416 protein-coding genes, 6 tRNA genes, 1 pseudogene and 2 riboswitches (2 of these 425 running past the window's edge) are annotated in these 461,373 nt (G+C 57.6%); of the genes and pseudogenes, 193 read left to right on the top strand and 230 right to left on the bottom strand.

Going from position 1 to position 461,373, the window contains the following annotated elements; genetic code table 11:
• A protein-coding gene (locus LSG25_RS02365) for a LysR family transcriptional regulator (RefSeq protein ID WP_232743122.1) crosses the window boundary here: on the bottom strand, positions 1 to 274 show its start. It extends 692 nt beyond the left edge of the window; only the first 274 of its 966 coding nucleotides appear in the window; the start codon lies at positions 272 to 274; its stop codon lies off the left edge, out of view.
• A 95-nt stretch (positions 275 to 369) separates the two neighbouring features.
• On the opposite strand from LSG25_RS02365, the gene LSG25_RS02360 reads away from it, so the two are divergent.
• Entirely contained in the window at positions 370 to 1,557 is a 1,188-nt protein-coding gene (locus tag LSG25_RS02360; protein WP_232743121.1) for an MFS transporter, read from the top strand.
• 36 nt (positions 1,558 to 1,593) lie between these two features.
• Here LSG25_RS02360 and LSG25_RS02355 read toward each other — a convergent pair whose 3' ends face one another.
• Positions 1,594 to 1,989: a PPC domain-containing DNA-binding protein gene (locus tag LSG25_RS02355; protein ID WP_232743120.1), complete on the bottom strand. Its 396-nt coding sequence runs from the start codon at positions 1,987 to 1,989 to the stop codon at positions 1,594 to 1,596.
• A complete protein-coding gene (locus LSG25_RS02350; protein WP_232743119.1) occupies positions 1,979 to 2,479 on the bottom strand; it encodes a DNA-binding protein in 501 nt (166 codons plus the stop codon). The genes LSG25_RS02355 and LSG25_RS02350 overlap by 11 nt, the downstream gene beginning before the upstream one ends.
• A gap of 342 nt (positions 2,480 to 2,821) precedes the next feature.
• A riboswitch (Fluoride riboswitch) is annotated at positions 2,822 to 2,889 on the top strand.
• A gap of 203 nt (positions 2,890 to 3,092) precedes the next feature.
• On the opposite strand from LSG25_RS02350, the gene crcB reads away from it, so the two are divergent.
• Both crcB and LSG25_RS02340 read left to right on the top strand, forming a co-directional pair.
• Positions 3,093 to 3,476 carry a fluoride efflux transporter CrcB gene (crcB, locus tag LSG25_RS02345; protein WP_232743118.1) on the top strand — a complete coding sequence of 128 codons (384 nt, stop codon included), beginning with the start codon at positions 3,093 to 3,095 and terminating at the stop codon, positions 3,474 to 3,476.
• A 16-nt stretch (positions 3,477 to 3,492) separates the two neighbouring features.
• The gene (locus LSG25_RS02340; protein WP_232743117.1) at positions 3,493 to 3,816 is read left to right on the top strand and encodes a DUF190 domain-containing protein; all 324 of its coding nucleotides are present in this window, start codon (positions 3,493 to 3,495) and stop codon (positions 3,814 to 3,816) included.
• A gap of 69 nt (positions 3,817 to 3,885) precedes the next feature.
• Here the strand turns inward: LSG25_RS02340 and LSG25_RS02335 are convergent, their stop codons facing one another.
• The 8 genes from LSG25_RS02335 to LSG25_RS02300 form a co-directional block, all read right to left on the bottom strand.
• Entirely contained in the window at positions 3,886 to 4,098 is a 213-nt protein-coding gene (locus tag LSG25_RS02335) for a hypothetical protein (RefSeq protein WP_232743116.1), read from the bottom strand.
• On the bottom strand, positions 4,095 to 4,850 hold the full coding sequence (locus LSG25_RS02330; RefSeq protein WP_232743115.1) for a COG4280 domain-containing protein: 756 nt from the start codon (positions 4,848 to 4,850) through the stop codon (positions 4,095 to 4,097). The genes LSG25_RS02335 and LSG25_RS02330 overlap by 4 nt, the downstream gene beginning before the upstream one ends.
• Positions 4,851 to 4,938: 88 nt before the next feature.
• Entirely contained in the window at positions 4,939 to 6,138 is a 1,200-nt protein-coding gene (locus LSG25_RS02325; protein WP_232743114.1) for an alpha-hydroxy acid oxidase, read from the bottom strand.
• A 55-nt stretch (positions 6,139 to 6,193) separates the two neighbouring features.
• Complete coding sequence (locus LSG25_RS02320; RefSeq protein ID WP_232743113.1) at positions 6,194 to 7,195, bottom strand: tripartite tricarboxylate transporter substrate binding protein; 1,002 nt, start codon at positions 7,193 to 7,195, stop codon at positions 6,194 to 6,196.
• Positions 7,196 to 7,312: 117 nt separating this feature from the next.
• Positions 7,313 to 8,341: a hydroxyacid dehydrogenase gene (locus tag LSG25_RS02315; protein ID WP_232743112.1), complete on the bottom strand. Its 1,029-nt coding sequence runs from the start codon at positions 8,339 to 8,341 to the stop codon at positions 7,313 to 7,315.
• A gap of 41 nt (positions 8,342 to 8,382) precedes the next feature.
• Complete coding sequence (locus LSG25_RS02310; protein ID WP_232743111.1) at positions 8,383 to 9,057, bottom strand: RraA family protein; 675 nt, start codon at positions 9,055 to 9,057, stop codon at positions 8,383 to 8,385.
• 204 nt (positions 9,058 to 9,261) lie between these two features.
• Complete coding sequence (locus tag LSG25_RS02305; protein ID WP_232743110.1) at positions 9,262 to 10,131, bottom strand: LysR family transcriptional regulator; 870 nt, start codon at positions 10,129 to 10,131, stop codon at positions 9,262 to 9,264.
• Positions 10,128 to 10,334 carry a hypothetical protein gene (locus LSG25_RS02300; protein ID WP_232743109.1) on the bottom strand — a complete coding sequence of 69 codons (207 nt, stop codon included), beginning with the start codon at positions 10,332 to 10,334 and terminating at the stop codon, positions 10,128 to 10,130. The genes LSG25_RS02305 and LSG25_RS02300 overlap by 4 nt, the downstream gene beginning before the upstream one ends.
• 32 nt (positions 10,335 to 10,366) lie before the next feature.
• Between LSG25_RS02300 and LSG25_RS02295 the strand changes: the two genes are divergently transcribed.
• Positions 10,367 to 10,837: a redoxin domain-containing protein gene (locus LSG25_RS02295; protein WP_370635936.1), complete on the top strand. Its 471-nt coding sequence runs from the start codon at positions 10,367 to 10,369 to the stop codon at positions 10,835 to 10,837.
• Between the two features lie 45 nt (positions 10,838 to 10,882).
• Here the strand turns inward: LSG25_RS02295 and LSG25_RS02290 are convergent, their stop codons facing one another.
• From LSG25_RS02290 to LSG25_RS02280, 3 genes are all read right to left on the bottom strand, one after another.
• Positions 10,883 to 11,689, bottom strand: coding sequence for a slipin family protein (locus tag LSG25_RS02290; protein WP_232743107.1), 807 nt, complete (start codon positions 11,687 to 11,689; stop codon positions 10,883 to 10,885).
• 14 nt (positions 11,690 to 11,703) lie between these two features.
• The gene (locus LSG25_RS02285) at positions 11,704 to 13,056 is read right to left on the bottom strand and encodes a nodulation protein NfeD (RefSeq protein ID WP_232743106.1); all 1,353 of its coding nucleotides are present in this window, start codon (positions 13,054 to 13,056) and stop codon (positions 11,704 to 11,706) included.
• 181 nt (positions 13,057 to 13,237) lie between these two features.
• Positions 13,238 to 13,627: a DUF488 domain-containing protein gene (locus LSG25_RS02280; RefSeq protein WP_232743105.1), complete on the bottom strand. Its 390-nt coding sequence runs from the start codon at positions 13,625 to 13,627 to the stop codon at positions 13,238 to 13,240.
• A gap of 396 nt (positions 13,628 to 14,023) precedes the next feature.
• On the opposite strand from LSG25_RS02280, the gene LSG25_RS02275 reads away from it, so the two are divergent.
• Genes LSG25_RS02275 through LSG25_RS02260 form a run of 4 tightly spaced genes read left to right on the top strand, consistent with a single transcriptional unit; the run spans position 14,024 to position 17,417 of the window.
• A complete protein-coding gene (locus LSG25_RS02275; protein WP_232743104.1) occupies positions 14,024 to 14,938 on the top strand; it encodes an SDR family NAD(P)-dependent oxidoreductase in 915 nt (304 codons plus the stop codon).
• Between the two features lie 10 nt (positions 14,939 to 14,948).
• Positions 14,949 to 15,812: a MaoC/PaaZ C-terminal domain-containing protein gene (locus LSG25_RS02270; protein ID WP_232743103.1), complete on the top strand. Its 864-nt coding sequence runs from the start codon at positions 14,949 to 14,951 to the stop codon at positions 15,810 to 15,812.
• 37 nt (positions 15,813 to 15,849) lie between these two features.
• The gene (locus LSG25_RS02265) at positions 15,850 to 16,245 is read left to right on the top strand and encodes a Zn-ribbon domain-containing OB-fold protein (protein ID WP_232743102.1); all 396 of its coding nucleotides are present in this window, start codon (positions 15,850 to 15,852) and stop codon (positions 16,243 to 16,245) included.
• Positions 16,245 to 17,417 (top strand): thiolase, encoded by a 1,173-nt coding sequence (locus LSG25_RS02260; protein ID WP_370635987.1) that lies wholly within the window; start codon positions 16,245 to 16,247, stop codon positions 17,415 to 17,417. The genes LSG25_RS02265 and LSG25_RS02260 overlap by 1 nt, the downstream gene beginning before the upstream one ends.
• Before the next feature lie 57 nt (positions 17,418 to 17,474).
• Here LSG25_RS02260 and fumC read toward each other — a convergent pair whose 3' ends face one another.
• The 3 genes from fumC to LSG25_RS02245 form a co-directional block, all read right to left on the bottom strand.
• On the bottom strand, positions 17,475 to 18,869 hold the full coding sequence (fumC, locus tag LSG25_RS02255; RefSeq protein WP_232743100.1) for a class II fumarate hydratase: 1,395 nt from the start codon (positions 18,867 to 18,869) through the stop codon (positions 17,475 to 17,477).
• A gap of 113 nt (positions 18,870 to 18,982) precedes the next feature.
• Complete coding sequence (locus tag LSG25_RS02250) at positions 18,983 to 20,050, bottom strand: type I glyceraldehyde-3-phosphate dehydrogenase (RefSeq protein WP_232743099.1); 1,068 nt, start codon at positions 20,048 to 20,050, stop codon at positions 18,983 to 18,985.
• Positions 20,051 to 20,146: 96 nt separating this feature from the next.
• Positions 20,147 to 21,103: a LysR family transcriptional regulator gene (locus LSG25_RS02245; protein WP_232743098.1), complete on the bottom strand. Its 957-nt coding sequence runs from the start codon at positions 21,101 to 21,103 to the stop codon at positions 20,147 to 20,149.
• 105 nt (positions 21,104 to 21,208) lie between these two features.
• Here LSG25_RS02245 and LSG25_RS02240 point away from each other — a divergent pair, with 105 nt between their 5' ends.
• On the top strand, positions 21,209 to 22,675 hold the full coding sequence (locus LSG25_RS02240) for an MFS transporter (RefSeq protein ID WP_232743097.1): 1,467 nt from the start codon (positions 21,209 to 21,211) through the stop codon (positions 22,673 to 22,675).
• Here the strand turns inward: LSG25_RS02240 and LSG25_RS02235 are convergent.
• The 3 genes from LSG25_RS02235 to LSG25_RS02225 form a co-directional block, all read right to left on the bottom strand.
• On the bottom strand, positions 22,665 to 23,447 hold the full coding sequence (locus LSG25_RS02235) for an SDR family oxidoreductase (RefSeq protein WP_232743096.1): 783 nt from the start codon (positions 23,445 to 23,447) through the stop codon (positions 22,665 to 22,667). The two genes, LSG25_RS02240 and LSG25_RS02235, sit on opposite strands and share 11 nt — an antisense overlap.
• The gene (locus tag LSG25_RS02230) at positions 23,444 to 24,580 is read right to left on the bottom strand and encodes a glycerate kinase (protein ID WP_232743095.1); all 1,137 of its coding nucleotides are present in this window, start codon (positions 24,578 to 24,580) and stop codon (positions 23,444 to 23,446) included. Before LSG25_RS02230 ends, LSG25_RS02235 begins: the two co-directional genes overlap by 4 nt.
• A 73-nt stretch (positions 24,581 to 24,653) precedes the next feature.
• On the bottom strand, positions 24,654 to 25,628 hold the full coding sequence (locus LSG25_RS02225; protein WP_232743094.1) for a D-2-hydroxyacid dehydrogenase: 975 nt from the start codon (positions 25,626 to 25,628) through the stop codon (positions 24,654 to 24,656).
• Positions 25,629 to 25,809: 181 nt separating this feature from the next.
• On the opposite strand from LSG25_RS02225, the gene LSG25_RS02220 reads away from it, so the two are divergent.
• Both LSG25_RS02220 and LSG25_RS02215 read left to right on the top strand, forming a co-directional pair.
• Positions 25,810 to 27,735, top strand: a complete 1,926-nt coding sequence (locus LSG25_RS02220) for a S9 family peptidase (protein ID WP_232743093.1) — start codon at positions 25,810 to 25,812, stop codon at positions 27,733 to 27,735.
• Positions 27,736 to 27,952: 217 nt separating this feature from the next.
• Positions 27,953 to 28,561 carry a glutathione S-transferase family protein gene (locus LSG25_RS02215; RefSeq protein ID WP_232743092.1) on the top strand — a complete coding sequence of 203 codons (609 nt, stop codon included), beginning with the start codon at positions 27,953 to 27,955 and terminating at the stop codon, positions 28,559 to 28,561.
• A gap of 87 nt (positions 28,562 to 28,648) precedes the next feature.
• Here the strand turns inward: LSG25_RS02215 and LSG25_RS02210 are convergent, their stop codons facing one another.
• The 6 genes from LSG25_RS02210 to proC all read right to left on the bottom strand — a co-directional run bounded on the left by LSG25_RS02210 (position 28,649) and on the right by proC (position 33,901).
• Positions 28,649 to 29,350 carry an ABC transporter ATP-binding protein gene (locus tag LSG25_RS02210; protein ID WP_232743091.1) on the bottom strand — a complete coding sequence of 234 codons (702 nt, stop codon included), beginning with the start codon at positions 29,348 to 29,350 and terminating at the stop codon, positions 28,649 to 28,651.
• Complete coding sequence (gene livG / locus LSG25_RS02205; protein ID WP_232743090.1) at positions 29,351 to 30,118, bottom strand: high-affinity branched-chain amino acid ABC transporter ATP-binding protein LivG; 768 nt, start codon at positions 30,116 to 30,118, stop codon at positions 29,351 to 29,353.
• Entirely contained in the window at positions 30,115 to 31,350 is a 1,236-nt protein-coding gene (locus tag LSG25_RS02200) for a high-affinity branched-chain amino acid ABC transporter permease LivM (protein WP_232743089.1), read from the bottom strand. The genes livG and LSG25_RS02200 overlap by 4 nt, the downstream gene beginning before the upstream one ends.
• Positions 31,347 to 32,273, bottom strand: coding sequence for a high-affinity branched-chain amino acid ABC transporter permease LivH (livH, locus tag LSG25_RS02195; RefSeq protein ID WP_232743088.1), 927 nt, complete (start codon positions 32,271 to 32,273; stop codon positions 31,347 to 31,349). Before livH ends, LSG25_RS02200 begins: the two co-directional genes overlap by 4 nt.
• Before the next feature lie 225 nt (positions 32,274 to 32,498).
• On the bottom strand, positions 32,499 to 33,071 hold the full coding sequence (locus LSG25_RS02190; RefSeq protein WP_232743087.1) for a VUT family protein: 573 nt from the start codon (positions 33,069 to 33,071) through the stop codon (positions 32,499 to 32,501).
• Positions 33,068 to 33,901, bottom strand: coding sequence for a pyrroline-5-carboxylate reductase (proC, locus tag LSG25_RS02185; RefSeq protein ID WP_232743086.1), 834 nt, complete (start codon positions 33,899 to 33,901; stop codon positions 33,068 to 33,070). Before proC ends, LSG25_RS02190 begins: the two co-directional genes overlap by 4 nt.
• A gap of 171 nt (positions 33,902 to 34,072) precedes the next feature.
• Here proC and ugpB point away from each other — a divergent pair, with 171 nt between their 5' ends.
• The 5 genes and pseudogenes from ugpB to LSG25_RS02160 form a co-directional block, all read left to right on the top strand.
• The gene (ugpB, locus tag LSG25_RS02180; protein ID WP_232743085.1) at positions 34,073 to 35,380 is read left to right on the top strand and encodes a sn-glycerol-3-phosphate ABC transporter substrate-binding protein UgpB; all 1,308 of its coding nucleotides are present in this window, start codon (positions 34,073 to 34,075) and stop codon (positions 35,378 to 35,380) included.
• A gap of 149 nt (positions 35,381 to 35,529) precedes the next feature.
• Positions 35,530 to 36,411, top strand: a complete 882-nt coding sequence (gene ugpA / locus LSG25_RS02175) for a sn-glycerol-3-phosphate ABC transporter permease UgpA (protein ID WP_232743084.1) — start codon at positions 35,530 to 35,532, stop codon at positions 36,409 to 36,411.
• Between the two features lie 30 nt (positions 36,412 to 36,441).
• The gene (gene ugpE / locus LSG25_RS02170; RefSeq protein WP_232743083.1) at positions 36,442 to 37,284 is read left to right on the top strand and encodes a sn-glycerol-3-phosphate ABC transporter permease UgpE; all 843 of its coding nucleotides are present in this window, start codon (positions 36,442 to 36,444) and stop codon (positions 37,282 to 37,284) included.
• A gap of 48 nt (positions 37,285 to 37,332) precedes the next feature.
• A complete protein-coding gene (locus tag LSG25_RS02165) occupies positions 37,333 to 38,415 on the top strand; it encodes a sn-glycerol-3-phosphate import ATP-binding protein UgpC (protein ID WP_232743082.1) in 1,083 nt (360 codons plus the stop codon).
• A gap of 58 nt (positions 38,416 to 38,473) precedes the next feature.
• A pseudogene (locus LSG25_RS02160) lies at positions 38,474 to 38,569 on the top strand (carboxymuconolactone decarboxylase family protein); the annotation flags it as partial.
• 117 nt (positions 38,570 to 38,686) lie between these two features.
• Here LSG25_RS02160 and LSG25_RS02155 read toward each other — a convergent pair.
• The 6 genes from LSG25_RS02155 to LSG25_RS02130 form a co-directional block, all read right to left on the bottom strand.
• Entirely contained in the window at positions 38,687 to 39,808 is a 1,122-nt protein-coding gene (locus LSG25_RS02155) for a branched-chain amino acid ABC transporter substrate-binding protein (RefSeq protein WP_232743081.1), read from the bottom strand.
• Positions 39,809 to 39,886: 78 nt separating this feature from the next.
• The gene (locus LSG25_RS02150) at positions 39,887 to 40,387 is read right to left on the bottom strand and encodes a Dps family protein (RefSeq protein WP_232743080.1); all 501 of its coding nucleotides are present in this window, start codon (positions 40,385 to 40,387) and stop codon (positions 39,887 to 39,889) included.
• Between the two features lie 77 nt (positions 40,388 to 40,464).
• The gene (locus LSG25_RS02145; RefSeq protein ID WP_232743079.1) at positions 40,465 to 41,421 is read right to left on the bottom strand and encodes a LysR substrate-binding domain-containing protein; all 957 of its coding nucleotides are present in this window, start codon (positions 41,419 to 41,421) and stop codon (positions 40,465 to 40,467) included.
• Positions 41,422 to 41,493: 72 nt separating this feature from the next.
• Positions 41,494 to 43,572 (bottom strand): ATP-dependent DNA helicase RecG, encoded by a 2,079-nt coding sequence (gene recG, locus LSG25_RS02140; protein ID WP_370635986.1) that lies wholly within the window; start codon positions 43,570 to 43,572, stop codon positions 41,494 to 41,496.
• A 14-nt stretch (positions 43,573 to 43,586) separates the two neighbouring features.
• On the bottom strand, positions 43,587 to 43,973 hold the full coding sequence (locus tag LSG25_RS02135; RefSeq protein ID WP_232743078.1) for a Rid family detoxifying hydrolase: 387 nt from the start codon (positions 43,971 to 43,973) through the stop codon (positions 43,587 to 43,589).
• A gap of 79 nt (positions 43,974 to 44,052) precedes the next feature.
• Positions 44,053 to 44,829, bottom strand: coding sequence for a ferredoxin--NADP reductase (locus tag LSG25_RS02130; protein WP_232743077.1), 777 nt, complete (start codon positions 44,827 to 44,829; stop codon positions 44,053 to 44,055).
• 374 nt (positions 44,830 to 45,203) lie between these two features.
• On the opposite strand from LSG25_RS02130, the gene LSG25_RS02125 reads away from it, so the two are divergent.
• The 3 genes from LSG25_RS02125 to LSG25_RS02115 are packed head-to-tail and all read left to right on the top strand — an operon-like array spanning position 45,204 to position 48,717.
• Complete coding sequence (locus LSG25_RS02125) at positions 45,204 to 46,244, top strand: Fe(3+) ABC transporter substrate-binding protein (protein ID WP_232743076.1); 1,041 nt, start codon at positions 45,204 to 45,206, stop codon at positions 46,242 to 46,244.
• Between the two features lie 18 nt (positions 46,245 to 46,262).
• A complete protein-coding gene (locus tag LSG25_RS02120; protein WP_232743075.1) occupies positions 46,263 to 47,930 on the top strand; it encodes an iron ABC transporter permease in 1,668 nt (555 codons plus the stop codon).
• 4 nt (positions 47,931 to 47,934) lie between these two features.
• Positions 47,935 to 48,717, top strand: coding sequence for an ABC transporter ATP-binding protein (locus LSG25_RS02115; RefSeq protein WP_232743074.1), 783 nt, complete (start codon positions 47,935 to 47,937; stop codon positions 48,715 to 48,717).
• Positions 48,718 to 48,743: 26 nt separating this feature from the next.
• On the opposite strand, the gene ntrC is transcribed toward LSG25_RS02115, so the two are convergent.
• The 6 genes from ntrC to LSG25_RS02085 all read right to left on the bottom strand — a co-directional run bounded on the left by ntrC (position 48,744) and on the right by LSG25_RS02085 (position 55,774).
• Positions 48,744 to 50,183, bottom strand: a complete 1,440-nt coding sequence (ntrC, locus tag LSG25_RS02110; protein WP_232743073.1) for a nitrogen regulation protein NR(I) — start codon at positions 50,181 to 50,183, stop codon at positions 48,744 to 48,746.
• Positions 50,180 to 51,235 (bottom strand): nitrogen regulation protein NR(II), encoded by a 1,056-nt coding sequence (gene glnL, locus LSG25_RS02105; RefSeq protein WP_232743072.1) that lies wholly within the window; start codon positions 51,233 to 51,235, stop codon positions 50,180 to 50,182. Before glnL ends, ntrC begins: the two co-directional genes overlap by 4 nt.
• Positions 51,236 to 51,283: 48 nt before the next feature.
• Entirely contained in the window at positions 51,284 to 52,696 is a 1,413-nt protein-coding gene (gene glnA / locus LSG25_RS02100; RefSeq protein WP_232743071.1) for a type I glutamate--ammonia ligase, read from the bottom strand.
• 193 nt (positions 52,697 to 52,889) lie between these two features.
• Positions 52,890 to 54,098, bottom strand: coding sequence for a radical SAM family heme chaperone HemW (hemW, locus tag LSG25_RS02095; RefSeq protein WP_370635985.1), 1,209 nt, complete (start codon positions 54,096 to 54,098; stop codon positions 52,890 to 52,892).
• Positions 54,099 to 54,191: 93 nt separating this feature from the next.
• The gene (rdgB, locus tag LSG25_RS02090) at positions 54,192 to 54,791 is read right to left on the bottom strand and encodes an RdgB/HAM1 family non-canonical purine NTP pyrophosphatase (RefSeq protein WP_232743069.1); all 600 of its coding nucleotides are present in this window, start codon (positions 54,789 to 54,791) and stop codon (positions 54,192 to 54,194) included.
• A gap of 62 nt (positions 54,792 to 54,853) precedes the next feature.
• The gene (locus tag LSG25_RS02085; protein ID WP_232743068.1) at positions 54,854 to 55,774 is read right to left on the bottom strand and encodes a LysR substrate-binding domain-containing protein; all 921 of its coding nucleotides are present in this window, start codon (positions 55,772 to 55,774) and stop codon (positions 54,854 to 54,856) included.
• Positions 55,775 to 55,887: 113 nt separating this feature from the next.
• Between LSG25_RS02085 and LSG25_RS02080 the strand changes: the two genes are divergently transcribed.
• The 8 genes from LSG25_RS02080 (at position 55,888) to kdpE (ending at position 66,876) form a co-directional block, all read left to right on the top strand.
• A complete protein-coding gene (locus tag LSG25_RS02080) occupies positions 55,888 to 57,048 on the top strand; it encodes an acyl-CoA dehydrogenase family protein (RefSeq protein ID WP_232743067.1) in 1,161 nt (386 codons plus the stop codon).
• 42 nt (positions 57,049 to 57,090) lie between these two features.
• On the top strand, positions 57,091 to 58,449 hold the full coding sequence (locus LSG25_RS02075; protein WP_232743066.1) for an MmgE/PrpD family protein: 1,359 nt from the start codon (positions 57,091 to 57,093) through the stop codon (positions 58,447 to 58,449).
• A 289-nt stretch (positions 58,450 to 58,738) separates the two neighbouring features.
• Positions 58,739 to 58,828 carry a K(+)-transporting ATPase subunit F gene (kdpF, locus tag LSG25_RS02070; RefSeq protein WP_232743065.1) on the top strand — a complete coding sequence of 30 codons (90 nt, stop codon included), beginning with the start codon at positions 58,739 to 58,741 and terminating at the stop codon, positions 58,826 to 58,828.
• A gap of 1 nt (position 58,829) precedes the next feature.
• Positions 58,830 to 60,635, top strand: coding sequence for a potassium-transporting ATPase subunit KdpA (gene kdpA, locus LSG25_RS02065; protein WP_232743064.1), 1,806 nt, complete (start codon positions 58,830 to 58,832; stop codon positions 60,633 to 60,635).
• Between the two features lie 82 nt (positions 60,636 to 60,717).
• Positions 60,718 to 62,745 (top strand): potassium-transporting ATPase subunit KdpB, encoded by a 2,028-nt coding sequence (gene kdpB / locus LSG25_RS02060; RefSeq protein WP_232744533.1) that lies wholly within the window; start codon positions 60,718 to 60,720, stop codon positions 62,743 to 62,745.
• A 9-nt stretch (positions 62,746 to 62,754) separates the two neighbouring features.
• A complete protein-coding gene (gene kdpC, locus LSG25_RS02055) occupies positions 62,755 to 63,327 on the top strand; it encodes a potassium-transporting ATPase subunit KdpC (RefSeq protein ID WP_232743063.1) in 573 nt (190 codons plus the stop codon).
• Positions 63,328 to 63,421: 94 nt separating this feature from the next.
• Positions 63,422 to 66,160, top strand: a complete 2,739-nt coding sequence (locus tag LSG25_RS02050; protein WP_232743062.1) for a DUF4118 domain-containing protein — start codon at positions 63,422 to 63,424, stop codon at positions 66,158 to 66,160.
• Positions 66,161 to 66,174: 14 nt separating this feature from the next.
• Positions 66,175 to 66,876 carry a two-component system response regulator KdpE gene (gene kdpE, locus LSG25_RS02045; protein ID WP_232743061.1) on the top strand — a complete coding sequence of 234 codons (702 nt, stop codon included), beginning with the start codon at positions 66,175 to 66,177 and terminating at the stop codon, positions 66,874 to 66,876.
• A gap of 40 nt (positions 66,877 to 66,916) precedes the next feature.
• Here the strand turns inward: kdpE and rph are convergent, their stop codons facing one another.
• A complete protein-coding gene (gene rph / locus LSG25_RS02040; RefSeq protein WP_232743060.1) occupies positions 66,917 to 67,651 on the bottom strand; it encodes a ribonuclease PH in 735 nt (244 codons plus the stop codon).
• 190 nt (positions 67,652 to 67,841) lie between these two features.
• Here rph and LSG25_RS02035 point away from each other — a divergent pair, with 190 nt between their 5' ends.
• A complete protein-coding gene (locus tag LSG25_RS02035) occupies positions 67,842 to 68,768 on the top strand; it encodes a YicC/YloC family endoribonuclease (RefSeq protein WP_232743059.1) in 927 nt (308 codons plus the stop codon).
• Between the two features lie 295 nt (positions 68,769 to 69,063).
• On the top strand, positions 69,064 to 71,304 hold the full coding sequence (locus tag LSG25_RS02030) for a TonB-dependent siderophore receptor (protein ID WP_232743058.1): 2,241 nt from the start codon (positions 69,064 to 69,066) through the stop codon (positions 71,302 to 71,304).
• A gap of 55 nt (positions 71,305 to 71,359) precedes the next feature.
• Here the strand turns inward: LSG25_RS02030 and LSG25_RS02025 are convergent, their stop codons facing one another.
• Positions 71,360 to 71,869, bottom strand: coding sequence for a cupin domain-containing protein (locus tag LSG25_RS02025; RefSeq protein WP_232743057.1), 510 nt, complete (start codon positions 71,867 to 71,869; stop codon positions 71,360 to 71,362).
• A gap of 14 nt (positions 71,870 to 71,883) precedes the next feature.
• The gene (locus LSG25_RS02020) at positions 71,884 to 72,774 is read right to left on the bottom strand and encodes a 5'-methylthioadenosine/S-adenosylhomocysteine nucleosidase (protein ID WP_232744532.1); all 891 of its coding nucleotides are present in this window, start codon (positions 72,772 to 72,774) and stop codon (positions 71,884 to 71,886) included.
• A gap of 226 nt (positions 72,775 to 73,000) precedes the next feature.
• On the opposite strand from LSG25_RS02020, the gene LSG25_RS02015 reads away from it, so the two are divergent.
• Together LSG25_RS02015 and LSG25_RS02010 are read left to right on the top strand one after the other, a co-directional pair.
• Positions 73,001 to 74,650 carry a VRR-NUC domain-containing protein gene (locus tag LSG25_RS02015; RefSeq protein WP_232743056.1) on the top strand — a complete coding sequence of 550 codons (1,650 nt, stop codon included), beginning with the start codon at positions 73,001 to 73,003 and terminating at the stop codon, positions 74,648 to 74,650.
• Positions 74,647 to 76,923, top strand: coding sequence for an ATP-dependent DNA helicase (locus tag LSG25_RS02010; RefSeq protein WP_232743055.1), 2,277 nt, complete (start codon positions 74,647 to 74,649; stop codon positions 76,921 to 76,923). Before LSG25_RS02015 ends, LSG25_RS02010 begins: the two co-directional genes overlap by 4 nt.
• On the opposite strand, the gene LSG25_RS02005 is transcribed toward LSG25_RS02010, so the two are convergent.
• The 3 genes from LSG25_RS02005 to LSG25_RS01995 are packed head-to-tail and all read right to left on the bottom strand — an operon-like array spanning position 76,856 to position 82,892.
• Entirely contained in the window at positions 76,856 to 78,451 is a 1,596-nt protein-coding gene (locus LSG25_RS02005) for an efflux transporter outer membrane subunit (protein ID WP_232743054.1), read from the bottom strand. The two genes, LSG25_RS02010 and LSG25_RS02005, sit on opposite strands and share 68 nt — an antisense overlap.
• 19 nt (positions 78,452 to 78,470) lie before the next feature.
• Entirely contained in the window at positions 78,471 to 81,656 is a 3,186-nt protein-coding gene (locus LSG25_RS02000) for an efflux RND transporter permease subunit (RefSeq protein WP_232743053.1), read from the bottom strand.
• Between the two features lie 27 nt (positions 81,657 to 81,683).
• Complete coding sequence (locus LSG25_RS01995) at positions 81,684 to 82,892, bottom strand: efflux RND transporter periplasmic adaptor subunit (RefSeq protein ID WP_232743052.1); 1,209 nt, start codon at positions 82,890 to 82,892, stop codon at positions 81,684 to 81,686.
• A 394-nt stretch (positions 82,893 to 83,286) separates the two neighbouring features.
• Between LSG25_RS01995 and LSG25_RS01990 the strand changes: the two genes are divergently transcribed.
• The 3 genes from LSG25_RS01990 (at position 83,287) to LSG25_RS01980 (ending at position 87,150) form a co-directional block, all read left to right on the top strand.
• Positions 83,287 to 84,303, top strand: coding sequence for a LysR family transcriptional regulator (locus LSG25_RS01990; RefSeq protein ID WP_232743051.1), 1,017 nt, complete (start codon positions 83,287 to 83,289; stop codon positions 84,301 to 84,303).
• 251 nt (positions 84,304 to 84,554) lie between these two features.
• Entirely contained in the window at positions 84,555 to 85,883 is a 1,329-nt protein-coding gene (gene argG / locus LSG25_RS01985; protein ID WP_232743050.1) for an argininosuccinate synthase, read from the top strand.
• A 70-nt stretch (positions 85,884 to 85,953) separates the two neighbouring features.
• Positions 85,954 to 87,150 (top strand): MFS transporter, encoded by a 1,197-nt coding sequence (locus LSG25_RS01980; RefSeq protein ID WP_232744531.1) that lies wholly within the window; start codon positions 85,954 to 85,956, stop codon positions 87,148 to 87,150.
• On the opposite strand, the gene LSG25_RS01975 is transcribed toward LSG25_RS01980, so the two are convergent.
• A complete protein-coding gene (locus tag LSG25_RS01975; RefSeq protein WP_232743049.1) occupies positions 87,134 to 87,793 on the bottom strand; it encodes a DNA-3-methyladenine glycosylase I in 660 nt (219 codons plus the stop codon). The two genes, LSG25_RS01980 and LSG25_RS01975, sit on opposite strands and share 17 nt — an antisense overlap.
• 79 nt (positions 87,794 to 87,872) lie before the next feature.
• Complete coding sequence (locus LSG25_RS01970; RefSeq protein WP_232743048.1) at positions 87,873 to 88,781, bottom strand: LysR family transcriptional regulator; 909 nt, start codon at positions 88,779 to 88,781, stop codon at positions 87,873 to 87,875.
• A 113-nt stretch (positions 88,782 to 88,894) separates the two neighbouring features.
• Between LSG25_RS01970 and LSG25_RS01965 the strand changes: the two genes are divergently transcribed.
• Positions 88,895 to 89,986, top strand: coding sequence for a tartrate dehydrogenase (locus tag LSG25_RS01965; protein WP_232743047.1), 1,092 nt, complete (start codon positions 88,895 to 88,897; stop codon positions 89,984 to 89,986).
• Positions 89,987 to 90,119: 133 nt separating this feature from the next.
• Positions 90,120 to 91,076, top strand: a complete 957-nt coding sequence (locus tag LSG25_RS01960; RefSeq protein WP_370635984.1) for a Bug family tripartite tricarboxylate transporter substrate binding protein — start codon at positions 90,120 to 90,122, stop codon at positions 91,074 to 91,076.
• 78 nt (positions 91,077 to 91,154) lie between these two features.
• On the opposite strand, the gene LSG25_RS01955 is transcribed toward LSG25_RS01960, so the two are convergent.
• The 10 genes from LSG25_RS01955 to LSG25_RS01910 all read right to left on the bottom strand — a co-directional run bounded on the left by LSG25_RS01955 (position 91,155) and on the right by LSG25_RS01910 (position 99,940).
• Complete coding sequence (locus tag LSG25_RS01955; RefSeq protein ID WP_232743046.1) at positions 91,155 to 91,559, bottom strand: RidA family protein; 405 nt, start codon at positions 91,557 to 91,559, stop codon at positions 91,155 to 91,157.
• Complete coding sequence (locus LSG25_RS01950; RefSeq protein WP_232743045.1) at positions 91,559 to 92,473, bottom strand: alpha/beta hydrolase; 915 nt, start codon at positions 92,471 to 92,473, stop codon at positions 91,559 to 91,561. The genes LSG25_RS01955 and LSG25_RS01950 overlap by 1 nt, the downstream gene beginning before the upstream one ends.
• Before the next feature lie 2 nt (positions 92,474 to 92,475).
• Complete coding sequence (locus tag LSG25_RS01945) at positions 92,476 to 93,198, bottom strand: ABC transporter ATP-binding protein (RefSeq protein ID WP_232743044.1); 723 nt, start codon at positions 93,196 to 93,198, stop codon at positions 92,476 to 92,478.
• Positions 93,182 to 93,961, bottom strand: coding sequence for an ABC transporter ATP-binding protein (locus LSG25_RS01940; protein WP_232743043.1), 780 nt, complete (start codon positions 93,959 to 93,961; stop codon positions 93,182 to 93,184). The genes LSG25_RS01945 and LSG25_RS01940 overlap by 17 nt, the downstream gene beginning before the upstream one ends.
• Positions 93,954 to 94,952 carry a branched-chain amino acid ABC transporter permease gene (locus LSG25_RS01935; RefSeq protein WP_232743042.1) on the bottom strand — a complete coding sequence of 333 codons (999 nt, stop codon included), beginning with the start codon at positions 94,950 to 94,952 and terminating at the stop codon, positions 93,954 to 93,956. The genes LSG25_RS01940 and LSG25_RS01935 overlap by 8 nt, the downstream gene beginning before the upstream one ends.
• A gap of 110 nt (positions 94,953 to 95,062) precedes the next feature.
• Positions 95,063 to 95,947 carry a branched-chain amino acid ABC transporter permease gene (locus LSG25_RS01930; protein ID WP_232743041.1) on the bottom strand — a complete coding sequence of 295 codons (885 nt, stop codon included), beginning with the start codon at positions 95,945 to 95,947 and terminating at the stop codon, positions 95,063 to 95,065.
• Between the two features lie 26 nt (positions 95,948 to 95,973).
• Positions 95,974 to 96,879 carry a hypothetical protein gene (locus tag LSG25_RS01925; RefSeq protein ID WP_232743040.1) on the bottom strand — a complete coding sequence of 302 codons (906 nt, stop codon included), beginning with the start codon at positions 96,877 to 96,879 and terminating at the stop codon, positions 95,974 to 95,976.
• Between the two features lie 13 nt (positions 96,880 to 96,892).
• Positions 96,893 to 97,822 carry a ferritin-like domain-containing protein gene (locus tag LSG25_RS01920; RefSeq protein WP_232743039.1) on the bottom strand — a complete coding sequence of 310 codons (930 nt, stop codon included), beginning with the start codon at positions 97,820 to 97,822 and terminating at the stop codon, positions 96,893 to 96,895.
• 56 nt (positions 97,823 to 97,878) lie between these two features.
• A complete protein-coding gene (locus tag LSG25_RS01915; protein WP_232743038.1) occupies positions 97,879 to 99,054 on the bottom strand; it encodes an ABC transporter substrate-binding protein in 1,176 nt (391 codons plus the stop codon).
• 61 nt (positions 99,055 to 99,115) lie between these two features.
• A complete protein-coding gene (locus tag LSG25_RS01910) occupies positions 99,116 to 99,940 on the bottom strand; it encodes a GntR family transcriptional regulator (RefSeq protein ID WP_232743037.1) in 825 nt (274 codons plus the stop codon).
• A 124-nt stretch (positions 99,941 to 100,064) separates the two neighbouring features.
• On the opposite strand from LSG25_RS01910, the gene LSG25_RS01905 reads away from it, so the two are divergent.
• The 4 genes from LSG25_RS01905 (at position 100,065) to LSG25_RS01890 (ending at position 104,101) form a co-directional block, all read left to right on the top strand.
• Positions 100,065 to 101,390, top strand: a complete 1,326-nt coding sequence (locus LSG25_RS01905; protein ID WP_232743036.1) for a hypothetical protein — start codon at positions 100,065 to 100,067, stop codon at positions 101,388 to 101,390.
• 231 nt (positions 101,391 to 101,621) lie between these two features.
• Positions 101,622 to 102,755 carry a D-alanyl-D-alanine endopeptidase gene (pbpG, locus tag LSG25_RS01900; RefSeq protein WP_232743035.1) on the top strand — a complete coding sequence of 378 codons (1,134 nt, stop codon included), beginning with the start codon at positions 101,622 to 101,624 and terminating at the stop codon, positions 102,753 to 102,755.
• A gap of 39 nt (positions 102,756 to 102,794) precedes the next feature.
• Entirely contained in the window at positions 102,795 to 103,604 is an 810-nt protein-coding gene (locus LSG25_RS01895) for an NRDE family protein (RefSeq protein WP_232743034.1), read from the top strand.
• A gap of 41 nt (positions 103,605 to 103,645) precedes the next feature.
• A complete protein-coding gene (locus tag LSG25_RS01890) occupies positions 103,646 to 104,101 on the top strand; it encodes a carboxypeptidase-like regulatory domain-containing protein (protein WP_232743033.1) in 456 nt (151 codons plus the stop codon).
• Between the two features lie 402 nt (positions 104,102 to 104,503).
• On the opposite strand, the gene ypfH is transcribed toward LSG25_RS01890, so the two are convergent.
• Both ypfH and mgtA read right to left on the bottom strand, forming a co-directional pair.
• A complete protein-coding gene (gene ypfH / locus LSG25_RS01885) occupies positions 104,504 to 105,274 on the bottom strand; it encodes an esterase (protein WP_232743032.1) in 771 nt (256 codons plus the stop codon).
• A 111-nt stretch (positions 105,275 to 105,385) separates the two neighbouring features.
• A complete protein-coding gene (gene mgtA, locus LSG25_RS01880; RefSeq protein ID WP_232743031.1) occupies positions 105,386 to 108,151 on the bottom strand; it encodes a magnesium-translocating P-type ATPase in 2,766 nt (921 codons plus the stop codon).
• Between the two features lie 456 nt (positions 108,152 to 108,607).
• Here mgtA and imuA point away from each other — a divergent pair, with 456 nt between their 5' ends.
• From imuA to LSG25_RS01860, 4 genes are all read left to right on the top strand, one after another.
• A complete protein-coding gene (gene imuA / locus LSG25_RS01875) occupies positions 108,608 to 109,339 on the top strand; it encodes a translesion DNA synthesis-associated protein ImuA (protein WP_370635935.1) in 732 nt (243 codons plus the stop codon).
• Positions 109,269 to 110,792, top strand: coding sequence for a DNA polymerase Y family protein (locus LSG25_RS01870; protein WP_232743030.1), 1,524 nt, complete (start codon positions 109,269 to 109,271; stop codon positions 110,790 to 110,792). Before imuA ends, LSG25_RS01870 begins: the two co-directional genes overlap by 71 nt.
• Positions 110,793 to 110,813: 21 nt before the next feature.
• Positions 110,814 to 113,966: an error-prone DNA polymerase gene (locus LSG25_RS01865; RefSeq protein WP_232743029.1), complete on the top strand. Its 3,153-nt coding sequence runs from the start codon at positions 110,814 to 110,816 to the stop codon at positions 113,964 to 113,966.
• Between the two features lie 143 nt (positions 113,967 to 114,109).
• Complete coding sequence (locus LSG25_RS01860) at positions 114,110 to 114,568, top strand: GatB/YqeY domain-containing protein (protein ID WP_232743028.1); 459 nt, start codon at positions 114,110 to 114,112, stop codon at positions 114,566 to 114,568.
• A gap of 35 nt (positions 114,569 to 114,603) precedes the next feature.
• Here LSG25_RS01860 and LSG25_RS01855 read toward each other — a convergent pair whose 3' ends face one another.
• Entirely contained in the window at positions 114,604 to 115,002 is a 399-nt protein-coding gene (locus LSG25_RS01855) for a BPTD_2524 family lipoprotein (protein WP_232743027.1), read from the bottom strand.
• 119 nt (positions 115,003 to 115,121) lie between these two features.
• Complete coding sequence (locus LSG25_RS01850; RefSeq protein WP_232743026.1) at positions 115,122 to 116,198, bottom strand: alkene reductase; 1,077 nt, start codon at positions 116,196 to 116,198, stop codon at positions 115,122 to 115,124.
• Between the two features lie 112 nt (positions 116,199 to 116,310).
• Between LSG25_RS01850 and LSG25_RS01845 the strand changes: the two genes are divergently transcribed.
• Complete coding sequence (locus LSG25_RS01845) at positions 116,311 to 116,964, top strand: TrkA family potassium uptake protein (RefSeq protein WP_232743025.1); 654 nt, start codon at positions 116,311 to 116,313, stop codon at positions 116,962 to 116,964.
• A 4-nt stretch (positions 116,965 to 116,968) separates the two neighbouring features.
• Positions 116,969 to 118,336 carry a TrkH family potassium uptake protein gene (locus LSG25_RS01840; RefSeq protein WP_232743024.1) on the top strand — a complete coding sequence of 456 codons (1,368 nt, stop codon included), beginning with the start codon at positions 116,969 to 116,971 and terminating at the stop codon, positions 118,334 to 118,336.
• On the opposite strand, the gene LSG25_RS01835 is transcribed toward LSG25_RS01840, so the two are convergent.
• The 3 genes from LSG25_RS01835 to LSG25_RS01825 are packed head-to-tail and all read right to left on the bottom strand — an operon-like array spanning position 118,333 to position 121,050.
• Positions 118,333 to 119,226, bottom strand: coding sequence for an amidohydrolase (locus tag LSG25_RS01835; RefSeq protein WP_232743023.1), 894 nt, complete (start codon positions 119,224 to 119,226; stop codon positions 118,333 to 118,335). The genes LSG25_RS01840 and LSG25_RS01835 overlap by 4 nt on opposite strands.
• Before the next feature lie 20 nt (positions 119,227 to 119,246).
• The gene (locus tag LSG25_RS01830; protein ID WP_232743022.1) at positions 119,247 to 120,209 is read right to left on the bottom strand and encodes a tripartite tricarboxylate transporter substrate binding protein; all 963 of its coding nucleotides are present in this window, start codon (positions 120,207 to 120,209) and stop codon (positions 119,247 to 119,249) included.
• 55 nt (positions 120,210 to 120,264) lie between these two features.
• The gene (locus LSG25_RS01825) at positions 120,265 to 121,050 is read right to left on the bottom strand and encodes a class II aldolase/adducin family protein (protein ID WP_232743021.1); all 786 of its coding nucleotides are present in this window, start codon (positions 121,048 to 121,050) and stop codon (positions 120,265 to 120,267) included.
• Positions 121,051 to 121,302: 252 nt separating this feature from the next.
• Here LSG25_RS01825 and LSG25_RS01820 point away from each other — a divergent pair, with 252 nt between their 5' ends.
• Positions 121,303 to 122,235, top strand: a complete 933-nt coding sequence (locus LSG25_RS01820) for a LysR substrate-binding domain-containing protein (RefSeq protein WP_232743020.1) — start codon at positions 121,303 to 121,305, stop codon at positions 122,233 to 122,235.
• Between the two features lie 115 nt (positions 122,236 to 122,350).
• Here LSG25_RS01820 and LSG25_RS20470 read toward each other — a convergent pair whose 3' ends face one another.
• The gene (locus LSG25_RS20470; protein ID WP_370635934.1) at positions 122,351 to 122,974 is read right to left on the bottom strand and encodes a flavin reductase family protein; all 624 of its coding nucleotides are present in this window, start codon (positions 122,972 to 122,974) and stop codon (positions 122,351 to 122,353) included.
• A 7-nt stretch (positions 122,975 to 122,981) separates the two neighbouring features.
• The gene (locus tag LSG25_RS01815; RefSeq protein ID WP_232743019.1) at positions 122,982 to 123,953 is read right to left on the bottom strand and encodes a tripartite tricarboxylate transporter substrate binding protein; all 972 of its coding nucleotides are present in this window, start codon (positions 123,951 to 123,953) and stop codon (positions 122,982 to 122,984) included.
• Positions 123,954 to 123,970: 17 nt separating this feature from the next.
• Between LSG25_RS01815 and LSG25_RS01810 the strand changes: the two genes are divergently transcribed.
• Positions 123,971 to 124,273, top strand: a complete 303-nt coding sequence (locus LSG25_RS01810) for a hypothetical protein (protein ID WP_232743018.1) — start codon at positions 123,971 to 123,973, stop codon at positions 124,271 to 124,273.
• A 199-nt stretch (positions 124,274 to 124,472) separates the two neighbouring features.
• Here LSG25_RS01810 and LSG25_RS01805 read toward each other — a convergent pair whose 3' ends face one another.
• The 7 genes from LSG25_RS01805 to LSG25_RS01775 form a co-directional block, all read right to left on the bottom strand.
• Complete coding sequence (locus LSG25_RS01805) at positions 124,473 to 125,390, bottom strand: DNA-binding transcriptional regulator (RefSeq protein ID WP_232743017.1); 918 nt, start codon at positions 125,388 to 125,390, stop codon at positions 124,473 to 124,475.
• A gap of 45 nt (positions 125,391 to 125,435) precedes the next feature.
• Positions 125,436 to 126,182, bottom strand: a complete 747-nt coding sequence (locus LSG25_RS01800) for an HpcH/HpaI aldolase/citrate lyase family protein (protein ID WP_232743016.1) — start codon at positions 126,180 to 126,182, stop codon at positions 125,436 to 125,438.
• A gap of 221 nt (positions 126,183 to 126,403) precedes the next feature.
• Positions 126,404 to 127,273 (bottom strand): hypothetical protein, encoded by an 870-nt coding sequence (locus LSG25_RS01795; RefSeq protein ID WP_232743015.1) that lies wholly within the window; start codon positions 127,271 to 127,273, stop codon positions 126,404 to 126,406.
• A 256-nt stretch (positions 127,274 to 127,529) separates the two neighbouring features.
• On the bottom strand, positions 127,530 to 128,390 hold the full coding sequence (locus tag LSG25_RS01790) for an amidohydrolase (protein ID WP_232743014.1): 861 nt from the start codon (positions 128,388 to 128,390) through the stop codon (positions 127,530 to 127,532).
• 158 nt (positions 128,391 to 128,548) lie between these two features.
• Positions 128,549 to 129,367, bottom strand: a complete 819-nt coding sequence (locus tag LSG25_RS01785; protein ID WP_232743013.1) for an amidohydrolase — start codon at positions 129,365 to 129,367, stop codon at positions 128,549 to 128,551.
• 393 nt (positions 129,368 to 129,760) lie between these two features.
• Positions 129,761 to 129,837: transfer RNA gene (locus LSG25_RS01780), tRNA-Pro, on the bottom strand.
• 101 nt (positions 129,838 to 129,938) lie between these two features.
• A complete protein-coding gene (locus LSG25_RS01775; RefSeq protein ID WP_232743012.1) occupies positions 129,939 to 130,919 on the bottom strand; it encodes a tripartite tricarboxylate transporter substrate binding protein in 981 nt (326 codons plus the stop codon).
• A gap of 446 nt (positions 130,920 to 131,365) precedes the next feature.
• Between LSG25_RS01775 and LSG25_RS01770 the strand changes: the two genes are divergently transcribed.
• From LSG25_RS01770 to LSG25_RS01740, 7 genes are all read left to right on the top strand, one after another.
• Positions 131,366 to 131,884 carry a curli production assembly/transport protein CsgE gene (locus LSG25_RS01770; protein ID WP_232743011.1) on the top strand — a complete coding sequence of 173 codons (519 nt, stop codon included), beginning with the start codon at positions 131,366 to 131,368 and terminating at the stop codon, positions 131,882 to 131,884.
• Entirely contained in the window at positions 131,885 to 132,334 is a 450-nt protein-coding gene (locus LSG25_RS01765; protein WP_232743010.1) for a curli assembly protein CsgF, read from the top strand.
• Positions 132,335 to 132,390: 56 nt separating this feature from the next.
• Positions 132,391 to 133,281: a CsgG/HfaB family protein gene (locus LSG25_RS01760; protein ID WP_232743009.1), complete on the top strand. Its 891-nt coding sequence runs from the start codon at positions 132,391 to 132,393 to the stop codon at positions 133,279 to 133,281.
• Between the two features lie 41 nt (positions 133,282 to 133,322).
• Complete coding sequence (locus LSG25_RS01755) at positions 133,323 to 133,889, top strand: hypothetical protein (protein ID WP_232743008.1); 567 nt, start codon at positions 133,323 to 133,325, stop codon at positions 133,887 to 133,889.
• A 51-nt stretch (positions 133,890 to 133,940) separates the two neighbouring features.
• Positions 133,941 to 134,345 (top strand): hypothetical protein, encoded by a 405-nt coding sequence (locus LSG25_RS01750; protein WP_232743007.1) that lies wholly within the window; start codon positions 133,941 to 133,943, stop codon positions 134,343 to 134,345.
• An 89-nt stretch (positions 134,346 to 134,434) separates the two neighbouring features.
• Positions 134,435 to 134,743 (top strand): curli-like amyloid fiber formation chaperone CsgH, encoded by a 309-nt coding sequence (gene csgH, locus LSG25_RS01745; protein ID WP_232743006.1) that lies wholly within the window; start codon positions 134,435 to 134,437, stop codon positions 134,741 to 134,743.
• 329 nt (positions 134,744 to 135,072) lie between these two features.
• Entirely contained in the window at positions 135,073 to 135,945 is an 873-nt protein-coding gene (locus tag LSG25_RS01740; RefSeq protein WP_232743005.1) for a response regulator transcription factor, read from the top strand.
• A 101-nt stretch (positions 135,946 to 136,046) separates the two neighbouring features.
• Here the strand turns inward: LSG25_RS01740 and LSG25_RS01735 are convergent, their stop codons facing one another.
• Positions 136,047 to 137,075, bottom strand: coding sequence for a transporter substrate-binding domain-containing protein (locus LSG25_RS01735; RefSeq protein ID WP_232743004.1), 1,029 nt, complete (start codon positions 137,073 to 137,075; stop codon positions 136,047 to 136,049).
• A 120-nt stretch (positions 137,076 to 137,195) separates the two neighbouring features.
• On the opposite strand from LSG25_RS01735, the gene LSG25_RS01730 reads away from it, so the two are divergent.
• Entirely contained in the window at positions 137,196 to 138,170 is a 975-nt protein-coding gene (locus tag LSG25_RS01730) for a tripartite tricarboxylate transporter substrate binding protein (RefSeq protein ID WP_232743003.1), read from the top strand.
• A 135-nt stretch (positions 138,171 to 138,305) separates the two neighbouring features.
• Positions 138,306 to 138,749: a universal stress protein gene (locus LSG25_RS01725; protein ID WP_232743002.1), complete on the top strand. Its 444-nt coding sequence runs from the start codon at positions 138,306 to 138,308 to the stop codon at positions 138,747 to 138,749.
• 89 nt (positions 138,750 to 138,838) lie between these two features.
• Here LSG25_RS01725 and sufT read toward each other — a convergent pair whose 3' ends face one another.
• Genes sufT through LSG25_RS01690 form a run of 7 tightly spaced genes read right to left on the bottom strand, consistent with a single transcriptional unit; the run spans position 138,839 to position 145,146 of the window.
• A complete protein-coding gene (gene sufT, locus LSG25_RS01720; RefSeq protein WP_232743001.1) occupies positions 138,839 to 139,399 on the bottom strand; it encodes a putative Fe-S cluster assembly protein SufT in 561 nt (186 codons plus the stop codon).
• A 10-nt stretch (positions 139,400 to 139,409) separates the two neighbouring features.
• Positions 139,410 to 139,865, bottom strand: coding sequence for a Fe-S cluster assembly sulfur transfer protein SufU (sufU, locus tag LSG25_RS01715; protein ID WP_232743000.1), 456 nt, complete (start codon positions 139,863 to 139,865; stop codon positions 139,410 to 139,412).
• Positions 139,858 to 141,120 (bottom strand): cysteine desulfurase, encoded by a 1,263-nt coding sequence (locus LSG25_RS01710; protein ID WP_232742999.1) that lies wholly within the window; start codon positions 141,118 to 141,120, stop codon positions 139,858 to 139,860. The genes sufU and LSG25_RS01710 overlap by 8 nt, the downstream gene beginning before the upstream one ends.
• On the bottom strand, positions 141,117 to 142,424 hold the full coding sequence (gene sufD / locus LSG25_RS01705; protein WP_232742998.1) for a Fe-S cluster assembly protein SufD: 1,308 nt from the start codon (positions 142,422 to 142,424) through the stop codon (positions 141,117 to 141,119). The genes LSG25_RS01710 and sufD overlap by 4 nt, the downstream gene beginning before the upstream one ends.
• Positions 142,421 to 143,191, bottom strand: a complete 771-nt coding sequence (gene sufC / locus LSG25_RS01700; protein ID WP_232742997.1) for a Fe-S cluster assembly ATPase SufC — start codon at positions 143,189 to 143,191, stop codon at positions 142,421 to 142,423. The genes sufD and sufC overlap by 4 nt, the downstream gene beginning before the upstream one ends.
• Before the next feature lie 12 nt (positions 143,192 to 143,203).
• On the bottom strand, positions 143,204 to 144,652 hold the full coding sequence (gene sufB, locus LSG25_RS01695; protein WP_232742996.1) for a Fe-S cluster assembly protein SufB: 1,449 nt from the start codon (positions 144,650 to 144,652) through the stop codon (positions 143,204 to 143,206).
• On the bottom strand, positions 144,649 to 145,146 hold the full coding sequence (locus LSG25_RS01690; RefSeq protein ID WP_232742995.1) for an SUF system Fe-S cluster assembly regulator: 498 nt from the start codon (positions 145,144 to 145,146) through the stop codon (positions 144,649 to 144,651). Before LSG25_RS01690 ends, sufB begins: the two co-directional genes overlap by 4 nt.
• 261 nt (positions 145,147 to 145,407) lie before the next feature.
• On the opposite strand from LSG25_RS01690, the gene LSG25_RS01685 reads away from it, so the two are divergent.
• Positions 145,408 to 146,142, top strand: coding sequence for a carbonic anhydrase (locus LSG25_RS01685; protein ID WP_232742994.1), 735 nt, complete (start codon positions 145,408 to 145,410; stop codon positions 146,140 to 146,142).
• A gap of 38 nt (positions 146,143 to 146,180) precedes the next feature.
• On the opposite strand, the gene LSG25_RS01680 is transcribed toward LSG25_RS01685, so the two are convergent.
• The 3 genes from LSG25_RS01680 to LSG25_RS01670 form a co-directional block, all read right to left on the bottom strand.
• Positions 146,181 to 147,977 (bottom strand): ABC transporter ATP-binding protein/permease, encoded by a 1,797-nt coding sequence (locus LSG25_RS01680; protein ID WP_232742993.1) that lies wholly within the window; start codon positions 147,975 to 147,977, stop codon positions 146,181 to 146,183.
• A 93-nt stretch (positions 147,978 to 148,070) separates the two neighbouring features.
• Positions 148,071 to 148,718 (bottom strand): GTP cyclohydrolase II, encoded by a 648-nt coding sequence (gene ribA, locus LSG25_RS01675; RefSeq protein ID WP_232742992.1) that lies wholly within the window; start codon positions 148,716 to 148,718, stop codon positions 148,071 to 148,073.
• 176 nt (positions 148,719 to 148,894) lie between these two features.
• The gene (locus LSG25_RS01670; RefSeq protein ID WP_232742991.1) at positions 148,895 to 149,596 is read right to left on the bottom strand and encodes a pirin family protein; all 702 of its coding nucleotides are present in this window, start codon (positions 149,594 to 149,596) and stop codon (positions 148,895 to 148,897) included.
• A gap of 137 nt (positions 149,597 to 149,733) precedes the next feature.
• Here LSG25_RS01670 and LSG25_RS01665 point away from each other — a divergent pair, with 137 nt between their 5' ends.
• The gene (locus tag LSG25_RS01665; RefSeq protein WP_232742990.1) at positions 149,734 to 150,663 is read left to right on the top strand and encodes a LysR substrate-binding domain-containing protein; all 930 of its coding nucleotides are present in this window, start codon (positions 149,734 to 149,736) and stop codon (positions 150,661 to 150,663) included.
• A gap of 28 nt (positions 150,664 to 150,691) precedes the next feature.
• Here the strand turns inward: LSG25_RS01665 and LSG25_RS01660 are convergent, their stop codons facing one another.
• Positions 150,692 to 151,591 carry a LysR family transcriptional regulator gene (locus tag LSG25_RS01660; protein ID WP_232742989.1) on the bottom strand — a complete coding sequence of 300 codons (900 nt, stop codon included), beginning with the start codon at positions 151,589 to 151,591 and terminating at the stop codon, positions 150,692 to 150,694.
• A gap of 93 nt (positions 151,592 to 151,684) precedes the next feature.
• Between LSG25_RS01660 and LSG25_RS01655 the strand changes: the two genes are divergently transcribed.
• The 5 genes from LSG25_RS01655 (at position 151,685) to LSG25_RS01635 (ending at position 155,837) form a co-directional block, all read left to right on the top strand.
• On the top strand, positions 151,685 to 153,046 hold the full coding sequence (locus LSG25_RS01655) for an acyclic terpene utilization AtuA family protein (protein ID WP_232742988.1): 1,362 nt from the start codon (positions 151,685 to 151,687) through the stop codon (positions 153,044 to 153,046).
• The gene (locus LSG25_RS01650; RefSeq protein WP_232742987.1) at positions 153,039 to 153,410 is read left to right on the top strand and encodes a hypothetical protein; all 372 of its coding nucleotides are present in this window, start codon (positions 153,039 to 153,041) and stop codon (positions 153,408 to 153,410) included. The genes LSG25_RS01655 and LSG25_RS01650 overlap by 8 nt, the downstream gene beginning before the upstream one ends.
• A 20-nt stretch (positions 153,411 to 153,430) precedes the next feature.
• Positions 153,431 to 154,405 (top strand): tripartite tricarboxylate transporter substrate binding protein, encoded by a 975-nt coding sequence (locus LSG25_RS01645; protein ID WP_232742986.1) that lies wholly within the window; start codon positions 153,431 to 153,433, stop codon positions 154,403 to 154,405.
• 167 nt (positions 154,406 to 154,572) lie between these two features.
• Positions 154,573 to 155,103, top strand: coding sequence for a sigma-70 family RNA polymerase sigma factor (locus tag LSG25_RS01640; RefSeq protein WP_232742985.1), 531 nt, complete (start codon positions 154,573 to 154,575; stop codon positions 155,101 to 155,103).
• Positions 155,100 to 155,837 carry an anti-sigma factor domain-containing protein gene (locus tag LSG25_RS01635; protein ID WP_232742984.1) on the top strand — a complete coding sequence of 246 codons (738 nt, stop codon included), beginning with the start codon at positions 155,100 to 155,102 and terminating at the stop codon, positions 155,835 to 155,837. Before LSG25_RS01640 ends, LSG25_RS01635 begins: the two co-directional genes overlap by 4 nt.
• 30 nt (positions 155,838 to 155,867) lie before the next feature.
• On the opposite strand, the gene LSG25_RS01630 is transcribed toward LSG25_RS01635, so the two are convergent.
• From LSG25_RS01630 to LSG25_RS01580, 11 genes are all read right to left on the bottom strand, one after another.
• Positions 155,868 to 156,641 carry a sulfite exporter TauE/SafE family protein gene (locus tag LSG25_RS01630; RefSeq protein ID WP_232742983.1) on the bottom strand — a complete coding sequence of 258 codons (774 nt, stop codon included), beginning with the start codon at positions 156,639 to 156,641 and terminating at the stop codon, positions 155,868 to 155,870.
• An 884-nt stretch (positions 156,642 to 157,525) separates the two neighbouring features.
• Complete coding sequence (locus LSG25_RS01625) at positions 157,526 to 158,911, bottom strand: L-serine ammonia-lyase (RefSeq protein WP_232742982.1); 1,386 nt, start codon at positions 158,909 to 158,911, stop codon at positions 157,526 to 157,528.
• Positions 158,892 to 159,704 carry a ferritin-like domain-containing protein gene (locus tag LSG25_RS01620; protein ID WP_232744528.1) on the bottom strand — a complete coding sequence of 271 codons (813 nt, stop codon included), beginning with the start codon at positions 159,702 to 159,704 and terminating at the stop codon, positions 158,892 to 158,894. Before LSG25_RS01620 ends, LSG25_RS01625 begins: the two co-directional genes overlap by 20 nt.
• A gap of 6 nt (positions 159,705 to 159,710) precedes the next feature.
• A complete protein-coding gene (locus LSG25_RS01615; RefSeq protein WP_232742981.1) occupies positions 159,711 to 160,112 on the bottom strand; it encodes a MerR family transcriptional regulator in 402 nt (133 codons plus the stop codon).
• A gap of 87 nt (positions 160,113 to 160,199) precedes the next feature.
• Complete coding sequence (locus LSG25_RS01610) at positions 160,200 to 160,529, bottom strand: integration host factor subunit alpha (protein ID WP_232742980.1); 330 nt, start codon at positions 160,527 to 160,529, stop codon at positions 160,200 to 160,202.
• 14 nt (positions 160,530 to 160,543) lie between these two features.
• The gene (pheT, locus tag LSG25_RS01605; protein WP_232742979.1) at positions 160,544 to 162,958 is read right to left on the bottom strand and encodes a phenylalanine--tRNA ligase subunit beta; all 2,415 of its coding nucleotides are present in this window, start codon (positions 162,956 to 162,958) and stop codon (positions 160,544 to 160,546) included.
• Between the two features lie 50 nt (positions 162,959 to 163,008).
• Positions 163,009 to 164,031 carry a phenylalanine--tRNA ligase subunit alpha gene (gene pheS, locus LSG25_RS01600; RefSeq protein ID WP_232742978.1) on the bottom strand — a complete coding sequence of 341 codons (1,023 nt, stop codon included), beginning with the start codon at positions 164,029 to 164,031 and terminating at the stop codon, positions 163,009 to 163,011.
• Between the two features lie 73 nt (positions 164,032 to 164,104).
• Entirely contained in the window at positions 164,105 to 164,464 is a 360-nt protein-coding gene (gene rplT / locus LSG25_RS01595; protein ID WP_232742977.1) for a 50S ribosomal protein L20, read from the bottom strand.
• 16 nt (positions 164,465 to 164,480) lie between these two features.
• Positions 164,481 to 164,678 (bottom strand): 50S ribosomal protein L35, encoded by a 198-nt coding sequence (gene rpmI / locus LSG25_RS01590; RefSeq protein WP_232742976.1) that lies wholly within the window; start codon positions 164,676 to 164,678, stop codon positions 164,481 to 164,483.
• A gap of 284 nt (positions 164,679 to 164,962) precedes the next feature.
• Entirely contained in the window at positions 164,963 to 166,504 is a 1,542-nt protein-coding gene (locus LSG25_RS01585; RefSeq protein WP_232742975.1) for a YifB family Mg chelatase-like AAA ATPase, read from the bottom strand.
• Positions 166,505 to 166,616: 112 nt separating this feature from the next.
• Positions 166,617 to 167,441: a TauD/TfdA family dioxygenase gene (locus tag LSG25_RS01580; protein WP_232742974.1), complete on the bottom strand. Its 825-nt coding sequence runs from the start codon at positions 167,439 to 167,441 to the stop codon at positions 166,617 to 166,619.
• A gap of 172 nt (positions 167,442 to 167,613) precedes the next feature.
• Positions 167,614 to 167,764, bottom strand: a riboswitch (adenosylcobalamin (AdoCbl) riboswitch).
• 286 nt (positions 167,765 to 168,050) lie between these two features.
• On the opposite strand from LSG25_RS01580, the gene LSG25_RS01575 reads away from it, so the two are divergent.
• Genes LSG25_RS01575 through LSG25_RS01560 form a run of 4 tightly spaced genes read left to right on the top strand, consistent with a single transcriptional unit; the run spans position 168,051 to position 171,771 of the window.
• Positions 168,051 to 169,223 (top strand): CaiB/BaiF CoA-transferase family protein, encoded by a 1,173-nt coding sequence (locus LSG25_RS01575; protein ID WP_232742973.1) that lies wholly within the window; start codon positions 168,051 to 168,053, stop codon positions 169,221 to 169,223.
• A 31-nt stretch (positions 169,224 to 169,254) separates the two neighbouring features.
• On the top strand, positions 169,255 to 169,971 hold the full coding sequence (locus LSG25_RS01570; RefSeq protein ID WP_232742972.1) for a FadR/GntR family transcriptional regulator: 717 nt from the start codon (positions 169,255 to 169,257) through the stop codon (positions 169,969 to 169,971).
• Entirely contained in the window at positions 169,964 to 170,779 is an 816-nt protein-coding gene (locus tag LSG25_RS01565) for an enoyl-CoA hydratase (protein ID WP_232742971.1), read from the top strand. Before LSG25_RS01570 ends, LSG25_RS01565 begins: the two co-directional genes overlap by 8 nt.
• Before the next feature lie 23 nt (positions 170,780 to 170,802).
• Complete coding sequence (locus LSG25_RS01560; RefSeq protein WP_232742970.1) at positions 170,803 to 171,771, top strand: tripartite tricarboxylate transporter substrate binding protein; 969 nt, start codon at positions 170,803 to 170,805, stop codon at positions 171,769 to 171,771.
• A gap of 865 nt (positions 171,772 to 172,636) precedes the next feature.
• On the opposite strand, the gene LSG25_RS01555 is transcribed toward LSG25_RS01560, so the two are convergent.
• From LSG25_RS01555 to LSG25_RS01535, 5 genes are all read right to left on the bottom strand, one after another.
• A complete protein-coding gene (locus tag LSG25_RS01555; protein WP_232742969.1) occupies positions 172,637 to 173,614 on the bottom strand; it encodes a tripartite tricarboxylate transporter substrate binding protein in 978 nt (325 codons plus the stop codon).
• 84 nt (positions 173,615 to 173,698) lie between these two features.
• Positions 173,699 to 175,150 (bottom strand): sulfatase-like hydrolase/transferase, encoded by a 1,452-nt coding sequence (locus tag LSG25_RS01550; protein ID WP_232742968.1) that lies wholly within the window; start codon positions 175,148 to 175,150, stop codon positions 173,699 to 173,701.
• Positions 175,151 to 175,278: 128 nt separating this feature from the next.
• Positions 175,279 to 176,196, bottom strand: coding sequence for a LysR family transcriptional regulator (locus LSG25_RS01545; RefSeq protein ID WP_232742967.1), 918 nt, complete (start codon positions 176,194 to 176,196; stop codon positions 175,279 to 175,281).
• A gap of 6 nt (positions 176,197 to 176,202) precedes the next feature.
• Entirely contained in the window at positions 176,203 to 177,153 is a 951-nt protein-coding gene (locus LSG25_RS01540) for a 2-hydroxyacid dehydrogenase (RefSeq protein ID WP_232742966.1), read from the bottom strand.
• A 101-nt stretch (positions 177,154 to 177,254) separates the two neighbouring features.
• Positions 177,255 to 177,725 (bottom strand): Lrp/AsnC family transcriptional regulator, encoded by a 471-nt coding sequence (locus LSG25_RS01535; RefSeq protein WP_232742965.1) that lies wholly within the window; start codon positions 177,723 to 177,725, stop codon positions 177,255 to 177,257.
• A gap of 193 nt (positions 177,726 to 177,918) precedes the next feature.
• On the opposite strand from LSG25_RS01535, the gene kynA reads away from it, so the two are divergent.
• Positions 177,919 to 178,716 (top strand): tryptophan 2,3-dioxygenase, encoded by a 798-nt coding sequence (gene kynA, locus LSG25_RS01530; RefSeq protein WP_232744527.1) that lies wholly within the window; start codon positions 177,919 to 177,921, stop codon positions 178,714 to 178,716.
• Here kynA and LSG25_RS01525 read toward each other — a convergent pair.
• Together LSG25_RS01525 and LSG25_RS01520 are read right to left on the bottom strand one after the other, a co-directional pair.
• Complete coding sequence (locus LSG25_RS01525; protein WP_232742964.1) at positions 178,711 to 178,959, bottom strand: accessory factor UbiK family protein; 249 nt, start codon at positions 178,957 to 178,959, stop codon at positions 178,711 to 178,713. The genes kynA and LSG25_RS01525 overlap by 6 nt on opposite strands.
• Positions 178,960 to 179,057: 98 nt before the next feature.
• Positions 179,058 to 179,441, bottom strand: coding sequence for a hypothetical protein (locus LSG25_RS01520; protein ID WP_232742963.1), 384 nt, complete (start codon positions 179,439 to 179,441; stop codon positions 179,058 to 179,060).
• A 557-nt stretch (positions 179,442 to 179,998) separates the two neighbouring features.
• Between LSG25_RS01520 and LSG25_RS01515 the strand changes: the two genes are divergently transcribed.
• Both LSG25_RS01515 and LSG25_RS01510 read left to right on the top strand, forming a co-directional pair.
• On the top strand, positions 179,999 to 180,337 hold the full coding sequence (locus LSG25_RS01515; RefSeq protein ID WP_232742962.1) for a P-II family nitrogen regulator: 339 nt from the start codon (positions 179,999 to 180,001) through the stop codon (positions 180,335 to 180,337).
• Positions 180,338 to 180,394: 57 nt separating this feature from the next.
• Complete coding sequence (locus tag LSG25_RS01510; RefSeq protein WP_232742961.1) at positions 180,395 to 181,621, top strand: ammonium transporter; 1,227 nt, start codon at positions 180,395 to 180,397, stop codon at positions 181,619 to 181,621.
• A gap of 8 nt (positions 181,622 to 181,629) precedes the next feature.
• Here LSG25_RS01510 and ptsP read toward each other — a convergent pair whose 3' ends face one another.
• Genes ptsP through thrS form a run of 6 tightly spaced genes read right to left on the bottom strand, consistent with a single transcriptional unit; the run spans position 181,630 to position 187,669 of the window.
• Positions 181,630 to 183,387, bottom strand: a complete 1,758-nt coding sequence (gene ptsP / locus LSG25_RS01505; protein WP_370635933.1) for a phosphoenolpyruvate--protein phosphotransferase — start codon at positions 183,385 to 183,387, stop codon at positions 181,630 to 181,632.
• A 27-nt stretch (positions 183,388 to 183,414) separates the two neighbouring features.
• Positions 183,415 to 183,684: an HPr family phosphocarrier protein gene (locus LSG25_RS01500; protein WP_232742960.1), complete on the bottom strand. Its 270-nt coding sequence runs from the start codon at positions 183,682 to 183,684 to the stop codon at positions 183,415 to 183,417.
• Positions 183,685 to 183,727: 43 nt separating this feature from the next.
• Positions 183,728 to 184,129, bottom strand: coding sequence for a PTS sugar transporter subunit IIA (locus LSG25_RS01495; RefSeq protein ID WP_232742959.1), 402 nt, complete (start codon positions 184,127 to 184,129; stop codon positions 183,728 to 183,730).
• Positions 184,130 to 185,089 (bottom strand): glutathione synthase, encoded by a 960-nt coding sequence (gene gshB, locus LSG25_RS01490; RefSeq protein WP_232742958.1) that lies wholly within the window; start codon positions 185,087 to 185,089, stop codon positions 184,130 to 184,132.
• A gap of 60 nt (positions 185,090 to 185,149) precedes the next feature.
• Entirely contained in the window at positions 185,150 to 185,713 is a 564-nt protein-coding gene (infC, locus tag LSG25_RS01485) for a translation initiation factor IF-3 (protein ID WP_232744525.1), read from the bottom strand.
• Between the two features lie 18 nt (positions 185,714 to 185,731).
• On the bottom strand, positions 185,732 to 187,669 hold the full coding sequence (gene thrS, locus LSG25_RS01480) for a threonine--tRNA ligase (RefSeq protein WP_232742957.1): 1,938 nt from the start codon (positions 187,667 to 187,669) through the stop codon (positions 185,732 to 185,734).
• 412 nt (positions 187,670 to 188,081) lie between these two features.
• Here thrS and LSG25_RS01475 point away from each other — a divergent pair.
• Positions 188,082 to 188,158, top strand: a tRNA-Val gene (locus LSG25_RS01475).
• A gap of 79 nt (positions 188,159 to 188,237) precedes the next feature.
• Here the strand turns inward: LSG25_RS01475 and LSG25_RS01470 are convergent.
• From LSG25_RS01470 to LSG25_RS01365, 22 genes are all read right to left on the bottom strand, one after another.
• A complete protein-coding gene (locus LSG25_RS01470; protein WP_255696616.1) occupies positions 188,238 to 188,921 on the bottom strand; it encodes a phosphoribosylanthranilate isomerase in 684 nt (227 codons plus the stop codon).
• 80 nt (positions 188,922 to 189,001) lie between these two features.
• The gene (locus LSG25_RS01465) at positions 189,002 to 190,693 is read right to left on the bottom strand and encodes a TRAP transporter large permease subunit (RefSeq protein ID WP_232742956.1); all 1,692 of its coding nucleotides are present in this window, start codon (positions 190,691 to 190,693) and stop codon (positions 189,002 to 189,004) included.
• A gap of 2 nt (positions 190,694 to 190,695) precedes the next feature.
• Positions 190,696 to 191,325 (bottom strand): TRAP transporter small permease subunit, encoded by a 630-nt coding sequence (locus tag LSG25_RS01460; RefSeq protein WP_232742955.1) that lies wholly within the window; start codon positions 191,323 to 191,325, stop codon positions 190,696 to 190,698.
• 261 nt (positions 191,326 to 191,586) lie between these two features.
• Positions 191,587 to 192,393, bottom strand: a complete 807-nt coding sequence (gene truA / locus LSG25_RS01455; RefSeq protein ID WP_232742954.1) for a tRNA pseudouridine(38-40) synthase TruA — start codon at positions 192,391 to 192,393, stop codon at positions 191,587 to 191,589.
• Between the two features lies 1 nt (position 192,394).
• Entirely contained in the window at positions 192,395 to 194,095 is a 1,701-nt protein-coding gene (locus LSG25_RS01450) for a FimV family protein (RefSeq protein ID WP_232742953.1), read from the bottom strand.
• Between the two features lie 2 nt (positions 194,096 to 194,097).
• Positions 194,098 to 195,228 (bottom strand): aspartate-semialdehyde dehydrogenase, encoded by a 1,131-nt coding sequence (asd, locus tag LSG25_RS01445; protein ID WP_232742952.1) that lies wholly within the window; start codon positions 195,226 to 195,228, stop codon positions 194,098 to 194,100.
• Between the two features lie 60 nt (positions 195,229 to 195,288).
• Positions 195,289 to 196,365: a 3-isopropylmalate dehydrogenase gene (gene leuB / locus LSG25_RS01440; RefSeq protein ID WP_232742951.1), complete on the bottom strand. Its 1,077-nt coding sequence runs from the start codon at positions 196,363 to 196,365 to the stop codon at positions 195,289 to 195,291.
• Between the two features lie 224 nt (positions 196,366 to 196,589).
• Positions 196,590 to 197,249, bottom strand: a complete 660-nt coding sequence (gene leuD / locus LSG25_RS01435; RefSeq protein WP_232742950.1) for a 3-isopropylmalate dehydratase small subunit — start codon at positions 197,247 to 197,249, stop codon at positions 196,590 to 196,592.
• A 9-nt stretch (positions 197,250 to 197,258) separates the two neighbouring features.
• Entirely contained in the window at positions 197,259 to 198,662 is a 1,404-nt protein-coding gene (gene leuC / locus LSG25_RS01430) for a 3-isopropylmalate dehydratase large subunit (protein WP_232742949.1), read from the bottom strand.
• A gap of 388 nt (positions 198,663 to 199,050) precedes the next feature.
• On the bottom strand, positions 199,051 to 203,094 hold the full coding sequence (gene purL, locus LSG25_RS01425) for a phosphoribosylformylglycinamidine synthase (protein WP_232742948.1): 4,044 nt from the start codon (positions 203,092 to 203,094) through the stop codon (positions 199,051 to 199,053).
• 143 nt (positions 203,095 to 203,237) lie between these two features.
• Positions 203,238 to 203,795 (bottom strand): transcription elongation factor GreB, encoded by a 558-nt coding sequence (gene greB / locus LSG25_RS01420; protein WP_232742947.1) that lies wholly within the window; start codon positions 203,793 to 203,795, stop codon positions 203,238 to 203,240.
• A 134-nt stretch (positions 203,796 to 203,929) separates the two neighbouring features.
• Positions 203,930 to 204,778, bottom strand: coding sequence for a 3',5'-nucleoside bisphosphate phosphatase (locus LSG25_RS01415; protein ID WP_232742946.1), 849 nt, complete (start codon positions 204,776 to 204,778; stop codon positions 203,930 to 203,932).
• 59 nt (positions 204,779 to 204,837) lie between these two features.
• The gene (locus LSG25_RS01410) at positions 204,838 to 205,761 is read right to left on the bottom strand and encodes an alpha/beta fold hydrolase (protein WP_232742945.1); all 924 of its coding nucleotides are present in this window, start codon (positions 205,759 to 205,761) and stop codon (positions 204,838 to 204,840) included.
• A gap of 142 nt (positions 205,762 to 205,903) precedes the next feature.
• Positions 205,904 to 207,154, bottom strand: coding sequence for a dihydrolipoamide acetyltransferase family protein (locus tag LSG25_RS01405; protein ID WP_232744523.1), 1,251 nt, complete (start codon positions 207,152 to 207,154; stop codon positions 205,904 to 205,906).
• A 48-nt stretch (positions 207,155 to 207,202) separates the two neighbouring features.
• Entirely contained in the window at positions 207,203 to 208,240 is a 1,038-nt protein-coding gene (locus tag LSG25_RS01400) for an alpha-ketoacid dehydrogenase subunit beta (RefSeq protein ID WP_232742944.1), read from the bottom strand.
• Between the two features lie 2 nt (positions 208,241 to 208,242).
• Positions 208,243 to 209,475, bottom strand: a complete 1,233-nt coding sequence (locus LSG25_RS01395; protein ID WP_232742943.1) for a 3-methyl-2-oxobutanoate dehydrogenase (2-methylpropanoyl-transferring) subunit alpha — start codon at positions 209,473 to 209,475, stop codon at positions 208,243 to 208,245.
• Positions 209,476 to 209,668: 193 nt separating this feature from the next.
• The gene (locus tag LSG25_RS01390) at positions 209,669 to 212,134 is read right to left on the bottom strand and encodes a DNA internalization-related competence protein ComEC/Rec2 (RefSeq protein ID WP_232742942.1); all 2,466 of its coding nucleotides are present in this window, start codon (positions 212,132 to 212,134) and stop codon (positions 209,669 to 209,671) included.
• A gap of 118 nt (positions 212,135 to 212,252) precedes the next feature.
• A complete protein-coding gene (locus tag LSG25_RS01385; RefSeq protein WP_232742941.1) occupies positions 212,253 to 213,563 on the bottom strand; it encodes a four-carbon acid sugar kinase family protein in 1,311 nt (436 codons plus the stop codon).
• A complete protein-coding gene (locus tag LSG25_RS01380; protein WP_232742940.1) occupies positions 213,563 to 214,834 on the bottom strand; it encodes a ribulose-bisphosphate carboxylase large subunit family protein in 1,272 nt (423 codons plus the stop codon). The genes LSG25_RS01385 and LSG25_RS01380 overlap by 1 nt, the downstream gene beginning before the upstream one ends.
• Before the next feature lie 34 nt (positions 214,835 to 214,868).
• Positions 214,869 to 215,408 carry a VOC family protein gene (locus LSG25_RS01375; RefSeq protein ID WP_232742939.1) on the bottom strand — a complete coding sequence of 180 codons (540 nt, stop codon included), beginning with the start codon at positions 215,406 to 215,408 and terminating at the stop codon, positions 214,869 to 214,871.
• 47 nt (positions 215,409 to 215,455) lie between these two features.
• Positions 215,456 to 217,336 carry a TRAP transporter large permease subunit gene (locus LSG25_RS01370; protein ID WP_232742938.1) on the bottom strand — a complete coding sequence of 627 codons (1,881 nt, stop codon included), beginning with the start codon at positions 217,334 to 217,336 and terminating at the stop codon, positions 215,456 to 215,458.
• 13 nt (positions 217,337 to 217,349) lie between these two features.
• The gene (locus LSG25_RS01365; protein WP_232742937.1) at positions 217,350 to 218,369 is read right to left on the bottom strand and encodes a TRAP transporter substrate-binding protein; all 1,020 of its coding nucleotides are present in this window, start codon (positions 218,367 to 218,369) and stop codon (positions 217,350 to 217,352) included.
• A gap of 114 nt (positions 218,370 to 218,483) precedes the next feature.
• Between LSG25_RS01365 and LSG25_RS01360 the strand changes: the two genes are divergently transcribed.
• Complete coding sequence (locus LSG25_RS01360; protein WP_232742936.1) at positions 218,484 to 219,539, top strand: LacI family DNA-binding transcriptional regulator; 1,056 nt, start codon at positions 218,484 to 218,486, stop codon at positions 219,537 to 219,539.
• Positions 219,540 to 219,664: 125 nt separating this feature from the next.
• Positions 219,665 to 220,327 carry a copper chaperone PCu(A)C gene (locus tag LSG25_RS01355; RefSeq protein WP_232742935.1) on the top strand — a complete coding sequence of 221 codons (663 nt, stop codon included), beginning with the start codon at positions 219,665 to 219,667 and terminating at the stop codon, positions 220,325 to 220,327.
• 31 nt (positions 220,328 to 220,358) lie between these two features.
• Here the strand turns inward: LSG25_RS01355 and LSG25_RS01350 are convergent, their stop codons facing one another.
• Genes LSG25_RS01350 through LSG25_RS01340 form a run of 3 tightly spaced genes read right to left on the bottom strand, consistent with a single transcriptional unit; the run spans position 220,359 to position 223,158 of the window.
• Positions 220,359 to 221,177, bottom strand: coding sequence for a TatD family hydrolase (locus LSG25_RS01350; protein ID WP_232742934.1), 819 nt, complete (start codon positions 221,175 to 221,177; stop codon positions 220,359 to 220,361).
• Positions 221,178 to 221,228: 51 nt separating this feature from the next.
• Positions 221,229 to 221,933 (bottom strand): ABC transporter ATP-binding protein, encoded by a 705-nt coding sequence (locus LSG25_RS01345; RefSeq protein WP_232742933.1) that lies wholly within the window; start codon positions 221,931 to 221,933, stop codon positions 221,229 to 221,231.
• The gene (locus tag LSG25_RS01340) at positions 221,926 to 223,158 is read right to left on the bottom strand and encodes a lipoprotein-releasing ABC transporter permease subunit (protein ID WP_232744522.1); all 1,233 of its coding nucleotides are present in this window, start codon (positions 223,156 to 223,158) and stop codon (positions 221,926 to 221,928) included. The genes LSG25_RS01345 and LSG25_RS01340 overlap by 8 nt, the downstream gene beginning before the upstream one ends.
• A gap of 82 nt (positions 223,159 to 223,240) precedes the next feature.
• Between LSG25_RS01340 and LSG25_RS01335 the strand changes: the two genes are divergently transcribed.
• Positions 223,241 to 224,176 carry a hypothetical protein gene (locus LSG25_RS01335; protein ID WP_232742932.1) on the top strand — a complete coding sequence of 312 codons (936 nt, stop codon included), beginning with the start codon at positions 223,241 to 223,243 and terminating at the stop codon, positions 224,174 to 224,176.
• A complete protein-coding gene (gene recJ / locus LSG25_RS01330) occupies positions 224,158 to 225,882 on the top strand; it encodes a single-stranded-DNA-specific exonuclease RecJ (protein ID WP_232744521.1) in 1,725 nt (574 codons plus the stop codon). The genes LSG25_RS01335 and recJ overlap by 19 nt, the downstream gene beginning before the upstream one ends.
• Before the next feature lie 75 nt (positions 225,883 to 225,957).
• Here the strand turns inward: recJ and LSG25_RS01325 are convergent, their stop codons facing one another.
• Positions 225,958 to 226,758: a GntR family transcriptional regulator gene (locus tag LSG25_RS01325; RefSeq protein WP_232742931.1), complete on the bottom strand. Its 801-nt coding sequence runs from the start codon at positions 226,756 to 226,758 to the stop codon at positions 225,958 to 225,960.
• A gap of 138 nt (positions 226,759 to 226,896) precedes the next feature.
• On the opposite strand from LSG25_RS01325, the gene LSG25_RS01320 reads away from it, so the two are divergent.
• Together LSG25_RS01320 and LSG25_RS01315 are read left to right on the top strand one after the other, a co-directional pair.
• Positions 226,897 to 228,351 (top strand): sulfatase-like hydrolase/transferase, encoded by a 1,455-nt coding sequence (locus LSG25_RS01320; protein WP_232742930.1) that lies wholly within the window; start codon positions 226,897 to 226,899, stop codon positions 228,349 to 228,351.
• A 40-nt stretch (positions 228,352 to 228,391) separates the two neighbouring features.
• Positions 228,392 to 229,375: a tripartite tricarboxylate transporter substrate binding protein gene (locus LSG25_RS01315; protein ID WP_232742929.1), complete on the top strand. Its 984-nt coding sequence runs from the start codon at positions 228,392 to 228,394 to the stop codon at positions 229,373 to 229,375.
• Between the two features lie 21 nt (positions 229,376 to 229,396).
• On the opposite strand, the gene LSG25_RS01310 is transcribed toward LSG25_RS01315, so the two are convergent.
• The 9 genes from LSG25_RS01310 to LSG25_RS01270 all read right to left on the bottom strand — a co-directional run bounded on the left by LSG25_RS01310 (position 229,397) and on the right by LSG25_RS01270 (position 238,920).
• Positions 229,397 to 230,047 carry a DsbA family oxidoreductase gene (locus tag LSG25_RS01310; RefSeq protein WP_232742928.1) on the bottom strand — a complete coding sequence of 217 codons (651 nt, stop codon included), beginning with the start codon at positions 230,045 to 230,047 and terminating at the stop codon, positions 229,397 to 229,399.
• A 10-nt stretch (positions 230,048 to 230,057) separates the two neighbouring features.
• Entirely contained in the window at positions 230,058 to 231,371 is a 1,314-nt protein-coding gene (locus LSG25_RS01305; RefSeq protein ID WP_232742927.1) for an acyl-CoA thioesterase/bile acid-CoA:amino acid N-acyltransferase family protein, read from the bottom strand.
• 13 nt (positions 231,372 to 231,384) lie between these two features.
• Positions 231,385 to 232,959 carry an ABC transporter substrate-binding protein gene (locus LSG25_RS01300; protein ID WP_232742926.1) on the bottom strand — a complete coding sequence of 525 codons (1,575 nt, stop codon included), beginning with the start codon at positions 232,957 to 232,959 and terminating at the stop codon, positions 231,385 to 231,387.
• A 34-nt stretch (positions 232,960 to 232,993) separates the two neighbouring features.
• On the bottom strand, positions 232,994 to 234,001 hold the full coding sequence (locus LSG25_RS01295; protein WP_232742925.1) for an ABC transporter ATP-binding protein: 1,008 nt from the start codon (positions 233,999 to 234,001) through the stop codon (positions 232,994 to 232,996).
• Positions 233,998 to 234,981, bottom strand: a complete 984-nt coding sequence (locus LSG25_RS01290) for an ABC transporter ATP-binding protein (RefSeq protein ID WP_232742924.1) — start codon at positions 234,979 to 234,981, stop codon at positions 233,998 to 234,000. Before LSG25_RS01290 ends, LSG25_RS01295 begins: the two co-directional genes overlap by 4 nt.
• Positions 234,978 to 235,889 carry an ABC transporter permease gene (locus LSG25_RS01285; protein ID WP_232742923.1) on the bottom strand — a complete coding sequence of 304 codons (912 nt, stop codon included), beginning with the start codon at positions 235,887 to 235,889 and terminating at the stop codon, positions 234,978 to 234,980. Before LSG25_RS01285 ends, LSG25_RS01290 begins: the two co-directional genes overlap by 4 nt.
• Complete coding sequence (locus tag LSG25_RS01280) at positions 235,886 to 236,860, bottom strand: ABC transporter permease (protein ID WP_232742922.1); 975 nt, start codon at positions 236,858 to 236,860, stop codon at positions 235,886 to 235,888. Before LSG25_RS01280 ends, LSG25_RS01285 begins: the two co-directional genes overlap by 4 nt.
• Positions 236,861 to 236,906: 46 nt before the next feature.
• Positions 236,907 to 237,887 carry a LysR family transcriptional regulator gene (locus LSG25_RS01275; protein WP_255696615.1) on the bottom strand — a complete coding sequence of 327 codons (981 nt, stop codon included), beginning with the start codon at positions 237,885 to 237,887 and terminating at the stop codon, positions 236,907 to 236,909.
• 133 nt (positions 237,888 to 238,020) lie between these two features.
• A complete protein-coding gene (locus LSG25_RS01270) occupies positions 238,021 to 238,920 on the bottom strand; it encodes a DMT family transporter (RefSeq protein ID WP_232744520.1) in 900 nt (299 codons plus the stop codon).
• A 298-nt stretch (positions 238,921 to 239,218) separates the two neighbouring features.
• On the opposite strand from LSG25_RS01270, the gene LSG25_RS01265 reads away from it, so the two are divergent.
• Both LSG25_RS01265 and LSG25_RS01260 read left to right on the top strand, forming a co-directional pair.
• On the top strand, positions 239,219 to 240,040 hold the full coding sequence (locus tag LSG25_RS01265) for a ferritin-like domain-containing protein (protein WP_232742920.1): 822 nt from the start codon (positions 239,219 to 239,221) through the stop codon (positions 240,038 to 240,040).
• Positions 240,041 to 240,097: 57 nt separating this feature from the next.
• The gene (locus LSG25_RS01260; protein ID WP_232742919.1) at positions 240,098 to 240,646 is read left to right on the top strand and encodes a hemerythrin domain-containing protein; all 549 of its coding nucleotides are present in this window, start codon (positions 240,098 to 240,100) and stop codon (positions 240,644 to 240,646) included.
• Positions 240,647 to 240,679: 33 nt separating this feature from the next.
• Here the strand turns inward: LSG25_RS01260 and LSG25_RS01255 are convergent, their stop codons facing one another.
• Positions 240,680 to 243,124 (bottom strand): DUF3772 domain-containing protein, encoded by a 2,445-nt coding sequence (locus LSG25_RS01255; RefSeq protein ID WP_370635983.1) that lies wholly within the window; start codon positions 243,122 to 243,124, stop codon positions 240,680 to 240,682.
• A 331-nt stretch (positions 243,125 to 243,455) separates the two neighbouring features.
• Here LSG25_RS01255 and LSG25_RS01250 point away from each other — a divergent pair, with 331 nt between their 5' ends.
• Positions 243,456 to 244,658 carry an ammonium transporter gene (locus LSG25_RS01250; protein WP_232742917.1) on the top strand — a complete coding sequence of 401 codons (1,203 nt, stop codon included), beginning with the start codon at positions 243,456 to 243,458 and terminating at the stop codon, positions 244,656 to 244,658.
• Between the two features lie 82 nt (positions 244,659 to 244,740).
• On the opposite strand, the gene LSG25_RS01245 is transcribed toward LSG25_RS01250, so the two are convergent.
• Positions 244,741 to 245,190 carry a DUF2501 domain-containing protein gene (locus LSG25_RS01245; RefSeq protein WP_370635932.1) on the bottom strand — a complete coding sequence of 150 codons (450 nt, stop codon included), beginning with the start codon at positions 245,188 to 245,190 and terminating at the stop codon, positions 244,741 to 244,743.
• 160 nt (positions 245,191 to 245,350) lie between these two features.
• Between LSG25_RS01245 and LSG25_RS01240 the strand changes: the two genes are divergently transcribed.
• The 6 genes from LSG25_RS01240 (at position 245,351) to LSG25_RS01215 (ending at position 251,873) form a co-directional block, all read left to right on the top strand.
• A complete protein-coding gene (locus tag LSG25_RS01240) occupies positions 245,351 to 245,869 on the top strand; it encodes a sorbitol dehydrogenase family protein (protein WP_232742916.1) in 519 nt (172 codons plus the stop codon).
• A gap of 10 nt (positions 245,870 to 245,879) precedes the next feature.
• Positions 245,880 to 247,517 (top strand): GMC family oxidoreductase, encoded by a 1,638-nt coding sequence (locus LSG25_RS01235; RefSeq protein WP_232742915.1) that lies wholly within the window; start codon positions 245,880 to 245,882, stop codon positions 247,515 to 247,517.
• Between the two features lie 19 nt (positions 247,518 to 247,536).
• Positions 247,537 to 248,934 (top strand): cytochrome c, encoded by a 1,398-nt coding sequence (locus LSG25_RS01230; protein WP_232742914.1) that lies wholly within the window; start codon positions 247,537 to 247,539, stop codon positions 248,932 to 248,934.
• Between the two features lie 79 nt (positions 248,935 to 249,013).
• Entirely contained in the window at positions 249,014 to 250,009 is a 996-nt protein-coding gene (locus tag LSG25_RS01225) for a TRAP transporter substrate-binding protein (RefSeq protein WP_232744518.1), read from the top strand.
• Positions 250,010 to 250,047: 38 nt separating this feature from the next.
• Entirely contained in the window at positions 250,048 to 250,596 is a 549-nt protein-coding gene (locus LSG25_RS01220; RefSeq protein ID WP_232742913.1) for a TRAP transporter small permease, read from the top strand.
• On the top strand, positions 250,593 to 251,873 hold the full coding sequence (locus tag LSG25_RS01215; RefSeq protein WP_232742912.1) for a TRAP transporter large permease: 1,281 nt from the start codon (positions 250,593 to 250,595) through the stop codon (positions 251,871 to 251,873). The genes LSG25_RS01220 and LSG25_RS01215 overlap by 4 nt, the downstream gene beginning before the upstream one ends.
• 47 nt (positions 251,874 to 251,920) lie before the next feature.
• On the opposite strand, the gene LSG25_RS01210 is transcribed toward LSG25_RS01215, so the two are convergent.
• Positions 251,921 to 253,033 (bottom strand): tellurite resistance/C4-dicarboxylate transporter family protein, encoded by a 1,113-nt coding sequence (locus tag LSG25_RS01210; RefSeq protein WP_370635931.1) that lies wholly within the window; start codon positions 253,031 to 253,033, stop codon positions 251,921 to 251,923.
• A 267-nt stretch (positions 253,034 to 253,300) separates the two neighbouring features.
• On the opposite strand from LSG25_RS01210, the gene LSG25_RS01205 reads away from it, so the two are divergent.
• The gene (locus LSG25_RS01205; protein ID WP_232742911.1) at positions 253,301 to 254,269 is read left to right on the top strand and encodes a tripartite tricarboxylate transporter substrate binding protein; all 969 of its coding nucleotides are present in this window, start codon (positions 253,301 to 253,303) and stop codon (positions 254,267 to 254,269) included.
• Positions 254,270 to 254,279: 10 nt separating this feature from the next.
• Complete coding sequence (locus LSG25_RS01200; protein WP_232742910.1) at positions 254,280 to 255,047, top strand: GntR family transcriptional regulator; 768 nt, start codon at positions 254,280 to 254,282, stop codon at positions 255,045 to 255,047.
• 23 nt (positions 255,048 to 255,070) lie between these two features.
• Here LSG25_RS01200 and LSG25_RS01195 read toward each other — a convergent pair whose 3' ends face one another.
• From LSG25_RS01195 to LSG25_RS01185, 3 genes are read right to left on the bottom strand one after another with little or no spacing between them, the layout of a single operon-like run.
• Positions 255,071 to 255,928 carry an oxaloacetate decarboxylase gene (locus tag LSG25_RS01195; protein ID WP_232742909.1) on the bottom strand — a complete coding sequence of 286 codons (858 nt, stop codon included), beginning with the start codon at positions 255,926 to 255,928 and terminating at the stop codon, positions 255,071 to 255,073.
• A complete protein-coding gene (locus tag LSG25_RS01190) occupies positions 255,925 to 256,413 on the bottom strand; it encodes a 3-isopropylmalate dehydratase (protein WP_232742908.1) in 489 nt (162 codons plus the stop codon). Before LSG25_RS01190 ends, LSG25_RS01195 begins: the two co-directional genes overlap by 4 nt.
• A 3-nt stretch (positions 256,414 to 256,416) precedes the next feature.
• Positions 256,417 to 257,691, bottom strand: coding sequence for a 3-isopropylmalate dehydratase large subunit (locus LSG25_RS01185; RefSeq protein WP_232742907.1), 1,275 nt, complete (start codon positions 257,689 to 257,691; stop codon positions 256,417 to 256,419).
• Between the two features lie 172 nt (positions 257,692 to 257,863).
• Between LSG25_RS01185 and prfB the strand changes: the two genes are divergently transcribed.
• The 3 genes from prfB to lysS all read left to right on the top strand — a co-directional run bounded on the left by prfB (position 257,864) and on the right by lysS (position 261,344).
• Positions 257,864 to 258,968 (top strand): peptide chain release factor 2 gene (gene prfB / locus LSG25_RS01180; RefSeq protein WP_232742906.1). Its coding sequence is split into 2 segments (ribosomal slippage): positions 257,864 to 257,944 and positions 257,946 to 258,968, totalling 1,104 coding nucleotides; the frame shifts between segments, so codons are not numbered across the junction.
• Positions 258,969 to 259,056: 88 nt separating this feature from the next.
• A complete protein-coding gene (locus tag LSG25_RS01175) occupies positions 259,057 to 259,812 on the top strand; it encodes an SDR family oxidoreductase (protein WP_232742905.1) in 756 nt (251 codons plus the stop codon).
• 11 nt (positions 259,813 to 259,823) lie between these two features.
• Positions 259,824 to 261,344: a lysine--tRNA ligase gene (gene lysS, locus LSG25_RS01170; protein ID WP_232742904.1), complete on the top strand. Its 1,521-nt coding sequence runs from the start codon at positions 259,824 to 259,826 to the stop codon at positions 261,342 to 261,344.
• Between the two features lie 126 nt (positions 261,345 to 261,470).
• Here the strand turns inward: lysS and LSG25_RS01165 are convergent, their stop codons facing one another.
• The 11 genes from LSG25_RS01165 to uvrB form a co-directional block, all read right to left on the bottom strand.
• On the bottom strand, positions 261,471 to 262,352 hold the full coding sequence (locus tag LSG25_RS01165; protein WP_232742903.1) for a methylglyoxal synthase: 882 nt from the start codon (positions 262,350 to 262,352) through the stop codon (positions 261,471 to 261,473).
• Between the two features lie 135 nt (positions 262,353 to 262,487).
• Positions 262,488 to 262,679, bottom strand: coding sequence for a Fe-S cluster assembly protein IscX (iscX, locus tag LSG25_RS01160; RefSeq protein ID WP_232742902.1), 192 nt, complete (start codon positions 262,677 to 262,679; stop codon positions 262,488 to 262,490).
• Positions 262,679 to 263,020: an ISC system 2Fe-2S type ferredoxin gene (gene fdx, locus LSG25_RS01155; RefSeq protein ID WP_232742901.1), complete on the bottom strand. Its 342-nt coding sequence runs from the start codon at positions 263,018 to 263,020 to the stop codon at positions 262,679 to 262,681. Before fdx ends, iscX begins: the two co-directional genes overlap by 1 nt.
• A 10-nt stretch (positions 263,021 to 263,030) precedes the next feature.
• Positions 263,031 to 264,896 (bottom strand): Fe-S protein assembly chaperone HscA, encoded by a 1,866-nt coding sequence (hscA, locus tag LSG25_RS01150; RefSeq protein WP_232742900.1) that lies wholly within the window; start codon positions 264,894 to 264,896, stop codon positions 263,031 to 263,033.
• A 5-nt stretch (positions 264,897 to 264,901) separates the two neighbouring features.
• Entirely contained in the window at positions 264,902 to 265,435 is a 534-nt protein-coding gene (gene hscB / locus LSG25_RS01145; RefSeq protein WP_232742899.1) for a Fe-S protein assembly co-chaperone HscB, read from the bottom strand.
• A gap of 1 nt (position 265,436) precedes the next feature.
• Positions 265,437 to 265,760, bottom strand: coding sequence for an iron-sulfur cluster assembly protein IscA (gene iscA, locus LSG25_RS01140; RefSeq protein WP_232742898.1), 324 nt, complete (start codon positions 265,758 to 265,760; stop codon positions 265,437 to 265,439).
• Between the two features lie 2 nt (positions 265,761 to 265,762).
• The gene (gene iscU / locus LSG25_RS01135; RefSeq protein ID WP_232742897.1) at positions 265,763 to 266,146 is read right to left on the bottom strand and encodes a Fe-S cluster assembly scaffold IscU; all 384 of its coding nucleotides are present in this window, start codon (positions 266,144 to 266,146) and stop codon (positions 265,763 to 265,765) included.
• A gap of 12 nt (positions 266,147 to 266,158) precedes the next feature.
• Positions 266,159 to 267,370, bottom strand: a complete 1,212-nt coding sequence (locus LSG25_RS01130) for an IscS subfamily cysteine desulfurase (protein ID WP_232742896.1) — start codon at positions 267,368 to 267,370, stop codon at positions 266,159 to 266,161.
• A 21-nt stretch (positions 267,371 to 267,391) separates the two neighbouring features.
• Positions 267,392 to 267,901, bottom strand: a complete 510-nt coding sequence (gene iscR / locus LSG25_RS01125; RefSeq protein WP_232742895.1) for a Fe-S cluster assembly transcriptional regulator IscR — start codon at positions 267,899 to 267,901, stop codon at positions 267,392 to 267,394.
• A 185-nt stretch (positions 267,902 to 268,086) separates the two neighbouring features.
• Positions 268,087 to 268,578: a low molecular weight protein-tyrosine-phosphatase gene (locus LSG25_RS01120; protein WP_232742894.1), complete on the bottom strand. Its 492-nt coding sequence runs from the start codon at positions 268,576 to 268,578 to the stop codon at positions 268,087 to 268,089.
• 408 nt (positions 268,579 to 268,986) lie between these two features.
• Positions 268,987 to 271,005 carry an excinuclease ABC subunit UvrB gene (gene uvrB / locus LSG25_RS01115; RefSeq protein WP_232744516.1) on the bottom strand — a complete coding sequence of 673 codons (2,019 nt, stop codon included), beginning with the start codon at positions 271,003 to 271,005 and terminating at the stop codon, positions 268,987 to 268,989.
• 80 nt (positions 271,006 to 271,085) lie between these two features.
• Between uvrB and LSG25_RS01110 the strand changes: the two genes are divergently transcribed.
• Positions 271,086 to 272,291, top strand: a complete 1,206-nt coding sequence (locus tag LSG25_RS01110; RefSeq protein ID WP_232742893.1) for an amino acid aminotransferase — start codon at positions 271,086 to 271,088, stop codon at positions 272,289 to 272,291.
• A 103-nt stretch (positions 272,292 to 272,394) separates the two neighbouring features.
• Positions 272,395 to 273,039 (top strand): transcriptional repressor LexA, encoded by a 645-nt coding sequence (gene lexA, locus LSG25_RS01105; protein WP_232742892.1) that lies wholly within the window; start codon positions 272,395 to 272,397, stop codon positions 273,037 to 273,039.
• An 829-nt stretch (positions 273,040 to 273,868) separates the two neighbouring features.
• Here the strand turns inward: lexA and LSG25_RS01100 are convergent.
• Positions 273,869 to 275,005: a CaiB/BaiF CoA-transferase family protein gene (locus LSG25_RS01100; RefSeq protein ID WP_232742891.1), complete on the bottom strand. Its 1,137-nt coding sequence runs from the start codon at positions 275,003 to 275,005 to the stop codon at positions 273,869 to 273,871.
• A 12-nt stretch (positions 275,006 to 275,017) separates the two neighbouring features.
• Positions 275,018 to 276,181, bottom strand: a complete 1,164-nt coding sequence (locus tag LSG25_RS01095) for an acyl-CoA dehydrogenase family protein (protein WP_232742890.1) — start codon at positions 276,179 to 276,181, stop codon at positions 275,018 to 275,020.
• 101 nt (positions 276,182 to 276,282) lie between these two features.
• Between LSG25_RS01095 and LSG25_RS01090 the strand changes: the two genes are divergently transcribed.
• Positions 276,283 to 277,188, top strand: a complete 906-nt coding sequence (locus LSG25_RS01090) for a LysR family transcriptional regulator (RefSeq protein WP_232742889.1) — start codon at positions 276,283 to 276,285, stop codon at positions 277,186 to 277,188.
• 53 nt (positions 277,189 to 277,241) lie between these two features.
• On the opposite strand, the gene LSG25_RS01085 is transcribed toward LSG25_RS01090, so the two are convergent.
• A complete protein-coding gene (locus LSG25_RS01085; protein WP_232742888.1) occupies positions 277,242 to 278,789 on the bottom strand; it encodes an AMP-binding protein in 1,548 nt (515 codons plus the stop codon).
• Positions 278,790 to 279,030: 241 nt separating this feature from the next.
• Here LSG25_RS01085 and LSG25_RS01080 point away from each other — a divergent pair, with 241 nt between their 5' ends.
• Positions 279,031 to 280,017: a tripartite tricarboxylate transporter substrate binding protein gene (locus LSG25_RS01080; RefSeq protein ID WP_232742887.1), complete on the top strand. Its 987-nt coding sequence runs from the start codon at positions 279,031 to 279,033 to the stop codon at positions 280,015 to 280,017.
• A gap of 891 nt (positions 280,018 to 280,908) precedes the next feature.
• On the opposite strand, the gene lon is transcribed toward LSG25_RS01080, so the two are convergent.
• The 4 genes from lon to tig form a co-directional block, all read right to left on the bottom strand.
• Positions 280,909 to 283,377 (bottom strand): endopeptidase La, encoded by a 2,469-nt coding sequence (lon, locus tag LSG25_RS01075; protein ID WP_232742886.1) that lies wholly within the window; start codon positions 283,375 to 283,377, stop codon positions 280,909 to 280,911.
• A gap of 156 nt (positions 283,378 to 283,533) precedes the next feature.
• The gene (clpX, locus tag LSG25_RS01070) at positions 283,534 to 284,841 is read right to left on the bottom strand and encodes an ATP-dependent Clp protease ATP-binding subunit ClpX (RefSeq protein ID WP_232742885.1); all 1,308 of its coding nucleotides are present in this window, start codon (positions 284,839 to 284,841) and stop codon (positions 283,534 to 283,536) included.
• Positions 284,842 to 284,949: 108 nt separating this feature from the next.
• Complete coding sequence (clpP, locus tag LSG25_RS01065; protein WP_232742884.1) at positions 284,950 to 285,606, bottom strand: ATP-dependent Clp endopeptidase proteolytic subunit ClpP; 657 nt, start codon at positions 285,604 to 285,606, stop codon at positions 284,950 to 284,952.
• Entirely contained in the window at positions 285,607 to 286,917 is a 1,311-nt protein-coding gene (gene tig, locus LSG25_RS01060) for a trigger factor (RefSeq protein ID WP_232742883.1), read from the bottom strand.
• 243 nt (positions 286,918 to 287,160) lie between these two features.
• Between tig and LSG25_RS01055 the strand changes: the two genes are divergently transcribed.
• The 5 genes from LSG25_RS01055 to ehuA all read left to right on the top strand — a co-directional run bounded on the left by LSG25_RS01055 (position 287,161) and on the right by ehuA (position 291,327).
• Positions 287,161 to 288,039, top strand: a complete 879-nt coding sequence (locus LSG25_RS01055; RefSeq protein ID WP_232742882.1) for a lipid A biosynthesis lauroyl acyltransferase — start codon at positions 287,161 to 287,163, stop codon at positions 288,037 to 288,039.
• A 260-nt stretch (positions 288,040 to 288,299) separates the two neighbouring features.
• Entirely contained in the window at positions 288,300 to 289,163 is an 864-nt protein-coding gene (gene ehuB / locus LSG25_RS01050) for an ectoine/hydroxyectoine ABC transporter substrate-binding protein EhuB (protein WP_232742881.1), read from the top strand.
• A gap of 24 nt (positions 289,164 to 289,187) precedes the next feature.
• On the top strand, positions 289,188 to 289,859 hold the full coding sequence (gene ehuC / locus LSG25_RS01045) for an ectoine/hydroxyectoine ABC transporter permease subunit EhuC (protein WP_232742880.1): 672 nt from the start codon (positions 289,188 to 289,190) through the stop codon (positions 289,857 to 289,859).
• Positions 289,860 to 289,861: 2 nt separating this feature from the next.
• Positions 289,862 to 290,554 carry an ectoine/hydroxyectoine ABC transporter permease subunit EhuD gene (gene ehuD / locus LSG25_RS01040; RefSeq protein WP_232742879.1) on the top strand — a complete coding sequence of 231 codons (693 nt, stop codon included), beginning with the start codon at positions 289,862 to 289,864 and terminating at the stop codon, positions 290,552 to 290,554.
• Positions 290,551 to 291,327 carry an ectoine/hydroxyectoine ABC transporter ATP-binding protein EhuA gene (gene ehuA / locus LSG25_RS01035; RefSeq protein ID WP_305072059.1) on the top strand — a complete coding sequence of 259 codons (777 nt, stop codon included), beginning with the start codon at positions 290,551 to 290,553 and terminating at the stop codon, positions 291,325 to 291,327. The genes ehuD and ehuA overlap by 4 nt, the downstream gene beginning before the upstream one ends.
• 46 nt (positions 291,328 to 291,373) lie before the next feature.
• Here the strand turns inward: ehuA and thpD are convergent, their stop codons facing one another.
• The 5 genes from thpD to LSG25_RS01010 all read right to left on the bottom strand — a co-directional run bounded on the left by thpD (position 291,374) and on the right by LSG25_RS01010 (position 295,190).
• Positions 291,374 to 292,282, bottom strand: coding sequence for an ectoine hydroxylase (gene thpD, locus LSG25_RS01030; protein ID WP_305072058.1), 909 nt, complete (start codon positions 292,280 to 292,282; stop codon positions 291,374 to 291,376).
• A gap of 25 nt (positions 292,283 to 292,307) precedes the next feature.
• The gene (locus LSG25_RS01025) at positions 292,308 to 292,703 is read right to left on the bottom strand and encodes an ectoine synthase (protein ID WP_232742878.1); all 396 of its coding nucleotides are present in this window, start codon (positions 292,701 to 292,703) and stop codon (positions 292,308 to 292,310) included.
• On the bottom strand, positions 292,700 to 294,004 hold the full coding sequence (ectB, locus tag LSG25_RS01020; protein ID WP_232744513.1) for a diaminobutyrate--2-oxoglutarate transaminase: 1,305 nt from the start codon (positions 294,002 to 294,004) through the stop codon (positions 292,700 to 292,702). Before ectB ends, LSG25_RS01025 begins: the two co-directional genes overlap by 4 nt.
• 45 nt (positions 294,005 to 294,049) lie before the next feature.
• Positions 294,050 to 294,583 carry a diaminobutyrate acetyltransferase gene (gene ectA, locus LSG25_RS01015; RefSeq protein WP_232742877.1) on the bottom strand — a complete coding sequence of 178 codons (534 nt, stop codon included), beginning with the start codon at positions 294,581 to 294,583 and terminating at the stop codon, positions 294,050 to 294,052.
• Positions 294,584 to 294,647: 64 nt separating this feature from the next.
• Entirely contained in the window at positions 294,648 to 295,190 is a 543-nt protein-coding gene (locus LSG25_RS01010; protein WP_232742876.1) for a MarR family winged helix-turn-helix transcriptional regulator, read from the bottom strand.
• 167 nt (positions 295,191 to 295,357) lie between these two features.
• Between LSG25_RS01010 and LSG25_RS01005 the strand changes: the two genes are divergently transcribed.
• Positions 295,358 to 296,305 (top strand): LysR family transcriptional regulator, encoded by a 948-nt coding sequence (locus tag LSG25_RS01005; RefSeq protein ID WP_232742875.1) that lies wholly within the window; start codon positions 295,358 to 295,360, stop codon positions 296,303 to 296,305.
• A gap of 544 nt (positions 296,306 to 296,849) precedes the next feature.
• On the opposite strand, the gene LSG25_RS01000 is transcribed toward LSG25_RS01005, so the two are convergent.
• Positions 296,850 to 296,934: transfer RNA gene (locus LSG25_RS01000), tRNA-Leu, on the bottom strand.
• A gap of 210 nt (positions 296,935 to 297,144) precedes the next feature.
• On the opposite strand from LSG25_RS01000, the gene dapC reads away from it, so the two are divergent.
• From dapC to LSG25_RS00975, 5 genes are all read left to right on the top strand, one after another.
• Positions 297,145 to 298,341 (top strand): succinyldiaminopimelate transaminase, encoded by a 1,197-nt coding sequence (gene dapC / locus LSG25_RS00995; RefSeq protein WP_232742874.1) that lies wholly within the window; start codon positions 297,145 to 297,147, stop codon positions 298,339 to 298,341.
• A 103-nt stretch (positions 298,342 to 298,444) separates the two neighbouring features.
• Positions 298,445 to 299,266, top strand: a complete 822-nt coding sequence (gene dapD, locus LSG25_RS00990; RefSeq protein ID WP_232742873.1) for a 2,3,4,5-tetrahydropyridine-2,6-dicarboxylate N-succinyltransferase — start codon at positions 298,445 to 298,447, stop codon at positions 299,264 to 299,266.
• Complete coding sequence (gene dapE / locus LSG25_RS00985) at positions 299,266 to 300,402, top strand: succinyl-diaminopimelate desuccinylase (protein WP_232742872.1); 1,137 nt, start codon at positions 299,266 to 299,268, stop codon at positions 300,400 to 300,402. Before dapD ends, dapE begins: the two co-directional genes overlap by 1 nt.
• A gap of 85 nt (positions 300,403 to 300,487) precedes the next feature.
• The gene (gene prmB / locus LSG25_RS00980) at positions 300,488 to 301,384 is read left to right on the top strand and encodes a 50S ribosomal protein L3 N(5)-glutamine methyltransferase (RefSeq protein ID WP_232742871.1); all 897 of its coding nucleotides are present in this window, start codon (positions 300,488 to 300,490) and stop codon (positions 301,382 to 301,384) included.
• Positions 301,381 to 303,333 carry an ABC-F family ATP-binding cassette domain-containing protein gene (locus LSG25_RS00975; protein WP_232742870.1) on the top strand — a complete coding sequence of 651 codons (1,953 nt, stop codon included), beginning with the start codon at positions 301,381 to 301,383 and terminating at the stop codon, positions 303,331 to 303,333. The genes prmB and LSG25_RS00975 overlap by 4 nt, the downstream gene beginning before the upstream one ends.
• On the opposite strand, the gene LSG25_RS00970 is transcribed toward LSG25_RS00975, so the two are convergent.
• The 5 genes from LSG25_RS00970 to purN form a co-directional block, all read right to left on the bottom strand.
• Positions 303,321 to 303,641 (bottom strand): DUF1330 domain-containing protein, encoded by a 321-nt coding sequence (locus LSG25_RS00970; protein ID WP_232742869.1) that lies wholly within the window; start codon positions 303,639 to 303,641, stop codon positions 303,321 to 303,323. The two genes, LSG25_RS00975 and LSG25_RS00970, sit on opposite strands and share 13 nt — an antisense overlap.
• A gap of 851 nt (positions 303,642 to 304,492) precedes the next feature.
• Positions 304,493 to 306,859, bottom strand: coding sequence for a UvrD-helicase domain-containing protein (locus LSG25_RS00965; protein ID WP_232742868.1), 2,367 nt, complete (start codon positions 306,857 to 306,859; stop codon positions 304,493 to 304,495).
• Positions 306,856 to 308,070, bottom strand: coding sequence for a fatty acid desaturase (locus LSG25_RS00960; RefSeq protein ID WP_232742867.1), 1,215 nt, complete (start codon positions 308,068 to 308,070; stop codon positions 306,856 to 306,858). Before LSG25_RS00960 ends, LSG25_RS00965 begins: the two co-directional genes overlap by 4 nt.
• Before the next feature lie 102 nt (positions 308,071 to 308,172).
• Positions 308,173 to 309,447 carry an RsmB/NOP family class I SAM-dependent RNA methyltransferase gene (locus LSG25_RS00955; protein WP_370635982.1) on the bottom strand — a complete coding sequence of 425 codons (1,275 nt, stop codon included), beginning with the start codon at positions 309,445 to 309,447 and terminating at the stop codon, positions 308,173 to 308,175.
• A 177-nt stretch (positions 309,448 to 309,624) separates the two neighbouring features.
• Positions 309,625 to 310,302: a phosphoribosylglycinamide formyltransferase gene (gene purN, locus LSG25_RS00950; RefSeq protein WP_255696613.1), complete on the bottom strand. Its 678-nt coding sequence runs from the start codon at positions 310,300 to 310,302 to the stop codon at positions 309,625 to 309,627.
• Positions 310,303 to 310,350: 48 nt separating this feature from the next.
• Here purN and LSG25_RS00945 point away from each other — a divergent pair, with 48 nt between their 5' ends.
• The 6 genes from LSG25_RS00945 (at position 310,351) to dut (ending at position 317,109) form a co-directional block, all read left to right on the top strand.
• Positions 310,351 to 311,316, top strand: coding sequence for a bifunctional riboflavin kinase/FAD synthetase (locus tag LSG25_RS00945; protein ID WP_232742865.1), 966 nt, complete (start codon positions 310,351 to 310,353; stop codon positions 311,314 to 311,316).
• A complete protein-coding gene (gene ileS, locus LSG25_RS00940) occupies positions 311,306 to 314,143 on the top strand; it encodes an isoleucine--tRNA ligase (protein ID WP_232742864.1) in 2,838 nt (945 codons plus the stop codon). Before LSG25_RS00945 ends, ileS begins: the two co-directional genes overlap by 11 nt.
• On the top strand, positions 314,136 to 314,663 hold the full coding sequence (gene lspA / locus LSG25_RS00935; RefSeq protein WP_232742863.1) for a signal peptidase II: 528 nt from the start codon (positions 314,136 to 314,138) through the stop codon (positions 314,661 to 314,663). The genes ileS and lspA overlap by 8 nt, the downstream gene beginning before the upstream one ends.
• A 111-nt stretch (positions 314,664 to 314,774) precedes the next feature.
• Positions 314,775 to 316,007, top strand: a complete 1,233-nt coding sequence (gene coaBC, locus LSG25_RS00930) for a bifunctional phosphopantothenoylcysteine decarboxylase/phosphopantothenate--cysteine ligase CoaBC (protein ID WP_232744511.1) — start codon at positions 314,775 to 314,777, stop codon at positions 316,005 to 316,007.
• A 10-nt stretch (positions 316,008 to 316,017) separates the two neighbouring features.
• Positions 316,018 to 316,452: a hypothetical protein gene (locus LSG25_RS00925; protein ID WP_232742862.1), complete on the top strand. Its 435-nt coding sequence runs from the start codon at positions 316,018 to 316,020 to the stop codon at positions 316,450 to 316,452.
• A gap of 207 nt (positions 316,453 to 316,659) precedes the next feature.
• Positions 316,660 to 317,109 (top strand): dUTP diphosphatase, encoded by a 450-nt coding sequence (gene dut / locus LSG25_RS00920; RefSeq protein WP_232742861.1) that lies wholly within the window; start codon positions 316,660 to 316,662, stop codon positions 317,107 to 317,109.
• 840 nt (positions 317,110 to 317,949) lie between these two features.
• On the opposite strand, the gene LSG25_RS00915 is transcribed toward dut, so the two are convergent.
• The 11 genes from LSG25_RS00915 to clpS form a co-directional block, all read right to left on the bottom strand.
• Positions 317,950 to 318,684 (bottom strand): ABC transporter ATP-binding protein, encoded by a 735-nt coding sequence (locus tag LSG25_RS00915; protein ID WP_232742860.1) that lies wholly within the window; start codon positions 318,682 to 318,684, stop codon positions 317,950 to 317,952.
• Positions 318,681 to 319,541, bottom strand: coding sequence for an ABC transporter ATP-binding protein (locus tag LSG25_RS00910; RefSeq protein ID WP_370635930.1), 861 nt, complete (start codon positions 319,539 to 319,541; stop codon positions 318,681 to 318,683). Before LSG25_RS00910 ends, LSG25_RS00915 begins: the two co-directional genes overlap by 4 nt.
• Entirely contained in the window at positions 319,538 to 320,629 is a 1,092-nt protein-coding gene (locus LSG25_RS00905; RefSeq protein WP_232744509.1) for an ABC transporter ATP-binding protein, read from the bottom strand. The genes LSG25_RS00910 and LSG25_RS00905 overlap by 4 nt, the downstream gene beginning before the upstream one ends.
• Positions 320,629 to 321,561, bottom strand: a complete 933-nt coding sequence (locus LSG25_RS00900; RefSeq protein ID WP_232742859.1) for a branched-chain amino acid ABC transporter permease — start codon at positions 321,559 to 321,561, stop codon at positions 320,629 to 320,631. Before LSG25_RS00900 ends, LSG25_RS00905 begins: the two co-directional genes overlap by 1 nt.
• Before the next feature lie 116 nt (positions 321,562 to 321,677).
• Entirely contained in the window at positions 321,678 to 322,838 is a 1,161-nt protein-coding gene (locus LSG25_RS00895; protein ID WP_370635929.1) for a branched-chain amino acid ABC transporter substrate-binding protein, read from the bottom strand.
• A 245-nt stretch (positions 322,839 to 323,083) separates the two neighbouring features.
• The gene (gene putA / locus LSG25_RS00890) at positions 323,084 to 326,899 is read right to left on the bottom strand and encodes a trifunctional transcriptional regulator/proline dehydrogenase/L-glutamate gamma-semialdehyde dehydrogenase (RefSeq protein WP_232742858.1); all 3,816 of its coding nucleotides are present in this window, start codon (positions 326,897 to 326,899) and stop codon (positions 323,084 to 323,086) included.
• Positions 326,900 to 327,054: 155 nt separating this feature from the next.
• Complete coding sequence (locus tag LSG25_RS00885) at positions 327,055 to 327,687, bottom strand: membrane integrity-associated transporter subunit PqiC (protein ID WP_232742857.1); 633 nt, start codon at positions 327,685 to 327,687, stop codon at positions 327,055 to 327,057.
• Positions 327,688 to 327,703: 16 nt separating this feature from the next.
• On the bottom strand, positions 327,704 to 329,431 hold the full coding sequence (locus LSG25_RS00880; protein ID WP_232742856.1) for an intermembrane transport protein PqiB: 1,728 nt from the start codon (positions 329,429 to 329,431) through the stop codon (positions 327,704 to 327,706).
• 8 nt (positions 329,432 to 329,439) lie between these two features.
• Positions 329,440 to 330,747: a paraquat-inducible protein A gene (locus tag LSG25_RS00875; protein WP_370635928.1), complete on the bottom strand. Its 1,308-nt coding sequence runs from the start codon at positions 330,745 to 330,747 to the stop codon at positions 329,440 to 329,442.
• Positions 330,747 to 333,062, bottom strand: a complete 2,316-nt coding sequence (gene clpA, locus LSG25_RS00870) for an ATP-dependent Clp protease ATP-binding subunit ClpA (protein WP_232742854.1) — start codon at positions 333,060 to 333,062, stop codon at positions 330,747 to 330,749. Before clpA ends, LSG25_RS00875 begins: the two co-directional genes overlap by 1 nt.
• Positions 333,063 to 333,263: 201 nt before the next feature.
• The gene (clpS, locus tag LSG25_RS00865) at positions 333,264 to 333,587 is read right to left on the bottom strand and encodes an ATP-dependent Clp protease adapter ClpS (protein ID WP_232742853.1); all 324 of its coding nucleotides are present in this window, start codon (positions 333,585 to 333,587) and stop codon (positions 333,264 to 333,266) included.
• A gap of 320 nt (positions 333,588 to 333,907) precedes the next feature.
• On the opposite strand from clpS, the gene LSG25_RS00860 reads away from it, so the two are divergent.
• Entirely contained in the window at positions 333,908 to 334,153 is a 246-nt protein-coding gene (locus tag LSG25_RS00860) for a cold-shock protein (RefSeq protein WP_232742852.1), read from the top strand.
• A 27-nt stretch (positions 334,154 to 334,180) separates the two neighbouring features.
• Complete coding sequence (locus LSG25_RS00855; RefSeq protein WP_232742851.1) at positions 334,181 to 334,660, top strand: DUF192 domain-containing protein; 480 nt, start codon at positions 334,181 to 334,183, stop codon at positions 334,658 to 334,660.
• A gap of 28 nt (positions 334,661 to 334,688) precedes the next feature.
• Here LSG25_RS00855 and pcaF read toward each other — a convergent pair whose 3' ends face one another.
• The 4 genes from pcaF to xseA all read right to left on the bottom strand — a co-directional run bounded on the left by pcaF (position 334,689) and on the right by xseA (position 339,536).
• Positions 334,689 to 335,894: a 3-oxoadipyl-CoA thiolase gene (pcaF, locus tag LSG25_RS00850; protein WP_232742850.1), complete on the bottom strand. Its 1,206-nt coding sequence runs from the start codon at positions 335,892 to 335,894 to the stop codon at positions 334,689 to 334,691.
• An 80-nt stretch (positions 335,895 to 335,974) separates the two neighbouring features.
• The gene (locus LSG25_RS00845; RefSeq protein WP_232742849.1) at positions 335,975 to 337,444 is read right to left on the bottom strand and encodes a chloride channel protein; all 1,470 of its coding nucleotides are present in this window, start codon (positions 337,442 to 337,444) and stop codon (positions 335,975 to 335,977) included.
• Positions 337,445 to 337,505: 61 nt separating this feature from the next.
• Positions 337,506 to 338,084 (bottom strand): superoxide dismutase, encoded by a 579-nt coding sequence (sodB, locus tag LSG25_RS00840; RefSeq protein ID WP_232742848.1) that lies wholly within the window; start codon positions 338,082 to 338,084, stop codon positions 337,506 to 337,508.
• A 102-nt stretch (positions 338,085 to 338,186) separates the two neighbouring features.
• On the bottom strand, positions 338,187 to 339,536 hold the full coding sequence (gene xseA, locus LSG25_RS00835) for an exodeoxyribonuclease VII large subunit (protein WP_232742847.1): 1,350 nt from the start codon (positions 339,534 to 339,536) through the stop codon (positions 338,187 to 338,189).
• A 571-nt stretch (positions 339,537 to 340,107) separates the two neighbouring features.
• Here xseA and LSG25_RS00830 point away from each other — a divergent pair.
• The 9 genes from LSG25_RS00830 (at position 340,108) to rpsT (ending at position 346,881) form a co-directional block, all read left to right on the top strand.
• Positions 340,108 to 340,734, top strand: coding sequence for a MotA/TolQ/ExbB proton channel family protein (locus LSG25_RS00830; RefSeq protein ID WP_232742846.1), 627 nt, complete (start codon positions 340,108 to 340,110; stop codon positions 340,732 to 340,734).
• A complete protein-coding gene (locus LSG25_RS00825) occupies positions 340,731 to 341,141 on the top strand; it encodes a biopolymer transporter ExbD (protein ID WP_232742845.1) in 411 nt (136 codons plus the stop codon). The genes LSG25_RS00830 and LSG25_RS00825 overlap by 4 nt, the downstream gene beginning before the upstream one ends.
• Positions 341,138 to 342,214, top strand: a complete 1,077-nt coding sequence (lpxK, locus tag LSG25_RS00820) for a tetraacyldisaccharide 4'-kinase (RefSeq protein WP_232742844.1) — start codon at positions 341,138 to 341,140, stop codon at positions 342,212 to 342,214. The genes LSG25_RS00825 and lpxK overlap by 4 nt, the downstream gene beginning before the upstream one ends.
• A gap of 112 nt (positions 342,215 to 342,326) precedes the next feature.
• A complete protein-coding gene (locus LSG25_RS00815; RefSeq protein WP_232742843.1) occupies positions 342,327 to 342,518 on the top strand; it encodes a Trm112 family protein in 192 nt (63 codons plus the stop codon).
• The gene (gene kdsB, locus LSG25_RS00810) at positions 342,515 to 343,279 is read left to right on the top strand and encodes a 3-deoxy-manno-octulosonate cytidylyltransferase (RefSeq protein WP_232742842.1); all 765 of its coding nucleotides are present in this window, start codon (positions 342,515 to 342,517) and stop codon (positions 343,277 to 343,279) included. The genes LSG25_RS00815 and kdsB overlap by 4 nt, the downstream gene beginning before the upstream one ends.
• 190 nt (positions 343,280 to 343,469) lie before the next feature.
• Complete coding sequence (adk, locus tag LSG25_RS00805; RefSeq protein ID WP_232742841.1) at positions 343,470 to 344,144, top strand: adenylate kinase; 675 nt, start codon at positions 343,470 to 343,472, stop codon at positions 344,142 to 344,144.
• A gap of 51 nt (positions 344,145 to 344,195) precedes the next feature.
• Complete coding sequence (locus tag LSG25_RS00800) at positions 344,196 to 344,954, top strand: 3-hydroxyacyl-CoA dehydrogenase (RefSeq protein WP_232742840.1); 759 nt, start codon at positions 344,196 to 344,198, stop codon at positions 344,952 to 344,954.
• A 15-nt stretch (positions 344,955 to 344,969) separates the two neighbouring features.
• Positions 344,970 to 346,526, top strand: a complete 1,557-nt coding sequence (gene murJ / locus LSG25_RS00795) for a murein biosynthesis integral membrane protein MurJ (RefSeq protein WP_232742839.1) — start codon at positions 344,970 to 344,972, stop codon at positions 346,524 to 346,526.
• A 91-nt stretch (positions 346,527 to 346,617) separates the two neighbouring features.
• Positions 346,618 to 346,881: a 30S ribosomal protein S20 gene (rpsT, locus tag LSG25_RS00790; RefSeq protein WP_232742838.1), complete on the top strand. Its 264-nt coding sequence runs from the start codon at positions 346,618 to 346,620 to the stop codon at positions 346,879 to 346,881.
• A gap of 163 nt (positions 346,882 to 347,044) precedes the next feature.
• On the opposite strand, the gene LSG25_RS00785 is transcribed toward rpsT, so the two are convergent.
• Complete coding sequence (locus LSG25_RS00785) at positions 347,045 to 347,356, bottom strand: DUF3579 domain-containing protein (RefSeq protein ID WP_232742837.1); 312 nt, start codon at positions 347,354 to 347,356, stop codon at positions 347,045 to 347,047.
• Between the two features lie 149 nt (positions 347,357 to 347,505).
• Here LSG25_RS00785 and argF point away from each other — a divergent pair, with 149 nt between their 5' ends.
• The 6 genes from argF to selD all read left to right on the top strand — a co-directional run bounded on the left by argF (position 347,506) and on the right by selD (position 352,505).
• A complete protein-coding gene (gene argF / locus LSG25_RS00780; RefSeq protein WP_232742836.1) occupies positions 347,506 to 348,453 on the top strand; it encodes an ornithine carbamoyltransferase in 948 nt (315 codons plus the stop codon).
• The gene (locus tag LSG25_RS00775; protein ID WP_232742835.1) at positions 348,450 to 349,079 is read left to right on the top strand and encodes a LysE family translocator; all 630 of its coding nucleotides are present in this window, start codon (positions 348,450 to 348,452) and stop codon (positions 349,077 to 349,079) included. The genes argF and LSG25_RS00775 overlap by 4 nt, the downstream gene beginning before the upstream one ends.
• 101 nt (positions 349,080 to 349,180) lie before the next feature.
• Positions 349,181 to 349,642 carry a GNAT family N-acetyltransferase gene (locus LSG25_RS00770; RefSeq protein WP_232742834.1) on the top strand — a complete coding sequence of 154 codons (462 nt, stop codon included), beginning with the start codon at positions 349,181 to 349,183 and terminating at the stop codon, positions 349,640 to 349,642.
• Positions 349,643 to 349,696: 54 nt separating this feature from the next.
• On the top strand, positions 349,697 to 350,350 hold the full coding sequence (locus LSG25_RS00765; protein ID WP_232742833.1) for a glutathione S-transferase family protein: 654 nt from the start codon (positions 349,697 to 349,699) through the stop codon (positions 350,348 to 350,350).
• A complete protein-coding gene (gene mnmH / locus LSG25_RS00760) occupies positions 350,347 to 351,456 on the top strand; it encodes a tRNA 2-selenouridine(34) synthase MnmH (RefSeq protein WP_232742832.1) in 1,110 nt (369 codons plus the stop codon). Before LSG25_RS00765 ends, mnmH begins: the two co-directional genes overlap by 4 nt.
• Positions 351,453 to 352,505, top strand: coding sequence for a selenide, water dikinase SelD (gene selD, locus LSG25_RS00755; protein WP_370635927.1), 1,053 nt, complete (start codon positions 351,453 to 351,455; stop codon positions 352,503 to 352,505). Before mnmH ends, selD begins: the two co-directional genes overlap by 4 nt.
• Before the next feature lie 81 nt (positions 352,506 to 352,586).
• Here selD and LSG25_RS00750 read toward each other — a convergent pair whose 3' ends face one another.
• Positions 352,587 to 353,312, bottom strand: coding sequence for a haloacid dehalogenase type II (locus tag LSG25_RS00750; protein WP_232742830.1), 726 nt, complete (start codon positions 353,310 to 353,312; stop codon positions 352,587 to 352,589).
• A gap of 238 nt (positions 353,313 to 353,550) precedes the next feature.
• Here LSG25_RS00750 and LSG25_RS00745 point away from each other — a divergent pair, with 238 nt between their 5' ends.
• From LSG25_RS00745 to LSG25_RS00725, 5 genes are all read left to right on the top strand, one after another.
• Positions 353,551 to 354,939: an ABC transporter substrate-binding protein gene (locus LSG25_RS00745; protein ID WP_232742829.1), complete on the top strand. Its 1,389-nt coding sequence runs from the start codon at positions 353,551 to 353,553 to the stop codon at positions 354,937 to 354,939.
• Positions 354,940 to 355,004: 65 nt separating this feature from the next.
• Entirely contained in the window at positions 355,005 to 356,039 is a 1,035-nt protein-coding gene (locus LSG25_RS00740; RefSeq protein ID WP_232742828.1) for an ABC transporter ATP-binding protein, read from the top strand.
• Positions 356,036 to 356,962: a carbohydrate ABC transporter permease gene (locus tag LSG25_RS00735; RefSeq protein WP_232742827.1), complete on the top strand. Its 927-nt coding sequence runs from the start codon at positions 356,036 to 356,038 to the stop codon at positions 356,960 to 356,962. Before LSG25_RS00740 ends, LSG25_RS00735 begins: the two co-directional genes overlap by 4 nt.
• 7 nt (positions 356,963 to 356,969) lie before the next feature.
• Positions 356,970 to 357,818 (top strand): carbohydrate ABC transporter permease, encoded by an 849-nt coding sequence (locus LSG25_RS00730; RefSeq protein ID WP_232742826.1) that lies wholly within the window; start codon positions 356,970 to 356,972, stop codon positions 357,816 to 357,818.
• A gap of 128 nt (positions 357,819 to 357,946) precedes the next feature.
• Positions 357,947 to 358,210 carry a DUF2249 domain-containing protein gene (locus tag LSG25_RS00725; protein WP_232742825.1) on the top strand — a complete coding sequence of 88 codons (264 nt, stop codon included), beginning with the start codon at positions 357,947 to 357,949 and terminating at the stop codon, positions 358,208 to 358,210.
• A 77-nt stretch (positions 358,211 to 358,287) separates the two neighbouring features.
• On the opposite strand, the gene LSG25_RS00720 is transcribed toward LSG25_RS00725, so the two are convergent.
• A complete protein-coding gene (locus LSG25_RS00720; protein ID WP_232742824.1) occupies positions 358,288 to 359,154 on the bottom strand; it encodes a pirin family protein in 867 nt (288 codons plus the stop codon).
• A 393-nt stretch (positions 359,155 to 359,547) separates the two neighbouring features.
• Here LSG25_RS00720 and LSG25_RS00715 point away from each other — a divergent pair, with 393 nt between their 5' ends.
• The 7 genes from LSG25_RS00715 to mnhG all read left to right on the top strand — a co-directional run bounded on the left by LSG25_RS00715 (position 359,548) and on the right by mnhG (position 366,071).
• Positions 359,548 to 359,958 (top strand): hypothetical protein, encoded by a 411-nt coding sequence (locus LSG25_RS00715; protein ID WP_370635926.1) that lies wholly within the window; start codon positions 359,548 to 359,550, stop codon positions 359,956 to 359,958.
• A gap of 148 nt (positions 359,959 to 360,106) precedes the next feature.
• Positions 360,107 to 363,016 (top strand): monovalent cation/H+ antiporter subunit A, encoded by a 2,910-nt coding sequence (locus LSG25_RS00710; protein WP_232742823.1) that lies wholly within the window; start codon positions 360,107 to 360,109, stop codon positions 363,014 to 363,016.
• Positions 363,016 to 363,360, top strand: coding sequence for a Na+/H+ antiporter subunit C (locus LSG25_RS00705; protein ID WP_232742822.1), 345 nt, complete (start codon positions 363,016 to 363,018; stop codon positions 363,358 to 363,360). Before LSG25_RS00710 ends, LSG25_RS00705 begins: the two co-directional genes overlap by 1 nt.
• Positions 363,357 to 364,994, top strand: coding sequence for a monovalent cation/H+ antiporter subunit D (locus LSG25_RS00700; RefSeq protein WP_232742821.1), 1,638 nt, complete (start codon positions 363,357 to 363,359; stop codon positions 364,992 to 364,994). Before LSG25_RS00705 ends, LSG25_RS00700 begins: the two co-directional genes overlap by 4 nt.
• A complete protein-coding gene (locus LSG25_RS00695; protein ID WP_232742820.1) occupies positions 364,991 to 365,473 on the top strand; it encodes a Na+/H+ antiporter subunit E in 483 nt (160 codons plus the stop codon). Before LSG25_RS00700 ends, LSG25_RS00695 begins: the two co-directional genes overlap by 4 nt.
• Positions 365,470 to 365,751, top strand: coding sequence for a K+/H+ antiporter subunit F (locus LSG25_RS00690; RefSeq protein WP_232742819.1), 282 nt, complete (start codon positions 365,470 to 365,472; stop codon positions 365,749 to 365,751). Before LSG25_RS00695 ends, LSG25_RS00690 begins: the two co-directional genes overlap by 4 nt.
• Positions 365,748 to 366,071, top strand: a complete 324-nt coding sequence (mnhG, locus tag LSG25_RS00685; RefSeq protein WP_232742818.1) for a monovalent cation/H(+) antiporter subunit G — start codon at positions 365,748 to 365,750, stop codon at positions 366,069 to 366,071. The genes LSG25_RS00690 and mnhG overlap by 4 nt, the downstream gene beginning before the upstream one ends.
• Before the next feature lie 36 nt (positions 366,072 to 366,107).
• Here mnhG and LSG25_RS00680 read toward each other — a convergent pair whose 3' ends face one another.
• The 13 genes from LSG25_RS00680 to LSG25_RS00620 form a co-directional block, all read right to left on the bottom strand.
• A complete protein-coding gene (locus LSG25_RS00680; RefSeq protein ID WP_232742817.1) occupies positions 366,108 to 367,208 on the bottom strand; it encodes a porin in 1,101 nt (366 codons plus the stop codon).
• Positions 367,209 to 367,418: 210 nt separating this feature from the next.
• On the bottom strand, positions 367,419 to 369,320 hold the full coding sequence (locus LSG25_RS00675; RefSeq protein ID WP_232742816.1) for a potassium transporter Kup: 1,902 nt from the start codon (positions 369,318 to 369,320) through the stop codon (positions 367,419 to 367,421).
• A gap of 4 nt (positions 369,321 to 369,324) precedes the next feature.
• On the bottom strand, positions 369,325 to 370,383 hold the full coding sequence (locus tag LSG25_RS00670) for a HAMP domain-containing sensor histidine kinase (RefSeq protein WP_232744507.1): 1,059 nt from the start codon (positions 370,381 to 370,383) through the stop codon (positions 369,325 to 369,327).
• A 129-nt stretch (positions 370,384 to 370,512) separates the two neighbouring features.
• On the bottom strand, positions 370,513 to 371,187 hold the full coding sequence (locus tag LSG25_RS00665; RefSeq protein ID WP_232742815.1) for a response regulator transcription factor: 675 nt from the start codon (positions 371,185 to 371,187) through the stop codon (positions 370,513 to 370,515).
• Between the two features lie 138 nt (positions 371,188 to 371,325).
• Positions 371,326 to 371,754, bottom strand: a complete 429-nt coding sequence (locus LSG25_RS00660; protein WP_232742814.1) for a biopolymer transporter ExbD — start codon at positions 371,752 to 371,754, stop codon at positions 371,326 to 371,328.
• A 2-nt stretch (positions 371,755 to 371,756) separates the two neighbouring features.
• A complete protein-coding gene (locus LSG25_RS00655; protein WP_232742813.1) occupies positions 371,757 to 372,593 on the bottom strand; it encodes a MotA/TolQ/ExbB proton channel family protein in 837 nt (278 codons plus the stop codon).
• Between the two features lie 9 nt (positions 372,594 to 372,602).
• Positions 372,603 to 373,391, bottom strand: coding sequence for an energy transducer TonB (locus LSG25_RS00650; protein WP_232742812.1), 789 nt, complete (start codon positions 373,389 to 373,391; stop codon positions 372,603 to 372,605).
• A 201-nt stretch (positions 373,392 to 373,592) separates the two neighbouring features.
• Complete coding sequence (locus tag LSG25_RS00645) at positions 373,593 to 374,318, bottom strand: ABC transporter substrate-binding protein (RefSeq protein ID WP_232742811.1); 726 nt, start codon at positions 374,316 to 374,318, stop codon at positions 373,593 to 373,595.
• 88 nt (positions 374,319 to 374,406) lie between these two features.
• On the bottom strand, positions 374,407 to 375,405 hold the full coding sequence (locus LSG25_RS00640; RefSeq protein ID WP_232742810.1) for a tripartite tricarboxylate transporter substrate binding protein: 999 nt from the start codon (positions 375,403 to 375,405) through the stop codon (positions 374,407 to 374,409).
• Between the two features lie 63 nt (positions 375,406 to 375,468).
• Positions 375,469 to 376,524, bottom strand: a complete 1,056-nt coding sequence (locus tag LSG25_RS00635) for a lactonase family protein (RefSeq protein WP_232742809.1) — start codon at positions 376,522 to 376,524, stop codon at positions 375,469 to 375,471.
• A gap of 15 nt (positions 376,525 to 376,539) precedes the next feature.
• A complete protein-coding gene (acnA, locus tag LSG25_RS00630) occupies positions 376,540 to 379,257 on the bottom strand; it encodes an aconitate hydratase AcnA (protein ID WP_232742808.1) in 2,718 nt (905 codons plus the stop codon).
• A gap of 187 nt (positions 379,258 to 379,444) precedes the next feature.
• Positions 379,445 to 380,332 carry a LysR family transcriptional regulator gene (locus LSG25_RS00625; protein WP_232742807.1) on the bottom strand — a complete coding sequence of 296 codons (888 nt, stop codon included), beginning with the start codon at positions 380,330 to 380,332 and terminating at the stop codon, positions 379,445 to 379,447.
• A 61-nt stretch (positions 380,333 to 380,393) separates the two neighbouring features.
• Positions 380,394 to 381,353 (bottom strand): LysR family transcriptional regulator, encoded by a 960-nt coding sequence (locus LSG25_RS00620; RefSeq protein WP_232742806.1) that lies wholly within the window; start codon positions 381,351 to 381,353, stop codon positions 380,394 to 380,396.
• A 108-nt stretch (positions 381,354 to 381,461) separates the two neighbouring features.
• Between LSG25_RS00620 and LSG25_RS00615 the strand changes: the two genes are divergently transcribed.
• From LSG25_RS00615 to LSG25_RS00600, 4 genes are all read left to right on the top strand, one after another.
• Positions 381,462 to 383,300, top strand: coding sequence for a gamma-glutamyltransferase family protein (locus tag LSG25_RS00615; RefSeq protein ID WP_232742805.1), 1,839 nt, complete (start codon positions 381,462 to 381,464; stop codon positions 383,298 to 383,300).
• A gap of 37 nt (positions 383,301 to 383,337) precedes the next feature.
• Positions 383,338 to 384,303, top strand: a complete 966-nt coding sequence (locus LSG25_RS00610; protein ID WP_370635981.1) for a Bug family tripartite tricarboxylate transporter substrate binding protein — start codon at positions 383,338 to 383,340, stop codon at positions 384,301 to 384,303.
• On the top strand, positions 384,300 to 384,818 hold the full coding sequence (locus LSG25_RS00605) for a GAF domain-containing protein (RefSeq protein ID WP_232742803.1): 519 nt from the start codon (positions 384,300 to 384,302) through the stop codon (positions 384,816 to 384,818). Before LSG25_RS00610 ends, LSG25_RS00605 begins: the two co-directional genes overlap by 4 nt.
• 196 nt (positions 384,819 to 385,014) lie before the next feature.
• A complete protein-coding gene (locus tag LSG25_RS00600) occupies positions 385,015 to 386,190 on the top strand; it encodes a mandelate racemase/muconate lactonizing enzyme family protein (protein WP_232742802.1) in 1,176 nt (391 codons plus the stop codon).
• Positions 386,191 to 386,296: 106 nt separating this feature from the next.
• Here the strand turns inward: LSG25_RS00600 and LSG25_RS00595 are convergent, their stop codons facing one another.
• The 6 genes from LSG25_RS00595 to rnr form a co-directional block, all read right to left on the bottom strand.
• Complete coding sequence (locus tag LSG25_RS00595; protein WP_232742801.1) at positions 386,297 to 386,764, bottom strand: hypothetical protein; 468 nt, start codon at positions 386,762 to 386,764, stop codon at positions 386,297 to 386,299.
• Positions 386,765 to 386,869: 105 nt separating this feature from the next.
• Positions 386,870 to 386,945 (bottom strand) — tRNA-Val (locus LSG25_RS00590).
• Positions 386,946 to 387,034: 89 nt separating this feature from the next.
• Positions 387,035 to 387,310 (bottom strand): HU family DNA-binding protein, encoded by a 276-nt coding sequence (locus tag LSG25_RS00585; RefSeq protein ID WP_232742800.1) that lies wholly within the window; start codon positions 387,308 to 387,310, stop codon positions 387,035 to 387,037.
• 403 nt (positions 387,311 to 387,713) lie between these two features.
• The gene (locus LSG25_RS00580) at positions 387,714 to 388,946 is read right to left on the bottom strand and encodes a cystathionine gamma-synthase family protein (protein WP_232742799.1); all 1,233 of its coding nucleotides are present in this window, start codon (positions 388,944 to 388,946) and stop codon (positions 387,714 to 387,716) included.
• Between the two features lie 96 nt (positions 388,947 to 389,042).
• On the bottom strand, positions 389,043 to 389,789 hold the full coding sequence (gene rlmB / locus LSG25_RS00575) for a 23S rRNA (guanosine(2251)-2'-O)-methyltransferase RlmB (RefSeq protein WP_232742798.1): 747 nt from the start codon (positions 389,787 to 389,789) through the stop codon (positions 389,043 to 389,045).
• A 182-nt stretch (positions 389,790 to 389,971) separates the two neighbouring features.
• Entirely contained in the window at positions 389,972 to 392,422 is a 2,451-nt protein-coding gene (gene rnr / locus LSG25_RS00570) for a ribonuclease R (protein WP_232742797.1), read from the bottom strand.
• Between the two features lie 76 nt (positions 392,423 to 392,498).
• Between rnr and LSG25_RS00565 the strand changes: the two genes are divergently transcribed.
• A tRNA-Leu gene (locus tag LSG25_RS00565) sits at positions 392,499 to 392,583 on the top strand.
• Positions 392,584 to 392,905: 322 nt separating this feature from the next.
• Here LSG25_RS00565 and LSG25_RS00560 read toward each other — a convergent pair.
• Both LSG25_RS00560 and sugE read right to left on the bottom strand, forming a co-directional pair.
• On the bottom strand, positions 392,906 to 393,343 hold the full coding sequence (locus LSG25_RS00560; RefSeq protein ID WP_370635925.1) for a GNAT family N-acetyltransferase: 438 nt from the start codon (positions 393,341 to 393,343) through the stop codon (positions 392,906 to 392,908).
• A 46-nt stretch (positions 393,344 to 393,389) separates the two neighbouring features.
• Positions 393,390 to 393,704: a quaternary ammonium compound efflux SMR transporter SugE gene (gene sugE, locus LSG25_RS00555; protein ID WP_232742796.1), complete on the bottom strand. Its 315-nt coding sequence runs from the start codon at positions 393,702 to 393,704 to the stop codon at positions 393,390 to 393,392.
• A 138-nt stretch (positions 393,705 to 393,842) separates the two neighbouring features.
• Here sugE and LSG25_RS00550 point away from each other — a divergent pair, with 138 nt between their 5' ends.
• From LSG25_RS00550 to LSG25_RS00540, 3 genes are all read left to right on the top strand, one after another.
• Complete coding sequence (locus LSG25_RS00550; protein ID WP_232742795.1) at positions 393,843 to 395,147, top strand: arsenic transporter; 1,305 nt, start codon at positions 393,843 to 393,845, stop codon at positions 395,145 to 395,147.
• A gap of 130 nt (positions 395,148 to 395,277) precedes the next feature.
• On the top strand, positions 395,278 to 396,507 hold the full coding sequence (locus LSG25_RS00545; protein ID WP_232742794.1) for a YeeE/YedE family protein: 1,230 nt from the start codon (positions 395,278 to 395,280) through the stop codon (positions 396,505 to 396,507).
• Positions 396,508 to 396,624: 117 nt separating this feature from the next.
• The gene (locus LSG25_RS00540; protein WP_232742793.1) at positions 396,625 to 398,286 is read left to right on the top strand and encodes an FMN-binding glutamate synthase family protein; all 1,662 of its coding nucleotides are present in this window, start codon (positions 396,625 to 396,627) and stop codon (positions 398,284 to 398,286) included.
• Between the two features lie 33 nt (positions 398,287 to 398,319).
• Here LSG25_RS00540 and LSG25_RS00535 read toward each other — a convergent pair whose 3' ends face one another.
• Positions 398,320 to 398,490, bottom strand: a complete 171-nt coding sequence (locus LSG25_RS00535) for a hypothetical protein (protein WP_232742792.1) — start codon at positions 398,488 to 398,490, stop codon at positions 398,320 to 398,322.
• Positions 398,491 to 398,789: 299 nt separating this feature from the next.
• Here LSG25_RS00535 and LSG25_RS00530 point away from each other — a divergent pair.
• The 13 genes from LSG25_RS00530 (at position 398,790) to LSG25_RS00475 (ending at position 416,717) form a co-directional block, all read left to right on the top strand.
• Positions 398,790 to 398,866: transfer RNA gene (locus LSG25_RS00530), tRNA-Met, on the top strand.
• A gap of 48 nt (positions 398,867 to 398,914) precedes the next feature.
• On the top strand, positions 398,915 to 399,208 hold the full coding sequence (locus LSG25_RS20465) for a hypothetical protein (protein WP_370635924.1): 294 nt from the start codon (positions 398,915 to 398,917) through the stop codon (positions 399,206 to 399,208).
• 470 nt (positions 399,209 to 399,678) lie between these two features.
• Complete coding sequence (locus tag LSG25_RS00525; RefSeq protein ID WP_232742791.1) at positions 399,679 to 401,346, top strand: hypothetical protein; 1,668 nt, start codon at positions 399,679 to 399,681, stop codon at positions 401,344 to 401,346.
• 248 nt (positions 401,347 to 401,594) lie between these two features.
• Positions 401,595 to 402,668: an Ldh family oxidoreductase gene (locus LSG25_RS00520; protein WP_232742790.1), complete on the top strand. Its 1,074-nt coding sequence runs from the start codon at positions 401,595 to 401,597 to the stop codon at positions 402,666 to 402,668.
• 43 nt (positions 402,669 to 402,711) lie between these two features.
• Complete coding sequence (locus LSG25_RS00515) at positions 402,712 to 403,173, top strand: VOC family protein (RefSeq protein WP_232742789.1); 462 nt, start codon at positions 402,712 to 402,714, stop codon at positions 403,171 to 403,173.
• 200 nt (positions 403,174 to 403,373) lie between these two features.
• The gene (bcsG, locus tag LSG25_RS00510; protein WP_232742788.1) at positions 403,374 to 405,053 is read left to right on the top strand and encodes a cellulose biosynthesis protein BcsG; all 1,680 of its coding nucleotides are present in this window, start codon (positions 403,374 to 403,376) and stop codon (positions 405,051 to 405,053) included.
• Positions 405,032 to 405,262, top strand: a complete 231-nt coding sequence (bcsR, locus tag LSG25_RS00505; RefSeq protein WP_232742787.1) for a BcsR/BcsP family cellulose biosynthesis protein — start codon at positions 405,032 to 405,034, stop codon at positions 405,260 to 405,262. The genes bcsG and bcsR overlap by 22 nt, the downstream gene beginning before the upstream one ends.
• The gene (bcsQ, locus tag LSG25_RS00500; RefSeq protein ID WP_232742786.1) at positions 405,259 to 405,987 is read left to right on the top strand and encodes a cellulose biosynthesis protein BcsQ; all 729 of its coding nucleotides are present in this window, start codon (positions 405,259 to 405,261) and stop codon (positions 405,985 to 405,987) included. Before bcsR ends, bcsQ begins: the two co-directional genes overlap by 4 nt.
• Complete coding sequence (gene bcsA, locus LSG25_RS00495; protein WP_232742785.1) at positions 405,966 to 408,623, top strand: UDP-forming cellulose synthase catalytic subunit; 2,658 nt, start codon at positions 405,966 to 405,968, stop codon at positions 408,621 to 408,623. Before bcsQ ends, bcsA begins: the two co-directional genes overlap by 22 nt.
• Positions 408,620 to 410,878 (top strand): cellulose biosynthesis cyclic di-GMP-binding regulatory protein BcsB, encoded by a 2,259-nt coding sequence (bcsB, locus tag LSG25_RS00490; protein ID WP_232742784.1) that lies wholly within the window; start codon positions 408,620 to 408,622, stop codon positions 410,876 to 410,878. The genes bcsA and bcsB overlap by 4 nt, the downstream gene beginning before the upstream one ends.
• A 3-nt stretch (positions 410,879 to 410,881) precedes the next feature.
• Positions 410,882 to 411,976 carry a cellulose synthase complex periplasmic endoglucanase BcsZ gene (bcsZ, locus tag LSG25_RS00485; protein ID WP_232742783.1) on the top strand — a complete coding sequence of 365 codons (1,095 nt, stop codon included), beginning with the start codon at positions 410,882 to 410,884 and terminating at the stop codon, positions 411,974 to 411,976.
• Positions 411,964 to 415,431: a cellulose synthase complex outer membrane protein BcsC gene (gene bcsC / locus LSG25_RS00480; RefSeq protein ID WP_232742782.1), complete on the top strand. Its 3,468-nt coding sequence runs from the start codon at positions 411,964 to 411,966 to the stop codon at positions 415,429 to 415,431. Before bcsZ ends, bcsC begins: the two co-directional genes overlap by 13 nt.
• A 263-nt stretch (positions 415,432 to 415,694) precedes the next feature.
• Entirely contained in the window at positions 415,695 to 416,717 is a 1,023-nt protein-coding gene (locus LSG25_RS00475; RefSeq protein ID WP_232742781.1) for a tripartite tricarboxylate transporter substrate binding protein, read from the top strand.
• Between the two features lie 65 nt (positions 416,718 to 416,782).
• Here the strand turns inward: LSG25_RS00475 and LSG25_RS00470 are convergent, their stop codons facing one another.
• Both LSG25_RS00470 and LSG25_RS00465 read right to left on the bottom strand, forming a co-directional pair.
• Positions 416,783 to 418,354 (bottom strand): IclR family transcriptional regulator C-terminal domain-containing protein, encoded by a 1,572-nt coding sequence (locus tag LSG25_RS00470; protein WP_232742780.1) that lies wholly within the window; start codon positions 418,352 to 418,354, stop codon positions 416,783 to 416,785.
• A 146-nt stretch (positions 418,355 to 418,500) separates the two neighbouring features.
• Complete coding sequence (locus LSG25_RS00465; protein WP_232742779.1) at positions 418,501 to 419,529, bottom strand: tripartite tricarboxylate transporter substrate binding protein; 1,029 nt, start codon at positions 419,527 to 419,529, stop codon at positions 418,501 to 418,503.
• A 215-nt stretch (positions 419,530 to 419,744) separates the two neighbouring features.
• Here LSG25_RS00465 and LSG25_RS00460 point away from each other — a divergent pair, with 215 nt between their 5' ends.
• Positions 419,745 to 420,632, top strand: a complete 888-nt coding sequence (locus LSG25_RS00460) for a LysR family transcriptional regulator (RefSeq protein ID WP_232742778.1) — start codon at positions 419,745 to 419,747, stop codon at positions 420,630 to 420,632.
• 75 nt (positions 420,633 to 420,707) lie between these two features.
• Positions 420,708 to 422,711, top strand: coding sequence for an aconitase family protein (locus tag LSG25_RS00455; RefSeq protein ID WP_232742777.1), 2,004 nt, complete (start codon positions 420,708 to 420,710; stop codon positions 422,709 to 422,711).
• Here the strand turns inward: LSG25_RS00455 and LSG25_RS00450 are convergent.
• From LSG25_RS00450 to LSG25_RS00430, 5 genes are all read right to left on the bottom strand, one after another.
• On the bottom strand, positions 422,708 to 423,412 hold the full coding sequence (locus LSG25_RS00450) for an ABC transporter ATP-binding protein (protein WP_232742776.1): 705 nt from the start codon (positions 423,410 to 423,412) through the stop codon (positions 422,708 to 422,710). The genes LSG25_RS00455 and LSG25_RS00450 overlap by 4 nt on opposite strands.
• A complete protein-coding gene (locus LSG25_RS00445; protein WP_232742775.1) occupies positions 423,399 to 425,240 on the bottom strand; it encodes an ATP-binding cassette domain-containing protein in 1,842 nt (613 codons plus the stop codon). The genes LSG25_RS00450 and LSG25_RS00445 overlap by 14 nt, the downstream gene beginning before the upstream one ends.
• On the bottom strand, positions 425,237 to 426,103 hold the full coding sequence (locus tag LSG25_RS00440) for a branched-chain amino acid ABC transporter permease (RefSeq protein ID WP_232742774.1): 867 nt from the start codon (positions 426,101 to 426,103) through the stop codon (positions 425,237 to 425,239). The genes LSG25_RS00445 and LSG25_RS00440 overlap by 4 nt, the downstream gene beginning before the upstream one ends.
• A gap of 59 nt (positions 426,104 to 426,162) precedes the next feature.
• Positions 426,163 to 427,521, bottom strand: coding sequence for a substrate-binding protein (locus LSG25_RS00435; RefSeq protein WP_232742773.1), 1,359 nt, complete (start codon positions 427,519 to 427,521; stop codon positions 426,163 to 426,165).
• A gap of 379 nt (positions 427,522 to 427,900) precedes the next feature.
• Complete coding sequence (locus tag LSG25_RS00430; RefSeq protein WP_232742772.1) at positions 427,901 to 428,305, bottom strand: HIT family protein; 405 nt, start codon at positions 428,303 to 428,305, stop codon at positions 427,901 to 427,903.
• A 143-nt stretch (positions 428,306 to 428,448) separates the two neighbouring features.
• Between LSG25_RS00430 and LSG25_RS00425 the strand changes: the two genes are divergently transcribed.
• From LSG25_RS00425 to LSG25_RS00380, 10 genes are all read left to right on the top strand, one after another.
• The gene (locus LSG25_RS00425) at positions 428,449 to 429,369 is read left to right on the top strand and encodes an aldose 1-epimerase (protein WP_232742771.1); all 921 of its coding nucleotides are present in this window, start codon (positions 428,449 to 428,451) and stop codon (positions 429,367 to 429,369) included.
• 1,248 nt (positions 429,370 to 430,617) lie between these two features.
• Positions 430,618 to 430,899, top strand: coding sequence for a hypothetical protein (locus tag LSG25_RS00420; RefSeq protein WP_232742770.1), 282 nt, complete (start codon positions 430,618 to 430,620; stop codon positions 430,897 to 430,899).
• 256 nt (positions 430,900 to 431,155) lie between these two features.
• The gene (locus tag LSG25_RS00415) at positions 431,156 to 432,139 is read left to right on the top strand and encodes a tripartite tricarboxylate transporter substrate binding protein (protein ID WP_232742769.1); all 984 of its coding nucleotides are present in this window, start codon (positions 431,156 to 431,158) and stop codon (positions 432,137 to 432,139) included.
• A gap of 117 nt (positions 432,140 to 432,256) precedes the next feature.
• Positions 432,257 to 433,159, top strand: coding sequence for a LysR family transcriptional regulator (locus LSG25_RS00410; protein ID WP_232742768.1), 903 nt, complete (start codon positions 432,257 to 432,259; stop codon positions 433,157 to 433,159).
• A 109-nt stretch (positions 433,160 to 433,268) separates the two neighbouring features.
• Positions 433,269 to 434,204 carry a hydroxymethylglutaryl-CoA lyase gene (locus LSG25_RS00405; RefSeq protein WP_232742767.1) on the top strand — a complete coding sequence of 312 codons (936 nt, stop codon included), beginning with the start codon at positions 433,269 to 433,271 and terminating at the stop codon, positions 434,202 to 434,204.
• A 3-nt stretch (positions 434,205 to 434,207) separates the two neighbouring features.
• A complete protein-coding gene (locus LSG25_RS00400) occupies positions 434,208 to 435,398 on the top strand; it encodes a CaiB/BaiF CoA-transferase family protein (RefSeq protein WP_232742766.1) in 1,191 nt (396 codons plus the stop codon).
• Between the two features lie 447 nt (positions 435,399 to 435,845).
• Positions 435,846 to 436,340, top strand: coding sequence for a hypothetical protein (locus tag LSG25_RS00395; RefSeq protein WP_232742765.1), 495 nt, complete (start codon positions 435,846 to 435,848; stop codon positions 436,338 to 436,340).
• A 135-nt stretch (positions 436,341 to 436,475) separates the two neighbouring features.
• Positions 436,476 to 436,772, top strand: a complete 297-nt coding sequence (locus tag LSG25_RS00390; RefSeq protein WP_232742764.1) for a hypothetical protein — start codon at positions 436,476 to 436,478, stop codon at positions 436,770 to 436,772.
• 7 nt (positions 436,773 to 436,779) lie between these two features.
• Positions 436,780 to 437,118: a hypothetical protein gene (locus LSG25_RS00385; protein WP_232742763.1), complete on the top strand. Its 339-nt coding sequence runs from the start codon at positions 436,780 to 436,782 to the stop codon at positions 437,116 to 437,118.
• Positions 437,119 to 437,151: 33 nt separating this feature from the next.
• The gene (locus tag LSG25_RS00380) at positions 437,152 to 437,847 is read left to right on the top strand and encodes a cytochrome b/b6 domain-containing protein (RefSeq protein WP_232742762.1); all 696 of its coding nucleotides are present in this window, start codon (positions 437,152 to 437,154) and stop codon (positions 437,845 to 437,847) included.
• A 23-nt stretch (positions 437,848 to 437,870) separates the two neighbouring features.
• Here LSG25_RS00380 and LSG25_RS00375 read toward each other — a convergent pair whose 3' ends face one another.
• Complete coding sequence (locus LSG25_RS00375; protein ID WP_232742761.1) at positions 437,871 to 438,581, bottom strand: helix-turn-helix transcriptional regulator; 711 nt, start codon at positions 438,579 to 438,581, stop codon at positions 437,871 to 437,873.
• A gap of 225 nt (positions 438,582 to 438,806) precedes the next feature.
• On the opposite strand from LSG25_RS00375, the gene LSG25_RS00370 reads away from it, so the two are divergent.
• Positions 438,807 to 440,144 carry an MFS transporter gene (locus tag LSG25_RS00370; protein WP_232744505.1) on the top strand — a complete coding sequence of 446 codons (1,338 nt, stop codon included), beginning with the start codon at positions 438,807 to 438,809 and terminating at the stop codon, positions 440,142 to 440,144.
• On the opposite strand, the gene LSG25_RS00365 is transcribed toward LSG25_RS00370, so the two are convergent.
• Positions 440,120 to 441,112, bottom strand: a complete 993-nt coding sequence (locus LSG25_RS00365) for a RimK family alpha-L-glutamate ligase (RefSeq protein ID WP_232742760.1) — start codon at positions 441,110 to 441,112, stop codon at positions 440,120 to 440,122. The two genes, LSG25_RS00370 and LSG25_RS00365, sit on opposite strands and share 25 nt — an antisense overlap.
• A 304-nt stretch (positions 441,113 to 441,416) precedes the next feature.
• Between LSG25_RS00365 and LSG25_RS00360 the strand changes: the two genes are divergently transcribed.
• The 7 genes from LSG25_RS00360 to LSG25_RS00330 all read left to right on the top strand — a co-directional run bounded on the left by LSG25_RS00360 (position 441,417) and on the right by LSG25_RS00330 (position 447,938).
• Positions 441,417 to 442,184, top strand: coding sequence for an SDR family NAD(P)-dependent oxidoreductase (locus tag LSG25_RS00360; protein WP_232742759.1), 768 nt, complete (start codon positions 441,417 to 441,419; stop codon positions 442,182 to 442,184).
• Between the two features lie 13 nt (positions 442,185 to 442,197).
• On the top strand, positions 442,198 to 443,394 hold the full coding sequence (locus LSG25_RS00355) for an acyl-CoA dehydrogenase family protein (RefSeq protein WP_232742758.1): 1,197 nt from the start codon (positions 442,198 to 442,200) through the stop codon (positions 443,392 to 443,394).
• A gap of 3 nt (positions 443,395 to 443,397) precedes the next feature.
• Positions 443,398 to 444,429 carry a phosphotransferase family protein gene (locus LSG25_RS00350; RefSeq protein WP_232742757.1) on the top strand — a complete coding sequence of 344 codons (1,032 nt, stop codon included), beginning with the start codon at positions 443,398 to 443,400 and terminating at the stop codon, positions 444,427 to 444,429.
• A complete protein-coding gene (locus LSG25_RS00345; protein WP_232742756.1) occupies positions 444,422 to 444,796 on the top strand; it encodes a DUF6285 domain-containing protein in 375 nt (124 codons plus the stop codon). The genes LSG25_RS00350 and LSG25_RS00345 overlap by 8 nt, the downstream gene beginning before the upstream one ends.
• A 6-nt stretch (positions 444,797 to 444,802) precedes the next feature.
• Positions 444,803 to 446,443: an AMP-binding protein gene (locus LSG25_RS00340; protein ID WP_232742755.1), complete on the top strand. Its 1,641-nt coding sequence runs from the start codon at positions 444,803 to 444,805 to the stop codon at positions 446,441 to 446,443.
• A 13-nt stretch (positions 446,444 to 446,456) separates the two neighbouring features.
• Positions 446,457 to 447,182 (top strand): 2-phosphosulfolactate phosphatase, encoded by a 726-nt coding sequence (locus LSG25_RS00335; protein ID WP_232742754.1) that lies wholly within the window; start codon positions 446,457 to 446,459, stop codon positions 447,180 to 447,182.
• 69 nt (positions 447,183 to 447,251) lie between these two features.
• Positions 447,252 to 447,938, top strand: a complete 687-nt coding sequence (locus LSG25_RS00330; protein WP_232742753.1) for a TetR/AcrR family transcriptional regulator — start codon at positions 447,252 to 447,254, stop codon at positions 447,936 to 447,938.
• A gap of 30 nt (positions 447,939 to 447,968) precedes the next feature.
• Here LSG25_RS00330 and LSG25_RS00325 read toward each other — a convergent pair whose 3' ends face one another.
• Positions 447,969 to 449,093 (bottom strand): beta-propeller fold lactonase family protein, encoded by a 1,125-nt coding sequence (locus tag LSG25_RS00325; protein ID WP_232742752.1) that lies wholly within the window; start codon positions 449,091 to 449,093, stop codon positions 447,969 to 447,971.
• A gap of 434 nt (positions 449,094 to 449,527) precedes the next feature.
• On the opposite strand from LSG25_RS00325, the gene LSG25_RS00320 reads away from it, so the two are divergent.
• Genes LSG25_RS00320 through LSG25_RS00280 form a run of 9 tightly spaced genes read left to right on the top strand, consistent with a single transcriptional unit; the run spans position 449,528 to position 460,499 of the window.
• Positions 449,528 to 450,571 (top strand): extracellular solute-binding protein, encoded by a 1,044-nt coding sequence (locus LSG25_RS00320; RefSeq protein ID WP_232742751.1) that lies wholly within the window; start codon positions 449,528 to 449,530, stop codon positions 450,569 to 450,571.
• A gap of 32 nt (positions 450,572 to 450,603) precedes the next feature.
• On the top strand, positions 450,604 to 451,491 hold the full coding sequence (locus LSG25_RS00315; protein WP_232742750.1) for an ABC transporter permease: 888 nt from the start codon (positions 450,604 to 450,606) through the stop codon (positions 451,489 to 451,491).
• Positions 451,488 to 452,294 carry an ABC transporter permease gene (locus LSG25_RS00310; RefSeq protein WP_232742749.1) on the top strand — a complete coding sequence of 269 codons (807 nt, stop codon included), beginning with the start codon at positions 451,488 to 451,490 and terminating at the stop codon, positions 452,292 to 452,294. The genes LSG25_RS00315 and LSG25_RS00310 overlap by 4 nt, the downstream gene beginning before the upstream one ends.
• Positions 452,295 to 452,296: 2 nt before the next feature.
• Complete coding sequence (locus LSG25_RS00305; RefSeq protein ID WP_232742748.1) at positions 452,297 to 453,430, top strand: ABC transporter ATP-binding protein; 1,134 nt, start codon at positions 452,297 to 452,299, stop codon at positions 453,428 to 453,430.
• 56 nt (positions 453,431 to 453,486) lie between these two features.
• On the top strand, positions 453,487 to 455,553 hold the full coding sequence (locus LSG25_RS00300; RefSeq protein WP_232742747.1) for a hydantoinase/oxoprolinase family protein: 2,067 nt from the start codon (positions 453,487 to 453,489) through the stop codon (positions 455,551 to 455,553).
• A gap of 17 nt (positions 455,554 to 455,570) precedes the next feature.
• The gene (locus LSG25_RS00295; protein WP_232742746.1) at positions 455,571 to 457,283 is read left to right on the top strand and encodes a hydantoinase B/oxoprolinase family protein; all 1,713 of its coding nucleotides are present in this window, start codon (positions 455,571 to 455,573) and stop codon (positions 457,281 to 457,283) included.
• A gap of 39 nt (positions 457,284 to 457,322) precedes the next feature.
• Positions 457,323 to 458,627, top strand: coding sequence for an FAD-binding oxidoreductase (locus LSG25_RS00290; protein WP_232742745.1), 1,305 nt, complete (start codon positions 457,323 to 457,325; stop codon positions 458,625 to 458,627).
• 2 nt (positions 458,628 to 458,629) lie between these two features.
• Positions 458,630 to 459,538, top strand: a complete 909-nt coding sequence (locus LSG25_RS00285) for an IclR family transcriptional regulator (protein ID WP_232742744.1) — start codon at positions 458,630 to 458,632, stop codon at positions 459,536 to 459,538.
• 37 nt (positions 459,539 to 459,575) lie between these two features.
• Positions 459,576 to 460,499, top strand: a complete 924-nt coding sequence (locus LSG25_RS00280) for a DMT family transporter (protein WP_232742743.1) — start codon at positions 459,576 to 459,578, stop codon at positions 460,497 to 460,499.
• A 102-nt stretch (positions 460,500 to 460,601) separates the two neighbouring features.
• Here LSG25_RS00280 and LSG25_RS00275 read toward each other — a convergent pair whose 3' ends face one another.
• Both LSG25_RS00275 and LSG25_RS20460 read right to left on the bottom strand, forming a co-directional pair.
• A complete protein-coding gene (locus LSG25_RS00275; protein WP_232742742.1) occupies positions 460,602 to 460,766 on the bottom strand; it encodes a hypothetical protein in 165 nt (54 codons plus the stop codon).
• Between the two features lie 127 nt (positions 460,767 to 460,893).
• Positions 460,894 to 461,007 carry a diguanylate cyclase domain-containing protein gene (locus LSG25_RS20460; RefSeq protein WP_370635923.1) on the bottom strand — a complete coding sequence of 38 codons (114 nt, stop codon included), beginning with the start codon at positions 461,005 to 461,007 and terminating at the stop codon, positions 460,894 to 460,896.
• Positions 461,008 to 461,043: 36 nt separating this feature from the next.
• Here LSG25_RS20460 and LSG25_RS00270 point away from each other — a divergent pair, with 36 nt between their 5' ends.
• On the top strand, positions 461,044 to 461,373 hold the 5' portion of the coding sequence (locus tag LSG25_RS00270) for a RidA family protein (RefSeq protein ID WP_232742741.1). 93 nt of this gene lie beyond the right edge of the window; 330 of the gene's 423 nt are visible here — the first part of the coding sequence; the start codon lies at positions 461,044 to 461,046; its stop codon lies off the right edge, out of view.

The following is a 461,373-nucleotide window of genomic DNA, read 5'->3' as shown; positions in this document are numbered from 1 at the left end:
CAGGTTCCCGTCTGACAAGCGTCTGCAATCCCTTGAGCAGCTCGCGCAGCTCGGCTTGCATCTCCAGCGCGCGTGCGGTGGGAATCATGCCTCGGCCGGTTTCCGAAGGCAGCAGCAAGGGATTGCCAAACATTTTGCGCAATCGTTGCAATTGTGCCGAAAGGGCTGGCTGGCTTATTTCCAGGCGAACGGCCGCCTTGGTTACGTTCAGCTCTTCCAGCAAGGTATCGAGCGAAATCAGTAAATTAAGATCCACTCCTGACATATTTATCATATTTATACCTTATATCTTTGTAATTTATTTCAATTTTAGGTCAGGACTTCGTAGACTGCCATCCATGGGTTTGAAAATATCGACGGAAATTCTTCATGCGACAGTCATCCACTTTTTTTTCCTTGCTTGTCCTGAGTCTGGCCTACTTTGCCATGGGTGTAGCCGGGCTGGCTGTCGTGGGTGCGTTGCCCACCATTGCGCAAGGCCTGGCGGCAAGCCGGGCCGATATCGCGAATGCCGTGGCCGCATTCGCCATAACATTTGCAATCGCCGCGCCCGCGGTGCAAATATTTCTGGCGCACGTGCCGCGCCGCACACTGCTGCTGCGCGGCCTGGGCATGATGGCACTGGGCACCCTGCTTTCCGCGCTCGCGCCCTCGAACGCCGGCTTCATTGCCACACGAGTTGTGGCCGCACTCGGAGCTTCCGCGGTGGGGCCTGTTGCCTCGGTAATTGGAGCGAGCATTGTCCCGCGAGAACAACAGGGGCGAGCGCTGGCAACCGTGTTCAGCGGCATGACCATGGCATCTGTGCTGGGGGTGCCTTTGTCGGCATGGCTGGCCGTTCATTTGGGATGGAGACCGATGATGCTCGGCGTAGCTTGTTTTGGCTTGCTTGCCTGCGCACTATCGGCTGGATTCGTCCGGGACAGGGACGAAAGCGCACCGATGACCTTGAGCAAATTCCTGAGCGTGGCCAAAGAAAAATCGATTGCGTTCGGGATAGCCGTCATGGCGCTGGAAATGGCTGGCATGTTCGTTACCTACACCATGATTTCTCCCATGTTGCATGAGCGCTTTCATGCAACTGTCGGACAAGTGTCGTTCGCATTGTTCATGTTGGGCCTGGCAGGGCTGGCCGGCAACACGATCGCGAAACGCATTGGCGATGTGTGGCCTGCGGAACGTTCGGTGGCCATTGCGCTGGGCATATTGGGCCTTGCCTTCATCGGATTGTTCGCAGCTCCGGCCAGCCTGTCGATTGCGATCGCACTGATTGCCTTGTGGGCTATTGGAAATGACCTGTTCATGCCTTCCCAGCAGCGCCGCCTGATCGGACTTGCGCCGGAGTCGCGAGGCTTGGTGCTGGCCATGAATTCGTCTGCCATATATATCGGCATGTCGGCCGGGTCCTATGCTTCAGGCCGAATCTATTCGGTGTTTGGCGTAGCTCCGCTGCCTCTGGTAACGGCGATTTTCATGCTGGCCGCCCTGGCCGCTCTCTGGCTTTCACATCGTAGCCAGGTGCGAGCCACTGGCGCGTGTCCGGCCTGCATTTCATGAGTCGCCATACGGCCATACGGTTACAGACTGCAGGCATCAATCGGGCAACCACTCCTGCACCGTCATTTCAATGGTAATGCAGGTTGGCGATGAGCCCCGCACGAACTTGCCTGCAAAAACAGTACCCTGGTTATCGGCGACTATGCCGAATAAATTCGCCGCGGCATGCCCGGACCTTGCATCGACCGACACATTCCCGGAAAGGGACAGCAACTCTACCGCATAGCCCTCCACATCGACAGTCTTGGAGGTATCTCCAGCCGACTGTTCCAGCCGGGCGCGGAACAGGCTGCCCAGGCCGCCCTTGACCACAGCATTCTCGACCTGGTTTCTGGCACACAGTTCCTCAACGCTTTCGACCAGATCGTCATTGCAAAGCAAGCGGGCGGAAAAAATGCGGCCGAACTTGCCGCTGACTAGCCTAGACTCCATGGCTTGGCCTCTCGTATTTGACGGGGTGGAATACGTGCATATTCGATGTGCGGTCCAATTCGACGGCGAAACCGGTATTGGGCGTGGATGTTACCTGTATGGTCAGCCCTGCGCCGCCGGCCATGCAATCCATCACGCTTAAATGGCCGCCGTGCATCCGGTTGTCCGCATCAATCAGAAAACCGTGGCAATGCAATAAAGGGGTTTCGTTCTTCCCAAGGCCGTAGATCGCATTGGCCGAAAAAAGCAAAGCCTTGCCTATGTTGATCCCCGTGCCGTACTTTACCAAGGTCTTGCCGGTAGTTTCGGGAGGCGCGGTATGGTAGACGGCCAAGTCCAGCATGCCGGGCGCAAATTCAAGTTGGGCAAACCTGATTGCAGCCTTGTCCAGCGCCTGGTGCACGCCATTCCAGATGCTTTCGCCGGCGTTTATGGATAATTGAAAATGGTCGACATCCCAATCGTCGACAGACAAGACTCTGCTGCTCATGGCGAAAACCTTTAAAAAGCGGCAATGGCTCGTGGCGTATTGCAACTTAAATCCCGGATGATGTGTTCCTCGGCATGAAGTCCTTGTGGGGCAGCCGAGGAGCATTTCTGCAATAAGGTCCATATAATGGATCGAACTACAGATTCATGGCTTATGATAAATGAATATGTTTCCTGCAACAAGAAGAATCAAGGATATTAGGGGTAGTTACCAATCCATAATATGGACTCATAATGCATGGGCCACGGTGCAACGCACCGCGTGCTCAAAGTGCGATGTAAAAATGCCGGCAGATATGCCGGATCATGCGATTTGATTGCGTGCCGTAGCAGCGCTTGCTACACTTTGCGCGGAGATGGCATTCCTCCGTTAACCGTCGGCACGCGCCGGATGATGATGCCTGCAGGTTCCTGGGTCAGGAGCTGCGGGCCCGCGTGCAAGCAGCGATTTTATCGGCCAGGATCACATATTCATTACAAGGATCTCGCCCCATGAAAACCTGGCTGCTTACCCCCGCCGTACCGACTCGTGTACTTCCCTCTTTCCCTGTCGCGCCCCAACCGGGCATGCCTGTTTGCTCAAATTGCACCGACTCCCGTACGGATTGAACATCATGGGAACTGCAATTTTCGCGATCTCGATTGGTGCGGCGCTGGGTGCACTGCTGCGTTGGATTCTGGGACTGAGCTTGAACTCGTTCTGGCCCACGATACCGCTGGGCACCCTGGCGGCCAATCTTATAGGCGGCTTGCTTATAGGGGTTGCCAGCGAGTTTTTCAGAAACCACAGCGGCTTGTCCCCAGAATGGCGATTGGCGGTAATCACGGGATTCATGGGAGGGCTGACCACATTCTCCACATTTTCGCTCGAGGTTGGCAGCCTGATACAGAGTCGGGAGATTGCCAGCGCCGCGCTTGAGATCGGTTTGCATGTTGTCGGTTCTATCGGGCTGACCTTGCTTGGCATCGTCATTGTGCAATACTTGTCCCATAGCTGAACAAGGAGTCGGTACCATGACAGGCTATCAGTTGAGCTTTTTCATGCAGCAGGATCGCACTTATAAAAATATGCCGCTTCATCAGTGGCTGCTGAACCTGGCTCAATCCATGCAGATTCGCGGTGCCACAATGTTTGCTGCGCAAGAAGGCATAGGCAGCGGACGGCGCCTTCATTCGGCGCGTTTTTTTGATTTGGCGGATCAGCCTATCGAGATCACCATGGTGGTGTCGCAGGCCGAATGCGATGCATTTCTGAAGCACCTCAGAGACACGCCCGAACTACGTCTTTTCTATTCCAAAGTACCGGTCGAATTTGGATTTATTGGGGAACCTGACTGAAAATACGGTGCTTGGGCTGCAAGCGCGCCGCGAAGCGGCCCAGGCCAGGCGATGCCTTTCATGCCTGCCTTATTTATGCCGCTTGACCGTCTGCATGATGTTGCTCAGCAGGATCACCAGGCACCCCAGGAAAAATAGCGGCGCGCTCCACGGGCTTTGTGCAGCGAAAACCCGCAATACCAATCCGGCCGCCACGCACCACGCAATGAGCGCAATTGCCAGACTGCCGTCGTCCACAAACAGGCGCCCTACTTTGCGCATGAACTCGATGATTCCTTTCATTGCGCGCCACCGATGGATTGAAACCGCTTGCGGGCCAAACTGACGGCAAACAGCGATACGACAAGCAGCACAAGCACCAGCAATAGAATCGCCAGATCTGCGCCCGGCCATGCCAGGCCCAACCCTTCGCCTACCCAGAAAATCCCGAAGGCCGATATCAATATGCCAACCGCGAATTTGAGTGTGTTTTCGGGAATACGGGCCAGCGGCTTTTTCAGCATTACGCCCAGCCCGATGACAAGCAGACCGGCCAAGGCCGCACCCGCACTGGCGGGTATGAGCATATTGCCGGCGGCGCCCACGGCAATGACAATAAAAACCACTTCAACACCTTCAAGCAGCACGGCCTTGAAGGCGGTCGCCACAGCCAGTGGGTCGAGCCTGCCTTTGATGTTTACCCCGGAGGCTTGCAATGCCGCGGTTTCGGATTCGAAGGCCGCCTGCTCATCATGCAGCCTGACAACGCCGGCTGCCCGCAATATGGCCTTGCGCAACCAGCGCATGCCGAAGAGCAGCAGCAACATCCCTATGGCCAGCCGCAGCAGCCCTATAGGCATGCGTCCCAGCAGAGGGCCAAAGACAAGAATCATAACCGCAAGCAAGACCGCGCCACCGGCGACGCCCGCCAGGGCGGATCGCCAGCCGCGCACTGTGCCTACCGCAAGCACAATAGTCAGGGCCTCGACGAACTCGACCAGCGAAGCGAGGAATGCCGCCAGTATTGAAGGCCCTGCGTGGGCCCAGAGCATCATGCCGGCCTCCAGGGAAAGCCCTTTCGATCACCAGATAATTCAGTTGCGCTGGCACTGGCTGTGCTCATTGACATCTGCTACCCCCACCTCAGCCAAGATACTTACTGAAAACACTATTATTCAACAAAACGGCAAGGCACTGCTCATTTATGTCTTGCGGCTTAGTCAAACCCAGCAAGCTGAGATTGCGCTTGAATTCGGAAGCCAGCAGATCCACGGCGTGCCCGACTCCATGCCGCCCTCCTATCGCTGCCGCGTATCCGAACGGCCTGCCTACAAAAACAAATTTTGCGCCCAAAGCCAGTGCTTTGACGATATCGGTCCCACGTCGAATACCGCTGTCCATCATCACAGGAATATCGGGGCAGGCGTCCACGATATCAGGCAGTACCCGAAGCGGCGACAACACGCCATCCAACTGACGCCCGCCATGGTTGGACACGATGATTCCATCGGCGCCATGCTCGCGGGCCAGCAGCGCATCAGGCCGCGCCATAATACCCTTGACGACCAACTTGCCGGCCCAGAGCTTGCGGATCAGTTTGAAATGAGACCAGTCAAGATGGCCGCGATCGGAAAAGTCGCGCAAGATGTTGCGAGAAATAATCGGAGCCCCACGCGTGGCGTAGTTGTTTTCGAAATGTGGGATTCCATACATGCACACCGTTCTTAAGAATGTGCCTAGAGTCCAGCGGGGATGAAGAACGCCATCCATCAATAGTCGCAACGAGGGCCGCAAGGGCGTCGAAAACCCGGCCCGGATGTTATTTTCTCGATTGGCGGCCACTGGGGTGTCGACGGTAATAACCAGTTTTTGATAGCCGGCGCGGGCGACTCTCTGGACCAGCGAGGTGATTTGATCTTCGCTACCCGGTAGATAGGCTTGAAACCACACATTGCCGCTGATCCGCGCAACATCCTCCAATGGAATCAGCGACGAGCCGCTCATGATCATGGGGATGTTCTTGTCATGGGCGGCTTGCGCCAGCACGCAGTCTCCACGAAACGCCGATATGGCGCTTAAACCCATGGGTGCGATGCCGAATGGGGCCGAATACATATCGTCCCATAAAGCAATATCGCTGGCCGGCTTTGCTACATTACGCAAGATGCGGGGCACAAAAGCCAACTCGTTGAAAACGGCACGGTTGTCATTGGCCGAAAAATTGGTTTCGGCGGCGCCCGCAATATACTCAAAAATGGCCCTGGGCAGGTATTTTTTGGCCTCGGCTTCGAAATCGTCCAGGCACAAGAGGCGTTCAAGCCGTTTTTTTGAGTGCGTCGTCATCTTGCGGCAATTATAGCGGGGCGCAAAGTTTTGTCATGCCGATTTCACACGCGCTTTACTGTTCAGACCAAGGTGTTTCTTTCCAGAATGCCTGAAAGTCTTTTTCACCCTGCTCCAGTTCTGCTTTATAGTCGGCGGGCGCGAGGTAACGGATGGGAACAAATAACTTATGTGCCTGCGCTTGGAATTCCGGATCAAGTACGGCTTTTTGTACAGCCTTGACAAGTTTCTGGTTTACGTCGTCAGGCAAGCCTTTGGGGGCTCCGATACCACGCAGCGATGACATGATTATGTTATAGCCTTGCTCCTTGAAAGTTGGAAGCTCCGGCGCCAAGTCGGTACGATTTTCACTCATGGAACCCAAATCCCTCATGGGAGATCCGCCCTTTTTATAGGCCATGACTTCGCCCACATTCATAGCAGCCATTACGATTTGCTGGCTCAAAACCGCACCGCGCACCTCACCGGCTCCTTTGTATGGAACATGCGTCAGCTTGGTGCCTGTATATTTTTCAAAAAGTAGCATGGCCAGATGGTCATCCGATCCGGCCCCGGTTGTTCCGACGGTGACGGCTCCGGGATTTTTCTTGGCGTATTCGGCTAGATCTTTAAGCGACCTGATTGGATTGCTTTCGAGAACGGCGAAACTGTCCGGGTCGTCAATCAAATTACCAATCAGATCAAAATTTTTCCAATGAAAATTGGATTTCCGTTCAATCGGAATCGTGAGCATATTGGGGGTATTCAGAAAACCAATGGTATAGCCATCGGGTTTGGCGCGGGCAATGTCGGTAAATCCAATGGCACCGCCAGCTCCTGGGCGATTCAGCACCACTATCTGTGCATTATTTCCCAAGTATTTTGCGATAAATGGCGCAATGGCTCGTGCGACAAGATCTGTGCCGCCGCCAGGACCGTAGGACACAATCATATTGATGGGATGATCTGGATATGCTGCCTGAACAGCAGGGCTATAAAATAAAGAAGGGAGCGTCGAAACAATAGCACCGAGTGCCAGATACTTTATTTTCAAAAACTTGGTGTGGGAATAAAACATCGTATATCTCCTGTTTTGAATTATGGTTGTGATGTGCCGCAGTTAAGTGCGACGTAGTGTGGCTTCAAAGCGGCTAGCTCCCGCTGCACAGGCTTCAGGCTGATTTCCAATTGAGTCTCAGCCATCCAAAGAGCGGAGCCGTGACAAAAACGCGGGTAAAACTTCCTTGTTGATGACTCGGTCTGGATTGCCGCCCGTGCAAATCTTGACAATCTGTTCGGCGGCCATTCGTGCAACATTTTTACGCCCCTCGTAAGTGACCCCTGCTGTATGGAAAGTCGACACCACGTTATGAAGCGACAATAAAGGGTGGCCTGCCGATGGTGGCTCCGTCTCCCAGACATCCAGCCCAGCTCCTCCAAGATGCCCTGAAATCAGTGCTGCATATAGGGCTTCTTCGTCGTGGATTCCGCCGCGTGCTGTTGTAATGAAAAGTGCCCCACGCTTCATTTTTGCAAAGGCCTGTGAGTCAAACAGATGCATGGTTTCCCGATTACGCGGGCAATGCAAAGAAACCATATCCGAAGATTCAAGCAACTCGTCCAGGGCCGTGGATTGCGCGCCACGCATCGCCATCTCGGCAGGCGTCAGATAGGGGTCATAAGCCAATACTTTCATGCCAAATGCATCACCAATCTGCGCCGTACGGCTTCCAGCATGGCCAAGGCCAACCAAGCCGAGAACCTTGCCATTCAGTTCGTGGCCCATAAGATCTTCGCGGGAAAATCCGGCCTCTCTTTTTAACTTGTTGTCGGATTCGACTATGCGGCGCGAAACTGCAAGTAGCAGGCCAAACGTATGCTCAGCCACGGAGTTGGCGTTGCCACCAGCTTGATTGACTACCAATACTCCCGCATTGGTGCATGCCTTGACATCGACTGTGTCATAGCCTGCACCCGACGTCGAAATACAAACCAATTCGGGGCAGCGCTGCAATAACTCTCCAGTTACAAACCAAGTTTTCGGAACTTCATCCTTGGCAGCGGAAATGTGGTAAATATGCGCCCGTTTCAGTGCTGCCCATATTTCATTCTCGGGAGTCTTGATATCGAGAATTTTCAGGCTGCTCTGCGGACATGCCGCCAGAATTTGGTCAAAACTGGCATCAGTCCAAAGATTGAGCCTTACGACGTTTTTAGTTTTCATGTCTGTTGCGATTTAAGCTTGCGGCTTTATTTTTATAAAAATTACTTTACGATCTCGCAATTCAGATGATTCAGACTGGCATCAATCCACGAGGTGTCCAATGAACCGTTGGCTATGTCAGCCATGATTTTTATTTCGAGCTCGTGCTTGGTCTTGGCCGCTTCGTAGACAGCATCGATATGATCAAAAGGAACACATAACAGCCCGTCTTCGTCGCCGACAATCAAATCACCAGGCTCGACAATCATTCCATCCAGGCTGATTGACACATTGATTTCACCCGGACCATTCTTATACGGGCCGCGATGCGTAATGCCAGCCGCGTAGACCGGGAAATGCCCTGTGCCTATTGCTCCCACATCGCGAACGGCACCATTGATGACCAAACCGGCAATGCCTCTTTTTTGCGCCGTGCTTACCATGATTTCACCTATGATGGCATTGGTCAGATCGCCCCCGGCGTCAACCACGATCACATCTCCTGGCTGTGCCAGATCCAGGGCCTTATGCACCATAAGGTTGTCACCCGGGCGAGTCTTGACAGTAAAAGCCGGACCTGAGAGCACGCCCGACAAATGCATTGGGCGCAAACCCGGCCCGCCCGCCGTTATCCGCGCCATGACATCGCTGATATTTGCTACCGGGAGAGCGCGGAATTTTTCAGCCCACGACTGCGCCACTCGATGTTTGCATTCAAGAATCCGAAATCCAATCATTGTTCATACCATTAGAGTTAGCGATGCTTGTTTCAATCAGCATGGCTTTTTGATCAAAACTGAGGTGTTGCCATCAAATTGCAGAAGGCCTTATAGATCAAAATTCTAGTGGAGCGACGTGTAATCGAACTGCAATTATTTTTTCTTTAAACGGAAAAAAAATTGTGTTTGAACGCAGAATTGCTTCTGAATATCGGATAAAAATCAGGCAAAGATTTTTTGAGCATGATCTACCAAAGCTTTGGCCAACGCGATACGCGGCCCCTGCGTTGCCCAAATCAATCCAATTCGCCGAATTGGAGTCCTCTCCGGCAAAGGAACCTTGAGCAACGAACAGGTTTGATACCAAATCGAGAATGAATCGGGAACCAGCGCCACCCCTACTCCGCGTTCCACCAGAGAGACTATCGTCAAAAGGCTATCGATTTCCAGGCGTTGATTGGGAACTATGCGATTGTCCTTGAGGTAGCGATCGACAAGCTGACCACTATATGCGGCCCTGTCGTAGCGAATGAAAGGCTCTGTGAGCAACAGGTCGTGAGCACTGCGGCCGGCGAGCGCTGGCGGTGCGATAACAATCAGCGGTTCTTCCTGCAAAGTACACCATTCACAATTCTTGGGAATGGTGTACTGGGGTTCGATGACGACAGCCACGTCAAGTTGGCCACTGTGCACCTTGTGACACAATTCAACCGATGGGCCGTATGCGATGAAAATCGACAGTTCGGGATAAATACTGCAAAATTTTTCAAGCAATTCCGGCAGGTGAGTTGTCAAGGCTGATGGAAACACACCGAGCCTGAGCTCTCCGACTAGAGTCCCCTTTTTGGCAATGGCCTGCAGATCCCGTGTTTCCTGAATCAGCGCTTTCGCACGGTCATAGACGCGCATTCCCGCTTCAGTCGGTTTCACGGTATGTCCGGAACGCTGAATAATGGCTATGCCCAACTCTTCCTCGAGCGTACGGATTCGGGCCGCGACGGCGCCCGAAGTGATGTCAAGCCTGCGTGCAGCCTCGGCGAAGGATTTCGATTCGACGACTTTGACAAAGCTCTCAAGATAGGTGGTATTCATTCAATCTTGTCTCTATTACCATTTTTAATCGAGAGAATGATTTTACCGATAGCTCGGGATGCATCCAGCCGATAGGCGATTCGCTTGACACTATACGGCCACGCTTCTGAAAAAAGTTTATAGTAGGCGGCAGCAATTTGCCGAGCTTGCCTCTCTGTAAAAGCCGCCCTCGCGGCTTTACCCCGACCGGCAGCTTGCAGCATGGCTGTCCATGCTGTATTTCCTGGAGAAAAGCGTGAATCCATCCTACGAGCAGGCTCAACCCTGGTCGATCAGCCAATGGTTGAATACCGTGGCCCCCATCAGCCTGGAGTCCTTGCGTGGCAAGGTAACGGTGCTGCATGCGTTCCAGATGCTCTGCCCTGGCTGCGTGTCTCACTGCATTCCTCAAGCCAAGCTGATACATACGGCTTTTCCGTCCGACAAGGTTCAGGTAATCGGTTTACATTCAGTGTTCGAGCATCATGAGGCCATGACCCCTGTTGCCTTGCAGGCATTCGTCCATGAATACCGCCTTGGCTTCCCGATAGGCATCGATCAGGCCGATCCGGCGGATCCCATTCCCTTGACCATGCGCGCCTACAGGCTGCAGGGTACGCCCAGTCTGATATTGATTGATAAAGCAGGCTACATACGGCTTCATCATTTTGGCCAGATCGATGATCTGCGCGTAGGCGCGGTAATTGGTCAGTTGCTGACCGAGTAAGCCCGCGCCGCAGGGATGCCCTTGAGCCACCCGCGGCAGGCACACCTATCCCGCCCTGTCTTCCAAAGGCGGGATAGGCCTCGGCTCTGAAGGCCCGCCCGCCTTGTTCAATAGGGTACTGAGCAAATCAACGGGTATGGGAAAGACCAAGGTAGAACTTTTATCTCCAGCCACCTGAGTCAGGGTTTGCAGGTAGCGCAGTTGCATGGCCGAGGGTTGTTGCGCCAGGATTTGGGCGGCTTCCATCAGGGCTTGCGCCGCCTGCTTTTCACCTTCGGCATGAATCACCTTGGCACGCCGCTCGCGTTCGGCTTCGGCCTGGCGGGCGATGGCGCGGATCATGTTTTCGTTCAAATCTATATGCTTGATTTCAACATTGGTGACTTTGATGCCCCAGGAGTCGGTCTGCGCGTCGAGTATCTGCTGGACATCCAGATTGAGCTTTTCACGCTCGGACAGCATTTCATCCAGCTCGTGCTTGCCCAACACAGCGCGCAATGTGGTTTGAGCCAGTTGGCTGGTGGCTTCCAGATAGCGTTCGACCTGGATAATGGCCTTTTCCGGAGCTATGACCCGAAAATACAGGACCGCATTGACTTTGACCGACACATTATCGCGTGAAATAACGTCCTGGCTGGGAACATCCATGGTCACAACACGCAAGTCGACCCTCACCATCTGCTGTATGCCCGGAATGACAATTACCAGGCCCGGTCCTTTAACCTGCGTAAAACGGCCGAGCGTGAAAATAACCGCACGCTGATATTCGCGCAATATTTTGATCGCGCTGACCGCCAGAAAAACCAGGACGAGAATAACCCCGATCAGACTTATATTGAATTGGTAAAACATGACATTCTCCCGCGTTATTCTTTGTAGAGCTTTTTGATGCCGAGCCTCTGGACCTGCAGCGTCAAGCCATCGATTGCCGTCACACGCACAGAATCCCCCGTGGACAATGGTTCGTGGCATTGGACGCGCCAGCTCTCGCCATGTACATCGGCATACGTAACGCTGTTGCGCGCCAGAGTCACCACACCTTGCAGGCCTATCATTTCTTCGCGCCCGCTAACTACCTGACTCCGGTGCGCCCTCGCAGCCAGAGTCCCGATGGCAAGCAGCAGCACCGCGCTGACCGCGGCAATACCCGTCAGAAAAGGAATCGACAGATCAAACCCCGGGACGCCTGTATCCATTAAAAACAGGCCACCAAAGAAAAAGGCAACCAGGCCGCCAATTCCAACCACACCGAAGGTAGGCAGAAACGCTTCGGCAATCATCAGGGCAGCCCCAATGGCGATCAGCGCCACGCCCGCCCAGTTGACCGGCAACAGTTGGAAAGCGTACAGGCCAAGCAACAGGCAAATAAGCCCGGCTACGCCGGGCAAGGCCATTCCGGGGTTGGTAAGTTCGAAAAACAGGCCATATATGCCTACCATCATCAGTACCAACGCGACTTCAGGATTGGCCAGAAAGGCCAGTATCCGGCTATGCCAATCGGGAACAATCTGTTCAATATGCGCGCCGGCAGTAGACAGGCGCACGGTTTGGCCTGAATCAAGCTTTACCTCGCGGCCGTCAAGCCTGGCCAGCAAATCATCAAGATTATTGGCTACGACATCAATGACCTTTGATTGCAGGGCTTCCTGCGCCGACATGCTTGCCGCATCGCGCACGGCTTTTTCGGCAAAGCCGCTATTGCGGCCGCGCAGTTGGGCCAAGCTGCGTATATAGGCAGCCGCGTCGTTGGTCACTTTTCTTGTCATGGTGTCACCGCTCGGGCCGGCGGGGGCGGGATGAGTCTCGGACGGCTGCATGGCGGCATCCTTGGCAGGCTGCGCCGCATGCCCCTCGCCGGAAGGCGCAGCACCAGGGTCGGGTGCGGGGTTTCCGGAAAATCCTATCGATACGGGTGTTGCGGCACCCAGATTGCTGGCAGGCGCCATTGCCGCAATATGGCTGGCATAAAGAATGAACGTACCCGCGCTGGCTGCGCGCGCTCCGCCCGGTCCTACAAAAGTGGCCACAGGAACGGGCGAAGCCAGAATCAGCTTGACGATGGTTCTCATCGATGTATCGAGCCCACCCGGCGTGTCCAGCTCAATAACTATCAGCTGTGCCTTTTCTTCGGCGGCGTGTGTAAAGCCACGAGTCAGGAAGTCGGAAGTCGCCGGGCTGATAATGCCGTCGATATGCAGCACCACCACAGTTTTCGGCAACGGGGCAGCCTGCGCCGGGCAGGCGACTTGCAAGGCAAAACTACTGAATAGCAGCAGTAGGCTGCATATAGCCAATCGTTGCAGAGCGCCACCCATATCGGGCCCCTTGAGTCATGCAGGAACCGACAATGGGATCATGGCCTTTGTCTGTCCTGCATTGACAGTATAGCGCCGGGTTCGATCATTTCAGCGATACCTTGCGTTTGGTCGATGCGGCCTTGTTCATCTCTTCGGCCAATATCAGCGCGTGATTATGCAATGGGTCTTTGGCGGCATATACCAGCGTGACAAGCTGCCCGCCCGCCGCTCCAAGCACCTCGCGCATGCGCGCTTGCTGCTCCGCGGATCGCAATTCGGTCTGATAGCTTTGTTTGAATTCGTCCCAATGCTCGATCTTGTGCCCAAACCAGACGCGCAAGGCGACTGTAGGAGCCAGATCCTTGCACCAGGCATCGAACTTGAAATTCTGCTTCGACACTCCCCTTGGCCACAGGCGATCGACAAAAACCCGGTAGCCGTCGGAAGGATGCGCTTCGTCGTAAGCACGCTTTATAGTCACATGTGCAGTCATTTTTTTTCTCTCGCTGAACGTTTAGCAAAGAGCCGTGTATCAAAGACACCATGATGCAAGTAGGGCTAAACAGCTCATGCATCGCGCTTCAATGCCAAACCGATATCCAATTTCTAGTCTACTCCACCTTGACCGCCCATTTTGCAAAAGGCGCCTTTCGTTTTTGATCCCGGTCAGTGGGAAATACCTCAAAATCGGCCCTGCCCCGCCTCTGCTGTTTTTGTATTCTTAAGAGAGGGTTTGCCAAAAAGAATGACGTCTTTCCGGCGATATCCCCTACTATAGGTAGACTGGCGCTAGCGGTAGATTTTCGATATTGACGCTATTGTCCTGATCCACTTACTCGCGAATGATCGGGCGCAGATTTGCCCGCCGCACACGAAAAGGAATCTTCACATGAGCGGTATCGTATCCGGAAAAGTTGCAGTCGTAACCGGCGCAGGCGGCGGTATTGGCCGGGGCGTTGCGCTGGCCTTGGCGGCGGCGGGCGCAAAGCTTGTAATCAACGACATCGGCGTTTCGCTCTCGGGCGAAGGCGGGGGCGACGGGCCGGCGCAAGCCGTGGTTTCGGAAATTCGCAAGGCTGGCGGCATAGCGGTTTCCAGTACCGATAGCGTTGCTTCGCAAGACGGGGCTGGGAAGATCATCCAGGCCGCACTGGACATTTACGGCCGCATCGATCTGGTGGTGAACAATGCCGGCAATTTGCGCGACCGTTTGTTTCACAAAATGAGCAGCGACGAATGGCAGCAGGTGCTCGATGTGCATCTGAATGGTACGTTTTACGTCAGCCGTGCCGCAGCGCCCCATTTTCGCGAACAGGAATCGGGTGCCTTCGTTCACATGACTTCCACTTCGGGTCTTATCGGCAACTATGGCCAGGCCAACTATTCGGCGGCGAAAATGGGAATCGTCGGCCTGTCCAAATCGATTGCCCTGGACATGGCACGCTTTAATGTCCGTTCGAATTGCATAGCACCCTTCGCCTGGAGCCGCATGACCAGTTCCATCCCCGCCAATACTCCGGAAGAAAAAGAGCGGGTTCAGAATCTTCAGAAAATGGAAGCAGGCAAAGTGGCGCCTATGGTGGTCTATCTGGGCAGCGACGCGGCACGCGAAGTAACGGGGCAGATTTTTGCCGTGCGTGCCAACGAAATCATGTTGTTCAGCCAGCCTCGCCCAATTCGCAGCGTGCATATGTCGGACGGCTGGACGCCGGAATCGATTGCAGAGGTGGCCGTGCCCGCGCTCAAGCACCATTTCTTCAAACTGGAGCGTTCCCCGGAAGTCATAGATTGGGACCCCATCTGAGGCCGCCGACATGTCATTAGATTACGCCGTGGTCAAAAACTGGCAATTTGCCGATGTGACCCAGGAATATACCGAGAAAGACACCATTCTGTATGCGCTGAGCATAGGCTTGGGGCACGACCCCCTGGACGAACGACAGCTCCCCTTTGTATATGAGGCGCGGTTGCAGGCATTTCCCACCATGCCGGTTGTCCTGGGTTTTCCCGGTTTCTGGATGCAAGACCCTGACGCAGGCATTACCTGGGTCAAGCTGGTGCATGGCGAGCAGCGCCTCACTTTGCACAAGCCTCTTGCAAAAGCCGGTAAAGTGGTCGGGCGCTGCCGCGTTTCGCATGTCATCGACAAAGGTGCCGAAAAAGGAGCCCTGGTCATCGTCGAACGCAAGTTGTTCAGCGCGCACGACCATGTTTTGCTGGCAACCATCGAACAAACTACTTTTTGCCGGGCGGACGGCGGCTTCGAGGCCGGAGACAGCCCCCCGGAAGCATTGCCCAAAGTACCCTCGACACCTCCCGATTTCACTTGCACCCAGCCTATACTGCCCCAGGCCGCATTGCTGTACAGGCTTAATGCCGACCTCAATCCTTTGCATGTCGACCCCAAGGTAGCGCTGCAGGCTGGGTATCCAAAACCGATTCTCCACGGCCTATGCACATATGGCGTCGCTGCGCATGCCATCCTCAAGACCTTTTGCGAATACAAGCCCGAGCGCCTGGCTTATTTGCATACCCGCTTCTCGTCTCCGGTATTTCCCGGCGAAACCCTGGTTTGCGAAATGTGGCGCGCCGATTCGGGAAAAATACATTTTCAAGCCAAAGCCATGGAGCGCAATATCGTGGTGCTTGGCAATGGCATAGCAGGAATTAAAGTATAAAGACTTGCACCAATTCTCCCTGAAGGTCGATCCATCCATGCCAAACGCACCAGCACCCCACGAGACAGGCGCCGATCTGTATTTCCGCGAACAGCTCGATCAGGGCAATTTTCTGATACAGCGCTGCACGTCATGCCAGCATAGTGTTTTCTACCCTCGAATGCTCTGCCCCTACTGCGGCTCGGACCATCTCGAGTGGTTCTCCCCTTCGGGGCTGGGCACGGTCTACTCCAGCACTGTGGTCACGCGCAGGCCGGAAGACGGCGGCAACTACAATATTGCGCTTGTCGATTTGAAGGAAGGCTCGCGCCTGATGAGCCGCGTCGAGGGCATACCTCCGGAATCCGTCGCAATCGGCATGCCGGTAAAAGCCCGAATAATAAGTGCAGATGAAGGCAAACTGCTTGTGTTCGTCCAAACAGAGGCTGAATGATGATAAACAAACGTCTCAGGGGAGCAGTTGCCATTGTGGGCATAGGACAGGCGGGCATAGGGCAGGCTACCGGTTTTTCCGAAATGGAAATCCTGGTGCAGGCCGCCCAACGCGCCGTCGCCGACGCGGGCCTGACCATGCAGGACATCGACGGCATTACCACGGCAAGCGTTTCAGCCCCCATGTGGGTAATGCCTGTCATCGAGCATTTGGGGATCAAGCCCACGTTTATCGATGGCACCATGCTGGGCGGCTCCAGCTTTGTCGCACACCTGATGCCCGCCCTCCAAGCCCTGGAGTCGGGGCAATGCAATGCCGTCCTTGTATGCTATGGCAGCACACAACGCACTTCCACGCTCAACCGTGCCGAAATTGGCAAGATTCGGCGTAAGCTTGACCCTCAGCCTTACGAGGCGCCCTATAACCCGCTCAATCCTTTGAGCTCTTATGCTCTGGCTGCTGCCCGGCATATGCACCAGTATGGAACCCGGCGGGAGCATTTGGCGGAAGTGGCCGTCGCCGCCCGCAAATGGGCGCAACTGAACCCGGAAGCGCTGATGCGCGACCCTTTGACAATAGACGACGTCTTGTCGGCACGCATGGTTTCAGATCCTCTGACCATACGCGACTGCTGCCTGGTCAACGATGGCGCGGGAGCCTATGTGCTGGTACGCGCCGATCGGGCCAAGTCGCTCAAGCACAAGCCTGTCTATGTTCTGGGTAATTCGACGGCGGTCTGGAATCGCCAGATTTCGTCGATGGACGATCTTACTGTCACCGCAGCCACGCAGTCGGGCCGGCACGCATTTGCAATGGCGCAAGTGAGTCCCGCTGACATGGATGTGGTTGAGCTTTACGACGCCTTTACGATCAACACATTGCTCTTTCTCGAAGACCTGGGCTTTTGTAAAAAAGGGGAAGGCGGCAGTTTTGTCAGTGGCGGCGCCATTGCTCCGGGCGGCCGCCTGGCAGTCAATACCAATGGTGGCGGCCTCTCGTGCATTCATCCCGGCATGTACGGCATTTTCATCATGATCGAAGCGGTCAGGCAATTGCGCGGGGCATGCGGCGAGCGCCAGATCGCCGGTGCCGAACTGGCGCTCGTGCATGGCAACGGCGGCACGCTGTCAAGCCAGTCTACGGCTATTCTGGGCTCCGAAAATACACTCTGATCACCTTTCCGCGAGCGCAACAATGCGCGTCTGTTCGACGCGCCGACCATGCTTTTTTCAGGTATGCGTCATATCCATCGGCACAATCCAGGCGTCGTACTGCTCGGCGCTGACATAGCCCAGGGCCAGGGCGGCGGTGCGCAAGGTAGTTTGCTCGTGCTGTGCCTTTTTGGCAATGGCCGCGGCTTTATCGTAGCCAATATGGCGGTTCAGGGCAGTTACCAGCATCAGGTTCTTTTCCAGATTGCTCGCGATTTTATCCAGATTGGGCTCAATGCCCACTGCGCAATGATCGTTAAAGGCGCGGCAGGCATCGCCCAGCAAGCCTATGCTTTCAAGCACGTTATGCACCATGACAGGCTTGAATACATTAAGTTGAAAATTACCTTGGCTGCCCGCGAACGCCGTGGCGGCGTCGTTGCCGAAAACCTGCACGCAGACCATCGTCATGGCCTCGCACTGTGTTGGATTGACCTTGCCGGGCATGATGGACGAGCCGGGTTCATTATCGGGAATCTGCAGCTCGCCGATGCCGCAGCGCGGGCCGCTGGCCAGCCAGCGCACATCATTCGCCATTTTCATGAGCCCCCCGGCCAGCGTACGAAGCGAGGCGGAAAGATTGACCAGGGCGTCGTGGGCCGACAGGGCAAAGAATTTATTGGGTGCCGACTGAAAGGGCAAACCGGTAATAGTGGAAATATGAGCGGCTGCCGTGTCGCCGAATTTCGGATGGGAATTGAGCCCGGTACCCACAGCCGTACCTCCAATGGCCAAATCGTATATTCCGGGCAGGCAGGCTTTGACCGCGGCCAGTGAAAAATCGATTTGCGCTACCCATCCGCCGATTTCCTGTCCCAATGTAATCGGGGTCGCGTCCTGCAAATGCGTCCGTCCTGTTTTCACCACCCCCTGATATTGCGCGGACTTGGCAGCCAAGGTGTTCCGCAGCAATTCAACCGCTGGAATCAGGGCTCGATGCAGCTCTTGTGCAACCGCGATATGCATGGCGGTCGGAAAGGTATCGTTGGAGGATTGGCCGCGATTGACGTGATCATTGGGATGCACGGGCGTCTTACTGCCCAGCACTCCGCCGGCCATCTCGATCGCCCGGTTGGCAATGACTTCGTTGGCATTCATATTGGACTGCGTGCCCGATCCGGTTTGAAACACGACCAATGGAAACTCCTGGTTGTGCTTGCCGGCAATCACTTCATCGGCTGCGCGCGCCACCAGTTCGGCAATATTTCCGGGCAATTCACCCAACTCGGCATTGGCTTGAGCCGCAGCCTTTTTCAGGATTCCCAAGGCTTCGATAACCGGAGCCTGCCATTTGAAACGTGCCACCCCTATAGGAAAATTTTCTATGGAACGCTGCGTTTGCGCGCCCCAGTAATGATCTCCCGGGACATCGATGGCACCCATCGAGTCAGTTTCAACGCGGGTTGCAGCCATGAAATGCTCCTTGATTCAATATGTAAAATTGGGTCTTTGCAATAAAAAGTGATGCACACTATACGCCCGTCCGGGCTGTGTCAGGGCTGAATTCCTCTCACCCGGCGGGGGCTCTATGCATGCTGTGCGGCAAGTCTTGCCGGCTGCCGCTGATGCGCATAATGATGCGACCAGACCTCGGCCGCATCCAGCAGTCTGCACGCGAACGCCCATTCGTTATCGAACCAGACAAAAACATTGGCGAAACGGGGTCCATTGACTCGTGTCTGGCTGCCGTCCACGATCGCCGAATGAGGATTGTGATTGAAGTCGACCGACGCATGAGGAGCATCCGAATAAGCGAGCAGGCCAGGCTGGCACTCGGCGGCGCCGCACAGCAGCGCATTGATTTCTTTGGCGCTCGCATCGCGCTGCAAATTCACCATCATGTCGATGGCCGAAACATTGAGCGTAGGGACGCGAACGGCCTTGGCCTGGACCCTGCCCGCGAGCTGCGGCATAAAACGCTCCACGCCTTGGGCCAAGCCGGTGGCCACAGGAACAATCGATTGCATCGCTGAACGGGTCCGGCGCAAGTCTGAATGATGATAGCCGTCGATCAGCGGTTGGTCGTTCATGACGGAATGCAGAGTCGTCAGAAAGGCATGTTCAATGCCAAAGGCACGGTGCAGTTGCGCGATGACCGGAACGATGGCGTTGGTCGTGCAGGACGCATTGGAAACCAGGCGTTCCGTGCCGGTAAGTTCGTGATGATTGATTCCGTAAACCATGGTGAAATCGACGTCCTGCGCACTGCGCCCCGGATGCGAGAGCAGCAGGCGTGGGCAGCCGGCATCCAGGAAGCGGTTCAATTCGTTGCGCGTACCATAATGGCCGGAACACTCGATCAGCAGATCTATCTTCAAACTGTCCCAATCGACGTCTTCAGGCGCCTGTGCATGGCTGACCTGGATGTGTATGCCATCGATGATCAGGCTGTCGGGCCCCTGCTCCACTTGTCCGGGAAATACTCCATGAGTGGAATCGTACCGGGTCAGATAGACCATTGAATCCAGATCCGCCGGCTCGTTGATCGCCACAATCTGGAACCTGCTTTTCAGTGGAGATTCCTGCAAGGCGCGCAAAAAACAGCGGCCAATGCGGCCATAGCCGTTGATTGCCAGACGGACCGGGCGATTCATGATAACGATTCCAGATAAAAATTCCGAGCGGCTTGCGACGAATACACGGCAGCCTGCACACACGGATTCAAGAGAGTTCAGTACAAAAGAACTGTACTACTTTCCGTGCATTCGTGGATTCATGGAAGCCATGTTCACCGCCGGCTCCAGACGAGGCGAGTCTTTTTCTCGAATCGATGCGGCCTTGGACAATTTTTCGAAAACCTCGATGATTGCATCGGCAACTGCCCTGACTCTTGCAGTTCGATTCAGATCGCCATGCAGAACCAGCCACATGTCATAAGGCACCGCCCTATCCGGCCAAATGCGCTGCAGCAGAGGGTCGTCGTGCGCCAGAAACGTCGGCAACTCGCCAATGCCCAGGCCGGCCCGCACTGCATGGAACAGCATCAGGCTTGTGTTCACCTCCAGCGCTACTTTCGCGTTGCATATGGGTTCTTCGCACAGTGTTTCACTCTGATAGCGGGCGATGGACGGTTGGTAGATGACCACATCGTGGCCGGCCAAGGCAACGCCCTGCCGCGGCTCGCCGCGTGCCTCCAGATAAGATTGGGAGGCATAAAGAGCCGCTTCGCAGCGTGCCAGATGGCGAGTGATCAGATCAGGACTGTCGGGCCGGACGGGGCGGACCGCCAGATCCGCTTCACGCCGCGTCAGGTTCGTCATTTGCGAGGACGTTGTCAGGACGACCCGTATGTCCGGATGAGATGCGTGCAGCGTTTGCAAAGCATTCATCATGGCGTAAACCGCCGTACCATCGGTACATGCCACCCGGACAGTGCCGGACAGTTGCTTGTCGGTGCCCTGCATTTGCCGCTGCAATTGATGAGCCGCGTTTTCCATACGCTCGGCGGCATGGAAAGCAAGCTCGCCGGCCGGCGTCGGCACGTAGCCGGCTGGCGTCCGTAAAAACAGCCTGACATCAAGCGACTTTTCAAGCGAAGCAAGGCGCCGACCGACTGTCGCTTGATCGACATGCAGCGCGCTGGACGCGCCGCGCAAGGTTCCCATGCGGTAAATGGCAAGAAAAACCCGGGCGTTGTCCCAATCCATTTGAAATGCAATTTTGCATGATGACAAGGCAATAATACTGCTTTTATGCATTTACGGCAGCCTTTAACATTTCCACCATATTCTTCAAGATATGGAATTGTCATCATGCCGATTACACAACAATGCGCCGGCCTGGCTCCAACGCTCATCCCCACTGCAAAAGAGACATCCCGCATTTCCGCATGGCCGCTCATCGCGTTGGCGCTCGGCTTTGTCATGGCCATGCTTGACGTCACCGTTGTCAATGTCGCCTTGACGCATATACAAGCCAGTCTGGATATAAGCTTGGCCGGCCTGGTGTGGGTGGTGGACGGCTACACCCTGACATTTGCCGCATTCTTGCTGCTGGGCGGGGCGATGGCGAACCGTTATGGAGCCCGGGCCGCCTATATGGCCGGACTGTGCATATTCGTCAGCGCGTCCCTGCTGTGCGGCTTGGCTCCCAGTGGCGCCGCCCTCGTGGGAGCACGCCTGCTGCAAGGTGTTGGAGCCGCCCTGTTCATGCCGGCCTCCCTGAGCTTGCTGAATCAGGCATACCCGGAAGACTCAGCGCGCATCAAGGTATTGAGCCTGTGGTCGACCATCGTATCGGCCGCGGGTGCAACAGGGCCACTGGTAGGAGGTATCGTTGTGGCCGCGGTCGGCTGGCGCTTCATTTTCTGGCTGAACATTCCGATCGGCCTGCTGGGGATAATGCTGGGTTTGCGCCATCTTGCCCCATCGCCCCGCCATCGCCAGGCGCTAGGCACGATAGGCCACATGCTTGCCATAATCGGCTTGGCCGCATTTTCTTTTGTCATGATCAATGGAGCATCATACGGCTGGTCATCCATGGCAATTCTGGGCGCGGCGGCCATGGGTATTGCCGCCATATTGCTGTTCGCCATGAGAGAACAGCGCAGCGCCACGCCCGTCGTGCCGCGGGACCTGTCCCATAACTCGCGCTTTGCCGCCACCAACGGCATCGGTTTTTTTATCAATCTCGGAGCATACGGGCAACTGTTCCTGATCAGTTTGTATCTGCAGCAGGAGCGCGGCGCCGACGCCTGGCATACCGGCATCGCCCTTTTGCCCTTGATGGCAATGTTCAGCATCGGCAGCTTGTTGTCCGGCCGGATCAGCGCCCGCCGGGATACACGCACCACCATGCTGGCGGGGCTTGCAACGGCGGGAATCATTTTCGTCGGTCTGACGATTTTTACGGCACGCATGCCCTATGCGCTACTAATCGTGCTGATGGCAGCGGCCAATCTCGGCGTAGGTATGGCCGTGCCGGCAATGACCGTTATCATGATGCAATTGGCGGGCCAGGATCATGCCAATATCGCGGCCGCGGCATTGAATGCCAATCGCCAGATTGGCGCCTTGGTGGGCGTTGCGGTGATGGGTGCGGCGATCCATATGCAGCCCGACTGGTCGCATGGTTTACCGTGGATGTGCGGGGTTGTCGCGATCGCCTACCTGGTAGCCGTACTGATTGCGGCTCGATATATCAGTGCCTCCGCCCCCGGCCGGGCAATGAATCTGCAAGACAGGGTCGCCCGGACGCCCGCGCCAAAGTTTAAAACGTAATGGAAAAGCCTCCGTCGACCACCAGAATATGGCCATTGACGTACGATGCGGCAGGCGAGGCCAGGAACACGGCGGCGCCTGCTATCTCGCTGGGCCGACCCCAGCGCCCAAGCGGATTGCGGCCCACGACCCGTTTGCTTTTGAGCGGGTCGTCGACCAGTTGGGCATTGGCTTCCGTCGCAAATGTGCCGGGCGCTATGCCATTGCTGGTAATCGCCTTGGGCCCGTATTCCACCGCCAGTGCACGCACCATGCCGCTCAATCCCTGCTTGGCAATGGGATAAATCGCATCGCCGGCCCGCGCCAGCTCGCCGGCAATCGACGTCATGGTAATAATGCGGCCCGCCGCCGCGCTCTTGGCCATGGCTTGGGCAGCGAGCTTGGATAAATGAACGCCGGCAATCAGGTCGACATTGACCAATTCGACAATTTCGGCGAGCGAGGCCTCTCCCAGTGTTTTGCGTATACGGATCCCGACATTGTTCACCAGAATATCGGGCACGCCAATCTGCGCGCAAAGCTGCGCGTACGCCGCTTCCTGAGTGTCGAGCCGGGCGATATCGTGCACGAACGGATAGGCCAGGCAGCCCTGCGAGCTCAGTGCCGCCACGGCCCGCGCCACATGATCGGGATTCCGGCCGTTGATGACCACACGGGCCCCGCTGGCGGCGTAGGCTTTTGCAATGACCAGCCCCAGGCCTTGCGTTGATCCGGTAACCAGGGCCAGGCGGTTATTGAGGGAAAAATCGGGTAGATCGCCGAGGTTTGTCATGACTTATGGCCTGCAAGCCAGATGCGCACGCTATCGCCGGCTCGTTGCCGTAAATACTGGGGAGCGTCTTTGCAAGCTTGCGCCAGGGTAATGGGCCCCGGCACCAGACTGAACGCCGCCGTGATTCCGGCCTTGTACAAAGCTTCGTACCCGGCGCCCAGGGACCCTACTATTGCTATAACCGGTATGCCCAGGGCCTGGGCGTAGGCGGCGACCCCTGCCGGTGTCTTGCCATGCAGGGTTTGCGCATCCATCCGGCCCTCTCCGGTGAAAACCAGGTCGGCCCCCACCAGCGCCTGGGGCAAGCCGGACAACTCGGCAAGCAGCTCTACCCCCGGGCGGAACGAACCGTTCAGGAATGCCTTGATCGCAAAACCCAGGCCGCCGGCCGCACCGGCACCAGGAGTGTGCTGCTCGTCTTTTCCCAGAATACGGGCGCTCAGGCCGGCAAAATGCCCAAGCGCGGCATCGAGCTGTTCAACCTGCTGGCCGCTGGCCCCTTTTTGCGGGCCGAAAAACGCTGATGCACCCGACGGCCCGCACAACGGATTGTCAACATCCATGGCGATCTCAAACGCGACGTGCCGCAAACGCGGGTCGATCGCCTCCAGCGACACGCTCGCAAGCTGTTGCAAGGCAGCTCCGCCTGGAGGGAGGTCCTTGCCTTGCGCATCGAGCATACCGACACCGAGCGCCTGCAGCATACCCGCCCCACCGTCATTGCAGGCGCTGCCGCCCAGACCTATGGTGATATGCCTGGCGCCGGCGTCCAGCGCTTGCAAAATCAATTGGCCAACCCCGAAACTCGTGGCGGTCAGGGGATTGCGCTGCTCAGGCGGGATTTGTGCCAGCCCCGCCGCCGTGGCGATTTCAATGAAGGCATTGCCGTTTCCGAGCCAGGCCCAGTCGGCAAGACAAGGCTGATTGTTGGCGTCGCTTACTGTCGCGCTGCGGCGCTGTGCCGAACTGGCGGCGATGACGGCGTCGAGCGACCCCTCTCCCCCATCGGCCATGGGTACGCAGACAATTTCCGCTTTCGGCAGCACATCGCGCACACCTTCCGCTATGGCATTGGCGACTTCGGGAGCGGTCAGGCTTTCTTTGAATGAATCAGGAGCAATAACGATGCGCATTGAGCGGCTCACTTTCAGGAACAAGTAGTGACGAGTTGAACAAGATCATACAAGACGGCAATCGGTGCAAGCCCTATTTGGCCTTGACCACATTGCGGGGAGATCCGTTATGAAAGGCTTCGATATTATCCATGAGCTGATCCGCAAGGCCTTGTACCGCCTCGTCGCTGGCCCACGCCACATGCGGGGTCAGGATGAAATTGGGCAGTTCCAGCAATTGCACCAAAGGATGCTGGTTGTCGGGAGGCTCAGGCGTCGTGACGTCGAAGCCGGCGCCGCCAATCTGGCCGGATCGCAGCGCGCGCGCCAAGGCCTCTTCATTCACCAGCCCGCCTCGGGCGGTGTTGATCAGCAGGGGTTTGCGAGTCATCTGGGCAAATTCGGCATCGCTGATCATGCCGCGCGTTTGCGCGTTAAGCGGGCAATGCAGGCTGATGATATCGCTTTGGCTGAGCACTTGCTCAAAAGGCGTATACAAAGCTCCGGCTTTGCCGGCCCCCTTGCGTCCCGCAAAGAGCACCCGCATGTTCAGGGCCCGGCCGATGGCGGCGACTGCCTGGCCCAGTACGCCATCGCCGATAATGCCTAATGTGGAACCCGCCAGATCTTTGATCGGATAGTCGAAATAGCAGAATTGCTGCGAATCGTGCCAGCGTCCGGCCTTGACCGATTCGCGATAGGCCACGATGCTGCGGCGCAGGGCGAATATCAGTGCGAACGTGTGTTCGGGCACGGTATTGACGGCATAACCCTGGATGTTCGACACGACAATGCCGCGTTCCTGGCAAGCCGGCAGATCCACGATATCGGTTCCTGTGGCGGCCACGGCGATCATCTTGAGCTTGGGTGCGTGTTCAAGCGTGGTCCGGCTCAACGGCACTTTATTGCTGATCACGATATCGGCCTGCGCAATCCGGCCGGCGATATTGTCTTTGGCCGTGCGGCCGTATACGGTCAACTCATGGGCAAAAGACAAAGGCCGCAGCACTGTTTGCGCCGAAATGGTTTCGCGGTCCAGGAAAACAATATGCGTAGGGCGGTCAGCCATGAAAATCCTTGGAGAGGTTGTATGAGAGCAGTTTCTTGTGCGGAGGGCACTTTGACGACAGGCTACCCGCGTTACAGCGACATCAACAGGCAAGTATATAAACAAACCCGCTCCGTTAAAAATCGAATCCGGTTTATCCGATATAGTACCGAGATCATATCCATACGCCAAAATTCCGATCATGCCGACAAATCCGTACTCCCGCTTGCTGCATAAAACACATTTGATATCCAACGACGGCGGCCTCGCTGCGCCGCGGGCTCCGAAACACTATCCTGTCAAGGATTTTTTCCGGAATCCCGACCGCGGCTTTTTCCGCTTGTCCGAAGACGGCACCATGCTGGGATTCATGGAGCCGGTCAGTATCGACGGCAAGCCGGCCCGCATGAATGTATTTGTGCAGGCGCTTGAGGGCAGCACGCCAGTGGGCGAGCCGCGTCGCCTGACCGGCGAAACGGAGCGCGACATCGGCCAGTATTTCTGGAAAGGGTCGCATACCATTCTGTACGAGAAAGACTTCAACGGCGATGAGAATTTTCACGTGGTTGCGGTCGACGTTTCCACAGGCACCATCACCGACCTGACGCCGCTTGAGGGTGTGCGAGCCAGCGTCGAAGACGACCTGGAGGACGATCCTCTACACATACTGATCAGCCATAACGGACGCAACCCGGAGGTATTCGACGTCTATCGCGCCCATGTGAAGACCGCGGCACTGAACCTGGTGGCTGAAAATCCCGGCAATATCGTGGCTTGGCAAACCGACCACGCCGGCCGCGTGCGGGCAGGCATCACCAGCGACGGGCTGCACACCACCCTGCTCTATCGGGACGATGAAACAGCATCGTTCAAACCCATCATCACCACCGATTTTCGCACGACCGTCAGCCCGGAATTCTTTACGTTCGACAATAAATCCTTTTATGCGCTGAGCAATCGCGGCCGGGACCTTCTGGCGCTGGTCATCATAGACCCGACCCGCCCCGATCAGGAACACGAGATTTTTGCCGCCGATTCCGTCGACCTCGATGGCGCCGCCTACTCACGGCTACGCAAGGTATTGACGGCAGCCGTCTATCAAACCGATAAGCCGGCGTACCATTTTTTCGATGCAGTCAGTGCCGAGCGTTTCAAGCGCCTGTCGGGAATGCTGCCCGGCTACGAAATAGCTTTTCAAAGCGGCACACGCGATGAAAGCAAATTCATTGTGGCCGCCCATAGCGATAAAACGCCCGGCGCACGCTATCTTTACGACGCCGATCGCAATACGCTGGACAAGCTGGCCGATATCAACTCCAGTCTGCCCGAGCAGGACATGGCGTCCGTGCGGCCTATTCAATACCAGTCGCGGGACGGCCTGACCATACACGGTTACCTGACCTTGCCGCTTGGGCGCCAGGCAAAGAATCTGCCGTGCATTGTCAACCCGCATGGAGGCCCCTGGGCACGCGACGGCTGGGGCTTCAACCCTGAGGCGCAATTTCTCGCCAACCGGGGCTATTGCGTGCTGCAGATGAATTTTCGGGGCTCCACAGGCTATGGGCGGCGCTTCTGGGAAGCCAGCTTTGGGCAGTGGGGTCTGAGCATGCAGGACGATATTACGGACGGCGTGCAATGGCTGGTCGCCCAAGGCATCGCAGACCCGGCACGCATCGCTATTTATGGCGGCAGCTACGGCGGCTACGCGACCCTGGCCGGCATCACGTACACACCGGACTTGTACGCCGCGGCGGTAGACTACGTGGGTGTTTCCAATCTGCTGACATTCATGGACACGATTCCTCCCTACTGGAAGCCCATGCTCGAGAAAATGCACTGCATGGTCGGCAGCCCCGAACGCGACCGGAGCCGCCTGGTTGCTACATCGCCGGCCTTGAACGCCGATAAAATCAAAACGCCTTTATTGATTGCACAAGGGGCGCACGACCCACGCGTCAACAAGGACGAAAGCGATCAAATGGTGGCAGCTCTGCAGGCCCGCGGCGTAGAGGTCGAATATATTGTCAAGGATAACGAAGGCCACGGTTTTCATAACGATGAAAACAAGTTCGAATTCTATGACCGCATGGAAAAATTTCTTGCCCTGCATTTGAAGCCGCGCAGCTGATTCGACTTTCAGTCCGGCGGCATGATTCGCGAGTGTCTCCCGCTGTATGCGGAGCCGCCCGCGGCGAGCATACACAACGGGCGCGGAAATGGAATAAGATACACGCAACGTAATTCCGATAGCGCACTATTCAAGGAGGTCGCTGGAGCTGGGTCACGCCATGCGTGACGCGCTATCCCTCTTTGGGCCATCGCCCGAAGTTTCCAGCATAAGATCAATGAAACTTTATTACTTGCCGGGCGCATGCCCTCTCGCGACGCAAATTGTTCTGGAATGGATAGGCAAACCGTATGAATCACAGGCCGTGACTCGCACGGAAATAAAAGAGCCGCCGTTCCTGGCCCTGAATCCCGTGGGCTCGGTGCCTGTATTGATCGACGGCGACCTGACCCTGACACAAAGCGCGGCTATTCTGGAGTATCTTGCGGAAAAAAATCCCGACGCAAAACTGTTGGGCGACACGCCCAAGGAACGCGCCGAAATGCGGCGCTGGCTGGGTTTTTGCAATTCAGACCTGCATCGCACCTTCAGCCTGGTTTTCGGCCCGGCAGCCTTTACCGATAACGCGGATTTTCAAGCGGAACTGGCCGGCAAAGCGGCGGCAAGAGTGGTTTTCCTGTTTGGCATCGTTGACAAGCATCTGGCGGGAACAAAATGGCTGAGCGGCAGCCGGTCGATTGCCGATCCGTACCTGTACACCATCATTCGCTGGGCGAAAGCCAAAGGCCTGGACATATCAGGTTTGTCGAATTTGCTGGCCTTTCACGACCGCATGTCAGCCGACCCTGGCGTCCAGACCGCTTTGAAAGCGCAAGGATTGGCGTAATAGCCTGTTAGTGGCCAAAAGCTTGTTGTCGATTGAACGGCCTTTTGCAGGGGCAGGCCTTGTGGCCGCCCGCTCTCCAACCCCGCTTTACGCGCCAAGATAAGCTTTGCGTACTTCGTCGTTGCTCAGCAAGTTGGTGCCGGTGTCGGCCAACACCACTTTGCCGGTTTCGAGCACATAGCCGCGATCGGCTACCTGCAAGGCTTTGTTGGCATTCTGCTCGACAAGAAAAACTGTCACGCCCTGCTGGCGTATCGTGCGGATAATTTCGAAAATCTGGGTAATGATCAAAGGCGCCAGGCCCAGCGTAGGTTCATCGAGCAGCAAGAGCTTGGGCTGCGTCATGAGTGCCCTTCCTATGGCCAGCATTTGCTGCTCGCCGCCCGACATGGTGCCGGCGCGCTGATTGGCGCGCTCTTTAAGCCGGGGAAACATTGTATAAGTATGATCAAGGCCATCGATAATTTGTTTCTTATTGAGAAAAAAACCACCCATCTGCAGATTTTCGGTTACGGTCAGGTCGGAGAAGATTCGCCGCCCTTCGGGTGAAATGGCAATGCCCAGGCGCATGATGGCATGCGTATCCGCAGCGCTAATGTCCTGCCCTTCGAAAGTGATGCGGCCGCTTTTGGCCCGCGGCGAACCGCACACGGTCATGAGCAAGGTGGTTTTGCCCGCACCGTTGCAACCGATCAAAGTGACGATTTCGCCTTGATTGACTTCAACCGAAACATCATCCAGAGCCTGGATGGCGCCATAATAAGTATGGACGTTTTCGAGCTTCAGCACCTATTCTTCCCCCAGGTATGCTTTGATGACACGCGGGTCGGAGCGGACTTCGGCGGGCAGCCCCGTGATGATTGGCTTGCCGTGTTCCATGACCAGAATGCGATCTGATACCCCCATGACCAGGCTCATATCGTGCTCGATGAGCAAAACAGCCACATCGAATTCTTTGCGCAGGCGATCGATGAGCAGTTGAAGATCGCGTTTTTCCTGTGGGTTCAAACCCGCTGCCGGTTCATCGAGCATGAGCAGGCGCGGCTTGGTGATCATGCAGCGCGCGATTTCTAGCCGGCGCTGATGCCCATAAGCCAGGTTGCCTGCCTCACGATTGGCGAACTGGCGTATACCCATGAAATCGAGCCAGTCGACCGCATGTTTAAGCGCTTCCTGTTCGGACCTGCGATACGAGGGTACCCTGAACAAACCCTGCAAGAAACCCGTCTGTAGTCGAGTGTGCTGCGCCACCAGCAGATTTTCCAGCACGGTCAGTTGTTTGAAAAGCCGCACGTTCTGGAATGTGCGTACCAAGCCCTGCTGCGCAACCTTGTGGCTGGGCAAGCCGCCGATTTTTTTCCCATCCATCAGGATGTTGCCGGTCGTGGGCTTGTAAAAGCCCCCAACACAGTTGAACACCGTGGTTTTTCCCGCTCCATTAGGCCCGATGATGGCAAAGACTTCGTCGCGCCTGACTTCGAATTCGATATCGTCGACGGCCAGCAGGCCGCCGAAACGCATGGTCAGCCCGGATACCTTCAACAGAGTGCCGCTCATGCCGTCAGCTCCACTTGCGGGCGCTTGACCGGCAATAAACCTTGGGGGCGCCACATCATCATCAATACCATTACCAGACCGAAAATCAACATGCGGTACTGGGCGAACTCGCGGGCCAATTCGGGTACGACCGTCAGCACAATAGCGGCAAGAATAACCCCCAGCTGCGAGCCCATGCCGCCCAGGACGACGATGGACAGAATCAGGGCAGACTCGATAAAGGTAAATGACTCGGGGTTGACCAGGCCCTGCCGGGCCGCGAAAAAAGCCCCTCCGAATCCGGCAAACATGGCGCCCATGGTGAAGGCCGACAGTTTGATGCGGGTGGGATTGAGCCCCAGCGAGCGACACGCGATCTCGTCTTCACGCAGGGCTTCCCAGGCGCGGCCGATAGGCATGCGTATTACACGGGAAGACACAAACAGGGCCAGCAGCGCCAGGCACAAGACCGTCAGATAAAGATACACAATTACGTCTTGAGTATTGAACGTCCAACCCATCAGTTCGTGAAAGGTGGTTTGCCCTTCCGCCGCGCGGCGCACCATGGGATAGCCGAATACGGTCGGCTTGGGTATGCCTGATATGCCATCCGGGCCGCCCGTAATCGAATACAGGTTGGTCAACAGCAAACGTATCATTTCGCCGAAACCCAGGGTCACGATGGCCAGGTAGTCGCCGCGCAATCGCAGCACCGGAAAGCCCAGCAGAAATCCGAACAGCGCGGCCATGCCGCCCGCCAAAGGCAGAGCCTGCCAAAAGCCCCAACCTGCCCAGTGAAACAGCAAAGCATAGGTATAGGCTCCAACCGCGTAAAAACCCACGAAGCCCAGGTCGAGCAAGCCGGCAAAACCCACAACAATGTTCAAGCCCAGGCCCAGCATGACGTAAATCAGTACCAGCGTCGCGAGATCGACCTGCGCCCGGCCTGTGGTAAACGGCCAGATGACAGCGACCGCCACAAAGACGTAGATCAGTATGCGCCGCGTGGAATCGCTCAGCACCGGCATGGCGAAGCGCTTCTTGCCTTTCGTTGAGAATAATCGCTGTACGACGGCGGGCCGGAACAACTGGAACACAAACACGATGGCCATACCGGCCAGGATCATGGGCCAGTCGGGCAGAAGATGGGTTTGCGCCCCGCGGCGCACGATCTGCAAGCCGAATACGGGCGCAATAATAACTCCGGCCATGAAGGCTGCAATCAGCGCATTCTTGAAATTCGTACCCTTCATACTTTTTCCACTTCAGGCTTGCCCAGCAGGCCGGTTGGGCGAAACAGCAGAATCAGCACCAGCAGGCTGAACGCCACAATATCCTTGTATTGGGAGGAAATATAGGCTGCCGCCAGTGTTTCAGCCAGCCCCAGCAGTACGCCGCCCAGCATGGCGCCCGGTATGCTGCCTATCCCGCCCAGCACAGCGGCCGTAAAGGCCTTGATTCCGGCAATGAAACCGATAAAGGGATTCAGCTTGCCTATGGCCAGAGCAATCAGCACGCCGCCCACCGCCGCCAGCATGGCGCCGATGACGAAGGTAAAGGAGATGATGCGATTGGTATCGATACCCAGTAGGTTCGCCATGTGTATATCTTGCGAACACGCGCGCGATGCGCGGCCCGTGCGTGAATATTTGATGAAAAGCGAAAGCGCCACCATGAGCAGGACAGTCACGACAATGATCATGATGCGCGAGTAAGGCACCGTGACCGCAAAATCGGAACTCATATTGAATTGGACCGAGCCGGTTATCAGCGCGGGGACTGCCATATCGCGTGCGCCCTGCCCGATCGCCACCCAGTTCTCGAGAAAAATGGACATGCCGATGGCTGAAATAAGCGCCACCAACCTGGGGCTGCTGCGCACCGGCGCATAGGCGACTTTCTCGATGGCATACCCATAGATGCCCGTTACCACGGCGGCGACCAGCAGCATGGCCAGCACCATGAGCGGCAAAGGCAGGCCGCTATTGACGCCAATCGCCGACAAGGTAACCAGGCCCACATAGGCGCCGATCATGTAGATGTCGCCATGCGCAAAATTGATCATGCCGATGATGCCGTAGACCATGGTGTAGCCGATGGCGATCAGTGCATAAATTGCGCCGAGCGACAAACCGTTGAACAGCTGTTGCGTAAGTTCGGGTATGAAATCAGACATAAGAGCAGGGGTTCCAGGTAGCTGTGGCTTGGATGGCCGGCAACAGCAAAGCTATTTTGCAGGAACTCGTCATTACTGTTCTCCGATGAAGTTCGCCGTAACAAATTATCCGCGTTGCAGCCGGTCGGACGAACTTGTTACGGCGAACTCTAGTAGCAGGCTTCTGCCTCGTATGGCCTGGCCATTCTGACGATTAGCCCCTGCCTTGTCACTACGGAAAACCCCTTAGGCATTTTGCTGCATCGCGGCAGGGCGAGCCAAATTCCACATCATGGCGCGAAATGGCGCCAACATCGTTAAATTGACAAATAGCTTGACGGCCAGGTCGCCAAACAGCAAGGCCATCCAGGGCACGCCTGTTCCCGCAAACGCCACACTGAAAAACACGAAGGTGTCGAGCGTGGCGCCCGCTACGCCGCCCAGCAGCGGAGCGCGCCACCAGCGCTGGTCGCGCAAACGGTCGAAGACGTGGATATCCACCAGTTGCGCGCACAGGAAGGCAAGGCCTGAAGCGCCGGCGATACGCGGCGTGGCGACCCAGAATGACACCAGCAATGCGGCAACAAACCCTATTACGGCAACCTGCCGCGCAGCTCGCGCGCCAAAGCGGCGATTCAGGACATCAGCCACCAGAAAGGCAATCGGGTAGGAAAGACCGCCCCACGTCAACCAATGATTGATCGGATACTGCACCAGGATATTCGAACCCACGACAACCATGCCCATGGCAAGGACGGCAATAAAAAACTGGGAAAGCGTCATGGGCACCAGCAGCCTGTTTGAACCGGAGAAACTCATTTTGCGTACTCGATGGCCAATTCGGCCGCCCGGTCGGATGCCGCCAGCATTGCCTGGCCGACTATGGCCGCAAACTGGCGCTGTTCGAATACGGCAAGCGCCGCCGCAGTGGTTCCGCCCTTGGAAGTCACGCGCTCGCGCAAAGTGGCCGGCGGCTCGGGCGACAAGGCAGCCAGTTGCGTAGACCCATGCAAAGTGGCCAGCGCCAGCTGGCGCGATTGTTGGTCGCTGAGCCCCAGATTTTTGGCTCCTTGTATCAGGGCCTCCAGAAACAGGAATACATAGGCGGGGCCGCTCCCCGACAAGGCGGTGACCGCATCGAGCGCCTGATCGCTCTCGACCCAGACAACCTCCCCCACTGCGCGCAGGAGCTGCTGGGCCAGGGCTTTGTCGTCTTCGGACACGCCCGACAAAGCCATCATGCCCGTAATGCCCTCGCCGATCAGGGCCGGCGTATTGGGCATGCAGCGCACCGCGCGCAACCAGGGGCGTTCCGGCGTACCCAGCCAGCCGGCAATGGTGGCACCGGTAATGCCGGCCGCGATGCTGACGACGAGCGTTTCGGGCTGGATGAACGGCCGACAGCTGAGCACCGTTTCTTTCATGTGCTGGGGTTTGACGGCGAAGATCCACACCCGGCGCCCGGCCAGTTGGGCATCAGGGGTAGCAGCCACCGTCGTGCCGCGCTCTTGCCAGGCCGCCCTTACGGATTCATTGGGGTCGATGACATGTACGTCGTGTGCGGCGCAGCGCTTGCCGATGAGGCCCGTCGCCAGTGCGGTTGCCATATTGCCGCCGCCGATGAGAGAGAGGGTAAGTTCTTTAGTCATAGGGGGCATATTGTACGATTTCTGCGAAATTGATGATGGTGTTTATATGCATTGACCTGCGCATCCAGTGTCGTTACAGTCACGACATTGTAATAAGCATGTCATAGACTACTTAACAGGCTTGACCGTGTACACGACGTCTCGGCAGGCTTTTCCAAGGAGAACAAGCTCATGAGAGCGAAATATCTAGCATTATCGTTCGCCGGTCTTATCGCTACCCTCGGCACGGCGCATGCGGCGACCGACATCACGTTCTGGCATGCGATGCAGGGTCCTCTGGGCGAGCGCGTCAACTCTATTGTCGACCAATTCAACAAGAGCCAGCCCGACTATGTCGTCCATGCGGTCTACAAAGGATCCTACGCCGAAACGATGAATGCGGGCGTTGCTGCTTTCCGTGGCGGCAATGCACCCGATATCCTCCAGGTCTTCGAGGTGGGTACCGCCACCATGATGTATGCAAAAGGGGCCATCGTCCCGGTCCAGGAAATGTCCGAAAAGGCTGGCGACCCCATCAATCCCAAGGATTTCCTGGGCGCGGTAGCCAGCTATTATTCCTCGCCGTCGGGCAAGCTGGTATCCATGCCTTTCAATAGCTCGACACCCGTTTTCTATTACAACAAAGATGCTTTCAAGAAGGCGGGTCTCGATACCGAAAAACCGCCCAAGACCTGGCCCGAAGTGGCCGAGGCCGCTAAAAAACTGCGTGCGTCCGGAATGGAATGCGGCTATACCACCAACTGGCCATCATGGATCCAGCTCGAAACCTTTGCCGCCTGGCATAACGTTCCTTACGCCTCGAAAGACAACGGCTTTGGCGGCCTGGATGCCCGCCTTGAAGTCAACAAGCCCTTGTTCGCGCGCCACATGAAGTTCCTGGCCGATATGGCCAAGGCAGGTACGTTTACCTATGGCGGCCGCGGCGACACCGCCAATGCGCTGTTCATCTCGGGAAAATGCGGCATGTTTACCGGCTCCAGCGGAACGCGCGCCAGCATACTCAAAAACGGCAAATTCAGCCTGGGCACATCTACACTGCCCTATTATGCCGACGTAAAAGGCGCACCCCAAAACACCATCATCGGCGGCGCTTCGCTGTGGGTTTTTTCCAAGAAATCCCCCGCGGTATACAAGGGTATCACCAAGTTCTTCAAGTTCCTGGCCAGCCCGGAACAGGCTGCCGCATGGCATCAAGGTACCGGTTATGTCCCGGTCACCAAGGCTGGCTACGAGCTGACGAAAAAATCCGGTTTCTATGAAAAAAATCCGGGCACCGACATCGCCGTGAAAGAGCTCGACGCCACCACCACCAAGAACTCTCGCGGCGTACGCCTGGGCTATCTGCCCCAGATTCGCGATATCGAAGATGGTGAAATGGAACAGATCTTTGCAGGCAAGGTCAGCGCCCAGGCTGGCCTCGACGTCATGGTCAAGCGCGGCAATGAACTGTTGGAGCGTTTCCAGAAAAGCGTCAAATAAATAGTTGGCGGGCCTATTGAAACCGTGAGGCATGCCCCGAAGCACAGGGGCACTCTTCACGGTTTTTTGGCCTGTGCCACAATGGCACCTGCGGCTCGTGGAGGCCCGGGCGAAGACCGGCCGGAAGGGCAAGATCACAAGGCTCAAGCATGGAAAAACGTGTTGTATTCACTCATAAAGCCCTGCCCTATTTTTTGCTGGCGCCCCAGTTGGCGATCACCATCCTGTTTTTCTTTTTGCCGGCAGGACAGGCCATGTGGCAGGCCTTCCGGATCGAAGACCCTTTCGGGCTGTCTTCCCAGTTCGTAGGGATGAGCAATTTCGCCGATTTGTTCTCCAATTCCGACTATGTCCATTCGTTCGAGGTCACGGCCGTTTTCTCGCTGCTGGTTGCCGTATCCGGCCTGGTGATCTCGTTGCTCCTGGCTGTCATGGCCGACCGTATAGTCAAGGGGGCCGGTTTTTATAAAACCCTGCTGATCTGGCCTTATGCTGTAGCCACAGCCATTGCCGGGGTTTTGTGGCTGTTCATGTTTTCGCCGTCTGTCGGCGTGCTCGCGGTCTATCTCACCCGCCTGGGTGTTTCCTGGAACCCGCGGCTGGATGGCTACGACGCCATGGTCCTGGTGGTGCTGGCCTCGGTCTGGAAACAGATTTCCTATAACTTCCTGTTCTTCCTGGCCGGCCTGCAATCCATTCCACGATCATTGATCGAAGCGGCGGCCATCGACGGAGCAAGCCCCGCGCGGCGCTTCTGGACCATCGTATTCCCCTTGCTGTCACCCACTACCTTCTTCCTGCTCGTGGTCAATGTCATCTACGCGTTCTTCGACACTTTCGCCATTATCGACATCATGACCCAGGGCGGCCCCGGAACTTCGACCGCGATCCTGGTCTACAAGGTCTACAACTCGGGCTTCAAGGGGCTCGACATAGGATCATCGGCCGCGCAATCCGTCATACTGATGCTGATCGTCGTCGGCCTTACGGTAATCCAGTTCCGTTACATTGACCGCAAGGTCAACTATTAACGAATCCAGGAATCGAACAGAGACTCTACCATGATAGAACGCCGTCCTTACCTGGATTTTTTCTCCCACCTGATCCTGCTCCTCGGGGTTGCGATTATTGCCTTTCCGCTCTACATCACATTCGTGGCCTCGACCCAAACCGCCCAGGAAGTAGCCCAGGCACCCATGTCGCTGCTGCCGGGCGGCCATTTTTTCCACAACTACATCACGGTGCTGCTGGGCAGTGAAAACAACACGCCGCCGGTGGGCCGCATGATGTGGGTGAGCACGGTCATGGCACTGGTCATCTCCATAGGGAAAATCGCAATTTCCATGCTGTCGGCCTTTGCCGTGGTGTATTTCCGGTTCCGGTTCCGGATGTTCTTTTTCTGGATGATCTTCGTCACCCTGATGCTGCCCGTCGAAGTGCGAATCGCGCCTACCTACAAGGTCGTGGCAGATCTGGGCATGCTGAACAGCTATGCCGGCCTGACACTCCCGCTCATCGCCTCGGCAACGGCCACTTTTCTGTTTCGCCAGTTCTTCCTGACTGTCCCCGACGAGCTGGTCGAGGCTGCCCGCATCGACGGCGCGGGCCCCATGCGATTCTTCAAGGATATTCTGTTCCCCTTGTCCCGGACCAGCATAGCCGCCCTGTTCGTGATCCAGTTCATCTACGGCTGGAACCAGTATTTGTGGCCGCTCATCATCACCACGCAGGAGCGCATGTACCCGATCGTCATCGGTATCAAAAGCATGATTGCCGGCGGCGATAGCGTAACCTCCTGGAACCTGGTCATGGCGACGGCCATATTGGGGATGCTTCCGCCTGCGGCGGTAGTGATCCTGATGCAGAAGTGGTTCGTAAAGGGCCTGGTCGATGCTGAAAAATAAGCACACACCCATAAGCAGGACTGTGCATACAATTGGAATTAATCAACTATGGCTACACTCAGTTTTCGCAATGTCACCAAAACCTATCCGGGCAACGTCGCCGTCATCCACGGTATCGACATGGATGTGGCCGATGGCGAATTCATCGTTATCGTAGGCCCGTCGGGCTGCGGAAAATCCACCCTGATGCGCATGGTGGCAGGGCTTGAAAGCGTTACCGGAGGCGAAATCGCCATCGACGGCAAGGTGGTAAACGATCTTGAGCCCGCCGAGCGCGATATCGCCATGGTGTTCCAGAACTATGCGCTTTACCCCCATATGTCGGTGTTCGAAAACATGGCATACGGGTTGAAAATCCGCAAACTCAGCAAAGAAGATATCCGGCAGCGCGTCGACAATGCCGCCCAGATCCTGGAGCTGGAACATTTGCTCGATCGCCGCCCTCGTCAGCTATCGGGCGGCCAACGTCAGCGGGTTGCCATGGGGCGCGCTATTGTGCGCGAGCCGAAAGTATTCCTGTTCGACGAACCGCTTTCCAATCTGGATGCCAAGCTGCGCGTACAGATGCGCCTGGAAATCCAGAAGCTGCATCGCCGCCTGCAAACCACCAGCCTGTATGTCACCCACGACCAGGTAGAGGCCATGACGCTTGCCCAACGCATGGTCGTCATGAACAAGGGTATTCCGGAACAGATCGGCACACCGATCCAGGTTTTCGAAAAGCCCGCGTCGGTTTTCGTTGCGAGCTTCATAGGCTCACCCCCGATGAACCTGATTCCGGTACAAATCGACGCCCAGCGCCAGGTTCGCAGCACTGACGGCAGCGTGCTCGATATCGCGCAACAGGCGATTCCCGCTTCGCTGGCAAACCGCAACGTGATCATGGGCATGCGCCCCGAACACATGCACCTGAATACCCCTGGAGTGCCTGTCGATATCGAAATGGTCGAAATCCTTGGCTCTGAACAACTTGTCCACGGCCGCCTCGGCGACACCCAGATCGTATTGCGTTGCCCGGTAGGGCTGACCGCGTCCCGGCCGGTCCAGGCCGGCGACAAAATCCAGATGGGCGCCGACAGCAACCACTCCCTGCACTGGTTCGATGCCGAAACCGGCAAACGCATCGATTGACCAAATGTAGAACCAGAACAGCCGGCCATCTTCGGTATGCGCCGCCTATAATTCGCCCAGGGCGCACTTCAGCGATGCCGAGATATCGGATTTATGTTTTGCCATCGCGTTGATGAGTGCGTTCAACCGCTTGGCCATAGGTCTGCGCCAATAATTGCCTGCATGCCGGGTGTGTAATTTTCAGCGCTTTTGGGGATGAAATAAAAAGGCCTCCGGGAGCTTCCGCCTGGAGGCCTGACTGCCAGTCGGGCTGGCTTATGTATGTTCCGTTTTATTTATAAACGGTTTTCGTGCCATCTTTGTGCCACGTAAATACATCAAACTTGAAGTTGGTCAGGTCGCCCTGCTTGTTCCACGCGATTTTGCCTATGGGCGTATCGATGGAATGGCTATGCAGATAAGCAGCCACTTTTGTCGGGTTGTCGGCGCCTACGCCTTTAATGCCGTCCGCAATCGCCAGGGTTGCGGAATAGGCGGTAAGCTGGAACGCGCCGCTTGGGTCGCGTTTCTTGTCTTTAAAGGCCTTGACCACTGCCGCGTTGTTGGCGTTTTGAGAAAAATCGGCGGGAAGCGTCAAAAGCATGCCTTCGACGGCCGGGCCGGCAATGGCGTTGATGTCGGGATTACCCACGCCTTCAGGCCCCATGAAGCGGGCCTTCAGGCCTTGTTCGGCGCCCTGGCGCAGCAACAGGCCCATTTCGGGGTGATAGCCGCCGTAATAGACGAAATCGGCATCCACGCTTTTCAGCTTGGTGATGACCGCCGAATAATCGCTGTCGCCGGCGTTGATCCCTTCGAACAGCACAACCTTGATGCCGTCTTTTTCCAGCTCGTTCTTGACGGCGGTAGCGATACCTTGGCCGTACGACTGCTTGTCGTGAAGCACGGCCACGCGCTTGGGCTTGATTTTTTCGGCTATGAACTTGGCGGCGGCGGGGCCTTGCTGGTCATCGCGGCCGATAGTGCGGAAGATAGTGTCGTAATTCTTGCCGTCGGTAACGGCGGGCGATGTGGCCGATGGAGAAACCATGACCACGCCTTCGTCGTTGTAGATATTGGTTGCGGCAATGGTGGCACCCGAGCAGACATGGCCCACTAGATAATGTATTTTTTCATTGACGACGCGATTGGCGACAACCGGGCCTTGTTTGGGTTCGCATGCGTCGTCGATCGTGACGGCTACAAGCTGTTTGCCTAAAACCCCGCCCTTGGCATTGATTTGCTCGATAGCGGTGTCTACACCTTGTTTAACCATATCGCCATATTGCGTGAGGGGCCCCGTGAACGGGCCGGCAATGGCAATTTTGATGGTATCGGCGCTGGCTGCGCCAGACATGAGCATTCCGACGGCAAGGCCGATAGCTGCCGCAGCTGGAGTGAAACGAATATTCATAAGGCCTCCTGATTGTACGGCGCAAGCATACACTGAAAGAGGCGTTTATGACTAGAATCCGGCGGGCAGGGTTTTCTATTATTGCAACAAGCTGCGCAGCATCCACGCATTTTTTTCGTGTATGTCGAGGCGTTGAGTCAGGAGATCGGCGGTAGGCTGATCGTTGGCCGCATCGGCACGCTTGAATGCAGCCCGAGCGGTTTTGGCTACGGCTTCGTTGCCCTTGACCAGCATGCGTACCATTTGGTCGGCATCAGGGACCGTATCGGGCTCGGCGATCGAAGACAGCTTGGCATATTGAGCGTAGGTGCCTGGCGCATAATGACCCAGGGCGCGAATACGCTCGGCAATGCTGTCGAGGGCCTGCCATTCTTCGGTGTACTGCGTCATGAACATGAGATGCAGCGTATTGAACAACGGCCCGGTCACGTTCCAGTGAAAATTGTGGGTCATCAGATATAGCGTGTAGGAATCGGCCAGCATTTTGGAGAGTTCGGCAGCCACGGCGGCGCGATCTTTCTCGGAAATGCCAATATCGATGAGCATTGCGTTATTACCAGATTTAGCTGTTTTAGCCATATCAACCTCCGGGTGATGATGAGTTTGAAGCACCATCCAAGGATAACATGGGCGTGTGACAGAAGACCGGCAATGCATCAGGCTTCAAGCAACTCTTTGGCGGAACGCGTCTGCAGATAGTTGACGCCGGGCAACCCACATGCATATACGGCGGAAGTCAGCGCATCGATCGCCGCCGGGCGTGGAAAGCTTTTACGCCAGGCCAGCACAACGCGCCGGTCCGGAACGGGTTTTTTAAAGGGGATATAGCTCAACAAGTCGTTTTGCACGCCTGGCATGGACAAAGAACTGGCCGGCAGGACGGTCACCCCTATGCCAGCCGCGACCATATGCCGTATCGTTTCAAGCGATGAGCCTTCAAACGTGCGCTGGATACCGTCGCTGGCGGCCGAATAGCGCGACAGCTCGGGGCATACTTCAAGAACCTGGTCTCTGAAGCAATGGCCGGTTCCAAGCAAAAGCATGGTCTCTTCCTTGAGCTCATGGGCGTCGATTTCCTTGAGCTTGGTCCAGGGGTGGTGCTTGGGCACCGCCACAAAAAACGGCTCGTCATAGAGAGGACGCATCATCAGCCCCGATTCGGGCAGGGGCAAGGCAACGACCGCGCAATCGATTTCACCTTGCCGCAGCAATTCAAGCAGGCGCACTGTAAAGTTTTCCTGTAATAGCAGCGGCATCTGCGGCGTCACGGCGATTTGCGTAGGGACGAGGCGCGGCAGCAGATAGGGGCCCACAGTATGAATAACCCCCACGCGCAAAGGGCCCGCCAAAGGGTCATGGCCCTGGCGAGCGATCTCGCGCAGATTGGTGCTTTCTTCCAACACACGCTGCGCCTGCGCCACGACACGCAAGCCGATAGGCGTAACACCCACTTCGGTCCCTCCGCGCTCGAAGAGTACGACTCCCAGTTCATCTTCGAGCTTGCGAATAGCTACCGACAGGGTTGGCTGACTGACAAAGCACGCTTCCGCCGCCCGGCCGAAATGGCGCTCACGAGCAACAGCCACAATGTATTTCAATTCCGTCAAAGTCATGCTGCATCTCACAATATAAATACGTTTACGGTAAAACAGTCACATGTTCCGGTGCTGTCGACTCGCCAAAAATCAGCTGCGCAAAAAATCCTGTCGTCCTCGCACCCAGCGCTGCAGGTGGGCTTGCGCCTGCTTTGGAAAGTGCTCCCTGAGCTCCTGGGCCGCCGCTCTGGCATGCTCGACGATCAGGGCATCCGTTTCCAGGCTGGCGAAACGCAATAATTCGACACCCGACTGCCGCACACCCAAAAACTCGCCCGGGCCACGCTGAGCGAGATCGCGCCGGGCAATTTCAAATCCGTCGGCCGTTTCATACATCGCACGCAGGCGCTCGCGCGCAACCCGCGACAAGGGCCCCTGATACATGAGCACACATACCGACTTCACACTGCCCCGGCCAATCCTGCCGCGTAACTGATGCAGCTGCGCCAGGCCAAATCGTTCGGCATGCTCAATGATCATAAGCGACGCGTTGGGCACATCGACTCCGACCTCTATGACCGTGGTGGCCACCAGCACATCGATAAGCCCATTGCGAAAATCCTGCATGACCTCGGCCTTGTCGCCGGGCTTCAAGCGCCCGTGCACCAGGCCAATCCGCAAATCGGGCAAGGCCTCGGCCAACCGGGCATGGGTGTCCACTGCCGTTTGGAGCTGCAAGGCCTCGCTTTCCTCAACCAAAGGGCAAACCCAATACGCCTGGCGTCCAAGCCTGACTTCGTCGATGACGCGAACCATGACTTCGTCGCGGCGCGTATCGGCCACCAGCTTGGTCAGTACCGGGCTGCGTCCGGGCGGCAGCTCGTCGATCACCGAAACATCCAGATCGGCGAAAAAAGTCATGGCCAGGGTTCGCGGTATGGGCGTGGCACTCATGCTGAGCTGATGGGGAATCACGGCCGCGGCGCTTCCCTCGCCTTTGCGGCTGAGCAGCAATCGCTGCCCGACCCCGAAACGATGCTGCTCATCGAGTATGACCAGATCCAGACGAAAAAATTTCACCTTGTCCTGAATCAGCGCCTGGGTTCCGATGACGAGCTGCGCATCCCCGGACGCAATGGCCAGGGATGCCTCCCTGCGCGCCTTGACGCTCAGGCTCCCTGTAAGCCATGCTACTTTCACACCCAATGGCTCCAGCCACGAAACCAGTTTCTGAAAATGCTGTTCAGCCAGAATCTCGGTGGGTGCCATGATCGCCACCTGAGAACCGCTGGCGATGGCCTGAGCCGCCGCCAAAGCCGCAACAACGGTTTTGCCGCTACCGACATCGCCCTGCAATAAGCGATGCATGGGAAACGAACGGGCAAGATCGTGCGCAATTTCAGCAGAAACCCTTTCTTGCGCGGCGGTAAGGCTGAACGGCAGGGCCCGGAGCAGGCTTGACGCAAGCTCACCGCCTCGCAGGGAGCGTGCGCGCTGACGCAATCGCGCAGCGCGCGCTGCCGCCAGGGACAACTGCTGGGCCAGCAGTTCGTCGAATTTGATACGGCGCCAGGCGGGATGATCACGTTCGATCAAGTCGGCATACGAAATATGCGGTGGAGGATGATGCAACACCCGAATGGCCTGATCGAACGGGATCAGCTCATGACGGGCACAGATTTCAGACGGCAGCGTATCCGACAGATCCGCCACCTGAAGAGCGCGGTCGATCGCGCGTCGCAAGGTCGGTTGCTGCAATCCGTCGGTCGTTGGATAAACCGGAGTCAGGGAATTGGGGAGCTCGCCGCCCGCGGCAACCACCTTCGGATGCACCATCTCACGCCCGGCAAAACCGGCGCGGACTTCGCCGCGCACGCGCACACGATTGCCAACCGCGACCTGCTTTTGCTGATTGGGATAAAAATTAAGCCAGCGAAGCACAAGCTCGCCCGTTTCATCCTCGATCAGCGCAAATAACTGGCGCCGCGGGCGGAACTGCACTTCGCAGCGTACGATCTCGCCCTCTACCTGCCGCGTCTGGCCGGCATATAAGGAACCGATGGAAACAATCTGTGTTTCATCCTCATAGCGTATGGGCAGATGCACGACAAAATCCTGCGGATCTTTCAAGCCCAGGTGCAGAAGCTTGCGCTCAGTCAGGGAGCTGGATTTTGCGGGCGCGGGGGACGTAGCCTTGGCGCGTGGCCGTGAATAAGCCTCGGACACGATCTTTGCTTATTGGCCTAGATGACAATAACCGCTTCGACTTCGAACTGGGCGCCTTTGGGCAGGTTGGCAACCCCTATCGTTGAACGCGCTGGGAAAGGCTGCGGAATAACGTCGGCCATAATGGCGTTGGCACTGGCGAACTTGCTCAGGTCGGTCAAAAACAGTGTCAGCTTGACGATGTTCTCGAGTGTGCCGCCGGCCGCTTCGATGACTGCCTGCATATTGGCGAACGACTGGCGCACCTGCCCTTCGAAGTTCTCGGAAATCAGCTCGCCGGTACCTGGTTCCAGGCCGATCTGGCCTGACAAATACACTGTTTTTCCTGGTGCGGCCGCAACAGCCTGCGAATAAGGTCCCACGGCGGCTGGAGCCGCATCGGTATGAATAATCTGCTTGGCCATGAAATAACCTCTGAGAGATAAAAACAAAACATCTATCAGAGTTTAATCATCTATAGAGAATATTAACAGCCCCAATGGTCTATTTTTCGACGAAAGCCCGTTCGACCACATAATCTCCAGGCTGGCCTACTCCCGCCGAGATGACGAAGCCGCGCCGATCCAGCATCTGGCTGATGTCGTTGAGCATGTGCGGGCTGCCGCAAATCATGCCGCGATCGGTTTCGGGATTCAAGGGAGGCAGGCCTATATCCTGGAACAAGCGCCCGCTTTCGATCACTTCTGTGATGCGGCCCTGATTACGAAAGGGTTCGCGAGTAACCGTGGGATAGTAGATCAGCTTGTCTTTGATGTGCTCGCCGAAATACTCGTTATTGGGCAGATCGTTCTGGATGAAGTCCGCATAAGCCAGTTCGCTGACGTGACGCACACCGTGCAGCAGCACCACCTTGTCGAAACGCTCGTAAACATCGGGATCTTTGATGATGCTCATGAATGGCGCCAGGCCGGTACCCGTGGCAAACAGATACAGATGCTTGCCGGGCTTCAGATCGTCGACCAGCAGCGTGCCTACAGGCTTCCTGCTGACCAATACCGCATCGCCCGCCTGCAAATGCTGCAAGCGCGATGTCAACGGCCCGTTCTGGACTTTGATACTGAGGAATTCCAGGTTTTCTTCATAATTGGCGCTGGCAATACTATAGGCGCGCATCAAGGGCTTGCCATTGACTTCCAGGCCCAGCATGACGAAATGGCCATTGTGGAACCGTAATGCCGAATCGCGTGTGGTGGTAAACGAAAACAAGGAGTCGTTCCAGTGACGAACGCTCAGAACCTGCTCAGAATTAAAAGCTGCCATGTATTTGCAAAAAAAAAGAATAAGGTTCGGCCAGCATGTTCAGAATTGCCGCTGAAATATCAAGCCTTTACCGGGATGCGCCTAATTTTACCCTACGCTGCGCCCTGCTTTCCCGAATACATCGCGCATTGAAGGGCTACCGATGCTCAAGCATACCGTTGGCTGACCGCCTTGTCCCGCATGGCTTGCCTGAAAACTTACATTAAGTTGAATGAATTTATCGAATCTGTTATCTTCCTGAGAATCATTTCTATTTAAACATATTTACACGCCGATTTATATCTTCGGCATTGCGCGGTCTTTGCGTTTGCAGGGTTCGCGCGGCCAATTCAATCCCCTTTGTTTTCAGATTCCAGAATATCAGGAGAAATTTGATGGGTTCAACCCGTACGCCATTATCCACGCTATGCGCTTTCGCGTTGGCAGGCCTGAGTGCGCTGCCGCTGGCGGCCTGCGCGGCTGACGTCAATCTGTACACGACCCGCGAGCCATCGCTCATACGGCCCCTGCTCGATGAATTCACCAAAGATAGCGGCATTGCGGTCAACACAGTGTTCGTCAAGGATGGCCTGATAGAACGCATCAAGGCCGAAGGAGCGAAATCGCCGGCCGACATGCTGATGGTCGTGGACATAGGCAATATGCTCGACCTGGTTGAAGCCGGCGTTACGCAACCGGTCAGCTCCACCGTGCTGGAAGAAGCCATTCCCGCCAATCTGCGTGGAGCCGATAAGCAATGGTACGCCCTGTCATTGCGCGACCGTGTGGCCTATGTGGCCAAAGATCTGGACGTCGGGGCCATTACCTACGAGGCATTCGCCGATCCGAAATGGAAAGGCAAAGTGTGCATACGGTCAGGCCAGCACCCCTATAACACGGCCTTGATAGCGGCCATGATTGCGCACAATGGCACCGAGGCCACCGAAGCCTGGCTAAGAAATGTCAAGGCTAATCTGGGGCGCAAGGCGACAGGCGGCGACCGCGACGTGGCTCGCGACATCCTTGGCGGCATTTGCGATATAGGCATTGCCAATGCGTACTATGTCGGCCGCATGAAGAACGCCCAGCCGGGTTCGGACGCCCGCAAATGGGGTGATGCCATCAAGGTTGTGCGTCCTGTGTTCGCCCATGAAAAAAGCCGCGGCACCCACGTCAACATCTCCGGCGCATCCATCGCAAAACATGCTCCGAACAGAGAAAACGCCGTCAAATTGCTTGAATATCTGGTTTCCGACAAGGCGCAAAGCTTGTATGCCAATGCCAATTACGAGTATCCAGTCAAGGCCGGCGTCAAGCTGGACCCAGTCGTGGCCAGCTTCGGCCCTCTGGAAATAGACCCTCTTCCCGTTGTGGAAATTGCCAAGTATCGCAAGCAGGCAAGCACGCTGGTGGACAAAGTCGGTTTCAACAACTAGCGCGGGAATCCAGACACTTTGCGTTGGCCTTGTTTTTCCCTGGCTAAATCGGGTCTGGCCTGGCAGTTGGGGGCATTCCTGATAGTGCTGTGCGTGATCGCGCCCATCATTGCCTTGGGCGGGTTCGCCATGGAGGGCTCTTTTGCTCATTGGGCTCACCTGCTTCATTATGTCCTGCCTGAAGCCCTGGGCAACACAGTTTTGCTGTTGCTTGGGGTAGGTGTGCTGGTCACGTGCCTGGGTACAGGCAGTGCCTGGCTGGTGACGGCGTACGAGTTCCCTGGAAGCAAGGTCTTGTCGTGGGCACTTTTGCTGCCGCTGGCCGTGCCCACATACATTGTGGCATTCGCCTATCTGGACATCCTGCACCCTATCGGCCCGATACAGACTTTGCTGCGCGATGTGCTGGGCTACGACAGCCCGCGTCAGTTTCGCCTGCCTGATCTGCGCTCATTGCCTGGCGCAATTTTCCTGCTCGGCTTCGTGCTTTACCCGTATGTGTATTTAAGTACCCGGGTTATGTTCTCGACACAGGCCGCCAGCTTGGTCGAAGCCGCGCGGGTGCTGGGCGAACCCGCCAGCGGCGTATTTTTCAGGGTCGCCCTGCCCATGGCCCGGCCGGCCATTGCGGTCGGTGTCAGCCTCGCGCTGCTCGAAACCCTGAACGATATAGGCGCCTCGGAATTTCTGGGGGTGCAAACCCTGACTGTATCCATATACACAAGCTGGGTATCGCGCTCGGACCTGGCCGGCGCGGCCCAAATTGCCCTGGCCATGCTGGCCCTGGTGATTGCGCTGATTCTGCTGGAGCATCGAGGCCGCCGCCGTCAACGCTATGCCAATACTCAAAGAATGCGCTCCCTGCAGCCCAAGAGACTGAACAAACGGGCCGCGCTCGTGGCATGCGCGCTGGGCTGGTTGCCCGTCATCATAGGTTTCGTGGCGCCGGCACTGTATTTACTCAATGAAACATTCAAGCATTTCCACCTGGTCGGCGGTGTTTCGACTCAACTGATACAGAGCGGGATCAGCACCGTCAAAATTGCATTTTTTGCCACGCTGGCAACCCTGGGTTGCGGTCTGATTCTTGCCTGGGTTGGCCGCAGCACCCGAACAGTGTCGCCATTTCGGGCCTCCCGGCACTACGTCCGCATCGCCAGCCTGGGCTATGCGGTGCCAGGCACAGTGCTGGCCATCGGCCTGTTGACGCCGTTTGCGCTCCTTGACGGCGGCATGGCATGGCTGACTCGGCAATTCGACGATCTTGCCCCAGGCTGGCTGCTCATGGGCTCTTCGACCGCTCTTGTCAGCGCGTATGTGATTCGCTTTCTGGCCATTTCGGCCGGAGGGATCGAAGCCGGCCTGCTGCGGATTCCGCCTTCGCTGGAACAAGCTGCCCGCCTGCTGGGCGAAACGCCCGGGGGCACTCTGCGCCGAATTCATCTACCCTTGCTGCGCCCCGCCTTGGGAGCCGCGGCCCTGCTGATATTCGTCGACGCCATGAAAGAGCTGCCGGCCACACTGCTGTTGCGCCCTGTGAACTTCGACACCCTGGCCACTTGGCTTTACGCCGAAGCGGCGCGCGGCACCTACGAAGAAGGCTCCGTAGCCGCCCTGGCGATTGTGCTGGCGGGATTGCTGCCGGTTATTTTACTGGCTCGAACTCAATTTAAAGTTAAACATTAATTTTATGCCTGAATTCCTTGAATTAAATGGAATTTCTTTGTATTACGATACTCCTGATGGAGGTTTGCCCGTCGTCGACAAACTGTTCTTAAGCCTGGGGCGCGGCCACATCGGCTGCCTGTTGGGGGCGTCGGGCTGCGGCAAGACTACGGTATTGCGGGCAATTGCCGGCTTCGAGCCGGTCCGCGCCGGCTCCATACGCCTGGGTGACACGATATTGTCGTCCACCGAATACCAGATTGAGCCTGAATATCGCCGCGTCGGCATGATGTTCCAGGATTACGCCCTGTTTCCTCACTTGAATGTGGAAAAAAATATCGCATTTGGCCTGCGCCGCCAAAATAAAACCCACCGCGCGCGGCGCATAGACGAACTATTGACGCTGGTAGGGCTGACGGGCTGCGCCCGGCGCTACCCGCACGAGCTGTCCGGCGGACAGCAGCAGCGTGTCGCACTGGCTCGCGCGCTGGCTCCCGAGCCTGACCTGCTGCTGCTCGATGAGCCATTTTCCAATCTGGACATAGATACTCGGGAGCGCCTGGCCTTCGAGGTGCGCGACATTCTGAAAAATACTGGCCATACCGCCTTGCTCGTGACCCATAACCAGGCTGAAGCGTTCGCCATAGCGGATCGGATCGGGGTCATGCGGGTCGGGAAAATCGACCAATGGGACACACCCTACGCGCTGCATCATCAACCGGCCAATTCATTTGTCGCCGATTTCATCGGACGCGAGGCACTGATGACGCAACGCGCTCAGGCCCGCCTGCGCGGCGAAAACAATTAAATTCGAGCGGGCCTTTTCCGCAAAGCCTATTCGTCGTCCAGGCCCAGTTCCTGGCATTTTCGTGTCAGGGTGTTGCGCCCGATTCCCAGCCTTTGTGCCGCTTCAACGCGTTTTCCATGGCTATGGCCAAGCGCAATACGCAATAACACGCGCTCGAAGTCGCGCGTCAGGGTACTCATGATGGCGGGCTCGCCTTGAACGAGCTTTTCCTTCACCTGCTTTGCCAGCATCGCAGTCCAATCCGGCCCTTGCGCCGCGACGGGCTCTTCCGTGTGAGGGTGGCCGGCCGAAATCAAGGCAATAGGCGTGGCCGCCGGCGCACCGATTTCCGGAGGAAGATCGTCCGTATTCACCAGTTGGCTGGCGGACATGACTGACAGCCAGTGGCAAAAATTTTCAAGCTGCCGGATATTGCCCGGATAATCGAAGGCCATCAGGGCCCGCAAGGCTTCAGGCGTCAGGCGCCGCACCGGCACACCCAGGCTGCGGGCGCTGTTTTCCAGAAAAAGCTGCGCCAGGGCGGGAATGTCTTCCTTGCGTTCGCGCAGCGGCGGCAAACGCAGGCGGATTACGTTCAGGCGATGGAACAGATCTTCGCGAAACTGCCCCTGTGCTACTCGTTGCTCCAGAGGCTGATGCGTGGCGGCGACGATGCGGACATCGACCGTCACGGCCTGGGACCCGCCAACCCGATAAAAACTTCCTTCGGCCAGGACTCGCAACAGGCGAGTCTGCAACTCCAGCGGCATATCGCCGATTTCGTCCAGGAACAGGGTGCCGCCATGCGCGGCTTCAAAACGCCCGCGCCGCAGATTCGTAGCGCCGGTAAAAGCGCCGCGCTCATGGCCGAACAGTTCGGCTTCCAGTAAATCGCGTGGTATCGCTGCCGCATTAAGCGCTATGAACGGACCATCGGCCCGGGCGCTATGCGTATGCAAGGCACGTGCTATCAACTCTTTGCCTGTCCCCGATTCCCCCGTTATAAGCACTGTTGCGCGCGACGTCGCCAGACGTCCGATCGCGCGAAACACCTCCTGCATGGCCAGCGACGAGGATTGCAGCATGGCCGACCCGCTGGCACTTTGTTGCGCCTGATCTTGCGGATCTTGCTCCTGTGCGGCGCGCCGAATCAGGGCGACGGCCTCGTTGACATCGAAAGGTTTGGCTAGGTAATCGAAAGCCCCCTTCTGAAATGCCGATACGGTGCTGTCCAGATCGGTGAAAGCGGTCATGACTATCACCGCCAGACCGGGGTGCCGCTGTTTGATGGCCTGCAGCAGGCTCAGGCCATCCTGCCCGGGCATGCGCACATCGGTCACCAGCACAGCCGGCGTGGCATCTTTGAGGGCCTCGAGCACCGCCGCCGCCGAGGTAAAGCTTTGAGCGTCAATCGAGGCGCGGGCCAGCGCCTTTTCGAGCACCCAGCGTATGCTTTGATCGTCATCGACAATCCAGACGGGCTTCATGGCAGCTCCAAAGGCAATATCATGCGAAATTCCGTATGGCCCGCAGTCGAGTCGAATTCAATCACGCCGCCATGCTGCTGTACAAATTCCTGGGCCAGACTCAAGCCCAGGCCGGTGCCGCTGGCTCGACCCGTTACCAGAGGATGAAAAATCTTGTCATGCAAATCGACGGGCACACCAGGCCCATTGTCGATAACCGAGACCACGATACCCATTTTGACCGGTTGCGTGGCCAACATCAGCTGACGGCCGATGCGGGTGCGTAAAACCAGTTTGGGTGCACTCGCAGCCGTACTTTCCGTGAGTGCCTGCGCTGCATTGCGCACCATATTCAACAGGGCCTGCAATAAACGTTCCAGGTCGCCCATGAGCTCGGGGGCCGATGCATCGTAATCGCGCACAATTTCTATTTTCGACCCGTATTCGGCACGCGCCAGGGTATAAACGCGCTCGCAAATTTCATGAATATTGAAACGCGCCCTGTTCAGCGACGCACCCTGTGGAATGATGAGGCGATCAACCAGACTGGTCAGACGATCGGCCTCGGCCATGATCACTTGCGTGTATTCGCGCAACGATTCGTCGCCAAGCTCGGCCTCCAGCAACTGCGCCCCGCCGCGAATTCCGCCCAAGGGGTTTTTGACCTCGTGCGCCAGGTTGCGCAGCGATTCGCGTTGCACATCGAGCTCCTGGCTAAGATGCCGATTGCGCTCGAGCAGGACATGATGTTCGAGCTCCCGCACTTCGAGCAATGCCGCCCAGTCCTGCTGCTGTAAATGCACCAGGGTCAGGCTGACCGGTATGGAGGTTCCCGGGCGGTTGATTGAAAGATCCTGGCGCAACACACCGAACTTGCCCTGGATAGCCTCGCCGAAGCGCGCCTTCAGCGCGGCATCGGCATTATTAAAAAGGGCATGGCCGAAAACACCACTCAGTTGCCTGCGCGACAATCCGAATAGTTCTTCGGCGGCTGCGTTGACATGAGCCACCCGTCCATGCTCATCGAGAAGCACTACGGCTGTGGCCAATAAGTCGTAGCTTGCTATGTCCATATAGTGCGCCTCGCAGGCCGGGTGCACTGGCATCCGGCCACTGAACGCCTACAGACTGTAGTACATATCGAACTCGACAGGGTGAGTGGTCATGCGCAAGCGCGTGATCTCGCCCATCTTGAGTTCAATATATGCGTCGAGCATGTCGTTGCTGAACACTCCGCCGCGCGTCAGGAACTCGCGATCGCGGTCCAGGGCGTTGACGGCTTCTTCCAGCGACGAGCATACCGTTGGAATCTTTGCATCTTCCTCGGGCGGCAAATCGTACAGATTTTTGTCTGCCGGATCGCCAGGGTGGATTTTGTTCTGCACGCCATCCAGGCCGGCCATCATCAATGCAGAGAAGGCGAGATAAGGATTGGCCAGCGGATCGGGGAAGCGCGCTTCGACGCGGCGGCCCTTGGGATTGCCGACATAGGGAATGCGTATCGAGGCCGAGCGATTGCGCGCGGAATACGCCAGCTTGACCGGTGCTTCGTAATGAGGCACCAATCGCTTGTACGAATTCGTACCCGGATTGGTCAAGGCATTGAGCGCGCGGGCGTGCTTGATGATGCCGCCTATGTAATACAGAGCGAACTCGGACAAACCGGCATAACCATTACCCGCGAACAGGTTCTGGCCGTCTTTCCAGATGGATTGGTGCACATGCATGCCCGAACCGTTGTCGCCGACGATAGGCTTGGGCATGAACGTGGCGGTTTTGCCGTATACGTGCGCCACATTGTGTATCGTGTATTTCAGGATCTGGTTCCAGTCCGCGCGTTCGACCAGAGTGCTGAATTTGGTGCCGATTTCGAGTTGGCCGGGAGCCGCCACTTCGTGATGATGCACTTCCACCGGCACGCCCTGCTGTTCCAGCAGCAGGCACATTTCCGAGCGCATGTCGTGAAAGGAGTCGACGGGGGGGACCGGTACGTAACCACCTTTGATGCCGGGGCGATGCCCCAGATTTCCGCCGTCCATGTCCAGGCCGCTCGACCAGGGGGCTTCTTCGGATTTGATCTTGACGAAACAGCCCGACATGTCGGTGTTCCAGGTAATGGCGTCAAAAACGAAAAACTCGGGTTCCGGGCCAAAATAGGCAGTATCGCCCAAGCCGCTGGATTTGAGATAGGCTTCTGCCCGCTTGGCCAGGGAGCGCGGATCGCGGTCGTAGCCTTTCAGATCCGAAGGCTCGACAACGTCGCAAGTCAGAATCAGCGTCGTCTCTTCGCGAAATGGGTCCATGCGGGCCGACTTGGGATCGGGGATCAGGAGCATGTCCGACGCTTCAATCCCCTTCCAGCCTGGCAGGGACGACCCATCGAAGGCTTGCCCGGTTTCCATTTTGTCCTCGTCCACCGTATGGCCCGGCGCGGTGAGATGATGCTCGCGTCCCAAGGTATCGGTAAAACGAAAATCAACAAAAGCGACTTCGCGTTCTTTGATGAGCGTAACAACTTCTTCTGCGGTGGACATATGGGCTCCTGAGCAAATAATAGGTCAAACCAATTTTGAGTGGTCAGAGGATGTAAAGCAAAAATCGTGCCAGGCTTTCGAATCCTTGGGGATTCAATTACTTGAACATTGAAGATTCGGTTTATTTCAGACAAACAGAAATAACGCACCATAATGGTGCAAATTATAGTGCATAAACGCCCGGAATTGGGCATTACTCTAAAAACTCGGCTTGCAAATCGTTTAAAAACTGCCAGCCCAGGGCGGTAGCCTGCAATCGTACAGGATCGGATTCGAGCAGGCCTCTGGCGACGGCGCGGCCCACAGCCGGGGCAATGGCCAGCGTCGACAGGCCCGTTCGTTCACTGAAACTGGCGCTTGACACGCCCGCCTTCAGCCGCAAGGCATTCAACATGAATTCGAATCCCAGCTCGTCGTTCCCGACAGTACGCTCTTCCGCGATATGGCTGCCATCGAGTCGCGGCGCCCGGTCCATCCAGGAGGCCGGGTTTTTGAGTTTTGCCTGCCGGATGATCTTGTCATGAAATGACAGTTTGCCATGCGCGCCCGGACCTATGCCCAGATAATCGCCAAATTCCCAGTAATTCAGATTATGGCGGCAGCGCGCGCCTGCCTTGGCATAGGCTGACACCTCGTAGCGCTCCCACCCCCGAAGGCTGGTCTGTTCGGTGATCAAGTCCTGCATGGCGGCGCTGGCATCGTCGTCGGGGACTGGAGGCGGATATTTGGCAAATACGGTGTTGGGTTCGAGAGTCAGATGATAAAGCGACAAATGTTCAGTATCGAAGGACATGGCCTGGCGCAAGTCCTGGGCACAGGCTTCCAGGGATTGCCGGGGCAAGGCGTACATGATGTCCAGATTGACTCGGCCCACGGCATTTTGCGCGATGTCAATGGCTGCGCAAGCCTGTTTGGCATCGTGTATGCGGCCCAGGGCCTTGAGGGCCTGATCGTCAAAGCTCTGGATACCCAGCGAAATCCGGTTTATTCCGCTGCGGGCATACTCGGCGAAGCGCCCTGCTTCCACCGTGCCCGGATTGGCTTCCAGGGTTATCTCGGCGTCGGGCAAGACGTTCAGATAAGCGCGAAACAAAGCCAGCATCTGGTCGATCGTCGAGGCCGAGAGCAGGCTGGGCGTGCCCCCGCCTATGAAAATTGTTACGACCTGGCGGCCCCAGACCTGCGGCAAGGCTTGTTCCAGATCGGCCCGCAAGGCGGCAAGATACTGCTGTTCGGGCACTTCGCCCTGCAGAGCATGCGAATTGAAATCGCAATAAGGGCATTTACGCACACACCAAGGCACATGCACGTATAAAGACAATGGCGGCAGGCTGGTCAGTATTGCATTGGCAGGCGTAACCAGCTTGCCATGGGATTGGGCCGGCCTGGCTTCTGGCACAATAGAAAAAGTGGGATGCACCGCGGTCTCGCAACGGGTTGATGGTGAGGCTATTGCCGCTAGCTTACTACCGGATACCTAGCATGCGCCAATCGGCTAGGCTCGCAGCGCTTGTATCAGTTTTTTCAAGGCTTGCGCGCGATGGCTGAATTGGTTTTTCTCTTCCGGACTCAGTTGCGCCGCTGTTTTTCCCAGATCGGGCAAATAAAAGTACGGATCGTAGCCGAAACCATTGGTGCCTTGCGGCGTATCCACCACTTCGCCCTTCCAGATTCCTTCGGCGACAATCGGCCGCGGATCATCGGCCGAACGCAGATACACCAGTACTGCCACATAAGAGGCTATGCGATCCCTATGAGGCGCCAGCATCCGGAGCAGGTGCTGGTTATTGGCCGCGTCGGATTTTTCACCACCATTTTGCAAAGCATAGCGGGCCGAAAACACGCCAGGTGCGCCGCCCAGGCAATCCACGCAAAGGCCGGAATCGTCGGCCAGCGCGGGCAAGCCGGTATGCAGGCTTGCATGACGGGCTTTGGCCAGGGCATTTTCGACAAAAGTGGCAAACGGTTCATCCGCTTCGGCCACACCCAATTCACCTTGGGCCACCATCACCAGACCCGCCTGACCAAGAATGGCTGAAAATTCTTTGAGCTTGCCGACGTTATTGGAGGCTAGTACTACTTTGGAATCTGGCATGGGGCAATTCGCGTCAAACCCATAGTTTAACCCGGGCGAACGAGCGGGCACGAGGCTCGCTCCTACAGAGCCGCCACGTCGGCGGGCTGGGCCGCGTCCTGAACCAGCAGCGATACAAGCTCTTTGGCAAAGACCGGCAACCTGTCGAACTGCCGCACGCAAATATGCAGTTTGCGCAGTGCCCATTCATCGCTGAGCGTAATGATTTTAAGGCGCAGGTTCTTCACATAACGGTGTGCGGCCGATTCAGGAATTACGCCGATCCCGACCTGGGCGGCAATCATGCGGCACACCGTTTCGAAGTTGCTGACTTCGACCCTGAAGCGCAGAACGCGCCCCATGTCATCGGCGGCCTGCAGCAAGAAAGCATGAATGGCGCTCGCTTCGGACAAGCCTACGTAATCGTATCGCAGCGTTTCTTCGAAACTCAGGATATCGTGCCCAGCCAATGGATGGTCCGAGCGTGTGACCAGTACCAGCCTGTCGGTTCTATACGGCAGGAACTCGACATTTTCTCCACCGCCGGCCTGGGCGGTGACCCCGATGTCGGCGGTCCCGTCGGCGACGGCCTTGACTACCTGGTAGCTTAAACGCTCGCGCAATTCGATATTGACGTCGGGGTGATTGGCCAGATAGTGCGCCAGCACGGCCGGCATGAATTCATTCATGGCCGTGGTATTGGCATATACCCGCACACTGCCTTTGACGCCTCGCGCGAACTCCTGGATATCGCCACGCAAATGCTCGATCTGGCGCAGCACTATGCGGGCATGTCGTACGAACGCCTCGCCCGACGGGGTCAGTGTCACTCCCTGGCTATTGCGATACAGCAAGGCCGTGCCCAGATGGATTTCCAGGTTTTTGACACGATTGCTGGCTGCGGGCAGCGACAAAAAACTGCGCTCGGCGCCTTTGGTCAGACTGGAGGCCCCCGCCACATTGACCATCAGTTGCATATCGGTCAAATCAAAGTGCATGGCCATAAAATGAAGCCTTCTTCAAAAAAAATAAACTCCCGCTTAAGCAATCAATAATAGGCAAGCATGTTGCGTTCGGGCACAGTAGCAGCATTGTAATGAAATCAGGATAGCCCCCAATGCAGGAGCCAAACCGACAATACCAGGAAATCCGCGACGCCATCCGCGATTTGTGCGCCCAGTTTCCTCCCGAATACTTCCGGAAAATCGACGAGCAGCGCGGCTACCCCGAGGAATTCGTCAACGCGCTAACCGAGGCCGGCTGGCTGGCTGCGTTGATTCCGCAGGAATACGGCGGATCGGGCCTGAGCCTGACCGAGGCCTCGGTCATTATGGAAGAAATCAATCGATCGGGCGGAAATTCCGGTGTTTGCCATGGCCAAATGTACAATATGGGAACCCTGCTGCGCCATGGTTCCAAAGAACAAAAAGAACGTTACCTGCCGCGCATCGCCACGGGCGAGCTGCGCCTGCAATCGATGGGAGTAACTGAGCCCACTACGGGCACCGACACCACAAAAATCAAAACCATGGCGGTAAAAAAAGGCGACCGGTATGTGGTGAATGGCCAAAAGGTCTGGATCTCGCGCATCCAGCACTCCGACTTGATGATTTTACTGGCCCGCACTACCCCGCTCGACCAGGTCAAGAAAAAATCCGAAGGCATGTCGATTTTTATCGTCGATCTGCACCAGGCCATCGGCAAAGGCCTGGCCGTGCGGCCCATTCCAAACATGGTCAATCACGAAACCAATGAGCTGTTTTTCGACAATCTGGAAATTCCGGCGGAAAACCTGATCGGCCAGGAAGGCATGGGCTTCAAATACATACTCGATGGGCTAAACGCCGAACGCACCCTGATTGCCGCCGAATGCATCGGCGACGGCTACTGGTTCGTCGACAAGATATCGGCTTACGCCAAAGAGCGTATCGTATTTGATCGCCCCATAGGAAAAAACCAGGGCGTGCAGTTTCCCATCGCACGGGCGCTGATCAACATCGAGGCTGCCAGCCTGATGCGCTACGAGGCCTGCCGCCTGTTCGACGCGCACCAGCCCTGCGGAGCCCAGGCCAATATGGCCAAGCTGCTGGCGGCAGACGCTTCATGGGAAGCCGCCAACGTTTGCCTGCAATTTCACGGCGGCTTCGGTTTTGCCAACGAATACGATATCGAACGCAAATTCCGGGAAACCCGCCTCTATCAAGTGGCGCCGATTTCCACTAACCTGATTTTGTCCTATGTGGCCGAGCACGTGCTGGGTTTGCCGCGCTCGTTCTGAACGCCAGCTTGTTTTTTATTCTTCTACACGCACTGCAAGACCATGAATCATCCCAGCGCCGAACTCTGCCGATTTGCCGCCGAACTCAACTTCGGCGATATCCCCGAACCCGTATTGCGTCGCGCGGAAGATCTGCTGCTCGATTGCCTGGCCTCGATACTGGCTGGCTCAAGTTCCCGGCCGGTACAAACCGTATCGGGCTTTGCCCGGGCCATGGGGCCGGCCAGCGGGCCCTCCGAAGACATGGTCACGCGCCGCAGTTCCAGCCCTTTGTTTGCCGCCATGGTCAATGCCGCCTCGGCACACATGGTCGAACAGGACGATGTGCACAATGGCTCGGTATTTCATCCTGCCGCCGTGGTGTTCCCTCCCGCCATTGCCATGGCGCAGGCTTTGGGGCGCTCAGGCAAAGACCTGCTGGTCGCTTCGGTCGCCGGCTACGAGGCCGGCATACGCATAGGCGAATTCCTGGGCCGCTCGCACTATACGGTTTTTCATACCACCGGCACGGCCGGAACGCTTGCCGCGGCAATAGCCACAGGCCGCCTGCTTAACCTGGATCCGGCACAAATGCTGCACGCCCTGGGTTCGGCCGGAACGCAAGCGGCTGGCCTGTGGGAATTCCTGCGCGACGGAGCCGACTCCAAGCAATTGCACACAGCCAAAGCGGCAGCCGATGGCCTGACCGCCGCCTGGCTGGCCAGCGAAGGGTTTACCGGGGCCTCACATATACTGGAAGGCCCGCAAGGCATGGCGGCCGGCATGTCGCGCGATGCGGACCCCAGCCGCCTCACGAATCTGTTGGGTTCGCGCTGGGCCCTGCTTGAAACTTCATTCAAGTATCACGCCTCCTGCCGCCACACCCACCCCGCCGCCGACGCCTTGCTGCAGGTCATGCAAACCCATAAGCTGGAATTCAGCGATATCGCCTCGGTGGTCGCCCACGTGCACCAGGGTGCCATCGATGTGCTCGGGCCAGTGGTCAAGCCCGAAACAGTGCATCAGTCGAAATTCTCCATGGGCTCGGTCCTGGGCCTCATTGCCCAGCGCCGGCATGCCGGCTTGCCCGAATTCGATGCCGGCTTGAACGATCCGGCCATCGTCGATTTTCGCCAGCGCGTCACCATGCAGCTGGACCCCGAAGTCGACGCCGCCTACCCCAGGCAATGGATAGGCAAAGTCACCGTGCAAACCCGCCAGGGGCAGACACTTGCCGGGCGTGTCGACGTACCCAAAGGGGATCCGGGCAATACCCTGTCCAGACTCGAGCTGGAAGAAAAAGCGCTGCGCCTGGGCATCTATCGCAACGCGGCCACCCCCGAAGAAGTGCGGAACCTGATAGCCAAGGTCTGGAATATGGCCAATAGCGAGCGGATCGGACGTTTCCTGAGCCAGGGGTAAGCTTCGCCGCTACGGCGCACGGGCGGGCCCCTTATGCCCCCCATCATGGCAGCCACAGCCCAATCAGCCGGACAACCGGCGATCATCCCTGGAAATATTTACTTTTCCTTTACGCCTGCAGGCCCAGTCTTTACTAATTATTTAGACGCTTCCGACTAAGCTGCTCATCATCGGCGCAAGCCTTTTCGATGAGCCTCTTGATGGACCTGATTTATATCGGCGCAATCCTCGTGTTTTTAATTCTCGGCAGCCTGCTCGCCATGGGCTGCGACAAATTAAAAGGACGGTCATGAACACCTTTTACGTCATAGGCGCAATCGCTGCGCTGGGCCTGCTCGTCTATTTGATTGTCGCTTTGTTCAAGGCCGAGGATTTGTGACATGACTGCGCAATCATTCATGCTGCTTGCCGCGTTCCTGGCGATATTGCTGATACTCGCCTATCCATTGGGCATCTATCTGGCTAAGGTGGCAAGCGAAGCGCCCGTCGCCGGGATGGGCTGGCTCGGCAAAGTTGAAAGCCTGCTCTATCGGATGGCAGGGGCATCGGCCCGTTCCGCCATGAGCTGGAAACGCTATGCGCTTGCCCTGCTTGCCTTCAATGGCTTGGGCGCGCTGGCCGTATATGCCATGCAGCGCCTGCAGGCCTGGCTGCCGCTCAATCCGCAATCTTTTCCCGGCGTCGGTCCCGACCTGGCTTTTGATACGGCGATCAGTTTTGTCAGCAACACGAATTGGCAAAGCTACGGCGGCGAATCGACCATGAGCTATCTGACTCAGATGGTAGTCTTGACGGGGCAGAATTTTTTCTCGGCGGCGACAGGCATCGCGGTAGCCTTTGCACTGATACGCGGCTTTTCGCTTCGCTCCGCCCAATCGATAGGCAATTTCTGGGTGGATATCACGCGCGTGACGCTCTATGTCCTGCTGCCGCTGTCAACCTTCTTTGCCATATTTCTGATGAGCCAGGGCGTTGTCCAGAACTTCTCGGCCTACCAGAACGTGGGCTTGCTCGATCCTGTCACGTACCAGCAGGTCAAAACCGATGCCACGGGCCAGCCGCTGAAAAATGCGCAAGGCAATCCCGAGACGGAAACATTGATCGCGAAAACACAATCGCTGGCGATGGGTCCAGTCGCTTCGCAGGAAGCCATTAAAATGCTGGGCACCAATGGCGGCGGCTTTTTCAACGCCAATTCCGCTCATCCTTTTGAAAACCCGACGCCGCTGTCGAATTTTGTCCAGATGCTGTCGATACTGCTGATTCCGGCCGGCCTGTGTTTCGCGTTCGGCCGCATGGTCGCAGACATGCGGCAAGCCTGGACGGTAATAGGAGCCATGATCGCGATTTTCATCGTGATGGCGGCGGTCACGATGATCGCCGAACAGCACGCAAATCCGTTCTTCCACGGCCTGAACATCGACCAGGCCGCATCCGCCCTGCAGTCGGGCGGGAATATGGAGGGCAAGGAAACACGCTTTGGCATCAGCGCATCGGCCTTGTTCGCGGCAGTCACGACCGCGGCATCCTGCGGTGCGGTCAATGCCATGCACGATTCTTTCATGCCGCTCGGGGGCATGATGCCGCTGCTGCTTATGCAGTTCAGTGAAGTGATCTTCGGTGGAGTGGGCTCCGGCCTGTACGGCATGCTGATTTTCGCCATTCTTGCCGTGTTCATCGCCGGCCTGATGATAGGCCGCACCCCCGAGTATCTAGGAAAAAAAATACAGTCCTACGAAATGAAAATGACCTCGATCGCGATTCTGTCCACACCGGTGCTGGTATTGGCCGGCACGGCAATCGCTGTCATGACGGGGCCCGGCCAAAGCGCGGTCGGCAATCCCGGCACCCACGGGTTTTCGGAAATTCTCTATGCTTTCAGTTCCGCGGCCAACAATAACGGCAGCGCATTCGCGGGCTTATCGACCAACGCGCCGTTTTACAACGTAATTTTAGCGATTGCGATGTGGTTCGGCCGTTTCGCCGTGATCGTGCCCGTCCTGGCGATAGCCGGTTCTTTGGCCGCAAAACCCCGGCTCGAGGCCAATTCCGGCACCATGCCCACGCACGGCCCTCTGTTCCTCGTCTTGCTGATCGGCACGGTCGTGCTGGTTGGCGTGTTGAACTATGTGCCGGCACTTGCCCTGGGGCCTATAGCCGAACATTTGCAACTCTTCGCTCGCTGACAAGGGATCCGCCATGCATCCATCTGTAGCCAAAAAGGCAAATGCCTCGCGTGCGGCCCTCACGCAATTCGACTTGTATTCAATGCTTATCGCCTTGATTGAAGCGTGCAAAAAACTTGATCCGCGTATCCAATGGCGCAATCCGGTAATGTTCGTGGTGTATGTGGGCAGCATCATGACCACCCTGCTGTTCATCCAGGCTGTCGTCGGCGTGGGCGAGGCAAGTCCGGGATTTATTCTTGCCGTGGCAATCTGGCTTTGGTTCACCGTGCTGTTTGCCAATTTCGCCGAGGCCCTGGCCGAAGGCCGCAGCAAGGCACAGGCGGCATCGCTGCGGGCCTTGAAGAAAACCATTATCGCCAAGAAGCTGGAGACCGCCCGGCATGGCAGTCCATGGGCCGCAACCGATGCCATTGCGCTGCGCAAAGGCGATACGGTATTGGTCGAAACAGGAGACACCATTCCTTCCGATGGTGTGGTCATCGACGGAGTGGCTTCTGTAGATGAAAGCGCCATCACAGGGGAATCCGCGCCAGTCATTCGCGAATCGGGCGGCGATTTCAGTTCAGTGACGGGCGGAACACGGGTGCTGTCGGACTGGTTGATCGTTCGCGTGGCGACCAATCCCGGCGAAGCATTCCTGGACCGCATGATCGCCATGGTCGAGGGAGCCAAACGCAAAAAAACGCCCAATGAAGTCGCTCTTACGATCTTGCTGGTAGCGCTCACCATAGTCTTTCTGGTGGTTATCGTCACCTTGCTCCCTTACTCGCTCTATTCGGTTCATATTGCCAACGGCGGTTCGCCGGTGTCAATCACCGTATTGATCGCCTTGCTGGCCTGCCTTATCCCGACCACGATAGGCGGCTTGCTTTCAGCCATCGGCGTGGCCGGCATGAGCCGGATGATGAGGGCAAATGTCATCGCCACGTCGGGCCGCGCGGTCGAAGCGGCGGGCGACGTCGATATACTGCTGCTGGACAAGACAGGAACCATTACCCTCGGCAATCGGCAAGCCGCATTGTTTGTCCCCGCTCCCGGCCTCACGGAACAGCAACTGGCCGACACGGCGCAACTGGCATCCCTGGCCGATGAAACGCCCGAAGGACGCAGCATCTGCATATTGGCCAAGCAGCGCTTCAATATCCGCGAACGCGACATGACGGCGCTGCATGCCAGCTTCGTGCCCTTCACTGCCCAAACCCGCATGAGCGGTATCGATATTGACGGCCGCGCGATTCGCAAGGGCGCCGCCGACGCGATCAGGCGTCATGTCGAATCGCTGGGGCAGGCTTTTCCGGCTGAAGTCGAGAGAGCCGTGGACGATATGTCCCGGCGCGGCAGCACTCCCCTGGTTGTGGCTGACAATGGCCGGGTAATAGGTTCAATCGAACTGAAAGATATAGTCAAAGGCGGTATCAAGGAACGGTTCGCCGAACTGCGTCGCATGGGTATCAAGACAATCATGATTACCGGCGACAACAAATTGACGGCCGCCGCGATCGCCGCCGAAGCCGGCGTGGATGATTTCCTGGCCGAGGCCACGCCCGAGGAAAAGCTGAAACTGATACGCGGCTATCAGGCGGAAGGACGAATGATAGCCATGACGGGCGATGGCACCAATGACGCTCCGGCGCTGGCCCAGGCGGATGTGGCCGTGGCCATGAATTCCGGCACGCAAGCGGCCAAGGAAGCCGGCAATATGGTCGATCTGGACTCGAATCCGACCAAGCTGCTGGAAATCGTGGAAATCGGCAAACAGATGCTGATCACACGCGGCTCGCTCACGACGTTTTCCATTGCCAACGACGTCGCCAAGTATTTTGCGATTATTCCGGCAGCGTTCGTCACTACGTATCCGCAACTGAAGGCGCTCGACGTCATGCATCTGGCCAGCCCCTCATCGGCCATCATGTCGGCGGTGATTTTCAATGCCTTGATTATCGTGGCTCTGATTCCATCGGCCCTCAAAGGCGTCAAATACCGTGCCGTTGGCGCTGCGCAGTTATTGCGCCGCAACTTGCTGATCTATGGACTGGGCGGGATCCTCGTGCCATTCATCGGCATCAAGCTGATTGATCTGGCGCTGACCTTGCTTCATCTTGTGTAGGAAATCATCATGAAAGACACACTGCGCCCGGCGTTCATACTTTTTGCAGCACTTAGCCTGATTTGCTGCCTGGTATATCCCTACGCAATAACAGGCATAGGCCAAATAATCTTTCCCTACCAGGCCAATGGCAGCCTGATACAGAAAAATGGCCGGACGATAGGATCGGCGCTCATCGGCCAATCGTTTTCGTCGCCACGCTATTTTTGGGGGCGGCCATCAGCCACCGGGCCGATGCCGAACAATGCGGCGGCCTCCGGAGGCTCCAATCTTGGCCCCTCCAATCCCGCACTGCCGGACTCCGTAAAAAGCCGCATTGCAGCGCTGAAACGGCTTGATCCGGACAATACCTTGCCAATTCCTGTCGATCTGGTCAGCGCTTCGGCCAGTGGCCTGGATCCGGAAATCAGCGTCGCGGCGGCCAATTACCAGGCCCCGCGTATCGCCCGCCTGCGCAAGCTCCCTCTCGCGGCGGTTCTCAAGCTCATTTCCAGCCATGCACAGGTTCAACATCTCGGCTTTTTTGGCGAGCCCAGGATCAACGTACTGGCCCTGAATATGGCGCTCGACGAGCAGCACTGACGTATCATGGCAAATACAGGCCCGGGAACAAGGATCGGGCTTTCCGCACTAACCGGGAAATGCGAAACATCAATCCATATTGCCGCACCGACACATGCCTTCAAACGACTATCCGCGTCCGGATCCTGATGTTCTTCTTGCCCAGGTAACCGAGCAGCAACGCCAGGCCTCGCGCGGGAAACTGCGTATTTATTTCGGTGCGTCGGCGGGCGTAGGCAAGACCTACGCCATGCTGGCGGCCGCCCGCCAGCTCCAGAGCGAGGGACTCGATGTCGTAATCGGCATTGTGGAAACACACGGCCGCAGCGAAACTGCCGCACTCGCCCAGGGCCTTGAAATCCTGCCTTTGAAACTACTCGAATATCGAGGTAAAGACCTCAGGGAGTTCGATATCGATGCGGCGTTGGCTCGCCATGCGGAGCTGGTGCTGGTAGACGAGCTGGCGCATTCGAATGTGCCCGGCTCACGCCATCCCAAACGGTGGCAGGATATCGACGAACTGCTCGACGCAGGCATGAATGTCTTCACTACCGTGAACGTGCAGCATCTCGAAAGCCTGAACGATGTGGTGGGCGGCATTACGGGCATCCGCATCACGGAAACCCTGCCCGACACCTTTTTCGACTCGGCCGCCGAAGTGGTGCTGGTCGATCTTCCCGCCGATGAATTGCTGGCCCGGCTCAAAGACGGCAAGGTCTATCAGGCGCAACAGGCCGGTCATGCCGCCCGCCATTTTTTCCGCAAGGGCAATCTTATTGCCTTGCGCGAGCTGGCGCTGCGGCGCACCGCCGACCGGATAGGCAGCGATGTTCAGGCCTACCGGATCGAAAAATCGATCAATAAAGTATGGGAAACCGATACCGCTTTGCTGGCCTGCGTGGGTCCGAGTCCCGTGGGAAGCGAACATCTGGTCCGCAGCGCAGCCAGGCTCGCCGGCCAGCTAAATGCCCAATGGCACGCCATTTATATTGAAACACCTGAGCTGCAGCGTTTATCGTCCAGGGAACGTGAGCGTATCCTGAAAACATTGAAGCTTGCACAGAACCTGGGAGCCACCACGGCCGTCCTGCCAGGCAACAATGTCACCAGGGAAATCGCCGACTACGCGCATGGCCATAACTTTTCCAAAATCGTTCTCGGGCGTGGCCATCCGCCGCCATTCTGGAAAAAAACCCATGCCAGGCGCATCGCCGGCTACGCACCCGACCTCGATCTCATCGAAATCAGCCACGCCGGGCTGGCCGAAGGGCAGATAGACAGAAACCCAGGCCCCAACCTCAGGGTTGGCTCTTATGACTCACCCCGTCCCTCGCGCAGGGACAGGCACCCCTGGCGCTACATCTGGGCGGCGATCGCCTGCGTTTTAACCGCGATCGGCGTCACGCCCATGCTGCCTTACTTCGATCTGGCCAACATCGTCATGCTGTTCCTGCTGCTGGAGGTGCTGATAGCCATACGGCTTGGGCGCGGGCCTGCGGTTATGGCGGCATTCCTGAGCGTTGCCCTGTTCGATTTCTTTTTCGTCCCGCCCCGCCTGTCCTTCGCGGTAGGCGATGTCCAATACCTGCTTACATTCGCCGTGATGCTGATAGTCGGGCTGATTACCGGGCAATTGGCCTCCGGACTGAGTTATCAGGCCAAGGTTGCCGCGCATAGGGAACGGCGCGCCCGCGCCTTGTACGAATTCGCCCGTGAACTATCCAGCCCCCTGGAAACAGAAAAAATTGTGGACATCACACAGGACGTCATCCAGCGCATGTTCCACTCCAGGGCAAGCCTATTGTTGCCCGACGATAACAGCCGCCTGCGGGCTTCTGTTGCAGCGCCTGGGCATTCCAGCACGGTTCCGAATCCGGACTCTATCGATATGGGTACCGCACAGTGGTCCTACGACCGGGCATTGCCGGCTGGGCTGGGCACCGATACCCTGCCCGGCAGCAAATTGTTTTATCTCCCGCTGATAGCACCGATGCGCACCCGCGGCGTGCTTGCCATACAGCCGAGGAGCCATCGCTGGATCTGGATCCCCGAACAGCGGCAGCACCTGGACACCTTTGCAACGCTTGCCGCCATCGCCCTCGAACGCGTGCATTATATCGATGTGGCGCGAAGCGCCCTGGTGCGAATGGAATCGGAACGCCTGCGCAACTCTTTGCTGGCAGCGCTGTCGCACGATCTGCGCACGCCGCTGACTTCACTGGTGGGATTATCCGAAGCACTCACCTTATCGCGGCCCGCGCTGACGGGGACGCAATCGGAGCTGGCCCATGCCCTGCACAATGAATCCCTGCGCATGAGCAATCTGGTTGCCAATCTGCTTGATATGGCGCGTATCCAGAGCGGCGAAGTTCAGCTCAATCGGCAATGGCAACATATCGAGGAAGTCCTGGGCAGCGCATTGCGCATCAATCAAGCTTTGCTGCGCGGCCATGAAATAGCGACCCGGCTTGCCCCGGATCTGCCGCTGGTTCATTTCGACGCCATGCTGATCGAAAGAGTGCTGTGCAATCTTCTGGAAAACGCCGGTAAATACACTCCAAGCGGTTCTCGCATCACGATTGCCGCAAAAACCGCAAGCCAATTCCTGGAAGTTTCAGTCTATGATAACGGGCCTGGCTTGCCCCCTGGAAAGGAGGAAGCCATTTTCGAAAAATTCACTCGCGGCGCACAAGAATCCGCAACCAGCGGAATCGGCCTGGGCCTGGCGATTTGCCGGGCCATCGTTGCGGCGCATGGAGGTGTCATCCGCGCGGCGCAATCACCGGATGGTGGAGCCTGCTTCGTTTTTACCTTGCCTTTGGGCACAGTTCCAGACATGCCCGACCTGGACTAAAGTAATCCGCTACCATGACAGAATCGGTTCCCATTGCACTGTTGATCGAGGACGATCCACAAATCAGACGCTTCCTTCGCATGTCGCTAACGGACGAAGGATGGCAAATCGTTGAAGCGGACACGCTGCAACGCGGCCTTATCGAAGCCGGCACACGCAGACCCGAACTGATCATTCTCGACCTTGGCCTGCCGGATGGCGACGGGGTCGATCTGATAGCCGATCTGAGGCAATGGTCCCGCGTTCCTATTATCGTATTGTCGGCGCGGACCAGCGAGGCCGATAAAATCAAGGCGCTAGACGCCGGAGCCGACGACTACCTCAGCAAGCCGTTCGGAGTCGGGGAACTGCTTGCCCGAGTCCGCTCCGCGCAACGACGTGCCCAACAAACCGCGGCCGTCGTGCATGGCATCATCGAGTTTGGCGATGTCAAAATCGATCTCCAGGCTCGCATGGTAAGCAAGGCAAACCAGATGGTGCACCTTACACCTACGGAATACCGCTTGCTGGCGGTCCTGGCGGGCAACGCGGGGCGCGTCGTCACCAATACGCAACTATTGCGCCAGGTCTGGGGCCCCTCGTACACCGAAAATGCCCATTATCTGCGAATTTACATGAGCCATTTGCGCCAGAAACTGGAAGACGACCCCGCCCAGCCACAATACCTCCTGACTGAAACCGCAGTGGGCTACCGCCTGCTCCTCCCCTTGCTGTAGGGCGGGCCTGCTGATTTCCATAGCGATATCTGCGTTACCGTTATGGCGTGACAGCCTGCTGCTGAAATTTCGCCAGTTGCGCGATGCCATCGCGCGCCAGATCCAGGAGATTGTCCAAAGCCCCGCGATCGAAGGTCTGCCCTTCGGCCGTGCCTTGAACTTCGACAAAGTGCCCGCTGCCGGTCATGACGATATTCATATCGGCATCGCAGCCCGAGTCTTCTATGTAATCCAGATCCAGCACTGCCCTGCCGTCGACCATGCCCACCGACACCGCCGCCACGCTGTCGCGCAACGGGTTGACGGCAAGAACCTTGCTATCGATCAAACCCTGGACGGCCAGCGCGGCGGCTACCCAGGCACCTGTAATACTGGCGCAACGCGTGCCGCCATCGGCCTGCAAGACATCGCAATCCAGATGCAAAGTGCGCTCGCCCAGGGCTTCCAGATCGAAAACCGCCCGCAAACTGCGGCCGATCAAGCGCTGAATTTCCTGAGTGCGCCCGCTTTGCTTGCCGCGTGCCGCTTCGCGGTCGGAGCGTGTATGCGTGGAACGCGGCAACATACCATATTCGGCCGTAACCCAGCCTTGCCCTTTGCCTTTTAGAAAAGACGGCACTTTTTCCAGTACGCTGGCATTGCACAAGACATGGGTATCGCCAGCCTTGATCAGCACAGAGCCTTCCGCGTGGCGGGTATAACCGGCTTCAATCGACAAGGGGCGCAACTGGTTGATTGCACGGCCGGAGGGGCGGTGCCTGGTGGAAGTGGACAAGGCTTTCCTTTGAATAATCGTTGGTTGGCGAAGGACAAACAGTACTGAGCAGTCTAGTTTAAAGGCTCGTACGGGAAAACAGGCAAGGCAACAAGGCATCTGGCCGAAAAAAAAGCAAATTATCCAGCTTTTATGTTGCCGGCCATATCGGCCATAATAGACATCTCTCTCATTCTCAGCAGGACACCCCATGATACGCAGCATGACCGCATTTGGCAGTGCCCGAGCCGAATCGCCCGCCGGCAGTGTGACCATAGAGTTTCGCAGCGTCAACAGCCGCTTTCTCGATCCGAACTTTCGCTTGCCTGAAGATCTGCGTATGGCCGAGGGAGCGATTCGAGAAAAACTGGGCCAGTTCATCAGTCGCGGCAAGATCGACATCCGTGCCAATTATGTCCGCACGAAAAATGACACGGACAAAACCCTGGATATTGCTTATTTGGCAGTCGTCGCCGAGCAGCTCGCCGCGGCGCGGGCCGTCATACCCGATATGGAAGCCCCCAGGCTTGCCGAGCTGCTGAATCACTCGAACAGCGCCGACAGCGGTACATTCGATCCGGAAATTTGGACAGCCATGTGTCTGGAAGCAGCCACGCAGGCGCTTGCTGAGCTGCAGGCGAATCGCGAACGCGAAGGCGCCCGTCTTGCGGCCATGATGCTGGCCTGCTCCGCCGAAGTGGCCGATATCGTGCTTCAAGTGGAACACGAACTGCCTCAGCTGCTTGCCGATCATCAGGAAAAACTCGCCACCAAGCTGCGCGAAACGCTGGAAGCTGCCAGCCCCGGCGGCTTTGCGCAAATCAGCGGCCCTGAACTGTCGGCCCGCATCGCCCAGGAAACCTCATTGTTTTCGCTGCGTATCGATGTCGCCGAGGAGCTTTCACGCCTACGCTCGCATATTTCGGAGCTGGAACACTTGTTGCGTACAGGCGAAACCAGCACCGACAAAAAGAAAACCGGCAGCATCGGCAAGCGCCTGGACTTCCTGTTCCAGGAAATGAACCGCGAGGCCAATACGCTGGGCTCCAAAGCCAGCGGCCTGAGCATCACCCGCGCCGCTATCGACCTGAAATTGCAGATAGAACAAATGCGCGAGCAGGCGCAAAACATTGAGTAATCTTCCACGACGTTTTATAAGCGATTGCGCATCTCTGAAAAGCCCGTATTTACGGGCTTTTCTCATTTCATCAGGACGCTGGCTTGCTGTGAATCCGGGCAGTATCGTGCTCGACCGATACTCTAAGCTGTTTGTGCTCAAACAGCTGGATTATGCAGATCAAGGCGCCGACCACGATGAAAGCGGGTTTGGATAAACCTCATGGCTTGGGAATTTGCAAAAATTCCCTTTAGAGATAATAATGCGAATGATTTTTATTTAAATATCGATTATTTATCTGAAAGGCTACACATTGATGCCCCACCCTGTTTCTCATGCACACCAGGCAGACTCGCAAACGTGCCGCAAATCGCCGCCCGTCATCACTTTGCGGCGCACCCGGCCGGGCGGTGCGATCCAGGGCACACTGGGCGCGGCGCTCCTGCTCGGCGCTGCTGCAAGCCCTGGCCTGCTGTATGCGCAAACCATCGCCGCGCCCGCCCCAACGCTGGAAACGATCACAGTCTCCGGCACGCGCTCCGTCTCCAAACCAACGCCGCCAGCCTACGCCGGCGGCGAAGTGGCGAGCGGAGGCCAGGCCGGCATTCTGGGCAACCTGGACAATATGGATATGCCCTTCACCCAGACCAGCTATACATCCAAGCTGATCCAGGACCAGCAAGCCCGCACCTTGGGCGATGTACTGAAAAACGACGCGTCGGTGCAGGTCGGCAATGGCTACGGGAACCAGGCCGAAACCTTTGTCATCCGGGGCTTTCCGCTGAACAACGACGACCTTTCATTTAACGGCTTGTACGGCATACTGCCGCGCCAGGTGCTGCCGGTCGAAATGGTGGAAAGAGTCGAAGTCTTCAAGGGCGCCAGCGCATTTCTGAACGGCGCCGCACCCGGTGGCTCCGGCCTGGGCGGCATCATCAACATCCAGCCCAAGCGGGCCGCCGACACACCATTGACGCGGTTGAATCTCGACTACACCGGCCGCGGCCAGTTCGGCGGCGGCGTCGATATCGGCCGGCGCTGGGGTGATGACAATCGGTTCGGCATCCGTGTCAATGCCGCCCACCGCGATGGCGATACGTCGGTTCCAGGCGCAGGCATGCGCAGCACGGTCGGCACCATCGGCCTGGATTACCGCGGCGATCAGCTCCGCGTGTCCCTGGATGCCGGCTATCAGAAGATCCACTTCGATCACCCACGCCCCACGATCAATATAAGCGGCGCGGTGCCGGATGCGCCATCGAACAGCATCAATTACGGGCAGCCCTGGGCCTACAGTGATCTAGAAAGCACCTTTGCGGTGACGCGCCTCGAATACGACCTGAATTCGAACTGGACCAGCTACGCGGCAGTGGGTGTGAGCCGCGACAAGGAAAGCGGCGACTATTCCGCACCGACCGTCGATGGCCAGGGCATAGGCACCCGAGGCTTGCTGTCCGTGCCTTTCCAGCGGGACACCTTCACCGGCGAAATCGGCTTGCGCGGCCAATTCCGCACCGGCCCGATCGGCCATCGCGTCAATCTGGCCTATTCGGCCCTGAACAAGACCGAACGTACGGCGTTCGAATACATCAGCGCCGACCCCGCCAATATATATGAGGAAATGAACGTGCCGCGTCCCGTGGGCGTCGTCACCGGCAACATGGACGATCCCAATGTTTCGCAGCGCCTGCAGTTGCGCAGCGTCGCGGTTTCCGACACGCTGTCGTTCTTCCACGGTGATGTGCTGCTCACCCTGGGTGCGCGCAACCAGAGCCTCGTCAGCAATAGCTACGATGTCGCCACGCGGGCGCAGACCTCCAGATACGACAAATCGATCACTACCCCGGTGGTGGGCCTGGTAGTGCGGCCATGGGATACCGTGTCGCTCTACGCCAACCACATCGAAGGACTCAGCCAGGGCGACATAGCCGGGGCGACCGCGGTCAATGCCAACGAAGCGCTGGCTCCCTACCGGACCAAGCAGAATGAGGCAGGCATCAAGGTGGATCTGGGCAACTACGGTGGCAGCCTGGGCGTTTTCCAGATCGAGAAGCCGGTGGCTTACCTGGATCCGGCCACGAACATCTTCGGCCCATCGGGTGAGCAGCGCAATCGCGGCGTCGAACTGAACGTGTACGGCGAACCGCTGCGCGGCTGGCGCGTACTGGGCGGCGTCACTTTCATGGATCCCCGCCTTACCAAGACCAGCGGCGGCGCCAATGACGATAACTATGCCCCGGGCGTGCCGCGCTTCCAGGGCGTCATCAGCACCGAATGGGACCTAAGAGGCGTACCCGGCCTGACCTTGCAGGCCAGCCTGCTGCATCACGGGTCGGAATATACCAGCGCCACCAATGCATACAAGATTCCCAGTTGGACCCGGCTGGACCTGGGCGCGAGGTATGCCACCAAGGTTAACGGACACAATGTGGTCTGGCGCGCCGGAGTGGAAAACGTCGCCAATCGCGCCTACTGGGCGTCGATTGCGCCGCAATTCGGACAGATAACGCAAGGCGAGGGGCGAACCGTAAAATTGTCGATGTCGGCCGATTTCTAGGGCAATGCGGGCTTTCCGGCCCATCGCTGGGCCGGCCTCTGGCTCAATGCCGACATCACGCAGGCCTGAGCAGGCGCTTGATCAATTTCGCATGTTGGGGATATTGCCCAAGCAGTTCGTCTGCGACGGCCATCTCGAATTCGCTGAACTCAAATCCCGGCGCCACGGTGCAACCCACCAGGGCATACCCCTGCGGCTCCGCCAGTTCGGCGCCAAACCAGCAGCCGGCCGGAACTACTGCCTGGAAGACGGCATCGGCCCTTTCCTGCGCATTGCCCAAGCGGTATGTGGCGAGCTCGCCCTTGCCGTCCAGCACATGCACGTCCAACGGACCGCCGGCATAAAAATGCCAGATTTCATCCGAAGCGATCCGGTGCCAGGCCGAATACGCGCCCTGATCCAGCAAATAATAAATAGCCGTCGAAGCGCTGCGCTGCGCACCATCCGCGCTGCGCCGCACGCTCTGCCCGCCGCGATAGGTTTCGCGGTAATAGCCTCCTTCCGGATGCGGCTGCAGTTGGAACCGCTCGATCAGGCTTTCCACACGCGTGGCATCGGTATTCATGCGGCGCCTTTTCCTTATTTCCAGGCAGCGAGGAAAGCCAGCAGGACCCTGGCCGAGTTGTCGGCCGCGATATTCATGAAAGTATGCATCTCGTTGACGCCCTCGCCGCCGCCGGCCAAGTCGCTGAGCGAGCGAAACGCAATGAATGGAACGCCATTGCTGTAAGCCACCATGGCGCAGGCGGCGCTTTCCATATCGAGCACATTGGCATGGAAGGTTTTGAATGCGTACTCGCGAAAGGCGGCGTTATCCACGAAGGCCGAACCCGACACGCCGTTGCCGCCAACGACCAGCGCGGGATGGCGCTTGAGGCATTCATTCCGCTTGTCGCATGAAGCAAGTTTCACGTTGCGGATGGACTTGGCTACGGCCAGCATCTGCGGATCGACATCGAACCAGAATTTCTTGCTGGCTTGCGGCTGGGCGGCGGAACGTACTTTTACCGGCCGCGGATACATCATGCCGAAATTGGGAAAACTGAAATCGTCTTTGCCGGGCGGCGGCTGAAATACGCCGGGCGCCGTTTCACGCGCCATCAGCACTTCCAGATACTGGCCCCAACGCTCCACGACTGTCACATCGCCAATATGCAAGGAGGGATTCACCCCTCCCGCAATACCGCTGAACACCACATGGCTGATCTTGAAACGATCCAGCGCCAATTGCATATTCATCGCCGCATTGGTCATGCTGATGCCGCTCAGGAACAGCACCACGGGCTTGCCCTGCAGCGTGCCGGTGGTGAATTCCACGCCATTGACGGAGAACTTCTCCGGCTGCTTGAGCTTGCCGTGCAACAGGGCCAGCTCGGGCTCGAATGCCGAAATAACGGCGATGCGCGATATGCTGTCCAGCAATGCCGCCGCATGCGCGGGCAACAGCAGGCAAGAGGCCACGAGAAGCATGGCGGAGACAGTTCTGACAATGCGGTCGAAGTAGCGGGACATGGCGCGGGGTCGCAAATAATAGTTCAAGGAAAGGGCATGCCGCATTGTACGTGCAGTGCCATCGGGGTCAATACACAACGCCCATCCAGCTTTCACGCGGTGATCGATAAAAAGCCCGCCGGCCATGAATAGTCCTGGCCCAAAGCTTGATATACTGTTTTTAAATACAGTAATACGCAATACCATGAACCGAGTGCTGGAAAACCGCTACTACTATCTTGACAATTTCGAGATGGTCTTGCGCTGGGTCGAACAACGCTACAGCGACCTGCTGCTCGATACCGAGCGCGATTTCATCGGGAACTTCAGCATGCTGCCTCGCGCGTCGCGCGCGCTGCTGGTCAGGATGATCATGCGCAAGGGCACGCTCTTCAGAAGCAGCAAGCTGCACTATGACGAAATCGGCGGCGCCGTCGAGGCCGCGCAGGCTTTGATCGAACAGCGCTGGCTGGACGACAGGCCACCGCTCACGCTCGAGCAATTGTTCACGCTGCTGACCAAGGCGGAACTGGGCTGCGTATTCGACTCTGCCTTGCCCGATAAAAACGCCAGGAAAGCCGACCAGTTGCAGTCTCTTAAAGACCGCTACACCGAACTCCAGCCCTACGATGCCTGGTATTGCGGCGCTACCGACCACGTGTATGAACTGCTCGTCATGCCCGTTTGCGAGTGCCTGCGCTTGATGTTCTTTGGTAATTTACGCCAGGACTGGTCCGAGTTCGTCCTCGCCGACCTGGGCCTGTATGCGTATGAAAAGGTGGAATTTCCCGCTACCTCGCGCATTTTCCAAAACCGCCAGGACATCGCCGACTATCTGCATTTGCATCATTGCCGCGAACGACTCCGCTCGGGCACCGATGCAGGCCTGGTGCAGACTGATATTCCTTCGGATCCGTACCAGAACGAATGGCTTGAACAACGCCGCGCCAAACTGCTATTCCAGATCGCTCGACACTACGAAAAAGACAAGGACTGGGCTCGCGCCCATGCTTTGTATTCGCAATGCGCCTATTCCGGCGCCCGCAGCCGAGCCGTACGCGTTCTGGAACGCAGCGAACAATTCGAACCCGCCCTGCAATTAGCCCTGGCAGCCCAGCAGCAGCCGGAAAGTGAGGCGGAACAGCAGCAAATGGGCCGCATCGTTCCGCGCTTGCTGTGCAAGCTGGGCCACCCTCCCGTGCCGCGCGCCAGCGCCGTACCCATAGCAAAGCTGACCCTGACCCTGCCCGAACCGAGCCTATCCATGGCTGTGGAAGAACTGGTCCAGAGCCATTTCCAGCAGGCACTGAGCCCCGTCTATTACGTAGAAAATACGCTGGCCAACGCACTGTTCGGCTTACTGTGCTGGAGAGCCATTTTTGCCCCTCTTCCAGGAGCCTTTTTCCATCCCTACCAAAGCGCTCCGGCCGACTTGCACAGCGCCGATTTTTACCGGCGGCGCCAGGAACTCTTCAGGTCTTGCCTGGCTCAGCTGGATTCCGGCGAGTACACGCAAACCATCGCGCAAAACTTCAGGAACAAGGCCGGGATCCGCTCGGACTTCGTGGCATGGGAAATATTAAGCCATGAAATTCTGGACCAGGCTTTGGCCTGTATTCCCGCCCTGCATTTGAAAAAATGGTTTGAGCGGATCTTGCTCGATATCCCCTCCAATCGCTCCGGCTTTCCAGACCTGATCCAGTTCTGGCCTCGGGAAAAACGCTACCGGATGATCGAAGTGAAAGGCCCTGGCGACCGCTTGCAAGACAATCAGCTGCGATGGTTCGACTACTGCGCGAAGCACGATATGCCTGTGGCGGTCTGCTATGTCCGCTGGGCGGAAGACGCGGCATGAAATATACCGTTGCCGTGCGAACCCTGTGCGAGTTCACGGCCAAACAAGGCGACCTCGATCTGCGTTTTACTCCCTCGCCCACCGCGCGGGAAGGCATCGCCGGCCATGCACTGGTTGCGTCGCGCCGTGGCGCCGATTATCAATCGGAAATAAGTCTTGCCGGGGAATTTCAGCACCTTACTGTCCGCGGCCGCGCCGACGGATACGATCCGGTGCAAAACCAGCTCGAGGAAATCAAGACATTCCGTGGCGAACTGGCCTCCATGCCCGCCAATCACCGCTACTTGCATTGGGCCCAAGTCAAAGTCTATGGGCACCTGCTATGCGAAAAGCTGGGTTTGCCGGAACTCAGGCTGGCATTGGTTTATTTTGACATCGTCGCCAAGCAGGAAACCGTATTGAACGAACTGTACAGCGCCGCAACGCTCAAAAAGGGTTTCGAAAGCCAATGCCGGCAATTTCTGGACTGGGCCGCCCAAGAACTGGCCCACCGTGTCAACCGCGACCACGCGCTGGACGGCCTGCGCTTTCCGTATGCCCAATTCCGCACCGGCCAGCGGCCTTTGTCCGTAGCAGTATATAAGGCGGCGCGCAGCGGCCTATGCCTGGCGGCTCAGGCTCCGACCGGCATAGGCAAGACTGTAGGCACTCTGTTTCCTCTTCTGAAAGCCGCCCCCGCCGCGCAACTGGACAAGCTGTTCTTCCTGACCGCAAAGACTTCGGGCCGCAATATCGCCTTGAACGCCTTGGCGCAAATCCGGAACATGAACTCCGGCACGCCGCTGCGCATCATCGAGCTCGTCGCCCGGGACAAGGCCTGCGAACACCCGGACAAGGCTTGCCATGGCGCATCCTGTCCTTTGGCCCTGGGGTTCTACGACAGGCTGCCGGCAGCGCGCCAGGCGGCGCTCGACACAGCATGCCTGGACAAGCAGGCACTGCGCCGGATCGCTTCCGAACATCGAGTATGCCCTTATTATCTGGGCCACGAATTGGTGCGTTGGTGCGACGTGGTGGTTGGCGATTTCAATTATTATTTCGACTCGAGCGCCATGCTGCATGGCTTGACCGTCGCCAATCAATGGCGTGTGGGACTACTGGTCGACGAAGCGCACAACCTGATCGAGCGCGCCCGCAAAATGTATACGGCCGAGCTCGAGCAGGCGGCCCTCACGGCACTGCGCCGCTCGGCGCCGCCGGCGCTGAAAAAAACCTTGGGCAGCGTCAGCCGCTGCTGGAATGAGCTGCTGAAAAACCAGCCCGCTCCTTACCAGACGTACAACGGCGTTCCGGCAAAATTCATCGCCGCGCTGCAGCGGGCTGCCGCAGCCATCATCGATTACCAGACCGACAACCCCACTCATGCCGATAGCTCCTTGCAGCGTTTTTACTTCGATGCTCTGCATTTCCTGCATATCGCCGAGCTGTTCGATACTCATTCCCTGTTCGATATTGCCGTGCCTGCGGCCTGCGGGGGCGCCGCAGGCCAACAGTCGGTATTGTGCTTGCGCAACATCATCCCCGCCCCCTTCCTCGCACCCCGGTTCAACGCAGCTCATTGCACAACGCTGTTCTCGGCCACACTGACTCCCCGGCGTTTCTACAGCGACATACTGGGCTTGCCGCCCGACAGCGCATGGATCGACGTGGAGTCGCCTTTCAGGCCCGAGCAACTGACAGTCCAGGTCGCCCGCCGCATCTCGACCCGCTACCAGCACCGCGAAGCATCCTTGCAGCCCATGGCCGACTTGATGGCCATGCAATACAGCAAGCAGCCTGGCAACTATCTTATATTCCTGAGCAGTTTTGATTACCTGCGGCAACTGTCCGCCCTGTTCAAAAGCCGCCACCCCGGGATCCCCATATGGGAGCAGGCGCGGCATATGGACGAAACCGAGCGCGAGGCGTTTCTGGAACGCTTCACGGAGGCTGGACGCGGTTTCGGATTTGCCGTCTTGGGCGGCGCCTTCGCCGAAGGCATCGACTTGCCCGGGCAAAGACTGATAGGCGCTTTCATTGCGACCCTCGGACTGCCTCAGATCAATCCGGCCAATGAACAGATACGGGAGCGCATGGGCATGGCCTTTGGTGGAGGCTATGAATACGCCTACCTGTACCCGGGTATCCGTAAAGTGGTGCAAGCCGCCGGGCGCGTGATCCGCACACAATCAGACCAGGGTGTGGTGTACCTCATGGACGACCGTTTCAATCGGCCGCAGGTGCGCGGCCTGCTGCCGAAGTGGTGGCGTGTGACATGCCTTGAGCCGGGCTGATGGGCGACCCCTCAATACCGTTGATCGCGCCAGACAAGCTGGCCCTGGCTCCTGGCCCCTGCGCAAGTTTTTTTGCGGATTTGCCGCCGTCCCAGCCGCCACCTACGGCCCGGATCAGATTGACCGCCGCGGAAGCCCGCTCACCGTCCAGTTGCACGGCTACGCGGCGCTGTTGCAGCAAGACCCGATCTCCGTCAATGACATCCAGGTAACTGATGGACCCTTCGCGGTATTGGACATGCAGCAGCCGCGCCGCGTGAGCAGACGCTTTGACGGCATCGTCCTGCACCCGGGTCTGGTCGCCCAGTATGCGCAGATTGGCCAGATTGTCTTCCACCTCTTTAAAGGCAATCAGTACCTTCTGACGGTAAGAAGCTACATCTTCCTCATACTTGGCACGTGCGCGATCGAGGCCGGCCTGGCGCTGACCGCCATCGAAGATCGGCAGCGACAGCATGGTACCCACCAGCGGCCCGAGCAGAAAGGCGCGGCTGGACCATTGAAACAGATTGCCCAGCTCGGACGACTCGTAGCCATAGGCCCCGGTGATATCCAATCGGGGAAAGAAGGCCGCCTTGGCCGCGCCGATGCGGGCATTGGCAGCCGCCATGGAACGCTCGGCCGCGGCGATATCCGGGCGCCTTTCCAGCAATGAAGAAGGCAAACCCGCCGGGATATTTACCGATACGCGTTGCAAAGGATCTTGCGTGAAGGAAAATTCGGCGGGCGCTTTGCCCAGCAATATTGCCAGGGCATGTTCGGCCGTCGCACGCCTGCGAGCGATTCCCAACGATTCCGATTGAGCGGAAGCCAGTTCCGACTTGGCGCGCGCGACATCCAGTTCGCCAATATCGCCTTCGGAAAACCGCCGCTGCATTAGTTGCAAGGTATGTTCGCGCAGCTGAACCGTTTCGCGATAAAGCTCTTGCTCGGCATCGAGTTCGCGAATCTGGTAATAGCTTTGTGCCACATCGGCTTGCAAAGCCAGCTGCACCGAGCGGAATAAGGCCTCGCTTTGCTGCTCGTCTGCTGTGGCGGCATTGACATTGGCGGAAACGCGGCCGAACAGGTCGGCTTCGTACGAGACGCTGGCCTGTCCGCGCCACAAAGTGGCCGGCGCGTTGGGCGCATCGTCGGGCAAACCTTGCGAGGCATTGGAGGCGCGCTGCCGGGTCGGCCCGAAACCGGCATCGACCTGGGGAAACAGTGCAGACCTGGATCCATGCAGCAAGGCACGTGCCTGTTTCAGGCGCGCGGCGGCGGCCTCCAGGTCGTGATTGCCGGCCATGGCCTGCTGCTCCAGGGCGTTCAGCGTTGTATCGCCGAACACCTTCCACCATTGGCCGCGCTCCATATCCTCGGAAGGCTGTGCGGCCTTCCATTGCCGCGCGGCTTCGGGAGACATGAAGGCCTCTTTGAAGGCTGGCGGCGTGTCCACCGACGGCCGCTGATACCGGGGCCCGACCGAACACGCCGCCAATACCAGCAAGGCACCCGTGGACAGCAGAAACTTTGTTGCTTTGATCATTTGAAGATTCCAGATATACCTAGTGTTCGGGATGCGGCGAAAGCGCCGGAGCTTCATGGGCCGATGCCGAATGCAGCTTGCGTGCGCCGAATGAGCGCAGCAGCACATAAAAGACCGGCGTCAGGAACAGGCCGAATGACGTCACCCCCAGCATGCCGAAAAACACGGCAATACCCATGGCATGGCGCATTTCCGACCCTGCGCCGCTGGCCGTGACCAGCGGCACCACTCCCATGATGAATGCGATCGAAGTCATCAGGATGGGACGCAGGCGCAAGCGGCTGGCCTCGATCGCCGCTTTCAATGGCGTATTGCCCTGCAACTCCAGCTCGCGCGCAAACTCCACGATAAGAATGGCGTTCTTGCAAGCCAGTCCGACAAGCACCATCAACCCGATTTGAGTGAAAATATTGTTATCGCCGCTCGTCAGCCATACCCCGGTCAGGGCGGCAAGCACCCCCATGGGCACGATCAGAATGACCGCCAATGGCAGGGTCAGGCTTTCGTACAAGGCGGCGAGCACCAGAAATACCAGCAGCACGCTGATCGGGAACACCCAAATGCCTGCGTTGCCCGCCAGCATTTGCTGGTAAGTCAGGTCGGTCCATTCGAACTTGACCCCGCGCGGCAAGGTCTTGGCGGCAACACGCTCGGCGGCGGCCTGCGCCTGATCCGAGGAATAGCCCGGAGCGGGACCGCTGTTGATGTCCGCCGAGGTATAGCCGTTATAGCGGACCACCATTTCGGGCCCATAAGTAGGCGTGACCTTCACCAGGGAAGAAAGCGGGACCATTTCGCCCGCGCGATTGCGGGTTTTCAACTGCAGGATGTCTTCGGCCTTGGCGCGAAACGGTGCGTCGGCCTGTGCCCTTACCTGGTAGACGCGTCCAAAACGATTGAAATCGTTGACATAGAGCGAGCCCAGATATATTTGCATGGTATCGAACACATCGGTAATCGGTATGCCCAATTGCTTGGCCTTGACGCGATCGAGATCGACATTCAACTGCGGAACATTGATCTGATAACTGGAAAAGGCTGGACCCAGCTCAGGCGTTTTTCGGGCTTCGGCAAGAAAGGCCTGTGCCGCCTCATCGAGTTTGGCATAGCCCAATGCTTCGCGATCCTCGAGCTGCAGCTTGAAGCCGCCTACCGTCCCCAGGCCCATGACGGGCGGCGGAGGAAATACGGCGATGAAAGAATCCTTGATGCCGGAGAACTGGCGATTGAGCGCCGCCGTAATAGCCTGCGCAGACAAGTTTGCGCCGCGCCGCTGATCAAACGGTTTCAGCGTAAGGAATACGATTCCGGCGCTGGAGCTATTGGTAAAGCCATTGATCGACAGGCCGGGAAATGCGACGGCGTTTTCGACGCCGGGCTGCTTCAAGGCAATGTCGCTCATCCGGCGTATCACCGCCTCGGTACGATCCAGCGACGCGCCGCTGGGCAATTGCGCAAAGCTGATCAGGTATTGCTTGTCTTGCGCCGGGACGAATCCGCCGGGGACGATATACGATACACCGACCGTCAGGGCCAGCAATACCAGGTAGACCCCCATGGACGAAGCCTTGCGCGCGATAACTCCCGACACACCCTTCGCGTAACGCTCGGACGAGCGCCCAAAGAAACGATTGAAGCGCGCAAAGAACCCACCCAGGACGCGATTCATGCCGCGCGTGAGCCAGTCGGGTTTTTCGTCATGGCCTTTGAGCAGCAGCGCGGCCAGGGCGGGCGACAAGGTAAGCGAATTGAACGCCGAGATCACCGTGGAAATCGCGATGGTCATGGCGAACTGCTTGAAGAACTGGCCGCTCAACCCTGTGATGAATGCCATCGGCACGAATACCGCAACCAATGTCAGGGCAATGGCGACAATCGGACCGCTCACCTCGCGCATGGCGCGGTACGTGGCCTCGCGAGCCGACAGTCCGCTGGCGATATTCCGCTCTACGTTTTCGACTACGACGATGGCGTCATCCACCACAATCCCTATGGCCAGCACCAGCCCGAAAAGCGACAAGGCGTTGATGGTGTAACCGAATGCCAGCAACAGCGCGAACGTTCCTATGATGGATACGGGCACGGCCAGCAATGGAATGATCGAAGCGCGCCAGGTTTGCAGAAACACGATCACGACCAGCACGACCAGGGCAATCGCCTCGAGCAGCGTTTCAATGACCGCCTTGATGCTGGAACGGACGAACTGGGTGGGATCGTAGACAATGCTGTACTTGACGGAGGACGGAAAATCGGCGGACAGCTCTTTCATGGCCGCCCGTACCTGATCGGACACAGCCAGGGCATTCGCGCCGGGCGACTGCATGATCCCCAATGCCACGGCCGGTTTGTTATCGAGCAAGGAACGCAAGCCATATTCGGATGCCGCGAGTTCGACGCGAGCCACGTCGCCAAGCCGGGTCACCCCGCCATCGTCCGATGTTTTCAACACAATATTGGCAAAGTCCTCCCGCGTGTGCAAGCGGCCCTGCGCATTGACGGACAACTGCATGGGCACGTCCGGAGAGCTGGGCGAGGCGCCGATGACACCGGCGGCCACCTGTACGTTCTGCTCCCGTATGGCCTTTACCACATCGCTGGCTGTAAGACCGCGCTGGGCGACCTTCTGCGGATCCAGCCAGATACGCATGGCGTAGTCGCCCGAGCCCCACAGTTGTACTTCGCCAACGCCGGGAATGCGCGCCAGCCGGTCTTTTACGTTCAACAACGCGTAATTGCGCAGATACGTCATGTCGTAACGCGTATCGGGCGAGATCAGGTGCACCACCATGGTCAGCGTGGGAGAACTCTTGATGGTTGTAACACCGAGCCTCTGTACATCGTCGGGCAAGCGGGGCAAAGCCTGGGCCACGCGGTTTTGCACAAGCTGCTGCGCCTTGTCCGGATCTACGCCGAGGCGGAAATTGACCGTCAGCGTCAGATTGCCATCGCTATTGGCCTGCGACTGCATGTACAGCATGTTCTCTACGCCGTTGATGGATTCTTCCAGCGGCGCGGCCACGGTTTCGGCAATAACCTTGGGGTTGGCGCCGGGGTACTGGGCATGCACCACCACGGATGGCGGCACGACCTCGGGATATTCCGAGATAGGCAACTGAAATACCGCCAGCGCGCCGGCCAACAGGATAAGAATGGACAGCACGCCCGCAAAAATGGGCCGATCAATGAAAAATTTTGAGATATTCATGAAATTCCGGATTTAGGCTTCGTGGGCTCAGGATTTATTGCTGTCTGCCGATTTCGCCGGGTCGGAAGCAGCCAGGCTGCGCGGGCTTTCCATAAGCACGATTTTCGGATTGAGCTGGTCTCCGGGCCGTACACGCTGCAAGCCGTTGACCACGATCCGCTCGCCCGCTTTCAGGCCGCTCTGGATGACTCTGAACCCATCGTAATTGGCCCCTATGCGAACTTCCCTGTAGCTGGCCTTGTCGGCCCCATCGACCACCAGTACAAAGCGTTTGTCCTGATCGGTGCCGATTGCCTTTTCGTCGATTAAAACGGCTTGATGCGGCGCGCCGCCGCCCAGACGGATGCGAGCATACAGCCCGGGCACCAGTTCGCCATCGGGATTGTCGAATTCCGCACGCACACGTATCGTGCCCGACGAGGTATCGAGCTGATTGTCGACGGATTCCAGCCTGCCCTTGCGGGGATAAGCGTCTTCGTTGGCCAGGCCCAGATACACGGGCAGAGGTGTGCCGCGGCCCTCGCGGGCAGGATTGACGAATTTCAGGAAACTTTGCTCGTCGACATCGAAAGAGGCATACATGTGCGCCACGGAAACCAGTGTCGCCAAAGGCTTGGAACCCGCCCCGGCGGCAACGACGTTGCCGACGGTCAATTCCGCGCGCGACATCCGGCCCTCAATTGGAGCGCTTATGCGGGTATGCTCCAGATCCAGTTCCGCCGATTCGAGGGCAGCCTTGGCTGCTTGCAGATTGGCGGCCGCTTCACGCGACGCATTGCGTTTCTCTTCGAAATCGCGCCGGGCAATGGCATTGTCGGCCAACAGGCGCTGGCCGCGAGCCAAATCGGAGGCCGTGTAGGCCGCGCGTGCCTGAGCTGCGGCAAGCTGCGCTTTGGCGCGATCCACCGTGGCGGCATAAGGACGCGGATCAATGGTGAACAGCACATCGCCCTTTTTGACAAGGCTGCCATCCTTGAAATGAACGGCGACCAATGTACCGGAGACCAGCGGCCGGATTTCAACCCGGTTTACAGCTTCAAGGCGGCCCGAGTAATCGTGCCAATCCGTGATGCTGCGGTCCAAGACGGTGGCAACGTCGACGGGTGTTCCGGGCGGCATGATCGCCGCCGGTTTGCCCGGAGGAGTACCCGCGTCGACGCGAAGAGCGACAACGCCGCCGACAAGGGCCAGCGCCACGATTGCCACCCAGGCAAACCGATTACGCAATAGAGACATGATGATCCTTCAAAATGTGTTTATTCGGGAAACCAAGCGCGAAAACACGCAATCGGCCAATAGCTCCCGAAGGTGCCGTTCGTTGGAAAACGATGGGCGCCGGGCCGGAACGGCCATAGCCTGTGGCGTACGCGTGAGAAAAAAAACAACAATATACTGTATATATACACAGTATATTGGAAATTGCGCCGCGCCATTGCGTGAAAATCAAAAGCACCTGTTCGGCAATACACCTGGACAAGCGGAATCGTCGAGAAGAACCAGCATTATTAATGTTGCTTAAAAATAGATAAATATCTATTATTTGCGAACACTATTCATTTAACACAAACAATGCAATGCAAAGGAACGCACCCTACGGCGCGGATCCAGGCACTGCCCACCGGAACATGCCATGGACCGCTTTCAGGCTATGCAAGTATTTACCCGTGTCGTGGACGCGAACAGTTTCACTCTGGCGGCCGACAGCCTCGGGCTGCCGCGCGCCACCGTTACGACTACCATCCAGAATCTGGAACGCCGCCTGCAGGTACGGCTGCTTAATCGCACTACACGCCGGCTGAGCCTGACTCCGGACGGCGCCGCTTACTATGAACGATGCGCTGGCATCCTGGCCGACGTGGAAGATGCGGAAGCGGCCTTCCACGATATTGCGCGAGGCCCCAAAGGCCGGCTGCGCATCGATGTACCTTCCACGATCGGCCGCTTGATCCTGATTCCGGCGCTCTGCGAATTCCATTCCAAATACCCGGATATCGAACTGGCTATAGGGCTGGGAGACCGGCCAGTAGATCTGGTGCAGGAAGCGGTGGATTGCGTCATAAGGGTCGGCGATCTGCGCGATTCGGCCATGGTCGCCAAGCGCATAGGCAGTTTTGCGAGCGTCACCTGCGGCGCTCCCCGCTATCTGGAAAAATATGGCGAACCCCAAACTATCGAACAGTTGCAAAATCACCACGCCGTGCACTACTTTTCAAGCCGTACGGGCCGGACCATCGATTGGAGCTTTGTCGTCGACGGCGTTGCCACCGATGTCAAGGTCAAGGGATCCATGTCGGTCAATGATGCCGAAGCCTATGTGGCTTGCGGTGTGCAGGGTTTTGGCTTGATCCAGCCCGCACGCCTGATGGTATTGCCGTACCTGGAATCGGGCGAACTGCGCGAAGTGCTGTCGCCGTGGGTGCCGCCTCCCATGCCGATTTCCGTGGTCTATCTGCACAACCGGCACCTGTCGCCCAAAGTGCGGGTTTTCGTGGATTGGGTCAGCGAGCTGTTTGGCCGCTGTCCGCTGCTGAGCGGGCGCGACGCGAAACCGGGCGACAATCACGATTGCACTTTCAGCGGCGCACCGCAAACCCAGACCTTGCGAACCATTTTCGAACAAAAAAACATCGCCGAAAGCGTTTTCTGATTCACGCTGATCCCGCACCGGGTGCCGCTCTGAAGCGGCACCCAACCGCCTGCCATAAAACAAAGCCTGTACGCTTTCATCAGGCGCGAAACTCGCGGATCACCCCTGGCAGGCCTGATTCGTTGTTGGCGCCACGTCGACCGCGTACAATGGCGTCTGGCTGCGGTCCGGGGTAATTCTTGCAACCGGCTGCCGGGAAGACGCCACTACTCAAATGAAATCCACAACCCCTTCATAATCTTTACTTACCGATGACTACCATTCTGCAGCACATCCCCACAGGCAAACGGGTCGGAATCGCCTTTTCGGGCGGCCTCGATACAAGCGCGGCTCTTCTCTGGATGCGCCAAAAGGGGGCCATTCCCTACGCGTATACCGCCAATCTTGGCCAGCCCGACGAACCCGATTACGACGACATCCCGCGCCGCGCCCTGCAATACGGCGCCGAGAAAGCGCGCCTGATCGACTGTCGTCAGCAGTTGGTGGCCGAGGGAATCGCGGCGCTTCAGTCCGGGGCATTCCATATTTCCACGGCAGGCATCACCTACTTCAATACCACGCCTATCGGCCGGGCCGTCACCGGCACCATGCTGGTAGCCGCCATGAAGGAAGACGATGTCAATATCTGGGGCGACGGCAGCACATTCAAAGGCAACGACATCGAGCGCTTCTATCGCTACGGCCTGCTGACCAACCCGAATCTGCAAATCTACAAACCGTGGCTGGACCAGGCTTTCATCGACGAACTCGGCGGCCGTGCGGAAATGTCGGAATTCATGCGCCAGTCGGGCTTCGATTACCGCATGTCTTCGGAAAAGGCCTATTCCACCGACTCCAACATGCTGGGCGCAACGCACGAGGCCAAGGACCTTGAACACCTCCACAGCGGCATCAAGATCGTCCAGCCCATTATGGGCGTGGCATTCTGGCGCGACGACGTGCAGGTAAAAAGCGAAGAAGTCAGGGTGCGTTTCGAAGAAGGCCGGCCGGTGGCCCTCAATGGCGTCGAGTTCGGCAACGAGGTAGATCTGCTCCTGGAAGCCAACCGCATCGGCGGCCGCCACGGACTGGGCATGAGCGACCAGATCGAGAACCGGATCATCGAAGCAAAAAGCCGCGGCATCTACGAAGCCCCCGGGCTTGCCCTGCTTTTCATCGCCTACGAACGGCTCATAACCGGCATCCACAACGAAGATACCATCGAACAGTATCGAGACAACGGCCGCCGTCTGGGCCGTCTGCTTTACCAAGGCCGCTGGTTCGATCCCCAGGCCATCATGCTGCGCGAAAGCGCGCAACGCTGGGTTGCGCGGGCCATTACCGGCGAGGTCACGCTGGAACTGCGCCGCGGCAACGACTATTCCATTCTCAACACTGTTTCCTCCAACCTTACCTACAAGCCCGAACGGCTTACCATGGAAAAGGGCGAATCGTTGTTCTCGCCGCAGGACCGTATCGGCCAGTTGACCATGCGTACGCTCGATATCGTCGACACTCGCGAAAAACTGCTGAATTACGCCAAGTCCGGATTGCTGAGCTCGACCGCGAACACCGCCCTGCCCAAGCTCGAAGGCGAGTAACGTGCCCGCGCCGGCGGCAGACACCGAATCCCCTTATGCCTGGGCTCGGCTGATCGTATCGCTGCTGCTGATGACCATAGGCGGATCGGGCATGTATTCGGTCATTGTCGTGCTGCCGCGCATCCAGGAAGAGTTCGCGGTAAGCCGGGCCGATGCTTCCCTGCCCTATACGCTGACCATGGTTGGCTTCGGCCTGGGCGGTATCCTGATGGGCAAGCTGTCGGACCGCTTCGGAGTCGTCATCCCTCTAGTGGTCGGCACGCTGGGCCTGGGCCTGGGTTTTATCGTGGCGGGCACGGCCAGCCACTTGTGGGTGTTCAACCTGGCGCAAGCCCTGCTGATCGGCTTGCTCGGAACCTCGGCAAGCTTCGCGCCGCTGGTGGCCGATACTTCGCAGTGGTTCACGCGGCGCCGCGGTATTGCGGTGGCCATCTGCATGAGCGGCGTTTATGTGGCGGGTGCCGTATGGCCGCCTATCATGCAGCACTTTACCGAAACGGCCGGCTGGCGCCAAACATATATTGGCGTTGGGGTATTCTGCATGCTGAGCATGTTGCCCCTGGCCGCCGTGTTTCGCCGGCGCCCTCCCAACTCGACCGCCTCGGCCCGATCATCCACACAGTTATCCGCACGGATTAAACAGGAACTGGCCCGCGTAGACCCGAAACGCCCCCTGGGGCTTTCGCCCGGGGCGCTCCAAGCCTTGCTATGCGTGGCCGGCGTGGCCTGTTGCGTGGCCATGGCAATGCCGCAGGTGCATATCGTGGCCTATTGCGGCGACCTGGGCTTCGGCCCGGCTCGCGGCGCGGAAATGCTGTCGCTCATGCTGGGGCTGGGCATCGTCAGCCGCCTGGTCTCCGGCTGGATCTCCGATCATATCGGCGGATTGCGCACCCTGCTGCTGGGTTCGGTATTGCAGGGAGCCGCCTTGCTGCTGTTCCTGAATTACAAGAGCATAGTGTCGCTGTACGTGATCTCCGGCATGTTCGGCCTGTTTCAGGGCGGCATCGTGCCTGCGTACGCGGTGATCGTGCGCGAATACTTCACCCCCAAAGAAGCCGGCGCACGAGTCGGCACCATACTCATGGCCACGCTGTTCGGCATGGCATTGGGCGGCTGGCTATCGGGCGTGATTTACGACCTGAGCTATTCGTATCACGCGGCATTCCTGAACGGCATAGGCTGGAACCTGCTCAACGTCGGCATCGTCGGTTTCCTGCTGTACCGTTCACAACGCGGCCCGGGCTTGCTCAGGGCTGCCGCCTGACTCCCTGAGATCGCAAGGCAATGCGGGCTGCCAGCGCGGCTTCCCGTACGCTGCAACCGTCAATATGATCATTGACCAGGCCCATGGCCTGCATCAGGGCATACATGGTTGTCGGCCCGACAAAGCTCCAGCCGCGCTTCTTCAGATCTTTGGACAATGCCACCGACTCGGGCGAAGTGGTCATCGCCCTTAGCGCATCATAGGTAATACGATCCGGCCGGCCTTGGGAATCGGGCTCGAAACGCCAGAAAAAGGCGGCAAGCGAACCGAACTCGTCACGTAGTTCGAGCGCCCTCTTCGCATTGTTGATGGTGGATTCGATTTTGCCTTTATGGCGGACGATACCGGCATCGGCCAGCAGCCGGGTTACATCCTGTTGATCAAAACGGGCCACCTTGTCCATGTCGAAGCCGGCAAACGCCCGGCGAAAGGATTCCCGCTTGTTCAGGATGGTCAGCCAACTGAGGCCGGCCTGAAAACCCTCCAGGCAGACCTTTTCGAACAAGCCACGATCGTCCACCACGGGAAACCCCCACTCGTGATCGTGATAATGCTGATAAGCGGGGCTTGCCTGGCACCAGATACAGCGCGCGGTGCGGTGCTCGTCGGAGAACAGGCCTGTCGTTTCGGAGTTTTCGGACATAAGTGAAATTCTGCTCAAAGAGTGTTTTTTCAGGCCCGGACGAAGAAGGCGACCCGGCAAGATAGCGCGGCCCGCAACGCTATCGGGCAAAAGACTGTACTGCAAAATCGACAAAGGTGCGTATGCGCGCCGAAAGCTGATGCCGCTGAGGATATACCGCGTAGATATCCGCGTCCGGCGTCTGGTATTCAGGCAGCACCTGCACCAGCCGACCGCTGCTCAGATACGGAGCAATGTCCCATTCCGCCCGCATCAGAATGCCGTGGCCATCCAGCGCCCAATTGACGGCCACTTCACCATCATTGGCCGTCAGATTTCCCTTGATCTTGATAGTCTCGGTCTTGCGCGCGTTGCCGCTCCCGGTAGTCAGGCGCCAAACCCCATAGGCTTCATCGCCCTGGCGTATCCCTATGCAATTATGCATGGCCAGATCGCCCGGAGTTTGAGGCGCATCGTGAAGAGCAAGGTATTTGGGCGATGCGCACAGCAGGCGCCTGTTTGCCGCCAGGCGGCGCGCGACAATCCTCGCATCGGGCGGCTCGCCGAAGCGTATGCACACATCGAACGCGTCTTCGCTGAAAGGCGGCGGATTCACCGACAATTGCAGTTGCACCTCTACTTCGGGATGCTTGAATATAAAACGGGAGATCAATGGTGCAATATGGCTGCGCCCAAATCCAGGCGAGGCATTCACTCGCAGCAAACCTTTCGGTTCGGCTCGCGAACGGCCCAGCAACTGTTCCATGTCATCGATATCGGCCAAGATGCGGCGCGCATGGGCCAGGTAAAGCTCGCCTTCGGGAGTCAGGTGCATACGCCGGGTAGTGCGGGTAAGCAGAGGCACCCCCAGCCGCCCTTCCATCAGCCCCAGGCGCTTGCTGACCGCGGGCGTCGTGATGCCAAGGTCTCGCGCCGCGGCGCTTAGGGTCCCGCATGACACAAGCGTGGAGAAAAAGAAGAGCTCCGAAGGATGGGTGCCAGAACTCATGGGCGTGCCGATTGTTAAATACAGGTTAAGGATGGATTCACTGCAGACATCTATTTTGTACCAATTTCCTTCTATAGTTCAAGCATAGAAATCCAGTCTTTACGGAGAACCGCATGAAAACATACCGAATTGCCACAATTCCCGGCGACGGCATCGGCAAGGAAGTCATACCCGCCGGCCGGCAAGTGCTCGAAGCGCTGGCCGGTGCCGACGGTGCATTTGCGTTCGAATTCGAAAACTTCGACTGGGGCGGCGATTACTACCGCAAACACGGCCTGATGATGCCTGAAGATGGCCTGGACGCGCTGCGCAACAAGGATGCCATATTGTTCGGTTCCGCCGGCGATCCGGACATTGCGGATCACATCACCCTGTGGGGCCTGCGCCTGAAAATATGCCAGGGCTTCGACCAATACGCCAATGTGCGCCCTACCCGCATTTTGCCTGGCATCGATGCCCCGCTCAAACGCTGCACGCCGGATGATCTCAACTGGGTCATTGTGCGCGAAAATTCCGAAGGCGAATATTCCGGTGTGGGCGGACGCGTGCATCAAGGACACCCCATCGAGGCCGCCACCGATGTGTCTATCATGACGCGCGTCGGCGTGGAACGCATACTGCGCTTCGCCTTCAGGCTGGCCCAGTCGCGCCCGCGCAAATTGCTGACAGTCATCACCAAGTCCAATGCCCAGCGCCATGCCATGGTCATGTGGGACGAAATCGCGGCACAAGTGGCCAAAGAATTCCCCGACGTGACATGGGACAAAGAACTGGTGGACGCCGCGACTGCCCGCATGGTGAATCGCCCCGCCACGCTGGACACACTCGTTGCCACCAACCTGCATGCCGACATACTGAGCGACCTGGCCGCTGCCCTGGCGGGCAGCCTGGGCATTGCACCCACCGGCAATATCGACCCGGAGCGCCGCTATCCATCCATGTTCGAGCCCATACACGGCTCCGCATTCGACATCATGGGCAAAGGCCTGGCCAATCCGGTTGGAACATTCTGGTCGGTGGTGATGCTGCTCGAGCACCTGGGAGAAACGGCCGCGGCCGCCCGCGTCATGCAGGCCATCGAGCACATCACTGCCAACCCGGGGCTGCACACCCGCGACCTGGGGGGCACGGCCACGACCGTTCAAGTCACCCAGGCGGTCTGCGAGCAGATCGCAGCCGGCCGCGCCAGGCATCGAGCGGCCTGACACGATTTTCCTGATGCAATCCGCATCAACGGCGGCTTCAGGAATTTGTCGCTGCATACTTATAAATACGGGGAGACACACCATGCAATCCAGATCTTTACGCAACACCGCCGCACGTACCTTCCAGCGCTCAATGCTGATGCTGGGATTGATCGGCGCATCGACATTGTTCGGGACCTCGGCGCTGGCCGACACATGGCCCAGCAAACCAATCAGCCTGGTCGTTCCTTTTGCGGCCGGCGGAACCACCGATGTGCTGGCGCGCTCGCTGGGAGACAAGTTGTCCAAGGCCCTGGGCCAGCCCGTGATTGTGGAGAACAAGCCGGGAGCCGGCGCCACGCTGGGCGCGGATCTGGTCGCAAGGGCGAAACCCGACGGCTACACGCTGCTGATGGGGGCGGTGCATCACACCATCGCAACGAGTTTCTATAAAAAACTGCCCTACGATTTCCAAAAAAGTTTTGAGCCCATCACAACGGTTGCGCTGGTGCCCAACGTCCTGGTGATCAACGCAAGCACCAAGGCCTCAAATGTCAAGGAACTGCTGGCTCTGGCCAAGGCCGCGGCAGGCAAGATGGCCTTCGGCTCCAATGGCTACGGCACCTTGCAGCACCTGATCGGTACGCAATTTGCCAACCAGGGCGGAGTCGAGCTCTTGCATGTGCCTTATAAGGGCAGCGGCCCCTTGACCACCGATCTGATCGGCGGGCAGATTTCCATGTCTTTCGACACCGTCACACCGGTGCTGCCGCATATTCAAAGCGGCAAGCTGCGCGCCCTGGCCGTGACCACCGCCAAGCGCTCTTCTGCGCTGCCGGACGTCCCGACACTTGAAGAAGCCGGCATGAAGAATTTCGACTTCGGCACCTGGTTCGGCGTTCTGGCGCCCGCGGGCACACCCAAAGACATCGTAAGCAAGCTCAATGCCGAAATGGTCCGGATCATTCACTCGCCCGAATTCGGCAAACGCATGGCGGACATAGGCGCCGAGCCCATAGGCGATACTCCCGAACAAATGAAACAGCAGATCAGCAACGACACGCAACGCTTTGCCGCGTTGATAAAAGACTCCAAGCTCAGCATAGAGTAAAGCTTGCCATGCCTCGATGCAGAAGAGGCCTTGCCAACGACCGACACTACGCCTTGTTGCCGCAGTGGCCGGTCGTTTCTATATTTCACCAGGCAGGGACATGAATGCGACCACATCCACTTCCACCTTCCACTCAGGCCGGGCAAGGGCTTTGGCGACAATCAATGTGGATGCAGGACGCGCATCGCCAAGGTATTTCAAACGGACGGGGCCCAGCAAAGAAAGCTCGGCTTCGTCGGTGATATACGTCACAACCTTGACAAGATGAGCAACTGTCATTCCCGCTGTTCGTAGAATTTCCTGGATGTTCGACCATGCTATATCGGCCTGCTCCGAAAATCCTTCGGCCACGCTGCCGTCTGGCCGCACCCCTACTTGACCGGCAATATGCAGCCACTGACCGGAACCGCCGGTCAAAATGCCCTGGCTATAGGGGCCAAGCGGTTCGCCTACCTGCGGCGGATTAAGAGCTTGCATGCTCATTAGGGTTCTCCATGTAAATCTGGTTGATTGCCCGGTTTGCGAAACATGCCCATGGTTTTATCGAACAATGGACTCGTTGTGTTGGAACCGGAAGCGAAATCCATGAGCAAATCAAAGTGATTGCGTTGCGGCACCACCATATTTTCCACTTGATGACCATTTTTTTCGCAAAACCTGGAAAAATCCAAGCTCTGTTTCTGGAAGCCTTGGGTTTCCAGTTCTCCGACAGCCAGCAGCATGGGGATATCGAATAAGCCCTGGTTGCCGTACAAGCTCCATTTTTGAGCTTCCTGCGCAGACATATTCAAGTCATTATTGATTGAAGTAGACAGCAAAGGCTCCAGATCGAACAAAGCGCTGAGGCCGACATAGCCCAGCAATTTGCCGGCGAGTAGAGGTATGTGCTCGCGACAAATCGCCCTGGCGGCCATATGCCCGCCTGCGGAGTGCCCTGAAATCACGATACGGTTGTCGTCGTAGCCCAAGCTTTCGCCATGCTCGGCCAGCCATGAAACCGAATCGCACACCTGGGCCACGATGTCACTGACCGTCGCCTGCGGCGCCAAATCATAATTGGGCATGGCAACCGCGACTCCTTGCGACAGATAGGCGTCCGCAATGAAGGAAAAATCGTGTTTATCCAATGCGCGCCAGTATCCGCCATGAATAAAGATCAATAATGGGGGGCGGCTCCCGTTTTCTGGAACGAACAAATCCAGAACGCTCGCATCCTTTGCACCGTACCGCAAGTCAAGATTGGCTCCTGATCGTCGACGTGTCTGCGCGCTGCGATGTGCGAACTCTCTGTAGATTTCCGTGCGCTCAGGATGCCGGGCACGCAAGTTATATTGAGCTTCGCATGCGGGATCAATATTGGAGCTTATTAAAGCGGACTCAATCCGGCTGATTTCCATTCTTAAATCCCCAAATAGGCGGCTTGCACCCGCGTGTCGTTACGCAAGGACTCCGCACTGCCGGAATAGGCAACCGTCCCTTCTTGCAATACGTAGCCATAGTTTGCCGTATTAAGGGTAAGGCGGGCGTTCTGCTCGGCAATCAACAAAGTCAGGCCTTCCTGCTGCAGGCGCTGAATAGAGGAAAAAATGTCTTTTACGACTAAAGGCGCCAAGCCCATGGAAGGCTCGTCCAGCATAAGAAGACGGGGGCTGCTCATCAAGGCCCGGCCGATAGCCACCATCTGCTGCTCTCCTCCGGACAGCGTGCCGGCCGCCTGGCTGGCGCGTTCTGCCAAACGTGGGAACAGGCCCAATACATAATCCATATTCCGGCGAAATTCGGTATGCCGGCGAGCGCGCAGGAGCTTGTACCCGCCCATTTCAAGATTCTCGTGAACCGACAAAGGCGTAAACACCCGCCTTCCTTCGGGAACCAGCACGATCCCCCGCGCGACGATTGCGTCGGTTGACAAGGATTCGATCGGTTCGCCCTCAAAGAATATGCTGCCCCGCAATGGCCGCAGCAACCCGCTCAAGCTGCGCATAGTCGTGGACTTGCCCGCGCCGTTTGCCCCCAGCAGGCAGCCAATTTGCCTCTCGGGGACATGCAGGGTCATATTTTGCAAGACATCGCCCGCGCCATACGATGCATATAAGTCACGAACTTCAAGCATCGGCGACATCCTCTCCAAGGTATGCTTTCAGAACTTCAGGATCTCTACGAACAGCGGCGGCGGTGCCTTCGGCAATTTTTCTCCCATAATTCAGAACGACGATATCGTCGCAAAGCTGCATCACAAAGCTCATATTATGTTCGACCAATAAAACACTGACCCCATCCCTGTTGATATTTCGAATGACCGCGGCCACCTGCCCTACCTCGGCATGCGGCACTCCGGCAACCGGCTCGTCCAGAAGAAGTAAAGCAGGGTTTGTGGCAAGCGCGCGGGCGATTTCCAGAATTTTGGCTTCGCCAAAGCTTAGATCCGCCGCCAGTACATTTGCCTTCCGGCCAAACCCCAATAAATCCAGCTTTTCATGAGCGCTGGCCCGGATTTGGGCTTCTTCAATGCGCTGCTTGGGAGTGCGCAGCACACACGCCCATAAACCCGAGCGGAAGCGGGCGTGACAACCGACCATTACATTTTCCAAGACGGTCAAATCTTTAAATATCTGCAGATTTTGAAAGGTCCGGGCTATGCCGATTTTTACGCGCTTATGGGAAGCGACACCCTGGATTTCATGCCCCTTGAATTTGACAGTCCCCGTTGTTGGAGGAATCAGGCCGGCAACAATATTGAACAGAGTACTCTTGCCCGCGCCATTGGGTCCGATCAAGCCCTTTATCTGACCCTGCTTCATGCCAAACGACAGATCGGACAGCGCAGCCAGCCCGCCAAAACTTATGCTGAGCCTGTCCACCGCGAGAAAGCTCGAGTCAGTCATTGCCAACCTCCGGCGCGGCAATGCCGCCGCCTGCCTTCATACGGATGCGACGCCTCCACAACCGTTCAAGCATTCCGGCAATTCCTCCCGGCACGAACATCAACACCGCAATCATGCCTACGCCAAAGATCAAAAGCTGAAGATCGTGAAAGGATTGCAAAAGTTCAGGTATCACAGTAAAGACAAGCGCGCCAAATAACGGCCCCCAGTATTTTCCCCATCCTCCCACCGCTACCATCATTACCAGTAAAACCGATGCGAAAAAATTGAAAGTTTCCGGTGATGCAAACTGCGTGTAATGCACATACAAAGAGCCTGCCAGCGCCGCCAGGGACGCGGACAACACAAACACCATGACCTTAAGCCCATAAGTATTGATACCCAGGCTGGCCGCCCCGATTTCGCTATCGGCCAAACTGGTTATGGCCCGGCCAACCCTCGAGCGCACCAGGTTCAAAATACCCCACATCACCAGCAGGCTCACCATCCAGGCCAAATAGAAAAACCATCGATCAGTACCGAAGGGAAGCCCAAAAATATGAATAGGATTGACTCCAGACAGCCCGTTCGGGCCACCGGTCAGGCCAACGAGCTCCACGAACAATACCGACAAAATCGCATTGAACCCAAGTGTGGCCATGGCCAGGTAGTGGCCTCGCAGGCGCAAGGTGGGCAAGGCCACCAACAAGGCCGAAAAGGCGGTCAATGCCATCGCACAGAAGATATCGATTAATCCGGGTATGCCGTATTTGGAGGAAAGCACACCGCTGACATACGCCCCGAGCCCAAAGAATCCGCCGTGGCACAGGGAAATTTGCCCGCAGTAGCCCATAATAAGGTTGAGGCTGGCCACCAGGATGAGGTTGATGCAAAACATCACCCCTAGGCCAACTATATAGCCGTTAGGCGCAACCCAGGGAAACAGCAGAAAAACCAGCCATAGTCCGAACAATATTCGCACATCGTACCGCCCACTTGAACCTTCTGACATACAAAATACCTGCCGGTTAGCAAACGTTATCGGGTCATGGAGCATTTCCAGCGGCACTCCGGAACACCAGGATTCTCTTCATAAGCCGAGCGCCAGGACATTATTTTTGGCTAGACCTTGCTTATTTCAGCTTTGCCAAAAATACCTTGCGGCCGCAAAAACAACACCAACAAAAGTAAAACAAAAGATACTGCATCTTTGAAATGCGAAGACAGCAAGCCGCCGGTGAGAGACTCGGCAATCCCCAAAAACAGTCCGGCCAGGAATGCCCCATGCAGGCTGCCGAGCCCGCCGAGAACAGCAGCGCTGAACCCCTTGAATCCCAGTATCGTCCCGTTGTCGTAGGAGGTCAGGGTAATCGGCGTGATAATCACTCCCGCCACTCCCCCTGCCAGCGCCGCCAACATGAATGCCCACATCACCGAGCGCTTGACATTGATACCGACCAGCGCCGCGGCATCGCGATCGGCCGCCGCCGCCCGCATAGTCTTGCCCAGCAAGGTACGCTCGAAGAAAAATTGTGTCATCAGCATGAACGCAAACGCCAGGCCCAGTACCCAGAAACTTTGAGGGGTAATGCTGGCTCCCCCAAGCATGACGGGCTGATCGCCTGAAAATGCGGGATACCCCATGGGAGTTTTACCCAGTATCAACATAACCAGGCTTTTGGTGCAGATAGCAATTCCAATGCTCAGCAGTGTTATCAGCATCGGGCTTGGTTTCTTCAGGGGGTGGATAACCAGTCTCTCGGAAACCCCGCCAATCAAGCTAACGGCAACCACAGCTATCGAGCATGACAGCCAGACGGGGATTATCGCGGTCGCATAGGCCGTCGCGGCAATCATGCCTCCTGTCATGACCCACTCGCCTTGCGCAAAATTGATGGAGTCGGTGCTCTTGAAGATGACGTTGAAGCCAACCGCAACGATGGCGTAAATGCTCCCTGTTGTAAGGCCGGCGATCAGGAGCTGAATAGCTTGCACATAAACATCCATGACGACTCCGTACCCTGGGTTCAGGGTTAAAACGTTCCCAGCCGGGGATGTGCGAATCCAGGCAGCTCAATTCCAAATGTCTTCAAACGGATTCTTACCCCGGCAATATAAGAAAGAAAGATGACCTGCTCGCGCGCCTGCGTCGATGCGCCCAACCCCGCCAGCGCCGCAACCTCTGCCGCTCGTGTCTCGGCGTCAGCCGAACCGGACAACCATGGGCAGTGATAACCGCGCATCTCTATATTTTGTATATAGTCATGCACACCAATGGCTACAGCGGTACGCTGAGCGTCGGACCACATCCCGACCCGCTCGGAAACGTACGTCCATCCAAATGCAACATGCCGTTCCTTGGCCTGGACGCTTTTCTGCAGGATTTGTTGCGCAACAGGCTCGGTGGCGTTATCAAGATAGGCGCGAAACAACTCGAGCTCCAGGCCGTCTTCAACCGCCGAATGCACGGTAAAGAAAATATCGGCATCCTGTTCGGCATCGAGTATCTGGCGATGGCGATACTGGTTGAAAACCACCTCGCTTTCTGCTTGCGGAGGGCGATCGATATAGCCACCGAGCAGCTTTGCATACCGATGGCAACTTTCTATCTGCCATGCTTCTTCCGTATTGCGGACTGTCAGGAAATACTTGGGGTCGGATTCGCGGCCTGCCTCAAGACAAAGCCGGACCAGAAGCGCCGGTGTTTCGTACAAGCCCGCATATTCCACCCAGGCACGGCGACTCCACACTAAACGGGCGGCATCAAGGCTTGCCTGTTCAAATTTACCGGCATCAAAATCATTCCATGCTATGTCGGCCTCGGGGTTCCATCGGCTTTCTTTACCCGTTTCGTATAGTTCACGTATGGAGCCAATGGATTGCGTAAGACTTACGGGGAAACGCCGCTCTACCGGAATTTTCGTTGTATGTGCTTGCATAATCAGTGTCCAATTAAAACTTGCCGATTTTTGGATGTGAAAAAGCGGGTAAATGAACACCCCAGGATTCCATTTGACGGCGGATACGCTGAACTGTTTCTACGAAGATCGGTTTTTCAAGCTCTTCCACTGTCGATCCCAGGCCAGCTTCCCAAGTGATGCGATCGATATCCATTTCGGCCTGTGAAGCAGGGTTTTGAGGGGCCAGCCATGGACTGTGGTAGCCGTTTAACTCGACCTTTTCAATCATTGAAATCACGGCATTCTCAACGACTTTGATTTCTTCCTTTGTCATTTGCGGAATACGGTAATCCAGGAACCTCCAGCCAAATGCGCAATGCCGGACTTCGTCGCGCATGATGCGAGTGCAAATCTGCTTGGCGACCGGATCGCGTGTGATATCGACCAAATGGCGAAAAACATCGAAGGCGATTTCTTCGGCGCCGCAAACCAGTGCCGCCAATATCGCCTCAATCGGCATATGCGGATCGAGCGCCATCTTCCGTACGCCATGAGTGGCAACCGCCCCTTGATACCCGGCCTGGGTGGGCTGCTCCATATAGCCGCCCAGTAATTCCGCCATCCGCACGCACACTTCGGCATGCCGGCTTTCTTCCTGCGAGCGGATGGTAAAAAACAAACGCAAATCGGCCGGGCAGTTGTCATGGCAAAACCGTATTTGCAAAGCAGGGCTTTCGGAAATGGCGCCATACTCGCTCCATGCCCGCCGGCTCCAGTACTGACGACCGGCGTAGCGCTGCTCATCGGTATACAGAGTGGGATCAAAAGCGTCCCAATCAATATCGGTTCGTGGATTCCATTGTTTCGCCGTAGCCAGGTGATACAACTCGCGTATCTTGGGTATATGGGTGTCCAAATCCAACGGAAACTGGTTTTTCATCTCGTCCAGAATGGTACGAGGATGCTCGATGACTGTACTCATGAAAACACTCCGAAATAGATTTGCTCCAATGACAGGTTTTAATTGAATGCGCTATATCAGTAGTCGGCCAAGTGAAACTGGCCGCCCTTGTAGTCGAGCATCACAATGTCGCTTTTGGACAGCCCGGAATGCTTGTCGGCGGAAAAATTGTAAACGCCGCTGACACCCTTGTAGCCTCGGATTTGAGATAATGCCTCGCTGATTTTTTGCTTGTCGTGGCCGGCTTTTTCAATAGCCATTTTTGCCAGCATGATGGCGTCATAGGTTTGCGCCACATATTGATTTGGCTTGCGTTTGTATTTTTTCTCGAAACGGTTGCTTAAATCGAGAATCCGGGCCTTGATGGGATCGGCATCGGGCAAATCCTGGCCCACCGGAAACTTGACACTGACCAGCAGAAGGTTTTCGACCGCATCGCCGGCCAGCTTCATATAGCGTTGATCCACAAACCCGTAGCTGTGCACCAGAGTCAGCTTATCCAAACCCAGCTGCTTCGCCTGTTTGATGAAAACCACCCCTGTCGGAGTCACGGTCCAGCAAATAATAGCCTGCACGCCGGCTTTCTTGATAGCGCTCAATTGAGGCATCAAGTCTGTATCCGAAGGGTTGAATGATTCATACATGAACTCGAACCCGCGTTTCGCGGCAAGTTTTTTTGTTTGTTCGACTGCGCTCTGACCGAACCCGCTGCTATCTGCCAGCAAGGCAACTTTCTTGATGCCTTTTTTTGAAAAATAATCGAGCACCCGGCCGATGACCTGATCGTCATCCACAGTGCTTTTAAAAGTATGCTGGCGCTCCTTGACCGGATTGACGATCTGCATGCTTCCTTCGGTGGAAATAAATGGCATGCCGGCTCTTTCGGTCATGGGAGCCATGGCCATGGCAATACCGCTCATATTGCCGCCACCAACGATGATATCCACTTTGTCCTGTGACAAAAGGCGTTTGGTTTCATTGATCGCCTTGGCCGTTTGGCTTTCCGCGTCGTAGAAAGTCCATTTGACCTTTTTCCCGTCTATGCCTCCGGACGAATTGATGTCGTCGATAGCCATTTCCATGCCTGCCTTCATGTCTTCGCCCAGAAACGCGGCGGGCCCGGTTACCGACAAGATGGACCCTATGTGCACGGCGTCATCCGCGTGAGCCTGCAGCCCAAAACCCAACACTCCCACGGACGACATAATGCAGGTAGATAGAGAAGTTATTAATGCTTTCTTGATATAACTCATTTGTCTGCTCCTAATTATTTTGATGGAATGATGCTGCAACAATGGTCGGATCGACTCCGTTTCAACGACGTTTTAATTGTGATTTGCGCATTTCAGGATGGCTGCGGAATTCCAGGGCGTCTATGACCGAAGCATTCGCCTGACGCTCTTTTTTCAACGGGACGCGTATCGAATAACGCACCTGATCCGCTCGGTAATGCGAGATGCCGGACATTACAGGCCTGTCGTTCAAGTCGTAATACACCAGATGACGCGTCAAGATGGGGTCATCCGGCATCAAGCCAAGGTAGTCGGCATGTTCAGGCTGAACGGACTCCGCCTCAACCTTAAGTTCCCCGTACGACAGGTCCACATACTGGCCGACCAGATCCAGCAAGGAGCCGGCAGCGACCTGTTTGGCATTTATTGTCTTGATTACGCATACCGGAATATATCGATAATCGATTGATATCGGCACATGCTTTACCGTTCTCAGCCTAAGTATGCTCCATACAGGATCCCCGGTTTTGATATCGAGTTGCTGGGCCGCACGGGCATCGCAAGGCTCGATCGCGCAATGCAGAACCCGCAGCTCGAGGGCACGCCCTCGAGTAGCCCACTGATCGATAAAATCCATGGCCGTGCTGAACCGTTCATCGACTTTCGGAGCACAAACAAAAGTGCCCGAACCCCGCACACGCCGCAGATATCCCTCTTTAACGAGATCCTGTACAGCCTGCCGCACGGTCATGCGGCTTACTCCGAATTGTTCGCTGAGCTCTTGATCTGTATGGAACCGCTCGCTGTCTTGCTGCCACCCCAGGATCATCGACAACACTCTGCGCTTGATCTGCTCATAAAGAGGGAGAGGCGAATTGCGGTCGAGCGAAATTGCCGCATTACGCATAAGAGACCTTATGAGAATTTATATGCTTTCCAACGCGGCTCAACATATTGATATCTCTCTGTTAGAATTGTCTAGTTAGCTAGACTTTATGATATATTGGATTGGCCGTCAAGCAGGATTGATAATGAACATTGCAACTCTTGACCTACCCGTCTCCGACACAAAGGGTTTCTCTTTTGCGCAGTTTGCCTTCACCCGGCCTGCGCCCCTCGACAACATCGATACGATCGTTTGGAATCCCGGTGCGCTGCTGCCGCAAATGAAAGATCAAATCGAACAGATCGATCCCGCTGTGCTCAGCGTAAGAGGCTCCGAATCCTTATTGGCGATGTCGCGTTATTGGCGCAAAGAACTCGATAGCCTGCTGGCCAGAGGCGGCTCTGTGGTCGTGTTGAGCTGCCCGCCAAAAACAGTCGGCGTACACACGCTTCAGGAAATCATGCCCTACGACATATACGAACCATTGCTGCCACTGCGCGTGGCAACGCGGGCATATGATGGCGGCGAATCAATTTGCCACGCGGGCGACCCTTTCCACACTCTTTTTCGGCGGATTGGCCATATGCTCAGGCCGACCGCGACGCTTGATTCCTACTCCGGCATTCCCATCCTGCAAAATAACGCAAGGCAAACTTTGGCCGTCTACTGCAATCCGATCCCTGGACGGATCATGATCCTGCCCGCACTGGCGCACAAAACGCTGGAGCAACCGGAAATGGCTGTCCAGTTCTTCTCTGCCTTGCAAGAGAGCATAGATCGGCTAGGCCATACCGCCAATGCCGGCAACGCAAGCTGGCTAGGCAGCTATCGCTCGGCCGCCGAGGAAACGCTATATGCGCAACGAGCGGATTATTTTCGCCAGATGGATGGACTGCAAAAAAAAATAGATCTCTTGCAGGCCGACATTGACCAATACGAATTCTTCAAACAACTGCTCGGGGGTGAAGGCCGTGGAGTTTATACTGCCGTCGCGGAGTTGTTCAGACGCAAAGGGGCTTTCGTACAGCCGGACTGGCTGGAGAATAATTTGCTTTTGGTGGAGCTAAGTAAAAATCACCTTGCCGTAAAAATACGATTGCCCGGAGAAACCGTTGACGAGGCTTATTTTCGGAAGCTGGAACAATCGCGTCAGCGCATCGCCGAGTATTTTGGACGGCCGGTTCTCACGCTGCTGGCGGACTGCTCCGGTAATGGAGTTCCGCTACCGGAACGGAATCCGAACGTTGATGAAGCAGCCATGGCCCGCCGTCATGGCTGCCTCTATGCGGAAGGCATTCACTTGTATGGTTGGCACATCGGCATCGACAACGTCGACCCAGAAGCCTGGGCTGCGCACCTTGAACAAAAGGAAGGCCTGTACCTTGAGCACTTGAGGCAAACAGTCAATGCAAACCTGGGGCAAACGCCATTGAAAACGTCCTATAAACAAACCGGCCCGACCAAGCTATGAAATTGACAATAATCTACGTAGCCGTATGATCTCTCAAAACCCACTGCCCAACTCAATATACTGTATTTTTAAACAGTAAATATGGTCATTTATCATAAGCTTTTAAGGCTAACTTAAAAAATAACTTAAAAAGACTGTGTAACTAACTAATATTATTGGTATTTTTTTTCATTTCTGATATTATTTGCCTCAGCCAAAAAATAATACCCTCAACGTACTGTGTACCCGACTATGCGACAAATCTGGAATCGAACGTCTTTATTGGCTTTACTGCCATTACTAGCACTTGTCTTCAATTTCAGCCTTAGCGCAGACGCGTACGGCAGCACGCATACCACGGTACAAAACAGCAAACATCACGTTTCGGCGAAGAAAACTTCCGCGCATCATTCCAGCAAGAAAACATCCGCCAAAAAAAGCAAGGCGCATGTAAAAACCAGTTCCAAACGCCACGCCTCGGCCCACAAGGCCCGCATTACCCATCGAGCCAGCCTGCGCACCCGGCATCATATTGCCAGTGCAGCGCACACCCGGCGTGTTGCGTTTCAGGAAGAAAACCACGATGCAATCACACACAGATCTCAAAGAGGCCTCGAACCGCTGACGCCGCACGCCGCGCTCAGATCGGAAGTGGCCTATGTGCAGGATCTGGAAAATTCCACGGTGCTCTACGACAAGAACAGCGACGAGGTCCGTCCCATCGCTTCGATCTCCAAACTCATGACGGCCCTCATCGTCTCGGAATCGGGGCAGTCCATGAGCGATATGCTGACCATCACCGAAGACGATGTCGATCACCTGCGCCATTCCCGCTCACGCCTGACGGTCGGCTCCACACTCAGCCGGGCCGACATGCTGCACCTGGCATTGATGTCGTCCGAAAATCGCGCCGCCCATGCCCTGGCGCGCAATTACCCGGGAGGCATCCCCGCTTTTGTCCGCGCCATGAACGACAAGGCGCGCGCCATGGGCATGCGCAAAACGCACTTCATCGAACCCACAGGGCTGTCGAGCGACAACGTATCCACACCACGCGACCTGGTCAAGCTGTTGGTGGCTGCCAGCAAGCAGCCGCTGATTCATCGCTACACAACCGACGATCATTATGAAGTGGCTGTCGCGCACGGCCGACGCCTGATTTACAACAATACAAACGGGCTGGTTCGCAATCCCAACTGGAACATCCAGATTTCCAAGACGGGCTTCATCAATGAATCCGGGGAATGCCTGGTGATGCTGACGCGTATCGATCGCCGCGAAGTGGCGATTATTTTGCTGAACTCCACCGGCCGCTATTCCCGCATTGGAGACGCCATGCGCATCCGCAACCTGGTCGAGCGGGAAACCAATATAGCCATGCTATAAAGGCAAGGGGGAATTCCTCCTCGTGAGCATCATGATTTTATGTGCATTGCCTACCTTGCAATCCGTGCCCATGCCGACTGGCCTTTGCTGATAGCGGCCAATCGGGACGAATTCCACGATCGACCGAGCCTGGCGGCTGCGCCGTGGCCGGATAGGCCTGATGTTATTGCCGGAATCGACTGCCAGGCTCAAGGCACCTGGCTGGGTGTTACGCGCCAGGGGCGATTCGCCCTGCTCACGAACTACCGCGACCCCGCGCACATGATCGGCAATGCCCCATCGCGGGGCGAGTTGGTCAGCCGCTACCTGACTCAGCCTGTGTCCGCGCGACAGTATGCGCAAGGCGTCTCGGATGCGGGTGCGGCCTATAACGGCTTCAATCTTATTGTGGGAGACCTGGCCGGGGCGTACTACGTCGGCAACCGGGATCCCCGCAATCAGGCCTATCCAATGCGCGAAGGCCGATATGTGGTCTCCAATCATCTGCTGGATACACCTTGGCCCAAGGCCGAACGCTTGCGCCGGGCGCTTGATGGATTTCCTCTGAACGACCTGGAAAAATCATTGACTCCGGTTTTTGAGATGCTCAAGGACGATACCAGGGCGGACGACCATGTTTTGCCGGACACAGGCATCCCGCTCGATCGGGAGCGCTTGCTCAGCAGCCCTTTTATTGTCAGTCCTGGCTATGGGACGCGCTGCTCCACTGTTATTGCCGTTCATGCAAGCGGGCGCGCGATACTGAGTGAAATTACATATGACCCCGCCGGCATTGCCACGGAACGCCACGACTGGCCTTTTATGATCGAAATGGACCCGCCTCGGCCTGATGCTTTCAATACGGAATAGAGGAATAGAATAAGGCTGATGTATTCAATCTGGAGAACGCTATGAATGCCTTGCGCCTACCCGCCTCGAAATCCACACTGCCACTCATATCGCGGCTCATGCTTGCCGCCGTTTTTCTGCTGGGTATGCTGGCCTATGGCCAGGCTCGCGCCGAACTACCCCCTTTGCAGCACCTTGGGTCGGTCGATTATGTCAGCGGCGGAATTGGAATTGACGAGTCGACCGCCTTCAAGGCCGCCATGTCGCAGTTTCCTCTGGCGCTGACTTTTGCCAGCAGCCTGGATGGCACGGCGGCGTATGTGTCCGACGTGCAGGTGGTGATACGCGATAGTCAGGACACCGATGTATTGAATGTTGCGTCAGATGGCCCTTATTTTCTGGCACGGTTACCGGCGGGCAAATACAAGATCTTCGCGACCTACAATGGCAACACGCAGTCGCGCACGGCGGAAATCGGCGGTAGCGGAACGGTTCGCCTTATGTTCGAATGGAAATAGCCTTGGCCTTCGCTGGCTCTTAACGGCCATCCGTCATTTGTGTTCTTTAGCGTTCTTAAGACGCGGGGGTGGCGGCCCAGGCGGGGTGGGGCTCGCATCGTCCGGTCCTGGCTGTGCCAGGACTGCCCGCGGCCAGCGCCTGGATCGGGCGGTCGCGGAACTCGCGTCGTCCACAGCCCCCCGGGCTGTGGACACCCTTGACGCTCAGACAACCGCTCCCTTGCATCCCGATCCAGGCGCCGGCCGCGGCGGACTCAACGCTCGCCCCACCCCGCCTGGGCCGCCACCCCCGCTTGCGTTGAGGTTTTTTGGACGATTGCAGATGGCTTTTGCATGCTTATGGGCTGACGCGACTATGTGGGAATCGTGCGGGCACCGCGCGGCTGCTCGTGAATCCGGGAATCAATGCAAAGTCCGGTTTCCAGCCCAATCCTTGCCCGGATCGCTGCCATCGCCGCCGCCCTCTTCACCGTCTTCATCTTCATTCTCGGTATTGAGGTCTCCTAGCGCGGCTTCCCAACTGCGTAACGGAACGCAGGTCTGCAGCCTGTGCAAGGCCTGATGAATCAGGGCCGGATGCAATTCATGCCCAACGGTCGACGCGATATCCAGGGTAGCGTCGCCACGCAGTTCCGCCAGCCGCGCGTGCGTACTCCGGATCTGGCCCACCGGCACCAGGGTATCGTCCGCGCCATGCAGAAAATGCAGCGTCGTGGCTCTGGGAGCGGCCGCGGGCGGGCTCGCGTAGCATCCGGAAAATGCCAGCACGCGTCCCGCCAGATCGGGTTGCGCCATGCAGGCTTCGAGCGCCAGGGTCGCTCCTTGGGAAAAACCTGCCAGCGCGGTCTGCTCGCCCGATAAGCCATGGCGGGCCTGAAGCTGTTGAATTTGAGCAATCAAAGCAGGCAAGGCCTGCGCCACATGCGCTGCATCGTTGCTTTTACCCGGATCGTCCGGCTTGAGCCATTGATATTGGCCGGCCTGCATAGCTTCGATGCCATAAGGGATCACGACCAGAGCATTGGGGAAGGCCTGCTTGATCGCTTGCGCCAAAGGCAGCAATTGCTCAGGACTGGCCGATTCTCCATGCAGAAGCACGAACAGCTGCTGCGGCTTGCCTTGATCGGGCGAAAAAACCAGCGGATCCGGGGTATCTGATTTCAATATAGACATGGTTATCGCATTGGAAATACATATTTCGGCCTGATGGCACACATCCCAGGCCAGCCATCATCAAGCAGGTAAAAACGCCGCCGGCAACCTGCCTGCGGTGCACTGACCCTATTATTGCCAGCCATAGCGGCGATCGTAAAGCCCCTTCATCAACTGTATCAGACACACATAGCCCAGCAAAATAGCCAGCATCCAGGGAAAATAGCTCAAGGGGAGCGCCTGCAGTTTGAAATAGTCGGCCAATGGCCCCATGGGCAGGTAGACCCCCGCGGCGACGATCAGGGCGGTCATCAGCAGCAGTGGCCATGATGCCCTGCTCTGGAAAAACGGAAGCTTGCGCGTGCGTATCATGTGCACCACCAGGGTCTGCGACAGCAAGCCTTCGACAAACCAGCCGGACTGGAACAAGGTCTGATGCTCGGGCGAGTTTGCCGCAAAAACGAACCACATCAGGACAAACGTTGCAATGTCGAATATTGAGCTGATGGGGCCAAAAAACACCATGAAACGGCCCAGGCTCTCGGGATTCCATTTCTGGGGCTTGGACAAGAGTTCGTCATCGACATTATCGAAGGGAATAACGATCTGCGAAATATCGTACAGCAAGTTTTGCACCAGCAAATGAATCGGCAACATGGGCAGAAATGGAATGAATGCGCTGGCCACCAACACCGAAAACACATTGCCAAAATTCGAGCTCGCCGTCATTTTGATGTATTTCAACATATTGGCAAAGGTCTTGCGGCCTTCGATCACGCCCTGCTCAAGCACCATCAGGCTCTTTTCAAGCAGAATAATATCGGCCGCCTCTTTGGCAATATCCACGGCCGAATCCACCGAAATACCGATATCTGCCGCACGCAATGCCGTTGCGTCATTGATGCCATCGCCCATGAATCCCACTACATGGCCCTGGCTGCGCAAGACTCGCACAATCCGTTCTTTTTGCGCCGGAGAAAGCTTGGCAAACACCGTTGTTTTTGCCGCGGCCTGCATCAATTGGGCGTCGCTCAGGTCGTCAATCGCGCCGCCCAGCAGCACGCCTTTGATATCCAGATCCACCTCTTTACACACCTTGAGCGTAACCAGCTCATTGTCGCCGGTCAGGACTTTGACCTCGATGCCGCTGGCTTTCAGAGCCTGCAAGGCCGGCCGCGTAGTTTCTTTGGGAGGGTCCAGAAAAGCCATATAGCCGATCAGGGTCAGGTCGGCTTCATCGGCCACGCCATAAGCCGCGCGTGTCGGCGGCAAGTCTTTGCCGGCCACGGCCACCACACGCAGCCCTTCCTGGTTCAGCCGCGTCGTGATCTGGCGTATGTTTTCCAGCCACTCCAGGCTCAGCGGCTCTGTCTCACTTCCATTGCGAACCCGTGTGCAGGCTGCAAGCACTTCTTCCAGAGCTCCTTTGCAGATAAGCTCATGGTGGTCTTCTCGCTCGCTGACCACTACCGACATGCGGCGCCGGACGAAGTCGAACGGGATTTCATCGACCTTGCGGAAATTGTGGGCCAGATTCAGCTCCTGGCGCAATTCGGCATGCTCCAGCACAGCCACATCCAACAGGTTTTTAAGCCCGGTTTGATAGTAGCTGTTCAAGTACGCCATCTCCAGCACATGATCGTCGGCGTGGCCAAAGATATCGGTATGGCGCTCCAGCACGATCCGGTCCTGGGTCAGCGTGCCGGTTTTATCCGTGCACAGTATGTCCATGGCGCCGAAGTTCTGGATCGCTTCCAGACGCTTCACAATCACCTTTTTGCGCGACAAAGCCACGGCGCCTTTAGCCAGCGTGGACGTGACGATCATCGGCAGCATTTCCGGCGTCAATCCTACGGCAATCGACAAGGCGAAGAGCGCCGCCTCGACCCAGTCTCCCTTGGTGAATCCGTTCAGAAGCAAAACCAGCGGGGCCATGATCGACATGAAACGGATCAGCAGCCAGCTGACTTTGTTCACTCCGGCTTGAAACTGCGTAGGAGTCTGGTCGGCCGCAGTCACCCGTTCGGCCAATGCGCCGAAGTAGGTTTGATTGGCAGTCCCCACGACTACGGCTATGGCCGAGCCGCTTATGACGTTGCTGCCCATGAAGCATAAATTTTCCAGCTCGAGCGGATTCGTCACCGACGCATCGCTTTGCTGGGCAAATTTCTCGACCGGCAAGGATTCGCCAGTCAGGGCCGCCTGGCTGATAAACAAGTCCTTGGCACCAAGCACACGCAAATCGGCAGGCACCATATCGCCGGCCGAAAGCAAAATGATATCGCCCGGGACCAGCAAGCTGATAGGCACTTCGGCCTTGCGCGGGTTGCGCGGATGCAGGCGTATTCCAAAGAACTGTTCGGCCTCGAAAGCCGCGGTTTGAGCCGGATCGCGGCGCAGCACCGTAGCGGTATTGCTGACCATCTGCTTGAGTTTCTCGGCCGCCCCGTTGGAGCGCTTTTCCTGCACAAAACGCAGCAGAGTCGAGACGACCACCATGGTGCCTATGACTGTTGCCGCTTTCAAATCCTCGGTCAGATAGGAAATCAAGGCCAGAACCGTCAAGAGCAGATTGAACGGGTTGCGATAGCACAGCCATAAATGCACCCACCATGGCATGGGTTTCTCATGGGCAATTTCGTTGGGGCCGATGGCTTCGCGTTTGGCATCGGCCTCAGCCTCGCTCAATCCGTCGTTATGCGAGGCCAGGTCCCGCAGCACGGCATCGGGCACGGCTTGCGATACTTCAAGCAGATAGCCGGACAAGCGGTCGGATACCTTCTGGCCGACGGCGGAGCCGCGCAACAGGTCCAGAAAAGCCCGACGACGGAACTGACGGGCCGGCAGGCCCTTGTTTACAAACGCCAGGAGGCGCAATTTAATGGAATTGAAATGCATGGTTCTTCCCTACCGGCCAAGACGAATGCTTGCCGGAATTCCAGATTCAACAACTCCGCAATCGTTCAGGACGATAAACACGCATTGCAGGCCTTGAAAACCAGGCACGGCAAGACATCGTCCACGAACGCATCGCGGCAAACAAGAAGGGAAAAGAAGAAATCAACGGGGCCGAATGGCCCATCGATGCCGCTATTCGCCTGTAACAAAGGCAGCGGCGGAAGAGCTTATGAAAACCTCGTCGTTAGCTGCCGATGCAAGATCGACTACTACTCGAATCACTATCCACGAGGGAGCTCCTGTAAAAAAGACTCGCGCACTATACCTCCGGCTTCGATGAATAACAAGGCTTTGCGAGAAAAAGCAGAAACCTGTGGCGCTGCGGCCTCGTTGTGGCTATCATTGATACTGTATATTTATACAGTAAAATTACGAAATAATCCGCAGCGCACCAACATGAACACTATCCGATCTCCCGCCCTGGCGCATCCCGAACGCATCCACCCGGCACTATGGCGTGGGTCCCAACTGGCCCAGGCCCGTCAAACAACGGTGCCTACCGGGTTTGATAGTCTCGATCGCGAACTCCCCAACCAGGGTTGGCCCACCGGCACATTAATCGAGCTCATGCCAGCGCGACCCGGCATCGGTGAAATGCAGCTGTTGCGCCCTGCGCTTGAACTCCTCGACCGCGAGCGCTGCATAGTCTTGGTAAGCCCCCCCTACATGCCTTATTTTCACTGTTGGTTCAATTGGCAACTCGGCGGGCATCGCCCGGTATGGGTCAAAGCCAGCAGCATGCCCGACTGCTTGTGGTCAGCCGAGCAAATACTCAAATACCAGGCTTGCTCCGCCTTGTTGTGCTGGACGACCCATATCCGTCCCCAGGCACTGCGCCGCCTGCAACTGCTTGCCCAGCAAAGCGACGCCCTGTTCCTTATGTTCCGCCCGCCCGTCGCTGCGCTGCAGGCCAGCGCTTCGCCCTTGCGCCTGGGCCTCGCACCCAGCCGCCAAGGTCTTGTCGTCTCCATACTCAAGCGTCGCGGGCCTCTCTGTCCAATTCCCGTCCTCATCCCTCTTTACCCCACGCATTCCCAAATAGCCGTTCCCGCGTCTCATGCACCTCTGGATCAGTATCTACCTGCCCACGCACAGCCTCGACGCGCTTTTTCCCCATTGGCCAATTAATACGCCACTGGCCGCGGTCTTGCGCCAGGAAAAGGTCTGGGCCTGCACTTCAGCCGCACAAGCGCTGGGGGTGCGAGTTGGCATGCGCCGCAGCAGCGTGCTGGGGTTGGCACCGCGCATTGTCTTGCGCAACGACGACCCTCGGGCGGAACAGCATTATTTGCAGCAGATTGCACTGAGCTTATTGCAATACACCCCCTGCCTGGCATTTTTCGACCCCCACACCCTGGTGCTCGATGTCAGCGCCAGCCTGCGGCTGTTCAACGGGCCGCGCGCTTTGTGGCGGCGGCTGGCCAGTACCCTGCATGCATTGGAAACCCACGCCTGCCTGGGCATGGCGCCCACTGCACGCGGCGCCTGCCTGCTGGCCCGGCAAACCCATTCCAGGCGTCGACGTGTGCTGCGGCATGTCTCGCTGCAACGTCTGCTCGACCCGCTGCCCGCCGGTTTATTGCCGGCAACGCAAACCTATGCCGAATGGCTGCAAGGCATAGGCTGCCAAACGCTCGGGCAATTGCGCCAGTTGCCGCGCAAAGGCCTGCAACAACGCAGCGAACCGGCCCTGGTCCAGACGCTGGACGCCGCCTACGGTGCAGTCGACGACTACTTCAACTGGTTCGAAGCGCCCGATCGTTTTTCACAACGCCACGACCTGCTCGAGCGCATCGAATACACCCCGGCAGTGTTTCACGCGGCTACCCGGCTCATCGAACAGCTTTGCGGCTGGCTGCAAGCCAAACATGGCACCGTCACAACGCTTTGTTTCGGCCTGCATCATGAAAAAGGCCGCCATGCGCGGCCACCCACCCTTGTGAATCTCAAACTGTCGGAACCGGCGTGGCAGCCTGGCCATTTTGAAATCGTCCTGGGCGAACAGTTGCGGTCCCTCAGCCTGCCCGCCCCGGTCATCGCCATCGAACTGGAGGTTGCCGCCATCGAGGCCAGGCAAGGCCTGAGCCAGAGCCTGTTTATCGAACCCGCCCAATGGCCCAGCCAGGAACGCCGTTTGTTCGATATATTGCGCGCACGCCTGGGCGCGGAAAATGTTCTGCACGCCCATCCCCTGGCCGATTATCGGCCTGAGCGGGCCAATCGCTGGGAATCCGTCCCCGGGCCATCATCCCACGCACCAGCAAACCGGGCCGAACACGCGCTTTCCGGCAAAGCCGGCACATTATCAAGCGGCATGCCGCCGCAACTCCCCGACTGTGCCAGGCCATTCTGGCTATTGCCTGAACCGCTCGCGCTGGAAACCCGCAACAATCATCCCGTTTACAAGGGGGCAAGCCTGCGCCTGGTCCAGGGCCCTGAACGCATCGAAACCGGCTGGTGGGACGAACCCGGCCAGGAGTTACGCGACTATTTCATTGCCCAGGATGCCGGCGCCGCCCGCTACTGGATCTACCAGGATCGCCGCTCACCCGGCTGGTTTTTGCAAGGCTTTTTTGCCTGATTTTCCCAGGGCCTGGCCTGTATGCAAAAAAACCTGATCCCTCCATACGCCGAACTGGATTGTCTTTCGAATTTCACTTTCCTGAAAGGCGCCTCGCATCCGGAACAACTCGTGGAACACGCAGCAAAACTCCACTATCAGGCACTGGCCCTGGCCGACGAATGTTCGCTGGCCGGCGTTGTGCGGGCGCACGGCGAAGCCAAGCGGCAAAACCTCAAACTGATTATCGGCAGCCGCTTCGTTCCCGAACAATGCCCGGCCGAGATCATCGTGCTGGCATGCAACCGCAACGGCTACGGCAATTTGTCCGAGCTCATCACGCTGGCTCGCGCAGGCAGCGTCAAGGGTCAATATCGTTTGAGCCTGGACGACTTTCTCAAGCCCCAAGCCGGCTGGGAACATCTTGAAAACCTGCCCGACTGCCTCATTCTTTTCAAACCTGGCAATCCAGATCAGACTGAAACCTGGCTGCCTCAGCTCGAATCCCTGCTTAAGGCTTTCAAGGGCCGGATCTGGCTCGGGCTTGGCCGGCACTATCAAAACAAAGACATTCGGCCCACGACAAAACTGCAAACGCTGACCTCCAGGCTCGGTATTCCGCTGGTCGCCACCGGCGGCGTCGAGATGCACGCCCGATCGCTCCAACCTTTGCACGACACTTTGGCAGCCATACGCCTGAAGCGCCCCATCCAGGAATGCGGCTATGCACTGCAAGCCAATGCCGAGCACCATATGCGCAGCATCCGGCGCCTGGCGGCGCTATATCCGGAAAGCGCATTGTTGGAAACTCTTGAAATTAGCCGCCGGTGCACTTTTTCCCTGGACGATATCAAATACGAATACCCCATCGAAATCGTTCCTGAAGGGCATACCGTCAAAACCTATCTGCGCCAGGAAACCTATGCCGGCGCACAAAGACGCTACCCCCAAGGGCCAAGCGACGCCGTCAAAGCTCAGTTGGAAGAGGAATTGGGGCTTATCTCGGAATTGGACTACGAGCCTTATTTTTTAACCGTATACGATATCGTGCTCCATGCCCAGCAACAGGGCATACTCTGCCAAGGCCGCGGTTCGGCGGCCAATTCGGCCGTATGCTATTGCCTGGGAATCACCGAGGTCAATCCCGAAAACGGCAATTCACTTTTTGCCCGCTTCATCAGCCGCACGCGCAACGAACCGCCCGACATCGATGTCGATTTCGAGCACCGGCGCCGCGAAGAAATCATTCAATACATTTACCGCAAATACGGGCGCCAGCGAGCGGCCCTCACAGCCGTGGTCACCACCTACCGAACCCGCAGCGTCTTGCGCGATACGGGCAAGGCGCTGGGGCTGGACCTGGATCTTGTCGCCCGGGTGGCGCATTCCTTTCACCACTGGGACAGCAAACAGGCGCTGCTTGGAAAAATCGCCGAGCAAGGCCTGGACCCCGGCTCGCGCATTGCAAAGTCGTGGGCCGGACTAGCGCAGGATCTCATGGGCTTTCCTCGCCACTTATCGCAACACCCGGGCGGCTTCGTGATTGCGCGCAGCAAGCTGACGCGTCTGGTGCCCATTGAAAATGCGGCCATGCCCGAGCGCAGCGTCGTGCAATGGGACAAAGACGATCTCGACGCCATGCACCTGCTGAAAATCGACGTGCTGGCATTGGGCATGCTGTCCGCCCTGAAACGCGCCCTGGCCTTGACCGGCTGGTGTCGCGCCCAGGCACTGACCATGCAGACCATACCGGGTGCCGACAAACCCACCTACGAGATGATGTGCCGCGCCGACACCATCGGTGTATTCCAGATCGAATCGCGCGCCCAAATGAGCATGCTTCCACGCCTTAAGCCCGAAAAATTCTACGACCTGGTCGTGCAGGTCGCCATTGTGCGGCCGGGGCCCATACAGGGCGGCATGGTTCATCCTTATCTGCGCCGGCGGCAAAAAATCGAAAAACACGACTGCCCTCCTGGCCTCGAGCACATCCTTTCCCGCACCCTGGGCGTACCCATATTCCAGGAGCAGGCCATGCAGATCGCCAAGACGGGAGCCGGTTTCAGCGACGATGAAGCCGATGAGCTGCGCCGTTCCATGGCGGCCTGGCAGCGCAAGGGCGGCGTCGATAAATTTCGCACAAAATTCCTCGACGGCATGCGCAAGCACGGTTATGCGGAAGATTTTGCCGAACGCCTATTCAAACAGCTGGAAGGCTTTGGCGAATACGGTTTCCCGGAAAGCCATGCCGCCAGCTTTGCGATCCTGGCCTATATAAGCGCCTGGCTCAAACGCCACGAACCCGAGGCCTTTCTGGTGGCGCTGCTGAACTCCCAGCCCATGGGTTTTTATTCCTCGCGACAACTCGTTCAGGATGCCCGCAATCATCAGGTCGCAGTCCTGCCCGTGGACATAGCCACCAGTTTGTGGGAAGCCGCATTCGAATTTCCGGCCCTACCCCCACCAGTCGGCGGCGATACGGTACGCCCCCAGGTACGGCTGGGCTTCAATCTGATCCGTGGCCTATCTAAAGAAGCCGGCTTGCGCATCGAGTCCGCGCGCCGGCAGCGGGCGTTTACCGACACCCACGACCTCGCCCTGCGCGCCGCCCTGAGCCGGCACGACATGGATGCCCTGGCAGGGGCCGATGCCTTGCTCTCCCTGAGCGGACATCGGCGCCTGGCGCATTGGGCCGCGGCGAATGGCCCTTTCAAGGGGCTGCTGCGCCCGGCCCCGCTTGCCGATACCCATCTACCCGAGCTGCCCGAACCCACCGAGGGACAAAGCACACTGGCCGACTATCGATCTCTGGGGCTTACTCTTGGACGACACCCTGTGGACTTTCTGCGGCCCGCTCTGCAGGCACGGCATTTTGTCAGCGCGGCCACGCTTTTAAAGGACTATCCCGACCGCCGCCTGGCCCGCGCCTGCGGCATGGTAACCATGCGCCAGCGGCCCCAGACCGCCAAAGGCATCGTCTTTGTCAGCCTCGAAGACGAAACGGGATCCGTCAACGTCATTGTGCGGCCCGATCTGGCCGAGCGCCAACGCACCGAACTCACCCAGGCCGGCTTGCTGGGCGTCTATGGCATTTGGCAACGCCACCAGGGAACCTGCCATCTCATCGCCAGCCGACTGGTGGATTTAAGTTCGCTGTTGGGCCAGCTAAGCATTCCGAGCCGGAATTTTCATTGACGAGCCTTTGCATGGCCAAAAACCCGCCCACGCAGCCCGCGGCCATCGCAACGGCAAAAACCGAATTATCGTATGCGCGTTAAAATGAATGCCACAGTTTTTGCATTTCATGCACGGGCATGAATTTTTACTTAGGACAAACTATGAGCAATACGCTCAAACCTCAACTAGCCGAAGCCGTCAAAGCCGCCATGCGTGCCAAAGAAGCCGCTCGCCTGGGTACCTTGCGTTTTCTGCTGGCTGCCGTCAAGCAAAAAGAAGTCGACGAACGCCGCGACCTGAACGACAGCGAAATAATTGCCATCATTGAAAAGCAGGTCAAACAGCGCCGCGAATCGATAGCCGCTTTCGAACAGGCCGGACGCACGGAAACGGCCGAGCACGAGAAGGCCGAACTGCTTGTACTGCAGGAATTCCTGCCACAGGCTGCCGCGCCCGAGGAAGTCGCCGCGGCAATCCAGTCCGCCATCGACGAGGTTACTCGTCAAGGCATCAGTGGCGCACCCGCGATGGGTAAAGTCATGGCACTGCTCAAAGCCGCCTTGGCCGGACGCGCCGATATGTCGGCCGTTTCAGCCCAAGTCAAGGCCAAGCTGGCCTGAGCCGCCAAGCGTCCGAGCCCGATCCGGCGCCGATTTTACTTGTAGGCAAAACAGACCGTGGTATCCATGCGCACCGACTCCTGCATGGCGTCGAGCGCGGCCTTATCCCAGGGAGTGCGGCCCCAAATGGCCTGAGTCACCTGCGTATGCTGCGCATCTATGGCTTTGAGTTCGGTGCGGGCCACGGCGTCGCTGCCCAAGGGATTGAGCACAGCCACCACGCCGGAACGAGTATCGGGATTCAAAGAAGCCCGCACAGCAAACTGGTTCTTGCCGCGCAGACATTGCTCGGCCTGATCCCGCGCTCGTTGGTAGACCGTTTGGTAGTCGCGCGCCACCGAATACGAAACACTGGGCGATACCCCCGGCTGTATGCCTACGGCGCACCCCGACAGCAATCCTGTCACCGCCAATCCAAGAACAAACGATCTCACTGCCACTCCTCGTTGAACACGCCTTTGTGATTATGCATGAACACGCGGGCATCCGCCAAACATTACTGGTTTGACAGCACCACCGCTGCGGCAACAAGCACGCAGCGCCCGTTCTCTTCTCAAGCGACCAGCGCCGTCCGATCTTCACCCAAGCTCGGATAATCGGTATACCCTTCGGGGCCGTTTGCATAGAACGTGGCCGGATCTGCCTCGTTCAGGAGCGCGCCGGCATCCAGGCGCGCCACCAGGTCGGGGTTGGCGATAAACATCCGCCCAAAGGCCACCGCATCGGCATCGCCTCTGTCGAGCGCCTGCTGCGCGCGATCCAGGTCGAATTGCTCATTGGCTATGACCGGACCCGCAAACAGGCGCTTGAGTGTTGCCAACTGGCTGTCCTCACCCACGGCCTCACGTATGAAGATAAAGGCAATATGGCGCCCACCCAACCGCTCGGCTACATAATTGAACAACGCAGGCGGATTGGAGTCGGAGGTTGAATGCACACCGCCGCGAGGCGATAAATGCACGCCTACCCGGTCGGCTCCCCAGACCTCGATGCAGGCGTCCACGATCTCCAGCAGAAATCGCGCGCGATTTTCCACGGAGCCGCCGTATCGATCCTGGCGCCTGTTGGCGCCATCCTGTAAAAACTGATCGATCAGATAGCCGTTCGCCGCATGAATCTCGACCCCATCAAAACCGGCTGCCATGGCATTGCGCGCCCCGCGCGCAAAGTCGGCCACAATACCGGGAATTTCCTCGGTGTCCAAAGCGCGCGGCGTGACATACCCGCGTTTCGGGCGCAACAGGCTGACGTGGCCCTGAGGGGCAATGGCGCTGGGCGCTACCGGCAAGCCGCCGTCCAGAAGCTCGGGATCGGACACGCGGCCTACATGCCAGAGTTGCAGGAAAATCTTGCCGCCGCGGGCATGAACGGCCTGAGTGATGGCATGCCAGCCGGCAACCTGGGCTTCAGACCAGATCCCGGGCGTATCCGGATAGCCGACCCCCTGGGCCGACACGGAAGTGGCCTCGGTCAGGATCAACCCGGCTCTCGCCCGCTGGCAATAGTATTCACGCATCAGGGCATTGGGAACACGGCCCTCCGTTGCGCGAGTGCGCGTCAAAGGGGCCATGACGATGCGGTTTTTCAAATGGACCGCGCCCAATTGGAGGGGCTCAAACAGATTGTGCATATAAAAGGCTCTCTTGAACTAACGTTAACCCTTAGTTTGCCTGAAATCCTTATGATATGTGCGGATATACTTATAACCCGACCTCCCATCCCCATCATAAGGACACCCGCCCATGGGACAATTTGCCGTTATCGGCCTGGGCCGCTTCGGTTCGGCCACCTCGCTCGAACTGGTAAAACTCGGACATTCCGTGCTGGGCGTGGACGCCAATAACAAGGTCGTCGACAAACTCGCAGACCAGATCACCCGCGCGGTCATTGCCGATGTCACCGACAAACACTCCCTGGAAGAGCTGGGCCTGGAAAACTACGATGTCGTACTTGTCGCCATCGGCGAAGACCTCGAGGCCAGCCTGCTTTGCGTCGTGCATCTGAAAAGCCTGGGCATCAAGACCATCTGGGTCAAGGCCACCTCGCATGCCCAGCACCTGATTCTCGCCAAGCTGGGCGTGGAACGTATCGTGCATCCCGAAGAAGAAATGGGAATCCGCATTGCCCAGGCCCTCAGCTACCCCATGGTCAACGACTATATTTCGCTGGGCAATGGCGAGTTCGTCGTTGAAATCGAGGCCAGCGAGCATTTGCAAGGCGTGCCGCTAAGCCATTTCCTGGGAAGCGGTTCAAACCCCATCCATGTCCTGCTCGTGAAACGGCGGGCTGAAATTACGTTCCATCCGGCCGCCACCTTCGCGCTCGAAGCCAAAGATACCCTGATCATGACCGGCCAGCTGCAGGCACTGAAAGCCCTCGCCCCCAGGCTGGAATAAGCTCATGCGCAACTGGCAACCCCTGCACGGCTACAAGACTTACAGACGGATCCGGAAAACCGGCCTGTTCAACGCAAGCCCGCCCATCGTCCTGGCTGCCGGCTTTCTCATTTTAATTGTGCTGGGGGCCTTCATGCTGTGGCTGCCGGTTTCCACACGCCAGCCCATCAGTTTTTTCACCGCCCTGTTCACGGCCACCTCGGCTGTAACCGTAACCGGCCTGAACCTTGTCGACCCCGGCAGCACATTCACTCACACCGGGCAAATCATCATTGCCCTGCTAATCCAGATCGGCGGCCTGGGTTTTGTCACTCTGGCCGTGGTCGCGGCATTGACCCTGGGCAAGAAAATCAGCATAAAGCAGCAGGCATTGGCGCTGGAAGCCTTCAACCAGACCAGTGTGTCGAAAATCCGGCAAACCGCCTATTCGGTGTTCAAAATTTCAGCCATCATCGAAATAGCCGGTGTCATCATCCTGACCTTGCGATGGTGGCCCGAATCGGGTTTTGTGTCCGCCTTGTACAGTGCCCTGTTCCACGCTGTATCCGCATTCAACAATGCCGGTTTTTCACTCTATTCGGCCAATATGGCGGGCTTCGTCGCCGACCCCATCGTTATTCTCACGATGTCCGCACTGATTATCCTCGGCGGAATCGGCTTTACCGTTTTGAGCGATATCAACGCCAAGCGCAGTTGGTCCAAGCTGCGCCCCTACACAAAAGTAATGATTCTTGCCACGCTGGTTCTCAATCTGGTGGGCTTTGTCCTCATCTGGGCGCTGGAATTGAACAACGCCGATACGCTCGGGCATTTGTCGTTTTCGGGCCAGGCCCTGGCTGCCTGGTTCCAGAGCGTTACGACCCGCACGGCCGGTTTCAACAGTCTTGATATCGCCAAGCTGACCGACACCAGTACCCTGCTCATGATATTGCTGATGTTCATAGGCGGCGGCTCGCTCAGCACGGCCAGCGGCATCAAGGTGGGAACCTTCGTTGTGCTGCTTGCGGCCGCTTATTCGTATATTTTCCGCCGCAAGGAAATCGTGCTGCTGAAACGATCGATTTCTCCCGAAATCATCCAGAAATCCCTGGCTTTGCTGCTGATCAGCACCGCGCTTGCCTTTGCCGGCGTTTTCCTGATTTCCATCTTCGACAAGGCGCCATTCCTGAGCATAGTATTCGAAGTGGTTTCAGCCCTGAGCACCGTCGGCCTGACCCGCGACCTGACTCCGCATCTATCGGCCGCCAGCCAGGCTATTCTTATTGTGCTGATGTACGCCGGCCGCCTGGGGCCTCTTACTCTGGTGTACAGCATTGCGACACAAACGCGCAGCCGGATCCGCTACCCCGAAACGGAAATGCAAGTCGGCTAAGCCCCAAACCCATACAGATTCGCGGGATTATCGACCAGTACCTTTTTCAGGCTTTGTTCATCGGCAACCCAGCGCCTCAAGGTATTGAGCAATACGCCATCGTCGGGTACATCGGCCTCGTTGAAATAATTGATATGAGGCCAGTCTGTGCCCCACACCACATGATCCGGATTGGCCTTCAATATTCTTTCCGCAAAAGCGTCGATATCGTCGTAATGGCCTTTTTTATTGCTGTTCCGATCCGCTCCGGAAATTTTTGTCCAGACCGAACCGTCGGCCAGCATGGCGCACAGCTTTCCAAAGCCGGGATTGTCAATGCCCAGGGCGACATTCATGCGTCCCATATGGTCCACAACCAATGGCACCTTCAGTTTCGCAAGGCGCGGAGCCAGCTCGGGCAAGTCGGGGGCATGGACCCAGATCTGCGCATGCATGTCCAGGTCGCGCAGCAAAGGCGCCAGGGCTTCCAAAGCCTGCAAACCCACTCCATTCTTGTATACCGCCTGGCCATTGAGCTTGTACAGATTGAATCTCAGGCCCCTGATGCCCGCTTCGCGCCATGCTTTCAAGACCGGCAAGCCGATACCCTGATCGCATACGGCAACGCCTCTTAACCTGTCGGGATATTTGCCGAGCGCATCCAGAACCGAGCTGTTGTCGGTGCCGCAGGCGCTGGCCGTCACAAGAACACCCCGCTGAAGACCCAGCCGGTTCAGGTGCCATATAAACCGCTCTGCATCATTTTCCGCGGGAGTGTAGCTGCGCTCATCGGCCAGCGGATATTGTGCATACGGGCCGAATATATGTGCATGGGAATCGCACGCATTCTCGGGAATATTAAAACCGACCTTTTGAAACGTATCAAGAGGAGGACAACAGGGATTCGACATTTTCGGATTGCTCGCCACTATTATTTCTGTAACTTGCCTTCGGCGCTCAGCTTGGCCGCAATTTTGTTTTCGTCATTGATCATGCCCATGAATTTCTCGGGTGTGGACGACATGGAGGTACTCCCCACTTTCCCCAGGATGTTCTGCACGGACTTGTCCTGGGCAACCTTCTGCAAGGCTTTGTTCAGCACCTCGACAACTTCGGTGGGCGTATCCTTGGGAACGAGCAGGCCCGTGCTGGTAGATGCGTCCAGGCCTTTCACGCCCGACTCTTCAAGGGTCGGAACATTGGGCAGCGAAGGCACTTTCTGGGCAGTCATGACGGCCAGCGCTTTCAGGTTACCCGACTGCAATTGTCCAGCGGAGCTGCTGAGCTGATCGACCACCACATCGATCTGATTGCCCAGCAAGTCCACCAGGGCCGGGCCCGATCCCTTGTAGGGAATAGCTGAAAACTTGCAATGCGAGGCGTCCTCAAGGCGGATCAGGCCTATGTAGTTGGTCGTACCGATACCCGAATGGCCTACAGTGACCTTGCCGGGATTGGCGCACGCATATTTCAGAAGCGACTGGATGGTCTGAAATTTACTTTTGCCATTGACATCGATAATCAAAGGGGTCGACGCAACCAGCCCCAAGGACCGGAAATTCGCCAGCGTATAAGGCGTCTTGGTCATATACGGTGTTACCGCTATGGCGTTGGGCGTTGTCACAAGCAATGTGTAGCCGTCCGGGTTCGAACGCGAGACGAATCCCGCACCGATGGCCCCCCCCGCACCCGGCTTGTTTTCCACGATAACCGAGGCACCCAAAGCCTTCTGCAGGGCCGGAGCGATAGCTCGCGCCGTAATATCGAGGTTGCCACCAGGCGCAAAAGGCACGATCAACGTTATGTTTTTATCCGGATAAGCAGCGAAGGCCGAACCGCATGCGGCCACAGCACAAGAAATAATCGATAGCTTTATTGCTTTGTTAGTAAACATTGTTGTCTCCAGAGATATATTGTTTAAGCAAGACTTGCATAACCGCCATTCAGGCTCAGGTCTTGTAAGAGGGGTCCAGCCTGTCCAGCTTTCTGAGCAAAGCCGGCCATTCCATCAATCCGTAGGGGCGGCGCGTCCCGGGCTGATAGTTGTTCCACGTTTCTTCCAGCGTTTTTTGATCCACCTGCCGCAGCGGTGTGTTGCAAGCCATCGCCGCCAGTTGGGCACGGCACGACAACTCGAGCCTGTGCAGCCAGTTGAATGCCTCGCCTATGCTTTTGCCTACCGTCAAAGCCCCATGATTTCTCAGGATCAGAGCTTCGTTTTGCCCCAGATCCTTCACCAGGGATTCCTTTTCGGCCTCATCCAGAACCACACCCATATAGCTGTGGTAGCCGATCTTCAAAAACCGCATCGCCGTCTGGCTGATCGGTAAAAGGCCGCATTCCAGAGCCGAAACAGCCATGGTCGGCCAGCTGTGGATATGAATTACGCATGCAACATCGTGCCGCGCCTCGTGAATAGCGCTATGAATGACGTAGCCGGCCTTGTTGATGCCGTAGTCAAGCTCGCCGAAGTCGGGTTTCGCCAGTATTTTGCCGCTGAGATCCACTTTGATCAGGCTGGACGCTGTGATTTCTTCGTACATCATGCCGTAGGCATTGATCAGAAACGCATTCTTTTCGCCCGGTACGCTCGCGGATATATGATTCGCCACCATATCCGACATGCCATACAGCTCGACCAGGCGATAGCATGCCGCCAGATCCACGCGCATTTGCCATTCTTCGGTCGAGCACTTGTCTTTCATTGAAGATATTTTCAACTGGTTATTTTCCATGGAACCCTCGGATATCCGCCTGATCTTGCCCAATAAGAATTGGGACAGGCCACATAACGCTAAACAAATATTGGCCAGACCATGACTCTATGCGCGAATCGAGAACTCCGCTAGACAGCAAAACACAAGAGGTGTTTAATAAAATTAAAGGCTTGTACCGGCCTTCTGCGAACAAACCCATGGCCGTACCGCCCTTTTTCGGCCTTATCCGGCGGCCGGCCCATACCAAATTACCTATCGACCTCCTTCCCTATGGAATTAAAACAGCTGCATTATTTTGTGCGAGTAGTAGAACTGGGCAGTATGGGCCGGGCGGCCCTTGAACTGAACGTCACGACCTCGACATTGAGCCAGCAAATCAGCCGCCTCGAAAGCGAGCTTTCCACACGCCTGCTTCAACGCCTATCGACAGGCGTCGTACCGACCGGAGCCGGAATCGAATTCTGGCAGCACGCCCAGGCCGTGCTGCGCCAGGTAAAAATCGCATCCAGCGCGGCCCAGGCAGGACGCCTGTCCGGAAAAGTCAGCGTGGGAATGGCGCCCACCACGGCATTGATGCTGGCCCTTCCCCTCTTGAGAGCCATGCAACAGCGCTATCCCAAAATACATCTGCATATCGTCGAAGGATTATCGGGGCATCTGACAGCCCTGCTGGACTCCAGACGGCTGGACTTGACCATGCGATTCGATATGGGCGAGGATCACCGGATGAGTGTCACTCCGCTATTGAAGGAATATCTCTTTGTCATCGGCATGAATAATCTGTCCGGCATGCCCAAGGGCAAAAGCACCCGCCTGGAGCATTTGGGCAAATTGCCCCTTATACTGCCTAGCGGCCGCCACACCCTGGTGAGCATCATCATGAATGCCTTCAAGCGGAAAAACATCATGCCCAATGTCGTGGCGGAAATCGACGGGCTCAATACGCTCATAGGCGCGGTGCAGGCCGGCATGGGAGCCACCATACACCCCAGTTCGGCGACCTCGTTCATTCATAACGAAAATATCGTATTGATTCCCATCGCCGACAAGTCGCTGCACCGGTGCAGCATCCTGACCAGCCAGCCAGACGAAGAACTGTCCCCCGCCGCCCTGGCAACACGCGTCGTGCTTAAAGATGTAGCGCACGGCTTGATTAAAAATGGCTTATGGGAAGGGGCGTCGATACTAGGGCCCGAGAGGTAATGGCCAAGACGAAAAGATACCTGCGTCAATGAGATGAAATTAACGCAGGTTGCACTTTCTCCGCATCCTTACAACAAAACCGGGCGCAGCATTTTAAAAACTAGCGCTTACAGGCTCACTCGCTCCGCGCGACCGAAGCGAGCTCCGTAATTTCGCCGAGCTCCGAATACAGGTTTCCTCCAAGTCTCGCTACCAATCCCGCTTCAATCGACCGAAAACGTCCATCACTGTCGAGCAAGTGCCGCGCGACATAGAGCCCAACGATTCGACCGATTACTGCTGTGCAACCTAGATCATCGTGGTGCTCGGGTCGTATCCTGACCAGTTTAAGTAACTTGCATTCGAGGGCTGCTGGAGTCCCCTCAACGCGAGGTGCTTTAACATTTTCGCTGTGCGTTGACCGGAGGTTGATCATGTCGAACTCGTTGGTTCCATACGGGGCTGGCCTTGAAGTGGAATGCATGGCCTCGAGAAAATCCCTGGAGACCATATTGATCACATACTCTTTAGAACTTCGTATGTTTTGAAGAGTGTCCTTTTCCCGTCGATCCGTCGGATTCACACAAGAAAAAATCACGGTGGGAGGGCTATTGGTGAGGAGAGTGAAGTACGAAAACGGAGCCAGATTGACGCCGCCTCCCGCGCTTGATGAACTTACCCACGCGATCGGGCGTGGCGCCACGATCGCGTTGAGAATCGAAGGTTTTATCAATGTCGACTTTCTAAGATCGAAAAACATCTTCACCTCACTGAGGAGTGATTCCAGCATTTTTGACGATTTTTGCCCACTTCTTGTTTTCAGCGATCTGAAACTTCATTAGGTCGTCGGGAGACATTGGCATTGGATCGGCGCCAGTGTTGCGAAACAATTTTGCAAGTCGCTCGGAGGCAATTGCCTTGGTGAGCGCAGCATTGAGGCGCCCCACGGCCGACCGTGGTGTCCCCGCTGGGGCCCACATCCCAACCCACCAAGTCAAGCTATAGTTAGCCACCCCAGCCTCTTGCATGGTAGGAACGTCTGGCAGCACTTGCGCACGCCTGGGGCCAGAGACCGCGAGAGCCCGCAATTTACCGGCTTTCACCAATGGCGCAGATGTATTCAAGTCGGCAAACATCGTGTCGAATTGCCCGCCAATGAGGTCGGTAGTTGCCTGGGGGTTAGTTTTGTACGGAATCTCCATAAGCCGGATGTGGGCGAGTTGACTGTAGAGTGCCATGGCAATACGCGGAGTTGTCCCGGCCCAACCATAAGTAAGCTTCCCAGGCTCCCGTTTTGCCCGTGCAGTAAGCTCCGCTACAGAGTGGATCGGTGAGGTTGCCGGCACGAGCAGCACCATGACGCCTGCGCCGATCCCACCAATGGGAGAAAAGTCCTTGATGTAATCGTATGGAAGGTCCAGATATAGGCTTTGATTCGCTGCATGAGTCGCGTTGGTTCCTACTAGGATCGTGTAACCATCATTTTTAGACTTGGCGACATAATTGGTCGCAATCCCGCCCCCAGCACCCGGTTTGGGTTCCACGACGACAGATTGTCCGAGTTCTTTGGACATTTCATTGGCGATCGCTCGCGCTACTGCATCAATTGCTCCAACACAACACATCACCATGCGAATCTGCTTAGTGGGATATATATCTTGTGCATGAACTGGTAGCGAGAGGCTAATGCAGGCAAGTAGGGTGCTGGCAAAGTAATAGATGATTTTTTTAACATGCATGATGGCTCTTTTTTTATGTGATCAATAAGTACATTCAAGAAGAAAAATTGCCGCAACAAGCCGAAAATGATGCTTCCATTTATCCTGTTTGGACAGCATCACTCTGCCTCTCTGATATCGAGAGCGAACACTTCGCTCTTCAGCTTGTGTCTTTTTATCGAATTAGGGCAATCTTGCCTCGCACCGCACATTTTGTCGAACAGAGAATCATGCCTTTCCGCAGAGCGAAAAGTTATGCGGCAACCAGTTGGCTGTTTAAACGCAGTCCGAAACCCATTTTCTGGCAAAATAATCCCCCTGCCAAAATGGGCACGGCTTGAAGTAGAAACGCTATGCGCTATAACGCCTTGCAGACCCGTTCGAACACAACCATCTGCTCTTGCATCACATTGCTCTATTCGCTTGAAATCGAGCTTAGGGTTGACGAACCCCTGGGACTCGTTCAGATCACCGATCTATGCCAGGAGCGGTTTACCTTCCAATGCAGCAGTCCGAAACCGGAATCGATTATGAACCGGGTTATAGATCGGACGGTAGAATGCGCATGTTGCGGATTTGCTCGTTTTTTTTTCGTCGTACGCCCATGTCTGCAAAAGAAGGCGCAGCGTTCTGCCCCGCATTATCCAACTCCTGCCAGCGAATACCAACATTGCGTGCAAGTTCCTCCAGACCAGGCAGATAAGTAGCTACCGCTTTCTTCTCGGTCAGTATCGACGAAAAAAAAGTAAGGCCTACTGCCGCCACAATCCGATTTCTAATTATTATAGGGACCGCAATAGTTTGTGACATCGGGCGAACCGCCCGATTTCTTGTTGCATAGCCCGTACGGTGTATATCGTCCAGTAACTCGCGAAACGCCACCCGGTCGTGAGCTGGTGCATCTTCGGGGTCAACCGAAAGAGCCAGCGCATCAAGTATGATTTCCTGTTCGCTTTTATCGCAAAACGCCAGGTATACACGCCCTAAAGCGCGGCTGGCCAAGCTCAGGCGCATATTGATGGAGGAATGCAGCAGCGCAAGCGGGGATAGCGGGATTGTACTGTACCGAACCACAACAGCGTTGTCGTCAAAAACAGCGATCGCCATCGGCCATTTAACCTTTAATGTCATTGCGTCCATCAGCGACATGGCGGCCTCCACAATTTTGGGTTCGCTGTGATAGCCCGCAGATAGCGACCGAACTTCTGACGTCAGATAATAGGCCCCATGCTGTGGCGCATGGCGCACTAGCTTCAGGTCCTCGAGAGTTCGCAGCAAACGCACGATTGTTGGTTTGGGGAGATCAGTCTGGACATACAACATCTCTACAGTCGAAACGGCCTGACGGTTCATTGCCTGTAATATGCCAATAGCTCGCGCGACGGAGCGAACGGATTGAGATGTGCCCAAAGCAACTTCCAGGTTAAAGATATTACGCAGTATTTTCAGAGGTTCCAAGACCGGTTACTATCGCGACTTTCAAGGCCCTGTTCAATCACCATATTACACGACACGGGACGGCGTCGCTGCAGCTTGAGCTGCCTGGCGCAGCAATGATTGATCCGATCCCACTACGATCCAGTTAGCCCCCATCTCGGCAAATGCATCGCGTTCGATAACATTACCAACAGCGATACCTGCAATCTTGCCTGCTGATCGTGCACTGTTGATAGCATGCTCGGTCGCTTGCGAGACTCGTGCGTGGTGTAGGTTATCAAGCCCGAACGACAAGGCAAGATCCGCCCTGCCTATGAAAATTCCATCAATGCCGTCAACGGTCAATATATCTTCAACTGAGTCGACTGCCGTTTCACTTTCTATCTGAGCCACGACCAAGCTTCCTTCGGCAGCACTTAGGCACTCTTTCATACCAAGCGTTCCGTAACGGGCGGCACGCGGCGAGCTTGAAAAGCCGCGCTCCCCTCCACGGTACCGAACCTTCGCCACCACAGCGCGCGCCTGCTGCGCGCTATCTACATGCGGTACGAGCAATCCAGCGGCTCCAATATCAAGCACGGAAAGAATGGTTGATGAAGCCGTGTCAGGAATGCGCACGATCAACGGCCAATTAGCCGCCCTGCCGGCAAGCATAAGTAAGTCGAGCGCTGATCGGTCCAGCGGAGCATGCTCGGCATCCAGCACACCGAAATCCAGCGAACTAAGCCCCAGAATCTCAATGACATGCACTGAATTGGTTTTGACGAACGTCCCAAGATGCGTAATATTGGGCGAAGGTTTAGACAATTTCATGTGTTGCTCGCTCTAGAAGACTGCCGTTTATTCAGGAAACTGCAGAACAAGCTCTATTTCGCATGAGATCAAAATAGTGCTTGTCCTTGACTACATACTCGACAGCACGACAACCTCAGAAGGAGTCTCACGGGGCATATAGAAGCCAAACTCGAGTCGGTACACTGGCCAGCCTCCGATGCTCACTAATGCGCGGCCTGGTCGCCGTGACGAGCGACGCCTTATTTGTCCCGCGTGTAATCGCCAGCGTTATAGACCCATCCTTTGGCAATGAAGTCAGCACGTGGCGGTGAAAATATGTCTACGAGAATGTGCTTCCCCTGCCCTATTCCTTCGGTGGTATGAATGAGATTTACTGGAATTACCAGAAGAGACGGAGAAGGCGCCACACAATGTTCATCGTCCTGCCACAGATTCGCATCTTTACCCCATTCGACACGTAGATGATGGTTATAGTTGCCACTAATAGCCAGTGTCCCCTGTTCGTGATGGGCGTGGCTGTGAGGACTAAGCTGGGAGCGCACGCGAGGCCCGTCGTAGGCGACCCAATTGATACTGAGCGTTTCGGTCTGGACCATTTTTAAACGAGGGTTGTCGGCGGGTGGGGAAATTTCGTCCAACTGCAACACTTGAACTTCGCCTTGATCGGTATGCCGCCTATAAGGAGTGCCGAACGGCTCAATACGCGAATCTGGGTTTGAATATGCTGCCGCGTTCAAGACGTCATTCAGATCAATGTCGATACGTGAGGAAGCAATCACACAGTAGCGGCCCCATTGTTCCAGCGCAATCGAATAGGGACCGGCGGGCACTACACATACAGTGCCGGCCGCAGCGAGAATTGCAGGCTTGCCTGCGCGGAGAATAGTGCCTCCAGTATCCGGCATTAGCACCAGCGTTTCGTATTCGCTTTTTACGAAGATAGTCTCACCAGCAACGCCAGCCTCCAGCCACTCCACGACGAAATTTTGCCCTCGCATCAGCCAACGTTGCACAGATCCGACTTGCTTCGATGAAGTCTCATCAAAGATTTGAAAACTACGTTTTCGTACATTGAATCGGCTAACCTCCTGATCCAGAGATTGTTGCATGCTAATTTTCCTTGATGAGTAAAATGCGATTCAATTTGACTGGCCTGCCCGATGGAGTAGTGCCGGCATCGGTAAAATGGCACCAACAGTGGCATAGTCGATACCACCCAGACGCGCCAGTGGTTTAGCCTTAACGGAATCGAAGCGGCCATCTTCTGTCAGATACTGTTCCGCCATATGCACGCCTACGACTTGTCCGAAAGCCACGCTACTACAAGCTCTTAAAGCCAGGCTTGGATAGAGGATCCAGAAATCTCTATTCTCCTTGGAAGCCAAAAATTCGAAAAGGATTTTTCCACAATACTTTTCGTCGATCCTCAACGTCGGAAAGCCAGCGGGAAAGTCCCGATAGTTCTGGACCATAGTCTATGCGAGTTCCCGCGCGAAGAAACGGCCAGTCCGATCCCCAAATACAACGCTCTACCGAAAAGGCATCAATGAGCTTTTCGACATAGCGATCCGTATCGAGATAGGGCCATCCCTGCCTGGAGCAGCGGAAAAGCGCAGAGAGCTTGATAATGGCATTGTGCGAGCGGCCCAGTTCCAGAAGAGCCTGAAATCCTGCTTGATTGATGCCACGATCCAGTACAGGACGACCACAGTGGTCAATGACGATCGGCGCCTGACAGGCTTTCAAAATATCGTTTGCTTCCAGGAGATGAGCTTCATCGTGATAATGAACCTGGACAATAAGACCGCGTTCTTCTGCAAGCGATAAAAGTCGTGCTCCGCCAGCGCCTTTAATTGCAGGGCTGGCAGGAAAGCTCAAATTGAAGCGGATTCCGACTACGCCTGTTTGAACCATGGTGTCGAGCTGCGCCTCGGAGATATCATGAGGGACAACAGCTATACCCTTGAAACGTCCGTTGGAAGACGCAATCACATCCAGCATGTTGCGGTTGTCGATGCCGTATCCACCAAGCGGATTGATTAATACCGCATGGCTAATCCTGTGCGCATCCAGTACTGCAGCGTACTGTTCGGCCGTACCTGTTTCATTGGCTAGTATCGAAAAACCGCTGCTCTCATGAATGGGATACCTTGTCAGGTTATAAACATGAGCGTGCGTATCTACCGCAAATGCTGGATTACTGCCCAGGGTCGTTGATAGAGTCATAGTGCGCAGGTCAGGTGTAAACACAAGGTGAAATTAGACAATTCAGTGTAGGAATGGCCGTCCGCTGCGTCAACGTCAAGTTGTGAACTTTTCACGGAGTGGAAAGATTGTCGGGCCTTGAAGCTGTCCCTGTAAAAAGCAAGGAACAGCTGTTCGAACTATGAAAAATATAGCTTCAACGCAGTCTCGCCCGCAATCTTGCGACGTGCATGCTTATCAGGTATCCATCTTGTGAAGGCAGAAATTGTGTCTGCGTAACTTACTCTGTTCTCAAAAGCGGCAAAGGGCCAATCGCTACCCCACAAGAGGCGTTCAGGCCCAGCCGACTTGAGAAGCTCGGCAGCGCATTCTCGCGCGAAATTTTCAGAAGGGAGCCTGAACCCGGCGGACAACTTGACCCACGTGTTGCCTCTGTCAACCGACTGTAGCACCGCCTGGAAACCTGGTGCGGCCAACCCGTGCTGTTCATTTGGACGTCCGAAATGGTCGATCACCAACCTGACGCCGGCTTGCTCCAACAAGCGGATGGTTTCCGGCAGGCGATGGCTGTCGTCATGCACATGCACATGCCAGTTGAGGTCGGCAACTCGTCTTAGCAATCGCTGATATTCCACTGAGGTAAGGTCAGGCCGCTCCTCAACGTTACGCCATTGCAGGCGTATTCCTACTACGCCATCTGCCTTCATCCGTTCGAGCGTGTACATGTCGAGTTGGGGGTGTGCGATGATCGTAGTACGCAACCGAGCATGTCGACGGCACGCTCTAATGTGGTAATCATTGTAGTCTCCATAAATGCTGGCAGCGGCGAGTACAGCAAACTGCACGCCATGTGTGTCCAAAACGGATAGGTAGTGCTCGACGGTCGCATCACGCGGAGGTTTATGCCAAGCATTCGCGTTCAGGGGCATATCCAACGTGTAGAGGTGCGCATGCGTGTCGACAAGCGGCGCTTCAAGCGGTAAAGATGAAAATGACATGGCGGCTCGCTTATTTAATGGTCGACGAAAGCAGTATGGTGATGGTTAGTGGGCACGGCCTTGATGAACTCCTCAAATTTGGCATGGGTTTCGCCCAAGGAACGCAAACTTAGATTGCCAAGGCTGGATCGCCCGATTGGCCCGATATTCTATTGTTAACTGTTTTTCTCGGCCATATGGCAAAATGAATTTTTCGCCAGATGGAATTCAAGTGGGTTGCGGTCAGTCGCCGTTCTCAATGGGACAGGCGGCTCGCGCACCAGGCGTTTCTTGGGTTTGATACGCAAGTACCACGCCATGCCTTAGCTCTGCGCTTTGTGGCACCGACGTGGCACGGCAGACCAGAACGGAACAAGGGTCTACAGACAAAAATCTGTAGACCCTTGATTTTGTTGGTCGGGACGGCGGGATTCGAACTCGCGACCCCTTGCACCCCATGCAAGTGCGCTACCAGGCTGCGCTACGCCCCGAAACCAAAGGGTTTAACCTTCGGCCCACTGGCCGAGGCAAGCCCCGATCCAGCGAAGAACAGGATTCTAGCATAAATATCTGCGACGCCTGCCCGCCCGTATCAATTCAATTGGATTCCAGACTTGGCAATCACTTTGCCCAACAGTTCTTTTTCATCTTTGATGTAGTCGGCGAACTGTTCAGGCGTGCCTCCGATCGTTTCGGCGCCTTCATTCGCCAATCGGGTCTTGACCTCGGGAATCTCCAATACCCGATTCAACGCCTCGTTCAGTTTAAGGACAATGGGGCGCGGCGTACCGGCAGGGGCAAGTATGCCGTACCAGGAATTCGTCTCGTAGCCGGCCAGGCCGGTTTGCGCAATAGTGGGTACATCGGGCAGCGCCGCAAGCCGCTTCGAGCCGGTAACGCCCAGCGCAATCAGCTTGCCGCTCTGGATATGCGGCAGGATCGCCACCACGCTGCTGAACATCATGGGCACTTCCCCGCTTAACAAACCGGTAAGTGCGGGACTCAATCCCTTATAGGGCACATGCACCATGCTCACACCGGCCATTGACGTGAACATCAAGGCGGCCAGTTGCGAGGACGAACCATTGCCATTAGAGGCGTAATTGAGCTTTCCGGGCTGCGATTTGGCCAAAGCGATTAGCTCTTTCACGGAATGCACCTTCAGCTTCGGATGCACCACCAGAACCAGCGGCGACTTGGCCAGCAGCGTGATGGGGGCAAAGTCCTTGATAGGATCATAGGCCAGGTTCTTTCGCAGGCTGGGGTTGATGGCAAGGCTGCCTACACCGCCCAGAAACAGCGTATAGCCGTCGGGCGCAGCCTTTGCCGCCAGCTCCGCGCCTATGGTGCCGCCGGCACCCGCCTTGTTTTCAACAACGATCGATTGCCCGAGAATCCGCGACAGCTGATCACCGACAGTACGCGCCACATTGTCGTTGCCGCCGCCGGGCGCAAAAGGCACGATCAGCCGGATAGGCCGGCTTGGATAGCCGGAAGCCGGCTGCGCCTGCGCGGTGCCCATGACAGCGCCAAACGCCGCCAGAGCAAGAATTTTTATATACACATTGATCATTTTTTTTGTCTCCCAGACATTTCAATCGCGCCGGTGGCGCGGCATTTGAGTCCCGCCCATCCTATATTCTGTGCCTGGATTACGCAATATGGCGTACAAGGCAATGCACTCCCTCCCCCCTGCACCGTAAGCTGTTCAGACTATATGGCTCCCCCAAGGCGCCCTGTCTTTGCCACGAGCCGCCTCACAACCGATCGGACCAGTAAATTTCTCTCGGGTATTCGACTAATCGCCAGCCTTCTTTCAGGCTGGCGCATCGACCGTTTTGATACGTTCGAATTACCCCATAAAGCCGACCAGGTATTAAATCGCATGCCCTATGTTGCTGCCCCTTTCACATATCTAAGATGGGCTCGTCAAGACAGTTTCAAAACATTTAAAAAAAACGGCACTTGTAAACGATACACAGAAAAGCCTGACTGGAACGAAACAACAAAGCAGGAAAAATGCCCGTTAACCGTGTCACAGAAATCACGGCAACACGGACGCAAATAAGGGAGAAGAAGGTGCGACAACCTGCCGTTCGACTTTGTGCGCTGGTGTTGCTCCTGACATTACAGACCGCGTACTCAAAATCCTCTCAGAAGGCCCCCGCCCCAGCCCCGGTGCAGAACCTGGACAGCGGGAGCATCAGCGATGAGCCTCTGGGCGGAGTCGTCATCAATAGAACGGTGACTGTGCTGGGATGGGATTTTTACAAGAATTTCGCCGAAGTATGGAGGGCTAAATATATGAATACGAAATATACCGTAACCGTATACGAACGGCCCACCGCCCAGTACGGCAGCGAAGTATGGGTTCAGTACCGCCAGAATCGCGTATTCCACACGTTTCTGTCTCCGGCCCGATCCGCCGCAAAAGAGATCAGCGGAAGAGCCGTAGACATAGTCTACAAAAACGTAGTCGACACGAATGTCCAACGCTTGTTATTCAACGATGTAGATCTCGGACCCGAGGAGATGTAAATGAAAACGACACGAATCTGCAAGCAAACTCAGTCCGGCTTGCGAAACTCCTTCATGCTTCTGGCCTTGCTTGCCGGGTCCGCATCGGCCACCGAGCTGGTCTACACCCCTGTGAATCCGTCCTTCGGCGGCAGCCCGCTGAATGGCCCGGCGCTGCTGGCCACGGCACAGGCCACCAACAACCATACCGATCCCGCTGCCTCCGCGGCAGGCTTGCAGGACCAGACTCCGCTGCAACAGTTCAACGATACCTTGCAACGGACCATACTCAGCCGCATAGCGGCATCGGCAACTTCGTCCGTCGTGGGAACCGACGGAAGCCTCAGGCCCGGAATAGTGCAGACGGGCGACTTCACCATCAGTATTGTCGATGCGGGCGGCGGGCTTCTTAATATCACGACCACCGACAAGACCACTGGCGCGTCGACTTCATTCCAGGTGGGGCAATGAACACCCTCCACCGGGCCGCCGGACCCGTATCCCGGCGGAGAGTTCATCGCGCTTGCATGACTGCCCTGGCCTCGATATTGCTGAGCGCGTGCGCGGGCATTCATCACCCGCCTTCCGGCGTAAGCGATTCCGCCAAACTATCGCCAGCCACCCCCGCCACTCATGACCTGGTGAAGCTGCCTCCTCCAAAAAGCCGGACGGTAGTGGCTGTCTACGGTTTTCGCGATCAGACCGGGCAGTACAAGCCATCGCCGGACAGTTCATTTTCGACCTCCGTCACCCAGGGTGCGGCCTCGCTGCTGATCAAGGCCTTGAAAGATTCGAACTGGTTCATACCGGTCGAGCGCGAAGGTCTTCAGGAGCTCCTGACGGAGCGCCGTATTCTGCGGGCGACGGATGCCCCGCCCCAGAAAGGAGAACCTCCTCTGGCAACTGTCCCGGCTTTGCTGCCGGCTTCGATTCTGATCGACGGCGGCATCATCGCCTATGAGAGCAATGTGCGTACCGGCGGCCTGGGCGCCCGGTTCCTGGGCGTCGGGATGACCACTCAATACCGCGTGGACCAGGTGACGATAAACCTTCGCAGCGTCAATATCGACAATGGCCAAATACTGCAAAGCGTCTCGACAACCAAAACAATCTATTCCTACGAGATCCACCCCAGCGTTTTCAAGTTCGTCAATTTCAAGGATTTGCTTGAAATCGAAGGGGGAATTACGCGTAACGAACCCGCGCAGCTGTGCGTCAAGGAAGCTATTGAATCCGCCGTGGTGCATCTGGTGGTGGAAGGCCTGAAAGATCACAACTGGGCACTCAGGAACCCGAGCGACTGGAATTCGCCCGTGATCCAGCACTACGCTCGCGAAGAAAACAATTATGTAGTGGCCGACTTGCCTGCCCCTGACAAGGGCGCAGAGCAAGCCGCCACGACATCTCCGGTCCGCTGAGTACTCATGCGAACACGCCGTCACACCTTAGGGAGAATGTCATGATTTACTCGACAAGCGGAAACCCAAGCAGCATTTGCAAGCGCCCGCAAATCATTTTATCGGCTCTTGCGCTGATGTCCGCGGGCATCGCCCCGGGCCACTGCTTTGGCCATGACCTGGCATCGTCGCCGGAACTGCCGTCTTCCGAAATGACAACGGAGAATGTGAATCTGCAATATGTCACCATGCCCCCGCCCAAGAAAAAAAACCAGTTGTCGACTCAGGCACAAGGTACTTCGCAAACGGTAACGCTGTATCAAAACGGCAGCAATAACGACGCCAATATTGCGCAGGAAGGTTATGGAAACTCGGCTTTTGCAAGCCAGGACGGTGCGAAAAACATAATCGACCTGAAGCAATACGGGTATGGCAATGACACGCTGATCGCACAAAACGGCTACGCCAACAGCGCGCAGGTGACCCAGAAAGCGAATTTCACTTCTGCGCAAGTTCTCCAGGACGGCAGTTTCAATACCACGTCAGTCACTCAATATGCAGGAGCCCCGCCGCTCAAGGTTACTCAATACAACAGCGTCGGAGCCTATGCGAAAGTAATCCAGTACTAAAGACCGCTGGGTTGGGATGTATCTCAGGTCTTAAATTTGAGGAGAATCATAATGAAAATCAGTCTTTCAGCACTTGCATTGGGTCTTGCATTCGCGTTCGGGGCTCCCGCCATGGCGTCGAACACCGGCACTGTGTATCAGGCCGGCAGCGACAACGATGCGGCCATTACCCAAACCTACAACGACTATGCTCTATCGTCGATTGACCAGCGGGGCAGCGACAATACCGCCAAATCCGACCAGCACGACACCTACGCCTACACGAAAAGCACTATTGGCCAGGCCGGTAGCGACAATTTCGCCAAGGTAGACCAGCATGACGGCGGCAACATGGTCTCTTATGTATCCCAGGCTGGCGGCTGCAACGACGCCAGGGTTACTCAAACCGGCTGGAATCAGACCGCCAGCGTAATTCAGGCGGGCTGGGGCAATACTGCCAAAGTCACACAACACTAATAATAATCACCATATAAACGGCGACAAGACCGCAGGCGGAGTAGAGACTGCTCCGCCTGTTTACCATTTCAAGCACAACGGAGGGCAATATGATTGCCGACGCGAATTTGCATGTCTGGCTGGAGGCCAACACGAATGCACGGCCAGGCATTGTTACCCCATATGTGGAAAGTTCCGAAAGCGCACGGATCCACTACAGCTTGTCTGCCATCAAAGATGGCCGAAGCGGCTCGTCCAGAATCAGTCAAAGCGGAACTGTGACGGTGCCCGCAAAAAAACCGACGGCACTGTCGCAGCTGTCGCTGGGCGCGGGCAAACACGATGCCTGTCGAATCGAGCTGATTCTGACCAAGGGAGGCATGCCTGCCGGCACGTATCATTTCGACTGCCCTCGATAACACTTGAATATGGCTGTCGATACCGCCGTCGCAGGCGCTCGCTGTTTGACGATAGACTCTTTGAATCGCCCACGATAAAATGTACTTAAAAGTAAAACATTGCATGTATAGCCGCGTCTGGTAGTATATGAAAGTACCTATTGTGGCAATGAATGCCGGACAGATTTCCTTAATATGTGCAAAAAACAGATATATTGACTATCAAGTTGCAACAACCATGCTACCAATTACTACTTGCTGTTCCTTGAAGTAAACAACATACGAGCGTCCACCCGGTAATATTTCCCTTTTTACTGTTACCGGGCAGGGGCGTTGCCCTGGAGGGAAAAATGGCAACAGTCATTGTGGTTGAGCCGCATCAGCCAGCACGCATGAGGATCCTGCAGTTGCTCGAAACCATGGCGCCCGCGATTCAATGCGAAGGGGCCGATTACTCGAGGCTGTTTCAGAACGTGCCCGCACTCAGCAGGGTGGATCTTGTTCTGTTGTCCGTTCCAGGCCAATACGAAAGAATGGTCGATCTGGTGGCCGCGGCGCGCGGCGGCTTTGCCCCTCATCGGATCCTTCTATTGTCGGATACCCCTACACTGTCCTATTCCCTGCACGACCAGCCTTCCATCCTGGCTGGCTATATACCCAAAGATTCGTCGCCCGACATGATGAAAGCCGCAATAACGTTGGTTTTGGCGGGAGGCAAGTGTTTCCAGACCGCCGACGGCTCATCGCTTGCAAGCACTGCACCGGCAGCCGTTTTACCTGCCGACAGCACGCCGCGCCGCCGTTGGTACGATAAACTCGATACCCAGGCCGCAAGGGCTACCGACGCAGCTATGTCCTTATCGGGGTTTGCCCACGATGCGCGGATGCCCGGGCCTGTGCCGGAAATGGCCGATCCAGGGCCCGATCTACCCTTGCCCGAAGAGCACGACCCGCTGTGCCCCTCGCTGGTAAACACCGAGGCGGCATTGCTGAACATCACGCCTCGGCAATACGAAGTGTTGGTACTCCTGGCGCGTGGCTACCCCATGAAAACGGTGGGACGGCAGTTGAACATTTCCGTCGCCACCGCCAAAGCGCACACCGAGACCTTATATCAGCGCCTCGACGTACACAACAGAAATGCGGCGGTGTATGCCGCTGTTTCCCGGGGGGCCACTCTGGGCTGGCGCAAGTCGGATCTGCCAGAGAACGCATCTACATAAGCTCCCGCCCGACCCGATTCCAAGGCCACCATACAGAACCTGCCGGGAAAATGTCTTGAATCCGCCATCCTGCAGATTCAGATCGGCATCCGGCTGAAAGCTCACTTCTTCCAGTTCATGACTTCCGGCGAAAGGTCCACATGATGGTAGTGCCTGAATATTTTATTTAGCCTGCCATTTTCCAGATTCGTCTGAACCCACTGATCCACCCATTTATCGAGCTCCGGATTGCCTTTTCGCAGGCCTATGGCAAGCATGAAATCTTTCATGACGAATTTACTTTCGAAGCGATTGCCAGTTTTTTTATTGAGCTCATCCAGGCTTACAAGGCCTGTCGCCACATATTGAACCTGTCCGGAAACAGCCGCGGTGATCAACGTTGCCACATCTTCGTAGCGTTTGATTTCCGCCCCCTTGGCATTTTCGGTGACGAGCTTGTCTTCCACAGTGCCGCGAGTCACGCCGACAGCTTTGCCCACCAGATCGCCGTAGCCCTTGACCGCCACATTCCTGGGGGCAATGATGACCTCCCGTATCAGTGAATAAGGGCGCGAAAAATCAATTACCTTGGCTCGCTCCGGTGACATGGACAACACGGAAATAACCAAATCCGCCTTGCCGGTTTGCAGCATGGGAATTCTGGAAGCAACCGGAACACCAACAATTTTGAGCTCCACTCCCAGGTCTTTGGCCAATTGTTTTGCAGTGGCCACATCCGACCCATCCGGCTGCATTTCCCCATTTGTGTACGTATACGGCGTAACGCTCAGTGACGTGGCAACCTTCAGCACACCGGCAGCCTTGATAGCCGCCAGCCCGTCTGCGTAAGATGCTGCGCTGGCTGCCAACGAAAACAGCAGCACGCTGAAAATTCGTGAAAAAACTTGGCGCTTACCCATTTTGATATAGCCTTCAATTAAAGATGTACGTTGTCCGATGTCATTTCTATTAATTATCGCTGCGAAACTCTTTAGGTGAAATAGGGATAACCCTGAAAGCCTGCTTAGCGCAAGTCCGCACAGGGCTCGTGCAAAGTTGCCGGAGAGCGTCGATATGTCGCCCTGAGGGCTGTCTATGCGGCAAGTTGCTGACAAATAACTGAAAATAAAGAGAAAATCGTGCAAATTCACGGCTATCCGGCACAGAATACAAACCAAGAATCTGTTTAGTGATAAATTTCGCTGGGGTGTTGGTATCGACGCAAAGGCTTCATATCAAACTCCTTCAACTTAGACACAAAGGAGATTCTCTTGACCACTTTCAAATTAAGCGCATGCGCCTTGTTTGCCACCGCCGCATTTGCTTCGGTGCCCGCCTCGGCCGCAGGTTCATGGCCCGACCATCCCGTTATTATCGTAGTTCCATTTTCGGCGGGTGGCGCCAATGACCTGGTTGCCCGCATTTTCGCCAAAGAGCTCGGCAAAGAGTTCAAACAAAACTTTATCGTGGAAAACCGCCCCGGCGCGGGCGGCATCGTGGGCGCGGCGCATGTGGCCCGCAGCAAGCCAGACGGCTATACCTATCTGGTGGGCTCCAACGGCACCGTCACCAACAGCCTGATCCGCTCCGATCAGCCCTATAAAGACGATCAGTTGACGCCCGTTGCGCTATTGGCCATAGCCCCCTCGATTATCGTCACCAACCCTTCCAACCCCGCAAACAGCCTGAAGGAATTCGTCGAAAACGCCAAGAAAAATCATACCGACCGCATTACCTTTTCAACCGCCGGAATGGGTAGCACACCCGATTTCGTGGGTGAAATGGTCAAACAGGAAACGGGGTTGCCTATCCAGCAGATTGCATATAAAAGCGGCTCGGAAGGCGTGACAGCTGTAATGAGCAATCAAGTCACCGCGACCTCGGAAGCCAGCATCGTTACGCTACCGCTCATCAAAGCCGGAAAGCTCAAGGCACTGGCAACGACCTGGGTGCACAAGCTGGCCAGCGCCCCGGAAATCAAGACCACCGCCGAGGAAGGTTATCCAAACATTCGAATCGGCCATTGGGAGGGGCTGTACGCGGCAACAGGAACACCGGCAGACATACTCGACAAAATGAATGCGGCAGTGCGACAAGCTACCAAATCCAAAGATGTGCTCGATGCCCTGAGCAAAAGCAGCATCGAGCCGGGAAGCGGCACGCGCAAGGAATTTACCCAATTCACCCAGGATGAACGTGCTCGCCTGGGTAAAGTGGTGAAAAAAGGCAATATGAAAGCAAACTAGCCTTGAAGGTGCGCGGCAAGCCGTTTGCGATGCAAAACGGGACAAGTTCTCTGAGAAGGCTTAACATAAGGATCGGTAAGCCTGTATTCAGGAATAATTAAGCAAATATTAAGCTTCATAGTCCCGGAGATAAAAATGTATAAACGCATACTTGTCGCCACCGATGGCTCAGCCTTGTCAGACAAGGCTGTCCGCAATGCCATTGGGCTGGCCAAAATGGCAGGGGCCGAACTGATCGCCCTCAAGGTTGTAGTGCCTGTCCCGGTCAGTTACTGGGAAGGCTCCACCCGCCTCGACATGCAAGAGTCGGCAAACGCCGAGAAACGCCACCTCGATGCGGGCCGCAGCATCGTCGAAGCGGTTAAAACGGCCGGGGAAGCCGAAGGCGTCACGGTCACGCCCCTTACCTTCAGCGGCGATCTCATTGCACAAACCATTATCGCCTGCGCCGAAAAGTACGAATGCGAGCTGATTGTCATGGCGTCGCATGGTCGACGCGGCATCAATCGTGTATTGCTCGGCAGCGAAACCCTGCAGGTACTGACACACTCGCGCATTCCGGTCCTGGTGCTGCGATAAGGCTACCCCGCAAAGGCCAAACGCCTTGTGGCGACCCGCAAGCGCAATCGCGCAGGTATGCAGCGCGCAGGCGGTAAGCGGCCTGTATTTTAAAACAATCCCATTTCCAGTCTTGCCGCTTCGCTGATCATCTCACGGCCCCAGGGAGGATCCCACACGAGGTCGACTTTGACTTCGTCCACGCCATGAATGGCCAGCAGCTTGGCGCGGGCTTCATCCGCCAGCAGAGTGCCCATGCCGCATCCGGGGGCCGTCAGGGTCATGCTTATATCGATGCGGAAGCGCCCTTCTGCGATAGGCTTGACGACGCAGCTATATACCAGGCCAAGATTGACGATATCGATGGGAATTTCAGGGTCGTAGCAGGTTGCAAGCTGGCTCCAGGCGGCCTGCTCCACCGACTCGGCCGTGGCGGGCCCTTCGGCCGCCGCACCCGCCTCTGCAGCGACAGGTTCCAGACCCAAGGCATCGGCGTCGCTTCCGTCAATCCGATACAGATTCCCGCCCACCAGCACCGTGTAGCTGCCGCCCAACTGCTGGGTAATCTGCGCTACGCTGCCCTCATCCAGAGTAATCGGCGAACCCCAGGGCACCTTGACGGCGGCACAGTCGCGGGTCAATTCCACTTCATGCATCCGGTTATCCATCATATACGCTCCTTTATTCCGTTTTCGCCGCGTCGGATGCATCGGTAATGGCATTGTGCAAGGTATGCCACGCCAGTGTCGCGCATTTGACGCGCGCGGGAAATTCCCGCACCCCGGCCAATACTTCGAGCTTGCCAAAATCGCGACCCTCGGGCGCTTTGTCGGTAAGCAGCGCGTGAAAATCCTTGAACAGGGCCTCCACTTCGGCCAAGGGCCTGCCTTTGACGGCTTCGGTCATGAGTGAGGCCGAGGCCGTTGAAATGGCGCAGCCGTGCCCGACAAAACTGACATCCGCGATCACTCCGCCTTCCATTCGCAGATAGACCGTCAGTTGGTCTCCGCATAAAGGGTTGTAGCCTTCGGCCGTATGATTGGCCTGAGGCATGGAATGAAAATTACGCGGTTGCCGATTGTGATCGAAGATCACCTCCTGGTAGAGCTCACGCAAATCACCGCCGTGCTCACTCATGCTTGCCACCCTTGCCAAACATTGCCTGGGCCTTGAGTATGCCCGCAACCAGCGCATCGATATCGCGCTCGTCGTTGTACAAGGCGAGGGACGCGCGAGCTGTACCGGGGATGCCGTAACGCGTCATGACCGGCATGGCGCAGTGATGGCCGGCCCGTATGGCGATGCCTTCCGTATCGAGTATGGTTCCCAGATCATGCGGATGTATGCCTTCCACCACAAAAGACAGAATACCGGCCTTGTCGTGTGCGGTGCCGATCAGGCGCAAGCCCGGCAGGCGGGTCAAGGCATCGGTACCATACGCAAGTATGGCCTGCTCATGCGCGGCGATCCTGTCCATGCCCAGGCCCTGGACATAATCGATCGCGGCGGCCAGGCCTATTACACCGGCAATATTGGGCGTGCCCGCCTCGAAACGCTGCGGGATATCGGCATAGGTGGTACGTTCGAAACTGACCGTGCGTATCATGTCGCCGCCGCCCTGCCATGGCGGCATGGCCGAAAGCAACTCGTGGCGCGCATACAGGGCGCCGATGCCGGTCGGACCGTACAGCTTGTGGCCGGAGAACACATAGAAATCGCAATCCAGTGCCTGGACATCAACGGCCTGGTGCGCCACCGCCTGCGCGCCATCGACCAGCACCTTGGCCCCTGCCTCATGGGCCTGGCGGGCTATCTCGGCAATCGGGTTGACAGTTCCCAGGGCGTTGGATACGTGCGCCACAGCCACCAGCCGGGTCCTTGGACCAAGCAGTTTCCCATACGCTTCCATATCCAGCTCACCGCGATCGCTGATCGGCACCACGCGCAATACCGCTCCGGTCTGTTCGCCTATCAGCTGCCAGGGCACGATATTGGAGTGATGCTCCATGCCGCTCAGAATGATTTCATCGCCGGGCTTCAATTGCGCGCGGCCCCAACTGAAGGCCACCAGATTGATGGCTTCCGTGGTGCCGCGGGTAAAGACGATTTCTTCGGAACGGCCTGCGTTGAGAAAACTCCGTACCCGCTCGCGGCCCGCTTCGTATAAGTCGGTGGCATGCTGCGACAGGCTATGCACACCGCGATGAATATTGGCATTCGCGTCGCGGTAGAAATCGCGCTCGGCGTCAATCACCGAGGCGGGCTTTTGCGTGGTGGCGCCGTTATCGAGGTAAACCAGACGCTTGCCGCGTATCTTGCGCGCCAGAATGGGAAAATCCGCAGCTTGCTGCAAACGCTCTGCCACAGGGGAGAAATAGCCGGGCGCGTTCATGCAAGATCCTCCAGCATTTCACCGCCCGGCAAACGCCTGCGCATGGCGGCGGCGGCGCGCAGGCGCAAGGAATCAAGGCCAATGCGGGCCAAGGTTTCTGCCGCAAATGCGTAGGTCAGCAAATTGCGCGCATGAGCCGGATCGAACCCGCGTGAGCGCAGGTAAAACAGGCTGTTCTCGTCGATCTGGCCTACCGTCGCCCCGTGTGCGCATTTGACATCGTCGGCGTAAATTTCCAGCTCGGGCCGGGTATCGGCTTCGGCCAGGCGCGACAGTAAAAGACTGTCGGACCGCTGTTCGGCATCGGTACGGTCGGCGCCCTGGGCCACATAGATGCGGCCGGCGAATACGCCACGTGCGGAGCCATCGAGAATACCCCGATAGAACTCGCGACTGGTGCCATGCGGATGCGCATGATCGATATGGGTGTGATGATCCACATGACGTCGCGCGTCGGCGTAGTACAGGCCGTTAAGCAGGGTTTCACAACCCTCTCCGTCGAAACGAGTGGCAATATCGTTGCGCGCCAGCCGCGCGCCAAAGGATAATGAGTGCGAGACAAATACCGAGCCGCGCTCTTGAACGGCATCGATGGCGGCCAGGTGGAACGCCTGTTCGCCTTCTTCCTGCAATTTGCAGTGTGTAATGCGAGCCTCCGCCCCCAGATGGCTGCGGGTGACGGCATTCGTAAAGGTCACAGCGCCCTCGGCGCCCAGATAATGTTCGATGATCGTCGCTTGAGAGTTGGCTTCGGCCACAATCAGATTGCGTGGAAAACTGGCTCCCTGGGCACTGGCGATAAAAACCAGGTGTATGGGAGCATCTACCGCAACGCCGCGCGCCAGGCGAATGACTGCGCCATCACAGGCCAGCGCCAGATTGAGGGCCGCCGTACTGGCGCCATCTTGTTCCGTCCCGAAAAACGGCCGGATACTTTCCGCGTCGCGATCCAGCACTGCCGCCAGGCTATCGATGCGCGCACCGGCCGGTAAAGCTTCGATCTCCGATAACTCAGGGGTATGGCGGCCGTCGACGAAAACCAGCCAGTGACCGGCCTGGTCGCGCCGCAAATTGTCGAGCAAGGATCGCGCAGTCACGGCGGTTGCGGGCGCGGCAAAATCTTGCTGCTGAAGCGTGGCAAGCGATGTGTGGTGCCAGTTTTCATGTTTGGCCACGGGCCAGCCCTGATCGGCGAAACGCTCCATGGCGCGCTGCCGGCCCGCCGCCAGCCACGGCGCGCGGGCACCCGGCGAACTGGCGGCTTGCCCACGAAACTGCGCTACCCAGCTTGCTATACCAGTCATGACGCGGCTCCCGCCGAAGCGGCTATCTCATCCTCGATCCAGCCATAGCCACGATCTTCCAGCTCGAGCGCCAGTTCACGGCCACCCGAACGAACAATGCGGCCATGGGCCAGCACATGCACATAATCCGGCACGATGTAATCGAGCAGGCGCTGGTAATGAGTGATCACAACCAGCGAACGCTCGGGAGAACGCAAGCGGTTGACCCCATCGGCCACAATTTTCAAGGCATCGATGTCCAGCCCGGAATCGGTTTCGTCCAGGATGGCCAGCTTGGGTTCCAGCAGCGTCATCTGCAAGACCTCATTGCGTTTTTTCTCGCCCCCTGAAAACCCTTCGTTGACCGAACGATACAAAAACTCTTCGTTCATGCTGACGGCCTTCATTTCCGCCTTGACGCGCTTGATGAAATCCATGGCGTCCAGTTCCGGCAAGCCGCGATGACGCCGCACCGCGTTGACCGCGGCCCTTAAAAAGTAGGCATTCGATACGCCAGGGATTTCGATCGGGTACTGAAATGCCAGAAACAGCCCGGCGCGAGCCCGCTCTTCGGCTGGCATACCAAGCAAATCCTGCCCTTCCCAGCTAACCGTGCCGCGATCGACCTGAAAACTGTCACGCCCTGCCAGCACCTGGGCCAGCGTACTTTTACCGGAGCCGTTGGGCCCCATGATGGCATGTACCTCACCCGCATTGACGACCAGATCGAGGCCACGCAATATGGTTTTACCTTCAACCGAGGCGTGCAGATCTTTAATATCCAGCATGTTTCTTTCTCCTTAACCTATGCTGCCTTCCAGGCTCACGCCGAGCAGCTTCTGCGCCTCGACCGCAAACTCCATGGGTAGTTCCTTGAACACTTCTTTACAAAAACCGTTAACAATCATCGACACTGCATCTTCGGCCGAAAGGCCGCGCTGCATGGCATAAAAAAGCTGGTCCTCGCCAATACGCGAAGTCGTGGCCTCGTGCTCCACCTGAGCCGTGGGGTTGCGCACCTCGATGGTGGGAAAGGTGTGCGCGGCGCAATTCTTGCCGATCAGCAATGAATCGCACTGCGTGAAATTGCGTGCACCTTCGGCTTTGGGCGTCATGCGCACCAGGCCTCGAAACACATTGCTGCCCCGCCCCGCCGAAATGCCTTTCGACAGGATGGTGCTGCGCGTATTGCGACCCATATGTATCATCTTCGAGCCGGTATCCGCCTGCTGCCTGTGGTTGGTCAGCGCCACTGAATAGAATTCGCCCACGGAATCGTCGCCGCGCAGGATCACACTCGGGTATTTCCAGGTGATGGCCGAGCCGGTCTCAACCTGAGTCCAGGAAATGCGCGAACGCGCGCCACGGCAATCGCCCCGCTTGGTAACGAAGTTGTAGATGCCGCCCTTGCCGTCCTTGTCGCCGGGGTACCAGTTCTGCACAGTCGAATACTTGATGCGTGCATCGTCGAGCGCGACCAGTTCGACGACCGCGGCATGCAACTGGTTTTCATCGCGCATGGGCGCCGTACAGCCCTCGAGGTAGCTGACCGTGGCCCCCTCTTCGGCAATGATCAAGGTACGCTCGAACTGGCCGGAATTCTGGGCATTGATACGAAAATAGGTAGACAATTCCATCGGGCAACGCACGCCTTTGGGAATGAATACGAACGAGCCATCGGTAAAGACGGCGGAATTCAGAGCCGCATAAAAATTGTCTCCCTGGGGAACCACCGTACCCAGGTATTTGCGCACCAGATCGGGATGGTTTTTCACAGCCTCTGAAAACGAACAGAAGATAACGCCATGTTCAGCCAGCTGTTTCTGAAAAGTCGTCGCCACGGAAACCGAGTCGAACACCGCATCGACCGCCACGCCGGCCAACCGAGCCCGCTCGTGCAGCGGGACACCCAGTTTTTCATAGGTGCGTAGTAATTCGGGGTCGACCTCATCCAGGCTTTTGGGGCCATCTTTTTTTAATTTGGGCGCCGAATAATAAATAATGTCTTGAAAATCAACGGCAGGGTAACTGACCTTGGCCCATTCGGGCAAGCTCATGGTCAGCCAATGACGGTAAGCCGACAGCCGCCACTCAAGCATGAATTCCGGCTCGCCTTTCTTGGCTGAAATCAAGCGAATCGTCTCTTCCGATAAGCCCTTGGGCACAGTGTCGGCTTCAAGCTCGGTCACAAAACCGGCAGCGTACTCTCGATCGAGAAACGAGTCGATTTTGTCGGTCACGGTATTCATTTATGCAGACTCCATGTCGTAGAGGTGATACTTTCAGCGCCGGCCTTCGACTCCAGGGCCGGTCGCTCTTGCAAGGGATATTCAAGGGGAATCGGGCGCACCATATCGGCAATGCTTACATCTTCGAGGGTGCGGCGCACAATCGCGTTGATGCGTTGCCAGTTCATGCGTATCTGGCAACTGGTTTCAAAGCTGCAAGCCCCTGGCGTGGCGCTGCATTCGGTCAGGCCAAACGGCTGATCTTCCAGCGCATCGACAATCTGGGCGATATTGATCTGGGCGGCGGGCCTGCTCAACGCATACCCCCCGTGAGCGCCACGGCTGCTTTTAACCAGATCATGGCGGCCGAGCGCCTTGAGCACTTTGCTGACAGTAGGCTGGCCCAGGCCCAGTGTGGCGGAAAGGTCGGCTACACTGAAAAGATGCTTCGGACTACTTGCCATATGGGTGAGCACCAAAGTGCCATAATCGATGATTTTGCTGATACGCAGCATTCGCATTCTCCTCGAACGCATTGGTTGTTTATACAGTACTTCATTGGTACTATTTGTGTCAAGAAACACCCTAGAGCCAGAATGGCCGAAAGTTGCAATATTGCTGCAGCACACCAAATCGCCGAGACGAAAAACCGCGCAATTCGATATCGCGGAAACGTACTTTTGGTTACCATAGCGACAAATGAAATTGCGCTGTGATCCCAGCCGTTTTTTGCACCGCCGCAGTCCGGGCTACCGCCTTTCCAAAGACAACACGCCATGAAAAAAATACTACTGGTCCTGATAAGCCTGCTGGCCTGTTCCGGCGCGGCCCATGCCGACGCAACACTCTGGACCTACACCGGCACGGAAGGCCCCGCCAATTGGGGCAAGCTCAGCCCCGACTACGTGATGTGCGACAAAGGCCAAAACCAATCGCCCATCAATATCCAGAAAGCGCTCAATACGCCGCTTGCCCGCCTGCAGATTCGTTACACGGCAGCCGGCAAGGACATCGTCAACAACGGGCATTCAATACAAGTCGGTTTCGCCGCGGGCAATACGCTCACGCTCGACAATACAAGGTTCGAACTGCAACAGGTGCATTTCCATGCTCCGAGCGAAAACGAAATCGAGGGCAAATCCTACCCGCTGGAAGCACACTTCGTGCATGCCGACAAGCAGGGTCATTATGCCGTCATTGCCGTTATGTTCAGAATCGGCAAAGCCAACCCCGGCCTGGCCAAACTGTGGCGGCAAATGCCCGGTGAGGCCGGCAAGCCGACACTTCTGAAAGATAGCTTCAAGCCTGTCGATCTGCTGCCAAAATCACTTGCTTATTACCGTTACAGCGGATCCCTGACCACGCCACCCTGCACGGAAGGCGTGCGCTGGCTGGTGTTGAAAAATCCAATCACCGCGTCCAGAGGGCAAATCGAGGCTTTTGAAAAGGTCATGAAGCACCATAACAACCGCCCGATCCAGCCTTTGAACGCGCGAGTCGTGGTGAAATAGCGGCGCCAGAGGGGTGCCATGAGCCATGCCCAGCCGGTCTATGATGCAGCGGGAATGACATCCTGTCCTGCTTGCTGCAAGCGCCACATTTGCGCATAGCGGCCGTTTTCCTGCAGCAAGGCCCGATGCGTTCCGCGCTCGATGACATGGCCGTGATCCAGCACAATAATTTCATCGGCTTCGGCTACCGTCGACAAACGGTGGGCAATAATCAGGGTTGTGCGATTTTTGGCGATTTGATCGAGCTCTGCCTGGATTGCCCTTTCGGTACGGGTATCGAGCGCGCTGGTGGCTTCGTCAAAAATCAGGATAGGCGGATTCTTGAGCAAGGTCCGCGCAATCGCGACACGCTGCTTTTCGCCACCCGATAATTTCAGGCCGCGCTCGCCTACCTGGGTTTCATATCCCTCGGGCAGGCTGGTGACAAAATCATGGATGCTGGCCGCCCTGGCCGCCTGAATGATTTCATCGTGGCTGGCTCCCGGATTGCCATAAGCGATGTTGTACAAAATGCTGTCGTTGAACAGCACCGTATCCTGGGGCACAATACCTATGTGCTGCCGCAAACTGGCCTGGGTCATGTCGCGTATATCGACGCCATTTATTTTGACCGCTCCGGCGTTCACATCGTAAAAGCGGAACATCAAGCGCGACAAAGTCGATTTGCCGGCTCCCGACGAGCCCACCACCGCCAGTGTTTTCCCGGCGGGAATCGTAAAGCTCGCGTCAAACAAGATCTGGCGATTGGCCTCATAGCCAAAATCGACATGCTCGAAGGCGATGCTTGCCTGAGTCGTGCGTAGAATTCGAGCATCCGTTTTATCGGCGACCTCCTGGCCTTGCTCCAGCAAACCGAACATGCGTTCCATATCGGCCAGCGCGTGCTTGATTTCGCGATACACGAAGCCGAGAAAATTCAGAGGGGCATACAACTGGGTCAGGTAGGCGGAAACCAGGACCACATCGCCCACCGACATGGTTTTTTTCACGACGCCTTCGGCCGACAGCCACAGCAACAGCGTGATACCTATGGTGATGATCACCCCCTGGCCCATATTCAGGAAATTCAGCGATATCTGGTTTTTGACCGCCGAATCAACCCATTTCCCCAGATTGCGGTCGTAGCGATCCAGTTCATAACCTTCATTGCCGAAATACTTGACCGTCTCATAGTTGATCAAGGCGTCAATCGCCTTGCTGTTGGCCTTGCTGTCCAGATCGTTCATGCTGCGGCGATACACCATGCGCTTTTCGGTGACCAGCAAGGTGAAAATAATATAGGTCGCTATGGTGCCCAGGGTAACCACGGCAAACAGAAAGTTGTAGCGCCACAGCAAAATGGCCGCCACCATGCTGATTTCCAATAGAGTCGGCAATACATTGAAGATGGTGAAATTCAGCAAAAAACCGATCCCCTTGGTGCCGCGTTCAATGTCGCGGCTCAAGCCTCCGGTCTGCCGATGCAGGTGAAAACGCATCGATAAAGCGAATAAATGCTCGAACACCTTGGCGGCAATACGCTGGATCGCACCTTGGGTCACCCGGGCGAACAAGGCGTCGCGCAGTTCGCCGAACACGCCGCTGGCCAGACGCGCAAAGCCATAACCCACCAGGGCCGCCACCGGCAGCACAATAAGCGTGGAAGGCAGGCTTAGCTTGTCGACAATCTGTTTGAGATAGATAGGCAAGATCACGCTCGCCACCTTGGCCGCGATCAGACAGGCCAAGGCCAGCATTACCCGGTATTTGAATTGCCAGATATGCGGCAAAAGGGATTTGATGGTCTTGAGGTCGTTACGATTTTTCGGCGCAGGGCCGGTATGGGTGAGTCTCATGCTGCAACTTGAAAAAGGGCTTCAATTCGGAAATCAAACGGCGTGGTGGGCGCGAAAGCACAAATACAGATCGGAAGCCGGCCTGACCGGACGTCACTCATTTTTAAGATAGTCTTTCAGCCAATGACCGAGCTTGGCAGCCTTTGTGTTCAGGTAATGCTCGTTGAACGGATTACGGTTGACCGTCAGGGGAATCCTCTCGACCACGTTCACACCCAGTTCCCCCAGCATATCGATTTTTTTGGGATTATTGGTCATCAGGCGAAGGCTGGCTATGCCAAGCCGATCCAGCATTGGCCTGCACAGATCGTAACGACGCATATCGGCGGGGAACCCAAGCCGCTCGTTGGCTTCGACAGTATCGGCGCCTTGATCCTGCAACTGATAGGCCCGAATCTTGTTGAGCAGGCCAATGCCGCGGCCTTCCTGGCGCAAGTAAAGCACGGCGCCACGCCCTTCGGCCGCAATATTGCGCAAGGCGTGTTCCAGTTGCGCCCCGCAGTCGCAGCGCTGGCTGAACAGGGCGTCGCCGGTCAGGCACTCGGAATGGACGCGTGCCAGCACAGGCTCGCCATCATCGACCCTGCCAAGTACCAGCGCAAGATGCTCTTTGCCCGAATCGCGTTCGGCAAAAGCGTGCAATTGAAATATGGCCCACGGCGTCGGCAGATCGCAAGAAGCGATGTAATCGAGTTTGCCGTCTTCCGGAGCGCCCGAATTGGCATTTTGCGAGGAAAGCATGCAAGACCTTGGAAATAAATAAGCAGTTTAAAGCCCAACCGCCTGAAAAATCGACGGGAGGATTATAAAAGGAGCCGCCTGCCCAAAAAAACGGCAAACCAGCTTCCCCCCGCCGCACATCACCGGCGATTTCAGCAGCCTATTCCAAAACGGCAATCGTCGCAGAGCCGGTCAAGTCACTGCGGCAAATCGAACAGCAGGACTTCGGCTGCCTGGGCCTGATCCAGGGTAACTCGGGTTTCATCGGTTATTTTCAACGCGTCTCCGCTCGACAGGCGAACGCCATTGACCGTAACCTCGCCGCGAGCCACATGCACATAGGCACGACGGCTTGGCGACAATGGATAGTCGACTCGATCGGCGCCATTCAAAATGGACGCAAAAACGCTGGCATCCTGGTGGATCAGCACCGAGCCGTCGCGGCCATCGGACGAAGCGATCAACCGCAACTGGCCATTCTTGGCGGCCTGGTCAAAATGCTTTTCTTCATAGCTGGGTGCAATCCCGGTTTGATTGGGCTCAATCCAGATTTGCAGAAAATGCACTTCTTCCGACTGCGAATGATTGAACTCGCTGTGGCGCACGCCGGTGCCCGCGCTCATGCGCTGCACATCGCCATAGCGGATCACCGAGCCGGTACCCATGCTGTCCTTGTGCTCCAGAGCACCGTCGAGCACATAGGAAATGATTTCCATGTCGCGGTGGCCATGAGTGCCAAACCCTTGCGCAGGCTGCACCCGGTCTTCGTTGATCACCAGCAAAGGCCCGAACCCCATTTGCCTGGGGTCGTGGTAATTGGCGAAAGAAAATGTATGGCGAGAACTAAGCCAGCCATGATTGGCAACTCCACGATCCTCGCTCTTGCGGACTTCCAGCATGATTATCCACTCCTTGATGTAATATATTCAATAATTTCGAACAATAAAAATTCAACTAACTTCGATGTATCAAGTATGAAGCAATAGGAATGAAAATAAAAACGGAAAATTTACCAATCTATGATCGAAAATATCGAATGTTTAAATTAAGTCTGGAAGCATTGCTGATTATTGACGCCATCGATCGCACGGGGTCCTTTTCCGCCGCCGCCAAGGAACTGCATCGCGTGCCTTCCACCATATCCTATACGGTCGCCAAACTTGAAGATGACCTGGGAGTGCAGGTTTTTGAGCGCGCCGGGCCGAAAATCAAACTGACTCCGGCCGGCCGCGAACTGCTCAGCGAGGGCCGCTACCTGCTCAAGGCGGCCGAAGACCTCGAACAGCGCGTGCAGCGTGTCGCCTCGGGCTGGGAAACCGAGTTCGCAATCAGTATGGACGCCATGTTCTCGCCCATTTCCTTAAGCGAAGACATCAAGGCGTTCTACGCCGCCTCCGGTAAAACCCGCTTGCGTTTTACCCAGGAAGTCATGTCTGGAACCTGGGAGGCTTTGCTGGACCGGCGCGCAGATATGCTGGTTGGCGCGGCGGGCGACGGCCCGTCGGGAGGCGGCTATGTGGCAGTACCCATGGGACGCATCGGCTTTACTTTCGTGGTGGCGCCGACACATCCCCTGGCGGGCTTGCAGCGCCCTCTTTCAAAAGCCGATCTGCATGGGCATCGAGCCATTGCCGTGGCGGATTCGGCGCGCAAATTGCCCTCCCGCACTGTCGGACTGCTATTCGGACAAGATAACCTGACTGTCCCCGACATGCGCAGCAAGCATGAATTCCAGCGCGCCGGACTCGGATTCGGTTTCCTGCCCGAACCTTGCGTGCGCAAGGCGATAGCAGCCGGTACGCTCGTGGCAAAAGAGGTGGAGGAGCCCAAGCCTCAAGAAACGTTCTACCTGGCCTGGCGTACCGGAGAAAACGGTGCCGCACTCAATTGGTGGAGAAAACAGTTGAGCCGGAATACAGTTTTGGAGCGGCTGTCCCGCGCCACGGCCGAACAGTACGGCGCATAGCCGGCCCAGAAACCCGCATCGTTTCTCATCAATGCCCTGTCAAAACACCCCTCTGCTCCAGCAGCACATCGTAAAAGGCCCTGGCCGCGCTCGACAGGCTTTTCTCGCGCCGCCGGATCAAATACAAAGAGCGCTTCAGGCGGTTCTTGGGCGACAAGGGAATCACGGCAATATCGGGGTGCCGGAACTGATACAGCGTCATGGCCGGCACAAGGCTCACGCCCAATCCAGCGACAACCAGGCCGGTGACCGAAGCCAGATGATCGACCTCCAGAAATGTGCTCATGTCTGAAAAGATACTGTTTTGCGCCAGGCTCCGCCGAATACTGCTGGTTTTGCCCAACTGAATAAACGAATTTCCTTTCAATGCCTTCAAGGTAATTGAGGAACTGCCGGCCAAAGCATGATCGCGCCGACACACCAAATAAAAATAATCCTCGCACAAGGGCTCGGCCATCAGGCCTGTCATATCCTGCCCTTCGGCCGCCACCGCAATATCGGCGCCTCCCTGCCGCACCAGATCCAGACAGGGCTCCAGCAAGGCATCGTGCAACTGCAATTCGATATCCGGATACTGCGCATGGAACCGGGCATATATCGTGGGCAACCAGCCTGCCGCCAGCGACGGCAGGGCGGCGACCGATACCCGCCCCTTGCGCTTGGCCACATGGTCCTGGATATCGGCCATGACAGCATCGAAATCGTTCAGCAGGCGCAATGCCGATTCATTGAACAACTCGCCCTCGGGAGTCAGCTCCACGCGCCGTGTGGTTCGATCGAATAATCGTACTCCGGCAACATCTTCAAGCGATTTTATAGAGGCGCTGAATGCTGGCTGCGTCTGATGGCAGCGCTGGGCAGCCCTCGTGAAATGGCGCTCCTGCACCAAAGCCACAAAGGCCCGCAGTTGTCGCGACGATATATTCATAAAAATACTCGATTAATGGATACAGAATTTCTATTTTACTTATTAATTACGGAACCCTATAGTTGCGTCAAATCAACGACTCTAAGCAGAACGATGGCTTCGACACCATTACAAATAGGCTGCGCCAGCGGCTTTTCAGGAGACCGCACCGATGGCGCCCTGCCGGTCGTGAAGACTCTGATTGAGACGGGAGGCCAGGCACTGATATTTGAAACACTGGCAGAAAGAACCCTGGCGCTTGCCCAACTGGCAAAGAACCAGGATCCCGAAGCGGGCTACGAGCCGCTGCTGAGCGAGCTGTTGAGCCCCATTCTGGCGCTGTGCCTGAATCACGGAATTCAGATCGTCAGTAATTTTGGCGCAGCCAATCCGCCTGGCGCCGCACGGCGCATCGAACGCCTGTCACACGAACTTGGCCTGCGGATGCCTCGCATCGCCACCCTGAGCGGCGACAACCTCGATAGCGCCGAGCAGCGCGCCTTTCTACGCGAACGCCTTGGGGCGGAATTCGATCGACTGGATATCGTAAGCATCAACGCCTATCAGGGAGCCGCCGAGATTGCACAGGCATTGCAGGCCGGCGCTCAGGTGGTTGTCGCCGGCCGCGTCGCCGACCCGTCCCTGACGCTGGGCCCCGCCCTCGCACACTTTGGCTGGCAAGCCGACGATTGGCACAGGCTGGGCTGCGCCACCATGGCAGGCCATTTGCTGGAATGCGGCACTCAGGTCACGGGCGGCTACTTTGCCGTACCTGGCTTGAAAGAGGTGCCAGACATGCACAAGCTGGGATTCCCCATAGCCAGCATTGCCGAATCCGGCGCCTTATCCATTACCAAAGCGCGCGATACGGGCGGAATCGTCACGACCCAAACCGTCAAGGAACAATTACTGTACGAAGTTCACGACCCCGCGGCATACCTGACTCCTGACGTTACCGCCGATATCAGCCGGGTTCATGTTGCGCAGACTGCGCCGGACCAGGTTGCCGTCGACGGAGTGACCGGATGGGCCAGGCCTGAAGAATTGAAAGTGAATATCTGCTATCGCGGCGGCTGGCTGGCCGAAGCGGAAATCTCGTATGCCGGTGTCCAGGCCGAAGCGCGCGCACGCCTGGCTGCCGAAACGGTACGGCGGCGTATCGGTGGGCAGCTTGAATTGCGCATTGATCTGATCGGCACCTTGAGCATATTTGGCGATGACGCCGGCGAACTATTGCGGCAACACGCGCATGGCCGCGGACAGGATATACGCCTGCGCGTTGCCGCGGCGCATCCCGAAAAAAATGTCGCCGAACGCGTATTGCGCGAAGTGACGGCGCTGTATACCTGCGGCCCGGCGGGTGGCGGCGGTGTACGTACATCGCTGCGCCCACGCCTGAACAGCATTTCCAGCACGGTGCCCCGCGATCTTGCGCCGGCTGGCTGGCAATTCCTGAGGCCTGACCAATATGCATGACAACACCACGGTAATCGTGCCCTTGTACCGATTGGCGCATAGTCGCACCGGCGATAAAGGCGATATTTCAAACGTCAGCGTCATTGCCTGGCAGGCCGATTACTACCCATTGCTCAAGGAACAACTGACCGAGCAGGCCGTATCGAAGTGGTTCTCACATCGGCAACCCAAAAGCGTACGACGCTATCTGGTGGAGTCGATAGGCGCCATGAATTTCGTACTGGATGGCATCCTGGACGGCGGCGTAAACGACGCCCTCAATCTGGATACGCACGGCAAGGCCCTGTCTTTCTATCTGCTCGATTTTCCCATTCGGGTCGATGCGCACCTGGCATCGACTTTGCCCGATATTCAATCCCTATAAACCCAAGGAGACAAACCACTATGATTCGCCGCTTTTTGAATAAAAATATTCTGCTTGCCCTGGCACTGGGCGCCTGCCTTCCATGGCAGGCCCAGGCCGCTTCCTACCCTTCCAAGCCGATTACATTCGTTGTGCCTTTTGGCGCCGGCAGTGCTACCGATCAGTTGGCACGGGCCCTTGGCCAGGGCATTACGGAAGAAACCGGCGATGTGGTGATCATTGAAAACAAGCCTGGCGCCAGCGCCATGATCGGTGCCAGCACTGTCGCCCGCGCCGAAGCCGATGGCTATCACGTGCTCATCACCACCAACACCTCGCAGGCCGCCAATCCGCATTTGTACAAAAAACTTTCGTACGATCCGGTGAAAGACTTCGAACCGGTTACGCTGCTCGGTACCGGCGGACAAATCATGGTGGTGAACCCATCATCTCCCGCAAAAACAGTAGAAGAATTTATCGCTCTGGCCAAGAAACAGCCCGGTAAAATGACTTTCGGCAGCGGCAGTTCAAGCAGCCGCGTGGCCGGTGAGCTATTCCAGCAAATGGCGGGCATACAGATTCTGCATGTGCCTTATAAAAGCAATCCGGCGGCCATTACCGATGTACTCGGCGGCCAAGTCGACATGATGATGGCCGATATGGCCACAGGCCTGCCGCAGGTGCAAAGCGGCAAGCTGCGGGCTCTGGGCGTCACCATGCTGACACCGTCGGCGCTGGCGCCGAACGTGCCGACCATCGACAAGGCAGGCGTACCCGGCTACGAAATGGGCTACTGGTTCGGCGCCTATGTGCCCGCCAGGACTCCCGCCGCCGTCGTCGATAAACTGCACGACCTCCTGGTAAAGGCGGAGACGCACGCCGCCGCGACCCGTTTCTACACACAGACCGGCACGCACCCGGTAGTCTCGACACCGAAAGAATTGCTGGCCTTCCAGAAAGCTGAAACGGAAAAATGGGGTGTAATCATCCGCAAGGCCGGGATACAGCCGGAATAAACCATCAAAACGATGGAGCAAGACCAAAGGACCGTACACAGCACTGGCGCTGCATACGGTCCTTGACGCGCGGCAACGTCTTGTTACTCGGCTGGTGCCGTTCAAAATTCATACAGACTCCAACACCTTATACAATAAACGACCCGATCGGGAAAACCGGAGAATGTATGTCTGTTCCAAACTTCGATTATGAAGCAAAGCTTGTTGCATGCGCCCAGGGCGACCGCAAGGCGTTCCAGGAATTATTCCGGCAAGAATCGCCACGCATGCTGGCATTGGCCACGAAAATGCTGTCGCAGCGCGCCGACGCGGAAGAAGTGGTGCGCGATTCATTTGTTCTGATCTGGAAAAATGCGGCCAGCTATGAAGCCAGCCTTGGAACGGCGCGGGCCTGGATATACAGCATTATGCGATATCGCATCCTGAATCGCCTGCGCCAGTCGGGACGGCACGTTCCCGCCGATGCCGAGTGGATAGACACCCTGCCCGACAATCCCGCTGTCGAGCCCGAGGGCGCGAATCACCTGGCTAGCGATCTGGCGCAACTCGACGATGTGCAACGCCGCCCCATACTCATGGCGTTTTATAACGGCTTCACCTACGAACAAATCGCCGCTCGGCTGGCCATTCCCGCCATTCAGATAAAAACGCATGTACGCGCCGGACTGCGCACGCTTCAGGAGACTCACCAAGCATGAGTATCGAGCAACTGGCCGATGACGACCTCCTGATCGCCGAATACACTCTGGGGCTATTGAATCTGCAGGAAACCGCGAAGGCGCAGGCCCTATTGGGCAACTCCCAGGATGCCGTAGTGGCGGCGCTTAAATGGGAAGACCGATTTTTAGGTCTTGTCGATCAGCTCCCGCCCCTTGAACCATCTCCTCAGTTGTTGCAGCGCATACAAGCTGCCCTGGGACAGGAAATCACGCTTATCGAACGTCGCAGCGTCTGGCCGCGAGTGTTCAAAAAAATCATTTCCGGAACATGGGGATCCATCTGGCTCTGGCGCCTGATCTGCGTCGTGCTGGCGCTGGCGGCAACAACCTTTGCGCTCAAGCCCAAACTGTCGATCCTGCAAGTAACCCCCACGCAAGCCGCAGTGCTGCAAGCCCCCGGCCAAAGTTCTACACCCGGTTGGGTGGCAACCACCGATCATCAGCATAATCTGGTATTGAAGCCTCTGGTGCGGATCGACGTGCCGGCCGACTCTTCCGTGCAGCTCTGGACGCACGCCACTGAAAGCGAACCGCCTCGTTCACTGGGGGTGATCGATCCAAATCAGGCCATCACGGTTCCAGCCGCCACGATAGGCCAGGTAAAGCCCGGTCAATTGTTTGAGATTACCCTCGAAGCCAAGGGCGGAGCCCCTTCGGGCAACCCGAACGGCCCTGTTCTGTTCATAGGCCGCATGGTTGCAATCGGCCCTTGAACCAGGGCTCGTACAAAAGACCAATCTACTTCAGGCAATCAGCCTGAGGGCTACCAATGTCAAGGTCGTAGCCAGCGTCAAACGCACCATTCTCTCGGGCAGGGTGCGGGAAAGCCTGGCTCCGAGCCAGATTCCAGGAACCGAGCCCAGCAACAGTGCACCCAGCAGGTCCCAGTGCACATGCCCAAGCCATAAATGCCCCAAGGCTGCCAAGGCGGTCAAAGGCACGGCGTACGCAATGTCCGTACCGACTATTTCCGAAGGCTTGAGCGTCGGATACAGCAGAAATATCAAGGTCGCACCCACCGCGCCCGCGCCGATCGAAGAAATGGTGACCAATGCGCCCAGCACCGCTCCGACTGCGATCGTAGCCAGCTTCTGGCCGCGGCCTTGCAGGGGATACCAGGAGCAGTGTCGCAAGAACGCGAGCAGGCGCGGCCGCAAGGCAATTGCCATGACCGTCAGCAGGACCGATACTGCAATGGTGATTTTTATGAATTGCAACAGGGTTTCGTTGGCCGATCCTACGTAACGAAGGCACAGCAAGGCCATCACGGCCGCCGGCAGGCTGCCCAGGCACAAGCGGCGGACTACGGGCCAACGCACTTGCCCGTGTATCCCGTGAGCCAGTGTGCCGGCTCCTTTGGTAAGTGCGGCAAACGCGAGGTCGGTGCCGACGGCGACGGTCGGGGCGTATCCAAACACCAAAGTCAGCAGCGGCGTCATGAGGGAGCCGCCTCCCACGCCTGTTACGCCTACCAGCAACCCCACTACAAAACCACTAATGACTTGATATTCGCTCATCGGAGCATCATAAAGAGTCGTCGCGCAAAACCAAACGATTTAAAAATTACTTATTTATGCGGTTTGGATCTTGTCTCGGCCTGGTGCATTTTTGGTTCGAGTGTTTACGGCATGGGGTACGTTTCAGTAGTTTTGTTTTTTGAGTCGTTTTAAGCTTGAGGCGTGAATTTGAGCTGCTTGTACTGGCTTGAACGATGACTTTGGACTGTGTTGTCTGTGTTGCCTGTGTTGTCTGCGTGGGGCGGGTGTAATTCTATTAAGACGCCGCAGGGTGGGCGGTGCTGTGTAGTCCGGCACGTCCAGCGGTCGTGGTGCTGCGCACCCCGACTGCCCGGGTCTGCCTCGTCCAGGCGGGCGTCGGGCCAACTCACTGCGCCGCTGGCGCGGCTCCGTTCAAACAGGGCCCGCCGAAAGCCCCCGCCTTCCCTTCGTCAGCACCCGGCGCTGGACTACCGCCGGACTACACAGCACCGCCCACCCTGCGGCTTGCGTTGAGGGAATGCATTGAGAGAGGCATTGGGGGTCATGCACCGAGAGAAACGTTGAGGCCATGCGTCGAGGTATACGTTGAGGCCGGCAAGTAAATTCCAGGCATGCCCTAACGTGAGCCGTCTATCGGGGCTTGGGGTCAGGACCGGCGTAAGGCGTGCGCCGGATGCTACCGTAGGGAAGGCGGGGGCCTTCGGCGGGCCATGTTTGAGCGTAGCCGCGCCAGCGGCGTAGCGAGTTTGGCCCGACGCCCGCCTGGACGAGGTAGATCCGGATCAAGCACGCCGTGCCGGGCCTGACCCCAAGCCCCGATAGACGGCGGCTTTAAATACCAAACCATAAATACCAAAGCGACCAAAACGTCAAATGCCGTAAACACCCCGGCCAAAAATGCGCTAACACACAACGACATTCACAGCCAGCCCACCCCGCGAGGTTTCCTTATATTTGGTACGCATGTCGGCGCCCGTCTGGCGCATGGTTTCAATCACGGCATCCAACGACACATGATGCTTGCCATCGCCCTGCAAAGCCAGGCGCGATGCGTTGATCGCCTTGACGGCACCCATGGCGTTGCGCTCGATACAAGGAATTTGCACCAGGCCGCCCACCGGATCGCAGGTCAGGCCCAGATTGTGTTCCATGCCGATTTCAGCCGCATTTTCAACCTGATGCGGTGTCCCGCCCAGCACGGCGGTCAGGGCGGCCGCCGCCATGGAACAGGCTACGCCGACCTCGCCCTGGCAACCGACCTCGGCACCCGAAATCGAGGCGTTTTCCTTGTACAGAAAGCCTATGGCCGCCGCCGTAAGCAGAAAATCAATCACCCCCTGTTCGGAAAACTCGGGAACGAAAGATTGGTAATACCGCAACACAGCCGGTATCAGGCCCGCGGCACCATTGGTAGGAGCAGTCACCACCCGGCCGCTGGCTGCATTTTCTTCATTGACGGCCATGGCAAACAGATTGACCCAGTCCATGGCGAACATGACATCTTTTTTGGCGGTGTCGCGCTGCAGTTCCCGATACAAAGACGGTGCGCGGCGCCGGACCTTCAAAGGTCCGGGCAGCGGCTGATCGGCTTGCGAATTATGCAAACCGCAGCCACGATCGATACAGGCGTTCATGACCTGGGCAATATGCAGGATTTTTGCCCTGACCTGGTCGGGAGGCAGCAGAGTATGCTCATTGGCCAGTACCAGTTGAGCTACCGACAGGCTCGTGGAATCGCAAAGGCCGAGCAACTGCTGCCCCGTTGTGAACGGGTAGGGAATGGGACCGTTTTGCGGGACGGTTTCATCGATATTGATTGCGTCGAGCGAGCGAATAAAACCGCCACCGATCGACAGATAGCGTTCGGCTCGCAGCAGATGTCCGGCAGTATCGAATGCGCTGAAGCGCATTCCATTGGGATGTTCAACCATGGGCCTGAGCCGATAAACAAAGGCCTTGCCGGGATCGAACTCGATGGGGTGCGAGCCCCAAAGCGCAAGCTGGCGGCTGCTGTGTATTTGATCGATCAAAGTCGCCACGCCGGTGGGGTCGACAGTATCGGGCGCCATCCCGAGCAAGCCCAGCATAATGCCCATATCGGTGCCATGGCCACGCCCGGTTTCAGCCAGCGACCCATATAGTTCGATGGTAATCTTGCGCACCCTGGCAAGGTCGCCGCTGGCCTCAAGGCTGCGCGCAAAATTGCGGGCCGACCGCATGGGCCCCACCGTATGCGAGCTGGACGGCCCTATGCCAATTTTAAAGATATCAAATATCGAGAGCGTCATTTTGCAAAGCCTGTAATTCCTGGTCGCTAAAACCTGCGGCCCGCCTGGCCTCGAAATTAAAAGGCCCGCGCAACCGTGGAGCACGATACTTTATTGCCAGGGCCTTGTATTCGGCGATGGGATCCAGTTCGTGTTTACCGCAAAGATAACGATACCACCGGTTGCCAATGGCCACATGGCCAATTTCATCTTGCAAAATAACATCAATAATGGCGGCTCCCGCCGCATCCCCGGCCCCGGCCAGCTTATTACGCACAATGGGCGAGGCGTCCAGCCCTCTCGCCTCGAGCGTGCGCGGCACCAATGCCAGACGTGCCAGTACTTCGTTACGGGTGCGCTCGGCCATTTCCCACAGGCCGTCGTGGGCCGGAAAATCGCCATACCGGTAACCCAAGCCAAGCAGATGCCGGTCAAGCAAATCGAAATGGTTTGCTTCTTCACGAGCCACCTGCGCCCAGTCCCGATAAAACGGCTCGGGCATGCCGGCAAAACGCCAGATGACATCCAGGGCCAGATTAATGGCGTTGAACTCGATATGAGCAAGGGAGTGTATGAGCGCGGCCCGGCCTTGCGGCGTTTGCATGGAGCGCTGCCTGACCTTCAGGGGCAGCACCATTTCGGGCCTGGCCGGCCGTCCGGGAATGCCCACGGGCTCGGGCAGAATGACGGTCGGATCGACGATGAGCGATTCGTCGAGAAGCTGAACGGCGGCGAGCTTGCGCCTAGGGTCCCTTTCGATCAGGGCCGCCAGCGCGCCGGCCCGCAAACAAGACGGGAAATCGCTCACAGCCAGACGACGTCAGGCTCTGGTGGAAGGCGTGGCGCCGATAGCCTCGGACAGCAGATCGCGCACGGCGACCAGATCGGCCCGCAGGGATTGCAGTTCCTGTCCGCTCAGGCGCACGGCGGCATCTTGATCGCGCGGCACTTCGCGCGCGTCGCCCAGGCGATTGCGCGCGCCGCTGATGGTAAAGCCCTGTTCGTAGAGCAGATCGCGTATGCGACGGATCAGCAAGACTTCGTGGTGCTGATAATACCGGCGATTGCCGCGTCGTTTGACCGGTTTGAGCTGCGTAAACTCCTGTTCCCAATAACGCAGGACATGGGGCTTGACGCAACATAAGTCGCTGACCTCGCCAATCGTGAAATAACGCTTGGCAGGAATCGGCGGCAAGGTAACTGGGGGTTCGGTTGGGCTCATGTGCGGATTGTATGCCGATTAAATAACAACACAAAAATCGAGTCTGGTACCCTCATGCCAAGGCAAAGAGGCCGGTCGTTCCTCGAGTCAGTCGACGGCCACGGCATCGGAGACTGCTCCGGACTGCTCGACCACTCCCTTGAGCTTCTGGCTGGCATGAAACGTGACCACGCGTCGCGCTTCAATGGGTATGACTTCGCCGGTCTTCGGGTTGCGGCCCGGACGAGGCGGTTTGTCGCGCACTTGAAAATTGCCGAATCCCGACAGCTTGACTTCAACGCCACGCGCCAGAGATTCGCGAATTTCTTCGAAGAAGGTATCGACAATGTCTTTGGCTTCGCGTTTGTTCAGGCCTACCCGGTCAAACAGCAATTCTGCCAGCTCGGCCTTGGTCAGGGTACGAGGATCTTGGGTCATTGGTTTCTAGCTCCTTATGCGCGCTGGCGCACCCCATGAGCGCTGATCAGCGCTTCTAATAGTCGATTTATACACTGTTCTACCCTGGCGTCGTCCAACGTCACCTCGGGATCTTGTAACCAAAAGCGAAATGCCAGGCTTTTTTCCGCCGCATCGGCCTGAGCCGATTTGTCGCGCCAGACATCGAACAGGCGGATATCTTTGACAATGGCTAGATTAGCATCAGATGCGATGGTTTGGGCAAGCGTATCGAGCAAGTCGCGATAAGCAACTCCGGCATCGGCCCATACGGCAAGGTCGCGCACCACGACGGGCTGGCGCGACAATTCAACAGGCGCCGGCAGACGGGTCGTTGAAATGGCCGCGACATCGACTTCGAACACAACCGGCGCATGGTTCAATTCGGCCTGCTGCACCCAGCGCGGATGCAACTCGCCCATCCAGCCTATGGAGTGCCCCCGCAGCAGCAACCGCGCCGAACGGCCAGGATGCAAGGCCGGATGCGCCTCCGGCACACAGCGCAGATCCGCAACCTGCGCTCCGAGCAAGATTTCGACATCCTTTTTGACATCGTGAAAATCGATCTGGCGCGTGGGCACGCCCCACTGCTCTTCCACCGCCGGCCCCCAGGCAGCGCCGGCCAGATGCTGAGGCTGGCGAACTCCGGCGACGGCAAGATCGCCATTGGACACGGCTGCATCGCGCATGAATACCCGGCCCAGCTCAAACACACGTACACGGCTCTGCTTGCGATTGACATTGTGCCGGATATTGGCCACCAGGCCGCCGATCAGGCTCGAACGCATTACGGCCAATTGGCTGGCTATAGGATTGAGCAGTCTGATTGGGTCGACGTTCGCCGCATAATCGCGTTCCCAGGCATCTTCGACAAATGAAAAATTGATGACTTCCTGGTAATCCAGGTCGGCCATGCTTTGGCGCAAGGCGTGCGGTCCGCGCAGTGTTTCTGGGGCTGCGCGCATTTGGGCACGCGCCACGGGCGGCAAATCGGGAATGCGCTCGAACCCATAAATCCTTGCCACCTCTTCAATCAAATCCTCTTCGATGAACAAATCGAAACGATATGAGGGCGGCGTCACGACAAACGTGCCGTCCTGCACCGTGAATGCCAGGCCCAGGCTATTGAAAATCCGCTCGATTTCCGCTTGCCCGACAGGAATGCCCAGTACGCGGTGGCAACGATCGAGGCGCATTTTGACCGGCTCGCGAGCCGGCAAATTTATAATTTGATCGTCGATGGGACCCACCTGGCCGCCGCAAATATCCAGCAACAGCCGCGTCATGCGTTCAAGATGTTCCACCACCGATTCGAAATCCACCCCGCGCTCGAAGCGATGGCTGGCTTCGGAGCTGAACTTGTAGCGCCGCGCGCGGCCCATGATGGCTTGCGGCCACCAGAACGCCGCCTCAAGATAGATATCGCGGGTATCCAGGGTTACGGCCGTAGCTTCGCCGCCCATGATGCCCGCCAGGCTTTCGACTGCATCGCCCGCGGTGATGACCCCCACATCGGTATCCAGGGCTACCGTCTGCCCATTCAGCAGTTCCAGCGATTCGCCCTGGCGCGCCCAACGCACCGTCAAGCCGCCCTGTATGCGCTGCAAATCGAATACATGCGTAGGGCGGCCCAGTTCCAGCATGATGTAATTGGAAATATCGACCAAAGCGGAAATCGAACGCTGGCCGGCGCGTTCCAGGCGCGCTTTCATCCAGGCCGGCGTGGCAGCCCGTGCATTCACGCCTCGCAGAATGCGGCCGGCAAACCTGCCGCACAAATCGGGGGCTTGCACCGACACCGGCAAACGGTCCGCCAGCGTTACGGCTACGGGCTCGAAAGTCGGGGGAACCATGGGTGCGCCGGTCAGCGCGGAAACTTCGCGCGCCACGCCCAGGATCGAAAGGCAATCGGCCCTATTTGGCGTGAGTTTCAGGGTGAACAATGTGTCATCCAGATCCAATGCCTCGCGCAAGGACTTTCCCACCACCGCATCGGCGTCGAGTTCGAGCAGGCCCGCGTGATCCTGCGACAAACCCAATTCCCGCGCGGAACACAACATGCCGGCTGATTCCACTCCGCGCATTTTTGCTTTGCCGATTTTCATCCCGCCCGGCAACTCGGCTCCGATACGGGCCAACGGAACTTTAAGTCCCGCAGCCGCATTGGGAGCGCCGCAGACGATTTGCAACAATGAGCCCGAGCCATCGTCGACCTGGCACACGCGCAGCTTGTCGGCATTGGGGTGCGGCGCGATGCCGGCGATATGAGCCACCACAATGCCGCTGAACGGCGGCGCAACCGGCCGAGTCTCTTCGACCTCGAGTCCCGCCATAGTCAGGCGATGCGCCAAAGCCTCGGTATTGAGATCGGGATTGGAGATAGTGCGCAGCCAAGATTCTGGAAATTGCATAATGTGTCGTGGTTCGTTTAACGTATAGAACAGCGGGACGCCAGGCGGCGCTAGCGATTGAACTGGCGCAGGAAACGCAGGTCGCCTTCAAAGAACTGGCGCAGGTCATTGACGCCGTAGCGCAGCATGGTCAGACGCTCCAGCCCAGAGCCAAAAGCAAAACCTATATAACGTTCGGGATCCAGCCCGAAATTGCGCACCACTTCCGGGTGAACCTGGCCAGAGCCCGATATTTCAAGCCAGCGGCCCTGGTTCGGGCCTGACGTGAACATCATGTCGATCTCGGCCGAGGGTTCGGTAAACGGAAAGAACGAAGGACGAAAACGCACCGACAGATCATCGGTTTCAAAAAACGCCCGCAGGAAGTCGGTGTAGACGCCCTTCAAGTCGGCAAAGGAAATATCTTCAGCTATCCACAAGCCCTCGACCTGATGAAACATGGGCGAGTGAGTCGCATCGCTGTCGACGCGATAGGTGCGTCCCGGCGCTATCACCTTGATGGGAGGCTTGTGCATGCGCGCATAGCGCACCTGCATGGGGCTGGTGTGCGTACGCAGCAACAGCGGCAAACCATGCTCGTCCTGCATATCGACGTAAAACGTGTCCTGCATCGATCGCGCGGGATGGTTTTCCGGATTGTTCAGCGCGGTGAAATTGGTCCAGTCGTTTTCGATTTCAGGGCCATCGGCCACATCGAACCCGATCGAGCTGAAAATCGCCTCGACCCGCTGCCATGTTTGAATGACAGGGTGAATGCCGCCAATCCCGCGACCACGCCCTGGCAGGGACACATCGATGGTCTCGGAAGCCAGACGTTTGTCGAGATCGGCTTGCGCCATGGCACTGCGCCGCTGGTTCAGCAATTCCTCGATCTGTTGCTTGAGCTGGTTGATGCGTGCGCCTTCGGCGCGCTTCTGTTCGGGATCGAGCTGCGCCAGGCCTTTGAGCAGCGCCGTCAAGGCACCCTGCTTGCCCAGAAACTTGGCTTTTGCATTCTCGAGTGCCGCGGCATCGGTGGCTTCGGCAAATCGTTCTTTTGCCTGAACGATCAGGTCATCAAGCGGAGGAGTCATGAATTATCGCTTTTCCAAATGCAAACGGAGCCCAGATCGAGCCCCGTTCGCAGCAATACAGAATCGAAATCGATCAGGCAGCTAAAGCGGATTTAGCTTGAGCAACGACGGCGGCAAAACCGGCTTTGTCGTGCACAGCCATGTCGGCCAGTACTTTACGATCCAATTCAATAGAGGCTTTTTTCGTACCGGCGATGAACACGCTGTAAGAAACACCGAGTTCACGGCAAGCCGCATTGATACGCGTGATCCAAAGAGCACGGAACGTGCGTTTCTTGTTGCGGCGGTCGCGGTAAGCATACTGACCGGCACGCATGACCGCCTGCTTGGCGACCCGGAATACATTACCGCGGCGACCGCGATAACCTTTAGCTGCTTTAATAACTTTTTTGTGACGAGCACGGGCAGTAACGCCGCGTTTTACGCGAGGCATAGTGGATCTCCGTTAATCAAGCGAAAGGCATCATTGCCTTGACCGAGGCAACATTGGTTTTGTGCACTGCGGCCGAGCCGCGCAACTGGCGCTTGCTCTTGGTCGTTTTCTTGGTAAGGATGTGACGCTTGAACGCCTGACCCCGCTTGATGGATCCGCTAGCACGAACCTTGAAGCGCTTCGCGGCGCCCCGTTTCGTTTTCATCTTGGGCATATTGAAAGCTCATTCTGATTTATGACAGCAGGTGATTGCCAATCTGCTGGCAACGCTTGCACGACCCGACTCATCACTTATTAGATTTCTTCCCGGGGCACGGCACCATGTTTGGTAAAAATGCCAGGAAAGCCCTTGATTATATGATGATTTTCGAGCCATTGTCTAATCGATTGCCGACACAAGGCGCAAAAAGCGCCCCATCGCGGCCTTTATGCGGGTCGTAAACAACACACCAGGGCGGCGCGCGCCCCGCTCGTGGCTTGCAGCGGAAGCTTCCGGCCTCAATCATGGGGGCGGCTTCCCCATGGCTGGCGATATTGTATCGCCTCTGCAATGTGCATTGCCCCGATGACTTCGAGCGAGCTCAGGTCGGCCAGCGTGCGCGCTACCCGCAGCACACGATGCACCACGCGCGCCGACCAATTCCAGCGCAGCATGGCCTGCTTGAGCAGTGTTTTGGCACCCTCTTCCAACACGCAATATGTATCCAGATCGCCAACACCGAGTTTGGCATTGGGTTGAGCCTGCCGCATGATCTGACGCTCGCGGCAGCGCTCCACCCGCTCGCGCACCGGCTCGGAGGCTTCACCTACAGGAGCTTCCAGCCAGTCGCCATCGGCCGCAACCAATGCTATTTGCAGGTCGATACGGTCGAGCAAGGGCCCCGACAGTTTGCCGCGATACTTTTCAATTCGATCCGGGCTGCATACGCAACGCATCCTTTTATGTCCCAGCCAGCCGCAAGGACAAGGATTCATGGCCGCAATCAGTTGAAAGGAAGCGGGAAACATAAGTGTTCTCGATGAACGGGCAATCGAGACCCAGCCTGTTTCGATGGGTTCGCGCAGGGATTCCAGCACGCGCCGCTCGAACTCGGGCAACTCGTCGAGGAACAGAACCCCGTGATGAGCCATGCTGATTTCGCCCGGTTTGGGATACATGCCCCCGCCCACCAAAGCCGCCGCGGAGGCGGAGTGATGGGGCGCTCGAAATGGCGGAAAATTACTGATGGAGTGCTCGCGGCCGCTGATACTGCTCAAGGCAGCCACTTCAAGGGCCTGCTGCGAGTTCAAGCGCGGCAGCAAACCCGGCAGGCGGTGCGCCAGCATGCTTTTCCCGGTTCCCGGAGGCCCCGCCATCAGCAAGCTATGCCCTCCCGCCGCCGCAATTTCCAGCGCGCGGCGAGCCATGGTCTGCCCGCGCACATCGGACAGGCATGGCGCCTTGGGTGTACCGGCAGGCAATACGGCGGCCTGGGCCACTGGTAAATTGGCCATTCCCGAGAAATGCGCGACAACATCCAGCAGACTACTGGCCGCCAACACCGTCAGGCCCGGCACGCGAGCCGCGACGCCTGCGCAGGCTGTCGGCAATACAAGGCAGGCCGAGGGCTCAGTGCGCGCCACGGCCAGCGCTATGGCCAGCGGCGCACCGACAGAGACCACCGCGCCGGTCAGAGACAGCTCGCCGGCAAATACGTACCCGGACAGATCGATTTCAGCCGCCGCTCCGGACGCACCGCCGTCGGAGACGGAAACCTGGCCCGAAGCCAGCAGAACTCCAAGCGCTATGGGGAGGTCGAAACGGCCCGATTCCTTGGGAAGATCGGCGGGTGCCAGGTTGACCGTGATGCGCCCGGCCGGAAATTCCAGTCCGCTGCTGATAATCGCCGAACGCACACGCTCGCGGCTTTCCCGCACACCGGTATCGGGCAGGCCCACGACATTGAAGGCCGGCAGGCCTGGCCCCACATGGACCTCAACGCGTACCGGCAAGGCCTCGAGGCCATATAAAGCCCGGCTCGCCAACACTGCCAAGGACATACGCTTCCCCCGTCGGCCGAATGCCGCATATAGATGAGGAAGCAGTATCGGCCATTGCGTGCGCCCCAGGGTGGCAAGGCGACTGTTTTATCCTGGGGTATTCAGCAAGCCCTCAGCGCGGCCGGTCGCCCTTGAGCGTGATCCGGAGCATGGAGCGTCGAAAGCCGTGATAGTCATTGACCGGATTATGCATGGCGCAGCGATTGTCCCAGAACGCGATAGCATGCCGCGTCCACACAAAACGGCAGGTGAATTCCGGCCGGATCTGGTGCTGGAACAAAAACTGGAGTATGGGGGTGGATTCCTCGTCGGTCATGCCTTTGATGCCCGCCGTGTGCGCAATGTTCACATAAAGGCTTTTGCGTCCGGTTTCGGGATGTGTACGAACAATGGGATGCTCGGCTATATAGTCTTGGCGAATGTCGTTCTTGCCGTCCGTTCTGATACGGTCCTCACGCGTACGCGAGACATCGGCTTTGGCCGATGTGCTGATGCCGATGAGGCCATCGAGCAGGCCCTTCATGGTGTCGGACAAGGTCTCATAAGCAAGCTGCTGATTGGCGAAAAGCGTGTCGCCACCGTAGGGCGGCACTTCGCGCGACAGCAGCATCGAACCCATGGGAGGCACTTCGAGATAAGTAGTGTCCGAGTGCCAGACCCCGCCGAAATTCACCTTTTCGTTTTCAAGCTTTTTGACTTCGATGATTTGCGGAAAACCTTCTATTCCCCTGACGAACGGATATTCGACTGGTTCTCCCATCGCCCGCGCAAAATCCAGAAATTGCTGCGGCGTGAGATCCTGCTCACGCAGGAAAATAACCTGGTGATCCAGCAGCGCCTGCCGGATATCCCCTGCCTGCGCGGGCCCAAGTCCGGCGGATAGATCGATGTTCGAAATCTCGGCGCCCAATGCGCCCGCTATTTTCCGTATTTTCATTTGAATTCCATTCTATTGAATTTGACTTTCCGGCTGTTACCCGGATTTTTCAGGATTCAGGGCGTGTTTTGACGCCCGCTAGCAAGGCACAAGCCCGCAGCCGGCGCGTGAGCGAATGGAGAGACAGGAAATAGTTCTGATGAAAGGAATCGTAATGCGAACAGCGTCCATGCTGCCACCCCCAGGGGTTTCGCGCCCCAAAAAATGAAATAAAGAATACAACGTCCGGGTCTGACTTCCGGTTGATGTGCAACCGGTAACAGTGGCGCGACCGCGCTGGATTTACACCAGCTTCCAAACGTTATGACGCGGTAACGGCATGGACTTAGTGGCCGGAATGAGCCTGCAGGCATTGATTTCAATTCGGTCTCATCAATTGAAAGCCACTAAATTATGTTCATGCACGGAAACGTATACAAAGTTGTGTATTGTCAAAACTAAAAATCACACATACAACAATTTCATTATATAAGATATTTGCAATAAATAATTCTATATACAGAATTGAAACCAAGGCAATCGAAAACGAAATCAAGGCATATTGACGACTGGCCTGGCGAATATGTAGAATGTCCAACAACCTACAACTGCCTCCCAAGGAATGTCTCCGTGAAGCCACTAGAACGTTTTACTGTCCTGGACCTGACTCGCGTCCGGTCGGGGCCCGCCGCGGTGCGGCAATTTGCGGACTGGGGCGCCAATGTCATCAAAATCGAAGACCCCAGCCTTAAAGAAGACGACAAACCCGGCGGCTCTGCCCAGGTTGCCGACTATCAAAACACGCACCGAAATAAAAAAAGCATCACCCTGAACCTGAAACACCCTCAAGGCAAGGCCTTGTTTCTGGAGCTTGTGAAAAAAGCCGATGTAGTCGTGGAAAATTATCGACCCAGCGTCAAGCATCAATTGGGGATCGATTATGAATCCCTGAAGAAGATCAACCCCCGCATCGTCTACGCCAGTGTTTCGGGTTTCGGCCAGGATGGCCCCTATAGCAAACGGCCCGGCCTGGATCAGATCGCGCAAGGCATAGGCGGCATGATGTCCGTCACCGGAGAACCCGGCCGCGGCCCCATGCGCGCCGGAATCCCTGTCGCCGATCTGACTGCCGGCCTGTTCTGCGCGATAGGGATTTTTATCGCCCTGTTGGAGCGCGAGCAGTCGGGCGAAGGCCAGTGGGTACAGACCTCACTCCTGCAATCGCAAGTCTGGATGATGGATTTTCAGGCTATGCGTTGGTTGATGAAGAAGGAAATTCCGGCTCAAAGCGGCAACGATCACCCTACCAGCAGCCCGACAGGCGTATTTCCTACTCAAAACGGCCATATGAACATTGCCGCCATGGGCAACGATATGTTCGCTCGCTTATGCAAAGTGATAGGGGCGGAAGAATTGACGAGCGATGCGCGGTTCGTAACCGTTCCCTTGCGCGCGGCAAACCGCAAGGCGCTGGCCGAGGCCATCGCACAGCGGACCCAATCGAGGCCAACCGAGGAATGGATCGCCTTGATGAACAGCGAAGGCGTCCCCTGCGGCCCCATCCTGACGATGGATCAAACATTCCAGAACGAGCAGGTACGGCATCTGGAGATGGCCCAGCATGTGAAACACCCCAAGCTGGGCGATATACAAATCATGGGACAAGCCGTGAAATTCAGCCGCTCAACAACAGGAGAATTGACACCGGCTCCGGAACAGGGCGAGCACAATGACCAGATTTTCGCCTCGCTTGGCCTGTCACCCGAACAAATCAAGACGCTGAAAGTCGACGGAGTGATTTAATCCGGTATCCGCAACTTTTACGAGCTGAATCATGTTTGCTGCATTCGATCGACCCAAGAACCTGCCCGACGCCATCGCACGGCAAATCAGGCTGAGAATTATTGCCGGCGATTTCAAGGAGGGAGAGAAGCTGCCCACCGAATACGAGCTGTCCGAAAGCTTCAAGGTCAGCCGCAATGTAGTCAGGGAGGCCATTGCACGACTTAAGCTCAATGGCCTGATTGAAACCCGCCGCGGCATGGGATCGTTTGTCGCCGACAACGCGGGCGCAAAAAAATTCGAAGTATTTACAGAAGACCTGCTCAATATCGATCAGTTAATGCAGATGTACCAGTTGCGCATAGAAATCGAATCCGGTGCGGCGGCCCTGGCGGCCGAGCATCGTACCGACGAGCAACTGGCCACGCTTGAAGCATCCCTGATCAGAACGGACCAGTCGGGCGGAGACTGGGAACGAGGCACCGATGCGGCGGTGAATTTCCATCTCGCGGTCACCAAATGTTCCAACAACCCCTACTTCATCCGGCTGATGGAGCACTTGAGCTACGTGATCCATAACGCTGTCCGCACACTCCGCCACAGCTCCACTGGCACGGAGCGTATCGGTCACATCGAAAACGAACATCACGCAATTTTCGAGGCCATCAAGCGCCAGGACGCCGAACAGGCCCGGCGGGCGATGCGCACGCATTTAAGCAATGGCATGACCGGATACAGTTATTTGAAATCGAAGGATAAACATGAGTAGAGTACGTTTGTTTGAAGGCCAGATCACCAATCAATTGATCGTCGAGCGTGAGGGCCGAACCGGGTGGATCACCTTCAACGACCCCGCCAAACACAATGCTGTTTCATTCGATATGTGGGCGGCACTGCCCAAGGCCCTGAAAGCCTTCGAGGACGATGCCGATATACGGGTGGTGGTCCTCACTGGCGCCGGCGAAAAGGCTTTCGTAAGCGGAGCCAATATTTCCCAGTTCGAAGCACTGCGAACCGGCGTTTCAGCCGTTGAAGAATATGAAATCGTGGCCGAAGCAGCGCAGTTGGCCATCCAGAATTTCAGCAAACCCATCATTGCCCGGATCGACGGCTACTGCATAGGCGGCGGACTGAACATTGCGCTGTGCTGCGATATCAGGCTGGCGAGCGATACATCGGTCTTTTCCATTCCTGCCGCACGCCTGGGCCTGGGGTATCGCTTTACGGCCATCCAGAACCTGGTGCGCGCCACCGGTATCGCCAACGCGCTGGACATATTCATTACCGCGGCCAAATACAACGCTGAAGAAGCCAGGGCAAGAGGTCTGGTGCACGCGGTTTGCGCCAAAGGGGAGCTGCATGCCCTGGTCGACAGCTACTTGCAGAAAATCAATTCCAACGCGCCCCTGACGGTGGAGGTAGGCAAGAAAATGATCCGGTTATTGGCAGACCGCTCCGCTCATATCGATCCCGATGAAATGAAAGAGCTGGTCCTCAAGTGTTTCGAAAGCGAGGACTACAAAGAAGGCAAGAACGCGTTCGCACAAAAAAGACAGCCTCAATTCAAAGGCCGTTAATACCCCCAGCAAAGGAGAAATAAATGAAGGTAGGCAAATATATATTGTCCGCAGCAGCATTGGCGTTCAGCGCTTCAGGCGCCTGGGCCGCCTATCCGGACCAACCCATACGGATCATCGTCGGATACGCGGCCGGCGGCACCACCGACATTCTGGCCAGAGCGCTGGGCGAGCAATTATCCAACGAATTGAAGACCTCGGTGGTGGTTGAAAACAAGCCGGGAGCCGCCGGCAGCATCGCGGCGGCTTATGTTGAAAACTCAAAGCCCGACGGCTACACCGTATTCATCGCTACCGTTTCCAGCCACGGCATCAACCCGGCTTTGTACAAAAAACTGGGCTACGATCCCGTCAAGGGATTCGCTCCGATCTCCATGCTGGCGTCCATCCCTCTGGTGCTGGTCAGCAATCCGAAATTAAAATACAAATCCGTCGACGATCTGGTCGCCGCGGCCAGAGCGAAGCCGGGCACATTCAATTACTCATCGAGCGGGAATGGCTCGCCGGTCCATGTCGCCGGCGCGATGTTCGCCAATCAAGCCCATCTCGATGTGGTGCACGTTCCCTATCGGGGCGGCGCACTGGCCAATACGGCCGTGATGAGCGGCGATGTGCAATACAGTTTCGCCACACTGCCGGCCGCCCTGCCGCAAGTCAAGGGCGGCAAGCTGACTGCCCTTGCCGTAACCACTAAAACGCGCTCTTCTGAATTGCCCGATGTCCCTACACTCGCGGAAAACAAGAATTTCCCAGGCTACGATATCAACACCTGGAATGCATTGCTGGCCCCCGCGGGCACTCCAGACTCGATTATCAAGCAGCTCAACGCGGCGGTGGTCAAGGTCATGGGATCAAAAAAGCTGCAAACCAGCTTCAAGTCCGAAGGCGCTACGCCGCAAAGCAGCACTCCCCAGGAACTGAAGGCTTTTATCGATAGCCAGCTCAGCGAATGGTCCGTGGCTATCAAGAAATTGGGAATTCACGTCAATTGATTGGGGAGCGGGATGCCAAACCGCATCCTGCGCAGGCTCGGCGGGAAGCAACCGGAACAGGACTCGAAGCCTGATGCATTTTTGGTTCGAGTGTTTGCGGGATTCGATGTTTTGGTAGCTTTGGTATTTACGGTTTGGTATTTAAAGCCGCCGTCTATCGGGGCTTGGGGTCAGGCCCGGCACGGCGTGCTTGATCCGGATCTACCTCGTCCAGGCGGGCGTCGGGCCAAACTCGCTACGCCGCTGGCGCGGCTACGCTCAAACATGGCCCGCCGAAAGCCCCCGCCTTCCCTACGGTAGCATCCGGCGCACGCCTTACGCCGGTCCTGACCCCAAGCCCCGATAGACGGCTCACGTAATGGCATGCCTGGAATGAACTTGCCGACTCAGCGTATACCTCGATGCATGACCTCAACGTTTCTCTCGGTGCATGACCCCAATGCTTCTTCTCTATGCATTGCCTCAACGCAAGCCGCAGGGTGGGCGGTGCTGTGTAGTCCGGCGGTAGTCCAGCGCCGGGTGCTGACGAAGGGAAGGCGGGGGCTTTCGGCGGGCCCTGTTTGAGTGGCGACCCGCAACGCGGGGCGACGCGAGTTGGCCCGACGCCCGCCTGGACGAGGCAGACCCGGGCAGTCGGGGTGCGTAGCACCACGACCGCTGGACGTGCCGGACTGCACAGCACCGCCCACCCTGCGGCGTCTTAATAGAAAGAACCGTCCGCACAGACAACACACCAATGCACAGCCAAAAGTCATCGCTCAAGCCAGTACAGGCAGCCCAAACTCACACCCCAAGCCTAAAAACGGCTCAAAACAAAAGTCACTGAAACGCGTCCAGCACCGCAAATACCTCAACCGAAAATACGCTAATTCGGCTTGATCCCATAGCGCTGAATCAGTTCTTTATAACTAGCCGCTTCAGTCCTGATCCGGGCGGCAAACTGCGCACCGGGTATGGCCTGCACCTCGGTGCCCAGTTTGGCCATTTTTTCACGCACCTCGGCTTGGCCTAAAACCGTCTTGGCCGCCTGCTGCAAAGCATCCGTCACAGCGGAAGGCGTACGAGACGGCGACAGCAAACCGTACCAGGTCGCGAAAATATCCAGACCGTCAAGCCCTGTGGCTTCCTTTGCGGTCGGCACATCGGGCAAAAGCGCCGAACGCCTGGGCTGCAACACGGCAAAGGCTTTCAACTTACCCGATCGAATATATGGCAATACGGGCGGAGCTCCGACAATCGCCATATTGACCTGGCCGCTCAATACATCGATCGTTGCCGGCGCGGCCCCCTTGTAGGGCACGTGCATCATGCTGACCCCGCTAAGATGCTTGAGCGCCTCGAGTGCGCAATGATGCGGCGTACCGATGCCCGCCGTTCCCACCGATAAAAGAGCCGGGTCGTGTCGCCCGAGCTCCAGGGCATCCCGCAATGTAGCTGCCCTGAGTGAAGGATTGCCAACTATAACCGTAGGCGACTCTGCCACCAGCATGATGGGTGTAAAGCTCTTGATGGGATCGTAGGCGGCCTTTGGGTACAGCTGCGGGCCAATGGTCAATTCCGAGTTGCCGGCAAACAAAAGTGTATAACCGTCGGGATCGGACCTGGCAACCGTTTCCGCGCCTATCATCCCCCCTGCCCCGGGCTTGTTCTCAACGATGATTGCCTGTCCCAGAACTTTCGACATTCCGTTGGCAAACAAACGCGCCGCGGTATCGATGCCGCCGCCGGCAGAATACGGAACAATCATCCGTATCGGTTTGGCCGGATAGACACCTGCGTATACGGGCTGCGCGCAGGTGCTGAACAATGCCAGCAACATTCCTAAATATAGCTTGCGTCTCATGTTTGTCTCTCTTTTGAATTATCGAACGTGCCACTGTCGATACGTCGATCAGGCACAGACCGGGCGGGCCCTACCCCTTGCAAATCATGCCGCATCGCCCGACACCGGCGCCGGTGTCGCACCCGACGCACCCATCGCGGCCGCCCGTTCAATCCCCCCCAGGCCTGCGATCATATTCTCTTGATCCCGCCTGGCCAGCGCATCGATCGCGCCCGGATCACATATGTTCAGCAGCTCACCGTGCATGGCTTGGCGCACGGCCGCATACGCGGGATCGTGGCCCAGGTCGTTGAGCTCTTCGGGGTCATTTTCCAGATCGAACAGTTCTGGAGCGTGGCGGACATAATAGTGATACTTCCAGCGCCCCTTGCGCAGCATGAACCCGGCGCTGTTGCTGCCTGCCGCATGGTACTCGCTGAAAATCGGCCGCTCGGGCTCAGGCGCCGAACGCGCCAGCTCAAACAAAGAACGGCCAGGCCGGCCGGCCATTTCGGCGGCGGGATCCAGCCCCACTGCCTGAAGAATCGTCGGATACAGGTCGAGAAGATCGACCGGCGTTTCGCAAACCGATGGAGCGAGCCCCGGGCCGGCAACAATCATGGGCACGGAAACGCTCTCCTGATACAAGGTGGACTTGCCCCAAACCCCCCGTGCGCCCAGATTATCGCCATGGTCCGAGGTATAGATGACGCACGTGTTCTCCTGCAGGCTCGAGCCATGCAATGCGGCCGTAATCCGCCCTACGTTGTAATCCAGCCAGCTGCACAGGCCGTAATAAGCGGCAAAAGCCATGAGACGTTCTTCGGCATTCTTGAATTGACTTTCCGAATCCATGAAATCGACATACTCCTGAACCCATGGATGGCGCCGATATCCGGTACGGGGATGCAGTTTCGGTTCCGGAATACGGTCGAGCGGGTAAAGCCGGTAAAACTCTTCGGGCGCCACCAAAGGGAAATGCGGAGCCACCAGGCCCACATACAGCACAAAGGGGCCGTAATCGTCCCGAGCTGCGGTACGCAGCCATTCCGCGGCAAGCTCAGTCACCGACTGATCGTAGGCCGTATAGGAAGATGTTCCCGGGCCTATGGTCTTCCCCAGCATGCGGCTGCCATCCTGGCGCGGCCGATAAGGGTCCCGGATCGAAGCCCACACCATGCCATGCCCTCCCACCACATGCATGGGGAGATGCTCGACATCGAAGCCGGCGGGATCTTCTGTCGCGCGGTAATGCAGCTTGCCGATGCTCTCAACCCGGATTCCACGTTCTTGAAGAACATGGCCCCATCCGCGATGCTCTCCGGTATAAGGCATCGCGTTGTCCCAGTGTCTGATTTGGTGTACCCGCTTTCCCGTAGCGAAGGCGGCGCGCGCGGGCACGCAAATCGGGCTTGGGGTATAGGCATTGGGGAAACGCACACCTCGCGCGGCAAGCGCATCCAGATTGGGCGTATGTATAAAAGGATGGCGCGCACACCCCATCATCCGGGGATCATGCTCATCGGACATGATGACGACAATATTCTGAGGACGCATGCGCTTTCCCTAAGCCTGGCTGGGGTTTGACCAAGCTCCATTATCTAAAGCGCTGGAATATTCAACAAATATAATATTGTTCTAGAAAATATAAGAAAAATCTTATAGATCAAGCAATAAACTGGATTTCATGACTGGCCTTTTTCTTCCACAGTTCTGGCGGCCTTGATCAATATTTTTTTCACGGCCAGGGCGGCGGAGCTCAGGGATCGGTCACTGGGCCAGACTATGGACTGCACGCGAGTCAGGCCCGGATGAGTAATCAATCGGGCGCGTATCGGCCCCGCCCGAGGGAAATCCGGATACGTGCTGCGTGGCAAAACGGCGCAGGCCAGGCCTTCCCTGACTACCGACAGAATCATGGCCGGGCTATTCAATTCATAGCGGACATCAAGACGAAGATTTTGCGCGGCAGCTTCACGCTCTATCATTTTGCGCAGGTCGTGCGTACGGTCCGGGGCGGCAAGAGGCTGAGCGCCGATCTCCGCGAAAGGAATCGGCCCTGTGTCGCCACCTAATAAATCGACAGAGCCAAACAGGTACAAATGTTCAGTCAGCACCGGCAGCGATTCCATTCCTTCTATTTCGGAGGCGCTGGGAAACAAGGCCAGATCGACCATGCGCGACTCGATGAGGGCCGCCATCTCGGTAGACAGGCCATCTGTCAGGCTCAAGCGTATAGCAGGATACTCCAACTCGATGCCGCGCAATACCGGCGCCACCATGACACCGGCCAGCGCACCCGCTATCCCCAGGCGTACCTCTCCCCGTGGCAAGTCGCCGCTATCGCGTATATCGTCCTTAAGAAGGCTGATCTGGCGCAGAATCGATCGGGCACGTTCGTAGAGCCTGACACCTTCCGCGGTGGGCTTCATGCCTCGGGCATGCCGCTCGAATAGCTTGACCCCCAAAACCTCTTCCATCGCCGCGATATGCTGGCTCAGTGCGGGCTGCGCAATGCAAAGGCTGTGTGAGGCGCCAGACAGGCTTCCCGACTCGACTACCTCCACGAAATACTTCAATTGCCGCGGCGTCGCGTCCACCATTTCTCCCTATTTTTTCAGCACCGGGGTCAGAACGCTTCCATGCTTGAAATAATTATCCAGATTATCCAGGGTCAGCTGCGCCATTTTCAGGCGCGTTTCGGCTGTCCCACTGGCAATATGCGGAGCCAGGACGACGTTGTCGAGGGAAAACAGTTCGGCGGGCGCCCGAGGTTCGTCTTCGAACACATCCAGCGCCGCGGCCCCCAGCATGCCATTGGACAAGGCGTCGACCAACGCCCGCTCGTCAACCACCGAACCCCGCGCCACATTGATCAAAGTGCCCTTTTTCCCCAGAGCCTCGAGAATTTCGCGGGAGATCAGATGATGGGTGGCCGCTCCGCCCGGGCATGTCAATACCAGGAAATCGCTCCATTGGGCCAGCGCCGGCAGAGATGCCTCGTAGGCATAGGGGCTCGCGTCCTTCTTCCTGGGATTATGGTAGCGAATATCCATGCCGAAGCCCGCGGCGCGCGTGGCTACCGCCACGCCAATTTTTCCCAAGCCGACAATACCCAGCTTCTTGCCCGCCACGCTGGCGGCCAAAGGAAACGCTTTGCCGCTCGCCCAGGACCCTTCGCGGACAAAACGATCCGCGGCGACCAGCTTCCTGGCGCTGCCCAGCAGCAGAGTCATGGCCATGTCGGCCACGCAATCGTTCAGGACGTCGGGAGTATTGCCGAACTGGATATTCTTTTGATGCAGCGCATTGACATCGATGGTGTCGTACCCTACCCCGAAGCTGCTGACCGCTTCCAGCTTCGGCATGGCATCGAGCCAGGCCGCGTCGAAGCCGAATCTGGCCGTCGTCACAACACCACGGATATCTGCCCCGCGGCTCTTGATATAGGCCGGCTTGTCGGCCTGCTCCCACAAGCGCAGGACTTCATAATTTTGATTCAACTGATCGTCGACATACTGATTGATGCTGCCGACTTGCAAAATCCGTACTTTGGACATTGTTTCCTCATCTGGTCGCCTGGGCGGGATTGCCTACCTTTCACCAGGCATGGTTTTTGGGAGTGATATTCTGACTTTTGATTACCGTAGAGTAGCTCTTTTTAGGAACGAATCAGGGCCAGGCCGCCGGGAGTTTCCTTGACTTTCTGCAAGACCATGTTCGAGCGGATATCCATGACGCCATGGGTACGATGCAGTTTATTGACAATGAAGTCGGTATATTGCTTCAAGCTGCGGGCCTGCACGCGCAAAAGGTAATTGCTTTCGCCCGTTACGATATAAATGGCGCTTACCTCGGGCCATTGCCTCACCTCGTCGATGAACCGGTCGTGCCAGCCCTCTTCGTCTTCGCGCATGGACACCTGCACGAACGCCTCGATCTCGACGCCGAGCCGCTCGTTATCGAGCGCCACGTGGTAGCCCTGTATCACGCCGCTTTCTTCCAGCGCCCGCAGGCGGCGCAAGCAGGCGGATGGCGACAGCGCCACTTTATCGGCCAAGTCCTGATTGCTGATCCGGCCATCCTCCTGCAGGCATACCAGAATGCGTAAATTAATTGCGTCAAGTTCCATGTTGATATTTTATTGTGCGCTCATCAGTCAAGTTCGCATTTTATTGGAAAGCAGGCCAGGCCTTGCATTAATTTTGCATGCTCATTTCGCGACATTTTCTATACCATGAGCATCGAAACAGCCGATTTGGCCAAGGAGATTCACCGTGTGCCCCGATTCCAAAGACCCCGCCTCCAAATGGCATGATGCCACTATGGATTTTTCCAAGAACATGAGCTACAGCGACTACCTGGCGCTCGATCAACTGCTTGATGCGCAGCATCCGCTCTCGCCCGAACATAATGAAATGCTGTTCATCATCCAGCATCAGACGACAGAGTTGTGGATGAAGCTCATGCTGCATGAATTGCGGGCCGCGCGAAACAAGCTAAGCCAGAATCTGCTTGGCCCTTCATTCAAAATGCTTACGCGCGTGTCGCGCATCATGGACCAGCTGGTGCAGGCCTGGACGGTGCTGGCCACCATGACCCCGCCCGAATACACGGCGATGCGGCCTTATCTTGGCATGTCTTCGGGCTTTCAATCATTCCAGTATCGAGAGATCGAATTCATCCTGGGCAACAAGAACGCGGCCATGCTGAGCCCCCATGCCCATCATCCCGAGCGCCTCGCTCATGTGCAAAAAGCCCTGGAAACCCCCTCGCTGTATGACGAGGCCATACGCCTTCTGGCACATCAGGGTCTGAGCATCCACCCCGACCGCCTGGGCCGCAGCCCCACCGAACCCACTGTCTACGACGAATCGGTGGAAAACGCGTGGCTGCAGGTGTACCGCGACCCTTCGCGCTACTGGGAGCTGTACGAACTGGGCGAAAAGCTCGTCGATATCGAAGACTCGTTTCGTCAATGGCGTTTTCGTCACGTGACCACGGTAGAGCGCATCATCGGCTTCAAACGCGGCACCGGCGGCACCGAGGGCGTAGGCTATTTGCGCAAAATGCTCGACGTTGTATTGTTTCCGGAGCTATGGCGCCTGCGTACCGTGCTATGAACCCGGCTTGGTGCCGGACTCCAGCGCCTTGACCCGGGCTTCGAGTGCATCAACGCGGCTCAGGGCCCGCTCGAGCAAATCGGTCTGCACATCGAACTCTTCGCGGGTAATCAGGTCGAGCCTGGAAAAAGTTTGCGCCATCATGGCCTTGACGTTGCGCTCGATATCGGCGGCCGGACTTTTGGCGATCAGGTCGGACATGTTTTTTTGAAAATCTTCGAACCAGTCTGGACGGTTGGTCATGGCAAGCTCCGGATAGTAATCGGCATTCCGCTAGTGTAATGAAAAACGGGCCGCAGTGATGAGCTGCGGCCCGTTTTTCATGCCTGTACCCAGGCTCCTTATTTGGAGGGAGGCGGAGGAGAGGCGGGATTGGGGGTGGCCGTACCATTGCCGACTTTATCCTGGATGGCCTTGTCGGCCTCTGCCGCGCCCTTCTTGATGGCATCACCCATCTGGCCAGCCTTTTCGACAGCGCTGTCCTTGAGCTCGCCAGCTTTGTCGGCAACCTTGCCGGCGGCCTCTTTCGCGGCATCGCCGGCCGAGCTGCTCGATGGGGCCGGTGCCGAAGACGATGGCGAGGAAGACGACGGCGCAGGTGCAGGCGCTACAGTCCCCGAAGTCGTATCTGCCGGCTTGGCATCTTCGCTTTTCGAGCATGCGGCAAGCAAGCCCAGCGAAGCGGCGATAGCGATAACAGCAAGATGTGTACGAGTTTTTTGCATGATAGATCCCTCACTTGTCCAAAGTCGCGAAAACACAATACTGACCCCGATGCGACTAACGGTTCAGCAGCGAGCTTGTTACAACTGGCTTGGTTACAATTCTAGCCATAGAATGCTGGAGACAAACGGCCTTAGTGTAAATCCTGATTTCAATAAAAAGAAATTTCTGGCAGCTTTTTCCGCCACGAGCCTTGCACAGCCCCACTCTCGCCCCGACCAAGGCTTCCTGCATGTGTACACAAGGAAACAAAACCAGCCTGACACCAAGGTTTTGTAACAACTCTCTAAGGTAGACCGACGCTAAATTGGCACGGCTCTTGAGCCGGAACGCCCCAATTTGGTGCATAAACACCTGCTTTGCTCCGAAACCGTGCCGAAGCAGATCAGACAGCCCCGCCTCGAACAAAAAGCAATCGCGTCGAGGGCGCCGGTACCGTCCTGGAAATCAAGAGGCCGGGCGTACCGGCGGACCTTTGCGGCAGCCCGCCGCTGGCGCATCAAGCTTGGCATGGAATTTGCTTCAGTCAATCTGACAGCCATCTTTTAGGAAGCCGATCATGAAACTGATTACCGCCATCATCAAGCCTTTCAAATTGGACGAGGTACGGGAAGCCCTTTCCGAACTCGGCATTCAAGGCATGACCGTCACCGAGGTCAAGGGATTTGGACGCCAGAAAGGCCACACCGAGCTCTACCGGGGCGCCGAATATACCGTTGACTTCCTGCCCAAGCTGCGTCTGGAAATGGCAATACCCGACGATATGGTGGAGCGGGCCATAGAAAATCTGTGCGCCGCCGCTCATACCGGGAAAATCGGTGACGGAAAAATTTTCATCACCCCGATAGAACAGGCCATACGAATCCGTACCGGTGAGTCGGGCGATCTGGCCCTATAGCCGAAACGCAGCGCTCCAACCTGCCACACAGCGAATACGCATCACACAGGAGTCATCATGGATAAAGCAGATTTAGTATGGGTAAGCCTTTCAACGATATTGGTTTTACTGATGATCGTGCCCGGGCTTGCATTGTTTTACGGCGGCCTGGTCCGCAGCAAGAATGTACTGTCGATCCTGATTCAGGTGCTCTCGACCTGCTGCATTGCGGTCGTCATCTGGTTCGCCTACGGATATACCCTGGCGTTTACTGAAGGCAGTCCGGTTATCGGCGGATTCTCCCGCCTGTTCTTTAGCGGCATGGTCAATTTGGCAACCCAGAAATTTTCGCTTGCCGGAACCATTCCGGAAGTGACTTTTGCCTCTTTTCAGGCAACTTTTGCCGCTATCACCTGCGCCTTGATCGTTGGCGGTTTTGCCGAGCGCATCAAGTATTCGGCGGTAATCGTATTTACCGTTATATGGATGACGCTTGCCTATCTGCCTATCGCCCACATGGTCTGGGCTCCCGATGGCTGGCTGTTCAAACAAGGCGCCCTGGATTTTGCCGGCGGCACCGTGGTTCATATCAATGCCGGTATTGCCGGCCTGGTTGGCGCCTACTATATCGGACCTCGCATCGGCTACAAGCGCGAATCGATGCAACCTCATAGCCTGCCCATGGCCATGATAGGGGCTTGCCTGCTATGGGTTGGCTGGTTCGGTTTCAATGCCGGCTCTGCGTTGGGCGCCAACGAAACTGCCGCTCTCGCCTTCTTCAATACCTTATTGGCAACAGCGGGCGGAGTTATTGCCTGGACGGCAGTGGAATGGATGTACAAGGGCAAGCCTTCGCTTCTGGGAGGGATCTCGGGCATGGTCGCGGGGTTGGTCGGCATTACCCCCGCCGCGGGCCTGGTCGGGCTCACCGGAGCATTGATTATCGGCCTGCTCAGCGGCGCCATTTGCGTCTGGGGCGTCAATGGCCTGAAGCGCATGCTGGGCGCCGACGACACCCTGGACGTATTCGGCATTCATGGCGTGGGCGGGATGGTAGGAGCCCTCCTGACCGGTGTATTCAACGCCCAGCCCCTGGGCGGGCCCGGCTTGAAGACCCTGTCGGACATACCCCAGCAAGTATGGCTGCAATTCGAAGGTATCGTAACCACCCTCGTTTGGTCTGGACTCTGCGCCCTGCTCGCCTACTTTATTGCGGACAAACTATGCGGGCTGAGGGTTGGCAGCGATATCGAACGCGAAGGGCTGGATATCCAGTCGCACGGTGAATCGGCGTACCACCGCTAAGATTCGGCTCAAGTGGCGAGATCGGCCAAATCGATGCGTTCCGCACGATTCAGCGCCGACGCCACTTTGACCCGCAAGGCATTGGTATGCGCCAGGCGGACCTCTTTTTTTACATCGAGCAGTTGCTGAGGATGCATGGAGAATTCTTTCAGGCCCAACCCCAGCAACATGCGCGTAACCCGCGCATCGCCCGCCATCTCGCCGCACACCGAGACCGGTTTGCCCGCACGTTCGCCGGCATTGATGGTGTGGGCAATCAGACGCAATACGGCTGGATGCATGGGATCGTACAAGGCGGCCACATCGTTGTCGCCCCGATCGATGGCCAGGGTATATTGGATCAGGTCGTTGGTGCCTATCGACAGGAAATCCAGATTTTCCACGAACGGATCGATGGCAATCGCGATGGCGGGAATTTCCACCATGGCGCCCAAGGCTATGTTGCGGGAAAACTCCTGGCCTCTGGCTTCCAGCTCGGCACTTGCCGCGGCAATCGCCTGGCGCGTCGCATGGACTTCATGCATGTGCGAAATCATGGGGATCAGGATACGAATCGGGCCATGCGACGAGGCGCGCAGCAACGCCCGCAACTGGGTTGCAAACAATTCCGGATTGGCCAGGCAATAACGAATGGCACGCAGGCCCAGTGCGGGGTTGGTGGCAACCGTCACTTCGCCATCGAGGGTTTTGTCGGAACCCAGGTCAAGCGTGCGTATCGTGACGGGCCGCCCTCCCATCGTCTGCACGACCGAAGCATAGGCCTGATATTGCTCTTCCTCCCCCGGCAAATCAGGCCGGCCCATAAAAAGAAACTCGCTGCGGAACAGGCCGATACCATCGGCGCCGGCCGCCAGGGCCGCAGCGGCCTCTTCGGGCAATTCGATATTGGCTTCGAGCCGAATGGCGATTCCGTCCAGCGTAATAGCGGGCGCATCGCGCAGCAGGCTCAATGTTGCCCGTTCGTCGGCATACGCCGTTTGCCGCTGGCGGTATTCGTTTAGCACGGACTCCGAGGGGTTGACCAGCACCGCGCCGGTCGAGCCATCGGCGATGAGGATATCGCCGTCGCGCACCAGTGTGCGCACATGACCCAGACCAACTACCGCAGGCACGTTCATGCTGCGTGCCACGATCGCCGTGTGCGAGGTCGGGCCGCCCAGATCGGTTAAAAATGCGCCGAAACGTGCTCCACGCAAGCGCAGCATATCGGCGGGAGAAATATCGCGGGCGACCACGATCAGTGATTCGTCGGCATTATGGGTATCCAGGTGAGGCAGCAATACAGTGGAACCCGACAACACACGCAGCACACGCTCGATGACCTGGCGCACATCGGTGCCGCGTTCCCGCAAATATTCATCTTCCATGGCGGCGAACTGCTCGCCAAGTATCTGGCCCTGAGTCGTCAGGGCCCATTCGGCGTTGTAATGCCGCTCGATAATAAGTTCGCAGGTTTGCTGCGACAGCATGGGGTCGTCGAGCAGCATGCTGTGCACGGTCAGCAAGGCGGCCAACTCGCGCGGCGCATCGGCGGGCAGGCTATTGGCCATGCTCTGCAATTCATCGCAGGCAAACGCCAGGGCTTGTTTCAGACGCTCGCATTCGGCTTCGATATCGTCTGGCTGAATGCGATAATGCGCCACTTCGAGCGCGGCGGCCCCCATGACCACGGCCCTGCCGATGGCGAACCCCTTGACGACTCCCTGCCCCTGCATGCACAACATGGAGCCATAAGAACAGGAAGGGATATGGGTCGGTGCAATCATCGGAGGCCCCACTTGGCTACAACAAGCCTATTCTTGTTCGCCGAATTTATTGTCGAATAAAAGTTGAATATCACCCAATGCCTGGTCGGCGTCCGGGCCTGCCGCATCGACCTTGACCGTCACGCCAAGACCGGCAGCCAGCATCATGACTCCCATGATACTCTTGGCATTGACGCGCTGAGCCCCGCGTGCGATAAAAATATCGGAACTGAATTTGCCCGCCAATTGCGTCAATTTGGCAGCGGCCCGCGCATGCAAGCCTAATTTATTGCGTATAACGATATCGATAGTTGGCATAGGATTATTAACTATTCAAAACGCGAGACTAACACACGGTGGATCAGGGAACCTGATCGGCATTCACGATCCCTTTCAGAGCCCCCTTGCGCACAGCCTCGCTGAGTTCATCCGGATTTTTTTCCTGGTCGGTCAGCGCCTTCAAAACCATGCATAAATTGGTGCCTGTAATCAGATGCCCCGAAATACCCTGCTGAACGGCAAGTTTAAGTGCGCGGCTGGCAATATTAAACGGCGTAGCCCCAAATATATCGCAAAGTATCAACACCCCTTCTTGCCGGCCGGCCGCCAGCAGCTCGACCAGACGCGAAACCTGCTCGTCAGGAGAGTCGTCGGGGTGAACATCGAAGACCTGAAGATCCGATTTACTTCCCAGGACGTGCTGTGCACATTCTGAAAAAGCGGTTGCGAGCGGTGCATGCATCACCAGCACGATGCGGGCCATTTAGAGTCCTGTAGCTTGTTCCAGCGCCGTGGCAAAGAAGTCTGCCACATTAAAATCGGTCTGCTCGGTGATTTCCACAAAACAGGTGGGGCTGGTGACGTTGACTTCAGTCAGGTAATCGCCGATGACATCGAGCCCGACCAGCAGCAAGCCGCGCGCAAGCAGTTTCGGCCCGATTGTTTCGGCAATCTCGCGATCACGGGCCGACAAGGGCCTGGCAACGCCGCGCCCGCCCGCAGCCAGGTTGCCACGGGTTTCACCTGCCAGAGGAATACGGGCCAGCGCATACGGAACCGGCTTGCCGCCTATCAGTAAAATACGCTTGTCGCCATTGACGATTTCCGGAATATAACGTTGCGCCATAATAGTGCGTGCGCCATTATCGGTGAGCGTTTCAAGTATCGACCCCAAATTGGGTTCCACTTTCTGCAAGCGAAAAATACCCGTCCCGCCCATGCCGTCCAGAGGTTTGACAATGACATCCTGGTGGGTGGCATGAAAGGCCCTTAGGCGCGCCATATCGCGCGACACCAGGGTGGGCGACGTAAAGGACGAGAATTCGGTAATCGCGAGTTTTTCAGGATGATTGCGTATGGCCGCGCCGGAATTGAAGACCCGGGCCCCTTGTGCCTCGGCATATTCGAGCAAATGCGTGGCGTATACATACTCCATATCGAAGGGAGGATCTTTGCGCATCACAACAGCGTCGAAGCCGGCCAGAGGGCTCTCGGTTCTGGAGCCTCGCTCGTTCCACCAGGCATGGCCATGCAAATCGGCCCCCGCCGGCAGATCGATGGCGACGGTAGCCGCCTTGACCGTGCCCTCGTCGATGTACATATCGCCCAGCAAGGCCACGCTCAAGGCATGGCCCCGAGCCTGCAGCGCCCGCATCATGGCAACGGAAGAGTCTTTGTAGGCCTTTAACGAAAGTAAAGGATCAATCACAAACAACACATGCATAAAGACACCTGCGAGCGCCCGCTGGTCAGCAGCAGGCCGAAGTTGAAGCCTGGGGTTTTATTACGTTGCGGCGTCCTGCTTGCCCGCCGCTTTTTTACGCGGGGCCAGGACCATCACCATTTGACGCCCTTCAAGCTTGGGCATGGCTTCGACCAGGCAGATCTCGGCCAGATCGTCGCGCACGCGCTCAAGCACGCGCATGCCCAATTCCTGGTGAGCCATTTCCCGGCCACGGAAACGCAAAGTGACCTTGGCCTTGTCGCCTTCGTCGATAAAGCGGCGCAGGTTGCGCAGCTTGACCTGGTAATCGCCTTCGTCGGTACCCGGACGGAACTTTATTTCTTTGACCTGTATGACTTTTTGTTTGGCACGCGCCTCTTGCTGGCGCTTTTGCTCTTGGTACTTGAACTTGCCGTAATCCATCAGTCGACAGACAGGGGGTTCTGCATTTGGCGCGATTTCGACAAGGTCGACTTCGCTTTCTTCTGACAAACGGATAGCATCAAAGGTTTTGACAATGCCCAGCTGCTCGCCGTCTACTCCAATAAGTCGCACTTCTGGTACGCGAATTTCACCATTGATGCGTTGAGCTTTTTCGGTAGCGATGTCTAAGACTCCTAGAATTAATAAAAATCAAGCCAATCAGGCTTGCCCGGCATTACGCCGTTGGTTGATATCTTGCTGCAGCCGGTCGGTAAAGTCGTTCAGGGACATGACTCCGAGATCGACGCCGCCACGGCCACGGACTGCCACGGTGGCGGTTTCGCGCTCTTTATCGCCCACCACCAGAATGTACGGCACCTTCTGCAGGCTATGCTCTCTGATTTTACGGGTGATTTTTTCCCCACGCAAATCGGAATTTGCTCTAAAGCCTTGTTTTTTCAGGCTTAGGGCGATTTCAGCCGCATATTTGGCCGACGGTTCCGAAATACAACATACCACAAGCTGTTCCGGGGCCAGCCAAGGCGGCATGGCCCCGGTGTGATGTTCGATCAGCATGCCGATGAAGCGCTCCAGCGAACCCAGGATGGCACGATGCAGCATGACGGGCGGACGGCGCAGGTCGCTCGCGTCGACATATTCGGCGCCCAGGCGCTGCGGCATGGAAAAGTCGACCTGGATCGTGCCGCATTGCCATTGACGGCCTATGGCGTCTTTAAGCGTGTATTCGACCTTGGGGCCGTAAAACGCCCCTTCCCCCGGCGACACATCGAATTCGCAGTTCGTCCGTTTCAGGCTTTCCATCAAGGCATGCTCGGCCTTGTCCCAGACTTCGTCCGAGCCAATGCGCTTGTCAGGGCGGGTCGCCACCTTGTACAAAATTTCGGTAAAGCCGAAATCGGCGTAGACCTTCTGCAGCAAAGCTGTAAATGCCGCGCACTCGTCCTGCAACTGGTCCTCGGTGCAAAAAATATGACCATCGTCCTGGGTAAAGCCGCGCACTCGCATCATGCCGTGCAGCGACCCCGAGGGCTCGTTGCGATGGCACTGCCCAAACTCCCCGTAGCGTATCGGCAATTCACGATAGGAATGCAGGCCGGCATTGAAAATTTGCACATGGCCCGGGCAATTCATGGGTTTCAGGCCGTACGTCCGGTTCTCGGACTCGGTGGTGAACATGTTTTCGGCGTAATTATCCCAGTGTCCGGTTTTTTTCCAGAGGGATAAATCGAGTATCTGCGGCGCCTTGACCTCCTGATAGCCGTTGTCCTCGTACACCTTGCGCATGTACTGCTCGACTTGCTGCCACAAGGACCAACCCTTGGGATGCCAGAAAATCAGGCCGGGCGCTTCGTCCTGAAAATGGAAGAGATCGAGTTCGCGGCCCAATTTGCGGTGGTCGCGCTTTTCGGCCTCTTCGAGCATCATCAAATAAGCGGCCTGCTCTTCTTTGCTTGCCCAGGCCGTCCCGTAAATGCGCTGCAGCATCTCGTTCTTGCTGTCGCCGCGCCAATAGGCGCCAGCCACTTTCATGAGCTTGAAAACCTTCAGCTTGCCGGTGGAAGGCACGTGCGGGCCGCGGCACAGATCGATGAAATCGCCCTCGCGGTACAGGCTGATGGGCTCGTTCGACGGTATCGAGGCGATGATTTCGGCCTTGTAATTTTCGCCTATGCCTTTGAAGAAGGCGACGGCATCATCGCGCAGCCACTCCTCACGCGTTACGGGTTCGTCTTTTTTCGCGAGTTCGGCCATTTTCTTTTCAATGGCCTCGAGGTCTTCCGGTGTAAACGGACGCTTATACGAAAAATCGTAATAAAAGCCATTTTCAATGACCGGACCGATGGTGACCTGCGCCTCGGGGAACAGCGACTTGACGGCATAGGCCAGCAAATGCGCGGTCGAATGGCGAATCAGATCGAGACCATCGGCATCTTTGGCGGTAATGATGGCCAGATGCGCATCGTGTTCAATAAGAAAACTGGTATCGACCAGCTTGGGCTCCGCCCCTGCTACCGTCACGCGCCCGCCCAGCGCGGCGCGCCCCAGGCCGGTCCCGATAGAGTTGGCGACATCGCCGACCGACACTGGGCCGGCAAACTCGCGCTGCGAGCCGTCTGGCAAGGTAATGTGAACCATAAAATATCCTGAAAAACAAAAAACGCGGCACTAGCCGCGTAATTTTGGTTTTTTGAATTTGCTGGTTAGCTGATGAACAATACGCGGCAACTGTTATCTGGTCCGGATGGTAGTTCGCGTCGCGTTCAGGCTCATACAAATCAAAAATTGCTTATTAAGTTGCTCCAAGTGTAACACCTGTCAGCTTCCCACTGAGCCCAAAGACCGGCAAAGCAAGCCTGGACGGCATTTTTCTTGCAAGTTTGTTGTGAAAAAGCCGAGATTCAAGCCTGACTGACCCTGAAGCCGCCGTATGAACACCCGTTCAAGCGGAACGAAGGCTGTACTTCCTGTGTCCGGAAATAGCACCTGCCTTTGCAAGGCCGCGTCTTTGACAAGGCCAGATTAAATACGCTAGAATCACGTTCTTTCTAGGCGGTTAGCTCAGTTGGTTAGAGCGCTACGTTGACATCGTAGAGGTCGCTGGTTCGAACCCAGTACTGCCTACCATTACCTTGCTTTCAGTGCGCTTGCACAAGCCACCATAAAAGCCACACAACCCGCATCGAGCCCGGCTCTGCGGGTTTTTTTATGCCAGGTCCAGCGCCTGGGCGCGCACTGCATCCCCCTCGCGCACTCCGCGCATGAAGGCCTGGATTTTCTCGGCGGACTTGATGCCGGGAGAGGCCTCCACGCCGCTGCTGACATCGACGGCATAGGGGTGCACTGACCGGATCGACGCCGCCACCGATTCGGCAACCAGGCCGCCGGCCAGAACTACCGGGCGGCTATCGGGCGATTGCCGAACAGCGTGCAACAGGTCCGTATCCAGCACTCGGCCGCTGCCCCCGTAGCCGGGGCTGTAGCTGTCGAACAACCACGCGGCCGCCTGCGCATAAGTCTGACACGCGCGCAACACAGCATCGGAGCAATTCAGGTCGGGAGCTCCCAGGCGGAAAGCTCGTATATAGCGGTGATTGAAGCCGGCGCAGTATTCCGGGGGCTCATCGCCATGAAACTGCAGAAAATCGGGCTGCACATGATCGATGACCGCCTGAACTTCATCGGGCATGGCATTGACGAACAAGGCCACCACATCGACAAAAGCCGGCGCCGCCTCGCGCAGGCGCCGTGCCTGCTTTAGCGAGACCAGGCGCGAGCTTTTGGGATAAAACACCAGGCCAATGGCATCCGCGCCGGCCTGTACGGCGGCGTCGACATCTTCAGGGCGGGTCAGACCGCAAATTTTGACCCGGGTACGCAGGGGAACCATCGTTGTATACGCTCTTGACTAAATAGGCTGGGCAATGCGCAGGCACAAATGTATTAAACACCAAATTGCCGATTCCTGGCTTATTTGAAAGCGGCCCCCGGATCGGTCACCGCACTGCTCCCCGCATCGCCATAGCCGTACGAATCCGAACCATAAGCGCTGGTGTTGCCGAACTGCACCTTGGAGGCATCGACGGTGACCGCGCCGTCTTTGTAATGCGTGACCATCCGGGGGAAAACCAGGACAGCCGCCACCATGGCGATCTGAATACAAATGAAAGGGATGGACCCCCAATAGATCTGGCCGGTGGTAACCCGGGGGATCAGCTTGCCGGTAACCCGGTCGTGATAGTCTTCCTTGGGTGCCACGGAACGCAGGTAGAACAGGGCAAAGCCAAAAGGCGGATGCATGAACGAGGTCTGCATATTGACGGCCAGCAATACGCCGAACCAGATCAGGTCGATCCCCATTTTCTCGGCCACCGGCCCCAGCAAGGGCACGATAATGAACGCCAGCTCGAAGAAATCCAGGAAGAATGCCAAAAAGAAGGTCAGCACGCTTACCACGATCAGGAAGCCCCATTGTCCGCCAGGCAAGCCGATGAGCAGGTGCTCGACCCATAAGTCGCCATTGACGCCCCGGAAGCTCAGGCTGAACACCGTCGAGCCCACCAGGATGAACACCACGAAGCAGGTCAGCTTGGTGGTGGTATCCATGGCCTGCTTGAGCAGGGAAAGCGAAAAACGGCCGCGCGAGACGGCCATCAGAATGGCTCCGACAGCGCCCATGGCCCCCCCTTCGGTGGGCGTGGCCATGCCTATAAAGATAGTGCCCAGAACCAGGAAGATCAGGAATAGCGGCGGTATCATGACAAACGTGACACGCTCGGCAATTTTCGACAACAAGCCCAGCCGGAATACCTTGTTTACCAATGCGATGGCCAGCGCCGTCAGGCCCCAGACCATCAGCATCACCACGACACGCTCGTCGATGGGCACATTGGCGTGGGTATGAAAGTAATGTTCTGAACCGAAGTACGACACAGTACAGGCAATCAGGGTAAGGACAGCCAGGGAGCGCAGGCCGCGCCGGCCATTGGCCTGCCCATAGATCCGGGCTTCTTCGGGGAGCGCCGGCGCTGCAGCGGGATTGATGAACGATAAAACCACGACATACAGAATATAGGCGCCCGCCAGCACAAAGCCGGGGATCAGGGCGCCCCGATACATATCGCCAACCGACCGGCCCAGTTGGTCTGCCAGGACAATCAGCACCAGGGACGGCGGAATGATCTGCGACAAGGTACCAGACGCCGCGATGACCCCGCTGGCCAACCTTCGGTCGTAGCCGTAGCGCAGCATGATGGGCAGGGAAATCAGGCCCATGGAAATGACCGATGCCGAGACTACCCCTGTGGTTGCGGCCAGCATGGCTCCCACCAGCACCACGGCTATCGCCAACCCGCCGCGCACGGGGCCAAACAACTGCCCTATGGTTTCGAGCAAGTCTTCGGCCATGCCGGACCGCTCGAGCACCAAGCCCATCAGCGTAAAGAAAGGCACCGCCAACAGGGTATCGTTGGACACGATGCCAAACACACGTTGCGGGAGAGCTTGAAACAATGCGGGCTGAATCATTCCCAGATCAACCGCCACCAGGCCGTACAGAATGCCGTTGGCCGCCAGCGAAAAAGCCACCGGGAACCCCAAGAGCAAAAATACGATCAGGTTGATGAACATGATCGGAGCCAGGTTATCGACAAAAAACTCCATGATCAATGGCCCTTGCTTGCGATGTGGTTGGCAGGCGTCCGCGCCCGATCGAGTTCGGCCTGGCGCAGGATTTCCAGGGCCAATTCTTCTTCGGCGCTTTGCGCCTTTTCACGTGCGGTCGGATCGGGACAGGCGCCACGCAGATACCCCACGCACTTGATCAGGTGCGACAGGCCCGCCAGGATCAACAGGCCAAACCCCGCAGGGATCAGAAGTTTGGCCGGCCAGCGTACCAGCCCGCCCGAGTTGGACGACTGCTCGTTCAACGCAAACGCTTCGTAGAAAAAAGGAATAGACAGCCAGAAGATAATCACAGCGGCGGGCAGCAGGAAAAACAGGACGCCGAAAATCTCGATCTTGATCTGGGTGCGCTTGGAGAAGCGCTGCGCCAGCACGTCGACACGTACATGCTCGTTGCGCAAGAACGTATAACCCGCCGCCAGCAGGAATATGGCTCCAAACAGATACCACTGGAGTTCCAGCCACGCATTCGAACTGATATTGAACAGTTTGCGCACAACGGCATTGGAGGCGCTAACCACAACCACGATCAGGGTCAGCCACGTGACGGCCTGCCCTACTTTGGTATTTATGTAGTCTATCGTTCTTGATATTGCTAAGAAAAATTTCATGGATCACACTCTGTATGGCGTCAATCGCCCTCGCGCCGGCCGATTTTTGATCAGCCGACTCAAAAAAGAGGCTTATGACATATCGAGCCCGGTGCGCCCCGCGGGAGCCTGGCGAGCAAAACGATACGAAGGGATTGCCTTTTCTGCACGACCTGCGAGCGGTAGCCTGATATGACAAAAAATCAGTTGAACGCACAAGCCGGCGGTGAATTCTATACGATCCGCCTGCGGACGGCCGCTAGTATATACCCCGGTATCACCTTAAAAACCGCAAGATCCCAGGTGCGATGCAAACAGAGTTTGAAGCGTCGAAGACGGCAGGTCGAACTCGGCCGGGTATTCGACCTGAGCCAGATACAGCCCATCGGGAGAAAAAGTGGGCGCCGCAAGACGGCGATCCCGCTGAGCCAGCAAAGCCGCCATCCATTCGGGAGGCTGCCTGCCTTGCCCTATATATAACAGTGCACCAATCAAGTTGCGCACCATGTGATGCAGAAATGCGTTGGCCCGGAGAGTAAAAACAAAGATTTCGCCGCGCCGCTCGATATTCAATTCATGCAATGTCCGCACTGGACTGGCCGCCTGGCACTGCGATGATCGGAAGCAGCTGAAGTCGTGCTGGCCAAGCACATGCTGGGCCGCCTGTTGCATGCGCTGCAGATCCAGCGCTTGATGCACCCAGCCGACCCGGGCGTGAGCAATCGGCGAGCGAACACGGGCATTGCGAACCACATAGACGTAAGTGCGGGACACGGCCGAGAAACGGGCGTGAAAACTGTCAGGCACTGTGCAGGCCCACTGAACCGAAATGCTCGCAGGCAGCAGGGCATTGAGCCCGCGCACCCACGATTCATGGCGGCGCTGCGCGACCGCATCCAGATGCACCACCTGGCCCAGGCCATGCACACCCGTATCGGTACGCCCGGCGCAAACTGTTTTCGTCGGCTGCGCAAGAAAGCGGGACAAGGCAAGCTCGAGCGTGTCCTGGACAGTGCACCCGTGAGGCTGCGTTTGCCAGCCTTGCCAGCGGGCGCCGTCGTAAGCCACGCCTAAGGCCGTGCGCGACATGTCAGCTCTTGTTAGGCTCGTCGCTGGGAGGCTGGCTAAGATCGAGATTGATCTTGTCGAGTTTTTCCTTGACCATGGCTTCGGTGATCGCCGACGGGTGATCGTCGCTATCGTCGTCGCGCGCCACGTTGGCCCGGCGCAGCAGCCAGGCGATGATCAGCACGACAAATGCCAGCAAGGCGGTAACCACGCCCAATAAATGTTCCTGGAACCACGACACGGATTGTTCTGCCTTATTTGAAGCTTGTTTTGCCGGGTTTGCGGCGTGATCGGCGGTATTGCCGGCCTCGCCGGCAAGCCCCGGATTATTCGTCGAATTGCCTGACAGGCCACGATTGCCGGCATCGGCACCGGCGGCGGCCGCCTGCCCAGCGTGTGTATCCGAAGCCTTGTCCGAAGAAGATGGAGATTGACCGCCAGGGGCGGCCGGGGAAGAATGCGATGCCGCGCCCGATGCTTCCGCCTGAACCGCGGCAGACGGCGAACCAGGCGATTGGGCGGAATCGGCCGCGGACTTCGCAGAGCCCTCTTGCCCGGCTGGCGCTTGCGCGCCATTCGACGAGCCGTCGGCTCCCCGGCCTGCCGAATCGCCCGCACCCGCTATCGCTCCGGCCGCACCGGCAATTGTTTGCCCCAAGCCTTTGGCACCATCCACCACAGCATCTTTAGCCGCCTCGCCCTGCCCCTGCAACGCCTGGTTGAGGTGCTTGACGTTTTCTTCAAGTTGCGACACACGACTTTGCGACTCGGCAATACCCTTGCTTGTGGCCAGTCGATTATCCGCTTTCGCGTCGGCGGCCGACGAACCGCCGCTGGACAGCTTGAGCTGGTCGCGCGGTGCTGCTTTATTGGCTGGCGGCACAGTCTCGGAAGCTTGCGATACGGTGCCCTTGTTTGCCGCGCGAGGCTGGACAGCCGGCGCCTTGCCGGCCGCCAGGCCCTGCCGGTAGCTGGCAAACTCCAGCGCCTGCTCCTGGAAGATGCGGCGGGCTTCGCGATCGCTGACCGCCGTAAGCGCCTGGGCGTCGGGAACGCCAAGCGTGGCGCCCGCCTTGACGAGATTCATATTGCCATGGATGAACGCCTGGGGATTGGCCCGTTGCAAGGCCACCATCATCTGATAAACGGTTACGCCGGGCACCGCATGATGCCGGGCAATGGCAAACAGCGTATCGCCGCGCCGTACATGGATCGACTGCCGCGAAATGCGCCGGGCTCCCTGATGCACGCCCGCACCCGCCGACCGTCCCTGCGCGGTGTCCATGTCACGACGCACCGGCGCCAATATGCTGACCTGATACTGCTGCTGGCCGCTGGACGTGTGCACCTCCAGCAATAAATCGGCGACAGCCTGGTCGAAAGGCTGGCTTGAGCTGATCTGTGCGATTCTGGACTGCGGGCTCGGCCCATTGACCAGGCGAACCCGCAGGCTGGACAAGTCGACCGGGGGCGTCAGGCCAGCCTGCGCCCAGGCCGCGGCCGGAGCGGGATTGACCCGCAAAGACTGATAGTCGTCGGTTCCAAGCTGGTTGACAGGCACGTCGATGCGCAATGGCTGGCCGGGCTCGGACACGATGCGGGAATGGCCAAGCGTTGCCGCATACACGCTTGAACACATCAGCATGGCGACCGACAGGGCCGTGACCAGCGGTTTGGTGCGCGACAACAATGCCGATATGGCCACACTGCGGGACATAGTCATGTTCAGAGTTCACCCAAAGTGATGCGCAGCATGCGCCGCAAGGGCTCGGCCGCACCCCATAACAGTTGATCGCCCACCGTAAACGCGCTGAGATATTCGGGCCCCATGGACATTTTTCGCAAGCGGCCAACAGGAATATCGAGCGTTCCGGTAACAGCTACCGGCGTTAATTCGCGCATGGTAGCTTCGCGCGTGTTGGGGATGACCTTGGCCCACTTGGAGCCCTGGCGCAGAATATCGGAGATTTCGTCCAGCGGCACATCGCTCTTGAGCTTGATAGTAAGAGCCTGGCTATGGCAGCGCATGGCGCCAATGCGCACGCACAAACCATCGATAGGCGTAAGCCCGGAACCAAAAGCCGGGCCGCGACCCAGAATTTTATTGGTTTCAGCCTCGGCCTTCCATTCTTCCTTCGACATGCCATTGCCCAGGTCTTTGTCGATCCAGGGGATAAGGCTGCCGCCCAGCGGAACGCCGAAATTGTCTTGCGGCAGGCTGCTGTCCTGCTGCTTCAGCAAGACGCCGCGATCGATTTCCAGAATTGCCGAGGCGGGATCGTCAAGCAAAGGCCTGACGGCTTCATTGAGCAATCCGAACTGTGTCAGCAGTTCGCGCATATGCTGGGCGCCACCGCCCGACGCCGCCTGGTAGGTCATGCTGCTCATCCAGTCGATCAGATTGCTGTTGAACAGGCCGGCCAGACCCATGAGCATGCAGCTTACGGTGCAATTGCCACCTATGTAGTTCTTGATGCCGCGTTGCAGCGCGGCGTCGATCACCGGGCGGTTGACCGGGTCGAGCACAATGATTGCGTCATCTTTCATGCGCAAGGTACTGGCCGCGTCTATCCATATGCCGTCCCAGCCCGCCGCGCGCAGCTTGGGGTATACCGCAGAGGTGTAGTCGCCGCCCTGGGCCGTTACGATGATCGGCAATTTTTTCAGGGCATCGATATCGTGGGCGTCTTGCAGCGCCGGTGCACCGTCGGCCCACTTCGGAGCAGGGCCGCCCGCATTGCTGGTGGAAAAAAACACCGGTTGGAATAAAGAAAAATCATTTTCGTCGCGCATGCGCTGCATGAGGACCGAACCCACCATGCCTCGCCAACCGACCAAACCTACTGCCTGGTTCATTTCAAATCACTTAAAAAAATAAAAATCACGCGTAAAGCATTATAAATCAAGCCTAAAGCATCATTTTAATGCTTTCAATACGGCATCGCCCATTTCGGAGGTCGACACCTTACGGGTGCCTGGCTCGAAAATATCGGCCGTGCGCAGGCCCTGCTCCAGCACGGCTTGCACCGCAGCCTCGACCCGATCGGCTTGCGCGGCAGCGTTCAGCGAATACCGCAGCAGCATGGCCGCCGACAATATGGTGGCCAGGGGATTGGCGATGTTTTGCCCGGCGATGTCCGGCGCCGAACCATGGCTGGGCTCATACAGGCCCTGATTCGAGGCATTGAGCGAAGCCGAGGGCAGCATGCCGATCGAACCTGTCAGCATGGCGGCTTCGTCGGACAGGATATCGCCGAACAAATTGCCGGTTACGATGACATCGAACTCTTTGGGCGCCCGCACCAGTTGCATGGCGGCATTATCGACATACATGTGCGAGAGCTGCACATCCGGATAGTCGCGAGCCACTTCGATCATGATGTCGCGCCAGAACTGCGAGGTCTCGAGCACATTCGATTTATCGACGCTGCACAGCTTTTTATTGCGCTTTCGAGCAGCCTCGAAGCCGACCCGCCCGATGCGCCGTATCTCGGATTCGGCATAGTGCATGGTGTCGAAGCCCTGACGCTCGCCCTTGAACGGCCCATCCTGAACATCGCGCACGCCGCGCGGCTGGCCAAAATAGATATCGCCGGTCAGCTCACGGACAATCAGTATATTCAGCCCGGACACCACCTCGGGCTTCAGCGACGAGGCATTGGCCAATTGCGGGTACAGAATGGCCGGACGTAAATTGGCAAACAGCCCCATGGCCTTGCGCAAACCCAGAATGGCCTGCTCAGGCCGGAATTCACGCGGCAGGCTATCGTATTTCCAGTCGCCTACCGCGCCAAACAGCACCGCCGCGGAGCCTTTCGCCAAATCGAGTGTCGACGGCGGCAAGGGATGCTCCAGCGCATCGAATGCCGCCCCGCCCACCGGGGCGATCTGCGTTTCAATACCCAGGCCCAGGGCATGCAGTACGCGCACGGCCTGTTCGGTAATTTCAGGGCCGATGCCGTCGCCCGGTAATACTGCTATTTTGTGACTCATGATTTATCCTGATAGCTGCCAAGGCAAGGCGGCGGTAGACATACCGCCGCCTTGCCCAACAGTCCTTTATAAAGTGAATGAATGGCAAAGCCAAGCTTCGCCGCGCCCGTCAGGGCGAAAAAAGCCGAAGTTGTGCGATTCATGCAACTGGGGCCGCTGAATATGGCAAAGGCCGCGGTAACGCGGCCTTGTCCGGGCGCAAAGGCCCAAACCGGAATCCGACCCTATCGTGCCTGACTGACCGGATGCGCTTCAAGCCAAGGAAACCGCGTCAGGCGCTCGGCCTCGAACGCACGAATCTGATCCGATTTCTGCAGCGTCAGGGCGATGTCGTCCAGGCCATTGAACAGGCAATGTTTGCGAAACGGCTCAATGTCGAAACTCAGTTCGCGCCCATCCTGGGCAATGACCACCTGACGCTCCAGATCGATGCGCAACTGATAGCCGACAAAGGCTTTTACCTCGTCCAGCAGGCGCGCTACCTCAAGTTCGGAAAGTACAATCGGCAGCAGGCCATTCTTGAAACTGTTATTGAAGAAAATGTCGGCATACGACGGCGCGATAATGGCGCGAAAACCGTATTGCGACAGCGCCCACGGCGCATGCTCGCGACTTGAGCCGCAACCGAAGTTCTTGCGCGCCAGCAGAATCGAGGCCCCCTTGTAGCGGGGCTGATTCAGGACGAAATCGGGGTTGAGCGGACGCTTGCTGTTATCCATGCCGGGTTCGCCGTGATCCAGATAGCGCAGCTCATCGAACAGATTGGGGCCGAATCCCGAGCGTTTGATGGACTTCAGGAATTGCTTGGGAATGATCAGGTCGGTATCGACATTCTCACGATCGAGCGGGGCCACTATGCCTTTATGGGTGGTAAATGCTTGCACGGTAATTCCTTAGCGAAAATTTCTGACGTCGACAAAATGCCCGGCAACCGCCGCTGCTGCCGCCATGGCCGGGCTGACCAGGTGCGTGCGCCCGCCCTGGCCCTGGCGCCCTTCAAAATTGCGATTCGAGGTCGAGGCGCAACGCTCGCCCGGTTCCAGGCGATCGGCATTCATGGCCAGGCACATGGAGCAACCCGGTTCGCGCCACTCGAAGCCGGCCGCAATAAAGATTTTGTCCAGGCCTTCCTGCTCGGCCTGTTTTTTAACCAGCCCCGAGCCAGGCACCACCATGGCTTGCCTGACATTCGCGGCAACGCGCTTGCCGCGCGCGACCAGCGCCGCGGCACGCAAGTCTTCGATGCGGGCATTGGTACAGGAGCCGATGAATACCTTGTCGATGCGAATATCGACCAGAGGCGTATTGGGCTTCAAACCCATATATTGCAAGGCGCGCTCCATGCCACTGCGGCGCAGCTCGTCTTTTTCCTTGTCGGGATCCGGAACACGGCTATCGACCGACAGAACCATTTCAGGCGAAGTGCCCCAGGTCACTTGCGGAGTAATCTGGCGCGCGTCGATTTCAACGATGCGGTCGAACTTGGCGCCTTCATCGGAATGCAGCGTGCTCCAGTATTGCACCGCCTGGTCCCACACTATGCCAGTGGGCGCGTAAGGACGTCCGCGGAAATACTCGATGGTTTTTTCGTCGACCGCCACCATGCCCGAGCGAGCCCCCGCCTCGATAGCCATATTGCAAACAGTCATGCGGCCTTCAACCGACAGGGCGCGAACCGTGCTGCCCGCAAATTCGATGGCAGAGCCGGTGCCGCCGGCCGTGCCGATCTTGCCGATGACATAAAGCACCAAGTCTTTGGCGGTGCAGCCGAAAGGCAATTCACCTTCGACGCGAACCAGCATGTTCTTGTTCTTTTTCATGAGCAAGGTCTGAGTTGCCAGCACGTGCTCCACCTCGGAGGTGCCGATGCCGAACGCCAGGGTCCCCAGAGCGCCGTGAGTGCTGGTGTGTGAATCGCCGCATACGACCGTCATGCCAGGCAAGGTTGCACCCTGCTCCGGCCCAATGATGTGCACAATGCCTTGACGCAAATCATTCATGCGAAATTCGGTAATGCCGAATTTCTCGCAGTTGTCGTCCAGCGTATCGACCTGCAAGCGCGAAACCGGATCCTGAATGCCTTGGCTGCGCGCGGTGGTGGGCACGTTGTGATCGGCAACCGCCAGATTGGCTCCAACCCGCCACGGCTTGCGGCCCGCCAGGGTCAGGCCTTCGAACGCCTGGGGGCTGGTAACTTCGTGCACCAGATGGCGATCGATGTACAGCAGACAGGTACCGTCGGACTCTTGATGCACGACATGTGCATCCCAGAGTTTGTCGTATAAAGTTTGGGCCATGGCAATGCTCTTAGAAAGGACAAATTAAAGGTATAAGCCATGCGATTTTCGCCATGGCTGCGGTACCCCCGGGATTACAGCCCGAACACCACCGATCGGTGCAGCGCTGTATAAACCCAAGTGTTTCCGGGACGATTTTTATTTATTATGCCACCGCCAGAACCTAGTACAAGAAGAGATTTTATACTGGTATAAAAAGTGATATCTTGCAGATAAAGAGCCTACCATCACGGGGAATCGGGATGGGATAGGAACGCTCCAAACAACTGCGGCACTGTTAAGCAAACACTAGAGGGTGCCGCCCCTGCCCGGGCCGCCACCCCCGCGTCTTAAGAACGCGAACAACAGGTACCCGCATGAAGAGGCGCCACCTGCGATTTGACGGGGATCAGCCCAGCCAGACCCTGGCATTGCGGAACATGCGCATCCAGGGGCTGGCATCGCCGCCGCTGTCGCGGGCGCCCCAGCGCGGCGGCGACCACGACAGCATTACATTGCGCGTGACCCGTTCAGCATGCGGCATCAGCACGGTAAAACGGCCATCGGCCGTGGTAACCCCAGTCAGGCCTTGCGGGCTGCCATTGGGATTGTACGGATACACCTCAGTGCGCTGACCATGATTATCGACAAAGTTGAGCGCGCTGCGCACTTTGCCGATGTCGCCCTGCTGCGCAAAATTGGCAAAACCTTCACCATGGGCCACCGCAACCGGAAGCCGGGTTCCCGCCATGCCTCGCATGAACAGCGACGGGGAATCGGGAATTTCGACCAGGGAAAGGCGAGCCTCGTATTTTTCCGACACATTGCGTGTAAAACGCGGCCAATGCTCGGCACCCGGAATCATGCCGGCCAGAGCCGCCATCATCTGGCAGCCGTTGCACACCCCAAGCGCAAAAGTATCGGGGCGGGCGAAGTACCCGGCAAATTGGTCCGACAGCTGCTGATTGAAGCGGATCGTGCGGGCCCAGCCCTCGCCGGCGCCCAGTACATCGCCATAGCTGAATCCACCCACAGCCACCAGGCCCTGCACATCGTCCAGACGCACGCGGCCCGACAACAGGTCGGTCATGTGCACATCCCAGGCCTCGAAGCCGGCCTTGTCGAAAGCCCAGGCCATTTCCACCTGGCTATTGCAGCCCTGCTCGCGCAAGATAGCCACGCGGGGCCGCTTGCCTGTGGAGATGAACGGCGCGGCAATGTCTTCCTGCGGATCGAACGCAACGGCCGGTGTAAAACCCGGGTCGCCTGTATTTTGCCAAGTATCGAATTCGGCCTGCGCGCATTGGGGGTTGTCTCGCCGGGCCATGATCTGGCGGCTGACCTCGCTCCATTGTTGGCCCAGATCGAAGCGGGTGTGCTTGTAAATGCATTTTCCGTCGCGATAAATCTGGATTTCGTCTTGGGTATTCAAGCCACCCAGCACGTGCGAATAAGCCGACAGGCCCGCTTCGCGCAACTGCTGCATAACCCTATCGCGCTGCGCCAGCGGCACCTGTACGACTGCCCCGGCCTCTTCGGCAAACAAGGCTTTCAGTGTCAGCTCGTCACGCTGCACCGCAACCTGCTCAGTACGTATTTTGTAGTCGCCCCAGTCCGATGCGCGGGGATCGATCGTCAGCATATCGAGATTGATCGAAACCCCGACATGCCCGGCAAACGCCATTTCACATAGGGTAGCCAGCAGGCCGCCGTCGGAGCGGTCGTGGTAGGCCAGGATATGGCCATCGGCCGCCAATTGGCGCACGGTGCTGAAAAAAGCCTGCAGGGACTCGGGCTCATCCATGTCCGGTACGGCCTTGCCGACCTGGTTGAACACCTGGGCCAATATCGACCCGCCCAGGCGATTGCGCCCTCGGCCCAGATCGACCAGGATCAAGACCGTCTCGCCCGCGTCGGTGCGCAATTGCGGAGTCAGGGTGGCGCGCACATCGGCCACTGGCGCAAAAGCCGTAACAATGAGCGAAACGGGAGCGATCACCTCGCGCTTGTCGCCGCGCTCGTCCCAGGAAGTGCGCATGGACAGGGAGTCCTTGCCAACGGGAATCGACAGGCCCAATTGCTGGCACCAGGTGCTCACCGCAAAAACGGTGTCGTACAGCGCCGCATCCTGTCCGTCCACACCGCAGGCCGCCATCCAGTTGGCGGAAAGCTTGATGTCTTCAAGGCGTTTCACATCGCTGGCAACCAGATTGGTCAGGGCCTCGGTGACCGCCATGCGGCCCGAGGCCGCGGCGTCGATAACGGCCAGCGGCGTGCGCTCACCCATGGCCATTGCCTCGCCGCGCACTCCTTCGAAATCCGCGAGAGTCACGGCACAATCGGCCACCGGCACCTGCCAGGGTCCCACCATCTGGTCGCGGCTGCTCAGGCCCCCTACAGAACGGTCGCCTATAGTGATCAGGAAATTCTTGTTCGCCACCGTTGGGTGCCGCAAAACCCGCTGTATCGCATCGTCGAGTGTCATGACGGTCAGATCGACCGGCGCAACAACGCCGGGCAAACGCTGTACGTCGCGCGTCATGCGCGGCGGCTTGCCCAGAATCACATCGATGGGCACATCGACCGGACGAATGGCGGAATCGGCCTTGGGAACAAGCTGCTCGCTAACCCCGGGCAAACCTTCGCCATGCGTCACGCGCAATTGCCGCTCTTCGGTCGCCACCCCGACCACCGCGTACGGACAGCGCTCGCGCCGCGCGATGGCGTCGAAGCGGGCCAGGTCTTTGGGCAATATCGCCAGCACATATCGCTCCTGGGCCTCATTGCTCCAGATTTCGGCGGCCGACAAGCCCGATTCCTCAAGGTGCACCTGCTGCAGTTCGAACACGGCGCCACGGCCCGCATCGTTCACCAGTTCGGGAAAGGCATTGGACAGGCCCCCGGCGCCCACATCGTGAATCGCCAGCACCGGGTTGCCGCTTCCCTGCTGCCAGCATCGATCGATCACTTCCTGGGCGCGCCGCTCGATTTCGGGATTGCCGCGCTGCACCGAATCGAAATCGAGCTCGGCGCTATTGGCTCCGGCGCTCATGCTGGAAGCCGCCCCGCCACCCATGCCGATGCGCATTCCGGGCCCGCCCAACTGGACCAGCAAGGCACCCGGCGGAATAGGATCCTTGTGAGTAAGCCTATCATCGATGGAACCCAGGCCGCCGGCAATCATAATGGGTTTGTGATAGCCCCAGCGAACGTCGCCCGCCGTCTGTTCATAGGTACGGAAATAGCCCAGCAGATTGGGGCGCCCGAACTCGTTATTGAACGCCGCCCCTCCGATGGGGCCGTCGATCATGATATCGAGGGCGCTGGCGATCCGCTCGGGAGACCCATGCGAGTCTTCTTCCCAAGGCTCCAGGCCATCATCGAAACGCAGGTTCGACACAGTAAAACCCGTCAGCCCCGCCTTGGGCTTGGAACCCCTGCCAGTTGCTCCTTCATCGCGAATCTCGCCTCCGGCACCGGTGGCGGCGCCGGGGAACGGGGCAATGGCGGTGGGATGGTTATGCGTTTCAACCTTCATCAAGGTGTGCACGACCGCGTCTGTGTGGCCATAGCGGGCCGCGGCCGTTTCACCGGGCAGCGCGGCATAAAATTGCCGGGCCCGGCCACCCTCCATGACAGCCGCGTTGTCGGAATAAGCCACCACGGTGCCTTGGGGCTGGGCCGCATGCGTGGCACGTATCATGCCAAACAGGGTATGGGTCTGCGCCACGCCATCGATGACCCACTGCGCATTGAAAATCTTGTGGCGGCAATGCTCGCTATTGGCTTGGGCGAACATCATCAGCTCAACGTCGGTGGGATTGCGCCCCAACTGCCTGAAGGACTGGTCCAGGTACTCGACCTCGTCTTCAGACAAGGCAAGGCCCAGATTCCGGTTGGCTTCCAGCAACGCGGCCTGCCCTCGCTCCAGCACGTCTATGGTCTGTATGGGTTTGCCGGCCAACGAAGCAAACAGCGCCGCACCGTCGAAAGCGGCATCAACCACCGTTTCAGTCATGCGATCATGCAGGCACGAGGCTATTTGTGCCAACTGCCCTTCATCGATATGCCTGGGCCCCAATATCCCCCGGCCAGGATGCACAAGGTAGCGAATACCCCGTTCAATGCGGCGCACGGCCGGCAAGCCGCAGTTATGCGCAATGTCGGTAGCTTTGCTGGCCCAGGGCGATACCGTTCCCAACCGGGGCACGACACGCAACACCAGAGCCTGCTTGTCGCCTTTCAAGGCCTGGGCCGGTTCGCCATAATCGAGCAGCGCGGCCAGCCTTTCCCGGTCTTGCCCGGATAATTCGGACTCGCTCCACACATAGTGTTCAAACTGGCCCTGGATATCGGACACCGGCAAGTCAAGCTGGGCAAAACGCTTTAGCAGGCGCTCGCGGCGAAACGACGACAAAACCGAAGAACCAAGAAAATGCTGGATAGAATTCACGATGAAGGCGCAGGCTGAATGATGTAAAACCGCATTTTAACGGCTTAAGCACAACTCGGCTGACGCATGCCGGAAGTATATTTCCCACTCTTTCGGACAAGCGCGGCCCCAGCCCTGCCATCCCGGGAAAAAACGGCTTGCCGTTATAAGGAAGGGTAGCTGATTTCGATAATATCCAGCTCGTCGATGCCGGCCGGCGTACGCAAATTGACGGTGTCGCCCTCGCGGGACTTGATCAGGGCCCGCGCAACAGGCGAAATCCAGCTGATTTTCCCCTGCAAGGGCTCGGCTTCGTCCACACCCACGATCGTTACCCTGTGCTCTTCCCCCGCCTTGTCGGCATACAACACGGTCGCCCCGAAAAAAACCTGATCTTTATTGGGCTGGAAAGCGGGATCGACCACCTCGGCAATTTCAAGGCGTTTGGTCAAAAAGCGCATGCGCCGGTCGATTTCGCGCAAGCGTTTCTTGCCATACAGGTAATCGCCGTTCTCGGAACGATCGCCATTGGATGCCGCCCACGACACCACCTGTACGACCGAGGGACGCTCTTCGGTCATTAAATGCGCCAATTCGGCACGCAGCCTCTGATAGCCCTGCACCGTAATGTAATTCTTGGTGCCCGCCGGCAAAGGCGGGGCCTCGGTGCCCGGGTCCTCTTCGTCATCGTGATCGGATTCTTTTACAAAAGCTTTATTCATGGAGTGAAAAACGTAAACCTGCACAAGGGCTTGAACTTCAAGTTGGACGAGCTTGTTAAAAAGGCCTATTGAGGCTTATATAAGCTATGACCCGTATCGAGCCATTTTGTTCAGGCCATTCGATGGGTCACGCATCAGACCCAATCGTGCCAGACCGCTCTTAAGTCGGCGGGCAGCAACGGCAGGGATCCCAGATCCTTTCTACTTTCGCCCGGGCTATGAAAATCGGAGCCGCAGGAGGCCATAAAGCCGTATCGACGCGCAACGTCGGCGTACTGCCTGTATTGATCGACGCTGTGGCTGCCGGTAATGACCTCGATGGCCTCGCCGCCCAACTGCTTGAACTCGTCGAACAAAGCACCAAACTGAACCGGCGTGTAGTTGTAGCGCCCCGGATGCGCAATGACCGCCCGCCCGCCCGAATCGTGGATCCAGGCCAGCGCGTTTGCCAATTTTGCCCAGCTTCCCGACACATTGGCAGGCTTGTGATCGCCCAGGTATTTATCGAAGACCGCCTGCATGGTTTTACAGTACCCGCGCTCAACCATAAAACGAGCGAAATGCGTGCGGCTGATCAGCAAAGGGTTGCCGGCATAAGCCAGCGCGCCTTCGTAGCTGTCGGGGACACCCAGGTCCCGCAGACGATCGGCAATTTTACGGGCGCGCTCGACGCGGCCTGTGCGTATCTCGACCAGCCCTTGATTGAGGGCCGCATGGCCGGCATCGATGCCCAAGCCCACGATATGCACGGTTTTCCCCGACCACGTTACGGAAATTTCGATTCCGGGGACGAATTGCATGCCCAGTTCACGCGCCACCTGCCCGGCTTGCGGCAGGCCGGACACCTCGTCGTGATCGGTAAGAGCCCACATCTGTACACCGTTCGCATGTGCGCGCCGAGCAAGCGCATGCGGCTCGAGCACGCCATCTGAAACGGTGGAGTGGCAATGCAAATCGACATTCAAGTTTGGGGCTGACGGCATGTATCGGGATATATCCTGGGCATTTTCAAATACGTATCGAAAAACAGCATACTCCGCTGTCAGTCGTCCAACAAAAATCGTTCGACCGGGTCAATTTGATCGTCGTTCAAAAAAGTGGGCGCATGGCCGACTCCCGGAACTTCGAACAGGCGCGCATGCGGATTACGGGCCAGCATCTGCTGGGCAACCTCGGCGGGCAGCAGATCCGACAAGGCTCCCCTGACCAGCAGGACAGGCGTCGCGATACTTTGATAGGCTCCCCATAACAGAACCTCGGAAGCCTGAACGGCTTCGGGCGTTTGCGAAGAAAACGGTTGTGACATGGCCAGATCGTAATGCTTGACCCAATGCCCGCCCTGATGATTGAACACGTACTTGGTGAGCTGCTCCCATTGGGCCTGGGTGTGGGGCCCGAAAGTTTCGGAAACAGTGTGCACATAATCGACGGCCTGGGCAAAAGTATCGAACTGCTTTGCTTCCGCCACATATTCACCGATACGCTTGAGTCCCTCGAAGTTCAGGCTGGGCCCGATATCGTTCAACACGATTTTACCCAGGCGCAAGGCCTGGCTGGCCGGCAGTCCGAATTCGCCCCGATCCGGACGAGCCGCGGCCGACATCGCGATCGAGCCGGCCAACGCCAGCAAAATCAGCCCTCCCATGGAAGTACCCAGGCAATCCAGTTGCGAAGCCTGCAGGCGATTGATCAGGGTCAGCACGTCGGCGGCATACTGCGGCACCACATAGCCGGACGGATCAAGCAGCCAGTCGGACTTGCCGCGGCCCGCCACGTCGGGGCACACCACCCGATAGTGGGCGCTCAGGCGAGCGGCCAGATTATCGAAATCCCGCCCGGTACGCGTCAGGCCGTGCAGGCACAACAACACTTTATCGTTCTGCGGATCGCCCCATTCCCAATAAGCCATGCGATGCAAGCCGGCAGGGCTCGCGCAGGTTACATAATCGAGACGGGGTTCTGTCATGACAAGGAGCTCGCTTAAAAAATACCATAGCCGCGCTTCAATGCAGGAATGCACCATGCGGCACAACCGGAGAGTGGATGTGGATGTATTACAGGATGGTAAACCGATTCGGAACAGGCTTCCAGTTTCGAACCGGTTTGGCTTACTCTACAAACATGGTGGCCGGGCATTCAAGATAGCCGCGCACCACTTGCACGAACTCCGCGGCATGCAGGCCGTCGACCACGCGATGATCGAATGAGGAAGACAGATTCATCATTTTTCTTGCGACCACCGCTCCGCCAAGAATGACCGGCCGTTCGACGATGCGGTTAATGCCCACTATAGCCACTTCCGGATGATTGATCACCGGGGTGGACACAATGCCGCCCAAGGCACCCAGGCTGGTGATGGTGATGGTTGAGCCGGAAAGCTCTTCGCGCGAGGCCTTGCCGGCGCGCGCCGCTTCGGCAAGGCGCGAGATTTGCGCGGCGCAGGCCCACAAATCGCATGCTTCGGCATGACGCAACACCGGCACCATCAAGCCATGTTCGGTTTGAGTCGCAACCCCCATATGTACGGCGCCGTAGCGGGTTACGACGCCTTTTTCGTCGTCGAAACGCGCATTGATCTGCGGAAAATCCCGCAAGGCCAGCACCATGGCCCGGATCAGCAAAGGCAGCATGGTAAGGCGGCCACGCTGGCCGCCCCACTTGGCATTGAGCCGCGCCCGCAATGCCTCGGACTCGGTCACATCGACTTCTTCCACATAGGTGAAGTGTGGAATATGACGCTTGGATTCCTGCATTTTTTGCGCAATCTTGCGGCGCAGACCTATGACGGGAACAACGGTTTCATCGTGCCGCCGGCCATAGCGTGGCGCAGTGGCGGTTGAAGCGGCCGGGGTGGCCGCATGGGCATCCAGGTCTTCATGCCGGATGCGGCCGGCCGGACCGCTGCCCCGCACCTCGCTCAGTTCAAGCCCAAGCTCCCTGGCATGCCGGCGCACCGATGGAGAAGCCAGCGGCTTTTCACCCTGAGTCGATACCTGTTCGGCCAAGACCCCAGGCTCCCTTCCCGCCTGCGGCATCGAGGGCGCCGGCGCAGAATCGGCGGGCCGAACCTGGCGTTGCTCTTTTTTCTCGGGCGCATCCGGGCTGGAGCCGCCCTCGCCTTCAAGCTCGATACGTATCAATTCGGCACCCACGGCCAGCACATCGCCGACCGCACCGCCAAGAGCCACCACCGTACCCACCACAGGCGACGGCACCTCGACCGTCGCCTTGTCGGTCATGACTTCGGCCAGCACCTGGTCCTCGGTAACGCTCTCGCCCGGCTGCACATGCCACTCGGCCAGCTCGACCTCTGCAATGCCTTCGCCTATGTCCGGCATTTTTATGATGTGAATAGCCATCATGCCCCCGGGCAACAAGCCGGAATAGACAGGGATGCGAAAATCATGTCAATCCTCCATTGCACGCTTGAAGGCTGCGCCGACTCGCGCCGGCCCGGGAAAATATTCCCACTCTTGCGCATGCGGATAAGGTGTATCCCACCCAGCGACACGCTCGATCGGGGCTTCAAGATGATAGAAACAATGCTCCTGGATCAGCGCAACCAATTCGGCGCCAAAGCCGCTGGTACGCGTGGCCTCGTGCACCACTACGCAACGGCCGGTTTTTTTGACCGAGCTGACGATTGCATTCAGATCCAGCGGCCAGATGCTGCGCAAGTCGATGATCTCGGCATCGATGCCGGTTTCCTGCGCCGCCGCTTCAGATACAAAAACCATGGTGCCGTACGTCAGTACGGTGAGATCGGAACCGTGACGAAAAACCGACGCGGACTCCAGCGGAACCGTGTAGTAGCCTTCCGGCACTTCGCCCAAGGGATGCTTGGACCATGGCACCACAGGCTGGTCGTGATGGCCGTCGAACGGACCGTTGTACAAGCGCTTGGGTTCCAGAAAAATGACTGGATCATCGTTTTCGATCGAAGCGATGAGCAGACCTTTGGCATCGTAGGGATTGGACGGCATCACCGTGCGCAGACCGCTGACATGCGTAAACAAGGCCTCCGGGCTCTGGCTATGGGTCTGGCCGCCATATATGCCTCCACCGCAGGGCATGCGTATCGTCAGCGGCGCGGTGAACTCGCCGGCCGAGCGGTAGCGCAGCCGCGCCGCCTCGGAGACGATTTGATCGGAGGCGGGATAAAAGTAATCGGCAAATTGAATCTCCACGACCGGACGCAGCCCATAGGCTCCCATGCCCACGGCGGCTCCGACTATCCCGCCTTCGGAGATCGGGGCATCGAATACGCGCGACTTGCCATACTTGGCCTGCAAGCCTTCAGTACAGCGAAACACGCCGCCGAAATAGCCGACATCCTGGCCGAAGACAACCACGTTGCTGTCGCGCTCGAGCATGACATCCATGGCGGAACGCAAGGCCTGGATCATGGTCATGGGCCGTGTGGGTAGATTGCTGTTCTCTGCCATGATCACCCCTGAAGCTGCTGGCGCTGCAAACGCAAATGCTCCGGCATGTCTTTATAGACATCCTCGAACATCGTCGCGGCACTGAAGGTGTGGCCGGTGGCCAAGGAACCGTAGCGCTCCGCTTCTTTCTGAGCGGCAATCACCAGCGCTTCCAATTCTTTTTGCGTCGCTTCGTGTTCTTTGTCGGACCAGGCATTGATGTTGATGAGATGCCGCTTGAGCCTGGGGATTGGGTCGCCCAGCGGAAACTGGGCCCAATCGTCAGCCGGACGATACTTGGACGGGTCGTCCGATGTTGAGTGCGGGCCGCCCCGGTAGCTTACCCATTCGATCAGGGTAGGTCCGAGATTGCTGCGGGCGCGCTCGATAGCCCATTGCGACGCGGCATACACCGCCAGAAAATCATTGCCGTCGACACGCAGGGAAGCAATGCCGCAACCGACTCCCCGCGCAGCGAACGTAGTGCTTTCACCACCGGCCAAGGCCTGGAAGGTGGAAATAGCCCACTGGTTATTGACAACGTTGAGGATGACCGGCGCACGATAAACATGCGCGAACGTCAGGGCGGTATGAAAATCGGCCTCGGCCGTAGCGCCGTCGCCTATCCAGCCGGAAGCGATTTTGGTGTCGCCCTTGATGGCCGAGGCCATGCCCCACCCTACCGCCTGGATGAACTGCGTGGCCAGATTTCCGGAAACGGAAAAAAAACCCGCCTTGCGCACGGAGTACAGCACCGGAAGTTGCCTGCCCTTGAGCGGATCGCGTTCGTTCGACAACAACTGGCAGATCAGGTCGACCAGGGGAACATCGCGCACCATCAACAGGCTTTGCTGGCGATACGATGGGAAGCACATATCGCCTTCGGAGAGCGCCATGCCATGAGCGGTGCCTATCGCCTCTTCACCCAGGCACTGCATGTAGAAGGATAATTTTTTCTGCCGCTGCGCAATCAGCATGCGGGCATCGAAAATGCGCGTTTTCATCATGGCCCGCATCCCGGCGCGCAGCTGTTGCGGATCGAGATCGGGCGCCCAGGGGCCGACGGCATTGCCATCGTCGTCGAGCACCCGCACCAGCGCATAGGCCAGATCGCCGGTTTCGACAGGCGCCACATCGATGGGGGGGCGGCGCACCTCGCCGGCGGCGGACAGGTGTAGATACGAAAAGTCGGTTTTGTGCCCCGGACGCCCAGTGGGCTCCGGCACATGTAGCCGCAGGGGTGATGTGTGTCTCATTGCTTTTTGCTCGCTTTCGAAGAATCTTGTGAACGCTTCGCTGTCGAAAATATCTTATGGATAGTTAAGCAATCATCGCGCATCCTGGAAAAATCCGCAAGGCTGCCTGCTCGGGAGGAAAAATGGGCAGCCTACAAAAACCGGCAAATGCGGGCCATGCCTGCCCATTTGCGCAAGGCTGTGTCGAGCCTCATCAGCGGCCCTGCCAATAGCGGCGATATCGTTGGCGCGTGCTGTCGACCTGCAGGCCTGAACTGCGCGACCGGGCCAAAATGGCGCCTTGCAGATCGGTGCGCCAAAACCGGGCTCCCGCGTCCTGCCAGCGCCGCTGAACCTCAGGACTGGGATGCCCGTAGCGATTCCACAAACCGGCCTGGACCAGCACATGCCCAGCCTGCACACGGCTTACGAAACCTGGACTCGATGAATACCGGGACCCATGGTGCGCCGCCATCACGACATCGACCCGCCCCAGGCCGCGGTCCAGCAGGGACGCTTCTTGCGCATGCCCGATATCGCTGGTGAGCAGCAGCGAATGGTGACGGCCGCGAATCAGCAGGACACAGGCCTGGTCGTTGCGCCTGGCGGACGGATCCGGCCGGCTTGATTTGAGCGGCCACAAAAATTGAAATTCGACCTCATCGGTCGACCACGCTCCGCCCCGCTCGCAGGACGACATGGCCAGCGGCAGCCGCGGCATCTCTTGCGGTTTGCCAAGCAGGCCCGCCTCGCGCCGCAGATAGGCGGACAAATCGAAAGAACTGTAAGACTGCCCCACAGGAACCGACTCAAGCACGCTGCGAACGCCTCCGGCGTGATCGATATCGGCGTGCGATATCACCATCACGTCAAGCTTCTTGATTCCCGCGGACTGCATAAATGGCCACACCGTGCGGGCGCCTTCATCCGAAGCGGCGCTCGTGCGCAAACCGGTATCGAATAACAGTGCGTGACGCGCAGTCTGGACCACGATGGCGCTGGACTGCCCGACATCCAGCGCGAACAAGTCCCACCCCCCTTGCGGCGGCCGCTCCGGACGCCAGCACAAAGCAGGCAACATAAGCAGCCAGGCGCAACGGCGGGCAGGAAAGCCATAAGGCATGACAGCCAGGAGCAAGCCACACAATGCCAAAGCCATAAGCCACCATGGCGCTTCGGCCACATCGAAACTGGCCGGCCCGAGCTCGGCGAGCCAGACCGTCGGCCCCATCATCAGGTCAAGGCTGGCATGACCGAGCCACGCCAGGCTTGCGGCCAGCCACTCAAGGCCAGGCACGAAAGCAGCGGCCGCCAGCAACAGGGACAAGGGAGTCACCACCAGGCTGATGACAGGAATCGCATAGGTATTCGCCAATGGAGAAACTATGGAAATCTGATGGAAAATCAGGGCCAGAAACGGCATCAAGGCTACGGTAATCGCCAGTTGCAGACGGCTGGCGGAATGCAGGAAACTGAGCATGCGGCGCGTACGGGTCATTGCGGCCGCGCGCAGGCGCTGTCCCGCCCAGGACGAACTGGCCATCAGCACATAAACGGCGCCGAACGACAGCCAGAACCCGCTGGCGAACAAAGCCCACGGATCCAGCATAACTACCGCAAAGACCACCATGCATAACAGCCTCGAACTGTTCAGGGGCAAGCGCACCACATGCGCCACTGCCACCACCGCCAGCATCAGGAATGTGCGCCGCGCAGGAACCCCCCAGCCGGCCAGCAGGCAATAAAGCCACGCTACCCACAAAGCCGCAATAGCCGCGGCAATCTGGGCCGGCATGCGTTCCGCCAGTGCCCGGCCGCGAAACCGCAATCGGCGCCAGATCCACAGCATTGCCATCCCGCCCAGGGCCGCAATCATGGTGATATGCGAACCACTGATCGATACCAGATGAGTAATTCCGGTGCGATTGAAAACCTGCCAATCCCCAGCGCCGACACTGGCCTGGTCGCCTATGGCCAGTGCCAGCAGCACGGCGCCATAGCGCATGCCATCGAGATGGGGCCGCATAGCTTCACGCACGTAGTGGCGGGCTCTTTGCGCAACAATGGACAAACTCGCCCAGGCCTGGTCGCCCAGATACTGCGGCGTGCCACGCACGCTGCCCGTTGCCCGCAGCCCCTGCGCAAACATATAGGCTTCAAAATCGAAGGCATGGGGGTTGCGGGCGCCGTGGGGCTTTTTCAGCGTGAGCGCCATGCGCCAGATCTGGCCGGGGATCAGGTCCGGAAAATCGGCCGGCTCTTGGCCAAAGCGCCCATACGGTCCGGTTTTCCCCGGAGCCACCCAGGAAACAAAAATCCTCGACGGCACACCCGCCGGCTGCGATGAAATGACCTCGGCCTCAAAATGGCGACTATCCGGATTCAGCTTGACCAGGCTGGCCACGCGCAGCACCACCCGCGATACGCGATTTTCGTTTCCCTGGCTCAATTCGTCTGCCAGCCGATATTCAATCCTGGCGGCGGCCAGCACCAGGCCCAATACTGCCGCCCACAGCGGCCACAAAACCTGCCACGGACGGCTGGTTTTCAGTATCGGCAAGGACACAAGCACGGCAGCCAACACCACGCCCGCCCAGATGGCGTAACCCGGCATGGCGGCAAGGCACTGTACCGCAGCGGTTGCCAGCACTACAGCCAGCAGGCATAAACGCCCAGTCACGTTTCGCACTCCCAAAACGGGAAAGCGTAGCGGCGGCGGTTCGACAAAACCGCCGCACGGCGACATATTCGAGATAGTGGATACTACCTGGACTGCGGGTTCCGGCAGTCCGTGAGGCTCAGGCTTGCAGCAATTGCTCGAAAATATCGGCGGACCCCATTTGTCCGCCCTTGAGCATCAGCTCCATGCCGTTCAGCACCGGATCATCGCTATGCGCTCGGCACAAGGCAACCCCCGGGCTCAGTACGCGAACAAAAGACAATGCCCATATGTCCAGTGCCTTGGCCGCGCGGCTGGAGGTGTCGCCTCCGGCAACACCCAACCGCAGCAAGGGCCGCGGCCCGGCGGCCTGCCGCTCTACAACCCGCTTGACCAGTTCGGCGGTTACCAGCGCCAGATCGTCGGAGCACACGTCTGGAGTGCGCGGCCCACCGGCTTCCACGTAGGCCAGTACATGGCTGCCCGCGTCGAGCAGCCCGGCGATCGACTCAATCTGCCTGGCAAGATAGGACGGGTCGGAGATCAACTGCCGGCTGCCTAGCGGCAGACGCCGATAAGAGCCCGCCTGTTCCACCTGCCTGGCCGTAACCGGCGACATGCTGCCTGCAAAAACAAATACGGCGCCAGGGTCTTTACGCCCGGCGGGCGGCGCGGCGGGCTCAATGCCAGGCCCCCAGTGAGCGGCCAGCGCCTGCACGACGCTGCTTGGGCCGGCGACCAGCAATGACCCTTGCCGTGCCTGCCGCCAAATCTGCCGGCCCAAGGGTCCCAGGTGCGATCTGTCGGCTATGTCGAACAGCACTGCGGCTGGACCGGCTCCTTTCAAATCCTGCAGCGTTGCGTCGACCTGGCCATCGAACTCATCCTCAGGCAAGCCATAACTGGGGTAATGCACGGCCTCGATCGGCGCCGCCCATTGCTGTCCCAGGTGGAGGCGCAAATCGGCCTCACCCATGGGCGTAACAGGGTGCTGCGTCATGGTGGGATGGCGATCCAGCCGGCAGACCTTGCCGCCTGCGCCGGCCGCGGCAAATAAATTGCTGAAACAGCAATAACGGCCTATGTCAGGCTGCCCTCCCACGACATAGGCGGTGTCACGATCGACGTAAGCATCAAGAATGGACAGCGCCGCGCCAATGCTGCCGATCTTTGGCGAGCTGTCAAAAGTGGAACAGCATTTGTAATGCAATACCGAAACTTGCAGCGTTTTGAAAAACGCTCCGATGCGAGGCAGCTCTTGCCGCATTGCCTGCGGACTCATGGTGCGCGCCGACCCGGCTATGCCCAGCGCGTCCAGCCCGCCCATCCGGATCATCTGCCGCGGTTCGGGAATATCCAGGAACAGCGCGCAACGCAGCCCGGCTTGCGCCGCAACCGCCAGCGTATCCGTGGCGCCGGTAAAATCATCGCCGTACCAGCCCAGTCTCATTATCTGGAATGTCCAAAGAACTCAAGCGCCGCCTTCAGCTCCGGCCTGGTCTGGCTATAGTGCTCGAGCGTTGCGCCCTCGCGTCGGGACTCCCAGGCCTGCCGTATGCTGACGACACCCGCGGCCGGCCCGCCCGGGTGGGCGAGAATGCCCCCACCGGACATGAACAGCAAGTCCTCGCTTTTGATGGCCGACCAGGTCGCCGGAACGGTGCCTGCCCATTGGCCCGAGGAAAACACGGGCAAGACACGGTCGTCCTTGTCTGCGGACATGGCGGTATAGCAGTCCGCGGCCGCGCTCACCACCTCTTCATCGCTCTGTGAAAACTTGCCCTGCAGGCCGTGTACGTGCATGTGGTCGATACCGCTCAGGCGCCACAGAGCCTGGTATGCCTGAAACGACATGCCCAGCATGGGATGGCGCGACAAGGCGCCAAAGCCATTTCTGTGCCCGTGCAAGGCCAGCCCGGTGCTTCTCCTGAGGCTTTGCACCGCCGAATAGCCGCACCAGTTCAGGCTGGCCATCACGCAACTGCCGCCCTCTCGTTCCACCAGCTCGGCATGGCGCCTCATGGCGTCGGTTTCGTCGCTGATATTGAAAGCCATCATGACATGCTTGCCGCTGCGCTCGGCATGTTCCCGGATAACGGACATGACAGCCGGCACACGCTCCGCCAAAGGCGCGTGCCGCGGATTGGCGCAAACTTCGTCGTCCTTGACAAAGTCCACACCGGCTTCGCACAGAACCTTGACCAATTCGGCAGTCTGCTTGGCGGACAAGCCCACATTGGGTTTGATGATGGTGCCGACGAGGCAGCCCGACGCGACGCCGATTCTGGCGCGTGTCCCTTGAATGCCAAGTGCGGGCAAATCATAGAGCATCCGATACCGGGATGGAATCGACAAAGACTCCAGCCGCAGGCCCGTCAGTTCGCCCAAATCGTACAAATTCCCCGAGACAGTGGCAGCCAGTGTCGGCAAATTGACGTCTATATTTTCAATCGGAAACGACACGTCCACTTTGGCCCGGTGCCAGGGCCCGCCTATGCCGCGTTTTTGCAAATAGGCATTGGGCAGGCTTGGCTCATCGCCCGGCGACAGCGCCTCGATTGACTCTACCGTTGCCCTGGCGCGCTCGCGCAATTCATCGGTTTCACCCGCCACCCGGGCAAATGTGCCGCACGATTGTTCTCCCGCCATGACCTCGGCAACCTTTTCGGGAGGGAACGGTGTTTCTATCAGATAACTGGCCAGGATGCGCTCGGCGTTCATGACATCTCATTCATATAGCTGGGAAAGGTCCTGCTCACAGTGTGTTCAGATCGGGGAAATCGCGGATCGGGTCCTGCCCGTTCCAGCCCACCGATGAATTTCTGATCAGGTCAAACAGCTTGCCCTTGGGGCCGGCCACTTCCGATAATTCGATGACCGTGCCCGGATGAAACTCGGTATCGAAATAAATGAACCGGCCACGCTCTCCGACCTCGCCGCTCATTTTCGGTGTAAAGCCCTGCGCGACCAGACCCTGCAGATCGGCATCGTAATCTTCGGTCCAGTAAGCCACATGCTGCAAACCCGTATTGCCCGCCTGCAGAAAATCCCGGTACATGGATGGTACGTCGTTGCGCACCTGAATCAACTCGACCTGCACAAAACCGGAATTGGCCAGTGCCACCGAGTTATGCGGTTCGTACTGCTTGCCATCGTAGCGATAGTTGACGATGGGCACCTTGGGGTTGTAGTACCAGGGCCCGACCCCCAGGGTGCGGCTCCAATGCTCCATGGCTTGTTCGATGTCCCGAACGACATAGCCCAGTTGACGGATTTCTCCAAAAAAACGGCTCATAATTTTTCCTGATACACACTACAGTTCATGCCGGAAAACCCGGCGTGCTATTTAAGAAATCCGATCGACACCCACGGAACAGCGGCCACCACCAGCAAGCCCAGCAAAAGCGCAACGATATAGCCCCAGATGTGGCGTATGCCTTCGCTGGGATCGACGCGGCTGATTGCACAGGCGCCGTAGTACCCCACCCCGAAAGGAGGAGAGAACAGGCCTATGCCCATGGAAAAAATAACGACCATCGAGTAATGAACTTCGTGTATGCCCATCTGCTTGGCAACAGGAAACAGCAAAGGCCCGAACAGGACGATCGCCGGGATCCCTTCCAGGACGCTGCCCAGGATAATGAATGTGACGACCGATATGGCCAGGAAGCCATAGGCCCCGCCCGGCACCCGCGACATGAAGTGCGCCAGATCGCTGGAAAAACCCGACTGCGTCAGCGCCCATGCCATGGCTGTGGCACAGCCTATGATCAGCATGATGGCGCCGGCAAGTGATGAAGTCTCCACCAGGATCGGCACTATCCGCTTCCAGGCGAATTGCCGATAGATCAACAGGCCGACGAAAATCGTGTACACGATGCCTATGGTCGAAACCTCGGTGGCCGTGGCAACCCCCTCGACCACCGATGCCCGAATGACAAAGGGCAGGCATATGGCAGGCAAGGCTATCAGCATCAATCGGCCGATTTCCTTTTTGCCTACACGGCTGACCTGGCTGAGGTCCTCCCTGCGATAGCGCCACCAGACAACGCTGCACAAGGCAATGCCCAGCACCACGGCCGGAAGAATGCCGCCGGTAAACAAGGCCGCGATGGAAACTCCCGTCACCGAACCTATCGTGATCAGCACGATGGACGGCGGAATGGTTTCGGTCTGCGCGCCGGTCGCCGCCAGCAAGGCGATCAATTCCCCTGGCTTGGCGCCGCGCTTTTGCATTTCCGGAAACAACACGGGAGTAATAGCGGCCATATCGGCAATTTTCGAGCCCGATATGCCCGATACCAGATACATGGCTCCGATCAATACATACGACAGCCCGCCGCGCACGTGTCCCAACAGGCTGGCCAGGAACTGGATCATGGCCTTGGCCATGCCGGTCATTTCGATCAGGGCGCCCAGAAATATGAACAAAGGAACGGCCAGCAGGATCAGGTGCGACATGCCTTCGTTCAGACGCCCAACCATCACCACAATGGGCGTCTGGGTCGTCAGTGCAAGGTAGCCGAATGTGGCGAGAGCAAAAGAAAATGCAATCGGTACACCTGAAAATACATTCGCGGCCACCAGCACCACAAAGAAAATGACCAGATTGATATCGCCCAAACCGTTGAACCAGGGCTGGGCAAGCCAAAACGCCAAGGCCAGGACTGCCGTGCACAAGACACTCAGCACGGCAGACTTCCCGTCGCGAGTTCCGATCAGCCGCAACAAGGACACCAGCACCATCAAGACGATGCCTATAGGCAAAGCCGCCGCCCGCCAGGCATTATTGATTTCCAGCGCCGGCGTCACAATGAACGACTCTTCATACGCATAGTCGTAGGCGGGAAAGACGATCAAAAGCAGGAATGCCAGAGAGGCCGTCAATGCGAACATCTCCAGCAATGCCTTGGTGCGCGGCCCAACGCGGTCGATAAAGGCCGTCATGCGCATATGTTCGCTCCTGCGCAAGGCAACCACCGACCCAAGCATGGACAGCCACAGAAAAAGCATGGAAGCCAGCTCGTCGGTCCACACCAGCGGCACGTGCAGCACATAACGCGCCACCACGCCGCTGAACAGGATCACGATTTCGCTTACGAGCAGCAAAGCGCACAACAACTCGACGACAGTGCCTATGCAGACATCCAGCCGTTGCGCGATTTTCCCCGTGCCTGAAGCCGCATCGGGCAATACGACGGTCGATGTATACGCATAAGACATGAGTTTGCCGCCGCTACACCAGTTTACCGACGGCCTGCTCCAGCACGCCCCATGCTTCATTACCGAAGCGGCCCTTCCACTCTTTGTAAAAGCCGGCGCCGCGCAATTTGGCACGGAAACTATCGGAGGCCACTTTGTTGAACTCCAGCCCCTTGGACTGCAAGTCGGCCTGTACGGAATCGTTCAGTTTCTTGATGTCGTCGCGCTGGCGCAGGCCGGCGCCGTTAATTGCCCCGGCAACGATGGCTTTCAAATCTGTGGGCAGGCGGTCCCAGGCACGGCCATTGGCAATAAACCAGAACCCATCCCAGATGTGATTGGTCAGTGAACAATACTTCTGGACTTCATACAATTTGGCGACCTGGATGATCGGCAGCGGGTTTTCCTGGGCATCGACGATCTTGGTCTGCAGGGAAGAATAAACTTCGCTGAACTGCAAGCTGGTTGGCGCGGCTCCCAGGCCTTTGAACATCGATATGGACAAGGGGCTGACCGGCACCCTGATTTTCAAGTCGGCCATATCGGCTGCCGACTTGATGGGAGCCTTGCTGCTGGTGGTCTGCCGGAAACCGTTATCCCACATTTTCTCGAATGCATGCAAACCAATTTTGCTGATGGACGAACGGACATAGGACCCCACTTTGCCGTCCATGGCACTCCAGACCTGCCCGTAATCCGAAAAGGCAAAACCCACCGCATTGATCGCGGCCACCGGCACCAAGGTGGCAATCACCAGCGATGAAGGTGTAAAGAACTGTATGCCCCCGGAACGAACCTGAGCCAGCATATCGGTATCGCCACCCAGTTGATTATTGGGGAAAATCTTGATTTCCACACGGCCCTTGGACTTGTCCTTGATTTCATTGGCCGCTTCCTGGGCCCTTACATTCAGCGGATGAGCCAGCGGAAGGTTATTACCGTACTTATAGGAAAATTCGGCTGCCCGCGCGACCATGGGCAACGCGCTGACCACACCCGCGAAAGGCAGCACGGCCGCGGCTTTCAACATACTGCGTCGAGTATATTTTTGCATTGTTGTCTCCTGATTAAATTTGATGCTATTTGATTAATAAAAATATCTAATTTTGTGAAACGATATAGTGTTAAGATAAACCAGTCAAACAAATTTAATGATCGTTTTTGATGTATGAGCAAGCTTCCTCCCGAACCATTCCATCATGGCCGCGCCACGGTTCTTGACATCGCCGCCGCGGCCAAAGTATCAACGGCGACTGTCGATCGCGTACTGAATCGCCGGCCCGGCGTGCGGGATGCAACCGCGCAAAAAGTGCTCAGGGCCGCGGCCGAACTCGATTACCTGCCGGAAAACGAACTCTATGCAGCCCTGGCCCCAAGCCCCATGCGCATTTCCTTTCTGCTGCCCAAGGGAACCAATCGCTTCATCAACATGTTGGGCGACACCGTGCACTATTCCCAGGAAAGCTGGGCGCCGTACAACGTAAAAGCCCGTGTCGAATACATAGAGGGGTTCAATCCCAAACTGCTGGCCGCCAGCCTGATGCGCCAGGCCGAACGCGCCGATGGCGTGGCCTTCATGGCCATCGAACACCCGCTGATTCGCGACGCCGTGAACTTTCTGACGGAAAAAGGCGTGCATGTCATCACGCTCATTTCCGACATTTCCAACTCGGGACGCGCTGCCTACATAGGGCTGGAAAACCGGTCGGCGGGCCGCACGGCCGCCTATCTGATTGCCCGGTTTATCGGGCCGCACCCGGCAAAGGTCGCCATGATCGCGGGAAGCCTGAGCTACCGCGCCCACGAGGAGCGCGAAATGGGCTTTTTGTATCTCTTCAAGGAATTATTTCCAGGCATCGAAGTAGCGGGACTACGCGAAGGCCAGGACAACGCAGAAGAAAACTATCGCCTGACTCGCCAGCTGTTGAAGCAATCCCCCGATCTGGCCGGCATCTACAATATAGGCGGCGCCTCGGACGGCGTTGCCCGGGCCCTGAAAGAAACCGGCCTCGAGCACAAAATCGTGTTTATCGGCCACGGCCTGACCCCCGACACGCGCGCCCTGCTTATCGACGGCACCATGGACGCGGTGATTACCCAAAACCCTCAATCGGCCACTATGAGTTGTGTGCGGATTTTTGCCAACCTGCGCGACCATCGCGGCGTCATGAGCGGCGTAGACCCGGTTCAAAGCCAGATCATCTTCCGCGAAAACCTGCCCTGATCAAGGGGGTGCGGGCGAACACAAGGAGTCTCCCGGCTGAGCGCATGAAAGGGCCGTTCCCGGCTGGGCACATAAAAGGACCATTCCACCTGAACACATGGCCTATCCCGGACGTCCTATAATAAATGCTCAACCAGCTTGACGCGGTATCTATCACGCAAGCCATCATTTCGTCACGCACGATAAACCACTTGTCCATGGTTCTTCAGATCGATCAACGCCACCAGGCCGATCAGTCTGCCGTGCAGGATTTTTTCGGGAAGTCTGTCATGTCCTTAAGCAAGCTGTTCACAATTGGCGCCATCGCCCTGCTCGCCTGCGGCTCCGTCCACGCGCAGGAATACAAGGCGGGCGGGCTCCAGATTGAACACCCCTGGGCCCGGGCCAGCGCTCCGCAACAAAGCATGGGCGCGGGCTATATGCTGATAAAAAATACCGGCAATGCCGACGACAGGCTGTTGTCGATTTCCAGCAACGCCGCCAACATGACCGAGGTTCACCAGGTCACCAGCGAAAACAATATGGTGAAAATGGGCCCTGTCGACAGCCTGCCCATCCCCAAGGGAAAAACCGTGCAGCTCGCACCCAACGGCTATCACGTCATGTTCATGAATATCAAGGCGCCTTTCAAACAAGGCGAGAAAATTCCCGCCACCCTGACCTTCGAAAAAGCCGGCAAGGTGCAGATCGAATTCCAGGTGGAGCCCTTGACCTATCAGCCCGGCCAGGCGCACGGCGAGCCTATGCATATGAATATGGATACGATGCATCACCAGCACGCGAAATAAAGCCGCCCCGGCAATATGCGGCAAATCCGTCTCAGATCGCGCCGGGATCAGCCAGGCGCGGCAGCACGCGTCGAGCGTTGAGCGCCGTGGCATTGGCAATAGAATCGCCTTCTTGACGACGCAAGTCGGCAAGCACCAAGGCAATACGGGCAACTTCGGCCGGTTCGTTGCGCGGGCGTGCCTGGCCGGGCCCGCCCAGCCAGGCCGGCGCAATATCGGGAGCATCGGTCTCCAGTACCAGCGCTTCCAGCGGTAATTGCTGCGCCAGGCGCCGTATCTGCAACGCCCGGGTAAACGTCATGGCACCGCCCATCCCCAGCGCAAAGCCCAGGTCGACGAACTGTTTCGCTTGTTGGAAACTGCCGTTGAAAGCATGCGCAATGCCGCCTGTGCAAGGCCGTCGACGCAAATGTTTCAGCAAGGTGTCCTGCGAGCGGCGCACATGCAGCAAAACCGGCAAGCCGTAACGCCGCGCCAGATCAAGCTGGGCAGCGTAAAACGCTTCCTGTTTCAGGCGCAGCGGGGGGGTCGTGAGTTCCGGTACGAAAAAATCCAGGCCAATCTCGCCTATGGCCACAAATCGGGAATCGTCCAAAGCCGCCTGTATCCGCGACTCGAGCTCCGTCAAATCGGAATCCTGCGCTTGCGGCACATACATGGGATGGATACCCAGGGCGTAGGCTCCGCCGGCAAAAGAATGGGCCAGGTGGCGCACGGCTTCAAAATTCGCGCGTTCCACGGCCGGAATAACAATCGCACCCACACCTGCACTGACCGCTCGATCTATGACGGCCGCGCGATCGGCGGCAAATTCGGAGGCATCGAGATGACAATGAGTATCTATCAGCACAGCCCATTCCTTGAAACCTCGGCCCGCCGCGCACTTGCCGGCCGAGTACGGCTAATCGGGTATATCCTCATCGGCCAAGCGGCCTTTATTCATGAAAAGCTGCCGGTGCGCCAGAGCCGCCAAAGCCGGGTCATGGGTCACGATGGTCAGGGCCGTGCCAAACTCCTGGTTGACGCGCACCAGCAGCTCGAACATGCTCTCCGCGGTATAACGATCCAGGTTGCCGGTAGGCTCGTCCGCCAATATGCAGCTTGGCCGCGTCACGAGCGCGCGCGCCAAGGCAACGCGCTGCCGCTCTCCACCCGACAACTGCCCCGGAAAATGATGAATGCGTTCTGCCAGGCCTACCTGCTCCAACACACTGGCCGCCTGCTCCCGCGCGGCACCGCGGGCATCGCGCCTTACGATCAGGGGCATGGCAACATTATCCAATGCCGAAAATTCAGACAACAGGTGATGGAACTGATACACGAAACCCAGGCTGCGGTTGCGCAACTTGCTGCGCTGGGCTTCAGTCAGGCCCTTGGCCGATGCGCCATTGACAAATACCGAGCCTGAGGTCGGTTCGTCGAGCAGGCCCAGAGTATGCAGCAGAGTGCTTTTGCCCGAGCCCGATGCTCCCACAATGGCCACGAATTCGTTTTGCGCCACATGCAGGCTGACATCGCGCAGCACTTCAACCTTGGAGCTGCCGTCATCGTAGGTCTTCACCAAATTCTTGGCTGTCAGGACGTGGGTAAGGGAAATATCAGTCATGGCGCAGCACCTGTGCGGGTTGCAGGCTGGCCGCACGCCAGCTGGGGTATAAGGTAGCCAGCAAGGAAAGTATCAGGGAAGTGACGGCGATCGTCACGATATCGGACATCTGGGGGCTGGACGGCAGCTCACTGATGAAATAGATCTGTTGCGGCAAAAAGTGCACTCCCAGCAAACGCTCGATAAAAGGCACGATCACGCCGATGTTATAGGCAATCAGCATGCCGAAGCCCACGCCCAGCGCCGTTCCTACGATACCGATCAGTGAGCCCTGGACCAGGAAGATTTTGGCAATTTCACGCGGACTGGCTCCCAGGGTGCGCAAAATCGCAATGTCGGACTGCTTGTCCTTCACGGCCATGACCAGGGAAGACAGCAGATTGAAGGCCGCCACAGCCACGATCAGCGCCAGAATCAGAAACATCATGCGCTTTTCGGTCTGGACGGCGGCAAACCAGGTGCGATTGTTCTGGGTCCAGTCGCTGGCCTGCACCGCCGGCGGCAATATCTGCATCAATTCATGCGCCACCTGAGGCGCCTTTTGCATATCGGCAATGCGCAAGCGTACGCCGCTCGTGCCGCTGTCGCGGAATACCTTGGACGCATCTTCATAGTTGATGAACGCCAGGGATGCATCGTATTCGTAATAGCCCGAGGAAAAAATACCGGTCACGGTAAATTGCCGCATGCGGGGAGCAAAGCCGGCTGGTGAAATCGAGCCCTGGGGAGCCAGCACCAATACAGTATCGCCCCGCTTGACCCCCAGGGTACCGGCGATCTGGTTGCCCAGCACAATTGAAAAGCTGCCGGGCTGCAGAGTATCGATATTGCCGTCGATCATCTGTCCGCCCACATCGGAGACCGCCGCCTCGAGCTTGGGGTCGATTCCGCGGATTTGTACCCCGCTCAAAGCCTCGCCGCGCACCACCATGGCTTGCGCGGCGACAAACGGCGCGGCCCCTACGACTTCCTTGTTCTTCCTGGCGTCCTGGGCAATTTCCTGCCAATGCTGCAGAACCTGCTCCGGCGCCATGCGCGGCACATAGAGTTCTATATGCGGCAGGACCGACAACATGCGATCCCGCACCTGGGTCTGGAAACCGTTCATGACCGACAGCACGACAATCAGGGCCGCGACTCCCAGGGCAATGCCTGCCATCGAGCTTGCCGCGATGAATGAAACAAATCGATCGCGTCGCCCGCTGCCGCGCCTGGCACGAGCCAGGCCCGCGTAGCGCGCACCTATCCACAATTCATATGAGGTCTTCAATCAGTCACCGTTTTCACATTAACACTACAATCCAGGAATGCAAATCGTACTCCCTGGCTCCCTGCCCGACCCTCGCGAAGCCCGTGAACTCACCCCGCACATGCTCAAGGCAGCACCTACGCTGGGAGGCTGGCTGCAGCTTGGACTCGCCTCGGCCACTGCGGCCAGCCCCGCTGTGGCCGGCTGTACCCCCTACGAGCGCTGGCAGCTTGCCGCGCGAGGGTTCAAGCCTGGGCGCGGGCAAAATCTTAGCGCAGGTTTAGGCCCTTTATGGGGCGACAAGGTCACCAAACGTGACCAACCCGTCTGGCTGGCGGAACTGGTTCATGTTTCGCCATCGCGTGAAGGAGCCCGTTTGCTGGCCGCGCGTGATTTGTCGATTACGACGGCTGACAGTGTAGCCTTGTTCGACTCAGCACAAGAATTATTCGCGGGATCGACCTTTACCGCGCACCCTCTCGACACAGAACACTGGCGCATCGAAATACATGGCGAATTCGCGCCGGTATGCGCCAGCCCCAGCCTGGTGGCCTTGTCTTCGGTCAACGATTGGTGGCCGCAAGACCGCGAGGCGCGCCCCTGGAGAAAGCTCGTCAATGAACTGCAAATGCAGTGGTTCGAGCATCCCGTCAATCAAGCGCGCGAAACGCGGGGGCTTGCCCCCATCAACAGCCTCTGGCTATTTGGCGGCGCCAGGCCCGATCAACTGGCCGACCCAATCCCTGGAAAGCAGCCACAGGTTCACGATGCCTTGCTTGCCTCCTTCCATGCGCATGACTGGGGCCGCTGGCTGCAAGCCCTGGAAAGGCTTGAAGCAACACTCTTCAAGCCGCTGTTGCGCAAGCAGCCCGAATTGGTGCTGATCGGCAACGACAAATACGTCGAGATCCGCCCCAGTTCATGGCTCGGATTCCTCAAACGCCTGCCCGGCACACGCGACTCGTGGAGAACATGGTGGTCACCCCTAGATTAAGCACCCGGCCGGCTCAGGACCAGGCAGCCCGAACACTCGAAGCGGCGGGCATACATCCTTTGCTCGCGCGGCTCTGGGCCTCCAGAGGGGTCAGGAACGCCACCGAAACCTTGCTGGCCTGGTCTGCCTTGGTGCCGCCCGGGCAACTGACCCAGGGCGAGCATGCCGCCAGGCTGCTGGCCGATGCCATCAGCGACCAAAAGCGATTGCTCATTATTGCCGACTATGATTGCGATGGAGCAACGGCATGCGCGGTGGGCATCCGGGCCTTGCGCAGCATGGGCGCCAAAGTTGACTTCCTGGTCCCCAACCGGTTCGAAACCGGCTACGGGCTTTCACCCGCGGTCGTCGAACTGGCGGTGCGCCATCCCAGCGGCAAGCCCGATATCCTGATTACTGTCGACAACGGCATCGCCAGCGTGGATGGCGTTGCCGCCGCCCGGGCATCAGGCATCGACGTCATCATCACCGACCATCATTTGCCGGGCGACACCCTGCCCGACGCGCTGGCCATCGTCAATCCCAACCAGCCGGGCTGCGGCTTCCCGTCCAAGAACCTGGCTGGCGTGGGCGTCATTTTCTATCTGATGCTGGCCCTGCGCGCCGAATTGCGAACCCGCGGCATCTATGCCGCCAACGCCGGACCCAGGCTCGATGCGCTGGCCGATCTGGTCGCGCTGGGCACCGTAGCCGACGTCGTCAAGCTCGACGCCAATAATCGCCTGCTGGTCACGCAGGGCCTGCAAAAAATGCGCTCCGGCCGCATGCACGCCGGCGTGCGCGCCCTGTTCGCCGTGGCGGCTCGCGAACCGAACCAGGCCAGCGCCTTCGACCTGGGATTCGCCATCGGTCCGCGCATCAATGCGGCCGGACGTCTGGCCGATATGAGTCTGGGTATCAACTGCCTGATTTGCGACGACGAAAGCGAAGCGCTGAGGCTCGCCCGCGAGCTCGACGCCATCAATCACGAGCGGCGCGCCATTGAGACCACCATGCGCGAAGAAGCCCTGGCCACCATGGAGCTTCCTGAAACGGAAATCCGCGCCGGCGTATGCGTTTACGACCCTCAATGGCACCAGGGTGTGGTCGGACTCGTGGCATCGAAGCTCAAAGAAGCCTATTGGCGCCCTACTTTCGCTTTTGCCCGTTCCGCCACCGGCGAACTGCGCGGCTCGGGCCGTTCGATTCCCGATGTGCATCTGCGCGATGTCCTCGACCTGGTATCCAAACGCCATCCCGGCATCATCATCAAATTCGGCGGTCACGCCATGGCCGCCGGGCTGACCTTGCGCGAAGACGCTTACCCGGTTTTTATCGACGGCTTCGATGAAGCCGTCAGAGAGCTTTGCGGCCGCGCTTCCTTCGACCCGTTGATCGAAACCGACGGCTCGCTGGAAACCGGTTATGCCAATGCCGAAGTCGCCGGGCTGCTGCAGCAACAGGTTTGGGGAGCCGGCTTCCCGGCCCCCATCTTTCGCGACACTTTTTACGTGCGCCAGCAGCGCCTGCTGAAAGACAAGCATCTGAAGCTGGCGCTGGAACGCGGCCATCAACACTTCGATGCGATCTGGTTCGGCCACGCCGACATGCTGCCCGAGCACATCGATGTCGCGTACCGCCTGGATCAGAACGTCTGGAATGGCAAGGTGTCGGTGCAACTGATCGTGGAATATGCCTGCGGGGTGGGCGCTGACTCGAGCTCCTGAGCACCCGACAAGCCCTGCAGCTGCCACCTCCTTGATTACCTACAGGCAGTGCCTGTACGGTACCGGTGTTCTCCGCTACTGTTCAAGCAAGCCTTGGTCACGGCCATTACTGGGAAAATGCAAAGTACGGTCGTTAGGCGGGATAAACAGTTCCTGATAGTAAATTGGACTATTGCTCCCGACAAACGCATATATTTTCAAGCACTGGCCTATCGTTTTCAAGGAAACACCCAGCAATTTGCAGACCTCGGGCTCGAACTTCACCCGTACCATGAATTGATTGATGCGGCCCATTACCTGCTTTGTTTCCTGCATGATTATTTCTTTGAAATTTTCCGACGAAAGCTGTTTAAGCGATAAATTCAAGAAAGCGGGAATACGGTCCGGATCCATATAGAAACGCGAAAAAACGGAAAACTCATTGCCAATGGCCAGGACGCGCTCTATGCAAAGCACCTTGGTACAAACCAGATGATTCATCCATGCGCCTGGAGTATCCAGCGCATAGCGGGCCACCACTTTGGGGTGCACCGGCAAATACCCGGTGCCGTCATCATTGATGAAGCGGCAATGCATGGGGGCATGCATGGCGCTTTCACCACGTCCGGCAATAAATGTTCCGTTGCCCTGCTGGCGCACCACGACGCCATCTTCAGCCAGCATTCTCAAGGCCCGCTGTATGGTGCCCAGACTCAATGGCAGCTCCGCCGCCCACTGCACCTCGGTGGGTAGCCGGGTGCCCGGCACCAACGCTCCGGTAGCCACGCCATTCGTGATGGCATCGCGCAAGGCCATGTATTTGGGAATGCCGGGCCGAATGTAATGCGATATGCGGCGACTCAGGTCGTCTAGAAAAAAACTTGAAGGTTGATTCATTCTGCCAATAAATTTCCTATGTCCGTGAACTGCCAATCAGCCGAACTACCAAGCATGTTACTTGATTCAAATAATAGAGTTGCACTCTATAATTACTATATAGTAATATAACAATATATCAATAGAAGTGGAACGGCAATGAAACCTTCAAACCTCGTCATCGTCATGTCCGATGAACACAATCCAAAGGTAATGGGCTGTGCGGGCCATCCGGTCGTCAATACGCCGAATCTCGATGCTCTGGCAAAAAGCGGCACGCGGTTTTCCAGCGCCTACACAACCAGCCCGGTATGCATTCCGGCCCGCGCCGCTTTTGCTTGCGGAAAGTATATTAATCAAATCGGATTCTGGGATAACGCGGACGCCTACGACGGCTCGATCCCAAGCTGGCACCATTTGCTGCGCCAGCGCCAACATGATGTGGTATCCATCGGCAAACTGCACTTCAAACTTCCCGGCGAAGATCACGGCTTTACCGAAGAACAGATCCCCATGCACATAATCGACGGCAAAGGCGATCTTATGGGGCTCATCAGAGACGACTTGCCCAGGCGCGGAGGAGCCAAGAAAATGGCCGCCATGGCAGGCCCCGGAGAAAGCTCCTATACCTTTTACGACCGCGAAATTGCCGCCCGCGCCCAGGTCTGGCTGCGAGAACAAGGCACTCGCGCACACGATAAACCCTGGGTACTGTTCGTATCGTTCGTAGCCCCTCATTTTCCGCTTACCGCCCCACCCGAGCACTATTACCGGTACTGGAACCAGGACCTTCCCATGCCCAAACTTTATGCGCGGGAACAACGCCCTACCCATCCCTATCTCGAGGATTACCGCAACAGCTTCTGCTACGACGACTATTTTGAATCGGAAAAAGATGTGAAGCGTGCTCTGGCCGGCTATTTCGGGCTGGTGTCCTTTCTTGACGAAAACATCGGAAAAATTGTCAATGTCCTGGATGAAACAGGCCTGCGCAGCAATACCCAAATAATTTATACCAGCGATCACGGCGACAACCTCGGCGCACGAGGCCTATGGGGCAAATCGACCATGTATGACGAAATCGCAGGTGTACCGCTGATCATGAGCGGCCCCGGGGTTCCCGTCGACACTCGGATCGACACACCGGTTAGCCATGTCGATTGCTTCCCCACGATTCTGGAAAACGCCGGGGTGGCATTTGACACCGTCCGCGACGGGCACCCCGGAGTCAATCTGTACGAAATTGCACACGGCGCCGAGCCTGAAAGAACGATCCTCTCGGAATACCACGGAATGGGCTCTACAACGGGAGCATTCGCCGTCAGGATGGGACGATATAAATATATTTATTACCCAAAATATACGCCGCAGCTATTCGATCTGGAGCAGGATCCCGATGAAACCAAGGATTTGTCCGCGGATCCCGCCTATGCGGAAACATTGCGGCAATGCCATCAGAAGCTTTTGACGGTGTGCAATCCCGACGAAGTCGACAGGCGCGCCAAGCAGCGCCAGGCGGATCTGTTGAACGAAAACGGCGGCAGGCAAGCCGTTATAAGCCGCGGAGATCTGGGATTTACACCGGCACCCGGCTGTGCCGCCGACTTTCAATAGCGGCACCTATATCAACGCATCATCACAATGGAGACAAGCCATGCAATTCAAAAAAACAATATTCAATGCCCTTAAACTGATTCTGCTCACCGGCCTGCTTACACCGGCAATCGCGGCCGAACCCTGGCCAACACATCCCGTTCGCGTCATTGTTCCCTACCCGGCTGGCGGAGGCGTGGATTTCGTGGCCAGGCTCATCTCGCTGGAGTTATCAAAAAAAACCGGCCAAAGCTTCATAATAGAAAACCGCTCCGGGGCGTCGGGCACAATAGGCGCCCAAGCGGTTGCCCAAAGTGCGCCGGATGGATACACCGTGCTAATCGCGTCCCCCGCCGAAGTGCTGGTGGGCCAGATCGCCGGGCAACATACCCCCTATAACCCGCAAACCGATCTGGTGCCTGTGACTCTTGCTGGTGAAACACCCTTGGCCATTGTCGTCAACCCCGCCACACCGGCCAATTCCCTAAGTGAATTAATAGCCTTGGCCAAGAAAGATCCAACACGGCTGTCTTATGGCTCACCCGGCGCCGGCAGCTCGATGCAATTCGCGGGCGAATCCTTGAACCTCAATGCTCATACGTCCATACTGCATGTACCGTACAAAGGCGCAGCGCCCTGCATATCCGATTTATTGGGCAACCAGATCCCCATAGCCATTGTAGGCATGCCGCCAGTCATTACCCAGCATAAAACCGGGAAACTGAAAATCCTGGCTGTGACCAGCGATCATCGCTCCAGCGCCTTGCCCGACGTTCCCGCCGTGGATGAATTGCCGGGGTTTTCCGGATATCGCTTCACCAACTGGATGGGTGTGTATGTACCCAAAGGTACACCTCAACCCATTGTCGATAAACTGGCGAAGCTTGTCGGCGAAGTCGTTCATCAGAACGGAACCAACCAGCAATTGCGCGATCAAGGCGTGGAGCCCGTAGGCAATACCCCAGCCGAATTCACCCAATTTCTGCAGGCGGAGCGAAGCAGGTACGAGGCCGTCAAGGAAAAAAGCCATATAAAGGTGAACTGACCGCTGCCGCAGGGCGAAGTTTCAGCCCTGGCCGGCTGCGATCTGACGCAAGGCCTGCTCGAACACCTCGACAGGCTGCCCACCCTGGATCAAATGGCGATCGTTGATAATCACTGCCGGCACAGAATTGATGCCTTGCTCAAGGTAAAAATGCTCGCGGCTACGCACCTCGTCGGCATATGTGTCCGACGACAGGATTTCCTGGGCTCGCTCCGCATCCAGGCCAACCCTGGCCGCCAGGCGCACCAGTACTTCGTGCGCGCTCGGATCCTCGCCGTCGGTAAAATAGGCCTGAAACAAGGCATGCTTCAGAGCCGCCTGGCGGCCTTCAAGTTCCGCCCAATGCAGCAGGCGGTGGGCATCGAAGGTATTGTAGATACGGCTGCGCTTGCCGAGGCCAAAAGTGAATCCCACCTCGGCCCCGCGGGCACGGATCGCCTCGCCGTTGTGCGCAATCTGCTCGGGCGTCGAACCGTACTTCTGGCTCAGGTGCTCGACGATATCCTGGCCCTTGGGCGACATCTGCGGGTTAAGTTCGAAGGGCTGGAAATGCAAGTCGACGCTTACCTGATCGCCCAGGCGGCCCAGCGCTCTTTCAAGCGAACTCAGCCCGACCGCACACCACGGGCAGGACACATCGGAAACAAAATCTATCTTGAGCCGGGTAGTCATGGCCAATACCTTATCGTTGCTGGTTTGCAGCGGCGTGATTCCTCACAGCCTCATCCAGAAACAGTTTAATCCGATTCCATGACGCTTCGTCGGAATCGGCGTTCGGCCTGGGCTGCCCTCCGCCCGTGCTGACTTTGCCCGATACGGGGTGGCTATACACCACCTGAGTGGTGGGAATATACGGAAACACTATGGCATGCCCTCCACCCTCGGTATCAACCCACTGCACATCGTAGGGATACTGATGCGCTTTCAGGGATTCCACCACCATTCTGCTATAGCGGCTTGAAGGCCAGGAGCCATCATCGGTAGCCGACAACAGGATGATCGGAGCTTGAATTTTTTCAACCGGGATACGGGCTCGCTCGACAGCCTGCGGATCCTGCAGCGCGGTCAGGATTGCTCGCTCATGCCGGTGCGGAGCGGGCCCCTGGTCGAACGGCGCCCAGCTTGCGGTACGGTTATTTTCCCATACATGCACGACAGGTTTGCCGTTCAATAACCAGGCCGGGCCATCGCGCCCGACTTTGGGGTCCGCGGCATTTTGTCCACTGTGCACCACGGCTCCGGGCACGTAGGCTACCACCGCCGAGACATCTTTGGGGTAAATCGACGCCAATAGCAGTACAAGCTCTCCCCCACGGGACTGCCCATTAAGTGCAACGAAATCGTTTTCCGGGCGCTGCGTTTTTCTCAGCCAGTCCAGGCCCTTCTTGAAATATTCCAGGGGTGTATTGGAAATATAGTCGGACAAACCGGGCGCCTTGAAATACGCCAGGGCAAAAGCGATATAGCCTCTCGATGCATACAAAGCGGCGCGCGGCTCATTGGCCCCACCGCCCGAGCCATTAAGGATCATGACCGCCGGATGTGGGCCTGGCGAAGCCGGCTTGAACAACGTTCCCACCAGCCCTTCACTGCGAATTTCCTCGCGCGTAACGCCGGGCGCCATCAGATGCTGTGTCAGGATGCCTGTCAACTCGACACCATTGACCTCGACGTTGATGCGAGTAAGCAATGCCTCGGAGACATCCAGCGGAAACACCTCGCGGGCTCCGTCCTGCTGGGGGCATTGCGACCATATGAGGCCCATGGCGGACACGCCGGAATAGTCGCCCGATAAGGGCGCCGACTCGGTCAGATCGACAACGCCGTGTGCGTCCGCCTGAAAACAGGCACTGCTGCGCCAGACCACCCCATGCGCCCGGCGCGTCTGCGTGCTGATTGTGACTGCCGCATTCGGAGCAACATGCTCAAGCCGGATTCGACGCGCCACGTCGATCAGATCGTCGGCTGGGGTGATTGTCAAACGTGCTTGAGCCATGTCCGCGCCTTCTCTACTTTTTGTCATCAGCCTTGCTGACCATCATCGCAACCGTGCGATCGCTGGTCCACGGCACCACTTTCAAGCCCTTTTTGGCCGCCCATATGTTCTTGTAATGATAAAGAGGCAAAATACCGACATCACCCATGACTGTCTTGGCCGACTCGCGCAAGATCGCTTCGCGCTTGTCCAGGTCGAACTCCACAGTGGCTTTTTGTAAATCGGCATCCACCGCAGCGCTGCTGTAGTGTCCCCAGTTCGATGCGCCCAGGCCCTTGCCGGGTGTGACGGTTGCCAGGATGTTCACCAGCGCATAGCTGGCTTCGCCCGTGCCGTTGCCCCAGGCTATCATGCTCATGGCGTACTCGTTCTTTTTGGCCTTGCCGGCGTAAACGGCCCATGGCACTACCTCAACCTTGGTTTTGACTCCGATGCGCGCCCAGAACTGGGCCGCGGCCTGCGCTGTTTCAGGCCCCAGAGGATAGCGGTCCGAGGGCACATGCATGGTGAGCTTGAAGCCGTCGGGAAAACCCGCTTCTTTTAAAAGCGCCTTGGCCTTGGCCGGATCGAAGGGAATGTCTTTGAGTTCCGGGTTATAGCCGAAGGTGTCCTTGGGCATCCACTGATTGGCCACCGTTGCAGCATCCTGCAGAATCCGGTCGACAATCGCCTTGCGGTTGATCGCCATCGACAAGGCTTCCCGGACACGCACGTCCAGCAAGGGATTTTCCGCCAGTTCCTTGCCATTGTTGTCGGTAATGAATGGGTTGGGGCCTTTCCGGAAACTGGGCTGCAGCAGCATCACACGCAAGCCATCGTAAGGAAACAGCGTTACCTTGGGCGATTTCTTGAGGCGCGGAATATCCGACACCGACACCTTGTCGATCACATCGACATCGCCCGACAGCAAGGCCGCCGTGCGCGACGCCGCATTGTTGATATAGCGATAGTTCACTTTGTCCCAGGGCTGTTTGCTGCCCCAGTAATTGTCGTTGCGCGTCATGATGACGCGATCGCCCGGTGTATATGAAACCAGTTTATAAGGCCCCGTGCCGACAACCGCCTTGCCGCTGTTGTAGTCTTCGGTGTTTGCCGTTTCGCCGATATGCTTGCTGACAATATGAACCGACGCCAAATTCAAGGGCAGGTCCGGATTGGGGACCGTAGTTTTGACTATCAGGGTATGCGGGTCTTTGGCTTCGGCGGAGGCGACCGTGCGCAGATAGCCCGCGAACGTGGCAACCGTGCCCGGTACGTTTTTTGCGCGCTTATAGGAAAACACAATATCATCCGCGGTGAACGGCGTACCGTCCGACCATTTCACATCGGGGCGCAGCTTGAATTCCCAGGTTTTATCATCAAGTGCCTTCCAGCTTTCCGCCAGCGCCGGCTTGACCCGGTTGTCCCGGATTTGCGTCAGCAGATCAAAAAAATGCAGATCGACGGAACGATCGCCCGCGAAATTATTCAACTGCGGGTCCAGTGACGATACGGGATCGGCAAATCCGATATTCAAGGTCTCGGCGTGGGCCACACCGGCCGCAGCCAATACTCCGGCGGTCAATGCGCCAAGCAAAAGTCGTTTCATGATGGCTTCTCCAAAAATAAGACGTTAAAACAGATCAGTTGTTGTCGTTGAGATGACAGGCACTCAGGTGATTCGCCCCTATGCCTTTCAGTATGGGCACTTCGATCTTGCATCGCTCCATGGCGTAAGGACAGCGGGGGTGGAAATGGCATCCCGACGGAGGCGCCAGAGGGCTGGGAATCTCCCCCTTGATTGCCGTATAGGTTTTACCCCGCACGTCTATGCGCGGCACCTCGTCGAGCAAGGCTTGGGTATAGGGATGCGCGGGCTTCTGAAAGATCTCCTGTACCGATGCCGTCTCTACAATACGGCCCAGGTACATGACAACCACGCGATCGGACAAATGTTCCACCACGCCCAGATCATGGCTGATGAACAGGTACGTCAGCTTTAATTGTTCACGCAAATCCATGAACAGATTCAGAATCTGCGCCTGGATCGATACATCGAGCGCCGCCACGGCCTCGTCGCATACCAGCATGTCGGGATTAACGGCCAAAGCACGGGCAATACCGATGCGCTGGCGCTGCCCTCCGCTGAACTGATGGGGATAACGCCCGCGCAGGGCTGGGTCCAGGCCTGCCCGTTCAAGCTGCGAGCATACATACGCATCCAGTTCTCCAGCGGAAACCAGTCCGTGTATGCGCGCCGCTTCACCGATAATTTCGGCCACGCGCATGCGCGGGTTAAGGCTGGCATAAGGATCCTGGAAAATCATCTGGATTTTCAGGCGGGCTTGCCTGGCGTCCTGCGCATTCATGGCTTGCGGCGCCACACCGTTGATTTTCAGCGTTCCCTCGCTGGGCTTGAGCAGGCCGGCCGCAATGCGCCCAAGCGTCGACTTGCCGCAGCCGGACTCGCCCACCAGGCCGACCACTTCGCCAGGACGGATGGCCAGGTCAACGCCATCGACCGCATGGGTGACCGAGGGCTCGTCGGCCAGTCCGGCCCGCATCAGCGCGCGTTTGACAACTCCCGCGGGCTGCTCGCCAAAGCGATGGCTGACACCGCGCAGTTCGATCAGAGGAACGGGCGAGGTCATGCGCCCACCTCATGCGAGCTGGGGTGAAAACAGCGAACCGCGCGGCCCCTGGAAAAAGTCGTCAATGCCGGAGGCTGGCCACAGGCCTCGGTCCTGCGCGCGCAACGATTGGAAAAGGCGCATCCGGCGGGCAAAGCCAGCAAATCCGGTGTCATGCCCGGAATTTGATTCAGACGCTGTCCGTGCCGGTTGTTGCTGGGCAGGCTATTGAGCAGCCCCAAGGTATAGGGATGCAAAGAATGATCCAGCACTTCGGCGACTGATCCCTGTTCAACAATGCGTCCGGCATACATCACGGCTATCTCGTCGGCCAGGCCCGCCACCACCGACAGATCATGCGTAATCCAGATCAGCGCGGTTCCGTTGCGTCGAGTCAGGTTCTGGACTTCCGACAGAATCTGGCCTTGAATAGTCACATCCAGTGCGGTCGTGGGCTCGTCGGCAATAATCAGTTCAGGCTTATGCAGCAAGGCAATGGCGATGGCCACGCGCTGGCGCATGCCACCGGACAATTGATGCGGATACGCCATCAGGCGTTCTTCGGGACTTGAAATCCCCATCATCCCCAGCGTGTCCCGGGCGAGCTCGCGCGCCTGCGCTTTGCCGACCTTGCTGTGCGCCTGCACGGTTTCAATCATCTGCACATCCACGCGCAATACAGGATTCAATGTCATCATCGGATCCTGGAAAATCATGGCGATGCGATTGCCGCGTATATGCTGCAGCTGCTTTTCCGGAAGACGGGTCAAATCCTGCCCATTGAACAGGATTTCCCCCGCCACGATGCGCCCGGGTTCGTCGACCAGCCCCATGATCGAGAATCCGGTTACCGATTTGCCGGAACCGGACTCGCCCACCAGGCCGAGAATTCTGCCGCGCTCCAATTGGAAGGACACATCGTCGACCGCCGCCACCGCGCCCGCACGAGTAAAAAAATGGGTGCGCAAACCACGCACATCCAGAAGTATTTCCGCGCTCATTTCTGCAGCCTTGGATTGAATACGTCCCGCAAACGGTCCCCCACCAGATTCAGGCAGACAATAGTCACCAATAAAGCAATGCCGGGGTAGAAGCTGATCCAGTATTGGCCCGACAGCATGTATTGGTAGCCATTGGCAATCAGCAGGCCCAGCGAAGGTTCGGTAACCGGCACTCCCAGCCCAAGAAAGCTGAGGGTTGCCTCCAGCGTAATGGCGCGCGCCACTTGCAGAGTTCCAATGACAATCAGAGGCGGCAGGCAATTCGGCAATATATGCTTCAAGACAATGCGCCACTGGGGGATGGCCAGGCACCGAGCTGCCTCCACGTATTCGCGCTGGCGCTCGACCAGCGCCTGCCCGCGCGCCGCCCGGGCGTAATAGGCCCACTCCAGAATCACCAGGGTCAGAATGACGTTGCCGACACTTTTACCCAAATAGGCCAGGATCATCATGGCCACCAGAATAGACGGAAATGAAAGCAGCAGATCAACCAGGCGCATGATCAGGGTATCGGTTTTGCCGCCGAAGTAAGCCGCCATCAATCCCAGTACTGTGCCGATGATGCCGGCAATGACGGCGGAGCCCACACCCACCATCAGGCTGATGCGCAAGCCGTACAAAATGGCTGAAAACAGATCGCGCCCCTGCCCGTCCGAGCCCAGCCAATAGGAAAACGTGCCCATGTCGCTGGCGGTGCCGGGAGCAAGCCGGGCATCCAGAATGCTGATCTGTGTCAGGTCGTACGGGTTTTGCGGGGTGATCCAGGGCGCGCAGATGGCGGCGGCAATGAGCAATAGGCCGACGACCAGGCCCAGTACCGCGCTTTTCGACGAGAAGAAATCAGCCAGATACCGGGCCCAGGGGGATTCCAGCTTGACGGGTGCGGAAGCGTGCGATGCGGTGCTCATGCCAGTTTTTCCAGACGAACGCGCGGATCGAGTAGGCGGTACAAAATATCGACAATCAGATTCAAGCTAATGAAAAGACAGACTATGACAATCAGGTAGCCGACAATCACGGGCCTGTCCAGCGCATTGATGCTGTCCAGAATCAGCTTGCCTGCGCCAGGCCAAGAAAAAATGCTTTCCGTCACCACGGCAAAGGCAATGGTCGAGCCCAGTTCCAGGCCCAATACCGTAACCAGGGGTATAAGAATATTGCGCAGTACATGAACGCCGATAATTCGCAACGGAGACAAGCCTTTGGCGCGGGCGAATTTTATATAATCCAGCGGCAGCGTTTCACGTACGCCGGCGCTGGTCAGGCGTATTACCAGAGAAATCTTGAACAGGGAAAGATTGAGGGCGGGCAGAAGCATGTGCTTCAAGCCATCCCAGGTCAGGAACGACCATTGCGCCCCCAGAAACTCCACGGTCTGCCCGCGCCCGCTGGCCGGCAGCCAGCCCAGGGTCACGCTGAATGCCATGATCAGCATCAGGCCCACCCAGAATGTGGGCAGGGAAAAACCCAGTATGCTTCCCGCCATGACGGCTTTGGACAAAGGATGCTTGGGTTTCAGGCCCGCCAGCAGCCCCACCGGCAAACCCACCACAACGGCGATCAGCAGCGCCGCAATGGCCAGTTCCAGCGTGGCGGGCAGGCGCTGCATGATGAGTTTGATGGCGGGTTCGTTATAGACAAAGCTGTTGCCCAGGTTGCCATGCATGGCACTTGCCAGGAACGAGACATATTGCCGCCACAGGGGCTGATCCAGCCCCAGCTGCGCAATGATGCGGGCACGATCCACCTGGTCGACATCCTGGCCGATCAGGGTATCGATGGGATTGCCTATCGCGTGCAGGCCTATGAATACGATCAGCGTCATCACCAGAACCACGACGACAGCCTGCGCCACGCGCTTCAATAGCCAAAATATCATGCTGGCACGCTCACTGGGCCGTCAGGAAAATCCAAACTCGGAATGATCATGTTTCGCCTTGTGTCTCCGGCAAGCTGTACAAGGAACCAAGCGCCGCCGTCAGGTCTTGAGGATCATGCTCGATCAAGTTCGCCAAGCGCAAATGAGCCTGTTTTTTCAGGCTCTCCACCAGGTCTTTCACATAATCGCTGGATACCTGGCCGCGAGCCGTGATGGCGCCGAACAAATAGGGAATATGGGTATCAATCGGCCGGATCACCACGTCATCCATGGAGCCGCCCAGAATGGTAACGGGTTCGATGATGGAAATACCCATATTGCTGCGCACCAGTGTCAGTGCGTTCAGGGTCGAATTCGTTTCGATGGTTCGCGACGGGTGTATTTCCTTTTCAGCCAGGGCCTGATCCAGGCGATGCTTGAGGCGGAACGGGTCGGCCATGGTAATAATGGGTGTGTCGCCCAGCGACGCCAGGGAAATGATTTTATGCCTGGCCAGGGGGTGCCCCTTGGCCAGCGCAATGACGCAGGAAACTTCGGCGATCCAATGGATATGCGTGCCGTGGCTCTGAATGGGCAAGCTGGTAATACCGACATCGACCCGGCCATTGACGACGCTTTTAACCACATGCTCCGGCATCAGGCTTTGCACCCACAAGCGCCCGGGCAAGTCTGCCTCTTTTGCGTCGTGCATCTGTTTTAGCGCGTGCGGCAGCAATCCCGACGCCAGGGCGGCGGTGGCGGCAATTCGCACAGGGCGGTTTTCGCCGCGGCCGATTTCTTCTGAACGGATCCGGATCTGCTGCAAGCCGCTTAGCGTGCGTTGCACTTCCTCGTAAAACAGCAAGCCTTTTTCCGAAGGCGTCACGCATGGCCGGCTGCGGGTGAACAGTATGTACCCGATTTCCGTTTCCAGATCCTGGACCAGCCGGCTTATGGCCGATTGAGAACGCCCCAGCAGTTGCCCTGCAGCCGTCAGGCTACCAGCAGACATTACCGCGGCGAAAGCTTCCAGTTGGCGCAGATCCATTATTTTTATAATATGCGTTTTACGCAAATAAGGCTATCAATTATTTAATTCTAAGATAAATGGCCTTTTTAGAAAACTACTAATTGCTTATGAGGTTATGCCGCTTGCCGGAATCCGCCGCTCGGGCGGCCATTCAAGGCGCCGCGGGCCGCTTTGCCGCAGTGGTGGCCAGCAGCAAGCCCGTCAACGCCAGGGCAAAAGCCATGATCTGAACGCCGCTCAACGTCTCGCCAAGAATCAATACCCCCACCAGGGCGGCGCTGATCGGCAGCATGACGGTAAACACTCCTGCCTGGGACGCAGGAACGGATTTAAGCCCCGTCATCCATAACCAGACGGTCCAGACACTTGCGGCCAAGGCATAGAACATCAGTAACAGCCATATATCCATTCTTACGGAGGCAAAATCGAAGTCCAGCGCCACATAGATGCCCATCGGAGTCATCAGCGCGAATCCCCATAAATTGATGACGGCGCTAATGCGCTTGGGGCTTAGCACGGCAGTCAGCTTTTTGCCGATCACGGCATAGGACGCCTCGCAGAGAACAGCGCCGAATATCAGCAGATTGCCCAGCCACGCCGGCCCGGTCGTCTGCAACTGATCGGCAACGCCACTCCCCTTGGCCAGCGACAGCAGCCCTATGCCCAATGCCCCGCAGGCCACGGCCGCCCACACCCGCGCACCAATATGCTCCTTGAGAACCATCCAGCTCATCAGCGCGACCATGGCCGGTATGGCCGACATGATGACGCCGGCGGACACGGCGCTTGTCATGGTCACTCCGTAAATCATGCAGATCGTGAACAGAAAATTGCCAAGAAAAGACTCCAGAAACACCAGTTTCCGGGTTTGCCACGTCATCGCCGGCTCGGCGCTCGGCTTGCGCAGCCAGCGCAGCATGGCAAGCCCTCCTATGCCGAACCGCAGCCACGCCAGCAAGAAGACCGGAATGGCGGCCGCAAGGGGCTTGGACAGGGCAACGTAAGAGCCAACCAAAGACATGCTCAGGGCAAGGCAGCCATAGGCCGCCATCCGGCCGGGGGTGTAATTCGTCAAATTCGTCGTTTTCCAATAATGCACACGCCCCGCTGTGGCGGCTGCCCGATGTCAGGCACAAATTGTACGGCGATCGGCGCCGCCGGGAAATCGGCGCTATTCAAATGCCGGACATTTCCGCGCCTCATGCAGCAAACATAAATGGCCACGGCCGAATACAACTTTTTACCGAGCGCCGGGGCCCGGCAGCAACGCCATAAGGCATACAATGAACAGAACAGACATCGGAGGAGTAGTACGCACATAACCATAATGAACAACGGGATGCTCAGCAATGCAAGAACACACCATATCACCGCCGTTCTGGAATCTTGATCAGGTTCCCTTCGCCACCATAGACCTGGCGCAAGCCAGGGCCCAGGAAGATCTGTTTTATCTGACCGCTGCCGCATCGTTTGTCGAGATTGCCACGGATCTCTACGCCGATAACCTGATACAGTATTTCAGCGGCAGCGACGACGTTGTCGACTGGCTGCAAAACACCTGGAAAAACGAAGAAGTGCGACATGGCCGCGTTCTGCGGGAATACGTGCGCCACGTATGGCCGGAGTTCGACTGGGAACATGCATATGCCGATTTTTTCGCCGATTATTCGCGCCGCTGCACCGTTGACGCGCTGGAGTCGACCCGCAGCCTTGAAATGGTTGCCCGATGCGTGGTCGAAACCGGGACGGCGACGTTTTATCAGGCCCTGGCCACACAAGCCTCCGAACCAATATTGTCAGGCATTGCCGCACACATCCGGGCCGACGAAATCAACCATTACAAACACTTCTACGGATATTTCGGCATGTATAGCGCCAGCGAATCGCCCCGGCGCCTGCAGATCCTGGGAGCCCTCAAGAGGCGGGTGCTGGAAGCCCGCAACGACGACGCGGACTGCGCTTTATGGCATGTCTTTATCGCCAGCCAAACTCAGAAAAGCACAGACAAAGCAGCGTTTCGAGCCTTGCGCGCCCGGTTGCGCGAACAAACCCGACAGCACTATCCTGTTGCCATGACCGCCAAAATGCTGCTCAAGCCATTGCATCTGCCCGGAGCAGTCACACGCTTGATACACCCTTCCCTGACATGGATAGCCAGGCGGCTGATGTAGTATCGGACGCAATACCCCTTATGTCATACCCATCTTTCATACTGCGAGCCTGACACCATGACTACGGTTTTCCCCGGTTTTTCGTCCCCGGCTGCCGGCCCCGAGGCTCCTCTGGAAATGCTGGCGGCCTGTCATATACGCATTGAACGCCAGTGTTCGACCTTGAAGCGCCTGGCCGTGCATCTCGCCGATCACGGCACCGACGAAGAGGCCCGCCATGCGGCCGCGGCCGTGATGCGCTATTTTGATACGTCGGCACTGCAGCATCATGCCGACGAGGAAAAAGATCTCTTTCCCGCGCTGATTGAATCGATGGCCGGTTCCGACGCGGTCTGCCTGCGCAACCTGACCGAAGGATTAAGCGCCGACCACCGTACGCTGGAGGCCAGTTGGCAGCGCTTGCGGAAAATACTCGAACAAGTGGCGGCGGGCGTGCCGGCCACGCTGCCCCACAGCGAGGTCGAGGCATTCGCCGATCTGTATGAGCGCCATTTGCAACGTGAAGAAGACGAACTCCTGCCCATGGCCGCGCGACTGCTCAGCGACGACGACCTGACGCATATCGGCCGCGCCATGCGCGAGCGGCGCGGCATCCCAGCGGTATAGCCATTGAAGGCCGGCCCCGGGCGCGGCTTTTTTTCACAGGCCCGGCGCAGCGGGGTCGGATGCGGGCAGCGTAACGGCGCTGCTGGCCGGCAGGCTGGGCCGCGCGGCTTCCGCCAGCAACATCGTGGGAGGGTTCGACAGTGACAGCCCCGCGTCCCGCAAGCGTTTCAACACATCGAACAGCAAATCGCTGCGCACTCCGGAGGCCGAGCGCGGCGAACCCACATAGCCTGTAGCGCTGAACATCAGGCCCTGCGCCTCTATGCCTTCCAGCAGCACATTGGGTGCCGGCTGTTCCAGAACCTCGGCATGGTCGTGAAACGCGGCGAGTATCAGGCCACGCGCCAGCTCCGCATCGGTAGTCACCGGCATGGGCAGTTTTATCTGCACCCGGCCGATCGGGTTTGCATGAGTGACGTTCCGCACAATCTTGGTAATGAATTCGGAGTTGGGCACAATTACCGTGGAACGATCGCCCATCTGAATTTCAGTGGCTCGTACATTGATGCGGCGAATATCGCCTTCGATTCCGCCCAGCGACACCCAATCGCCTACTTTGACGGGCCGCTCGGCCAGCAATATCAGACCGGAAACGAAATTCTGCACTACCGCCTGTAGCCCGAAACCTATACCGACCGATAATGCGCTGGCAATCCAGGCGACACGCTCCAATCCGATACCCGCCGCCGACAAGGCCAGCGCAACAATCAGCACATAGCCCGCGTAGCCGGACAAAGTGGCCGCCGACACCCGCATGCCGGGATCGAGGCTGGTCGTGGGCAGATATCGGCCGACCAGCCAGCGCTGCAGCACCTTCACGCTTCCGAAACCAAAAACCAGAACCAGTATCGCCAGCAACACGGCTGTCGGACGAATCTGGGCTTCGCCGATCGAAATGCCGGTATACAACTGATCGGCGCGACTAAGCCATTCGGAAGGCCCTTCGCCGAGCGGCACCAGCAACAACATCAGGGTAAACAACACGACCACCAGGCGGCCCAGACCAGAAAGCAACACCACCGCCTGGCTGCGTGCACGGGTCATCGGCCGCACCGCGTTCTCATCGCCGGCATTGCGTTTCACGGCGGCCAGAAGGCTTGTGCAGCCGTCTTCGATCAGCACAGTCAGCAAATAAGCCGAACTCAGCACCGTGGCGATCCAGATTACTTGCCTGGCAACAAAGCTGCCAAATGCCACGTATCCCACGAGCAAACAGACAACGCTGACCGCCAGCGCCAGCCAGGTCAGGCTGACCAGGGCCGTGAGCCACAGGGGATTGGCCAGCACCTCGCTCTTTTCAGGCTTTTGCAAAAACTGCTTGCGCAAACGGCTGGCGCGGATCAGTCCGGCGCCCACTGTTGCGTTGATCAGAAGCCCAATGACACAATCGAACGCCACAGTCGTAATCAGACTGGCATTGACCAGGGCCGCCAGGTGCTGCACCGACCAGCCCACGACAATCACCACAGCCAGCGCCAAGGGAATCCAGCGCAGACCCAGCGCCACCGTATCCAGCATGGGCGGCAGCCGCCATGACGGACGGTCGGCCGCCAGCAACGCCTGCCCCAGGCCAGCCACCAGCCCCCCGAAACACACCAGGCCAATCAGCCAGCCGAACAGGGCCGCCAATGAATCGGACGGGCTACCCGTCCAGTCAATGCCGACGCGCAGCAGACCGGTAATCAAGCCTGGCACGGCCACCGCCAGCAGGACCTGCACGGCCGCGTATAGCGAGCGTCTCAGCCGCCCCGGCGGCACACGCGAAGTGGTCAGTTGCATGAGCAGGCGTCCCGCCCATAGTCGCAATCCCAATACAACAACGATAGCCAGCAACACACCCACCCACACCCCGGTGGGAGCCGATCCGGCAAGCTCCGCCAGTTCTGCGCCCAGCGGTGTCAGGCGGCGCGCATCTCTGGGCCACTCCGCCACCAGTTCGGTCCAGAAAGGCTGTGCCAGAACCGATGTGGTGCGTTCACCCAGGCGAGCCTGAAACTGCGATCGCCGCAACGTCTGGATTTGCTCGGTGGCCTGGTCGGCCTCGACAGTAAGGAGGCGAGCCAATTTGAGCTGTGAGTCGAGCTTGCTGCTGCCTTTGCTTAACTGGGTACGCTGCGCCGCCACATCTGGTGCCTCGGGCGCACCGGCGGCCGGCTCACCCAGCTCGGCCAGGCGGGCTTGCACGCTGGTGAGTTGCGGCTCGATCGAGGCCGCCGCCGCCTTGGCCTTGGTTTGCGCATCCAGCACGGCCGCACGCAATTGAACCAGCTCCGCGTCATCGAGCGGGTCTTTCAGGCTTTTCTGTACTCTGTCGATCTGCGCACGCGCACCATCCAGAACGGCACCGACATCGACAGCCGCTGCGCCACTGCCCTTGGCATCGCCCGATTGAGCGTAGGCGGGGGCGGTCGAAAATGCCATCAATCCGAAAAATGCCAGGCTGCCAAGCAAACTACGAAGGAAAAAGCGGGCTCGCATCGAGAAGACCGGACGAACAAGTGATGACAGCGCGTTCATTTTTATGCTCGGCATTAAGGTTCATTATTATGACGCGAGCGGACGATTAACGGGTTATTACATGAAGAACCAATCCACCACGGTCAATCGCCCGAATCGGCACGGAATCGCCCCATTCTGGAGCATTATTCGCACAATATCGGTGCAAAACCGCTTTTATTTCATTCTGACCGCAATCAGCCGGTAAATTCAACCATTCGTAAATCAAGCGCCCGTAAAATAATTTTTCAAAAATACATTTCCGCATAAAAAACTGAAGTCCTACTTGCACAACTACAGGGAGTCGATGAGCGTGGACAGTCACAAAAATGGTGCCGATGCTTTGTTCATACTGCTCGGCGCGATAATGATCCTCGCCATGCACGCGGGCTTTGCTTTTCTGGAACTGGGAACCGTACGCAAAAAAAACCAGGTCAATGCACTGGTGAAAATTCTGTCCGATTTTGCCGTTTCCACAATCGCCTATTTCTTCGTTGGCTATTATGTTGCCTACGGTGTCTCGTTCTATAGCGGCGCGGCCGTCCTGGCGGAAAGAAACGGTTTCGAACTGGTCAAGTTTTTCTTTTTACTAACATTCGCGGCCGCCATTCCGGCCATTATTTCCGGTGGCATGGCGGAACGCGCAAAGTTCTATCCGCAATTGTTTGCAACCGCAATACTGGTTGGCCTGATCTACCCGTTTTTTGAAGGCATAGTCTGGAACCATCATTTCGGCATCCAGGCTTGGCTGCAATCGGCCTTCTCCGCCCCGTTCCATGATTTTGCGGGGTCGGTCGTGGTACATGCCGTGGGCGGCTGGATCGCTTTGCCGGCGGTATTGCTGCTTGGCGCGCGGCGCGGCCGTTATTCAAAAAGCGGCGCCATCGCGGCGCACCCTCCGTCGAATATCCCTTTTCTCGCCTTGGGAGCGTGGATACTTACCGTTGGCTGGTTCGGCTTCAATGTCATGAGTGCGCAAACCCTGGACAAGATGAATGGCCTGGTCGCCATGAACTCACTGATGGCCATGGCGGGCGGCACGCTGGCAGCACTGGTGCTGGGCAAAAACGATCCCGGCTTCATACACAACGGTCCGCTGGCTGGCCTGATTGCAATCTGCGCGGGATCCGATCTGATGCATCCGCTGGGTGCGCTTCTGACCGGCGCAATCGCCGGCGGCATTTTCGTCTGGATGTTTACCTTGACGCAAAACAAATGGAAGATCGACGATGTGCTTGGGGTCTGGCCTTTGCATGGCCTGTGCGGTGCCTGGGGCGGGCTCGCCGCGGGCATTTTCGGATACAAGGCGATGGGCGGAATAGGCGGCGTGTCTTTTATATCGCAACTGATCGGCACCCTGCTCGGTATCGCCGTGGCATTGATTGGCGGAACCTTGGTCTATGGCGGCTTGAAAAAATTCGTGGGCATCCGCCTTGAGCCCGAACAGGAATTCGAAGGCGCCGATTTGTCGATTCACAAAATAACGTCAACGACAGAGCGCGAAACCAGCTGGTAATCGCTCCCCAGCCCAGGCATTGCCGTCATCCTCTTGCCGCACGATGACACGCAATGCGGTTTGGCCATGTTCCACCATGAACTCACAACATGGATTTTGCTGAGGATAGAACCGTATCGCAGACTTGCTTGGTGGCAGCCGCCTTCAGGCCGCTGCCGCTCAAATCAAGCGACTTGCCATCGCCGCTGTGCAGGATGCCCCTGGCCCCATCGCTAAAGCCGCTACTGGACGGGGCGGACCCGCCGCCAAGCTTCCCCATCAGCGAGTCCTTGACCGAAGACACGCCATTGCCGCTGAGATAATTGTTCTTGATGCAATATTCCAGCACACCGGCGATATTGTTGATATTGCCCGTGCCCAGAGACTGGCCCGACAGCATGCTGCCCGCACCACCCAGATTTCCCAGACCGCCCGACTGCCCCTCAGTCATTCCTTTCTTCAGCAAATCACCGAGCTGCGCATGCGCGGCTCCGACGGGCAATAGCGCCGCAAGCAAAATGCCCATAGCCATGGTGCGATAAGTGCAGTTCATAATAAGCTCCCCCTTCGATCAAATAAAGCCAAATCCCACTATAGTTCCTTTTCGAATGTCCGGCCGACAAGACGCCGTGAAAATGCTTGCGGACGGAAGCAACAGGCGTAAGATACCCAGACAGGTAAAACTTCCCACCTTAAAACAGGCATTCATTACCATGAACGATCTGAACCAGGCAGTGGAAAACCCGGCCTTCCCCAATCCCGGCCGGCGGCGTTTGTTGGCAAGTCTGCTTTCGGCTTATACCGCGTCGCTTATCCCATGGGCAACAGCCCAAGCAATCGTCAACGACAATCAAGGCGCGTTTCTAGCCGTCTCGGCCATACTGGCCGGCCGCCAATCGCTTGATACTGTTCTGGCCAGGCGCCTCTATGACGCTCTTGTCGCCGACGATCCCAACTTTCCCGCTGCGGTCAGCGCACTGCTCAAGCAGATCAACGAACAGAAGATCGCTCCCATGCAATTGCAGAAGACACTGGATACGGAACACTCAAGGCTGGCGCCTCTGCCGCGCAAAATCGTTTCCGCCTGGTTTTTGGGCATAGTCGGTGAAGGCGAGGGCGCGCGTTGCATTGCGTACGAAACCGCGTTGAACGCCGTGGTCGTCGAAGATGTTCTGAAGCCGCCCACCTATGCATATGGCGCATACGGAAGCTGGGCAAGAAAACCAAACTGAGGAGTCCAGGATGCCGGAACAGTTGTCCGCTGACTTTGTCGTAATCGGTTCGGGAATCATAGGTTCATTGGCGGCACTCAAGTTCCTGAAGCAAGGCGCCTCGGTCATTATTCTCGAGGCGGGGCCGCCCGTCACCCGAGGCGAAATCGTAGGCCGTTTCCGCAATTCCCCGCGCAAGGGTGACTGGATGTCCCCTTATCCGCCGTCGCCCTGGGCGCCGCACCCAATCTACCAGCCCAAAGACAACGGCTATCTGGTGCAGGCCGGCCCGTATCCCTATCCGGCCGAGTACATACGCCAGGTCGGCGGCACTACCTGGCATTGGGCGGCACAGGCATGGCGCGTGGTGCCGAACGATCTGCGCATCCACAGCCTGTATGGGGTTGGCGTGGACTGGCCAATCAGCTACGAAGAGCTGGACCCTTTTTACCAGGAGGCCGAGGACATCATGGGGGTTTCGGGCTTGCCGAATACCGGCTCGCCGCGCAGCAAACCGTTCCCGATGGAGCCCGTTGCCGAAACGTGGGCCATGCGTCGCATTCGCGAACGGCTTGCACCGGGCGGCTACGAAGTCGTGGGCAACACCACCGCACGCAACAGCCGGACCTACGACGGCCGCCCGGCCTGTTGCGGCAACAACAGCTGCCAGCCTATCTGCCCGATCGACGCCCAGTATCATGGCGGCATTGCGGCCGCCGATGCCCACGCCGCAGGCGCGCAATTGATTCCGAATGCGGTAGTCTACAAGATCGAACCCGATCCGCAGGGCCGCATAGCGGCGGTTCATTATTACGATCCCAACAAGACTTCCCATCGCGTCACGGGCAAGACCTTTATTCTGGCCGCAAATGGAATCGAAAGCCCAAAGCTCCTGTTGATATCGACCAGCGACAAATACCCCAAAGGCCTGGCCAATAGTTCCGACATGGTGGGCCGTCATCTGATGGACCATCCCAGCACGTCGATAACCTTCGACGCCGACGAAGAACTATGGCTTGGGCGCGGCCCGCAAAGCCCGAACTCCATCAATACCATGCGCGACGGCGCATTCCGTTCCGAATACTCGGCCTATCGTCTGGACTTCACCAATATTTCGCGGGTGCTGGGCGCCACGCAGGCTCTGATCGACGCAGGCGTGTACGGCATTGAACTGGAAAAACGGCTGCGTCACAGCGCAGCCTTCGAGATGAGCCTGAAAAACGTACTGGAAGTTTTGCCTCATCCGGAAAACCGCATCACGATCAGCGCCGAAAAAGACGCCATGGGCATTCCAAAACCCGAGGCGCACTACTCGATCGACAACTACACGCGCAAAGGGGCCGAGGTATCCGGGAAGGATTTCGCGCGCATTGCCGAGCTGATGGGAGGCACTAATTTACGCTACAGCAAAGAAGGCAGCTTCGCCAACAACCAGCATATTACCGGCACCATGAGCATGGGCATGGACCCCAAAACCTCGGTGGTCGACAGCTACGGGCGCACGCATGATCACGAAAATCTTTTCATCGCCAGTACCGGCATCATGCCGACCGCGGCGACCTGCAACTCGACCATGACCGGCTTGGCCCTGGCATTGCGTACTGCAAAACACATACTCGGGGCTGCGGAAAACAAGCCCTCGCCGAATACGTCCGCGTCGAAATCCTGACCCGCAAAGGTAGGCCTCAATGAAATTAATGACATGCCTGCAATTTGATCTGGCCGCTGCCGTGATGGCACTGGCGAGTCTGAACGTATACGCCGCGGCGACGGCCGATACCACCAACACCGAATTGATTCAGCGTGGCCAGTATCTGGCAACGGCGGGCGACTGCATAGCCTGCCACACGGCGGCCGGTGGCAAACCGTTCGCGGGAGGGCTGGTGGTGCCCACACCGGTGGGCGACATCATATCAACCAATATCACGCCTTCAAAAGCAAACGGTATCGGCAACTATACGCTTGAGCAGTTCGCCGCTGCCTTGCGCCAGGGCGTGCGCGCCGACGGCCAACATCTGTATCCAGCGATGCCTTATACCTCTTACGCCAAAGTCACGGACGACGACATCAAGGCGATGTACGCCTACTTTATGCACGGGGTGGCACCGGTCGATGCCTCCCCTGCCGCAACGAACCTGCCATTTCCCTTCAGCATCCGTTTGTCGATGGCCGCATGGAATTTATTGTTTCTCGACGACAAGCCGTTCAAGCCCCAAGCGGACAAAGGGGAGCTATGGAATCGCGGCGCCTATCTGGCTGAAGGGTTAACGCATTGCAGCACCTGCCATACGCCGCGCAATATGCTGATGGCGGAAGATTTTTCGCGCACCCTGGGCGGCGGCGACGTCGGCACCTGGCACGCACCCAATATCACTTCAGATAAAAACAGCGGAATCGGCGGCTGGACCGCGCAAGAAGTCATCGACTACCTTCAATCCGGCCATGCAGGCAGCAAGGGCCAAGCAGCCGGCCCCATGGCCGAGGCCATCGACCACAGCCTGCGTCACCTCAACAACGCCGATCTGAGCGCCATCGCCGCATACCTGAAGACAGTTCCTCCATTGCACGATGCCGCGGACACCCGTCCGGCCTATGCCTGGGGCACGGCGGGCGATGACTTGAACAGCATACGCGGCGTACCCCTGCCCAAGGACCTCGACGCAATGACCGGCCCGCAACTCTATGACGCCAATTGCGCGAGCTGCCACCAGGCACGCGGCCAGGGTAGCCCGGACGGCGGCCTGCCGGCGCTATTCCACAACACTGCGCTAGGCAGGACCAACACCAACAATCTGGTCATGGTGCTGCTTGACGGAATAGCACGAAACCCTGACGCTGCGGATGTACTCATGCCCGGCTTCAGGGCGCAATTGTCCGATATCCAAATCGCAACGCTTGGAACGTACCTGACTCAACGCTACGGCAACCCTGGCGCCCATGTCACCGTCGATCAGGTGAAAACCCTGAGAGCTGGCGGCGAGCCCTCCCATTTGATCTGGTACGCGCGTGCCGGCCTGATCCTTGCCGGCCTTTTGATTGCCGGCCTTTTCGTATTCAGCGCGCGCCGACGCAGGAAAATGGCATGAATGTTTGACAGACCCGTGCATCGTCGGTACATTCTCCCTACACAATAGATATAAAAACATCAGGGAGACAATCATGGAGATGAAAACCTCGCGGCTTTTTGCTGCCTTGGGCGCAACCATCGCACTGGCCGTTTCGGCGTCGGCGCTCGCTCAGCAACCCATTATCATCAAGTTCAGCCACGTAGTCGCTGACGCCACCCCCAAAGGCCAGGGGGCCATCAAATTCAAGGAAATCGCCGAAAAGCTCCTGCCTGGCAAGGTCAAGGTAGAAGTATTCCCTAATTCGCAGCTGTTCGGCGACGCCAAGGAAATGGAAGCGCTCCTGCTGGGCGATGTGCAAATCATCGCACCATCGCTATCCAAATTCGACCGCTATACCAAGAAAGTGCAGTTATTCGATCTGCCCTTCCTCTTTAACGATATGGATGCAGTCGATCGTTTCCAGAGCAGCCCCGAAGGCAAAGCCATGCTCAACACAATGATCAGCAAAGGCATTAAGGGCCTGGCCTATTGGCACAACGGCATGAAACAGCTATCCACCAATAAAGACAAGCTGACTCGCCCTGAAGATGTGAAAGGCCTGAAATTCCGCATCCAGGCTTCCGACGTACTCGAGGCACAATTCCGCCAGCTCGGCGCCAATCCGCAAAAACTTGCATTCAGCGAAGTCTACCAAGCCCTCCAAACCGGCGTGGTCGATGGCCAGGAAAACACCTGGTCCAATATTTACTCGCAAAAGTTCCATGAAGTGCAAAAAACCATTGCCAACACCAACCACGGCGTGATCGATTACATGGTGGTCACCAACGCCAAATGGTGGAAAGGTTTGCCCGACGACGTACGCACCGGGCTGGAAGAAGCCATGAAAGAGGCCACGGCATACGCCAACAAAATGGCGGCCGACCTCAACGAACGTGATCGCCAGCGTATCGCCGATGCTCATAAGGCCAAGATACAAACTCTCAGCAAAGAAGACGTCGCCGCATGGCGCGCCGCCATGGAGCCTGTCTGGAAAAAATTCGAAGGCCCCATCGGGCCCGAGCTGATCCAGGCTGCGCTTAAATCCAACCAGTAAATCCTGGCAAACCCGATTACGACATTCGGAAAGACTTCATGAAACCAGCCCGGCTCGATCGGCTGGAAGAGGGGCTGATCGCCCTTCTTCTTGCCGCCATGACGCTTATTACTTTCGGGCAAGTGGTGGCACGCTATGTGTTCAACTACAGTTTCGTCTGGGCCCTCGAGCTTACGACCTATCTTTTTGGAGCTCTGATTTTCATCGGAATGTCGTATGGCGTGCGTGTCGGAGCTCATATCGGCGTCGATGCATTGGTAAAAATCCTGCCAGCCAGGATAGCGCACCGGGTCGCCATCGTGGCCTGCGCCCTATGCCTGGCTTATGCGGGTATTGTTTTTGTAGGAGGCTGGATTTATGTCGACAAGATCTATGAAGTCGGCATCATGGCGCAGGATATGCCCATTCCGCAATGGGTCCCGCGCCTGGTATTGCCTATCGGCTTTGCATTACTGTTCATCCGGTTCGCCGGGGTATTAATCGGCTTGCTGCGCGGCAAAGAGGCTCATCTTCTGGGTGACGAAGTCGAAGATGCGCTGAAATACCGATCCGACACCGGCGGTTCCTCGACACAGGAAGAAAAATGACCACCGGCGCCCTGTTTGTGATGCTGTTCGTCTTCATGTTCATGGGCATGCCTGTCGCCATCGCGCTAGGTTTGTCGTCCATACTTACAATCCTGGTATTCGGCCACGACTCGCTGGCGTCGATGTCGCTCAAGATGTTCGAAACGTCCGAACATTTCACGCTCATGGCGATCCCTTTCTTCATTCTCGCGGGCGCGTTCATGACCACCGGGGGCGTAGCCAAGCGCATGATCCGATTCGCCGTCGCCGCAGTAGGCCATCTGCATGGCGGATTGGCCATCGCGTCGGTTCTGGCGTGCGTGCTGTTTGCCGCGGTTTCGGGTTCTTCGCCGGCCACCGTGGTTGCCGTCGGCTCGATCGTGATAGCCGGCATGGTTCGTTCCGGCTATCCGCAGTCCTTTGCGGCCGGCGTCATTTGCAACGCCGGCACACTGGGTATCCTGATCCCACCATCCATAGTCATGGTGGTGTATGGCGCCGCAACGGAAACCTCTGTAGGCAAGCTTTTCATGGCCGGCGTGGTGCCCGGGCTTATGCTCGGACTGCTCTTGATGGTCGTGATCTACGTCGTCGCACGCGTCAAAAACCTACCGCGCCAGCCACGCGCCAACATCAAAGAAGTCATGATTGCCGGCCGCGATTCGTTCTGGGGCCTGATGCTGATCATCATCATTCTCGGCGGCATCTATGGCGGAATTTTCACACCCACGGAAGCAGCGGCGGTAGCCGCGATTTATGCATTCATTGTGGCTGTCTTCGTCTACCGCGACATAGGCATGCGCCAAGTTCCATCAGTGCTGGTCGACGCCGCCAAAGTTACGGTGATGCTCATGTTCATCATCGCCAACGCCCTGCTGTTCGCACATGTACTCACCACCGAACGCATTCCACAAATGATTGCCGAGCAGATCGTGGCCTGGAACATGCCTGCCTGGGAGTTCCTGATTGTCGTCAACATTTTGCTGCTGATCGCGGGAGCCTTCATGGAACCCACCGGCATCATCCTGATTCTGGCCCCCATCCTGTTTCCCATCGCCACGAAACTCGGCATAGATCCCGTACACCTGGGCATCATTATTGTGGTGAATCTGGAAATCGGCATGGTAACGCCGCCCATAGGATTAAACCTGTTTGTGACAGCCGGAATCACCAAGATGTCCATAGGGCAAGTAGTGCGCGCGGCCATGCCCTGGCTGACTGTATTGCTGGCCTTTCTGATCCTGGTCACCTACGTGCCAATCATTTCGCTATGGCTGCCGAATCTGGGTTTTTCCTGACCGCATTCGCATAAGATAAAGCCAGAGGCTCCAGGCCAATCACATAATTATTTTTGCTGCTGTCCGACGGACCGGACGCACAACCAGCGCCATAACTTGACCAGCCAGGCCAGGAACGTTGTTACCCACGCCACCAGCGCCATATACAGAAAAATCCTACCCACGATCGCCATAAAACCAAATCCCATGGCGACGTCCATTTGATAGGTGCTGGCCGCATACATGCCCAGGGGAAAAACAGCCCCCCAGTAAAGCGCATCGTATTGCACTGGAAAATGCTTGTACACATGGCGCCATAACTCAAGCACAACCAGCAGCGGTATCCACCAGGTGCCGGTAGCCCAATAAAAAATGGTGAACCCCTTGATGAACGGCAAAAGCGACGCCAGATAAGGCGCGCCCGGGGCATTGATGATCAACAAGGCACCCACCAGAGACGAAATCGCCATGGCACCCATATTGATCCAGTAGGGAGGCACCAGGTCATCGGGGGCGAACCGGAAAAAAGTATCGCGATAGAAAATCAGCGACACCATCCAGATGTAGAGCATGCCGCCCCACAGCCACATCGATAGCGCAAAGAAATTCATTTCAAGCTTGTAGGGATGGCCAAGATGATCTGCCAGCAAGACGCTTAATGCCGCTATCGATTGAGCGGCCACCACCGCCAGTAGCCAGCCGCCGTTGATCCCACGCTTCAAGGCGGGTTTGTGCGTTTTTATAAAGAGCGCGGTAAAAATTATGTAGGTCAGGCCAATCCAAAGCACGACAGCTGTCACCCACAGCACCCAGGCCACGGCGTCATTGCGGGCCAGCACTACGAACTGCGTTCCAAGAATGCCCGAGGCCGCTACGGACGTAAAAAACCCCCACCCCTGCAAATGATCGAACATATCGCCAAAGAACAGCCGCGGATAACGGATCGCGCGCACAACGGTAAGTACCCATAGCACGCCGTAAAGAACGATATTCAGCCAGAACAAGCCATGCGCCAGGGTGGTCATGGCCAGTTGATTGGCCGCCAGGGAGACAATCCCCGTTGCCATGACCATGCCGAAATAAGCCGGCGACAAGGCGGCCAGCACACCCAGATGGGAGTAGCGGATGCGAACCTGCATGCGGGTCGGCTCAGCATCGTGATCAGGAAAAGGCGTAGTCATGGTCCGGTGCCTGGGCAGCTTGAATCGGCATCGACAGTGCTTACCCAGGTTCGTATTATTAATCTACGGATAATTCTACGCCCTTGCCCGCCGCGTTCAGGTTCATGCATCGATGGAAACAGCCGGTATTTGTCCTGGCCATTGGTACACATAAATGAATCCAAAAAATAATGAAGCCAAAAGAAATTTGTACTGATATCAATACAAGTATATGATTTACCCAGCCGAAAAACATCACCACTCATCCAGGGAAAGGAGAATCTAATAATGCACAACAGAATATTTCGTCTTGGCGCAATCGGATTAACACTGGCGCTGGCGCTGCCCTTTTCAATTTCCGCCCGCGCCGACGGCAAGCCGCTGGTACTGGTTGTCGGAGCCTCGCCAGGCGGAACGACCGATCGTGTGGCACGCGGAATCGCCAAGGAAATGGCGAAAACGCTCAAGCAGACGGTCATTGTCGACAACAAGCCCGGTGCCGGCGGAAATATAGCCGCCGAGTTCGTTGCCCGCGCCGCCAAGGACGGCAATACCCTGCTGGTCAGCTACAGCAGCTTTTCGGTCAATGCAAGCCTCTACAAGCATTTGCCGTTCGACCCCGAAAAAGACTTCAGCCCCATCAGCATGCTGGCCCAGGTGCCCAGCGTGCTGGTAGCCCGCAAAGATTTCCCCGCCGACGACGTCGCCGGCGTGATAAAGCTGGCCAAGGCATCGCCCGGAAAATATTCCTTTGCGATCGGCGGCGTGGGTTCCTCCTTGCATATGGCCACGGCCAGCTTCGAAATGGAAGCCGGCATCAAGGGCCTGAACGTGCCCTACAAAGGAACAGCGCCCGCACTCCAGGATTTGCTGGGTGGACAAGTCGACCTGATGTTCGCCAGCGCCGTGAATGTTCTGCCGTTCCTGAATTCGGGCAGGGTAAAGTACCTGGGCGTAACCAGCCTGCAAGCCATGCCGCAGTTCCCCAAGGCGCCTCCCATCTCGAACACCATAAAAGGCTTTTCATCCAAGGCATGGTTCGGCATGTTCGGCCCGGCAGGCATTCCCCAAGCCAGGATCAAACAACTGAACGCGGCGGTGGTCGACGGTGCGAAGCATGAAGACTTCACAAAGTTAATCACCCCTGAAGGCGGTTCCGTCATTACAATGACGCCTGACGAACTGGCCCGATTTGTTGCCCAGGACATTAAGCGCTATGCAAAAGTCGTAAAGTTTACGGGTGCAAGCGTCGACTGAATGCTCATTCATGATCTCGAATCCCACGCCGCGTTATTACAGAATCTACCGCCTGCTCAAACAAGGCATCGAGAATTACGAATTCCGCAATAACCTGCCGCTGCCGGGCGAAAACGCCCTGGCCGAGCGGTATGGCGTATCCAGGCTTACGATCCGGCGGTCCCTGGAACTGCTGCAGCGCGAAGGGCTCATAGAACGTCGTCAAGGGTCGGGGACGTTCCCCGTCGGCAATAGCGTCAAGGTGCAGCCCCTGTCGGCGGATATCAACAAGCTGCTCGCTCATCTGGATCGCATGGGCGCCACCAGCCAGGCCCGGCTATTGGAGTTCGCATACGAAACCCCCAACCCCGATGTGCAAAACAGGCTGGAGCTTGCCGCCAATGCCAAAGTGCAGAAAGCCATCAGGGTTCGAGACTATGACGGAGCTCCGTTTTCCTATCTGCTCACCTATGTGCCCGAGCACATAGGCAGACGCTTCTCGGAAGACGACCTGGTCCGCCAGCCGATGCAAACAATCTTCAAGAAACTCAAGATAAAACCGGCATCGGCCGAGCAGTCGATAACAGCCCAGTTGGCCGACGTGCATCATGCCGAAGCGCTGGATCTTGAAACCGGGTCGCCGCTGCTATGCATCCGGCGCGTCATACGCGACACTAGCAATACACCTGTCGAATATCTTATTGCCGCGTACAACCCCAACCGTTTCGAATACCGCATGACTATGTCCAACAAACACCTGAAGGGGCACGATTCATGGGTCATGGACGAAAGCCGGTAAGGCATGGCGTACCAGCCCCTCGCTTACTCGTAGCGCTTGCCCAGTTCCAGCAGCTCGGGCGTTTCGATCAGCTTGTTCAATTCGTTGAAATTGAGCATCGCTCCCGCTGAAGCCTTGGTCGAGCCGTTTTCGCGCAAAAGCCCATAATAGCTTTGCAGGCTGTGCGCCACGGCGCGAGCGGCTCCGCCCGGGAAGATGACAATCCTGAAGCCGATTTCGCCCAAGGCCGCCGCCGATCGTAGAGGAGTCATGCCCCCTTCGACCATATTGGCCAGAAGCGGTATGCGGTCCATGAACTGGTCGCAGGCGCGGCTCATATCGCCCAGCGTTCCGAGGGCCTCAATGAACAGAACGTCGGCACCGCACTCCAGATACGCCTCGGCGCGCTCCAGGGCGGCGTCCATGCCCTCGACGGCCACGGCATCGGTGCGCGCCAGGATGAGCGTGCTGTCGCTGCGGCGTGCATCCAGGGCAGCTTTCAATTTGCCGCACATCTCGGGCACCGGAACGACCGATTTGCCGGCGAGATGCCCGCATCTTTTGGGGAAAGTCTGATCTTCCAGCTGGATCATGGCCGCGCCGGCCTTTTCAAGCCCTTTCACAGTCCTGATCACGTTCAGCGCATTGCCGAAACCGGTATCCGCGTCGACGACGACCGGCAACGCGATCCTGTCGGTAATGCGCGCCAGGGTTTGTTCGACTTCGGTATAGGTCGTCAGCCCTACATCGGATCTGCCAATCCGCGTATAAGCGATCGATGCCCCGGATAAATAAACCGCTTCAAAGCCAGCCTGTTCAGCGATCAACGCCGATAAGCTGTCGTACACGCCCGGTACCAGCAGGCAATCTTGTGATTGAAGCCGAGCTTTCAAATTATTCATGAGTTTTGCACGGAATACTTCCGTTCCAGTTGGTTCAACAAGCCGCCCGCCGATGCCATCTCGATAAGGAAATCGGGAATTTTCTGGCACTCGAGCGATATACCGGATTCAATTCGGATACACGAATTCCGGGCATCGATTTCGATCAGACTGCCCTCTGCGATCTGTTCCGCATCCGGACACACAATCGCCAGCAACCCAAGATTGAACGCGTTGCGAAAATACAGGCCGCTGAACGATGGTGCGATAACCGCCCCTATGCCCAGTTCCACGAGAACGCCCACAGCCTGTTCCCTGGAAGAACCTATGCCGAAATTCGGCCCCGCCACCAGGACATCGCCCTTTTGCACGCAAGCCGCCAGATCGGGATACCGATTCTCCAGGCAATGACGGGCGATCTCCTTGATCTCCAGTTTCATATAGGCGCCGGGAGCCAGGGCATCCGTATCGATGTTCGCGCCTACGCGCCAAACTTTATGTCGCATGGCTTATCGGGCCTCCGCTAAAATGGTCCGTGGGTCTGTAATATGCCCAGTCAGTGCCGAGGCTGCCACGGTATAGGGCGACGCCAGATAAACATTGGTCTCGACCGAACCCATGCGACCCTTGAAATTCCTGGCGGTACTGGAAATCACATTGCCCGCCCCTGCCAGCGCATTGCCATAACCCGAACACGCCCCGCAGGACGTAGCGAAGATTTCAGCCCCGGCATCGATCAAGGTATCCATGATCCCTTCTTTTTGCGCCGCCTGCTGGTCCAGCTGCGACGCGGGAGCCACCAGAAGCCTGACAGCCGGATCGATTTTCCTGTTTCCGAGTACACGGGCAGCGGCCCGTAAGTCGTCCAGCTTGGCACCTGTGCACGCGCCGATATACGCGATCTGGACGGGCACCTTGTCGAACTGATCTACCGCATGCGAGTTGCCCGGGCTATGAGGGGCGGCAACCATCGGAGCCAGCACCGATGCGTCAAACCGATGTATCTCCACGTCGGCATGGGCATCCGTTTTCCAATGGGCCAGGTCGATCTCTTCCGCGACTCCGGCCACACGCAGGAAATCCACGGTTGTCTGATCCGGTGCAATCAGGCCAGCCTGCGCACCCAGCTCGGCACTCATATTGGACAGGGTCATGCGTTCCTGCATGGACAAAGCGCTGACCGCCGCGCCGGTAAACTCGACGGCGTTGTAATCGGCTCCGTTGGTTCCGTACAGGCCTATCATGTGCAGCATCATGTCCTTGGCGGTAACTCCGGCCTGCAAGCGGCCCGACCATTGCATCATGATGGTTTTAGGCACTTTCACCCAAATCTGGCCTGTCACGACCACCCCCAGCATTTCCGTACTGCCCACGCCGAACATATAGGCGCCGAAGGCTCCGCCCGTGGGCGAGTGGGAATCGCCGCCCACGCACAGCATCCCCGGCTTGACATGCCCTTTCTGAGGCAGGACGACATGGCATATGCCGATTGAATCGTAGACATTGGGCAATTGCTGTTCGGCGGCCCAATCGCGGGCGATTTTCAGGATTCTCCTGGAGTCGTCGTCCTCTTCCGGCACATAGTGGTCCATGACCAGCACGACTTTTGATTTATCCCAGATTCGCGCCCCCAGCTTCTCGAGCATGGGCTTCAGGCGCCGGGGGCCGCTGGAATCATGGAACATGGCCAGATCAACGCGGCACGTCACAATCTCGTTCACGGCGACCGACGGCTGGTTGCACGCCTTCGCGATGAGCTTCTGGGCTAGTGTTTGAGCTTGCATGGGCATGCCTGGCATCTGTGATAATCGATTTTATTGTATACATGTATTTATGACAATACAAATTATAGTTGAAGCAGTGCATGATGGCGGCCCGCCCATCGGCCGCACAGCGCCAGCCACGCCTACAGGGTAAAATGCCAAGTTGATTCGAAAAAACACACTCAGGAATATCATGGAAGCTGAACGCCAAAACCACCTCGCAGCCCGTCTGGACGACTATGAAGAGCGGCAATTGGCACTTCGGAGGTATCTTTGACTACGATGCCAAGTCAGAGCGCCTGCAAGTCGTCAATGCCGAGCTGGAAAGCGCGGAGGTCTGGAACGATCCCAAGCACGCCCAGGACCTAGGCCGCGAAAAGAAAAGCCTGGAAAATGTAGTGCATACATTGTTCGAATTGGGCACGGGTCTGGCCGACTCAAAAGAACTCTTCGAACTGGCAGCCGGCGATCACGACGACAGCACACTGGAGGCCATTGAACACGATTGCGATGCCTACGGTGAACGGCTTGAAGCGCTCGAGTTCCGGCGCATGTTCTCGAACCCGGCCGATCCCCTGAACTGCTTTCTGGATATCCAGGCCGGGGCCGGCGGCACCGAAGCGCAGGACTGGTCCTCGATGCTGCTGCGCCAGTATCTGCGCTACTGCGAACGCAAGGGCTTCAAGGCCGAAGTACTGGAAGAGTCCGATGGCGAAGTCGCCGGCATCAAATCGGCCACCATCAAGATCGAAGGCGATTACGCCTTTGGTTTCCTGCGCACCGAAACCGGCGTGCACCGGCTGGTGCGCAAAAGCCCCTTCGACTCGGCCAATGGCCGGCATACTTCATTTGCCAGCGTTTTCGTTTATCCGGAAGTCGACGACTCGATCGAAATCGAGATCAACCCTGCCGACCTGCGGGTCGATACATACCGCGCCAGCGGGGCCGGCGGCCAGCACATCAATAAAACCGATTCGGCAGTGCGCATCACGCACATACCCAGCGGCATCGTTGTCCAATGCCAGAATGACCGGTCGCAACACCGTAACCGGGCCGAGGCCATGCAGATGCTGAAATCGCGCCTGTACGAGCTCGAGCTGCGCCAGCGCATGGCGGAGCAGCAAAAGATGGAAGACGCCAAGACCGACGTGGGCTGGGGCCACCAGATACGCTCCTATGTGCTGGATCAAAGCCGCATCAAAGATTTGCGCACCAATGTCGAAATTTCGAACACGCAGAAAGTGCTGGATGGCGATCTCGACCCGTTCATTCAGGCCAGCCTGAAGCAAGGCGTCTAATGCCCAGCCCAGCCATTATCACTGCGACACTGGCGCCGCGCGGGGCACACTGTCCCGCGCCGCCATATATGTCTTTGGAGACCTTCTTATGAGTCTATCAACTGTTGCCATTATCAGCGGAGCTTCCAAAGGCCTAGGCCAGGCATTGGCGCTGGGCCTCATGAAGCCGGACACGCAAATCATTACACTGGCGCGCAACCATCACGCGGCGCTTGCGCAGCGGGCATCCGAAACCGGCTGCTCCCTGCAGCAGATTCAGGTTGACCTGGCCAGCCCCAGTGCGGCGGAACACTGCGCCGAACAGGTAATGAATGGCCTTGCGGCCGGTGCGCAACGCTATCTGCTGATCAATAACGCAGGCACCGTCGAACCCATACTCCCGGCGTCGAGCCTGAACAGCGCAGCTGGCATCACGGCCGCCTTCAACCTGAATGTAACCAGTGTCATGCTCCTGACCGCGGCATTCCTGCGCGCCACCGCGGCATCCAAGGCCGAGCGCCGGATTCTGAATATTTCTTCCGGAGCCGGGCGCAATGCCACCCCGGGCTGGGGCGTTTATTGCGCGACCAAGGCCGCACTGGACCGATATTCGCAAGTCCTTGCCGTCGAGGAAGCCGACAGCGCGCGTATTGTGTCGCTGGCCCCGGGCGTCATCGATACCGGCATGCAAGAACGTATCCGCGCCAGCGATCCCAAAGACTTTCCAAACCTGTCCCGCTTCGTCGATATGCATGAGCAGGGCCAATTGGCCTCACCCGCAGCAGTGGCTGCAAAAATCCTCCAATACATCGATCGCGACGATTTCGGCGCTACCGTACTCGATGACATACGAAATTACGCCTGATACCAATAATCATGACTGAACCTACGCCCACTACGCCCGCATCCGACGAAAATCACCTGATCGCCGAGCGTCGCGGCAAACTGGCCAGGCTGCGCGCCGAAGGGCTTGCCTATCCCAACGATTTCACACCCGACAGCTCGGCCGCCGAGCTGCATCAGGCTTACGACGCGCTCGACAAGGAAGCGTTGGCCGCCATAGGCAAAAACGTCAAGATTGCCGGCCGCATGATGCTCAAGCGCGTCATGGGCAAAGCCAGTTTCGCCGCCTTGCAGGACGGTTCGGGCCGCATCCAGATTTATCTCGATCGAGGCAGTCTCGGCGAAGACCACTATGCGGGTTTCAAGACCTGGGATATCGGCGACATTATTGCGGTCGAAGGCAAGGTATTCAAAACCAATAAGGGCGAGCTCTCGGTGCATGCCGACACAGCGCGCCTGCTGACCAAATCACTGCGCCCCCTGCCCGACAAATTCCACGGCGTGGCCGACCAGGAACTGCGTTACCGGCAGCGCTATGTCGACCTCATCATGACCGAGGAAACCCGCCGCACCTTTACGGCGCGCAGCAAGGCCATAGGCAGTATCCGCCAGTTCATGCTCGACCATGGGTTCCTGGAAGTCGAAACACCCATGCTGCACCCCATCCCCGGCGGAGCCAGCGCCAAGCCTTTCGAAACGCACCACAACGCCCTGGACATGGACATGTTTCTGCGCATTGCGCCCGAACTGTACCTGAAACGGCTGATCGTCGGCGGATTCGACCGCGTTTTCGAAGTCAACCGCAATTTCCGGAACGAAGGAGTCAGCCCGCGCCATAACCCCGAATTCACCATGATGGAGTTCTACGCGGCCTATACCGACTATCGTTGGCTCATGGACTTTACCGAATCCCTGATTCGCGCAGCCGCCATGGCTGCCTGCGGCGGCACGACCCTGATCTACCAGGAGAAAACGCTGGATCTGGGCCAGCCCTTCGACCGCCTGACAATTGTTGAAGCCATACTGAAATATGCGCCTGGCTACACCCGGGAACAACTACGGGACGAAACCTTTTTGCGCGCCGAGCTGAAAAAGCTGGGAGCCGACATTCATGGCCCCGTGCTGGCCAGAGCCGGCGTCGGAGCCTTGCAGCTTGCCCTGTTCGAGGAAACCGCCGAATCCAAATTGTGGCAACCCACCTTCATCATCGACTATCCGGTCGAAGTTTCGCCGCTGGCACGCGCCTCGGATACACAGGCTGGGATTACCGAGCGCTTCGAACTTTTTGCCACCGGCCGGGAAATCGCCAACGGCTTTTCAGAGCTGAACGACCCCGAGGACCAGGCAGCGCGCTTCCAGGCCCAGGTGCAGGCCAAGGATGCGGGCGACGAAGAAGCCATGTATTACGATGCCGATTACATCCGTGCCCTGGAATACGGCATGCCTCCCACCGGCGGTTGCGGCATAGGCATCGACCGCCTGGTCATGCTGTTGACGGACAGCCCCAGCATACGGGATGTCATCCTCTTCCCGCACCTGCGCCGCGAAGATTGACGCATTCCACGGTATCAGCCTTCCGACGACAGTAGGGGCGGCCCCGACGGCCGCCCGCCACCGCACCGATCCACCCGGGCAGGCACAGGGCCTGCCCCTTGGGCCCCCTCCCCTGGTGCTGCGACCCTAGGCCAGGCCTTCCACCGCTTGTGCCCATTTATGGGCGACAACGGGCGATGTGGCGCAGGTGGCAATGTCGGTCACCACGCGAACGGCTCTTTCAAGCAGTTGTATATCGGCTTCATGCTGGCGTGCAACGTGAGGGTCTTCAAAGAAAATAACCCGCTGGCAACGCTGTTCCAGCACCAGCTCGGCGATCTGCGCGTCGCCGCCCAAGGGCCCGCTTAAATAAGCCTGCACCCACGGTTGCCCGCCGGGCCATCCGCGCGACCAGGCAAGCTCATTCAGGCGTCCGCTGGTGGTGCCCGTGCCTATGCGCGACTCGAACCTCGACAAAAGGTCGAAATGGCGGCTCGCAAAATCGACCATCTGGTCTTTGAGAGCGTCGTGCGCAATCAGGGCAACCGTTTTTTGCGAAAAATCAAACAACCGCCTGGTTTCGGCCGTAGGAGCCAGGCCCGCGTGCAGGCGCTCCACCTCGATCCACTCGACAGCACCGGCAACGGTGGAAATAAAGGGTCGGCCGTGAGTAATGCACTGGCGCTTCAAGGCCAGGGCCTCTGGAAAGATGGATGAAGGATCCACAGGATCGATGAGATAAATGGCGCCATCGAACGGCGGCGCTCCGTCGCGGCTCTCGGTAACCCGGGCCACCAGCTTCATCAGGCCGCCGTCACGGCCGTAGGGATAGCGGACCAGCCCTGCATAACCGCGCAACAAGCCGGATTGCTCAATCGCATGATAGGTGCGCCCGACGGTATAGAACTCGATACCCAGCTCTTTGATCGCCGGGCCGGATCGCTCAAGCCAATTGAATATCGCCGCATCGGGAGTTTCGTGATGCAAGCGGTTGGCCGCCAAGCCAAAACGTAACGTAGGAAGAGCCATGGCTGTCAGGACGGGAAGAGTTGGGCGAAGCAATAATATACCCGAGAGCCATGGGCATCCGGAGAACCACGCACATCCCATCGCCCATCACGGCCTGAAAAGAAACACAGGCGGCCCTGCGGATCATTGCCGCGTTTACAACTCGTCGATCCACGTCATCTGGATGGCTTCGAGTATCCGCTCGCCGCAACGCGCAGGATCATCATCAAAGCCAGGCAAGGCTTGTATCCAGTCGCGCAAATCCGTAAAACGCACTTGCCTGGGGTCCACATCGGGGTGGGCTTCCTGCAAGGCCTCGACGATCTCGTAGGTATCGGTCCAGCGCATCAGTGGCTTTCCTTGGCGTGGTTAACGGAGTATTTGGGTATTTCCACCACAAGGTCGGCATGGCCCACCTTGGCCTGGCACGACAGGCGTGACACGGGAGTAAGCCCCCAGGCGCGATCCAGATAGTCTTCTTCGTTGTCGGTGGCATCTTCCAGCGAGCCGAAGCCTTCACGCACAATGATGTGGCAAGTAGTGCAGGCGCAGGACAATTCGCACGCGTGCTCAATCTCGATCTGGTTGTCCAGCAAAACCCGGCAAATCGATTCCCCGGCCGGCGCGGTTTCGATCACGAAACCTTCCGGACAGACCTCGGGGTGCGGTAAAACTGTAATCTTGGTCATGACAATTCTCTTACTCCGTCAGCTCGTCGAGCCTGCGGCCCGACAAGGCGGCACGTATGCTGCGATCCATGCGCAATGCGGCAAAGGCATCGGTCGCAAGGCTCAAGGCCTTGGCCGCGGAACGAACCGCCTCGATATCGGCCGAAGCCTGAGCTTCGGCGGCTTGGGCCAGACGCTGAACAATTCTTTCGTGCTCGGCAGGGCTTAATAAATCGGCATCGGCAGCCAATGCGACCGTCACCGACTCGATCAGTTGTTTGATTTCCACCTGCTGCTCGCGCAATGCGCGAGCCTTGGCATCGTCATCGGCATTGGCCATGCCATCGGCCAGCATTTGCGCCACCTCGTCATCGGACAATCCGTAGGACGGCTTGACGGAAATCGTAGCTTCGACTCCTGTACTTTCTTCGCGGGCCGCCACGTTGAGCAAGCCATCCGCATCGACCTGGAAGGTAACGCGAATACGGGCGGCGCCTGCCGTCATGGGTGGAATGCCGCGCAATTCAAAACGGCCCAAAGAACGGCAATCGGACACCAGCTCCCGCTCGCCCTGCACGACGTGTATGCTCATGGCCGACTGTCCATCCTTGAACGTTGTGAATTCCTGCCCCCGTGCAACTGGAATCGTGCTGTTGCGCGGTATGACACGTTCAACAATGCCGCCCATGGTTTCCAGGCCCAGAGACAGCGGAGTCACATCCAGCAACAGCCAGTCTTCGCCCGCGGCCCGGTTTCCCACCAGCAAATTGGCCTGCAAAGCCGCACCCAGCGCCACGACCTGATCGGGATCCAGATCGATCAACGGCACAGTGCCGAACAGACGTCCTACTTCGCGATGAATTACCGGCATGCGTGTTGCGCCGCCCACCATCACCACGCCTTTAATCTGCTCTTTGTCGAGCCCCGCATCGCGCAGTGTGCGTGTGGCGCGATGCAGCGTGCGCTGCACGAGGCCCTGCGTCCAGCCTTCAAACTGTTCGCGGCCAATGGTGCAGCGAATCCGCCTGGCATCGGACAAATCGGCGTTGAACTCGACTGCGGATTCGGTCGACAAGGCCTCGCGAGCCGCACGGGCGGCCAAACGCAAGGCACGCTGATCGCCCTTGCCCAGATTGCCCAGGCCCTGGGCCGCAACGACGCGATTCACAATCTCGGCATCGAAGTCGTCGCCTCCCAGACTGGTGTCGCCGCCCGTGGCGACGACTTCAAATACACCCTGGGCCAAGCGCAGTATGGAAATATCGAAGGTGCCGCCCCCCAGGTCGTAGACCGCATAAATACCCTCGGCGCCATGATCCAGGCCATAGGCGATAGCCGCCGCGGTCGGCTCGTTGAGCAGACGCAGTACCGTGAGACCCGCCAAACGGGCTGCATCGCGTGTCGCCTGGCGCTGCGCATCGTCGAAATAGGCGGGGACCGTGACGACCGCCCCCACCAGTTCGCCGCCCAGCACGCCCTCGGCGCGCTTGCGCAAGGTTTCCAGTATGCGGCTGGAAACCTCCACAGGGCTGAAGTCGCCCTGAACCGTGCGCAGCTTGACCATTCCCGGCGCGTCGACGAATTCGTAGGACACGCCCTCGCGGCGGGCCTCGTCGAGCGACCGCCCCATAAAGCGTTTGACCGAGGCCAGCGTATTCAAGGTATCGTCGGCCTGATATTCAATCGCCGCATAACCGACGTCCACAGCCCCCGAATCCCTGTACCGTACGACTGAAGGCAACAGGGCCCGGCCATCGGCGTCGCGCAATATTTCGGGAACACTATTGCGTACCGATGCCACCAGAGAATGGGTCGTACCCAGATCGATGCCGACAGCCAGCTTACGTTGATGGGGAGCCGGCGATTCGCCTGGCTCCGAAATTTGCAATAAAGCCATAGTGTTTAATTCTTACGGTCGTTTAGATCGTGATGTGCGGACTGCACTTCCTGGGAGAATTTCTCGACGAACATCCATTCGCGCACTTTGTCCGACGCCTGTTCATAATCGTGCTTCTGATCGATCAGGCGGATCATGGCGTCGTGCATTTCGGCGCGGGAGCGGCGTATGTCTTCTTCCAGGGAATCAAAAACATCGACACGATGCTTTTCGCGAGCATGATCGAGCCGCTCGCGCCATTCCATTTGGCGCATTAGAAAGCCATCATCCATGCGCGTATTGCTTTCAGCCTGCAGGTCGCAGCCCGAAAGCTCGCACAGATAGCGAGCCCGGTTCAAGGGCATTTTAAGCACCCGATAAGCCTCGTTGATCGTCGACGCCCACTGCATCGCCACCCTGCGTTCGGCGGGGCTTGCCGTCGCATAGCGATCAGGGTGGACTTTGGCGGCAAGCTCGCGCCATGTCTTTTCTAAAACCGAATTATCGAGTGCGTAGCGGGGAGGCAGGCCGAACAACTGAAAATAATTGTCGCTCGCCACATTACACCGTAAAGGACTCGCCGCACCCGCAAGTGGCCTTTTCGTTGGGATTGGAAAATTTGAATCCTTCGTTCAAGCCTTCGCGCGAGTAGTCAAGCTGCGTGCCCTCGAGGTAAGGCAGGCTCTTGGGATCGATATAGACTTTGACGCCAAGCGATTCGATCAGGATGTCTTCCGAATCGGGCTCATCGACATATTCAAGCTTGTACGCCATGCCGGAGCAGCCGGTAGTACGAACGCCCAGCCGCAAGCCAACGCCTTTGCCGCGTTTCTCGAGATAACGACCGATGTGGTCGGCCGCTTGTTGTGTAAGCGTGATTCCCATGATTACTCCTGGTGCTTCTCTTTGTAGTTGCGAACGGCTGCCTTGATCGCGTCTTCAGCCAGAATCGAACAGTGAATCTTGACTGGCGGCAAAGCCAGTTCTTCGGCGATCTGCGTATTGCGAATGTCCATGGCCTGGTCGAGCGTCTTGCCCTTGACCCATTCAGTCACCAAGGAACTGGATGCAATGGCCGAGCCGCAGCCGTAGGTTTTGAAGCGCGCATCTTCGATAATACCGGATTCGTTGACCTTGATCTGCAATTTCATGACGTCGCCACAGGCGGGAGCACCCACCATGCCGGTTCCGACACTGTCATCGGATTTATCGAACGCGCCTACATTACGAGGATTTTCGTAATGATCAAGTACTTTTTCGCTGTAAGCCATGTGTGCTCCTGATTAATGTGCGGCCCATTCGACCGAATTCAAGTCGATGCCGTCCTGGGCCATTTCCCACAGCGGCGACATATCGCGCAGCTTGCCGACGCGGCTGGCCAGCAGTTGAACCGCAAAGTCGATCTCTTCCTGGGTTGTAAAGCGACCGAGCGTAAAACGTATGGAACTGTGGGCCAGCTCGTCGTTGCGGCCCAGGGCGCGCAATACGTACGAGGGTTCCAGGCTGGCCGAGGTGCAGGCCGACCCGCTCGATACGGCCAGCTCCTTGATTGCCATGATGAGCGACTCGCCCTCGACATAATTGAAACTGACGTTGAGGTTATGGGGTACGCGCTTATCCATGTCGCCATTCAGATAGACTTCTTCTATTTTCGAAAGCCCGTTCCAGAGGCGGTCGCGCAACATGCGTATCCGCTCGTTTTCAGTACCCATCTCTTCGCGGGCCAGACGGAACGCCTCGCCCATGCCGACGATTTGATGGGTGGCCAGCGTGCCCGAACGAAAACCGCGCTCGTGGCCGCCGCCGTGCATCTGCGCTTCGACGCGGATGCGAGGCTTGCGGCGAATATACAAAGCGCCTATGCCTTTGGGGCCATAGGTTTTATGTGCCGAGAACGACATCAGGTCGACCTTGAGCTCTTGCAGGTCGATCCCGACCTTGCCGGTTGCCTGTGCCGCATCGACATGAAAAACAATGCCCTTTTCGCGGCAGATATCGCCGATTGCAGCAATGTCCTGAATAACACCGATTTCATTGTTGACGAACATGACCGACACAAGAATCGTGTCGGGACGCAATGCCGCTTTAAACGCGTCGAGATCGAGCAAGCCGTCGTCCCGTACATCGAGGTAGCTAAGCTCGAACCCTTGCCGCTCAAGCTCCCTGCAGGTATCGAGCACCGCCTTGTGTTCGGTTTTCACCGTAATGACATGCTTGCCACGCCCGGAATAGAAGCCCGCCGCGCCCTTGATGGCCAGATTGTTCGACTCGGTTGCCCCTGAGGTCCACACGATTTCGCGCGGGTCGGCATTGACCAGTTTTGCGACATCGGCGCGCGCCTGCTCAACGGCCTCTTCGGCTTCCCAGCCGTAAGCATGGCTGCGCGAAGCGGGGTTGCCAAACTGCTCGTACAGCCACGGCACCATTTTGTCGACCACACGCGGATCTACTGGCGTGGTGGCAGAATAGTCTAGATATACAGGACGTGAAAACATTGAACCAACTCCCAAAAATCCTTACGCCGCCACTGACGATGCGATTTTCACATCGGGCGAACGGTTAAGACGAACTTCGGACTGCGCCTGCGAGGCCTCGTGAAGCAAACGCATGCGTTGCTGATCGACCAGATCTTGCAGGGAAACGGAATCCAGGTAATCAACCATTTTACGATTAAGCGTAGACCAAAGTTCGTGTGTCATGCATTTGCCGGTATTGCCGATTCGGCCCACCGTGCAGTCTTCTTTGCCACCACAACTGGTCGCATCCAATGGCTCGTCGACAGCGAAAATAACGTCGGCCACCGTAATATTCCGGGCCAGCCGCGCCAGCGAATACCCCCCGCCGGGACCACGCACGCTTTCGACCAGCTCGTGTCGGCGCAATTTGCCGAACAGCTGCTCGAGGTACGACAGCGAAATGTTCTGACGCTGGCTGATGGCAGCCAAAGTAACCGGGCCGCTTTGTTGCCGTAACGCCAAATCAATCATGGCTGTCACCGCAAAACGCCCTTTAGTCGTTAAACGCATGGTGATTTCCTTGCCAAAGCCTGATGTACACAAGTAAACAGATATAGCCGGCGACTTTATACCCGACTAAATGAGTCAAGTATAGCAAATTCCGGACTAATTTGGTACAGATTCAGGCATGAGGAGAAAATCGGACACTTCAGATAAAAAAAACCGCGGCAATCGCGCGGTTGGCTGAGGGGCTTTTAAGCCGCCTGATATTGAGTCGCGCGCTTGCGCACCAGTTCGAGCACACCCTGGCAGGCGTCTTCGAGATAATCGAGCACCTTGCCAAACCCTTCGGGCCCGCCATAATAAGGATCGGGTACGGTAGCTTCTTCGAATTCGTTGGCAAAGCGCATGAGCAGCATGAGCTTGTGCTGGTAAATTTTGGGGCATTGCTGTTGCAAGGCGGACAGGTTTTCCCAGTCCATGGCCAAAATCAGGTCGAACTCGCGGAAGTCGTCGGCCGTAACCAAACGGGCCGTACTGCCGGATATTTCGTAACCACGCTTGCGCGCCGCCGCCTGGGCGCGCGCATCGGGAGCTTCGCCGATATGAAAGCTGTGGGTACCAGCAGAATCGACGCCTACAACCCCGGATAATCCGGCATCGTCGATCAAATGGCGAAATACGCCTTCTGCGCTCGGCGAGCGACAGATATTACCCATGCAAACGAAAAGTACCTTAGTCATCATAGGTGAAAGTGTGAGGGAAAACCCGAGATAAGGCAAGGCCTTTTTGCGATGTCACAATTCATCAAAGGCTACACATTGACAAAAATAAAAACGCAACTACATTAAGGCCTTATCGATGTTTCAAGGTCTTTTGAAGCAGGCGATTTAGCCAATTTACCGGCAATGAAGCGGCCTTATTCGTGCACTGCAACAATTGATCTTCCACCCATTCGAAAAACACCCGATATCAAGGTAAACCCCTAGATAACACGTGGTCATCATAGAATTGTTACATGACGGAGTCACGTTCGAATTGCCACGTCCAAAAGCCCTGCAATGTTGGTATTTTGCAACATACTGATTCAAACGCGGCGCAATATCATCTTAGCCAAATCCAATACTATTCGTAATAAGCCGTCCGGCCACCCTTCAACTCAGCAAGGCACGTTGCTTGAGCCGGTTGAGCGAGTCGCGCGCGGCGGCCGCCTGCTCGAACTCCAGGTTTTTGGCATGATCCATCATTAATTTCTCCAGGCGCCTAATTTCCTTGGCCAGCGATTTTTCGTCGACCAGCACATCCGGCGAAATATCATCGGCCGCCGAAACGGGCTGAGCGGCAGCCATCACGCCGTCAATCATTTCGCGAACCGCCTTGTCCACGCCCCGGGCGGTAATACCATGCTCTTTATTGAAAGCCGTCTGTTTGATGCGCCGGCGTTCGGTTTCGCCCATTGCCCGCCGCATCGAATCGGTAATGCGATCGGCGTACAAAATGGCTCGCCCATGCAGGTTGCGAGCCGCTCGCCCAATGGTTTGTATCAGGCTGCGTTCCGAGCGCAAAAATCCTTCTTTATCCGCATCCAGAATCGCCACCAGGGACACTTCAGGTATGTCCAGCCCCTCGCGCAATAGATTGATCCCAACCAGCACGTCGAATACACCCAGGCGCAGATCACGAATGATCTCAACCCGTTCGACAGTATCGATGTCCGAGTGCAAATAGCGTACCTTCAAGCCGCTTTCATTGAGATAATCGGTCAGATCCTCGGACATGCGCTTGGTCAGCGTAGTCACCAGCACACGTTCCCGTACCTCGACACGCAGCTTGATTTCCCCCAGCAGATCGTCGACCTGCGTCAGGGCGGGCCGGACCTCAACCACGGGATCCACCAGACCCGTGGGCCGCACCACCTGCTCCACCACATTATCGGCGTGTTCTTTTTCATATACGGCCGGCGTCGCGGAAACAAAGATGCATTGACGCATGCGCTGTTCGAACTCTTCAAGCTGCAAAGGCCGGTTATCCAGCGCGGAGGGAAGCCGAAAACCAAATTGCACCAGCGTTTCCTTGCGCGAACGGTCGCCCCGATACATGCCGCCCAGCTGGCCCACGGTGACATGGCTTTCATCGATAAACATCAAGGCATCGGCAGGCAGGTAATCGATCAGCGTCGGAGGAGGTTCGCCCGGAGCCGCACCCGACAGATGGCGCGAGTAATTTTCGATGCCCTTGCAAAACCCAAGTTCCTGCAGCATTTCCAGATCGAAGCGGGTACGCTGCTCGAGCCGCTGCGCCTCGACCAGCTTGCCGTCCTTGACCAGGAAATCCAGGCGTTCGCGCAATTCCAGCTTGATGGTCTCGATAGCGCGCAGCACCGTCTCGCGCGGCGTCACATAGTGCGAACTGGGAAAGACGGTGAAGCGCGGCACCTTTTGCTTGATCTTGCCGGTCAGCGGGTCGAACATCTCCAGGCTTTCGATTTCCTCGTCGAACAAAGTAATGCGCAGCGCCAGTTCGGCATGCTCGGCCGGGAACACATCGATGGTTTCGCCACGGGCGCGAAAGTTGCCGCGCACGAACTCCACGTCGTTGCGCTCGTACTGCATGGCCACCAGCCGCGCCAGCAATTCCCGGCGCGGAATCGTATCGCCCGCCCGCAGTGTCAGCACCATTGCATGGTAATCGCCCGGATTGCCTATCCCGTATATGCACGACACCGTACCGACAATAATCGTGTCGCGCCGCTCGAGCAGGCTTTTGGTGGCCGACAGGCGCATCTGCTCGATGTGCTCGTTGATGGACGAGTCTTTTTCGATAAAAAGATCGCGAGCGGCGACATACGCTTCCGGCTGGTAGTAGTCGTAATACGACACAAAATATTCGACCGCATTATTCGGGAAAAACTCGCGCATTTCGGAATACAACTGCGCCGCCAGGGTTTTATTGGGAGCCAGCACGATGGCAGGACGGCCCGTGCGGGCAATCGTATTGGCCATGGTGAAGGTTTTCCCCGAACCCGTGACGCCCAGCAGGGTCTGGAACATCAAGCCGTCGTTGATACCGTCGACCAGCGAGTCGATGGCCGCAGGCTGATCCCCCGCCGGCGGATAGGGCTGGTACAACTGAAAGGGACTATTCGGATATTCGACAAAGCCGGGAGCGTTCATGCTGGACACGATAAGGGTAAACCCCTTATTATCTCACCATTGCTCCTATTCTCTCTACCCCCACCCACTAACCTCCCAAAATGAACTCACTTTTCGAATCAGTCGAACTCGCTCCACGCGACCCTATTCTTGGCCTGAACGAGCAATACAATGCCGATACCCGTGGCAACAAAGTCAACCTGGGCGTGGGGGTCTACTGCGACGATCAAGGCCGGATTCCCCTGCTGAATGCCGTTCATGCCGCTGAAGTCACCCGCATCGAAGCCGCTGCCGCTCGCGGCTATCTACCCATAGACGGAATCGCGGGCTACAACAAAGGCGCGCAAACGCTGCTGCTGGGCAAAGACTCCCCGCTGGTTGCCGAAGGCCGCGTGTTGACGGCTCAGGCTCTGGGTGGCACCGGCGCCCTCAAGATCGGCGCCGACTTCCTCAAACAATTGCTGCCCAACGCCAAGGTCCTCATCAGCGATCCCAGCTGGGAAAACCACAGGGCCCTGTTCGAACGGGCGGGCTTTGCGGTCGATACATACCCCTACTACGACGCCGCCACCCACGGCCTGAATTTCGATGGCATGCTGGCCTGCCTAAAGGCCCTGCCGCCACAGACAATCGTGGTCTTGCACGCTTGCTGCCACAACCCTACCGGTGTCGACCCCAGCTTTGCGCAATGGCAGCAAATCGCCAAAGTCGTCAAGGATAAACAGCTGGTTCCTTTCATGGACATTGCCTACCAGGGTTTCGGCGACGGCCTGGAAGAAGACGCGTCGGTGGTGCGCATGTTTGCCGAACAAGGCCTGAACATGCTCATCAGCTCCTCATTCTCCAAATCATTCTCGCTTTACGGCGAACGCGTCGGCGCCCTGACCATGGTGTCGGCCAGCAAGGAAGAATCAGGCCGGGTTCTAAGCCAGCTCAAGCGTGTAATTCGCACCAACTATTCCAACCCTCCCACCCACGGTGGTACCGTGGTTTCCATGGTGCTGAACTCGCCCGAACTCTTCAAGATCTGGGTTGGCGAGCTTGCCGGCATGCGCGAACGCATACGCGCCATGCGCACGCAACTGGTCGAAAAGCTGAAATCCCATGGGGTCAAGCAGAATTTCGATTTCGTGCTGTCGCAGCGCGGCATGTTTTCCTACTCGGGCCTGACTTCCGCACAAGTCGATCAGTTGCGCGACGAACATGGCGTTTACGCGGTCAGCAGCGGCCGCATCTGCGTGGCGGCCCTCAACAGCCGCAACATCGACTACGTGGCGCAAGCCGTCGCCGAAGTATTGGCAAAATAGCGGTCCATTTAGCGGTCCATTCGTTTTTCCGGCGGCAAACACTTGATTTTTTGTATTGTTTGCCGCAGAATCCAAGCTGTACATAAATACAGCTTATTTCGCAATGGCCGCCAAACTCACCGAGCGTCAACAACAAATCCTCGACCTCATCCGGGCCGAGATCACGCGCACCGGCTTCCCGCCCACCCGCGCCGAAATCGCGCGCGCGCTTGGCTTCAAGTCGGCCAACGCAGCCGAAGACCATCTCAAGGCGCTGGCTAAAAAAGGGGCTATCGAGCTCACCGCAGGCGCCTCGCGCGGTATCCGCCTCAGGGACGATGCAGCCGCCTCCGTTCAGTCGCCGTCCTCCATGCTTGCGCAATTATTGCTACCCATAGTCGGCCGCGTGGCCGCCGGCAGCCCTATTCTGGCTACCGAGCACATCGAGCGCGAAATCGGTGTAGAACCAGCTTTGTTCAGCCAGGCGCCCGACTACCTGCTGCGCGTACGCGGCTTGAGCATGCGCGATGCCGGCATACTCGACGGCGACCTCCTGGCTGTCAAAAAAACCCCTGAGGCGCGCAATGGCCAAATAGTGGTGGCCCGCCTGGGCGACGATGTCACTGTCAAGCGTCTGTCCAAATCCGGCAGCCGCATCGAACTCCTGCCCGAAAACCCCGATTTCAAACCTATCGTGGTGGGGCCTCAAGATGAGTTCTCCCTGGAAGGCATTGCCGTGGGGCTGATACGCACTACGCCGCTGAACTGAAGCCTCGTACTCAGGGCGGCAGCCGCAAGTCTTTTCCAGCGTATTTTCGGTTCGAGTGTTTACAGAACTGAACGTGTTTCAGTCGATTATTTTTGAGCCGTTCGTTCAGGTTTGAGCTTATTACTTTGTACTTTGGACGGTAGTTCTGTAAAGACGCCGCAGGGTGGGCGGTGCTGTGCAGTCCGGCACGTCCAGCGGTCGAGGTGCTACGCACCCCGACTGCCCGGGTCTGCCTCGTCCAGGCGGGCGTCGGGCCAACTCGCAGTGCCTCGCGCGCGAGGCACTGCTCAGACAGGGCCCGCCGAAAGCCCCCGCCTTCCCTTCGTCAGCACCCGGCGCTGGACTACCGCCGGACTGCACAGCACCGCCCACCCTGCGGCTTGCGTTGAGGTAATGCAGCGAGGTATACGTTGGGGAGCCCGTGTTTAGTCAATCGAGTCGTACATCGAGGTATACGTGACCACGTGATGGAGGCATGGGTGCGGGCACGTTAATTCCAGACATCCCGTAACGTAATTCCAGGCATGCCATTACGCGAGCCGTCTATTGGGGCTTGGGGTCAGGGCCGGCGTAAGGCGTGCGCCGGATGCTACCGTAGGGAAGGCGGGGGCTTTCGGCGGGCGCTGTCTGAGCCCAGCCTCGTGAGGCTGGGCGAGTTCGCCCGACGCCCGCCTGGACGAGGTAGATCCGGATCAAGCACGCCGTGCCGGCCCTGACCCCAAGCCCCGATAGACGGCGTCTTTAAATACCAAACCGTAAATACCAAACCGACCAAAACGTCAAACGCCACAAACACTCGAGTGCCCTAAACACCCGAATCAAAAATGCTCTAATGCTTCCCGTCTTTGCTATCGAGCCAATCCATGATTGCCCGACGCGACCCATCCAGTTCCGGCACCGACATACTCCTTTCAGGCAAGCCTGACGAAAAGCGCACGGGAAATCCGGCCATCATGCCACCGCCGTCCGGGGCGGCGCTCAGCAGGCCTCGGTCCAGCACGTGCGGGTCGGCAAATACTTCTTCACGATCGAGCACAGGCGCCCACGGAATATCCGAGCCATGAAAGACCTGCTTCCATTGCGCCAAGGTCTTGCTGACAAAAATACCTTTCAGAAGAGTGTGCAATTCACGCTTGCGCCGCATGCGCTCCGCTCGCGTATCGTAAACCTGCGAACCTATTTCGGGGAACTCCGCCCGCAATCGTTCCCTCAGGTTCACCCAGAATTTTTCTTCCAATATTCCAAGCGCCACATAACGCCCATCAGAGGTCGCAAACAAGTCATTGTCCGGCATAATATGAGCCATTCCATCGATATCATCGCTCGTGGCCCGCCTCAGGATATCGATACCGGGCGCGGTCCACGCCATCATTGCATCGTGAATCGACACGTCAAGATATTGTCCGCAACCCTCCTGGCGCGCCGTCATCAATGCCACAACCATGGCCAAAGCGGCATACATCGAAGCGCAATAATCAGACAGGCGCACGTGTGGACGGCCGATGAGATCATCCACCTGCGACGGCACGGCCCAATAGCCGGCCAGAGCGAGGAAATTCAGATCGTGGGCCGGGCGTTGCGCATAAGGGCCCGTTTGCCCAAAGCCTGAAATTGAACACATCACGAGGGCCGGGTTGGCCCCCCGCAACTCAGAATAGCTCAGCCCAAGCCTGTCCATCACTCCAGGCCTGAAGCCCTCAATCAAGGCATGGCTGTGCCGCACCAAACGCAACAGCGTGACGCGGTCGTCGGGATTCTTGAGGTCCAGTGCGATGGAAAGTTTGCCGCGGTTGTATTTGGCGAAGGTGTCCGCTCCCAACGCACGGGCCGGATCGCCTCCGGCACGCCGCTCGACCTTGATGACTGTTGCGCCAAGCTGGCCCAACAGCATTGCCGTATGGGGGCCGGGATGCAATTGACCAAGGTCGAGCACCACAGTGTCGGACAGGCAGGTCATTTCGGGCATGGATGCGCGGGCTCAGGCGAGAATAGCTTTGGCTATGGTATTGCGCTGAATCTCGCTGGTGCCTGTCACGATCCGGTAAAGCCTCAAGCGGCGGAAGATGAACTCCACAGGATGATTCTTCGTAACGCCTACATTGCCATGAATCTGCATCGCCTTGTCGGCAATCTCGAAACATTTTTCAGAGACAAACAATTTGCACATTGACGCTTCGCTGCGGACGTCGCCGCCCTCGTCCGCCTTGTGCGCGGCGGCCATCACCATACTCTCGCAGGCGTAAAGGCCCGTCGCCATGTCCGCCAGCATGTGCTGGATCGCCTGGAAACGGCTTATCGGGCCGCCGAACTGTTGGCGATGGTGTGCGTAGTCGATAGACATTCGATAGGCCTGGCGCGCCAGGCCTATCATGGTCGGGCAATGCAGCAATCGATTCACACTGACCCTATCCATCGCAATCCTGAAGCCGCCCCCCTCCTCTCCAATCAAGTTGGCGCAGGGAACACGGACTTGCTCCAGTTCAATATCGGCATCGACGTGCTGCCCGGTCATGGGCAGATAATCGTATGTCAATTTGACCCCGGGGCGATCGAAGTCGACCAGAATGGCCGAAATGCCGTCACGGCCCTTATCCGGATCGGTAACGCACATGGTTACCGCAAAGTCCGCGAACGCGGAAGCGCTGATGTAATGCTTGCGGCCTGTGATGACGTAATCATCCCCCTCTCTCACCGCTCGCGTTCTGATGCTGGCGGCATCGGACCCCGACGCCGGCTCCGTCATGGCAAAGCATGAACCCTTCTCGCCGCGCACTACAGGCAGCATATAGTTTTCAAGCTGGTACGGACTGGCGTACCTGATCAAGTTCCCAATGCGCGACGGGCCGCCCCAATCACCCAGGACGTGCGGAAACAGAATTGCGCCAGAAGCGGCCACATCGTCTTTCAGGACGCACAGCTCGGCCACATTCATGCCTTTTCCACCGAGATCCGGCGGCAGTTGAAGCCCATAAAACCCAAGTTCCCGCGAACGCTTCCATATCGCACGCACGGCATCTTTCGAAAATTTGTCCTCATAGGTAAAGCCGGAGGCTTTTTCGTAGGGAATCAATTCCTCGTCAAGATACGACTTCAACTTTTCCCGAGTCTGGGCAAATTCCGCGCCAGGTAGTGTGCTGCTCATTGAACCCACCTCAATCAAATGGTTTATACAACTCATATTGACAGCATCGGCACAGATAGCGGATTATCCATTTAACGATCTCAATAACCTGCGGGAATGACATGCGCCTCGAAGACCTGAACTACTTCCTTGCCGTGGCTGAAGCCGGGCATGTCGGCCGCGCATCGGAACGGCTTGGCCAGAGTCAGCCGGCCCTGACCAAAGGAGTACAGCGCCTGGAAAAAGAACTGCAGTTGCAGTTGTTCGAACGCACCCCGAAAGGCATGGTGCTCACCACAGTAGGACAAGCTTTCTTCCAGCGCGCCCGCGGCGTCCAGTTCGGACTGAGCGAGGCCATCAAGGAAGCCAATGACCTGCATCTGGGCAAGCTGGGACTGCTGCGGGTAGGCGTTCCTCCCAACTACACCAGCTATTTCGGCGATGCCTGCGCCATACTTCTGCAGCAACGGCCAGCGGCCCGCGTACACGTCACGATAGGCTTGAATGACAAGTTGTTCGCGGCGCTGCGCCTGGGCGATCTCGATTTAAGTATCAGCGCGATCCTGAATCAACCCCAAACGGAACTGGAACAGCATGCCTTGTTCACCGACAATCTGCATGTTGTTGCGCGTGAGGGGCACCCGCTTTTCTTTTCACGCAATCTGCGCTTTTCCGATCTGGCCAAAGAATCATGGATCCTGCCCGGACAAAGCGTAGTGGCCAGGCGTTCCATCGACGCGCGTTTTGAGGAACACGGGCTGCCTGCGCCCAATGTGGCAGTCGAGTCGAGCTCATCCAGCATTTTTCTCATTGGCATGGTGCGAGCCACTGACTTATTGACGGTCTCCAGCGCATCAGCCATGAAGCAGGCCGGCAGCCATGGCCTGAGGGCATTTCCCTTGCGGGAAGCGGTATGGCCGCGCACTGTGGGAATCACCACCCGGCGCGGCGCTTATTTGTCCCCGCTGGCCCTGCGTTTCATGGAACTGCTCAAACAGCACCCGCATCCGGGCATGGCCGCGCAATAAAGAAGTGTCCGATGGCCCGGCCACTGATTCCATCGATGAAAGGCCGCAAAGGCCTAGGCAACGTTGCGTTGATGCCCAAGCCAGTGCGGATCCTTCAATTCCTTGCGCGAAAGCTTGCCGTTGGCATTCTTGGGCAGCCCGGCAACAAAATCGATCGAACGCGGCTTCTTGAAATCCGCCAGCCGGGATTTGCAATAGGCAATGAGTTCGGCCTCGCTGGCATGCATTCCCGGCTTGAGCGCTATGACCGCCTTGACGGATTCTCCCCACATATTATCGGGCACGCCAAAAACGCAGGCCTCATAGACAGCGGGGTGCTGGTACAGGGCCTGCTCGACCTCACTGGGATAGACGTTGAAGCCGCCGGAAATGATCATGTCTTTCCTGCGGTCGACAATATAGAGAAAGCCTTCCTCATCCATGCGCGCCAGGTCTCCGGTATGCAGCCAACCCTCTTTCAATGCCTGAGCGCTCAACTCCGGTTCCTGCCAGTAGCCGGCGAATACGTCCGGGCCTCGAACGGTGATCTCGCCTATTTCGCCCGCCGGAACCTGCTGCCCCTGTTCATCGACAAGCCGCAATTCGGTTTCGCCAAAGGCACGGCCGCAAGACATCAGCAGTTCCGGGTATTGATCGATGCCCCGCGCGTGATCGTCGGAACTGAGCATGACCATGCCGCCCGTCGTTTCCCCGGCACCGTATCCCTGGCTCAGTATCGGCCCCAGGCCTTCCCAGGCCTCACGGATGCGCGCCGGCGCCATCGGCGCCCCGCCATAAGAAATCTGCCGCAGGGAGCCGAGATCGTAACGGTGGAAGGCGGGGTGGCTAACCAGCATGTTGAGCATGGTGGGAACCATGAAGCTGAAGCGGGCATGATGTTTTTCCACGGAAGCCATGAATGACTCAGGATCGAAATGATCATGCAGCAGGATGGCACCTCCCTGGAACAGGAACGGCTGCATGAACATGCCGCTTGCATGGGTGATCGGCCCCGCAAGCGCCAGCACTTCGCCCGGATTGGCTCGCATCCGGCCCATCACTACTTTGCGCAGAGAGGCCATGCGATTTCCCACGGTCTGCATTGCAGCTTTCAACTTTCCGGTAGAACCCGAGGTGAAATGAAGCACGGCAAGATCGCTTTCGCTCATTTGCGCGTCCGGATTCGAATCGGTCGCCGCGGCCAGGAGATCCTCGTAGCGCCGCCCGTGAAGACCGCCGATCGTAATCATGGTTTCGACCGAATGGAGATCCCCCGCCACCGATACGAGGCTTTCAAAATGAGCTTCATCCACCAAAAGGATGCGGGCCCCGGCATTATTCACCGTGTCGACGATCTCTTGAGGCGACAATCTGGCATTCAATGCGACCTTGACCAGGCCGGCCTTATACAAAGCGCACTCCAGTTCAATGATTTCCGGCCGGTTCCAGGCCTGTATAGCCACGCGATCGCCTTTGGCCAAACCCAATCCCAGCAAGGCATTGGCCAAGCGGTTCGACCTTGCGTCAAGCTGGCCGTAAGTGATCGAGGTGTCTTTGAAAATGATTGCCGTCCGGTCGCGCCAATATCGCGCGTTACGACTGCAGAAACGTCCCTGGTTCATGAAGGCTGATCTCGTATGATTGATGTAGGCCTATAGTGGCTCCATGTTGCAAGGGACGGGATAACTTGACCACGATTTCCGATGACGGGCTGTTATCGACCGGGATCAATACCGCCTCATGCTTTATGGTTATCGGGTAATGCAAGTGCGGAATCGGACTGGGCGCCACGGCACGGTACAACTAGAGTCAAGGCTGTTGTGTATCAACAGACCACACACGACTTGAAAACAGGAGACATCAATGAAAACTGGATCGCGCGCCTTACTCCATGCCTTGGCGGGACTGCTGATAGGCACAGCGGCAACGCTGCCCTCGCTTGCCGCAGGTGCCGAATATCCTTCCAGGCCAATCCAGCTTATCGTGCCCTTCAGTGCGGGAGGGCAGTTCGATTTTCTGGCTCGCCTGGTCGCGAAGGCGATGAGCAAAGATTTGAAAGAAAACATCATCGTGGAGAACGTGAGCGGCGGAGGCGGCAATATAGGCGGTGCGAAAGCGGCCGCGGCCGCACCCGACGGCTACACACTGCTGGAATACGGCGGCAACTTCGCCATTGCCAAATATCTGTCACCCAAGCTGGCCTATGACCCCATCGGTGATTTTCAGCCCGTGGCGGCCATCAGCATCGCCCCGCATGTGATCCTGGCCAGCAATACCTTTCCGGCAAAAACCTTCAAGGATATGGTGGCGTACGGCAAAGCGCATCCGCAGGCGCTCAGCTACGGAAGTCCGGGAGTCGGTACATCCATGCAGCTGACATTCGAAGAAATCAAAGAACACTTCGGGTTCGAGGCGGTACACATACCCTACCGGGGAGGCAGCAACACGTTGAATGATCTGGCGGGCGGACAAGTAGGGCTGGCCATTGTCGCCGTGGCCCCCGCCCTTCCGTTTATCCAGGCTGGAAAGATACGCGCCCTTGCCGTTACCGGCAAGCAACGCGCGCCCTCGCTGCCTCAAGTACCCACGGTGGCGGAACTGGGATACACGGGGTTCGACAGCGGCAGCTGGGCAGGCATTGCCGTACCGAAAGGGACGCCCGACGCCATCGTAAACCGCCTGAACAAGGCCGTTCAATCAGCCTTGGACGATCCACAAATACAGCAGCAGTTGCATGCTTTGTCTTTTACCCTGTTGCCGGGACCGCCTAAACAACTGCGGGATCTGATTCATCAAGAAGCGGCGAGGTACAAGCCCATCATCGAAAGGCTGCACCTGAGCACTAAATAGCAAACAGCTGACGTGGGCCCCATGCAGGAGAATTTTTGGGTCGAGTTGTTTGCGGGATTCGATGCTTTGGTAGCTTTGGTATTTGAAGACGCCGTCTATCGGGGCTTGGGGTCAGGACCGGCACGGCGTGCTTGATCCGGATCTACCTCGTCCAGGCGGGCGTCGGGCCAAACTCGCTACGCCGCTGGCGCGGCTGCGCTCAAACATGGCCCGCCGAAAGCCCCCGCCTTCCCTACGGTAGCATCCGGCGCACGCCTTACGCCGGTCCTGACCCCAAGCCCCGATAGACGGCTCGCGTAATGGCATGCCTGGAATTGCATCACGGGATGCCCGGAATTTACCTGCTTGCACCTACCGTTAATGGGCCTGCATCCATAGAACCGTTAACGTGCGTGCACCCGTACCTTTATCGCGTGGCCACTACACCACGATGTGCCAAACCCTGGATTTATTAAGCGCCCGATGCCTCAACGTAGCCTGTGATTGGCTCAACGCGGCTTCCCCAATGCATACCTCGATGCATTGCCTCAACGCAAGCCGCAGGGTGGGCGGTGCTGTGTAGTCCGGCGGTAGTCCAGCGCCGGGTGCTGACGAAGGGAAGGCGGGGGCCTTCGGCGGGCGCTGTCTGAGCCCGGCCTCGCGAGGCCGGGCGAGTTCGCCCGACGCCCGCCTGGACGAGGCAGACCCGGGCAGTCGGGGTGCGTAGCACCACGACCGCTGGACGTGCCGGACTACACAGCACCGCCCACCCTGCGGCGTCTTTATAGAAATACCATCACGCCTACACAGACAACACAGCAATACAGCCCACAGCCATCGCTCAAACCTAAACGGCTCAAAAACATGACTGAAACGCGTTCAGTGCCGTAAAACACTCGAGCCGAAAACGCACTAGTGCTTCATCACCCCCGACGGATCATCGCTAGGCTTGGCATTGGCCACCGACTCGGCCGCCAGCCTGGCAACCTCTTCATCCGACAAAGGCGTCGGCATATGCTGCAGCGCCACTTCAAGTACCCGATCGATCCAGCGCACCGGAATGATTTCCAGATGATTTTTCACATTATCGGGAATCTCGGCCAGATCCTTGACGTTTTCCTCGGGAATCATGACAACCTTGATCCCGCCGCGATGCGCCGCCAGCAGCTTTTCTTTAAGGCCACCTATCGGCAGGACTTCACCACGCAGCGTGATTTCGCCCGTCATGGCCACATCGGCGCGAACAGGGATGCCCGTCAGGGCCGACACCATGGCTGTAGTGATTGCAATACCCGCCGAAGGGCCGTCTTTAGGGGTTGCCCCTTCCGGAAAGTGCACGTGCAGATCACGCTTTTCAAATGCCGTATTGGCAATGCCCCAGCGCTGCGCCCGGGCACGCACAACCGTTCGTGCCGCCTCGACCGATTCTTTCATCACATCGCCCAGAGAGCCCGTACGCTGCACCACGCCTTTTCCTGGCATATCGGCAACTTCGATGGTCAGCAGATCGCCGCCCACTTCAGTCCAGGCCAAACCCGTAACCTGGCCGACCTTGTTCTCTTTTTCGGCCATGCCAAAGCTATACCGGCGTACGCCCAGAAAGTCGCTGAGATTTTCAGCGTTTACCGTGACGCCGACCGCAGGCTTGCCCGAACCGGCCTTTTTGCCGCCGCCTGCCGCATCGGAAGACTGCGCCAACATCTGCTTGACCACTTTACGGCAGATCTTGCTGGCTTCGCGCTCGAGCGCACGCACCCCGGCTTCACGAGTGTAATAACGCACAATATCGCGAATGGCCGATTCTTCAATGGTCATTTCGCCTTCGCGCACGCCATTGTTCTTCATGAGCTTGGGCAACAGATGGTCGAATGCGATATGCACTTTTTCATCTTCGGTGTATCCCGACAATCGTATGACTTCCATGCGATCGAGCAAGGCAGGCGGTATATTCAGCGTATTGCTCGTTGCCACGAACATGACATCGGAAAGGTCGAAGTCGACCTCGATGTAATGATCCTGGAACGTGTGGTTCTGTTCGGGATCCAGCACCTCGAGCAGGGCCGAGGAAGGATCGCCACGGAAATCGGCGCCCATCTTGTCGATTTCGTCGAGCAGAAACAAGGGATTGCGCACACCGACCTTGGTCATGTTCTGCAAAATCTTGCCCGGCATGGATCCGATGTACGTACGGCGATGCCCGCGAATTTCAGCTTCGTCACGTACCCCGCCCAACGCCATGCGCACGAATTTGCGATTGGTGGCGCGAGCAATGGATTGGCCCAGGGAAGTTTTACCGACTCCGGGAGGCCCGACCAGGCAAAGAATAGGCGCTTTAAGCTTGTCGACCCGCTGCTGTACGGCCAGGTATTCGACGATGCGTTCTTTGACTTTTTCCAGACCGTAATGATCGCTGTCAAGCACGTGCTCCGCATTGGGAATCGAATTATTGATGCGATTCTTCTTGCGCCACGGCAAACCGATCAAGGTATCGATATAGTTGCGGACCACGGTGGCTTCGGCCGACATCGGCGACATGAGCTTGAGCTTTTTAAGCTCGGAGTCGGCCTTTTTATGCCCTTCTTTGGACATATGGGCAGCCACGACTTTCTTCTCGAGCTCTTCAAGGTCGGCACCCTCTTCGCCTTCGCCCAATTCTTTCTGGATCGCCTTGACCTGTTCGTTCAGATAGTAATCGCGCTGGCTCTTTTCCATCTGCTTCTTGACACGGCCGCGTATGCGCTTCTCGACCTGCAGGATATCGATTTCGCCTTCGAGCTGGGACAGGAGATTTTCAAGGCGTTCCGACGTTGCGACGGACTCGAGCATCTTTTGCTTTTGCTCAAGTTTGAGCGGCAAATGAGCGGCGATCGTATCGGCAAGACGGCCCGCATCGTCGATACCGCTTAACGAGGTAAGGATTTCCTGAGGTATTTTTTTGTTCAGCTTGACGTATTGTTCGAACTGGGCAACGATTGCGCGCCGCAAAGCTTCGGACTCCGCACCTTGTTCGGTGTCGGGTTCGACCGGAGCAACCTTGGCCATAAAATGCGTTTCGGCATCGCTGACCTCCTGGATACGGGCACGCTGCAAGCCTTCGACCAGCACCTTGACCGTGCCATCGGGCAATTTGAGCATTTGCAAAATGCCGGCCGCGCAGCCGATTTCGTATAAGTCATCGGGAGTGGGATCATCTTTGCTGGCTGATTTCTGGGCCACCAGCATGATGTTGTTGCCGGCTTCCATTGCCAGTTCCAGCGCCTTGATGGAACGGGGCCGACCCACAAACAGGGGAATCACCATGTGCGGAAAAACCACCACATCACGCAAAGGCAAGAGGGGCAAGTCCATGGGTTCTGAAGAGAGAATCTGGCTCGCAGACATAGTAATTTCCTTAAAAAACACCACTTTGGAAACGAAAGGGAAGCATTAGCCTCCCTTTCGTAGCACTACATGTAGGTGTATGTATGGACGATAGCCAAATTTTCAAGCCCTGACGTCTATAAACCTACTTTTTACAAGGTTATTCAATCATGGTGCTCAAGCAGCCGCATCCTTGAGTTTCGGTCGATCCGACTTATGCTCGGGAGCGAGCTTGGTATCTTGATCGGCGAAAATAAGTAATGGCGAGCCTTTGCCTTCCACTGCATTTTCGTCCAGCACCACCCGTTTGACATTCTTCTGCGAAGGAAGTTCGTACATGGTTCCCAGCAAAGCCTGTTCGACGATGGAACGCAAGCCGCGGGCACCCGTCCGGCGTTTGAGCGCGCGACGGGCAATGGCGCTAAGCGCCTGCGGGCGGACATCCAGTTCGACATCTTCCATTTCAAATAATTTCTGGAATTGCTTGATGAGCGAATTCTTAGGCTCGGTCAGGATGCGGATCAGGGTGTCTTCCTGAAGCTCTTCAAGAGTGGCCACAACCGGCAAGCGACCAACGAGCTCGGGGATCAGTCCGAACTTGATCAAATCTTCGGGCTCGACCTCGGAGAACAACTCGCCCACGCTGCTTTCGGCCTTGGCATGCACCGATGCTGAAAATCCGATGCCGGACTTTTCGGTACGATCGCGTATGACCTTTTCGAGGCCATCGAAAGCGCCGCCAACAATGAACAGGATATTGGTGGTATCGACCTGAACGAAATCCTGGTTGGGATGCTTGCGCCCGCCCTGCGGCGGTACCGACGCGACAGTCCCTTCGATCAGCTTGAGCAAAGCCTGCTGCACGCCTTCGCCGGATACATCACGGGTGATGGACGGATTATCGGACTTGCGTGAAATTTTGTCGATTTCATCGATATAGACAATGGCGCGCTGCGCCTTTTCCACATCGTAATTGCAGTTCTGCAACAGCTTCTGAATGATGTTTTCGACGTCTTCACCAACGTAGCCCGCTTCGGTCAGCGTGGTTGCATCGGCCATGACAAATGGAACGTCAAGCATGCGCGCCAGCGTCTGGGCCAACAAAGTCTTGCCCGAGCCGGTCGGCCCGATCAGCAAAATATTGCTTTTTGAAAGTTCGACGTCGTCGCCTTTGACTTCTCCGTAGCGTATGCGCTTGTAATGGTTATAAACCGCTACCGCCAGATTGCGCTTGGGGGTATCTTGCCCGATGACGTAGCCATCGAGAAAGCTCTTGATTTCGTAAGGAGTGGGCAATTCATTACGAATCGCGTCCCGGGCTGCCTCGTGGGTTTCCTCGAGGATGATGTCGTTGCACAGATCAATGCATTCGTCGCAAATAAAGACCGATGGTCCGGCGATAAGTTTGCGAACCTCGTGCTGACTTTTATTGCAAAACGAACAATGCAACACTTTTTCGTCTGCCGATCCTTTTTTTTCAGGCATAAAACTCTTCGATTAGTATCTATCTATGGACAGCACGAACAGAAACCATTCGACTATCGGATAATCGCCGGCCAACAGGTTGGATCCCGCCAGCCGACCGGCTGGTCCTCAAGCCTCGTCGGAACGAGAGACCAGTACTTTATCTACCAAACCGTACGATACCGCATCTTCGGCCGACATGAAATTATCGCGCTCGGTGTCGACCTCGATACGGTCGATCGGCTGCCCCGTATGCTTGGCCAGAATACTGTTCAGGCGCTCCCGCAAGCTCAGGATCTCGCGGGCCTGGATCTGGATATCGGACGCCTGCCCTTGCGCACCACCCGAAGGCTGGTGAATCATGATGCGTGAGTTGGGCAAGGTATAACGCTTGCCTTTGGCGCCGGCCGCCAACAGAAACGCGCCCATGCTGGCTGCCAGACCGGTACACAGCGTGGACACGTCCGGCTTGACGAACTGCATGGTGTCATAGATGGCCATGCCCGCATAGACTGACCCACCCGGCGAGTTGATATAAAGCGAAATATCCTTATCGGGATTTTCCGACTCCAGAAACAGGAGCTGGGCGACCACCAGGTTTGCCGACTGATCGTTGACCGGCCCGACAAAAAAGATGACCCGCTCGCGCAACAGGCGAGAATAGATATCGTACGAGCGCTCACCACGCCCGGACTGTTCGATCACTATGGGCACATAGCCCAAGCCTGTGGGCGCAACCGAATCGCCGCCATGCATCGCCGCGTAAAAATCAGTAAACCGCTGCATTTATGCAGTCCCCATGAGTTCGTCAAAAGCCACTTTTTCGTCGGCAACCTGCGCCTTGGACAAAACGTGATCCACTACGTTGTCTTCCAGCACTATAGCTTCGATTTCGGCGCGGCGCTGGCGATCGGACAGATAGTACGCCACGACCTGGGCCGGCTGTTCGTAATTTTGCGCAAACTCTTCAATGCGCGCGCGAACCTGTTCGGGTTTGGCTTGCAAATTGGCGTTGCTGACCAGTTCGGAAACCAGCAGGCCTAGACGCACGCGGCGCTCGGATTCGGCCGTGAAGGCTTCAACCGGAATAGGCACCGACTCGGCATTGGGTACGCCACGCTGCTTGAGTTCTTCGCGGGCGGCAACTACACGGCCCTGGGCGTCGTTTTCGACCAGTGCCTTGGGCACGTCGAATGTGCAGGCGGACACCAGGGCATCCATGACGCTGCCTTTGGTGCGGGCCTGGGCACGCGACTTGACTTCGCGCTGGATGTTGGAGCGTACGTCGGCCAGCAGTTTTTCCACATCGCCTTCGGCTTGACCCAAAGATTTGGCAAACTCGGCATTGAGTTCGGGCAACACGGGTTCTGCGACTTCAGTCACGGTAATGGCGAACTCGGCAGTCTTGCCAGCCACTTCCTTGCCACCGTAGTCGGCGGGAAAGTTGAGCGGAAAGGTTTTCTTGTCGCCGGCTTTCATGCCGCGCACGGCCGTTTCGAACTCGGGCAACATGCGGCCCTGGCCCAGGACGAAAGGAAATTTTTCGGCCGAACCGCCATCGAAGGGTGTGCCATCGATAGTACCGGCAAAATCCAGTGTTACACGATCGTCGTCTTGCGCAGCGCGGCCATCGCGGGCCTCATAATTGGCACGCTGCTTGCGCAGGATATCAATGGTTTGCTGGACCTCGGCATCGCCGACTTCGGTCGTGGCGCGCTTGACCTGCAAGGCGGACAGATCGGGCAAAGACACCTCGGGGTATACCTCGAAAGTGGCCGAAAATGCCATGGAACCCTCTTCCACGCCTTCGGTTTTTGGCTCGAGATTCGGAACCCCGGCAACACGAAGCTTGGCATCCCCGATGATCTTGTCCAGCGAGCGGCCGACCTCGTTATTGATAACGTCGTAGCGTATGCCGGGACCATGGCTGCGTTCGATCATGGCAAGCGGAGCCTTGCCAGGCCGAAAGCCCTGAACCTTGGCGGTACGAGCCACGCGTTTGAGTTGCGCCTGGACTTCTTTTTCTACATCGGCGACCGAAACGATCAGATCAACACGGCGCTCCAGGCCGGACAAAATTTCAACCACGGGCTGCATTAGAGACCTATATAAATGAGTAATTGAACAAAAGAACAGGGTATTTTACCGGAAACTGCAAAAGCCGATGTAACCAGTGCCTCGGCCTATATATAGCCAGCTTTGCCAAAACAAATCCGGAAGAAGTGTTTCATACCGTTTCCAAGCGGAGCCGCACGACCGGGCACGTGGTAGCATGGGCCCAGGATGTAGCGCTTACATCCTCCCGCCTCTCAAGGGCATCCGCAAGGAATGCCCCTATTAATGAAAAACAGCACACAAAACTCCCTGACATCGGGCGTGCTTCGCATGCTCTCCGCCCTTCCCTACGGTCTTGTTGCCCGCTTTGGTGAAACCCTGGGTTCATTGCTATACCTGCTTCCAAGCAGGCGCAAACGCATCCTCGATACGAACTTGCGCCTCTGTTTTCCCGAAAAGGACGAGTCCGAACGCAAACAACTGGCGCGCTCTACCTTTCGTCATGTAATACGCAGTTACATGGAACGCGGGGTTCAGTGGTACGGCAGCGCCAAGGCTTTGTCGCAGCTTGTCGAGCTGGAAAGCGCCATCAAACTGATGGATACCTACGAGCAGCCCACCATTTTTCTCGGCTTCCATTTTGCCGCGATAGAAGCCGGCTGCATGTACTACTCTATTCTTCACCCGGTGGCCTCGATATACACCCCCATGTCGGATCACTCCACCGACGATATCGCGCGCCTGCAGCGGGCACGCTTCGGCACTGAAATGATTCCCCGCAACGGCAGCGCGCGCCAGACATTGAAAATACTCAAATCCGGCAAACCGATCATGCTTGCCGCCGATATGGATTTTGGCCTGCGAGATTCCGTCTTTGTGCCCTTTTTCGGCGTGCAAGCCTGCACCCTGACCGCCGTTTCCCGCCTTGCGCAACTCAGCGGCGCCCGAGTCGTCCCCTTCGTGGCCGCAGTATTGCCTGGATACCGCGGCTACAAGCTGAGTATTTTTGAGCCTCTTGAAGCCTTCCCCTGCGGCGACGCCGGCATGGACGCCCTGCGGATGAATCAATTCCTGGAAACCCAGATTCGCCTTATCCCGGACCAATACTACTGGGTTCACCGCCGCTTCAAACGACGCCCCGCGGGCGAAAAGCCCGTATATTGACGTAATGCCGGAACACCACCGGCCTTTCGCGAACAACTCCAGGCGGGCTTGAAGTCGCCCCTCGCGGCAAAGACATTCCGGCTGAAACCGGACTTGCCGATTCTCCGCCACCCCCTTCTTTTGCTCTTGTCAGAAGCCTTTTATGCTATTAATTTGAACTGAAATCATTTTATGATGTACTATTTCTTTAGATACAATTGATGGCGAAACAAGAAAAGGAGACCCATCAGCAGCTTCATTCAAGACAAAGGACATGCACTATGAACAAAACCTATCGGCTCAAAGCCACCATCGCGGCCATGACGCTTGCGCTCATGGCCGGCGCCACCAGTGCGGCCAACTCGGCAGACTTGAATCAAATCAGGAAAAACGGCCAAATACGCATCGCCGTAGCCAACGAAATTCCGTACGGATATATAGATTTGAACGGGCATGCCAAAGGCGCAGGCCCCGATGTCGCCGCCCATGTGATGAAACAGCTGGGCATCAAGAAAATAGACTGGATAAGCACCAATTTCGGCTCGCTGATACCCGGCCTGAAGGCTGGTCGCTTCGACATGGTTGCGGCGGAAATGGCTATTCTTCCCCAGCGCTGCCAGGAAATATTGTTCTCCGAACCCAATAGTTCGTATGGCGAAGGCCTGCTGGTAGCCAAGGGCAATCCCAAACAGTTGCACTCTTACAGGGATTTTGTAAAAAAAGGCGCCAAGGTCGCGATCATGGCGGGGGCCGATCAGCTCGAAATGATGCAGGCACTTGGCGTTCCCGATAATCATATTGTGACGATCTCCAACAACGCCGACGCCATTTCCACAGTTTCAACGGGCCGTGCAGACGCCTATGCGGCGACCGGCCTGACAGTCAGCCAGCTTGCGGGTAAAAGCCCAAAGGTGGGCATGGCCAAAAATTTCACCGATCCGGTCATCAATGGCGCGCCTGCCCGCAGTTGGGGGGGATTTGCCTTCGCCCAACAGTCGGCGGGCTTGCGCGACGCGGTCAACACCGAATTGGCAAAATTCAAGAAAACACCGGAATGGAAGAAAATCATGACCCAATATGGATTCACAGCCACCGACGCCGAAGATTCCTTCAACAAGACCACGGCCCAGCTCTGTGCCAAGTAAAGCGCCTCAAGGGCGGCGCAGACCATGAACTGGACAAGCTATAGCGAGCCCTTGCTTCAGGGTGCCTGGGTAACAGTGCAACTGACGGTATTTTCGACCTTGCTGGGTGCCGTTGTTGCCTTTGCCCTTGGGGTGGGAAAGCTTGCACGCAACAGACCCTGCCGGCTGGTGTCGATTGCCATCATTGAAGTATTTCGCGGTACCTCGCTGCTCGTGCAACTGTTCTGGCTATATTTTGCCTTGCCTATCCTTGGCCAGGCCATAGGCATGGATCTGCGCCTCCCGCCGGTCGCCGCAGGCGTACTGGCGTTAAGCCTGAACATCGGCGCCTATGGGGCGGAAGTAGTGCGCGGCGCCATCCAGGCTGTACCGCGAGAGCAATATGAAGCCGCGAAGGCGCTGGATTTCACTCCCCGGCAAATTCTGTGGCGCATTGCCATCCCCCAGGCCGTTCCCGAAATGATGCCCAGTTTCGGCAATCTGGCGGTTCAGAACCTCAAGGACACGGCACTGGTCTCGCTGATCAGTCTGGGCGACCTGGCCTTCCGCGCCGAGCAAATCCGTAATTTCACGCAGGACAGCACAACGATCTACACCTTGCTGCTGTTCATGTACTTCGGCATGGCGCTGGTCTTGACGGCCATCATGAAACTGCTTGAACGCTCCGTGGGGCGCTGGCGCACCACAAAGGCCTGAACATGTTATTTGGCATCCATTGGGACACCAGCAACAACTGGGCGTTTGCCAATTCCATTCTCCCTATCCTGCTGCGGGGACTGCTGGTCACTATCGAGGCCACCGTGCTCGGCTTCGCCGTTGCCGCCATCGTGGGCCTGGCTCTTGCCGCGCTGAAGGGATCCCGATTCCGCAGCATAGCGTGGCCCGCCCGGATAGTCTGCGAATTCATCCGCGACACCCCGCTGTTGGTCCAGCTGTTTTTCCTATATTACGTGCTGCCCGACTACGGCATCGTGCTGCCCGCCTTCCTGACCGGTGCGCTGGCGCTGGGACTGCAATACAGCGCCTACACCTCCGAAGTGTACCGGGCTGGACTCGAGGCCATCGTCCGCGGCCAGATCGAGGCCGCGCGCGTGCTCGATCTTTCAGCCTTCCGGACCTTCAGCTTCATTATTCTTCCGCAAGCCTTGCCGCGCATTATTCCGGCGCTTGGCAATTATCTGGTATCAATCATGAAAGACGTACCGGTACTGTCGGTCGTATCGGTCTTCGAAATGCTCAATGTCGCCAAAATCATCGGCGACCGCACATTCAACTATTTGATTCCCCTTTCCATGGTGGGGGCGCTGTACCTCGTGCTGACGATTGTGGCGTCCGCCGGCGTGCGCTACATCGACAAGCACCTGCCAAAACAAGGATTACCCCTGCGATGAACGACTCTATTATTCAGCTCGAAAAAGTCAGCAAGCGCTTCGGCGATGTCACGGTGCTGGACTCCCTCGATTTCCAGGTTGAAAAAGGCGAAAAGGTCACGATCATCGGGCCGTCCGGATCGGGAAAATCCACCGTGCTGCGCATTCTGATGACCCTGGAAAATATCGACGAAGGGATGATCCACGTAGCGGGGAAACCGCTGTGGCACCAGTACCGGAATGACGAGCTGGTACCGGCCGATGAAGCCCATCTGCGCGAAATGCGCAAGGAAATGGGCATGGTTTTTCAGCAGTTCAATTTATTCCCGCACATGACAGTGCGCCGCAATATTACCGAAGCTCCGGTGCAGGTGTTGGGCCTGTCCAAGGGCAAGGCAAGGCAGCGCGCCGATGATTACCTGGAATTGGTGGGACTGACCGACCAGGCCGATAAATTTCCTGGCCAGCTCTCGGGCGGCCAGCAACAACGCGTTGCGATTGCCCGTGCCCTGGCCATGCATCCGAACATTATGCTGTTCGACGAACCGACTTCGGCCCTCGACCCGGAACTGGTGGGCGAAGTGCTCAATGTCATTCAGCGCCTGTCTGAAGAACACGACCTGACCATGTTGCTGGTGACCCACGAAATGCAATTCGCCAAACAGATTTCGGACCGGGTCTGTTTTTTCGACCAAGGCGTCATTGTCGAAGAAGGGCCACCTGAACAGTTGTTCACGCAGCCCAGGGAAGAGCGCACACGTGAATTCCTGAAAGCTTTCATCAACCCCAATTGACGCCATCGAAGCGCCGGACCGGATGCATCCCGGTCCGACGCCGGCTTCAGGCTGTCGAGACGTCCAAAGGCTCGATCACCGCATCGCCTTGCCGACTGGCAATGTGCTCGGGGCGCGGCTTCAAGCCATATTTTGGCGGACTCAAACGATTTTCCACGCTGTTGTAAACCATGAAGACATTCGCCCTGGGCCATGGTGAAATATTGCCGTTCGATCCGTGCATGGTGTTGCAATCGAAAAAAACCACCGAACCGGCCTTGGCTGTAATGGCCCGGATTCCGCCTTGCTCAACCAGCAATTGCAAGCTGACGGGATCGGGCACACCATATTCCTGCTTTTTGAGCGACTGACGGTAGTGGTCCTCGGGCGTGCGGCCCTGGCAGGACACAAAATGGCGATGCGAGCCCGGAACGACCATCAACGGACCGTTGCATTCGTTGTTGTCGGTCAGTAGCACCGAGCAACTCAAGGCTCGCATGCCTGGCATGCCATCCTCCACATGCCAGGTTTCAAAATCGGAATGCCAATAGAATTCCTTGCCTTTGAAGCCAGGCTTCATGTTGGCCCTGGATTGGTGTATGTAGACTTCAGAGCCCAAAATCTGCCGAGCCACATGGGCCAGACGCGGATCGCGCGCCAGGCGCTGCACCATGGGGCTGAGCTCATGCACTCTGAATACCGAGCGTACGGCATCGCTGCCCGGCTCGGCAATAGCCACCTCGCTGCCGGCAATCGACGGGTCGCGGCTCATACGCTTGACCTCGGCCAGCAAAGACTCCGTTTCCTGCGAACCGAACAGATCTTCCAGCAGCAAAAATCCATCGCTTTCGTAAGCTCTGATCTGCTCGGCCGACAAAACATCGGCGTAATGGCCGTCGCCATGCACGACCGGGTCGCGCCGCGCAATGATTGCCGAGCTCCGGTCAGTGCGTGAATCGTAAATATCACTCATCATAATCACCGTTACTTGACCCTGCAGTTCAAGCTGCGTTCGACAGGAATGGGTATACCCCCTTCTCGTCATGCACTTCCTGGCCTGTCAGGGGCGGATTGAATACGCAAATCACCCTGAGCGGAGCCTTGCCGCCACGCAGCCAGTGCTCATCGTTCTCGTTCAGGGCATAGACCACCCCGGGCCCCAAGGCATATTTCTTCCCGTCGGCAATCGTTTCGACTTCGCCGTCGCCTTCGATGCACCAAACCGCTTCCAGGTGGTGCTGATAGTGAATATGCGTTTCCGTGCCGGGGAAAATAATAGTTTCGTGAAAGGAAAAACCCATGCCGTCTTTCTGCAGCAACACGCGCCGGCTCAGCCAGTTGCGAGTCTTCACCTCGTATTCGGTTCCAATCACATCATTGACATTTTTGACTATCATCGACGCTGCCCTCCAAATTTCAATACCTTGGCATTGGCCTGCCCGGCCAGGACCTCCGCCGTGCTGCGCTCGATGACTTCAAGCCCGCGCTCCAGCAGCTCGTCCTCGATGGTCAGCGCCGGCAATACCTTGAGCACCTCGTCATTTGCGCCGGAAGTTTCTATAACTACACCGTGCTCGAACGCCCGTGCGGCAATTTGGCCGGCCAAGCCGCTATCGGCCGGCGTTGCCAGGCCCTGTATCAGACCGCGCCCGCGAACGCTCAAACCTGCCGCCGGATAACTGTATGCCAGGTTTTCCAGCCAGTCGCGCACCAGCCCTTCCTTGCGCTGCGTATCGGCCGCAAACGCTTCCGTGGCCCAATAGCTGTCAAGTGCCTGCGCCGCGGTCACAAACGCCAGGTTGTTGCCGCGGAACGTACCGCTGTGCGCTCCCGGCTTCCATACATCGTGTTCGGGCTTGAGCAATACCAGGGACATGGGCAAGCCGAATCCCGACAGGGATTTCGACAGCGTGATGATGTCCGGACGAATACCGGACGGCTCGAAACTGAAGAAGCCGCCAGTGCGTCCGCAACCCACCTGGATATCGTCGACGATAAGCAACATATCATGCCGGCGGCAAAGCGTTTCCAACTGCTTGAGCCAGCGCCAGGTTGCGACGTTGACGCCCCCCTCTCCTTGCACCGTCTCCACGATGACTGCGGCAGGATGATCCAGGCCGCTGCTCGAATCATCGAGCAGGCGCTCCAGATAAGCCGCCGTGTCGACATCGGGGCCCATATAGCCGTCGTACGGCATGAATGTGGTGTTGGCAAGCGCCACACCTGCCGCCTTGCGGAACTTTGAATTGGCAGTGACCGCCAGCGAACCCGCGCTGACGCCGTGAAACCCGTGCGTAAACGATATGATGTTCTGCCGGCCCTTCACCAGGCGCGCAAGCTTCAGGGCCGCCTCGACCGCATTGGTCCCGGTCGGGCCGGTGAATTGCAGGGTGTATTGCCAGCCGCGCGGCTTGAGCAGTACCCGCTCAAACGTTTCCAGAAAATATTTCTTCGCACTGGTGGCCATATCAAGGCCATGCACAACCCCGTCGCTGTCGAGGTAATCAAGCAGCCTCTTTTTAAGAACCGGATTATTGTGGCCATAATTCAGGGTTCCGGCGCCACTGAAAAAATCGATGTATTGCTTGCCTGCTTCGTCAAACAGCAGGGACCCTTTCGCCTGATCGAAAATTACCGGGAACGACCGGACGTAGCCGCGCACCTCAGACTCCATCCGGTCAAATATTCTCAAGTCCATCATTTTCTCCCTCTGGGTTACGAGGCGTTCTCCAGGGCGGCTTACTCACAACCCTGGCGCCTCTTTGGTGAAATGCCCACCGGCTTGAGCCTGACGCGGCGAAGCATCAAACGGACCGATACGCAAAAGCCGCTCGTCGGCATGTTCGCCGGCGCCGAAAAGTTCGCGTTCAAACAGTGGGCTGTCGACGACGGGTGCCCGCAATTGCCGGGCAATTCCCGCAAACACATTGCGAGACGCGGCGTTGTCGGGGCCGACCGTGGTTTCGATATATCGAATCCCGCTCAAGCCAGGGCGCTCGAGCAAATTCCATAACATAAGGCGCGCCAAGCCGTGGCCCCGCGCACGGGAATGCACGGCAACCTGCCAGACAAACAACACCTCCGGCCTGGCTGGGGGCATATAGGCCGAAATAAAACCGTTCACGACACCCGCGTTTTCGGCAAGCACACAGGTGTCGGAAAAATGTTCGCTCAAAAGCAGATACACATAAACCGAATTCAAATCCAGGGGCGGACACTCGCCAACCAAGCGATGGACGGCAAGCCCATCAACCTTGCTGAGTGGACGCAGCTCCATCAGCCTTTCCACAAACCTGCCGGCATTATGGGATTCGACGCAGGAGCCGTTCTTGCATCGCGCTTCATACCACCAACCCCGATTCTGGAGGCGCACCGCCAACACCGACATCAAGAATAGGCGAGCCCGGCTCCTCCGGCGCTTCTGGCGGAAGCACGCCCTGCGGCTCCATCAGGCCGACAATGCGCTCCAGCGACATCGTGATGGTGAGCTGCTCCAGTTCCGGCAAGGCGTTGAGCGCATCAGCCAGTTTTTTCTGCAAAGGCGAAGGTGTATCCCTGGCCAGCACAACACCCGCCTCGGTAGCCGAGACGAAAACGATGCGGCGGTCTTCGCGGCTGCGTTCACGGCAGATCAAGCCCTTGTCTTCGAGGCGGTCGAGGATCCCCACGACGGTGCTGGGGCTGACATGGATCTCGCGGCTGATTGCCGTGGCAGTGAGCGGCCCGCTGTCGATGACCGCCCGCAAACAGATCAGTTGCGGTGCCGTGATGTGGCTGCAAGCTGCCAAATGACGCGAATGCAAGGCAATAGATCGCGTTATGCGGCGCAAGGCACGCAGAATGCGCAGATCGTAAGCTTGTGTGGTTATCAGAGGTTCGTTCATAGCACGCGCAATAAAAAGTATTCAGTTAAATTAATTTCTACTCAAATAATATGATTGCCAATCAATATTGTCAAGCTACTGCCGGCTCCCGGGTAATCATCAAGGCGCAGCAGGAAGGGCCTTGATAAACTGGGTCCCGCCACCCGCTAACAGGCTCTTGCAAAACCATGGTCAATCCGGTTCATTTCGATATCCAGTCATTACGTGTTTTTTTATATGCAGCCCAGGCAGGCAGCCTTACCAAGGCTGCGGAACGCTCGCACATGACGCTGTCGGCGCTGAGCAAGCGTATTTCCGAGCTCGAAAAGACCATAGGCTGCACTTTGTTTGTTCGCTTGCCGCGCGGCCTGGCATTGACGCCCGCGGGTCAAAACCTGGCCGATCATGCGCAAAACCTGCTGAACAGCGTGAACCGCATGGCCCTGGACATGAACGATTACGCACTGGGCGTACGCGGCCATGTGCGCATCTGGGCCAATACCTCCTCCATCATCCAGTTTTTACCTGTCGATCTTGCCGTACTGATGGAACAGCACCCAGGCATCCGGATCATTCTCGAAGAAAAAATCAGTGAAGACGCCATCAATGCAGTGGCTCATGGCATTGCCGATATCGGCATCTTTGCGGACAACACCCCCTCGCTGTCACTGGAAAAGCGCCTGTATCGACACGACCAGCTCGTCGTGCTGGTTCCCGGAAGCCATCCCCTCGCAGGGCGGGACATCGTCGACTTTGCCGATACGCTGGACTATGATTTCGTCGGACTTACCGAAGGCAGTTCCCTGTTGGTCCGCATGCACAGCGCGGCCGCCGTCCTGGAACGCGCATTGAAACTGAGGGTCCAGGTTGCCAGCTTCGATGCCATATGCCGCATGATCGAAGCCGGATTGGGCATAGGCGTGCTGCCACGCGGCGCGGTTCGGCAGGAAATACTGGGAGCGGGGCTGCGCGCCATCCCACTTTCCGACGGCTGGGCTTCACGCACCTTGTGGCTCGGTGTTCGAAGCGCCAAGGAACTGCCTGCCGAAGCCCTGCATGTCCTGAACTTTCTGGCGTCGCGACATGCAACCGTCCAGCCGGAGCCGCAGATAGAAGAACAGGACGCACCAGAATGATTGGTAGGGGCGGCCTTTGCGGCCACCCGTATGGATGCCCCTTGAACGAAACGGGCGGCCACAAGGACCGCCCGTACGTTAATAGCACGAACCCTCTTAATAGTGCGGACCATCGTGATAATACCCTCGGTGGTAGCCCCCATGACGATATCCGCCACCCGGAACAACAATACAGCCAACGAGCGCAGAGACAAGTGCGATAACAATAAGAATCTTCATAGGGATCTCCAATAATTGCCTATCGATTCTAGTCACGCAGACACGGGGGCACCTTGCAAAAGGTATCAGCATTTCATTGCTTGTTAACAGCTCTCGCAGCAAAATGCGATTTCGCGTTTGTGATAACGCGCTTGCAGGTCATTGGGAATGATGCGCCGCAGCCAATAACTTTGGCTGCCACACTTATGCGTACGGGTGTACAGGGCCGGTTTCTCGCCAGCCTACATAAAACCCATATATTATTTTGCACTTGTTTTTTTATTACTTGTTTTTTATTTTCAGGCCCATGATTCACAAAGCTTTGTTGTAAATCAGGGCCTTATAATGGTGCGAACGGAGAGACTCGAACTCTCACACCTCTCGGCGCCAGAACCTAAATCTGGTGCGTCTACCAATTCCGCCACGTTCGCTAAAAAAATTCAAGCCAATAAGTGTAGCTTCATTTAGGGAGGGTCGCAAGCAGCCGCTGGCACCAACAGCCCTTTATTGAATCTGAACTTTGCTGTATCCGTTGCCAATTGCAATCAATCTCCCGTCAAATCCATAAATCGGCCAGGCACGGCAGAATCTCCGGGGGCTTGCTAAAATCAGCGGCTATAAATCCGAACTCATTGGCGGCCATGAATCCCAGACTACGTGCTCTGCACCCCTATCCTTTTGAAAAACTGCGGCAATTGATGGCCCAGGCACCCACGCCACCGGCCGATCTGCAGCCCATCAATCTTTCGATAGGCGAACCCAAGCACCCAACCCCGCCGCTCATTGTGGAAGCCATGAAAAATGCCATGGCTGGCCTGTCGGTCTATCCGCCGACCAAGGGTGATTCGCCATTGCGCAACGCGATCGCCGATTGGATTGCGCGGCGCTACGGTATCGCGCGGCCCGACCCCGAAACGCAGGTATTGCCCGCGCTGGGCTCGCGCGAAGCCTTGTTTGCCTTCGCCCAGACCGTCATCGACCCCTCCGCCGGATCGCTGGTCGTGTGCCCCAATCCGTTCTATCAAATCTACGAAGGGGCCGCCCTGCTCGCCGGCGCCCAGCCTTATTTCATCAACGCGCAGGCAAGCCGCAATTTTGGCTTCGACTGGGCGTCGGTTCCAGACGACGTGTGGCGTAAAACCCGGCTGCTGTTCGTATGTTCGCCAGGCAATCCGGCGGGCAATGTCATGGCCCTGGACGAATGGAAAACCCTGTTCGCCCTGGCCGACAAATACGATCTGGTCATCGCTTCGGACGAATGCTACTCGGAAATCTACTTCGACGAAGCCAAGAAGCCGCTGGGCGGCCTGCAGGCGGCCAGCCTTCTCGGGCGCCACGACTATAAGAACCTGGTGTGCTTTTCGAGCCTGTCCAAGCGCTCAAACGTACCGGGCATGCGCTCTGGCTTCGTGGCCGGCGACGCGGCGCTGATAAAGCAATTCCTGCTTTACCGTACGTATCATGGCAGCGCCATCAGCCCCGTGGTCTCGCAGGCCAGCATCGCCGCCTGGAACGACGAGACCCATGTTATTGAAAACCGCCGCCTGTACCGTGAAAAATTCGAGGCGCTGATGCCGCTCCTTGGGCCGGTACTCAATGTAGAATGGCCTCAGGCTTCGTTTTATTTATGGGCTGAAACCCCTTATGCCGATGCCGATTTTGCTCGCGACCTGTATGGCCAAACCGCCGTTACCGTCCTGCCGGGAAGCTTTCTGGCACGCGAAGCCCAGGGCGTCAACCCGGGCGCAAACCGGATTCGCATCGCTCTGGTAGCACCCAAAGAGCAATGCCTGGAAGCCGCAGGGCGCATTGTTCGGTTTCTTGAAAAAACAGCGTAATCCAGCATGCGCCAGATTCCGCCTCGGTACCCGTTGAGCATGCCAAATATCATGCGCCGCGTTTTTTTATATTGATTATTACTTCTAACCAGACTAAACGACTATGACTCTTGACCTACAAAGCACCATCGATCATGCATGGGAACATCGTGCCGAAGTCGCTCCAGGCGCCGAAAGCGCCGCCGTGCGGGAAGCTGTTCAGCACACGATACATGCCCTGGATACGGGCCATCTGCGGGTTGCCGAAAAGATCAACTTCGAATGGGTCGTGCATCAATGGATCAAAAAAGCCGTGTTGCTGTCGTTCCGGCTCGAAAACAACGAAATCATGGGTCAGGCGCCCATGCAGTTTTACGACAAGGTGCCGCTCAAGTTCGGCGAATACGGCGCCCAGGCGTTCGCCACTGGCGGATTCCGTGTGGTACCGCCGGCCGTCGCCCGCAAAGGCGCCTTCATAGCCAAAAACGTGGTGCTCATGCCGTCCTATGTCAATATCGGCGCCTATGTCGATGAAGGCACCATGGTCGACACCTGGGCCACTGTGGGCTCTTGCGCCCAAATCGGCAAGAACGTCCACCTATCGGGCGGTGTAGGCATAGGTGGCGTACTCGAGCCGCTCCAGGCCAATCCCACCATCATCGAAGACAACTGCTTTATCGGCGCTCGCTCCGAAGTAGTCGAAGGCGTTATCGTCGAAGAAAACTCGGTTCTGGCCATGGGCGTGTTCCTTTCTCAAAGCACCAAGATCTTCGACCGGGCAAGCCGCACCATCACGTACGGACGCATTCCATCGGGCTCGGTCGTGGTACCCGGCTCCCTGCCATCGGCCGACGGCTCGCACAGCCTGGCCTGCGCTGTCATCGTCAAACGGGTCGACGCGCAAACGCGCTCAAAAACCAGTATCAATGACTTGCTGAGAGCCTGATGAGCGATTCTGCCGTTCTGCGTCTGACCAAAGATCTGATCGCACGAAACTCGGTCACCCCGGCCGATGCCGATTGCCAGGTAAAACTGGCCGGGCATTTGAGTGCGGCGGGTTTCAATTGCGAAACCCTGGTGTTCGACGATGTCACCAATCTGTGGGCGCGGCGCGGCACTTCGACGCCCCTGGTCGTTTTTGCCGGCCACACCGATGTGGTTCCCACCGGCCCGCTCGACAAATGGGCCAGCGAGCCCTTTGCGCCGACCGAGCGGGACGGAAATTTATACGGCCGTGGCGCGGCGGACATGAAAAGCTCGATCGCCGCCTTCGTAGTGGCGGCCGAGGAATTCGTTGCCGCTCACCCTCAACACAAGGGGTCGATCGGCCTGCTCATCACTTCCGACGAAGAAGGCCCTTCGATCAATGGCACAGTCAAGGTTTGCGAGGCCCTGACGGCACGCAATGAAGTACTGGATTACTGCATCGTCGGCGAACCCACTTCGGTCGACCGCCTGGGCGACACCGCCAAGAACGGCCGACGCGGCTCCCTGTCGGGCAAGCTGACCATCAAGGGCAAACAGGGGCATGTGGCCTACCCTCATCTGGCACGCAATCCCATCCATCTACTGGCGCCGGCCCTGGTGGAACTGGCGCAAACGGAGTGGGATCAGGGTAACGAATATTTCCCGCCCACCACGTTCCAGGTATCCAATCTGCACGCGGGGACCGGAGCCACCAATGTGGTGCCCGGCGAGGCAATAATCGACTTCAACTTCCGCTTTGCCAGCATCAGCACTCCCGCGCAGATCAAAGAAAGAGTTATCCAGATACTGAACAGGCACGGGCTCGAATTCACACTGGACTGGACCCTGGGAGGCGAACCCTTTCTGACCCCCAAGGGCCGCCTGAGCGAAGCGCTGAGCCAGGCCATACAAGATGAAACCGGCGTAGCTACCCAGCTTTCCACCACCGGCGGCACCTCGGACGGCCGTTTCATCGCCAAAATCTGCCCGCAAGTCATTGAATTCGGTCCCATCAATGCCAGCATTCACCAGATCAACGAACATATCCGGCTCGACACTCTGGAACCTTTGAAAAACATCTATCGCCGCACACTCGAAAATCTTTTGCTCGATTAAGCGCACTGCCATCCGTGGCGCTCTTGCCCCGATGGCTTTGACCAGCCCGCAAAACAGACATTCGATTCCTCTTACTGGAGCCAGCATGTACGAATCTGCTCATCAAGAATTGCGCACTCTGCGCGACCTGCTGCGTTTTACCGTCAGCCAATTCAACTCGTCCAGACTGGCCTTTGGTCATGGCAGCGACAACGCCTGGGACGAGGCCGTCTACCTCTTGCTGCACACCCTGCACCTGCCGCTCGATACGCTGGATCCTTTTCTCGATGCCCGGGTTCTGCCCGAAGAGCGCAAACGCTACCTGAAACTGGTTGAACGGCGCATCAACGAACGCCTGCCCGCCGCCTATCTGACCGGTGAAGCCTGGCTTCAAGGGCAACAGTTCTTTGTCGATCAGCGAGTCATCGTGCCGCGTTCGCCCATATCCGAACTGCTCGCCCAGGACCTGGCGCCATGGGTAGCCAATCCGGAAGACGTGGAATTCGTGCTCGACCTTTGCACAGGCTCAGGTTGTCTGGCCGTGCTGGCGGCCCTGGCTTTCGACAATGCTCAGGTCGATGCGGTCGATTTATCGGAACATGCTCTCGAGGTAGCCGATCAGAACATCGAACATTTCGGCCTTGACGGGCGGATCACCACGCATCGCAGCGATCTATTCGATCAACTGCCGCAATGCGAATACAACGTCATTGTGTGCAACCCGCCCTACGTGAACAACCACTCCATGGAATCCCTGCCGCCTGAGTACCGGCATGAACCCACAATGGCGCTCGCCGGCGGCGAAGACGGCATGGACCTCATTCGGCGCCTGCTGCGCAATGCTCCAGATTTCATGGCCGCCGACGGAATCCTGGTGCTTGAAATCGGCAACGAATACGAGAATTTCCTGGCGGCTTTCCCCGATCTCGATCCGGTCTGGCTCAGCACCGAGCATACCGAAGACCAGATTCTGCTGCTTACCCGGGAACAATTGGCATCGTGATTCGTGCTACAGGCTTAACGCTGCGCCGCGGCACCAAGGTATTGCTGGACGAAGCCGATTTTGTGGTCAACCCTGGTGAGCGTGTCGGCATCGTCGGCAAGAATGGAGCGGGAAAATCAACCCTGTTCGCCCTGCTGCAAGGGCTTCTGGACGCCGACGCCGGAACGCTGACCATTCCTGCCGGCTGGCGCATTGCCAGCGTGGAGCAGGAAATCAGTGACAACACACTGGCGGCGCGCGAGTTCGTCATCGACGGCGATACTCATTTGCGATTTCTACAGGCCGAACGCCTGGCCACACCCGACCATGATGGCCACCGCATTGCGGAACTTGAGGCAGCGCTGGTCGAAGCCGACGCCTGGAGCGCCCCTTCACGCGCAGAACAATTGCTGGCCGGACTGGGTTTTGCACCGGGGCAGTGGCTTAGCCCGGTCAGCAGTTTTTCAGGGGGCTGGCAAATGCGCCTGGCGCTGGCGCGAGCCCTGATGGCGCCGTCGGAACTGCTGCTCCTGGACGAGCCCACCAACCATCTGGATCTCGACGCCATGCTCTGGCTGGAACGTTGGCTGAATGCGTACCAGGGTACAGTGCTGCTGATTTCGCACGACACCGAATTTCTGGATGCCGTCGCCAAATCGATATTGCATTTCGATCAGGCCAAACTGACCCGCTATCGCGGCGGCTATGAAGACTTTCTGACTCAGCGCGCCGAACGCCTGCGGCAAACCAGACTGGCCTGGGACAAGCAGACGCGCGAAACCGCCCGCCTGCAAAGTTTTATCGATCGTTTCAAGGCCAAGGCCACCAAAGCCAAACAGGCGCAGAGCCGCGTCAAGGCTCTGGCCCGCATGGAAACCCTGGCTCCCTTGCATGCCGAGGCGGGCATAGACATACGCCTGCCCACACCCGAGAACATGCCCGACCCGCTCTTGATTCTCGACAAAATCAGCACTGGCTATCGTCTGGCTACGGGCGAAACCAAAACGGTTCTGCGCGACGTGCAACTGATGGTGCGTGGCGGCAGCCGCATAGGCGTTCTGGGTGTCAACGGGGCAGGCAAAAGCACTTTGATCAAAACACTGGCTGAAGAACTGCCAACGCTGGCCGGCGAGCGCCGTGCCTCCAAAGGCCTGGAAATCGGCTACTTTGCCCAGCATCAACTGGACATGCTCGATCTGGATTCAACGCCCTTGCAGCATCTGCAGCGTCTGGCGCCCCAGACACGCGAACAGGAACTGCGCAATTACCTGGGAAGCTTCGGCTTCAGCGGCGACACCGTCACCAGCAAAATCGCCCCCATGTCGGGCGGCGAGAAAGCTCGCCTGGCTCTTTCCCTGATAGTCTGGCAAAAGCCCAATCTGCTGTTGCTGGACGAGCCCAGCAACCACCTGGATGTCGATACGCGCGAAGCCCTGGCAACCGCCCTGGCCGAATTCGCGGGAAGCGTGCTGCTGGTGTCGCACGATCGCCATCTGCTGCGTACCACCGTGGATAGTTTCTGGATCGTGGCCGATGGCGCCGTACACGAGTTCGACGGCGATCTGGAAGACTATCGCGACTGGCTGGTTGCGCGCGCCGCCGAGGCCCGGGCGGAAGCCCGCAGCGAAGCGCAGTCGGCGGGGCCGGATACCGGCGCCATCGACCGCAAGGCCCAACGCCGCCTCGAAGCGGAAGAACGGCAACGCCAAGCCGCATCACGCAAGCCTATCGAGGCGAAAATAAAGAAAGTCGAAACCCAGCTCGATGCCGCACGACAGCGCATGCAGATTCTCGACGCACTTATAGCCGACCAGGACTTTTACTCGGATGCGCGTCGCGACGAGCGTCTGAAAGTGCTCAGCGAGCACGGTGAGCTGAATAAGAAATCAGGTGAACTCGAAGACCAATGGCTGAGTTTGCACGAAGAGCTCGAAGAACTCGAAAAACCTTCCTGCGCTCAGCAATCGTAACTGACCAGCACCAGGTCGACCGCCTGCTCCCGTATGGGAATCAAGGCTTGGTATTCAGGCGAGCCATGCCAAGCCTCGATCGCCCGGGCATCGGGAAACTGGATCACTACCACATCGGTATGGGTATGCTCGCCGCTCAAGACCGAAGAGCGCTTGCCGCGCAATACCAGGCGTCCACCCCAGGGGACAATCGTGGCAGGTACCTTGCTGCAGTATTCCGCCCATCTGGCTGCGTCCTTGACCGTCACATGCCCAACTATGCAAGCTGCCGCGGGCAAGCCGGATTTTGAACCATCGTTCTGTTCCATTTTTTCTCATCAAAATAAATCTGCGACCCGGGATGCGATAGTATCCGGACACTATTCGCGCGACATCCAAACAAGGTTTGGCGGCAGCATCTTCATTATACGAGTCTGGAATTTACTTGACGTTTATGTACTCAAGGGGGCTAACACGCGCCGCTAGAGCATTTTTGGGTCGAATTGTTTACGGGATTTGATGGGGTGGTAGCTTTGGTATTTTAAGACGCCGTCTATCGGGGCTTGGGGTCAGGACCGGCACGGCGTGCTTGATCCGGATCTACCTCGTCCAGGCGGGCGTCGGGCCAAACTCGCTACGCCGCTGGCGCGGCTACGCTCAAACATGGCCCGCCGAAAGCCCCCGCCTTCCCCACGGTAGCATCCGGCGCACGCCTTACGCCGGCCCTGACCCCAAGCCCCGATAGACGGCTCGCGTAATGGCCTGCCTGGAATGAACTTGCCGGCCCCAGCATATACCTCTATGCATTGCCTCAACGCAAGCCGCAGGGTGGGCGGTGCTGTGTAGTCCGGCGGTAGTCCAGCGCCGGGTGCTGACGAAGGGAAGGCGGGGGCTTTCGGCGGGCCCTGTCTGAGCAGTGCCTCGCACGCGAGGCACTGCGAGTTGGCCCGACGCCCGCCTGGACGAGGCAGACCCGGGCAGTCGGGGTGCGTAGCACCACGACCGCTGGACGTGCCGGACTACACAGCACCGCCCACCCTGCGGCGTCTTTATAGAACGAACCGCCCGCACAGACAACACCACAACACAGTCCAACCCCACAGATCAAGCCTAAAAATAGCTCAAACGAAAGCCACAGAAACACGTTCAGTGCCGTAACCACACTTAAACCGAAAAGACACTAGGCGGCTATCACTTCCAGCCTGGCGATGCCCAGGGCCAATGTCTTGGTGCCGACATCGCGAAACTGGATTTGCGCCTGAGCGTCTTGCCCCATGCCGCTCAGGCTGATGATCGTGCCATCGCCGAATTTCTGGTGGCGCACACCCTGGCCAATGCGAAAATGCTGCTCCCCCACAGTCACTCCCGACGTCAGACTGCGCGGCACACGAGGGGCAATCGCGCCACTGGAAGGACGGCCATAAGCATCCCCGCGGCGATAGGCGCCTGACCAGGTATTTTCACGTGCGCCAGCACCCGCATTCGATCCCCACCCTTCGGAAACCGGCACACGTACTTTGGGGCTGAGCCACTTGAGATGCTCCTGGGGAATTTCATCCAGAAAACGCGAACGCATGGCATAGCGGGTTTGCCCATGCAGCATGCGGCTTTGCGCCAGCGTCAGGTACAGACGTTCCCGGGCCCGGGTAATGGCCACATACATCAGGCGGCGCTCTTCTTCAAGCCCTGCCTGTTCAAGCAAGCTGTTTTCATGCGGAAACAAGCCTTCTTCGACACCGGTGATAAATACAGAATCGAATTCCAGGCCTTTGGCGGCATGTACAGTCATAAGTTGGATCGCATCCTGACCTGCCTGAGCCTGATTATCTCCGGCTTCGAGCGAGGCATGCGTCAAAAATGCCGCCAATGGCGACATGGCCTGTTCCAGCTCCTGACCGACGTCCGGCGTCTGGGGATCCGAGGCATCCCGCAGATCCGATGCAGTTTGATCCACAGCGGGAGTCCCAAAGGGAGGTATCGGCTGCTCGATAATGCGCCCGGCCGGCAAGCCCTCAAAATTTTCCTCACCAGCAAATATCACCGCCGCGTTTACAAGCTCCTGCAAATTCTCGAGCCGGTCCGTGCCTTCTTTTTCGCCTTGATAGTAGGCGAACAGACCGCTCTGATGAATGACATGCTCGATCAATTCGGGCAGCGACAGCACCTGCGCCTCATGGGCCATGCTCTCGATGAGTGCGGCAAATTTCAGCAGATTGCTGCCGCCCTTGCCGCTCATCAGTGGAACAGCCTTGCACAGGCTGACGCTTTGCTCGCGCGCCAGATCCGCCAGCTGTTCAAGGGTACGAGCCCCTATGCCGCGCGTGGGGAAATTGACGACACGCAGCCATGACGTATCGTCATGCAGATTATCCATGAGCCGCAAATAAGCCAGGGCGTGCTTGATTTCCTGCCGTTCGAAAAAACGCAGGCCGCCATATACCTTGTAGGGAATTCCACTTGAAAACAAGGCGTGCTCGATGACTCGCGACTGCGCGTTGCTGCGATACAGCACGGCAATCTCCCGACGCAAACGGCCGTCGTTGATCAAGGCCTTGGCCTCCTCGACTATCCACTGCGCTTCAAGCAAATCCGAAGGCTGTTCCACGACGCGCACCGGCTCGCCCTCGCCGTGTTCGGTCCACAGGTTCTTACCCAGACGCGACGTGTTGTGAGCAATCAGCGCATTGGCCGAGTCGAGAATATGGCCATAAGAGCGATAGTTCTGTTCCAGCCGGATCACTGTGCCGTGGGCGTAATCGCGTTCGAAATCAGCCATATTGCCCACATTGGCGCCGCGAAACGCATAGATCGACTGATCGTCGTCACCCACGGCGAAAATCGAAGCGCCGCCGCCCGCCAGCAGTCTCAGCCAGCGATATTGCAATGCATTGGTATCCTGGAATTCGTCGACCAGAATATGCTGGAAGCGCCGCTGGTAATGTTCGCGTATGGGGGCATTGCGCTGCAGCAGTTCATAAGAACGCAATAACAGTTCGGGAAAATCAACGACCCCCTCGCGCTCGCACTGGGCCTGGTACAACTGGTAAATCTCGATCAGACGCCGACGATGCGCATCCCAGGCTTCGATATCGTTAGGACGCTCGCCCTGCTCTTTGGCGCCATTGATAAAGCGTTGCACATCGCGCGGCGGATATTTTTCATCGTCTATTCCGGCGCCCTTGAGCAGACGCTTGATGGCCGCCAGTTGATCGGAGCTATCCAGGATCTGAAAGGTTTGCGCCAGCCCGGCATCCCGATAATGGGCCCGCAGCATGCGATTGCACAGGCCGTGGAAAGTTCCCACCCACAATCCGCGGGTATTGATGGGTAGCAGGCTGGATAAGCGCGTGAGCATTTCACGCGCCGATTTATTGGTGAATGTAACAGCCAGCAGGGCAAATGGACTGGCCTGGCTGGTTTGAATCAGCCAGGCCATGCGGGTCGTGAGTACCCGGGTTTTGCCGCTCCCCGCACCGGCCAGAACCAGTGCGTGCTGAGGAGGGAGTGTGACCGCTGCTTGTTGTTCGGGGTTGAGCTTGTCGATCATGCCGCGTAGCGGCGCAACCGGTTAGCAAACTGCTCCAGGCCCTCTATGCCGCTTTGCTGGGCGCGCAGACACCACGCTTGCAAATCGCTAAGCAATTGCTCGCTGCTGGCGCTCGAGCTTTCCCACAGGCGAACCAGCTCGCGGCGCATCTGCACCAGCGTGGAAAGTGATTTGTTATCCGCCAGAATCGTGTCGAGTTCGATACGCTGGGCGGGCTCAAGGGCGTCGTCGGTGCGGCTGAGCGCTTCTTTGGCGCGGCTTAGTATGGACCACCGGCAATCGGCGCTGCCTTCGTTGCGGATCGGCTTGAGTTTGGCAAGCTCTTCGCTGGCGGCGCGTTTTACCAAATCGGTGTAGCGAGCCAGGATTTCGTAGCGGTGCGTAATCACCCCTTGCAAGGTGCTCAAGTCGACCGAAGTTTTGGCCGAGGCGGGTTCCAGCTTGAGCTTGGGCGCCAGTTTCTTGACCGTAGCCAGGCCGAAGAAACGCAGCACCGAAATATAGCCCCAGCCTATGTCGAACTCGTACCATTTGGTCGAAAACTTGGCCGACGTGCCGTAAGCATGGTGATTATTGTGCAGCTCTTCGCCACCGATGATGATGCCCCAGGGCGACACATTGGTGCTGGCATCGGGGCAGGCATAGTTGCGATAGCCCCAGAAATGGCCAAGGCCATTGACCACGCCGGCCGCCCAGAAGGGAATCCAGGCCATTTGCACAGCCCAGACGGTGAGGCCGAGCAAGCCAAACAGCGACAGGTCGATGGCCAGCATGATGAGCACGCCCAGCAAGCTGTGACGGGTGTACACATGGCGTTCGAGCCAGTCGTCAGGCGTACCATGGCCGAAACGCTTCAGGGTTTCGGGATTGGTCGCTTCTTCACGGTAAAGTTCGGCGCCACGGAAAAAAACTTTGCCTATGCCAAACACGACCGGCGAATGAGGATCGCCTTCGCGTTCGCATTTGGCATGGTGCTTGCGGTGAATGGCTACCCACTCTTTCGTGACCATGCCCGTAGTCAACCACAGCCAGAAACGGAAAAAATGCATGATGGCCGGATGCAGGTCCAGCCCCCGGTGCGCTTGGCTGCGGTGCAGGAAAACGGTAACGCCCACAATCGTGATGTGGGTCAACACCAAAGTAACCAGAACAACCTGCCACCACGACAGCTGCAGCAAGCCACCCGAGAGAAAATTAAGTATGTAGTCCATAAACCTTGTTAAGGCCTCGCTTTGAAGACACCTAGCAGTTTAGCCCACTTGGTATTCTTATGACAGTGAAACCTCAAAATAGTTTTTGAGGAAAATCAATGACTAAGCAAGGGTTTCAGAGGGTACGGAGCGCTCCAGTACAGCGGCAAAAAAGCCATCGGTGCCGTGCCGGTCGGGGCGCATGGACAGATAAGGACCGTCAAGTGTCAGATTTTCGCAACGATCAAGTACGATTTTGCTGGCATCCAGCAGTTTAAAGTCGGGATGTTCAGCCAAAAACACCTCTATTTGCTGCTCGTTTTCTTCGGGCAGGATACTGCACGTCGCATAAACCAGCCGCCCTCCCGGAGCGACGCAGCGCGACGCCTGCTTGAGAATGCGTGCTTGCACCTTTTGTAATTCAGCCAGGGACTCGGGATGCTGGCGCCATTTCAGGTCGGGATTGCGGCGCAGGGTTCCCAGGCCGCTGCAGGGAGCGTCGATCAGCACACGATGAGCCTTGCCGCTCAGGCGCTTGACGCGCTGGTCGTTGTCGGCACTGATCACCACCGGCACCACATTCGACAGGCCGCTGCGGGCCAGGCGAGGCTTGGCTCGAGCCAGGCGGGCCGCCGACACATCAAAGGCGTACAAGCGTCCGGTAGATCGCATCAGCGCCCCGATCAGCAAGGTTTTGCCGCCGGCGCCGGCGCAGTAGTCTATGATCATCTCGCCGCGCTTGGGTCCCACAAGCGCCGCCAGGATCTGACTACCCTCGTCCTGAACCTCGATCTCGCCGTTCTCGAACATGGGCCATCGATTCACGGGCGGACGTCCCTGCAGGCGTATGCCCCACGGAGAATAAGGCGTGGGCTCCGGATCGTAGCGCAAAGCGCCGCCTTCGCGCATTTTTTGCAGCATGGCGGCACGGTCGGTCTTGAGTGGATTGATACGCACATCCAGCGGCGCCGAGCGGTTCAAGGCTTCGATCAAGGCGTCGGGGTCATCGAGTTTCGCCAGGCGCTCGTCGAGCCAATCGGGCAAGCTGTCGCGCACTGCTCGCGGCAGGCTTTTGGGATCGATGCTCTGCACCCGCGCCAGCCATTCCTGCTCGCCCTCATGCAGGCCGGCATACAAAACATCTTTGCTGAAAACCGAGGCCAGGCCCAGGATGGCAAGGCGCCGCGCCGCCGGACCGAAGCCGCTTTCCGCAAAATGGCGATACCGGCGCAAATGGCGCAACACGTCGAATACGGCTTCGGCCACCTCGCCGCGATCGCGCGAACCCAGCTTGGGGTGCGCACGCAGCCAATGCGACAAGGCCGCATCGGCCGGGTATTCCCATTGCAGAATTTCACCCAGTACGCTGCGCACCTGATCGATGCGCACGGCAGCCATGACATAGCGCGGCGCCTCGTCGGCCGGCGCCGTCTTCCGCGCGACAGGGCGCTGTCCGCTTTTTGCGTCGCGCCGCGGACGATCCGCCGCCGAACCGCCACGGCTCCCGCCATCGCGGGTTGTGGAGCGCTTTGTGAAGATGCGCCCGGATTTTTCTGCCTTGTTCATTTTCTACTCTTATTCTGATTGGCCGTTATCGGGCATCATTACAAACGACCGGCTACCCACCCCGTGCACGTGTACGCGCTGCATTGTATCCAGGGTGACCCGGCCTTCCGCGAGCCAGCGCACAACTCGGGCATAAACCAGATGCTCCATGCCCAGCACCCTTTCGGCCAGACTCTCGGGAGTATCCCCGGCCAGAACCTGGACAGCGCCCTGGGCCACAATGGGACCGTGGTCGAGCACCGGGGTCACGAAATGAACGGTGCAGCCATGCCATTGCACTCCGGTCGCCAGGGCCTGCTGATGCGTATGCATGCCTGGGAAGGCCGGCAATAAAGACGGATGGATATTGAGCAGGCGGCCATTGAAGCGTTCGACGAACTCGGGCGTCAGGACACGCATAAAGCCTGCCAGCAGGACATAATCGGGTTGGTAGGTATCGATGACTTGCGCCAGCGCCTGATCGAATTCGCTGCGCGAGGCGTAATCGCGATGAGCGACCAGTTTAGCCTCAATTCCCTGGGCGCGCGCCCAATCGAGGCCCAAGGTGCTGGCCTTGTTGGCTATTACCGCACAAATTTCAGCCGGCAAATCCTGCTCACGCACAGTATTGACAATGGTTTGCATATTGGAACCACGCCCGGAGATGAGCACGACAAGACGGCGCGGACGAGAAAAAGTGGCAGGCAAAATAAAAATTCCCAAGCGTAGGCAATCTAAAATTGTAAACTCTCGGATGTGAAAACCACTCAAAGAATTTATCGTTCCCTGCCCCGCTTCGATTCCCGCTGCCCCAGCGCGGTAACGATAGGCAATTTCGACGGTGTGCATCGCGGCCATCAGGCCATCCTCGCCCGTGTCGGCGCACTGGCTGCCGAACGTGGCTGGGCGCCGACGGTCATGACCTTCGAACCGCATCCCCGCGCCTATTTCGCTTCGCGCGGGCAGCGCCCCGAACTCGTCCCCACGCAAATCAGCAGCCTGCGCGACAAAATCTGGTCCCTGGCGCATCACGGCATAGAACAGATCGTACTCGAACGCTTCAACCGGCAACTGGCCGACATGTCGGCTGAAACCTTCATAGAACAGCTGTTGGTGCGCGGCTTGAATGCCCGCTGGCTGTTGGTCGGCGAAGACTTCCGCTACGGCCACAAGCGCAGCGGCGATATCGATCTATTACGGCGAATGGGAAAGCGGCACAATTTTGACGTCGAAACCATTGCCGACGTAGCCGATGAGCATGGGCACCGGATTTCAAGCTCCGAAGTGCGCACCGCGCTGGCCGTGGGCGACCTGGAACGCGCCGAACACCTGCTGGGCCACACTTACCACATAAGCGGCCATGTAGTGCATGGGCAGAAACTCGGGCGCACCATAGGCTACCCAACCCTGAATCTTCGCGTCCCGCCCCTGTGTGCCGCGCGTTCCGGCGTTTATGTGGTGCGCGTGCATGGCCTGGCCGGACAGGCCATCAACGGCGTAGCCAGCCTGGGCGTGCGGCCTACCGTCAGCAACAGCGGCGTTGTAACCCTCGAAGTGCACATGCTCGACTGCCGGGTCGACGCATACGGTAAACTCATACGGATCGAGTTCCTCAAATACTTGCGGGACGAAGAAAAATTTCCCGACCTACCCACTATGATCGCCGCCATCGACAACGATGCGCAAAGCGCTCGTAATTATTTCGCCTTCCATGGACTATAGAAACACGCTCAATTTGCCCGAAACCCCATTCCCCATGCGGGGCGATCTCGCCAAGCGCGAGCCGGGATGGATTGCCGAATGGGAAGAAAAAAAAGTCTATGCGGCGATACGCGAGGCCAGCAAAGGCCGCCCCAAATTCGTGTTGCACGACGGCCCCCCCTACGCCAATGGCGACATCCATATCGGCCACGCCGTCAACAAGGTCCTGAAAGACATTATCGTCAAAAGCCGCTCGATGGCGGGCTTCGACGCACCCTATGTGCCGGGCTGGGATTGCCACGGCATGCCGATCGAAATCCAGATCGAGAAGAAATACGGCAAGAACCTGCCGGTTGCCGAGGTGCAGGCCAAAGCGCGCGCTTACGCGCTCGAGCAGATCGACCGCCAGCGCAAGGATTTCAAGCGCCTGGGCGTTCTTGGCGATTGGGAAAATCCCTATCTGACCATGAATTTCAGCAACGAAGCCGACGAATTGCGCGTTCTGGCGCGCGTGCTCGACAAAGGCTATATTTATCGCGGTCTCAAGCCGGTGAACTGGTGTTTCGACTGCGGCTCGGCGCTGGCCGAAGCCGAGGTCGAATACGCCGACCGCAAAGACCCCGCCGTGCATGTGGCGTTCAAATTCAGCGACAAGGCCAAGCTGGCCCATGCCTTCGGCCTGCCCAGCGTCGACGACGGAGCTGTCGTCATCTGGACCACCACCCCCTGGACGCTGCCTGCCAACCAGGCCTTGAATGTACACCCCGACATCGACTACGCACTGGTCAGGCTCGATCAACCGCGCGCCACTGGTCCCGTTTTACTGATAGCGGCGGATCTGGTCGATGCCTGTCTGAAGCAATGGGAGCTGAGCGGAACGATTCTGGCCACGGCCAAAGGCTCGGCCCTGGCCAACCTGGAATTCAAGCACCCCTTATACGACCTGGATCCCGGCTATCAGCGCATGTCGCCGGTCTATCTGGGCGATTACGTAACACTCGACGCCGGCACCGGCGTTGTGCACTCCTCTCCCGCCTACGGCATTGAAGACTTCCTGTCCTGCAAAGCCCATGGTTTGACCGATGAACAGATCGTCAACCCGGTCCTGGGCGATGGCCACTATGTTGAAAGCCTGCCCCTTTTCGGCGGCCTGATGATCTGGAAAGCCAACCCAAAAATTGTCGAAGCGCTGGAATCGACAGGCAGCCTGCTCAAGGTAGAACAGCACAAACACAGCTATATGCACTGCTGGCGCCACAAGACGCCGATCATTTACCGCGCCACCAGCCAGTGGTTTGCCAGCATGGATCGCCAGCCAAATACCGGCAAGCCATTGCGCGAAACAGCCTTGGCAGGGATCGATAAAACCGAATTCTTCCCAGCCTGGGGACGCGCCCGTCTGCATGCCATGATCGCCAACCGGCCCGACTGGACCTTGTCGCGCCAGCGCCAATGGGGCGTGCCCATGGCCTTTTTCGTGCACAAGGAAACCGGCGAACTGCACCCGCGTACCGTGGAGTTCCTGGAACAAGTCGCCCTGCGCGTCGAAAAGCAGGGCATAGAAGCATGGCAGTCGCTCGACCCCAGGGATCTGCTCGGCGACGAAGCCGACCAGTATGTCAAGAATCATGACACCCTCGATGTCTGGTTCGACTCCGGCAGCACCCATGCGACTGTACTCGGTGGCCGGGACCACGGCATCAAAGGCTCGCATGCCGATGCACTCAAATGGCCCGCCGACCTGTATCTCGAAGGCTCGGATCAGCACCGCGGATGGTTCCATTCTTCACTGCTGACCAGTTGCATGCTGTACGGCGAACCGCCTTACAAGGCCTTGCTGACGCACGGCTTTGTGGTCGACGGCCAGGGCCGCAAAATGAGCAAGTCGGTCGGCAATGTCATTGCGCCGCAAAAAATATCCGACTCTCTGGGCGCTGAAATCTTGCGCATGTGGACAGCGACGACAGACTACTCCGGCGAACTGTCCATTTCCGACGAAATCCTCAAACGGGTTGTGGAAGGTTATCGCCGCATCCGCAATACCTTGAAATTCCTGCTGGGCAATATCCACGATTTCAACGCCGGCGCCGATGCGCTGCCGCTTGAGAAAATGTTCGAAATCGATCGTTATGCCCTGGCCATGACATCACAGATGCAGGCCGAGGTACTCGCCAATTTCGAGCGCTACGAGTTTCATCCCGCGGTTTCGCGACTGCAAATTTTCTGCTCGGAAGATCTCGGCGCTTTCTACCTCGATGTGCTCAAAGACCGCCTGTACACCGCCGCTCAGAACAGCGCGGCGCGGCGCTCGGCGCAAACCGCGCTTCACCACATCACGCACGCGCTGCTCAAGTTGCTCGCCCCAATACTTTCCTTCACCGCCGAGGAAGCCTGGAAAGACCTGCATGCCGGCCGCGAAGTCGCCACTATTTTTACCGAACTCTTTCACGCGCTGCCCAACCAGGTCGACGCGCACGTGCTGATCGAAAAATGGTGCCGGCTGCGCGAAATACGGGCCGATGTCATGCGTAAAATCGAAGATGTACGCGGCACGGGCGATATAGGCTCGTCGCTGGCGGCCGAACTCGATGTATACGCCAGCGGCGACGACTATCAATTGCTTGCCACGCTGGAAGACGATTTGCGTTTTGTCTATATCGTGTCGCGCGCCACACTGCATCAGAGCGAAGGCGGCCTGCGCATTGAAGTCAACGCGACGTCCAACAAGAAATGCGAACGTTGCTGGCATCACAGGGCCGATGTGGGCAGCGATCCCGAGCATCCGGAAATATGCGGCCGCTGCGTCGACAACCTGTTCGGCAAAGGCGAGTCGCGTCATCATGCCTAAGCCCGGTTCCTCAGCCCCGGCCCGCCCGAAAAACGCGCGACGTTTCTGGGGCTGGCTGCTTGGAGCCCTGCTGATTGTGATCCTGGATCAACTCAGCAAGACATACTTCAATACACACCTGCAATATGCGGAACGCTGGCATTTGCTGCCTTTCTTCGACTTCACCCTGCTGCATAACAACGGTGCGGCTTTCAGCTTCCTGGCCGAAGGGCACGGTTGGCAACGCTGGCTATTCACAGCTATTGCGCTGGGCGCGGCGGCCCTGATCATCAATCTGCTGCGGCGCGATCCGAACCAATGGCTGTTTTGCTGCTCGCTCATGGCCATCCTGGCCGGCGCGGTCGGCAATGTCGTTGATCGTATCCAGCACGGACACGTAATCGATTTTCTGCTGTTTTACTGGAATAATTGGTATTTTCCGGCATTCAACATCGCCGATGTCTCCATTACCTGCGGCGCGATATTGCTCATACTGGACGAATTGCTGCGTTTCCGGCGCGAGCGTCGTCGCCTTTCGTAGGCAAGGGGGTGATCCCAGGAAGCGCGGCGTAGAGGTATGATCAACTCTTGTACCAACCGTTAACCAACGCCTCTGCACACCCCTGGACCTTATTACGAGCACACCTCTGTGATACAAGACCTCGCACAAAAACGGATTGTTTTAGGTTTGACCGGCGGCATTGCCTGCTACAAGGCCGCCGAACTGATACGCCGCGTGATCGAACGGGGCGCCATTGTCGATGTCGTCATGACCGAAGCCGCCACGCACTTCATTACGCCAACGACCCTGCAGGCCCTGTCGGGACGGCCGGTGTACGTCGAAGCCTGGGATGCCCGCATACCCAACAGCATGGCCCATATCAACCTGACTCGCGGGGCCGACGCCATTCTGATTGCGCCAGCCAGTACCGATTTCATGGCCAAGCTGGCTCATGGCCTGGCCGACGATCTCTTGTCCACGCTTTGCGTGGCCAAGGGCGAGTGCCCGCTGCTGGTTGCTCCGGCAATGAACCGCGAAATGTGGCTGCATCCGGCCACCCAGCGCAATGTGCGTCAACTTCGGGACGACGGCGCCGCCATCCTGGGCCCGGGAGTCGGCGACCAGGCCTGCGGCGAGATCGGCAGCGGCCGCATGCTTGAACCCGACGAGCTTCTCAGCGAACTGATTGCATTCTTCCAGCCCAAGATTCTGGCAGGGCGGCATGTCGTCATTACCGCCGGCCCAACCGCGGAAAAAATCGATCCGATCAGGGTCATCAGCAATCGATCATCGGGCAAGACAGGATATGCCATCGCCCAGGCGGCGCGCGAAGCCGGCGCCGAGGTTACCCTGATCTCGGGGCCGACGGTGCTGGCCTCTCCCTACGGAGTAAGCCGGATCAATGTGGAAAGCGCCAGAGACATGTACGCGGCGGTCATGAACTCGGTAAGCAGAGCCGATCTGTTCATTTCCGTTGCCGCCGTCGCCGACTGGTACGTAAGCAATGCCAGTAACAGCAAAATCAAAAAAACCGGCACGGCAACCGCACCCGAGATCGAGTTTGCGCCCAACCCCGACATTCTGGCCGAGGTGGCACAACTGGCCAACGGCCCATGGTGCGTGGGTTTCGCCGCCGAAACCGAAAATTTGCATGAATATGCCGAAGCCAAACGCCAGCGCAAAAAAATACCCCTGCTGGTAGGCAACCTGGCGCAGTACGCCATGAACGCCGACGACACCGAACTGGTGCTGTTCGACGATCAGGGCCAGACAGCCCTGCCCGTGCTGCCTAAAATCGAAGCCGCACGGCGATTGATCGAAGCCATTGCCCTTAGATTGCCCCACGGCCTGAAGGCCGTTACGGCCCGCAAAGCGGCTCAGTAGGGGCTTGGCCATGGCGCAACATATGGGTCCTCACGATGGCGATTACGCCAAATACATCGAAAACCTGGGCAAGCACAAACCCGTAGACACGCCCGGTACTGAAGAACCCGTCCAAACAGGCCACTCCATCCGCGCCGGGAAATCGCCTCAGCCGGGAAAAGCCGCAGGTAAGCCAGCCGCCAGGGTCGATTCCGGCGCGACACTCAAGGCCCCGCGTCGCATAGGAATACTGTTGAGCATAAGCGCCTATGTGCTGCTTTTTGCCGCCTTGCGGCAAGGCATTCATATCATGCAAACTTCTCCCGCCAGCATCGACGACTGGATTCCAGTCGGCTTCATGCTCATTGCCGCGCGCCTGCTGCTTGGCGCGGGGCGCGCCGCGCGCAATCCCCGCACCAAGCCTCAGGACCCAGGCAAAAGCTTTCCGGAACATGTCGATTACTGATTGGACAACGCTACGCGCCATCGAGCGCATACCGCAATATCGGCAGATCCACCCGGAGCCCAAGTTGAACTCCTGTTTTTGAATCGCCACTTTAAATTATCATTACCCCGAATGTTGAAGCCCTAGATCGAGGCTGCTTTTTTTGTTCGCAACGATCAACGCCGAACCTGAACCACCCTCCGAATATCAGCCAAACCGAGTCATCAATTGAAAAAAATTGCATTGAAAATTCTAGACCCCCGCATGAACGATTGTTTGCCGGCGTATGCCACCGGAGGCTCTGCCGGCCTTGACCTGCGCGCCTGCCTGGATGCGCCAATTACCATAGCGCCAGGCGCAAGCGAACTGATACCTACCGGCTTATCCATACATATCGCCGACCCAGCCTATGCCGCCATGATCCTGCCACGCTCCGGCCTCGGACACAAGCATGGAATCGTGCTCGGCAATCTGGTGGGATTGATCGATTCGGATTACCAGGGGCCATTAATGATTTCGGCATGGAATCGGAGCCAGCGCGAATTCGTGCTGCAGCCCATGGAGCGTCTGGCGCAGCTCGTGATCGTGCCCGTGCAGCAGGTCGAATTCGATATCGTCGACGATTTCCAGGGCAGCGAGCGCGGCGCCGGCGGATTCGGCAGCACCGGCCGCGCCTGAGCGGTGGCGGCCACAAGATCGCTTCGAAGCAACGAAGGCTAGTGCATTTTCGGTTTAGGTGTTTACGGCGCTGAACGTGTTTCTGTGACTTTTGTTTTGAGCTTCTTTTAGGCTTGGGTAGGCTGTACTGGCTTGAGCGATGACTTTGGGCTGTGCGTTGCGGTGTTGGTGACGGTTAATTCTATAAAGACGCCGCAGGGTGGGCGGTGCTGTGTAGTCCGGCACGTCCAGCGGTCGGCTAGCTGCGCTAGCCGACTGCCCGGGTCTGCCTCGTCCAGGCGGGCGTCGGGCGAACTCGCCCGGCCTCGCGAGGCCGGGCTCAGACAGCGCCCGCCGAAGGCCCCCGCCTTCCCTTCGTCAGCACCCGGCGCTGGACTACCGCCGGACTACACAGCACCGCCCACCCTGCGGCTTGCGTTGAGGCAATGCATAGAGAGAGGCATTAGGGTCATGCACTGAGAGAAACGGTGAGGTCATGCATCGAGGTATACGCTGGGGCCGGCACGTTCATTCCAGGCATGCCCTAACGTGAGCCGTCTATCGGGGCTTGGGGTCAGGACCGGCGTAAGGCGTGCGCCGGATGCTACCGTAGGGAAGGCGGGGGCTTTCGGCGGACCATGTTTGAGCGTAGCCGCGCCAGCGGCGTAGCGAGTTTGGCCCGACGCCCGCCTGGACGAGGTAGATCCGGATCAAGCACGCCGTGCCGGCCCTGACCCCAAGCCCCGATAGACGGCGTCTTAAAATACCAAACCGACCAAAACATCGAATGCTTCAAACACTTAAACCGAAAATGCCATAAATATGCACAAGAGGCGTCCTTGTGAGGCACCTTCGCCCCGATCAGACAAGCTCTTCTTCCCCCAGATAAGCAGCGCGCACTTTGGGATCGTTGAGCAATTGAGCGGAAGGCCCCTCCAGGATGATCTGCCCCGACTCCATCACATACCCGCGATGACTGGTTTCAAGAGCCAGCTTGGCGTTTTGCTCGATCAGCAAAATGGTGACCCCCTCCGAAGCAATGGCACGCACGACCTCGAAAATCTTTTCAACCATCAGCGGCGCCAGCCCCATCGAAGGCTCATCCAGCAACAACAGGCGCGGCCGGGATATGACCGCGCGCCCCATGGCCAGCATTTGTTGCTCGCCGCCCGAAAGCGTGCCCGCGGATTGCTTGCGGCGCTCCGCCAGGCGCGGGAACAAGGCAAACACACGCTCGGTATCCTGCCGCACGGCATTCACATCCTTGCGGCTGTATCCCCCCATGGCCAGATTTTCTTCGATGGTCAGTTGACCGAAAATCCCCCGGCCTTCGGGCACCATGACCAGTCCCTGGCGCACCAGCGTAAACGACGGCGCGCCGACAATCGACCGACCGTCGTAACTGATACTGCCACCCACCACCGGCACCAGGCCGCAAATCGCCCTGAGCGTTGTACTTTTACCGGCCCCGTTGGCACCGATCAGACTGACGAGCTCGCCCTTGCCCACATGCAAACTGATGGATCGCACGGCACGTATGCCTCCGTACGCCACCTCAAGCTTGTTCAGCTCCAGCAGCCTTTCCACCTGACTCATTGGCGAACCTCCCTGTCGTCGCTCGCGCCTTGAACAGTTGGCGGCACGGCTTCTGCCGAGCCGGCCCCCAAATAGGCTTCAATAACCTTCGGATTGCGCTGGACCTCGGCTGGCCTGCCTTCGGCCAGGACCTTCCCGTACTCCAGCACCAGCACCCGGTCGCAGAGGCCCATGACCAGTTTCATGTCGTGTTCGATCAGCAGCACTGTGACTCCGTCGGCGCGAATTTTTTCGATCAATCGGCGCAGCACGATGGTTTCCGATGCATTCATACCCGCCGCCGGCTCGTCGAGCGCCAACAGCATTGGGTCCGTAGCCAATGCCCGTGCAATTTCAAGCCGGCGCTGGTCGCCATAAGGCAGTGAACTGGCCACATCGTTCGCGCGATGGCCTATTCCCACGTAATCCAGCAGTTCCTGCGCGCGCCGCTCAACCGCCGCTTCTTCGCTGCGCGTGGATTTGTTGCGGGTGATCGCACCCCAGACGCCGGCGCGAGTACGAATGTGGCGCCCGATCATGACATTTTCAATAGCGCTCAAACTGCCGAACAGGCGAATGTTCTGGAAGGTGCGGGCAATGCCGACAATGGCGATCTCGTGCGGTTTTAGCCGCGTAAGCCGATGACCCATGAAATTGCACGTTCCCGATTCGGGCACATACAGGCTGGTCAGCACATTGAACAAGGTTGTCTTGCCCGCCCCGTTGGGGCCAATCAAGCCATAGATATCGCCCTTGCAAATGGAGAAACTGACGTCCGACAAGGCCTGCAGCCCGCCAAAGCGCTTGCTCAGCTTGCTGGCGACCAGCAGCAGATCGGGCATGGATCGGGCATCCTGATTAATGCTCGCTTGCGTCATGCCTGGCCCTCCTTGTCGTGGCTGAGTTCGCGGCGCCGCACGGCCGAGGGCCACAAGCCGGCCGGCCTGTAGATCATCACGCACACCAGGGCCAAGCCAAAAAGCAGCATGCGTATGCCGTCCGGATCGAACACCACCGAGCCAAAGATATGCTGCTGCAATGGCACCACGACCTCACGCAAAAATTCCGGAAAGACCGACAGCAGGACAGCGCCGAGAATAACTCCCGGAATGTGGCCCATGCCGCCCAACACGACCATGCACAGTACGGATATCGATTCAGTCAGGCTGAAGCTCTCCGGGCTGACAAAGCCCTGCATGGAGGAGAACATGGCACCAGCCACACCGCCGAATGTGGCGCCCATGGAGAAAGCCAGCAATTTAATATTGCGCGTGTTGATGCCCATGGCCTTGGCGGCTATTTCGTCTTCGCGTATGGCCTGCCAGGCGCGGCCAATGCGCGAATTCTGCAAGCGCACGCATATGATCACAATGATGATCACCAGCAAGAGCAGGAGGTAATAATATTTTTCGGGGCCCGTGATGCGAAACCCCAGCAGCGTCTGGGTGCGCCCAAACGCCATTCCCCCCACGGAAAAGGAATCGACGCGGTTGATCCCCTGGGGCCCGTTGGTGATATTGATGGGCGCATCCAGGTTGTTGATGAAGATGCGGATAATCTCGCCAAAGCCCAGTGTCACGATGGCCAGATAATCGCCACGCAGCTTCAATGTGGGCGCGCCCAGAATCACCCCAAAGAACCCCGCCAGGCAAACGGCGGCGGGCAGGATCATCCAGAAGGGGTAGTGCAGATTGAAATGCGGCGACGCCAGCAGCGCCCAGACGTAAGCGCCAACGGCATAAAACGCGATGTAGCCCAGATCGAGCAGGCCGGCAAAACCCACCACAATATTCAGGCCCAGCGCCAGCATGACATACAGCAGCGCGAAATCGATCGTGCGCACCCAGCTTTGCCCGGCCATGCCCAGCACAAAAGGCAGCACGGCCAGAGCAGCGGCAAAGAGCGCGATACCAAACCAGACTTTGGGCCTCGTGCCCTGCTGGGAGCTGGAGGAAAAAGAATTCATCATGCGCGGTCTCCAACCCGCTCACCGAGCAGGCCCGATGGGCGAAAGACCAGGGCCAGGATCAAAACGATAAAGGCGAATACATCCTGATAATTGCTGCCGAAAACACCGTGCGTCAGGTCGCCGATATAGCCAGCCCCGAGCGATTCGATTATTCCCAGAAGCAGGCCGCCCAGCATGGCGCCCCCCAGATTGCCGATTCCGCCCAGCACCGCGGCCGTAAAGGCTTTCAGCCCCAGCAGAAATCCCATGGTGTACTGCGCCACGCCGTAATAGGTAGTCACCATCACGCCGGCAACAGCGGCCAGCACCGAGCCTATGATAAAGGCCGCCGCGATGACCGTATTGATATTCACGCCCATCAGGCCGGCCACCTCGCGGTTTTGCGCAGTGGCTCGCATGGCCGTACCCAGCCGCGTACGGTGCACCACCAGCAACAGGCCCGCCATGATGGCGATCGCCGACAAAATAATGGCCACTTGCAGAAAACTGATGCGAGCCCCGCCAATCTGATAGATCGTGGGCTTGATGATATGCGGGAAGCTTAGGTAGTTGCGGCCCCAGACCATCATGGCCAGCGTCTGGATAATGATGGATACCCCAATCGCCGAAATAAGCGGAGCCAGACGCGGCGCGCGGCGCAAGGGCCGATAGGCGAAGCGTTCAGCGAGCCAGCCCAGCGCGGCGCACACCGGAATGGCCGCAGCCAGCGAGACGGCAATGACAAGCCATGGCGACATGCCGCCCGGATCGGCGCCGACCAGGGCGGTTACCACCGTGGTGGCTACCATCGCCCCCACCATGACCACATCGCCATGAGCAAAATTGATCAGCCCGATAATCCCGTAAACCATGGTGTAGCCAAGCGCCACCAGGGCATACACACTGCCCACGGTCACCCCGTTGATTAGCTGCTGGAGAAGAATATCCATGCTCTATGACCTGCACGCAAGACCGGCCAGGCCAGCCTTGCTCGATTGAAATTGAAAGAATTCATGCGGCTGCGCAGTCGCCGTCGGCGAGCTGCGCAGCACAGACGGAGCAAGAATTACTTGGCCTGGCTAACCATGGTCTTGACCATTTCCCACTTGCCATTCTTGACTTCATAGATGGTGACTGAAATTTCTTTCAGATCACCCTTCTTGTCATAGGAAATATGATCGCTGGTGGCGCCGCTGCGTTTCAGGCCGGCCAGCTTGGGCAAATAAGCGGCGGGTTTTGCCGAACCGGCTTCTTTCATGGCGGTAATCATGTTCCAGGCGCCGTCATAGGCGTAAGGAGCGTAAACGCCAGGGTCTTTCTTGAATCGGGCCTTGTAATCGGCTTCGAATTTTTCACCCTTGGCCATATTCTTCAAAGGCACGCCGGCCAGGGATGCAAAAGTGCCATTGGCCGCATCGCCGGCCAACTTCAAGAAGGTATCGCTACGCGTCATTTCGCCCGATACCAAAGGCGCGGTAAGTCCCAGAGTCATCATTTGACGGCGCATGGGGCCGGACTGGGCATCAAGGCCGCCAAAGAAAATGGCAGCCGGCTTTTTCGCCTTGAGATTGGTCAGGATGGAAGTGAAATCATTCGCCTTGTCGGTCGTGTATTCGCGAGCAATTACCTTGCCGCCCGCAGCCTCGACCGCCTTGGCAACCTGATCGGCCAATCCCTGGCCATAAGCGGTGCGATCGTCGATCAATGCAACCGTTTTGGCTCCGAGATCCTTGACAATGTACTCGCCATCGGCTGCGCCCTGCTGGGTATCGCTGGTCATCATGCGGAAGGTCGTGTTGTAGCCCTGCGCCGTATATTCGGGCGATGTGGCCATGGCGATCTGAGGCAGGCCCGCGTCGTGATAGACGCTGGATGCGGGAATGGTGGTACCCGAGTTGAAATGGCCCAATATGCCTTGTACACCCTCGTCGACGATTTGCTGAGCGACCTGCACCGCGGTGCGTGGATCGGCCTGATCGTCACGCTTCACCAATTCGAATTGGGCTGTTTTTCCATCAAGCTTGATGCCCTGCTTGTTGGCCTCTTCCAGGGCCAGCGTCAGGCCATTTTCCATATCCTCGCCATAATGCGACTGAGGGCCGGTCAACGGCGCGGCAAAACCCAATTTGACCACTTCGGTATCGGCGGCATGCGCCGGCCCGAATGCAAAACCGGTCATCACCGCAGCAGTGGCGGCCAAAAGTTTAAATTTCCTGCTGGACTGCATGTCACTCTCCAATATATGTGTGAAGCCGGATCATCTCGTGGATGCCGGCCACCAAAAGCATGGCCCAAACCGAATAAGCCCTGAAAACCATGTACAAATTGCACCACTACAACCGCAACAAGCGATACGACCCGGAAATCAAATCAATACGCGCTTAAGATTTCCGGCAATCAGTTGCACCCCGCATTTAAACAAAAGTACAACCTTTTTTTAATTGGTTGTAACCCTTAAAAGCCGATTTGCACCTAACCCACCATCATCAAGCTGGCATTGCCGCCCGCGGCCGCCGTATTGATGCACATGGAAACCTCGCGCACCAGGCGATCCGGTACATACTCGCGCCCCGCCATAATTTCATCGGAACTCAAGCCCTGGACCGAGATGATAGGCCCGCCGCGCGCGGCAACACGCTGATTGATCTCGCGCAGCGTATCGCTATCGCCTTCGAATAAAACACTTTGGTAATCGCCTTGTTCGATTTCATTTTCGGAAACCAGGCGGATCCGCTTTTTCCCTTCGGCATCCAGGCCCGAGAAAAAAGCCCTGCTTGCCTGGTTATCGAGCAGGCTTGCCATATTCCCGGTGGCGAAACAGGCTGCCGACTGGGTTTGCGCACCCAGCTCCGTAGCGGCAATACATAACACCCGCCCACACGGCTTCAGACGATATAGATTGCTTTCTCCGGTTGGCCCCTGCAATACCAAAGACGGGTCGTGCGCGGCGCGCATCTCGCAGCCGGCCGGCAGCCCCGACGGCCGCTGCGCAAGCAGACGCCACAGATAAAGCGGCCCTCCCGCCTTGGGCCCGGTGCCCGACAGGCACTCGCCGCCGAAAGGCTGGACCCCCACCACGGCTCCCACAATATTGCGGTTGACGTAGAGATTACCCGCCCGTATCCGTTCGGAGACTCGCGCAACGGTTTCGTCGATGCGGGTATGCACCCCGAAAGTAAGTCCATACCCCGTGGCATTGATGCTATCGATCAGGGCATCGAGATCGACGCGCGCGTAACGGACTATATGCAATACGGGGCCAAAGACTTCCTTCTTCAGCGCCGCCACATCATTGATTTCGATCAGAGTCGGAGGCACAAAGGAGCCCTGCCGGCATTCCGGGCCGAGGCCGAGCTGATCAATGCGGTGCCCCGCTTCGCGCATGGCCTGGATGTGCGTTTCAATCGCGGCCTGGGCCTGTGCATCGATGACCGGCCCGACATCGCTTGCAAGCGTATCGGTATTTCCTACCCGCAGTTCTTGCATTGCGCCGCGCAGCATGGTCAGTACATGATCGGCACAGTCTTCCTGCACGCACAAGACTCTCAAGGCAGAACAACGCTGCCCGGCCGAATCGAAAGCGGAGGCAAGCACGTCGAAAACCACCTGTTCGGCCAAGGCCGACGAATCGACCACCATCGCATTCTGGCCACCGGTTTCGGCGATAAGGGGGATCGGATGCCCCGCGTCGTCGAGCCGGCGTGCAAGCATTCTTGAAATCAGCTGGGCCACTTCCGTGGACCCGGTAAACATAACTCCGCGAACCAAGGGACTTTCCACCAGGGCCGCTCCCACGGTTTCGCCGCGGCCCGGAAGGAGTTGTATCGCCGCGGCAGGGACTCCGGCGCGGCGCAGGATGGCAACCGCCTGGGCCGCGATAAGGCTGGTTTGTTCGGCGGGCTTGGCCAATACCGGATTACCCGCGGCCAGGGCGGCCGCGACTTGCCCGGTAAAGATCGCCAACGGAAAATTCCAGGGGCTGATGCACAGCACCGGCCCCAAGGGGCGGTGCGTGTCGTTGGAAAACAATTGCGTGATCTGGGCGGCGTAGTAGCGCAGAAAGTCTACCGCCTCGCGCACTTCGGCGATGGCATTGGGCAGGGACTTTCCCGCTTCTCGCACGATGAGGCCCAGCAGGGGCTGCATTTCGTCTTCCAGCAACTGAGCCGCACGGACCAGGCATTGCGCCCTTGCCTCCACCGGAGTCGCTTGCCAGATCGGCGCCACATGCATGGCTTCGGAAAGAGCGGCCTGCACCTCCGACTGGCTCGATTCGATGACATGGCCAACGATGTCGCGATAATTTCCTGGATTGTGCACGGCCTGGGCGCGCGCCTCATCCCATTCGAAGCCCCGCTCGCCAACCAAGGGCACGGCACGCCAATCGTTTGCCGCGCTACCCAGCAAGGCCGCCGACAAGGACCCCAGGCGCTGTTCGTTGCTCAAATCCAGCCCGGCCGAATTCAGGCGGCCATCGGACAGGCGATACAGATCGCGCGGCAGGGGAATCTTGTCGTGGGGCGCGCCCAGGGGCCGGATCCGCATGGCCGCCTCGGCCGGATCGCCTATCAGGGTATCGACAGGAATTTCGTCGTCGCCGATCTGGTTGACAAAAGAGGTATTGGCCCCATTTTCAAGCAAGCGGCGCACCAGATACGCCAGCAAGGTTTCGTGCGTACCGACAGGCGCATAAATGCGGCAGGGGCGATTCAGCTTCCCCTCGGCAATCGGCCCCGTGACTTCGTCATACAAGGCCTCGCCCATACCATGCAGGCACTGAAATTCGTACTGCCCCGGATAATAGTTTTGGCCGGCGAGATAATAGATGGCCGCCATGGTATGCGCGTTATGGGTGGCAAATTGCGGATATACCGCCTGGGGATCTGCCAGGAGCTTGCGGGCGCACGCCAGATAAGAAACATCGGTGTAGATTTTCCGCGTGTATACCGGATAGCCTTCCAGGCCATCGACTTGCGCCCGCTTGATTTCGGAATCCCAGTAGGCCCCTTTGACCAGGCGGACCATCACGCGATGCGAGCTGCGCTTGGCCAGGTCGATGATGTAATCGATCACAAAGGGCGCGCGCTTTTGATAGGCCTGGACCACAAAACCTATACCATTCCAGCCGGCCAATTCAGGGTCGAAACACAGAGCCTCGAGCAGGTCCAGCGAGATCTCCAGGCGATCCGCCTCTTCGGCATCGATATTCAGGCCGATGTCGTAGCTGCGGGCCAGCCGGGCCAGCGCCGTCACGCGGGGCAGGAGCTCGGTCATGATGCGCTCGCGCTGCGATCGCGAATAGCGTGGATGCAAGGCCGACAACTTGATGGAAATACCCGGACCCTCATAGATGCCGCGACTTTGCGACGCCTTGCCTATGGCATGGATGGCCTGTTCATAGGAAGTGTAGTAGCGGCTCGCGTCGTTGGCCGTGGTGGCCGCCTCGCCCAGCATATCGTAGGAATAACGAAACCCCTTGACCTCGAGCTTGCGGCTGTTGGCCAGCGCCGCGGAAATGGTTTGCCCGGCCACGAACTGCTCGCCCATCATGCGCATGGCCGTATTGACGCCCTTGCGTATCAGCGGTTCGCCTCCCTTGCCTATCAGACGCGTCAGAGCCCTGGACAGAGACTGCTCGCTGTTGACACTGACCAGCTTGCCGGTCAGCATCAGGCCCCAGGTTGCCGCATTGACGAACAGTGACGGCGACTCGCCCATATGCGATTTCCAGTCGCCGTGGCTGATTTTGTCGCGGATAAGCGCATCGCGCGTCGCCCGATCCGGGATGCGCAACAAGGCTTCGGCCAGGCACATGAGCGCCACGCCTTCCTGGCTGGACAGCGAAAACTCCTGGATCAGCCCTTCAACCCCTCCCCCCCTGCGTTTACTGCGCAAGGACTGCACCAGGCGACCGGCCAGCGAGTGGACATCTTTTGTGTGGGCCGAGCGAGCCTGATCCACCAGCATGGGCACACATTCGGTCTCGGGCCGCCGGTACGCCGAGGTAATGGCCGCGCGCAGCACCGACTGTGGCTGCACATCTTGCGCAAATTCGTAAAAAGGCGGCAATGCCTCCGGCCCGGGCACAGGCTCGCCTCCCCCATCCGTATCTACCCCGTTCAGATAAGCGAGCTCGGCCGGCATATGGCCTCGTTCAATGGCATCGACATAGGAAAGAATGGCCTGCTTGTGCAGCCAGTGCGGCGTACGCCCCAGTTTCTGGGCCGCATTTTTAAGCCGCTCGCGCAGCGCCTCGTCAACCTTGACGCCTAATGTGGTGGTTGCCATCAACGTAGTCCCGTTGTGCTGTTGCCGGATATATCGTCTGCTCGAAGATTCGGAAAGCGCCGCCGTGGACGGAAACTTCAAGCGATAGGCCGGAATACTAAACGGGTTGCAACCATTGGAATATTAAGGTTAACCCTATACTCGAAAAACCGTAATCAAGTACAACCCTTCATGCGCAAGGCCGTATCAGCAGGCACGGTTTGACCGGCGATTTGCGCTGCGATCACCGCGGCCAATTGATGCAAGGCGGCCTGGTGAGCCTGAATCAGCCCGGGGATCCCATTGCTGGCCGGCAGACGGACCTCCGCCTTGCAGATCATGGGCGTCCGCTTGCGCTGATTCACAGGCGTCAAACGCCAGGTCGCGTCCAGCACCACACCTTGCTGGTAGATCGAATCGAACCGCTGCACGGAAAAATCGATTTTCCAGAGAGCGAGCGTCTTGGGTACCGTGCGCGCGGGTATATCGATCACCCCAAGCCGTTGCGATAGATCGTTGGCCAGGGCATTGCGGATTTCATCGCTCAGCGGAGCCGCCCATAAAGAATTGTTCAGGGGGGTGACCTCGGCGCTACCTTTGCTGCCCAGGACAATCTGAGGCCGATCCACCTGCGCGGGCACCGACACGGGCTGCACACTGATTGCATACGAAGCCGGGGCTGAATTGGAGCGTGCGGCTGGCGCCTGCCTGGCCTCGGGCAGCAAGGTGTAGTAACGGCTCGCAGGTGTGGCGCAGCCGCCCATCAGCAACAGCAAACTCAGCGCAAAACCCGGTCTAAACAGATTCATCACAATTTTCCTTGTTCTAGTGGCCCGACGGGAGCACATCGGCGGGACGTCCCCGCAACAAAGCGCTCGGATGCGTCTGCAGATAATCGGCCAGATCGCGCAAGGACTTCGCGGCCTTGCTCAGCTCGCGCAAGGTTTGCTCCATATTGCCATTCAATGGAGAATCTTCGGCCAGCAGATTATTGACCCTTCCCAGCGAATGCTGCGCCGCCTTGAGCGTGGCCGTGGCCTGAGGCGCGACCTCCGACTGAAGGCGGTTGATCAGCCTGGTCAGGGACTTGAGGCTATCTCGTAAATCCCGGCCTATCCCGTCAAACGGCACGGCATCCAGCTTGGTGACGATACTGCTTATCTGCTGCTGCAAGCGATCGAAATTCCCTGCGATAGTGGGTAGTCTTACGGGCGTGGCCTTGCTGTCGAAATCAACCGGCGCCGCATCCGGGAAAAAATCCAGCGCAATGTACTGCTGTCCGGTCAACAAATTAGCCGACCTTATTTGCGCCCGCAGGCCTTTGGCGACCAGAGGCCCCAGTAAAGACTGGCCTTCATAGCCTTTCTCTTTGCTGTGGGCGAAAAGCTGCTGATAAGCCTCGCCAAAGCGCGAAGGATACACACTGGTTTTTACCAACACCACAAATTGTTCGATCTTCGGATCGTATTCAAGGTCAATGTCGATGACCTTGCCCAGCTCCATGCCATGAAAATCGACTGGCGCGCCCACTTTCAAGCCACGCACAGATTGATTGAATACCAGATCTATGCGAAATGGCGGCCCATCGGGTTCAGCCATGGCTTCGCCCTCGGTGGCCGTTAGCGCGAAAATCGCGCCTGCGGGGGCCGGTTTGGTATTTTTTTCATCGACAGATCTGAACGAAATGCCTCCCGCCACCACGGACGCCAGGGAACCCGTCTGTACGACGAAACCGTCTGCGTTGAGCGACACATTAATACCACTGGCATTCCAGAAACGGGTATCGGAAGTAACGAATTTGTCGTTGGGCGCATCGATGAACACCTGGATATCGACCGAGCGGCCACTCGGATCCAGGTCGTAACCTATGACCCGCCCTACCTGTATGCGCCGGTAATAAATAGGCGAGCCTATTTCCAGGGAGCCCAGATCCGGCGCTGTGAGCGTAAATCGGGTGCCCGGCCGGTCGCTGGTAATTTCAGGCGGCTTTTCCAGCCCGACAAATTCATACTGGGCCGCGCTCTGGCCGTCCTTGGATTGGGTCGTATCCACCGCAATATACGCACCGGACAGCAAAGTACCCAACCCCGATACGCCGCTGATGCCGAGCCTGGGCCGCACCACCCAGAAACGCGTGCCTTTCTGCGTGATGTACTCGGACCCATCGCGGTTCAGATCGATATGCACCAGCACTTTATGCCGATCCGCCGACACATCGATGCCGGTGACCATACCGACGACCACATCTCTGTAACGTACCTTGGTCTGCCCGACTTCCAGCCCCTCGGCCGATTCAAAACTGATCGTGACGGACGGCCCGGTATGCAACCAGGCTTTGACGACCAGGGACAAGCCTATTGCTGCCGCCAGGAGAGGAATCAGCCATATCCAGGAGATTTTTGCCTGGCGTTTGGGCGTAACGCGTGGTTGCGCCGGTTTCTGGCCTTGCGCGGCGAGTGCCGCCTGATCATCAGGGCCGGCGGAGCTTGACTCAGGTGAACCGGCGGCGTCGGAGGGAGGATTGGGGTCAGGCGGAATCTGCGGTTCGGTCATGCCTTTCTCTATGCGCCTTGTTGTAGGGTGTTGGGTGCAGCAGGCTCTGGATGACCCGGCATTGCCTCCGTTTCGTCGAATCCCCGGGCGATGCCCGCGTCCCAGCCCGAACGAGGATCGTAACTCATGGCGCCGAACATCGTCAGCACGACAACCAGCCCGAAACTGGCGGCACCCGGCCCTGCCGTCACCTGTGAAAGCCCCGGAAAATTAGCCATAGCCGACAACAGGATCACCACAAAGACGTCCAGCATCGACCATTGGCCTATGAACTCGATCAATTCATATAAACGGGTGCGTTGCCGCTGTATGACTGCACCGCGCCAGCCATCCCTGATCAGCAACACGATCAAGGCAAACAGCTTGGTCATGGGAACCACGACACTGGCGACGAATACTATGACGGCAAGATCCCAGGAACCTAATTTCCAGAGCTCGATGACACCGCCCAAAATGGTATGGCCAGTCTGGCCGGTGGGCGTGCGGATTTGCATGACCGGCAGAATATTGGCGGGAAAATACAGGATGCTGGCTGCAATGACAAATGCCCAAGTTCTGGCCGATGAATCCGGTTTGCGAAAATGGATGCGCGCCCCGCAACGTGAGCAGTTGTGGGGAGAGTCATGCTCAGTGGCGTTTTGCACATTTCCGCAAGACAGGCAAGCCTCGACGGGGTGCCCGGCGGCCAACTGCGCCCCCGACACCGGAACAAGCCCCTCATCTTCGGCATAGCGCCACAAACGCAGGGCTGTTACACGGCTAAGGCCCGTAAGCAAAAGGGTCAGCGCGCCAAACGCCCATAAGCCAAACCCGGGTTCCAGCCTGGCCAGGCCGGACAGCTTGACAATGGCAACCAGGATGCCCAGCATTAGAACCGGCACCATGCTCCAGGAACACATGGCGCGCAGCACGCGCATGCCGTAATGAAAGTCGGCGGGCAGGCGTTGTGAGATTATCGCCAGCAATGCCCAAAGCAAAAAAAGCAATTGCATCAGCGGCAAGGCAAACCCAAACAGCCCCGTCATCAGGGCTACGACTTCATGGCCCTGCCGCCAGGTCAAAATCAGTGCATCGGGCAAAGACGCCTTGATATGCAAGCCGCCCATGCTGAGCGTTGCGATGGGGAAGTAATTCGCCATTGCAAAAACCAGCAGACCCGTCAGGGTCAGTGCCAGCCAGCCAGTCGGGGGAACGCCGCTATGACGATACAATGTATACCCACAGCGTACGCAATTGGCCAATGCCCCTTCGGGGATGAACGTGCGCTCATGCAGGCACGCGCAATGCGGACAAGCTATCAGCGGCCGCCGCGCCATCAATCGACGAGCTCGGCTTCCGACTCGACAGCAGGGTGCGCTTTGGGTTTAACCGCCTTGTCGGTGAAAGACAGTGCAACCTTGCCTTGCTCATCGAGATCGACCGTAACATTACCGCCGCCAACCAGCCGCCCGAACAGCAGTTCGTCGGCCAGCGCCCGGCGTATGGTGTCCTGGATAAGCCTTTGCATGGGGCGAGCGCCCATCAGGGGATCGAAACCCTCTTTGGCCAGGTGATCGCGCAGGGCCTGCGCAAACACGACTTCGACGTGTTTTTCGTGCAACTGGTCTTCGAGCTCCATGAGGAACTTGTCGACGACACGCAGAATGACTTCGCGCGACAAGGGCGTAAAGCCAATAATGGCATCGAGACGGTTACGGAACTCAGGCGTGAACATGCGCTTGATATCGACCATTTCGTCGCCGACCTTGGTCTGCGACGCAAAACCAATGGAAGCGCGGTTCAGCGTGTCGGCACCCGCATTGGTGGTCATGACAATAATGACGTTGCGGAAATCGGCTTTGCGGCCATTATTGTCGGTAAGCGTACCGTGGTCCATGACCTGGAGCAGGATATTGAAGACATCGGGATGCGCTTTTTCGATTTCGTCGAGCAACAGCACGCAATGCGGCTGTTTGCTGACGGCCTCGGTCAGCAACCCGCCCTGATCGAAACCCACGTAACCCGGAGGAGCGCCTATCAGGCGCGATACAGTGTGGCGCTCCATGTATTCCGACATATCGAAACGCAGCAGTTCGATGCCCAGCGTAAACGCCAACTGACGGGCCACCTCGGTTTTACCAACCCCCGTGGGGCCCGAAAACAGGAATGAACCTATGGGCTTGTCGGGCCGCCCCAAACCGGACCGCGCCATTTTGATGGCGCCGGCCAGCGCATCGATGGCCGCATCCTGGCCGAACACCACCGTTTTAAGATCGCGGTCGAGCGTAGCCAACTTGTTGCGGTCGTCGCTGGACACACTTTGAGGCGGTATGCGGGCAATCTTGGCCACCGTGGCCTCGACCTCTGCCTTGCCTATCAACTTCTTTTGCCGCGATCGCGGCAAAAGGCGCTGCGCCGCCCCCGCCTCGTCGATGACGTCGATGGCCTTGTCGGGCAGGAACCGGTCGTTGATATGCCTTGCCGCCAGTTCGGCGGCCGCTGTGATTGCGGCAGCCGAATACCGCACCCCATGGTGGGCCTCGAAGTGCCCTTTCAGGCCGCGCAGGATTTGTATCGTCTGTTCGACGGTAGGTTCGGCCACGTCGATTTTTTGAAAACGACGCGCCAGCGCGTGGTCTTTTTCGAAAATACCGCGATATTCGTTATAGGTAGTGGCTCCTATGCATTTCAGCTGCCCCGAAGACAAGGCCGGCTTAAGCAGATTGGACGCATCCAGAGTGCCGCCCGAGGCTGAACCGGCACCGATGAGGGTGTGAATTTCATCGATGAACAGAACTGCGTTGGCGTTGTCCTTGAGGGATTTGAGCACGGCCTTGAGACGCTGCTCGAAATCCCCGCGGTATTTGGTACCCGCCAGCAAAGCCCCCATGTCGAGCGCATACACCTCGGCATTGGCCAGGATGTCCGGCACTTCGCCCTTGGTAATACGCCACGCCAGACCCTCGGCGATGGCAGTCTTGCCGACGCCGGCCTCGCCAACCAGCAAGGGGTTGTTCTTGCGCCGGCGGCACAGGACCTGTATGACCCGTTCGACCTCGTGTTCGCGGCCGATCAGCGGATCGATCCGGCCCTGTCTGGCCTCGGCATTGATGTCGAGCGCGTAAAGCTCCAACGGCGATTTCTGCTGATCGGACTTGTGTTCGGTTTCGTTGCCAATTTGTTGCTTGACGGGCTCGACAGGAGATTCTTCGGAAGCCTTGGTAATGCCATGCGAGAGAAAATTGACGACATCGAGGCGCGTAACCCCTTGCTGCAACAGGTAATACACAGCGTGTGAGTCTTTTTCACCGTACATGGCAACCAGCACATTGGCGCCGGTGACCGTATTTTTGGCGGAATTACCCGACGAGACATGCATGATCGCTCGTTGAATCACACGCTGAAAACCTAGCGTGGGCTGGGTGTCGACCTCGTCGTCGCCAGGAAACACCGGAGTATTTTCAGCGATGAACTTGCGCAGATCCTGGCGCAGAGTATCGAGGTTGGCGGAGCAGGCGCGCAGCACCTCGGCTGCCGCGACATTATCGAGCAAAGAGAGCAGCAAGTGCTCTACGGTGATAAATTCGTGTCTTGCGGTACGGGCCTCTACAAAGGCCATATGCAAGCTGACTTCAAGCTCTTCGGAAATCACGCTTCCTCCATGACATATCGAAGCGGACAAAACAATTTTGATAGATCCTATTCTATGACTAATTCAGGCCCGCGTATCGCCCTGTGGCCATAGATTGTTACCGGATTGCATCAAAACTCGATATTTATCTGCTTACCGGTTCAAGCCGGACAGCATATTGACTGCCTCGACCCTTTCAACATGGGGCCGAAACCCTCGAATTCAAGCATCCGGAGCGGGCTCCATGACGCATTGCAAAGGGTGCTGGCGGGCACGCGCCATTTGCCGGACCATTTCCACGCGAGTGGCGGCGATGTCTCGCGGGAACACTCCGCATACGCCGCGCCCCTCATGGTGCACAAGCAGCATGATGCGCGCGGCCTCATCTTCATTTTTACCAAAAATTCGTTGCAGGACATTGACAACGAACTCCATGGGCGTGTAGTCGTCGTTCAGCAGGACAACCTGGTACAGCGGGGGCGGGGCCAGCTTGCTGGCCTGCCTGTCAAGCACTGTATCACGCTGGTTTTCGGTTTGAATAGCCATAAATAAAACAGTTTAAATAAGTGTGCTCTTGCCGCCGGCGACCCGTTCACCGGCCTTGCGATTCATGCCGGCCCCGGCATGGTCATGCCTGGGCCGGGCCGATTTATAACAAACTGGGCAGCCAGGCACCGAATAATCGTGAAAATGTGGCGTCAAAGTCTATATAAGTGCTTTCCATAGTTGACTAGGTTGGGGTACATTAAGCATTATCATAATATTCTGAATGTTTTCATGTATTTGTCAGCATCAACAGAAACAGGGCTGAAGCCAGCCCAATAGTCGAGCATTCAAGTCAACACTATAGTCGAGAGGCAGTCCGCATGTCAGATTCAACCACAACCTCCGCTCCTGGGGATACCCAAAAGCTAACGGGGACCGTTAAATGGTTTAACGACGCCAAAGGTTTCGGCTTTATTACCCCCGATAACGGTGGCGAAGATCTCTTCGCTCACTTTTCATCCATACAAATGAACGGTTTCAAAACGCTCAAAGAAGGCCAGAAAGTCGCGTTCGAAATTGCTCAAGGCCCAAAGGGGAAACAAGCTCTCAACATTACGGCTGCCTAGTCGCGTAACTATTAACCACAATAATAAATGTCTGATTCGTATACGTTCACGGGGCCCTCGGGCCCCGTTTCTTTCATTTGCGCCGCATTGCTAAGCAGCTGCCTGCTGTGCGGCCCGGCCCGTTCGCAATCCCTGCTGCTTCTGCCCACCACCGAACTCACCGTCGGCGCGCAGCCGGTACAAGCCGAAATCGCCGCCACGGAAGCCAGCCGCGAGCAAGGTCTGATGTATCGGCAATCGCTGCTTCCCGATCACGGCATGCTGTTCGTATTCGAGCGGGCCGAGCAGCAATGCTTCTGGATGAAAAACACTCTTCTGCCGCTGTCGATCGCTTTCATCGCGGCAAACGGCAAAATTCTGAACATCGCCGATATGCAGCCGCAAACCGAAGATGCGCATTGTCCATCGGGGCCGATTTTATATGCGCTGGAAATGCAGCAAGGCTGGTTCGCCGAGCACCGCATACAGGCTGGGCAGGCTGTCTTGGGCCTGCCCAAAAAACCCTAGCGCGTTCGAATAAACTTCGGCAGGGAAATTAAACCCGCTCCAGCACCACGGCGATGCCCTGACCCACCCCTATGCACATGGTGCACAGCGCATAGCGGCCGCCGGTCCGATGCAATTGATTGACCGCGGTAATAGCCAGCCGTGCGCCGCTGGCCCCCAATGGGTGGCCCAAGGCAATGGCGCCGCCGCCGGGATTGACGCGCGGGTCGTTGTCGGCAATGCCAAGCAGGCGCATGACGGCAAGCCCCTGAGCGGCAAAAGCTTCATTCAGCTCGATCACATCCATTTGATCTATTGTCAGGCCCGCAAGCGCCAGCACTTTCTGCGTAGCGGGGGCCGGCCCTATACCCATGATGCGCGGCTCGACGCCGGCCGTTGCCATGGCAACCACCCGCGCACGCGGCACCAGCCCCTGCGCCTTGGCCATCGCCTCGGAAGCCACCAGCAAGGCGCACGCGCCGTCGTTGACGCCCGAAGCATTGCCAGCCGTGATGGTGCCATCGGGACGTACGATGGGCTTGAGGCGAGCCAGGGCTTCGAGCGTGGTTTGGCGGGGATGCTCGTCGGTATCGACCACCACAGGATCGCCCTTTTTTTGGGGAATCACGACCGGCGTGATCTCGGAGGCAAACACGCCCGCCTTTTGAGCCGCCGCTGTTTTGGTCTGGCTGGCCAAAGCGAAAAGATCCTGGTCTTCGCGGGACACCTTGAATTGGACGGCAACGTTCTCGGCTGTTTCCGGCATGGAATCGATGCCATATTGGGCTTTGAGCAGCTTGTTTACAAAACGCCAGCCTATAGTGGTGTCGTAAATGGCGGCGCTGCGCGAAAAAGCCGACTCGGCCTTGCCCATGACAAACGGTGCCCGGCTCATGCTTTCGACGCCGCCGGCCAATATGAACTGCGCGTCGCCGGCACGTATGGCGCGAGCGGCTGTGCCCAGCGCATCGAGGCCTGAGCCGCACAGGCGATTGATCGTGCCGCCGGGAACATCGACCGGCAAGCCAGCCAGCAGGGTGGCCATGCGAGCCACATTACGGTTATCTTCGCCCGCCTGGTTGGCACAGCCGAACAGAGCGTCGTCGAGACGAGCCCAATCGACGCCGGGATTGCGCTGGACCAGGGCCTTGAGCGGCGCCGCGGCCAAGTCATCGGTGCGAACCGGAGCCAGAGCGCCGCCATAGCGGCCAAAGGGAGTGCGAGTAGCGTCGCAAATAAATGCTTGAGTTGTCATAAAAAAACCTGGGCTTCAAGATAGGTGGGAGTCTGGCAAGCCAGACTGCATGGCAGACTTCAACGCTTATCTTATCGCATTCAGCCCGGTTTTCCGGAATCAGCCCGGAGCTCGTCCACGCTACGGTCAGTCGCCGCCCCGGTTCGCACTGCGGGGGTATTCGATGCCGGCGCCTTCATGGATTGGTTGTACTCGTGAGCGCGATGCCGATAACGGCCGGCGGCATTGTGGTAAAACGCATGCGGGCCGAACTGCCGCGACACAATGGACGCAAACAAGGAGCCTACGAGCAGCCAGAACAGCATAGGCTGGCTGCCCGTCATTTCCATGACCACCACGCTGGCTGTCAGGGGAGCCTGCGTGGCGGCGGCCAAAAAGGCAGCCATCGATATAAGCACCAGTACGCGCGGATCGACCGCCGCGCCCGCAAGCTCGCCCAATTGAGCGCCTATGCCCGCTCCCGCCGTCAGGGCCGGGGTAAAAATCCCGCCGGGGATTCCAGCCCAATAAGAAGCAACAGTGGCCAGCAGTTTGCCTACCCCAAAGCCTGGGACCTCGGGCGGATGCCCGGCCAATGCCTCCGAGGCATGTGCGTATCCTGTTCCGTAGACCGAATTATGAGTCAGTAAACCGAGCACCGCCACCGCCAGTCCCATGATGAACGCCAGGCAAACCGGATGGCGCCGAATCCAGTTGCGCCAGCGGGCTGGCGCGAACGACGCCGGCCCTTTGCCCAGCAGTTGGGAAAACAGGCCTCCCAGAATTCCGCAGGCCAAGCCGCAAGTCAGGGTCCAGAGCAGCATGTTCTTGTTCAGGGCGTGGCCGGAGAACGTGCCGAAATAAGGATTGTTGCCCACCAGCGCCACGACCAGGAAACCCGACGCCAGCACCCCGATCAGGACCAGCCGGTGCCAGCGCAGGGCCGTGCCCCTGCCCAATTCTTCAATGGCGAAGATCACGCCCGCCAACGGCGCATTGAACGCCGCCGCCAAGCCCCCTGCCGCTCCCGCGGCAATCAACTCATTGACTTGAAACCCCTTGAGCGGAACTCCCATTCTTTGCCAGAAACTGCCCCAGGCCAGCATGACGGCCGCCCCTACCTGCACCGAAGGCCCTTCCCGGCCGATCGAGGCTCCGAACATCAGGCCGGCAAACGTCAGTGGAATCTTCCATACGGCCTGCGCCAGCGACGTCAATTGCCGTCGTCCGGGACTCGGCGGCAGGGAAAGCGAAGCAATTACCTGGGGAATTCCGCTGCCGGCCGAGTTAGGAGCGAAACGCATGGTCAGCCAACGGATCAATGCCATGCCAAAGGGCAATAGTATCCACCCCAGCCAGGGCCATCTGGCCATCCAACTTCCGTTCAAATGCAAAGCCAGGTCTGCCAACCTGGCAAAACCCAGAGAGACCAGGGCAACCAGAGCGGAGCCGCCCAGCAGCAGGGTGAGCTGCAAGGTTTTGCGCGACAGGCGCCGCAACTGGCGGGTCTTGCGCCGGGCGGCCTGGCGCAGGCTCGAATAGGCTTGCCGCAAAGGAAAGAGAATGCTCATGGCAAACATATAAAAACCCTCGGCAAGCGAGGGTCTGATCCGATAAATTGTCTGGAAGCGATTAGCCGAGATTGGTTGCGGCAAACTTCCAATTGACCAGGTTCCAGAAATTTTCCAGATACTTGGGGCGGGCATTGCGGTAATCGATGTAGTACGCGTGCTCCCAGACGTCACAGGTCAGCAGCGGAACATCGGCTGTGGTGAGGGGCGTTGCGGCGTTGCTGGTGTTAACGATATCGAGCGAGCCATCTGCCTTTTTGACCAGCCAGGTCCAGCCTGAACCAAAGTTGCCCGCGGCCGATTTGCTGAAAGCCTCTTTGAAGGCGGCTGCGCTGCCCCATTTGGCATTGATCGCATCCAACAGCTTGCCGGCCGGTTCGCCGCCGCCATTGGGCGACAAGCTGTTCCAGTAGAACGTATGGTTCCAGATTTGCGCCGCATTATTGAATACACCGCCCGACGCCTTTTTCACGGTATCTTCGAGCGATGCCGATTCGAATTCGGTTCCGGCGATCAGGTTATTCAGATTGGTGACATACGACTGGTGGTGCTTGCCGTAATGAAATTCGAGGGTTTCTTTCGAAATATGCGGAGCCAGGGCGTCCAGCGCATAAGGAAGAGGGGGAAGCGTGTGTGCCATATTCAATTTCCTTCAAAAAAACAAAGTTAGCTCGTTCATTGTATCGGGAACGAGAGAATAAATCGTGACGAATCCCGAATAAGTATATAGGGCCACAAAAAGTTAGATTAGTCCATGTGCCTGCAGAACCGCAACCTCCGCTCCGCCTTGACTCAATTCCAGCTGCAGATGCTCGCCGGGGCTCAAGGCACTTGCATCTTTTACCAACGCACCCTGCTGGTTGCGCACGATGGCGTAGCCGCGGCCAAGTATTTTTCTGGGATTCAAGGCTTCGAGGGTTTGAGCGGCCGCCGCCAATCGCGCCTGTTGCCGCACCAGCATGCCTTGCCCGGAACGCGACAGGCGCGAGGCGTACTGGCCCAGATCATGCCGTCGGCGAACGACGTCGGGTTCGGCGTGAGCCAGGCGGCCTTGCAACTGACCCAGACGCGCCGCGGGGCGTTCGGACAAACCGGTGGCCACGCGCACCAAACGATTCATCAAAACCTGCAAACGCTCACCCTGCTGCGCCAGGCGCTGCTGCGGCGAGGCCAGCATGGCCACCGCCCGATCCAGCCGCAAGGCGGCACGCTCCAGCAAGCGATGCTGCTGTGCCGTCAGCGTCGCCAGCGCCGACCGGACCTGGGCCAGGCACTCCTGGCGAGCCTGGCAGCAAAGCTCGGCCGCGGCCGTGGGGGTGGGCGCACGCAAATCGGCCACAAAATCGGCAATCGTAAAATCGGTTTCGTGGCCAACGCCGCTGATCACGGGAATGGGGCTGGACGCAATCAGGCGGGCCAGCGCCTCATCGTTGAAGCTCCAGAGGTCCTCGAGGCTGCCCCCTCCCCGCACCAAAAGCAGCGTGTCGACTTCATTACGCTCACAGGCGACGCTCAGCGACTGCCTGAGTTTCCCGGCGGCATCCTGGCCCTGCACCGGCGCCGGATAGACAATAACCTGAACGTGCGGCGCGCGGCGCGCCATGGCCGACAGGACGTCGTGCAAGGCTGCCGCGGCCAGCGAGGTGACCACGCCGATTGCGCGAGGCATGGTTTTGATCGGACGCTTGCGATCCGCATCGAACAGGCCTTCGGCCGCCAACTTGTCCTTGAGCATTAAAAAAGCTTCATGCAGGTCACCCCGGCCGGCGCGCCTCAGCGCTTCGACCTGCAACTGATAGTCGCCGCGGGCCTCGTACAAAGTCACGCTGGCGCGAAATTCGAATCGTTCCCCGGCCTTTGGCACAAAACCCACACTCTGGGCCCGGCCACGAAACATGACAGCCCGTACGGCGGATCGCTCATCCTTGATCGTAAAGTACCAATGCCCCGACGCCGCCTGGGTAAAGTTCGATATCTCCCCCCTTACCCATATTTGCGAAAAATGCCCGGCGAGCAACTGCCCGACCTGCTGGTTGAGTTGGGACACCGACAGGATGGGATCGCGAGCTAAAACCGGATTATCTGTATACATGGCTGGAGGCTGATTTTTAAAAAAATGATGTTCGATTTACTGCGAAATTCCGGCAAACAGGCAACTTTCTTTGAATTGCTGTCCACAGGGAAACATGTTTTGTCAAACTACTGAAATATCAATCCAATTTGATCCAAAGATACAATCATTCTTTAAATTAATCTTGTAAGTAATTGATATATATAAATATACGAGAATTTCTAACATTGACCTCAAATTGACCAATCGACCTCTAGACCCAATGAATAGCGCCTTAGCCGAAAGTTTTACACATAATTATCCACAGATTCTGTGGATACTCTCGGGAAACCAAGGCCTCAAGCCAATTTGCCTCACGCTTTTTAATCTACATGCGCGTCTTCAGCCCGTCGTAAGCGCCAAGGCAAGCTACAAGCGCTGTTTAAATTCCGTATGTCCCGAAGCCGGCCAAATACCGGAACGGAACTCCCATTAACCGGGATACACAACAGGAACATCGCACCCGGTGGCTTCCGGTTTATCTGGCAAGTAGAACACTTGCCCTTAAAATACCAGCTTGTTCATCACTGTTTCACTCTGGCGGAGACGCATTTTGCTCGAAATCATTCATGAAGCGGGCTGGCCGATATGGCTGCTCATTGCTACATCGGTGCTAGGCCTGGCATTGATTATCGAACGTTTCCTGTCCCTGCGCACGAAGCTGATTCTACCGCCGCGGCTTGCGGCCCAGGTCCTTGAGTTGATCCGGCAACGCAACGACACACCGGAGGCCATCACGAAGCTGGCCGCCAGTTCGCCTCTGGGCCGGGTACTGGCCGAAGCACTCCTAAACCGCAACGACGACGAGGCGTATCGCACTGCCGCCATCGAAGAGGTCGGCAAAGATGTGGCGCACCGCCTGAATCGCTACTTGCCCGCCCTGGCGACGATCGCCGTGATAGCCCCATTGATGGGCTTGTTTGGCACCGTGGTCGGCATGATCGAGATTTTCGCGTCATACAGCCCGACCGGCGGCGATCCGGCCCAACTGGCCCGAGGTATTTCGATGGCCTTGTATAACACCGGGTTTGGTATCATCATTGCCATTCCCGCCTTGATCTTTCACCGCTACTTCCGCTCGAAGGTCGAGCACTGCCTGCATCAGATGGAACGCGAAGCCAGTGCGTTAAATCGCATGCTGGCAAAGAAAACACAAGCCGGCCCGGAGGCCTCGCGATGAATTTCCGCCCATATCCGTCCAGCGACGAGCCGGAAATCAATCTGATTCCCCTGATCGACGTACTGCTGGTCATTCTGATATTTTTGACCGCCACGACCTCGTTTACGCGACTAAGCCAGCTCAAGATCTCGCTTCCACAGGCACAAGCCGAAGCGGTGGACACAACGGCCATCAATATCGCCATCAGCCAGGAAGGCATCTATGCCCTCGACGGACAATTGCTGTCCGGCCAAAACACCGAAGATATCGTCCAGGCACTGGTTTCGGCAGCGCGCAACAAAAACGACCCGGTACTGGTAATCAACGCCGATGCGCAAAGCACGCACGAGTCGGTGGTGCGCGTCATGGAAGCCGCGCAGCTGGCGCATATCAGCCGGGTTAACTTTGCAACCCGCAGTTCCCCTTGAGACCGCCGCTTTTCTTTACACAGGCCTTGCAGGGGCTCTGGCGCAGCAAAGGGATCGCCAGCACGCTGCTGCTGCCCCTGTCCTGGCTGGCCGGTCATTACGTCAAGCGCAAACAGCAACGCTATAGGCAAGGCACCCGACGCGGCGCCTCATCGCCCCACCCCGTGATTGTCGTCGGCAATCTCTACGTCGGGGGAACCGGCAAGACTCCAGTCGTGCTGGCCCTGATTCACGCGCTGCAGGCTCGTGGATGGCGGCCGGGAATCATCAGCCGAGGCTACGGCGGCCATGCCGGGAATGAGGCCAGAACAGGCCACGGGCAACTCGACCCACGTGAATTCGGCGACGAACCATCGCTGATTGCGGCAAACGGCAATGTGCCCGTTGCCGTGCACTCCGTGCGAGCCTTGGCGCTGCATGCGCTGGAACAGCACTATCCCGATGTAAATCTCATTATCGCCGACGATGGCCTGCAACACCTGGCTCTGGCGCGAGACATTGAAATCGTCGTGCAGGACGCACGCGGCCTGGGCAACGGCCGGATGCTGCCCGCCGGCCCCCTGCGCGAGCCTGCCAGCCGCCTGGCCAGCGTCGATTACCTGATTACCAACCTGACCGCGGGCCAAGATGTCCCAGCGCCGCTTGCCCTAGCCACCCGCCAACTGACAATGCGACTGCACCCGGATAGCGTGCGCCATCTGATCTCGGGCGAAAAGCTCGCGTGGAACGATTGGCGTGAGCGCTATCGCCATGCTTCCCTTGGGGCGATGGCGGGCATCGGCCACCCTGCGCGCTTTTTTGCCATGCTGCAAGAATGCGGCCTCGATCTCGATAAAACGGTAGCCATGCCGGATCACGATCCCTACACGCGCTCTCCCTTCGAGCAACTCGATACGGATCTGATCCTGATCACGGCCAAGGACGCGGTAAAGTGCATGCATTTTCAAGACGAACGCCTGTGGGCTGTCGATGTCCTTCCGCAATTTTCCGAATCGGACTGGCTCGACGAATTGCACAGGAAACTCAGTCTGATTGCCGAGGCAAAGTCCCGCCAGCCCTGCGGCGTGGAATAATCCGCGCCTGGCGAAACGGGCTTGACATCGCAGGACGGCTCCAGTGATTTCTAAAAACCCGCGGGGCGAATTACACTTCAGGGCTTGAACCTATTATTGCCAGGAGTCTGCCATGGAATCCCGCCTGCTTGAAATTCTGGTTTGCCCTCTTTGCAAAGGGCCCCTGCACTATGAACGTGAACACCAGGAACTGATTTGTTCCGCCGATAAGCTGGCCTTCCCGATACGCGACGGCATTCCTGTCATGCTCGAAAACGAGGCCCGCGACCTGCATGCCAGCCCATCCGGCGCGAGCGCAGCGTGAGCTTCATTGCCATTATTCCCGCTCGCTCGGCGTCAACCCGGCTGCCCGGCAAACCCTTGCTGGATATCGCGGGCAAACCCATGGTGGTGCGTACCGCCGAACAGGCAGCGCGTTCGCTGGCCGACCGGGTCATCGTCGCCACCGATGATGGCCATATTCAGGCCGTAGTCCAGGCCCACGGTTTCGAAGCGCTGCTTACCCGGTCCGATCACCCCACCGGCACCGACAGGCTGGCCGAAGTCGCCAGCCGTTTAAGCTTGGCGGGCGACACCATAGTGGTCAATGTCCAGGGCGACGAACCCCTTGTCGATCCGATGCAAATCAATGCGGTCGCAGCTCTGCTCGCACAGGACCATGACGCCGCCATCGCCACCTGCGCCAGTCCGATTACCCAGGCCGATACGCTGTTCAACCCCAACGTCGTCAAGGTGGTATGCGACCAGCGCCAGCACGCCTTGTATTTTTCGCGCGCCCCGATACCCTGGGCACGCGACGCATTGGCCGATGGCCAGCAGAGGCTGGCTGCGGATATTCCAGCGCTGCACCATATCGGCCTGTATGCCTACCGGGTAGGCTTTCTTGAAAAATTTCCCTCCTTGCCGATTGGGCAACTTGAGCGCTTCGAATCGCTCGAGCAGCTTCGCGCCATGGAAAACGGCTATTCGATCGCGGTATACATCACTCACGAACATCCCGCAGCCGGGGTCGACACTGAAAGCGACTTGATCCGGGTACGCCAGGCTTTTGTAAATCGGTTATAAATCGTCTTCCAATTCCATTTCTAAATTAACCGCGCACTTGGTGGGCTTCACGTCCCGCCGCTTGTGTACCGTCCGTGTTTCGCGTACACGTGCACGATCAATTTGAAAATGTAATCGTTCCCGCCCCATGCAGAAATTGCTGCGTTGCGGCATAATCGGAAAAAGTTAAAAAACTCCAGGAGAGGAATTCATGCGACTGATTCTACTCGGTCCCCCCGGCGCCGGAAAAGGCACCCAGGCAGCGTTTATCACCCAAAAATTCGGAATCCCCCAAATTTCGACCGGCGATATGCTGCGTGCCGCCGTCAAGGCGCAGACCCCCTTGGGCCTTGAAGCCAAGAAAATCATGGACACCGGCGGCCTGGTATCGGACAAGATCATCATAGGCCTGGTGCGGGATCGCCTGCAGCAAGCGGATTGCGACCCCGGTTATCTGTTCGATGGATTTCCCCGTACCATTCCACAGGCCGACGCGCTCAAAGAAGCGCATGTTGCGCTCGACTACGTTGTCGAAATGGTGGTTCCCGAAGAAAATATCATCGAACGCATGAGCGGGCGACGCGTACACCCGGCCAGCGGACGCAGCTATCACATCCTTTTCAACCCGCCCAAGACGCCGGGAATCGACGACATAAGCGGCGAACCGCTGGTGCAGCGCGACGATGATCGCGAAGAAACCGTGCGTCATCGTCTCGCTGTTTATCGCGAACAGACACGGCCTCTGGTCGAGTACTACTCTTCCTGGGCCCGCAGCGGCGCGGCCGCGGCGCCCGCATTCCGGCAAATTTCCGGCTTGGGCAGCGTCGACGAAATCAGGGCGCGGGTCTTCGAGGCCCTGCAGTCGCAACCACAACCCATCGCCTAGCGGGCCTGGCAACCGCAGACAGACTACAGACACAAAAACAGAGACGAACTCATGGAAATCAAAAATAAAGTATTCATCGTAACGGGCGGAGCATCCGGGCTGGGCGCCGGCACCGCCCGGATGCTGGTGGCCGAAGGCGCCCGCGTCGTGCTGGCCGACTTGCAAGACGAGGCGGGCCAAAAACTTGCCGCTGAACTGGGTCAGGTCTACGTACACTGCGATGTTACCCAGGAAGCCGATGGGCAGGCCGCCATTGCCGCGGCCCAAAAGCTCGGCTCCATTTTTGGCCTGATCAATTGCGCGGGCGTCGCCCCGGCCTCGCGCATAGTCGGTAAAAATGGCCCGCACCCTCTCGATCTGTTTCAAAAAGTGGTCATGATCAATCTTGTCGGCACGTTCAATATGTCGCGCCTGGCCGCCGCCGCCATGAGCGAGAACACGCCCGAACCCACCGGCGAGCGTGGCGTGCTGATCAATACCGCCTCGGTCGCGGCCTACGACGGGCAAATAGGCCAGGCTGCCTATGCCGCGTCCAAGGCCGGAGTCGTGGGGATGACCTTGCCGGTCGCTCGCGACCTGTCCAAGGCGGGCATACGATGCTGCACCATCGCACCGGGTATTTTCGGTACCCCCATGATTTTCGGCATGCCTCAGGAAGTCCAGGACTCGCTGGCCGCCAGCATCCCTTTCCCCGCCCGTTTGGGCCGGCCCGAAGATTACGCCAAGCTGGTCAACAGCATCATCACCAACGATATGCTCAACGGAGAGACAATCCGTCTCGATGGCGCGATTCGCATGGCCCCCAAATAATCGGGCCATCTTTTCATGAGCCTGCTCCGGTCAGCCGCCACAGTTAGCAGCTTTACCCTGTTTTCACGGATCACCGGCCTGATCCGTGATGTATTGATCGCCAGTGCTTTCGGGGCCGGCCCGCTCACCGACGCCTTCTGGGTCGCGTTTCGCATTCCCAATCTGCTGCGACGCCTCTTCGCCGAAGGAGCGTTCTCGCAGGCCTTTGTCCCCATCCTCGGCCAGGCACGCAACAAAAACTCGCACGAACAGGTACGCGTTCTGCTTGATCGTGTCGCCTTGCTGCTCACCGTTGCGCTGATGGCGGTTACCCTGCTCGGTATAGTTGGCGCCCCCTGGGTTGTCAGTGCCATGGCCAGCGGCATGCGCGGCGCGGCGCGGCAAACCGAATTTCAGGCCGCGGTCTGGATGACCCGGCTGATGTTCCCCTACATTGTGTGCATGTCGCTGGTGGCGTTCGCCTCGGGCGTGCTCAACACCTGGAGCCGTTTTGCCGTACCCGCGTTTACGCCGGTCCTGCTGAACTTCGCGATGATAGGGGCCAGCCTGTTTTTGACCCCATACTTCGACATCCCCATCTATGCCCTGGCCGCCGGAGTCATGATCGGCGGCCTGGCCCAATTGCTCGTGCAATGGGTGGCCCTGGCCAGGCTAGGCCTGTTGCCGCGCTATACACCCAGGGTACGGCAAGCCTGGCGGGACCCTGTGGTCAAGCGCATCATGCGGCAAATGCTGCCCGCTGTCCTCGGCGTCTCGGTGGCGCAGGTTTCCCTGTTGATCAATACCAATATCGCCACCTGGCTCACGCCGGGAAGCGTTACCTGGTTATCGTTTGCCGATCGCCTGATGGAATTTCCAACGGCGCTGCTGGGCGTGGCCCTGGGCACGGTCCTGCTGCCCAGTTTGTCGGCAGCCCATGCCCGGCAGGATCATCTGGGCTATAGCGCCCTGCTCGACTGGGGCTTGCGCCTGGTATTGCTGCTGGGCCTGCCTGCGGCCCTGGGCATGGCGCTGCTTTCCGATGGACTGGTTGCCACCCTGTTCAATTACGGGGCCTTCAACGGCCACGACGTCCTGCAAACACGCATGGCCGTCATGGCCTACTCCGTGGGCCTGATCGGACTGCTGTCAATCAAGATCCTGGCCCCGGGTTTTTACGCCAAGCAAGACATACGCACCCCCGTCAAGATTGCCGTATTCGTACTGGTCCTGACCCAGATTTTCAACCTGATTTTTGTACCGCGGCTGGCGCATGCCGGGCTGGCCCTGTCGATAGGCCTGGGAGCCACCGTCAACGCCCTGTGCCTGCTCGTCATTTTGCATCGTCGCAAGGTGTATCAGCCCGGCAGGGGCTGGGGCCGTTTTGCGCTGAGAATAATTCCAGCCCTGGCCGCCCTGACTGCGGGTCTGCTCGTCGTCAATCACAGCATCGACTGGGTCGCCCTGGCCCCCCACCCGGGGCGCAGGGTACTCTGGCTGGCCGGGGTCTTGCTCGGCAGCGGCCTGCTATATTTTGGAACCTTGCTGGCATGCGGCTTTCGACCGCGCGATTTTACACGGCGGCATCGGTAGCCTGTGCTTATGTGCTGCTTTACATAAAAAGCCTGCTCATATATAATAGCTGTCTTTGCTGAATTAAACCAATATTTAAGTAAGTAACAATATGGCCAATACTGCCCAAGCTCGTAAGCGTGCCCGCCAATCGGTTGAGCGCAACAAACACAACGCCAGCCTGCGTTCCATGCTGCGCACCTCGATCAAGCGTGTGCGTCAAGCCATTGCCGCGGGCGACAAAGCCGTTGCCGGCGAGGTTTTCCAGAAAGCCAGCAGCGTTATCGATCGCATTGCCGACAAGAACATCATTCACAAAAACAAGGCTGCTCGCCACAAGAGCCGGCTTGCAGCCGCTGTTAAAGCGCTGGCCTGATCGGTTTCCGGTTTAAAAAGCAAAGCATACTGGCCGAGTTTCCGCTCGACAGAAAAAAAGACGCTCCGGCGTCTTTTTTTTGCCTTGAATGTTCTGCCCTGGAGGCGACGGCCGCGCAACGGATAGTCCGGCCAGGCGGCATGTCTTGCCGCGAGCCGCGCCCCTATTGCGCCGAAGGAGGCTCCTGGATCTGTTTTTCGCTGGTCTGCAACTGGTTATCCTGCGCAAATTCGCAGGCGAATTTCCACGCCAGGGGCTCGAGTTCGCGCAGGCGCAGATCGACCACCACACAGCGCACGCCGTCGATCAATGTCGGCAAGGCGTAGGGCGAATAAGTCAGGTGCCCCCCCGCGCAGCCGGCCGGGCGAAACTGCGACAACACGCCGGCCAAGCGTTCGGCCCAGTCGCTGGGACGAAAAGATTGACCAGTCAGAGTAATGCCGTGAATAATGAATTGTTGCACAATAGCTGTCATAGACTTCCGCGGACGGATTGTACCCAATTTAAGCGTACCGAATTTCCCCTGCGCTGCGGATTGTATATGATTGATACTTTCCGACGATAAACTTTTATGGGCATTCCCGCATGGAACGCCGGCATAGGTTTTTTCTCCCAGGGTTCAACATGTCTTTCGTTACACCACAAACAGGTCCTCTCAGACATTTTCTGCAATTTCGCGATCTTTCCAAAGATGAAATTCACTACGTGCTGAATCGCGCCCGCCTCATCAAAGACAAATTCAAACGATACGAGCCGCACCATACTCTGCACGACCGGAATCTGGCCATGGTGTTTGAAAAGGCCAGCACCCGCACGCGCGTCTCCTTCGAAGCCGGCATGTACCAACTGGGAGGCTCAGTCATACACCTGACCACCGGCGACTCGCAACTAGGGCGCGCCGAGCCTATCGAGGACACCGCAAGGGTTATTTCACGCATGGTCGATCTGATCATGATCCGCACCTTCGAACAAACCCGCATCGAACGCTTTGCATCTCATTCCCGCGTGCCTGTCATCAACGGCCTGACCAACGAATACCATCCCTGCCAGATCCTGGCCGATATTTTTACCTTTATCGAACACCAGGGCTCGATCGAAAACAAGGTCGTGGCCTGGATCGGCGACGCCAACAATATGGCCTACACGTGGCTGCAGGCCGCCGAAATACTCGGCTTTCGCCTGCATGTCTCGGCCCCCAGCGGCTATCGGCTGGATCCCGAACGCATAGGGCAGCCATCCGATGCCATACTGCGTGAATTCAACGACCCTATGGAAGCCTGCCGTGGCGCGCACTTGGTCACCACCGACGTGTGGACCAGCATGGGCTACGAAAACGAGAACGAAGAACGCCGCCTCGCCTTCGCCGACTGGTGTGTCGATGCCGACATGATGTCCCAGGCCGACCCGCAAGCCGTCTTCATGCACTGCCTGCCGGCCCACCGCGGCGAAGAAGTAACGGGCGACGTCATCGACGGGCCTCAAAGCGTGGTTTGGGACGAAGCCGAAAACCGCTTGCATGTGCAAAAAGCCCTGATGGAATTTTTACTTCGCGGCCAGGTGGCGCAAGCATGATTCTGGAAACCTGGCTGGCACTGGCGGCCACCTCCGCCGTCCTGCTCTTTATCCCGGGGCCCACCGTACTGCTGATGGTTTCGTACGCGCTCGGCCAGGGATGGCGGCCAGTGCTGCCTCTGGTTGCGGGCATCCTGCTGGGCGACGTAACCGCCATGACCTTGTCGCTGCTTGGCGTGGGAGCCTTGCTCGCGGCCTCCGCGACTCTGTTCACCGTTCTGAAATGGACCGGTGCCGCATACCTGGCCTGGCTGGGACTCAAACTCTGGAAGGCCAGCGGCACACTCGAGGCCCGGCCCTGCACCGAAGCAAGCTCTAGCGCCAGAATGTTCGGCCACGGATGGATAGTAACGGCACTGAACCCGAAGTCCGTCACTTTCTTCATCGCCTTCCTGCCCCAGTTTTTCGACCACCGCAGCGCCTTTCTGCCACAACTGCTGATCACCGAAGCGACATTCCTGACACTGGCCTTCTGCTCGTTGATCACCTACACATTCATCGCCACGCGCGCGCGCCGCTTCATGCACAACGCCAAAACGATCAGCGCCATCAACAAAACCAGCGGAACCCTGCTTATCGCCGCCGCCGTTGCAAGCGCCACATTGCAAACTACCGCCCGGACCTGAGGACCGCACATGTCCGGCACCTATCCCTTGCGTGAAGCCAGACACTTGCAGTATCCCGCTTGCCCGCGCCGGGCCCGGATTCAACATTGGGAGTAAGCACCATGTCAGACACGATTCATGTCCGGCCCGTCCTCGCATCCGATTTCCCCGCCTGGTCGGAACTCTGGGACGGCTATAACGCATTCTACGGACGCGCCGGCCCCACCGCTCTGGCCGCGCATGTCAGCCGAATGACCTGGTCGCGCTTTTTCGACGCCTACGAGCCCATGCACGCACTGGTCGCGGAATGCAACGGCTCGCTGCTTGGCCTGGTTCATTATCTGTTCCATCGAAATACGATCACAATAGAACCAACGTGCTATCTGCAGGATTTATTCACGGCCGAAGGCGCGCGAGGCAAAGGAATCGGGCGAGCATTGATCAACGCGGTCTACGATCGCGCAAAAGCGGCGGGATCGACGCGCGTGTACTGGCAGACGCACGAAACCAATGCAAGGGCAATGAAGCTGTATGATGCGCTTGCCGAAAAACCCGGATTCGTTATATACCGGAAAGCGCTATAAGCAGATCCGCCAGGCACGACACGCCCCATCGACACGAGAACAAAGACCCGACACATGTATCAGCTTTATTACCATCCGGGAAACGCCAGCCTGGCGCCCCATGTAGTGCTTGAAGAAATCGGTGCTCCCTACGAGCTGCTGTTTGTCGACCGTGCCAACAATCAGCACAAAAGCCCGGAATACCTGAAGCTCAACCCAAGCGGGCGCATCCCTGTGCTGATCGATGGCGATTTGGTGCTTTACGAGACGGCCGCCATTTGTTTGCACCTGGCCGACCATCACCCGCAGGCAAAACTGATGCCGCCGCCCGGCAGCGCGCAGCGCTCGGAATGTTATAAGTGGCTGATGTATCTCGCCACCACCCTGCAGGCCGAATTGATCAGCTATTTCTATCCGGAGCGGCTGATCGATGATGCGGCGGGCGCAGCCCAGGTCAAGCAGCATGCCGAAACCAGGGTCGGCCAAATGCTGGACATCATCGAGGCCGAACTGGCCTCGCAAAATCGCGACTATCTCGCCGGAAACAATTACAGCCTAGCGGATATTTACCTCATGATGCTCTGCCGCTGGACCAGGGGAATGTCCCATCCGGCAGTCAAGCGCCCTCGCCTGGGCGAATACCTGGAACGGATTGCGGCCAGGCCGTCAGTCCGGCGTACGTTCGCCGACGAAGGCATCAAAGCCCCCTTCTTTGCAGTTTCAAATTGAAAACCCTGCTCGCCCCGCTGTCCCGGCTCGCCGATTTCGACGAAATCGTCGATGTCCGGACACCGCTGGAATATGCCGACGACCACATACCCGGCGCAATCAACGCGCCGGTATTGAGCAACGAGGAGCGGGTCGTCATCGGCACCATGTACCGGCAGGTGTCGCCCTTCGAAGCCACGCGGCTGGGCGCCGCCCTGGTCGCCAAAAATATAGGCCACCATCTGGAAACGCTGTTTGCCGACAAACCGCGCCAGTGGCGTCCGCTGATCTACTGCTGGCGCGGCGGCAAGCGTTCCGGTTCCATGACGACCTGGTTCAACATGATAGGCTGGCAGGCACGGCAACTCGAAGGTGGCTATAAAACCTATCGCCGCTGGGTCCTCGATTCGCTGGAAAGCCTGCCGGCCCGCTTTCAGTACCGCGTCCTTACAGGACACACCGGCACGGGCAAGACCCGCTTGCTGCAAGCGCTGGGTCAGGCAGGCGAACAAGTGCTGGATCTGGAGCATCTGTCTCGCCATCGCGGCTCGCTGCTGGGCGCGCTGCCAGGCCACAAGCAGCCATCGCAAAAACGTTTCGAGTCGGATTTGACATCCGCCCTCAGTCATTTCGACCCCGCACGGCCGGTATTCGTGGAAGCGGAAAGCTCCCGTATCGGCGTAATCAGCGTGCCCCGGCCGCTGCTCGACGCCATCCATCGCGGCGCCTGCATCGAAGTTGAAGCATCCATTGAAGACCGCATCACCTTCCTGCTGCAGGACTACTCGCATCTGTTCGACGAGCCGGAACACTTCAAACAACTGCTGGACCGGCTTGCCGGCCTGCACAGCAAGCAGACTATCCAGCACTGGCATCAGTTGATCGACAGCGGCGCCCGTGCGCAATTGTTCGGCGAACTGGTGGAACAGCACTACGACCCCGCTTATGCGCGCAGCAGCCATGCGCATTTTCAGGAAATCAGCCGCGCGCTGCCTTTCATCTTCAGGCCCAATGGAGTCGACGGCCTGCCACAGGCCCGGCTGCTACTTCAACAAATTACGGCAGCCCACGCGGGCGATACGCCTTGCGCGCCCGCGGATGCTGCATGCGGAAAGCTCACACCATGACCACGACCTCTATTCCCCCCCGCCTGACCGAACTGTCTCACGGAGGCGGCTGCGGCTGCAAGATTGCGCCGGGCGTACTGGCCGACTTGCTCAAGAACATGCCGGCCCTGCGGGGATTTCCCGATTTGCTGGTAGGCACGGAAAGCTCGGACGACGCGGCGGTGTATCGTCTCAATGACGAGCAGGCTATCGTGGCAACGACCGATTTTTTCATGCCCATCGTCGACGATCCTTATGATTTCGGCCGGATTGCCGCCGCCAACGCACTCTCGGACATCTATGCCATGGGCGGCAAACCCATACTTGCATTGGCCCTGGTGGGCATGCCCATCAATGTACTGCCTCACGACACGATAGCCCGCATACTGGAAGGCGGTTCGGCAATCTGCGCCAGTGCGGGCATTCCGATAGCCGGCGGGCATTCGATAGATTCGGTCGAACCGATATACGGGCTGGCCGCGCTCGGCCTGGTGCACCCGCAACGGATCGTCCGCAATACCGGCGCTCGTCCGGGCGACGTGCTGGTACTTGGCAAACCCCTGGGTGTAGGCGTACTGTCGGCGGCACTGAAGAAAAATCTTCTCGGCAAGGCCGGCTACGAAGCCATGATTGCCGCCACCACACAATTGAACCGGCCCGGCACGCCGCTTGCCGCCCTGCCCGATGTGCATGCCATGACGGACGTCACCGGCTTCGGGCTGCTGGGCCACTTGCTGGAGCTGTGCCGCGGCGCAGGCTTGACGGCACACATTCGCTATGCCGACCTGCCCTGGCTCGATGGCGTGCGTGAGTTTGTCGATGCCGGTATATATACCGGCGCGTCAGGCCGCAATTGGGCATCCTACGGCAGCGACGTCGAACTGGACAAGAGCCTGCCGGCCACTGCCCGCACCTTGCTGGCCGACCCCCAAACTTCGGGAGGCTTGCTGGTTTCGTGCACGCCTTCGGCCGTGAACCACGTGCTGGATATATTCCACAACGACGGTTTTGAACGTGCGACCGTGATCGGCTCAATGGCCGCAGGCGAGCCTCGGATCGTTGCCGCATGACAAAGCGGCAACGATCCGCACCACTCCCGGCTTTTTGATAATGCAGGCAAGTTAAAGCCGCTGTGCCGTTTTTTTACTTGCTCAATGGCCGCCTGCCAGCAATATATCCGCAAGCTGGTCTATGCCGCCCACGGCTAGGTCCCAGTCCTCTTCGGCATTCAGATCTTTTTTCTGATCCGGGCCATATTCCGTTGGCCGGTTGATGTAGGCGGTACGCATGCCGTGCAGGCGGCCATGCCGCAGGTCGTTGTTATGGGCCGCCACAAGCATGACTTCGTGCGGCCGCAGGTCGAAAAAGGCTTGCACGCCCAGATAGATTTCAGGATCAGGCTTGAAATGCCGCACCACATCGGCGGAAAAAACGGCATCCCAGGGGATTTCGCCATGTTTGGCCATACCGACCAGGCATGCAACGCTGCCGTTGGAAAAAGTGGAGATAATATAACGCCGCTTCAGGCGCGTAAGCCCCGGCACGCTGTCCGGCCAGGGGTTCAACCGATGCCATACTTTATTTACATGCTGTATTTCGGTTTCGGACAGGCCCGAAAGCCCAAAATCTCCAAGCAATTCATTCAAGCGCTCACGGTGCAGGACATCGATATTTGCCCAAACCCGCCTGCCGCTGCGCACACCATCCATGGCCGGCACATACCCCGCGCGCCAGGCGTCGGCAAAGGCCAGCCAATCGGCCTGGATACCCTTCGCCGCACCGAATTCGGCCATTTCGCGGGCAATGGATGCGCGCCAATCCACTACCGTGCCAAATGTATCGAAAACCAATGCCTTGACTGATTCAATACCCACCATGCCCTCCTGGCGCTATGCCGATCAAGAAAAATTTCGGAGACTGCTGCCGCGATGGTTCGACAAATCCGCCGCTTGCCAGCAATCTCATATAAAACAGATACGATTCATAACGAAATAAATAGAATTTTCTATTTACTTTTTATTTACTTTGTGTAAGTAAAAGTTTTAACATAAAGAAAGCGGGCCATCGCCGCTCCCCTCATGACGAAGCCTGCATCTCTTTACTTAGGAGACAGCCATGGCTAACGATACACAAAAAGGCTGTACACGACAGAATACCTCTGCCCAGCCTGTCCGGACCAATTTGCATAGGCGACACATTCTCCAGGCCGTGGGCGCGGCCGGATTGGCTACCAGCATCGGTCCCTTCTTTTTCATCAACAAGACTTATGCGGCAAACCGCAGCCTGAAAATACTTCAGTGGAATCACTTCGTGCCCGCTTACGATCAGTGGTTCGACAACACCTACGTGAAGGAGTGGGGTCAAAAAAACGATACCAGTGTCATTGTGGATCACGTTGGCATCCCGGCATTGAGCACCCGCGCAGCGGCGGAAGTGTCGGCGCAAAAAGGGCATGACCTGTTCATGTTCCTGTCGCCACCGCCTGTCTATGAAGACCAGGTCATCGATCATCGGGAAATCTACGAGGAATGCGAACGCAAACACGGCAAACCGGTGGACCTGGCCGTCAAGAGCACCTACAACCCGAAGACCAAAAAATATTTTGCTTTTTCCGACAGTTTCGTACCCGACCCGGTCAATTACCGCAAGGACCTGTGGGACGATGTCGGCATGGCAGCCCCGAACAGCTGGGATGATGTATTGACCGCCGGACGCAAGATCAAGCAGAAGCACAATATCCCCGTTGGAATCGGCCTATCGGCCGAGCTCGATACCGCGATGGCAATGCGCACTGTGCTGTTCGCCTTCGGCGGATCCGTACAGGATGAACATGGCACGGTGATACTGAACTCCAAGCAGACCCTGGAAGCGATCAAGTTCGTCAAGGCCTTGTATCACGACACGATGACCGCCCAGGTCCTGGCCTGGGATGCCTCTTCCAACAACCGCGCCATGCTGGCTGGCAAAATCTCGCTCTGCCTCAACGCTATTTCGGTAACCCGGGAAGGTGAAAACAAGAACATCCCGATCACGCCGAAAATCCAGCTGACGCAAGCCCTGCAAGGCCCGGGACGGCGTATCGGCATGGAACACGTCATGGATTGCTATGTGATCTGGAAATTCGCCGAGAATATCGACGGGGCCAAGAAATTTCTGGTGGACTACATCGACAATTTCCGGCAAGGCTTTCTAGGAAGCCAGTTTTACAATTTTCCCAGTTTTCCCAGTACCGTGCCGGATCTCGAAAAACTGATTGCCGACGACCCCAAAGCCCAACCCCACGACAAATACAAAATACTGGGCACACTGATGCATCAGGCCACCAATGTAGGTTATCCGGGATATGCCAATGCGGCTACGGACGAGATTTTCAATACCTGGGTGCTCAATACCATGTTCGCAAAGGCGGCCACCGGGAACGAAACACCCGAGAATGCCTTGAAGCAGGCCGAAGCAAGCTGCAAGCGCATATTCGCCAAATGGCACGAGCGCGGCATGGTGTGAGCAAGCGCGCCGATGGGGCCAAGGCTTTAGCTCAAGCCTGAACGCCTACGCGAGAACCAAGAATAATGGCCACTGTAGAAACCCGCTCGCTCTCCAAACGCTTCGATGGCGGCAATGCCGTCGACAGCATTGACCTTGCGGTACGCGAAGCCGAATTCCTGGTGCTGCTGGGGCCGTCGGGATCGGGAAAAACGACGCTGCTGCGCATGATCGCCGGGCTGGAGACCCCCACGTCCGGCGATATTCTGGTCAATGAATGCAATGTCACCGACTTGCCGCCCAGAGCCCGCAACATGGCCATGGTATTTCAAAGCTATGCACTGTACCCGCACCTTACCGTGTACCGCAATATCGCCTTTCCCCTGCAGGCACAAGGTGCGCCACGCGACACCATCAACGGCAAAGTCGAACAGGCGGCAAGCATGTTCGGCATCAGCCACTTGCTCTTGCGCAAACCGCGTCAATTATCCGGCGGAGAACGCCAGCGGGTCGCGCTGGCGCGCGCGGTGGTACGCGAACCCGTGGTCTTTCTGCTGGATGAACCCCTGTCCAATCTGGACGCGAAATTACGGATCTCGGCGCGCGACGAACTGCAGCAGTTTCAACGCAGGCTGAAAACGACCACCATCTATGTCACTCACGACCAGACGGAAGCGCTGGGCCTGGGCGACCGCATTGCCATTCTGGATCATGGCCGCATTCTCCAGCTCGGCTCTCCGCATGATGTCTACGAACATCCCGCCAACACCTTTGTCGCGACCTTTATCGGCTCGCCGCCCATGAACCTGATAACCGAAGCCGACAAGCCGACGACCGGCTTTCGTCCTGAACACTTCCTGCCACGCGAGGCCTACCCGGTCGACGCAGCCACAAACACGTTTCCATTGCATGTCACCCGCATAGAAAACCTGGGCTCGGACCGTTTGGTCTACGGCGTACTGGATTCGCCTCTGCCCCAGGTCAAAGTCATTTCACGCATCCCCTGCACAGTCGAGACCTCGGTCGAGGCTGGCGCGCGCTACACATTCGCCGTGCGCCGCCGGGACCTGCGATGGTTCGACCCGAAATCGGGACTGAACCTGGGAGAAAATCCGGCATGAACCAGGCCCACGCCATGCCCGCGCCGCGCATAAAACGCCATCTGCTCGAAGACGACAAATGGCTGGGCCGCTGCATGCTTGCTCCTGCAATCGTCTACATTACGCTGCTGGTCGGTTTCCCATTCCTGCTGTCGATTTACTACAGCCTGTCGGACGCCACAGTCGGCACCCACGCGCTGCATTTTGTCGGCCTGGAAAACTTCCGGCGCGTCATGGACAGCGACACCTTCTGGCGCTCGATGCGCAACACGCTGGTATTCACCCTGGCCTCGCAATTGCTGGTCGTGATCCTGGCCAAGATTCTGGCCATGGCCTTGTACCGCGACTTTCGCGGCAAATGGCTGGTGAGGCTGTTGATCCTGCTTCCCTGGGTGGCTCCGATTTCGCTGGGAACCATCGGATGGCTCTGGATCTTCGACCCGGTCTACAGCGTCATCAACCGGACTCTGCAAATGACCGGCCTGCTGAGTCCGAACGCGTGGCCCATCTGGCTGGGCCAGCCAGACCTGGCCATGATCTCGATCGTCATGGTGGATGTCTGGCGCCTGCTGCCTCTTGCGACTGTGATTATTCTGGCCGGCCTGAGCGGCATTCCTCAAGATATACACGATGCCGCAGCCATGGACGGGGCAGGCTTCTGGCGGCATCTGTTTCGCATCAACATCCCGCTGGTCATGCCCGTCATGCTGGTGGCCCTGCTGTTCGGGATCGTATTCACATTTACCGACATGATCATCATTTATGTCCTGACCCGCGGCGGCCCCTACGACACCACCCAGGTCCTGGCCAGCCTGGCCTTTTTCAGCGGAATACAGGGCGGCGACCTGGCCGAAGGCGCGGCCATATCGCTGTTCCTCTTTCCTTTGCTGGTGGCCGTCGTCGTGCTGTTGCTGACCATAGCGCGCCGCACCGAGGTAAGTTGATATGGCCATGACTGTGATCCACGCAAAACGCTGGGGTGCCCGAGCAGGCCATTTCGGCATCATTGCCGCCTTTGTGGCGTTTACCGCATTTCCCTTCTACTGGATGTTGATCACCACATTCAAAAGCACGCTGGACCTGGTCAATACGGCCAACAACCCGTTCATCTTCAATAGCGCTCCGACCCTGGACAATCTGCGAGTGCTGCTGTTCGACACGCAATACGTGCGCTGGATACTCAACACCCTGCTGGTCGGCGTTCTGGTAGTGATCATTACCCTGGTGCTGGCGGTGCCCGCGGGCTACAGCCTGGCACGCCTGTCCGGACGCTGGGGCAGGCAAATGGCCATCGGCATTTTCCTGACCTACCTGATACCGCCCACCATACTGTTCATTCCATTTTCGCGCATCGTCGGAGCGCTTGGCCTGCAGGATTCGCTCTGGTCGCTGGTTCTGGTCTACCCCAGCTTCACAGTGCCTTTCTGCACCTGGCTGATGATGGGATTTTTCAAGGCGGTTCCGCACGACATCGAAGAGGCCGCCATGATGGATGGCCTGAGCCGTTTTGGCGCGTTCCTGAAAGTTGTGGTGCCGCTATCGTCGGCAGGGATATTGACGGTGGTGATTTTCACCCTCACCCTGGTCATGCAGGAATTCATCTACGCGCTGACCTTCATAACCAGCTCGTCCAATTACACGGTCAGCGTGGGTGTGCCCACTTTTCTGGTGCGCGGTGATGTCTATTTCTGGGGATCGCTTATGGGAGCGTGCCTGATCGTCAGCATACCTATTGCCGTACTGTATAACTTCTTCGTGGACCGTTTCGTCGCAGGATTTACCGTCGGCGCCGTGAAATAGGCCTCCCGCACTGCCCCGCACAGCAGCCCTCTAACCCTTATTGACAATGTGGTTCAGGCCGCGTCCAAGGGTTCGGCTACCTATAATAAAAACTCTCATGCCTTTCAACCTGTTCAAGGACATCCATCGTGGCAAATGATTCCGCTATTCCCGTGTTCGCAGAAAACCTATACCCCTTTGACGCGCGCGGCGTTGCCAAGCGATTTCGTCATGCCGCAATTTTCGGCGCCCTATCGGCCTTGGGCCCGGGTGAAACCATGCGTTTTTGCAACGACCACAACCCACTGCCGCTGCTGTCGCAGATTGAAAGCCATTTCGGCGACAAGGTACAGATCAGCTATGTGTCGCGCGAGCCGGGCGAAATCGTGATCGACTTCCTGGTAACACGCTGATCAGTCCGCGCCGCGCGCTGTCGAACGCCCCCCCCGGAAGGTCGAGGGCGTTCGATTCACACAAAGCAAATACCTGTTCAGGCCGCCATCTGGCCAAAACGCCCGCTATTGAAATCCTCGATCGCCTGAACGATTTCATCGCGCGTATTCATGACAAATGGGCCATGGCCAAAAATGGGCTCGTCTATCGGTTCGCCGCTGAGCAACAGCATGCAGGCGTCGCTGTTGGCCTCAATCGACAACTCGGCGCCGGCACGATCGAACAACACCATCTGCGCCTCGCGGGCCACATGCTTGCCATTGACCTGCACGGTACCGTGCAGCACGACCACAGCCGCAACATGGCCGTCCGGCACATTCAGCGTAACGCTGCGCCCTTCAAGCAAACGCATATCCCAGACATTCATTGGCGTGAAAGTGTGCGCCGGCCCTTTGCTACCCTGATAGTCGCCGGCGATTACGCGCACGGTTCCCGCGCCTTCGGGCAAATTCACTAGCGGAATATCGCGATCAAGTATTCCCTGGTAGCCCGGAGCCGCCATTTTGTCTTTCGCAGGCAGATTGACCCACAACTGCACCATTTCCAGCGTTCCGCCCTTGCGAGTGAACTCTGTGGAGTGAAACTCCTCATGAAGAATGCCGGACGCCGCCGTCATCCATTGCACGTCGCCCGGGCCGATCACGCCGCCATTGCCTGTTGAATCGCGGTGCTCAACCTCGCCCTTGTAGACAATGGTGACTGTCTCGAAACCGCGATGGGGATGTTGCCCCACGCCACGAGGTGCAGCGGCCGGAGCAAACTCGGCCGGCCCGGCATAATCCAGCATGAGAAACGGGCTGGCCTGCTTTCCCAGCGAGTCATAGGCAAAAAGCGTGCGCACGGGAAAACCATCACCCACCCAGTGCGAACGGGGATTACCGTAAATACCTGACACTTTTTTCATATCTGCTCTCCAGTTCGACGCCTTAACCATAAAAGGCCTGTCTCGATACATCCATCATAAGAATAGAACGACTTCTTGAATAGATGGCAAAATCCCCACACATTGTTCTATAAATAGAACTATAGAAACCAGGATGTCGATAACCATGGCATCGGAATAATCGCATAAGCTCCATCACAAGACCCAATCTCGAATACCGGCATTGGCCCGACGAATCCGGCCTGCCTGCGGCGCGCCGGCCAGATTTCCGGCTTTCGGCGGGAATGCGCAGCCCCCCGTCCCGACAAATGTTTCTACCCTGGCTAGACAATCCATTAAGCCATGCGCAACAAATGGCTTTATACTAGACCAGCTAGTACCATTCAGCTTCTACAACACTTAAAAGGTGAAACCATGACTTTTCGTTTAACGAAATTTACCTGTCAAACCCTGGCTGCGTGTGCGATGACAGCAGGGTTGTTTTCATCAGTTGCTCTGGCGGCGGGCAATAAATCCAGTGCCGACATTCAGGCGCAATACCGGGCCGATGTCGCACATTGCAATAGCGGCCAGTCCACCCAAGGCCGGGCCACCTGCCTCAGGGAAGCCGGTGCCGCGCGCGAAGAGGCCTTGCGCAATCGCCTGGTTATGGGCAACGAAAATTACCAGCAGGACGCAAGCAATCGCTGCAAGTCCCTGCCTAGCGGCCAACAGCAGCAGGATTGCATGATGCAAATGTCCGGCCAGGACACCGTCACCAAAGGCAGTGTCGACAGCGGCGGCATTCTTAGAGAAACCACCATAACAGTGCCGGCCGGCCAATAGCATATCCAACGGTTCGCGGAACTGCCGTGAACTGTCTTTCAGGAGCGCCTCGACGCGACAATACGAGAAGAATTACCGGCAGGCCCCAGAAACGGAGCCAAGATATCGTACTATTGAGCCTGATTAATTCAGACTTTTGTAAGCATAGATGTCGCTGATTTTTATTCTCGCCTTGCCCTTCGCGGGCAGCCTGGTGGCAGCCCTGCTGCCATCCAATGCGCGCAATCTGGAGGCCTGGCTGGCTGGCTCAGTCGCTCTCGTTTGCGCCGCATTGGTCGCCTTTGAATTTCCGCAGATCGCCCAAGGCGGCGTTGTGAAATTCGTTATCCCCTGGATTCCCGCCCAGGGCATCGACATCGTGCTGCGCCTCGACGGTTATGCCTGGCTATTCGCCCTGCTCATCACCACCATGGGCGCCTTGGTCGTGCTGTATGCCCGCTATTACCTGTCTCCCCAAGACCCGGTACCGCGTTTTTTCTCTTTTTTCCTGATATTCATGGGCTCGATGCTGGGCCTGGTGCTATCGGGCAATCTCGTGCAACTGGTCATATTCTGGGAACTGACCAGCCTGTCTTCATTCATGTTGATTGCCTATTGGCATCACCGGCTCGACGCGCGGCGCGGCGCGCGCATGGCCTTCACCATTACGGCAGGCGGGGGCCTGTGCCTGCTGGCCGGCGTCCTTATGCTGGGTCATATCGCCGGCAGCTACGATCTCGATCAAGTGCTGGCGTCGGGCGATCTGGTGAGGCACCATCCATGGTATTCGACGATACTGATTCTGATTGCGCTGGGAGCCTTAAGCAAAAGCGCCCAATTTCCCTTCCATATCTGGCTGCCCAATGCCATGGCGGCCCCCACTCCCGTATCGGCCTATCTGCATTCGGCCACTATGGTGAAGGCAGGCGTATTTATACTGGCGCGTTTCTGGCCCGTCCTTTCCGGCACCGAAGAATGGTTCTGGATCATAGGCGGAGCCGGCCTGTTCTCTTTGGTCCTGGGTGCCTATGCCGCTACCTTCCAGCAGGACATGAAGGGCGTACTGGCCTACTCCACTATCAGCCACCTGGGCCTGATCACCCTGCTATTGGGCATGAACAGCAAGCTGGCGCTGGTGGCGGCCATTTTTCACATGGTCAATCACGCCACATTCAAGGCGTCCCTGTTCATGGCCGCCGGCATTGTCGACCACGAAACCGGCACGCGCGATCTGGGCCGCCTGTCGGGCCTGTATCGCAGCATGCCGATCACCGCCACACTGGCCATTGTGGCGGCCGCCTCCATGGCGGGCGTGCCGCTGCTTAACGGATTCATCTCCAAGGAAATGTTCTTCGCCGAAACGGTCTTCATCAGCGGCGACTGGATCAGGCAATTCGGCCTGCCCATTGCCGCGGTCATTGCCGGCGCATTCAGCGTCGCCTATTCCATCCGTTTCATCGCCCAGGTTTTCTTTGGGCCGCCGGCAGTCGATTTGCCGCATGCGCCTCACGAACCGCCGCGCTGGATGCTGCTGCCCAGCGCCTTGCTGGTATTGGCCTGCCTTCTTGTGGGAATGCTACCCGGCAAGACGCTGGGGCCTTTGCTGCACGCGGCAGTGTGGTCGATTCTTGGACAAGAGACTCCTCGTTACGACCTGGCCATCTGGCACGGATTCAATCTGCCGCTGGCCATGAGCTTCCTGGCTCTGGCCGGAGGGGTGGCCTTGCTGTGGCTGCTCGGCGCCAGATTGCAAGCCCGGCCAGGAAAAACGCCGCTCATCCATCGCATCGACGGCCGGCACATCTACGAAACCCTGATGGAACGCCTGGGCGAATCGGCCAATGCCGTGATGAACTGGATCTACTCGCCCTACCTCCAGCCCCAACTCCTGCTGGTCATCGTCGCCACCTTCTGCGTCGCCCTTTTGCCGCTGCTTGGGCAAACATGGTTAAGGCCGGAAATAGCAACGCCCATCGATCCTGCCTTTGCCCTGATGTGGGTGGTCGGCGCCGCCTGCGCAATCGGTGCAGCCCGCCAGGCAAAATACCACCGCCCCGCGTCCCTGGCGCTGGCGGGGGGCGCGGGCCTCATCACCAGCCTGACTTTTGTCTGGTATTCGGCCCCCGATCTTGCGCTGACTCAACTGGCCGTCGAAGTCGTCACGACGGTACTGATCCTGCTGGGCTTGCGCTGGCTGCCGCGCCGCATCGAAGAAAGCGGTACGCCGGCAAAAATAGCGCCGCATGCCCGCTGGCGCCGTTTTCGGGATTTGATGATTGCACTACTGGGCGGGGCCGGCCTGGCGGCCCTGGCCTATGCAGTCATGACCCGCACCGCAACCAGCACCACGGCAGCCTATTTCCTGAACAAAGCCTTGCCCGAAGGCGGCGGCACGAATGTCGTCAACGTGATTCTGGTGGATTTCCGCGGATTCGACACCTTGGGCGAAATTACCGTGCTGGGCATCGTGGCCTTGACCGTCTATGCACTGCTTCGGCGTTTCCGTCCGCCACCTGAGAGCATAGACATGCCGCAGCAGCAAAATCAGGAAGGAACCGCGCCGACCGAGCCGGATCCCGAAGCGCCGATTCCCCAGGGAGCTTTGAAGATACCCGCCGTGCTCGTGCGATTGCTCTTGCCCATAGCCGGCCTGATTTCTTTCTTTTTCCTGCTTCGCGGGCACAATCTGCCCGGAGGCGGGTTCGTGGGTGGGCTCATCATGGCCACAGCCATCATTTTGCAATACATGGTCGGCGGGGTCCTGTGGGTGGAGTCGCGCACACGCATACACCCGCAATACTGGATTGCCGTGGGCCTGCTGACCGCCGGGGCGGCGGCCATGTCCGCCTGGTGGTCCATGCGGCCCTTTCTTTCGGCGCGTTCATGGGAGCTGCTGCTGCCGCTCATCGGGCACATACATTTATCCACCGTTCTGTTTTTCGATATCGGGGTATACATGCTCGTGATCGGAGCCACTGTTCTGATCCTGCTGGTGCTGGCCCATCAATCGCTGCGGTTCCACCGCAAGCCGGCAGCGCCCGGCAGGCAAATTGCGCCGCCCGGCGCGGGGGCTGTGTGATGGAAATCGTTATCGCATTGGCCATAGGCGCGCTGGCGGGCTCGGGGATCTGGCTGCTGCTGCGTCCCCGTACCTTCCAGGTCATCATGGGCCTGTCCCTGCTTTCTTACGCGGTCAATCTTTTCATATTCAGCATGGGTCGACTAAGCCAGGGCAAACTGCCGGTCATCGATGCCGGCAAGGGGGTCGACCCAAGCCTTTATGCCGACCCTGTGCCGCAGGCTCTGATTCTAACGGCCATTGTTATCGGATTCGCCACCACCGCCCTGTTCCTGGTTGTCCTGCTGGCTTCGCGCGGCCTGACCGGGACCGATCATGTCGATGGCAGGGAGCCGCCACCATGAATGGCTGGCTGCAGCACTTGCCTATTTTCCCTGTCGCCGTCCCGCTCATGGCCGGCGCTCTCATGCTGCTGTTCAAGGAAACCCGGCGCCTGACGCGACTCGGCATAGGCCTGGTATCGGTCCTGATCCAGCTCGCGGCAGCCGTGGGACTTTTATGCCTGACGGCCGGAGCCGTACCGAATCTGTGGCCCGACGGCATAGGCGTGTATCTGCTTGGCGACTGGCCCGCGCAATTCGGCATCGTTGTGGTCGTCGACAGGCTTGCAGCCATCATGCTTACCCTGAGCGCCGTGCTGGGAACCGCTACGCTGGTTTATTCCAGTGTCCGCTGGGACCGTGCGGGCGTGCATTTTCATCCCCTGTTCCAGTTTCTGCTGATGGGGTTGAATGGCGCCTTCCTGACGGGCGACCTATTCAATCTGTTCGTTTTTTTCGAAGTATTGCTGGCAGCCTCTTACGGATTGATTCTGCACGGATCCGGGACGGCCCGCGTAACGGCCGGCCTGCACTATATCGCGGTCAATCTCGTGGCTTCGCTCATGCTGCTGATCGCAATTGCCCTGATATACGGCGTCACGGGCACGCTGAATATGGCGGACCTGGCGGTACAGGCCGGCCGGCTGGCAGGGCCGAACCGACGCCTCTTTGAAGTCGGAGCGGCGATCCTCGGCATGGCATTTCTCATCAAGGCGGCGGCATGGCCCCTGAATTTCTGGCTTCCTGCCGCGTATGCCAACGCATGCGCACCCGTGGCCGCCCTTTTTGCGATCATGACCAAAGTAGGCATTTATGCCTTGCTGCGACTCGGCTCTTTGCTGCTGCCCACCGGAGCGCCCGCCGCGTTCGGCGGCGACTGGATGTTTCCTGTGGGCTTGCTCACCCTGCTCTTTGGCACCGTGGGGCTATTGGCGGCACAACAAATAGGACGCCTGGCTGGATATTGCATCATCATTTCATCGGGCACCTTGCTGGCGGCGCTGGGCATGCCGGGTGTCACGCTGACCGGCCCCGCCTTGTTTTATTTGATCAACTCGGTACTCGCCCTGGGGGCCTTTTTCATGTTGATCGAAATGGTCGAGCGCACCCAGACATTCGGCGCCAACCTGCTGGCAGTCAGCCAGGAAGCCTTCGATCTGGACGATCCCGAACCTCCTGATCATTCAGACGAGGTTATCGGTGTCGCCATCCCCGCCGCGCTGGCCTTTCTGGGCCTGGCCTTTATTTGCTGCGCCGTGCTGATCATCGGCTTGCCGCCCTTATCCGGATTCGTCGCCAAGTTTTCGCTCCTGGCAGCCGCGCTCGATATGTCGAGCACCGGCATGCCCTCGTTCAATGCCTGGCTGCTTGTCATAGCGGTATTGGCTTCCAGCATGGCGGGGGTTGTCTCCCTGGGCCGCACAGGCATCCGCACTTTCTGGAGCACCGACGACGCAATTACCCCACGCCTGCATATCAGCGAAGCCGCTCCGGTAGCCGCATTACTCATGGCTTGCCTTGCCTTGGCCATCTGGGCAGGCCCGGCCAGCAGTTACCTGAACGATGCCGCACGCTCGCTCGACCGGCCTGAATCCTACATCGGCGCTGTACTTGCACAGCACACTCAGCGCGCACCGGCACATGGAGGCCAGCCATGAAACGCCTGCTGTATCGCCTGCTCATGCCTATATTTTTAACTGTCCTGTGGCTGGTGCTGAACGATACCTTGTCGTGGGAGCAGGTTTTGCTGGGCGCGACGCTCTCGATCATGCTGGTATGGGCCGGATCCCGATTACGCCCATTGCGGGCAAGGCCCAAGAAACCATTTGTCATGATCCGGCTGCTTTGCGCGGTCATCGCGGATATCACCCGATCCAATCTGGCGGTAGGACGGCTGGTCTGGACTGGAGCACCCGCCACACCGGGCTTTATCGACATTCCACTGGATATGCGCGACCCGCACGGCCTGGCAGCCCTGGCCTGCATCATCACCTATACGCCCGGCACCGTATGGGCCAGGCTTTCCGAAGGCGAAAACCTTCTGACGCTGCACGTGCTCGACCTCAAAGACGAGTCGCACTGGATCAGAACGATCAAGCAGCGCTATGAACATCCCCTGATGGAGATATTTGAATGAATACCGTACTTATCTGGGCAAGCACCTTTGCGCTGTACTGTTTTGCGCTGGGAATGATATGCGCGGCGATACGTCTGCTGCGCGGACCAACGGCCGAAGATCGTGTGCTGGCGCTCGACACCATGTATATCAACGGCATGCTGACCATTCTGGTGCTGGGCATCCGGTTTGGAACCAGCCTGTATTTCGACATAGCTTTGCTGATTGCGCTGTTCGGCTTTGTCGGGTCGGCCGCCATGGCCAAATTCCTGCTTCGCGGCGAGGTCATCGAGCCATGAATACACTGCCATTATGGGTATCGATTCCTGCTTCCATTCTGCTGGTGTCAAGTGGCATACTGGCCTTGACCGGCTCGCTGGGGCTGCTGCGATTCAAGAATTTTTATTCGCGCATTCATGCCCCCACCATGGGCAATACGCTGGGAACCATTGGAGTATTGCTGGCATCGATGCTGGTTTCTTCAAGCACAGCTCGACATCTGATACTGGATGAAATTCTGATCGTCCTGCTTCTGGTCATCAGTTCGCCGGTAACGGCCATACTTTTGATGCAGGCAGCCATTCGCCGCGATGCCCGCCGCAACCCGGGCGACACGTAATCCGGGCCACGGCGGCGAGCAAGCAATGCAAGAACCTTAGAACCTGTGAGTGACGCCGGCCATGTAGCGCGTGGTTGTGCCTTGCCCCTGGACCACTTGCTCATCGAGCGAATAGCGGCTGGCCAGGCCCGCCATGGCATACAAACTGGTACGAGGCGACAGGCTGTATAGGTAACCCAGGGTTGCCACCTGCCCCGATTTGGCCTTTTCACCATCTTGCCAATGCCAGTGGGGTTGCACAAAAGACCATTGCGCCAGGACAGTGCCATGTGCTCCGACGGGCACAGCGACACCAAGCAGATAGGCATCCAGATGGCCTCCATTGGCAAACTCGGCGGCTCCCAGACCCAGGCCCAGCCCATCGGGATCACCGCCGTCCAGGCCGGCATAGCCATTTTTCATGCGGCTCCATGCCGCAGATACCTTGGCGACCTGAAAATCGTAGGAAGCGCCCAGTTGCCACGCTTCGGGATTTTTACCGTTAGGCAATACGGTATCGGATAAATAAGTTTTGTCCCAGGTGGCCACCAGCAATAAGGGGCCTTGGCTATATTGCAGGGCTGCGCTCACCATGGGCGACTTCCGGCCATTGATCTGGCTGCCGCTTATGTCGAACGCATAACCCGCGCCAAAGCTGAAGCCCGACAAGGACGGCGATACATAATTGACGGCATTGTTCACCCGATAGTTGTCCGAAGCCTTGAGCGTGGAGCCCATGGCCATTTCCTTCCAGGATGCGATTTCAACCTGGCTGCCGAACTGCTGGGCAATCGTGTGCTGGCGTCCCAAACGCAATTCGCCCAGATGTTCGCTGTTCAGGCCTACCCATGCCGAGTTGCTGAACAGATTATCCTTGTCCGAGAGGCTTCCTGTATTGACATCGAAGAGCGATTCGAGCTGAAAGATGGCCGATAAATCGTCGGTCAGCTTTTCCTGGCCCTTTATGCCAAACAAAGAATCGGTGAATCCGCCCGAAATCACTCCGGTAACCGAGCTTTTGGCGCCATTGGGGCCGGATACATGCGTCGACCCAATGCCCGCATCCACGATGCCGTATAAAGTTACCCCCGATTCAGCCGCATAAGCGCCGTTCGCGCACGCCGCAAGAACCACTGCCCACAATAAGCCAGTCTTCATTGATCACTCATTCCATAAATTCAAAACTAACCGCGGTGTAACGAAAGCCCAAAGCCGTAGCCCGCGTCGATGCCGGCCCAGAGGGGATTTACACCATGGTTTATCGATTTTTGCTATTTAAACACAAACAAGAATCGTTTTTATTCAATTTATATATAAATCATCAAAAAATTTTGGCAGAGTCGCAGCCACTATCGCCGCAGCAGCCCACTACAACTCGAACTGCATGCCCATTTCGACCACGCGATTGGGTGGGATTTTATAGAAACGGGTACTGCGTGTGGCATTGCGCGCCATAAAGGCGAACAGGCTGCGGCGCCACCGCAACCGAAGCGGCAGCCTGCGCACCACGATTACCGTTTGCCGCGACAGGAAGTAGGAAGTCTGCATGGGCTCGAGATTCAGTTCCGGGTGCACCTGTGCAATCTGCTCGAGCAGCTGCGGCACATTGGGCTCCTGCTTGAAACCCCATGTCGCGACGGCCTGCCAGCTGGATCGGCTGAGCCGCTCCAGTACAAAGCGCTCGTTGAACGGCACATACGGCACATCGGCGCTTTGAACATTCAGGAAAAGGACCTGCTCATGCAATATTTTATTGTGCTTGAGGTTATGCAAGAGCGCAGGCGGCACGGTATTGACGATCATGCTCATGAACACGGCCGTACCATTCACACGCGTCGGAGGGTATTGTTCAAGCGCTTCCATGAACGACTTGAGCGGCTGCTGATCGCCCGCCAGGGTATCGTGCATTGTTTCGCGCCCCTGTTTCCAGGTAATCATCAGCGTCAGGATACTTAGGCCCACAACCATAGGCAGCCATCCGCCTTCGAATAGCTTCAGCGCATTCGACGAAAACAGCAGAGTGTCGAGAATCAAAAACACACTGAGCAGCGAAAACCACAACACGCGCTTTGTGCCTGTCGATTTTCTGGGCAATACCGCGAAAAGCAGCGTGGAAGTCATCAGCATGGTGCCCGTGACCGCAAAGCCATATGCCTGGGCCAGGCTATCGGACGAGCCAAAAGCCAGCACCAATACCAATACCGCAACGAACAACAGCATGTTGACTCGCGGCAGATAGATTTGCCCCTCTTCACGCGCCGAGGTATGCAAGATGGCCATGCGAGGCCAGAACCCCAATTGCACGGCCTGGCGGGTAACGGAAAACGCGCCTGAGATCACCGACTGCGAGGCAATCACCGTTGCTACGGTAGCCAAGGCTACCAACGGCACCAGCCCCCAGGACGGAGCCATTAAAAAGAATGGGTTCTTGAGAGCTGAACGATCGGCCAGCAACAAGGCACCCTGGCCAAAATAACACAGCACCAGTGCCGGCAGCACCAAGCCGAACCAGGCGCGCTGTATGGCCGGCCGACCGTAATGCCCCATGTCGGCGTACAAGGCTTCGGCACCGGTAAGCGCCAGGACAACCGCCCCAAGCAAAAGAAACGTGCCCCAAGGCGCATCGGAAATAAAGGTCAACGCCCACATCGGGTTCAGGGCCAGGAGTATTTGCGGCGTCTGGATGATGCGCCATGCCCCCAGCACTCCCAGCGTGACAAACCACAAGAGCATGATGGGGCCGAACAATTTGCCCACCGCTCCGGTGCCGCGATACTGAATCAGGAAAAGCGCCGCAAGCACCAGCACCGACAAAGGCACGACCCAGTGATCCAGGGTATGCGAAACGACGCCCACCCCCTCGATGGCCGACAGCACCGATATGGCGGGTGTAATCATGCTGTCGCCGTAGAACAGGGCGGCGCCGATCAGCGCCAGTACCGTCAGAATCCATTTTTTCCGCCCCGACACGCCGCGCACGGCCAATTCCATCAGGGCCAGCGTTCCGCCTTCCCCGCGGTTATCGGCGCGCAGCACCAGCATTACATACTTCAATGACACCACCACCATGAGCATCCAGAACAGAATCGACAACACGCCCAGAATATGCTCGTCATCGAGAACCTTGAATTCGGAAAGCGAAGCCCGTATGGTGTACAGGGGACTGGTGCCGATATCGCCGTACACCACACCCAAGGCTCCCAGCATGGCCGCCGCACCACGCGATCGGCCGGGCTTCGAGTCTTCATGCGCTGCCGCTGTTTTACTCATGCAATTACTCTTGTCTCGTTAGTTTGGCGCCAATGCGGGGGCCAGGAAATACAATACCGATCCGCGTTCCCGGAAACGCGGGCCGGCTGAGCAGGCTCCACCAGGCACCATGAGCTCGGGCAATCTCGCGCACAATAGCCAAACCCAAGCCCGACCCGGCGGTGTTGGCTCTGGGAGAACGGTAAAATGCCTCGAAAACCCGATCGCTGTCAGCGGAGTCGATGCCCGGCCCGTCGTCTTCCACTGCCAGCGAAGGAGGATTGGCCCCCACTTGCAGGCGTATATTCTTGGCACCGATACCGTAGCGTAATGCGTTATCGATCAGATTGCTCAACATTTCTTCCAGCAGCAGCGGATCGGCGTCGACCCATACCGGCTCTTCCGGAGCCACCAGATGAATCTGCACCTGACTGGCACGCGCAGCCGGAATCCATTCGGCGCCGCTGGTGCGCGCCCATTCGCACAAATCGACGGGGATGAAGCTGTCTTGCGGCTGGGTGGACGAATCGACACGCGCCAGAACCAGCAACTGCTGGCCAAGCCGTATCATCCGGTCTGTCACACTCTTGATGCGCTCGGCGCGCTCGCGCACGTCATCGGGCAATTGCCGCGCCAGCATCAGCTCGGATTCGAGCTTCAGGCCGCTCAGCGGCGTTCTGAGCTGATGCGCGGCCTGGCCTATGAAACGCTTCTGGGCCTGCATGGAATCGTCCAGGCGCACCAGCAGATCATTGAAGTGAGTAACCACCGGCGCGATTTCCGTTGGCAGCCAGGAGGGATCGAGCGGTTGCATATCGTCGATGGAACGCTGGCTGATTTCCTCGGAAAGGCGGTTTATTGACTCCAGTCCCGAACGCACACCCGAAATCAGCACCCAGGCAAACAGCGACACCAGCAAAACCTGGCTCAGTATCATGGACCAGAATATATCTTCAAGCAGCCACGCATCCAGGCTGATCTGACGCGTCATGACCCAGGTGGCGATCAAGTCCAGCAAAACCAGGAAAATCACCGCCGGCAGCAAACGCGACACCAGATGGCGCGCCAGCGAGCCCTGCGGCATCAATGCGCCTAGCCGGCCCTGTATGGTTCGAGGCCTGGATGATCGTGGAGAGGGGAAATCATTTGACATTGAATGCGGCACCAAACCAGCTACCGCCGGCCTTGTACATCAGGACCATGAGCCGCCGGCTCAGGCGGCACTTTCCACATCGAGCAGATAGCCGAAGCCGCGCACAGTTTGTATCCCGGCACCGGTGCCTTCAAGGCGCTTGCGCAGGCGGTACACATAAACCTCGACAGCATTTTCGCTGAAGTCGGCGTCCCAGGCCGACAGGGAATTGACAATCTGGCGCTTGGTGACCACGCGCCCGGCGCGCCCCATCAGCATTTCAAGAACCGACAGCTCCCGCACCGAAAGCGATAAACGCTCGCCATTGACGCGCACTTCTCGCCCCACCGTATCGAATACCAGCGGGCCCGCTTCGATAAATGGCTGCGCCTGGCCCGCACGGCGGCGGGCAAAGGCCCGCACCCTGGCGGCCAGTTCGGGCAGCTCGAAAGGTTTTGTGACGTAATCGTCGGCCCCGGCATCGAGGCCGGCCACGCGATCTTCGATCCCGTCGCGGGCCGTCAATATCAGCACCGGAATTTGCTGGCCGTTCGTGCGCAATTGACGCAACACTTCCAGGCCGCTCAGGCCAGGAAGATTCAGGTCAAGAAGCAGGAGATCGTAGGCCTGGCCCGCCGCCGCGCCCAGCACTTGATCGCCATCTTGCAGCCAATCGACCGCGTATCCCTGCTCTATCAGGAACTCCTGTAGAGCATGGCCCAGGGTGGTGTCGTCTTCGATTACTAGAACTCGCATGCCGTGATTCTATATCGAACCGAATTTTTTTTGTAAAACGATACGGTCAATCGTAACCAAGTTACAAATTAGAAGGCCAAAACAGCCCAAAGCGACGACGGCCAAGGCAGCCGACGCCCATCTGTGCCGGCGCCGGCTTTATTTCGCCGGCACCGGGTCGGGCCGGGTCATGAACCCAAGGTGTTTAATACCGGCCCCGCGCGCGTAGCCCATGATCTGGGCCAGTACTTCATAGCGTGTATTCAAATCCGCGCGGATTTGCAGCCGGGGTTGCGGATCGAGCCGGGCCTCGCCGGCGAACCGCGGCGCCAACTGTTCCATGGCAACAGGCTGTTCGTTCCAGAACAGTTTTCCCTGGGCATCGATCGCCAGATCGATCGCCTTGGGCTGTTCCTTGACCTGTTCGGCGCTGGCCTGGGGAATATCAATCTTGATCGAATGGCTCAGCAAGGGTGCGGTAATGATAAAAATAACCAATAGCACCAGCATGACATCGATCAGGGGAACCATGTTTATCTCGGATACCGTATGACTGGTTCCTTTGCTGTCGAAACTCCCGAAAGCCATCGCTAGACTCCTTTGGATGCAGCCAGCTTGCGCACTTTGTTGTCGGACGTGCCTACCTGCTGGCCTGTGGACAGGAAGGTGAACAGATCATGCGCGAAAGCGTCCAGGCGGGCCAGATAGACACGGTTGCCACGAACAAAGCCGTTGTACGCCAGCACCGCGGGAATGGCCACGGCAAGGCCCAGCCCCGTCATGATCAGCGCCTCGCCCACCGGACCGGCGATCCGATTGACAGTCACGCCGTCTGACAGGCCTATGCCCACCAGCGCATGATATACCCCCCAGACCGTACCGAAGAGCCCCACGAAGGGCGCGGTCGAGCCGATGGAAGCCAGCACGGTCAGGCCGTTTTCCAGCCTGGCGGTTTCCTCGTCGATAACCTTGCGTATCGTACGCGTAACGAATGCCCCCGTGGACCCTTTTTCCTCAAGCTTGAGCGCACCGTACTTCGCATGATGATTCTGGGCATGAATGGCGTGGCTGGCCAAATGGGCAAAAGGTTCGGTGGCGCCATGCGTGCTGATTTCGTTTTCGACCTGCTCGAGCGAGCTGGCGTTCCAGAATTCGACCAGGAACTTGCCGGATCGATGCCGGATCCGCAAATTCAAAAGCGATTTGGAAAAGATCAGATACCAGCTGGTAAGCGACATGAGCAGCAAAATACCGAACAAGGATTTGCCCACCAGGTCGCTTTGCTCGACAAAATGCAAAATGCCGCTGCCCTGCGTAACGGCCGCCGCCGCGCCCGCGGGTGCCGCGGTGGCGGCCGCCTGGGTGGCCGATGCCGCCTCGCCTACTTGCGCCAGTACTTGCATGGCACTATGAAATAAATCAAACATGCGTCGTTCCTATAAAACAAAATCAAAGGGGATATCGGCCATGGCGGAGTAGGCGATGCCATTTTCGGTGTAAGGCTTGAAGCGTGCCGAACGTGCGGCATCCAAGGCCGCTTCGTCGAGCCGGGAGTATCCCGACGAAGTACGCACCGATACCTTGGAAACCAGGCCTTGAGGGGAAATCACCACGCGGACGACCACCCGCCCCTGCTCCCCACGACGCTCGGATACGCGTGGATAGATTGGACGAGGGCGCTGGCCCAGGTAGTCGACCCGGCCAATCAGGCGCGGCCGATCCGGGTCCACCGGTTTGGCGGGGCCCTCGGGAGCCGCGTCGGCAACGGCCTTGCTTGGAGAGTCCGCAGGAGCGGGCCGCGACACAGGCAGCGTTTTGGGCGGCTCCGACTTGGGCCGTGGTTTGGGTTTTGGCTTCGGCTTGGGTTTGGGCTCGGGCTTCGCTTGTTCTTCCGCCGGTTGTTCGACCACCGGCGGCTTCTCCACTTCGGGAGGCGCGGGCTCGACGACAGGCTCGGGCGGCGTCTGCGCTACCGGTTCGGGTTCCTTTTCCGGCTCCGGTGTAGGCTGCTCCACAGGAACAGGGCTCGCCGCGGCCTCGACCGGCTCGGGCGCGATCTCGACAAATCGCATATCTGCCGCATCGGCCTGTTCAATTTCGGGCTTGACCGCCGGCGAGGCCAATATGGCCCCGACCACAGCAAGATGCAGGCCCAAAACCAACCCAACCGCCGTTACCTTGATGAGCACGGGGCGATTTTTCGTAGCAACTCGCAAGCGCGGCATGAATCCAACTGAAAGAAAAATTGAACAATCGGAGCATCACAATACGCCATGGCATCGTGCCGCTCTACATCGAGGCGACACGATAACAGAAATGGGAACTATTCGCAATACGAAAACATCCTCTCTTGCCCAATATGCTCATTCGCCGCGCGCAAGATCGCGGCAATATTCCGCACGAGTAGCGATAAGAAAAACTTGAACTCAGGGCGCCACGCTGGCATCGGCCTGGCCGCTACGTTCCAGTGCCGCGGCAACAAAACCGCCGGCCTTCATGCTTTCGATAAATGTTTTCAAGAATTCCCAGCCATGCGTACGGCCCTTGGGCGTAACCATGGCCTGCTCGATAGCCGTAAAACGTCCATCCATGACACGCAAGCCGCCATGTCCGGCGGCATAGGCCACCAGAGGCTGCCGGACACCGGCCACCGCATCGAGCGATTGTTCCACGAACAGGTCAATGGCCGCAGCCGAAGTGGGTGCCCGGGCAATTTCCGCATGCTGCAGGCTGCGGGTCAAAAACAGGTCGTAGGCGGCGCCCTTGCCTACCGCAACCCGCACGCCGTCATGATCGACGTCGTCAATATCCTTCAAGGAAGAATCAGCCTTCACCATGTAGGTGCCTTCGATAATGACGTAAGGCTTGGTGAACTGGACTTTTTCAGCACGCACCGGGTCGATTGCCATGAAGGCGATATCCCAGGCGTCGCTCTCGGCCGCGGCAAAGACTTTGCCGGCCGCATCGAAGGTCGTGAACTCGGCATGCAGCCCCAATTGCCGGGCAAGCTCATTGGCCAGATCGACCGATATGCCCACGGGCTCCCGCGTTTGCGGATGCGACTGCGCCAGGACCGAATTGCCGAGGTTGATGGCAACGCGAAGCTTGCCGTAGGGAGCCAAGTCTTTGGCGACGGTATTTAACGTATCCATTTTCACCCTGAAAAACGATTGATCGAGGTTAGCAACAGGCGGCAAGGAATTCGGTCCGACCTATGGAATCAAGATAGACTCGATTGTATTACCGGTCCAGCACAATGCCAGTGTCTTTAATGATCTTTCCAAATTTTTCCGATTCGCTGGCACGAAACGCCGCGAACTCTTCGGGGCTCATGGGTGCGGGTATGGCGCCTTGCAGCTCCAGCGTTTTCACGAATGCCGGGTCTTTCAGAATATTGACCGTTGCCGCATTCAATTTATCGATGATGGCTTTAGGCGTTCCGGCCGGGGCAAAAAGCCCAAACCAGTTGACCAGATCATAGCTCTTGAATTCCGGCGTTTGCGCCAAGGGTGGCACTTTTGGAAACGCGGCCATCGGGGTGGTCGAGGTTACAGCGATCGGCCTGACTTGCCCGCTTTGCACAAATGGCAAAAGCGCGGCACCGCTGGCAAAGGTCATGCTGACATGCTTGGCCGCGACATCGGCTATTTGCTGCGCCGACCCTTTATAAGGGATATGGCGAATTTTGGTGCCGGCAATTTTATTGAACAGCTCGCCGGATATATTTTGTATGTTTCCCACCCCGCTTGACGAATACGTCATGTCGTCGGGGTGGGCCTTGGCGTATTGCACCAGCTCGGTCACCGTCTTGACGGGAATATCGGGATTGACCACCAGCAGATTGGGGATTTTGGCGACCAGGGAAACAGGTGCCAGATCTTTGGCGGGGTCATAAGCCATATCCTTGTACAGATGCGGATTAATGGCCGTCTCACCCGAGCTGGCGAGCAGGATGGTCAGGCCATCCGGCTTGGACCGGGCCACATACGCAGCACCGATCATGGCGCTGGCTCCTGGCTTGTTTTCAACGATCACCGACTGCTTGAGTTCTTCGTTCAGTTTCTTGGCAAGAAAGCGCCCTACGATATCGACGCCGCCGCCAGCCGAAAACGGCACTATCAGTCTGATGGGCGCATCCGGATAGGCGCCTTCGGCCGCCTGCGCACTCAAGGGGCCGAGCATAGCCGCGCACGTGACGACGGCCAAGGCTTTAAGCAATTGTGGTTTAAGGATAATCATGTCTCTACTCCTGTATATATTCATTCGAAATTTACTCATGGTCACTTACTCATATGTCCGGACCTATATCGTCCTGAACACGATGCTGACGGGGCTCGTCACAGGGGTAATATCACCGACCTGAGTCAAACCTCCGGAAATGGGATCCCGCAAAAACGTGACAATGCTGTCGCTGTCTTCATTGGCAACGAACAGGAATCGGCCCGACGGCTCCACGGTAAAAAACCGCGGCGTCCTGCCCAGGGTTTCCTGGACTCCCAGAAAAGTCAGCCAGCCCGAAGCCTGATCGATCGAAAAAACAGCAAGGCAGTCCAAGCCGCGGTTGGACGCGTATAAGAACTTTCCCGATGGATCAATCTCAATGCTCGACGCGCGGCTGTTGCCGGTAAAGTCCTGCGGCAAGGTCGGAATGATCTGCATTGGCTGCAGGCCGCCCTTATCGGGATCGAAGCGGTAGGTGGCAACGCTCGAATCGAGCTCATTCACCACATAGGCCCGACTCAATTTCGGATGAAACACCAGGTTGCGCGGCCCCGCATGTTCCCGGCACTCAACAAATGGGGGATTCGACTCCCGCAGGCGGCCGTCGATAAATTCGAAACTGAAAATCCGGTCCAGCCCCTTGTCGGGAACCATCACGAACCGGCCCGAGGGATCGAACAAATTGAAATGCGGCTTGGAATGCGGCTGTTCGCTGCGATGCGGCCCCACTGGGCCGTGCAGCACGAGCCGTTGCACCGGCGGCTCGATCAGGCCGTCCGGCGTCACCGGCAATACCGCCAGCGACGAGGACAGGTGATTCGAAACCAGCAGAAAGCGCTCGGAGGCGCTTAAGGCCAGATGGACCGGATTCTTGCCCTGGGTTGTCTGCGAACCCAGGTATTCGATCATGCCGGACTGCGCATCGATGCTGAACGAACTGACCTGGTCGCAATCGCCGTGCACCGTGTAAAGATGCCTGCCGGCCCGGTCTATGGCAAGAAACGAGGGATTCACCAGCCCGCCCTGTTCCTGAACCAAAGCCAGCCGGGCGCTATCCCGGTCGAAATGAAACACGCTGATGCCCTTGCCCCGCGCATTTCGCTCCCTGGTGGTACGGCTGCCTACATATATATACACGTTGCGCAATCCCGTTCAATGCGTGGCCGGTGTAGCGGCGGTCTGCGCAAGTTGCCGCCCGTCGCTGCGCGCCAGCATTTTGCGTATTACAAAGGGCAAGACCCCTCCATGATCCAGATAACGAATCTCCTGGTCGGAATCGATCCGCAGCACCAGAGGCAAGGAACGCAGCGTTTGGCCGGCCCTGCTGATGGTCAGGACAAGTTCATTGACGCCAGGATGCAGAACTCCCAAGCCATCGAAATCCAGTATTTCATCGCCTTGCAGCACCAGCGATGCGGAATCGAAATCCGCCATGAATTCGATGGGATAGACGCCCATTCCAATCAAGTTGCTGCGGTGTATGCGCTCGAAGCTTTGTGCGATCACGGCCCTGACTCCCAATAGCGACTGAGCCTTGGCTGCCCAGTCGCGGCTTGAACCCGCGCCGTAATTGATGCCGCCGATGATGACCAGAGGAATATTCTGTTCCAGGTAGCTTCTGGATGCTTCGTAAACCGGCAGGACCTGCGATCTCGACGCGTTCCAGGCCCAGCCGCCAGGGCCGGCATTCCCGGTACCGGCAACCTTGTTGTTGACCGCCTGATTGGTGTAGGCACCGCGCAGCATGACCTCATGATTGCTGCGGCGCGTGGAATATTGATTCAAGTCGGCCGGGTCCTCGCCGCGCTCCAGCAGCCACTGGCCCGCCAGGCTCGCCGCGGGGATGGCTCCCGCCGGCGATATATGATCGGTCGTGACGTTGTCTCCCAGATGCATGAGTACCCGCGCGCCGCGCAAAGACCCGGAGGCACCGGGCTGTCTGGCGACCGCTTCCAGATACTGAGGCCGGCGCAGGTACGTAGAGTGGGAGTCCCACTCAAACTGCGTGCTGGCCGCCGCATCGAGCGCGGCCCAATGAGGTGTGCCGTCCCAAACAGTCCGGGCCCGGGCCCGGAAATCCTCTTTGCGCAAATAGGTATTCACGGTACTCCCTACCTGCTCGTCCGAGGGCATCAGGTCGTGCAAGTAAATATCCTTTCCCAATGCATCTTGCGCGATCGGATCGGCTTCGATATTGATATCGACCGTGCCAGCCAGGGCATAAGCCACAACCAGGGCCGGCGACGCCAGATAGCCCGCCGGCACCTTCGGATTCACCCGGCCTGCGAAATTGCGGTTGCCCGACAGCACGGCAACCCCTTTGAAGCCCTTATCGGCCAGTTTCTCGACATGGCTTTCCAGGCGTCCTGAATTGCCGATGCAAGTCATGCAGCCAAACCCGGTCAAGTCAAAGCCCACGGCGGAAAAATCCGCCATCAAACCCGATGCACGCAAATAATCGGCCACGACCTGCGATCCGGGCGACAGTGAAGTCTTGACCCAGGGTTTGGGAAGCAAGCCATGGCGACGGGCGTTCCGCGCCAACAAGCCTGCCTGAATCATGGACTGCGGGTTGGAGGTATTGGTGCAACTGGTAATCGCCGCAATGACCACTGCGCCGTTATCGAGGCTGTCCGATGAACGGGGCCATTGCAGTTCAAGCGGGCCGCGGCCCTCGCGCCGGGCAAAAGCCGTCACCTGTTTATTGAACGACGGCCCTACCGTAGACAGATCCTGGCGCTGGTGCGGCTGAAAAGGCCCTGCCATGCTGCGCTTGATGGAAGCCAGGTCAAGTTCGATGATTTCGTCAAACTCCGGCTCCGGTGCGTCGTCCCGGCGCCACAACGCTTGCACCTGCAAGCAACGATCCACTTTTTCTATGTGCTCTTCCGAACGTCCCGACAAGTGCAAATACCGGTGCGTTTCATCATCAAAGGGGAAAAACACAACCGTGGCGCCATACTCGGGCGCCATGTTCGACACCGTGCCGCGCACCCCCCAGCCCAGCCCGGAAAGCCCAGGCCCGAAAAACTCGACGAACTTGCCGACCACCTTTCGGGCCCTCAGGATTTCCGCAACGCGCAAGGCCAGATCGCTTGCCACCACGCCGCCGGCCAATGAGTTTGTCAGGCGTATGCCTATCACCTCCGGGTACGGAATCGGCACCGGTTCGCCCACGAGAGCGGCCTGCCCTTCCAGGCCGCCCACTCCCCAGGCCAGAACGCCAATCGCATTGATCATGGGAGTGTGGCTGTCGGTAGCCACCATGTCGTCCGGATGCAGCAGCTTGCGGCCGTCGGCCAATTCAGCCTCGCATACCACCTGCGCCACCACTTCCATGTTCATCTGGTGAATGATCCCGGTACCAGGCGGAATGACTTTAAAGTTATCCAGGCTTTTTTCCGCCCATTTGATAAACCGATAGCGTTCGGCATTGCGCCGGAAATCGATATCCAGGTTTTGTTCGGCCGCCTCGGGGCTGGCATATTTCTCGACGATCACCGAATGATCAATCGTCAGGACCGCGGGAATTACCGGGTTGACATCCTGCGGCGTGCCGCCCAGGGCCTGTACGGCATCTCGCATCCCGGCAAAATCGACCAGCGCCGGCAAACAGGTCGTGTCGTGGAACATCAGGCGATTCGGGTAAAAAGGCACCTCGCAATCGCCCCCGTTGAAACAGGCGCGGGCCAGCACGCCGTCGAACGCCTCGGGCGCGCAGCGCGCCACATTTTCAAGCAGCAGGCGGATCGAATAAGGCAGTTTTTGCAGGCACTCGCCGCCTACGATTTTTGGAAGATCGACGTAGTGGTACACCTGGCCGCGAATGTCGATCTGGCCGAGGCTTTCTGGAAGGGGGTTGATAAACATGAATGGGCCTGGACTTTCTCTTCAGGAAACGTTGCACTGGAAACGTGGATGCACGTCCGTTACCCGAATGCTACAAGGCCCTGAATACGGGAACAATTGATCATTTGCCATTTCTGCGTTCTCGAATCGAGAACGTATGGAAAAATACATCGTCGACAATCCCGATAGGAGCCCGCGCGCAACCGAATCAGCCCTGGCGGCCCAGACTATCGATCAATGCCCGAACGGTAGGCGAAGCATTCTGAAAACTCCGTATGCCTATAAGAAGATCGCGCCTGGACCACGGCTCATCCAGGGACAGGATCTTGAGCCGGCTGGCCTTCAAATGGGGCCGGGCCAAGGCCCTGGGCAAAATGGCAAGCCCCAGACCCGCCTCGACCATCTGGCACATGCATTCGAAACTGCTGATGCGAATCTTGAAATCCAGCCTTTCACCGAGCTTGCCGGCCTCGCTCAGCAAAAGCGCATGAACGGAACTGTCGGCATGCGGCCCCACGAATTCATGAGCAAGCACCTCCATGAACGTCACGCCATCTTTTCCGGCCAGGGCGTGGCCCTGGGCAACCAGCACAACCAGTTCGTCCTGGCGGTAGGGAAATACTTCCAGGCCCTGGGCTGGCGTCTGTTGCGCAAAAATGCCCAGGTCGGCATGGCCCTCGCACACCGCCTGCACCACGGCCGAACCCACACGCTCTTCAATATCGAACTTGATCAGCGGATACACACTAACGAAACGGGCGATATCCCTGGGCAAAAACTGCGCAATGGCCGACGTAATGGCATGAATGCGCACATGGCCCTTGATACCGCTGCCAAACTCGGCCAGCTCGTTTTCCATGTGTCCCAGCACCCCCTGCAACCGACGGGCATAAAACGCAATGGACTGCCCTGCCGGCGTAAGCTCCACGCCGCGGGAATTTCGAACCAGCAAGGCCGAACCCACCTGGTCCTCGAGCTCTTTGATTCTTTTGCTGATGGCCGATACCGCCAGATGCTTGCGGCGCGCCGCCCTGGTCAGGTTTTTCTCTTCGGCCACCGCAACGAAAATATCGAGGGTCGTCAGGTCGTAATTCATCGATGTCCTTCTTTTGTACCGGCTCGAAACGAGCCTGCACGGTACCATGCACTGTGTGTATTTATCCGCCGGCAATCGAGGCTGCCTCGAAGTGATTGCAAACTTCCTTGAAAATTGCCGCAAAATTCTGTTCCGCAGAAACAGGCGTCTTGCGCTTGTGCCTGATAAAGCTGATGGGGGGCAATCTTTCCTCAAACACGAAAGGAACGCGCGCTATCTTTTCGTTCCGGCAGATATCAATCGCGATTTCCTCGGCCACCAGGGACACGAAGGAGGTGGACGTCAACAGCAGGTCTTCAATGACATCGGCCGAATAGGTTTCGATTTTCGGGAAAGGCAGGGCCACCTCCGCCTTGGCAAAAATTTCGATAATCATCTTCCCCGTGGGAGTGGCAAAAGACGGCAAGATCCAATCCATCGAGGCAAGAGTGCTCAGGGAAATTCTTCCCTTCCGCAACCTTGCGACCAGCGCCGCATTGGCTATCAGCACAGGGCGCTGGGCATACAACACATCCTCGGACAGATTATCGCCAGCTTCGATAACGGTGGCCCGCCCTATCATGCAGTCCAATTCGCCTTGCCGCATAAGCCTCACCAACTGATCGCTCGTCGCTCTATGCAAGGAAACCGTGACCTTGTGCAAAGCATATATCTGCCCTATCGCCCTGGACAATAAGCGGCCCGAAACGGAAGGTATGGCGCCTACATTCAAATGCGCCGTGTGCCCGGTCAGTATTGCCTCGGTTTCGTGCCCCCAATTGTCCATATCCTGAAGCACGCTCCGCGCCCGGCGCAACGCGAGCTCACCCAAAGGAGTCGGAACCAGGCCGGTGGCGGACCTGACAAAAAGCGGGGCTCCGAATATGTCTTCCAGCTCTTTCAAGGCCTTGCTTGCCGCCGGCTGGCTAAATCCCAGCGCCTCGGCAGCACGCGTCAGTGAGCCTTGCCTGGAAATCTGCAGTACCAATACCAGGTACCGCAGCTTGAGCCTGGACAGAAGCCGATCGACTATATTTTGCATTCTCCGCCACCATAACCAATAAGTTATTGCTATATAAAGAATAGCAATTTTTAGGTTATTTTAAAGCGATATACTCGATTTCATCTCTTTGTCCGAGGCTCACCTCTCATGCCAGATGCGTTCACCACCCGACCGGAAATCAGGGGAACTTTCGGCGTTGTGTCATCGACCCACTGGATTGCATCCCAGGTCGCCATGGGCGTCCTGGAAAAAGGCGGGAATGCCTTCGATGCCGCTGTCGCGGGCGGCTTCGCCTTGCAGATCGTAGAGCCGCACCTGAATGGCCCCGGCGGCGAAGTGCCTATTCTTTTCTGGAGTGAAAAAGAGAAAAAGCTGCTTTCTTTATGCGGGCAAGGCCCTGCGCCGGAACTTGCGAATATTCAGTATTTTCGAAATATGGGACTGGACCTGGTGCCCGGCATAGGCCTGCTGCCCGCCTGCGTACCCGGAGCATTCGGAGCGTGGTTGACCTTGCTGCGAGACTACGGCACCTGGGAGCTGGAAGAAGTTTTACGGCCGGCCATAGATTTGGCAAACCAAGGATTCCCGCTCGTCCCGCGCATCGTGCAGGCCATTGTTGCCGTGCAGGATCTATTCAGGCAAGAATGGCCCGATTCCGCCAAAACGTGGCTGCCGGATGGAAAAGTGCCTGACTTGAATCAGCTCTTTCGCCTTCCTGCAATCGCATCGACCTACACGCGCATCGTCAGCGAAGCCAACGGCAGATCGGCCGACAGACGGGAGCGAATCGATACGGCGCTATCCATCTGGTATGAGGGTTTTGTCGCCAAAACCATAGACCATTATTACAGGACCAAGGCCGTTCGAGACACAACCGGACAGCGCAACCCCGGCCTGCTGCGCCTGGAAGACATGGCCCACTGGCGACCTGCCTATGAAACCCCTGCAACCTTGCAATATGGTCGATATACCGTCGCAAAATGCGGCGCGTGGTCCCAAGGGCCGGTATTTCTGCAACAACTGTCCATCTTGCGCCATTTCAACGTATCCGGAATGGATCCTGGATCGGCCAGCTTCGTCCATCATCTGAGCGAGTCGGCCAAGCTCGCGTATGCCGACAAGCTGGCCTGGTACGGCGATCCCAACGCGGTTCATGTCCCATTGCAAGCCCTTTTATCCCTTGAATATTCGCAGGCCCGGGCAAAACTGATCGGTGCCCAGTCTTCCCAATTTCTGCAACCGGGAAGCCCCGAAGGGCGTGCTCCGGTCCTGCCCGACCTGAAAGCCGCGGACCGGACCCTAACAAAGGCCGACACCCGCTTCGGCGTGGGCGAGCCTACCTTCGCGGCATTGCCTCCGGTAGAAACATGGGCCGACAAAGAGATCTTTGTGGGCGACACATGTCATCTGGACGTGATCGACAAACACGGCAATATGGTAGCGGCGACGCCCTCGGGCGGCTGGCTGTCTTCGAGCCCCGTCATTCCCGAACTTGGATTTGCCATCACGACTCGTTTGCAGATGAGCTGGCTGGACGACAAAGTGCCCGGAGCCTTGCGGCCTGGCTTCAGGCCTACCACCACGCTTTCGCCAAGCCTGGCGCTTCGGGATGGCATACCTTACATGGCCTTTGGTACACCCGGCGGGGATCAGCAGGACCAATGGTCACTTGCGTTTCTGCTGCGGCACATCGAAATGGGCATGAATCTGCAAGAGTCGATCGAGGCGCCCTCCTGGCACATCAACCACTTCCCCGGTTCATTCTGGCCACGCTCGACAATCCTGAACCGTATAACTCTCGAATCCCGCTTCAGCGAAGCGTGCATCGCCGACCTGAAGGCAGCCGGCCACGAAGTCAAAATCGGGCCGGCATGGTCCGAAGGACGAATAAGCGCCTGCACACGGGAATTCACGAAAAATGGAAGCCTGCTTTTGCGTGCCGCCGCCAATCCTCGCGGCATGCAAGGCTACGCGGTCGGCCGCTAATATTCTTTCTAATTAAAAGGACGGAGCAATGAACATTATGAAGTGGAAACTGCCCATAGCCATTCTTTTCGGCTTTCTGCTCGCCCCTTCGCTAGCCTGCGCAAAATGGCCGGACGAAAAGCCGATCACCATCGTCGTGCCATGGGCTCCGGGAGGCTCTACGGATATTCTTGCCCGTCTGCTCTCGGAAAAACTCACCAAAGCATTGGGACAGTCGGTCATTGTCGAAAACCGATCGGGCGCATCCGGCAATATAGGCTCGCAAATCGTCGCCAAGGCAAAGCCGGACGGCTACACGCTGCTTGTCGGTTCCATGAGTACCCACACCATGAACCAAGCGTTATACAAGAACATGCCGTTCGACGGAGTCAAGGATTTCACCCCCATAGCGGAACTGGCGCTGGTCACAAACACCATGGTGGTAAACGCCTCCTTGCCGGTCAATACGGTCGCCGATTTCATAAAATATGCCAAAGCCAGGCCAGGCCAACTGGCGTTCGCATCGGCCGGAATCGGGTCGACCAATTACTTGAGCGCAGCCCTGTTCGACAAGGGTACCGGCATAAAAATGACCCACATTCCTTACCGGGGCGGCGCCCCGGCCGTGCTCGACACGGTCGCCAACCGAACGCAAGTGCTGTTCAGTGCGGCCACCCAAACACTGCCTTACGTCAAAGCCGGAAAATTGAAACTGCTGGCGGTTACAGAGGGGAAACGCTCTACGCTGTTTCCCGACGTCCCGACAGTGGGCGAAACCGTGCCTGGCTATGAGCTCGCAGTCTGGTACGGATTCTTCGGCCCCAAAGGCATGGACCCGGCATTGGTCGCCCGCCTAAACAAAACAACCAATCAGATTCTGGAACAACCCTCAGTCGTCAAGGCCATGAATAACATCGGCGTCGTACTGGTTCATTCAAGCCCGCAACAGTTCGCCCAGACTCTTGCGCACGATGCAGATAAATATGGAAAACTGATTCGCGAACTGGGGATCACTGTAGAATGATTTCACCGAAACCCGACTCAGGGAACCGCCTCGACCTGCCCAAGGATGGCTACACCAACATAGCGGCATTGTCCTTTGGGGCCACTCCGGGCGATCTGTTTGCGGCGGCCGACGCGTGTGCTTTCCACGTGCTTGAACACTCGCATTGCACTGTCAATCGGTTCAATGCCGAAAAAATGGAGCTCACCCGGCTCTACAGTTCAAATATGGAAAAATATCCGATAGGCGGCACCAAGTCCAAGTCCGGCACGAATTGGGGCCGCCACGTGCTGCTGAACAAGCTTTTGTTCGTTGGCCAGGGATTGGCGGCCATCAAAAACTCGTTTGAAGATCATGAGCTGATTGCATCCCTGGGCCTGCGCTCGGTAATCAATGTCCCCTTGGTCTGCGAAGGCAACTGCCTGGGCACCTTGAACTTTCTGTCGCGCGAAGACCGTGTCACGCAAAGGCAAATCGACTTTGCACAAAGGCTGGGGTTATTGATTATTCCGGGCATGCTTGCATCAGAAATTTGACGGCGTACTTTTGCTGCCCAGACCGCCACTGGCGTGTTTGTGCGCATGGACCTGCCATTTCGTCCCACTGTTTGAGAAAAACCGGTAAAGCACATATCCATACTCTTGTATTGTCCCAAGGGTTGGCAGAACAATAGGGCCACGACTTCCCTTCTGCTTATTCACTAACACAGGTTTTCCCGCCTGAGGACACATCATGAGTTCCAAAAAAAACAAACCGGCCGTACTTTCGCCCGCCGGCTCCCTCTCCGACCGCATTGTCTGGGTCAAGGTATCGCTGGTATTTTTACCGCTGGCGGCCCCCATCAGTGATGCCAAGGTACTTACGGGCCGCCAGAAACCGCTAACGGAAATTGCCTTTGTCTTCGCCGAGATACGGACCGAAAATGGCCACGAAGGCATAGGCTTCGGCTACTCGAAACGCGCCGGCGGACCCGGCATGTACGCTCACGCCAAGGAAATCGCTCCGGAACTGCTTGGCGAAGACGCCAACGATATCGCACGGATCTGGACCAAACTGGTCTGGGCAGGCGCATCGATGGGCCGCAGCGGGCTGACCACGCAAGCGATTGCACCCTTCGACATCGCCCTCTGGGATCTCAAAGCCAAGCGCGCCAAACTGCCGCTTGCCAAGCTGCTGGGAGCACACCGCGATTCCGTACGCTGTTACAACACCTCGGGCGGCTACCTCTCGATGCCCTTGAACCAGGTGCTGAAGAACATCGACAAATCGCTGGACAATGGCATTGGCGGCATCAAGATCAAGGTGGGCCAACCCGATACCGCCACCGACCTCAAGCGCGTGACCGCAGTACGCAAGCGCCTTGGCGATGCTTTTCCGCTCATGGTCGACGCCAACCAGCAGTGGGATCGTGCCACCGCCCAGCGTTTTGGCCGCGTGCTGGAACAATTCAACCTGACCTGGATCGAAGAGCCTCTGGATGCTTACGACGTGGAAGGCCACGCCGCCCTGACAGCCTCGCTCGACACGCCGATCGCAACGGGCGAGATGCTGACCAGCTTTAGCGAGCACGCGCAACTGATTACGGCTCACGCCTCGGATTTCGTTCAGCCCGATGCACCGCGTGTTGGCGGTATCACGCCCTTCCTGCAAATCATGAGCCTGGCCGATTTCAAGGGCTTGAAGCTGGCGCCCCACTTTGCCATGGAAATCCACTTGCATCTGGCGGCGGCGTACCCGCAAGAGCCCTGGCTGGAACATTTCGAGTGGCTCGAGCCCATGTTCAACGAACGTCTTGAGCTGCGCAACGGCCGCATGATGGTGCCCAATCGACCTGGGCTTGGCTTCAGCCTGAGCAAACAAGCCCTGGCCTGGACAGCGGACAAGGCAGAATTCGGCAAGCGCCCCTAAGCGCCCGCTTGCCGGCCGGCAAGGCAGCTCGAAGAGCATCGATGGCGTGCCCATTTTTTCGGGCACTCGTCATCGATGCTCTTGCGCAAAAAACAGGCTGATGGCGTCAATAGTCGGTATTGAGTGCTTTTGCTGAGGGGGCCATGACCGCATTCCAGCTTCTGTGCCACAAATGCGCCACCCAAAGCGCGTAGTACCGACCCTTACGTACGAGAATGTCGTTTGCGGTACGTCCCAACCATTCTTCAGATCTGCCTTTTTGGCGAACCGCTTCGCGCCAGAGTTTCGCGACAGAGTTGATGGGCGCTCCGGCGGCATCGATCAGCGCAGATGGGCAATCGTAATAATGCAGGTGCGCCATTTCATTCATGGAATTGTGCGCCAGTTGCCCATCGATCGTGTTCAACACATCAAGGCAAATCATCCGCTGCCCGTCTGCATCACGCCGCCGCACCGTCCAGAGATGGTTTGCCCTGATCTCATGCGTAACCAGCTTCCAGCCCGGATGCCGGGCCAACAGTATTTCAGTGACGAATGCTTCCCTGGTAATTTCGTTGCTCTTACGCCAACCCATGACTGCCTCCTCAATAATGTTGTGTTGTCTGTAGTTGTTATCGGTACTTATAAAAAAACCGCTTAAGGAATAATCCGTAAGCGGTTGATTTTCTGCATGGAAATGTGGTGGGTGCTACAGGGTTCGAACCTGTGACCTACGCCTTGTAAGGGCGCCGCTCTACCAACTGAGCTAAGCACCCCTTTAACTTGGGGCCACTTCACTTCATGCAAAACGCGTTGGGCATTATAGCCCACTTGTATTTGAGCAGGCAAATACAAGTGGAACCTATTAGTTGACTGCGTCTTTAAGAGCTTTGCCTGGACGGAATTTAGGCACTTTGGCTTTCTTGATTTTAATGGCTTCGCCGGTGCGAGGATTACGGCCTGTGCGAGCAGCGCGCTCGGACACGGCAAACGTTCCAAACCCAACCAGAGTAACCGTACCGCCTTTCTTTTTGAGCGTAGATTTAACGGCGCCAATAAATGCATCGAGGGCACGGCCGGCGTCAGCTTTGGACAAATCGGCTTTGGTGGAGATGTGTTCGATAAGCTCTGTTTTATTCATTAAGGATTACCCCTCAAAATTATTAAAACCAGACGCCACTCACGGGTATCGTCTGGCGCTCAATTGAAAAGCACGTTGCACTCGAGTGCGCCACGTACTGCCCAGTTCAATCAAATACATTGCAGCCAAGCGGCATCATTTGCAATGGTTGACACGCTTGGCTGACTAATGCGTATTAAGCCTTTTAAAAATAAGGCTGTCAAGCGAAACACCCCTCAAAACCCGCATAGCCACTAGCTTTTTGTTTTTGCGCAGCAACATCTTTAAATTTTATAAATTTTTTCGATGCGTCAATCCGCGATGCGCGAAAATATGGTAACGCCCTTTTGCAGAAGCCTGCTGCGGGAAAAAGCGCGAGCCGCGCCCACGAGCCTTTTATGCGGGCGGGACTCGGGCCGAGCTGCTAGGCAAGCGCCTGGACAAAGTCGCCGATCAGATCCTCGGTGTCTTCTATGCCAACGGACACGCGCAAGAGGTTATCGGAAATCCCCATCACAGCTCGCTGCTGCGGCCCCATTTCATAATAAATAGTATGGGCCACCGGCAGCACCAGAGTACGGTTGTCGCCCAGGTGAGTCGCCAGAATCAACACTTTAAGCTTGTTGAGGAAATCGAAGACATCGAGATCGTCGACCAGTTCAATACCCATCAAGGCTCCAAATCCCCGGCCAAACAAGTCGACCGCCCGCTCATGCTGCGGATGGCTGGCCAAGCCGGGGTAATGAACCTTGGCCACCTTGGGGTGCTGGCTTAAAAAGCGTGCCAGGGCCAGGGCATTGCCGCAGGATTTTTCCATGCGCAGGGCCAGCGTTTCGGCTCCGGCTGCAATGCGGTGCGCAGCCTCCGCGGAAAGTGTCCCGCCCATGTCGCGCAAACCCTTTTTCTTGATTTGAGTCAGCCCCCAGGAGGTCGGCTTGCCCTTGCGATAAGGTTCGGCGATGTTTGCGTAGTCGGACCAATCGTACAGGCCCGTGTCGGTCACCGCCCCTCCCAGCGCGTTGCCATGCCCGCCTATGTGCTTGGACAATGAATTAATGACGAGGCTGGCCCCCAGGGCCACACCCTGACAAAGCCAGGGTGTGGCCAGGGTATTGTCCAACACATAAATCAGGTTCTTTTCCCTGCACCAGTCCCCTATTGCACGCAGGTCCGCCACCTGCGTGCCGGGATTGGCGATAGCCTCTGTAAAGACCATCTTGGTGCCGGGCCGGTAAGCCTGTTTCACGCTGTCGATATCGGTCGCGTCGACCAGAGTAACGTCGACACCCATGCCCTTGAGTGTGCCCAGCAGGCTATTGGTGTTGCCAAAAATATACTGGCTGGAAATCAGATGATCGCCGGCCCGCAACAAAGTCAGGAACGTTGCAGCCAGGGCAGCCATGCCCGTGGCAAAGCTTACGGTACTGACCCCGCCTTCCATCTGGGTCACTTTGACCTCGAGTGCCGCGGTGGTCGGCGTGCCTTGCCGGGCATAGGTAAACCCCGCTTTGCCCTGAAACACGGCGGCCAACTCGTGCGAGTCGGAAAACGCATATTCCGTTGACGGGTGCATGGGCTTGTGTATCGCCCCGTGTTCCACAGAAGAGCGCCGGTCGGAATGAAGAATCGTAGTGGTAAAACCGTTTTTATCAGGCATGATGAAAGTTACACATAGTAAGAGTTGATCGTACTAAAAAAACACCGAGGCGCTCAGGCGCGCCTTGTATGGCGTCCTTATCAAACATAGCCAAAGCTAAGACTGGCGTTGGCGCACCGACTCGTACAGGCACACCGCACTGGCCACGCTGACATTCAGGCTTTCGACCGCGCCCAGCATGGGAATGGTCACAAGCTGATCGCAGGTTTCCCCGGTCAGGCGGCGCATGCCTTCACCTTCGGCTCCCAGTACCCACGCCATGGGCTGGCGCGCATCGACCTGGTACATGCCCTGGGGCGCCTGATCGTCGGTCCCCACCAGCCAGACATTGCGCTCCTTGAGCTGACGCATGGTCCGCGCCAGATTGGTAACGGTAATATAGGGTACGGTTTCCGCGGCGCCGCACGCAACGCGCTGGACCGTGCTGTTCAGGCCCACCGCGCGATCCCGCGGCGCGATCACAGCGTGTACGCCGGCGGCATCGGCCGTCCGCAAACAGGCGCCAAGATTGTGAGGATCGGTCACGCCATCGAGAATGAGCAGCAGCGCGGGCTGATTTTTATCCTCAAGGTAGTCCAGAACCTCGTCCACATCGACCGCCAGCTTGTCGGCTTCGGCCAATGCCACGACCCCCTGGTGCCTGATGCCGCGGGCCAGGCCGTCGAGCCGTTCGGCCGACACGGGATGGACACGGATGCTGGCGGCCTGCACCTGCTCGATGAAAGTCTGCATGCGCTTGTCGCGGCGCGAAGCCTCGACATACAGCTCTTTGATTGAAGCCGGAGCACGCCGCATACGCGCCACCACGGCATGAAAACCCGCCAACACCTGATGAGAAGCCATAAAACCATCCTTGGATTATTTTACCGATGAGTAAAGCCGCCGGACGCACGCCACCGACGATCGCGGCTCAAACGCTACCCACCTTATCGTTTCGTATTTTATATCCACGCAGAAAACCGGCCCGGCATCGCAGTGCTGTAAACAACAGACCGCCGAAGCCGGACCGCAGGCGGCCTGATGCCTTAGTGCCGGTTCCGCCCTGGTTTCCGGGAACTGGTGCCGGCTTTCTCGCTACGCTTGGCCGCCGCCCGCCGTTCACGCGAGGTGGTCCCCTTCAAGGCTTCAGGCTTGGCGGGAGCGGCTCGTTTTGTACGTCGCTGCCCAGCCTGATCAGGCTGGGCAGCGACGGCTTTGCTCAATTCCTTGAAGCCGGTGCCCTTTACCAACCGGAACTCGATGCGGCGCGCCTCGAGATCGACACGCGATACCTGAACCTGCACCGCATCGGTGAGCCGATAGCGAATACCCGTACGCTCGCCACGCAGTTCATGCATGGCTTCGTTGAACTGAAAATAGTCGGAACCCAGTTCGGACACATGCACCATGCCCTCGACGTGCAGGGTCTCGAGAGTGATAAAAACACCAAAGCTGGCCACACCCGTAACCCGGCCGCTGAAGACCTCGCCCACATGCTCCTTCATGAACCAGCATTTCAACCATGCTTCCACGTCGCGCGAGGCATCGTCAGCTCGACGCTCCCGGGCGGACAGCAACACGCCGAGCTTCTCCCAAATGGCGTGTTCGCGCTCACCCCGTGGCAGCGCCGCCGAGGCAGCCACATCGTCGATCTGCGGAACATACTGTTTACCCGCAAGAATCGACTTGATGACCCGATGCGTCAAGAGATCGGGATAACGACGGATGGGCGATGTAAAGTGCGTGTAGTGCTCATACGCCAGGCCAAAATGCCCCATTTGCTCGGGGCTGTATATGGCTTGCTGCAAGGATCGCAGGCACATCGTCTGCAACACTTCAAAATCGGGCCGGCTACTGGCTGCCTGGACCAGTTGAGCGTAATCGTGCGTGCTCGGATCATCGCCGCCGTTAAGAGTCAGGCCCAGGTTGCGTAAATATTCACGCAAGGCTTTCAGTTTTTCGGGAGTGGGCCCTTCATGCACCCGGTACAGACCCTGGCGCTTGTTGCGCACCATGAAATCGGCCGCGCACGTGTTCGCGGCCAGCATGCATTCTTCGATCAGGCGATGCGCATCATTGCGCGTATAGGGGACGATTTTTTCAATCCGGCCCAAGGGATTGCACAGGATCTTGGTCTCGACCGTGTCGAAATCAATGGCGCCGCGCTTGACTCTGGCGGGAGCGAACAGCAGGTAAAGCTCATAAAGATTCTGCAGATGCGGCAGGACATTCAGCATGGTTTGAGCAGCCGGCCCGGTTGGCTGCTGCAAGGCGGCCCAGACATCGGTATAAGTTGTACGGGCGTGCGAATGGATAACCGCTTCGTAAAATTGATAAGCGCTGACCGTCCCGGCCTTGGCGCCACTGGCGTGGATCACCATGTCGCACACCATCACCAGGCGATCGACCTTGGGATTAAGCGAACAAATTCCGTTGGACAGCGACTCGGGCAGCATCGGAATCACGCGGCGCGGAAAATACACACTGGTGCCGCGTTCGAGCGCGTCATCGTCAAGCGCATCGCCCACGCGCACATAATGGCTCACATCGGCAATTGCGACCAGCAAACGCCACGCAGTTTTTTTGCGCTTCTCCGTGCCAACATCGATGGGCATGCAAAATACCGCATCGTCAAAATCGCGCGCATCTTCGCCATCTATCGTCACGAACGGCACATCGCGCAAATCGATGCGGCCTTTTAGTTCGCCCGCTTTTACCGTGCCCGGCAGCTTGGCCGCCTGCTTCACGGATTCTTCGGAAAAATCCAGCGGAACATCGAATTTGCGCACCGCAATTTCAATTTCCATACCTGGATCATCGATTTCACCCAGCACTTCGACGACACGCCCCAAGGGCTGGGTATGGCGCGTAGGCTGCTGAACGATTTGAACCGTCACAACCTGCCCATGTTCGGCGCCCGCTGTATCGGCAGCCGGGATCAGGATATCGTGCTTGATGCGCTGATCCTCGGGAGCCACGATAAGTGCGCCCCGCTCTTTCAGGAAGCGGCCAACCAGCTTGTTGGTGCGCCGTTCGACCACTTCGACAATGGTCGCCTCGGGCTTGCCCCGGTATTCGCCATCGGGCTTGGCCAGCACCCGGTCGCCATGCAGCACTTTCAGCATTTCCCGCGGCGATAAAAACAGGTCGGGACCGCCATCGTCGCGCATCAAAAAGCCAAAGCCATCGCGGTGGCCCTGCACACGCCCGGCAATAAAATCGGGCTTGCTGCTTATCGACACCTGGCCTTGAGGCGTAAAGAACAATTGCCCGTCCCGCTCCATGGCTTTGAGGCGGCGCTCGAATCCAGTGGAAACAGGCACCGACGCGCCCACAGACTTGGCAAATGCATCCAGCGCTACAGGCTGTGCCGACGCGCGCAATTGCTTCAGAATCACTTCGCGGCTAGGGACATCAGGGTCAAAATCGGGAGGCAATTCAGACAAACCGTTAGAGATCTCGTTCTTATTAGCTTCGTTTTTAGATCGTTTGGTCAAAAGATAAATTTCCGTTTAATTAAAAAATAAGTTATACTTGCGCCTCTTAACGAATTGGCTCAGGCCAAAACGTTTTGCCCAGGTGGCGGAATTGGTAGACGCGCATGGTTCAGGTCCATGTGCCGCAAGGTGTGGAGGTTCGAGTCCTCTCCTGGGCACCAAAAATGATTACAGAGCACCCCGTAAGTCGTTGATTTACGGGGTTTTTTGTTGCCTCGTGGGGACAGCCTTGGGGACGACTTGGGGACAGTATAGCTTTTTGGCGTTTTGCCCCGTGTTTTTCTGCCCAATTCCTGAAACTCCAAAATCACCATCTTTGGGGACGGCATCGTCCTAAAATGTCTGGAAACCGCATGGATAAAGAGCATTGCGCCCCCTGCCAAGCATCGCCAGATTTTAGAGCATATTCATATGCGCCTCAACGAAAACCGATGGATACGGCAACACGCTGCAACACATTTCCCGGCGGCTTTCGCTTTCGCATCAGGCCGCAATCAATATCCGCCGCATGGTGATGTGTTCAATGCCAGCCTCTATATAGGTTTCGCCCTGGGCCACGAAGCCGTGCGCTTCGTAAAAGGCACGCGCATGAACCTGGGCCGACAGCACCACTTCGGGGTACTGCCGCCGGCGAGCCTCGTCGACCAAGGCTGTCAATAGCCTGGAACCCACACCCAGACCGCGATGCGTGGCACGCACCGCCATGCGGCCTATATGGGCGTTGCGCAGCAAACGCCCAGTGCCGACAGGCCTGCCGTCCCGGCCGAACGCCACGGCATGCACGCAATGGGCATCCTCCTGATCGCGTTCTTCTTCGACAGGCACATGCTGCTCCTGTACGAAGACCTCGTACCGGACTTCCATGGCCGGCTCTTGGTACGTTTCCCAATTGCCTAAAACCAGTGTGATTTGCTCGATCAAGAAAGACTCCCCGCGCGACATTCGACAGTACTAGGCGGCGTGGCCGCTACGCCGCGATTTTAAGCCCCACTATGCCCAAAATAATCAAACCCACACTGATCAATCTGGGCAGGCTGGCCGAATCGCCAAACAGAATGATTCCCAGGATGACAGTTCCGACAGCCCCCACGCCCACCCAAACCGCGTAGGCGGAGCCCACCGGCAGAGTTTTCATTGCAACTCCCAACAGGGCAACGCTAACCACCATGCTGGCGACGGTACCCACAGAGGGCCACAAGCGGGTAAAACCTTCGGTATATTTAAGGCCAATGGCCCAACCGATTTCAAACAGGCCAGCGACAACGAGAATAAGCCAAGACATACTGTGCTCTCTAAGCAAGAGGGTCGTCCCTGTTTAAATATTGGAGCGGTGAGGTCGTCCTCACTTCCTGAAGAGCTGGGATTTTACTACTATCAACCATTTATCCACCGCCGCGCCAACCGCATTCTCAAGTCCTCCATGACAATTCTCTCCGCCGCCGCAGCCCTGGCCATATTTGTCGGCACACTGTTCTTGGTGATCAGGCAACCCTGGCAAATAGGCATAGGCTGGAGCGCCCTGCTTGGAGCGGCAGCCTGCCTGGTACTGGGTTTGATACACCTGAGCGATATAGCCGAAATCTGGCGGATTGTCTGGAATGCCACCGCCACCCTGATCGCCATCATTATTACCAACTCCATTCTTGACGAAGCCGGTTTCTTCAAATGGTTCGCCCTGCACGTCGTTCGATGGGGCCGCGGCAGGGGAATCGCACTTTTTATCTTGATAACTCTATTTGGAGCGGGCATTTCAGGTCTGCTGACCAACGATGGGGCCGCGCTGATACTGACTCCCATCGTCATCGAGATTCTGCTGGCTCTCGGGCTTTCCGGCGCCCCTCTGTTCGCCTTTGTCATCGCCGCCGGTTTCATCTCGGATACGGCCAGTCTGCCGCTCAGCATTTCGAACCTGGTGAATATCCTGTCGGCCGACTTCTTCAGGATAGGCTTTGGCGATTATGCGGCCGTCATGCTGCCCGTGAACATGGTGGCAATCGCCATCAGCCTGATCGTGCTGTGCCTGTATTTCAAAAAACTGGTGCCGCACCGCTACGCTATCGGGAACCTGCCTGCGCCCGCATCGGGAATCCGCGACCGGCAAACCTTTCACGCCGGCTGGATAGTCCTGCTTCTGACTCTTGCAGGGTTTTTCACACTGGGCCGTTTCCACATTCCCACCAGTGCCATCGCGGGAACAGGGGCATGCGTTCTGCTTGCCGTGGCGGGCCGCAACCACATCGTCGGCACACGCCGCCTGCTGCGTCTGGCGCCATGGAATATCGTTTTTTTCTCCCTGGGCATGTACTTGATCGTGCTGGCCCTGCGCAACGCCGGACTCACCGCGTGGCTTTCAGCCTTGTTCCAGTTTTTCGCCGACTCGGGCTTATGGATTGCCACGCTGGGCACCGGGTTCATGGCCGCTTTTTTATCATCGGTAACCAATAATCTGCCCGGTGTACTGCTGGGCATGCTGTCGATACAAGACACCCACGCGCCCGAGCTGGTGCAGCACGCCATGATTTACGCCAACATCATAGGCAGCGACCTGGGGCCAAAAATTACCCCTATCGGCAGCCTGGCAACGCTGCTTTGGCTGCATATACTGGCTCGGCGCGGCATTAATATTGGCTGGGGCGCTTATTTTCGCACAGGCATCGTGTTAACGTTACCCGTTTTGCTGGTCACTCTTATCGCCTTGGCGGCATGGCTGCAAATTACCTACTAACTATGCTATAAATTTTTATATAATAATTAGCTATAAGAGAATATCCATATATTCGTTTTAGAATAAGCCTCCTGCCGCTAGACTCTGCTTTCATGGCGAATCCGCCTCGCCCCACTTTCAGATCCCCTATATGAATACGTTAGTCTCCGCGTTGAATCCCGCTGCACCCTCTCTGTCGTCGCGCATCAACTACAAGCCGCTAATCGTATCGTTAGTTTTGCTTGCCATCGGCGCCAATTACCTGAATCAGGAAGTCGGCTGGCGCCAAAGCTCGCTGTGGATCGTGGGGGCCTTGCTGGGCGTCACGCTCTACCATGCTTCATTCGGGTTTACCCAAGCCTGGCGAGTCTTCGTTTCCGATGGCCGCGGCGCGGGCTTGCGTGCGCAAATGGTCATGCTGGCACTGGGCGTCGTGCTGTTCTTTCCATGCCTGGCGCAAGGCAGCCTGTTCGGCCAGCACGTTTCGGGAATTGTCGCCCCCGCCAGCTTGTCGGTGGTGATTGGAGCCTTCGTTTTCGGCATAGGCATGCAGCTGGGCGGCGGCTGCGCCTCGGGTACGCTGTTTGCCGTGGGCGGCGGCAGCACCCGCATGATCATTACCCTGTTCAGCTTTGTGGCGGGCTCGGTACTGGCCACGATCAATTTCACCTGGTGGGCCACGCTCCCCTCATTGCCACCAACCTCTCTGGTCAAAGAATGGGGGTGGCCGGTCGCCCTGGCCGCCAACCTGGTGGTGTTCGCGCTCATCTACTGGCTTACGACCCGCATCGAAAAACGCCGCCACGGCGCGCTTGTCAAGCCGGCCGGCATCGAACGCAAGCCGTTGTGGCAGCTTATCCGCGGCCCCTGGCCGCTGGTCTGGGGCGCGATCGCACTGGTACTGCTCAATTTTGCCACGCTGGCCATCTCCGGGCGCCCATGGGGCATCACCTCGGCCTTCACGCTGTGGGGCGCCAAGGCACTCGATGCGGGCGGATCCGATGTCGCTTTCTGGCAGTACTGGGCCAATGATCAAGACACGCTGTTTGCACCGATACGCCAGGACGTCACTTCGGTGATGGATATCGGCATTATGCTGGGTGCCCTGGCGGCGGCCTCGCTGGCGGGTCGTTTCGCACCCATATGGAAAGTCCCCTTTCGGTCGCTGCTGGCGGCCATATTGGGAGGCCTGATGCTGGGTTTCGGCGCTCGCCTGGGATGGGGCTGCAATATCGGCGCCTACTTCAGCGGCATGATTTCAGGCAGCCTGCATGCATGGATCTGGTTGCCCAGCGCCTTCATGGGCAGCATCCTCGGCGTACGGCTGCGTCCCCTGTTCGGCCTGTCGGTCGAAAAAACCCAGCGCCTGAGCGCTTGCTGAGCCGGCGGCGTCTCCAAGGGGAGATGAGCGGCAGAGCCAATGGGTGTTGGTGGGGACGGCCCTCGCGGCCGTCCAATTCTGGTATGGTTCGACACAAGGAACCTCTAGGATCAATCCATGGATCGCTTGCTCACACGCTACACCGCATTTTACCTGGCCATACTCGGCACATTGGTCACCCTGGGCCTGGCATTGGCCTTCACCGCATGGTGGTTGATCGCAACCCTGGTTTTCGCCGCGCTCGTGGCGGTGGGAATCGCCGACCTGACCCAAACCCGCCACGCCATCCGGCGCAACTACCCCATCATCGGCAATCTGCGTTTCATATTCGAATTCATCCGGCCGGAAATACGCCAATACTTTCTCGAAGACGACACCCAGCAATTGCCGTTCTCCCGCTCCGATCGATCGCTGGTCTATCAGCGCGCCAAACAGCAGATCGATAAACGTCCATTTGGCACCCAGCGCGACGTCTACGGCACCGACTACGAGTGGATCAATCATTCCATGGATCCGGCACATCCGAAAGACAGCGACTTTCGCATCGATCTGGGCGGCCCCGACTGCACCCAGCCCGTTTCCCTGTCTGTGCTGAACATTTCGGCAATGAGTTTCGGCGCGCTTTCGGCCAATGCCGTCATGGCCCTGAACAAAGGGGCCGCGTTGGGCAATTTTGCCCACGACACCGGCGAAGGCGGCGTCAGCCGCTACCACCTGGCCCATGGCGGTTCGCTGATCTGGAATATCGGTTCGGGCTACTTCGGATGCCGCGACGAACAGGGCAATTTTTCAGAGCAGGCGTTTGTCGAACGGGCGAAGCAGGACAGCATCAAGATGATTGAAATCAAGCTGTCGCAAGGCGCCAAGCCTGGCCATGGCGGCATCCTGCCCGGCCCCAAGGTGACTCTCGAAATCGCCGCCGCCCGGGGCGTGCCCGCCTGGCAAGACTGCAATTCGCCATCCAAGCACAGCGCCTTCAACACCCCCGTCGAACTGATGCAGTTCGTCGCACGCCTGCGCACGCTTTCCGGTGGAAAACCCGTGGGCTTCAAACTGTGCGTAGGCCACCCGTGGGAATGGTTCGCCATCGCCAAAGCCATGCTGAAAACCGGCATCACCCCCGACTTCATTGTGGTGGATGGCGCCGAGGGAGGCACCGGCGCGGCACCCATCGAATTCGTGGACCATGTGGGAACGCCCTTGCGCGAAGGGCTGCGCCTGGTTCACAACACGCTGGTCGGCATAGGCCTGCGCGAGCAAATCAAACTGGGGGCTTCCGGAAAAATCATCAGTGCTTTCGACATGGCGCGCACACTGGCCATGGGGGCCGACTGGTGCAACAGCGCCCGCGCGTTCATGTTCGCCATAGGCTGCATACAGGCCCAGACCTGTCATACGGGCAATTGCCCCACTGGCGTTACGACTCAAGACCCGAAGCGGCAGGCAGGCCTGGTGGTCGGCGACAAATCCGTACGGGTAGCCAGCTTCCACAAGAACACATTGAAAGCCCTGGGCGAATTGCTTGGCGCAGCCGGGCTCGAACACCCCTGCGAGCTTCGCCCGCATCATATTGCCAGACGCATACCCAGCGGTGAAGTCCGGGTGCTGTCGGCCCTGTTCCCCGACCTGGAAAAAGGCGAGTTGCTGGACGGGAAGTTCCGGCAAACCATATTCAGGGTCGCCTGGCCCATGGCGCAGGCCGAATCGTTTGCACCAACCCACAGCCTAAGCGCCGCGTTATCCGGCAACATCACGCCAATGCCTGTCGATGCATCATGAGACGGTCCAACGGCCTGGCCACGGCCCAGCGCCCTAGCGCGAAATTCGCTGCGAACCGATTCCTGCATCGATGGTTCCATAAAACTCGACCCCCGACCGAGGCGACGCATTCGACGTTCCCCTTGCTGTCGTGTCCGGCGGCGAAGACGGGCTGGCGCAGGCGGCAAGCAGTGCCGCCAGAACGCAAATTGATAATATTTTCATACCTAGTATTTGCCCTGAGTTGCCAAATAAAAAAATTGGTATTATCGTGAAGTCACTGCCTCAAAGGCAGTTCAACTACTCTCAAGGGTAGTTCATAAAACACTGCTTTTTAGCGGTGTTCACTGCCATCCAGGCAGTAAGGCCCTGCCAAAAGGTGGGGCCTTTATATTTCCACCCTCGTATGTCACCAGGCCATTTTAGCCATTCCGCCCGGGCTCGCCGGCTTGGCGAAAATCCAATTGAAAAGCGGCCCCTCGGCCCGCACATCCATCTTAAATTATGCTATAGTTCTGGGCTTTGGCGCATTAGCTCAGCCGGTTAGAGCGACGGAATCATAATCCGCAGGTCCCCTGTTCGAATCAGGGATGCGCCACCAAAGATATCAAGGGGTTAGCAACAGCTAGCCCCTTTTCATATCCGCCATTTGTCAACAAAGTGCCAACCGCGGAAAGACTTCAAGCCTGGGAACGCTGATGCCGCCAAAACAAGCGCCGGCCTCATGGTTGCAGAGTGGAAAACCGGCAACATCAGCAGTTCCCACCAATCCGTCAACAAGACGGCTATGTGCCTTCGCCAAGGAAAGTGTATTGCAGGGATTTTCTCATTGTTCCTTGCCAGACTGCTTGCCCAATACCTTACAGAGCGCTTTGCCAAAGAGATCCGGTGTCGCGAGCGGGCCATCCGCACTCGGCCAACGATGAATCTGCACTACACCTGATCGGCGCTCCCCTGGCCGGAAAAAACAAGGTTCGGCGGGAAAGGCGGCATCTCAATATAGACGAATTCGCGAAGTGGGCTGCCGTCCACTCCGCTACTATCATCGCTGACAATGTCATCCACCTGCATAGCTAAAAACGAGAAGGAACGTCAGCAGACAGACCGGAGAAACTACAGCATATTTTGACTTGTAATGATTAGTTATTAAATAGGGCTTTGTATTGTTGCAATTCACACTTTTTGCTACCCTAATTTACCTGATTAGATCAACGCTATGTATCAGCTGTTATCTGGGACGATGTGGAGCGATGTGCAGCGCCACAACATTTCGACACGAATTGATCTCCTTCGTCGATATAAGCTGCACGGTCGCTAACAACGTGTGTTGTGCGGTCATCGGCGAATAATCGCCAGCCGAACGATGGGAGTCAATCAGGCTAACCTATCTTTGAACATAAAGGAGAATCTCTTATGTCAGACGGCTGCTGGGTGCAATTCTGGGATCACAATGACTTTGCAGAGCCAACTCGTCGTATCGACGCCGAAGGGCCTACGAAGTCAGTCAATAACATGGACGACTATAAACAGTCGGACGGGGACAAACTAGGAGACGAACCGGATTCATTGAAGACGGGTTCACGCACTTGGCTGTGGGTTTACACGAAACGTGACTTCCAGGGGGTTGCTGTAGGTTTTGGCCCTAGTTCTGAAATAGGAAATTTAGATGAATACGGCGTGGGGGGAGATATTGAAAGTTTCAAAATGTATGATCACTATCCACCGGGGTTCGTTGACGCGCGCAAAGGTGGCGTGACGCCGATTGCCATAGAGTTAGCCGAAGATGACGACATTGTCAGTGCCGAAACGGTCAATTCCTACTTACGCAACGTTATAGCCTATGGCATTGAGCAAATCCCGGTGATCGGCGGCCTAATTACTGCCACCATAGGCGCTTTCTGGCCGAGCCCCAATAACAATGATCAATTGTGGGGCTGCGCTCAAAATTATCTGAACCAGGCTATTGCCGGTGTCTACTGGCAGATAAAATATGACGGGCTCCAGAATTCACTCGACACCCTTCGGAAAGCCGCAATTGCTTATGTGGAGGTTCCCGAGGAGGATCAATCGTACAAAACATGGAATTTCCGCAATCTGTACGATACTATCAACAATCTAGAATCATTCTTCATGCCTCCAGACAAAAATCCACAAAACACGTACTTGTTTGTGGTTCCGTATGCCACTTTGCGATTGGCGACGCTGCGGGAGAACCTAGAGCATTATGTCTATTACTACGGTAAGGAACCATCGCCAGAAACTCGCAACAAACTAATAGAAGGAATACAAAGTTCCATTGCTAAATACCAAGAACATATAAATACCGCACGTGACAATATCCTTTTGGCACGCAAGGATCAGATAATGATTCGAGAAGAAGGCGCGTCAAAGACGTCATATCTGATTGATCTGTACAACGGGTACCGAGACAGCGGGTACCGATCATACGATCCAAACTGCAATAATCTGTTGTACCTGAAAGAGCAATATTCGGACCAAGTGCTCAATAAGCTGGCGCTAACCTTGGACACTCACAATGCCATTGGACAGCTTTGGAAATACTTCGATCCGAATGCTTCCACAGAGCCCATCACACCTCCCACATTGAACTATGCTGTGGGACCTTATGGCGCGTACCAGAATGTTCCAACATTTAGCCAAACGGCGGAATCAGGCTCAATCAGCCGTGCCACCTTGTGGACAGGCACCTTGGTGGATGCCCTTGAACTGACTATAGACGGAGCTCCGCAAGGGCGTGTTGGGTCCACAGGCGGTGGCGGCGAGAAGCCTTTGGAGCTAGCACAGGGAGAACGTATCGTGTCAGCGAAAGGCTACGAAACCGGCCTTATCAATGCTCTGGGCTTTACCACCAGCACGGGCCAGTCAATCTACGGTGGTGAGAGCGGTGGCGGCTGGCAGTTTGACGTGCAGCCATTGGAAAATACCAGTAATACCCGATTGACTGGGCTATCTGGATACGCTGGCACAGGCTCAGCAAGCGACAAGCGCAACAACATCAAGGCAATAACCTTCCACTGGGAATGTGATTTATCAATTACACGGGAGGAAGGCAGCGAGTAACAAAACGATTGTCACCCAGGAATTGCAGGCCCTTCGAGAAATCGGGGGGCTTTTTCTTGCTCCGCAAAAATAGGCCGGCTCCGCAAAAGCATTCAAGGTTTCGTGGAACGGCCAAGCGCGTAACCCCGACACGCGGTCGCGGCCACGCCAATAAACGAAACTTGCTCTTTCAAATTGGCAGTGCTAGCGTGCCACAAATGATAGCGCTGTCATTTCGACGCGACAAAGACAATATTGGAAACATACTCATGGCAGAACAACAGCCTCGCTACTTTCAAGCCGACGCTTTGACGGCATTGGCAACCGGCCTGTTCACAGCGGCGGGGCTGGCATCGCCACGGGCCGCATGTGTGGCCCGGCTGCTTGTACTGACCGACATGATGGGCCGCACCACCCATGGCCTGGCGCAATGCAAGCCCTATCTGGACCAACTGGAACAAGGCGGCATGTCTGCCAGCGGCGACTACACGGTGGTCAAAGATACCGGCCCGACCGTCGTCTGGGACGGCAACTATCTGCCCGGCCTCTGGCTGGTGGAAACCGCCTTGCAGACCGGCTTCGAACGCCTGCCGCAGCATGGCGTGGTCACCTTTTCCATCCGCCGCAGCCACCATATAGGCTGCCTGGCCGCGCTGGTGAAACAGGCAACCGATCGCGGGTACTATGCCATGCTGCTTTCCTCCGGACCGCATGGCAAATACGTTGCGCCTTATGGCGGGACGGTGCCGCTATTCAGTCCCAACCCCATTGCCATTGGCTACCCCACCGCGCAGTCCCCGGTACTGGTGGATACCTGCGCGTCGATCACTACCGTCTCGATGACGCGGGAAAAAGCGCAGGCGGGCGGACTATTCGAGCAGGCTTGGCTTCTCGACCCGCAGGGCAAGCCCACTCACGATCCCCGCTACCTTGAGCAAACCACGCCCCGTGGCAGCCTGATGCTGCTGGGTGGTGTCGAAGCCGGCCACAAGGGCTTCGGCCTGGCACTCATGGTAGAGGCGCTGACCCAAGGACTGAGCGGATTCGGCCGCAAAGACGCGCCTGAACGCTGGGGCGCCAGCGTCTATCTGCAACTGATCGATCCGGACGCCTTCGCGGGCCGTGAATCCTTCGTCGAGCAAATGGAATTCCTGGCGCAAGAGTGCCGCGCCAATCCGCCGATCGACCCAGATCAGCCGGTACGACTGCCAGGCGAAAAGGCGGACAGGAACATTGCCCATGCCCGCAAGCATGGCGTACCCGTTAGTCCTTCGACACTACAGGCATTACGAGATTACGCGGCCAGGCTCAAGGTCGACGATGAAATACTCGCTCCGAGTTAGCCAGACCTTTTATACCCATCACCAGCTAGTAAAGGAGATAGCCATGGCCGATCCGTTTTCCCGCCCCACATTCGGCGCTGCATTGTTTTACAAAGACCCTTTTGCCGCACTCGACTGGCTCGAAAAGGCCTTCGGTTTTGAGCGTTCAATGGTTATCACCGATACCGAAGGCCAGCTTGGCCACTCGGAAATGAAATTCGGCGACGGCTACATAATGATCGGCAGCGAATGGGCCGAACATGCAGCGAGTCCTGTGTCCGTGCATGGCAAGAACACTCAGTCGGTCCATGTGCAGTTAAAGGACGGCATCGACGAACACTGCGCACGTGCGCGCGCGGCCGGCGCGGTGATCACGCGCGAGCCGGAAGACCAGTTCTATGGCGACCGCGTCTATGCCGCGCGCGACCCGGAAGGCCACGTGTGGAGTTTCGGCCAGACCGTGCGCACCGTGACCCGCGAAGAAGCCGAGCAGGCCAGCGGCCTGAAAATCGACGGATGGGTCTGAATCCATGGGTATAAGGCCCATCGCCCCAAAGAACCCAAGGCGTGGCTGGAACAAACCGGGCAATTGCGGTCTACGCTTCTGAAATAAATTTTGGCAACAAACGTGAAACATATTTATAATATAAGAAAGTTTGTTACAGCCAATATAGTGACAATTCGCAGGCATGCAATTCGAATGGTCACCTTCCCGGGACAGACGCAATGCCAGGCGGCCAGTTTCATGAAGAAAGCCATATTGAAACTCCGCCATTGCTGCGCCACTGGCGCGGGCTAGGCATCTGGAACCTGTATTTTCTGGCGAAGTTTGCGTTGCTTTGGGGTGGCTTTCTAGATTTCCACCCACTCGCCAACTTGACATTTGCAGCGGCCTTGCTTGTGCCGCTCCCTCCTGTCTGGCTACATCGGCTACGCCATATTGTTGCCATCCCCGCAGGCGTGGCGCTGTTTTATTACGACACCTGGCTGCCGCCGGCAAGCCGTCTTCTGACCGGTGCCGAAGAAATTTCCAAATTTTCCACTGATTATTTGCTCGAATTGGTGCAACGCTTCATTGATGTACCGATGATAGGCGCAGCGCTGGTGCTGCTGGTTGCCTATTTATTTCTGTCCCAGTGGCTCAGGGCGACCGTGTTTACAGTAGCGGCACTTTTATACGTGGCACTGCCCAGCCTGCCCAAACCTATCGTCACACAAGCTATTGTCCATGCGGCCGTAAACACCCCTGCCCAGACAGCGGCGCAACTTGCCACCGCTACCCCTGCCTCAGACGCGACAGCAAAAGCAGCGCCGCTACCCCCCACCAGCGCCAATCTCGAAGCACATCTACAGGCATTCTACAAATACGAAAAAACACGCAAGACGGCGTTTCCGCCGATAACAGGTCATGCAAGTCCATTCGATCTCTTGATTTTGAATATCTGCTCGCTATCCTGGGCCGATCTGGAAGATGTAAATCTGAGCAATCATCCATTATTCGGAAAGATGGACATCATTTTCGATAATTTCAATTCAGCGACATCGTACAGCGCCCCCGCGGGAATCCGGCTCTTGCGAGCCAGTTGCGGGCAAGAGCCTCACTCGGCACTGTATAAACCGCCCGCCTCCGGCTGTTTCCTGCTCGAAAACCTGCACGAGCTCGGCTTTACAACATCGCTGGCGCTTAACCACGATGGCAAATACGGCGGCTACCTGGACACGCTGCGCACCCAAGGCCAACTACCGGCGCCAACAGTCAAAACAGCACAATTGCCTCGTGCACTGAATGCTTTCGACGGTTCGCCCGTATGGCGCGACCTCGATGTGTTGAACGCCTGGTGGCAACAGCGGCAGCAAACTCCGGCACAGCGCGAAGCCTTGTTCTACAACACAATTACGCTGCACGACGGCAATCGATTCATCATCCCCAATGGTGGCAGCAAACGGGCGGAATATCAGCCCCGCCTGCAGGCTTTGCTGGATGACCTGAGCACTTTTCTAGCCGAGCTTGAACGCAGCGGCCGGCCTGTAGTCGTGCTGATCGTGCCCGAACATGGGGCCGCGTTGCGCGGCGACCGCCTGCAGATTGCCGGGCTGCGCGAGATCCCAAGCCCCGACATTACGCACGTTCCCGTTCTGGTCAAACTGATTGGCGTCAAAACACCACATCAAGGCGGGCCAATCCAAATCAGCGACCAAAGCAGTTTTCTGGCCCTGTCTGAAATAGTTTCGCGCCTGCGCGACGGCAAGGCCTTCTCTGCACCCGATTTCGACTGGCAGGCCCTGGTGAAAGACCTGCCGAAAACCGAAAGAGTGTCGGAAACGGATAGCTCCATCGTCATGTTCTATCAGAATTCGCCCTACATCCGCCTGGGAGATTCCGGATGGCAGGAGTACCCGCATTAACAGCCTCACCGACAAAAGAAAAGGCCGCCATGAATCAAGCCACGCTTACCGCATCGAAAGACGACATCGAATCGTTGATGAAAAATTTGAATCTGCCAGGGCTGCAATACAAAGAGCTCACAGACCAGGAGGATCGGCGTGCAATTTTGGAACGCTGGCCCCTGCTGGCAGAACTTGCCGCCTTGCCTGACAAGCAGGCGGCAACATGATGCACGCCGCATTTCGCGGCATACGAGGTGGTGTGGGAACCACCTCGACAGTGGCGGCCATAGGCAATGCGCTGCATGCCATGGGTGAAACCGTGCTGATGATCGATCTTGCTCCCGAAAACCTGCTGCGCCTGCACTTTGGCATTCCATTGACCGACCCAGGCGGCTGGGCCACAGCCCAGGTAAACGGCGGCGCCTGGTATGACACCGCCCGCGAGATCAAACCAGGGCTTCATCTGCTTCCCTTTGGGCAACCGGCCCGATCGGAGCGCTCCAACACGTCTCATGCCTTAAACACATTATGGGAAGCCTGGCCCAACCATTTAGCCGCATTATCGAACCGCTATGGCATGATTCTTGTCGATCTGCCCGTGTCCGAACCCGCCGCTTTGCCGCTCATGTCCGAATGCGAACTGCGCATCACGACCATGGAGGCTGATCCGGCCAGTTGCGCCCTGCTGCACAACCTCCCGCATCGGGACGACTGCCAATACCTGATCACCCGCTTCGATCCCCTTAGTCATTTACAGCGCGACATACGGCTGCTATGGCAGGGTCAACTGGGTAATGCAATGATTCAGCAAGTGGTGCATCGCGATGAATCCATACCCGAGGCCCTGGGCCAAAAACAACCAGTTGGCGATTATCGCCCGCAAAGCCTGGCTGCGCAGGACGCAGCGAGCCTGGCATCGTGGTGCCGGGCATGGCGGGGGACGAAGTCATGATCGGCGTTCGCCTGCAGCTGCTGCTGACCCGACCGGCATGCCACGCGCTGGCGATTCGCTACAAGCATTTTCAACAAAAGCGCCAGGCTTCGACGCCTACCGCCGCTTTGCTCACGCTTGGATATCTGTTGGCGTACAGCCTGTTGCGGCTCGATTCACCATCGTGGCAAGCCGTGCTGGACCCACAGCATGGCGGATTTGCACATCTGTTCCGAAGCCGTCCAAAACCGGCCGATCCCTTGCGCTATTTTATTCAAAGCCTGTGGCTGATCTGTGTCAGGCAACCCTTGCTGGACAAGCCATCGCCGGCCGGCGGAAAACCACTCATATCAGCAGCGAAGCGCCTGCTGGCGCGCTGCCGCGCCTGGTATCTCTTGCACATGGAACAAATTCCAGAGAGGATTTCGCGCAATCGCGGTGTGGAAGCCAGCCTGGCAGCGTTGGGACACATGCGCGCCGGCAGCCGCCACATCATACTCGGCGCGACTATCGCCGTAACCGCGGCGTTGGCGGCACTGTGTATTACCCAGCCATTCAACTGGAAAGCGCAGCTTGTTTTTGTCTTGATATTGTGGGCTGTAGCGATGGTCGTGCGACGCATGCCGGGACGCTTCTCCATCATGATACTGGTTGTCCTTTCGGTTATTGTGTCGTGTCGATACTTGTGGTGGCGTTATACCGCCACGCTGAACTGGGACGACAACACTGACCTTTTTTTCGGCATAACTTTGCTGATAGCGGAAACCCATGCCTGGGTCGTATTGATGCTTGGATATATCCAGACGCTATGGCCCCTGGACCGCAAGCCAATGCAGCTCCCGCAAGACAGCCGTACCTGGCCCGTGGTCGATGTGCTTATCCCCACCTACAACGAAGATTTGAGCGTAGTGCGCCGCACCGTCCTTGCCGCAACGGGGCTGGACTGGCCCAAGGACAAGCTGCATATCTATATTTTGGACGACGGCAGGCGCAGTGAATTTCGCGAGTTTGCTGACCAGGCCGGTGTGGGCTACATCACGCGCCCCGACAACCGACATGCCAAAGCGGGCAATCTTAACCATGCGTTGGCCCAAACCCATGGCGAACTGCTGGCCCTTTTCGACTGCGATCATATCCCCACCCGATCGTTCCTGCAGTTGACCACCGGCTGGTTCCTGCAAGAGAAAAACCTGGCCCTCGTGCAAACACCGCACCAATTCTTTTCACCGGACCCGTTCGAGCGCAACCTGGGCAACTTCCGCAGCCAGCCCAACGAAAACATACTGTTCTACAGCCTGACGCAAGACGGCAATGACACCTGGGATGCCACCTTCTTTTGCGGTTCTTGCGCCGTGCTGCGACGTTCGGCGATCGACGCAATAGGGGGTTTTGCCGTTGAAACCGTAACTGAAGATGCCCACACAGCGCTGCGACTGCATCGTGCCGGCTATTCCTCGGCTTACCTGCGCATTCCACAAGCCGCCGGGCTGGCCACTGAAAGTCTTTCGGCTCATATAGGGCAGCGCATACGCTGGGCTCGTGGAATGGTGCAGATTTTCCGCACAGACAATCCCATGCTGGGTAAAGGATTATCGCTGTGTCAGCGGCTTTGCTACCTGAACGCCACCCTGCATTTTCTGGCGGGCCTGCCGCGGCTCATCTTCCTGCTTGCCCCACTGGCATTCCTGCTGCTTCACGCCTACATCATTTATGCGCCGGCCATTGCCATCGTTCTGTATGTGTTGCCGCACATGATCCACGCCAGCCTGACCAGCTCGCACATGCAAGGCCAATATCGCCATTCATTCTGGAGCGAGGTCTATGAAACTGTCCTGGCCTGGTACATAGCCTGGCCTACCACTGTTGCCCTGATCCGGCCAAGCAAAGGTCTCTTCAATGTCACGGCGAAGGGAGGACTGATCGATAAACAATATTTCGACTGGGCCATATCCCGGCCGTACCTCTGGCTGGCCACACTGAATCTGCTGGGCATTGGATTCGGCATCTGGCGGCTGGCGGCTGGGCCTCGAGATGAAATCCTGACGGTCATCGTCACCATGCTCTGGGTTGCCTACAATCTTGTCATCATTGGCGCGGCGGTAGCCGTCGCCGCGGAAACACGCCAGGTACGACAGTCGCCGCGCGTTGCCACGGAACTGCCGGCCGCCCTGGGCCTGCCCAACGGCCATTTCTACCCGGTTGTATTGAACGACTACTCCGATAATGGCGTCAGCCTGACGACGAATGAACCCGATCTCGTCAACAAGGGGACTGCCATCACGGTGCTATTGCAGCGCGGGCAGCGGGAATTTGCCTTTGCGGGAACCATCGTACGTACGCAAGCCAACAATATTAGCGTGCTCCTCGAACGGATGGATGAGCATCAATACCGCAATTTCATGCTATGCACATACGCTCGCGCCGACGCATGGCTAAGCTGGTCGTCCGGCTTTCAGACGGACAAACCTCTGCATAGCCTGTACAACCTGGTCGCAACCAGTGTACGCGGCTACATCCGCCTTGCCACATACACCCCTCGCCCGATCCGCGCACCATTGAAAGGCATCGCGTCACTTGCTCTTTGGATCATGTCTTTTCTGCCGCGCCCCATCTCGGCACCTTCTTCATCCTTATCTTACAGGCCGGCTCCCAAATGAAAAGTGCAATTTCAATCAAATACTGGCTGGTCGTGTCGGCATTGATTTGCGCACAATTGCTGGCTTGCGGAAGAATGGCTATTGCAGCCGAGATTTCTCCGGGCGCGTTCAAAAACACGATAACATTCGAGCAGCTCGGCAAGGCACAAGACTTGGCCTTGCAAGGCATACATACCAGCGAACAGATCGATTTCAGCCTTCAACGCGATCGTATCGCCACCGGCGCAGCGCTAAACCTTATCTACACGCCCTCGCCCTCTCTCGTGCCCAGCTTGTCTCAAGTACGTGTTTTCCTGAATGACGAGCTCATGGCAGTGCTGCCCATCACTCAGGATCAATTAGGCAAGCAGGTCAAACAGCGTATCCCCCTGGATGCTCGCCGCATTATCAACTTCAACCGCGTACGGCTGGATTTCATAGGGCACTACGCCATGGTATGCGAGGATCCGGCAAATTCAGCTTTGTGGCTGAACATCAGCCGGGAAAGCAGCATAGATCTTGATCAACAGGCTCTGGCTTTGAAGAACGACCTGTCATATTTCCCTGAACCCTTTTTCGATTCCGGAACCCGCACAACACTGGAACTGCCCTTTGTATTTGCCGGCACGCCAAGCACCGAGGAACAACGCGCCGCGGCAATTCTGGCTTCGTATTTCGGAGGCAAGGCTGGCTGGCGAGGCGCGCGCTTCCCCGTTGAATTCAACACCTTGCCACGGCATCACGCCATCGTGTTCGCCACCAATGACAAGCGGCCGGACTTTCTGCGCAACTACCCTAAAGTCCAAGGCCCTGTCGTCGACATGATAAGTCAGCCGGACAATCCCTACGCGAAATTGTTGCTGGTGCTGGGGCGCAACGATGCGGATCTCGTCCAGGCGGCGACCGCTCTGGCGCTGGGCAGCCCATTGTTCCGAGGAAACAGCGTCAGCATAAACAGCGTGCAGGTACTCGAGCCTCGAGTCCCTTACGATGCACCGAACTGGGTACACACCGATCGCCCCACCCCTTTTTCGACACTCATCGATTATCCCGAACAGCTGCAGACTTCGGGATTACGTCCGCACCCGATTGAACTGACCCTGAATCTGCCGCCAGATCTCTTTATCTGGCGCAGCCCAGGGATTCCGATGGAGTTGAAATACCATAACACTCCGCCGTCAACGGTCGACGAATCACGGCTAAATATCAGCGTCAATTCAAAGTTCATTGCCAGCTTTCCTCTGGCGCATGCCTCGCAACGAACCATAGTCGATAAGCTGCACATCCCGCTGCAGTCGGGCCAGCCGTATAACGCAGACGAAAACGTGTCGATGGCCGCATTAAGGCCCGGCATGAACAACACAATACGATTCGATTTTGCGTATGCCAGCACGATTGCGAGCGCGCAGCGAGACCGCTGCCAAACCTCGCTGCCGCCGGACATCAGGGCCGCGATAGACGACACGTCAACCTTGGATTTTTCCGGCTATAGACACTATATTGCGTTACCTAATCTCCAGACATTTACCAACTCCGGATTTCCCTACAGCCGCATGGCCGATCTTTCGGAAACGGTTATCGTCATGCCTGCCAAGGCCGGCCCCGCGCAAATCGGGACCATGCTCGATGTCATGGGCAATATCGGTGCTCGCACCGGTTACCCAGGATTTGGCGTCACCATCACTTCAGACTGGGATACGGCGTCGAAGAGGGACGCGGACTTGCTGGTTATCGGCTCGATGCCCGCCGATTTGCGCAACCGCCCCGATGTCAACCTGATACTGGATGCGGCTCACAGCCAACTCAGTCAAGCGCGTTCGCACAATACCGTGCCCGACCTGCTCGCGACCAATACATCAAGCGAACCCAACACAGCAGCCACTACTCGAATAGGCGTGGCTTCGACGGCTCCCATTGCTGCCATTGTGGGTATGCAGTCGCCATTTCACGAGCAGCGCAGCATTGTCGGCTTGCTGGCAAGCACGCCCGAAGACTACACCTTGCTGAGAACTGCTCTCGGCGATTCCGGCAAACGTGCGGCAATCAGCGGCTCGGTAGCCCTGGTACGCGATTCAGGCGTCTACAGTCAACAGGTAGGCCCCGTCTATTACGTCGGATCGCTGCCTTGGTGGGCACTGATATGGTATCGCCTGTATACACATCCAATCCTGATGGCCGCCGCATCGGGAATCGCCGTCTTTCTGATTGCATTTCTGCTCTGGTGCGCAATGCGTCGAATAGTTCGTCGCCGGTTGCCGGAACATAACAAGCCCTGATCCGTGAAAGCCATTGGCCTGATCCTCGCATTGCTTCTTCCGCTCGGCTCGAGCCTGGCGGGTGAATGCACGTGGGCGGGCTGGGAAGCATTCAAGCAGAATCTGATCTCATCGGACGGACGAGTGATGGATCCCTCGACGGCCACTCTGATGACCACATCCGAAGGCCAGAGCTACGCCATGTTTTTTGCCCTGGCTGCCAACGATCGCGTGATGTTTCGACGATTGTTGCGTTGGACCGAGGACAATTTGGCTGGCGGCGATATGACTTCGCGTTTGCCGTCCTGGTCCTGGGGCAAGCTCCAGAACGGCAACTGGGGCATCCTGGACCATAACAGCGCGTCGGACGCCGATCTATGGATCGCTTATAGCCTGCTGGAGGCCGGCAGGCTCTGGAACGAACACGGTTATGCGGCGCTGGGCACTCTGCTGATCCAGCGCATTGCACGCGAAGAAGTTGTGGAAATACCAGGCCTGGGCGTCATGTTGTTGCCAGGCAAAACCGGTTTTGCTTCGGACGGGGCCTGGCGCCTGAACCCCAGCTATCTTCCGCCTCAGGTGCTGGCGCGCCTAAGCTCAGTACCCGGGCCATGGGCTGCGGTAATGCGCAATGCATTCAAATTGCTCGAAGAAGCGACACCCCGCGGGTATGCACCCGACTGGGTTTCCTGGCAAACCGGGCGTGGCTGGCAAACCGATGCTCAAGATGGAAGCAGGGGCAGCTATAACGCGATTCGCGTCTACCTCTGGATCGGCATGCTGCACGCCGGAAGTGCCGAGAAAACCCGCCTGCTCGCGCACTTTGCGCCCATGGCCGAACTTGTCTCTCACAATGGCGTACCCCCTGAAACCATAAACACGCTTACGGGACAGGCTTCCGGGGTCGGGCCATCCGGGTTTTCCGCCGCACTGCTGCCATTCCTGGCCGGAACACCTGCCGCGGCAATGCAGCGAACACGCCTGGCGCGACGCCCGCCTGGCGCCCGCGCCTACTACGATCAGGTTCTGACACTCTTCGGAGAGGGCTGGGACCGGCACCACTTTCGATTCGACGAGGCGGGCCGGCTCATACCGGCCTGGACAACATGCGCGCATTGAATATCCTGATTATTGCGCTATGCGCCGTGCTGTGGCTCGGCATTAGCTACGCACAGCCGGCAAACACGGACCCCAGGCAATGGCTACTGGGCCAAATCCGGCTGGGAGAAGCCTTGTTTCGCGACGATATGATCCATGACTCTCTGGCGCGCCTCTATCAAATATCCCCCAACGATCCGCTCGGTCTGGAAGCGGAAATCCGGCTGGCGATACGCCACAACAATCTGCAAGGCGCACAGCGCCTGCTCGATCAGCTCCAGCGCAGCGCTCCGGATTCCGAAGCTTACCGACGGGCACGCTTGCTGCTTACCCTGCAGGGGCCGAAAGGCCACCAGGCACTGCAACACGCCAGGCTGCTGGCTTCCGCCGGCAGGCTCGATGAGGCAAGCGCTGAATACGATAAATTGCTGAATCACACCTTCCCTACGCCGGAATTGGCGCTCGAATACTGGAAGCTGCAAAGCCGCCTGCTCAAGGGCAGCGCACCTGCGCTGGCAGCGCTCTTAAAGCTGGACCGGGAATATCCTGGCAATATCCCCATCCGCCAGACATTGGTAAACCTGCTTTTTGCGGCAGACCGCGACGAGGAAGCCTTAAGCATGCTGCATGCACTTGCGACGGAGCCAGCCGCGCGCAACGCGGCGGCCCAACGCGAGTTCGACTATCTGAGCGCGCAACCGCCAAATCTCCTGACGGCAGGCCGCTGGGAAAAGTTCATGTCCCTTTATTCCGGTACGCCGGTCTACAAGCAGGCAGGCCAATCGCAAGCCGCCCTGCAAACGCTGCTGGGCAACCCGGCATGGCAAGCGGGACAACGAGGGCTTGCCTTGCTAGAGCAAGGCAAGAATACTCAGGCGGAAGCCGAGCTCAAGCTGGGCCTTGCAGCGTACCCCAACGATGCCGCGCTGCTTGGCGGACTGGGTATGGCGTATATGCGTACCAAGCAACGCGCGCAGGCTTTGGCCTACTTCAAACAGGCTCGCGATAAGGAAAGCGATGCGTATCGATCGGAAAAATGGGCCGACCTGATCGCATCGACAAACTATTGGCTGACCCTCGATCGCGCCGACACAGCCGCCAAGTCCCGCAACTGGCGCCTGGCCGAAAACCTGTACCGCCAGGCTTATGAACAGGACAAGAGCAATATAGAAGCGATACTGGGACTGGGTGATGTCGCCTGGGGGAAAGGCAATTCTGCTCAAGCAGAGCATTATTACCAACAGGCACGCCGTATGGAGCCCGCCAATACCGAAGCCTTGCGCGGATTACTGCGCATTTACGAAAAAGAATCGCCCCAGAAGGCAATCGCCTTTCTCGATACCCTGCCCGCCAAGTCCCTCAGACCTTTCTTGGCACTGCGCACCCGACTGGAGCTGGACCAATTAAAAACGCAAGCCGACAAAGCCACCGCCGACCGGCAACCGGCGCTGGCGGCCAGCCTTCTGGCGCGCGCGCAAAAACTGGCGCCCGACGATATCTGGCTTAGCTATCATCTGGCCCAGGCATACCAGGACCAAGGTCAACCCGTACTCGCCGATAAAACCTTTGAACAATTGCTGCAGCATCAAGGTCAAAATCCGGTAGCCCATTATGCCCAAGCGTTGTTCCTTTCCTCGCGCGACCAAAATGAACAAGCCCTTGCGACATTGCATGCCGTGCCGAAGGCAAGCTGGAATGCCGACATGCACACGCTTTCCCTGCGACTGGAACTTGACAGGCAATTGGCCTATGCCGATTCTTTGCGCGCCGCCGGCAACGAAGACAAAGCCATTGCAGTGCTGAATCAACACCCGGCCAACGATGCCATCGATAGCCGGCTGGCAGACTGGGCGGAGCAGCGCCACGACTATGCCCAGGCCCATGCCGCCTATGCCAGAATGCTGGCGCGCGACCCTGCCAATACCAGCGCACGCCTTGGGCAAATCGAAATCTGGATTGACGAAGGCAAGATCAAGCAAGCCCGGCATGCCCTGAAGACGCGCCCTCCGGCCATAGAACCTGCGGATACAAACAACCGGCGACGGCTTGCCAACGCCTGGGCAGCCGTGGGTGATGTCGAACAGGCAAGAACCATCATGAACCATTTGGTCGCGACACAGCAAACGCCGGATGCGCTGCTAATGCGCGATGCGGCACGGCTGGCGCGCAGGAATGATCCCCAGCGGGCACTGAACCTTTATGCCAGGGCCATGCAGGACAACGGCCTGATGCCGGCAACGGCGGCTCCGACCCGGGATGATTCCGCGCTCACGTACGCGACCCGGGCCAACGACAGCGACGACTGGTTGCGTCGCAGCCTGCGCAGCGATGTCGAAACCTTATATCAGCAACAAAACCCCATAGTACATTTGCACAATGAATTCTGGGGCCGTAACGATGGCACACCTGGCCTGTCGAACCTCACGGCCAATACCACTATTCTCCAGGCAGATCTGCCCTACAAGGGCGGCCAGGCTTTTTTCCGTACAGAGCAAGTCATCATGGATGCCGGCCGTTTCGATACCCGCGCCGACAACAGCTACGATGAGTCGTTTGGTACCTGTGCACTGCAGGCCTGTACCAGCGGCCAATCGCAACACGCTCAAGGCACGGGTCTGGCGCTGGGTTGGCACAACGACAGGATCGCAGCCGACATCGGCGTCACGCCTCTCGGCTTCAAGGTGGTGGACCCAGTCGGAGGAATTACCTACAAAGGCAGCTTGAAATCGCTAGGGTGGTCAGCCACCCTGTCACGCCGCGCCATGTCCAACTCATTGCTATCGTATGCGGGCGCTACAGATCCCAATACCGGAATAACATGGGGTGGCGTGCGCGCCACCGGCGTCAACCTTGGACTTAGCTGGGATCGTGGAGGACCGAACGGTGTCTGGGCCAATCTGGGATACCATCACCTTACTGGCAAAAACGTGGAAAGCAATGACCGTTTTCGGCTGATGGCCGGCTACTACCGCAGGTTGATCGATACGTCCAACCAACAGTTGACTATCGGGGTCAATACCATGCTGTGGCATTACTCCAAGGACCTCAGCGGCTATACGCTGGGCCAGGGTGGCTACTACAGCCCCCAGCACTATTTTTCGCTGTCCCTGCCCATACAATATGCTTGGCGCAATGATACATGGTCGTATCGGCTGAACGGATCGGTATCCTGGTCGCATGCGCAAACCAGTGCAAGCCCCAACTATCCAATCCAAAGTCTGATACCCAGCCCCATAGGAGCGGGAATAAACGACAGCTCCACCAGCGGAAGCAGCTCAGGCTTTGGTTACACTCTGGGCGGGCAGATCGAACGACGGATCAGCAGCCATGTCGTGATCGGCGCGGCCGTCGACATACAAAGGGCGAACGACTACAACCCCAGTCGAGCCATGCTTTACCTGCGCTATTCGTTCGAACCTTGGCATGGCAATCTTCCTCTGCCTCCCCAAACGCTCATTCCCTATGCGGATTTCTAGCGAATTCATCTCGATGCCTGAAAAGCTCCATCGACCGGCTCCGCAAAAACCCTCAGAACTGCCGATTTATCCCAACCAATGAGACAAACCGGCTTCTTGGGTGGGGTACCGGTTGTCAAGAAATCCGCTTTCTCCCAGAATTGATTCAACGATTTCAATACGGGGCAAGTGCTCGGGCTGAAACCATGCCTGGCTCATTATGCCGGCACGCCGAAGGCCGTATTGGCATTATCGACTGGTTCAACAACAATCTGGAGACTAGAATGTTTCGTAAAAAATTCGGCATTGCCGCCGCACTGGCCCTGGGGCTTGGAGCCTTGAGCCCCGCCTTCGCCGCTACCGATGCCGGCAATTACCCCGACCGTCCGATCAAGATGATTGTTCCCTTTCCGGCCGGCGGCACCAGCGACATCATGGGGCGCATTGCCGCCGATATCATCGGCAAAAAACTCGGCCAGACTGTGGTCGTGGAAAACCGCGGCGGCGCGGGCGGTGTGATCGGCACCGAAGCCGCCTCACGGGCAAAGCCCGATGGCTATACCCTGCTGCTTTCGGGAGTGGGCTCCAACGCCATCGCGCAAACCCTGTATAAAAAGCTGCAGTACGATTCGAACAAAGATTTCATACAGATTACACAGATCAACGCGGGCCCGAACGTACTGGTCGTCAACCCCAAGTTCCCGGCAAAAACACTCAAGGAATTTGTCGAATACGGCAAGGCGCATCCCGGCGAAGTCAATTTTGCGATGACCTATGCGGCTTCCGGGCACCTTGCCATGGAAATGCTGATGCAGGCCGCCAACAAATGCCCCAACCAGCCTAAAGATTCCGCTTGCAAGCCGCTCAAGATTGTCGGTATTCCATACAAAGGCGGAGCCCCTGGACTCACGGCGGTTATCGGCGGCCAGGTACAAACCATGTTCATCAACCAGGATGCGGCACTGCCCTATGTACAAAGCGGCCAACTGCGCGCCCTGGCTGTCTCCAGCGCCGAGCGCAATCCAAAGTATCCGGGAGTCCCCACCGTTGCCGAGTCCGGCTATCCCGGCTTCGTGGCTACCTCTTGGGCAGGTATCTCAGCCCCCAAAGGCACTCCTCAACCCATTATCGACAAGCTGAACAAGGCTCTGGTGGAAGGCTTGAACTCGCCCGACGTCAAGCAAAAACTTGAAGCGCAGGGCTTCGTGGTGGTTGCTTCCAGCCCGAAACAGTATGCCGATTTTATGCGTGACGAAATCAATCGCTGGGGCGAAGTGATCAAATACGCCAAGATCACACCTCAGTAAGCACTCGGTAAGCGCCAGGGAGGTATCGATGATTCGATACCTCTTTTTTAATGGCCGGTCGAAAATCAGTGCGTATTGATCGACAGCAGTTTGCCGGACAAGGGCGCGCTCAAAACGATGTCCATGGGCACCCACTGCCGTGAAGTGGTGACGAACAGCGTTTTCCCATCCGCCCCGCCAAAAGCCAGATCCGTCGGACACGGCACCGACAGCCCCACGACCTTGTCTATGGTGCCGTCGGCCGATATCCGCACAACACTCCAACCATCTTTTAGAGCCAGCCAGATATCCCCGCTTTGTTCGATCGCCAGCCCGCTCAGGCTGCCCGAGCCGCTGGGCACGGAAATAAGCCTGCGTACTACGGGCGACCCAGGACTCAGAATATACACAGCCCCGGATTCGGGGGCCGTTGCATAAAAGCAGGCTTGCTGACGGTTCCAGCGCAAGCAGGCTATAGGCTCCCTGAACGACCAGGAGCGTTGGAAATAGCCATATTTGCCGACGCAACCGACCTGCCATTCCGACTCGGCGACCCGGATTGCCACCCACATCTCGGTTTCTTCCGCCTCGCACGAAGCAACGATATCCTTCACAAAAAAAGGAAAATTCGTGCTGACCTTGCCTGTGGGGCTGATCATCAACTGCCCTGTTTGATGCGTTACCAATATATTGCAGCCTGACAGCGCCATGCTGGTAACAGGCGAATCAAGCTTCAGAAGCTGGCTGTCGCGGCCGTTTTTCATGACCCGCACCGAGGCGGCCAGGGTATCGGCCCAATACAGGCACTGGCGCGACTCGGACCAGACCGGATGGGCGCCGTGAAAAGCCCAGGACCCTTCCACCGGAACCACATCGTGATTCCGGTCCACGGTCGATCTGACACCCAGTTGCATGCCGATGCGATGCGCTGTTTGAATAAGTTCGGGCCCCAGCAAATCGAGCCGCTCGCGAGTCAGGCGATAAGCCGGCCCCGCCAGGCTGATGGCTCCCTTGACCTCGCCCTGCGCGTCGCGGATCGGGGCTCCGACACACCGTACTCCCGGCACGATTTCTTCATCGTCGATGGCGTAGCCTCGTGCCGCGGTCAAGCGGATTTCCGCATTCAAACGCCGGCGATCGGTAATCGTAAACGGTGTGATGCTCTTCAAATATAGATCTTTGACTATCGATTCGCGTGTGCCTTCATCCAGCGCCGACAAGATCGCCTTGCCTTGGCTGGTGCAATGCAAGGGTTTGCGTTCGCCCAAGGCGGTCGACGAGCGGCGTGCATGCACTCCTTCGACACGTTCCAGCAGAACGGCTTCCCCACCTTCCATCGTAGCCAGGTAAACGGTCTCGCCGGTCAGATCGCGCAAAAGCCGCATCTCGGACAAGGCGGCGGCCACAAGATCGGGCATGGCATAGGTTTGCCGCGCCATTTCAAAACAGCGCAAACCCAGGCAATAGACCCGGCGCAAAGGATCGCGGCGCACCATGCCACGGGCCACCAGGGTCGACAACAATCGATAAAGCGTAGCGCGCGGCACATCCAGCCTGGCCGACAGCTCGGACTGACTCAAGCCTGCCGGAGTCGAACCAATCGCATCCAGCACATCCAAAGCCTTTTCGAGAGCGCCCGTTCCTTCCGCCGATTTCATGATTTTCTCCCATTCAATGCTGCTCACTTCAATAGAGGCTCGCAGTCTATGTGTGGAAGCGCCTTGATTAAAGTACAGAACTTCGGGCACGTCAAATGCCCGGCGGATCAGGCGGGGGACGGGCCAAGCCCGTGATTGCACGGTCGCTATCGCGGCGCCTGCTTGTGTGCACGCGCGTCGGTCGCGGCTTGCCCATCGTTGCGCGCCAAGGCCGGATTGCCCATCAGTTCCTGAGTCGAGGCAATTTCGCTTTGCAAGGTGTTCAGGAATTCCGCTGACGAAGTGCCACTGGGATTGAATCCCTGGATGGCAAATTGCTGCTCGACCTTTTTCAAGCCTATAACATGGTGGACCTCGGCCTGAAGCCGTTTCACGACAGCGGCAGGAAGTCCGGCCGGACCGATCAAGCCGATCCATGGCACATATTGGTAACCCTCAACCCCCGACTCAGTCAGGGTCGGCACATTCGGCAAAGACGGGACGCGTTCCGCGGTGCTCACGGCCAGCGCCCTTATGGTGCCTGCCTTGATCTGTGCCTCGGCGGTGGAAATGGCCAAAAAGGCTGTCTGCACCTGCCCGGACATCAGGTCCGTCGTCAAGGCATTGCCCCCACGATACGGAATATGCATAAGTTTGATATTGGCCTTCTTTTCCAGCATCAGACCCGCGATATCCAATGCGCTGCCTGGCCCGGAGGAGCCGAAATTGATGGCGCCCGGCCTGGCCTTGGCTGCCTTGAGCAAATCGCCCACGGTATGGAACGGGGAATTTTTAGGTACCGTCAACACCACCGGAACCGATCCAATAATGGTGATGGGAGTAATATCCCTGACCGTGTCATAAGGCAGGCTGGCATGGGCGCTTGGATTGATCGCATGATTCGACGACACCAATCCCAGCGTATAGCCGTCGGCTTTGGAAGTCACGATATCGCGGGTTCCAGGAATACCGGCTGCGCCTGCCTTGTTTTCGACGACGACCGATTGCTTCAGCACCCGCCCCAAATCGGGAGAGATAGCGCGCGCCACGAGATCCAGGCCGGAACCCGGAGCGCTGGTCACAATCAGGCGAATGGGGCGGTCAGGATAAGTGCCGGCGGCAAGGCTGGGCGCAACAGCGGCAATACAGCCCAGGCCCAGCACGGACGAGGACACGATTCGGTAAATCAATTTCATTTTGTCTCCTTATTTAATGGGCGCGATAATCAGGGGCGCCTGCCGATGAATATCGAATCGCAAATGTTCCCCAATAATCGCCTTCGATTCTAGAAGGTCGTTATCGAACCCCGTAGAGTTAATTGGTGATGCCCCCTATCTCCAATCGCGATGCCGATGCCCGCTGCGCTAAACTGCACTGCTCGACGCCCATAATCTCAAGATCTGGAAAACCCATGGCTCGCCGCATCGATCCGTATAGCCTCCGCCTTTTTGTCACGACTGCTGCCGAAGGATCAATCGCGCGCGCGGCGGCCAGGGAAAACATCGCGCCATCGGCGCTGAGTCGCCGCATAGCCGATCTGGAGCACGCGTTTGGCGTCAAACTGCTGGTGCGCTCGCCCAAAGGCATAGAGCTGACTCGAGCGGGGGCTGTGGTGCGGGAACGAGGCCAACTGATCGACAAGGATCTGCAAGCTTTGGCACGCGAGGTGCTCGAACTCGATGGCCAGATCAGCGGGGTGGTTCGGTTATTCGCCAACATGTCGTCCATGATTGGTTTTTTACCCGAACGGCTCAAGGCCTTCAGCGCGTCCCATCCGTCCGTGCAGATAACGCTCGCGGAACGCGACACGCGCGATGTCGTACGCGCCTGCCTGGACGACGAGGCGGACATCGGCGTGTGTGTCAAGACGGATTCGTCCGCCGGGCTGGAATCGTGGCCGTTTGCCAACGATCCCTTGATTGTCGTCCTGCCCGGCGAACATCCCTTAAGCAAAGCAAACAGGCTCGATTTTGCCAAGACCATGCAGTATCCCCTGATCTGGGTTCATCCAGGAGGTGCTCTGGACACGCTGCTTACCGCCCATACCGCCAAGATCGACAACCAGTTCAAGCCCGCCGTGGTGGTCAGCAGCTTCGACATAGCCTGCCGCATGATCGAGGTCGGCCTAGGAATCGCCATCATGCCGCAAAGCGCCGTCACGGCTTACGCCGGCTCGCGCAAGTTTGTACGGCGTCCGCTGGCCGAAACCTGGGCATCCCGCGAATTGTGCATTTACGCTTTGCGCAAATCACCCCGGCACCGCGCCGTGCAAGAGCTGATAGAAGCCCTCAAAGATTGAGCCGTCGCCATCCGCGATGACCCCTGTCATGTCTGAGCACTTGTTCACTTTACGGGTTCGCGACACAATTCAACCATGACGACCGCAAGCTTTCCAAAACCGACGCCATTTGGGCGCATCCTGTTCCTGTCCTCCAGGCCTGGCGCTATTGCGGCGCAGCTCGATGGATGCAAGTTGCGCCTGTCCGACGCCCTGCCACTGCGCGACGATATTTCCACCGACGAAATCACGCCCATGCCCGTTCTGGCGCATTACGACGAGAAACTCGGACGCTACCCTTATACCGGCGTACAGGCAAACAACGAGACGCCCATTGGTCCAGACGCCATTCTGAATGGCGGCTTCGAGGTGACCGTGAGCGGCAAGCGCTATGGCAAGGGCTCCTCGCGCGAACATAGTCCTGCCGCGGAAAAGCTGGCGGGCATCAGGCTTGTGATCGCCGAAAGTTTCGAAAGGCTTTACCGGCAGAATGCCGACAACATCGGATTGATCACGTCGACCGATTTCGGGCTGATCGAACGCATCCAGAACGGCGAAGCCATTTCGCTCGAAGAACTGGTCAAAGATCGCGAAGCGCTGGCCGCCAATATCCTGGCCTGCGGCGGCTTGCTGCATTTCGGCCGCAAGCACATGGAACACGTCGTCAGCGTTACGCCATCATCCAGCAAAAAACCGCAAACCCTGTTCGAGAAAATCGTCGCACGCCATATGCTTGAAACCGAACATGCCAGGTTCACGACTACGCCCGGCGCCGGTATTTTTATACGAGCCGACTGGCGTTTCATACACGAGTACTACACCGGCATGTGCGCCCACATGCTGCACTCCACGTTCGGCAGGCCGGTCATTCTGCGAGACAAAGAATCGATTGTTGCCTTCGAAGACCACACCTCGTACATAAATACCAGCGTTGCGCACGTGTCGCGCGGCCTGGTGCCGAACATTCTGCGCATGTGCGAGGCTCATCGCGATTTTGTCGCCGACTACAATTTACGATCGCACCGCACCCTGAGCGAATCCGAAGTCGCTCATAGCGACGGCGGCAATGTCGCCGGCATTTCGCATGCCATGATGAGCGAACACTATGCCCTACCCGGCCAGGTCGTGGTGGGCACCGACTCTCATACCCCGCACAGCGGCGCGCTGGGCTGCGCGGCATTCGGAGTAGGCACCACGGACATGGCCAATGCCTTTGTGACCGGCGCGGTTCGCCTGACCGTGCCCGAATCCCTGCTGATCAGGCTCGACGGCACGCTTCCTGCCGGCATTACCGCGAAAGACATAGTCCTGGAACTGCTGGCACGGCCGGAAATCCGCAGCGGCCTGGGTATAGGCAAGGTCTTTGAATTTGCGGGACCGGCAATCGAATCATTGTCGATCGACGAACGCGCCACACTCACCAATATGACGGCAGAACTGGGCGGCCTGACTGGAATCGTGGCTCCCGATCAGGAAACGATTCGTTTTCTGCGCGAGCGCCGGGGCGTTGAATTTCCGATCGAACCCTGGATGCACAGCGACCCAGACGCCCATTACGCTGCTAGCCTGCATATCGATTGCGAACAGATTTCACCCATGATTGCCCGCCCGGGCGACCCGGGCAACGGCCTTTCGATCAGGGACCTGCGGGAACATGTTGCGATCGATATTGCCTATGGAGGCTCATGCACCGCAGGCAAGCGTGCCGACTTCGACCATTACCATGCCGTCCTGGCCTGGGGGCTGGAACACGGCTTGCGCATACCCCCGACAGTGACACTTTACCTGCAATACGGCACCACCGCTGTCCGGGATTACTGCATAGGGCGCGGCTATGATCGCGTGTTCAGCGCCATGGGAGCCCGCATGCTGGAACCGTCTTGCGGCGCCTGCGCCAATTGCGGCCCCGGCTCGTCGAGCCGTGCCGATCAGGTTACGGTCAGTGCCATAAACCGAAATTTTACCGGCCGATCGGGCCCCGGCAAAGTCTGGCTGGCCAGCCCTCCTACCGTGGCAGCCAGTGCCTTGGCTGGAGAGCTGATATCGTTTGAAGAATTGCAAAAGCGGGCCGCCACCCGCAACGCAGCCCCCAGGCCTTAGACCTTCACGCCCAGATACTTTTGAATAATGCTGTTTTCGTGCTGCAGTTGTTCCGGACTGCCTTCGTACACCATGTGGCCATTGTTGATGATGTAGCAGCGATGCGCGAACGATAAGGCTGCGCGCACGTTCTGTTCAACAATGACAATGGTATGCCCGCTATCGGCCAGCTTGCGGCATACCTGCATCAGATCGCGCACGATCAGGGGCGCCAGCCCTTCGAAAGGCTCGTCAAGCAAGATAATGCGCGCATTGCGTATCATGGCCCTGGCAATGGCCACCATTTGCTGCTCGCCGCCCGACAGCTCCTTCCCACGATTGCGCCGGCGTTCGGCCAGACGCGGGAAAGTCTCGTAGATGGCATCGAACGACATGGGGTTCTCGGCCGACATGGCCGCCAGCTGCAGGTTCTCGTGCACCGTTATCGAGCCAAAGACACGCCGTTCTTCAGGCACGAGTTGAATCCCGAGCTTGGCCAATTCATGCGGAGACATGTGCTGCACCTCGGTGCCATTGTGGCGTATGACTCCGCTTTTAGGTTTCACGACTCCCATCAGGGACTTTAGCGTAGTGCTCTTGCCGGCCCCGTTGCGGCCCAACAGGGCAATCACCTCGTTCTCTTCGACGCGCATGGAGACGTCGAAGAGAATGTGGGAATCCCCGTAATAACTATTGATTTTTTCAACCTCAAGCAGACTCATGCTCGTCCATCCCTCCGAGATATGCTGCCTGAACTGCGGAATCAGCCCGAATTTCATCGGGAGTGCCTTCCGCCAGCTTGCGGCCTTCATAAAGTACAGTAATGCGCTCGGCCAGCTCGAACATGGCATCCATATCGTGCTCGACGATTACCATGCTGCGGCCCTTGCGTATCGATTTAAGCAACGCCACGACATGCACGCGCTCTTCTGGTCCAAGACCCGCCAAAGGTTCGTCAAACAACAGGACGTTGGCCCCGGTGGCCAGCGCCAGGCCGATTTCCAGGCGGCGCTTCTCGCCATAAGGCAATTCCGACACCAGGGAGTCCGCCCGATGCGACAGCCCGACCAGTTCAATCGCCGCCATGACCTGGTCGTCAAGGTTTTTGACGCGATGCAGGCCACGCAACATATCCGGGCGGAACCGCCCGCGGTTGCGGGCCAGTACCGGAATGACCGTATTCTGGCGCACTGTCAGCGACTCGAACAGTTGATTGATCTGATAGCTTTTGCTCATGCCCAACTGACAAACCGCCGTAACCCCGATACCGGTGATTTCCTGTCCACGGAAAAATACCTGGCCCTGGGTAGTGGCCAGCTCGCCTGCCAGCATGGCGAAAAAGGTGGACTTGCCCGCGCCATTGGGACCGATGACGCCACGCAGTTCGCCTTCCGCAAGGGAAAACGACACATCGCTGACCGCCGTCAGGCCACCGTACTGCTTGGTGATGCCGCGAGCCTCGAGTACGGGCGCATTTGCGTCCTGGGCCTTTGCGGGGACAATCGCCAGGGGAGCAACCGGCTGCTTGCCCTGGGCAAGCAGCTCGTCGGATTCCGTCGGCGAGCGCTTCCGCATGAAAGCCTGGATCAGGGCTCCGCCAACCCCGTGGCGAAAGACCGTTACGAGTATGACGAATATAACCCCCAGGATTAATTTCCAGTAGGCGCCGATACTGGAAATATTCTGCAGCCCTTCATATAAGTACAACCAGATCGTCGCACCCAGCAATGGGCCCAGCAAAGTGCCGGCCCCGCCCATGACGGTCTGGATAACAAGTTGCGACGAGGTGTCCAGCGAAAAAGCGTCGGGTGGCATATAGGCCTGGAACACGCCCAGCAGGCCGCCCGCCAAACCGCCATACGCGGCGGCAATCACAAAGACAGTAAGCTTGTAGCTGTTTATCGAGTGCCCAAGCGCGACGGCGCGCTTCGGATTCCCGCGAATGGCCTTGAGCACCATGCCAAACGGCGACCGCACAATGCGGCGCGCAATAAGGTAGCCAACGTAGAAAAACACCGCCACGAAACAGTACATGGGCCAGCCGCTGGAAATATGCAGCGTCGTGAATCCCAACCCTATCTGCGGAGGCGGCACGCCGGCAATTCCGTTTTCGCCGCCGGTGTAATTCTTGAAAGATGAATTTTCAAGAAAGAAGAACATCTCGCCGAAGGCCAGAGTACTCATGGCGAAATAAATGCCCGTGCGACGCAAGGTCAGGTAGCCGATGATCAGGCCCGCCACCGAAGCAAGTATGGTGCCGACCAGCAATGCCAGCAACATGTGGGGAACGATACCTGATGTCAACAGATAAGCGGTCACGAAACCGCCTGTGCCGTAGAAGGCCGCCTGGCCGAACGATAGCAAACCCGTATAGCCGAACAACAAGTCGAAGCCCAGGCCGAACAGGCCCCATATCAGTATGCGCGTCATCAGGTCGGCGCCGATACCTAAACTGGGCAGTATGAAGGGCGCGGCAATCAGGCAGACTCCGACGACCATTTCGGGAATTTGCCGGCGCAGCAACGCGCCCGGTCGATTAAGAGCGTTCATTCGCGACCCTCCTGCCCCATAATGCCTTGAGGCCGGAAAATCAGAACCAGCGCCATCACAACAAACAACATCACATCGGAATAAGCAGGATCAAACATGGAAGTAAGACTGAGAATTTCGCCGGCGATAATGCCACCGACAATAGCGCCAGGGAACGACCCCACGCCACCGATGACAACCACAACGAACGAATCGACAAGTACCCGGAAGCCCATATCGGGCGCCAGCGTAACGATGGGTGAGTCGATGACGCCGGCATAGCCGGCAGCCATGGCCCCAATACCGAACACCAGCAAAAAGATACGCTTGACGTTAATGCCCAGGATATTGACCATAAGGGAGTCTTCTATCCCGGCGCGCACGATCAGGCCCAGGCTGGTTCGATACAACACGAAATAAAGCGCTATCAGGGTGCCGGCGGAAATGGCCAGGGCTTCGAGACGATAAAGCGGGTAAATCAGGGAGCCTATGTGCACAATGCCAGTGCCCCAGGTGGGCGTCGGCACCGACAGGCTGACCCCGCCGTAAATCCCCCGAACAATCTCCACCAGCACAATGCCTATGCCGAAGGTAACCAGGATCTGGTCTTCCGGCGGACGACCGTAATAAAGGCGCACCACACCGCGCTCGATGAACAGACCAATCACGAGCGCGACCAGTGCGCCAACCACAATGGCTATCAAAAACGAATTTGTAAGACCATAAGCCGTGAAGCCGGCATAAGCCCCAACCACAAACAGGGCCCCGTGTGCAAAATTAACAACGCCAAGCGTGCCGTAGATAATAGTTAAGCCAGTGCTGATCAGTGCCAGCAACAGACCCGTTGCGAGCCCGTTAAACAGCTGCGATAAAAACAACGACATGCTTGGCATTCAATCCTCCCTTTTTGTTATGTGTATTGCACTAACGGCCGTCGCCGACCTTAAACGTACGAACCCAGCTTGCAGCCGAAATGACCGACCGGCGGTACCACCGCGGCGCCATCGACAACCGCGACGATGTCAAACAGATCGGACTTGTCTTTCATGTCGGCCGGTTTCTTGCCTCGAACGATCGGGAAATTGATGACCCCCTGATGATCTTCAGGACGGAACCAGACTTCTCCGACCGGGCCTTGACGCTTTTGGCCTTTTTCGTACGATTTGATGACGTCGGGCGGATAGAAGGTACCGGCACGCTCGATTGCATCGGCCCACAGAGCTGTGTTCAGGTAGGCGATATAGGCGGAATCGTGCGGCTTCTGTTTGAATTTCTTTTCAAACGCCGTAACAAAGTCTTTGGCTATCGGGTATTTGTCTTGCAGTGTCCACCAGAATCCCGTAGCGCCGTATACGCCTTGAATGATTTCAGGCCCGAGCTCTTCCCCGAGGAACGGTGCCATGTATGGCACAACCAGGCTCATTTTGTCGAGAATGCCGAACTGCTTGGCCTGTTTGATCGAGTTGGCGGCATCCGCACCGTAATCGATGACCACCAGCGTATCGGCTCCGCTATTGGCGATATTGATCAGATAGGAGCTGTAGTCTTTGGCGCCCAGGGGATGGACCTGTTGACCGACGGTTTTCCAGCCCTCTTTTTCGGTGAATTCTTTCATCGAATCGTAGGTGGTGTGACCGTAGGTGTAATCGGGAACCAGGTACACGGCCTTGCGATTCTTGCCCATGGATTTGGCCAGTACAGGCGAAATCGCCTTGGCTGCCGAATAGGCAAAATAGCACAGCCGGAAGCCATAGCGCTGGCAATCCACGCCAGTCGTTTCGTTGGAGCCGCTGATAGCCGCGAGATAAATGGTTTTTTCACGATCGCAGACTTTTTGCAGTGCGATCGCCACAGCGCTGCTGACGCTGCCGGAGATCATCATGGCCTTGTTTTCGTGAATGAAGCGGGTGGCCGCCTGCACCGCCGAATTAGGCTTGGTCTCGGCGTCGATGACGCCATATTTGACCGTTTTTCCCAGGATGCCTTTTTTGGTAAGAGGCGAAATTTTCTGAATTTCCGGAGCCCCGGCATTGAGTTGCTCGATGGCAAGCTCGTAGCCCTTTTGCTCATCAGCCCCTTCAGCCGAATACGGGCCGGTCAGATCAAGTGTGAGCCCCACAAAAACCGAGTCGCCACTTACGCCTGCCGGGTAATTTCCCACCGGCGCCTTGTCTGCGGCCAACACCAAGCCCGGCGCGCCCGCAATCAATGCCCCGCCCGCGGCACCCAGACCCATCTTGAGCATTGTGCGGCGATCAACACCGCCTTGCTGGCTGTCCATACCCTCTTTGTTGTCATCCATCCTAATCTCCTTTGTGTGTAAACAAAATTGCTCTGCAAAACTTGACGCCGGTTTTGGCAACCGACGCCGGAGCGGTGCGATAGCGCGGCAAGCCAACAGCTTTTGAGCTTGCGGACAGCACGCATACCCGGTTATGTGTTTCACATTTACCGCCACGCTGCATTTATATCTGGTTACGATATTTTCTTTTCAATATATCGTGCCGAGATAAAAAAACATAGTGTTTTAATCATAGGGAAAACCTTCATTCGGTCCCTATTGGGCAATGCGATTTCGGAACCACTTACAGCGGGCATTTTCGTGCCAGATACTATATGTAAGCGATGTATCTTACGCAGACCTTACGCAGGCAAATAAGCGAAGGCGGCCAATTCCCGGCTCAGACAAGCTTGATTTGGCTCGCGTACTCCCGCAGCGCTTCCAGGCCAGGCTCCTTGCGTGGCCAGATCAGGCCGACTCCGTCATCCTCGTAACGCGGCAATACATGCAAATGCAAATGCGGCACTGTCTGCCAGCCGGCAGGTTTATTGGCCTGCAGAATTGTCATGCCTTGCGGCTCGAACGCCGCCTGCACCGCGCGGGCGATTTTATGGGCGGCACGCATCATGGCCGCCGCTGACTCCTCATCGGCATCCATAAGGGTTTCATAAGGCTTCTTGCTTGCAACCAGCACGTGGCCCGGATTGACTTGGCCCGCATCCATGAAGGCATACACATAATCGTCTTCGTAAACTTTGGCGCAGGGAATTTCACCGCGAATGATTTTCGAAAAAACAGTGTCCATGATTTGCTCGCTTTGCCGAAGAAATTTTGCCGAAGAAACCGAGATAGGCGAAAATGAGGGGCCGTTGCAGCTTTCAGGCTGACGCGAACGCCATTTTCGCCCTGTCCCATAATATCGTAAACAACCCGGACATTACTTCTATCGTGCCCACTACCACCTCCTTATTGCATTTGAATGCCGGCCAGGCCGAACTCGTGCTCGCTCCGCAGATCGGTGGATCCATCGTGGCTTACCGCGACCTCCGCCGGGGCGAAACCGTCAACTGGCTGCGTCCTGTGCCCATGGACGCCGTCACCGCCGGAGCGGTATCGGCCATGGCCAGCTTTCCGCTGGTCCCCTGGAGCAGCCGCCTGCGCAACGGCACGTTCATGTTCGAAGGCCGGCAAATAACGCTGCCGCCAAACAGCCCGAGCTCGCCTCATGCGATTCACGGCATAGGCCGCTACAAGCCCTGGCAAATCGTGCATGCAACACCGTCAAGCGCCTTGCTGCGCTACGAACACGTCCCCGATGCCTGGCCATTTTCATTCGTGACCGAGCAAGAGTTCGCCTTGAATGAGCATGAGCTATCGATAGTTCTGCGCGTACGCAATACCGGCGACCAGACCATGCCGGCGGGAATCGGCCACCACCCTTATTTTCCTCGCAACGCGCATACGACCCTGACGACAAGCGTCGGGCAGGCCTGGTTCAACGATCAGGAAGTCATGCCGCTGTATATCGCCCCCCATCCGGCCGCCTCCGAACTGGCCCATGGAACCCGCGTCGACGACCACGTACTGGACAATGTATTTCTCGATTGGTCGCATCACGCCGTGATCCACTGGCCCGATCAGGCGCGTTTCCTGACCATGCATACCGATACGCCCTTTGATTATGTGGTGCTCTACAGCCCTTCCGGAGTCGACTGGTTTTGCGTTGAACCAGTCAGCAACACAACGGACTGCTTCAATCTGATGAGTCAATACCCACGACACGAGGTCGGTGGAACCCTGCTCCAGCCCGGCCAGGAACTTGCCGCCCGCGTCAGCCTGCGCACCGAATTTCACGAGGACCGGCGCTAGTGTATTTTTGGATCGAGTTGTTTGTGGCATTCTTTGATGGATGAGTATTGGTATTTAAAGACGCCGTCTATCGGGGCTTGGGGTCAGGGCCGGCACGGCGTGCTTGATCCGGATCTACCTCGTCCAGGCGGGCGTCGGGCGAACTCGCCCAGCCTCGCGAGGCTGGGCTCAGACAGCGCCCGCCGAAAGCCCCCGCCTTCCCTACGGTAGCATCCGGCGCACGCCTTACGCCGGCCCTGACCCCAAGCCCCGATAGACGGCTCACGTTAGGGCTTGCCTGGAATGAACGTGCCGGCCTCAACGTATACCTCGATGCATGACCTCCACGTTTCTCTCGGTGCATGACCCCAATGCCTCTCTCTCTATGCAAGCCCGTCACGCAGCCGCAGGGTGGGCGGTGCTGTGTAGTCCGGCGGTAGTCCAGCGCCGGGTGCTGACGAAGGGAAGGCGGGGGCCTTCGGCGGGCGCTGTCTGAGTGGCGCCCCGCATCGCGGGGCGACGCGAGTTCGCCCGACGCCCGCCTGGACGAGGCAGACCCGGGCAGTCGGGGTGCGTAGCACCACGACCGCTGGACGTGCCGGACTGCACAGCACCGCCCACCCTGCGGCGTCTTTATAGAATTAACCGCCGCCTACACAGCCAACACAGCAACGCACCGTCCAAAGTCATCGCTCAAGCCGGTATAGGCAGTTCAAATTCACACCTCAAGCCTAAAAACAGCCCAAAACAAAAGTCACTGAAACGCGTCCAGCCCCATAAACCGCTAGAACCGAAAATACGCCAGGGTCTGTTGGCGCTAAAAAGGAAGCTGCAAACGACACGGACGAAATAAATAAAGCCGTTGCCGGCTACTCCTTCAGGTTAGGAATCCGGCCTCCCATGAGGTTCAATTTGTCACATTTTTGTCGCGAATTGTTTGCTATTCTAAGCACGCCGGGCAATCGATCTGGACTCCGCGAGCCCCCGGCCAAAGCAGTAAAAAAAACGTATAAACAAAGACAAAATTCTCATATAAACAAATAGAAAACTCCATATAAACTGGGTTTGTCCTGCAGGAGCAAGGACCACAACCTGTTCCCGACCACTTCGCCGCACGCTGCACACAGCCGACCGCTCCCCGGCACCGTTCCAAGCCCGTTATCGATCAAGGGTCAATACCGCACAGGACTGCCATCACAAGCCCTGAACCTGCCTAGAACCACGAGCCGTCAACAGACCCGCTCGACATCGATCCAGGAGGATCACATCATGAACGAAATCGTAGAAAAATACTCGGCCTACGCGCTCAGACTTGCCGCTCAATATGAGAGCGGCCAAGTCGCTTTCGCCGATCTGACCGGCCTGGTTGAAGAATTTGCGGCAAAATTTACCGAACACCTTAACGACCTGCCGGAATCGCAGCGCGCACCCACCAGTTCGGCGCTGGAAGCTTCGCTTGACACCTCGCTGAAAACCGTAAACCAGGACAGCAATACGGCACAAGCCCTGAACGAAATACTCCTGTCCCTTAACCGCACCCCTATTTATTAAGCAGCGCCAAGTCTTGAAAAAGACCCTCCGGCCAGGCCAGTCATGAGGTTCAATGACTGGCCTTTGCTTTCAGTATTTTCTCCTGTTCCAAACCCGGTGAAGGATACGTGAACAGCAAACGCCAAAGCCTCGAGGCACCGCAGTGCCATCGCAAATCGCGATGGAGTCCATAACCAAGATGTACTTATGAACCCACGATGATCCCGCTAGACTAGCTCCTGAACCATACACCAATAATTATCACGGAGACAGTTCCATGCGTCACATCACACGCCATTTTTTAAAGGCAGTCCTTGGACTCGGCTGTATCGCCCTTGGAACCGCCAGCCACGCGGCAAACTCGTATCCCGATCATCCAGTTCACCTCATCGTGCCGAGCTCGCCCGGCTCCACACTGGATCTCGTTGCGCGCACCTTTACGCCCGCCCTGAGCACTGAGCTGAAGCAGTCCTTTGTTGTGGAAAACAAGGCCGGAGCCTCCAATATTACCGGTACCCGCGAGGTGGTCATCGCCGCCCCCAACGGCTACACCATAGGCATGATTTCGTCCAACCACGCCGTCAATCCCAGCCTGCACAAACACCTGCCCTACGACTCAATCAAAGACATCACTCCCATCACGATCATCGGCACCACACCGCTTGTACTGGTGGTACCCAAGAATTCGCCATACAAGACGGTAGGCCAGCTCATCGCCGCCGCCAAGGCGCACCCCGGTAAAATCAACTACGGCTCGGCCGGTACGGGTACGGCCCTGCACCTGGCCGCACTGCTTTTCACGTCCAAAGCCAATATCGACGTCGTGCATATTCCCTATAAGGGCGGCAACCCGCTTATTACCGACCTGATGTCCGGTCAAATCGATTTCGCCTTTCTGGGAACGCCTTCGATATTGTCGCAAGTCAAGGCGGGCACGCTGCACGCCCTGGCCGTCACAACCCTGAAACGTTCCTCGACGCTCCCCGAAGTACCTACCCTGAATGAATCGGGGTTGGACGGCTATGACTACGATCCGTGGATCGCACTGTTTGGACCTGCCAAGCTTCCAGCGGCCATTACCCAGCTGCTGCAAAGCAAGGTTCACGAAATCCTGAATCGTCCGGACGTGAAAAAGCAGTTTGCCGTGCAAGGCTTTGTCCCGACCGGCAGCAGTTCGGCCGACGCGCTGGCCACCATCCAGAACGATATAAAAGTCAGTGCGGATCTGCTCAAGGCCGCGCATGTCGAGGCAGTCGATTAACAAAACAAATTGCGCGGCTGTCGGCCGGAAAACGCTTACGCACCGTCGACCACATCTCCGTCTCTCGCCTATACTGCTATTCATCCAAACCCGGCGCCGCAGTACGGAGATCCAAACGTGTGGAAAGTCGATCCGACCTCGCTTTACTTGTTTATTGCCGTTTGCGAAGAAGGCAGCATTGCCCAGGCCGCCGAGCGTGAAATCATGTCTTCGGCGGCGATCAGCAAGCGTATCGCCGATATAGAAAAATCCATAGGCACCTCCTTGTTGTCCCGAAGCCAGAAAGGCGTCGTTCCCACGGCGGCGGGTCTGGTCCTGTTGCGGCATGCCCGAAACCTGATCGGCAACATGAACAAGCTGCACAGCGAACTCAGCGAGTACGCCTGTGGCGTAAAAGGCCATGTGAGGCTGCTTGCCAACGTCTCCTCGATTACCGAGTTCGTGCCGGAGGAACTCACGTCCTTCTTCAAGAAATACGAGCATATCCGGGTCGATCTCGAAGAACGGATCAGCCCGGAAGTGGCGCGCGGCGTAATGGATGGCAGCGCCGACATCGGCATTTGCCGCGATTTTATTTCCACCGGGGAGCTGCTCACGATTCCCTACCGGACAGATCACTTCGCCCTGGTCGTCCACGATACGCATCCATTGGCCGGCAGAAGCTCTTTGTTATTCGAAGAATCCATACACTACGATCAGATCGGCTTTTCGCCCAATGCCGCCATCAATGTCCTGATGTCCCGCATTGCCGCCGAAAAAGGCGTTGAACTGCGCTATCGGACTCACATCACCACCTTCGACGCCGCCTGCCGTTTCGTCCAGGCCGGCCTGGCCGTAGCGGTGCTGCCCCTGGAAGCCGTGGTGCGCTACAGCCATATCTATGGATTGCGCGTGCTCCCGCTGGAGGACGCCTGGGCCACTCGGCGTTTCATCATCTGCAGGCGCCGGACCGACAGCCTGTCCATTCCGGCGCAGCGCCTGCTCGATCATCTGCTGGAGCGCCTGCCGCCGGAGTCCTGAGCGCGCGCCATCGCCATCCGCGATGGATGCCATCGCGGACAAGCCATTATGCCGCGCCGCGTATTTCTATAGACTCGAATCCACGCACCACTTATTGATAGAGTCCATCATGATTCAAGCAAACCCTCGGGTCATTGTCCAGGAGGTCGGATTGCGCGACGGCCTGCAAAGCGTGGCCCAAACCATGTCGACCGAAAACAAGATCCGGTGGATCGATGCCGCCTATCAATCGGGCATACGACACATGGAAATCGCTTCGTTCGTGCCACCCAAACTGCTGCCGCAGATGGCCGACGCCGCCATGGTCGTCGCCTATGCCAAGCGCTATGCCGACCTGGCCGTCACCGCGCTGGTGCCCAATGAAAAAGGGGCCGTGAATGCCGTCGCGGCCGGAGCGGACCGCATCGTTGCGCCGATCTCGGTCAGCATGGCCCACAGCCTGGCCAATGTGCGCCGCACGCCCGACGACATGGTGGCTGAATTCTCCAGAATACGCACATGCCTCGATCGAGAAAACAGCTCGGTAAAACTGATCGCCGGCTTGTCGACGGTGTTCGGCTGTACTCTGCAAGGCGTTGTAACCGTGCGCGCAGTGTGCGACATAGTCAGGAAATGCCTGGATGCCGGTGCCGATGTCATAGCCCTGGCAGACACGACCGGCCATGCCACCCCCCTGCAGGTCGGACAAGTCATAGAAGACGTAAAAGAAATTGCCGGGCCGAAATTCACATCCATGCATTTTCACGATACCCGCGGCATGGGCCTGCCCAATACCCTGGTTGCGCTGGAACACGGCATCCGGGAATTCGACGCCTCGCTGGCCGGCCTGGGGGGCTGCCCTCATGCGCCGGGCGCTACCGGCAACGTGGTCACGGAAGACCTGGTGTTCATGCTGGAAAGCATGGGCTACGCCACCGGAGTAGATCTGGCGAAACTGATAGCCAGCCGGCATATTCTCCAGGAAGGCCTGCCCAACGAGCCGCTGTACGGATTTATCGCGCGCGCCGGCATTCCCGAAACCTATCTCCTGTCGCCAGTCCAATAAGCCATGACTCATCCGCAACCCACATCAACTCCCGCTCTCCCGCTGGCGGGGATCCGCGTCGTCGAAATGACGCATATGGTCATGGGCCCGACTTGCGGCATGATTCTGGGCGACTTGGGCGCCGAAGTCATCAAAGTCGAGCCGCCGCAAGGCGACCGCACCCGCACCTTGCTCGGGGCGGGGGCAGGCTTCTTCCGCACTTTCAACCGCAACAAGAAAAGCGTTGCCCTGGATGTGAACAAACCGCAGCAACTCGAGGCGCTGCGCAAACTCATCCATACCGCGGATGTCTTTGTGGAGAACTTCAAACCGGGGCGCATGGCCGCACTCGGCCTGGATTACGCCACGCTCAAGCTCGATAACCCTGGCTTGATTTACGCATCGCACAAAGGTTTCCTGAGCGGTCCGTACGAAAAACGCCTGGCGCTGGATGAAGTCGTACAGATGATGGCCGGCCTGGCCTATATGACGGGGCCGGTCGGACGCCCCCTGCGGGCGGGCAGTTCAGTCAACGACATCATGGGCGGCATGTTCGGTGCGCTGGGAGTCCTGGCGGCCTTGTTCCAGCGCAACAATACCCGCATGGGCAAAGAAGTCCAGAGCGCACTGTTTGAAAACTGCGTGCTGCTTTCGGCCCAGCATATGCAGCAATACATAGTGACAGGTCAGGCCGCCGCCCCCATGCCCGAACGCATCAGCGCATGGGGTATATACGACACCTTCGAGCTGGCCGGCGGCGAACAGATGTTTATCGCCGCCACGGGCGATGCCCAATGGAAGACCTTATGTGAAATCGTCGGCCGCCCCGATCTGCATGCCGATGCCCGGCTCGCCAGCAATAACGATCGCGTCCTTGCGCGCGACTGGCTCATCCCCGAACTGCGCGCCACGCTGAAACAGTTCGACGGCGTTCGACTGGCGCAGGAATTCGAGCAAAAAAACATACCTTTCGCTGCCATAACCCGGCCCGAACAGCTCTTCGACGACCCTCACCTGATTGCCAGCGGCGGGCTTGGCAAACAGGAGCTCGAAGATGGCTCCGTCACCGACATGCCCCTGCTACCCATTTCGCTCGACGGCGAGCGCCTGCAGCCGCGCACGCCCATTGCACGCATAGGCGAGCACACACGCGAAATCATGGAAAGCCTGGGATATGAAGCCCAGGACATACAAAAAATGACTCACCCCGGTTGAACGGCAGCGCTCGTTCCTCCGGAAAAACCGGTGGGTGGCTAAAATAAGGCATGAAAGCTGGAATATTCTTAGTTAGCCTTTTGGCCATGGCCGGCTCCTGGTACTGGATCAGTCATCGCCAGGGTCGGTCCCTGCCATTGCCGCAACAGCTAAAAAATGCCCTCAAAAGCGTTGTCATCGGCATTGCAGTGTACTTTTCCCTGCTGTTTGTCGTGTTGGTCTATTTGATGGCGAGCACGCTTTGAGGCTTTCCGCGCAGGCTCAGCCAAATGGCCAGGTTCCTCCGCGGCAGACAGAGGGGTCTCCGCCAACCGGCCGAGCCGGCTCACCTTGCTAAAAAGCAAAAAATGAAATGTAATAGCAGTTACACCTTTTGTATTTTTTTTCCAGGCATTTGTAACAAAGTGCTCGTTTATCGACGTAATATTTCAGCATAAACAGCATGCCATGCGTCATTACCTTGTGACCTTCTCTCGGCTCCTGAACATCGCCGTGCTTTCCCTGGCATGCGGATCCAGCTGGGCAACACCGGCCGATTGGCCGATTGCCCCTTCCCGGCTTACCCTGCCTACGCCCTATGGCACGCTCAGCATCAAAGCCAGCGACTACATCTATGAATCGCGGCTTATGCTCGATAACGTCGAACTGCAGCCGAAAATCGAAGGCTTGCTCAATATTCCCTATGCATTCGCCATGCCCAAGGCCCTGGCAGCGCTGGTTTCCATTAATAGCGGCAACAGCATATGCCCCATCGTGTACCGATGGATAACAGTGCGCAAGGGCGGATATAAAATGTCGGCGGAATTCGGTTCCTGCTCGAGCCAGATCAAAGTATCGGTAAAAGGCCATAAATTCACGCTTGCCACACCCAACAGCCAAAAGCCGGATAAAATCGATATCTACGTTTACGATGGCAAAACCATCAGGCAAGGCAGACAGTAAGCCGGGCCGCCTCCAGATCCGGCCTTGTCGTAGTTTCCAGACCCTTACTTTTTTATTTAAAGAACGATTTTGACTTCTGCAGCCAACCAAACTTGGGGCTTCTTGCACCCTGACTGCTTCGGCCAAAAGGCCCTGATGTTTTTTAGCTGGGATTTGGCCAAAACCATCGAACAGCAATTCGAACTGCATTCGGCCTCAACACTGTCGACTCAACTTTTCGAAGCCCAAAAAGCCGTCGATCGCCTGTTGAACCAGTATGTGCAAATTCAGGCCAATCCTGCCGCCTTCGAAGGACAAAGCATTACCCTGCACCTGGAACGCGACGATTCCGATGCCAGTTCGACACCGGTGCTCGCTTTGCACACCTCACCCCACCTCGAACAGCTTATTCTCGACATGCAAACACAGCAGGCATCGCACACCATTAATTAGGCCCGACATGACAACACCCCAATGGGGCTATGAACGCCCCGAATGCCGTGGCGATTTTGCACTGAGCCTGTTTCTCGACGATATGGAGCGTTTGGTAACCCATTACGCGACAAAAACCGACACCCCCGAAATCCGGCAATTTCAGGCACAGGCCGCCGCCAACAAGCTATTGCAGGCCTACCAGAAAAACGCCCGGGGAACTCAGGCTTTTACTCAGCAGTCCATAGAAATAAAATCCATTATTGATGAAACCGGCCGCCTGCAATTTGTGCCGATCTTTTCCTCCGGCCTGAAGGCCTGTCTGATGGATTTGCTGAAACGCTCCAACAAGACTCACTTGCACTGACATCAGCCGGCATCGCCGACGGGATCAATTCGAATGTCCACGAGCAAACATACCGCAATGATTCGCGTCTGGGATCTTCCTACCCGCCTGTTCCACTGGGCCCTGGTGTTGTGCGTTATCGGCTCTTTTATCACGGTCAAGCTCGGTGGCCTATGGATGGACTGGCATGTGCGCTTCGGCCTGTGCATCCTCGGCCTGATCCTGTTTCGAGTTATCTGGGGTTTTTGCGGCCCCCGTTATGCCCGATTCACCCAATTCATCCACGGCCCCCGCTATATCCTGAGCTACTTGCAGGGCAAAACACCGCACATAGCCGGCCACAACCCCCTGGGCGCGCTCTCGGTGGTGACCCTGCTCGCTGTATTCGGCTTCCAGGCCTTCAGCGGCCTGTTTGCCAATGACGACGTCATGACCACCGGGCCGCTCGCGTATTTAAGCGACGCCTGGTCCAACACCCTGACCGAGCTGCATGACATGAATCAATGGCTCATGATAGCCCTGGTCAGCCTGCATGTCGGCGCCATCGCCTGGTACCGGCGGCAAGGCAAGAACTTGATGGGCCCTATGATTCACGGCAACGCGCCCGTCAATGCCGAACATCAGGCATGCCTTCCGGGCGCGCGCGACTCGTGGCTTGTGCGGCTGGGTGCAACTCTGCTGGGGCTGGCCATCGCCGCGCTTGTGTGGTGGATACAAACCCTGGCGCCGGCGGCCGATTTTTCATACTGAGCCGGCGTGCGGCACCAGCCAGATCAGGTAGGAGATGAACAAGCCACAGACTGCGAGTCTATGCCAAGCTGTTCCTTGAAACCGGCCCATCCTTGCGGCGTCACCCGAATCAGGCGAGACGATTTCGAACGCCGCAGCCACCCTGACGCGCACAAGGTCGCCATGAATTGAACACCCAGCGGTCCCGCCAGATGATGGGAACGCTCCGTCCAGTCCAGGCATTGCCGGGCAATCCCCCGCCGAGTGGGCTTGAGCGCCGGCATATCAATTCCCATTGCCTCAAACCACCTCGCACCAGCGGAGGTCACGTCATAACGCTTTTCCTCCGCGGGAACAAGAAAGCCGCGCAGAACCAATGCCTGCGTCACAGCCACCCCTAACTGGCCGGCCAGGTGGTCATAACAACAACGGGCCATATGCAGATCTTTGGCAAGCCGGCTCAGGGGTTTGCGCCGGATCGAAGGCCTGATCACCGCCAGACTTTCAAGTGCCTGGGCCACATGCGGGCCCGCCAGCCGATAGTAACGGTGCCGCCCTTCTTTCTCGCACAAAAGCAGGCCGCCTTCCAGCATCTTGGACAAATGCGCACTGGCAGTTTGGGCGGTAATTCCCGCGGCATACGCCAACTCGCCCGCCGGCCGGGCGCGCCCGTCCAGCAGGGCCAGCAGCATGGCCGCCCGGGTCGGGTCGGCAATCAGGAAGGCTACCGAGGAAATACTAGGCAGGGAATTCATTTTCGATCCTCCGGGAAGAGCTTTAAATCTTACGCCCGAACAGGCGTACATGCTTCGATGCGCAACGAAGCATTCAAGCGCGGCATCCAGTTACTGTAGGACTCAATCCTCTGGACATAAACGGCTGCCATGAAACACAGGAAAACATATTCGAAATCGATTTACTCGCCCGTTCCAAAGGCTCATTTGAGCAATCGCGGGGAGCTGGCTCTCGCAGCACTATGCATGGCCGTGCTGATCGCCCAGATCGACACGGCTGTCGTCAATCTCGCGGTCGGGCCGATTGCCACGTATTTCAGGGCAAGCGTTGCGGCCATGCAGTGGGTCGTCGACAGCTACAACCTGGTTTACGCCATTTTGCTTCTGACGGGAGGATTGCTCGCCGATCTGTATGGCCGAAAGCGGGTCTTCATGGCCGGCATTGCAATTTTCACGGTGGCCTCGCTTCTGTGCGGCTTTTCCTCAAATGTTGCCTTGCTGGTCGCCGGACGCACTCTCGCCGGAGCAGGAGCAGCGCTGATGACTCCCGCCTCCCTGGCAATCCTGCGAGTGGTCTGGCCCGATAGCAAGCAGCGTGGCCGGGCCTTGGGAATTTGGGCCGCCTGCAATGGCCTGGCATTTGCCATTGCGCCGACTCTCGGCGGCTTGTCGATCAAATGGTTCGGATGGCGCAGCATTTTCTTCCTGGTGGTTCCTGTCGGCTTGCTCGCCCTGGGGCTGGCCATACCGGCCATTGCCGAATCTTCCAGTCCCGAAAAGCGCCATTTCGATCCGGGAGCCCAAGTGCTGGGAGCCTTGGCTCTGGGCGGTCTCGCCATCGCAGCCATCGAAACCCACCACGACCGCACTGCGGCACTGGGAGCGCTAATTATTGCAATCCTGTCGCTCCTGCTATTCATCCGGATCGAAACAGCGAAAGGCCCTACAGCGATGGTTCCCTTGGACATGTTTCGCGCACCCGCGTTTCGCGGCGCGATCGTCGCCACCGCGGGCATGACTTTCGGCATGTACGGCGTCCTGTTTCTGCTGCCATTGATCTGGCAAACCCAGGGCACTTTTAGCGCAACGCAGGCGGGGCTCGCGCTGATGCCCATGGCCCTGGTCTTCCTGCTTATGTCGCCTCTTACAGGCAAACTTGCCGAAAAAACAGGCATGCGCCTACTTGCTTGCGGCGGTGTCGCGATGATTGGATGTGGCCTGCTGCTCCTGGGCGTCACCGCCGAATGGACATCTCTGGCCTACGCCGAGTCGGGCCTGCTACTGGCGGGCGCCGGCATGGGATTGGCCACCGGGCCGCTGATGGGAATGGCGATGGGCGCCGTTTCTGCGGCGCGATCAGGCACGGCTTCGGCACTGATCAATGTCGCCAGAATTGCGGGAGCCACGCTGGGAGTGGCGGTCCTGGGCGCCCTGTTTGCGAGCGCAGGAACCCCGGTCGCCGGGCTGCGCTTCGCCATGCTATTGGGCGGCTCGATTCAAATCGCCTGCGCTGCCGCCGCCTGGCACACAACGCGGCCGACTATTGAATCAGGCAAGAATCAGGCCACAGCCGACAGCACCTGACGAGTTCCATTCAGCTTGCTCAACTCTTCTCCTAGATACCGGGCAATCGTACGCATGCCGAACAGGCCGGCTTGAGCTTCGGCATCGCTGTTGTAATTGGTATTGGTGTTGACGTCGTAGGTGTAGATCTCACCGCGCACATCGGTGATGAACTCTATGCCTGCAATGCCTATGCCATTATTGGCAATGAAACGGCTGTAGCGATCGATGATCGGGTCATTGAATTGCTTGATGATCTGGAAGCGCGGCGCGGCGGCCACGGGCGCCGTTTCTCCGACCGGACAGAATGCATCGCCTACCTGGCAAACATCGGCGGGACAAAGCTCGAATCCAAGCGAGGTATCGACACGCACCGCATACATGAATTGCCCGCCGACAAATTCGACACGGGTGATATAGGGTTCAGGGGCACGGATGTATTCTTGAATCAGGGTAATGCCATCGACGGAATCTTCGAACTCCGCGCTGTCGACATGGCTTTCCAGTGCCTCAACCGTATGAAACAAATGCACACCCAGGCCTTTTCCAGCCCGATTATGTTTGGTAATGAAGGCGCCATTCATTTTTTTGGCTGCCGCAACAATGTTGTCGCGCCCCACCGCGGCGATGGTATATGGCGTGCGGATGCCGAAATTCGACAGCGCCGCATATTGGGCGATTTTGCTGACCTCAAGCTGCAACGCGCGGCTATTGTTGACCACACGACGGCCATGCGATTCAAGCCACGCCAATACGCCCGCCGTATATTCCGGCGCATAACGATGATCGCGAGTATGCGAAGACGCACTCATGCGGTTGTAGAACACGCCTTGCGGCGGAGCGCTGGACAGATCCAGCAGGCCCTCGCTGAGAAACCATTCTTCGTAAGGCAGGTCGAGTTCCGCAAATGCGCTGCGTAAAGGTTCGACCCAGGCGTCATTTTCGTGGATCACATGGATTTTTTGCATGGCTGCTTCTGGCAAAGGCATAGGGCGAACCCCTATGCAGAGTAATTAGTTAATGTCAGCTTAACGGTAGGGAACCCTATTGAGAACGAATGAATGAGCATATCGTTATTAAATAATGATATATAGAATCCACCGCACGTCCATGCAATTTCAAAGATGCGATCCTCGGCATCACGGCAAAAGGCGCCGCCCGGCGACTTTGAGCATGGGTACCGCATGCCAGGGGTCAACTGCGAATACGCCTCGTCTATTGAAAAAATCGAACGATCGTTCTATAATTTTTTTCAGACAGCAAACAAATCAAAGCAGCAAAAAGGAGACATCAATGCCTGACAAGTTCAGCCTGGCTGGAAAAGTCGCATTGGTCACAGGAGCGGCAGGTGGCTTGGGAGCGCATTTCGCCCAAACCCTCGGCCGCGCGGGAGCCAAGGTGATACTGGCGGGGCGGCGGCAAGAGCCGCTGAATCAATTGGCACGCGGGCTGAAAGAATTCGGGATAGAGGCCCATGCAGTGTCTATCGACGTCACCGATGAATCCAGTATCCGGTCCGGCTTCGAACAGGCACAGGCGCTTTGCGGCCTGATCAATATTGCCGTGTGTACGGCCGGGGTCACCGCCAACAAAAATGCGCTTTCTCTTTCCACCGAGGAATGGGGCCAGGTGCTCGATGTCAACCTAAAAGGCTGCTGGATGGTCAGCAAGGAAGCCGCCCGGCGGTTGATTGACGCGGGGCAGCCTGGTTCCATCATTCATATCTCTTCCATCCTCGGGCACCGGGTGGCCGGCCATGTGCTTCCCTACACGGTTTCGAAAGCCGGCCTCGAGCAAATGACCAAGGCCCTGGCGCTGGAGTGGGCTCGCTACGGTATCCGTGTCAATGCCTTGGCGCCCGGCTATATCGAAACAAACCTTAACCGCGACTTTTTTGCTTCAGAGCCCGGGCAGACCCTGATCAAGCGCATTCCCCAGCGCCGGCTGGGGAATGCCTCCGACCTGGATGGCGCATTGCTGTTGCTGGCTTCCGACGCCTCGGCCTACATGACGGGCAGCTCGATTGTCGTGGATGGCGGCCATCTGCAGTCCACTCTATAAGGAATACAACACTATGGACTTCACACTTTCAGATGTAGGCGAAGCCTATCGCAAGCGCATCAGGGAATTTGTCGACAGCGAACTTATCCCGCTGGAAAAGACCCCCGGGTCATACGATGAACACGAGAACATTGATGAAGCCTTGCTGCAGACTTTAAGAAGCAAGGCAAAACAGCACGGCTTGTGGTGCCTGCAGATGCCGCGCGACCGCGGCGGCCAAGGCCTGCAAGTGACAGACATGGCAGCCTGCTACGAAGAAATGAATCGTTCGATTTTCGGGCCGGTGGTGTTCAATTCCGCGGCGCCCGACGACGGCAATATGATCATACTGAACAAGATCGCCACCCAGGCGCAAAAAGACCGCTGGCTGCAACCGATCATCGATGGCCAGGTGCGTTCATCGTTCGCCATGACGGAGCCCGCTCCCGGCTGCGGGTCCGACCCGTCCATGATGCAGACTCGCGCCGAACGCAAGGGCGACCACTGGGTGGTCAACGGAACCAAGCATTTCATCACAGGGGCCGGAGTCGCGGCGCATTTCATTCTTATCGCCCGCACCTCCGACGATAGCCGCAAAGGCTTGACGGCCTTCATGTTTCACAAAGACGATCCTGGCTGGGAAGTGGTGCGCCGCATTCCCATCATGGGGCCCGAGGAACACGGCGGCCATTGCGAATTGCGCTTCGATGGCCTGCGCATTCCCGATGAAAACCGTTTGATGGAAATCGGCGACGGCCTGAAATTGACGCAGATACGCCTGGGTACCGCGCGCCTGACGCACTGCATGCGCTGGCTCGGCCTTTCCAAGCGGGCTCTCGAAATCGCCGGCGAATATGTATCGCAGCGGGAATCGTTCGGCGTCAGGCTGGCCGACCGCGAAGGCGTGCAATGGTTGCTGGGCGAAGCAGCCATGAATGTCCAGATCGGCCGTCTGCTGACCATGCACGCGGCCTGGAAGCTGGATCAGGGCGATTTTGCCCGCAAGGAAGTCTCCATGGCTAAAGTCATTGTGTCGGAAACCTTGCACAAATCGGTGGATACCGCCATTCAATTGTGCGGCGCCCGGGGTTATTCCAAAGATACGCCTCTCGAATGGATATACCGGTACGCCCGCCAGGCTCGGCTGGTGGATGGTGCATCGGAAGTCCACAAAATGGTGTTGTCCAAGAACCTGCTGGCCGAGGGTGGCGATTTCTGGCACTGGGGATAAGGCATGGAGCTCGAAGACACCGCCAAGGCCCTTGCGCAGTTTGTCAGGCTCCAGACTCACGCCGACAAGGTGGGCGTGCTCGAGTTTTTCCGCTTGTCGGGCGGCGCAATACAAAACAATTATGCCCTGACGGTAGATCTCGCCGGCGGCCGGAGCCCCGGGCGCAAAGAACTGGTAGTGCGCAGCGACGCCCCGTCGCGCATAGCGGCCAGCCTGAGTCGTCCGCAAGAGTTTCATGTGCTGGCCGCCGCATACCGGGCTGGAGTAACCGTTCCGCAGCCCTTGTGGCTATGCGAAGATGAATCCCTGGTCGGCGAGGCATTCTGCATCATGAGCCGGGCTCGTGGCTCGGCCTCGCCGCGCCAATTGCTACGGGGAGCACTCAACGAAGCGCAGGCACACACCCTCACGGTGCAACTGGGTGTCGAACTGGCCCGCCTGCATCAAGTCAGGCCACCTCATCCCAGCCTTGATTTTCTGCCCATACCCCAGGCGAGCCCCGCCCTTCACCGCATCCAGACCTATCGTCAGGCGCTGGGCTCCATACCCGAGCCGCATCCCGTCCTGGAGTGGTCGCTTAATTACCTGCAGGATCACGTACCGGGCGGCAGCGAGCTCGTCTTGTGCCACGGCGACTTTCGTACCGGCAACTATATGACGGAAAATGGACAGCTGACCGCAATCCTCGACTGGGAATTTGCCGCCTGGAGCGACCCTTACGAAGACCTGGGATGGCTCTGCTCGAAAAGCTGGCGATTCGGAGTCAATGATCGGCAAGTAGGGGGCGTGGGCCACAAAAATGAACTGTTCGAGGGCTACTCGAGCCTTTCGGGAAAGCCTGTCGATACCGGCAAAGTCCTGTATTGGGAAATCATGGCGATGACCCGCTGGGCGATTATCGCCCTGCAGCAGGCGCAACGCCATTTATCAGGGGAGCAGTCCTCGCTTGAACTTGCGCTGACCGGACGCATGCTGCCCGAGATCGAATCCGATCTGCTCGCCCAGATCCATGAAATTGGGAAAAGCCATGATTAACCTGCCGCACGGCCCCGAACTGCTGCATGTAGCGCGGCGCACCCTGCTGGATGAACTGCTGCCACTGCTGCCGCCCGAAAAAGTCTATGAAACACGCATGATAGCCAATGCAATGGCCATTGCCGCACGCGAACTGACACAGCGGGACGCGGCGGAGCAGGAGAGCACCACGCGGATACGCGTTTTCCTACAAAGCATTGCTGCGGATCCGCATAGGGCCGCCACCGAAGAAACCCTGGCCGCGCTGATCAAAGAACGCCGCATCGGGCCGGCCGCACAGGAACCGCTGCACGAGCTGCTTACGGATCTCACCACAGCAAAGCTGGCCATCAGCAACCCGAAATATCTTTCAGGCAACCAAGGGTAGACAGACATGGAAAACAAATATGAGCACGGCCTCGATCAATGTCCGGCGAACTATTCGGCGCTCACCCCCATCAGCTTCCTGAAACGCGCGGCCCAGATATTCCCTGAAAAGACGGCGGTCATAGACGATGACACCCGCCTCAGCTATCTTCAACTCCACCAGCGCTGCCGTCGCATGGCATGCACTTTGCAGGAAATCGGCATCAAGGCCGGCGATACCGTGGCTGTGCTGTGCTTCAACAGCCACGAGCTCCTGGAAAGCCACTATTCCGTGCCCATGGCCGGAGCGGTGCTCAATGCCCTGAATACCCGGCTCGATGCGGCAACGCTGCGTTTTATTCTCGGGCATGGCGAAGCGCGCCTGCTGTTTTACGATACTGAATTCGAAGCCCTGGTTGCCGAAGTTGTAAAGGGCCTGGAAAATCCCCCTTTGCTCGCCAGCATCGAACGCATTGCCAAATCGGCTCCAGGGTTTGCCGCGCTGACCTATGAAGACATGATTGCGGCAGGCGACCCCGAATACTCCTGGCAAAAAGTCGATAACGAATGGAATGCCATATCGCTTAACTATACGTCGGGCACTACAGGCAATCCAAAAGGCGTTGTGTACCACCATCGGGGCGCCTATCTGGCAGCCATGAGCAATGCCATGGCTTTCAATATGAATCCCGATACGGTGTATTTATGGACCCTGCCCATGTTTCATTGCAACGGCTGGGGATATCCCTGGGCGATCGCGGCTGTCGGCGGCACGCATGTCTGTCTGCGAAAAATCCAGGCTGAAACAGTGCTGGCGCATATTGAGCAGCATCGGGTCACGCATCTGTGCGGCGCGCCGGTGGTATTGAACCTGCTGCTCAGCGACTTCGACAAACGAGGCACGGTGTTCGCCAACCCGGTCCAGTTCGGGCTGGGCGGCGCCGCGCCGCCCAGCCCGGTGATTCAGCGCGCACAGAAAATCGGATTCAGCATTACCCATCTGTACGGGCTCACCGAAACCTATGGGCCGTCAACCCTGTGCGTATGGCAGGACGACTGGGAAGGCCTGGCGCCCGACAAGCTTGCTCAGAAAATGGCGCGCCAGGGCGTCGCCAATTTCGCGATCGACGAAGTGCAGGTCCTGCACCTTGCCGAGGGTATTGCCGTGCCTGCCGATGGAAAAACATTGGGCGAAATCGTGCTCAAGGGCAATACCCTGATGAAAGGCTATCTGAAAAACGCAAAGAGCACACAGGAGGCCTTTAAAAACGGTTGGTTCCATACCGGCGATCTGGCGGTGATGCACCCAGACGGCTATGTTGAAGTCAAGGACCGGAGCAAGGACATTATTATTTCCGGCGGTGAAAACATTTCCAGCCAGGAAATCGAAGAAGTGCTGTATCGGCACCCTATGGTGTACGAGGCGGCTGTGGTTGCGCAGGCCGATCCGCACTGGGGCGAAGTCCCCTGCGCCTTTGTCTGCCTGAAAGAAAATGCCGGCGCCGTAAACGAACAGGACATCATCGAATTCTGCCGCGCCGGCATGGCCTCATTCAAGGTACCCAAAAGGGTTGTCTTTGGCGAACTGCCTAAGACATCGACCGGGAAAATCCGCAAGAACCTGCTCAGGGACCAAGTCAGCCAAACAGGCCAGGACCTGTCGGCATAAACAGGACCATAGTGTGCAAAAAATAAATGTGATTGCCCGCAAAGACGATCTCGATCCGCAGCGGGCGCCGGGCAAGGTGGCCATTGTGCTGGATATCATCTTTGCCACCAGCACCATTGTCACAGCGTTGCAACAGGGCGCCCGATCGGTCGTACCCGCATTGGACGAGGCCCAGGCCAGGCAGCTGGCCGGTGTGCGCGAACCGGAGGGCTTCGTCCTTGCCGGCGAATATCACGCCGACACGCTTTCCGGATTTCATGCCTACAACCCTCTGGCAATGCGCGCTTCACTGCTTGCCGGCAAGGATCTTATTTACTCCACAACCAATGGCACCGTCGCATTGTGCAAGGCGCAGGCATGCCGGCATGTATACATCGGCGCCCTGCTCAATGCCCGCGCGGTGGTAGACCACTTGCTGCGGCACTTCCAGACAGAAACCATACTGCTCGTATGCGCAGGCTCGCGCGGCACCTTTTCGCTGGAAGATTTCTTTGCCGCCGGCTACTTCGTCAGCCTGCTTTTCGAACTGGGAGGAAAGAGTCGAATAGCACTGAGCGATTCGGCCATTGCAGCCATGCGTCTGGCTCGGCAAAACGATCCGCTCGATATACTGCTGTCGTCAAAAGTCGGGCTGCGCATGCTCGATCGCGGCATGCAGGCCGATATTGAGCATTCCGCCGCCCTGGATACCTGTTCCATTATCCCCGTTCTGACAAATGGCATAGTGGTTCGCGCATGAAGCGGGAGCGCCAGTCAGAGCCGCGGGCAAACAGGCTGTCTTTTGCCGCCGAACAAGAAGTGGACAAACATGATTTCTGATTTTGAATCGTTCAAGATCGAACTGAGTCTTTCCAAAGATGAAATCTATCGCGAGCTGTACCGTAAAAACAAGGATCGCATTCGCATTAAAAAGGAATATGTAGCGGTCAAGAACCTGGCCCGCATTATTGAATCGACCTTGCGGCTGGCCAGTTCAAAAGGCTTTCACGCCATGTCGCTGCGAGACCTGTGCGCCGACTCGGGCTTCAGCATTGGCGGCCTGTATGCCTACATCAAGAACAAGGACGATCTGATCCATCTGATCCAGAGTCACGGGTTCATCCTGACCCGGCGCACCATGCTGGCCTACACACAAGGCATCGATGCCGCCCGGGACAAATTATTTGCGGCAATCAAAACCCATTTATACCTCAGCGAACTTATGCTGGCGTGGTTCAGCTTTTCATTCATGGAAGCCAAAAGCCTGCCCGCCAAAGAAAAAAAAGAAGCCATCGCGATCGAACTTGAAATCGAAAATATTATTTTCGACATCATTGAGCAAGGCGTTGCCGCGCAGGCTTTCAAACCCATCGATGCACGCCTGCTTTCTTCTGTCATCAAGGCCATGATGCAGGACTGGTACCTGAAGCGGCGCAAATATCGCAACCAGGCCGTCAATGTGACCCAATACGCCGAATTTGTCATGGGCATTCTGGAAAGCTACTTGCTGAGATGATCGCGGCATCCGGGCAAGCCACATACCGGATCAGTTGTACTCCACGATCTCAACCCAGTTGGCGCCCTTGCCGCCCGGGTATTGTCCTAGCAGGTTCAGGCCGCCGGTTTTCCGGTCGATGGCATACACCCCGACCTTGTTCGATTTTTCCCCGGAAACCACCATATAGTTGCCGCGCGGATCGATATTGAAACCACGCGGCTGCTTCTCTACCTTGGTAGTGGACAGGTAATCGAGCTTGCCGGTCAGCGGGTCGGCGGAAAAAGCGGAAATCGTACTGCTGGTGCGCTCGGACACATACACAAAGCGGCCGTCGGGCGTGATATGCATGTCGGCGGCCCAAATACGAGGGGTGGTATCGCCGGCCGGCGTCGGGCCCGTCAATCCATTGGGCAATTTCAACTTCGGGTCCAGCCCCGATATCGAACTCACCTGCGTCAATGCTCCGCTCGACGGATCGATACGATACGTCGTGACTATGCCCATCAACTCGCTTATTTCATAAAGGAAACGGCCATTGGGCGATAGCGCCGGATGCCGCGGGCCGGATCCTTGCTGCGTTCGCACATATCCCGGGCCTATGGGCTCAAGCCTCCCGGTTTTTTCATCGAAGGAAAACTGCAGCACCTTGTCTGCCCCAAGATTGGCTACGTAGACAAACCGGTTGCTCAAGTCCGGCAGAATCGAATGGGCATGAGGCCCTGTTTTAATAATCTGCAGGCTTTCTCCCTGGACCACTCCTTGCGGCCCAATCGGATTCACCGCAATCACATCACCCCCGTACGAGGCGCTGAACAGGTAACGGCCGTTTCTGTCGGTCGACACATACGCCATGCTATCGGGCAATGCCGACTTGCCAAGCTGAGTCAAGGCTCCGGTTTTCGAATCGATCAGATAGGAAATGACCGAATAGGGCTTGGACCGGATCGAAGCATAAAGATAGCGACGATCGGGGCTGATGGCCATGGGCATTACGGCCATTCCGGCTGGAGCCGTACCCAGTGCTTGCAAAGCGCCATTGCCGGCATTCAGTTTGTAGACTGAAATATTCCCATCGCCCGCGTTGGAAACATAAACAAAGGTTGCCGCGTGGGCCGTCAGCGACAGCAGGCCAGCGGCAAAAGCGCCCGCCGCGGCAGGGATGGACAACGTCATGAGAGCTCCTTCGGCGTCGCATACCGCGATGCATCGTTGCAGATATATCGGCCAAACGATAGAAGCTTTCCATCCATGTAGCGATAGGCCCGGACATGTAACGCAACTGCATTTCCCAGCGGTTGAGACATTCCGCATCATTTCGGGGAAAACCCGAACGCGGGAATAAAGGATTTGCAGTTCGTCAACACGCCTTGCATCCAGCAATTCGATGAACTGCAAAATCGTTCAGACAAGCAATGTGTTTCAGCGTCGGCGCAGACCGGCGGCCGTCCACAAAATCCTTGACAAGCTATCTCAAAAAGGTAGTATGGATATAGCATATCGATATTCAAGTATCGGTATGCGATACAACAAAAACACCAGACCTTATCATTTACGCGGCTCCGAAAGCGCTGCGTCGAGTGATAACGCCCATCACCAAAGGAAAACACATGCGAGCAATTTCAAGAGCTTCTTCAGGCATATTGGGAGCCGTCCTATTGGCCGGCCTGACGCTAACCGTACCAACTGTCAATGCGAAGAACAAACCCGACAAGATAGTCGCCACGGCTTATGGCGGGATCTGGGCCGATTCCGTCAAAAAGAATTTTGTTTCGTGTTTTGAAAAGAAGACCGGCGTCAAGGTCGACGTGCTGACGGGCGAATCGGCGGCATGGTTGAATAAAATCCGCGCCAATCCATCCAAGCCGCCGATCGATGTGATCACGCTGGCCGAGGCAGACAGTTTTCGCGCCGGCCGCGAAGGGCTGCTCGATAAAATCACGCAGGCCAAAGTGCCTTATCTGAAAGACATCCCCGACTCCTTTCACAAACCCTGGAATGATTATTCGGTCGTCCTGAATTTTGGCGCCATGGGTGTCATGTACAACAAGGAAGCGATCAAGAATCCCCCCGCCTCCTGGAAGGATCTCATCGAAGGAATCATTGCAGGCAAGTATGGCAAAAAAATAGCCTGGCCATCGGGCACGTACACCTGGGGACCTGAATTCATCTGGTTTGTCGCTCAACAATATGGGGGCAGTATCGACACCGCATTCCAGAAAATCAAGGCCATGCAGCCTTATATCGTCAAATTCTGGAATACGCCCGTCGAAGCCCTGAATCTCTTTGGAACCAAGACCGCCGACATTGTCCTATATTGGGATGGGCGCGCACACAGCTTCATCGACAAAGGCAATCCATGGGCCGGTTTCTATATACCCCAGCCCAACACCATTGCAGGATCCGTATTGATTTCAAAGGTGAAAAACTCGCCGGATATCGCCTGGGATTACCTCAACTGCGCCCTCTCGCCCAAAGGGCAGCTTGGCCATGCCGAAACCATCCTATACGGAATTACAAACAAGACCGTGGTCTACCCACCCGACATCAAGAACAAGGTGACGTCGGCCGACCGTGTCATTATTCCGCCCTATTCCGAAATCATTGACAAGATTCCCGGCTGGGTCGAACGCTGGAACAAAGAGATTCAATAAGCCACAACCCTCATTATTTTGGATGAACGGCAATGGCCCAAAGTCGGAAAGTATCGAACACCGTCTTTTCCGGGCAAGCAAGCATGTGGCCCGCCTTCAAGTGGAAGCCACTTGTTTTGCTGGCGCCCGCCGTGCTGTTCCTGCTGGTTTTTTTTGTCGGCCCGCTGCTGATCAATTTTCAGCAGAGCCTGAAGACGCCCGATAGCGGGACGCTGACCGCCGCCTACTATATAAAAGTCGCCAGCGACCCATACTATCTGCGAGTACTCGGACAAACACTCATGCTGGGTGTCGTCGTCGTTGCCATATGCCTGATTACCGGGTATCCCCTGGCCTATGCCATCGCACGGGCTAGGGGGGGCTGGAAGGCCGCATTGGTCTTCGTGTTGGTGGCCCCCCTGCTTGTCAGCGTGGTCGTCCGTTCTTTCGGATGGATGGTGATACTGGGCAGCAACGGCGTGATCAATGCCGTCTTGCGCGGCCTGGGGCTGCCAAGCGTCGACCTCATGTACAGTTGGACGGGCATCACGATCGCACTCGTCCACGTCCTTTTGCCCTTCATGGTGCTGGCGATTGCAAGCACCATCGAAACGCTGGACGCAAGTATCGAAGAAGCGGCCCAGGTGCTGGGCGCGCATCGCGCGCGGGTGTTCTACCACGTCATGCTGCCGCTCTGCACGGAGGGCATCATCACGGGCTCCATCCTGACATTCACACTGACCATAGGCAGCTTCGTTACCGTAATGCTGCTTGGTAAAAATTCCACAATGGTACTGCCGCTGCTCATTTACCAGCGTCTGACGGTGGCATCGGATTGGCCGACGGCGGCCGCGCTCGGAATTATTCTTCTGGCGGTTGTACTTGCCCTTTTATGGCTGCAAGCGCGTTTGCGGCACACGGCGCACGAGGCCCGGCCATGAGCCATTTCAGCATCCTGCTCAAAGCCTATATCGCCGCCATGGTGTTCTTTCTGCTGGTTCCCGTCCTGATTGTAGTGGCCGTGGCGCTCACCCCCGGCGATTTCGTCACATTCCCTCCGCCTGCCTTGTCTTTGCGCTGGTTCAACAAGGTATTGTCCGATCCGCAGTTTCTATTGCCCCTGTGGAACAGTTTCCGGCTTGGCTGCGCCTCGACGTTCCTTGCGGTAATCCTTGCCGTACCCGCCGCCATAGTAATGGTGCGCCATCCCATGCGCGGCCTGCGCGAAATCCAGATGTTCCTGCTCTCGCCACTGAGCCTGCCCACCATTATTCTAGCCACCGGGCTATTGTTTTTTGTGCCAAAAATCGGCATGGATAGTTCCTTCGCGGCGCTGGTGGCGGGACATACTGTAATCATCGTGCCTTATGTCATGCGCACCGTTTTTGGCGTTTATGTCAATGCCAATCAAGAAATCGAATATGCCGCGGCGGTACACGGCGCGGGGCCATTGCGAACCTTCTGGTACGTAACCCTGCCTTTGATCCGGCCCGGAATTTTGGCGGGAGCCATCTTCGCATTTCTGATGTCCTTCGACGAGGTGGCTGTCGCGTTGCTATTGACGAATACAGATACAACGACACTGCCGGTCATGCTCTTGAGTTATCTCATTTACAACTACGATCCCGCCGTAGCGGCCATTTCAACAGTCCAGATTTTCATAGTGATTGTTGCGCTGCTGCTTCTGGAACGTATTTTCGGGGTTGGCAATATGATGTTCGCGTCCAGAGAAAGCCAGGCATGAAAATGACTGATCGGAACCTGCATGAGTCACCGCGGCACAGAGGGCATCTGGCCATTATCGGGCTGGAAAAATCCTACCAATCACAAACGGTTGTGTCGGATATGAATCTCGAGGTACAGCCTGGCGAATTCGTTGCCTTGCTGGGGCCATCCGGCTGCGGCAAAACAACCGTGCTCAGGAGCATAGCCGGCTTGGTGACGCCCTCGGCCGGAGACATTCGTATCGATGATGCCTCGGTCTTGAAACAAGCTATTCATAAACGCGATCTGGGCATGGTGTTTCAAAGCTATGCCTTGTTTCCTCACTTGACCGTATGGCAGAACGTTGCATTCGGCTTGAAGATGCACGGCACACCCAAGCGGCAGATAGCGCCTCAGGTCGAGGGCGCGCTTGACCTGGTACAGATGCGTCATCTCGCCGAACGGTTTCCTGCCCAACTTTCCGGCGGCCAGCAACAACGCATCGCGCTGGCGCGCGCCATTGTCACCAACCCGACCGCATTATTGCTCGACGAGCCGTTCAGCGCTCTGGATGCCAAGCTGCGCGAATCCATGCAGATCGAATTGCGGCAATTGCAGCGGCGCCTGCGGATTACCACGATTTTCGTAACGCATGACCAGCACGAGGCCATGGCCATGGCCGACCGGATTGCCGTGATGAATAACGGGCGAGTCGAGCAATTCGATACCCCGCAGGCAATCTATGGCAGACCGGCAACGCTTTTTGTGGCCGAATTCATCGGTAAAACGAATCGCATGCCAGGGAACATGATCGGACGCGAGAATGGCTGCGCGCTGATACGCATCGAAGGCCGCGAGGAGGCCTGCCTGGCCAGGGACAACCCGGACATCGAGGTGGGAGATCCAGTTCTGGTGGTGCTGAGGCCGGAAAAAATTGAACTGGTACCGGAGGGATCGCATATCAACGGCTATACCGGCCTGCTTGATGGGCGGGTGTCCGAAGTGATTTTCACCGGAGAGAAAAGCATGGTTTTCCTTCAATCCGCCTGTGGAGACTTCACTGTCGCATCCCAGAACCGCAGTTGCAAAGGCGTAATCCAGGCCATGCCCGGCAGCGCCGTGAAAATGGGATGGAATGCCGCCGACATGCTGGTTTTCCCCCTACCTGGAAACTGACAAGCGCAAATATCTTTTAAAAATCGGCAAACACGCAAAGAGAGAGACAGTACATCATGACCGACACCAGACAACAGAACAGTGCCCTCTATGAAATCGGAGTGGATATCGGAGGCACATTTACCGATGTGGTGTGCCGCAGCGCCGATGCGGAAGTGCGTTTGGTCAAGATCCCGACCACCCGCGCCAACCCCAGTGCCGGGGTGCGCCACGCCGTCGAATACATGATGCGGGAATGGGGTGTGCAGCCCGGGCAAATCGCCCGCTTTGTGCACGGTACGACCGCCGCGACCAATGCCGTCCTGGAACGCAAGGGGGCAAAACTCGGCCTGCTGGCCACACAGGGATTCAAGGACGTGATCGAAATTGGCCGGCAGAACCGGCACGCCATGTACGACCTGGCACTCGTGCCGCAAACGCCCGTATTCCTGGTTCCGGGAGCATTGCGCAAAGAAGTGCGTGAACGAATCACCGCAAGCGGCGACATATTGACCGCACTCGATGAGGAATCGGTCCGAATGGCGGTGCAAGAACTATTGCATGCGGGGGTTCAAGCGATTGCCGTCTCTTATTTGTTCTCCTTCCTGAATCCGGCCCATGAGTTGCGCACCCGCGAAATTATCCATGAAATTGCGCCAGACATCATGGTCTCTATTTCCAGCGAAGTGGATCCGGCATTTCGCGAATATGAACGCACATGCATCACGGCGTTCGATGCCTACATCAAGCCGGGCGTGGACCGTTATCTCGCCGAGATGGAACGCGATCTGATAAAGATCGGAGTCAACGCTCCTCTGCAATTGATGCAATCGCGCGGTGGAATAGCCTCATCCCACGTTGCCAGGCGACGTCCGGTGCGCTTGTTTCTATCCGGGCCGGCCGCAGGCGTGATCGGCGGGCGCATGGTCGGGCAAGAGGCTCACATCGACGATGTCATTACAGTCGATATCGGCGGGACCAGCTCCGACATCGCGCTGATCAGCCAGGGCAAGCCCATGATCGCCGCCGAGGGCATCATCGATACTTACGCAGTCCGAGTGCCGATGGTCGACGTCAATGCGATTGGTGCCGGCGGCGGAAGCATAGCCTGGATCGATGGGGCCGGCGGCCTCAAGGTCGGCCCCCTCTCGGCGGGATCCGAACCGGGGCCGGCCTGTTACGGACGCGGAGGCGACAAGCCAACAGTGACGGACGCCTCGGTGGTGCTCGGCTACGTGAATCCCGATTATTTCGCAGGAGGCATGCTCAAGCTCGAACCTGAACTGGCCTGGCGGGTTATCGAACAATCCATCGCAAAACCTTTGGGAATGTCGGTCGAGCAGGCCGCCTTCGGCATCCACCGCGTTGTCAACTCCAATATGGCCGAAGGAATCCGGCTGGTATCTGTAGGACGAGGAGTCGACCCGCGCCAGTTCGCGCTGCTGCCCCTGGGCGGAGGAGGTCCCATACACGCCAATGCACTCGCACGTGAACTTGGCATGCGCCGCATCATCGTGCCGCTGCATCCAGGCGTGCTATCGGCGGCAGGGCTGCTCGATGCTCCGGTCGAACACGAAATGGCCATTTCGTTTCCGTATCCGCTCGAAGCGCGGGCTCTTGAGCCAATGAAAGCGGCATGTCGCAATCTGGATGAGGAATGCCTTGGCCTGATGGCCGCCGAGGGCATAGAGCGCAGCAAGGTGAAGATTTTCCATTTTGCCGATGTGTGCTATGTGGGCCAATCTTATTATCTTGAGATACCAATCGATACGGATGACGCGGATCCCATCGGCCGCTTGCGTACAGACTTTCTCGCGGCACACAACCGGGTTTATGGTCACAGCACCGATTTCCCCGCCCAGATCGTCAATCTGCGCACGATACATCAGGCTTTTGCCCATGCCGAAAGCCCATCTCCGGCGTATCGGCATAACAGCATGCAAGCCCGCAAGAACAACCGCAAAATCATGGTGAGTACCGATGGCTATGTCGATGCGCAGGTATTCGAGCGCGAAGCGCTGGCACCTGGCGCCCTGATCCAGGGTCCCGCCATCATCGAGCAAACCGACACGACCATCGTCGTGGAACCTGGCTGGCAGGCGCGGGTGGTCGAGGGCGGCAATCTTTTAATCACTACAGTTTGATTTTCAAGGAGCGTGACATGGATATGAACGCCAAGCACCGGGAAATACCTGCGGCCGGTCCCGCGGACCTGGACCCCATTACAGTTGAAGTCGTGCGCAACAAGCTGGAAGGTATTGCCAATGAAATGGAAATGACGCTACTGAAGAGTTCGTTTTCACCCATTGTCAAAGAAGGGCTGGATGCCTCGGCCAGCCTGTTCACTCCGGACGGCACGACGCTCGCCCAGGCCTGTGCGATTCCAATTCATCTGGCCACGCTTATTCCAGCCGTCGCCGCCATTATCGAGGCTTATCCGGTGGCAACCATGCAGGAAAACGACAGTTATATCATCAACGATCCTTATTGTGGCGGAACCCATCTCCCTGACATCGCTGTTGTGGCGCCGGTCTTCCATCGCGGCCGCGTCATTGCGTTGAGCGGCGCCATGACGCATCACGGCGATGTGGGCGGCATGACGGCCGGCTCGGTTCCGACCAATGCCACTGAAATTTATCAGGAAGGAATCCGCATCCCGCCTCTGAAATTGCGCGTGGCGGGCGCTTATAACGACACACTGGTGAAAATGCTGCGACAAAACGTACGCACGCCAGATGCCTTCATGGGCGACCTGAACGCCGAAATCGCCGCCTGCAACGTGGGTGCCCGGCGTGTCGCCGAGCTCGCCGACGTCTACGGCGCGGGCCATCTCGAGCGCATTTTCCACGATTTGTTGACGCGCTCGGAAATCATGACCCGCAAAGCCTTGCTGGCTATACCTGCGGGCTCATACCATTATGTCGACTACCTCGACAACGACGGTATCGAACTGGACAAGCAGATTCGCATCGAAGTGACCGTTACCGTCAAGGACGGCAATATCGGATTCGACTTCGAAGGGACCAGCCCGCAAGTAAAAGGGCCGATGAACTGCGTGCGGTCCGGCACGCTTGCCGCGGCATGCTATGCAGTGCGGGCCCTCACAGACTCGACCATACCGAACAATGGAGGTTGTTTTCGGCCAATATCGTTGCATCTGCCACCCGGTAGCCTGGTCAACCCGGTGGAGCCCGCTCCGGTGAATGCACGTACCGCGACCATTAAGCGCATTGCCGGCTGCATGCTGGGCGCGCTCGCTCCCGTCATGCCCGGGACGGTGCCGGCGGCTTCGGCCGGCGAGCTGCTGGTCATGGCCTTCGGTGGCCGCAAACCGAGCGGCGAGAAATTCATCATTGGTGAAACGATAGCGGGAGGTAGCGGCGCCTGCATGGATCGCGACGGAGTCGATGTAATCGAGACCGATGCAACCAACTGCATGAACATACCGGCTGAAGCCATTGAAATGGAAGCTCCAATGCGAGTGCATCGGGTTGCGCTGCGCAGTGGATCCGGCGGACCCGGGCTTTTCCGCGGAGGATTGGGTGTCGTGCGCGAATATGAAGTACTTGACGGCGAAATTTCCTTGTCGCACCGCGGCGAACGACATTTCAGCGCCCCCTTGGGGATCGACGGAGGCGGCAATGGCGCAATGGCGCGTTCGGTAATCCATCGCGCCGACGGCAGCCAGGAAGTCATTCCATCGAAGGTGGTTACCCTGTTGTGCAAAGGCGACCGGCTGATCATAGAAACGGCGGGCGGAGGTGGATACGGCGATGCCATGGCCCGTGACCGGCAAAAAGTCCAGGCCGATATAAACGATGGAAAAATCAGCCAGGACATGGCCGATGAGATCTATCGGGCCACACAGTCTTAGGCCCAAAGACACCGTCTCAACCGAAACTGGAGAGCATAATTGGACGCCGCGAAACTCATCAACCACCCCGACTCGGTTTGGGCCGCCACAGCCAATCGGCGCCCGGAACTCCCCTTGCTAAAGGGAGATGTCGAAACCGAAGTCGCCATTATCGGGGGTGGATACAGTGGACTTTCGACGGCTCATCACCTTTCCAAATCCGGTGTCGATTGCGTGGTCATCGAGGCCAACGATGTCGGCTGGGGCGCCAGCGGCCGAAACGGCGGAATGGCGGTGCTGCGCTATAAAAATGGCTATTCCACGCTGGTTGCGCAATTCGGCGACGAGGTCGCGATGCGGCTGTATCAGCTTGTGCTCGAAGCCGTCGACACTCTTGAATCCATCGTTCGCGAATACGGCATAGACTGCGACTTTGCCCGCTACGGCCACATCACGGCAGCCAACGGACGCAAGAATCTGGCGATGCTTCAAGCCGATGTCGATTGGCTGAGTCGGAATAGAAAAGACAACGCCGCATCGATGCTCGATCGTGAGCAAATGCGCGAACAGGTCGGCACTTCCGTTTATCCGGGAGGGTACCTGGATCCCCGATCTGCGGGTATTCATCCGCTTAATTATGCCCGCGGGCTGGCCGCGGGCTTGAGCCAAAAAGGAATTCCGATTTATGTGGGAAACCCGGTCGACTCGATCAGGCGCGAGCCCACGGGCATAATCCTTACAACACCCGCCGGACGTGTTCACGCCAAGAAACTTGTCATTGCGACCAATGCGTATACCGACCTGATGCAATTGGGGGTCAATCTCAGCCGTCGCATCGTTCCTGTATCCACATCGGTGCTGGCGACCGCCCCGCTCGCTCCGGAGCTTGCGAGCCGCATTCTGGCCGGAGGCCGCCTGGTAACCGATACCCGTCATCTGGTGAACTATTTCCGCATGCTTCCCGGCAACCGCCTGCTCTATGGCGGACGGGGGGATATCACCGGCAAGGAATCGCCGGATATCTATCGCGGGCTGCATAAAGCGCTCATCAGGACTTTCCCGTCCTTATCCGAGACGGACATCGAGTTTCGATGGTCGGGAAAGGTAGCGGTGACATTAGATGATTTCCCTCATTTCGGCAGTCTTGAAGAGCGGATTTTTTACGCGATCGGGTATGGCGGCCGCGGAGTGGCGCTTACGAATCTGTTCGGCAAGCTGCTCGCACGCATGGTACAAGGTGAAGCCATAGCTGCCGGCCCCTTGAATTCGGCACGTTTCGAACCTATCCCATTTCATCGTTGGCGCATTCCAGGGATGCAGGCGGTAGCCGGATATTATTGGCTGCTGGATAAACTGGAGCAGTAGCTATGAATGCATTTGAAATCATCCCGCCCGAAGAAGGCCGCGATCAAAAAGAGGATACTGCTTTGGATATGAAAGAATCGGCACTATTCAATCAATCATTGGAAAAAGGGTTCGCCGTGCTCCAGGCGTTCGGCGCCGAGCATCCCTCTATGAACTTGCCCGAAATCGCCAGTGCCGTGGGCATTACAAAAAGCACTGCGCAGCGGCTGGCATTCACGCTCGAGGCCTTGGGATACTTACGCAAGGATCCGCAGACCAAGCGATTCTCGCTCGCGCCCAAATCCCTCGGATTCGCCTACCGCTACCTATTGGCAAGCCCCCTGGTTGAACGGGCGAATCCCTACCTGCTCGAGCTGAATCAGAAAATTCGCGAAACCGTAAATCTGTCCGAACCGGAAGGGTTGGAAATGGTGTTCGCCGCCAGATTCCCCAGCCCCACGCACAGTATCGTCCATATGCCTGTGGGCAGAAGGCTGCCCATGTTTTGCACCGCTTCGGGCCGCGCATATATGTCGGCCCTTCCCGACGCCGAGGCACGAGCCATGCTGGACGCTTCGGACCGGATCAAATACACGCCCACGACCAAGACCGATGTCGAGAAGCTGATGGCTTTGGTGCTGGAAGCCCGAGAAAACGGGTATGCGTGGGCGAACCAGGAATACTATCGCGGCGACCTGAATATCGCCGTGCCATTGCTCGATGCTTCCGGGCGCCCTGTCGCGGCGATCAATGTCTCGGTCGCCTCAAGCCGCTGGACTCTCGAAACCTTACGCGAAAAAGGCGCGCCCATGCTTATCGAAGCCGCACGAAAGATTTCCACGTCGCCGCCTACCCGCAGCGCATTGGCGCCATTCCATCGCGGCTACGGAATATCCGACCCACCCAGGTCCAAACGCAACAAGCCCGTCTGATGGCGGTTGCCCGGCTCACTATCGATACGGCGATTTTGTGAAATCGACTGACGATATCCCTTCCTGGACCACGTATCTGTTGCTGGCCATAACGGTTTTCGCATGGGGGGCAAATTATCCCTTGATGAAGCTGGCACTGTCCGATATGCCACCATTGGCCTTCACCGCACTACGACTATGGGGAGCCTCCGCCGTGCTGGCCGCGGTGTTGCTGGTATCACGGACGGGGCCATTGCTGCCCATTCGCGGAGAGCGTCTGCCGCTTGCCATTGTCGGCCTCTTCCAAGTTGGGGCCATGCTTGGCTTGACCATAGTGGGAATGGGCAGCGTGCCAGCCGGACGAACTGTATTGCTGGTTTACACCATGTCGCTTTGGGCTGTCCCCATCGGACGAGCCTTGCTCGGCGAGAAAATCAATTTCCTGCGGCTCTTGGGAGTACTAATTGGCTTGATGGGTCTGCTGGTTTTTTTCAACCCCTTGGTTATCGATTGGCATCGAGGTGGCGCCGTGCTGGGCAGTGGTTTGATACTGGCAGGGTCGATGTCATGGGCGTTCGGCTCGTGCCTGTATCGCCGCAAGCGCTGGTCATCGGGTTTCGTATCGCAGACCTTATGGCAGCTTCTTGTCGCGTCCGTACCTATTGCCGTGCTGAGCCTCGTTCTGGAGCGCACCGAGGCAATGAACATCACTGCCCGGCTATCGCTTATCGTCGCCTATAACTGGGTGGTGCCCACCGCGCTCGCAATGTGGTGCTGGAACCGAGTTCTATCTGTCATGGCGGTATCTACGGCCGGGCAATTCTTGTTATTGACTCCGCTTGTCGGGTTCTGGTTAAGCATAGTCTTTCTCAACGAAACCATGTCCCGCGCATTGATTGTCAGCGCGATATTGATCATGATTGGTTTATTTGTCACGATACGCGCCGAAACGCCACACCAGGACAAAAAGCACCGGCCCTGAGCAGCAAGTTCATCATCCGACGTGTATTTCCTTAGACGTAAAAAAAAAAGCCGCCTCGCGGGCGGCATTCGGATGAGAGTCCAAACCAAACAATGGCTACCCTCAGCAATTCCCTTTTTTGGCCTGCCCCGGGGGACAGAAACCGCCATTACGATTGTCGTGCGGGTTTCGATCATAGTACCCATCATGATCGCGGTAATGGCCGCGCTCATAGGCCACGCAGCCCGACAAGGTCGACAGCATGACAGCGATTAGCAAAAGTTTCATCACATCCTCTTTGTGTGTTGTTATCTGTTTTCAGTTTACCGAAATGACACGTTCGGATGCCTTGCAAAAGGTAACGAGACGATTCGAAGCCTGGGATCTGTTTATTTATGGGGGACTGATTCCTCAATTATGCCAACCCAACGCAATTACGCCCACTCGCTTTGGCTCTATACAATGCCTGATCGGCTTTCACCAGCAGTGTTTCTAATGAGTGGCCCTGAGAAGGGTCAACATGTGCCACAGACGATGAACTGCACCTTCATTAAAGGAGCTGAGTATGCTCGAAACCTTTGAAAAGCAACATTACAGCTATGCCGAGTGGTCGCGAGGACTATTCTCGGAAATCGTGACGGTGAAAGGGCCCGGCAAGTTATTGTTTCTTTCTGGCATTGGTGGGGAAGATAGTAATGGAAAGGCTGGCACAATCATGCATCTGGGCGATGTGTATAGTCAGACGCGGATAGCCTTCGAGAAAGCGAGCCACGTCCTCGCCAAGCATGGAGCAACACTGGCGGATGTCGTCAAGATCACAGCGTATTTGCTGGATACCCGAGAATTTCCAAACTACCACCGAGCGCGCAGCGAAGCATTTCAGAATTCACCGACT

It is taken from the genome of Paralcaligenes sp. KSB-10, from assembly GCF_021266465.1.
Classification (GTDB): Bacteria; Pseudomonadota; Gammaproteobacteria; order Burkholderiales; family Burkholderiaceae_B.
The sequence above is the reverse complement of the archived record's forward strand: the minus strand, read 5'-3'. Positions and strand labels throughout refer to the sequence as shown.

Bases quoted from the DNA above. Each gene is read 5' to 3' on its own strand.
- sufC (WP_232742997.1), bottom strand. From the start codon at position 143,191: ATGCTGGATATTAAAGATCTGCACGCCTCGGTTGAAGGTAAAACCATA.
- LSG25_RS00370 (WP_232744505.1), top strand. From the start codon at position 438,807: ATGGCCGTGCTGATCGCCCAGATCGACACGGCTGTCGTCAATCTCGCG.
- LSG25_RS01130 (WP_232742896.1), bottom strand. From the start codon at position 267,370: ATGTTTTCACGTCCTGTATATCTAGACTATTCTGCCACCACGCCAGTA.
- LSG25_RS00535 (WP_232742792.1), bottom strand. From the start codon at position 398,490: ATGAAAATATTATCAATTTGCGTTCTGGCGGCACTGCTTGCCGCCTGC.
- LSG25_RS02020 (WP_232744532.1), bottom strand. From the start codon at position 72,774: ATGCTTCTCGTGGCCTCTTGCCTGCTGTTGCCCGCGCATGCGGCGGCA.
- lspA (WP_232742863.1), top strand. From the start codon at position 314,136: ATGCCTAAGCCCGGTTCCTCAGCCCCGGCCCGCCCGAAAAACGCGCGA.
- LSG25_RS01320 (WP_232742930.1), top strand. From the start codon at position 226,897: ATGAAACCTTCAAACCTCGTCATCGTCATGTCCGATGAACACAATCCA.
- sufB (WP_232742996.1), bottom strand. From the start codon at position 144,652: ATGAATACCGTGACCGACAAAATCGACTCGTTTCTCGATCGAGAGTAC.
- sufD (WP_232742998.1), bottom strand. From the start codon at position 142,424: ATGACTGGTATAGCAAGCTGGGTAGCGCAGTTTCGTGGGCAAGCCGCC.
- LSG25_RS01515 (WP_232742962.1), top strand. From the start codon at position 179,999: ATGAAACTGATTACCGCCATCATCAAGCCTTTCAAATTGGACGAGGTA.
- LSG25_RS00400 (WP_232742766.1), top strand. From the start codon at position 434,208: ATGACTCATCCGCAACCCACATCAACTCCCGCTCTCCCGCTGGCGGGG.
- clpS (WP_232742853.1), bottom strand. From the start codon at position 333,587: ATGGCTATTCAAACCGAAAACCAGCGTGATACAGTGCTTGACAGGCAG.
- thrS (WP_232742957.1), bottom strand. From the start codon at position 187,669: ATGGTTCACATTACCTTGCCAGACGGCTCGCAGCGCGAGTTTGCCGGC.
- LSG25_RS01570 (WP_232742972.1), top strand. From the start codon at position 169,255: ATGTTTGCTGCATTCGATCGACCCAAGAACCTGCCCGACGCCATCGCA.
- LSG25_RS02085 (WP_232743068.1), bottom strand. From the start codon at position 55,774: ATGGCCATGCACTTTGATTTGACCGATATGCAACTGATGGTCAATGTG.
- LSG25_RS00415 (WP_232742769.1), top strand. From the start codon at position 431,156: ATGCGTCACATCACACGCCATTTTTTAAAGGCAGTCCTTGGACTCGGC.
- prmB (WP_232742871.1), top strand. From the start codon at position 300,488: ATGTACGAATCTGCTCATCAAGAATTGCGCACTCTGCGCGACCTGCTG.
- LSG25_RS00405 (WP_232742767.1), top strand. From the start codon at position 433,269: ATGATTCAAGCAAACCCTCGGGTCATTGTCCAGGAGGTCGGATTGCGC.
- ugpB (WP_232743085.1), top strand. From the start codon at position 34,073: ATGAGAGCGAAATATCTAGCATTATCGTTCGCCGGTCTTATCGCTACC.
- LSG25_RS01680 (WP_232742993.1), bottom strand. From the start codon at position 147,977: ATGAGACTCACCCATACCGGCCCTGCGCCGAAAAATCGTAACGACCTC.
- LSG25_RS02330 (WP_232743115.1), bottom strand. From the start codon at position 4,850: ATGATGCTCTGGGCCCACGCAGGGCCTTCAATACTGGCGGCATTCCTC.
- bcsG (WP_232742788.1), top strand. From the start codon at position 403,374: ATGCCAGGCGGCCAGTTTCATGAAGAAAGCCATATTGAAACTCCGCCA.
- LSG25_RS02300 (WP_232743109.1), bottom strand. From the start codon at position 10,334: ATGCTGCAAGCTGCCGGTCGGGGTAAAGCCGCGAGGGCGGCTTTTACA.
- LSG25_RS00615 (WP_232742805.1), top strand. From the start codon at position 381,462: ATGCCAGATGCGTTCACCACCCGACCGGAAATCAGGGGAACTTTCGGC.
- sugE (WP_232742796.1), bottom strand. From the start codon at position 393,704: ATGTCTTGGCTTATTCTCGTTGTCGCTGGCCTGTTTGAAATCGGTTGG.
- ectA (WP_232742877.1), bottom strand. From the start codon at position 294,583: ATGGAGCTGCGTCCACTCAGCAAGGTTGATGGGCTTGCCGTCCATCGC.
- dapE (WP_232742872.1), top strand. From the start codon at position 299,266: ATGAGCGATTCTGCCGTTCTGCGTCTGACCAAAGATCTGATCGCACGA.
- LSG25_RS02005 (WP_232743054.1), bottom strand. From the start codon at position 78,451: ATGATCAAAGCAACAAAGTTTCTGCTGTCCACGGGTGCCTTGCTGGTA.
- LSG25_RS02050 (WP_232743062.1), top strand. From the start codon at position 63,422: ATGCCTTCAAACGACTATCCGCGTCCGGATCCTGATGTTCTTCTTGCC.
- LSG25_RS02025 (WP_232743057.1), bottom strand. From the start codon at position 71,869: ATGAATACCGATGCCACGCGTGTGGAAAGCCTGATCGAGCGGTTCCAA.
- LSG25_RS01755 (WP_232743008.1), top strand. From the start codon at position 133,323: ATGATTTACTCGACAAGCGGAAACCCAAGCAGCATTTGCAAGCGCCCG.
- LSG25_RS02155 (WP_232743081.1), bottom strand. From the start codon at position 39,808: ATGAATATTCGTTTCACTCCAGCTGCGGCAGCTATCGGCCTTGCCGTC.
- pheS (WP_232742978.1), bottom strand. From the start codon at position 164,031: ATGACTCCTCCGCTTGATGACCTGATCGTTCAGGCAAAAGAACGATTT.
- hscA (WP_232742900.1), bottom strand. From the start codon at position 264,896: ATGGCTTTATTGCAAATTTCGGAGCCAGGCGAATCGCCGGCTCCCCAT.
- LSG25_RS01270 (WP_232744520.1), bottom strand. From the start codon at position 238,920: ATGGCGGCCTATGGCTGCCTTGCCCTGAGCATGTCTTTGGTTGGCTCT.
- LSG25_RS01565 (WP_232742971.1), top strand. From the start codon at position 169,964: ATGAGTAGAGTACGTTTGTTTGAAGGCCAGATCACCAATCAATTGATC.
- LSG25_RS01965 (WP_232743047.1), top strand. From the start codon at position 88,895: ATGAAAACATACCGAATTGCCACAATTCCCGGCGACGGCATCGGCAAG.
- proC (WP_232743086.1), bottom strand. From the start codon at position 33,901: ATGACTAAAGAACTTACCCTCTCTCTCATCGGCGGCGGCAATATGGCA.
- leuC (WP_232742949.1), bottom strand. From the start codon at position 198,662: ATGGCCCAAACTTTATACGACAAACTCTGGGATGCACATGTCGTGCAT.
- LSG25_RS01830 (WP_232743022.1), bottom strand. From the start codon at position 120,209: ATGTTTACTAACAAAGCAATAAAGCTATCGATTATTTCTTGTGCTGTG.
- LSG25_RS00900 (WP_232742859.1), bottom strand. From the start codon at position 321,561: ATGGATATTCTTCTCCAGCAGCTAATCAACGGGGTGACCGTGGGCAGT.
- LSG25_RS01625 (WP_232742982.1), bottom strand. From the start codon at position 158,911: ATGACGCTCTCGATATTTGATATCTTTAAAATTGGCATAGGGCCGTCC.
- ypfH (WP_232743032.1), bottom strand. From the start codon at position 105,274: ATGTCTATATTGAAATCAGATACCCCGGATCCGCTGGTTTTTTCGCCC.
- LSG25_RS00365 (WP_232742760.1), bottom strand. From the start codon at position 441,112: ATGCCTTTGCCAGAAGCAGCCATGCAAAAAATCCATGTGATCCACGAA.
- LSG25_RS02325 (WP_232743114.1), bottom strand. From the start codon at position 6,138: ATGACGACGCACTCAAAAAAACGGCTTGAACGCCTCTTGTGCCTGGAC.
- LSG25_RS01215 (WP_232742912.1), top strand. From the start codon at position 250,593: ATGACCACCGGCGCCCTGTTTGTGATGCTGTTCGTCTTCATGTTCATG.
- LSG25_RS02200 (WP_232743089.1), bottom strand. From the start codon at position 31,350: ATGAAGGGTACGAATTTCAAGAATGCGCTGATTGCAGCCTTCATGGCC.
- ehuD (WP_232742879.1), top strand. From the start codon at position 289,862: ATGTTATTTGGCATCCATTGGGACACCAGCAACAACTGGGCGTTTGCC.
- LSG25_RS02230 (WP_232743095.1), bottom strand. From the start codon at position 24,580: ATGCGCATCGTTATTGCTCCTGATTCATTCAAAGAAAGCCTGACCGCT.
- LSG25_RS01820 (WP_232743020.1), top strand. From the start codon at position 121,303: ATGGAATTAAAACAGCTGCATTATTTTGTGCGAGTAGTAGAACTGGGC.
- LSG25_RS00620 (WP_232742806.1), bottom strand. From the start codon at position 381,353: ATGCAAAATATAGTCGATCGGCTTCTGTCCAGGCTCAAGCTGCGGTAC.
- LSG25_RS01645 (WP_232742986.1), top strand. From the start codon at position 153,431: ATGATTCGCCGCTTTTTGAATAAAAATATTCTGCTTGCCCTGGCACTG.
- bcsB (WP_232742784.1), top strand. From the start codon at position 408,620: ATGAAAAGTGCAATTTCAATCAAATACTGGCTGGTCGTGTCGGCATTG.
- LSG25_RS02215 (WP_232743092.1), top strand. From the start codon at position 27,953: ATGAAACTTTATTACTTGCCGGGCGCATGCCCTCTCGCGACGCAAATT.
- LSG25_RS02275 (WP_232743104.1), top strand. From the start codon at position 14,024: ATGAGCGGTATCGTATCCGGAAAAGTTGCAGTCGTAACCGGCGCAGGC.
- LSG25_RS02305 (WP_232743110.1), bottom strand. From the start codon at position 10,131: ATGAATACCACCTATCTTGAGAGCTTTGTCAAAGTCGTCGAATCGAAA.
- LSG25_RS00430 (WP_232742772.1), bottom strand. From the start codon at position 428,305: ATGGACACTGTTTTTTCGAAAATCATTCGCGGTGAAATTCCCTGCGCC.
- imuA (WP_370635935.1), top strand. From the start codon at position 108,608: ATGAACACTATCCGATCTCCCGCCCTGGCGCATCCCGAACGCATCCAC.
- LSG25_RS00695 (WP_232742820.1), top strand. From the start codon at position 364,991: ATGAAACGCCTGCTGTATCGCCTGCTCATGCCTATATTTTTAACTGTC.
- LSG25_RS02315 (WP_232743112.1), bottom strand. From the start codon at position 8,341: ATGAAAACTAAAAACGTCGTAAGGCTCAATCTTTGGACTGATGCCAGT.
- LSG25_RS01335 (WP_232742932.1), top strand. From the start codon at position 223,241: ATGCAAATCGTACTCCCTGGCTCCCTGCCCGACCCTCGCGAAGCCCGT.
- pbpG (WP_232743035.1), top strand. From the start codon at position 101,622: ATGCGACAAATCTGGAATCGAACGTCTTTATTGGCTTTACTGCCATTA.
- LSG25_RS01920 (WP_232743039.1), bottom strand. From the start codon at position 97,822: ATGAGTACAGTCATCGAGCATCCTCGTACCATTCTGGACGAGATGAAA.
- LSG25_RS00295 (WP_232742746.1), top strand. From the start codon at position 455,571: ATGGATATGAACGCCAAGCACCGGGAAATACCTGCGGCCGGTCCCGCG.
- LSG25_RS01905 (WP_232743036.1), top strand. From the start codon at position 100,065: ATGAACATTGCAACTCTTGACCTACCCGTCTCCGACACAAAGGGTTTC.
- LSG25_RS02130 (WP_232743077.1), bottom strand. From the start codon at position 44,829: ATGGCAGCTTTTAATTCTGAGCAGGTTCTGAGCGTTCGTCACTGGAAC.
- LSG25_RS01360 (WP_232742936.1), top strand. From the start codon at position 218,484: ATGAGCAAGCTTCCTCCCGAACCATTCCATCATGGCCGCGCCACGGTT.
- dapC (WP_232742874.1), top strand. From the start codon at position 297,145: ATGAATCCCAGACTACGTGCTCTGCACCCCTATCCTTTTGAAAAACTG.
- LSG25_RS02080 (WP_232743067.1), top strand. From the start codon at position 55,888: ATGCAGGAGCCAAACCGACAATACCAGGAAATCCGCGACGCCATCCGC.
- LSG25_RS00690 (WP_232742819.1), top strand. From the start codon at position 365,470: ATGAATACCGTACTTATCTGGGCAAGCACCTTTGCGCTGTACTGTTTT.
- leuB (WP_232742951.1), bottom strand. From the start codon at position 196,365: ATGAGTCACAAAATAGCAGTATTACCGGGCGACGGCATCGGCCCTGAA.
- LSG25_RS00350 (WP_232742757.1), top strand. From the start codon at position 443,398: ATGGAGCTCGAAGACACCGCCAAGGCCCTTGCGCAGTTTGTCAGGCTC.
- putA (WP_232742858.1), bottom strand. From the start codon at position 326,899: ATGGCAACCACCACATTAGGCGTCAAGGTTGACGAGGCGCTGCGCGAG.
- LSG25_RS02115 (WP_232743074.1), top strand. From the start codon at position 47,935: ATGCCTGAATTCCTTGAATTAAATGGAATTTCTTTGTATTACGATACT.
- LSG25_RS00955 (WP_370635982.1), bottom strand. From the start codon at position 309,447: ATGGCTGCCGTGCGCATCGATCAGGTGCGCAGCGTACTGGGTGAAATT.
- LSG25_RS02165 (WP_232743082.1), top strand. From the start codon at position 37,333: ATGGCTACACTCAGTTTTCGCAATGTCACCAAAACCTATCCGGGCAAC.
- LSG25_RS01540 (WP_232742966.1), bottom strand. From the start codon at position 177,153: ATGTCCAAAGTACGGATTTTGCAAGTCGGCAGCATCAATCAGTATGTC.
- LSG25_RS01190 (WP_232742908.1), bottom strand. From the start codon at position 256,413: ATGCGACATAAAGTTTGGCGCGTAGGCGCGAACATCGATACGGATGCC.
- LSG25_RS01725 (WP_232743002.1), top strand. From the start codon at position 138,306: ATGTATAAACGCATACTTGTCGCCACCGATGGCTCAGCCTTGTCAGAC.
- LSG25_RS01850 (WP_232743026.1), bottom strand. From the start codon at position 116,198: ATGCACAATCTGTTTGAGCCCCTCCAATTGGGCGCGGTCCATTTGAAA.
- LSG25_RS02235 (WP_232743096.1), bottom strand. From the start codon at position 23,447: ATGACAAACCTCGGCGATCTACCCGATTTTTCCCTCAATAACCGCCTG.
- LSG25_RS01610 (WP_232742980.1), bottom strand. From the start codon at position 160,529: ATGACCCAAGATCCTCGTACCCTGACCAAGGCCGAGCTGGCAGAATTG.
- LSG25_RS01935 (WP_232743042.1), bottom strand. From the start codon at position 94,952: ATGTCAGAAGGTTCAAGTGGGCGGTACGATGTGCGAATATTGTTCGGA.
- LSG25_RS00700 (WP_232742821.1), top strand. From the start codon at position 363,357: ATGAATGGCTGGCTGCAGCACTTGCCTATTTTCCCTGTCGCCGTCCCG.
- LSG25_RS01990 (WP_232743051.1), top strand. From the start codon at position 83,287: ATGGACCGCTTTCAGGCTATGCAAGTATTTACCCGTGTCGTGGACGCG.
- LSG25_RS01175 (WP_232742905.1), top strand. From the start codon at position 259,057: ATGAGTCTATCAACTGTTGCCATTATCAGCGGAGCTTCCAAAGGCCTA.
- LSG25_RS00720 (WP_232742824.1), bottom strand. From the start codon at position 359,154: ATGAAAAAAGTGTCAGGTATTTACGGTAATCCCCGTTCGCACTGGGTG.
- LSG25_RS01345 (WP_232742933.1), bottom strand. From the start codon at position 221,933: ATGACTGATATTTCCCTTACCCACGTCCTGACAGCCAAGAATTTGGTG.
- LSG25_RS01535 (WP_232742965.1), bottom strand. From the start codon at position 177,725: ATGGAACTTGACGCAATTAATTTACGCATTCTGGTATGCCTGCAGGAG.
- LSG25_RS02015 (WP_232743056.1), top strand. From the start codon at position 73,001: ATGAACCGAGTGCTGGAAAACCGCTACTACTATCTTGACAATTTCGAG.
- LSG25_RS01205 (WP_232742911.1), top strand. From the start codon at position 253,301: ATGCACAACAGAATATTTCGTCTTGGCGCAATCGGATTAACACTGGCG.
- LSG25_RS00580 (WP_232742799.1), bottom strand. From the start codon at position 388,946: ATGCCTGATAAAAACGGTTTTACCACTACGATTCTTCATTCCGACCGG.
- LSG25_RS00360 (WP_232742759.1), top strand. From the start codon at position 441,417: ATGCCTGACAAGTTCAGCCTGGCTGGAAAAGTCGCATTGGTCACAGGA.
- asd (WP_232742952.1), bottom strand. From the start codon at position 195,228: ATGAACCAGGCAGTAGGTTTGGTCGGTTGGCGAGGCATGGTGGGTTCG.
- ribA (WP_232742992.1), bottom strand. From the start codon at position 148,718: ATGCTTTCCTCGCAAAATGCCAATTCGGGCGCTCCGGAAGACGGCAAA.
- LSG25_RS02240 (WP_232743097.1), top strand. From the start codon at position 21,209: ATGCCGATTACACAACAATGCGCCGGCCTGGCTCCAACGCTCATCCCC.
- iscU (WP_232742897.1), bottom strand. From the start codon at position 266,146: ATGGCTTACAGCGAAAAAGTACTTGATCATTACGAAAATCCTCGTAAT.
- pcaF (WP_232742850.1), bottom strand. From the start codon at position 335,894: ATGACAACTCAAGCATTTATTTGCGACGCTACTCGCACTCCCTTTGGC.
- LSG25_RS00435 (WP_232742773.1), bottom strand. From the start codon at position 427,521: ATGGATGACAACAAAGAGGGTATGGACAGCCAGCAAGGCGGTGTTGAT.
- kdpC (WP_232743063.1), top strand. From the start codon at position 62,755: ATGAAAGACACACTGCGCCCGGCGTTCATACTTTTTGCAGCACTTAGC.
- LSG25_RS01025 (WP_232742878.1), bottom strand. From the start codon at position 292,703: ATGATAGTCAAAAATGTCAATGATGTGATTGGAACCGAATACGAGGTG.
- LSG25_RS00355 (WP_232742758.1), top strand. From the start codon at position 442,198: ATGGACTTCACACTTTCAGATGTAGGCGAAGCCTATCGCAAGCGCATC.
- acnA (WP_232742808.1), bottom strand. From the start codon at position 379,257: ATGTTTATCAACCCCCTTCCAGAAAGCCTCGGCCAGATCGACATTCGC.
- LSG25_RS00660 (WP_232742814.1), bottom strand. From the start codon at position 371,754: ATGGCTTTCGGGAGTTTCGACAGCAAAGGAACCAGTCATACGGTATCC.
- LSG25_RS00925 (WP_232742862.1), top strand. From the start codon at position 316,018: ATGGCGCAACATATGGGTCCTCACGATGGCGATTACGCCAAATACATC.
- LSG25_RS01325 (WP_232742931.1), bottom strand. From the start codon at position 226,758: ATGAATCAACCTTCAAGTTTTTTTCTAGACGACCTGAGTCGCCGCATA.
- LSG25_RS01890 (WP_232743033.1), top strand. From the start codon at position 103,646: ATGAATGCCTTGCGCCTACCCGCCTCGAAATCCACACTGCCACTCATA.
- LSG25_RS01315 (WP_232742929.1), top strand. From the start codon at position 228,392: ATGCAATTCAAAAAAACAATATTCAATGCCCTTAAACTGATTCTGCTC.
- LSG25_RS01635 (WP_232742984.1), top strand. From the start codon at position 155,100: ATGAGTATCGAGCAACTGGCCGATGACGACCTCCTGATCGCCGAATAC.
- glnL (WP_232743072.1), bottom strand. From the start codon at position 51,235: ATGGACATAGCAAGCTACGACTTATTGGCCACAGCCGTAGTGCTTCTC.
- clpX (WP_232742885.1), bottom strand. From the start codon at position 284,841: ATGCCTGAAAAAAAAGGATCGGCAGACGAAAAAGTGTTGCATTGTTCG.
- LSG25_RS00550 (WP_232742795.1), top strand. From the start codon at position 393,843: ATGACAATTCTCTCCGCCGCCGCAGCCCTGGCCATATTTGTCGGCACA.
- LSG25_RS02035 (WP_232743059.1), top strand. From the start codon at position 67,842: ATGATACGCAGCATGACCGCATTTGGCAGTGCCCGAGCCGAATCGCCC.
- LSG25_RS00470 (WP_232742780.1), bottom strand. From the start codon at position 418,354: ATGAAATCGGCGGAAGGAACGGGCGCTCTCGAAAAGGCTTTGGATGTG.
- LSG25_RS00735 (WP_232742827.1), top strand. From the start codon at position 356,036: ATGAACCAGGCCCACGCCATGCCCGCGCCGCGCATAAAACGCCATCTG.
- LSG25_RS02270 (WP_232743103.1), top strand. From the start codon at position 14,949: ATGTCATTAGATTACGCCGTGGTCAAAAACTGGCAATTTGCCGATGTG.
- kdpE (WP_232743061.1), top strand. From the start codon at position 66,175: ATGACAGAATCGGTTCCCATTGCACTGTTGATCGAGGACGATCCACAA.
- LSG25_RS01580 (WP_232742974.1), bottom strand. From the start codon at position 167,441: ATGAAAATACGGAAAATAGCGGGCGCATTGGGCGCCGAGATTTCGAAC.
- LSG25_RS02135 (WP_232743078.1), bottom strand. From the start codon at position 43,973: ATGGCCAAGCAGATTATTCATACCGATGCGGCTCCAGCCGCCGTGGGA.
- LSG25_RS01370 (WP_232742938.1), bottom strand. From the start codon at position 217,336: ATGTCTTATGCGTATACATCGACCGTCGTATTGCCCGATGCGGCTTCA.
- adk (WP_232742841.1), top strand. From the start codon at position 343,470: ATGCGACTGATTCTACTCGGTCCCCCCGGCGCCGGAAAAGGCACCCAG.
- ugpA (WP_232743084.1), top strand. From the start codon at position 35,530: ATGGAAAAACGTGTTGTATTCACTCATAAAGCCCTGCCCTATTTTTTG.
- LSG25_RS00855 (WP_232742851.1), top strand. From the start codon at position 334,181: ATGTCTGATTCGTATACGTTCACGGGGCCCTCGGGCCCCGTTTCTTTC.
- LSG25_RS00605 (WP_232742803.1), top strand. From the start codon at position 384,300: ATGATTTCACCGAAACCCGACTCAGGGAACCGCCTCGACCTGCCCAAG.
- kynA (WP_232744527.1), top strand. From the start codon at position 177,919: ATGGATTTTTCCAAGAACATGAGCTACAGCGACTACCTGGCGCTCGAT.
- LSG25_RS00800 (WP_232742840.1), top strand. From the start codon at position 344,196: ATGGAAATCAAAAATAAAGTATTCATCGTAACGGGCGGAGCATCCGGG.
- LSG25_RS02000 (WP_232743053.1), bottom strand. From the start codon at position 81,656: ATGAATATCTCAAAATTTTTCATTGATCGGCCCATTTTTGCGGGCGTG.
- LSG25_RS00775 (WP_232742835.1), top strand. From the start codon at position 348,450: ATGATTCTGGAAACCTGGCTGGCACTGGCGGCCACCTCCGCCGTCCTG.
- LSG25_RS01225 (WP_232744518.1), top strand. From the start codon at position 249,014: ATGAAAACCTCGCGGCTTTTTGCTGCCTTGGGCGCAACCATCGCACTG.
- LSG25_RS02225 (WP_232743094.1), bottom strand. From the start codon at position 25,628: ATGGCTGACCGCCCTACGCATATTGTTTTCCTGGACCGCGAAACCATT.
- LSG25_RS00705 (WP_232742822.1), top strand. From the start codon at position 363,016: ATGGAAATCGTTATCGCATTGGCCATAGGCGCGCTGGCGGGCTCGGGG.
- LSG25_RS01970 (WP_232743048.1), bottom strand. From the start codon at position 88,781: ATGAGTTCTGGCACCCATCCTTCGGAGCTCTTCTTTTTCTCCACGCTT.
- LSG25_RS00465 (WP_232742779.1), bottom strand. From the start codon at position 419,529: ATGAAATTGATTTACCGAATCGTGTCCTCGTCCGTGCTGGGCCTGGGC.
- LSG25_RS01465 (WP_232742956.1), bottom strand. From the start codon at position 190,693: ATGGAGTTTTTTGTCGATAACCTGGCTCCGATCATGTTCATCAACCTG.
- argF (WP_232742836.1), top strand. From the start codon at position 347,506: ATGTCTTTCGTTACACCACAAACAGGTCCTCTCAGACATTTTCTGCAA.
- LSG25_RS00515 (WP_232742789.1), top strand. From the start codon at position 402,712: ATGGCCGATCCGTTTTCCCGCCCCACATTCGGCGCTGCATTGTTTTAC.
- LSG25_RS01450 (WP_232742953.1), bottom strand. From the start codon at position 194,095: ATGACTATGTCCCGCAGTGTGGCCATATCGGCATTGTTGTCGCGCACC.
- argG (WP_232743050.1), top strand. From the start codon at position 84,555: ATGACTACCATTCTGCAGCACATCCCCACAGGCAAACGGGTCGGAATC.
- LSG25_RS01895 (WP_232743034.1), top strand. From the start codon at position 102,795: ATGTGCATTGCCTACCTTGCAATCCGTGCCCATGCCGACTGGCCTTTG.
- LSG25_RS00665 (WP_232742815.1), bottom strand. From the start codon at position 371,187: ATGCGAGTTCTAGTAATCGAAGACGACACCACCCTGGGCCATGCTCTA.
- LSG25_RS01585 (WP_232742975.1), bottom strand. From the start codon at position 166,504: ATGTCCTTGGCAGTGTTGGCGAGCCGGGCTTTATATGGCCTCGAGGCC.
- LSG25_RS00860 (WP_232742852.1), top strand. From the start codon at position 333,908: ATGTCAGATTCAACCACAACCTCCGCTCCTGGGGATACCCAAAAGCTA.
- lon (WP_232742886.1), bottom strand. From the start codon at position 283,377: ATGTCTGCGAGCCAGATTCTCTCTTCAGAACCCATGGACTTGCCCCTC.
- LSG25_RS00640 (WP_232742810.1), bottom strand. From the start codon at position 375,405: ATGATTATCCTTAAACCACAATTGCTTAAAGCCTTGGCCGTCGTCACG.
- bcsC (WP_232742782.1), top strand. From the start codon at position 411,964: ATGCGCGCATTGAATATCCTGATTATTGCGCTATGCGCCGTGCTGTGG.
- LSG25_RS01210 (WP_370635931.1), bottom strand. From the start codon at position 253,033: ATGACTACGCCTTTTCCTGATCACGATGCTGAGCCGACCCGCATGCAG.
- LSG25_RS00420 (WP_232742770.1), top strand. From the start codon at position 430,618: ATGAACGAAATCGTAGAAAAATACTCGGCCTACGCGCTCAGACTTGCC.
- LSG25_RS00340 (WP_232742755.1), top strand. From the start codon at position 444,803: ATGGAAAACAAATATGAGCACGGCCTCGATCAATGTCCGGCGAACTAT.
- LSG25_RS01400 (WP_232742944.1), bottom strand. From the start codon at position 208,240: ATGGCAGAGAACAGCAATCTACCCACACGGCCCATGACCATGATCCAG.
- LSG25_RS01865 (WP_232743029.1), top strand. From the start codon at position 110,814: ATGCAAAAAAACCTGATCCCTCCATACGCCGAACTGGATTGTCTTTCG.
- LSG25_RS01005 (WP_232742875.1), top strand. From the start codon at position 295,358: ATGGTCAATCCGGTTCATTTCGATATCCAGTCATTACGTGTTTTTTTA.
- LSG25_RS01930 (WP_232743041.1), bottom strand. From the start codon at position 95,947: ATGGATGTTTATGTGCAAGCTATTCAGCTCCTGATCGCCGGCCTTACA.
- iscA (WP_232742898.1), bottom strand. From the start codon at position 265,760: ATGGGAATCACGCTTACACAACAAGCGGCCGACCACATCGGTCGTTAT.
- LSG25_RS00610 (WP_370635981.1), top strand. From the start codon at position 383,338: ATGAAGTGGAAACTGCCCATAGCCATTCTTTTCGGCTTTCTGCTCGCC.
- rlmB (WP_232742798.1), bottom strand. From the start codon at position 389,789: ATGGCTTCTCATCAGGTGTTGGCGGGTTTTCATGCCGTGGTGGCGCGT.
- LSG25_RS00915 (WP_232742860.1), bottom strand. From the start codon at position 318,684: ATGAGTCAGGTGGAAAGGCTGCTGGAGCTGAACAAGCTTGAGGTGGCG.
- LSG25_RS01915 (WP_232743038.1), bottom strand. From the start codon at position 99,054: ATGAGTTATATCAAGAAAGCATTAATAACTTCTCTATCTACCTGCATT.
- LSG25_RS01685 (WP_232742994.1), top strand. From the start codon at position 145,408: ATGAAAAAAATACTACTGGTCCTGATAAGCCTGCTGGCCTGTTCCGGC.
- LSG25_RS02340 (WP_232743117.1), top strand. From the start codon at position 3,493: ATGACAGGCTATCAGTTGAGCTTTTTCATGCAGCAGGATCGCACTTAT.
- LSG25_RS00385 (WP_232742763.1), top strand. From the start codon at position 436,780: ATGACAACACCCCAATGGGGCTATGAACGCCCCGAATGCCGTGGCGAT.
- LSG25_RS02280 (WP_232743105.1), bottom strand. From the start codon at position 13,627: ATGACTGCACATGTGACTATAAAGCGTGCTTACGACGAAGCGCATCCT.
- bcsR (WP_232742787.1), top strand. From the start codon at position 405,032: ATGGCAGGAGTACCCGCATTAACAGCCTCACCGACAAAAGAAAAGGCC.
- livH (WP_232743088.1), bottom strand. From the start codon at position 32,273: ATGTCTGATTTCATACCCGAACTTACGCAACAGCTGTTCAACGGTTTG.
- lysS (WP_232742904.1), top strand. From the start codon at position 259,824: ATGACTGAACCTACGCCCACTACGCCCGCATCCGACGAAAATCACCTG.
- gshB (WP_232742958.1), bottom strand. From the start codon at position 185,089: ATGCATGTGTTGTTTGTGATTGATCCTTTACTTTCGTTAAAGGCCTAC.
- dapD (WP_232742873.1), top strand. From the start codon at position 298,445: ATGACTCTTGACCTACAAAGCACCATCGATCATGCATGGGAACATCGT.
- LSG25_RS00970 (WP_232742869.1), bottom strand. From the start codon at position 303,641: ATGGAACAGAACGATGGTTCAAAATCCGGCTTGCCCGCGGCAGCTTGC.
- bcsQ (WP_232742786.1), top strand. From the start codon at position 405,259: ATGATGCACGCCGCATTTCGCGGCATACGAGGTGGTGTGGGAACCACC.
- LSG25_RS00455 (WP_232742777.1), top strand. From the start codon at position 420,708: ATGACGACCGCAAGCTTTCCAAAACCGACGCCATTTGGGCGCATCCTG.
- LSG25_RS01630 (WP_232742983.1), bottom strand. From the start codon at position 156,641: ATGAGCGAATATCAAGTCATTAGTGGTTTTGTAGTGGGGTTGCTGGTA.
- LSG25_RS01510 (WP_232742961.1), top strand. From the start codon at position 180,395: ATGGATAAAGCAGATTTAGTATGGGTAAGCCTTTCAACGATATTGGTT.
- rpsT (WP_232742838.1), top strand. From the start codon at position 346,618: ATGGCCAATACTGCCCAAGCTCGTAAGCGTGCCCGCCAATCGGTTGAG.
- LSG25_RS01795 (WP_232743015.1), bottom strand. From the start codon at position 127,273: ATGCAACAATCTCTGGATCAGGAGGTTAGCCGATTCAATGTACGAAAA.
- LSG25_RS01375 (WP_232742939.1), bottom strand. From the start codon at position 215,408: ATGAGCCGTTTTTTTGGAGAAATCCGTCAACTGGGCTATGTCGTTCGG.
- LSG25_RS00375 (WP_232742761.1), bottom strand. From the start codon at position 438,581: ATGAATTCCCTGCCTAGTATTTCCTCGGTAGCCTTCCTGATTGCCGAC.
- LSG25_RS01640 (WP_232742985.1), top strand. From the start codon at position 154,573: ATGTCTGTTCCAAACTTCGATTATGAAGCAAAGCTTGTTGCATGCGCC.
- kdpF (WP_232743065.1), top strand. From the start codon at position 58,739: ATGAACACCTTTTACGTCATAGGCGCAATCGCTGCGCTGGGCCTGCTC.
- LSG25_RS01235 (WP_232742915.1), top strand. From the start codon at position 245,880: ATGCCGGAACAGTTGTCCGCTGACTTTGTCGTAATCGGTTCGGGAATC.
- LSG25_RS00585 (WP_232742800.1), bottom strand. From the start codon at position 387,310: ATGAATAAAACAGAGCTTATCGAACACATCTCCACCAAAGCCGATTTG.
- LSG25_RS00655 (WP_232742813.1), bottom strand. From the start codon at position 372,593: ATGTTTGATTTATTTCATAGTGCCATGCAAGTACTGGCGCAAGTAGGC.
- LSG25_RS01245 (WP_370635932.1), bottom strand. From the start codon at position 245,190: ATGAACTGCACTTATCGCACCATGGCTATGGGCATTTTGCTTGCGGCG.
- LSG25_RS01555 (WP_232742969.1), bottom strand. From the start codon at position 173,614: ATGAGACGCAAGCTATATTTAGGAATGTTGCTGGCATTGTTCAGCACC.
- livG (WP_232743090.1), bottom strand. From the start codon at position 30,118: ATGAGCGGCACTCTGTTGAAGGTATCCGGGCTGACCATGCGTTTCGGC.
- LSG25_RS00475 (WP_232742781.1), top strand. From the start codon at position 415,695: ATGTTTCGTAAAAAATTCGGCATTGCCGCCGCACTGGCCCTGGGGCTT.
- LSG25_RS01305 (WP_232742927.1), bottom strand. From the start codon at position 231,371: ATGGCTCAAGCACGTTTGACAATCACCCCAGCCGACGATCTGATCGAC.
- LSG25_RS00960 (WP_232742867.1), bottom strand. From the start codon at position 308,070: ATGGACTACATACTTAATTTTCTCTCGGGTGGCTTGCTGCAGCTGTCG.
- LSG25_RS00445 (WP_232742775.1), bottom strand. From the start codon at position 425,240: ATGAACGCTCTTAATCGACCGGGCGCGTTGCTGCGCCGGCAAATTCCC.
- LSG25_RS00345 (WP_232742756.1), top strand. From the start codon at position 444,422: ATGATTAACCTGCCGCACGGCCCCGAACTGCTGCATGTAGCGCGGCGC.
- LSG25_RS02145 (WP_232743079.1), bottom strand. From the start codon at position 41,421: ATGACTTTGACGGAATTGAAATACATTGTGGCTGTTGCTCGTGAGCGC.
- LSG25_RS01385 (WP_232742941.1), bottom strand. From the start codon at position 213,563: ATGAGACTGGGCTGGTACGGCGATGATTTTACCGGCGCCACGGATACG.
- LSG25_RS00740 (WP_232742828.1), top strand. From the start codon at position 355,005: ATGGCCACTGTAGAAACCCGCTCGCTCTCCAAACGCTTCGATGGCGGC.
- LSG25_RS01790 (WP_232743014.1), bottom strand. From the start codon at position 128,390: ATGACTCTATCAACGACCCTGGGCAGTAATCCAGCATTTGCGGTAGAT.
- LSG25_RS00460 (WP_232742778.1), top strand. From the start codon at position 419,745: ATGGCTCGCCGCATCGATCCGTATAGCCTCCGCCTTTTTGTCACGACT.
- LSG25_RS01355 (WP_232742935.1), top strand. From the start codon at position 219,665: ATGCTCAACCAGCTTGACGCGGTATCTATCACGCAAGCCATCATTTCG.
- xseA (WP_232742847.1), bottom strand. From the start codon at position 339,536: ATGTATACAGATAATCCGGTTTTAGCTCGCGATCCCATCCTGTCGGTG.
- csgH (WP_232743006.1), top strand. From the start codon at position 134,435: ATGATTGCCGACGCGAATTTGCATGTCTGGCTGGAGGCCAACACGAAT.
- LSG25_RS20470 (WP_370635934.1), bottom strand. From the start codon at position 122,974: ATGTTTTTCGATCTTAGAAAGTCGACATTGATAAAACCTTCGATTCTC.
- sodB (WP_232742848.1), bottom strand. From the start codon at position 338,084: ATGGCACACACGCTTCCCCCTCTTCCTTATGCGCTGGACGCCCTGGCT.
- rpmI (WP_232742976.1), bottom strand. From the start codon at position 164,678: ATGCCCAAGATGAAAACGAAACGGGGCGCCGCGAAGCGCTTCAAGGTT.
- LSG25_RS00310 (WP_232742749.1), top strand. From the start codon at position 451,488: ATGAGCCATTTCAGCATCCTGCTCAAAGCCTATATCGCCGCCATGGTG.
- ectB (WP_232744513.1), bottom strand. From the start codon at position 294,004: ATGGACTTGAGAATATTTGACCGGATGGAGTCTGAGGTGCGCGGCTAC.
- LSG25_RS00680 (WP_232742817.1), bottom strand. From the start codon at position 367,208: ATGAAGACTGGCTTATTGTGGGCAGTGGTTCTTGCGGCGTGCGCGAAC.
- LSG25_RS01230 (WP_232742914.1), top strand. From the start codon at position 247,537: ATGAAATTAATGACATGCCTGCAATTTGATCTGGCCGCTGCCGTGATG.
- LSG25_RS01300 (WP_232742926.1), bottom strand. From the start codon at position 232,959: ATGAAACGACTTTTGCTTGGCGCATTGACCGCCGGAGTATTGGCTGCG.
- LSG25_RS02150 (WP_232743080.1), bottom strand. From the start codon at position 40,387: ATGGCTAAAACAGCTAAATCTGGTAATAACGCAATGCTCATCGATATT.
- LSG25_RS00540 (WP_232742793.1), top strand. From the start codon at position 396,625: ATGGATCGCTTGCTCACACGCTACACCGCATTTTACCTGGCCATACTC.
- LSG25_RS02320 (WP_232743113.1), bottom strand. From the start codon at position 7,195: ATGTTTTATTCCCACACCAAGTTTTTGAAAATAAAGTATCTGGCACTC.
- LSG25_RS01285 (WP_232742923.1), bottom strand. From the start codon at position 235,889: ATGAGCACCGCATCGCACGCTTCCGCACCCGTCAAGCTGGAATCCCCC.
- LSG25_RS01090 (WP_232742889.1), top strand. From the start codon at position 276,283: ATGCGCCTCGAAGACCTGAACTACTTCCTTGCCGTGGCTGAAGCCGGG.
- LSG25_RS01950 (WP_232743045.1), bottom strand. From the start codon at position 92,473: ATGGAAATCAGCCGGATTGAGTCCGCTTTAATAAGCTCCAATATTGAT.
- LSG25_RS00880 (WP_232742856.1), bottom strand. From the start codon at position 329,431: ATGACCGAACCGCAGATTCCGCCTGACCCCAATCCTCCCTCCGACGCC.
- tig (WP_232742883.1), bottom strand. From the start codon at position 286,917: ATGCAGCCCGTGGTTGAAATTTTGTCCGGCCTGGAGCGCCGTGTTGAT.
- LSG25_RS01405 (WP_232744523.1), bottom strand. From the start codon at position 207,154: ATGGCTATTCACATCATAAAAATGCCGGACATAGGCGAAGGCATTGCA.
- LSG25_RS00305 (WP_232742748.1), top strand. From the start codon at position 452,297: ATGACTGATCGGAACCTGCATGAGTCACCGCGGCACAGAGGGCATCTG.
- LSG25_RS02335 (WP_232743116.1), bottom strand. From the start codon at position 4,098: ATGAAAGGAATCATCGAGTTCATGCGCAAAGTAGGGCGCCTGTTTGTG.
- LSG25_RS01500 (WP_232742960.1), bottom strand. From the start codon at position 183,684: ATGCCAACTATCGATATCGTTATACGCAATAAATTAGGCTTGCATGCG.
- LSG25_RS01240 (WP_232742916.1), top strand. From the start codon at position 245,351: ATGAACGATCTGAACCAGGCAGTGGAAAACCCGGCCTTCCCCAATCCC.
- LSG25_RS01925 (WP_232743040.1), bottom strand. From the start codon at position 96,879: ATGCAAGCACATACAACGAAAATTCCGGTAGAGCGGCGTTTCCCCGTA.
- ptsP (WP_370635933.1), bottom strand. From the start codon at position 183,387: ATGATTGCACCGACCCATATCCCTTCCTGTTCTTATGGCTCCATGTTG.
- LSG25_RS01410 (WP_232742945.1), bottom strand. From the start codon at position 205,761: ATGACAGAACCCCGTCTCGATTATGTAACCTGCGCGAGCCCTGCCGGC.
- clpP (WP_232742884.1), bottom strand. From the start codon at position 285,606: ATGCAGCGGTTTACTGATTTTTACGCGGCGATGCATGGCGGCGATTCG.
- LSG25_RS01185 (WP_232742907.1), bottom strand. From the start codon at position 257,691: ATGCAAGCTCAAACACTAGCCCAGAAGCTCATCGCGAAGGCGTGCAAC.
- kdpA (WP_232743064.1), top strand. From the start codon at position 58,830: ATGACTGCGCAATCATTCATGCTGCTTGCCGCGTTCCTGGCGATATTG.
- LSG25_RS01825 (WP_232743021.1), bottom strand. From the start codon at position 121,050: ATGGAAAATAACCAGTTGAAAATATCTTCAATGAAAGACAAGTGCTCG.
- LSG25_RS01365 (WP_232742937.1), bottom strand. From the start codon at position 218,369: ATGCAAAAATATACTCGACGCAGTATGTTGAAAGCCGCGGCCGTGCTG.
- ugpE (WP_232743083.1), top strand. From the start codon at position 36,442: ATGATAGAACGCCGTCCTTACCTGGATTTTTTCTCCCACCTGATCCTG.
- bcsA (WP_232742785.1), top strand. From the start codon at position 405,966: ATGGCGGGGGACGAAGTCATGATCGGCGTTCGCCTGCAGCTGCTGCTG.
- LSG25_RS00750 (WP_232742830.1), bottom strand. From the start codon at position 353,312: ATGGTGGGTATTGAATCAGTCAAGGCATTGGTTTTCGATACATTTGGC.
- LSG25_RS01655 (WP_232742988.1), top strand. From the start codon at position 151,685: ATGGCTTCGACACCATTACAAATAGGCTGCGCCAGCGGCTTTTCAGGA.
- LSG25_RS01310 (WP_232742928.1), bottom strand. From the start codon at position 230,047: ATGACTACCCGGCTCAAGATAGATTTTGTTTCCGATGTGTCCTGCCCG.
- LSG25_RS02125 (WP_232743076.1), top strand. From the start codon at position 45,204: ATGGGTTCAACCCGTACGCCATTATCCACGCTATGCGCTTTCGCGTTG.
- LSG25_RS01945 (WP_232743044.1), bottom strand. From the start codon at position 93,198: ATGTCGCCGATGCTTGAAGTTCGTGACTTATATGCATCGTATGGCGCG.
- LSG25_RS01975 (WP_232743049.1), bottom strand. From the start codon at position 87,793: ATGTCCGAAAACTCCGAAACGACAGGCCTGTTCTCCGACGAGCACCGC.
- sufU (WP_232743000.1), bottom strand. From the start codon at position 139,865: ATGAGTGAGCACGGCGGTGATTTGCGTGAGCTCTACCAGGAGGTGATC.
- LSG25_RS00325 (WP_232742752.1), bottom strand. From the start codon at position 449,093: ATGACGTTGTCCATCCCTGCCGCGGCGGGCGCTTTTGCCGCTGGCCTG.
- rdgB (WP_232743069.1), bottom strand. From the start codon at position 54,791: ATGCCAGATTCCAAAGTAGTACTAGCCTCCAATAACGTCGGCAAGCTC.
- LSG25_RS01775 (WP_232743012.1), bottom strand. From the start codon at position 130,919: ATGATCAATGTGTATATAAAAATTCTTGCTCTGGCGGCGTTTGGCGCT.
- LSG25_RS00730 (WP_232742826.1), top strand. From the start codon at position 356,970: ATGACTGTGATCCACGCAAAACGCTGGGGTGCCCGAGCAGGCCATTTC.
- LSG25_RS01910 (WP_232743037.1), bottom strand. From the start codon at position 99,940: ATGCGTAATGCGGCAATTTCGCTCGACCGCAATTCGCCTCTCCCTCTT.
- ehuA (WP_305072059.1), top strand. From the start codon at position 290,551: ATGAACGACTCTATTATTCAGCTCGAAAAAGTCAGCAAGCGCTTCGGC.
- LSG25_RS01200 (WP_232742910.1), top strand. From the start codon at position 254,280: ATGATCTCGAATCCCACGCCGCGTTATTACAGAATCTACCGCCTGCTC.
- LSG25_RS01265 (WP_232742920.1), top strand. From the start codon at position 239,219: ATGCAAGAACACACCATATCACCGCCGTTCTGGAATCTTGATCAGGTT.
- LSG25_RS00440 (WP_232742774.1), bottom strand. From the start codon at position 426,103: ATGTCGTTGTTTTTATCGCAGCTGTTTAACGGGCTCGCAACGGGTCTG.
- LSG25_RS00330 (WP_232742753.1), top strand. From the start codon at position 447,252: ATGATTTCTGATTTTGAATCGTTCAAGATCGAACTGAGTCTTTCCAAA.
- LSG25_RS01670 (WP_232742991.1), bottom strand. From the start codon at position 149,596: ATGCTGGAAGTCCGCAAGAGCGAGGATCGTGGAGTTGCCAATCATGGC.
- fumC (WP_232743100.1), bottom strand. From the start codon at position 18,869: ATGGCTGCAACCCGCGTTGAAACTGACTCGATGGGTGCCATCGATGTC.
- LSG25_RS01470 (WP_255696616.1), bottom strand. From the start codon at position 188,921: ATGGTTCCCCTGCGTACCCGGGTCAAAATTTGCGGTCTGACCCGCCCT.
- LSG25_RS02250 (WP_232743099.1), bottom strand. From the start codon at position 20,050: ATGAATCGCCCGGTCCGTCTGGCAATCAACGGCTATGGCCGCATTGGC.
- LSG25_RS02245 (WP_232743098.1), bottom strand. From the start codon at position 21,103: ATGGATTGGGACAACGCCCGGGTTTTTCTTGCCATTTACCGCATGGGA.
- LSG25_RS00315 (WP_232742750.1), top strand. From the start codon at position 450,604: ATGGCCCAAAGTCGGAAAGTATCGAACACCGTCTTTTCCGGGCAAGCA.
- LSG25_RS01760 (WP_232743009.1), top strand. From the start codon at position 132,391: ATGACTGCCCTGGCCTCGATATTGCTGAGCGCGTGCGCGGGCATTCAT.
- LSG25_RS02360 (WP_232743121.1), top strand. From the start codon at position 370: ATGCGACAGTCATCCACTTTTTTTTCCTTGCTTGTCCTGAGTCTGGCC.
- ntrC (WP_232743073.1), bottom strand. From the start codon at position 50,183: ATGAAGCCCGTCTGGATTGTCGATGACGATCAAAGCATACGCTGGGTG.
- LSG25_RS01220 (WP_232742913.1), top strand. From the start codon at position 250,048: ATGAAACCAGCCCGGCTCGATCGGCTGGAAGAGGGGCTGATCGCCCTT.
- LSG25_RS02220 (WP_232743093.1), top strand. From the start codon at position 25,810: ATGCCGACAAATCCGTACTCCCGCTTGCTGCATAAAACACATTTGATA.
- LSG25_RS00545 (WP_232742794.1), top strand. From the start codon at position 395,278: ATGAATACGTTAGTCTCCGCGTTGAATCCCGCTGCACCCTCTCTGTCG.
- LSG25_RS01545 (WP_232742967.1), bottom strand. From the start codon at position 176,196: ATGGTGGACGCGACGCCGCGGCAATTGAAGTATTTCGTGGAGGTAGTC.
- LSG25_RS00595 (WP_232742801.1), bottom strand. From the start codon at position 386,764: ATGGGTTGGCGTAAGAGCAACGAAATTACCAGGGAAGCATTCGTCACT.
- LSG25_RS01770 (WP_232743011.1), top strand. From the start codon at position 131,366: ATGCCCGTTAACCGTGTCACAGAAATCACGGCAACACGGACGCAAATA.
- LSG25_RS00300 (WP_232742747.1), top strand. From the start codon at position 453,487: ATGACCGACACCAGACAACAGAACAGTGCCCTCTATGAAATCGGAGTG.
- LSG25_RS02310 (WP_232743111.1), bottom strand. From the start codon at position 9,057: ATGATTGGATTTCGGATTCTTGAATGCAAACATCGAGTGGCGCAGTCG.
- LSG25_RS01120 (WP_232742894.1), bottom strand. From the start codon at position 268,578: ATGATGACTAAGGTACTTTTCGTTTGCATGGGTAATATCTGTCGCTCG.
- LSG25_RS00905 (WP_232744509.1), bottom strand. From the start codon at position 320,629: ATGAATTCTTTTTCCTCCAGCTCCCAGCAGGGCACGAGGCCCAAAGTC.
- LSG25_RS00650 (WP_232742812.1), bottom strand. From the start codon at position 373,391: ATGCCGCGCTTGCGAGTTGCTACGAAAAATCGCCCCGTGCTCATCAAG.
- LSG25_RS00825 (WP_232742845.1), top strand. From the start codon at position 340,731: ATGAATTTCCGCCCATATCCGTCCAGCGACGAGCCGGAAATCAATCTG.
- LSG25_RS02010 (WP_232743055.1), top strand. From the start codon at position 74,647: ATGAAATATACCGTTGCCGTGCGAACCCTGTGCGAGTTCACGGCCAAA.
- LSG25_RS00285 (WP_232742744.1), top strand. From the start codon at position 458,630: ATGAATGCATTTGAAATCATCCCGCCCGAAGAAGGCCGCGATCAAAAA.
- LSG25_RS00815 (WP_232742843.1), top strand. From the start codon at position 342,327: ATGGAATCCCGCCTGCTTGAAATTCTGGTTTGCCCTCTTTGCAAAGGG.
- LSG25_RS02190 (WP_232743087.1), bottom strand. From the start codon at position 33,071: ATGAGTTTCTCCGGTTCAAACAGGCTGCTGGTGCCCATGACGCTTTCC.
- lexA (WP_232742892.1), top strand. From the start codon at position 272,395: ATGGCCGCCAAACTCACCGAGCGTCAACAACAAATCCTCGACCTCATC.
- LSG25_RS01095 (WP_232742890.1), bottom strand. From the start codon at position 276,181: ATGAGCAGCACACTACCTGGCGCGGAATTTGCCCAGACTCGGGAAAAG.
- LSG25_RS00745 (WP_232742829.1), top strand. From the start codon at position 353,551: ATGGCTAACGATACACAAAAAGGCTGTACACGACAGAATACCTCTGCC.
- LSG25_RS00645 (WP_232742811.1), bottom strand. From the start codon at position 374,318: ATGGATACGTTAAATACCGTCGCCAAAGACTTGGCTCCCTACGGCAAG.
- LSG25_RS01495 (WP_232742959.1), bottom strand. From the start codon at position 184,129: ATGGCCCGCATCGTGCTGGTGATGCATGCACCGCTCGCAACCGCTTTT.
- sufT (WP_232743001.1), bottom strand. From the start codon at position 139,399: ATGATGGATAACCGGATGCATGAAGTGGAATTGACCCGCGACTGTGCC.
- LSG25_RS00710 (WP_232742823.1), top strand. From the start codon at position 360,107: ATGTCGCTGATTTTTATTCTCGCCTTGCCCTTCGCGGGCAGCCTGGTG.
- LSG25_RS00380 (WP_232742762.1), top strand. From the start codon at position 437,152: ATGTCCACGAGCAAACATACCGCAATGATTCGCGTCTGGGATCTTCCT.
- crcB (WP_232743118.1), top strand. From the start codon at position 3,093: ATGGGAACTGCAATTTTCGCGATCTCGATTGGTGCGGCGCTGGGTGCA.
- LSG25_RS01195 (WP_232742909.1), bottom strand. From the start codon at position 255,928: ATGAATAATTTGAAAGCTCGGCTTCAATCACAAGATTGCCTGCTGGTA.
- LSG25_RS02350 (WP_232743119.1), bottom strand. From the start codon at position 2,479: ATGAGCAGCAGAGTCTTGTCTGTCGACGATTGGGATGTCGACCATTTT.
- LSG25_RS00390 (WP_232742764.1), top strand. From the start codon at position 436,476: ATGTTTTTTAGCTGGGATTTGGCCAAAACCATCGAACAGCAATTCGAA.
- LSG25_RS01395 (WP_232742943.1), bottom strand. From the start codon at position 209,475: ATGAGACACACATCACCCCTGCGGCTACATGTGCCGGAGCCCACTGGG.
- fdx (WP_232742901.1), bottom strand. From the start codon at position 263,020: ATGACCAAGATTACAGTTTTACCGCACCCCGAGGTCTGTCCGGAAGGT.
- LSG25_RS01415 (WP_232742946.1), bottom strand. From the start codon at position 204,778: ATGCCGTCAGCCCCAAACTTGAATGTCGATTTGCATTGCCACTCCACC.
- LSG25_RS01080 (WP_232742887.1), top strand. From the start codon at position 279,031: ATGAAAACTGGATCGCGCGCCTTACTCCATGCCTTGGCGGGACTGCTG.
- uvrB (WP_232744516.1), bottom strand. From the start codon at position 271,005: ATGAACGCTCCCGGCTTTGTCGAATATCCGAATAGTCCCTTTCAGTTG.
- selD (WP_370635927.1), top strand. From the start codon at position 351,453: ATGACCACGACCTCTATTCCCCCCCGCCTGACCGAACTGTCTCACGGA.
- glnA (WP_232743071.1), bottom strand. From the start codon at position 52,696: ATGTCCACCGCAGAAGAAGTTGTTACGCTCATCAAAGAACGCGAAGTC.
- LSG25_RS00965 (WP_232742868.1), bottom strand. From the start codon at position 306,859: ATGATCGACAAGCTCAACCCCGAACAACAAGCAGCGGTCACACTCCCT.
- LSG25_RS01870 (WP_232743030.1), top strand. From the start codon at position 109,269: ATGCACCTCTGGATCAGTATCTACCTGCCCACGCACAGCCTCGACGCG.
- ehuC (WP_232742880.1), top strand. From the start codon at position 289,188: ATGAACTGGACAAGCTATAGCGAGCCCTTGCTTCAGGGTGCCTGGGTA.
- LSG25_RS01525 (WP_232742964.1), bottom strand. From the start codon at position 178,959: ATGACCAACCGTCCAGACTGGTTCGAAGATTTTCAAAAAAACATGTCC.
- LSG25_RS00675 (WP_232742816.1), bottom strand. From the start codon at position 369,320: ATGAGTAAAACAGCGGCAGCGCATGAAGACTCGAAGCCCGGCCGATCG.
- truA (WP_232742954.1), bottom strand. From the start codon at position 192,393: ATGTCGCGCACGGCCTTAGGCGTGGCTTACGACGGCGCCCGCTGGCAA.
- LSG25_RS00525 (WP_232742791.1), top strand. From the start codon at position 399,679: ATGTCAGACGGCTGCTGGGTGCAATTCTGGGATCACAATGACTTTGCA.
- LSG25_RS01520 (WP_232742963.1), bottom strand. From the start codon at position 179,441: ATGCAAAAAACTCGTACACATCTTGCTGTTATCGCTATCGCCGCTTCG.
- LSG25_RS00450 (WP_232742776.1), bottom strand. From the start codon at position 423,412: ATGAGTCTGCTTGAGGTTGAAAAAATCAATAGTTATTACGGGGATTCC.
- LSG25_RS01280 (WP_232742922.1), bottom strand. From the start codon at position 236,860: ATGATATTTTGGCTATTGAAGCGCGTGGCGCAGGCTGTCGTCGTGGTT.
- murJ (WP_232742839.1), top strand. From the start codon at position 344,970: ATGAGCCTGCTCCGGTCAGCCGCCACAGTTAGCAGCTTTACCCTGTTT.
- LSG25_RS00785 (WP_232742837.1), bottom strand. From the start codon at position 347,356: ATGACAGCTATTGTGCAACAATTCATTATTCACGGCATTACTCTGACT.
- LSG25_RS01550 (WP_232742968.1), bottom strand. From the start codon at position 175,150: ATGCGTCCTCAGAATATTGTCGTCATCATGTCCGATGAGCATGATCCC.
- LSG25_RS01275 (WP_255696615.1), bottom strand. From the start codon at position 237,887: ATGGATCTGCGCCAACTGGAAGCTTTCGCCGCGGTAATGTCTGCTGGT.
- kdpB (WP_232744533.1), top strand. From the start codon at position 60,718: ATGCTTATCGCCTTGATTGAAGCGTGCAAAAAACTTGATCCGCGTATC.
- LSG25_RS02355 (WP_232743120.1), bottom strand. From the start codon at position 1,989: ATGGAGTCTAGGCTAGTCAGCGGCAAGTTCGGCCGCATTTTTTCCGCC.
- LSG25_RS01010 (WP_232742876.1), bottom strand. From the start codon at position 295,190: ATGAACGAACCTCTGATAACCACACAAGCTTACGATCTGCGCATTCTG.
- pheT (WP_232742979.1), bottom strand. From the start codon at position 162,958: ATGCAATTTCCAGAATCTTGGCTGCGCACTATCTCCAATCCCGATCTC.
- LSG25_RS01560 (WP_232742970.1), top strand. From the start codon at position 170,803: ATGAAGGTAGGCAAATATATATTGTCCGCAGCAGCATTGGCGTTCAGC.
- LSG25_RS01740 (WP_232743005.1), top strand. From the start codon at position 135,073: ATGGCAACAGTCATTGTGGTTGAGCCGCATCAGCCAGCACGCATGAGG.
- LSG25_RS00395 (WP_232742765.1), top strand. From the start codon at position 435,846: ATGCGTCATTACCTTGTGACCTTCTCTCGGCTCCTGAACATCGCCGTG.
- LSG25_RS01690 (WP_232742995.1), bottom strand. From the start codon at position 145,146: ATGCTGCGTATCAGCAAAATCATCGATTATGGCACTTTGGTGCTCACC.
- LSG25_RS01615 (WP_232742981.1), bottom strand. From the start codon at position 160,112: ATGAGCCCAACCGAACCCCCAGTTACCTTGCCGCCGATTCCTGCCAAG.
- rplT (WP_232742977.1), bottom strand. From the start codon at position 164,464: ATGCCTCGCGTAAAACGCGGCGTTACTGCCCGTGCTCGTCACAAAAAA.
- LSG25_RS02030 (WP_232743058.1), top strand. From the start codon at position 69,064: ATGCCCCACCCTGTTTCTCATGCACACCAGGCAGACTCGCAAACGTGC.
- ileS (WP_232742864.1), top strand. From the start codon at position 311,306: ATGGACTATAGAAACACGCTCAATTTGCCCGAAACCCCATTCCCCATG.
- LSG25_RS00275 (WP_232742742.1), bottom strand. From the start codon at position 460,766: ATGAAACTTTTGCTAATCGCTGTCATGCTGTCGACCTTGTCGGGCTGC.
- LSG25_RS00320 (WP_232742751.1), top strand. From the start codon at position 449,528: ATGCGAGCAATTTCAAGAGCTTCTTCAGGCATATTGGGAGCCGTCCTA.
- mnhG (WP_232742818.1), top strand. From the start codon at position 365,748: ATGAATACACTGCCATTATGGGTATCGATTCCTGCTTCCATTCTGCTG.
- LSG25_RS01995 (WP_232743052.1), bottom strand. From the start codon at position 82,892: ATGTCTCTATTGCGTAATCGGTTTGCCTGGGTGGCAATCGTGGCGCTG.
- LSG25_RS00600 (WP_232742802.1), top strand. From the start codon at position 385,015: ATGAGTTCCAAAAAAAACAAACCGGCCGTACTTTCGCCCGCCGGCTCC.
- greB (WP_232742947.1), bottom strand. From the start codon at position 203,795: ATGAATAAAGCTTTTGTAAAAGAATCCGATCACGATGACGAAGAGGAC.
- mgtA (WP_232743031.1), bottom strand. From the start codon at position 108,151: ATGCATTTCAATTCCATTAAATTGCGCCTCCTGGCGTTTGTAAACAAG.
- LSG25_RS01940 (WP_232743043.1), bottom strand. From the start codon at position 93,961: ATGACTGACTCGAGCTTTCTCGCGGTGGACAGGCTCAGCATAAGTTTT.
- LSG25_RS01255 (WP_370635983.1), bottom strand. From the start codon at position 243,124: ATGCGAGCCCGCTTTTTCCTTCGTAGTTTGCTTGGCAGCCTGGCATTT.
- LSG25_RS02260 (WP_370635987.1), top strand. From the start codon at position 16,245: ATGATAAACAAACGTCTCAGGGGAGCAGTTGCCATTGTGGGCATAGGA.
- LSG25_RS00520 (WP_232742790.1), top strand. From the start codon at position 401,595: ATGGCAGAACAACAGCCTCGCTACTTTCAAGCCGACGCTTTGACGGCA.
- LSG25_RS01955 (WP_232743046.1), bottom strand. From the start codon at position 91,559: ATGAGCATGCAAGCTCTTAATCCGCCGCAGGTAGGCGAACCGCTTGGC.
- LSG25_RS00845 (WP_232742849.1), bottom strand. From the start codon at position 337,444: ATGAGCATTCTCTTTCCTTTGCGGCAAGCCTATTCGAGCCTGCGCCAG.
- LSG25_RS01650 (WP_232742987.1), top strand. From the start codon at position 153,039: ATGCATGACAACACCACGGTAATCGTGCCCTTGTACCGATTGGCGCAT.
- LSG25_RS01165 (WP_232742903.1), bottom strand. From the start codon at position 262,352: ATGGCTCTTCCTACGTTACGTTTTGGCTTGGCGGCCAACCGCTTGCAT.
- LSG25_RS01055 (WP_232742882.1), top strand. From the start codon at position 287,161: ATGAAAAACAGCACACAAAACTCCCTGACATCGGGCGTGCTTCGCATG.
- LSG25_RS01460 (WP_232742955.1), bottom strand. From the start codon at position 191,325: ATGAAATTTTTCTTAGCAATATCAAGAACGATAGACTACATAAATACC.
- LSG25_RS01980 (WP_232744531.1), top strand. From the start codon at position 85,954: ATGACCATAGGCGGATCGGGCATGTATTCGGTCATTGTCGTGCTGCCG.
- LSG25_RS00670 (WP_232744507.1), bottom strand. From the start codon at position 370,383: ATGCCGCAGGGCTCGCTGGCGCGCCATCTGGTGTCGCGTTTGCTGCCG.
- LSG25_RS00910 (WP_370635930.1), bottom strand. From the start codon at position 319,541: ATGACGCAAGCGAGCATTAATCAGGATGCCCGATCCATGCCCGATCTG.
- LSG25_RS01380 (WP_232742940.1), bottom strand. From the start codon at position 214,834: ATGAACGCCGAGCGCATCCTGGCCAGTTATCTGATAGAAACACCGTTC.
- LSG25_RS01295 (WP_232742925.1), bottom strand. From the start codon at position 234,001: ATGACCTCGCCCGTTCCTCTGATCGAACTGCGCGGTGTCAGCCATCGC.
- LSG25_RS00770 (WP_232742834.1), top strand. From the start codon at position 349,181: ATGTCAGACACGATTCATGTCCGGCCCGTCCTCGCATCCGATTTCCCC.
- LSG25_RS00875 (WP_370635928.1), bottom strand. From the start codon at position 330,747: ATGGCGCGGCGGCCGCTGATAGCTTGTCCGCATTGCGCGTGCCTGCAT.
- LSG25_RS01815 (WP_232743019.1), bottom strand. From the start codon at position 123,953: ATGCATGTTAAAAAAATCATCTATTACTTTGCCAGCACCCTACTTGCC.
- LSG25_RS02265 (WP_232743102.1), top strand. From the start codon at position 15,850: ATGCCAAACGCACCAGCACCCCACGAGACAGGCGCCGATCTGTATTTC.
- LSG25_RS01710 (WP_232742999.1), bottom strand. From the start codon at position 141,120: ATGAACGCGCCCGGCTATTTCTCCCCTGTGGCAGAGCGTTTGCAGCAA.
- LSG25_RS01835 (WP_232743023.1), bottom strand. From the start codon at position 119,226: ATGTCGAATCCCTGTTGTCCTCCTCTTGATACGTTTCAAAAGGTCGGT.
- LSG25_RS00715 (WP_370635926.1), top strand. From the start codon at position 359,548: ATGACTTTTCGTTTAACGAAATTTACCTGTCAAACCCTGGCTGCGTGT.
- LSG25_RS01085 (WP_232742888.1), bottom strand. From the start codon at position 278,789: ATGAACCAGGGACGTTTCTGCAGTCGTAACGCGCGATATTGGCGCGAC.
- LSG25_RS01800 (WP_232743016.1), bottom strand. From the start codon at position 126,182: ATGAAATTGTCTAAACCTTCGCCCAATATTACGCATCTTGGGACGTTC.
- LSG25_RS00885 (WP_232742857.1), bottom strand. From the start codon at position 327,687: ATGAATCTGTTTAGACCGGGTTTTGCGCTGAGTTTGCTGTTGCTGATG.
- LSG25_RS01785 (WP_232743013.1), bottom strand. From the start codon at position 129,367: ATGTCATTTTCATCTTTACCGCTTGAAGCGCCGCTTGTCGACACGCAT.
- LSG25_RS01750 (WP_232743007.1), top strand. From the start codon at position 133,941: ATGAAAATCAGTCTTTCAGCACTTGCATTGGGTCTTGCATTCGCGTTC.
- LSG25_RS02290 (WP_232743107.1), bottom strand. From the start codon at position 11,689: ATGTTTTACCAATTCAATATAAGTCTGATCGGGGTTATTCTCGTCCTG.
- LSG25_RS01290 (WP_232742924.1), bottom strand. From the start codon at position 234,981: ATGAGCGCGGAAATACTTCTGGATGTGCGTGGTTTGCGCACCCATTTT.
- LSG25_RS00765 (WP_232742833.1), top strand. From the start codon at position 349,697: ATGTATCAGCTTTATTACCATCCGGGAAACGCCAGCCTGGCGCCCCAT.
- LSG25_RS01860 (WP_232743028.1), top strand. From the start codon at position 114,110: ATGAGCAATACGCTCAAACCTCAACTAGCCGAAGCCGTCAAAGCCGCC.
- LSG25_RS02075 (WP_232743066.1), top strand. From the start codon at position 57,091: ATGAATCATCCCAGCGCCGAACTCTGCCGATTTGCCGCCGAACTCAAC.
- LSG25_RS01765 (WP_232743010.1), top strand. From the start codon at position 131,885: ATGAAAACGACACGAATCTGCAAGCAAACTCAGTCCGGCTTGCGAAAC.
- iscX (WP_232742902.1), bottom strand. From the start codon at position 262,679: ATGCGCTGGACCGATACCTACGAGATCGTCGAGGCCTTGCAGGAAGCC.
- thpD (WP_305072058.1), bottom strand. From the start codon at position 292,282: ATGATGAGTGATATTTACGATTCACGCACTGACCGGAGCTCGGCAATC.
- LSG25_RS00625 (WP_232742807.1), bottom strand. From the start codon at position 380,332: ATGAATTACGACCTGACGACCCTCGATATTTTCGTTGCGGTGGCCGAA.
- ehuB (WP_232742881.1), top strand. From the start codon at position 288,300: ATGAACAAAACCTATCGGCTCAAAGCCACCATCGCGGCCATGACGCTT.
- LSG25_RS01665 (WP_232742990.1), top strand. From the start codon at position 149,734: ATGTTTAAATTAAGTCTGGAAGCATTGCTGATTATTGACGCCATCGAT.
- iscR (WP_232742895.1), bottom strand. From the start codon at position 267,901: ATGCGTTTAACGACTAAAGGGCGTTTTGCGGTGACAGCCATGATTGAT.
- LSG25_RS01845 (WP_232743025.1), top strand. From the start codon at position 116,311: ATGGGACAATTTGCCGTTATCGGCCTGGGCCGCTTCGGTTCGGCCACC.
- LSG25_RS01260 (WP_232742919.1), top strand. From the start codon at position 240,098: ATGACTACGGTTTTCCCCGGTTTTTCGTCCCCGGCTGCCGGCCCCGAG.
- LSG25_RS00895 (WP_370635929.1), bottom strand. From the start codon at position 322,838: ATGCAGTCCAGCAGGAAATTTAAACTTTTGGCCGCCACTGCTGCGGTG.
- LSG25_RS01960 (WP_370635984.1), top strand. From the start codon at position 90,120: ATGCTGATGCTGGGATTGATCGGCGCATCGACATTGTTCGGGACCTCG.
- LSG25_RS01660 (WP_232742989.1), bottom strand. From the start codon at position 151,591: ATGAATATATCGTCGCGACAACTGCGGGCCTTTGTGGCTTTGGTGCAG.
- LSG25_RS01100 (WP_232742891.1), bottom strand. From the start codon at position 275,005: ATGCCCGAAATGACCTGCCTGTCCGACACTGTGGTGCTCGACCTTGGT.
- LSG25_RS01840 (WP_232743024.1), top strand. From the start codon at position 116,969: ATGCGCAACTGGCAACCCCTGCACGGCTACAAGACTTACAGACGGATC.
- LSG25_RS01110 (WP_232742893.1), top strand. From the start codon at position 271,086: ATGAACTCACTTTTCGAATCAGTCGAACTCGCTCCACGCGACCCTATT.